Source organism: Streptomyces sp. NPDC001889, from assembly GCF_053594535.1.
The window spans coordinates 1-431,301 of sequence record NZ_JBSFER010000001.1; the positions used below are offsets into that span (position 1 = coordinate 1).

364 protein-coding genes, 1 tRNA gene, 13 pseudogenes and 1 riboswitch are annotated in these 431,301 nt (G+C 72.1%); of the genes and pseudogenes, 206 read left to right on the forward strand and 172 right to left on the reverse strand.

Annotation, left to right across the window (positions count from 1 at the left end):
* From ACWCRA_RS00005 to ACWCRA_RS00015, 3 genes are all read left to right on the forward strand, one after another.
* On the forward strand, positions 1–5,973 hold a 5,973-nt coding region (locus tag ACWCRA_RS00005; RefSeq protein ID WP_451066387.1), incomplete at its 5' end, for an amino acid adenylation domain-containing protein.
* Between the two features lie 20 nt (positions 5,974–5,993).
* Positions 5,994–13,181, forward strand: a complete 7,188-nt coding sequence (locus ACWCRA_RS00010; protein WP_451066605.1) for an amino acid adenylation domain-containing protein — start codon at positions 5,994–5,996, stop codon at positions 13,179–13,181.
* A gap of 119 nt (positions 13,182–13,300) precedes the next feature.
* The gene (locus ACWCRA_RS00015) at positions 13,301–14,137 is read left to right on the forward strand and encodes a siderophore-interacting protein (RefSeq protein ID WP_351545518.1); all 837 of its coding nucleotides are present in this window, start codon (positions 13,301–13,303) and stop codon (positions 14,135–14,137) included.
* A 77-nt stretch (positions 14,138–14,214) separates the two neighbouring features.
* Here ACWCRA_RS00015 and ACWCRA_RS00020 read toward each other — a convergent pair whose 3' ends face one another.
* Both ACWCRA_RS00020 and ACWCRA_RS00025 read right to left on the reverse strand, forming a co-directional pair.
* The gene (locus ACWCRA_RS00020; protein ID WP_451066388.1) at positions 14,215–15,393 is read right to left on the reverse strand and encodes a FecCD family ABC transporter permease; all 1,179 of its coding nucleotides are present in this window, start codon (positions 15,391–15,393) and stop codon (positions 14,215–14,217) included.
* Positions 15,390–16,394 carry a FecCD family ABC transporter permease gene (locus tag ACWCRA_RS00025; protein ID WP_351545524.1) on the reverse strand — a complete coding sequence of 335 codons (1,005 nt, stop codon included), beginning with the start codon at positions 16,392–16,394 and terminating at the stop codon, positions 15,390–15,392. Before ACWCRA_RS00025 ends, ACWCRA_RS00020 begins: the two co-directional genes overlap by 4 nt.
* A gap of 386 nt (positions 16,395–16,780) precedes the next feature.
* Here ACWCRA_RS00025 and ACWCRA_RS00030 point away from each other — a divergent pair, with 386 nt between their 5' ends.
* From ACWCRA_RS00030 to ACWCRA_RS00045, 4 genes are all read left to right on the forward strand, one after another.
* The gene (locus ACWCRA_RS00030; RefSeq protein ID WP_351545527.1) at positions 16,781–17,602 is read left to right on the forward strand and encodes a 2,3-dihydro-2,3-dihydroxybenzoate dehydrogenase; all 822 of its coding nucleotides are present in this window, start codon (positions 16,781–16,783) and stop codon (positions 17,600–17,602) included.
* Between the two features lie 153 nt (positions 17,603–17,755).
* Positions 17,756–18,910: an isochorismate synthase gene (locus ACWCRA_RS00035; protein ID WP_451066606.1), complete on the forward strand. Its 1,155-nt coding sequence runs from the start codon at positions 17,756–17,758 to the stop codon at positions 18,908–18,910.
* Positions 18,907–20,643, forward strand: coding sequence for a (2,3-dihydroxybenzoyl)adenylate synthase (locus ACWCRA_RS00040; protein ID WP_451066389.1), 1,737 nt, complete (start codon positions 18,907–18,909; stop codon positions 20,641–20,643). Before ACWCRA_RS00035 ends, ACWCRA_RS00040 begins: the two co-directional genes overlap by 4 nt.
* A 157-nt stretch (positions 20,644–20,800) precedes the next feature.
* On the forward strand, positions 20,801–21,424 hold the full coding sequence (locus ACWCRA_RS00045; protein WP_351545536.1) for an isochorismatase family protein: 624 nt from the start codon (positions 20,801–20,803) through the stop codon (positions 21,422–21,424).
* Positions 21,425–21,701: 277 nt separating this feature from the next.
* On the opposite strand, the gene ACWCRA_RS00050 is transcribed toward ACWCRA_RS00045, so the two are convergent.
* Entirely contained in the window at positions 21,702–22,370 is a 669-nt protein-coding gene (locus ACWCRA_RS00050; RefSeq protein ID WP_351545539.1) for a hypothetical protein, read from the reverse strand.
* 719 nt (positions 22,371–23,089) lie between these two features.
* Here ACWCRA_RS00050 and ACWCRA_RS00055 point away from each other — a divergent pair.
* Complete coding sequence (locus ACWCRA_RS00055; protein WP_351545542.1) at positions 23,090–23,821, forward strand: class I SAM-dependent methyltransferase; 732 nt, start codon at positions 23,090–23,092, stop codon at positions 23,819–23,821.
* Positions 23,822–23,903: 82 nt separating this feature from the next.
* Here ACWCRA_RS00055 and ACWCRA_RS00060 read toward each other — a convergent pair whose 3' ends face one another.
* From ACWCRA_RS00060 to ACWCRA_RS00075, 4 genes are read right to left on the reverse strand one after another with little or no spacing between them, the layout of a single operon-like run.
* Positions 23,904–25,058: an XdhC family protein gene (locus tag ACWCRA_RS00060; protein ID WP_451066390.1), complete on the reverse strand. Its 1,155-nt coding sequence runs from the start codon at positions 25,056–25,058 to the stop codon at positions 23,904–23,906.
* Between the two features lie 36 nt (positions 25,059–25,094).
* Positions 25,095–27,479 carry a xanthine dehydrogenase family protein molybdopterin-binding subunit gene (locus ACWCRA_RS00065; protein WP_451066391.1) on the reverse strand — a complete coding sequence of 795 codons (2,385 nt, stop codon included), beginning with the start codon at positions 27,477–27,479 and terminating at the stop codon, positions 25,095–25,097.
* Positions 27,476–28,030 carry a (2Fe-2S)-binding protein gene (locus tag ACWCRA_RS00070; protein ID WP_351545549.1) on the reverse strand — a complete coding sequence of 185 codons (555 nt, stop codon included), beginning with the start codon at positions 28,028–28,030 and terminating at the stop codon, positions 27,476–27,478. The genes ACWCRA_RS00065 and ACWCRA_RS00070 overlap by 4 nt, the downstream gene beginning before the upstream one ends.
* Positions 28,021–28,929 (reverse strand): FAD binding domain-containing protein, encoded by a 909-nt coding sequence (locus ACWCRA_RS00075; protein WP_451066392.1) that lies wholly within the window; start codon positions 28,927–28,929, stop codon positions 28,021–28,023. The genes ACWCRA_RS00070 and ACWCRA_RS00075 overlap by 10 nt, the downstream gene beginning before the upstream one ends.
* A 269-nt stretch (positions 28,930–29,198) precedes the next feature.
* Here ACWCRA_RS00075 and ACWCRA_RS00080 point away from each other — a divergent pair, with 269 nt between their 5' ends.
* The 4 genes from ACWCRA_RS00080 to ACWCRA_RS00095 all read left to right on the forward strand — a co-directional run bounded on the left by ACWCRA_RS00080 (position 29,199) and on the right by ACWCRA_RS00095 (position 34,852).
* A complete protein-coding gene (locus tag ACWCRA_RS00080) occupies positions 29,199–30,881 on the forward strand; it encodes a PucR family transcriptional regulator (protein WP_451066607.1) in 1,683 nt (560 codons plus the stop codon).
* A 262-nt stretch (positions 30,882–31,143) separates the two neighbouring features.
* Positions 31,144–32,196 carry an iron ABC transporter substrate-binding protein gene (locus ACWCRA_RS00085; protein WP_451066393.1) on the forward strand — a complete coding sequence of 351 codons (1,053 nt, stop codon included), beginning with the start codon at positions 31,144–31,146 and terminating at the stop codon, positions 32,194–32,196.
* Between the two features lie 20 nt (positions 32,197–32,216).
* Positions 32,217–33,782, forward strand: coding sequence for an ABC transporter permease (locus ACWCRA_RS00090; RefSeq protein WP_451066394.1), 1,566 nt, complete (start codon positions 32,217–32,219; stop codon positions 33,780–33,782).
* A complete protein-coding gene (locus tag ACWCRA_RS00095) occupies positions 33,779–34,852 on the forward strand; it encodes an ABC transporter ATP-binding protein (RefSeq protein WP_451066395.1) in 1,074 nt (357 codons plus the stop codon). The genes ACWCRA_RS00090 and ACWCRA_RS00095 overlap by 4 nt, the downstream gene beginning before the upstream one ends.
* Positions 34,853–35,185: 333 nt before the next feature.
* On the opposite strand, the gene ACWCRA_RS00100 is transcribed toward ACWCRA_RS00095, so the two are convergent.
* The 11 genes and pseudogenes from ACWCRA_RS00100 to ACWCRA_RS00150 all read right to left on the reverse strand — a co-directional run bounded on the left by ACWCRA_RS00100 (position 35,186) and on the right by ACWCRA_RS00150 (position 48,046).
* Positions 35,186–36,835 (reverse strand): ABC transporter ATP-binding protein, encoded by a 1,650-nt coding sequence (locus tag ACWCRA_RS00100; protein ID WP_351545849.1) that lies wholly within the window; start codon positions 36,833–36,835, stop codon positions 35,186–35,188.
* A 77-nt stretch (positions 36,836–36,912) separates the two neighbouring features.
* A complete protein-coding gene (locus tag ACWCRA_RS00105) occupies positions 36,913–38,634 on the reverse strand; it encodes an ABC transporter ATP-binding protein/permease (protein ID WP_351545553.1) in 1,722 nt (573 codons plus the stop codon).
* Positions 38,631–39,914, reverse strand: a complete 1,284-nt coding sequence (locus ACWCRA_RS00110) for a hypothetical protein (protein ID WP_451066396.1) — start codon at positions 39,912–39,914, stop codon at positions 38,631–38,633. The genes ACWCRA_RS00105 and ACWCRA_RS00110 overlap by 4 nt, the downstream gene beginning before the upstream one ends.
* A gap of 15 nt (positions 39,915–39,929) precedes the next feature.
* Complete coding sequence (locus ACWCRA_RS00115; protein WP_451066397.1) at positions 39,930–41,303, reverse strand: YcaO-like family protein; 1,374 nt, start codon at positions 41,301–41,303, stop codon at positions 39,930–39,932.
* Positions 41,300–42,796, reverse strand: coding sequence for a CocE/NonD family hydrolase (locus ACWCRA_RS00120; protein ID WP_451066398.1), 1,497 nt, complete (start codon positions 42,794–42,796; stop codon positions 41,300–41,302). The genes ACWCRA_RS00115 and ACWCRA_RS00120 overlap by 4 nt, the downstream gene beginning before the upstream one ends.
* Positions 42,793–43,887, reverse strand: coding sequence for a hypothetical protein (locus ACWCRA_RS00125; protein ID WP_451066399.1), 1,095 nt, complete (start codon positions 43,885–43,887; stop codon positions 42,793–42,795). The genes ACWCRA_RS00120 and ACWCRA_RS00125 overlap by 4 nt, the downstream gene beginning before the upstream one ends.
* A 131-nt stretch (positions 43,888–44,018) precedes the next feature.
* Positions 44,019–44,162 carry a streptamidine family RiPP gene (gene amiA / locus ACWCRA_RS00130; protein WP_351545567.1) on the reverse strand — a complete coding sequence of 48 codons (144 nt, stop codon included), beginning with the start codon at positions 44,160–44,162 and terminating at the stop codon, positions 44,019–44,021.
* Between the two features lie 88 nt (positions 44,163–44,250).
* Positions 44,251–45,067, reverse strand: a pseudogene (locus ACWCRA_RS00135) (ABC transporter ATP-binding protein).
* Positions 45,064–46,134 (reverse strand): FecCD family ABC transporter permease, encoded by a 1,071-nt coding sequence (locus ACWCRA_RS00140; protein ID WP_451066400.1) that lies wholly within the window; start codon positions 46,132–46,134, stop codon positions 45,064–45,066. Before ACWCRA_RS00140 ends, ACWCRA_RS00135 begins: the two are co-directional and overlap by 4 nt.
* Positions 46,134–47,081 (reverse strand): FecCD family ABC transporter permease, encoded by a 948-nt coding sequence (locus tag ACWCRA_RS00145; RefSeq protein ID WP_451066401.1) that lies wholly within the window; start codon positions 47,079–47,081, stop codon positions 46,134–46,136. The genes ACWCRA_RS00140 and ACWCRA_RS00145 overlap by 1 nt, the downstream gene beginning before the upstream one ends.
* Positions 47,078–48,046: an ABC transporter substrate-binding protein gene (locus tag ACWCRA_RS00150; RefSeq protein ID WP_451066608.1), complete on the reverse strand. Its 969-nt coding sequence runs from the start codon at positions 48,044–48,046 to the stop codon at positions 47,078–47,080. Before ACWCRA_RS00150 ends, ACWCRA_RS00145 begins: the two co-directional genes overlap by 4 nt.
* A gap of 112 nt (positions 48,047–48,158) precedes the next feature.
* On the opposite strand from ACWCRA_RS00150, the gene ACWCRA_RS00155 reads away from it, so the two are divergent.
* Both ACWCRA_RS00155 and ACWCRA_RS00160 read left to right on the forward strand, forming a co-directional pair.
* Positions 48,159–49,439 carry a hypothetical protein gene (locus ACWCRA_RS00155; protein WP_351545576.1) on the forward strand — a complete coding sequence of 427 codons (1,281 nt, stop codon included), beginning with the start codon at positions 48,159–48,161 and terminating at the stop codon, positions 49,437–49,439.
* A gap of 116 nt (positions 49,440–49,555) precedes the next feature.
* Positions 49,556–50,329 carry a hypothetical protein gene (locus tag ACWCRA_RS00160; RefSeq protein WP_351545578.1) on the forward strand — a complete coding sequence of 258 codons (774 nt, stop codon included), beginning with the start codon at positions 49,556–49,558 and terminating at the stop codon, positions 50,327–50,329.
* A 593-nt stretch (positions 50,330–50,922) separates the two neighbouring features.
* On the opposite strand, the gene ACWCRA_RS00165 is transcribed toward ACWCRA_RS00160, so the two are convergent.
* Positions 50,923–51,696: a GntR family transcriptional regulator gene (locus ACWCRA_RS00165; RefSeq protein ID WP_351545581.1), complete on the reverse strand. Its 774-nt coding sequence runs from the start codon at positions 51,694–51,696 to the stop codon at positions 50,923–50,925.
* Between the two features lie 149 nt (positions 51,697–51,845).
* Here ACWCRA_RS00165 and ACWCRA_RS00170 point away from each other — a divergent pair, with 149 nt between their 5' ends.
* Both ACWCRA_RS00170 and ACWCRA_RS00175 read left to right on the forward strand, forming a co-directional pair.
* Complete coding sequence (locus tag ACWCRA_RS00170; RefSeq protein ID WP_451066402.1) at positions 51,846–52,694, forward strand: (2Fe-2S)-binding protein; 849 nt, start codon at positions 51,846–51,848, stop codon at positions 52,692–52,694.
* A 232-nt stretch (positions 52,695–52,926) separates the two neighbouring features.
* Positions 52,927–54,021: a DUF2637 domain-containing protein gene (locus ACWCRA_RS00175; protein WP_351545587.1), complete on the forward strand. Its 1,095-nt coding sequence runs from the start codon at positions 52,927–52,929 to the stop codon at positions 54,019–54,021.
* 64 nt (positions 54,022–54,085) lie between these two features.
* Here ACWCRA_RS00175 and ACWCRA_RS00180 read toward each other — a convergent pair whose 3' ends face one another.
* From ACWCRA_RS00180 to ACWCRA_RS00190, 3 genes are all read right to left on the reverse strand, one after another.
* Positions 54,086–54,547, reverse strand: coding sequence for an ATP-binding protein (locus ACWCRA_RS00180; RefSeq protein WP_351545590.1), 462 nt, complete (start codon positions 54,545–54,547; stop codon positions 54,086–54,088).
* Positions 54,548–54,750: 203 nt separating this feature from the next.
* Positions 54,751–56,493, reverse strand: coding sequence for a pyruvate dehydrogenase (locus ACWCRA_RS00185; RefSeq protein ID WP_451066403.1), 1,743 nt, complete (start codon positions 56,491–56,493; stop codon positions 54,751–54,753).
* 115 nt (positions 56,494–56,608) lie between these two features.
* A complete protein-coding gene (locus ACWCRA_RS00190) occupies positions 56,609–58,099 on the reverse strand; it encodes a protein phosphatase 2C domain-containing protein (RefSeq protein ID WP_451066404.1) in 1,491 nt (496 codons plus the stop codon).
* 161 nt (positions 58,100–58,260) lie between these two features.
* Here ACWCRA_RS00190 and ACWCRA_RS00195 point away from each other — a divergent pair, with 161 nt between their 5' ends.
* On the forward strand, positions 58,261–59,199 hold the full coding sequence (locus ACWCRA_RS00195) for a helix-turn-helix domain-containing protein (RefSeq protein ID WP_351545599.1): 939 nt from the start codon (positions 58,261–58,263) through the stop codon (positions 59,197–59,199).
* A 48-nt stretch (positions 59,200–59,247) separates the two neighbouring features.
* Positions 59,248–59,730 (forward strand): DUF456 domain-containing protein, encoded by a 483-nt coding sequence (locus tag ACWCRA_RS00200; protein ID WP_451066405.1) that lies wholly within the window; start codon positions 59,248–59,250, stop codon positions 59,728–59,730.
* Between the two features lie 37 nt (positions 59,731–59,767).
* On the opposite strand, the gene ACWCRA_RS00205 is transcribed toward ACWCRA_RS00200, so the two are convergent.
* Positions 59,768–61,057 carry an SGNH/GDSL hydrolase family protein gene (locus ACWCRA_RS00205; protein ID WP_351545604.1) on the reverse strand — a complete coding sequence of 430 codons (1,290 nt, stop codon included), beginning with the start codon at positions 61,055–61,057 and terminating at the stop codon, positions 59,768–59,770.
* A gap of 382 nt (positions 61,058–61,439) precedes the next feature.
* Entirely contained in the window at positions 61,440–62,555 is a 1,116-nt protein-coding gene (rsgA, locus tag ACWCRA_RS00210; protein WP_351545606.1) for a ribosome small subunit-dependent GTPase A, read from the reverse strand.
* 472 nt (positions 62,556–63,027) lie between these two features.
* On the opposite strand from rsgA, the gene ACWCRA_RS00215 reads away from it, so the two are divergent.
* The 3 genes from ACWCRA_RS00215 to ACWCRA_RS00225 all read left to right on the forward strand — a co-directional run bounded on the left by ACWCRA_RS00215 (position 63,028) and on the right by ACWCRA_RS00225 (position 66,738).
* Positions 63,028–64,326, forward strand: a complete 1,299-nt coding sequence (locus ACWCRA_RS00215) for a flavin-containing monooxygenase (RefSeq protein WP_351545609.1) — start codon at positions 63,028–63,030, stop codon at positions 64,324–64,326.
* Between the two features lie 143 nt (positions 64,327–64,469).
* Complete coding sequence (locus ACWCRA_RS00220; protein WP_351545612.1) at positions 64,470–65,552, forward strand: right-handed parallel beta-helix repeat-containing protein; 1,083 nt, start codon at positions 64,470–64,472, stop codon at positions 65,550–65,552.
* Positions 65,553–65,610: 58 nt separating this feature from the next.
* Complete coding sequence (locus tag ACWCRA_RS00225) at positions 65,611–66,738, forward strand: methyltransferase (RefSeq protein WP_351545615.1); 1,128 nt, start codon at positions 65,611–65,613, stop codon at positions 66,736–66,738.
* Between the two features lie 78 nt (positions 66,739–66,816).
* Here the strand turns inward: ACWCRA_RS00225 and ACWCRA_RS00230 are convergent, their stop codons facing one another.
* The 7 genes from ACWCRA_RS00230 to ACWCRA_RS00260 are packed head-to-tail and all read right to left on the reverse strand — an operon-like array spanning position 66,817 to position 72,123.
* Complete coding sequence (locus ACWCRA_RS00230; RefSeq protein WP_351545618.1) at positions 66,817–67,164, reverse strand: TcmI family type II polyketide cyclase; 348 nt, start codon at positions 67,162–67,164, stop codon at positions 66,817–66,819.
* 18 nt (positions 67,165–67,182) lie between these two features.
* Positions 67,183–67,662: an SRPBCC family protein gene (locus ACWCRA_RS00235; RefSeq protein WP_351545621.1), complete on the reverse strand. Its 480-nt coding sequence runs from the start codon at positions 67,660–67,662 to the stop codon at positions 67,183–67,185.
* Position 67,663: 1 nt separating this feature from the next.
* Positions 67,664–67,924 carry an acyl carrier protein gene (locus ACWCRA_RS00240; protein ID WP_351545624.1) on the reverse strand — a complete coding sequence of 87 codons (261 nt, stop codon included), beginning with the start codon at positions 67,922–67,924 and terminating at the stop codon, positions 67,664–67,666.
* Positions 67,921–69,246: a ketosynthase chain-length factor gene (locus ACWCRA_RS00245; RefSeq protein ID WP_351545627.1), complete on the reverse strand. Its 1,326-nt coding sequence runs from the start codon at positions 69,244–69,246 to the stop codon at positions 67,921–67,923. The genes ACWCRA_RS00240 and ACWCRA_RS00245 overlap by 4 nt, the downstream gene beginning before the upstream one ends.
* The gene (locus ACWCRA_RS00250) at positions 69,243–70,511 is read right to left on the reverse strand and encodes a beta-ketoacyl-[acyl-carrier-protein] synthase family protein (RefSeq protein WP_351545630.1); all 1,269 of its coding nucleotides are present in this window, start codon (positions 70,509–70,511) and stop codon (positions 69,243–69,245) included. Before ACWCRA_RS00250 ends, ACWCRA_RS00245 begins: the two co-directional genes overlap by 4 nt.
* Entirely contained in the window at positions 70,508–70,945 is a 438-nt protein-coding gene (locus tag ACWCRA_RS00255) for a cupin domain-containing protein (protein ID WP_351545632.1), read from the reverse strand. Before ACWCRA_RS00255 ends, ACWCRA_RS00250 begins: the two co-directional genes overlap by 4 nt.
* A 53-nt stretch (positions 70,946–70,998) precedes the next feature.
* Positions 70,999–72,123: a SchA/CurD-like domain-containing protein gene (locus ACWCRA_RS00260; RefSeq protein WP_351545635.1), complete on the reverse strand. Its 1,125-nt coding sequence runs from the start codon at positions 72,121–72,123 to the stop codon at positions 70,999–71,001.
* 235 nt (positions 72,124–72,358) lie between these two features.
* Here ACWCRA_RS00260 and ACWCRA_RS00265 point away from each other — a divergent pair, with 235 nt between their 5' ends.
* The 4 genes from ACWCRA_RS00265 (at position 72,359) to ACWCRA_RS00280 (ending at position 79,059) form a co-directional block, all read left to right on the forward strand.
* Entirely contained in the window at positions 72,359–74,035 is a 1,677-nt protein-coding gene (locus tag ACWCRA_RS00265; protein ID WP_351545638.1) for an FAD-dependent oxidoreductase, read from the forward strand.
* A gap of 141 nt (positions 74,036–74,176) precedes the next feature.
* Positions 74,177–76,858, forward strand: a complete 2,682-nt coding sequence (locus ACWCRA_RS00270; protein ID WP_351545640.1) for a SpoIIE family protein phosphatase — start codon at positions 74,177–74,179, stop codon at positions 76,856–76,858.
* Positions 76,859–76,899: 41 nt separating this feature from the next.
* Positions 76,900–77,643, forward strand: a complete 744-nt coding sequence (locus tag ACWCRA_RS00275) for a hypothetical protein (protein WP_451066406.1) — start codon at positions 76,900–76,902, stop codon at positions 77,641–77,643.
* Between the two features lie 609 nt (positions 77,644–78,252).
* A complete protein-coding gene (locus ACWCRA_RS00280; RefSeq protein WP_451066407.1) occupies positions 78,253–79,059 on the forward strand; it encodes an aminotransferase class IV family protein in 807 nt (268 codons plus the stop codon).
* Here ACWCRA_RS00280 and ACWCRA_RS00285 read toward each other — a convergent pair.
* On the reverse strand, positions 79,046–79,621 hold the full coding sequence (locus tag ACWCRA_RS00285; RefSeq protein ID WP_451066408.1) for a histidine phosphatase family protein: 576 nt from the start codon (positions 79,619–79,621) through the stop codon (positions 79,046–79,048). The two genes, ACWCRA_RS00280 and ACWCRA_RS00285, sit on opposite strands and share 14 nt — an antisense overlap.
* A gap of 59 nt (positions 79,622–79,680) precedes the next feature.
* A riboswitch (adenosylcobalamin (AdoCbl) riboswitch) is annotated at positions 79,681–79,774 on the forward strand.
* Between the two features lie 52 nt (positions 79,775–79,826).
* Here ACWCRA_RS00285 and ACWCRA_RS00290 point away from each other — a divergent pair.
* The 3 genes from ACWCRA_RS00290 to ACWCRA_RS00300 all read left to right on the forward strand — a co-directional run bounded on the left by ACWCRA_RS00290 (position 79,827) and on the right by ACWCRA_RS00300 (position 81,298).
* On the forward strand, positions 79,827–80,045 hold the full coding sequence (locus ACWCRA_RS00290; protein WP_351545650.1) for a CbtB domain-containing protein: 219 nt from the start codon (positions 79,827–79,829) through the stop codon (positions 80,043–80,045).
* 12 nt (positions 80,046–80,057) lie between these two features.
* Positions 80,058–80,810 carry a CbtA family protein gene (locus ACWCRA_RS00295; RefSeq protein ID WP_351545653.1) on the forward strand — a complete coding sequence of 251 codons (753 nt, stop codon included), beginning with the start codon at positions 80,058–80,060 and terminating at the stop codon, positions 80,808–80,810.
* A gap of 83 nt (positions 80,811–80,893) precedes the next feature.
* On the forward strand, positions 80,894–81,298 hold the full coding sequence (locus tag ACWCRA_RS00300) for a VOC family protein (protein ID WP_451066409.1): 405 nt from the start codon (positions 80,894–80,896) through the stop codon (positions 81,296–81,298).
* A gap of 9 nt (positions 81,299–81,307) precedes the next feature.
* Here the strand turns inward: ACWCRA_RS00300 and ACWCRA_RS00305 are convergent, their stop codons facing one another.
* A complete protein-coding gene (locus ACWCRA_RS00305) occupies positions 81,308–81,994 on the reverse strand; it encodes a DUF6597 domain-containing transcriptional factor (RefSeq protein ID WP_451066410.1) in 687 nt (228 codons plus the stop codon).
* Between the two features lie 150 nt (positions 81,995–82,144).
* Positions 82,145–83,335 (reverse strand): YihY/virulence factor BrkB family protein, encoded by a 1,191-nt coding sequence (locus ACWCRA_RS00310; protein ID WP_351545662.1) that lies wholly within the window; start codon positions 83,333–83,335, stop codon positions 82,145–82,147.
* A gap of 17 nt (positions 83,336–83,352) precedes the next feature.
* Between ACWCRA_RS00310 and ACWCRA_RS00315 the strand changes: the two genes are divergently transcribed.
* The 14 genes from ACWCRA_RS00315 (at position 83,353) to ACWCRA_RS00380 (ending at position 97,126) form a co-directional block, all read left to right on the forward strand.
* On the forward strand, positions 83,353–84,987 hold the full coding sequence (locus ACWCRA_RS00315; RefSeq protein ID WP_351545665.1) for an acyl-CoA dehydrogenase family protein: 1,635 nt from the start codon (positions 83,353–83,355) through the stop codon (positions 84,985–84,987).
* 316 nt (positions 84,988–85,303) lie between these two features.
* Positions 85,304–86,551 carry a GAF domain-containing protein gene (locus ACWCRA_RS00320; RefSeq protein WP_351545668.1) on the forward strand — a complete coding sequence of 416 codons (1,248 nt, stop codon included), beginning with the start codon at positions 85,304–85,306 and terminating at the stop codon, positions 86,549–86,551.
* A gap of 5 nt (positions 86,552–86,556) precedes the next feature.
* A complete protein-coding gene (locus ACWCRA_RS00325) occupies positions 86,557–87,132 on the forward strand; it encodes a GNAT family N-acetyltransferase (protein ID WP_351545671.1) in 576 nt (191 codons plus the stop codon).
* 427 nt (positions 87,133–87,559) lie between these two features.
* Positions 87,560–89,257: a nitrite/sulfite reductase gene (locus ACWCRA_RS00330; protein ID WP_351545674.1), complete on the forward strand. Its 1,698-nt coding sequence runs from the start codon at positions 87,560–87,562 to the stop codon at positions 89,255–89,257.
* Positions 89,254–89,433, forward strand: coding sequence for a hypothetical protein (locus ACWCRA_RS00335; RefSeq protein WP_351545677.1), 180 nt, complete (start codon positions 89,254–89,256; stop codon positions 89,431–89,433). Before ACWCRA_RS00330 ends, ACWCRA_RS00335 begins: the two co-directional genes overlap by 4 nt.
* Positions 89,430–90,128, forward strand: coding sequence for a phosphoadenylyl-sulfate reductase (locus ACWCRA_RS00340; RefSeq protein WP_351545680.1), 699 nt, complete (start codon positions 89,430–89,432; stop codon positions 90,126–90,128). The genes ACWCRA_RS00335 and ACWCRA_RS00340 overlap by 4 nt, the downstream gene beginning before the upstream one ends.
* Positions 90,110–90,703, forward strand: a complete 594-nt coding sequence (gene cysC, locus ACWCRA_RS00345; RefSeq protein ID WP_351545683.1) for an adenylyl-sulfate kinase — start codon at positions 90,110–90,112, stop codon at positions 90,701–90,703. The genes ACWCRA_RS00340 and cysC overlap by 19 nt, the downstream gene beginning before the upstream one ends.
* A 20-nt stretch (positions 90,704–90,723) precedes the next feature.
* Positions 90,724–91,647: a sulfate adenylyltransferase subunit CysD gene (gene cysD / locus ACWCRA_RS00350; protein ID WP_451066609.1), complete on the forward strand. Its 924-nt coding sequence runs from the start codon at positions 90,724–90,726 to the stop codon at positions 91,645–91,647.
* A 2-nt stretch (positions 91,648–91,649) separates the two neighbouring features.
* Entirely contained in the window at positions 91,650–92,984 is a 1,335-nt protein-coding gene (locus ACWCRA_RS00355) for a sulfate adenylyltransferase subunit 1 (RefSeq protein WP_351545689.1), read from the forward strand.
* 207 nt (positions 92,985–93,191) lie between these two features.
* Complete coding sequence (locus ACWCRA_RS00360) at positions 93,192–94,298, forward strand: ABC transporter substrate-binding protein (protein ID WP_351545692.1); 1,107 nt, start codon at positions 93,192–93,194, stop codon at positions 94,296–94,298.
* A 34-nt stretch (positions 94,299–94,332) separates the two neighbouring features.
* Positions 94,333–95,121, forward strand: coding sequence for an ABC transporter ATP-binding protein (locus ACWCRA_RS00365; protein WP_351545694.1), 789 nt, complete (start codon positions 94,333–94,335; stop codon positions 95,119–95,121).
* Positions 95,108–96,013, forward strand: a complete 906-nt coding sequence (locus tag ACWCRA_RS00370; RefSeq protein ID WP_451066411.1) for an ABC transporter permease — start codon at positions 95,108–95,110, stop codon at positions 96,011–96,013. The genes ACWCRA_RS00365 and ACWCRA_RS00370 overlap by 14 nt, the downstream gene beginning before the upstream one ends.
* 60 nt (positions 96,014–96,073) lie before the next feature.
* Positions 96,074–96,838 (forward strand): sirohydrochlorin chelatase, encoded by a 765-nt coding sequence (locus ACWCRA_RS00375; protein WP_451066412.1) that lies wholly within the window; start codon positions 96,074–96,076, stop codon positions 96,836–96,838.
* Between the two features lie 96 nt (positions 96,839–96,934).
* Positions 96,935–97,126, forward strand: coding sequence for a DUF4236 domain-containing protein (locus ACWCRA_RS00380; protein ID WP_351545701.1), 192 nt, complete (start codon positions 96,935–96,937; stop codon positions 97,124–97,126).
* Positions 97,127–97,192: 66 nt separating this feature from the next.
* On the opposite strand, the gene ACWCRA_RS00385 is transcribed toward ACWCRA_RS00380, so the two are convergent.
* The 5 genes from ACWCRA_RS00385 to ACWCRA_RS00405 all read right to left on the reverse strand — a co-directional run bounded on the left by ACWCRA_RS00385 (position 97,193) and on the right by ACWCRA_RS00405 (position 103,213).
* Complete coding sequence (locus tag ACWCRA_RS00385) at positions 97,193–98,392, reverse strand: S8 family serine peptidase (protein ID WP_451066413.1); 1,200 nt, start codon at positions 98,390–98,392, stop codon at positions 97,193–97,195.
* Positions 98,393–98,926: 534 nt separating this feature from the next.
* Entirely contained in the window at positions 98,927–100,126 is a 1,200-nt protein-coding gene (gene mgt / locus ACWCRA_RS00390; RefSeq protein WP_451066414.1) for a macrolide-inactivating glycosyltransferase, read from the reverse strand.
* A 59-nt stretch (positions 100,127–100,185) separates the two neighbouring features.
* On the reverse strand, positions 100,186–101,514 hold the full coding sequence (locus tag ACWCRA_RS00395; protein WP_451066415.1) for an ABC transporter substrate-binding protein: 1,329 nt from the start codon (positions 101,512–101,514) through the stop codon (positions 100,186–100,188).
* Complete coding sequence (locus ACWCRA_RS00400; RefSeq protein WP_351545855.1) at positions 101,514–102,347, reverse strand: carbohydrate ABC transporter permease; 834 nt, start codon at positions 102,345–102,347, stop codon at positions 101,514–101,516. The genes ACWCRA_RS00395 and ACWCRA_RS00400 overlap by 1 nt, the downstream gene beginning before the upstream one ends.
* On the reverse strand, positions 102,347–103,213 hold the full coding sequence (locus ACWCRA_RS00405; RefSeq protein ID WP_351545858.1) for a carbohydrate ABC transporter permease: 867 nt from the start codon (positions 103,211–103,213) through the stop codon (positions 102,347–102,349). The genes ACWCRA_RS00400 and ACWCRA_RS00405 overlap by 1 nt, the downstream gene beginning before the upstream one ends.
* Before the next feature lie 403 nt (positions 103,214–103,616).
* Between ACWCRA_RS00405 and ACWCRA_RS00410 the strand changes: the two genes are divergently transcribed.
* A complete protein-coding gene (locus ACWCRA_RS00410) occupies positions 103,617–104,468 on the forward strand; it encodes a phosphotransferase (RefSeq protein ID WP_451066416.1) in 852 nt (283 codons plus the stop codon).
* Positions 104,469–104,547: 79 nt separating this feature from the next.
* Here the strand turns inward: ACWCRA_RS00410 and ACWCRA_RS00415 are convergent, their stop codons facing one another.
* Positions 104,548–105,270, reverse strand: coding sequence for an exonuclease domain-containing protein (locus ACWCRA_RS00415; protein ID WP_451066417.1), 723 nt, complete (start codon positions 105,268–105,270; stop codon positions 104,548–104,550).
* Positions 105,271–105,415: 145 nt separating this feature from the next.
* Positions 105,416–106,648: an SAV2148 family HEPN domain-containing protein gene (locus tag ACWCRA_RS00420; protein WP_351545718.1), complete on the reverse strand. Its 1,233-nt coding sequence runs from the start codon at positions 106,646–106,648 to the stop codon at positions 105,416–105,418.
* Between the two features lie 304 nt (positions 106,649–106,952).
* Here ACWCRA_RS00420 and glgX point away from each other — a divergent pair, with 304 nt between their 5' ends.
* Both glgX and treY read left to right on the forward strand, forming a co-directional pair.
* Entirely contained in the window at positions 106,953–109,073 is a 2,121-nt protein-coding gene (gene glgX / locus ACWCRA_RS00425; RefSeq protein WP_351545721.1) for a glycogen debranching protein GlgX, read from the forward strand.
* A gap of 125 nt (positions 109,074–109,198) precedes the next feature.
* Positions 109,199–111,586: a malto-oligosyltrehalose synthase gene (treY, locus tag ACWCRA_RS00430; protein ID WP_351545724.1), complete on the forward strand. Its 2,388-nt coding sequence runs from the start codon at positions 109,199–109,201 to the stop codon at positions 111,584–111,586.
* Between the two features lie 80 nt (positions 111,587–111,666).
* Here the strand turns inward: treY and ACWCRA_RS00435 are convergent, their stop codons facing one another.
* Positions 111,667–112,224: a DUF1707 and FHA domain-containing protein gene (locus ACWCRA_RS00435; RefSeq protein WP_351545727.1), complete on the reverse strand. Its 558-nt coding sequence runs from the start codon at positions 112,222–112,224 to the stop codon at positions 111,667–111,669.
* Between the two features lie 278 nt (positions 112,225–112,502).
* Between ACWCRA_RS00435 and ACWCRA_RS00440 the strand changes: the two genes are divergently transcribed.
* Positions 112,503–113,408 carry a GNAT family N-acetyltransferase gene (locus ACWCRA_RS00440; RefSeq protein WP_451066418.1) on the forward strand — a complete coding sequence of 302 codons (906 nt, stop codon included), beginning with the start codon at positions 112,503–112,505 and terminating at the stop codon, positions 113,406–113,408.
* 53 nt (positions 113,409–113,461) lie between these two features.
* On the opposite strand, the gene ACWCRA_RS00445 is transcribed toward ACWCRA_RS00440, so the two are convergent.
* Positions 113,462–114,499: an alcohol dehydrogenase catalytic domain-containing protein gene (locus tag ACWCRA_RS00445; protein WP_351545733.1), complete on the reverse strand. Its 1,038-nt coding sequence runs from the start codon at positions 114,497–114,499 to the stop codon at positions 113,462–113,464.
* A gap of 239 nt (positions 114,500–114,738) precedes the next feature.
* Here ACWCRA_RS00445 and treZ point away from each other — a divergent pair, with 239 nt between their 5' ends.
* On the forward strand, positions 114,739–116,490 hold the full coding sequence (gene treZ / locus ACWCRA_RS00450; RefSeq protein ID WP_451066419.1) for a malto-oligosyltrehalose trehalohydrolase: 1,752 nt from the start codon (positions 114,739–114,741) through the stop codon (positions 116,488–116,490).
* 27 nt (positions 116,491–116,517) lie between these two features.
* Here the strand turns inward: treZ and ACWCRA_RS00455 are convergent, their stop codons facing one another.
* The 6 genes from ACWCRA_RS00455 to ACWCRA_RS00480 all read right to left on the reverse strand — a co-directional run bounded on the left by ACWCRA_RS00455 (position 116,518) and on the right by ACWCRA_RS00480 (position 121,543).
* Positions 116,518–117,474, reverse strand: coding sequence for a hypothetical protein (locus tag ACWCRA_RS00455; RefSeq protein ID WP_451066420.1), 957 nt, complete (start codon positions 117,472–117,474; stop codon positions 116,518–116,520).
* A gap of 113 nt (positions 117,475–117,587) precedes the next feature.
* On the reverse strand, positions 117,588–118,220 hold the full coding sequence (locus tag ACWCRA_RS00460) for a nucleoside/nucleotide kinase family protein (protein WP_451066421.1): 633 nt from the start codon (positions 118,218–118,220) through the stop codon (positions 117,588–117,590).
* Between the two features lie 90 nt (positions 118,221–118,310).
* Positions 118,311–118,718 (reverse strand): peptide-methionine (R)-S-oxide reductase MsrB, encoded by a 408-nt coding sequence (msrB, locus tag ACWCRA_RS00465; protein WP_351545743.1) that lies wholly within the window; start codon positions 118,716–118,718, stop codon positions 118,311–118,313.
* A gap of 13 nt (positions 118,719–118,731) precedes the next feature.
* Entirely contained in the window at positions 118,732–120,129 is a 1,398-nt protein-coding gene (murC, locus tag ACWCRA_RS00470) for a UDP-N-acetylmuramate--L-alanine ligase (protein WP_351545746.1), read from the reverse strand.
* Between the two features lie 66 nt (positions 120,130–120,195).
* Positions 120,196–120,648, reverse strand: coding sequence for an indole-3-glycerol phosphate synthase (locus ACWCRA_RS00475; protein WP_351545749.1), 453 nt, complete (start codon positions 120,646–120,648; stop codon positions 120,196–120,198).
* 121 nt (positions 120,649–120,769) lie between these two features.
* Positions 120,770–121,543, reverse strand: a complete 774-nt coding sequence (locus tag ACWCRA_RS00480; RefSeq protein WP_451066422.1) for a pyrimidine reductase family protein — start codon at positions 121,541–121,543, stop codon at positions 120,770–120,772.
* Positions 121,544–121,603: 60 nt separating this feature from the next.
* On the opposite strand from ACWCRA_RS00480, the gene zapE reads away from it, so the two are divergent.
* Together zapE and ACWCRA_RS00490 are read left to right on the forward strand one after the other, a co-directional pair.
* Positions 121,604–122,665: a cell division protein ZapE gene (gene zapE / locus ACWCRA_RS00485; RefSeq protein WP_451066610.1), complete on the forward strand. Its 1,062-nt coding sequence runs from the start codon at positions 121,604–121,606 to the stop codon at positions 122,663–122,665.
* Positions 122,666–122,720: 55 nt separating this feature from the next.
* Positions 122,721–123,146 (forward strand): OsmC family protein, encoded by a 426-nt coding sequence (locus ACWCRA_RS00490; RefSeq protein ID WP_351545758.1) that lies wholly within the window; start codon positions 122,721–122,723, stop codon positions 123,144–123,146.
* Between the two features lie 103 nt (positions 123,147–123,249).
* Here ACWCRA_RS00490 and ACWCRA_RS00495 read toward each other — a convergent pair whose 3' ends face one another.
* A complete protein-coding gene (locus tag ACWCRA_RS00495) occupies positions 123,250–124,677 on the reverse strand; it encodes an MFS transporter (RefSeq protein WP_451066423.1) in 1,428 nt (475 codons plus the stop codon).
* A gap of 76 nt (positions 124,678–124,753) precedes the next feature.
* Positions 124,754–125,167 carry an organic hydroperoxide resistance protein gene (locus ACWCRA_RS00500; RefSeq protein ID WP_451066424.1) on the reverse strand — a complete coding sequence of 138 codons (414 nt, stop codon included), beginning with the start codon at positions 125,165–125,167 and terminating at the stop codon, positions 124,754–124,756.
* Positions 125,168–125,286: 119 nt separating this feature from the next.
* On the opposite strand from ACWCRA_RS00500, the gene ACWCRA_RS00505 reads away from it, so the two are divergent.
* On the forward strand, positions 125,287–125,757 hold the full coding sequence (locus tag ACWCRA_RS00505) for a MarR family winged helix-turn-helix transcriptional regulator (protein ID WP_451066425.1): 471 nt from the start codon (positions 125,287–125,289) through the stop codon (positions 125,755–125,757).
* Between the two features lie 126 nt (positions 125,758–125,883).
* On the opposite strand, the gene ACWCRA_RS00510 is transcribed toward ACWCRA_RS00505, so the two are convergent.
* Positions 125,884–126,333, reverse strand: a complete 450-nt coding sequence (locus ACWCRA_RS00510) for a cupin domain-containing protein (RefSeq protein ID WP_351545766.1) — start codon at positions 126,331–126,333, stop codon at positions 125,884–125,886.
* Positions 126,334–126,393: 60 nt separating this feature from the next.
* Between ACWCRA_RS00510 and ACWCRA_RS00515 the strand changes: the two genes are divergently transcribed.
* On the forward strand, positions 126,394–127,308 hold the full coding sequence (locus ACWCRA_RS00515) for a polysaccharide deacetylase family protein (RefSeq protein WP_451066611.1): 915 nt from the start codon (positions 126,394–126,396) through the stop codon (positions 127,306–127,308).
* Here ACWCRA_RS00515 and ACWCRA_RS00520 read toward each other — a convergent pair.
* Both ACWCRA_RS00520 and ACWCRA_RS00525 read right to left on the reverse strand, forming a co-directional pair.
* Entirely contained in the window at positions 127,305–127,487 is a 183-nt protein-coding gene (locus tag ACWCRA_RS00520; protein ID WP_451066612.1) for a hypothetical protein, read from the reverse strand. The two genes, ACWCRA_RS00515 and ACWCRA_RS00520, sit on opposite strands and share 4 nt — an antisense overlap.
* A 107-nt stretch (positions 127,488–127,594) precedes the next feature.
* Positions 127,595–128,269: an AIM24 family protein gene (locus ACWCRA_RS00525; protein ID WP_451066426.1), complete on the reverse strand. Its 675-nt coding sequence runs from the start codon at positions 128,267–128,269 to the stop codon at positions 127,595–127,597.
* 223 nt (positions 128,270–128,492) lie between these two features.
* Here ACWCRA_RS00525 and ACWCRA_RS00530 point away from each other — a divergent pair, with 223 nt between their 5' ends.
* The 6 genes from ACWCRA_RS00530 (at position 128,493) to ACWCRA_RS00555 (ending at position 133,595) form a co-directional block, all read left to right on the forward strand.
* Positions 128,493–128,627: a hypothetical protein gene (locus tag ACWCRA_RS00530; RefSeq protein ID WP_351545775.1), complete on the forward strand. Its 135-nt coding sequence runs from the start codon at positions 128,493–128,495 to the stop codon at positions 128,625–128,627.
* Complete coding sequence (locus ACWCRA_RS00535) at positions 128,624–129,745, forward strand: methyltransferase domain-containing protein (RefSeq protein ID WP_451066427.1); 1,122 nt, start codon at positions 128,624–128,626, stop codon at positions 129,743–129,745. The genes ACWCRA_RS00530 and ACWCRA_RS00535 overlap by 4 nt, the downstream gene beginning before the upstream one ends.
* Before the next feature lie 230 nt (positions 129,746–129,975).
* On the forward strand, positions 129,976–130,305 hold the full coding sequence (locus ACWCRA_RS00540) for a hypothetical protein (protein ID WP_351545781.1): 330 nt from the start codon (positions 129,976–129,978) through the stop codon (positions 130,303–130,305).
* Positions 130,306–130,357: 52 nt separating this feature from the next.
* Positions 130,358–131,107: a peptidyl-tRNA hydrolase gene (locus ACWCRA_RS00545; RefSeq protein ID WP_351545784.1), complete on the forward strand. Its 750-nt coding sequence runs from the start codon at positions 130,358–130,360 to the stop codon at positions 131,105–131,107.
* A 196-nt stretch (positions 131,108–131,303) separates the two neighbouring features.
* Positions 131,304–132,602 carry a DUF692 domain-containing protein gene (locus tag ACWCRA_RS00550; RefSeq protein ID WP_351545787.1) on the forward strand — a complete coding sequence of 433 codons (1,299 nt, stop codon included), beginning with the start codon at positions 131,304–131,306 and terminating at the stop codon, positions 132,600–132,602.
* 3 nt (positions 132,603–132,605) lie between these two features.
* Positions 132,606–133,595 carry a TIGR04222 domain-containing membrane protein gene (locus ACWCRA_RS00555; protein ID WP_351545790.1) on the forward strand — a complete coding sequence of 330 codons (990 nt, stop codon included), beginning with the start codon at positions 132,606–132,608 and terminating at the stop codon, positions 133,593–133,595.
* A 241-nt stretch (positions 133,596–133,836) separates the two neighbouring features.
* On the opposite strand, the gene ACWCRA_RS00560 is transcribed toward ACWCRA_RS00555, so the two are convergent.
* Positions 133,837–134,322 (reverse strand): carboxymuconolactone decarboxylase family protein, encoded by a 486-nt coding sequence (locus ACWCRA_RS00560; RefSeq protein WP_451066428.1) that lies wholly within the window; start codon positions 134,320–134,322, stop codon positions 133,837–133,839.
* Positions 134,323–134,516: 194 nt separating this feature from the next.
* Between ACWCRA_RS00560 and ACWCRA_RS00565 the strand changes: the two genes are divergently transcribed.
* Both ACWCRA_RS00565 and ACWCRA_RS00570 read left to right on the forward strand, forming a co-directional pair.
* Positions 134,517–135,437 (forward strand): RNA polymerase sigma-70 factor, encoded by a 921-nt coding sequence (locus ACWCRA_RS00565; protein WP_351545796.1) that lies wholly within the window; start codon positions 134,517–134,519, stop codon positions 135,435–135,437.
* Between the two features lie 337 nt (positions 135,438–135,774).
* Complete coding sequence (locus ACWCRA_RS00570; RefSeq protein ID WP_351545797.1) at positions 135,775–137,373, forward strand: alpha/beta hydrolase; 1,599 nt, start codon at positions 135,775–135,777, stop codon at positions 137,371–137,373.
* 65 nt (positions 137,374–137,438) lie between these two features.
* On the opposite strand, the gene hemQ is transcribed toward ACWCRA_RS00570, so the two are convergent.
* Entirely contained in the window at positions 137,439–138,152 is a 714-nt protein-coding gene (gene hemQ, locus ACWCRA_RS00575; RefSeq protein ID WP_351545800.1) for a hydrogen peroxide-dependent heme synthase, read from the reverse strand.
* 4 nt (positions 138,153–138,156) lie between these two features.
* Positions 138,157–139,623: a protoporphyrinogen oxidase gene (hemG, locus tag ACWCRA_RS00580; RefSeq protein ID WP_351545802.1), complete on the reverse strand. Its 1,467-nt coding sequence runs from the start codon at positions 139,621–139,623 to the stop codon at positions 138,157–138,159.
* A 127-nt stretch (positions 139,624–139,750) separates the two neighbouring features.
* On the opposite strand from hemG, the gene ACWCRA_RS00585 reads away from it, so the two are divergent.
* The 5 genes from ACWCRA_RS00585 to ACWCRA_RS00605 all read left to right on the forward strand — a co-directional run bounded on the left by ACWCRA_RS00585 (position 139,751) and on the right by ACWCRA_RS00605 (position 144,932).
* Positions 139,751–141,127 carry an FAD-dependent oxidoreductase gene (locus tag ACWCRA_RS00585; protein WP_451066429.1) on the forward strand — a complete coding sequence of 459 codons (1,377 nt, stop codon included), beginning with the start codon at positions 139,751–139,753 and terminating at the stop codon, positions 141,125–141,127.
* Positions 141,128–141,514: 387 nt separating this feature from the next.
* Entirely contained in the window at positions 141,515–141,670 is a 156-nt protein-coding gene (locus tag ACWCRA_RS00590; RefSeq protein WP_351545808.1) for a hypothetical protein, read from the forward strand.
* A gap of 185 nt (positions 141,671–141,855) precedes the next feature.
* Positions 141,856–143,103 carry a hypothetical protein gene (locus ACWCRA_RS00595; RefSeq protein ID WP_451066430.1) on the forward strand — a complete coding sequence of 416 codons (1,248 nt, stop codon included), beginning with the start codon at positions 141,856–141,858 and terminating at the stop codon, positions 143,101–143,103.
* Positions 143,100–143,603, forward strand: coding sequence for a hypothetical protein (locus ACWCRA_RS00600; protein WP_451066431.1), 504 nt, complete (start codon positions 143,100–143,102; stop codon positions 143,601–143,603). The genes ACWCRA_RS00595 and ACWCRA_RS00600 overlap by 4 nt, the downstream gene beginning before the upstream one ends.
* Before the next feature lie 18 nt (positions 143,604–143,621).
* Entirely contained in the window at positions 143,622–144,932 is a 1,311-nt protein-coding gene (locus ACWCRA_RS00605) for an MFS transporter (protein WP_451066432.1), read from the forward strand.
* Here ACWCRA_RS00605 and hemE read toward each other — a convergent pair.
* Positions 144,929–145,993 (reverse strand): uroporphyrinogen decarboxylase, encoded by a 1,065-nt coding sequence (hemE, locus tag ACWCRA_RS00610; RefSeq protein WP_351545820.1) that lies wholly within the window; start codon positions 145,991–145,993, stop codon positions 144,929–144,931. The genes ACWCRA_RS00605 and hemE overlap by 4 nt on opposite strands.
* A gap of 90 nt (positions 145,994–146,083) precedes the next feature.
* On the opposite strand from hemE, the gene ACWCRA_RS00615 reads away from it, so the two are divergent.
* The 6 genes from ACWCRA_RS00615 (at position 146,084) to ACWCRA_RS00640 (ending at position 153,693) form a co-directional block, all read left to right on the forward strand.
* Positions 146,084–146,755 (forward strand): DUF3000 domain-containing protein, encoded by a 672-nt coding sequence (locus ACWCRA_RS00615; protein WP_451066433.1) that lies wholly within the window; start codon positions 146,084–146,086, stop codon positions 146,753–146,755.
* Between the two features lie 295 nt (positions 146,756–147,050).
* Positions 147,051–147,716, forward strand: a complete 666-nt coding sequence (locus tag ACWCRA_RS00620; protein WP_015037008.1) for a response regulator transcription factor — start codon at positions 147,051–147,053, stop codon at positions 147,714–147,716.
* A 78-nt stretch (positions 147,717–147,794) separates the two neighbouring features.
* Positions 147,795–149,072, forward strand: a complete 1,278-nt coding sequence (locus ACWCRA_RS00625; protein ID WP_351545827.1) for a ribonuclease D — start codon at positions 147,795–147,797, stop codon at positions 149,070–149,072.
* Between the two features lie 809 nt (positions 149,073–149,881).
* The gene (locus ACWCRA_RS00630) at positions 149,882–151,102 is read left to right on the forward strand and encodes a thiolase family protein (RefSeq protein WP_351545830.1); all 1,221 of its coding nucleotides are present in this window, start codon (positions 149,882–149,884) and stop codon (positions 151,100–151,102) included.
* Entirely contained in the window at positions 151,099–153,228 is a 2,130-nt protein-coding gene (locus ACWCRA_RS00635; protein WP_351545833.1) for a 3-hydroxyacyl-CoA dehydrogenase NAD-binding domain-containing protein, read from the forward strand. The genes ACWCRA_RS00630 and ACWCRA_RS00635 overlap by 4 nt, the downstream gene beginning before the upstream one ends.
* A 75-nt stretch (positions 153,229–153,303) precedes the next feature.
* Entirely contained in the window at positions 153,304–153,693 is a 390-nt protein-coding gene (locus tag ACWCRA_RS00640; protein WP_351545836.1) for a PIN domain-containing protein, read from the forward strand.
* Between the two features lie 9 nt (positions 153,694–153,702).
* Here the strand turns inward: ACWCRA_RS00640 and ACWCRA_RS00645 are convergent, their stop codons facing one another.
* The 9 genes from ACWCRA_RS00645 to ngcE all read right to left on the reverse strand — a co-directional run bounded on the left by ACWCRA_RS00645 (position 153,703) and on the right by ngcE (position 166,013).
* On the reverse strand, positions 153,703–155,214 hold the full coding sequence (locus ACWCRA_RS00645) for an amino acid permease (protein ID WP_351545838.1): 1,512 nt from the start codon (positions 155,212–155,214) through the stop codon (positions 153,703–153,705).
* Positions 155,215–155,407: 193 nt separating this feature from the next.
* Positions 155,408–157,330, reverse strand: coding sequence for a 1-deoxy-D-xylulose-5-phosphate synthase (dxs, locus tag ACWCRA_RS00650; RefSeq protein ID WP_351545840.1), 1,923 nt, complete (start codon positions 157,328–157,330; stop codon positions 155,408–155,410).
* A gap of 268 nt (positions 157,331–157,598) precedes the next feature.
* Positions 157,599–158,849 (reverse strand): sugar ABC transporter permease, encoded by a 1,251-nt coding sequence (locus ACWCRA_RS00655; RefSeq protein WP_351545870.1) that lies wholly within the window; start codon positions 158,847–158,849, stop codon positions 157,599–157,601.
* A gap of 53 nt (positions 158,850–158,902) precedes the next feature.
* Positions 158,903–159,709: an ATP-binding cassette domain-containing protein gene (locus ACWCRA_RS00660; RefSeq protein ID WP_351545843.1), complete on the reverse strand. Its 807-nt coding sequence runs from the start codon at positions 159,707–159,709 to the stop codon at positions 158,903–158,905.
* Positions 159,710–159,973: 264 nt separating this feature from the next.
* Positions 159,974–161,092 carry a substrate-binding domain-containing protein gene (locus ACWCRA_RS00665; RefSeq protein WP_351556545.1) on the reverse strand — a complete coding sequence of 373 codons (1,119 nt, stop codon included), beginning with the start codon at positions 161,090–161,092 and terminating at the stop codon, positions 159,974–159,976.
* A 134-nt stretch (positions 161,093–161,226) separates the two neighbouring features.
* Positions 161,227–162,426, reverse strand: a complete 1,200-nt coding sequence (locus ACWCRA_RS00670) for an ROK family transcriptional regulator (protein WP_451066434.1) — start codon at positions 162,424–162,426, stop codon at positions 161,227–161,229.
* A 224-nt stretch (positions 162,427–162,650) separates the two neighbouring features.
* A complete protein-coding gene (locus ACWCRA_RS00675) occupies positions 162,651–163,580 on the reverse strand; it encodes a carbohydrate ABC transporter permease (protein WP_351556541.1) in 930 nt (309 codons plus the stop codon).
* An 11-nt stretch (positions 163,581–163,591) separates the two neighbouring features.
* Positions 163,592–164,515: a carbohydrate ABC transporter permease gene (locus ACWCRA_RS00680; RefSeq protein WP_351556539.1), complete on the reverse strand. Its 924-nt coding sequence runs from the start codon at positions 164,513–164,515 to the stop codon at positions 163,592–163,594.
* A gap of 49 nt (positions 164,516–164,564) precedes the next feature.
* A complete protein-coding gene (gene ngcE / locus ACWCRA_RS00685; protein WP_451066435.1) occupies positions 164,565–166,013 on the reverse strand; it encodes an N-acetylglucosamine/diacetylchitobiose ABC transporter substrate-binding protein in 1,449 nt (482 codons plus the stop codon).
* Between the two features lie 507 nt (positions 166,014–166,520).
* Here ngcE and ACWCRA_RS00690 point away from each other — a divergent pair.
* Complete coding sequence (locus tag ACWCRA_RS00690) at positions 166,521–170,387, forward strand: GH92 family glycosyl hydrolase (protein WP_451066436.1); 3,867 nt, start codon at positions 166,521–166,523, stop codon at positions 170,385–170,387.
* An 83-nt stretch (positions 170,388–170,470) separates the two neighbouring features.
* Here ACWCRA_RS00690 and acnA read toward each other — a convergent pair whose 3' ends face one another.
* From acnA to ACWCRA_RS00705, 3 genes are all read right to left on the reverse strand, one after another.
* Positions 170,471–173,185, reverse strand: a complete 2,715-nt coding sequence (gene acnA, locus ACWCRA_RS00695) for an aconitate hydratase AcnA (RefSeq protein WP_351556531.1) — start codon at positions 173,183–173,185, stop codon at positions 170,471–170,473.
* A 252-nt stretch (positions 173,186–173,437) separates the two neighbouring features.
* On the reverse strand, positions 173,438–174,217 hold the full coding sequence (locus tag ACWCRA_RS00700) for an SDR family NAD(P)-dependent oxidoreductase (RefSeq protein ID WP_451066437.1): 780 nt from the start codon (positions 174,215–174,217) through the stop codon (positions 173,438–173,440).
* 246 nt (positions 174,218–174,463) lie between these two features.
* A complete protein-coding gene (locus ACWCRA_RS00705; protein ID WP_351556525.1) occupies positions 174,464–174,595 on the reverse strand; it encodes a hypothetical protein in 132 nt (43 codons plus the stop codon).
* A 191-nt stretch (positions 174,596–174,786) separates the two neighbouring features.
* Here ACWCRA_RS00705 and ACWCRA_RS00710 point away from each other — a divergent pair, with 191 nt between their 5' ends.
* On the forward strand, positions 174,787–176,316 hold the full coding sequence (locus ACWCRA_RS00710) for a helix-turn-helix domain-containing protein (protein ID WP_351556522.1): 1,530 nt from the start codon (positions 174,787–174,789) through the stop codon (positions 176,314–176,316).
* Positions 176,317–176,438: 122 nt separating this feature from the next.
* On the opposite strand, the gene ACWCRA_RS00715 is transcribed toward ACWCRA_RS00710, so the two are convergent.
* The 3 genes from ACWCRA_RS00715 to ACWCRA_RS00725 all read right to left on the reverse strand — a co-directional run bounded on the left by ACWCRA_RS00715 (position 176,439) and on the right by ACWCRA_RS00725 (position 178,827).
* The gene (locus ACWCRA_RS00715) at positions 176,439–177,656 is read right to left on the reverse strand and encodes a tyrosine-type recombinase/integrase (protein WP_451066438.1); all 1,218 of its coding nucleotides are present in this window, start codon (positions 177,654–177,656) and stop codon (positions 176,439–176,441) included.
* A gap of 64 nt (positions 177,657–177,720) precedes the next feature.
* Complete coding sequence (locus ACWCRA_RS00720; RefSeq protein WP_451066439.1) at positions 177,721–178,014, reverse strand: helix-turn-helix transcriptional regulator; 294 nt, start codon at positions 178,012–178,014, stop codon at positions 177,721–177,723.
* A gap of 123 nt (positions 178,015–178,137) precedes the next feature.
* Complete coding sequence (locus ACWCRA_RS00725; protein ID WP_451066440.1) at positions 178,138–178,827, reverse strand: hypothetical protein; 690 nt, start codon at positions 178,825–178,827, stop codon at positions 178,138–178,140.
* Positions 178,828–179,335: 508 nt separating this feature from the next.
* Between ACWCRA_RS00725 and ACWCRA_RS00730 the strand changes: the two genes are divergently transcribed.
* Positions 179,336–179,409 (forward strand) — tRNA-Ser (locus ACWCRA_RS00730).
* Between the two features lie 211 nt (positions 179,410–179,620).
* Here ACWCRA_RS00730 and ACWCRA_RS00735 read toward each other — a convergent pair.
* Together ACWCRA_RS00735 and ACWCRA_RS00740 are read right to left on the reverse strand one after the other, a co-directional pair.
* The gene (locus ACWCRA_RS00735; RefSeq protein WP_451066441.1) at positions 179,621–180,997 is read right to left on the reverse strand and encodes a tyrosine-type recombinase/integrase; all 1,377 of its coding nucleotides are present in this window, start codon (positions 180,995–180,997) and stop codon (positions 179,621–179,623) included.
* Positions 180,994–181,203, reverse strand: a complete 210-nt coding sequence (locus ACWCRA_RS00740) for a helix-turn-helix transcriptional regulator (protein ID WP_451066442.1) — start codon at positions 181,201–181,203, stop codon at positions 180,994–180,996. The genes ACWCRA_RS00735 and ACWCRA_RS00740 overlap by 4 nt, the downstream gene beginning before the upstream one ends.
* Before the next feature lie 728 nt (positions 181,204–181,931).
* Here ACWCRA_RS00740 and ACWCRA_RS00745 point away from each other — a divergent pair.
* The gene (locus ACWCRA_RS00745; protein ID WP_451066443.1) at positions 181,932–182,378 is read left to right on the forward strand and encodes a hypothetical protein; all 447 of its coding nucleotides are present in this window, start codon (positions 181,932–181,934) and stop codon (positions 182,376–182,378) included.
* Positions 182,379–182,382: 4 nt separating this feature from the next.
* Here ACWCRA_RS00745 and ACWCRA_RS00750 read toward each other — a convergent pair whose 3' ends face one another.
* Together ACWCRA_RS00750 and ACWCRA_RS00755 are read right to left on the reverse strand one after the other, a co-directional pair.
* Positions 182,383–182,745 carry an SDR family NAD(P)-dependent oxidoreductase gene (locus tag ACWCRA_RS00750; protein ID WP_451066444.1) on the reverse strand — a complete coding sequence of 121 codons (363 nt, stop codon included), beginning with the start codon at positions 182,743–182,745 and terminating at the stop codon, positions 182,383–182,385.
* 191 nt (positions 182,746–182,936) lie between these two features.
* Entirely contained in the window at positions 182,937–183,410 is a 474-nt protein-coding gene (locus tag ACWCRA_RS00755) for an STAS domain-containing protein (RefSeq protein WP_451066445.1), read from the reverse strand.
* Between the two features lie 235 nt (positions 183,411–183,645).
* On the opposite strand from ACWCRA_RS00755, the gene ACWCRA_RS00760 reads away from it, so the two are divergent.
* The 4 genes and pseudogenes from ACWCRA_RS00760 to ACWCRA_RS00775 all read left to right on the forward strand — a co-directional run bounded on the left by ACWCRA_RS00760 (position 183,646) and on the right by ACWCRA_RS00775 (position 188,836).
* Positions 183,646–184,500, forward strand: coding sequence for a hypothetical protein (locus tag ACWCRA_RS00760; RefSeq protein ID WP_451066446.1), 855 nt, complete (start codon positions 183,646–183,648; stop codon positions 184,498–184,500).
* A gap of 765 nt (positions 184,501–185,265) precedes the next feature.
* Positions 185,266–185,467 (forward strand): annotated as a pseudogene (locus ACWCRA_RS00765) (cold-shock protein).
* 2,319 nt (positions 185,468–187,786) lie between these two features.
* Positions 187,787–188,518 (forward strand): HNH endonuclease, encoded by a 732-nt coding sequence (locus ACWCRA_RS00770; RefSeq protein ID WP_451066447.1) that lies wholly within the window; start codon positions 187,787–187,789, stop codon positions 188,516–188,518.
* A 96-nt stretch (positions 188,519–188,614) separates the two neighbouring features.
* Positions 188,615–188,836 (forward strand): hypothetical protein, encoded by a 222-nt coding sequence (locus ACWCRA_RS00775; RefSeq protein WP_451066448.1) that lies wholly within the window; start codon positions 188,615–188,617, stop codon positions 188,834–188,836.
* Between the two features lie 84 nt (positions 188,837–188,920).
* Here ACWCRA_RS00775 and ACWCRA_RS00780 read toward each other — a convergent pair whose 3' ends face one another.
* From ACWCRA_RS00780 to ACWCRA_RS00810, 7 genes are all read right to left on the reverse strand, one after another.
* On the reverse strand, positions 188,921–189,043 hold the full coding sequence (locus ACWCRA_RS00780) for a hypothetical protein (RefSeq protein ID WP_451066449.1): 123 nt from the start codon (positions 189,041–189,043) through the stop codon (positions 188,921–188,923).
* Positions 189,040–189,411, reverse strand: coding sequence for a hypothetical protein (locus ACWCRA_RS00785; RefSeq protein WP_451066450.1), 372 nt, complete (start codon positions 189,409–189,411; stop codon positions 189,040–189,042). The genes ACWCRA_RS00780 and ACWCRA_RS00785 overlap by 4 nt, the downstream gene beginning before the upstream one ends.
* A 190-nt stretch (positions 189,412–189,601) precedes the next feature.
* Entirely contained in the window at positions 189,602–190,456 is an 855-nt protein-coding gene (locus tag ACWCRA_RS00790; protein WP_451066451.1) for a phosphotransferase, read from the reverse strand.
* Positions 190,453–191,199 carry an AAA family ATPase gene (locus ACWCRA_RS00795; RefSeq protein ID WP_451066452.1) on the reverse strand — a complete coding sequence of 249 codons (747 nt, stop codon included), beginning with the start codon at positions 191,197–191,199 and terminating at the stop codon, positions 190,453–190,455. The genes ACWCRA_RS00790 and ACWCRA_RS00795 overlap by 4 nt, the downstream gene beginning before the upstream one ends.
* 7 nt (positions 191,200–191,206) lie before the next feature.
* On the reverse strand, positions 191,207–192,139 hold the full coding sequence (locus tag ACWCRA_RS00800; protein ID WP_451066453.1) for a radical SAM protein: 933 nt from the start codon (positions 192,137–192,139) through the stop codon (positions 191,207–191,209).
* Positions 192,140–192,511: 372 nt separating this feature from the next.
* Positions 192,512–192,745, reverse strand: a complete 234-nt coding sequence (locus ACWCRA_RS00805) for a DUF397 domain-containing protein (protein WP_451066454.1) — start codon at positions 192,743–192,745, stop codon at positions 192,512–192,514.
* Positions 192,742–193,635: a helix-turn-helix domain-containing protein gene (locus ACWCRA_RS00810; protein WP_451066455.1), complete on the reverse strand. Its 894-nt coding sequence runs from the start codon at positions 193,633–193,635 to the stop codon at positions 192,742–192,744. The genes ACWCRA_RS00805 and ACWCRA_RS00810 overlap by 4 nt, the downstream gene beginning before the upstream one ends.
* A gap of 251 nt (positions 193,636–193,886) precedes the next feature.
* Here ACWCRA_RS00810 and ACWCRA_RS00815 point away from each other — a divergent pair, with 251 nt between their 5' ends.
* Positions 193,887–195,254, forward strand: a complete 1,368-nt coding sequence (locus ACWCRA_RS00815; protein ID WP_451066456.1) for a hypothetical protein — start codon at positions 193,887–193,889, stop codon at positions 195,252–195,254.
* A gap of 93 nt (positions 195,255–195,347) precedes the next feature.
* Complete coding sequence (locus ACWCRA_RS00820; protein WP_451066457.1) at positions 195,348–196,262, forward strand: phosphotransferase family protein; 915 nt, start codon at positions 195,348–195,350, stop codon at positions 196,260–196,262.
* Here the strand turns inward: ACWCRA_RS00820 and ACWCRA_RS00825 are convergent.
* Together ACWCRA_RS00825 and ACWCRA_RS00830 are read right to left on the reverse strand one after the other, a co-directional pair.
* Complete coding sequence (locus tag ACWCRA_RS00825; protein WP_451066458.1) at positions 196,257–197,105, reverse strand: aldo/keto reductase; 849 nt, start codon at positions 197,103–197,105, stop codon at positions 196,257–196,259. The two genes, ACWCRA_RS00820 and ACWCRA_RS00825, sit on opposite strands and share 6 nt — an antisense overlap.
* 615 nt (positions 197,106–197,720) lie before the next feature.
* Positions 197,721–198,173 carry a helix-turn-helix domain-containing protein gene (locus ACWCRA_RS00830; protein WP_451066459.1) on the reverse strand — a complete coding sequence of 151 codons (453 nt, stop codon included), beginning with the start codon at positions 198,171–198,173 and terminating at the stop codon, positions 197,721–197,723.
* A gap of 162 nt (positions 198,174–198,335) precedes the next feature.
* On the opposite strand from ACWCRA_RS00830, the gene ACWCRA_RS00835 reads away from it, so the two are divergent.
* The 3 genes from ACWCRA_RS00835 to ACWCRA_RS00845 are packed head-to-tail and all read left to right on the forward strand — an operon-like array spanning position 198,336 to position 200,203.
* Positions 198,336–198,779 carry a hypothetical protein gene (locus ACWCRA_RS00835; RefSeq protein ID WP_451066460.1) on the forward strand — a complete coding sequence of 148 codons (444 nt, stop codon included), beginning with the start codon at positions 198,336–198,338 and terminating at the stop codon, positions 198,777–198,779.
* A complete protein-coding gene (locus tag ACWCRA_RS00840; RefSeq protein WP_451066461.1) occupies positions 198,776–199,624 on the forward strand; it encodes an ATP-binding protein in 849 nt (282 codons plus the stop codon). The genes ACWCRA_RS00835 and ACWCRA_RS00840 overlap by 4 nt, the downstream gene beginning before the upstream one ends.
* Positions 199,625–199,675: 51 nt before the next feature.
* Positions 199,676–200,203 (forward strand): hypothetical protein, encoded by a 528-nt coding sequence (locus ACWCRA_RS00845; RefSeq protein ID WP_451066462.1) that lies wholly within the window; start codon positions 199,676–199,678, stop codon positions 200,201–200,203.
* Between the two features lie 80 nt (positions 200,204–200,283).
* Here ACWCRA_RS00845 and ACWCRA_RS00850 read toward each other — a convergent pair whose 3' ends face one another.
* On the reverse strand, positions 200,284–200,766 hold the full coding sequence (locus ACWCRA_RS00850) for an SAM-dependent methyltransferase (protein ID WP_451066463.1): 483 nt from the start codon (positions 200,764–200,766) through the stop codon (positions 200,284–200,286).
* Between the two features lie 60 nt (positions 200,767–200,826).
* Positions 200,827–202,323, reverse strand: coding sequence for a Tat pathway signal protein (locus tag ACWCRA_RS00855; RefSeq protein ID WP_451066464.1), 1,497 nt, complete (start codon positions 202,321–202,323; stop codon positions 200,827–200,829).
* A gap of 123 nt (positions 202,324–202,446) precedes the next feature.
* Here ACWCRA_RS00855 and ACWCRA_RS00860 point away from each other — a divergent pair, with 123 nt between their 5' ends.
* From ACWCRA_RS00860 to ACWCRA_RS00960, 21 genes are all read left to right on the forward strand, one after another.
* Complete coding sequence (locus ACWCRA_RS00860; RefSeq protein WP_451066465.1) at positions 202,447–202,950, forward strand: hypothetical protein; 504 nt, start codon at positions 202,447–202,449, stop codon at positions 202,948–202,950.
* 56 nt (positions 202,951–203,006) lie between these two features.
* The gene (locus ACWCRA_RS00865) at positions 203,007–203,912 is read left to right on the forward strand and encodes a DUF6302 family protein (RefSeq protein ID WP_451066466.1); all 906 of its coding nucleotides are present in this window, start codon (positions 203,007–203,009) and stop codon (positions 203,910–203,912) included.
* Positions 203,913–204,289: 377 nt separating this feature from the next.
* A complete protein-coding gene (locus tag ACWCRA_RS00870) occupies positions 204,290–205,888 on the forward strand; it encodes an ATP-binding protein (protein ID WP_451066467.1) in 1,599 nt (532 codons plus the stop codon).
* 15 nt (positions 205,889–205,903) lie between these two features.
* On the forward strand, positions 205,904–206,344 hold the full coding sequence (locus ACWCRA_RS00875) for a roadblock/LC7 domain-containing protein (RefSeq protein ID WP_451066468.1): 441 nt from the start codon (positions 205,904–205,906) through the stop codon (positions 206,342–206,344).
* Between the two features lie 3 nt (positions 206,345–206,347).
* The gene (locus ACWCRA_RS00880; protein WP_451066469.1) at positions 206,348–206,737 is read left to right on the forward strand and encodes a DUF742 domain-containing protein; all 390 of its coding nucleotides are present in this window, start codon (positions 206,348–206,350) and stop codon (positions 206,735–206,737) included.
* Entirely contained in the window at positions 206,727–207,338 is a 612-nt protein-coding gene (locus tag ACWCRA_RS00885; protein ID WP_451066470.1) for a GTP-binding protein, read from the forward strand. The genes ACWCRA_RS00880 and ACWCRA_RS00885 overlap by 11 nt, the downstream gene beginning before the upstream one ends.
* Positions 207,335–207,895 (forward strand): GAF domain-containing protein, encoded by a 561-nt coding sequence (locus ACWCRA_RS00890; protein WP_451066471.1) that lies wholly within the window; start codon positions 207,335–207,337, stop codon positions 207,893–207,895. The genes ACWCRA_RS00885 and ACWCRA_RS00890 overlap by 4 nt, the downstream gene beginning before the upstream one ends.
* A gap of 39 nt (positions 207,896–207,934) precedes the next feature.
* The gene (locus ACWCRA_RS00895; RefSeq protein WP_451066472.1) at positions 207,935–209,131 is read left to right on the forward strand and encodes an acyl-CoA dehydrogenase family protein; all 1,197 of its coding nucleotides are present in this window, start codon (positions 207,935–207,937) and stop codon (positions 209,129–209,131) included.
* 237 nt (positions 209,132–209,368) lie between these two features.
* Positions 209,369–209,785 carry an NUDIX hydrolase gene (locus ACWCRA_RS00900; RefSeq protein ID WP_451066473.1) on the forward strand — a complete coding sequence of 139 codons (417 nt, stop codon included), beginning with the start codon at positions 209,369–209,371 and terminating at the stop codon, positions 209,783–209,785.
* A gap of 196 nt (positions 209,786–209,981) precedes the next feature.
* Positions 209,982–211,106, forward strand: coding sequence for an NUDIX hydrolase (locus ACWCRA_RS00905; RefSeq protein WP_451066474.1), 1,125 nt, complete (start codon positions 209,982–209,984; stop codon positions 211,104–211,106).
* Positions 211,106–211,519: a hypothetical protein gene (locus ACWCRA_RS00910; protein WP_451066475.1), complete on the forward strand. Its 414-nt coding sequence runs from the start codon at positions 211,106–211,108 to the stop codon at positions 211,517–211,519. Before ACWCRA_RS00905 ends, ACWCRA_RS00910 begins: the two co-directional genes overlap by 1 nt.
* 122 nt (positions 211,520–211,641) lie before the next feature.
* Complete coding sequence (locus tag ACWCRA_RS00915; protein WP_451066476.1) at positions 211,642–213,516, forward strand: glycoside hydrolase family 15 protein; 1,875 nt, start codon at positions 211,642–211,644, stop codon at positions 213,514–213,516.
* A 119-nt stretch (positions 213,517–213,635) separates the two neighbouring features.
* On the forward strand, positions 213,636–213,782 hold the full coding sequence (locus tag ACWCRA_RS00920; RefSeq protein ID WP_451066477.1) for a hypothetical protein: 147 nt from the start codon (positions 213,636–213,638) through the stop codon (positions 213,780–213,782).
* A gap of 242 nt (positions 213,783–214,024) precedes the next feature.
* A complete protein-coding gene (locus tag ACWCRA_RS00925; protein WP_451066478.1) occupies positions 214,025–215,335 on the forward strand; it encodes a hypothetical protein in 1,311 nt (436 codons plus the stop codon).
* A complete protein-coding gene (locus tag ACWCRA_RS00930) occupies positions 215,332–216,963 on the forward strand; it encodes an MFS transporter (RefSeq protein ID WP_451066479.1) in 1,632 nt (543 codons plus the stop codon). Before ACWCRA_RS00925 ends, ACWCRA_RS00930 begins: the two co-directional genes overlap by 4 nt.
* Positions 216,964–217,044: 81 nt before the next feature.
* The gene (fxlM, locus tag ACWCRA_RS00935; protein WP_451066480.1) at positions 217,045–218,265 is read left to right on the forward strand and encodes a methyltransferase, FxLD system; all 1,221 of its coding nucleotides are present in this window, start codon (positions 217,045–217,047) and stop codon (positions 218,263–218,265) included.
* A 58-nt stretch (positions 218,266–218,323) separates the two neighbouring features.
* Positions 218,324–218,530, forward strand: a complete 207-nt coding sequence (locus ACWCRA_RS00940; protein WP_451066481.1) for an FxLD family lanthipeptide — start codon at positions 218,324–218,326, stop codon at positions 218,528–218,530.
* A 96-nt stretch (positions 218,531–218,626) separates the two neighbouring features.
* Positions 218,627–221,680, forward strand: coding sequence for a lantibiotic dehydratase (locus tag ACWCRA_RS00945; RefSeq protein ID WP_451066482.1), 3,054 nt, complete (start codon positions 218,627–218,629; stop codon positions 221,678–221,680).
* Entirely contained in the window at positions 221,677–222,897 is a 1,221-nt protein-coding gene (locus tag ACWCRA_RS00950) for a lanthionine synthetase C family protein (protein ID WP_451066483.1), read from the forward strand. Before ACWCRA_RS00945 ends, ACWCRA_RS00950 begins: the two co-directional genes overlap by 4 nt.
* On the forward strand, positions 222,879–223,886 hold the full coding sequence (locus ACWCRA_RS00955; RefSeq protein WP_451066484.1) for a thiopeptide-type bacteriocin biosynthesis protein: 1,008 nt from the start codon (positions 222,879–222,881) through the stop codon (positions 223,884–223,886). Before ACWCRA_RS00950 ends, ACWCRA_RS00955 begins: the two co-directional genes overlap by 19 nt.
* The gene (locus ACWCRA_RS00960) at positions 223,883–225,013 is read left to right on the forward strand and encodes a hypothetical protein (protein WP_451066485.1); all 1,131 of its coding nucleotides are present in this window, start codon (positions 223,883–223,885) and stop codon (positions 225,011–225,013) included. The genes ACWCRA_RS00955 and ACWCRA_RS00960 overlap by 4 nt, the downstream gene beginning before the upstream one ends.
* 217 nt (positions 225,014–225,230) lie before the next feature.
* Here ACWCRA_RS00960 and ACWCRA_RS00965 read toward each other — a convergent pair whose 3' ends face one another.
* From ACWCRA_RS00965 to ACWCRA_RS00980, 4 genes are all read right to left on the reverse strand, one after another.
* On the reverse strand, positions 225,231–226,406 hold the full coding sequence (locus ACWCRA_RS00965; protein WP_451066486.1) for a cytochrome P450 family protein: 1,176 nt from the start codon (positions 226,404–226,406) through the stop codon (positions 225,231–225,233).
* Positions 226,403–227,623 carry an MAB_1171c family putative transporter gene (locus ACWCRA_RS00970; RefSeq protein ID WP_451066487.1) on the reverse strand — a complete coding sequence of 407 codons (1,221 nt, stop codon included), beginning with the start codon at positions 227,621–227,623 and terminating at the stop codon, positions 226,403–226,405. Before ACWCRA_RS00970 ends, ACWCRA_RS00965 begins: the two co-directional genes overlap by 4 nt.
* Positions 227,620–228,147 (reverse strand): regulator component, encoded by a 528-nt coding sequence (locus tag ACWCRA_RS00975; protein WP_451066488.1) that lies wholly within the window; start codon positions 228,145–228,147, stop codon positions 227,620–227,622. The genes ACWCRA_RS00970 and ACWCRA_RS00975 overlap by 4 nt, the downstream gene beginning before the upstream one ends.
* A 172-nt stretch (positions 228,148–228,319) precedes the next feature.
* The gene (locus ACWCRA_RS00980; RefSeq protein WP_451066489.1) at positions 228,320–228,829 is read right to left on the reverse strand and encodes a Secondary metabolite protein; all 510 of its coding nucleotides are present in this window, start codon (positions 228,827–228,829) and stop codon (positions 228,320–228,322) included.
* Positions 228,830–229,825: 996 nt separating this feature from the next.
* Here ACWCRA_RS00980 and ACWCRA_RS00985 point away from each other — a divergent pair.
* The 10 genes and pseudogenes from ACWCRA_RS00985 to ACWCRA_RS01030 all read left to right on the forward strand — a co-directional run bounded on the left by ACWCRA_RS00985 (position 229,826) and on the right by ACWCRA_RS01030 (position 238,059).
* The gene (locus ACWCRA_RS00985) at positions 229,826–230,890 is read left to right on the forward strand and encodes a hypothetical protein (protein WP_451066490.1); all 1,065 of its coding nucleotides are present in this window, start codon (positions 229,826–229,828) and stop codon (positions 230,888–230,890) included.
* Positions 230,887–231,651 carry an ATP-binding protein gene (locus ACWCRA_RS00990; protein ID WP_451066491.1) on the forward strand — a complete coding sequence of 255 codons (765 nt, stop codon included), beginning with the start codon at positions 230,887–230,889 and terminating at the stop codon, positions 231,649–231,651. The genes ACWCRA_RS00985 and ACWCRA_RS00990 overlap by 4 nt, the downstream gene beginning before the upstream one ends.
* Before the next feature lie 139 nt (positions 231,652–231,790).
* On the forward strand, positions 231,791–232,477 hold the full coding sequence (locus ACWCRA_RS00995) for a WhiB family transcriptional regulator (RefSeq protein ID WP_451066492.1): 687 nt from the start codon (positions 231,791–231,793) through the stop codon (positions 232,475–232,477).
* A pseudogene (locus tag ACWCRA_RS01000) lies at positions 232,474–232,905 on the forward strand (DUF2637 domain-containing protein); the annotation flags it as partial. The gene ACWCRA_RS00995 and the pseudogene ACWCRA_RS01000, both read left to right, overlap by 4 nt.
* A gap of 932 nt (positions 232,906–233,837) precedes the next feature.
* Positions 233,838–234,029, forward strand: a complete 192-nt coding sequence (locus ACWCRA_RS01005) for a hypothetical protein (protein WP_451066493.1) — start codon at positions 233,838–233,840, stop codon at positions 234,027–234,029.
* An 84-nt stretch (positions 234,030–234,113) separates the two neighbouring features.
* Positions 234,114–234,350, forward strand: coding sequence for a hypothetical protein (locus tag ACWCRA_RS01010; RefSeq protein ID WP_451066494.1), 237 nt, complete (start codon positions 234,114–234,116; stop codon positions 234,348–234,350).
* A 110-nt stretch (positions 234,351–234,460) separates the two neighbouring features.
* Complete coding sequence (locus ACWCRA_RS01015) at positions 234,461–234,985, forward strand: plasmid mobilization protein (protein WP_451066495.1); 525 nt, start codon at positions 234,461–234,463, stop codon at positions 234,983–234,985.
* 15 nt (positions 234,986–235,000) lie between these two features.
* Entirely contained in the window at positions 235,001–236,740 is a 1,740-nt protein-coding gene (locus tag ACWCRA_RS01020; protein WP_451066496.1) for a relaxase/mobilization nuclease domain-containing protein, read from the forward strand.
* Positions 236,741–236,986: 246 nt separating this feature from the next.
* Positions 236,987–237,286, forward strand: coding sequence for a hypothetical protein (locus ACWCRA_RS01025; RefSeq protein ID WP_451066497.1), 300 nt, complete (start codon positions 236,987–236,989; stop codon positions 237,284–237,286).
* A gap of 74 nt (positions 237,287–237,360) precedes the next feature.
* Positions 237,361–238,059: a hypothetical protein gene (locus ACWCRA_RS01030; protein ID WP_451066498.1), complete on the forward strand. Its 699-nt coding sequence runs from the start codon at positions 237,361–237,363 to the stop codon at positions 238,057–238,059.
* Between the two features lie 122 nt (positions 238,060–238,181).
* Here the strand turns inward: ACWCRA_RS01030 and ACWCRA_RS01035 are convergent, their stop codons facing one another.
* From ACWCRA_RS01035 to ACWCRA_RS01055, 5 genes are all read right to left on the reverse strand, one after another.
* Positions 238,182–239,048 (reverse strand): hypothetical protein, encoded by an 867-nt coding sequence (locus tag ACWCRA_RS01035; protein WP_451066499.1) that lies wholly within the window; start codon positions 239,046–239,048, stop codon positions 238,182–238,184.
* Positions 239,049–239,083: 35 nt separating this feature from the next.
* Positions 239,084–239,308, reverse strand: a complete 225-nt coding sequence (locus tag ACWCRA_RS01040; RefSeq protein WP_451066500.1) for a hypothetical protein — start codon at positions 239,306–239,308, stop codon at positions 239,084–239,086.
* Positions 239,309–239,333: 25 nt separating this feature from the next.
* Positions 239,334–240,014, reverse strand: a complete 681-nt coding sequence (locus ACWCRA_RS01045; protein WP_451066613.1) for a DUF317 domain-containing protein — start codon at positions 240,012–240,014, stop codon at positions 239,334–239,336.
* A 79-nt stretch (positions 240,015–240,093) separates the two neighbouring features.
* Complete coding sequence (locus ACWCRA_RS01050; RefSeq protein WP_451066501.1) at positions 240,094–240,393, reverse strand: hypothetical protein; 300 nt, start codon at positions 240,391–240,393, stop codon at positions 240,094–240,096.
* A gap of 110 nt (positions 240,394–240,503) precedes the next feature.
* Positions 240,504–240,857 (reverse strand): DUF317 domain-containing protein, encoded by a 354-nt coding sequence (locus tag ACWCRA_RS01055; protein WP_451066502.1) that lies wholly within the window; start codon positions 240,855–240,857, stop codon positions 240,504–240,506.
* A 304-nt stretch (positions 240,858–241,161) separates the two neighbouring features.
* Between ACWCRA_RS01055 and ACWCRA_RS01060 the strand changes: the two genes are divergently transcribed.
* A complete protein-coding gene (locus tag ACWCRA_RS01060) occupies positions 241,162–241,620 on the forward strand; it encodes a TSCPD domain-containing protein (RefSeq protein WP_451066503.1) in 459 nt (152 codons plus the stop codon).
* A gap of 127 nt (positions 241,621–241,747) precedes the next feature.
* Here ACWCRA_RS01060 and ACWCRA_RS01065 read toward each other — a convergent pair whose 3' ends face one another.
* From ACWCRA_RS01065 to ACWCRA_RS01150, 18 genes are all read right to left on the reverse strand, one after another.
* The gene (locus ACWCRA_RS01065; protein WP_451066504.1) at positions 241,748–243,517 is read right to left on the reverse strand and encodes an MSCRAMM family protein; all 1,770 of its coding nucleotides are present in this window, start codon (positions 243,515–243,517) and stop codon (positions 241,748–241,750) included.
* Between the two features lie 58 nt (positions 243,518–243,575).
* Positions 243,576–244,382: a DUF317 domain-containing protein gene (locus ACWCRA_RS01070; RefSeq protein WP_451066505.1), complete on the reverse strand. Its 807-nt coding sequence runs from the start codon at positions 244,380–244,382 to the stop codon at positions 243,576–243,578.
* A complete protein-coding gene (locus tag ACWCRA_RS01075; RefSeq protein WP_451066506.1) occupies positions 244,369–244,986 on the reverse strand; it encodes a hypothetical protein in 618 nt (205 codons plus the stop codon). The genes ACWCRA_RS01070 and ACWCRA_RS01075 overlap by 14 nt, the downstream gene beginning before the upstream one ends.
* A complete protein-coding gene (locus ACWCRA_RS01080) occupies positions 244,976–245,452 on the reverse strand; it encodes a hypothetical protein (protein WP_451066507.1) in 477 nt (158 codons plus the stop codon). Before ACWCRA_RS01080 ends, ACWCRA_RS01075 begins: the two co-directional genes overlap by 11 nt.
* A 28-nt stretch (positions 245,453–245,480) precedes the next feature.
* Positions 245,481–246,323 (reverse strand): DUF317 domain-containing protein, encoded by an 843-nt coding sequence (locus ACWCRA_RS01085; RefSeq protein ID WP_451066508.1) that lies wholly within the window; start codon positions 246,321–246,323, stop codon positions 245,481–245,483.
* Entirely contained in the window at positions 246,316–246,816 is a 501-nt protein-coding gene (locus tag ACWCRA_RS01090; protein ID WP_451066509.1) for a hypothetical protein, read from the reverse strand. The genes ACWCRA_RS01085 and ACWCRA_RS01090 overlap by 8 nt, the downstream gene beginning before the upstream one ends.
* The gene (locus tag ACWCRA_RS01095) at positions 246,813–247,655 is read right to left on the reverse strand and encodes a winged helix-turn-helix transcriptional regulator (protein ID WP_451066510.1); all 843 of its coding nucleotides are present in this window, start codon (positions 247,653–247,655) and stop codon (positions 246,813–246,815) included. The genes ACWCRA_RS01090 and ACWCRA_RS01095 overlap by 4 nt, the downstream gene beginning before the upstream one ends.
* A gap of 31 nt (positions 247,656–247,686) precedes the next feature.
* Positions 247,687–248,097, reverse strand: a complete 411-nt coding sequence (locus tag ACWCRA_RS01100; protein WP_451066511.1) for a hypothetical protein — start codon at positions 248,095–248,097, stop codon at positions 247,687–247,689.
* Positions 248,098–248,547 carry a hypothetical protein gene (locus ACWCRA_RS01105; RefSeq protein WP_451066614.1) on the reverse strand — a complete coding sequence of 150 codons (450 nt, stop codon included), beginning with the start codon at positions 248,545–248,547 and terminating at the stop codon, positions 248,098–248,100.
* Between the two features lie 2 nt (positions 248,548–248,549).
* Positions 248,550–249,002 carry a hypothetical protein gene (locus ACWCRA_RS01110; RefSeq protein ID WP_451066512.1) on the reverse strand — a complete coding sequence of 151 codons (453 nt, stop codon included), beginning with the start codon at positions 249,000–249,002 and terminating at the stop codon, positions 248,550–248,552.
* Positions 249,003–249,120: 118 nt separating this feature from the next.
* Positions 249,121–249,468 (reverse strand): SH3 domain-containing protein, encoded by a 348-nt coding sequence (locus ACWCRA_RS01115; RefSeq protein ID WP_451066513.1) that lies wholly within the window; start codon positions 249,466–249,468, stop codon positions 249,121–249,123.
* 168 nt (positions 249,469–249,636) lie between these two features.
* Entirely contained in the window at positions 249,637–250,356 is a 720-nt protein-coding gene (locus ACWCRA_RS01120; protein WP_451066514.1) for a hypothetical protein, read from the reverse strand.
* 222 nt (positions 250,357–250,578) lie between these two features.
* Positions 250,579–251,310 carry a hypothetical protein gene (locus ACWCRA_RS01125; protein ID WP_451066515.1) on the reverse strand — a complete coding sequence of 244 codons (732 nt, stop codon included), beginning with the start codon at positions 251,308–251,310 and terminating at the stop codon, positions 250,579–250,581.
* 40 nt (positions 251,311–251,350) lie between these two features.
* On the reverse strand, positions 251,351–252,034 hold the full coding sequence (locus ACWCRA_RS01130; RefSeq protein WP_451066516.1) for a hypothetical protein: 684 nt from the start codon (positions 252,032–252,034) through the stop codon (positions 251,351–251,353).
* Between the two features lie 20 nt (positions 252,035–252,054).
* Positions 252,055–252,636, reverse strand: a complete 582-nt coding sequence (locus ACWCRA_RS01135; RefSeq protein ID WP_451066615.1) for a DUF3631 domain-containing protein — start codon at positions 252,634–252,636, stop codon at positions 252,055–252,057.
* Positions 252,637–252,641: 5 nt separating this feature from the next.
* Positions 252,642–253,124 carry a hypothetical protein gene (locus ACWCRA_RS01140; RefSeq protein WP_451066517.1) on the reverse strand — a complete coding sequence of 161 codons (483 nt, stop codon included), beginning with the start codon at positions 253,122–253,124 and terminating at the stop codon, positions 252,642–252,644.
* Entirely contained in the window at positions 253,121–253,756 is a 636-nt protein-coding gene (locus ACWCRA_RS01145; protein ID WP_451066616.1) for a DUF4913 domain-containing protein, read from the reverse strand. The genes ACWCRA_RS01140 and ACWCRA_RS01145 overlap by 4 nt, the downstream gene beginning before the upstream one ends.
* 200 nt (positions 253,757–253,956) lie before the next feature.
* A complete protein-coding gene (locus ACWCRA_RS01150; protein ID WP_451066518.1) occupies positions 253,957–254,712 on the reverse strand; it encodes a DNA-methyltransferase in 756 nt (251 codons plus the stop codon).
* Positions 254,713–255,231: 519 nt separating this feature from the next.
* Between ACWCRA_RS01150 and ACWCRA_RS01155 the strand changes: the two genes are divergently transcribed.
* The 19 genes from ACWCRA_RS01155 (at position 255,232) to ACWCRA_RS01245 (ending at position 271,127) form a co-directional block, all read left to right on the forward strand.
* On the forward strand, positions 255,232–256,347 hold the full coding sequence (locus ACWCRA_RS01155; protein ID WP_451066519.1) for a C40 family peptidase: 1,116 nt from the start codon (positions 255,232–255,234) through the stop codon (positions 256,345–256,347).
* A gap of 99 nt (positions 256,348–256,446) precedes the next feature.
* On the forward strand, positions 256,447–256,755 hold the full coding sequence (locus ACWCRA_RS01160) for a DUF6112 family protein (RefSeq protein WP_451066520.1): 309 nt from the start codon (positions 256,447–256,449) through the stop codon (positions 256,753–256,755).
* A complete protein-coding gene (locus ACWCRA_RS01165; protein WP_451066521.1) occupies positions 256,755–257,453 on the forward strand; it encodes a hypothetical protein in 699 nt (232 codons plus the stop codon). Before ACWCRA_RS01160 ends, ACWCRA_RS01165 begins: the two co-directional genes overlap by 1 nt.
* A 33-nt stretch (positions 257,454–257,486) precedes the next feature.
* Positions 257,487–258,947: an SCO6881 family protein gene (locus ACWCRA_RS01170; protein WP_451066522.1), complete on the forward strand. Its 1,461-nt coding sequence runs from the start codon at positions 257,487–257,489 to the stop codon at positions 258,945–258,947.
* Positions 258,948–259,034: 87 nt separating this feature from the next.
* Positions 259,035–260,507, forward strand: a complete 1,473-nt coding sequence (locus ACWCRA_RS01175; RefSeq protein WP_451066523.1) for an SCO6880 family protein — start codon at positions 259,035–259,037, stop codon at positions 260,505–260,507.
* 235 nt (positions 260,508–260,742) lie between these two features.
* Positions 260,743–261,195, forward strand: coding sequence for a DUF6238 family protein (locus ACWCRA_RS01180; protein WP_451066524.1), 453 nt, complete (start codon positions 260,743–260,745; stop codon positions 261,193–261,195).
* A gap of 29 nt (positions 261,196–261,224) precedes the next feature.
* On the forward strand, positions 261,225–262,739 hold the full coding sequence (locus tag ACWCRA_RS01185; RefSeq protein WP_398760326.1) for a VirB4 family type IV secretion system protein: 1,515 nt from the start codon (positions 261,225–261,227) through the stop codon (positions 262,737–262,739).
* 46 nt (positions 262,740–262,785) lie between these two features.
* The gene (locus tag ACWCRA_RS01190) at positions 262,786–263,676 is read left to right on the forward strand and encodes a ParB/RepB/Spo0J family partition protein (RefSeq protein WP_451066525.1); all 891 of its coding nucleotides are present in this window, start codon (positions 262,786–262,788) and stop codon (positions 263,674–263,676) included.
* Positions 263,673–264,176 carry a hypothetical protein gene (locus ACWCRA_RS01195; RefSeq protein ID WP_398760323.1) on the forward strand — a complete coding sequence of 168 codons (504 nt, stop codon included), beginning with the start codon at positions 263,673–263,675 and terminating at the stop codon, positions 264,174–264,176. The genes ACWCRA_RS01190 and ACWCRA_RS01195 overlap by 4 nt, the downstream gene beginning before the upstream one ends.
* 243 nt (positions 264,177–264,419) lie before the next feature.
* The gene (locus tag ACWCRA_RS01200; RefSeq protein WP_451066526.1) at positions 264,420–265,457 is read left to right on the forward strand and encodes a hypothetical protein; all 1,038 of its coding nucleotides are present in this window, start codon (positions 264,420–264,422) and stop codon (positions 265,455–265,457) included.
* A 119-nt stretch (positions 265,458–265,576) separates the two neighbouring features.
* Entirely contained in the window at positions 265,577–266,383 is an 807-nt protein-coding gene (locus tag ACWCRA_RS01205) for a DUF317 domain-containing protein (protein WP_451066527.1), read from the forward strand.
* A 15-nt stretch (positions 266,384–266,398) separates the two neighbouring features.
* A complete protein-coding gene (locus ACWCRA_RS01210; protein WP_451066528.1) occupies positions 266,399–267,556 on the forward strand; it encodes a hypothetical protein in 1,158 nt (385 codons plus the stop codon).
* A 26-nt stretch (positions 267,557–267,582) separates the two neighbouring features.
* The gene (locus ACWCRA_RS01215; protein WP_451066529.1) at positions 267,583–268,008 is read left to right on the forward strand and encodes a hypothetical protein; all 426 of its coding nucleotides are present in this window, start codon (positions 267,583–267,585) and stop codon (positions 268,006–268,008) included.
* A gap of 284 nt (positions 268,009–268,292) precedes the next feature.
* A complete protein-coding gene (locus tag ACWCRA_RS01220; RefSeq protein ID WP_451066530.1) occupies positions 268,293–268,709 on the forward strand; it encodes a hypothetical protein in 417 nt (138 codons plus the stop codon).
* A 387-nt stretch (positions 268,710–269,096) separates the two neighbouring features.
* Complete coding sequence (locus ACWCRA_RS01225; protein ID WP_451066531.1) at positions 269,097–269,474, forward strand: hypothetical protein; 378 nt, start codon at positions 269,097–269,099, stop codon at positions 269,472–269,474.
* Between the two features lie 42 nt (positions 269,475–269,516).
* The gene (locus ACWCRA_RS01230) at positions 269,517–269,804 is read left to right on the forward strand and encodes a hypothetical protein (RefSeq protein ID WP_451066532.1); all 288 of its coding nucleotides are present in this window, start codon (positions 269,517–269,519) and stop codon (positions 269,802–269,804) included.
* 113 nt (positions 269,805–269,917) lie between these two features.
* Complete coding sequence (locus ACWCRA_RS01235) at positions 269,918–270,289, forward strand: hypothetical protein (RefSeq protein WP_451066617.1); 372 nt, start codon at positions 269,918–269,920, stop codon at positions 270,287–270,289.
* Positions 270,228–270,530 (forward strand): hypothetical protein, encoded by a 303-nt coding sequence (locus ACWCRA_RS01240; protein WP_451066533.1) that lies wholly within the window; start codon positions 270,228–270,230, stop codon positions 270,528–270,530. Before ACWCRA_RS01235 ends, ACWCRA_RS01240 begins: the two co-directional genes overlap by 62 nt.
* A 39-nt stretch (positions 270,531–270,569) precedes the next feature.
* A complete protein-coding gene (locus ACWCRA_RS01245; RefSeq protein WP_451066618.1) occupies positions 270,570–271,127 on the forward strand; it encodes a DUF6262 family protein in 558 nt (185 codons plus the stop codon).
* Between the two features lie 267 nt (positions 271,128–271,394).
* Here the strand turns inward: ACWCRA_RS01245 and ACWCRA_RS01250 are convergent, their stop codons facing one another.
* Both ACWCRA_RS01250 and ACWCRA_RS01255 read right to left on the reverse strand, forming a co-directional pair.
* Positions 271,395–273,413, reverse strand: coding sequence for a hypothetical protein (locus ACWCRA_RS01250; RefSeq protein ID WP_451066534.1), 2,019 nt, complete (start codon positions 273,411–273,413; stop codon positions 271,395–271,397).
* A gap of 595 nt (positions 273,414–274,008) precedes the next feature.
* Entirely contained in the window at positions 274,009–274,929 is a 921-nt protein-coding gene (locus tag ACWCRA_RS01255; RefSeq protein WP_451066535.1) for a hypothetical protein, read from the reverse strand.
* A 786-nt stretch (positions 274,930–275,715) separates the two neighbouring features.
* Here ACWCRA_RS01255 and ACWCRA_RS01260 point away from each other — a divergent pair.
* The 4 genes from ACWCRA_RS01260 to ACWCRA_RS01275 all read left to right on the forward strand — a co-directional run bounded on the left by ACWCRA_RS01260 (position 275,716) and on the right by ACWCRA_RS01275 (position 281,944).
* On the forward strand, positions 275,716–275,937 hold the full coding sequence (locus tag ACWCRA_RS01260) for a hypothetical protein (RefSeq protein WP_451066619.1): 222 nt from the start codon (positions 275,716–275,718) through the stop codon (positions 275,935–275,937).
* A gap of 194 nt (positions 275,938–276,131) precedes the next feature.
* The gene (locus ACWCRA_RS01265; RefSeq protein WP_451066620.1) at positions 276,132–277,274 is read left to right on the forward strand and encodes an AAA family ATPase; all 1,143 of its coding nucleotides are present in this window, start codon (positions 276,132–276,134) and stop codon (positions 277,272–277,274) included.
* Positions 277,271–279,070, forward strand: coding sequence for a hypothetical protein (locus tag ACWCRA_RS01270; protein WP_451066536.1), 1,800 nt, complete (start codon positions 277,271–277,273; stop codon positions 279,068–279,070). Before ACWCRA_RS01265 ends, ACWCRA_RS01270 begins: the two co-directional genes overlap by 4 nt.
* 273 nt (positions 279,071–279,343) lie before the next feature.
* On the forward strand, positions 279,344–281,944 hold the full coding sequence (locus ACWCRA_RS01275) for a DEAD/DEAH box helicase family protein (RefSeq protein WP_451066537.1): 2,601 nt from the start codon (positions 279,344–279,346) through the stop codon (positions 281,942–281,944).
* Between the two features lie 105 nt (positions 281,945–282,049).
* On the opposite strand, the gene ACWCRA_RS01280 is transcribed toward ACWCRA_RS01275, so the two are convergent.
* From ACWCRA_RS01280 to ACWCRA_RS01300, 5 genes and pseudogenes are all read right to left on the reverse strand, one after another.
* Positions 282,050–282,406 (reverse strand): transposase, encoded by a 357-nt coding sequence (locus tag ACWCRA_RS01280; protein WP_451066538.1) that lies wholly within the window; start codon positions 282,404–282,406, stop codon positions 282,050–282,052.
* The gene (locus ACWCRA_RS01285; protein ID WP_451066539.1) at positions 282,306–282,893 is read right to left on the reverse strand and encodes an IS5 family transposase; all 588 of its coding nucleotides are present in this window, start codon (positions 282,891–282,893) and stop codon (positions 282,306–282,308) included. The genes ACWCRA_RS01280 and ACWCRA_RS01285 overlap by 101 nt, the downstream gene beginning before the upstream one ends.
* Positions 282,894–282,929: 36 nt before the next feature.
* On the reverse strand, positions 282,930–283,220 hold the full coding sequence (locus tag ACWCRA_RS01290) for a hypothetical protein (RefSeq protein ID WP_451066540.1): 291 nt from the start codon (positions 283,218–283,220) through the stop codon (positions 282,930–282,932).
* 504 nt (positions 283,221–283,724) lie between these two features.
* Positions 283,725–284,340, reverse strand: a pseudogene (locus ACWCRA_RS01295) (transposase); the annotation flags it as partial.
* Between the two features lie 37 nt (positions 284,341–284,377).
* Positions 284,378–284,632: a DUF6332 family protein gene (locus ACWCRA_RS01300; RefSeq protein WP_451066541.1), complete on the reverse strand. Its 255-nt coding sequence runs from the start codon at positions 284,630–284,632 to the stop codon at positions 284,378–284,380.
* Between the two features lie 539 nt (positions 284,633–285,171).
* Here ACWCRA_RS01300 and ACWCRA_RS01305 point away from each other — a divergent pair.
* From ACWCRA_RS01305 to ACWCRA_RS01400, 20 genes and pseudogenes are all read left to right on the forward strand, one after another.
* Positions 285,172–285,591, forward strand: coding sequence for a hypothetical protein (locus tag ACWCRA_RS01305; protein WP_451066542.1), 420 nt, complete (start codon positions 285,172–285,174; stop codon positions 285,589–285,591).
* Positions 285,592–285,717: 126 nt separating this feature from the next.
* The gene (locus ACWCRA_RS01310) at positions 285,718–286,341 is read left to right on the forward strand and encodes a hypothetical protein (RefSeq protein WP_451066543.1); all 624 of its coding nucleotides are present in this window, start codon (positions 285,718–285,720) and stop codon (positions 286,339–286,341) included.
* A gap of 21 nt (positions 286,342–286,362) precedes the next feature.
* Positions 286,363–287,118: a hypothetical protein gene (locus ACWCRA_RS01315; protein ID WP_451066544.1), complete on the forward strand. Its 756-nt coding sequence runs from the start codon at positions 286,363–286,365 to the stop codon at positions 287,116–287,118.
* Positions 287,115–287,762, forward strand: a complete 648-nt coding sequence (locus ACWCRA_RS01320; protein ID WP_451066545.1) for a hypothetical protein — start codon at positions 287,115–287,117, stop codon at positions 287,760–287,762. The genes ACWCRA_RS01315 and ACWCRA_RS01320 overlap by 4 nt, the downstream gene beginning before the upstream one ends.
* Before the next feature lie 29 nt (positions 287,763–287,791).
* Positions 287,792–288,208, forward strand: coding sequence for a hypothetical protein (locus ACWCRA_RS01325; RefSeq protein ID WP_451066546.1), 417 nt, complete (start codon positions 287,792–287,794; stop codon positions 288,206–288,208).
* A 276-nt stretch (positions 288,209–288,484) separates the two neighbouring features.
* The gene (locus ACWCRA_RS01330) at positions 288,485–288,874 is read left to right on the forward strand and encodes a hypothetical protein (protein ID WP_451066547.1); all 390 of its coding nucleotides are present in this window, start codon (positions 288,485–288,487) and stop codon (positions 288,872–288,874) included.
* Entirely contained in the window at positions 288,871–289,671 is an 801-nt protein-coding gene (locus tag ACWCRA_RS01335; RefSeq protein WP_451066548.1) for a DUF317 domain-containing protein, read from the forward strand. The genes ACWCRA_RS01330 and ACWCRA_RS01335 overlap by 4 nt, the downstream gene beginning before the upstream one ends.
* 234 nt (positions 289,672–289,905) lie before the next feature.
* Positions 289,906–290,145: pseudogene (locus ACWCRA_RS01340) on the forward strand (DUF317 domain-containing protein); the annotation flags it as partial.
* 109 nt (positions 290,146–290,254) lie between these two features.
* A pseudogene (locus ACWCRA_RS01345) lies at positions 290,255–290,632 on the forward strand (DUF317 domain-containing protein); the annotation flags it as partial.
* 275 nt (positions 290,633–290,907) lie between these two features.
* The gene (locus ACWCRA_RS01350) at positions 290,908–291,588 is read left to right on the forward strand and encodes a hypothetical protein (protein WP_451066627.1); all 681 of its coding nucleotides are present in this window, start codon (positions 290,908–290,910) and stop codon (positions 291,586–291,588) included.
* A 395-nt stretch (positions 291,589–291,983) separates the two neighbouring features.
* Complete coding sequence (locus tag ACWCRA_RS01355; protein ID WP_451066549.1) at positions 291,984–292,445, forward strand: DUF317 domain-containing protein; 462 nt, start codon at positions 291,984–291,986, stop codon at positions 292,443–292,445.
* 61 nt (positions 292,446–292,506) lie between these two features.
* Positions 292,507–293,022, forward strand: a complete 516-nt coding sequence (locus ACWCRA_RS01360) for a hypothetical protein (protein ID WP_451066550.1) — start codon at positions 292,507–292,509, stop codon at positions 293,020–293,022.
* The gene (locus tag ACWCRA_RS01365; protein ID WP_451066551.1) at positions 293,019–293,513 is read left to right on the forward strand and encodes a DUF317 domain-containing protein; all 495 of its coding nucleotides are present in this window, start codon (positions 293,019–293,021) and stop codon (positions 293,511–293,513) included. Before ACWCRA_RS01360 ends, ACWCRA_RS01365 begins: the two co-directional genes overlap by 4 nt.
* A gap of 12 nt (positions 293,514–293,525) precedes the next feature.
* A pseudogene (locus ACWCRA_RS01370) lies at positions 293,526–293,771 on the forward strand (DUF317 domain-containing protein); the annotation flags it as partial.
* Between the two features lie 118 nt (positions 293,772–293,889).
* Positions 293,890–295,614 carry a type IV secretory system conjugative DNA transfer family protein gene (locus ACWCRA_RS01375; RefSeq protein ID WP_451066621.1) on the forward strand — a complete coding sequence of 575 codons (1,725 nt, stop codon included), beginning with the start codon at positions 293,890–293,892 and terminating at the stop codon, positions 295,612–295,614.
* A 409-nt stretch (positions 295,615–296,023) separates the two neighbouring features.
* A complete protein-coding gene (locus tag ACWCRA_RS01380) occupies positions 296,024–296,395 on the forward strand; it encodes a hypothetical protein (RefSeq protein WP_451066552.1) in 372 nt (123 codons plus the stop codon).
* 370 nt (positions 296,396–296,765) lie between these two features.
* Positions 296,766–297,641, forward strand: coding sequence for a hypothetical protein (locus ACWCRA_RS01385; protein ID WP_451066553.1), 876 nt, complete (start codon positions 296,766–296,768; stop codon positions 297,639–297,641).
* Between the two features lie 5 nt (positions 297,642–297,646).
* On the forward strand, positions 297,647–298,918 hold the full coding sequence (locus ACWCRA_RS01390) for a DNA cytosine methyltransferase (RefSeq protein WP_451066622.1): 1,272 nt from the start codon (positions 297,647–297,649) through the stop codon (positions 298,916–298,918).
* Positions 298,918–300,045, forward strand: a complete 1,128-nt coding sequence (locus ACWCRA_RS01395) for a DnaB-like helicase N-terminal domain-containing protein (protein ID WP_451066554.1) — start codon at positions 298,918–298,920, stop codon at positions 300,043–300,045. Before ACWCRA_RS01390 ends, ACWCRA_RS01395 begins: the two co-directional genes overlap by 1 nt.
* Positions 300,046–300,069: 24 nt before the next feature.
* The gene (locus ACWCRA_RS01400) at positions 300,070–301,464 is read left to right on the forward strand and encodes a DUF317 domain-containing protein (RefSeq protein WP_451066555.1); all 1,395 of its coding nucleotides are present in this window, start codon (positions 300,070–300,072) and stop codon (positions 301,462–301,464) included.
* Between the two features lie 1,638 nt (positions 301,465–303,102).
* Here the strand turns inward: ACWCRA_RS01400 and ACWCRA_RS01405 are convergent.
* On the reverse strand, positions 303,103–303,993 hold the full coding sequence (locus tag ACWCRA_RS01405) for a DUF5655 domain-containing protein (RefSeq protein WP_451066556.1): 891 nt from the start codon (positions 303,991–303,993) through the stop codon (positions 303,103–303,105).
* Between the two features lie 216 nt (positions 303,994–304,209).
* On the opposite strand from ACWCRA_RS01405, the gene ACWCRA_RS01410 reads away from it, so the two are divergent.
* Complete coding sequence (locus ACWCRA_RS01410) at positions 304,210–304,719, forward strand: hypothetical protein (RefSeq protein ID WP_451066628.1); 510 nt, start codon at positions 304,210–304,212, stop codon at positions 304,717–304,719.
* Positions 304,720–304,762: 43 nt separating this feature from the next.
* Positions 304,763–305,017, forward strand: a pseudogene (locus ACWCRA_RS01415) (tyrosine-type recombinase/integrase); the annotation flags it as partial.
* A 318-nt stretch (positions 305,018–305,335) separates the two neighbouring features.
* Here the strand turns inward: ACWCRA_RS01415 and ACWCRA_RS01420 are convergent.
* The 5 genes from ACWCRA_RS01420 to ACWCRA_RS01440 form a co-directional block, all read right to left on the reverse strand.
* Positions 305,336–307,495: a permease gene (locus ACWCRA_RS01420; RefSeq protein WP_451066557.1), complete on the reverse strand. Its 2,160-nt coding sequence runs from the start codon at positions 307,493–307,495 to the stop codon at positions 305,336–305,338.
* On the reverse strand, positions 307,495–308,178 hold the full coding sequence (locus ACWCRA_RS01425; protein WP_451066558.1) for an ABC transporter ATP-binding protein: 684 nt from the start codon (positions 308,176–308,178) through the stop codon (positions 307,495–307,497). The genes ACWCRA_RS01420 and ACWCRA_RS01425 overlap by 1 nt, the downstream gene beginning before the upstream one ends.
* Positions 308,179–308,263: 85 nt before the next feature.
* Positions 308,264–308,611: a hypothetical protein gene (locus ACWCRA_RS01430; protein ID WP_451066559.1), complete on the reverse strand. Its 348-nt coding sequence runs from the start codon at positions 308,609–308,611 to the stop codon at positions 308,264–308,266.
* Between the two features lie 475 nt (positions 308,612–309,086).
* Positions 309,087–310,412: a helicase HerA domain-containing protein gene (locus tag ACWCRA_RS01435; RefSeq protein ID WP_451066560.1), complete on the reverse strand. Its 1,326-nt coding sequence runs from the start codon at positions 310,410–310,412 to the stop codon at positions 309,087–309,089.
* Entirely contained in the window at positions 310,388–310,843 is a 456-nt protein-coding gene (locus ACWCRA_RS01440; protein WP_451066561.1) for a hypothetical protein, read from the reverse strand. The genes ACWCRA_RS01435 and ACWCRA_RS01440 overlap by 25 nt, the downstream gene beginning before the upstream one ends.
* 456 nt (positions 310,844–311,299) lie before the next feature.
* Between ACWCRA_RS01440 and ACWCRA_RS01445 the strand changes: the two genes are divergently transcribed.
* From ACWCRA_RS01445 to ACWCRA_RS01460, 4 genes and pseudogenes are all read left to right on the forward strand, one after another.
* Entirely contained in the window at positions 311,300–311,824 is a 525-nt protein-coding gene (locus ACWCRA_RS01445; protein WP_451066562.1) for a hypothetical protein, read from the forward strand.
* Positions 311,825–312,383: 559 nt separating this feature from the next.
* On the forward strand, positions 312,384–312,521 hold the full coding sequence (locus ACWCRA_RS01450) for a zinc-ribbon domain-containing protein (RefSeq protein WP_451066623.1): 138 nt from the start codon (positions 312,384–312,386) through the stop codon (positions 312,519–312,521).
* Positions 312,522–312,645: 124 nt separating this feature from the next.
* A pseudogene (locus ACWCRA_RS01455) lies at positions 312,646–312,837 on the forward strand (zinc-ribbon domain-containing protein); the annotation flags it as partial.
* Between the two features lie 12 nt (positions 312,838–312,849).
* A pseudogene (locus ACWCRA_RS01460) lies at positions 312,850–313,089 on the forward strand (hypothetical protein); the annotation flags it as partial.
* On the opposite strand, the gene mobF reads toward ACWCRA_RS01460, so the two are convergent.
* Complete coding sequence (gene mobF / locus ACWCRA_RS01465; protein ID WP_451066563.1) at positions 313,056–315,458, reverse strand: MobF family relaxase; 2,403 nt, start codon at positions 315,456–315,458, stop codon at positions 313,056–313,058. The pseudogene ACWCRA_RS01460 and the gene mobF sit on opposite strands and share 34 nt — an antisense overlap.
* A gap of 1,047 nt (positions 315,459–316,505) precedes the next feature.
* On the opposite strand from mobF, the gene ACWCRA_RS01470 reads away from it, so the two are divergent.
* Positions 316,506–316,808, forward strand: a complete 303-nt coding sequence (locus ACWCRA_RS01470) for a hypothetical protein (protein WP_399039131.1) — start codon at positions 316,506–316,508, stop codon at positions 316,806–316,808.
* Between the two features lie 202 nt (positions 316,809–317,010).
* Here ACWCRA_RS01470 and ACWCRA_RS01475 read toward each other — a convergent pair.
* Positions 317,011–317,325: pseudogene (locus ACWCRA_RS01475) on the reverse strand (MobF family relaxase); the annotation flags it as partial.
* A gap of 619 nt (positions 317,326–317,944) precedes the next feature.
* Between ACWCRA_RS01475 and ACWCRA_RS01480 the strand changes: the two are divergent.
* The 5 genes from ACWCRA_RS01480 to ACWCRA_RS01500 all read left to right on the forward strand — a co-directional run bounded on the left by ACWCRA_RS01480 (position 317,945) and on the right by ACWCRA_RS01500 (position 321,706).
* Entirely contained in the window at positions 317,945–318,250 is a 306-nt protein-coding gene (locus tag ACWCRA_RS01480) for a hypothetical protein (RefSeq protein WP_451066564.1), read from the forward strand.
* Positions 318,251–318,512: 262 nt separating this feature from the next.
* Positions 318,513–319,034, forward strand: a complete 522-nt coding sequence (locus ACWCRA_RS01485) for a hypothetical protein (RefSeq protein WP_451066565.1) — start codon at positions 318,513–318,515, stop codon at positions 319,032–319,034.
* Positions 319,035–319,364: 330 nt separating this feature from the next.
* On the forward strand, positions 319,365–319,820 hold the full coding sequence (locus tag ACWCRA_RS01490) for a hypothetical protein (RefSeq protein ID WP_451066566.1): 456 nt from the start codon (positions 319,365–319,367) through the stop codon (positions 319,818–319,820).
* Between the two features lie 474 nt (positions 319,821–320,294).
* On the forward strand, positions 320,295–320,822 hold the full coding sequence (locus ACWCRA_RS01495) for an RNA polymerase sigma factor (RefSeq protein WP_451066567.1): 528 nt from the start codon (positions 320,295–320,297) through the stop codon (positions 320,820–320,822).
* Positions 320,819–321,706: a hypothetical protein gene (locus ACWCRA_RS01500; RefSeq protein WP_451066568.1), complete on the forward strand. Its 888-nt coding sequence runs from the start codon at positions 320,819–320,821 to the stop codon at positions 321,704–321,706. The genes ACWCRA_RS01495 and ACWCRA_RS01500 overlap by 4 nt, the downstream gene beginning before the upstream one ends.
* A 105-nt stretch (positions 321,707–321,811) precedes the next feature.
* Here ACWCRA_RS01500 and ACWCRA_RS01505 read toward each other — a convergent pair whose 3' ends face one another.
* The 3 genes from ACWCRA_RS01505 to ACWCRA_RS01515 form a co-directional block, all read right to left on the reverse strand.
* Positions 321,812–322,189, reverse strand: coding sequence for a hypothetical protein (locus ACWCRA_RS01505; RefSeq protein WP_451066569.1), 378 nt, complete (start codon positions 322,187–322,189; stop codon positions 321,812–321,814).
* Between the two features lie 216 nt (positions 322,190–322,405).
* Positions 322,406–322,666: a hypothetical protein gene (locus ACWCRA_RS01510; RefSeq protein ID WP_451066570.1), complete on the reverse strand. Its 261-nt coding sequence runs from the start codon at positions 322,664–322,666 to the stop codon at positions 322,406–322,408.
* Complete coding sequence (locus ACWCRA_RS01515; protein WP_451066571.1) at positions 322,663–322,959, reverse strand: hypothetical protein; 297 nt, start codon at positions 322,957–322,959, stop codon at positions 322,663–322,665. The genes ACWCRA_RS01510 and ACWCRA_RS01515 overlap by 4 nt, the downstream gene beginning before the upstream one ends.
* 611 nt (positions 322,960–323,570) lie before the next feature.
* Between ACWCRA_RS01515 and ACWCRA_RS01520 the strand changes: the two genes are divergently transcribed.
* A complete protein-coding gene (locus ACWCRA_RS01520; protein ID WP_451066572.1) occupies positions 323,571–324,347 on the forward strand; it encodes a DUF6192 family protein in 777 nt (258 codons plus the stop codon).
* A gap of 248 nt (positions 324,348–324,595) precedes the next feature.
* On the opposite strand, the gene ACWCRA_RS01525 is transcribed toward ACWCRA_RS01520, so the two are convergent.
* Entirely contained in the window at positions 324,596–327,286 is a 2,691-nt protein-coding gene (locus tag ACWCRA_RS01525; RefSeq protein WP_451066573.1) for a tetratricopeptide repeat protein, read from the reverse strand.
* A gap of 695 nt (positions 327,287–327,981) precedes the next feature.
* Here ACWCRA_RS01525 and ACWCRA_RS01530 point away from each other — a divergent pair.
* The 3 genes and pseudogenes from ACWCRA_RS01530 to ACWCRA_RS01540 all read left to right on the forward strand — a co-directional run.
* Entirely contained in the window at positions 327,982–328,686 is a 705-nt protein-coding gene (locus ACWCRA_RS01530) for a hypothetical protein (protein WP_451066574.1), read from the forward strand.
* A gap of 29 nt (positions 328,687–328,715) precedes the next feature.
* Positions 328,716–328,952 carry a helix-turn-helix domain-containing protein gene (locus ACWCRA_RS01535; protein ID WP_351556551.1) on the forward strand — a complete coding sequence of 79 codons (237 nt, stop codon included), beginning with the start codon at positions 328,716–328,718 and terminating at the stop codon, positions 328,950–328,952.
* Positions 328,953–329,122: 170 nt separating this feature from the next.
* Positions 329,123–329,263, forward strand: a pseudogene (locus tag ACWCRA_RS01540) (transposase); the annotation flags it as partial.
* 534 nt (positions 329,264–329,797) lie between these two features.
* On the opposite strand, the gene ACWCRA_RS01545 reads toward ACWCRA_RS01540, so the two are convergent.
* From ACWCRA_RS01545 to ACWCRA_RS01580, 8 genes are all read right to left on the reverse strand, one after another.
* Complete coding sequence (locus tag ACWCRA_RS01545; RefSeq protein WP_351556511.1) at positions 329,798–330,988, reverse strand: NAD(P)/FAD-dependent oxidoreductase; 1,191 nt, start codon at positions 330,986–330,988, stop codon at positions 329,798–329,800.
* Positions 330,975–331,610, reverse strand: a complete 636-nt coding sequence (locus ACWCRA_RS01550) for a flavoprotein (protein WP_451066575.1) — start codon at positions 331,608–331,610, stop codon at positions 330,975–330,977. The genes ACWCRA_RS01545 and ACWCRA_RS01550 overlap by 14 nt, the downstream gene beginning before the upstream one ends.
* Complete coding sequence (locus tag ACWCRA_RS01555) at positions 331,607–332,134, reverse strand: hypothetical protein (protein WP_451066576.1); 528 nt, start codon at positions 332,132–332,134, stop codon at positions 331,607–331,609. Before ACWCRA_RS01555 ends, ACWCRA_RS01550 begins: the two co-directional genes overlap by 4 nt.
* Positions 332,118–333,590, reverse strand: coding sequence for a hypothetical protein (locus ACWCRA_RS01560; protein ID WP_451066577.1), 1,473 nt, complete (start codon positions 333,588–333,590; stop codon positions 332,118–332,120). Before ACWCRA_RS01560 ends, ACWCRA_RS01555 begins: the two co-directional genes overlap by 17 nt.
* Positions 333,587–334,240, reverse strand: coding sequence for a TOMM precursor leader peptide-binding protein (locus ACWCRA_RS01565; protein WP_351556499.1), 654 nt, complete (start codon positions 334,238–334,240; stop codon positions 333,587–333,589). The genes ACWCRA_RS01560 and ACWCRA_RS01565 overlap by 4 nt, the downstream gene beginning before the upstream one ends.
* Before the next feature lie 44 nt (positions 334,241–334,284).
* Entirely contained in the window at positions 334,285–335,688 is a 1,404-nt protein-coding gene (locus tag ACWCRA_RS01570) for a SagB/ThcOx family dehydrogenase (RefSeq protein WP_351556496.1), read from the reverse strand.
* Positions 335,689–335,716: 28 nt separating this feature from the next.
* Positions 335,717–336,955: a YcaO-like family protein gene (locus tag ACWCRA_RS01575; RefSeq protein ID WP_351556493.1), complete on the reverse strand. Its 1,239-nt coding sequence runs from the start codon at positions 336,953–336,955 to the stop codon at positions 335,717–335,719.
* Positions 336,956–337,137: 182 nt separating this feature from the next.
* Complete coding sequence (locus ACWCRA_RS01580) at positions 337,138–337,308, reverse strand: hypothetical protein (RefSeq protein ID WP_351556490.1); 171 nt, start codon at positions 337,306–337,308, stop codon at positions 337,138–337,140.
* 351 nt (positions 337,309–337,659) lie between these two features.
* On the opposite strand from ACWCRA_RS01580, the gene ACWCRA_RS01585 reads away from it, so the two are divergent.
* Entirely contained in the window at positions 337,660–338,649 is a 990-nt protein-coding gene (locus ACWCRA_RS01585; RefSeq protein WP_451066578.1) for an SDR family NAD(P)-dependent oxidoreductase, read from the forward strand.
* Between the two features lie 72 nt (positions 338,650–338,721).
* Here ACWCRA_RS01585 and ACWCRA_RS01590 read toward each other — a convergent pair whose 3' ends face one another.
* Entirely contained in the window at positions 338,722–339,813 is a 1,092-nt protein-coding gene (locus ACWCRA_RS01590) for a glycosyl transferase (protein WP_451066579.1), read from the reverse strand.
* 168 nt (positions 339,814–339,981) lie between these two features.
* Positions 339,982–340,596 carry a winged helix-turn-helix domain-containing protein gene (locus tag ACWCRA_RS01595; RefSeq protein WP_351556481.1) on the reverse strand — a complete coding sequence of 205 codons (615 nt, stop codon included), beginning with the start codon at positions 340,594–340,596 and terminating at the stop codon, positions 339,982–339,984.
* A gap of 317 nt (positions 340,597–340,913) precedes the next feature.
* Between ACWCRA_RS01595 and ACWCRA_RS01600 the strand changes: the two genes are divergently transcribed.
* The gene (locus ACWCRA_RS01600) at positions 340,914–342,113 is read left to right on the forward strand and encodes a glycosyltransferase (protein WP_351556478.1); all 1,200 of its coding nucleotides are present in this window, start codon (positions 340,914–340,916) and stop codon (positions 342,111–342,113) included.
* Positions 342,114–342,155: 42 nt separating this feature from the next.
* On the opposite strand, the gene ACWCRA_RS01605 is transcribed toward ACWCRA_RS01600, so the two are convergent.
* The 3 genes from ACWCRA_RS01605 to ACWCRA_RS01615 all read right to left on the reverse strand — a co-directional run bounded on the left by ACWCRA_RS01605 (position 342,156) and on the right by ACWCRA_RS01615 (position 345,652).
* On the reverse strand, positions 342,156–343,703 hold the full coding sequence (locus ACWCRA_RS01605; protein ID WP_351556548.1) for an MFS transporter: 1,548 nt from the start codon (positions 343,701–343,703) through the stop codon (positions 342,156–342,158).
* Between the two features lie 372 nt (positions 343,704–344,075).
* Positions 344,076–344,474, reverse strand: coding sequence for a RidA family protein (locus tag ACWCRA_RS01610; protein WP_351556475.1), 399 nt, complete (start codon positions 344,472–344,474; stop codon positions 344,076–344,078).
* A complete protein-coding gene (locus ACWCRA_RS01615; RefSeq protein ID WP_451066580.1) occupies positions 344,471–345,652 on the reverse strand; it encodes an acyl-CoA dehydrogenase family protein in 1,182 nt (393 codons plus the stop codon). The genes ACWCRA_RS01610 and ACWCRA_RS01615 overlap by 4 nt, the downstream gene beginning before the upstream one ends.
* 109 nt (positions 345,653–345,761) lie before the next feature.
* On the opposite strand from ACWCRA_RS01615, the gene ACWCRA_RS01620 reads away from it, so the two are divergent.
* Both ACWCRA_RS01620 and ACWCRA_RS01625 read left to right on the forward strand, forming a co-directional pair.
* Positions 345,762–347,426 carry an AMP-binding protein gene (locus ACWCRA_RS01620; protein WP_451066581.1) on the forward strand — a complete coding sequence of 555 codons (1,665 nt, stop codon included), beginning with the start codon at positions 345,762–345,764 and terminating at the stop codon, positions 347,424–347,426.
* A gap of 9 nt (positions 347,427–347,435) precedes the next feature.
* The gene (locus ACWCRA_RS01625; RefSeq protein ID WP_351556466.1) at positions 347,436–348,242 is read left to right on the forward strand and encodes a PaaX family transcriptional regulator; all 807 of its coding nucleotides are present in this window, start codon (positions 347,436–347,438) and stop codon (positions 348,240–348,242) included.
* Between the two features lie 31 nt (positions 348,243–348,273).
* Here ACWCRA_RS01625 and ACWCRA_RS01630 read toward each other — a convergent pair whose 3' ends face one another.
* The 13 genes and pseudogenes from ACWCRA_RS01630 to ACWCRA_RS01690 form a co-directional block, all read right to left on the reverse strand.
* The gene (locus ACWCRA_RS01630; RefSeq protein WP_451066582.1) at positions 348,274–350,559 is read right to left on the reverse strand and encodes a bifunctional salicylyl-CoA 5-hydroxylase/oxidoreductase; all 2,286 of its coding nucleotides are present in this window, start codon (positions 350,557–350,559) and stop codon (positions 348,274–348,276) included.
* The gene (locus ACWCRA_RS01635) at positions 350,556–351,383 is read right to left on the reverse strand and encodes an enoyl-CoA hydratase family protein (RefSeq protein WP_351556461.1); all 828 of its coding nucleotides are present in this window, start codon (positions 351,381–351,383) and stop codon (positions 350,556–350,558) included. The genes ACWCRA_RS01630 and ACWCRA_RS01635 overlap by 4 nt, the downstream gene beginning before the upstream one ends.
* Before the next feature lie 103 nt (positions 351,384–351,486).
* Positions 351,487–352,491: an ornithine carbamoyltransferase gene (gene argF, locus ACWCRA_RS01640; protein ID WP_451066583.1), complete on the reverse strand. Its 1,005-nt coding sequence runs from the start codon at positions 352,489–352,491 to the stop codon at positions 351,487–351,489.
* Positions 352,492–352,759: 268 nt separating this feature from the next.
* Complete coding sequence (locus ACWCRA_RS01645; RefSeq protein ID WP_451066584.1) at positions 352,760–353,992, reverse strand: arginine deiminase; 1,233 nt, start codon at positions 353,990–353,992, stop codon at positions 352,760–352,762.
* A 143-nt stretch (positions 353,993–354,135) separates the two neighbouring features.
* Positions 354,136–356,721 carry a polynucleotide kinase-phosphatase gene (locus ACWCRA_RS01650; RefSeq protein ID WP_451066585.1) on the reverse strand — a complete coding sequence of 862 codons (2,586 nt, stop codon included), beginning with the start codon at positions 356,719–356,721 and terminating at the stop codon, positions 354,136–354,138.
* Entirely contained in the window at positions 356,718–358,220 is a 1,503-nt protein-coding gene (locus ACWCRA_RS01655) for a 3' terminal RNA ribose 2'-O-methyltransferase Hen1 (RefSeq protein ID WP_451066586.1), read from the reverse strand. Before ACWCRA_RS01655 ends, ACWCRA_RS01650 begins: the two co-directional genes overlap by 4 nt.
* A 607-nt stretch (positions 358,221–358,827) precedes the next feature.
* Positions 358,828–359,742: a homocysteine S-methyltransferase gene (gene mmuM, locus ACWCRA_RS01660; protein WP_451066587.1), complete on the reverse strand. Its 915-nt coding sequence runs from the start codon at positions 359,740–359,742 to the stop codon at positions 358,828–358,830.
* 5 nt (positions 359,743–359,747) lie between these two features.
* On the reverse strand, positions 359,748–360,671 hold the full coding sequence (locus tag ACWCRA_RS01665; RefSeq protein WP_351558880.1) for an LLM class F420-dependent oxidoreductase: 924 nt from the start codon (positions 360,669–360,671) through the stop codon (positions 359,748–359,750).
* A gap of 343 nt (positions 360,672–361,014) precedes the next feature.
* Positions 361,015–361,503: pseudogene (locus tag ACWCRA_RS01670) on the reverse strand (DUF6099 family protein); the annotation flags it as partial.
* Positions 361,504–361,702: 199 nt separating this feature from the next.
* A complete protein-coding gene (locus ACWCRA_RS01675) occupies positions 361,703–362,044 on the reverse strand; it encodes a nucleotide pyrophosphohydrolase (RefSeq protein ID WP_451066624.1) in 342 nt (113 codons plus the stop codon).
* A 113-nt stretch (positions 362,045–362,157) separates the two neighbouring features.
* The gene (locus ACWCRA_RS01680; protein ID WP_351558878.1) at positions 362,158–363,372 is read right to left on the reverse strand and encodes an AAA family ATPase; all 1,215 of its coding nucleotides are present in this window, start codon (positions 363,370–363,372) and stop codon (positions 362,158–362,160) included.
* Positions 363,373–363,426: 54 nt separating this feature from the next.
* The gene (locus ACWCRA_RS01685) at positions 363,427–363,840 is read right to left on the reverse strand and encodes a cell division protein SepF (protein ID WP_351558877.1); all 414 of its coding nucleotides are present in this window, start codon (positions 363,838–363,840) and stop codon (positions 363,427–363,429) included.
* A 100-nt stretch (positions 363,841–363,940) separates the two neighbouring features.
* Positions 363,941–367,309 carry an AfsR/SARP family transcriptional regulator gene (locus tag ACWCRA_RS01690; protein WP_451066588.1) on the reverse strand — a complete coding sequence of 1,123 codons (3,369 nt, stop codon included), beginning with the start codon at positions 367,307–367,309 and terminating at the stop codon, positions 363,941–363,943.
* Positions 367,310–367,494: 185 nt separating this feature from the next.
* Between ACWCRA_RS01690 and ACWCRA_RS01695 the strand changes: the two genes are divergently transcribed.
* Positions 367,495–368,379, forward strand: a complete 885-nt coding sequence (locus tag ACWCRA_RS01695; RefSeq protein WP_351558873.1) for a ParB/RepB/Spo0J family partition protein — start codon at positions 367,495–367,497, stop codon at positions 368,377–368,379.
* A gap of 405 nt (positions 368,380–368,784) precedes the next feature.
* Here ACWCRA_RS01695 and sepH read toward each other — a convergent pair whose 3' ends face one another.
* Entirely contained in the window at positions 368,785–369,870 is a 1,086-nt protein-coding gene (gene sepH / locus ACWCRA_RS01700; protein ID WP_351558871.1) for a septation protein SepH, read from the reverse strand.
* Between the two features lie 452 nt (positions 369,871–370,322).
* Here sepH and ACWCRA_RS01705 point away from each other — a divergent pair, with 452 nt between their 5' ends.
* Entirely contained in the window at positions 370,323–371,246 is a 924-nt protein-coding gene (locus ACWCRA_RS01705) for a hypothetical protein (RefSeq protein ID WP_351558869.1), read from the forward strand.
* A gap of 16 nt (positions 371,247–371,262) precedes the next feature.
* Here ACWCRA_RS01705 and ACWCRA_RS01710 read toward each other — a convergent pair whose 3' ends face one another.
* A complete protein-coding gene (locus tag ACWCRA_RS01710; RefSeq protein WP_451066589.1) occupies positions 371,263–372,585 on the reverse strand; it encodes a D-arabinono-1,4-lactone oxidase in 1,323 nt (440 codons plus the stop codon).
* Entirely contained in the window at positions 372,542–373,792 is a 1,251-nt protein-coding gene (locus ACWCRA_RS01715; RefSeq protein WP_351558865.1) for an MFS transporter, read from the reverse strand. Before ACWCRA_RS01715 ends, ACWCRA_RS01710 begins: the two co-directional genes overlap by 44 nt.
* Positions 373,793–374,526: 734 nt before the next feature.
* Here ACWCRA_RS01715 and ACWCRA_RS01720 point away from each other — a divergent pair.
* A complete protein-coding gene (locus ACWCRA_RS01720; RefSeq protein ID WP_451066590.1) occupies positions 374,527–375,654 on the forward strand; it encodes a ferrochelatase in 1,128 nt (375 codons plus the stop codon).
* A 20-nt stretch (positions 375,655–375,674) separates the two neighbouring features.
* Positions 375,675–376,475 carry an inositol monophosphatase family protein gene (locus tag ACWCRA_RS01725; protein ID WP_351558884.1) on the forward strand — a complete coding sequence of 267 codons (801 nt, stop codon included), beginning with the start codon at positions 375,675–375,677 and terminating at the stop codon, positions 376,473–376,475.
* Between the two features lie 370 nt (positions 376,476–376,845).
* Here the strand turns inward: ACWCRA_RS01725 and ACWCRA_RS01730 are convergent, their stop codons facing one another.
* A complete protein-coding gene (locus ACWCRA_RS01730) occupies positions 376,846–377,013 on the reverse strand; it encodes a hypothetical protein (protein ID WP_190123730.1) in 168 nt (55 codons plus the stop codon).
* 334 nt (positions 377,014–377,347) lie between these two features.
* Here ACWCRA_RS01730 and ACWCRA_RS01735 point away from each other — a divergent pair, with 334 nt between their 5' ends.
* The 4 genes from ACWCRA_RS01735 (at position 377,348) to ACWCRA_RS01750 (ending at position 380,947) form a co-directional block, all read left to right on the forward strand.
* A complete protein-coding gene (locus ACWCRA_RS01735; RefSeq protein WP_351543226.1) occupies positions 377,348–378,001 on the forward strand; it encodes a response regulator transcription factor in 654 nt (217 codons plus the stop codon).
* Positions 378,002–378,005: 4 nt separating this feature from the next.
* A complete protein-coding gene (locus ACWCRA_RS01740) occupies positions 378,006–379,244 on the forward strand; it encodes a sensor histidine kinase (protein WP_351543229.1) in 1,239 nt (412 codons plus the stop codon).
* Positions 379,245–379,638: 394 nt separating this feature from the next.
* The gene (locus ACWCRA_RS01745) at positions 379,639–379,935 is read left to right on the forward strand and encodes a DUF4193 domain-containing protein (RefSeq protein ID WP_005310959.1); all 297 of its coding nucleotides are present in this window, start codon (positions 379,639–379,641) and stop codon (positions 379,933–379,935) included.
* A 13-nt stretch (positions 379,936–379,948) separates the two neighbouring features.
* On the forward strand, positions 379,949–380,947 hold the full coding sequence (locus ACWCRA_RS01750) for a hypothetical protein (RefSeq protein WP_351543232.1): 999 nt from the start codon (positions 379,949–379,951) through the stop codon (positions 380,945–380,947).
* 75 nt (positions 380,948–381,022) lie between these two features.
* Here ACWCRA_RS01750 and ACWCRA_RS01755 read toward each other — a convergent pair whose 3' ends face one another.
* Complete coding sequence (locus tag ACWCRA_RS01755) at positions 381,023–381,469, reverse strand: DUF3093 domain-containing protein (RefSeq protein WP_351543235.1); 447 nt, start codon at positions 381,467–381,469, stop codon at positions 381,023–381,025.
* Between the two features lie 121 nt (positions 381,470–381,590).
* Between ACWCRA_RS01755 and ACWCRA_RS01760 the strand changes: the two genes are divergently transcribed.
* From ACWCRA_RS01760 to ACWCRA_RS01810, 11 genes are all read left to right on the forward strand, one after another.
* On the forward strand, positions 381,591–382,199 hold the full coding sequence (locus ACWCRA_RS01760; protein WP_451066591.1) for a PaaI family thioesterase: 609 nt from the start codon (positions 381,591–381,593) through the stop codon (positions 382,197–382,199).
* Positions 382,199–382,720, forward strand: a complete 522-nt coding sequence (gene dut / locus ACWCRA_RS01765) for a dUTP diphosphatase (RefSeq protein ID WP_351543238.1) — start codon at positions 382,199–382,201, stop codon at positions 382,718–382,720. Before ACWCRA_RS01760 ends, dut begins: the two co-directional genes overlap by 1 nt.
* A 1-nt stretch (position 382,721) precedes the next feature.
* Positions 382,722–383,504 (forward strand): DUF3710 domain-containing protein, encoded by a 783-nt coding sequence (locus ACWCRA_RS01770; RefSeq protein ID WP_351543241.1) that lies wholly within the window; start codon positions 382,722–382,724, stop codon positions 383,502–383,504.
* Between the two features lie 120 nt (positions 383,505–383,624).
* The gene (locus ACWCRA_RS01775; RefSeq protein ID WP_351543243.1) at positions 383,625–384,356 is read left to right on the forward strand and encodes an ABC transporter ATP-binding protein; all 732 of its coding nucleotides are present in this window, start codon (positions 383,625–383,627) and stop codon (positions 384,354–384,356) included.
* A gap of 261 nt (positions 384,357–384,617) precedes the next feature.
* Positions 384,618–387,161 (forward strand): ATP-binding protein, encoded by a 2,544-nt coding sequence (locus tag ACWCRA_RS01780; RefSeq protein ID WP_451066592.1) that lies wholly within the window; start codon positions 384,618–384,620, stop codon positions 387,159–387,161.
* Positions 387,162–387,324: 163 nt separating this feature from the next.
* On the forward strand, positions 387,325–388,014 hold the full coding sequence (locus ACWCRA_RS01785) for a response regulator (protein ID WP_351543249.1): 690 nt from the start codon (positions 387,325–387,327) through the stop codon (positions 388,012–388,014).
* 150 nt (positions 388,015–388,164) lie between these two features.
* Positions 388,165–388,515 (forward strand): OB-fold nucleic acid binding domain-containing protein, encoded by a 351-nt coding sequence (locus ACWCRA_RS01790; protein WP_194291972.1) that lies wholly within the window; start codon positions 388,165–388,167, stop codon positions 388,513–388,515.
* 3 nt (positions 388,516–388,518) lie between these two features.
* On the forward strand, positions 388,519–389,310 hold the full coding sequence (locus ACWCRA_RS01795; RefSeq protein ID WP_351543252.1) for a DUF3159 domain-containing protein: 792 nt from the start codon (positions 388,519–388,521) through the stop codon (positions 389,308–389,310).
* Between the two features lie 157 nt (positions 389,311–389,467).
* The gene (locus tag ACWCRA_RS01800) at positions 389,468–392,842 is read left to right on the forward strand and encodes an FtsX-like permease family protein (RefSeq protein ID WP_451066593.1); all 3,375 of its coding nucleotides are present in this window, start codon (positions 389,468–389,470) and stop codon (positions 392,840–392,842) included.
* Between the two features lie 873 nt (positions 392,843–393,715).
* Positions 393,716–396,415, forward strand: a complete 2,700-nt coding sequence (locus ACWCRA_RS01805) for an FtsX-like permease family protein (RefSeq protein ID WP_451066594.1) — start codon at positions 393,716–393,718, stop codon at positions 396,413–396,415.
* The gene (locus ACWCRA_RS01810; protein ID WP_351543260.1) at positions 396,412–397,371 is read left to right on the forward strand and encodes an ATP-binding cassette domain-containing protein; all 960 of its coding nucleotides are present in this window, start codon (positions 396,412–396,414) and stop codon (positions 397,369–397,371) included. Before ACWCRA_RS01805 ends, ACWCRA_RS01810 begins: the two co-directional genes overlap by 4 nt.
* A gap of 205 nt (positions 397,372–397,576) precedes the next feature.
* Here ACWCRA_RS01810 and ACWCRA_RS01815 read toward each other — a convergent pair whose 3' ends face one another.
* The gene (locus ACWCRA_RS01815; RefSeq protein ID WP_351543262.1) at positions 397,577–398,245 is read right to left on the reverse strand and encodes a potassium channel family protein; all 669 of its coding nucleotides are present in this window, start codon (positions 398,243–398,245) and stop codon (positions 397,577–397,579) included.
* Positions 398,245–398,913: a potassium channel family protein gene (locus tag ACWCRA_RS01820; RefSeq protein ID WP_351543265.1), complete on the reverse strand. Its 669-nt coding sequence runs from the start codon at positions 398,911–398,913 to the stop codon at positions 398,245–398,247. The genes ACWCRA_RS01815 and ACWCRA_RS01820 overlap by 1 nt, the downstream gene beginning before the upstream one ends.
* Before the next feature lie 222 nt (positions 398,914–399,135).
* Between ACWCRA_RS01820 and ACWCRA_RS01825 the strand changes: the two genes are divergently transcribed.
* Positions 399,136–401,184: an APC family permease gene (locus ACWCRA_RS01825; protein WP_351543268.1), complete on the forward strand. Its 2,049-nt coding sequence runs from the start codon at positions 399,136–399,138 to the stop codon at positions 401,182–401,184.
* Positions 401,185–401,368: 184 nt separating this feature from the next.
* Entirely contained in the window at positions 401,369–402,706 is a 1,338-nt protein-coding gene (locus tag ACWCRA_RS01830) for a class I SAM-dependent RNA methyltransferase (protein ID WP_351543271.1), read from the forward strand.
* A 209-nt stretch (positions 402,707–402,915) separates the two neighbouring features.
* Here the strand turns inward: ACWCRA_RS01830 and ACWCRA_RS01835 are convergent, their stop codons facing one another.
* Positions 402,916–404,502, reverse strand: coding sequence for a CBS domain-containing protein (locus tag ACWCRA_RS01835; RefSeq protein WP_451066625.1), 1,587 nt, complete (start codon positions 404,500–404,502; stop codon positions 402,916–402,918).
* 213 nt (positions 404,503–404,715) lie between these two features.
* On the opposite strand from ACWCRA_RS01835, the gene ACWCRA_RS01840 reads away from it, so the two are divergent.
* The 3 genes from ACWCRA_RS01840 (at position 404,716) to ACWCRA_RS01850 (ending at position 414,968) form a co-directional block, all read left to right on the forward strand.
* Positions 404,716–406,098 carry a serine/threonine-protein kinase gene (locus ACWCRA_RS01840; protein ID WP_451066595.1) on the forward strand — a complete coding sequence of 461 codons (1,383 nt, stop codon included), beginning with the start codon at positions 404,716–404,718 and terminating at the stop codon, positions 406,096–406,098.
* A gap of 142 nt (positions 406,099–406,240) precedes the next feature.
* Positions 406,241–409,372 carry an SNF2-related protein gene (locus ACWCRA_RS01845; protein WP_451066596.1) on the forward strand — a complete coding sequence of 1,044 codons (3,132 nt, stop codon included), beginning with the start codon at positions 406,241–406,243 and terminating at the stop codon, positions 409,370–409,372.
* Positions 409,373–409,445: 73 nt separating this feature from the next.
* A complete protein-coding gene (locus tag ACWCRA_RS01850; RefSeq protein ID WP_451066597.1) occupies positions 409,446–414,968 on the forward strand; it encodes an Eco57I restriction-modification methylase domain-containing protein in 5,523 nt (1,840 codons plus the stop codon).
* A gap of 70 nt (positions 414,969–415,038) precedes the next feature.
* Here ACWCRA_RS01850 and ACWCRA_RS01855 read toward each other — a convergent pair whose 3' ends face one another.
* Positions 415,039–415,251: a DUF397 domain-containing protein gene (locus tag ACWCRA_RS01855; protein WP_451066598.1), complete on the reverse strand. Its 213-nt coding sequence runs from the start codon at positions 415,249–415,251 to the stop codon at positions 415,039–415,041.
* Complete coding sequence (locus ACWCRA_RS01860; protein WP_451066626.1) at positions 415,248–416,171, reverse strand: helix-turn-helix domain-containing protein; 924 nt, start codon at positions 416,169–416,171, stop codon at positions 415,248–415,250. The genes ACWCRA_RS01855 and ACWCRA_RS01860 overlap by 4 nt, the downstream gene beginning before the upstream one ends.
* Before the next feature lie 147 nt (positions 416,172–416,318).
* On the opposite strand from ACWCRA_RS01860, the gene ACWCRA_RS01865 reads away from it, so the two are divergent.
* The 4 genes from ACWCRA_RS01865 to ACWCRA_RS01880 all read left to right on the forward strand — a co-directional run bounded on the left by ACWCRA_RS01865 (position 416,319) and on the right by ACWCRA_RS01880 (position 427,075).
* Positions 416,319–416,900, forward strand: coding sequence for an ATP-binding protein (locus ACWCRA_RS01865; protein WP_451066599.1), 582 nt, complete (start codon positions 416,319–416,321; stop codon positions 416,898–416,900).
* Between the two features lie 162 nt (positions 416,901–417,062).
* The gene (locus tag ACWCRA_RS01870; RefSeq protein WP_451066600.1) at positions 417,063–424,097 is read left to right on the forward strand and encodes a DEAD/DEAH box helicase; all 7,035 of its coding nucleotides are present in this window, start codon (positions 417,063–417,065) and stop codon (positions 424,095–424,097) included.
* A 41-nt stretch (positions 424,098–424,138) separates the two neighbouring features.
* Positions 424,139–426,499 carry a UvrD-helicase domain-containing protein gene (locus tag ACWCRA_RS01875; protein WP_451066601.1) on the forward strand — a complete coding sequence of 787 codons (2,361 nt, stop codon included), beginning with the start codon at positions 424,139–424,141 and terminating at the stop codon, positions 426,497–426,499.
* A gap of 351 nt (positions 426,500–426,850) precedes the next feature.
* Complete coding sequence (locus tag ACWCRA_RS01880; protein WP_451066602.1) at positions 426,851–427,075, forward strand: RNaseH domain-containing protein; 225 nt, start codon at positions 426,851–426,853, stop codon at positions 427,073–427,075.
* Positions 427,076–427,175: 100 nt separating this feature from the next.
* On the opposite strand, the gene ACWCRA_RS01885 is transcribed toward ACWCRA_RS01880, so the two are convergent.
* Together ACWCRA_RS01885 and ACWCRA_RS01890 are read right to left on the reverse strand one after the other, a co-directional pair.
* Complete coding sequence (locus tag ACWCRA_RS01885; RefSeq protein ID WP_451066603.1) at positions 427,176–428,423, reverse strand: cytochrome P450 family protein; 1,248 nt, start codon at positions 428,421–428,423, stop codon at positions 427,176–427,178.
* A 454-nt stretch (positions 428,424–428,877) separates the two neighbouring features.
* The coding region (locus ACWCRA_RS01890; protein WP_451066604.1) for an FG-GAP-like repeat-containing protein at positions 428,878–431,301 on the reverse strand (2,424 nt) is incomplete at its 5' end.

Genomic DNA, 431,301 nt, shown 5'->3' on the forward strand with positions numbered 1-431,301 from the left:
CTCACCCACGGCGGCCTCACCAACCTCTACCGCGACCACGAACGCGCGCTGTACGAACCGGTGGCCGGACGCCTCGGCCGGCGCGTCCGCGCCCTGCACACCGCCTCCTTCTCCTTCGACTCCTCCTGGGAACAGCTCCTCTGGCTCGTCGCCGGACACGAACTCCACATCCTCGACGAATACGAACGGCGGGATGCCGAGGCCGTGGTGGGCTATGTGCGCGAGGCCCGCATCGACACCCTCGATGTGACCCCTTCGTACGCGCGTCAGCTGATCGACGCCGGACTGCTGACCGGACCGTGGAAGCCCCCACTGCTCCTCCTCGGCGGCGAGGCCGTACCCCCCGCGCTCTGGGAAGAACTCCGCAACACCCCCGACGTGGAGGTCGTCAACTACTACGGACCCACCGAGTTCACCGTCGACGCCCTCACCGCCCGTGTCACCGACTCCCCCACCCCCGTCATCGGCACACCCCTCGACAACTCCCGCGCCCACATCCTCGACGCCCACCTGCGACCCGTACCCCCCGGCATCCCCGGCGAGCTGTACCTCTCCGGCATCCAGAACGCACGCGGCTACCTCCACCGCCCCTCACTCACCGCCGAACGCTTCACCGCCGACCCCTTCGGCACACCCGGCGACCGGATGTACCGCACCGGCGACCTCGCCCGCCGCCGCACCAACGGACACATCGAATACCTCGGCCGCACCGACGACCAGATCAAAATACGCGGCTTCCGCATCGAACCCGGCGAAATCGAAACCGCCCTCACCGCCTGCGAGGGAGTCTCCGCCGCAGCCGTCATCGTCCGCGACAACCGGCTCCATGCCTACACCACCGGACCCGCCCACCCCGACACCATCCACCACACCCTCACCACACAACTCCCCGACCACATGATCCCCGCCACCATCACCAACCTCCCCACCCTCCCCACCACCATCAACGGCAAACTCGACCGCACCGCACTCCCCACCCCCGAGGCGTCGCCGGCCGGGATCTCCCGGGGGCCGCGCGATGCCCGTGAGGAGATCATCTGCGGGATCTTCGCGGAGACGCTGGGGATCGGCTCCCTAGGGGTGGACGACGACTTCTTCCATCTCGGCGGACACTCGCTGCTCGCCACCCGCGCGGTGAGCCGGGTGCGTTCGGCACTCGGGGTCGAGTGCGGGGTCCGGGATGTGTTCGAGGCGCGGACCGTCGCCGCCCTGGCCGCCCGCCTCGCCGGGCACTCCGCCACCGACCGGCCCGCCCTGACCGCCGTCCCCGCCGCCGAGCGGCCCGAACGGCTGCCGCTCTCCCCCTCCCAGCGCCGGCTGTGGCTGATCGACCGTGTGCGCGGCCCCAGCCCGGCGTACAACGTGCCGTTCGCGGTACGGCTCCGGGGTGAACTGGACCCCGCCGCCCTGGAAGCGGCCGTCCACGATGTCGTCACCCGCCACGAGGTCCTGCGCACCCTCTTCGCCGAACACGACGGCGAACCCCACCAGCGCGTCCTCCACCCCGACGACGCCCGCCCGGCGCTCCTGGTGCGGGAGGTGCCGGTGGAGCGGCTGGCGGCCGAGGCGGAGGCCTTCTGCCGTCAGGCCCTGGATCTGTCGGTGGATCTGCCGCTGCGCGTGACCCTGCTGCGGACCGCCGAGGACGACCACACCCTCGTCCTCCTCCTCCACCACATCGCCACCGACGAATGGTCCACCGGACCCCTCCTCACCGACCTCGACACCGCCTACCAGGCACGAATCAACGGCCGGACACCCCACTACACCCCCCTCCCCGTCCAGTACACCGACTACGCCCTCTGGCAGCACCACCTCCTCCACAACACCCAACTCACCACCCGCCAGACCCACCACTGGCACACCACCCTCACCGGCCTCCCCGACGAACTCACCCTCCCCACCGACCGACCACGCCCCGCCCTCCCCAGTGGCGCCGGCGATGTGGTGACGTTCGCGGTGCCGGAGGCGACGGCGGAGGGTCTCGCGCGGATCGCCCGGGAGAGCGGCGCGACCATGTTCATGGTGGTGCACGCGGCGGTCGCGGCCCTGCTGCACCGGCTCGGCGCGGGCGACGACATCCCCCTCGGCAGCCCGGTGTCGGGGCGGAGCGACGAGGCGCTGGACGGTCTGGTCGGCTTCTTCCTCAACACGCTGGTGCTGCGGGCCGATGTGTCCGGGGACCCGACCTTCACCGCGCTGGTGACACGGGTCAGGGACGCCGGTCTCGCCGCGTTCTCCCATGCGGATCTGCCGCTGGAGAGCGTGGTGGAGGCGGTGGGCCCGGCGCGCTCGCAGTCCCGGAATCCGTTGTTCCAGACGATGGTGACGTACTACGCGACCGGTGAGGGGAGACGGGAGCTGCTGGGTCTGCCGGCGGCGGAACTGCCGCTGGAGACCGGCGGCGCCAAGCTGGACCTGGAGGTGGCGTTCGCCGCGTCCGGGGACGGGGCGCTCTCCGGCGGGGTCCGGTACGCCATGGATCTCTTCGACCGGGCCACGGCGGAGCGGCTCACCGGCCGGCTGCTGCGGCTGCTCGACGCGGTCGCCGCCGATCCGGGCGTCCCGGTGTCGGAGGCGGCGCTGATGGACGAGGAGGAGCGCGAGCGGATTCTGTACGGCTGGAACGACACCGCCAGGGAGCTGGACGGGCCGGAGACCCTGGCCGGCCTGGTGGCGTCCGGTGCGGCGCGCGGGCCGTCGTCCGACGCGCTGGTGCACGAGGGCGAGGTGGTCTCGCGGGCGGCGTTCGACAAGCGGGTGAACCGGCTGGCGCGGCTGCTGATCGTGCGGGGCGTGGGCCCCGGGTCGGTCGTGGGGGTGGCGCTGCCCCGCTCGGTCGCGCTGCTGGTGGCGGTGCACGCGGTGGTGCGGGCCGGTGGCGCCTATCTGCCGCTGGATCCGGCACTGCCCGGGGACCGGCTGGCGTACATGGCGGAGACGGCGGGGCCGGTCTGCGTTCTTACCGACAGTGCGTCGGTATCCTCGCTGCCGCCGGGGATCACCGCCGAACGGGTCGTGCTGGACGACCCGGTGACGGTGGAGCGGCTGGCCGCGCTGCCCGGCTCCGAGGTCACCGACGGGGACCGGCGGGAGGCCCTGCTGCCCCGCCACCCCGCGTATGTGATCTTCACTTCCGGCTCCACCGGACGGCCCAAGGGCGTGGTGGTGGAGCACGCGGCCATCGTCAACCGGCTCCGGTGGATGCAGGGCGCCTACCGCCTCACGGCGGCCGACCGGGTGCTGCACAAGACTCCGGCGAGCTTCGACGTGTCGGTGTGGGAGCTGTTCTGGCCGCTGGCGGAGGGGGTGCCGCTGGTGATCGCCCGGCCGGACGGGCACCGCGACCCCGAGTATCTGGCGTCGCTGATCCGCGCCGAGCGCGTCAGCGTGCTGCACTTCGTGCCCTCGATGCTGGCGGCGTTCCTCGGCGAGGTCGAGGTGGCGTCCTGCCCGAGCCTGCGGCTGGTGGTGTGCAGCGGTGAGGCGCTCCCGGGTGAGCTGGTGACGCGGTTCCACGCCTCCGCCGGCTCCCGCGCGGTCGCGCTGGAGAATCTGTACGGGCCGACCGAGGCGGCCGTCGATGTCACCGCCGCCTCCTGCCCGCCGGGCACCGGCGCCACCCCCGCCCCCATCGGCTCACCGGTGTGGAACACCCGGGTGTATGTGCTGGACCGCGCGCTGCGGCCGGTGCCGGAGGGGGTCGCGGGAGAGCTGTATCTCGCCGGGGCGCAGCTGGCCCGGGGGTACGCGGCCCGGCCGGGGCTGACGGCGGAGCGGTTCACCGCCGACCCGTACGGGCCGCCCGGGGCGCGGATGTACCGCACCGGCGATCTGGCCCGGCTGCGGAACGGCCGGCTGGACTATCGGGGCCGCTCGGACGACCAGGTGAAGATCCGGGGCTTCCGGATCGAGCCGGGTGAGATCGAGGCGGTGCTCGCGGCGGCGCCGGAGGTGGCGCGGGCCGTGGTCGTGGTGCGCGAGGACCAGCCGGGCGTACGGCGGCTGGTGGCCTACGCGGTGCCCGCCGCCGGTGCGGCGGTGGACGCGGCGCGGCTGCGGGCACTGGCGGCCGAACGGCTGCCGGAGTACATGGTGCCGTCGGTCTTCCTGGAGCTGGAGCGGGTGCCGCTGTCGCCCAACGGCAAGCTGGACCGGCGGGCGCTGCCCGTCCCGGAACCGGCCCCGGCCCCGGCACCGGCCGCCCCGGCGGCCCCGGCGGCCGGACCCGCCCCGGGTGAGGGCCCGGTGGAGGTGCTGGCCCGGCTGATGGCCCGGGTGCTGGGCCGGCCCTCGGTCGGCGCGGACGACAACTTCTTCGAGCTGGGCGGGGACAGCATCGTCTCCATCCGGCTGGTGAGCCTGGTCCGCAAGGAGGGGCTGACCATCACGGCCCGGCAGATCTTCCAGCAGCCGACCCCGGCGGGTCTCGCCTCGGTCGCCAAGGGGGCGGCCGCGGCTGTGGTCCGGCCGGTGGACGACGGGGTGGGCCCGCTGCCGCTGCCGCCGATCGCGCGCTGGCTGGCCGGGCGCGGCGGACCGTTCCAGCGGTTCTGCCAGGCCCGGCTGGTGCGGCTGCCCGCCGGGGTGCGGGACGAGGATCTCGTACCGGCGCTCCAGGCCCTGTTCGACCACCACGACGGGCTGCGGCAGTCGCTGACGGTGGCCCGGCCGGGGGTGTGGGCGGCCGAAGTGCGGCCGCGCGGGGCGATCGGCGCGGGCGCTGTGCTGCGGACCGTCGACGCCGCCGGGCTGAGCGGCGCCGCGCTGCGGGAGCTGGTCGGGCGGGAGTCCGCGCGGGCGGCCGGGGAACTGGACCCGGTCGCCGGGGAGACCGTGCGTGCCGTGCGGTTCGACGGCGGCCCCGGGCGGGCCGGGCGGCTGCTGCTGGTCGCGCACCATCTGGTGGTCGACGAGGTGTCCTGGCAGATCCTGCTGCCGGATCTGCGGGCCGCGTGGGAGGCGGTGGCCGCGGGACGGCCGCCGGTGCTCGATCCGGTGGGGACCTCGCTGCGGACCTGGACCACCCATCTGCTGGCGGAGGCGGAGAGCGGGCGCAGGCTCGCCGAGCTGGACCGCTGGCTGGAGGCCGAGGTGCCCGGCCGGGTGCTCACCGCCCGCCCGCTGGACCCGGCGCGCGACACGGTGGCGACGGCGCGGGAGCTGACCGTGCGGCTCTCCGCCGAACGGACCGCGCCGCTGCTGGAGGCGGTGCCGCAGGCGTTCCACGGCACCGTCAACGACACCCTGCTGACCGCGCTGGCGCTGGCGCTGGGCGACTGGGCCGCCCGTGCCGGGCAGGTGGTGCCGGGCGGTTTCGCGGTGGAGCTGGAGGGCCACGGCCGGGAGCAGGAGCTGCTGCCGGGCGCGGATCTCTCCCGTACGGTCGGCTGGCTGACCAGCCTGTATCCGCTGCGGCTCAGGGGCCGTCACGATCCGGTGGCGGTGCTCGCCGGGGAGCAGGACGCCGGCGGGGCGCTCAAGGAGGTCAAGGAGCTGCTGCGGGCCGTCCCCGACGGCGGGGTGGGCGCGGGGCTGCTGCGGTACGCCAACGCGGCCACGGCTCCGCTGTTCGATCCGGCGGCCCGGCCCGAGGTCCTCTGGAACTATCTCGGCCGCCACACCGCCGACGCGGTCTCGGCGGAGTGGGGCCCGGCCGCCGAGGCGGACGCCCTGGCCGTGGCGCCCGATCCGGCGACTCCGCTCTCGCATCCGCTGGAGATCAACGCGGAGATCGAGAACGGCCCGGAGGGGCCGCGTCTCACGGCCTCCTTCGTCTGGGCGGGCGAGGCCCTGAACCAGGCCACCGTCGGCGACCTGGCCGACGGCTGGCTCGCCGCGCTGGACGCGCTCGCCGCCTGGGCGGACGCGCCGGCCGGCACCGGGGGCCACACGCCCTCGGACCTCGACCTGGTCGATCTCGACCAGGACCAGATCAGCATGGTCGAAGCAATGTGGAGGGATCAGCAGTGACGCAGGCTCGAATCGAGGACATGCTCCCGCTGTCCCCGCTGCAGCAGGGCATGCTCTTCCACTCCGTGTACGACGCCGAGGCCACCGATGTGTACACGGTGCAGGTGTCCGTGGCGCTGACCGGCCCGGTGGACGCCGGGCGGCTGGAGCGGGCGGCGGGCGCGCTGCTGCGGCGGCACGCCAATCTGCGGGCCGGGTTCTGGCACGAGGGGGTGCCGCAGCCGGTGCAGTTCGTCCCCGCCGAGGTGCGCGTTCCGGTGGGCCGGGTGGATCTGACGGCCGGGGCGGGCGGTTACGGCGGGGCGGTGCCGGAGGAGCTGCGGCGGGTGGAGCGGGCCGAGCTGGCCCGCCGGTTCGAGCTGCACCGGCCGCCGCTGCTGCGGCTGCTGCTGGTGCGCCTCGGGGAGAACGATCACCGCCTGGTCGTCACGGTCCATCACATCCTGGTCGACGGCTGGTCGATGCCGCTGCTGGTGGGGGATCTGCTAGCGCTGTACGAGAGCGGCGGCGACGCCTCCGGGCTGCCGGCCGTGCGCCCGTACCGGGAGTATCTGAAGTGGCTGAGGCAGCAGGACGGGCCGGCCGCCGAGGCCGCGTGGCGGGGTGCGCTGGCCGGGGTCGAGGGGGCGACGCTGGTCGCCCCGGCCGATCCGGCGCGTACCCCGGTGCGGCCCGGGACGGTGGCGGCCGAGCTGTCCGTCGAGGCGTCCGGGCGGCTGGTCGCCACCGCGCGCCGGCTCGGCACCACGCCGTCGACGCTGATCCAGTGCGCGTGGGGCCTGCTCATCGGCGCGCTGACCGGGCGTCAGGACGTGGTGTTCGGTCTGACGGTGTCGGGGCGGCCGGACGAGCTGCCGGGCGTCGAGTCGATGGTGGGGCTCTTCATCACCACCGTGCCGGTGCGGGTGGCGCCGCGTCCCGGCGAGAGCGCGGAGGACTTGCTGCGGCGGTTCCGGGACGAGCAGAACGGGCTGCTGGCCCACCACCACCTGGGGCTGCGGCTGATCCAGAAGCAGGCGGGCGGCGGGGAGCTGTTCGACACCCTGGTGGTCATCGAGAACTATCCGGTGGACCCGGACGCCGGGCCGTCGCTCTCCGGCGGGCTGAGTGTCGCCGGGGTGGAGGCCCGGGACGCCACGCACTATCCGCTGACCCTGGCGGTGGCGCTGGAGGAGCGGGTCCGGCTGGAAGTGGAGTACCGGCCCGATCTCTTCGACGCCCGGCGGGCGGAGCTGATCGCGGACCGGCTGGTGGCGGTGGTGGAGCAGTTGGCCACCGCCCCGGGCACGGCGGTGGGAGCGCTGGCGCTGCTGCCCCCGGCGGAGCGGGACCGGCTGCTGGCCGGGGCACGGGGTCCGGGTCTGGAGGTCCCCTCGGGTACGGTCGCCGACCGGTTCGCCGAGCGGGCGGCCGGGTCCGGGGCCGAGCGGGCGGTGGTCTCCGGCGCCGCTGAGCTGAGCTTCGCGGAGCTGGACGCCCGGGCCGCGCGGCTGGCGGCGCTGCTGGCGGCGCGCGGGGTGGGCCCCGAGTCGGTGGTGGCGCTGGCGGTGCCGCGCTCGGCGGATTCGGTGGTGGCGATCCTGGCGGTGCTGCGGGCGGGCGGCGCGTATCTGCCGCTCGATCTGGACTATCCGGCGGACCGGATCGGGTACATGATCGAGGACGCCTCGCCGGTGTGTGTGCTGACCACGACGGCGGCGGCGGGGCTGCTGCCGGAGGGCGGCGGCCCGGAGCGGATCGTCCTGGACAGCGAGTGGACGGCGGCGCAGCTCGCCGCCTTCGGGACGGGGTTCGACGCGCCGGCGGTGCGGCCGGACCACCCCGCGTATGTCATCTACACCTCCGGCTCCACCGGACGGCCCAAGGGGGTGGTGCTCACCCACGGCGGGCTGGCGAATCTCTACGCCAACCATCTGGGCGCGGTCCTCGGCCCCGTGGTGTCCGCCGCCGGGGGGCGGCGGCTGCGGGCGCTGCACACCGCGTCGTTCAGCTTCGACACCTCGTGGGAGCAGCTGTTCTGGCTGATCGCCGGGCATGAGCTGCATGTGCTGGACGAGGTGGCGCGGCGGGACGCCGAGTTCGTCGTCCGCTATGTGCGCGAGCGGCGGATCGACACCATGGATGTGACACCGGCCTACGCGGGTCAGCTCGTGGAGTGGGGGCTGCTGGACGGCGCCGCGCACCGGCCGGCGCTGCTGCTGCTGGGCGGGGAGGCGGTGCCGGACGCGCTGTGGGAGCGGGTGCGGGCGGCGGCCGGGGTCATGTCGGTGAATCTGTACGGGCCGACCGAGTACACCGTGGACGCGCTCGCCGCCGATCTGTCGCGGAGCGCGACGGCGGTGGTGGGCCGGCCGATCGGCAACACCTCGGCGTATGTGCTGGACGCGGCGCTGCGACCCGCTCCGGCGGGCACGGCCGGTGAGCTGTATCTCGCGGGCCGGGGCCTGGCGCGCGGCTATCTGGGCCGGTGCGCGCTGACCGCCGAGCGGTTCGTCGCCGACCCGTACGGCCCGCCGGGGACCCGGATGTACCGTACGGGCGATCTGGTGCGGCTGCGGGCGGACGGCGAGCTGGAGTATCTGGGCCGGGCCGACGACCAGGTGAAGATCCGGGGCTTCAGGATCGAGCCGGGCGAGATCGAGTCGGCGCTCACCGCGCTCGCAGGGGTGGGCTCCGCCGCCGTGGTGGTGCGCGAGGACACTCCGGGCGTGCGGCGTCTCGTCGCCTACACCACCGGTGCGGCGGAGCCGGAAGCGGTGCGCGCGGAACTCGCCGCGACTCTGCCGGAGTACATGGTTCCGGCGGCGGTGGTGGTCCTGGACGCGCTGCCGCTGAATGTCAACGGCAAGCTGGACCGGGGAGCGCTGCCCGCCCCCGTGCTGGGCGGCGGGGAGGTCTCGCGGGCGCCGCGCGGACCGGTGGAGGAGACGCTCTGCCGGGTCTTCGCCGAGGTGCTGGGGCTGGCGTCGGCCGGGGCCGACGATGACTTCTTCGCGCTGGGCGGGGACAGCATCGTCTCGATCCAGCTCGTCTCCCGGGCGCGCAAGGAAAAGCTGACGCTCACCCCGCGCCAGGTGTTCGAGCAGCGGACGCCGGCGAGGCTGGCCGCCGTCGCGGGCGCGGGTCCGGTGGCCCGGGCGGCCGTGGCCGAGGGCCCGCTGGTGGTCCTCGACGACGCCGGCCGGGCGGTGATCGGGCGGGCGTTCCCGTCCGCCGGGGAGGTGCTGCCGCTCTCCCCGCTCCAGGAGGGGCTGTACTTCCACGCGGTGTACGACGACCGCGCGCTCGATGTGTATCTGATGCAGAACTTCCTGGAGCTGCTGCACGCGGTGGATGTCCGGGCGCTGCGCGCGGCGTTCGGCGCGCTGCTGCGCCGGCACCCCCATCTGCGGGCCGGTTTCTGGCACGAGGGCCTGGACGGGCCGGTGCAGGTGGTGCCGGAGCGCTGGGAGCTGCCGTGGCGGGAGCTGGATCTGACCGGGCTGGACCGGGCGGCGCAGGACGAGGCGCTGCGGGAGTTCTCCCTCGCGGACGCGGCGGCCCGGTTCGACCTCGCGGCGCCGCCGCTGATCCGGGTCACGCTGATCAGGTTCGCCGCCGAGCGGTGGATGCTCTGTGTGACCCAGCACCACATCCTCACCGACGGCTGGTCGGAGTCGCTCTTCTTCGAGGAGCTGTTCGCGCTGTACGGGCGGGGCGGCGAGGTCGACGGGCTGCCGCCGGTCACCCCGTACCGCGAGTATCTGCGGCTGCTCGCCGGTACGGACACGGAGGCGTCGGCGCGGGCGTGGCGGGACCATCTGTCGGGCCTGGACCAGGCGACGCTGGTGGCCCCGGCCGACCCCCTCCGGCAGCCGGTGACGGCCGAGGTGGTCGAGATGGTGCTCGACGAGAGCACCAGCGACCGGCTGCGCGCCTTCGCCCGGGGGTGCGGTGTCACGCTGAACACGGTGCTGAGTTCGGCGTGGGCGCTGGCGCTCTCGGGGCTGACGGGCCGGGACGATGTGGTGTTCGGGGCGACGGTGTCGGGGCGTCCGGGGGAGCTGCCCGGTGTCGATCAGATGATCGGCATGTTCATGAACACCCTGCCGTTCCGGGTGACGCTGCGGCCCGGGGAGCCGCTGCGGGAGCTGCTGGTGCGGGTGCAGCGGGAACACGCGGAGCTGCTGCCGCACCACGCTGTGGGCCTGGGCCGGGTTCAGCAGGTCAGCGGGGTGGGGCAGCTCTTCGACACGCTGTACGTCTTCCGCAACACCCCGCTGGACGACGCGGCCCGGGAGGAGGCCGAGGCCCGCTACCGGATCGGCTGGACGCACAGTGTCGACGGCACCCACTATCCGCTCACGCTGGCGGTGACCCCGGAGCGGGAGCTGGAACTGAGCCTGGCGTACCGGCCCGATCTGTACGACCGGGAGACGGCGGAGCGGATCGCCGGGCGGCTGCGGCTGCTGGTGGAGCAGCTCGCCGACGGCGGGGCCGAGCCGGTGGGCCGGCTGCGCACCCTGGCGGACCGGGAGCGGGCAGGACTGCTCGCCCGCGGCGACGACCTGGGCCATCCGGTGCCGGACACCACGGTGGTGGAGCTCTTCGGCGAGCAGGCCCGGCGCACCCCGGACACCACGGCGCTGGTCTTCGACGGGGAGCGGCTGAGCTACGCGGAGCTGGACGGGCGGGCCAACCGGCTGGCGCGGGCGCTGATCGCCCGGGGGGCCGGTCCGGAGCGGGTGGTGGCGCTGGGGCTGCCGCGCTCGGCGGAGTTCGTGGTGGCGCTGTTCGCGGTGCTGAAGACGGGCGCGGCCTATCTGCCGCTGGATCTCGGCCATCCGGTGGAGCGGCTGGCGGCGATGACCGGCGACGCGTCGCCGCTGACGCTGGTGACCTCGTCGGCGGTGGCCGGGCGGGTGCCGGACGGCTGCGACCGGCTGGTGCTGGACGCCCCCGGGACCGTCGCCGAGCTGGCGGCGCTCCCCGCGGGGCCGGTCGCGGACGCGGAGCTGACGGCCGCGCGCGACGGCCGCCACCCGGCGTATCTGATCTACACCTCGGGCTCGACCGGCCGTCCCAAGGGGGTGGTGGTGCCGTACGCGGGACTCACGAACATGCTGCTGAACCACCGGGAGCGGATCTTCGCCCCGGCGGTTCGGCTGGCGGGCGGGCGCCGGCTGCGGGTGGCGCACACCGTGTCGTTCGCCTTCGACATGTCGTGGGAGGAGTTCTTCTGGCTGGTGGACGGGCACGAGGTGCATGTCATCGGCGAGGAGCTGCGGCTCGACCCGGCGGCGCTGACCGCGCACTACGACCGGGTGGGCGTCGATGTCGTCAATGTGACCCCGTCGTACGGACAGCAGTTGATCGACGCCGGGCTGCTGGCGCCGGAGCGGCACCGGCCGGTGCTGGTGCTGCTGGGCGGTGAGGCGGTGCCGGACTCGCTCTGGTCGCTGCTGCGGGAGACCGAGGGGACGCTCGGCTACAACCTGTACGGTCCGACCGAGTACACGATCAACGCGCTGGGCGCGGATGTCGGCGGCAGCGCCGGCTCCTGTGTCGGGCGCCCGATCCACAACACCCGCGCCTATGTGCTGGACAGCGCGCTGCGGCCGGTTCCGGCCGGGGTGCCGGGCGAGCTGTATCTCGCGGGGGCGGGTCTCGCGCGGGGCTACTTCGAGCGGCCCGCGCTGACCGCCGGGCGGTTCGTCGCCGATCCCTTCGGCGCGCCGGGGACGCTGATGTACCGCACCGGCGACCTGGTGCGCTGGCGCGGCGACGACGCGGGGATCGACTATCTGGGCCGGACCGACCAGCAGGTGAAGATCCGGGGCTACCGGATCGAGCTGGGCGAGATCGAGTCGGCGGTGGCCGCCCTGCCGGGGATCGCCGCCGCGGCGGTCGTCGTCCACACCGGCCCGTCCGGTGTGCGGCGGCTGGTGGCCCACACGGTGCCCGCGGCGGGGACCGCGGGCGCCGACCCGGTGCGGCTGCGCTCCGAGCTGTCGGCCGTGCTGCCCGAGTACATGGTGCCCTCGGCGTTCGTGGAGCTGGCGGCGCTGCCGCTGACCGTGAACGGCAAGGTGGACCGGGCGGCGCTGCCCGCGCCGGACTTCGGTGACGCGGGCGGCGGGCGCCCGCCGAAGGACGCCCGGGAGGAGCTGCTCTGCCGGGTCTTCGCCGAGGTGCTGGGCGTGGAGCGGGTCGGCACCGAGGACAACTTCTTCGAGCTGGGCGGGCATTCGCTGCTCGCGATGCGCCTGGTCGGCCGCATCCGGGCCGAGCTGGGGATTCCGGTGCAGGTGGGGACGGTGATGTCGGCCCCGACGGTCGCGGATGTCGCGGCCCGGATCGGCACCGACGCCCGGCGGGACGCCCTGCGGGTGCTGCTGCCGCTGCGGGAGCGCGGGGGCCGCGCGCCGCTGTTCTGCTTCCACCCGGCGTCCGGGTTCGGCTGGCAGTACACGGGTCTGCTCCGCCATCTCGACCCGGAGCGGCCGGTGTACGCGCTCCAGTCGCCGGGTCTGACCGGTGAGCTGCCGGATGTGGCGGATGTGGCGGCGCTCGCCGAGCTGTATCTGGCGGAGATCCGCGCCGTGCAGCCCGAGGGGCCCTACCACTTCCTGGGCTACTCCTTCGGCGGCACCGTCGCGCAGACGCTGGCGGCGCTGCTCCAGGAGCGGGGCGAGGAGGTGGCGTTCCTGGGGCTGCTGGACGCCTATCCGCCGGAGAACGACGACTGGTCGTATGCCGACGCGCCGGACTGGCGGGAGCGGCTGGAGCGGGAGGAGAGCGGCTTCCTGCTCGCGGTCGCGGGGGTCACCGCCCGGGGCGGGGAGCGGATGTCCGACGGCGGGGAGCCGCTCCCCGGGGGCGGGCCGAGCCGGGAGGAGGCCGTCGCCGCGATCCGGGACAGCCAGGGTCTGCTGGCCGGGTTCGACGACGCGCTGCTCGCCGCGATCGTGGAGACCAATGTGCACTGTGTGCGGCTGCTCTCGCGCAGCCGGACCCGGCGCCACCGGGGCGATGTGCTGTTCTTCACGGCCGCCCGCAGCACCGAACCCGAGGACGAACCGCTGAAGGTGTGGCCGGAGTTCGTGGACGGCCGGATCACCGAGCACGTGCTCGACTGCTCGCACGACGAGCTGATGGACGCGGGCCGGCTCGCGGAGATCGGGCCGCTGCTGGACGCGGCCCTGACCGCCGCGGGCCGCCGGTCCTGACGGCCGGGCCCCTCCCGCCGGTCCGTGTGCCGGGGCCACCGCCCCGGCACACGGACCGGCCTCCATGTTATGCAAGGCTTACCTAAGTTCATCCTCTTGTCGGAAGTGAGAACACCACCGTGGAAACCAGGAAGCTGCCGGAGATCGAGGTCGTCTACCACGACATCACGGTCCGTACGCTCGACGTGCTGCGGGTCACCCGGCCCACCCCCCGGATGGTCCGGGTGACCCTGGGCGGCCCCGAGCTGGCGGGCTTCGTGGACCGCTCCCCCGCCGACCATGTGAAGTGCTTCTTCCCTGAGCCGGGTGCCGAACTTCCGGTCCTGCCGAGGGTCGCCGACGACGGGGACGGTCTCGAATTCCCCACCGAGCCGCCGTTCCCGGTCTCCCGGGACTACACCACGCGCCGCTACGACGCCGAGGCCGGCGAACTGGACCTGGACTTCGTCCTGCACGGCAAGGGGGTCGCGTCCGTCTGGGCGGAGCAGGCCGCCCCGGGCCAGAAGCTCGGGGTCGCGGGCCCGCGCGGCTCCATCCTGGTCCCGTGGGAGTTCGACTGGTATCTCTTCGCGGGCGACGAGACCGCGATTCCGGCGATCTGCCGGATGCTGGAGGATCTGCCCGAGGGCGTGCCGGTGAAGGCGTTCCTCCTGGTCGACGACGCCGCCGAGGAGCACCCGATCGACACCCGCGCCGACGCCGAGATCGTCTGGCTGCACCGGAACGGGCTGGCGCACGGCGAGGGCGATCTGATGGAACGGGCGGTCAAGGGCGTGGAGTTCCTGCCCGGGAGCCCCTTCATCTGGATCGCCGGTGAGGCGGGCGAGCTGAAGCCGATCCGCCGCCACCTCCACAAGGACCTCGGTCTGGACCGCGACTACACGGACGTGGACGGGTTCTGGAAGCGCGGAATCGTCAATCTGGACCACCACGAGCCCCAGGACGAGGACGACTGATCCCCGTACCGCCGCGAGAACGGCCCCGGCTCCCGCGAGGGGAGCCGGGGCCGGGCCGTTGGCGGCCGTACGGCGGCTCAGCGGCGGCCCGCCCGCCACTCGTGGGTCAGCAGCCACATCAGATAGAGACCGCCGATCGCGGCGGTCATGATCCCGACGGGGAGCTGGACCGGGGCCAGCACCCGCTGGGCCGCGAAGTCGCTCACCGTCAGCAGCAGGGCGCCCATCAGCGCGGCCGGCACCAGGGTGACGCCCGCGCTGCGGGTGAGCCGGCGGGCCAGCTGCGGCGCGGCGAGCGCCACGAAGGCGATCGGTCCCGCGGCGGCGGTCGCGGTGGCGCAGAGCAGCACCGCCAGCACCACCAGGGCCAGCCGGGAGCGCTCCACCGGCACCCCGAGGGACTTGGCGGAGGCGTCGCCCGCCTCCATCATCCGCAGGTGCGGGCCGAGCAGCAGCGCCGCCGGGAAGAGGACGGCGACGGCGACCAGCGCGGGCACCAACTGGTCCCAGCCCCGGCCGTTGAGCGAGCCGGTGAGCCAGACGGCGGCGGCGTGCGCCTCGTCCAGCGACGCCTTGATCATCAGATAGGAGTTGACCGAACTGAGCAGCGCGCCCGCCGCGATGCCGACCAGGATCAGCCGGTAGCCCCGCACGCCGCCCCGCTTGAAGGAGAGCGCGTACACCACCAGGGCGGTGGCGAGACCGCCCAGCACCGCGCTGACGGCGACGGCGCCCGCGCCGCCGCCGAAGACCAGGATCTGGAAGAGCGCGCCGGTCGCGGCGCCGGTCTCGAAGCCGATGATGTCGGGGCTGCCGAGGGGGTTGCGGGCCAGGCTCTGGAAGATGGCGCCGCTGACCCCGAGGGCCGCTCCGACGACGACACCGACGAGCAGGCGCGGCAGCCGCAGGGTGTTGACGACGTAGTCGGTCGCGGTGGTGCCGGCCCCGGCCAGGGCGCGCAGCACATCGGGGGGCGAGACGGTGAAGTCGCCGGTGCCCAGCGCCAGGACGGCGACCGTGAGCAGGGCGGCGAGCAGCACGGTGCCGACGGCCAGGGGCCGTCCGGCCAGCCGGAGGGCGATCCGGCCGCCCGCGAGCCGGACGCGCAGCCCGGGGACGACCTGTTCGGCGGAGGGGCGCTTCCGCGGCTCCGGCCCGCCGCCGGGTGCGGCGGCCCCGGGCGCTCCGGGCGCATCGGGCGCATCGGGCGCATCGGGTGCTCCGGCGGGGGCGATGGTCGGGGAGTCAGCGCTCATAGCTGGGGCACCTTGCGCGTACGGACGAGGGCGACGAGGACCGGGGCGCCGATGGCGGCGGTGACGATGCCGACGGCCAGCTCGTCGGGGCGCACCACGAGACGGCCGAGGACATCGGCCCCGAGGAGCAGGACCGGGGCGAGGACGACGCAGTAGGCGAGAATCCAGCGGTGGTCGGGGCCGGTGATGAGCCGGGCCGCATGGGGCACGATCAGCCCGACGAAGCCGACGGGCCCCATGGCGGCCGTGGCGGCGCCGCAGAGCAGCGTCACCGAGAGCACGCCGAGGACCCGGGTGCGCACCACACGGGCGCCGAGCGCCTTCCCCGTCTCGTCGCCGAGGGCCAGGGCGTTGAGGGAGCCGCTGAGCGAGAGCGCGATCACCGCCCCGAGGACCAGGAACGGCGCGACCTGCCCCAGGACGGCGCCCTCACGACCCGCGAGCGTGCCGACGGCCCACATCCGCAGCTCGCCGAAGGCCTCCTGGTCGAGGAAGGTGACGGCGGTGATCGCGGCGATCAGGGAGGCGTTGACGGCCGTTCCGGCGAGGATCAGCCGCACGGGTGTCGCCGCGCCCCGGCCGGAGGTGCCGAGGACGTAGACGACGACGGCGACCACGACGGCTCCGGCGAAGGCGAACCAGACATAGCCCAGCAGGGAGGTGATCCCGAAGCCGCCGATGGCGATGACGACGGCGGCGGACGCCCCGGACTCGATGCCGAGGAGCCCGGGGTCGGCGAGCGGGTTGCGGGTGAGGGCCTGCATCACGGCCCCGGAGAGGCCGAGTCCGACGCCGACGGCGATGCCGAGCAGGGTGCGGGTGAGCCGGTAGTCCTGGACGATGACGGCGTTCTCGGAGCCGTCGGGGTCGAGCAGCCCCTGGACGACATCGCCGAAGGGGATGGACTTGGCGCCCAGGGAGATGCTGAGGACGACGACGAGCGCGAGGGCGGCGCCGGCGGCGAGCAGCCCGGCGAGCCGCACGGCGAGGGAACGCCGCACGGGCGAGCGCGCCCCGCGCTCCCTCCCGGTCGCCGCCCCGGGCGCGGAGCCCGGGGGGCGGAAGGCACCGGCGGTGCCGCCGGTCCGGGCGGTGCCGCCGGTTCGCCGGGGGGCCGGGGATTCCCCGGGGCCCGGGGGGTCCTGGGGGGCCCGGGGGTCGGTCGCGCCGATGCGCGGGGGGACCGTGGCCACGTCACCTACTCCCACTGATGCCAGGGAAACGCTCACGGCCTCACCTGGCGAAGAACTAAGGTAAGCCTATCTTAAGTAGATAAAGGGAAATCTCCGCGACCTCAACGGAGTTCACCGGCGGAACCACCGCCGGGACAAGGGTGGGCCCCTCGGGAAAGTTAGGTTAGGCTCACCTAAGAATGAGGAGGTTGCTCATGCCTGACCCCAGTGCGTCCGCCGGGGAGTTCGCCGGACGCGTGGCACTCGTCACCGGTGCCGGACAGGGCATCGGCGCGGCCGTGACCGAGGCGCTCACCGCGCTCGGCGCCACGGTCGCGGCCACCGACCGCGCCGCGGGCCCGGTCTCCGCCGTCGCCTCCGCGCTCACCGGGAAGTTCGCCGGCGACCCCGGGGCCGGGCGGGTGCGGGCCTACCCGCTGGACGTCACCGACGCCCGCGCGGTCGAGGACACCGTCGCCCGGGTCGAGGACGAACTCGGCCCCGTCGGCGTCCTCGTCAATGTCGCCGGTGTGCTGCGCACCGCCCCCGTGGTGGAGATGACCGACCGGGACTGGGCCGACACCTTCGCCGTCAACACCACCGGCGTCTTCCACCTCTCCCGCGCCGTGGTCGCCCGGATGACACCGCGCCGCTCGGGCTGCGTGGTGACGGTGGCCTCCAACGCCGCCGGCATCCCCCGCCCCCGGATGGCCGCCTACGCCGCCTCCAAGGCCGCGGCCGTGATGTTCACCAAGTGTCTGGGGCTGGAGAGCGCCCGCGACGGCATCCGCTGCAATGTGGTGGCCCCCGGCTCCACCGACACCCCCATGCAGCGCTCGCTGTGGACCGACGCGTCGGGCCCCGCCCGGGTCATCGACGGCGACCCCTCCCCGGCGGCGTACCGCACCGGCATCCCGCTCGGCCGGATCGCCGAACCGGCCGACATCGCGGACGCCGTGGTCTTCCTCGCCTCCGACCGGGCCCGGCAGATCACCATGCACGATCTGTACGTGGACGGCGGCGCGACCCTGCGCTGACCGGCCCCCGGCTCGCACGGGGCGTTCGCCCGCCCGCCGCCCGGCCCGCACCACCTCGACCGCCCCGGAACGCGATCCGTATCCGCCACCCCCACTTCGAACAGAGGAGTCACCGTGTCGACGGCTGCCCATGAAGTCGCCACACACCGCACGATGGACGAACCGGCGCACCCCGCCGTGGGAGCCGCCACCGCACTTCTCGACGACTACCGGCCGGACACCCGCTTCCTCGCGACGCCCACCCGCACCCTGCTGGCCGGCGGGGTACGCCACGAGATATCCCCGGGCGACGGCCCCGTCGCCCGGCGCGTGGCCGCCGCCCTCGCCCGGCACCCCGGCTCCACGGTGATCGGCGCCATCCCCTTCGACCCGTCCGCCGCCCCGGCGCTGGTGATCCCGGAAACCCTGCGCAGCGCGCCCGCGCTGACCGCCGATCCGCTGATCGCGCTCCCGGCCGCCAGTCCGCCGCCCGGGCGCTGGGAGATCAGACCCGAGCCCGAACCCGAGGTGTACGCGCGGGGTGTGCGGTCCGCCGTCGACCGGATGTGGCAGGGCGAGTTCAGCAAGGTCGTCCTCGCCCGGACGCTCGCGCTGACCGGGCGGGACCCCCTCGACATCCCCGCCATGCTCCAGCGGCTCGCCCGCCGCGACCCGGCCGGCTACACCTTCGCGCTGCCGACCCGCCCCGGCCGCACCCTGCTGGGCGCCAGCCCCGAACTGCTGGTCTCGCGCCGGGGGAACCTGCTGGTCTCCAACCCGCTCGCGGGCTCCACCCCGCGCAGCCCCGACCTCGCCGAGGACGTACGGCGCGCCGCCGCCCTCCTCCAGTCCGCCAAGGACCTGCACGAGCACGCCGTCGTCGTGGACGCGGTGCACCAGGGCATGGCACTCCACTGCTCCACGATCGAGGTGCCGGCCCGGCCCACGCTCATCCGCACCGCCGCCATGTGGCATCTGTCGACCACCGTCACCGGGGTGCTGAAGAGCCCCGAGGTGTCCGCGCTGGAACTCGCCTGCTCGCTCCACCCCACCCCCGCCGTCTGCGGCACCCCCACCGCACTGGCCCGCTCCGTCATCCGGGAGACCGAACCCTTCGACCGGGGCTTCTTCACCGGAGTCGTCGGCTGGGGGAACGCCGACGGCGACGGCGAGTGGGTCGTCACCATCCGCTGCGCCGAGGCCGAGGGGCGGACCCTGCGGCTGTACGCGGGCGCCGGGGTGGTCTCCGCGTCCGAACCCGGGGCGGAGACCGCGGAGACCGCCGCGAAGTTCCGCACCTTCCTCAACGCCGTGGGAGCGGAACTGTGACCACCGAGACCCCTCGCGCACGGACCACAGGGACCCCCGGGCCCCCCGGTGTCCCGCGTGTTCACGATGGCCCGCGTGTTCACGATGGCCCCGACGGCGCTCCGCCGGCCGCCGCCGAGGCGCCCACCTGGCCCGCCGAGTTCGCCGCCCGCTACCGCGCCGCCGGCCACTGGCGCGGCGAGACCTTCGGCGAGATGCTGCGCGACCGGGCCGCGGCCCACCCCGGCCGGATCGCCGTCGTCGACCCGGCGGGCGGCCCCGGCGGCGGCCGGCGCGCCTGGAGCTACGGAGAACTCGACGAGCGCGCCGACCGGCTGGCCGCCGGATTCGCCGCCCGGGGCATCGGCAAGGGCGACAAGGTCGTCGTCCAGCTCCCCAACATCGCCGAGTTCTTCGAGGTGATCTTCGCGCTCTTCCGGATCGGCGCCCTGCCCGTCTTCGCGCTGCCCGCCCACCGCAAGACCGAGATCATCCACTTCTGCGCCTTCACCCGCGCGGTCGCCTACGTGGTCCCCGCCGTCCACGACGGCTTCGACTACCGCGAACTCGCCACCACGGCCCGCGCCCACTGCCCCGCGCTCCGGCATGTCTTCGTCGTCGGCGGCGACGCCGGGTACTTCGAGAACCTGGCGGACGTGCCGGCCGAGCCGGCCGCCGCGCTGCCCGGACCCGCCGCGCACGAACTGGCCTTCCTCCAGCTCTCCGGCGGCAGCACCGGTGTGCCCAAGCTCATCCCGCGCACCCACGACGACTACCTCTACTCCCTGCGCGGCTCCAACGAGCTGTGCGCGGTCGACGAGAACAGCGTCTACCTCTGCGTACTGCCCGCCGGGCACAACTTCCCGCTCTCCTCCCCGGGCACCCTCGGTGCGCTCTGCGCGGGCGCGCGGGTGGTGCTCTGCCCGAGCCCCGCGCCCGATGAGGCCTTCCGGCTCATCGAGAGCGAGGGCGTCACCATCACCGGGGTGGTTCCGCCGCTGGCGCTGGTGTGGACGGAGGCCGCGCCCCGCAGCGCGTACGACCTCAGCAGCCTCTCCGTGCTGCTGGTCGGCGGGGCGAAGTTCAGCGAGGAGACGGCCCGCCGGGTGCGCCCGGCGCTGGGGTGCGCGCTCCAGCAGGTCTTCGGGATGGCGGAGGGGCTGGTGAACTACACCCGGCTCGACGATCCGCAGGAGACCGTGGTCACCACCCAGGGACGGCCGATCTCCCCCGACGACGAGATCCGGGTCGTCGACGACGAGGACAACGACCTGCCGGTGGGCGAGACCGGGCATCTGCTGACCCGGGGTCCGTACACCATCCGCGGCTACTGGAACGCGCCCGAGCACAACGCCCGTTCCTTCACCGAGGACGGCTTCTACCGCACCGGCGATGTCGTCCGGCTCACCGCGAGCGGCCATCTGGTGGTCGAGGGCCGGGCGAAGGACCAGATCAACCGGGGCGGCGAGAAGATCGCGGCCGAGGAGGTGGAGAACCACATCCTGGCCCACCCCGCCGTCCACGACGCCAATGTGGTCGCCGAGCCCGATCCGTATCTGGGCGAGCGCACCTGTGCGTACGTCATCCTGCGGCCGGGCGCCGAGCCGCTGCGGGCGCCCGCCGTGAAGACGTTCGTACGGGAACGGGGGCTTGCCGCCTACAAGGTGCCGGACCGGGTGGTGTTCGTGGACGCCTTCCCGAAGACCGGGGTCGGGAAGGTGTCGAAGAAGGACCTCCGCGCCACCGCGCCGTAACCCTCTCCCGCCCCTCGCCCGCACCCGCACGGCCGGCCCTCCCGCGCCTCCCGCGTACGCGCGGGGCCGGCCCTTCCGCGCTTCCCGTGTACGCGGGGGGGGCGCCCCTCCCGCGCCGCCGCTCCGCACCCGCACCCCGCTCTGAAACGGAACTCCCATGGCCCTGCCCGCCATTGCGCCCTATCCGATGCCCCGGCCGGACGAACTGCCCGCCGGGCGGGTCGACTGGGAGGTGGACCCGGCCCGCGCGGTGCTGCTCGTCCACGATCTCCAGAACTACTTCCTGTCGGCCTTCGACCAGGGGGCGGAGCCGGTGGCCACCCTGCTGCACCAGGTCTCCCGGTTGCGCGAGGAGGCCGAGCGGCTCGGGGTGCCGGTGGTCTACACCGCCCAGCCGGGTGGCCAGAGCGCCGCCGAGCGCGGCCTCCAGCAGGACTTCTGGGGGCCGGGGCTGCCCGCCGGCCCCTGGGCGGCGGCGATCCCCGAGCCGGTGGCGCCCGGGCCCGGGGACACCGTGCTGACCAAGTGGAAGTACAGCGCGTTCGTCCGGACCGATCTGCTGGAGCGGCTGCGGGCCCTGGGACGCGACCAGGTGATCGTCACCGGTGTGTACGCCCATATCGGGGTGCTGATGACGGCCTGTGACGCCTGGATGCGGGACGTCCAGGCCTTCGTGGTCGCGGACGCCGTCGCGGACTTCTCCGAGCGGGACCACCGGATGGCGCTGGAGTGGGCGGCGGGCCGCTGTGCGCGGGTGCTGCCGACGGACCGGGTGTTCTGAGAAAAGGGAATTCCTCCGGTGCCGGCGGACCATGCCGCCGGCCATCGATGGATTCCTCGGGGATTCCTGGGTGATTCCTCGGGGATTCCACGCGGCTCCGCCGGAATCCGCTCGGCTCCGCTCGCCTCCGGCGGATTCCGCCGCATGCCCGCATTCCACTGGATTCCCCGGGGGCCGGCCGCCGGAATCGATCTCCCCGGGCTCCCGGCTCCGCCGGACCGGGTGAACGGAGGAGAACGCTTTTCCGGTGGCCCGCTCGCCCGTGGCGCGGCGCGCTCTACAGTGCGCGCGCCGCGACCAGCCGTTCGGCGACTCCCAGCCGGTTCGCCCATTCCAGCGCGGTGGGCAGCCGGGACTCCCTCGGCAGGGAGCCCGGGTCGGTGGCCGCCGAGTCCATCAGGTCCATGAGGGCCGCCTCGTTGACGGTGCCGGCCTCGACCCGGGCGATGAAGCGCGCGGCGGCCGCCCGGTCCCGGTAGCCGGCGTCGGCGAGGCTGTCGGCGAGCGACTGGTCGTCGAAGATGCCCGCGTAGCCGTCGCAGGAGGCGACCAGGCCGTCGTCCGCGATATGCGCGGGATAGGGCGCCCGGTCCCAGCGACCCCCTTCCCACCAGTACAGATAGCCCAGCTCACAGCCGTCGTTCAGCTCCCTGAGCCGGTTGAGCGGCAGCCAGTCCGGCGCGTTCACCAGCAGGTCGACCGGCTTGTCCCCCAGGTAGCTGGTGTCGCTGCAGTCGACGTCCTGGCCGTAGAAGGCGGCTCTGCCCTCCGGCCCCAGGACCAGATTCCAGCCGCCGTTGGAGTGCGAGCACGACAGCTCGCGGTCGCCCAGCCGGAAGGCCGGCCGCGCGGTTCTGGTGACGGCGATCAGTACGAGGACAACGGCGCGTTCCCACATCCGCTCGGGCCTGCCCAGCTGTGGTGGAATTGCCGGCTCGTTGGTCATTTCTGTCCCTGCTGTCAACGCTACGTATTGCTGACCGAACATTCAGCGCTACCGAACCATACGACCGGAGCGAGTGGTGACGCCAATGCGCGGCACGGCGATCACGGTGAGCACCGATCTCGTCCTGGGTTGTGCTGATTCACTGTCATGGATAGGCATGCGAAGCACCAAGGGAAGATTGTTCTGCGACGGGCGGTCGGGGAATTCCGGGCACGTCCGGCCGGTGGCACGCGTCAGCGCGTCACGGGCGCCGGCGGAGGCGGGGAGGTGAGCCCGGCGACACTGCCGGGAGCCCGGTGGTGCGGACCCGGCGACACGACCCGGGGACGGCCGGGCGCACCGCGCCACGGCCCGTACGGAGGCGAGGAACCTCAGTCGGACTCATGGAGGTGAACGTATCCCCAGTCGTCGATCCAGTGTTCGCATTTGCTTATCGTTTACCGAGTCCTCATATGACGACTGGCCGGAATGATGCCCCGGGGAGCCAACGGAAGCTGTCCTTCCGGTCATCCGCCGCTCTGGCTCACCAGGCCGGTGGCCCGCACCGCCGTGGGCCCGGCCCCCGGCGCACACCGGCGCGCACACCCGACCGGGAAGGTTGCGTGAATGCTTCGACTCATCCGGAGAAAGGCCGGATACATAGATCGCCCCGGAGTTGTTGGTGCAATCCGCAACGATTTTCCGGGAGCCGGCCGGGCCCCGAGAGTACTGTGAAGCCGATGTTCTCCTCATCCGGCCCCACCGTCCGCGAACTCACCGTGCAGGCGCTCTCCTCGGTCGAGCGCGGATACGACCTGCTGGCCCCCTCCTTCGACGCGACCCCGTTCCGCACCCCGGACCGGCTGCTCGGTCCGGTGACCCGCGCGCTGCGGCCCCTGGGACCCTTCCGTTCGGGGCTCGACGTCTGCTGTGGCACCGGGGCGGGGGTGGAGGTGCTGCGGGGACTCTGCGAGGAGCGGGTGACCGGCGTCGACTTCAGCGCGGGCATGCTGGAGCGGGCCCGGTCGGCCCTCCCGGGGGCGGCGGGCGCCCCCGGTGTCCACTGGGTGCGCGCGGACGCCCGGGCGCTGCCCTTCGCCCCGGCCTTCGATCTGGTGACCAGCTTCGGCGCGTTCGGCCACTTCCTGCCCGGGGAGCGCCCGGCGCTCTTCTCCGGTGTGCGCCGGTCCCTGCGCCCCGGGGGCGTGTTCGCCTTTCCGCTGCCCGCGCCGCCGCCGGTGGGCTCGCGGCTCTACTGGTCGCTGTGGGCGTTCGACGCGGCGATGCGGGTCCGGAACGCGGTGTGGCGGCCCTCCTTCGTCATGTACTACCGGACCTTCCGGCTCACCGGGGTGCTGGACGACCTCGCGGGCGCGGGCTTCTCGGTGGAGCTGCGCGCGCTGGAGGAGCTGGGCCGGCGCCCGGACGGCAGCCCGCGCTGCCGTCTGGTGGTGGCCCGCCGCCCCGTCTGACCCCGGCCCGGCCGCCGCCCCGGCTCCCGGGCGGCCGGCCTCCCCGGCACCCGGCCTCACGGGCTCCCAAGCTCCCAGGCTCCTAGGCGACCGAGCCGATGCGGCCGGGTGCCGGGCGCGGGCCGTCGTGGTGGATGGGGACCCGCGCCCCGGTCAGGGGGACACCGCTGCCGCCGCGCCGCTCGGCGACGATCTCGGCGGCGATGGAGAGGGCCGTCTCCTGCGGTGTGCGGGCCCCGAGGTCGAGCCCGATGGGGCCGCGCAGCCTGGCCAGCGCCTCCTCGGGGACTCCGGCCTCGCGCAGCCGTCGCCGGCGGTCCTCGTGGGTGCGGCGGGAGCCCATGGCGCCGATGTAGGCGACGGGCAGCGTCAGCGCGCGGGTGAGCAGCGGGATGTCGAACTTCGGGTCGTGGGTGAGCACGCACAGGACGGAGCGGGCGTCGGTGCGGGTGGCGGCGAGATACCGGTGCGGCCAGTCGACGACGACCTCGTCCGCGTCGGGGAAGCGGGCCCGGGTCGCGAAGACGGGCCGGGCGTCGCAGACGGTGACCCGGTAGCCGAGGAAGCGGCCGGCCGAGGTGAGCGCCGCCGCGAAGTCGACCGCGCCGAAGACGATCATCCGGGGGGCGGGGAGGGCGGTCTCCACCAGCAGGACGGAGCGGGAGCCGCGGCGGTCGCCGTCCGCGCCGACGGCGACCGTACCGGTGCGGCCGGCGTCCAGCATCGCCCCCGCCTCCCGCGCGGCGCGGGTGTCGAGCCCGGCGGACCCGCCGAGGGTGCCCTCGTACCCGCCGCCGGGCCGGACCAGCAGGGCGCCACCGGCCGGTGCCGCGGCCCCCTCGGCGACACGGACCAGGGCCAGGGCCTCGCCCCGGGCGGCCGAGGCGAGGGCGCGCGCGAGGAGTTCCCTCGTACCGCCGCCGGCCGCGGGCACCGGGGTGACGAGGATGTCGATGGCACCGCCGCAGGTCAGCCCGGCCGCCAGGGCGCTGTCGTCGCTCCGGCCGAAGCTCTCGCGCAGGGGTTCGCCGTCGCGCAGGGCCTGTCGGCACAGTTCGTACACCGCGCCCTCGACACAGCCGCCGGAGACCGAACCGATGACCTCGCCGCCGGCGTCCACCGCGAGGGCGGCGCCCGGCCGGCGCGGGGCGCTGCCGGTGACGGCGGCCACGGTGGCGACGGCGAAGGCACGGCCCTGCCGGACCCACCGGCTCAGCTCGTCGGCGATGTCCAGCATGGCGGTCTCCTCGGGGTGCGGCCGGCGCTGCGGTGCTCAGGTGCCGGTGAGGTGCTCGGGCCGGACCGGGGTCCGGTTGAGTTCCAGGCCGGTGGCGTCGCGGATCGCCGCGAGGACGGCCGGGGTGGAGGACAGGGTCGGGGCCTCGCCGACGCCGCGCAGCCCGTAGGGGCTGTGGCTGTCGGCGAGTTCGAGGATGTCGACGGGGATGGCCGGGGTGTCGAGGATGGTGGGGATCAGATAGTCGGTGAAGGACGGGTTGCGGACCCGCGCGGTCTCCGGGTCGATCAGGATCTCCTCCATGACCGCCATTCCGAGGCCCTGGGTGGTGCCGCCCTGGATCTGGCCGGCGACGGCGAGCGGGTTGAGCGCCTTGCCGACGTCCTGGGCGCAGGCCAGTTCGACCACCTTCACCAGGCCGAGTTCGGTGTCGACCTCGACGACCGCGCGGTGGGCGGCGAAGGAGTGCTGCACATGGCCGTGGCCCTGTCCGGTGACCCGGTCGAAGGGCTCCGTGGGCCGGTGCCGCCACTCCACCTCCGCCTCGACCACCGCGTCGGCGAGGACCTCGGCGAGATCGGCGAGCGGTTCGCCGCCGTCGGTGACGACCCTGCCGCCCTCCAGGCGCAGTCCGGCGGTGGCCCAGGCGGGGTGGGCGGCGCCGAATCTGCGCCGGCCCAGCTCCAGGACCTGCTCCCGGACCCGCTCGCAGGCGTGCCGGACGGCCCCGCCGGTGACATAGGTCTGGCGGGAGGCGGAGGTGCCGCCGGCCGATCCGATGCGGGTGTCGGCGGGCTCGATGGTGACCTGGGCGATGCCCAGTTCGGTGCGGGCGATCTGGGCGTGGACGGTGACTCCGCCCTGACCGACCTCGGCCATCGCGGTGTGGACGGTCGCCGCGGGCACCCCGCCGACCGCGGCGACGCGGACCCGGGCGGTGGAGTAGTCGTCGAAGCCCTCGGAGAAGCCGACGTTCTTGATGCCCACCGCGTAGCCGACGCCCCGGACGACGCCCTCGCCGTGGGTGGTGTTGGAGAGGCCGCCGGGCAGGGCGCGGACATCCGGGGCTCCGCCGGCGACCTCCCACGGGCGCTCGGGCGGCAGCGGGCGGGCCTTGACCCGGCGGAGCAGTTCGGCGACGGGCGCCGGGGAGTCCACGGGCTGTCCGGTGGGCAGCAGGGTGCCCTGTTCCATGGCGTTGAGCCGGCGGAACTCCACCGGGTCCAGGCCCAGTCTCGCCGCGACCCGGTCCATCTGGGCCTCGTACGCGAAGCAGGCCTGGACCGCGCCGAAGCCGCGCATGGCCCCGCAGGGCGGGTTGTTGGTGTAGAGGGCGAGGGCCTCGATGTCGACGTGGTCGACGGCGTAGGGGCCGATGGAGAGGGAGGCGGCGTTGCCGGTGACGGCGGGGGACGAGGAGGCGTAGGCGCCGCCGTCGAGGACGATCCGGCAGCGGACGTGGGTGAGCCGGCCGTCGCGGGTCGCGCCGTGTTCGTAGCTGAGGCGGGCGGGGTGCCGGTGGACATGCCCGAAGAAGGACTCGAACCGGTTGTAGACCATTTTGATGGGTCTTCCGGTGCGCAGGGCGAGCAGACAGGCGTGGATCTGCATCGACAGATCCTCCCGGCCGCCGAAGGCGCCGCCGACGCCGGAGAGGGTCATCCGCACCTTCTCCTCGGGCAGTCCGAGGACGGGGGCGATCTGGGCGAGGTCGGAGTGGAGCCACTGGGTGGCGATGTACAGCTCCACGCCGCCGTCGTCGGCGGGGACGGCGAGCCCGGACTCGGGGCCCAGGAACGCCTGGTCCTGCATGCCGAAGACGTACTCGCCGCGCACGATCACATCGGCGCGGAGCGCGGCGGCCCCGGCGTCGCCCCGGACGATGGGCTGGCGGTGGACGACATTGGGGTGCGGCACATGCGGGGCGTGGTGGTCGGTGCGGTGCTCGTGGACGAGGGGCGCGCCGGGCGCGGTGGCGGACGCCTCGTCGGTGACCAGCGGCAGCGGGGCGTACTCGACTCTGATCCTCGCGGCGGCCCGGCGGGCGGTCTCGGGGTGGTCGGCGGCGACGAGGGCGACGGGTTCGCCGTGGTGGCGGACCTTGCCGTGGGCGAGTACGGGGGTGTCCCGGATCTCCAGTCCGTAGTGCTTGACCGGTGCGGGCAGGTCGTCGTGGGTGAGGACGGCGTGCACCCCGGGGGTGGCGAGGGCCTCGGAGATGTCGATGGCGCGGATGGCGGCGTGGGCGGTGGTGGAGCGCAGGGTGTGGCCCCAGAGCATGGACTCGTGCCACATGTCGGAGGCGTAGGCGAACTCGCCGGTGACCTTGAGCAGGCCGTCGGGGCGGAGGGTGGACTCGCCGATGCCGCCCGTGGTGGGGGTGGACTGGGTGAGGCCGCCGGGGGTGCCGCCGGGGTTCACCGGTCGCCGCCTTCCTGGCGCGCGGCGGCGAGCCGGACGGCGTCGAGGATCTTCTCGTAGCCGGTGCAGCGGCAGAGGTTGCCGGAGAGGGCCTCGCGGATGTCGGCGTCGGACGGCCGGGGGGTGCGTTCCAGCAGGTCGTCGGCGGCGACCAGCAGGCCGGGGGTGCAGAAGCCGCACTGGACGGCCCCGGCGTCGATGAAGGCGCGCTGGACGGCGGAGAGGGGGGCTCCCGGGTCGGTGGGGGTCCACTGCCGGGCGTCCTGGAGGCAGGTGCCGGGGGCGGTCCGCCCGGCGCGCCGGGCGGCGTGGTCGGCGAGCCCTTCGACGGTGACGATGTCACGGCCCTCGGCCTGGCCCGCGGCGACCAGGCAGGAGCAGACGGCCACTCCGTCGAGCCGGACCGTGCAGGAGCCGCACTCGCCCTGCTCGCAGGCGTTTTTCGAGCCGGGGAGACCGAGGCGCTCACGCAGGAGGTAGAGCAGGCTCTCGCCCTCCCACACATCGTCGGCCCGCTGGGGGCGGCCGTTGACCGTCAGATTCACCCGCATGGGGCACTCCCCTTCCCGCTGTTCTCCCCGCTGTTCTTCCCGCCGTACGACGCCCAGGTCCAGGTCAGGGTGCGGCGGGCCATGACACCCACCGCGTGGCGGCGGTAGGCGGCGGTGCCGCGCACATCGTCGATGGGCCGGCAGCCGTCGGCGGCGAGCCGGGCGAACCGGCAGGTGATCGAGGGGGTGAGGGGTTTGCGGCTCTCCCAGAAGCCGCCGTCCTCCAGGGCGGCGCCGAGGAACTCCTCCGCCGCCGCGGCCCGCACGGGGGTGGGGGCCGCGGAGCCGATGCCGGTGCGGACCGTGCGGCCGCGGGGATGGAGGGCGAGGCCGAAGGCGCAGACGGCGATCACCATGGCGTTGCGGGTGCCGACCTTGGAGAACTGCTGGGGTCCGTCGGCGGTGGCGATGTGGACGGCTCTGATCAGTTCGTCGGGGGCCAGCGCGTTGCGTTTGACGCCGGTGTAGAAGGCGTCGATGGGGATGCGGCGGCTGCCGCGCACCGACGCGGCCTCGACCTCGGCGCCGGCCGCGAGCAGCGCCGGATGGGCGTCCCCGGCGGGGGAGGCGGTGCCCAGGTTGCCGCCGACGCCGCCCCGGTTGCGGATCTGCGGGGAGGCCACGGTGTGCGCGGCGAGCGCGAGCCCCGGCAGCGGGGTGCGCAGCTCCTCCAGGATGCGGGTGTACGGGACGGACGCGCCGAGCCGGACGGTGGACTCGCCGGTCTCCCACTCCTGGAGTTCGGTGATCCGGCCGAGGTCCAGGAGGTACTCGGGTCTGCGGTGGTCGAAGTTGATCTCGACCATCACATCGGTGCCGCCCGCGATGGGCACGGCGGTGGGGTGCGCCGCCTTCGCGGCGAGCGCCTCCTCCCAGGTGGCGGGGCGAAGGAAGTCCATGAAGGCTCATTTCTGCGTCACCGCGCGGCGGCAGTCGCCGCACCGGGGCCGGCCCCGCGCTGCCGGTGTGATCCGGGTCTCCGTCCCTGTATCAGTACACAGCGGGCGCCGGGCCCGGAGCAGTCACCGAAACCATGAAGGAATTGGCTGGCCACCACGGGCATCTTGTAGATTCGAACGAAAAGCGGGGTTCGGTCGTGGAGCTGATCCCCCAGGGACACCGTGGCCACACGCCACTGGCGAGAACACGACGGATCGGCGAGGGCGAGATGCGGCTGCGCGCACTGCTGGAGAACGACGCGCTGGGGCTGCGGCTGCTCGGCGGCGGGGACGAGCTGGACCGCGGGGTGCGCGGGGTGATGACCACGGATCTGCGGGACCCGAGCCGCTATCTGTCGGGCGGGGAGCTGGTGCTGACGGGGCTGGCGTGGCGGCACTCGCCCGAGGACTCCGAGCCCTTCGTACGGATTCTGGCGGCGGCGCAGGTCGCCGCGGTGGCGGCGGGCGAGGCGGAGCTGGGCGCGGTCCCGGAGGATCTGGTGGCGGCGTGCGAGCGCCACCGGCTGCCGCTGTTCGCGGTCAACGAGTCCGTGGCCTTCGCGACGATCACCGAGTACGTGGTGCGCCAGGTCTCCGGCGAGCGGGCCGGGGATCTGGCCGCGGTGGTGGACCGGCACCGGCGGCTGATGACCTCCGGTCCGGCGGGCGGGGGACCGGACGCCGTCCTCGATCTCCTCGGCTCCGATCTGGATCTGCGGGCCTGGGTGCTCTCGCCGACGGGGCGGCTGATCGCGGGGGCGGAGGGGCCGCCGCCCGCACCGGTGCGGGCGGCGCTGGCGGGTGACCATCTGGCGGCGGTCCGGGGAGGGCGGCCGGGGCCGCACCGGGCGGTGGTGGAGTCCACGACGTACTCCCTCTTCCCGGTCGGCGGGGCGGCCGGGAAGGGCGCGGTGCCGGGCGCGGCCGATGCGCGCGGGAGCGTGCTCTCCGGCTGGCTGCTGGCGGTGGAGGCCGACGCGGGCGACTGGCCCGCCGAGCGGCTCGACCTGCTCCAGGGGGTGACCCAGCTGATCGCGGTGGAGCGCGAGCGGCGGGAGGCCGACCGGACGGTCCGCAGAAGGCTCGCCCAGGAGGTTCTGGAGCTGGTCCAGACAAGTGCGGCGCCCGCCGAGATCGCGGCGCGGCTGCGGGCGGCGGCGCCGGTGCTGCTGCCGGGGCTGGAGGCGGCCCCGCACTGGCAGGTGGTGGTCGCCCGGGTCGAGTGGGAGTCCGGGGAGGCCGGGGCGGAGACGGGAGCCGCCGCGCAGGCCCTGCTGGAGGAGATCCTGGTCGACCCGGCCGCCCCGGGGCCGGAGCCGGCCGACCGGATCGCGGTGGCCCGGGCCGGGGGCGAGGCGATCGCCCTGCTGCCGCTGCCGCCCGCTCCTTCGGCGGAGGGCGCCCCGGCGGTCCATGAGGGGCTGCACGCGGACGCCCTCCTCGCCTCGGTCGGGGAGCCGCTGACGGCCGGGCTCGCCGGGGACGGGCGGCTGACGATCGGGGTGAGCGCCTCGGTCAGCTCGGCGGAGGGGCTGCGGGGGGCGCTGGAGGAGGCGCGGCACGCGCGGCGGGTGGCGGCGGCGCGCCCGGGGCGGGTCTCGGCGGCCGGTCACCACGAGCTGGCGTCGCATGTGCTGCTGCTCCCGTTCGTCCCGGACGATGTGCGGCGGGCCTTCACGGCCCGGCTGCTGGACCCGCTGCGGGAGTACGACCGCCGCCACCGGGCGGAGCTGGTGCCGACGCTGGAGGCGTTTCTGGAGAGCGACGGGTCGTGGACGCGGTGCGCGCAGCGGCTCCACCTGCATGTGAACACCCTGCGGTACCGTGTCGGCCGCATCGAGCAGCTGACGGGCCGTGACTTGTCACGACTTGAGGACAAGCTGGACTTCTTTCTGGCACTGCGGATGAGCTGAACCGGAGGGAAGATCCCTTTCCCATGGCTGCCGGCTCACCGGCCATCACCCTCCCTTCCGGCCAACCCTCCACCCCTGGTGGCCACTTGGCCGTTCTGACCAGCGGGAACCCTCGGCGGTCCGGTCGGCTGGTAAGGCCCAATGGCCGAAATTGACAGTTAGGGAAGCCTCACCATATTCCTATGGGGTCCCGCAGTAGTCCCCGTGTCCCGCCGCTGTGCCCTCGCATCCGGCGCTGCCGCGGGCCGTTCAGGAGGCTTCCATGTCACGCCCGTCAGTCCGTCGCGGAACCGCTCTCGCTCTCTCCGTGCTGCTCCTTCCCGTACTCGCCGCCTGCGGCGGCACGGACGACAAGAAGGACGAGAAGGGCGCAGCGAAGGAGGGCTCCGACGAGCTGGTCGTCTACTCGGGCCGCAACGAGGAGCTGATCTCCCCGATCCTGGACAAGCTGGAGAAGGCCACCGGCACCAAGGTCGAGGTCCGCTACGGCGACAGCGCCGAGCTCGCCGCCCAGATCCTGGAGGAGGGGGACCGCACCAAGGCCGGGCTGTTCTTCTCCCAGGACGCCGGCGCCCTCGGCGCGCTCTCGCAGGCGAAGATGCTGGCCAAGCTCCCGCAGAAGTCCCTGGACAAGGTGGACGCGGCCTTCCGCGGCGGCGAGGACGACTGGGTCGGTGTCTCCGGCCGCTCCCGTGTGATCGCCTACAACCCGAAGAAGGCCGAGAAGGCCCCGGACAGCGTGCACGAGCTGACGAAGCCCGAGTGGAAGGGCAAGGTCGGCTACGCGCCCACCAACGCCTCCTTCCAGGCGTTCGTCACCGGTATGCGCGTCCTGGAGGGCGACGACGCCACCCTGAAGTGGCTCAAGGCCCTCAAGGCCAACGGCGCCAAGGCGTACGCCAAGAACGGCGTGGTCCTGGACGCGGTGGACAAGGGCGAGGTCTCCCTCGGTCTGATCAACCACTACTACTGGTACGAGAAGGTCGCCGAGGTCGGCGCCGACAAGGTCAACGCCAAGATCCACTTCCTGCCGGGCGGTGACCCGGGCGCACTGATCAACGCGGCCGGCGTCGGTGTCCTCAAGAACGGCGGGCAGAGCGCGGCGGCCGAGAAGGCCGTCGACTACCTGCTCTCCGCCGAGGCGCAGAACTACTTCGCCGAGGAGACCTCCGAGTACCCGCTGGCCTCCGGTGTCACCAGCACGGTGAAGGGCCTTCCCTCGCTCGACTCGCTGGACGCCCCGGAGATCGACCTGGGCAAGCTGGAGTCCCTCCAGGAGACCCTGACCATGCTCAAGGAAGCCGGAATGGTCTGACCCCTCCGCACTCCGTCCCCATGAGCACTCCCGGTTCACGGACCGCCCGCCGTCCGGCCGCCGCGTTTCTCGCGGCGGCCGGACGGCGGCGTCCGCCCCTCGTCCTGCTGCTCCCGGCCACGGCGGCGGCGCTCCTCGCGCTGCTGCCGCTCGGGTATCTCGGCGTGCGCGCCCTGGAACACGGCTGGGGGTACGCCTGGGACCTGGTCACCGAAGCGCGGACCCTGGAACTCCTCGGCCGCAGCCTCGGGCTGACCGCCATCGTCGTCACCGCGTGCCTGGTGCTCGGCGTCTCCCTCGCCTGGCTGACCGTCCGCACCACCCTGCCCGGCCGCTCGGTGTGGGCCGTCCTCGCCACCCTGCCGCTGGCCGTGCCCAGCTATGTCGCGGCCTTCACCTGGATCTCCGCCGCGCCCTCCCTCGCCGGGCTGCCCGGCGCGGCGATCACCCTGACCTGTGCCTGCTTCCCCTATGTCTTTCTGCCCGTGGCCGCCGCGCTGCGCGGCATCGACCCCGCGCAGGAGGAGGCGGCGCGCTCGCTCGGCAGCGGTTCGGCGCGCACCTTCTGGCGGGTCACCGTGCCCCAGCTGCGGCCCGCCGCGGCCGGCGGGTCGATTCTCGTGGCGCTCTATGTGCTCTCCGACTTCGGGTCGGTCTCCATCACCCGGTACGACACCTTCACCCGGGCGATCCACTCCTCGTACCAGGCCAGCTTCGACCGGACCCCGGCGGCCGTTCTCGGCTGTGTCCTGGTCGCCATGACCGTGCTGCTGGTGCTGGCGGAGAACCGCACCCGCGGCCGGGCGGGCCATGCCCGCACCGGTCGCGGCAGCGCCCGGCCACCGGCCCGGCTCCGGCTCGGCCGGTGGACGGTCCCCGCGCTGGCCTGGACCGGCGCGGTCGCCGCCGCGACCGTGGGGTTCCCGCTGGCCACCCTCGGCTACTGGCTCGCCATCGGCGAGTCCGCCGACTGGAACCCCGAGCGGCTCTGGTCCGCGACGCTCTCCACGGTGACCGTCGCCGCCGCCGGAGCCGCCGTCACCACCCTGCTCGCCCTGCCCGTCGGGGTGCTCTCCGCCCGCCACCGGGGACGCGCGGCCCGGCTTCTCGAACAGTCCGTGTACGCGGGCCATGCCGTGCCCGGGATCACCGTGGGTCTCGCCCTGGTGTTCTTCTCGGTCCGGTACGCCTATCCGCTCTACCAGGAGATGCCGCTCCTGATCGCCGCGTACGTGGTGCTGTTCCTGCCGGTCGCCGTCGCCTCCGCGCGCGCCGCCGTGCTCCAGTCGCCGCCCGTCCTGGAGGAGGTCGCCCGCTCGCTGGGCCGCTCCCCGCTGCGGGTCCTGCGTGAGATCACCGTGCCGCTCGCGGCCCCCGGGATCGGGGCCGGAGCCGCCCTCACCTTCGTCGTGATCATGAAGGAGCTGCCGGCGACCCTGCTGCTCCGCCCGACCGGTACCGACACCCTCGCCACCCGGCTGTGGACCGAGACCGGGGCGGGCGCGTTCGCCGGGGCCGCGCCCTACGCGGCGGCCATCGTGCTGCTCGCCGCCATCCCCTCCTACCTCCTCGGAAGGCGCTCATGACCGGACTGCGCGTGACCTCGGTGACGACTTCGTACGGGCGCGGCGTCCGGGTGCTCGACGGGCTGGACCTCACGGTCCCGGAGGGTGAGCTGACCGCCGTGCTCGGGCCGTCCGGCTGCGGGAAGACCACGCTGCTGCGGGTGGTCGCCGGGTTCCTCGCCCCCGACGCGGGAGAGGTGGCCGTCGGCGGGCGCACGGTCAGCGGACCGGGCGTCCAGGTGCCGCCGGAACGGCGCGGTGTGGGGATCGTCGCCCAGGAGGGCGCGCTCTTCCCGCATCTGAGTGTCGCCCGCAACGTGGCCTTCGGCCTCCGGTCGGCGGGGCGGACCGAGCGCCGGGCCCGCACCGCGGAGCTGCTGGGGCTGGTGGGCCTCGGGGAGTACGGGGAGCGGATGCCGCACGAGCTGTCCGGCGGGCAGCAGCAGCGGGTCGCCCTGGCCCGCGCGCTGGCGCCGCGTCCCGCGCTGGTCCTGCTGGACGAGCCGTTCAGCGCTCTGGACAGCGGGCTGCGCGCGGGGCTGCGCTCCGATGTGCGCGGCGCGCTGCGGGCCGCCGGAGCGACGGCGCTCCTCGTCACCCACGATCAGGAGGAGGCGCTGTCGGCGGCGGACCGGGTCGCGGTCATCCGCGACGGGAGAGTGGTCCAGTCCGGGACGCCGCAGGAGCTGTACACCCATCCGGCCGACCCGTGGGTGGCCGCTTTCGTCGGCGACGCGGTCGTCCTGCCGGCCTCCGCCGAGTCGGGCCACGCCGTGACCGCCCTCGGCCGGGTCGCCCTCTCCGGGGCTCCGGTCACGGGGGCGGCGCGGGGCACCGTGGCGCTCCGTCCCGAGCAGCTCCGCCTCACCTCCCCGGAGGGGGCAGCGGTCCTGGGCCGTGTGAGCGAGGTCCGGTACCACGGTCACGAGGCACTGATACTGCTCGACGTCCCGGCCGTGGAGGCCCCGGTCACGGTCCGTACCTCCGCCCTGGTCACGGTGCGCCCCGGTGACGAGTCCGGCGTCCGGATCACCGGCTCAGCCACATTCCACCCTCAGCCGGGCGGGCCCCCGCCCAAGAATGCCCCCTGAGCACAGGCCCCAGCGCGGGCAGGACGCGGCCCGTCCGGGGGCACCTCCCAGAGACAGCTCTGGGGAAGCTCAAGGACGGCCCCCGCACCACGGGTAGCCCGAGCAAACCCAGCCCGTCCGGGGGCACCTCCCGGAGGCAGCTCTGGGGGAGTTTGAGGACGGACCCTGTGCCACAGGAGGCACCCGAGCAAAAGCCAGCCCGTCTGGGGGCACCTCCCAGAGGCAGCTCTGCGGGAGCCCGAGGACGGACCCCGCCCCCCGGGCGCCCGGGCCGGACACAGCAGCCCGCCCGGCGCTTGAGGGCGGGGTCCCGCGCGACGGGGGGCGCCGGGGTCATGAGGTGGCGGAGGTCAGGCTTCGGAAGGGGCCCTCCCGGGCCGACAGCTCCTCCCACTCCCCCTCCTCCACCACCCTCCCCCCCTCCAGCACCGCCACCCTCCCCGCCCGCCGGATCGTCCGCGCCCGGTGCGCGATCACCACCGTCGTGCACGACGGCAGCCCCGCCGCCACCTCCGCCTCCCCCACCCCGTCCAGCCGGGCCGTCGTCTCGTCCAGAATCAGCACCCTGGGCTCGGTCAGCAGCGCCCGGGCCAGCGCCACCCGGGCGCGCTGGCCGCCCGAGAGCGTCGCCCCCCGCTCACCCACCGGGGTCCCGTACCCCTGGGGCAGGGCGAGCGCGATCCGGTCCACCCCGGTCGCCGCCGCCACCTCCCGCAGCCGCCCGTCGCTCGCGTCGGGCGCGCCGAGCCGGAGGTTGTCCGCCAGGGTTCCGTGGAACAGCGGCGCGTCCTGCCCCACCACGGCCACCGTCCGCCGCAGCTCCCGCTCCGGGATCTCCCGCAGATCGACGCTCTCACCGCCCTCCCCCACCAGCTCCACGCTCCCCTCCACCGGGTCCCAGAACCGCGCCAGCAGATGCGCGCAGGTCGACTTCCCCGCCCCGGAGGCCCCGACCAGCGCCAGCGTCCGGCCCGCCGGGACGGACAGGTCGAGTCCGTCGAGCACCGGCGCCCCGCCGTAGTCGAAGCGGACGCCCCGGAGCCGTATCCCGAGCGGCCCCGGCGGCACGGCACCCGGCGCCGACGGCTCCGGCGCCCCGGCGGGCGCCCGTACCGCCGCGCCCACCCGCGCCGCCGCGGCCCGCAGCCCGGCCGCCTGCCCCAGCGCCGCCGCCGAGTCGGCCACCGGGGCCAGCACCCCGAGCGCCAGCGCCATCGCGGCCGGCGCCCAGGCCCCGGGCACCCGCCACCCGGCGACCACGACCACCCCCACGACCGCCGCCACCACCAGCAGATCGCGGACCGCCGCCGCGTCCGCCTCCCGGGACTGCTCGGCCCGCTGGGCCTCCCCGAGCCGCCGCCCGGCGGCCCGCAGCCGCGCACGCCGCGCCTCCAGCGCCCCGAAGGCGAGGAGTTCCCGCAGCCCGTCGACGCTCTCCACCGCGTCGGCGGAGAGACGGGCCGCCGCCTCCCGGGTGCGGGCCGCCCGCGCCGCGCGCCCCCGTCCCTCCAGCAGCGGCCCGAGCGCCAGCAGACCGGCGACCGGCAGCACGGCCGCCGCCAGCCATGGCTCCACCGCCGCGAGCACCGCCACCCCGCTCCCGAACACCACACCCGAGGCGAGCAGTTGCGCCACGGCGTGGGCGTAGAAGAACTCCAGCGCCTCCACATCCCCCATCGCCGCCGACGCGAGATCCCCGCTGCGCCGCCCGGCGATCCGCGCGGGCGCGCTCCGCGCCAGCCCGTCGAAGACCCGGATGCGCAGCTCGGCGAGGACCCGGTAGGCGAGATCGTGCGAGAGGTCCATCTCCCACCAGGTGGCGAACGCCCGCAGCAGCACCAGGCCGATGAGCGCGGCGAGCACCCCGGGCCCGGGCGGCGCCGACTCCAGGACCGCCGTGCCGACGGTGTGGGCGGCGAGGGCGACCAGCGCCACGAGCGCCGACTGCCCGGCGAGCGCGGCACAGACCGTCCGTACGGTCATGCCCCGGTGCGCCCCGAGGACCGGCAGCAGCGCGCGCAGCGCACCGGACGGGGGCGTGTGTGTCTGAAGGGTGGCGCTCACGCGGCCCGCACCGCCTCGACCAGCCGTGCGTACACCCCGTCGCGGGCGAGCAGTTCGCCGTGCCCGCCGACCGCCTCCACCCGTCCGCCGTCGAGGACCACGATCCGGTCGGCGTGCCGCACGGACGCCAGCCGGTGGGCGACGACCAGACAGGTCCGCCCCTCGGCCGCCCGTATCAGCTCCCGGACGATGCCGGCCTCCCGCCGTTCGTCGACCGCGCTGGTCGCCTCGTCCAGCACCAGGACGGGCGCGTCGGCCAGCAGCGCGCGGGCCAGGGCGAGGCGCTGGCGCTGCCCGCCGGAGAGCGTGGAGCCGCGCTCGCCGATCACCGTGCCGTATCCGCCGGGCAGCCCGAGTATCTCGTCGTGGATGCCCGCGGTCCGCGCCGCCGTGCGCAGTTCGGCGTCGGTGGCCTCCGGCCGGCCGAGCCGGAGGTTGGCGGCGACGGAGTCGTGGAAGAGATAGGTGTCCTGGGAGACGACGGCGATCCGGCGCCGGAGCGTCGCGAGGGTGTACGCGGTGGTGGCGGCGGTGCCCACGGCGATGTGCCCGCTGTCCGGGTCGCCGTGGCGCAGCAGCAGCCCGAGGAGGGTCGACTTGCCGGCGCCGGAGGGGCCGACGACGGCGGTGGTGCGTCCGGCGGGCGCGGTGAAGGTGACCCCGGCGAGCGCGGGTTCCCCGGCGCCCGGGTGGGTGAAGTGAACGTCCTCGAAGCGGACTTCGGGGGCGGTCGCCCAGTCGGCGGCGAGCACGCCCTCGTCGGGGACGGCGTCCGGCGCGGTGCGCAGCCGGGCGATGCCGTCCGCCGCCGAGATGCCCAGATAGCCGGCGTGCCATTCGCGGGAGAGGTCGCGTACGGGCCGGAAGCACTCGGACGCCAGCAGGAGTACGAGGTAGGTGCCGGTCGCGGCGGTCTCCCCGGAGGCCGCGGAGGCGCAGGCGACGAGGACGGCGGCCACCGTCCCGCCCTGGACGGCGAGATCGGTGATCCCGGTGTCCACGAGCGAGACCCGGAGCTTGGCGACGGTCGCGCGGTGGAGCGTCCCGGAGCGCTCCTCCAGCCGGGCCCTCACCCGGCCCACCGCTCCGGCGGCGCGGAGTTCGGGCATGCCCTGGAGGTACTCCAGATAGTCGGCGGAGAGGGCTTCGTAGGCGCCCCAGTGCTGTTGGCCGCGCCGCTCCAGCAGCCGGTCCCACCAGCGGGGCGCGAGGAGCGCGAGGACCACGGCGGGGGCGAGGACGGCCGCGGCCCAGGGTTCGACGGCGGCGACGGCGGCCAGCAGCAGGGGCGGGAGGGCGCAGGTCACCAGCGACTGCGGCAGATAGCGGGAGACATAGGCGTCGACGCCCTCCACCCCGTCCACGAGCGTCGCCCGCACGGCTCCGGCGCGGGCACCGGCCTGCCGGGGCGGCCCGGTGCGCCCGATCCGCCGCAGCAGGTCGTCGCGGAGTCCGGTGCGGACCGCCGCGCCGGCCCGGACGGCGGTGCGGCGCTGGAGCCGGGAGAGGACCGCCCGCAGCAGTACGGCCACGAGGACCCCGCCGAGCAGGGCGGGGAGCGGATCGGTGGCGCCGCGCGCGATGCCCGCGAGGGCGAGGGCGAGCAGCACGGCCTGGGCGAGATGGGTGGCGGCGACGGCGGCGAGGAGCGCGGTGGCCTGAAGCAGGGGGCGGCGGGCGGTCAGGCCCGCGCGCAGCAGCTCCGGGTGGAACATCATGAGGTCTCTTCTTCCGTGGTGGTGCGGCTGCGGCTCAGGGCGAGCCCGTGAACGACCCAGTCCCGGCCGGGCTCCTCACCGAGGGCGGCGCCCAGGTCGGCGCGTTGCCAGGAGCCGATGGGCCGGGAGGCGAGGCCGAGCGCGGTCGCGGTGAGCTGGGCCCGGCCGGCGCCGAGGCCGGCGAGGAGGTGATCCCGCAGGACGCGCCGGGGTCCGGCGCCGGAGGGGCAGCCCCGGGCGATGAGCACGGCGCCGGCCCCGGCGATCCAGCCCTGGCGGGCGGCCCAGACGGCGAGTGTCGGGAGGACCTCCCCGGTGGCGACGGCGCGGAGGCCGCCGCCGGGCGCGGACTCGGCCAGGCCCGGTTCCGCGCCGCCGAGGGCGAGGCACCAGCGCGGCCCCCGGGGCCCCGCGCTCTCGGCGGCCCGCAGCACCCGCGCGAGCGCGGCCCGGCCGGGGGGCGCGGCGAAGGAGCCGAGCACGGCGGGGCCGGCGCTCCGGCGCCGCCGGATCACCTCGGCGCGGACCCCCGCGGGTGGCGGAGCCGTCCACTCCCCGTCCGCCTCCTCGCCCAGCGCCCCCAGCACCCGCCGTGCCTCAGCCAACTCCCCCGTGCCCTCGCCTCCCCGGTCCCGGCCTCCCCCCACCGCTCTCCACCGCCCGCCTCCGCCCTCACTCACATCCACCTCCACCCGGAGCCCCGGCCCCACCACCCCGGCCGGTCCGGCGCCTGAGGGCCCGCCCGCGCCCCGGACGCCCGGGGATTCACCGCACCCCGCACCCCGGACGCCCGGGCATTCACCGCACCCGGCACCCCGGACGCCCGGGGATTCACCGCACCCGGCACCGGCGAGCACCCCCGCCACCGCGTGCCCCAGGTCCAGCACGCCCAGCACCCATCCCCGGTGCCCGTACCGCCCCACCAGCGCCTCCGGCCTCACTCCCAGCACCACGAGGGCCCCGGCGCCCGCGGGCTCCCCCGGCCCGCCCGCCCGGAACATCCGGTGACCGCGCGGGTCGTATCCGTACCGCCCCGGGGGGACCCCGTGCCCCGCGCCGAGGAGCAGGTGGGCCTCGACGGGGTGCAGGGCGCCCGCCGACGGGACCGGGCGCAGCCGGTCGCCCGCGAGGGACAGCCCGAGGACCCGGTCGAGCGGGGCGGGCAGGGCCAGAGGCTCCCCGGACCACCGGGGCCCCCCGCCCGCGTGCCCGCCCGTTCCCGGCGCGGGGACCTCCGCCGACCGCGCCCGCGCCAGTGCGCGGTGTATCAGCGACGACATGACGTCCTCCCCTTCTCACATGTGCGGCGGCGGCACGAGCGTGAAGTCCCCCGGGCCCCGCGGCACCCCGGTCCGCCACCCGCGCTCCACCCCCGCCCGGCCGAAGCGCGGCGAGCCGAAGTACCCGAAGGCGGCGGGGGCGTTCGGCACGAGCCCGGAGACCAGCACGCGGGCCACCCGCAGGGGCGTCTCGGCGATGTCCTCCGTCGTCAGGTCGAGCGTGATCACCCGGTGCCCGCCGGCCGCGAGGCGCGCGTCGAGCGCGGCCCGCCCGCCCGCCGCCACCTCGCCGACGCCGACCACCCCGAGCGCGGGCCGGGTGAAGCGGCGGGCGAGCGGCGCGGTGCGCGGGTCCAGCCACACCTGCACATGCGCCCCGAGGTCGCGCACGGCCCCGAAGTCCTCGCCGCAGTCGTCCAGATAACGCCGGTCGGCGCGGTGGTCGAGATAGAGCCCCCGGGCCAGGGTCCCGGCCTCGACGGCCCGGAACACCCATCCGTCGGCGTCGATCGCGCCCTGAGTGAAGACCCAGGTGTGGACGGCCTCCAGGACGGCCTTGCGGGCGGCGTCGGCCGGGTCGTACCGGCAGGCGAACCCGGCGGCGTACAGGGAGCGCGCCGGATCGTGCACCAGCGCGGCCATGCAGGGCGCGAACTCCGACGGCAGCTCCACGATCCACACATCGAGCGCGGACCCCTCCAGATCCCGGGCGAGGCCGGGCACGGAGGCGGGGTCGATGCCCCGGGCGGGTCCGTCGAGATGCCACCACAGCTCCAGGGCGTCCCGCTCGACGACTTCGAGCAGCCCGCGCTCGACGGCGTCGCCGAGGCCCTGGCCGGTGGCGATGCCCGCGTAGTTGAGGTGGTGGGTACGGGGCAGTTCGCGCAGCGCTCCCTGGCGCCAGTTGAGGTGGGTGAGGGCGACGGGGGCCCAGCACTCCTCTCCGTCCTCCCGGGCCCGGGCCCAGAGCGCGGGGGTGTCCGGGGTGAGGGGGCGGTAGGGGAAGCGGGGGCGGGCGAGCTGCCAGTCGGCGTACGCGGGCAGCTCCCCGGGTCCGTACAGCCGGCGCCCCTCGGCGAGGAGTTCGGCGGCGGTGGCGCGGCGGGGGGCGTCCGGGTGTCCGGCCGGGGGCAGCCGGTTGCCGCAGTAGCGCTCGACGGCCTCGGCGACGGCGGCGGTCCTCGCGCCCGCCGGGTCGCCGAAGGTGGTGCCGAGGGAGACCCGGTCGGCGGGCCAGGCGCCGAAGCGCCGGGCGTCGGAGACCTCGGCGGTCATGGCGGTGTAGCGGGGCGGGGCGCCGGGCGGATGGGGTACGGGGCCGACCGCGCGGATCACTCCGCAGACGGGGTCCACGAGGTCGTCGGGGCTCAGGGCGGACAGCGGGGTCATGTGCAGTTCTCCTGTACGGGGTTGACGCGCCGGCCGGGTCCGGTGGCGAGGAGCAGGGCGCTGCCGTCCATGCGCACGGACCGGTACGAGGGCAGCAGCCGGGTCGCGGTCACCGGGTCCTCCCCGGTGTGCGGGTTGCGGGCGTGGGCCGGGAAGTGGTGTCCGGCGATCTCCAGCCGGAGGCGGGTCCCGGGGGCGAGCCGGCGGGCGAGGTGCCCGAGGGGGACGGTGAACTCCGCGCTCCGGCCGGCCGGGTCGGCGCGGCGGGCGGTGCCGAGGGCGAGGGGCTGGGCGCGGCCCCGGGGGTCGAGGGCGGTGAGCCGGACGAACCAGTCGGCGGCCGGGGTGTCGGCGGTGGCGCGGAGCCGGGCCTCGGCGGGGCCGAAGAGGTCGAGGGGGCGGGGCAGCGGCGGGGTGAGGAGGAGGGCGCGGTCGGGGGCGCGATGGGCGGGGATGTCCAGGCGGTCGGAGCGGACGGGGTGGCCGGGGTCGGCGAGGAAGTCCCCGCCGTGGAGGAGGCGGAGCCCCTCGGGGTGGCCGAAGGGGCGGGACACGGTGGGCGGGGCGGGGTCGGGCGCGTACCAGTGCGGGCTGTCGCCGAGGGCGACGGCGCCGCGCCGGCCCGCCGCGAGGGTGCCGTCGAGGGCGGCCCTGGCCCAGCGGACGTACAGCCCGCCCAGGTTGATCCGGTGGGCGGGGCGGGCCTCGGGGGCCGGGTTCGCGGTGAGGGCGTGGCCCCAGGGGCCGAGCAGCAGCCTCGCGGGACCGCCCCAGGCACGCCAGAGGCGGAGGGTGTCGGCGGCGAAGGGGTCGCGGGTGCCGCCGACGGCGAGGAGGGGCGGCCGGGCGGCCGGGGCGCGGGAGACCAGCAGGTCGCGGGGGCCGGTGTGCCAGAGGGCGGGCCAGGAGGGCAGGGGCCGCCCGAGGCGCTCGGGGAGCGTGGTGACCGGGAGGTGTTCGAGCAGCCGGGGGTCGGAGGCGAGGGCCCGGTCGAGGGCGGCGGGGTCGGAGTCGGCCCGGTCGCCGTGCGCGGCCCACCAGCCGGCGCGGCCGAGCAGCCGCTCCGCCCCGGAGGGTTCGCGGGCGGTCTCGGCGGGGCCGAGCGCGGGTACGGCGGCGATCACGGCGTCGGGGCGTCCGGCGGGGTCGTCCGCCGCCGGGCCACTGTGGTCGCCGAGGGCGGCGGTGAGGGCGCAGTACGCGGCGTAGGAGGCCCCGACGGTGACGATCCGCCCGTCGGACCAGGGCTGTTCGCGCATCCAGCGGAGGGTGGCGGCGGTGTCGGCGGCCTCGGAGCGGTAGGGGTGCCAGGTGCCGGTGTCCGCGGCCGTGTGCCGGCCGCGGACGTCCTGGAGCACGGCGGCGAATCCGCGGGTGGTCCAGGCGCGGGCTTCGGGGAGGTGGTGGCGGAGGTCGTAGGGGGTGCGGAGGAGGACGGCGGGGATGGCTCGGGCGCGGGTTTCGGGGAGGGTGAGGTGGGGGTGGGGGGTCATGGGTGTGCCGGTGCGGGCGCCGGTGAAGCCCCGGGGGCCCGGGGTGCGGGCGGGTCCTCACACGCCGGACCGGCTGAAACGACCGGTGCGGGCGCCGGCGAAACCCCGGGCGCCCCGGGTACGGGCGGGTCCTCACACGCCGGACCGGCTGAAACGACCGGTGCGGGCGCCGGCGAAACCCCGGGCGCCCCGGGTACGGGCCGGTCCACACACGCCGGACCGGCTGAAACGACCGGTGCGGGGAGGTTCCCGAGTGCCGGATCGGTCGGTGGGACAGGGAGGACGGGGTGGGTGGTCAGGGCGAGGCGGGGGAGGGTGAGGAGGCGGAGGTGGCGGTGGGGGGTGTGCGGGGAAGCCGCCCAGGCGAGGAGATCGGCGGTGAGGAGTCCCGCCGTCAGGGCCGCCGACGCGGGGGTGTGGGCCGGGGCGGGGGACTCGGCGCGCGGGCCCGCCCAGTAGGCGGCGAGTTCGCGGTGGGCGGGGGTCGCGGCCAGCCGGCGGAGGCGCAGATGCGCGGAGGTCACATCGCCGGGGGCCGCCGCGAGGGGCTCCACATGGACCAGGGCGCCCTCGCGGTGGCAGCGCAGCCAGGCGATGCCCCGGGACGGCAGCAGGTCGGCCTCGTCCCAGAGCCCGGGTGGCACGGGCCCGTCCAGACACCACACCACGGCGGTGCGTCCGTCGCCGGGCGGCGGCCCCGGCGGCCCCGGCAGCGGGGAGTCCGGCCCGAGGTGCCGTATCTCTCCGCCCTCGGAACGGACTTGGCGGGCGAGCGGCTCGGTGAGCACCGGATCGCCCACGAGGTGGACCCGGTGCCCGCTCAGACCGCCCCGGTCCGGGGCGCCGTCCCCGGCGAGGTATCCGGCCGCCGCGAAGGCGGCCGTGAGCCGGGCGGCCCCCGGGTCCCGCCCGGCGGGCGCCCCGTCCAGCGCCGCGAGGAGCGCGGCCTCGCTCACGCCCCCCGTGTCGACCCGGAGGAACTCCCCCTCGGGAGTGCGGACCGCGAGCCCCCGCCCGGGGACGGAGAGCAGGGCGACTCCGGGGGCGAGCCGCTCACCGGACGGGAGGGGTGGAGGGGGCGGGAGGGACATGGGAGTGCTCCAGGGATCGGCGGATTCACCGGGAAGGGCGGAGGGCGGAGAGGGCGGGCCCGCCCGGAAGCGGGAGAGCTGTCCGGGCGGGCCCTGGTGCGGACCGGCGGGGAGGCGGTCCGCCCGTACGGCTACTTGTCGCTGTCGGCGCCCGCGTCCACCGCCGCGTCGTCCCCGTCGAACGGGTTCTCCACGAGGGCGTTGGAGTGGGTCGCGGAGAGATGGGCGAGCTGCCCCTGCTCGGCGATCGGGGTGAACACCTTGTGCTGCTCCATGGGTTGAGCCTCCATTCGTCGGTTGCGCCCGCGCATGTCCATGCCCGGGCCCGCGCCGCCGGCCGTGACCGGCGCCGCACCACAGACACTAATGAATATGATTTTCATTCCGCAAGAGCTGTCGGACCGTCCATCGGGTGATCCGGGTAACAGACCGGCCAGCCGCCCTCGGGATCACGCCCCACCCGCCCCACCACACCCAGCACATCCGCCAGCAGCCCCGGCGTCACCACCTCCCCCGGCGGCCCGTCCGCCGCCACCACCCCCCTGCGCAGCGCCACGATCCGGTCCGCGAACCGGGCCGCGTGGCCGAGGTCGTGAAGGACCATCACCACGGTCAGCCCGCGCTCGGCGCGCAGCCGTACCACCGTGCGCATCACCTCCAGCTGGTGCCGCAGATCCAGATAGGTGGTGGGCTCGTCCAGGAGCAGGACGCGGGTGTCCTGGGCGAGGGCCAGGGCGAGGCGCACCCGCTGGCGCTCACCGCCCGAGAGCGCGTCCACCGGCCGGTCCGCCCAGCCGGCCACCCCGACATCCGCCATGGCCCGCAGGGTCACCCCGTCGTCGGCGTCCCGGAGCATCCCGAGCGGCCCCCGGACCGCGTACCGCCCCTGGCGCACCAGCTGGCGCACCGTCATCCCCGGCACGGCGGGCGCGGACTGGTGCAGCAGCGCCACCCGGCGGGCCGCCGCCCGGCGGCTGAGGCCCGCGAGGTCGTCCCCGTCGAGCAGAATCCGGCCGGCGCGCGGACGCAGCAGCCCGGAACAGAGCCGGAGCAGGGTGCTCTTGCCGCAGCCGTTGAGGCCGACGAGAGCGACCAGCTCCCCCGGCGCCACGCTCAGCCCGACCCCGTCGAGCACCGTACGGCCGGGGTAGCCGAAGCTCACCCCCTCCACCTGGATCATGTCTCCTCCTTCACGGAGCGGCGGGCCACCACCAGGAGCAGCACCGCGCCCACACAGGTCGTCAGCGCGCCGGTCGGCACGCTCAGCCGGTCGGTCTCCAGCGCCTCGGCAAGCAGCCGGGAGGCCGCCTGCGACACGGCGTCGGCGCCGCCGACCACGGCGGCCCCGAGCAGCGCCGCGCCCGGCAGCGCGACGCGCAGCTCCGCGCCGAGGAGGGCGAACGCGAGATGGGGCACGAGCAGACCGACGAAGCCCAGCGCCCCCACGCTCGCGACCGCCCCGGCCGTCAGCGCGACCGCGCACACCAGGGCGCCGGCCCGGGCCCGTCCGGTGCGCAGTCCGGCCGCCGCCGCCTGGTCGTCGCCGCAGCGCAGCAGGGTCAGCGGCGCGGCGAGCGCCAGCGACAGCAGGGACCAGCAGGCGGCCCAGGGCCACAGCAGCTCCCAGTGCGCCCACACCCGGCCCTCGGTGGAGCCGACCAGCCACTGCACCACGCTGCCGAGTTCGCCGGGGGCGACCAGCAGCACCATCGCGGTGAGCCCGGAGAGCACCGCCGAGACCAGTACCCCGTGGACGGCGGTACGGACGGGGTCGGCGCTCTCCCGGCCCGCGAGCAGCCAGAGCAGGCCAGCCCCCGCGAACCCGCCGGCGCAGGCGGCGGCCACCACGGCGGCCGGGGAGTGCCAGCCCGCGATGCCGAGCCCGGTGGCGGCGACCGCGCCGAGCACCGCGCCGGGGGTGACCCCGGTGACCTCGGGCCCGGCGAGCGGATTGCGCAGCGCGGACTGGAGGACGGTCCCGGCCAGGCCGAGGCTCGCGCCCGCGACCAGGGCCACCAGGGTTCTGGGGAGCCTCAGCCGGAGGACGACATGGCGGGCGAGCGGGTCGCCGCCGCCCGTCAGCACCTCCCACACCTGGGCGGCGCCGAGCGCCCGCCCGGCCACGAGTCCGGCACAGCCGACGAGGACGACGACGGCGGCGAGGGCGACGAGCAAGGCGGGTGCGGGGAGCCGCCGTGCCCCGCGCCCGTCCCCCGGCGCGGCGACGGCCCGGGACGGGCGCGGCATCACCGCTCCCTCCCCCGGGCCGACTTGAGCAGGACCACCCCGGCGGGGACCCCCAGCAGCGCGGTCCAGGCGCCCACCGGGGTCTCCACGGGGGCGAGCGCCAGCCGCGCGGGCAGGTCGGCGAGGGCCACGACCAGCGCTCCCCACGCCGCCGACCAGGGCAGCAGCCGTACCGCTTCCGCGCCCGGCCGCAGCCGGCGGGCCAGTTGGGGGGCGAGGAAGCCGACCCAGGCGACCGGTCCGCAGACGGCGACGACCGGGGCGATGAGGACGACGGAGACGGCGAGCGCGGCGAGCCGTGCATGGCGCACCCGTACCCCCAGCGCCCGCGCGTCGTCGTCGCCGAGCCGCAGCACGGACAGGACCGGAGCGCAGAGCACCAGCGCGGGCCCGGCGACGGCGAGCCAGGGCCAGAGCCCGGTCACATCGGGCCAGGTCCTGGCGGAGAGACTGCCCAGCAGATAGCGGTAGATCAGCTGGAGATCGAGCTGATCGGCGAGGACCATCAGCACCAGCAGCGCGGACTGGAGGGCCGCCGCGACGGCGGCCCCGGTGAGCAGCACGGCGGAGGGGCTGCGTCCGAACCCGGCCGCGAGCAGGGTGAGCACACCGCCGGCCGCCGCGCCCGCGATCGCGAGGAACGGCTGCGCGGCGAGTGGCACGGGGACGGCGAGGACCAGCGGCGCGGCGACGCCGAGCGCCGCGCCGGAGGAGACTCCGAGCATCTCGGGGACGGCGAGCGGATTGCGCAGCGCCTCCTGGAGGACGAGCCCGGCCGCGCCCAGAGCGGCGCCCGCGATGAGCGCCAGCACCAGGCGCGGGAGCCGCAGTTCGGTGACGACGATCTCGCCGGCCAGCCCGGTGAGCGGCACCCGGGGTGTGCCCAGGGCGAGCCCGGCGAAGGCCGTCGCCAGGAGCAGGCAGAACACCGCGAGGGAGCGGCTCACTTCAGCCTGGCCGTCGCCTCGTCGAGCACGATCCCGAGCGAGCGCGTGCCGCGCCCCTTCGCCCAGACCTCGGCGTCGACCTCGTACACCCTGCCGTCGCGGACCGCGGGGATCTTGGACCAGAGCGGGTTCCGTGCGAGCTTCCGCGACAGCTTGCCGTCCGCCGGGCCGCCGAAGGAGAGGGTCTCCACGAAGAGGACATCGACGTCCCGGGCGAGGATCTCCTCCATGCTGTAGGAGCCCTCGACGCCCCGGCTCCTCCAGGGGTAGTGGGAGATCTCGGGGAAGAGTCCGGCGGCCACGTCGTTGCCCGGGGTGGCGACGCCGAAGTTCTCGTCGCTGCCGAAGATGATCAGACTGGTGGCGTCGGACGCGCCGGTCTCGGCCCGGGCGAGCTTCTGCCGGAAGGTCCGCTCGGCGGCCTCGCCCCGGGCGGTCCGGCCGGTCAGCGCGGCGAGGTCGCGCAGATACTCCACGCTCTCCCGCCAGTCGCCGGGCTGTACGGGCCAGAAGACCGTGGCGCCCTCCAGCGCGGGGGCGAGCCGTCCGTGGGTGTCCTTCAGCCCGATGACGAGATCGGGCCGGTGGGAGAGGATCGCCTCGGCCTCCGGGCTGAGGAATCCCCCGGGGACCTCGGGGATCTGGCCGGCTTTCTCCTTGCCGAGGAATTTCGGGTGGGCGAGGAGCGCCGAGTTGGTGGCGGCCGGGGTGATGCCCAGTTCGGCCAGCATGTCGTCGCAGAGGGCGACCAGGCAGACGATGCGGCGGGGCGGTCGCGGGGTGGTGACGGTGGTGCCCCTGGTGTCGGTGATGGTGCGGGCCGCGGTAATGGGTTCCACCTGTATATCCGTTTTTTCGCCCTTTTCTCCCTTGCCCCCTCCGGTCGTTCCGGTCGTTCCGGAGGTGCCGCATCCGGCCAACAGGGTTCCCATCACCGCGGCGGCGGCCCAGCGGCGGACGGTCATCAGTGCTCTGCGTGACATCGCTTCTCTCACTCCCGGCGAACGGACAACGAGGCCACATGATAATCATTACCAATAACGTTTCCGTCCCCCGCGCCCCTCCGGAGGAGCTGCCATGCCGGCCGAACCCGCACCGACGACCACCGGGCCCCGACTCCTCGTCGCCGACCAAGTGGCCGGAAACATCAGGGTGTTGAGCCTTCCGGACGGACGGGAGACCGGCCGGGTCGAGGGCCGCCATCTCGCCGAGCACGCCGGATTCCTGGCGCTGCCCGGCGGGCTCACCGCCCTGGTGGACGACCTCGCGGGCGAGCTGGTCGTCCTCGACGCCCACGGGCCCGAGCGCGGCGCGCCGCTGGTACGGGCGGCCGTGCCGGTGGCGGCACCGGCCGAGCACCTGGCCGCCGATCCGTCCGGGCGGCTGCTCGCGGTCACCACCGGGCTCGGGCTGAACAGCGAGGCCTGGAGCGATCTGCTGACCGTGGTGGACCTCGCGGCACCGGGCCGGCCCCGGGCGGTACGGGTGCGGACCCGCCGGGGCGAGCCCGGGGTGACCATCCTGGGGGCGGAGGGGACCAAGGGGGACGCGCTGGTGGTGCTGCGGCACCGCGAGCCCGGGTCGCTCACCGCGTACCGCCACGCCGGTCTGCTGGCCGCCGCGCCCTCGTGTCCGCCCGCGACCCCCGTCCACGAACTGCCGCTGCCGGACCACGACGGCCACGGCGACGCCTGCGATCCGCGCACCGGCCGGGTCTTCGCGGCGGCCGGCTCCGGGGTGCACCGCGCGCGCCGCTCCGGGCCGGCGCTGGTGGCGGAGGAGCCGCTGCCGTGGGGCGGGCCCGGGCGCGGGTACTACCTCCGGCTCGACCCGGTGCGGCGGATGCTCTGGTCCTGTGTGCGGGGCGGCCCGGCCGAGCCGGGGCGGTGGCCGGAGTGGACCAACGACGCCTGGTGGCACCGGCTGGACCCGTGCGGCGCCGAAGACCCCACCGGACGGCTGCCGCTCGGCCCGGGACTGGTGTTCCGGCTGGCGGTCACCGCGCGCGGGGTCGCCTTCGCCCGGGTGCACCCGGACGGCGACGAGTTGATCCTCGTCTCGGCCGGCCCCGGCGAGGAGCCGCGCGTCACCGGGCGGCTGCCGCTGCCCGCGATGGAGGGGGCGCCGCGCGCGGGCGGCACACCCTGGGACGGGGTGCAGCGCCGGGCGGTCGCGGCCTCGCCCGGCGGGGACCTGGTCGCCGTCACCCGGGGCGGCCACGGGGAGATCCACCTGGTGGACGCCGCCCGGGCGCGGACGGTGACGACGCTGCGGGTGCCCACGCCGCTCCACGAGGGCGGGCACCTGGCGCTGATCGGCCCCGGGGACGGGGCCGAGCGCGACCCCGTCGGCCGATGAGAGATTGTGAAATATTTCACCCAACCCCTTGGCCGGGCGCACTGATCCATGCTGAGATGCGATCTACTCAACAGCTCAATGGCGTGCTCGGGGAGGGCATAGTGGCGCATACCGCCATGTCTGGTTCCGGAACCACCGCAGGTGACGACCCCCTCCAGACCGCGGTATGGCGGCTGCGTTCGCGCGGCTGTTGGACCGACGCGGCGGCCTTGCTCCATCCACACGCGGCGGTTCCCGCCGCGGCGCTGGAGCGGGCCGGGCTCCTGGTCGAACGCTGTCTGTTCACGGGGGACGGGTGGGCGGAGGCGGAGGACGCGCTGCGCACGGCGGAGGCCGTCGCGCGGGACGACGAGGAGCGGGGCGGGGCGGCGTCCGAGCGCGGGAGGCTGGCGTACGCGGCGACCCGGCTGGGGGTGCGGGACCGGGCCGACGAGGCCAGGTCGGCGCTCGGCCGGGCGGCGGCGCTGCTCGCGCCCGGGTCGCCGCGCCGGCCGCTGCTGGACTTCCGGCGGGGGCTGGTCGCGGAACACATCGCGGCCTCGCCGCAGGCGGCCCGGGTGGCGTACCGCCGGGCGCACGAGGGCGCGGCGGGGCAGGGGGACAGCCTGCTGCTCTCCTTCACCTGGCAGCACCTGGCGGGGCTGGCGCTTCAGGAGGGGGAGTTGGCGGAGGCGCGGAAGGGGTTCTCGGAGGCGCTGCGGATTCGGGTGGAGCTGGGGTATCTGATCGGGACGGCGCCGACGCTGGCGGCGCTGGCGGAGTGTGAGCCGGAGCCGGAGGCGGGGAGGCTTCGGGCGGAGGCGGGGAGGTTGTTCCGCCTGCTGGGCGGGGTCCCTGTCTGGCTGGCGGCCCAACTCTCCTTCCCCACCCAACCGGAACCGGCCGCCTGACCCCCCGCGCCTCAACCCCCGGCGAGGCTCGGCGATTCCAGCCCCCCGCTCCCCGCGCCACAGGAATCCCGCACAAATCCAGCCCGTCCGGGGGCACCTCCCAGAGGCAGCTCTGGGGGAGTTTGAGGACGGCCCCTGTGCCACGGGGTAGCCCGAGCAAATTCAGCCCGTCTGGGGGCACCTCCCAGAGGCAGCTCTGGGGGAGTTTGAGGACGGACCCTGTGCCACAGGGCAGCCCGAGCAAATTCAGCCCGTCCGGCGATTGAGGACGGACCCCGCACCACAGGACACCCGCATCCCGCGGGCCACCGTCGGGGGCCAGCCCCCGAACCCCCGCTCCTCAATCGCCGGAGGGGCTGGATTTCGTGCCTCGGCACGCCCGGCAGGGCTGGGTGCGTGTGCCCCCCGGCAGGGGCGGGTGGACGTGGCCCCGGCAGGGCTGGGGGGCGTGCCTCCGGCCGGGCCGGGTGGACGTGCCCACGGCAGGGGCAGGTGAACGTGCCCACGGCAGGGGCGGGTGGACGTGGGCCCGGCAGGGGCGGGTGTGTGTCCCGGCGGGGCGGGATTGTCACGCGCATCCCACCACGGGGAGGTCAGGGGGAGGAGAGGGCGAAGTGGGTGTTCAGGAGGGGGTGGAGGGTGTGGGGGTCCGCCAGGGGGAGGGCCTCCAGGAGGGCCGTGTGTTCGGCCGCGTCGGCGATCAGTTCGGCGCGGTGCGGCCCCGGCGCCGCCATCAGCGGCCACTGCGACCGCCGATGCAGATCCGCCGCCACCGCCACCAACTGCTCATTCCCCGACAGCGCCAGCACCGCGCGGTGAAACGCCCGGTCCGCCTCCGCGTACCCCGCCCGATCCCCCTCCTTCGCCGCGGCCATCCCCGCCTCCGCCAGCGGCCGCAGCTCCCCCCAGCGCCCGGCCGGCACCGTGCGCGCCAGCCGCAGGATCACCGGCACCTCGATCAGCGCCCGCAGCTCCGCGAGTTCGGCCAGCTCCCGGTGGCTCCGCACCGCGACCCGGAACCCCCGGTTGGGCACGACCTCCACCGCCCCCTCGGCCGCCAGTTGCTGCATGGCCTCGCGGACCGGGGTCGCGGAGACCCCGAAGCGCTCCCCGAGCAGCGGGGCCGAGTACACCTCCCCCGGCGCCAGTTCCCCGTCCGCGAGGGCGTTCCGCAGGGCGTGGAGGATCTGGCCGCGCACCGAGTGCCGCCGCACCGTGTGGGAGAGCGGGCAGGGCGGCTCGCTGTGGGTGTGCTCGCCCCTCGCCTGCTCCGGCGGCCGGGGACGGGCGGAGGAGGCGGTGGCGGGGGCGGCGGCCGTACGCGGACGAGGGGAAGCCGCCGCCTCACGCGCTCGCGCCTGCTCCATCTCGGTTCCTCCTCCGGCCGGATGCCGGGCCCCGCCGGCCTGCCCCGGGCCCAGGGTGCACGATAGGCGGACTGAACCGCAGTTCAAACACCGACCCGACGGGGTAAGGTAAGGCTTACCTGCTAACGATCGCGATTCGGTGGGCCCTCATGACCCCTCGTCCCGCTCTGCTCCCGCTCCCCGCGTCCCCCGTCGCGGACGCGTACGCCCGTCTGACCCGGGCCTTCCCGAGGCTGTCCGTGCGCGAGCCGGCCCCCGGCGAACGGGCGCCCGAGGGCGACGGCTGGGTGAGCGGGGCGGAACTGGCGTCCGGGGGACCCGCGCTCGACTCCTTTCTGGCCTGGGACGAGGCACAGGTGCTGCGGGACCACGGCCGCCCCGGCCGCCCCGATGTGGTCGCCGGCTTCGGTCTGCACCGCTACGCCTGGCCGGCCGCGCTGCTGATCACCGTCCCGTGGTTCCTGGACCGGCGGGTCCCCCGGCTGGCCCCGGGCCAGTTCTCCTTCCGGCGGGCGCACGGCCTCGCCGTCGTCCGGGTCACGGAGTTCGCCTGTCTGCCGGACGACCCGGCGGCGCACCTCCCCGGCGCCCGGCCCGTCGCGGACGAGCAGGCCCTGCGGGACGAGGTGCGCGTCTCGGTCGCCGCGCACATCGGACCGGTCCTGGAGGGCTTCGCGACCCGGATGCGGCGCGGCCGCAGGGCCCTGTGGGGCATGGTGACCGACGATCTCGTCGAAGGGCTCTGGCACATCGGGAACCTCCTCGGTGAGGAGGAGCGGGCCATCGCGGAGCTGGAGCGACTGCTGCCCCGGACCACCCGCCCGTACGTCGGGACCCCGGGCTTCCGGCATCTGACCGGGCCTCAGGGCGAGCTGATGCCCACCCGGGACCGCGTGAGCTGCTGCCTGTTCTATACACTGCGGCCCGACGACTCCTGTGTCACCTGCCCCCGTACCTGCGACACCACCCGTGTGACACGACTGCTGCCGAATGCCTGACCCCCGCCTCCGGGCAGGTGTCACACTCCGGATGTCATGCCACCCTTCCGGGTGATATAAATCGTACGCAACTCACTCTGCCCGTACGGCAGTTCGAGTAAAACCCATCTATCCGTATGCCGTATGGCCCCATTGGCGTTCTCTTGCCACAAAACCCCCTGGGATCGCCGGGACTTCGGTCAATATGGCGGCCGAAACGCCCTACCGCGATGCAGATGCAAGGGACACCAACATGAGAGACATATCGCTAACCTGGCTGCTCCCCGGCGGCGTCATGGTCGTGGGAGTCCTGGTCGCGGTCGCCGTACTCGCACGCGGCAAGAAAGCCGCCGCCAAGACGCAGCCCGAGGACACCTGGGAGCGCAGCGAGGACCGCCGCAGGCGCAAGGAAGCCATATACGGTACGGCGTCCTATGTACTCCTCTTCTGCTGTGCGGCCGTCGCCGCCGCGCTCTCCTTCCACGGTCTGGTCGGCTTCGGCCGGCAGAATCTGAATCTCTCCGGCGGCTGGGAGTATCTGGTCCCCTTCGGTCTCGACGGCGCCGCGATGTTCTGCTCGGTGCTCGCCGTGCGCGAGGCCAGCCACGGTGACGCGGCGCTCGGCTCCCGGCTGCTGGTGTGGACCTTCGCCGGTGCCGCCGCCTGGTTCAACTGGGTGCACGCGCCCCGGGGTCTGGACCACGCGGGTGCCCCGCACTTCTTCGCCGGTATGTCGCTCTCGGCCGCGGTCCTCTTCGACCGGGCGCTCAAGCAGACCCGCAGGGCCGCCCTGCGCGAGCAGGGCCTGGTGCCCCGCCCGCTGCCGCAGATCCGGGTGGTGCGCTGGCTGCGCGCTCCCCGCGAGACCTTCAACGCCTGGTCGCTGATGCTGCTGGAGAACGTCCGCACGCTGGACGAGGCGGTCGAGGAGGTCCGCGAGGACCGCCAGGCCAAGAAGGAGAGCCAGCTCCGCGCCCGGGACCAGGCCAAGCTGGAGCGGGCGCAGATAAAGGCGCTCAACCGCCAGCACCGCGCCTGGGGCCGGGGCCGTGTCCTGCGCGACCCGGAGCTGCCGGTTCTCGCCTCCGGCCAGGGCGGCGCGAGCCCCAGCCAGTCGGGGAGTTCCGCCCAGGCCCTGACGGAGGGCTCGAAACCTGTCGCGGAGCCTGCCATAGAAACCGGACAGCTGCCTCCTCCCCCTTCGCGGCGCTCTCTCCGGTCCGGCGCCTCGGCCCCCGCCGCTGAGCCGATCACCGTCGACCTCACCGCCGAGGACGACACCCAGACCCTTCCGCGCCTGGACTCCCTGGAGCGCAAACTGAAGGACCTGGAGCAGCAGTTCGGCTGAGCCGGCCCGGGCGCGTGGCCCGGAGGCAGCCGACCCACAGCGACACCCGAGGCCGGTCCGAGATCTATCGGACCGGCCTCCGGTGCAGCTCGAACCAGACGACCTTGCCGACGTTCTGCGTCCGTACGCCCCAGGAGTCGGCGAGGCTCTCCACCAGCACCAGACCTCGGCCGTGGACATCGAGGGCGTCGCGCCGCCTGTCGGGCGGGTCCGGCACCGGCAGCCCGGCCATGAAGTCGCGTACCTCCACCCGCAGGGTCGAGGAGGCCACCGTCGCGGTGACCACCGCCCCGTGCCCGGTGTGGATGAGCGCGTTGGTGACCAGCTCGCTCGCCAGCAGCTGGGCCACATCCGCCGTATCGGCGCCGTCCCACTGCCGCAGCAGCTCCCGGAGCAGGCGCCGGACCTCGGGGACGGACTTGAGATCGGCGCACCCCAGTCTGCGGAGCAGCGGTGCGCGGGCCCCCGCTCCGTTTCGGTGGCTCCCCTGTCCTTTGCCGCCGGCCCCTGCCTGACGCCCAGTCATCATCCCCACCCGCACATCGGAGCTCCACACGACTGACGCTGTGTGTCGAACACTTTCACGGAGAGCACTGCCCCCGGTGGCCTCGGCCCACGCCTCCCCCACGGCCAACCGGTGCCAGGAGCCGGGGGCGATTCGTACCGACTGCGGACACCGGCTACGCCCGATGCGGGAGACGGGTGTCGCCGGGACCGGGACGGTCCGGGTCAGGGCCTGGGCACATTGCGGAGATTGGACCGGGCCATCTGCACCATCCGTCCCACCCCGCCGTTCAGCACGATCTTGCTGGCGGAGAGCGCGAAGCCGGAGACCATCTCGGCACTGATCTTCGGCGGGATGGAGAGCGCGTTCGGATCGGTCACCACGTCCACCAGCGCCGGGCCCTTGTGCCGGAAGGCGTCCCGGAGCGCGCCCGCGAGCTGCCTGGGCTTCTCCACCCGTACGCCATGGGCCCCGGCCGCCCGGGCGAGTGCCGCGAAGTCCGGGTTCACATTGGTCGTGCCGTACGAGGGGAGCCCGGCCACCAGCATCTCCAGCTCCACCATCGAGAGGGAGGAGTTGTTGAACAGCACCACCTTCACCGGAAGGTCGTACTGGACAAGGGTGAGGAAGTCTCCCATCATCATGGTGAATCCGCCGTCCCCGGACATCGACACGACCTGCCGGCCCCGGTCGGTGAACTGGGCCCCGATCGCCTGCGGCAGCGCGTTCGCCATCGAGCCGTGGCTGAACGATCCGATGATCCGGCGCCGGCCGTTCGGCGAGAGATAGCGCGCCGCCCAGACATTGCACATTCCCGTGTCGACGGTGAACACGGCATTGTCGTCGGCCAGCTCGTCCAGCACGGCGGCCACGTACTCGGGGTGGATCGGCACATGCTTCTCCACCTTGCGCGTGTATGCCTTGATCACCCCCTCCAGCGCGTCGGCGTGTTTCCTCAGCATCCGGTCGAGGAACGCGCGGTTCGTCTTGGCCCGCACCCGGGGAGTGACACAGCGCAGGGTCTCGCGCACATCCCCCCAGACCGCGAGGTCCAGTTTGGAGCGGCGGCCGAGATTCTCGGGTCTGATGTCGACCTGGACAATCTTCACGTCGTCGGGGAGAAAGGCGTTGTACGGAAAATCCGTGCCCAGCAGGATCAGCAGATCGCACTCGTGCGTGGCCTCGTACGCCGCGCCGTATCCGAGCAGACCGCTCATGCCGACGTCGTACGGATTGTCGTACTGAATCCACTCCTTGCCGCGCAGCGCGTGGCCCACCGGGGATTTCACCCGCTCGGCGAATTCCATCACCTCGGCGTGCGCGCCCGCCGTGCCGCTGCCGCAGAAGAGGGTGATCCGGTCCGCTTCGTCGATCATCCGCACGAGCTTGTCGATCTCGGCGTCGCCGGGGCGCACCGTGGGGCGGGTGGTGACCAGGGCGTGTTCGATGGACTTCTCCGGGGCGGAGCGGGAGGCGATGTCGCCCGGGAGGGAGACCACGCTGACCCCGCTGCGGCCGATGGCGTGCTGGATGGCGCTCTGGAGGAGGCGGGGCATCTGCTGGGGGTTGGAGATCAGCTCGCTGTAGTGGGAGCACTCGCGGAAGAGCTGATCGGGGTGGGTCTCCTGGAAGTAGCCGAGGCCGATCTCGCTGGAGGGGATCTGGGAGGCGAGGGCGAGCACCGGGGCCATGGAGCGCTGGGCGTCGTAGAGGCCGTTGATGAGGTGGAGGTTGCCCGGTCCGCAGGAGCCCGCGCAGGCGGCGAGCTTCCCGGTGATCTGGGCCTCGGCCCCGGCGGCGAAGGCGGCGGTCTCCTCGTGCCGGACCTGGATCCAGTCGATGGCGGAGTTGCGCCGGATGGCGTCGACCACCGGGTTGAGGCTGTCGCCGACGACTCCGTACAGACGCTGGACGCCGGCCCGGACGAGGATGTCCACGAACTGTTCCGCGACGTTCTGTCTGGCCATGGGATGGGCACCCTCTCTGCGGCGTGACGGCCCTCGGGTCCATCAACCCACGGGTGGCGCCGCCCCGCCTCCCGGTCGCGGCCGAGTGGGGTGGGGCCGGCCGGGCCCCGGGCGGTCAGCTCTCCCAGACGGCGGCGGCGGTGCGGTCGTCGGCGTACCCCTTCACCCGGAGCTGGGTGTCCGCCAGGAAGGCGGCGAGTCCGGGCGGTTCGCCGGGGCCCGCCCAGCGCCGGGCCAGCTCGGCAGCGAGCCGCGGCTCGGAGCGCAGGGGGTCGGCGAGGCCGGGGCCGCAGAGCAGCAGGGTGTCGCCGGGGCGGGCGGCCGAGGCCCGGAAGCGGAACGGCTCCGGGGTCCGGGGTTCCGGGGCGGGCGTGGTGGGTTCGATGTCCTGCCAGACGCCGCCGCGGAGGCGGAGGAGGGCGCCGGGGCCGACGCCGAAGAAGATCCGGGTGCGGCAGCCCGGGTCGGCGGAGAGCAGCAGACAGCGCAGCCCGGCGGTGTACTCGGCGGGGTCGACCCCGCGCTCGGCGGCGGTGGCCCGGAGCTTGCCGAGGCCGCGCTCGGTGAGGCGCTGGAGGCCGGATCTGAGGTCTCCGCGCCGCCCGGTCCTGATGTCCTCCGAGAGTCGGGCGTGGCTGCGGCCGATCGCGCCGCCGATCCAGCGGCAGGCGTCGGCGGCGGCGAGATGCGCCCCGGCGGTGCCCCGCGCCCCGCTCCCCACGGCGACCAGCACCAGCGCGGCGCTCCCGCTCCCGAACCGGGCGGTGAGCAGCGCTTCCCGCCGCACCTCCCCCCGGTACCGCGCCGAGTCGCCGCGCGCGGACACGGCCCGGAGCGTGCAGGTGCCGTACCGGGCCCCGTCGAGCACGGTGTCGGCGACCAGGTGCGGGAGGTTCTCGGGCGTGGCGGAGGGGAGGGCCGTCGGCTCGGCCTCATAGGTGGGAGGCCCCTCGCCGACGTACCCCGGGGGGTGCGCCTCCGGCGCGGGGACGGGGATGGGCCCGGGGGCGCCCGGGGGCTGGGCCGCCTCAGGCGGGGGCGGCCACGGGCGGGACCCGGGGGCGGTCGCGCTCGGGGGCGGGGGCTGTGGCGGGGGCGCCTCAGGCAGGGGTGGTGACGGGCTGGGCCCCGGGGCGTTCTCCGGGGGCGGCGCCGGGGCATCCTCGGGACCGTGCCACCCCGCTCGCGGAGGCCGGCCCCCGCCCGACACCGAAGGGCCGACCGCCGGGGGCGGGGACTGCGGGGCGGTCGCCCCCGGCGCGGGGACGGGAGTGGGCGCGGGCGCGCCCGGCGGCGGGGGCGCCTCCGGCAGGGGTGGTGACGGGCTCGGTTCGGAAGGGGTCTCCGGGGGTGGGGGTGGTGACGGGTGGGGGTGCGGCGGGGGGCTCAGCGTCGGTGGTGGGGTGGGGTGCGGGTCGAGCGGGGGTTCCCAGGGGGCCCGGTGGACGGGTGGGCGTATGGGTTCCGGGGCGGGGGCGGACATCGCGCCGAGGGCCGAGTCGAAGCGCGCCTCCAGGCTGTCCCCGCCCGTCTCGGGCGGTTCCGTCCCCGGGGCCGACTCCTCGTACAGCCGGTTCCACCAGTCGTCTGCGGCCTGCTGACTCATGCCCTTTATTGTCCACCGGGAGCGGGGTGGAGAAACAAGATCGCCCCAACTGGCCCCGGAACGCGCCCTCTTGTGCTCGGGGCCGCCCCGGGGTGCCCTCCCCCGGCCGGACGGGTGCCCCGGGCGGGGCATGATGTGCGGATCGGGAAGGGGAGGTCCGGGTGCTGGGAGCGATTGGTCTCGACGCGAGGCAGGAGTCCGCGTACCGCGCGCTGGTCGCGCTCGGAGCGGCGGAGGTGGCGGATCTCGCGCACCGTCTCGCCCTGCCGGAGACCGATACGGAGCGGGCGCTGCGCCGGCTGGAGCAGCAGGGGCTCGCGGCGCGGTCGTCGGCCGGCGCGGGGAGGTGGGTCGCGGCGCCGCCGGGGGTGGCGCTGGGGGCCCTGCTGAGCCGGCAGCGGCAGGAGCTGGAGCGGGCCGAGGTCGCGGCGACGGCGCTGGCCGAGGAGTACCGGGCCGAGGCCGCGGGGACGGCCGTGCACGATCTGGTGGAGGTGGTGACCGGGGCGAGCGCGGTCGCGCACCGGTCCGCGCAGTTGCGGCTGGGGGCGGCCGACGAGGTGTGCGCCCTGGTCACGGCGGCGGGCGCGTGGCCCGACCCGCCGCCCGGGGTGGCCTGCCGGGTGGTCGCCGAGCGGGACGCCCTGCCGGCCGGTCCCCCGGCGCCCGGCGGCCGGGGCCGGGTGCGGGTGGTGGACCGGGTGCCCAGCGCGCTGCTGGTGGTGGACCGGGCGCTGGCGATGATCCCGCTGACCCCCCGGGACGCGGAGCCCGCCGCGCTGGTGGTGCACGGCTGCGGGCTGCTGGAGTCGCTGCTCGGCCTCTTCGAGGCGGTGTGGCGGGAGGCGCTGCCGCTGCGGCCCACGCCCGGCGGGTACGAGGAGACGGCGGCGGGCCCCGACGCGACGGATCTGGAGATCCTGTCGCTGCTGCTCGCCGGGATGACCGACGCCCGGGTGGCGAAACGTCTGGACCTGGGGCTGCGGACGGTGCAGCGCCGGGTGAAGGGGCTGATGGAGCTGACCGGGGTGACCACCCGGCTCCAGCTGGGCTGGCACGCGTACGCCCGGGGCTGGGTGGCGCGCGATCCGGCCGGGTGACGCCGGCCCGCCCCTGCGGGAACCGCCGGTTTCCCGCACCCTTGGCAGATGGGCGTGTGGCAGCTTCTGCTGGTCGGCCTGGTGATGGTGCTGGGCCTTGTGGGGGTCCTGGTGCCCGGTGTGCCCGGGCGGTGGCTGGTGTGGGCGGCGATGCTCTGGTGGTCGCTGCACGAACTCTCCCCGGCGGCCTGGGTGCTGCTGGTGGCCTCCACCGCGCTGCTGCTGGTGGACCAGGTCGTGGTGTGGCTGCTGCCGCCGCGGCGGCAGCGGGGCACCGGGATCACCCGGCGGATGGCGGTCTTCGCCGGGCTGGGGGCGGTGGTGGGTTTTGTCGTGCTGCCGGTGGTGGGGGCGATCCCCGGTTTCATCGGCGGGATCTACGGCACCGAGCGCCTCCGCCTCGGCGGCCACGGGCAGGCGGCGGCCTCCACCCGGGAGGTGATGCGGGCGGCCGGGACGAGTGTGCTGGTCGAGCTGTTCGCCTGTCTGGTGGTGGCGGGGGCGTGGCTGGTGGCCGTCCTGTGGACCTGAGCCCGGGAGGGCTGTGGGTCCGGTGGGGTCAGTCGGGTCAGTGGGACTCGGCGCGGACCCGGAGCCGGTCGAGGTCGACGGCGTCGGCCAGGGCCCGCATCCCGGCGTCGTTGAAGTGGAGATGGTCCCCGGGGTCGTAGGCGGGGTGGATACGGGTGGGGTGGGCCGGGTCGCGGACGGCGGCGTCGAAGTCGGCGACCGCGTCGAAGACCCCGCCGGTCCTGATGGTGTGGTTGATCTGCCGGCGGACCGCCTCACGGTCCTCGGTCCAGGCCGGGTTGCCGCCGAACGGGGCGATGGTGGCGCCGATGACCTGGATGCCGCGGGCGTGGGCCCGGCGGACGAGCTGCCGGTGGGCGGCGTCGAAGACGGCGGGGTCGCTCTGGACGGGGGTGTTCTTGATGTCGTTGACGCCCGCGAGCACGATCACGGTGCGCACCCCCGTACGGGAGAGCACATCGGCGTCGAAGCGGGCGAGCATGCTGGGCCCGGTGCCGTCCAGCAGCAGCCGGTTCCCGGCGATCCCCGCGTTGAGCACACCCGGGCGGCGGTGCGGGGGCAGTTCGCCGAGCCGGGCGGCGAGCCGGTCGGGCCAGCGGCGGTTGGCGCTGTTGGTGGAGCCCGAGCCGTCGGTGATGGAGTCGCCGAGTGCGACGACGCTGCCCGGGGTGCGGGGGCTGAGCACATCGACACCGGTGACGTAGTGCCAGGACCCGGTGGTGGTGGTGTAGGCCGCGCCGCCCTCGTCGGCGGTGCGGTCGCCGGCGCCCGGGGCGAGGAAGTTGGTCTGGACGGCGGACCGGTGCTGGGTCGCGGGGCCGGCGGCGGTGGGTGTGTAGACCGTGATCAGGAGGTTGGCGCCGGCGGGCACCGTCATGGGCACGGGGTCGGTGACCAGGTCCCGGCCGGTGGGGACGGTGACGGCGCGGGCGCCGTCGAAGTACGCCCGGCGCATGGTGCCGGGGGCCGCCTCGGGGCTCTTGGGCAGGCCCGGCCGCTGGAGGGCGATGGTGACCGCGCCGATGGGCAGGGGCGCGGTGCCGAAGCGGTTGGTGACCCTGACGCGGGCGGCCCCGCCGCCGACGCTGGTGTGCACCACATTGCGGATGGAGGTGCCGGGGAGCGCGGGGACGGCGTGCGAGGGCGAGGCCTGCCAGGTCCCGGCCCAGCCCCGGTGGTGCGCGGCGGCGGAGGCCCGGCCGGTGCCGCTGCCCGCGCCCTGGCCGTCCCGGGTGCCCGGTCCGGCGGAGAGGGTGCCCGACGGGGTGAGCAGAGTGAGTGTCACCGCTGCCACCGCAGTGGACAGCAGCCGCCGGGACGTGGTCATCAGCTCCGCCTGTTCGCCTCGGGGCCGACGGCCCGCAACCTCACCCGACTATACGAGTTCCACCGCGCGGTCGCGGTCACCGCCGGGACGGGCGGGGCGGCCGGTTCACCCGCTCCCACCTGGGGCGGAACGGACAGGAGCGGACTCGCGTATGACTGATGTCACGGGCCGGTACGGGCGGGACGGCGGTGCGGCGGCGGGACGGGGGCCCGGGGAAGCGGGTGGGGACGGCGGCCCCTCAAGACCCCCCAAGACCCCCCAAGACTCTCCAGGACCCCCAAGAGCCCGCACGGGCCCCGAACATGGGCCCCGAGGGCCCCGGGGTCCCGGGGAGGGCGGCGGGGCCGCCCGGGGAAGCGGGCGCTCCCCCGGGCGGGAGCCCCTACCGCAGCCGGCCGCGCTTGGCCTCCATCGCCGCCCGGCCCTCCGCGCCCTTGCGCCGCCACTCCCTGCGGAGTTCCGCGCGCACCCGGGCGTCGGTCTTGGCGACGATGTGCTGGTTCTCCCGCAGCAGCTTGCGGTAGCTCTCCAGCCGGCGTGCTCCGAGCGACCCGTCGGCCGCCGCGGCCAGCACCGCGCACCCCGGCTCGGCCTCGTGGGCGCAGTCGTGGAAGCGGCAGTTCCGGGCGAGTTCCTCGATCTCCGCGAAGACCTGCCCCACCCCGGCCCCGGCGTCGTAGAGCCCGACGCCCCGCAGTCCGGGCGTGTCGATGAGCACCCCGCCGCCGGGCAGGACCAGCAGATTGCGGGTCGTGGTGGTGTGCCGCCCCTTGCCGTCGATGTCCCGGATCGCCTGAACGTCCATCACATCGGTGCCGGTCAGCGTGTTGGCGAGGGTGGACTTGCCCGCGCCGGAGACTCCCAGCAGCACACTCGTGCCGCCGGAGACGGCCCCGGCCAGCTCGGCCGTCCCCTCGCCGTTCAGCGAACTGACGGCCAGCACCCGCACCCCGGGGGCGGTGTGCTCCACATCGCGGACCAGATGGGCCAGGCCCGCCGCGTCCGGGACGAGGTCGGCCTTGGTGAGCACGACGATCGGCTGGGCGCCGCTCTCCCAGGCCAGGGCCAGAAAGCGCTCGATCCGTCCGAGGTCGAGTTCGACGGCGAGGGAGACCGCGATGACGGCGTGGTCGACGTTGGCGGCGAGGATCTGCCCCTCGGAGCGCTTGGACGAGGTGGAGCGCACGAAGGCGGTGCGGCGCGGCAGATACGTCCGTACGAAGAGGGGGTCGCCGGCGGGGTCGACGGCGGCCCAGTCACCGGTGCAGATGACCCGCAGCGGGTCGTGCGGGGTGACGAAGGCGGTGTCGGCGCGGACCGGTCCGGCGGCGGTGAGCACATCGCAGTGCCCTCGGTCGACGCGGACCACCCGGCCGGGCAGCAGCCCCTGGGCGGCGTACGGGGCGAACGCGGCGGCCCACCGCCCGTCCCAGCCGTAGGGGGCGAGGGCGTGCGGGGTGCCGGGGCGGGACGGCGCGTCGGAGGAGGTGTGGGACAAGGGGAGACCCTTCGGAGGGTGGCCCCGGCGGCGCGCTCGGCGCGCGGAGTGTGTACGGGTGTCAGCCGGAGACCACGGGGATGGGAACGATGAACTCCTGAATACGGGCGGAGCCCGTCACCGTGACAGTCATCACCGTCGTCACCTCCTGCTTTCCGCGGTGGACCGATGAACCGGGCCCGGGGCGGCGCAGAGCCTCCCGGGGGGAACGGAGTGAAGGCTAACCGTGCCGGCGCACGGGTGCCAGTCATTTCCCGGGAGCGGGCTTTCGTCACGCGGGGCGGGGCCCGCTCCGGATTCCGTCACGCCGCGGCGTTCCGTCGCGTGGCTGGCCGAGGGCCGCGGGCGGCCCGGCCGGCGGGCGGTTCCTTTGACATCGAGCCGACTTCACGGGCCAGGATCTGAGCCGGGCCGGCCCAACCGCGGGGGAGCACGACAGCGATGTGCAGGAACACGGCAGAGAGGTTCGATCGTGGGAACAGTGGAGTACACGGAGACCGTGGTGATCGGCGGTGGCCAGCAGGGGTGCGGCGTGGCCGCGGCCCTCGGGGAGGTGGGCCGGGAGGCGCTCGTCCTGGAACGGGGCGAGATCGGTCAGGCCTGGGCGCACGAGCGCTGGGACAGCCTGCTCGTGGGCAGCGGCAATCGAACGGTCCGCTTCCCCGGCTGGGAGTACGACGGCGACGATCCCGACGGTTTCATGCCGGGGCGGGAGCTGGCCGGGCATCTGCGGGACTACGCGAAGGAGCGGAATCTGCGGGTGCGGGAGCACACGGCCGTCCGGGAGGTCGAGTGTCCCCCGGACGCCGGTGACCGCGACGAGGTGCGGTTCAGGGCGCGGCTGTCCTCGGGGGATGTCGTCGAGTCCCGCAATCTGGTGGCGGCGATGGGCGGATACGCGGCCCCCCGGGTGCCCGCTCCCGCGTCCGATGTCGACCCGTCCGTGCGGCAGATGCACTCGCGGTTCTACCGCAACCCCGGGTCCCTGCCGGGCGGGGCGGTGCTCGTGGTGGGCGCGGGCATCAGCGGTCAGCAGATCGCCGACGAACTCGCGGACGCCGGGCGCGAGGTGTTCCTGTCGGTCGGCCGGCACCAGGCGTGGCCGCGCCACTACCGGGGCCGCAGCCTCCACGAGTGGATGTTCGTGTTCCCTCTGTACGAGGAGTACATCACCCCGGAAGGCGTCGACTCGGGCGCGCTGCCGGGTCTGGGGGTGGCCTCCGTGAAGGCCGGGAGCAGCGATCTCAATCTCGGCACGCTGGCGGAGAAGGGAGTCGTCCTCGTCGGTTCGGTCCGCGCGGCCGACCGGCGGGTCCTGCGGCTGGAGGACAATGTCACCGCGATCGCCCGGGAGTCGTCCCGTTCGTTCCGGCGGGTCATCGACACCATCGACGCCGGTATCCGCGGCCGGGGTTTCGTGGTGCCGGAGGAGACTCCGGCGCCCTGTGTCCGCCTGGACCACCTCTCCGATTACGGGGACACCCTCGATCTGGCCCGGCACGACATCACGACGATCATCTGGTGCACCGGCTTCGGGCCGGACTACCGGATTCTGCCGGACCGGCTGCTCGACGACCGAGGGGCGCCCCTCCAGGAGAAGGGCGTCCTCGGCACGGTCCCCGGGCTGTACTACGCGGGGCTCCCGGACGGGAACTCTCTCGCCCCGGTCGCCATCGCGGCCAGTGTCGAGAACGGGCGGTTCATCGCGCGCCAGATCCACATCGACCACGTCCTGAGGTCCGGCTCCGGGAAGACCTTCCTCACTCCCTGAGCGCCGCGCCCCGGGCCGGCCGGCCCGGGGCGCCTTCCCGGGGGGCGCGCCCGGGGGCCGGGGGCCACCCGGACGACGGAGGGCGCCCATCGATCCGCCCCCTCCGTGTGGCGGGCCCTCAGAAACGCCCATAGCGTCGCTTTATGGCACAACGACAAAAAAACTATGGAAAACCATTCGGATGCGCCCTGGGGATCGCCGCCGCCGTGGCCGGGGTGATCGGCGCCGCACCGGCGGGCGGCGGTGGCACGACCCACACCGTGCGCGCCGGGGAGTCGATCCAGGCGGCGGTCGACGCCGCGAGGCCTGGGGACACGGTGGTCGTGCGCCCGGGGACGTACCGCGAGAGCGTGCTCGTCACCACCGACCGGCTGACCCTGCGCGGCTCGGGCCCCGGGACCGTGCTGCTGCCCGCGACGGACCGCTCGCTCGCCGCGAACAGCTGCGCGCGCGAGGGGCACGGCATCTGTGTGACCGGCACCGGGGAGGCGGACACCGCGCGGGTGTCGGTCCGCTCGCTGACCCTGCGGGGGTTCAGCCGGCACGGGCTGTGGGCCTCCCGCACCGACCGGCTCTCCGTCCGGCAGGTGACCGCCGAGGAGAACGGGATCTGGGGGATCGCCCAGCAGCGCTCCACCCGGGCGTCGTTCCGGGAGAACACGGTGCGGGGGAACGGCGACGCGGGCATCTTCCTCGCCAACGCCGTGGACGCCGAGGGCGGCGCGACCGACCAGGGCGGTGCGGTGATCGCCGACAACAGGGCGACCGGGAACCGGATCGGCCTGACGGTGCGGCGGGTCCGGAATCTCACCGTCCGAGGCAATGAGCTCTCCGCGAACTGCGCCGGGATGTTCATCGTCGGCGACGAGTCCAGGCCCGCCGCCGGGGCGATGACCGTCCGCTCCAACACGGTCTCCGGGAACAACCGGCTCTGTCCGGCGACCCCGAGGCTCCCCGCCATCCAGGGCTCCGGGATCGTCCTCACCGGCTCCGAGGCCACCGTCGTCCGGGGCAACACGGTCCGCGACAACGTGGGTGCCGCGCCGATGTCCGGCGGGATCGTGCTCTTCGAGTCGATGGTCGGCGCGGCCAACACCGACAACGTCGTCGAGCACAACACGGTGACGGGCAACGCCAGGGCCGATCTGGTCCACCGGGGCGGCGGCAGCGGCAACCGGTTCGCCCGGAACTCCTGCGCGTCGTCCGAGCCCGCCGGAATGTGCTGACCCGGGGCCCGGGGCCGCCGGGCCCGCCCCTCCCACCCGCCGAAGGATTCGAGGCCCCATGACCACCCTCAGTACCCGACCGTTCCCGACCGCCCCCGCCGACGGTGCCGCCGCCCCTCCCCCGGGCATGCGGATGCGCGAACTCGTCTTCGGCGCGGCCGTCGCCGCCGCCGTGCGGGCCGCCGCCCGGCTCGGGGTCGCCGACGCGCTCGGCGACGTCCCCGCGAGCGCGGAGAAGCTGGCCTCGGCGGTCCGCGCCGAACCCCGGCCGCTGCGCCGGCTGCTGCGCGCCCTGTCCTGCCACGGTGTCTTCGAGGAGCGGCCGGACGGCACCTTCGGCCACACCGAGATGTCCCGGATGCTCCGCGAGGACGATCCGCAGAGCCTGCGCTGGATCGCCCTGTGGTGCACCGAGCCCTGGACCTGGGCCGCCTGGCCCAGGCTGGACGACGCCGTGCGCGCGGACGGCGGCCCGGTCTTCCAGGACCTCTTCGGCAAGGGCTTCTTCGAGTATCTGCACCAGGACGCCGGCGAGTCGGCCCAGGTGTTCAACCGGGCCATGACCACCTCCAGCCGGCAGTCCGCGCTGGAGGTGGCCGAGCTGCTCGACCTCACCGGGGTCGGCTCGGTCGCCGACATCGGCGGCGGCCAGGGGCATGTGCTGGCGAGCCTCCTGGAGAAGCACCCCGGGGTGAGCGGCACCCTCCTGGATCTGCCCGATGTGGTGGCGAAGGCCGACCCCCGGCTGCTCGACGGCGGGGCGCTGGCCGGGCGGGTGAGCGTCGTGCCCGGCGACTGCCGCCGGGAGATCCCGGTCGGCGCGGATCTCTACATCATCAAGAACATCCTGGAGTGGGACGACGACAGCACCCACGCCACCCTCCGCAATGTGGTGGCGGCGGCCCGTCCCGGGGCGCGGGTCGTGGTGATCGAGAACCTGGTGGACGACACCCCGTCGATGAAGTTCACCACCGCGATGGATCTGCTGCTGCTGCTCAATGTGGGCGGCGCCAAGCACACCCGGGAGTCCATGGTGGAGCGGATGACCCGGGCGGGGCTGCCGCCCGGCTCGGTCCGCCCGGTGAACTCCTATCTCCACGCGTTCGAGGCCGTGGTCGCGGAGGAGGGCACCGGCCTCGGCACGGACCCCTCGGCCCAGGAGGCGGTGGCGGCCGTACCCGGGTGAACCACCGCCGCGTCCCGGGTGCGCGAAGGCGCCCCGGGCCCCTTCCGGGGTCCGGGGCGCCTTCGCGCCGCGCGGTGGTCAACCCGGCGGGGACCAGGTGTAGAAACGGTGGGCCATGGCGTCCTTCGGGCCCTGCCAGGTCTCCGGGTCGTACGGGCTGATGTACGCGTTCAGCCGGTCGCTGAGGTCCCGGAACTCGGGGTGTTCGACCACCTTCGCCACGGCGGGCCCGGGCGGCCGGTCCGACTCGATCAGATGCAGATACACATCGCCGAACTGGAAGAGGCTGCGCCGTCTCACTCCGACGAGCCGCGGCAGTTCGCCCTCGTCGGACGCGGCGAACAGCTCGGCGATGCCATCGGCCGACTCGGGCGCCATCCGGGCCACGATCAGGGCCTGGTGCGGGTAGTGGGCGGGCTGGGACACGGTCGGTCGCCTCCCCGCTCAGCCGGCGGCGGGGGCCGCCGCGCGGCGCTCCCGGTCCCGCTGCTCGATCTTGTCCCGGATCAGCGCCATCTGGACCTTGGAGTTGCGGTTGATGTTGTCGGTCATCCAGTCGTCGTCGACCGGGGCGTCCGGCTTCATCGCGAAATCCTGCCGCCAGTGCATCCGGGTGCCGCCGGGCACCTCGGAGAACTCCCAGTGGATGTCCATGTGCTGGAACGGCCCGGTCTCCACCCGCCGGGCGCGCACCGTGCGGCTCTCCCGGTCGGGGGTGCGCTCGGAGACCCAGCTCCACACCTTCCCGTTCTCGTCGGGGTGCATGGTCAGCCGGAAGGTGGTGGTGTCGCCCCTGCGCTCCAGCACCTCGACCGAGGCGTACTCGCTGAAGAGCTGGGGCCAGTTCTCCAGGTCGTTGGTGATGTCCCAGACGACGTCCAGGGGGGCTCTGACGGTGATCTCGTTCTCGGTGTGTCCGGGCACTTCAGGCTCCGCTCTTGGTCAGGGACGTGTTCACGAGGTCGAGGAACTCGCGCGGGGTCGCGCACTTCTCCGCGTCCTGCGGCATCGGGGTGCCGTGCCGGTTCTCCAGCGCGGCGACGATGCCGAGCAGGCCGAGCGAGTCCAGGCCGTACTCCTCGAAGGAGGTGTCCGGGTGGTCCGCCAGCTCGGCCGGATCGACGGGGATGCCGGCGTTCTGCCGCATCAGGCCGGCCAGTTCCTCCGGGGTCACTGCGTCTGTCATGCGTTCTCTCCTTGTCGGGTGGGGTTCCGGGGCGGTGGCGCGGGGGCCGCGCTGCGCAGCACGAGTGCCGCGTTGGAGCCCATGAGCCCCCGGCTGAGGACCAGGGCCGTGCGCAGCGGCGCCCGGCGGGCCTTGCCGGTGACGACATCGATGTCGTGGCAGACGTCGAAGACATTGGGCGTGGGCGGTACGACTCCGTGCTCCATGGCCATGACGGCGGCGGCCACATCGAGCACCGGCCCGCCGCAGTAGGCCCGGCCGGTGCCGGTCTTGGGCGCGGTGACGGGCACCCGCCGGCCGTGCTGGCCCAGGGCGTCGGTGATCGCCAGCGCCTCGGCGCGGTCGGCCTCGGGCACACCGAGGGCGTCGGCGAAGACCACATCGATCTCCTCCGGCGCGCAGTCCGCCTCCCTCAGGGCGCCCTGGATGGCCCGGGCGAGGCCCTCGCGGGAGTCCTGCCAGCGGGAGGGGCCGCTGAAGGTGGCCGCGTGCCCGGCGATCCTGGCGCGCGGCCGGGCGCCCCGGCGCAGCGCCGCCGACTCCTCCTCGACCACGAGCATCGCACCGCCCTCGGCGGGTACGAAGCCGCAGGCCTCGGTGGTGAAGGGCCGGTAGGCGCGGGTGGGGTCCTCGCTGGTGCTCAGGTCCTCGTAGCCGAGCTGGCAGACGACCGAGTAGGGCGCGAGGGGGGCCTCGGCGGAGCCGACGACGACGGCGTCGGTGCCGCGCCGGATCGCCCCGGCGGCGTGGGCGAAGGCGTCGAGGCCGCCGGCCTCGTCGCTGCACACCACCCCGCAGGGCCCCTTGAAGCCGCCCCGGATGGAGATCTGGCCGGTGCTGGCGGCGTAGAACCAGGCGATGGACTGGTAGGGGCCGACGAAACGGGGGCTGTTGCCCCACAGGGCCTGGAGTTCGCGCTGGCCGAACTCGCCGCCGCCGGAGCCCGACGCGGTGACCACCCCGACGCCGAAGGGCGAGCCCTCGTAGTCGGCGCGGCCCAGCCGGGCGTCCGCGAGGGCGAGATCGGCGGCGGCCATGGCGAAGTGGGTGAACCGGTCGGTCTGGACCAGGAAGCGGTCCTCGACCAGGGTGTCCGGCTCCAGGTCGCGGACCTCGCCGCCGACGCGGAGCGGCAGGTGTTCACAGCCCTCGCGGGTGATCCGGTCGAGGACGCTGATGCCCTCCTGGGTGGATTTCCAGAAGACGTCCGCGCCGATGCCGTTGGGGGCGATGACGCCGATCCCGGTGATGACGGTCCGCCGGCCGCCGCGGTCCGGGCTCCCGCTCGGGTCGCGGCTGCGCCGGGTTCGGGTGGTGCTCATCGTGGCCTCCCACTGAGTCGGCTCATGACGACCGCTGACTGGAATCCGCCGAACCCGCTGCCGACGGAGAGCACATGGCGCAGCTTCCGGGACCGGGCGGTGCGCGGTACGTAGTCCAGGTCGCACTCGGGGTCGGGGGTCTCGTAGTTGGCCGTCGGCGGCACCGTCTGCCGGTCCATGGCCAGCACACAGGCCACCAGCTCGATCGCCCCGATCGCGCCCAGGGAGTGGCCCACCATGGATTTGATGGAGCTCATCGGGGTCCGGTAGGCGTGCTGTCCGAGCGAGCGCTTCACGGCGGCGGTCTCGTGGCGGTCGTTCTGCTTGGTGCCCGAGCCGTGCGCGTTGACGTAGTCGATCCTCGTGCCGTCGAGCCGGGCGTGGGCGAGCGCGGTGTCGATGGCGCGGGCCATCTCCAGCCCCTCGGGGGTCAGCCCGGTCATGTGGTAGGCGTTGCCGAAGGTGGCGTAGCCGCCGATCTCGCAGTACACGGTGGCACCGCGGGCTCGGGCGTGCTCCAGCTCCTCCAGGACCAGGACGGCACCGCCCTCGCCCATGACGAACCCGTCGCGGTGGGCGTCGAACGGCCGGGAGGCGTGCTCCGGGTCGTCGTTGTTGGGCGAGGTGGCCTTGATGGCGTCGAAGCAGGCCACGGTGATCGGGGATATCGGGGAGTCCGACGCGCCGGCGACGCAGATGTCGGCGCGGCCCTCCTCGATGGCGTGGAAGGCGTAGCCGACGGCGTCCAGGCCGGAGGTGCAGCCGGTGGAGACGGTCTGCACGGGTCCGTGGGCGCCGATCTGCTCGGCGACGGCGGAGGCGAGGGTGCTGGGCGAGAAGGCGCGGTGGAGGTGGGCCCCGGCGGGGCGGTGGTCCACGTCCCAGCGGGCACCGGCCGAGGAGACGGCGACATAGTCGTGTTCCAGCCGGGTGGTGCCGCCGACCGCGGTGCCCAGGGAGACACCGATGCGCCAGGGGTCCTCGCGTTCGGGGTCGAGCCCCGCGTCCCGTATCGCCTCCCGGGCCGCCACCAGGGCGAACTGGATGTACCGGTCCGAGCGGGCGGTGTCCTCGGGGGCGAGGCCGTGCTCGGCGGGGTCGAAGTCGACCTCGGCGGCGATCCGGGAGCGGAACCCCTCCGGGTCGAAGAGGGTGATGCCGCGGGTCGCGGTGCGCCCGTTCGCCAGCAGGTCCCAGAACGCCGGGGCGCCGACACCGCCGGGGGCGACGACGCCGACCCCGGTGACCGCCACCCGCCGGTTCACGACACTGCCCCGGAACGTTCCGGCGGACCGCCGGGGGCCGAGGCCTGTTCGGTGCCCTCGGTGTCGACATGGCCGAGTTCGGGGCGGGGCGCGAGGGGGCCGAGGTGGAAGACCATCCGGGCCTCGGTGTCACCGACGTTGCGGAACCGGTGGCGCACATTCAGCGGGATCATCAGCCCCTGGTCGGGGCGCATGGAGTGGGTGACACCCTCCAGATCCACTTCCAGGAGCCCGCTGACCACATAGACGAACTCCTCCGAGTAGGGGTGGTAGTGCTCGCCGATGCGCTCACCGGGCTGGACGATGGCCAGGCCCATGAAGCCGCTGGTGGCGCCGACCGCCGTGGGGGTGAGCATGGCGCGCAGATCGCCGCCGCGCCGGGTGTTGGGCTGGGTCTCGCTGAGGTCCACGATGCGTGGGCTGTGCGTGGTCATACTGCTTTCCTCCAGTTGGCCCCGGTGGGCCTGGCGGTGCGGGGGTACGCGGGTCAGGACTCGGGCGCCGCGAGCCGGTCGGTGATCAGCTGCATGTCGGAGCCGGCGACGGAGCGGGCGATGTCGGCCTGGGTGCCCCGGGCGATGGCGTCCCCGTCGATGAGCAGCCGGCCGAGGATGGCGGCCTTGCGGGGGCCCCGGACACCGAGCGCGAGCGCCGGGTGGTCGTCGAGGGGGCCGTTGACGTCGATGAGCCGGACCACGATGTCGTCGCGCTGGAAGACCGTGCTGCCGACGATGGGGTTGTGCGGGTCCTCGGCCGCCGCCTCGTCCTGCCGGGAGAGCAGCCGGGCGACCGCGAGGCCGCACTCCTCCTTCGCCCGGTAGAGCAGGGCGTGCCGGTTCACATCGTTGGGTCCCGGCCCCTCGGCGGCGACATGGTGCACCGCGGGGAGCGCGGCGCGGGTGAAGAAGAGCCGGGCGGAGTTGGCGTCGTCCAGGTCCCGGTCCTGCTCCAGATAGGGGTTGATGGCCTCTTCCACGGCCCGTACCTCGGGCTGCCGGGCGACATGGCGCAGGGCGGCCATCAGGTCGCCCTGGACCTCGATGGCCCGCACCACCCGGTTGCCCTGCATGAAGAGGGAGGTGCGGCGCAGCCGGGTCTGGTCGTCGACCCGGGAGGACGGCGAGGTGTAGCCGGCGAGGATCTTCGCCACGGCCTTCTCGCTGCCGGGCTTGACGGTGAAGGTCAGGGCGTGGCGCACCACTCCGTCGCCGACCCGGGGGGAGGGCTGGAGGCCGCCCCTGGGCTGCTGCTCGGGGGTGGTGCTGAAGGCCTGGCCGGTCTCGCGCAGCACACTGAACCGCAGCGACCTGGTGTCGCGCACACAGCTGTGCAGCGGCAGGACGGTCTCCACGTGCTCCTCGCTGTTCACCCAGGCGAGGAACGGCGGCGCGCTCTCCCACTCGCTGGTGATCAGCCACTGGGAGGGGTTCTCGATGGACTGGCAGAGCTGGTCGCTGATGTGGCCGGGTACGGAGGCGACATGGTTGCGCATGTGCTCGTACGCCTCCAGGAACTGCTTCTGGGCCCCGTCGTAGAGATCCAGCAGCAGTACGACCCGGAGCCTCGACCCGTCGAAGGCGGACTGCGATATGCGTTCCGACAAGGTGGTCATCCCTGTTCACACTCCTTCGCGACCGCGCCGCCGCCACGGACATGGCCCGTCGTCAGTCGTCATCCGGTATCCGCCGCGGGGCGGTGGTCGGCCGCCGCGCGGTGCGCGTGATCACCCCTGGCGCGGGGCGCTCCCGTGCACCGATCGTGGTCCGGTACCACCTGTGGCGCGAGAGATGGGCACCATGCGAGTGAATGGGCGGGGGAAGGCCCGTCGCGACGGGCACACAGATTCCATGCATGGGACCACTGAGAGAGCCAAGAACACCGGGACCCCAGATGTCCGGGTGCCGATCCTGATCGTGGGCGGGTCCCTGGTGGGCCTGTCCACCTCGATGTTCCTGAGCCGGCACGGCATCGGACATCTGCTGGCCGAGAAGCACGCGGGCACCTCCACCCATCCGCGCGGACGGGGGATCAACGTCCGGTCGATGGAGCTGTTCCGCCGCGCCGGGGTGGAGCGGGAGATCCGCGAGGCCGCCGCCGTCCTCGCCGGCAACCATGGAATCCTCCAGGCCGGATCGCTGACCGGCGAGGACCAGGAGTGGCTGTTCCGGGAGATCGACCCGGGCGGCGGACTGGCCCGGATCAGCCCGTCCACCTGGTGTCTGTGCAGCCAGAACGACATCGAGCCGGTGCTCGCCGCCCGTTCCCGGCAGGAGGGCGCCGATCTGCGGTTCGGCACCGAGCTGCTCTCCTTCGAGCAGGACGCCACGGGGGTGACGGCGCTGATCGAGGAGCGGTCGTCGGGTGAGCGGACCACCGTGCGGGCGGACTATCTGGTCGCCGCCGACGGGCCGCGCAGCCCGGTCCGCGAGCAGTTGCGCATCGGCCAGAGCGGCAACGGCGAGCTGTTCCACAACGTGAGCCTGACGTTCACCTCGCGGCAGCTCGTCTCCATCGTCGGGGACCGCCGCTTCATCGTCTGCTATCTGACCGCGCCGGGGGCCGACGGGGCGCTGCTGCCGGTGGACAACGCCGAGCGCTGGGTCTTCCACGCGCCCTGGCACCCGGAGCGGGGCGAGCGGCTGGAGGACTTCACCGACGACCGCTGCCGGGACCACATCCGCCGTGCGGTGGGCGCTCCGGAGCTGGATGTGGAGATCACCGGCAAGGCGCCCTGGCACGCCGCCGAACGGGTGGCCCGGCGGTACTCGGTCGGACGGGTGTTCCTCGCCGGTGACGCGGCCCACGAGATGTCCCCCACCGGCGCCTTCGGCTCCAACACGGGCATCCAGGACGCCCACAACCTGGCCTGGAAACTGGCGGCGGTGCTCCGCGGATGGGCCGGGGCGGCGCTGCTGGACAGCTACGGCGAGGAGCGGCAGCCGGTGGCGAAGGCGACGGGTGAGCGGGCGTCCGCCCGTTCGGCGGAGCACAGCCACCCCGGTTACGAGGCCCCGGCGGTGCCCGGCGGGCGGCAGGGCGGGGTGCTGACGGTGGCCCTGGGGTACGGCTATCCCCGGGGCGCGGTCGTCGGTGTCGACCCGGCGCGTCCGGTCGTACCGGAGCGGATGTCGCTGACGGGCGAGCCCGGCACCCGCGCGCCGCATCTGTGGGTGCGCCGGCAGGGCGAACGGATGTCGACCCTCGATCTGTACGAGCGCTCACTCGTTCTGCTCTGCGGGGAGGGCGCGGTGTGGCACGACGCCGCGCACAAGGCCGCGGCGCGGCTCTCGGTACCGCTGGACGTGTACGCCATCGGGGACGGGCCGCTGGCGGAGCTGGTGCCGGAGGAGGGCTGCGACTGGACCGGGACGCACGGCACGACGGCCGAGGGCGCGCTGCTGGTGCGTCCGGACGGCTTCGTGGCCTGGCGCTCCGCGGGTGGCGCGCTCGACCCGGAGAAGGCGGTGGCCGAGGCGCTGGCGCAGGTGCTGCGGCTGGGCGTGTCGGGGCAGCACCAGGACTGAGCGGCCCCCGGACGGCCCGGCGGACGCGCCTTCCGGAGGTCGCACGCGTACGGAGATTTGCGCAAAGACATCGCGCGTGTGACCTCCGCGTTCTACCGTGCGCGGATAGCCCACCGTGTGCGGGAGGTGTACAAAGAAGACATGGCCGAACGTTACGGTCGCCCACGCTCGGTTCTGCGGATGCGGACTGTTGCCGGGCAGGTCTTTCTCCTCCAAGTGGCGATCGTGCTGTTGCTCGTCGGCGCGAGCATCGTCGCGCTCGTCCTCCAGTCGCACGCGGACACCGAGCGGGAGGCCGTCAACCGGTCGGTCGCGGTGGCCCGGACCTTCGCCGACTCCCCCGGGATGGACGCGGCGCTCAAGAGCCGCGACCCCACGGCGATCCTCCAGCCGAGCGCCGAGGACGCCCGCAAGGACTCCCATGTCGACTTCATCGTGGTGATGAACACCGACGGCATCCGCTACACCAGCCCGCTGCCGAACGAGATCGGGGAGAAGTTCGTCGGTGACATCGGGCCGGCGCTCGCCGGACAGGAGGCCACCCAGCGGGTGCCCAGCGGGCTCGGACCGCTCGTCCAGGCCGTCGTCCCGGTCTTCGACCGCGGTGGCACGGTGATCGGGGTGGTCTCGTCCGGGGTGACCCTGGAGCGGGTCAGCGGGGCCGTCGAGGACCAGTTCCCGCTGCTGTTCGGCGCCGCGGCCGTGGTGCTGCTGGTCACCACCGGCGGTACGGCGCTGGTCACCCGGCGGCTGCGGCGGCAGACCCATGGGCTCGGTCCGGAGGAGATGACCCGGATGTACGAGCACCACGACGCGGTGCTGCACGCCGTCCGGGAGGGGGTGCTGATCGTCGGCGGCGACGGGCGGCTGCTGCTCGCCAACGACGAGGCGCGCCGGCTGCTGAAGCTCCCGGCCAGGGTGGAGGGCAGGCTCGTCGGCGATCTGGGGCTCGACCCGGCGACCGCCCGGCTGCTGGCGTCGGGCCATCCCGCCACCGACGAGGTGCACCAGGTGGGCGACCGGCTGCTGGCCGTGAACCAGCGCCCCACCAGCCGGGACGGCAGCAGGCTCGGCAGTGTGGCGACCTTCCGGGACACCACCGAACTCCAGGCCGTCAGCGGACGGGCGGAAGTCGCGCAGGGGCGGCTGAAGCTGCTGTACGACGCCGGTACGGAGATCGGCACCACCCTGGACGTGGTGCGCACCTGCGAGGAGGTGGTGGAGTTCGCCGTCGGCCGGTTCTGCGACTACGCCACGGTCGACCTGGTGGAGTCGGTGCTGCGCGGCGAGGAGCCGACGGCGACGGGCGCGGGCGCGGACATGCGGCGGATCGCCGCCGCCGGGACCGGCGACGCGACCGCCCACTTCCGTCTCGGCACCACGATCCGCTATCTCCGCAGCACCCGGATGGGCGCGGGGCTCAACCAGGGCGAGGCGATCCTCGAACAGGACCTGGGCGCGTTCTCCGGGTGGGAGCAGCAGGCGCAGGGGCGGGCGGAGAAGCTGGTGGAGGCGGGTTTCCACTCGATGATCGCGGTACCGCTGCGGGCGCGCGGGGCGATCCTGGGGGTGGCCATCTTCTGGCGCTCCGAGACGTCCGAGGCGTTCGAGGAGGAGGACAGGTCCCTCGCCGAGGAGCTGGTGGCCCGCGCGGCGGTGAGCGTGGACAACGCCCGCCGCTACGACCGTGAGCACACCATGGCGGTGACGCTTCAGCGGAGTCTGCTGCCGCGCGGGGTGCCGGAGCAGACCGCCCTGGATGTCGCCTACCGCTACCGGCCCGCGCAGGCGGGGCTCGGCGGGGCCGGCGGGGTGGGCGGCGACTGGTTCGACATCATTCCGCTGCCGGGCGCGCGGGTGGCGCTGGTCGTGGGCGATGTGGTGGGGCACGGGCTGCACGCCGCAGCCACCATGGGCCGGCTCCGCACGGCGGTGCACAACTTCTCCACCCTCGATCTGCCGCCCGACGAACTGCTGTGGCACCTCGACGAGCTGGTGGCCCGGATCGACGCGGAGGAGACGGCGGGCGGGGAGTCCCAGGTCACGGGGGCGACCTGTCTGTACGCCATTTACGACCCGGCGTCCGGGCGCTGCACGGTCGCCCGGGCGGGGCACCACCAGCCGCTGGTGCTGCGCCCGGACGGCACGGCCGTCTTCGCCGATGTGCCCGGCGGGCCGCCGCTGGGCCTCGGCGGGCTGCCGTTCGAGACGCTGGAGCTGGAGCTGCCGGAGAACAGCAGTCTGGTGCTGTACACCGACGGTCTGGTGGAGGACCGGGAGCGCGACATAGACGAGGGGCTCGCGCTGCTGCGGGAGACCGTGGCGGGGCATCCGGAGCGCACCCCCGACGAGACCTGCGAGGCCGTGCTCGCCGCGCTGCTGCCCGAGCGTCCGCGCGACGACATCGCGCTGCTGGTGGGCCGTACCCGGGTGCTGGGCACGGCGGAGGTGGCGGAGTGGGAGGTGGCGTCGGACCCGTCGGCGGTGGGCGAGGTGCGGAACGCGGTCACCCATAAGCTCGGTGAATGGGATCTGGGAGAAGAGGCGTTCACGACCGAGCTGATCCTCAGCGAGCTGGTCACCAACGCGATCCGCTACGCGATCGGGCCGATCCGGGTGCGGCTGATCCGCGACCGGACGCTGATCTGCGAGGTGTCGGACCACAGCAGCACCTCGCCGCATCTGCGGCAGGCGGCGAGCACCGACGAGGGCGGGCGGGGGCTGTTCCTGGTGGCGCAGTTCGCGGACCGGTGGGGGACGCGCTACACCCCGGACGGGAAGGTGATCTGGACGGAGCAGCCGATCCCGGGGCACGAGGAGTGAGCCTGTGGATCGGGGGGCCGCCCGGCGCGGGGAAGACGACGGTGGCCAGGCTGCTGGCCCGGCGGCACGGTCTGCGCTGGTACGGCGCCGACGCGCACACCTGGAAGCACCGGGACCGGGCCATCGCGGCGGGGCACCGGGCGGCGATCCGCTGGGAGGCGCTTCCCCGGGAGGAGCGGTGGTCGGCGCCGGAGGAGGAGTTGCTCGCGATGTCGCTGCACCACGAGCGCGGCGCGATGATCGCGGAGGATGTGCGGGCGCTGCCGCCGTCGCCGCCGACGGTGGTGGAGGGCACCCCCGTGACCCCCCGGTTCGCCGGACCCCGCGCCCTGTGGCTGCTGCCCACCCCTGAGGTCCAGCGCCGCCGCCTCGCGGAACGCGGCCTGGAGCCGGGCCCGCTGGCGCTCTACCGGCATCTGGTGCGGGTGATCGAGGCGGAGGTGGAGGAGTACGGGGGCGCGGTGCTGCGGGTGGACGGGGAGCGGGGGGTGGCCGAGACCCTGGCGGAGGTGGAGGGGTTCTTCGCGGGGGAGTTGTCGGGGGTGCGGACGGCGGAGGGGCGGCGGGGGTTGTTGCGGTACGCGAACGGGGTGGTGGCGGAGCAGTACCGGGGGTTCCTGGGGCGGGCGTGGGCGCCCCGGGCGGGCCTGGTGGCCCGTTTCGCCTGCGAGTGCGCCTCCCCTGTGTGCGAGGAGGACGTCCCCCTCGACCCCCTGGCCTACCCCCCACCCCTCCCCCTCCTGGCCCACGGCCACGCCGCACCCCCCAACGCTTCCGCCGTCTGAGGCACCCCCCTCAGCCCCACTGGCGTTTGAGCCGCACACCCCAACCCCTCCGGCGATTGAGGAGCACCACCCAGCCCCACCGGTGACTGAGCAGCACCACCCAGCCCCTCCGGCGGCTGAGCCGCACCCCCAGCCCCACCGGTGACTGAGCAGCACCACCCAGCCCCGCCGGTGACTGAGCAGCACCACCCAGCCCCGCCGGCGATTGAGGCGCGGGGGTCCGGGGGCCGGCCCCCGACCGTGGCCCGCACAGTGCGGGCACCTGTGGACCAGGGTCCGTCCTCAAACGCCGGACGGGCTGGATCTCTCAGCCCCTCCGGCGGCTGAGGCAGCACACCCCAGCCCCTCCGGCGATTGAGGAGCGGGGGTTCGGGGGCCGGCCCCCGACCGTGGCCCGCGGGGTGCGGGCACCCTGTCGCACAGGGTCCGTCCTCAAACTCCCCCGGAGCTGCCTCCGGGAGGTGCCCCCAGACGGGCTGGGTTTGCTCGGGCTACCGTGGCGCGGGGGCCGGTATCACGGGTGGGTGGTGGGGGTTTGACTCTCACATCGGTGTGAGGGTTTAGCGTCGGGGCACGGGCAACCGCCCGCTCACCACGGGAGTGACCCCCATGCCCCCTTCTGTCGTCCACCTCAACGGCCACCCCACCACCACCCCCGCCCTCTCCCCCCTCGCCTTCGCCGGCCACGCCCACTTCACCGCCATGCAGGTCCGCGACGGCGGCGTCCGCGGGCTCGATCTGCATCTGGAGCGGCTGCGCGCCGCCTCCGTCGTGCTGTTCGGGCGGGCGCTCCCCGAGGAGCGGGTGCGCTCCCGTCTCCGGGCCGCGGTGGCCGCGGCCGGACCCGGCGATCTCTCGCTGACCGCCACGGTGTTCTCCCCGGCAGGCGAGTTCACGGTCGCCGGGCCCGAGGTGGAACCCGGGGTACTGGTCCGTACCGCACCCCCCTCCTCGGGCCCGGCCGGCCCGCTCACCCTCACCACCGTCGAGCACGAGCGCTTCCTCCCGGCGGTGAAGCACGTCGGCGAGGTCGCCAAGACCCATCTCCTGCGGCAGGCCGCCGCGGAGGGCTTCGACGACGCCGCCTTCGTCGACCGCCGCGGCCGGCTCAGCGAGGCCACCATCTGGAACCTCGCCTTCTGGGACGGCACCGCCGTGGTGTGGCCCCGCGCCGAGATCCTGACCGGGACCACCATGGGCATCCTCCGGCGGCAACTGGCCCACCTCGGCGTCCCCCAGCAGGTGCGGGACGTCACCCCCGCCGATCTGCCGGGGCTGTCGGGGGCGGTGGTGATGAACTCCTGGACCCCGGGCGTGGCGGTGCGCCGGATCGGCTCGGCGGCACTGCCCGCCGCGCCGGACTTCCTGGAGGTGCTCCACCGCGCCCACGGCGCCGAACCCCTCACGGCTCTCTGAGGAGCCGGGTGCCGCAGCGCAGATTCCAGCGCCCGGCCCGGGAGCTGAGTTCGGTGAGCGTCAGCGGCGCGATGTCCAGCCGCCAGAAGACGGGCAGCGGCAGGCCGAGCGCGTGGACCAGCGCGGCGCGCGCCACCGCCGGGTCCACCACCGCGACGAGCCGGCCGGTATCCGGGGGCAGCGCGTCCAGCCAGCCCCCGACCCGGGCGCACAGCGCGGTCAGCGCCTCCCCTCCGTGGGGCGCGGCCGACGGGTCGGTGAGCCAGTGCCCCACCGCGTCCGGCTCGTCCCGGCTCACCTCCGCGAGGCTCCGGCCGCGCCAGTGGCCCATGTCCCACTCGCCCAGCTCCGGCGCCTCCCGGGCGGCGAGCCCGAGCGCCCGGGCCGTCAGCCGGCAGCGCGGCGACGGCCCGGACACCGCCCGGTCCGCCCTCGGCAGCCCTCCGGCCGCCGCCCGCGCGCTCACCAGACCGGCCTCGTCCGGCGGTTCGCCCGCCTCGAAGCGGGCCTCGCGGAGGGCCTCCGTCGCCACCGGCGCGACCATCATCATCCGTACCGTCATTTCCGGCCACCCCGCGCCGTAGCGGTGCCCGCCCGCAAGCGGTACGGTCGCGTGGACATGACGAGAGTGTGATGGAAGTCCGGTGGGAATCCGGCACGGTCGCGCCACTGTGTACCCGCACCGACGCGGGAAGTCAGACCCCGCGCCCTCGTCTGCGGCACCAGGCACCACGACCGGGACGCGTGCTCCCTCAGGAGGTTCTGCCATGGCTCAATCCGCTGTGCCCGCCCCCACCGCCACACCGGCGGTCACCCCCGTCTCCTGGAAGGAACTCGCCCCCTGGGCGGCCTTCGTCGGCATCCTCATGCTGATCCTCCTCTACTTCGTCGGCGCCGAGCAGGGCGCCACCGCCCTCGTCTCCGGCGAGGGTGTCCATGAATGGGTCCACGACGGACGCCATCTGCTCGGCTTCCCCTGCCACTGAGGGCGGCCTGCGATGAACTCCATATCCGTACGGGCCCTGCTGGTACGGGGCATGCTCGCGGGCCTGATCGCGGGGGCGGTGGCCCTGGTGGTGGCGTACTTCCTCGGTGAGGGGCCGGTGGACGCGGCGATCGCGTTCGAGGAGAGCCACAGCCATGGGCACGGCGGCGAGGAACTCGTCAGCCGGGCCGTGCAGTCCACGGCCGGTCTCGCGACCGGTGTGCTGGTCTTCGGGGTCGCGGTCGGCGGTATCGCCGCGCTCGCCCACTGCGCCGCCATCGGCCGCGCCGGGAGCTTCGGCCCCCGGGCCACCGCCGCGTTCGTCGCCCTCGGCGGGCTGCTGACGCTGTATGTGGTGCCGTTCCTGAAGTACCCGCCGAACCCGCCGGCGGTGGGCGACCCGGGCACCATCGGGGAGCGGACGGCGGTGTACTTCCTGATGGTGGTGGTCAGTGTGCTGCTGGGGCTCGCGGCGCTGATCACCGGGAGGCGTCTCGCGCCCCGGCTGGGCAACTGGAACGCGACGGTGGCGGCGGTGGCGGGGTTCGTGGCCGCCACCGGACTGGCGTTCGCGTTCCTGCCCTCGTACAACGAGGTACCCAAGGACTTCCCGGCCGCAGTGGTCTGGGAGTTCCGGCTGGCGACACTGGCGATCCAGGTGACGCTGTGGGCGGTGTTCGGTCTGGTCTTCGGCCATCTGGCCGAACGGCTGCTCACCCCCGGGGCGCGCTCCGGGGCCCGCCGGACGGCGGCCACGGCGCGCTGACCACCGTACGGACACCGGCGGAGCCCCCGCCGGTGTCCGATTCCTTCAAGACCGGCGGCGCGGGGCCCGCCTACGGTGGGGGCATGACTCCGCGCTTCGACTCGATCGGCATCGTCGCCTCCGACATGGCCGCGTCTCTCGCCTTCTACCGCCGGCTCGGCCTGGACGTCCCCTCCGGCGCCGACTCCGCCCCGCACGCCGAGGCCACGCTCCCCAGTGGGGTGCGGGTGCTCTGGGACACCGAGGAGACCATCCGCTCCTTCGACCCCGGGTGGACCCGGCCCACCGGGGGCGAGCGGCTGGGGCTCGCCTTCCGCTGCGACACCGCCGCCGAGGTGGACTCCGTCCACGCGGAGCTGGTCGCCGCGGGGTACCGGAGCCATCTCGAACCGTGGGACGCGGTGTGGGGGCAGCGCTACGCGGTGGTGCTGGACCCCGACGGCTGCGGTGTCTCGCTGTTCGCGGACGCGGGCACGGAAGAGGACTAGGCCGTCTCCTCAGGGGCGGCGGGACGCGGTGTAGGCGGTGAGGGTCGTCCCGGCCAGCTCGCGCATCTCCCGGGCGAGGTGTGCCTGGTCGGCGCAGCCCGCGGCGAGCGCTGCCGCCGTGAACGGCACCCCCCGGCGCACCAGGGCCAGGGCCCGCTGGAGCCGCAGCACCCGGGCGAGGGTCTTGGGTCCGTAGCCGAAGGCGTGGAGCGAGCGGCGGTGCAGTTGCCGGGCGCCGAGGCCGACGGCGCGGGCGGCGGCGGAGACCGTCTGCCCGCTGTCCAGATGCCGGACAATCCGTTCCAGTACGGGGTCCGGCGGGTCCGGCGCGCCGGCGGCCGTCCGGAGCACCAGCTCCTCCAGCGCGGCGGCGGGGTCGGCCGCCGCGTCGATCCGCTCGGCGAGCCGGCGGGCCACGGCCGCGCCCCAGAGGTCGGCCAGCTCCACCCGCTGATCGCGCACCTCGTGCGCGGGGACGCCGAGGAGCGCGGGCGCGGTCCCGGGGGCGAAGCGCACCCCCGCGTACCGGGCGCCCTCCCCGCCGGTGTGGGCGCGTGTGTCGGGCCCGGCGACCAGTAGCCGCCCGGGGGTCCACACCAGATCCATGCACCCGTCGGGGAGGACGGGATGCGGCCCGCTGTGCGGCTGCTGCCAGACAACGGCACCCGTGAGCCGCGCGGGCCGTTCGCTGTACATGCGCCCGAGGCTAACCGCTCCCGCCGCCCGGCCGCCGGTCGAGCTCCCCGATCAGCCCGAGCGCCCCGCCGAGCAGCCCCTCCTCGCCCCCGGGGCCGGCCGCCCGGCGCGCGGGACCGGGGCCCGAGCCGAGCGGCTCACCCGGCCCGTTCACTCCCCCGGCCCCGGTTTCTCCTGGCGTGCGCGGGGCTGTTCGCGGCCGGTGTGGAGGCGGGACCTCACATCGTCGAGCGGGAGGAAGCGGGACCAGCGCTCGGGGAACTCGGACGGCATGTCGCCGGTGCCGCCGTCCCCGTCGTAGAAGTCGTCGTCATCGTCGTCGTCATCGTCGAACTCCTCGAAGATGTGTGCCGCTCGCGCCCTGGCCAGCACCTGCGCGGCCTGGGCCGCGCGGGCGCGCTCGTTGTCCGCGCGGGCCGCCGCCGTGGCCACCGAGGGCCAGACATGGTCGATCGCCGCGTTGACCGCCGCCCCGACGAGCACCGCGAAGGCGGAGATCCCTATCCACAGCAGGACCGCGATCGGCGCCGCCAGCGACCCGTAGATGGTGGGGCCCTCGACCTGGCTCGTGAGGTAGATCCGCAGCAGGAAGCTGCCGAGCACCCACATCCCGAGGGCCACCAGCGCCCCGGGCACATCCTCGATCCAGGGCGAGCGCACCGGCACCGAGACGTGGTACAGCGTGGTCAGGAAGACGATCGAGAGCAGACTGACCAGCGGCCAGTACAGGACGGTGACGACCTCGGTGCCCCAGGGGATCAGCTCCACCACCCGGTCGGGGCCCACCACCGCGAGCGGCAGCACCACCGCGCCGATCAGCAGGGCCATGAGGTAGAGCAGAAACGCCAGCAGCCGGGTGGCGACGATGCCGCGCCGGCCGTCCAGCCCGTACATCACGGTGATCGTGTCGATGAAGACATTCACCGCCCGCGACCCCGACCAGAGCGCGATGGCGAAGCCGATGGAGATGATGTCGGGCTGGCCGCCGTGGGTGACATCCGCCAGCAGCGGCCGGGCGATGTCGTTGACGCCCCGGTCGGACAGGACGGTGCCGACCGCGTTGAGGATGTTCACCTCGATCGAGGCGACCGTGGTGGTGTTGGTCCAGTCGTCCATGTAGCCGAGCAGGCCGAGAAGTCCCAGCATCAGCGGCGGCAGCGAGAGCAGCGTGAAGAACGCCGCCTCGGCCGCCAGGCCCAGAATGCGGTATTCGATGCATGAATTGACCGTGTCCTTCAGCAGCAGCCACGCCATCTTCCGTTTGGAGACGTTGCGGTAGAGCACTCGGGCCCGGTGGAGACGGCCCGATGGCCGCTCGGGTGTTTCATTTGCTGCCTGCACCTCCTTACCGTATCGGCATGGCAGCTAGCACCCACACAGTGACCAACCAGGCTCCGCCGCTGGTCGGGTACGACGTCTACACCGCGGACCGGGTCCTGACCGAAGCCGTGGAGCGGCATGTTCCGCCGGAGCTGACGAAGGTGGTGCACGGCGAGCTGGCGGAGCTGGGCCGTGCCGCCGGTTCGGCCGAGGCACAGCGCTGGGGCGCCGAGGCCAATGAGAACCCGCCGCGGCTGCGCACCCACGACCGGTACGGCGTCCGGATCGACGAGGTGGACTTCCACCCGTCCTGGCACCGGCTGCTCGGCCACGCCGTGGGGGCGGGGCTGACCGACGCCTGGGGCCGGCCGTCCGGGCACGTCCGGCGCGCCGCCGGCTTCCTGGTGTGGACCCAGGCGGAGGCCGGGCACGGCTGCCCGCTGTCGATGACCCACGCCGCCGTGCCCGCGCTGCGCACCGACCCGGGGCTGGCGGCGGCCTGGGAGCCCCGGCTGACCTCCCACGGCTACGGGGGCGAGCTGCTGGAGCCCGCGTCGAAGCCGGGGAATCTGCTCGGGATGGGGATGACGGAGAAGCAGGGCGGCAGCGACGTCCGGACGAACACCACCGGCGCCCGGCCACTGGACGCCGCCGGGGAGTACGTGCTGACCGGCCACAAGTGGTTCTGCTCGGCACCCATGTCGGACGGCTTCCTGGTGCTCGCCCGCGCGCCCGGCGGGCTGACCTGCTTCCTGGTGCCCCGGGTGCTGGAGGACGGAACCCGGAACGTCTTCCGCATCCAGCGGCTCAAGGACAAGCTGGGCAACCGCTCCAACGCCTCGGCCGAGGTCGAGTTCGACGGCACCTGGGCGCGCCGGGTCGGGGAGGAGGGCCGCGGGGTGCGCACCATCATCGACATGGTGGCGGCGACCCGGCTGGACTGTGTGATCGGGTCCGCCGCGCTGATGCGGCAGGCGGTGGCGCAGGCCGTCCACCACAGCGCCCACCGGGAGGCGTTCGGCGGGCCGCTCCTCGACAAGCCGCTGATGCGCAATGTGCTGGCCGATCTGGCGCTGGAGTCGGAGGCGGCGACCGTGCTGGGGCTGCGGCTGGCCGCCGCGTACGACGCGGACACGGAGGACGAGCGGGCGTTTCTGCGTCTCGCGGTGCCGGCCGCGAAGTACTGGGTGACCAAGCGGTGTACGCCGCTGGTGGGCGAGGCGCTCGAATGCCTGGGCGGCAACGGCTACGTGGAGGAGTCGGGGATGCCCCGGCTGCTGCGGGAGGCGCCGCTCAATTCGATCTGGGAGGGATCGGGCAATGTGCAGGCGCTGGACGTGCTGCGGGCCCTCCAGCGCGAGCCGCGGGCGCTGAACGCGTTTCTGACCGAGGTCGGGGCGGCGCGCGGGGCGGATCACCGGCTGGACGGGGCGATCAGGGAGCTGCTGACCGAGCTGGCCGATCTCAGCGGACTGGAGGCGCGGGCGCGCCGGCTGGTGGAACGGATGGCGCTGGTGCTCCAGGGGTCGCTGCTGGTGCGCTGGGCGCCGCCGGAGGTGGCGGACGCGTTCTGCGGTTCGCGGCTGGGCGGGGACTGGGGCACGGCCTTCGGGACGCTGCCGCACACCCTGGCGCTGGGGGCGGTGGTGGAGCGGGCGCGGGCGGTGGGGTGAGCCGCCGGCGCGGGGCCCGGGCGGAGACGGAGCCGTCCCGAGTCGCCGGGTGACGCGCCGGACAGAACGGAACCGAAAAGGAGGAAACGGGCGTCACGTGGGGCAGGACCGCCCCGAGCGGCCCGGCGGCCGGGCGTGGTGTGATGGCTGCCCGTCGTAGATGATCATGCTCGGGGTGGTGCTGCGCCGACACGGCACCACCCCTCGCGCTGTTCACTTTCGGACACCGCGAACCGATTCGCGAGGGTTGCAGAGGGTTGCAGCCGTGTCGGTGCGGTACCGCACCACCCGTACCACCGCGCAGGAGGACCCCCGCGTGCAGACCAGACCGATCGACCTGGCCACCCTCGCCGCCATGGACACGGCGGAGTCCACCGGACTGCTCAAGAAGGTGCGGGAGGCGACGCTCGGCGGGCGCAGACCCCCGGTGGGGCCACGGGCCGAGATCGGGGAGTCCTGGCAGCGGCTGGTGCGGCTCGGGGTCGATCCCGAGCGGGAGCGCCCGGCGGCGCCGCTCCCCCTCGACGAGGTCGAGCGGCGCCGCTCCGGCTCACCGCTGGGCGAGGTGCTCCGGGTGCCGAGGGACGGCCTGGTGTCGATCGCCGAGGCCGCGCAGCACGTGGTGGTCGTCGCCGACAGCGAGGGGCGGCTGCTGTGGCGCGAGGGGAAGGCGGCGGTGCTGCGCAGGGCCGACGCGCACGGGTTCGTCCTGGGGGCCGATCTCACCGAGGAGTCCATCGGCACCAACGCGGTGGGCACCCCGCTGGTCACCGGGCGCCCGCTGCATGTGCACGCGGCCGAGCACTTCCTCTCCGCGCACCACAGCTGGACCTGTTCGGGCGCGCCGGTGACCGACCCCCGGGACGGCCGGCTGATCGGGGTGATCAATGTCAGCGGCGCGCTCTCCACCCTCCATCCGGCCACCCTCGCCCTGGTCACGTCGGTGGCCCGGCTCACCGAGGCGGAGCTGCGGAGGCAGCACTTCCGCGCGCTGGAGCGGCTGCGCTGCGTGGCGGGGCCGCTGCTGGCCCGGCTGACCGGGCGGGCGCTGGTGGTGGACGCCGACGGATGGCCGGCGGCGGTGATCGGGATGCCGCCGCCGGAGCGGCTGCCGCTGCCGAAGTCGCCCCCGGGCGGGCCGCTGTGGCTGCCGTCGCTGGGGATGTGCGTGGTGGAGCCGGTGCCGGGCGGCTGGCTGGTACGGGTGGTGGAGGAGGGGCGGCCCGCGGGGTCCGGCGCCCGGGTGGTGCTGGATCTGAGCCGCCCGCGGCTCGCGTCGGTGACGGTCCGCGGCGAGGCGGGGAGCTGGACCCAGGAGCTGAGTCCGCGCCACGCCCAGCTGCTCGGCGCGCTGGCGCGGCACCCGGAGGGGCGGAGCGCGGCCGAGCTGGCCCGGGATCTGTTCGCCGATCCGACCCGCACGGTCACGGTGCGCGCGGAGATGTCCCGGCTGCGGCGGCACCTGGCGCAGGTGCTGGCCAGCCGCCCGTACCGGTTCGCGGACGGGGTGGAGGTGGAAGTGATCCCCCGGCTGTGGCCCGGGCGGCCCGGCGTGCTTCCCTGACCTGTATGAACATCGCCGTGACCACGTGGTCCCTGGAGCAGACCTCCCCCGCCGAGCTGCGGCCCTCAGCCGCGGCCCCCGGGGATGTACGGATCGTCCGGGCCGAGGTGCCCTCGCCCGAGTTCAGCCGGTTCCTCTACACGGCGGTCGGCGGGGACGTCCAGTGGTCGGACCGGCTGGCGCTGACGCATCCGGAGTGGGAGGAGGTGCTCGGCAGGCCGGGCACCGAGACCTGGGTGGCGTACGAGAAGGGGACTCCGGCGGGGTACGCGGAGCTCCAGGCGCAGGACGGCGGCTCGGTGGAGATCGTCTACTTCGGGCTGATCGCGGCGTTCCGGGGCCGGCGGATCGGGGGCCATCTGCTGTCGTACGCGGTGGCCAGGGCCTGGGATCTGGCGGAGCGCTGGCCGGAAATCGCCCCGACCGAGCGGGTCTGGCTGCACACCTGCTCCAAGGACGGGCCGCACGCGATGGACAACTATCTGCGGCGCGGCTTCCGCCTCTTCGACACCACGGTGGCGGACGAGCCGGACACCCCCACGCCCGGCCCCTGGCCTGGTGCGCACCCCGCCGCCTCCTGAGCGCCGGGCCGGCCGCGCTCCGGGCAACCGGAACGCGGCCGGCTAGTGACCGACCACACAGTGTCTCGCGATACGGGACATCTCTGTCCACCATGCGGATAATGGTGGACTGTCGTCCGATCGCCATGACACGCTTCCGTCATGTCTGAAGCTGGAATTGCCTTGGTGAGTCGGCGGCACGTCGATCTCGGCCGCATGTGCAGTGCCATCTGTCCCGCCTGCTGACAGCTCAGCGCAGTCGGGCCTCTTCCCGATGTCTCCCTGAACTCCCGGCGTTCCCCGCAGCCTGCCCCGCTTCGCAGTCTTAGCCGTCTCCCGTCTGAGCCGCCTCGACGATCACCGAAATCGCCACCCTGCGCACCGTCGCGCCTCCCCGCGAGTGTGCAGCTCAGAGCCGCCCTCCTGCAGCATCGAAGGACATATCGCCATGCCCGCCACCCCGGAAAAGCCCGCCCCCGCCGCGCCCCGCCGCCGAGCTGGACGCCACCGCGGCGAGGGCCAGTGGGCCGTTGGCCACATGACGCCCCTCAATGCCAATGAGCAGACCAAGAAGGACGACGACGGTCTCAATGTGCGGACACGCATTGAGACGATCTACTCCCGCCAGGGATTCGACTCCATCGACGGCGCCGATCTGCGCGGACGGATGCGCTGGTGGGGTCTCTACACCCAGCGCAAGCCCGGGATCGACGGCGGCAAGACCGCGATCCTCGACCCGGAGGAGCTGGACGACAAGTACTTCATGCTCCGGGTCCGCATCGACGGCGGCCGGCTGACCACCGCTCAGCTGCGGGTCATCGGCGAGATCTCCCAGGAGTTCGCGCGCGGCACCGCCGACATCACCGACCGGCAGAACGTGCAGTACCACTGGATTCGCATCGAGGACGTCCCGGAGATCTGGCGCCGGCTGGAGGCGGTGGGCCTCTCCACCACCGAGGCCTGCGGCGACACCCCCCGGGTGATCCTCGGCTCCCCCGTCGCCGGGATCGCCGAAGACGAGATCATCGACGGCACCCCCGCGATCGACGAGATCTACCGCCGGATCGTGGGCAACAAGGACTTCTCCAACCTGCCGCGCAAGTTCAAGTCCGCGATCTCCGGCTCCCCGCTGCTCGATGTGGCGCACGAGATCAACGACATCGCGTTCGTCGGCGTCAACCACCCCGAACTGGGCCCCGGTTTCGATGTCTGGGTCGGCGGCGGGCTCTCCACCAACCCCAAGATCGGTGTGCGTCTGGGCACCTGGGTGTCGCTGGACGAGGTCCCCGATGTCTACCAGGGCGTCATCTCGATCTTCCGCGACTACGGCTACCGCCGGCTGCGCAACCGCGCCCGGCTGAAGTTCCTCGTCGCCGACTGGGGCCCGGAGAAGTTCCGCCAGATCCTGGAGGAGCAGTATCTGCTGCGGAAGCTGGCCGACGGGCCCGCGCCCGACCAGCCCGTACAGCAGTGGCGTGACCATGTCGGCGTCCACCGGCAGCGGGACGGACGGTTCTACGTCGGGTTCGCGCCGAGGGTCGGGCGGGTCGACGGCACCATCCTCACCAAGATCGCCGCGCTGGCCGAGGCGCACGGCTCGGGCCGGGTGCGCACCACCGCCGAACAGAAGATGATCGTCCTGGACATCGCGGAGGACCAGGTCGACTCCGTGGTGGCCGGTCTGGAGGCGCTGGACCTGCGGGTCAAGCCCTCCCCCTTCCGGCGCGGCACCATGGCCTGCACCGGGATCGAGTTCTGCAAGCTGGCCATCGTCGAGACCAAGGCGCGCGGCGCCTCGCTCATCGACGAACTGGAGCGCCGGCTGCCCGAGTTCGACCAGCCGATCACCATCAACCTCAACGGCTGCCCCAACGCCTGCGCCCGTATCCAGGTGGCGGACATCGGTCTCAAGGGGCAGCTGGTCCTGGACGACGACGGCAACCAGGTCGAGGGCTACCAGGTCCACCTGGGCGGCGCGCTCGGGCTGGAGGCCGGATTCGGCCGGAAGGTCCGCGGGCTCAAGGTCTCGGCCGACGAACTCCCCGACTACGTCGAGCGGGTGGTGCGCCGCTTCCAGGAGCAGCGCGAGGACGGCGAGCGCTTCGCCGCCTGGGCGGCCCGCGCCTCCGAGGAGGCCCTCTCATGAGCGAGCGGGCGGCCCCCTTCTACTGCCCCTACTGCTCGGACGAGGACCTGCGCCCCAGCGAGCAGGGCCACGGCGCGTGGGAATGCGCGGGGTGCAACCGCGCCTTCCAGCTGAAGTACCTCGGGCTGCTGGCCCGTGGATTTCAGCGCAACGACGGTGGAGGCGACGGGATATGACGGCACTTCGGACCAGTGATCTGCGAGGGCTCGCCGAGCGGGCCGGGCGGGAGCTGGAGGAGGCGGACGCGCTCACGGTGCTCACCTGGGCGGCGGAAACGTTTGGCCCCCGGTTCTGTGTCACCTCCTCCATGGAGGACGCGGTGGTGGCGCATCTCGCGTCCCGCGCCTTCCCCGGCGTCGATGTCGTCTTCCTCGACACCGGTTACCACTTCCCCGAGACCATCGGCACCCGGGACGCGGTCGAGGCGGTGATGGACGTCTCGCTGATCACGCTCACGCCCCGGCAGAGCGTGGCCGAGCAGGACGCCCAGTACGGGCCCCGGCTGCACGACCGCGACCCGGACCTGTGCTGCTCCCTGCGGAAGGTCAAGCCGCTGGAGGAGGGGCTCGCCGGGTACGACGCCTGGGCGACCGGGCTGCGCCGCGACGAGTCCCCGACCCGGGCCGGCACCCCTGTCGTCGGCTGGGACGAGCGGCGCCAGAAGGTCAAGGTCGCGCCCATCGCCCGCTGGACCCAGGAGGACGTGGACGGCTACGCGGCCGAGCACGGCGTGCTCACCAACCCGCTTCTGATGGACGGCTACGCCTCCGTGGGATGCGCGCCCTGCACCCGCCGGGTGCTGGAGGGCGAGGACGCGCGCGCCGGCCGCTGGGCCGGCCGGGGCAAGACGGAATGCGGGCTGCACGGATGACCGATCAGGACCCGAAGACCACCCAGGGGCAGGAGAAAGACGTGACTGGGGCCACCATCTGGCTCACCGGGCTGCCGAGCGCGGGCAAGACCACCATCGCCCTCGCCCTCGCCGAGCGGCTGCGCGCCGAGGGACACCGCACCGAGGTGCTCGACGGCGACGAGATCCGCGAGTTCCTCTCGGCGGGCCTCGGCTTCGGCCGCGCGGACCGGCACACCAACGTCCAGCGCATCGGTTTCGTCGCCGAACTGCTCGCGTCCCACGGCGTCACGGTCCTCGTCCCGGTCATCGCGCCCTACGCCGACAGCCGCGAGGCCGTCCGCAAGCGGCACGCCGCCGAGTCGACGCCCTATCTGGAGGTGTATGTCGCCACCCCGGTGGAGGTGTGCTCGGAGCGGGATGTGAAGGGGCTGTACGCCAAGCAGGCCGCGGGCGAACTCACCGGTCTGACCGGCGTGGACGACCCCTACGAGGCTCCGGCCGCCCCCGATCTGCGGATCGAGTCACAGGATCAGAGTGTCGAGGAGTCGGCGGCGGCTGTGCACGCGCTGCTGGCGGGGAAGGGTCTGCTGTGAGCGACGCGCACGGTACGGCGGTGGTGAGGTCCGGGGCCGGGGACACTCCCTACGCCCTGTCGCATCTGGACGCCCTCGAATCCGAGGCGGTGCACATCTTCCGCGAGGTGGCGGGGGAGTTCGAACGGCCGGTGATCCTCTTCTCCGGCGGCAAGGACTCCATCGTGATGCTGCATCTGGCGCTCAAGGCCTTCGCGCCGGCGCCGGTGCCGTTCTCGCTGCTGCACGTGGACACCGGGCACAACTTCCCCGAGGTCATCGAGTACCGCGACCGCACGGTCGCGCGCCACGGGCTGCGGCTGCATGTGGCGCTGGTGCAGGAGTACATCGACGCCGGGACGCTGCGGGAGCGACCCGACGGGACCCGCAACCCGCTCCAGACGGTGCCGCTGACCGACGCGATCCGGGAGCACCGCTTCGACGCGGTGTTCGGCGGCGGACGGCGGGACGAGGAGAAGGCCCGGGCGAAGGAGCGGGTGTTCTCGCTGCGCGACGAGTTCTCGCAGTGGGACCCGCGCCGGCAGCGCCCGGAGCTGTGGCAGCTCTACAACGGCCGGCACGCCCCCGGCGAGCATGTGCGGGTGTTCCCGCTCTCCAACTGGACCGAGCTGGATGTGTGGCAGTACATCGAGCGGGAGGAGATCGAACTCCCGGAGATCTACTTCGCCCATGAGCGGCCGGTGTTCCAGCGCGCGGGCATGTGGCTGACGGCCGGGGCCTGGGGCGGGCCGAAGGGCTCGGAGGCGGTGCAGACCCGGTTGATCCGGTACCGGACGGTGGGCGACATGTCGTGCACGGGCGCGGTGGACTCCGACGCCACCACCCTGGACGCGGTGATCGCGGAGATCGCCGCCTCCCGGCTCACCGAGCGGGGAGCCACCCGAGCCGACGACAAGATGTCCGAGGCCGCGATGGAAGACCGCAAGCGCGAGGGGTACTTCTAGCCATGACCACCACCACCGAACATCTCTCGGCCACCACCCTGCTGCGGTTCGCGACGGCGGGCTCGGTGGACGACGGCAAGTCGACGCTGGTGGGGCGGCTGCTGCACGACTCCAAGTCGATCCTGACGGATCAGCTGGAGGCCGTGGAGAGCGCCTCGCGCTCCCGGGGCCAGGAGGCGCCGGATCTGGCGCTGCTGACCGACGGGCTGCGGGCCGAGCGGGAGCAGGGCATCACCATCGATGTCGCCTACCGCTACTTCGCCACCGCCCGGCGCCGGTTCATCCTGGCCGACACCCCCGGCCATGTGCAGTACACCCGGAACATGGTCACCGGCGCCTCCACGGCCGAGCTGGCGGTGGTCCTGGTGGACGCCCGCAACGGCGTGGTCGAGCAGACCCGCCGCCACGCGGCCGTCGCCGCCCTGCTGCGGGTGCCGCATGTGGTGCTCGCCGTCAACAAGATGGACCTCGTGGGGTACGCCGAGCCCGTCTTCGCGCGGATCGCCGAGGAGTTCACGACGTACGCCTCCGAACTCGGCGTCCCCGATGTGGCCGCCATCCCGATCTCGGCGCTCGCCGGGGACAATGTCGTGGACCCCTCGGCGCACATGGACTGGTACGGCGGGCCGACCGTCCTCGAACACCTGGAGACGGTCCCGGTCAGCCATGACCTCACCGCCTGCCACGCCCGGCTGCCGGTGCAGTACGTCATCCGTCCGCAGACGGCCGAGCACCCGGACTACCGGGGGTACGCGGGCCAGGTCGCGGCCGGCGCGTTCCGGGTCGGCGAGCAGGTGACCGTCCTGCCGTCGGGGCTCACCTCCAGGGTGAGCGGGATCGATCTGCTCGGCCGGGCGGTGGACATCGCCTGGGCGCCGCAGTCGGTGACGCTCCTCCTGGAGGACGACATCGACGTCTCCCGGGGCGATCTGATCGTGCCGAGCGGTGACACCCCCGCCACCACCCAGGACATCGAGGCGACGGTCTGCCATGTGGCCGACGCGCCGCTGACGGTGGGGCAGCGGGTGCTGCTGAAGCACACCACCCGCACGGTCAAGGCGATCGTCAAGGACATTCCGTCCCGGCTCACCCTCGACGACCTCTCCCAGCACCCGGCGCCGGGGCAGCTCGTCGCCAACGACATCGGCCAGGTGCGCCTGCGCACCGCCGAGCCGCTGGCGCTCGACTCGTACGCCGACTCCCGGCGCACCGGCTCCTTCCTTCTGATCGACCCGGCCGACGGCACCACGCTGGCGGCCGGTATGGCGGGCGACTCGTTCGCGAGCACCGCCAAGGCCGCACCAGCGGCCGACGACGACGCGGAATGGGACTTCTGATGATGACGACCGATGTGTTCGCGACCTTCGCGAAGGAGGGCGGCCGCGTGGGGAGCGGCACCCTCGGCGCGGGCTCCGGGGGTGTCACGCGATGTGCGCGATGACCCGTACCCACCACCCGTACCAGAAGCGAAGACACCGTACTGCCGACTTCCCGGCCACGCCCGATACGCGTGAGAGCCGGGGCCAACGAGGGGACCATCTCCCGTGCCAGCCACCCGCACCACCCTGCGCCGCGGTGTTGCCGCAGCCGCCGCCCTGCCGCTTCTGATCGGAGCACTCGCCTCCTGCGGATACGGCTCCGAAGCCACCGAGGACGAGAAGGCCCCGGCCGCCAAGGGCGAGAAGCTCTCCTCGGACACCGTGAAGCTCGGCTACTTCCCGAACCTCACCCACGCCACCGCCCTCGTCGGTGAGCAGGAGGGCATCCTCCAGAAGGAGCTGGGCGGGACCCAGCTCACCTCCACCACCTTCAACGCCGGCCCCTCCGAGATCGAGGCGCTGAACGCGGGCTCGATCGACATCGGCTTCATCGGCCCCTCGCCCGCCATCAACGGGTTCACCAAGTCCAAGGGCAAGAGTCTGCGGGTCGTCGCCGGCGCCGCCTCCGGCGGAGTGAAGCTGGTGGTCAACCCCGAGAAGATCAAGACGCTGGACGATCTCAAGGGCAGGAAGATCGCCACCCCGCAGGTCGGGAACACCCAGGACGTCGCCTTCCTCAACTGGATAGCCGAGCGGGGCTGGAAGACCGACGCCCAGAGCGGCAAGGGCGATGTCAATATCGTCCGCACCGACAACAAGATCACCCCGGATGCCTACAAGTCGGGCTCCATCGACGGCGCCTGGGTGCCCGAGCCGACCGCGTCGAGGCTGGTGAGCCAGGGCGCCAAGGTGCTCCTGGACGAGTCGACGCTCTGGCCGGACAAGAAGTTCGTCATCACCCACATCATCGTGTCGCAGAAGTTCCTCAAGGAGCACCCGGACGTGGTGGAGGCCGTGGTGCGCGGCTCGGTGAAGACGAACAACTGGATCAACACCAACCCGGAGAAGGCCAAGGCGTCCGCGAACGCCAAGCTGAAGGCGCTCACCGGCAAGGCGCTCCCGGCCGAGATCCTCGACCCGGCGTGGAAGTCCATCCAGTTCACCTCCGACCCGCTGGCGTCCACCCTGCGGACGCAGGCCGGGTACGCGGTGAAGGCCGGGCTGCTCAAGGCGCCCGACCTGAACGGCATCTATGACCTGAGGGGGCTGAACGAGGTCCTCAAGGCCGACGGCAAGCCCGAGGTCTCCGACTCCGGTCTCGGCGTCAAGTAACCCGCGCAGCCACGTTCCCCAGGAGGTGACGACCATGGCCACCCTCACCAAGGACCAGGCCGAGGACCGTACAACGGCCGGGCACGCCGCCCGTATCGAGCATGTCTCGAAGTCCTTCGCGGGTCCCGGGGGGCGGCAGCTCGTCCTGGACGACATCAGTCTCGATGTCGCTCCGGGCGAGTTCGTCACCCTCCTGGGTGCCTCGGGCTGCGGAAAGTCCACCCTGCTCAATCTGGTGGCGGGGCTCGACGCGCCCTCCGCCGGAACCATCACCACCCAGGGCCGTCCCGCGCTGATGTTCCAGGAGCACGCGCTGTTCCCCTGGCTGACGGCGGGCAAGAACATCGAACTCGCGCTGCGGCTGCGCGGGGTGGCCAAGTCGGAGCGGCGGGGCGAGGCCGAGCGGCTGCTCGACCTGGTCCGTCTCGGCGGGGCCCACGGCAAGCGGGTGCACGAGCTGTCCGGCGGTATGCGGCAGCGGGTCGCGCTGGCCAGGGCGCTCGCCCAGGACAGCCAGCTGCTGCTGATGGACGAGCCGTTCGCGGCGCTCGACGCCATCACCCGGGATGTGCTGCACGACGAGCTGACCCGGATCTGGCGGGAGACGCGGCTCTCGGTGCTGTTCGTCACGCACAACGTCCGGGAGGCCGTGCGGCTCGCGGAGCGGGTGGTGCTGCTGTCGTCCCGGCCGGGGCGGATCGCCCGGGAGTGGACGGTCGGCATCGAACAGCCGCGCCGGATCGAGGACGCCGCCGTGGCGGAGCTGTCGGTCGAGATCACTGAAGAACTGCGTGGGGAGATCCGCCGACATGGCCAGCACTGACACCACCACCGGCAAGGCGGGCAAGGCCGGCCGGACCGACGACCTCGCCGGTCTGGAGGCGGGGCTCGACGCGCTGGACGCGGTGCAGTCCCACCGCACCCCGCTGCGTCAGGTGCTGCTCCAGAAGGTGCTGCCGCCGCTGGTGGCGGTCGCGCTGGTGATCGCCGTCTGGCAGATCCTGGTGGAGATCGAGGTCACGGACGAGGGCAGTCTGCCCGCGCCGTCCGCGGTGTGGGACAGCGTGTCCACCCTGTGGGTCCAGGGCACCCTGCTGGAAGTGGTGTGGACCAGCGTCTCGCGCGGTCTGCTCGGCTTTCTGCTGGCGCTCGCCATCGGTACGCCGCTGGGGCTGCTGGTCGCCCGGGTGAAGTTCGTCCGGGCGGCGATCGGGCCGATCCTGTCGGGGCTCCAGTCGCTGCCGTCGGTGGCCTGGGTGCCGCCCGCGGTGATCTGGCTCGGGCTGAACAACCAGATGATGTACGCGGTGATCCTGCTCGGCGCGGTGCCGTCGATCGCCAACGGTCTGGTCTCCGGGGTGGACCAGGTCCCGCCGCTGTTTCTGCGGGCGGGGCGCACCATGGGCGCCACCGGGATGAAGGGGACCTGGCACATCGTGCTGCCGGCCGCGCTGCCCGGCTATGTGGCGGGGCTCAAGCAGGGGTGGGCGTTCTCCTGGCGGTCGCTGATGGCCGCGGAGATCATCGCCTCCTCGCCCGATCTGGGGCTGGGGCTCGGCCAGTTGCTGGAGAACGGACGGAGCAACTCGGACATGCCGGGGGTGTTCATGGCGATCCTGCTGATCCTGCTGGTGGGTATCGCCATCGATCTGCTGCTCTTCAGCCCGCTGGAGCGGGCCGTGCTGAGGGGGCGCGGGCTGCTGGTCAAGAGCTGAGCGCGGGCTGTCGCCCCCGTCACTTCCCTTCCTTCCTCCGACCGGAACAGAGTCCGTGCCATGCGCCCTCCCGTCCTGCTCGTCGTCGCCCACGGCAGCCGTGATCCACGGCACGCGGCCACCGTCCACGCCCTGGTGCGCCGGGCCGGGGAGCTGCGGCCGGGGCTCCGGATGGAGACCGCGTTCCTGGAGTTCGACACACCGTCCGTGCCGGAGGCGCTGGAGCGGCTCGCGGCGGCCGGGGGCGGCCGGGCGGATGTCGTCGCCCTGCCGCTGCTGCTGACCCGGGCCTTCCACGCCAAGTCGGACCTCCCCGGTGTGCTGGGGGAGGCATCGGCGCGGCTGCCGGGGCTGCGGGTCCGGCAGGCCCGGGTGCTGGGCCCCTCGCCGCTGCTGCTCGCCGCGGTGGAGCGGCGGCTGCGGGAGGCCGGGGTCCGGCGGTCCGACCGGGGCTCGACGGGGCTGGTCCTGGCCGCCGCGGGCTCCACAGACCCGGAGGCGATCGCGGCGATCGCAGCCATGGCGCGGGAGCTGAGGCGCACCGGTTGGTGCTCCGTGCGGCCCGCGTTCGCCTCCGCATCCCTGCCGCGGACCGAGGACGCGGTGCGTTCGCTGCGGCAGGACGGCTGTGCCCGGGTGGCGGTGGCGCCGTATGTCATCGCCCCCGGCCGGCTGCCCGACCGGATCGCCGAGGGGGCCCGGGGGGCGGATGTCCTCGCGGGAGTGCTGGGTCCCTCCCCGGAGCTGGCCCGGCTGCTCCTCGAACGCTACGACGCGGCGGCGGCCTGCGCGCCGGCCGCCGCGAGGGTGGGCGTCCTCGCCTGACACCCCCCGGGAGGCGCGGCCGTGTGACAGGGCCGTGGCCGTACGGTGACGGGTGTGGTGCGCACCCCGCGCACCATCGAGGGAAGGAGGCCACTCATGTCATTCCACTACCACAAGCGGATCACTGTGATCCCCAAGCTGCTCCATCTGAACATCGGCTCGCGCGGCTGGTCCTGGACCGTCGGCACCCGGCGGGCGCACATCACCCGGGACCGGCACGGCCGCCGCACCACCGCGGTCCGTCTCCCGGGCGGGTTCACCTGGCGCCGGCGCTCCCGCCGGCACTGAGACCGGGACCGCGGGCGAGTGGCGTCCGCGCCCCGTGGGGGAAGGGCACGGACGCCGCCCGGCCGGCTACTTCACGAGCTTGAGCAGCTTGTTCGGGGTGCCGGGGGTGGAGTTGGACACCTTGCCCGGGGTGGCGCCGTCGGTGAGGGCCCGGGCGATCTGCGCCGGGGTGGCACCGGGGCGGGCCGCGAGATGGAGCGCCGCCACGCCGACCACGTGCGGGGCCGCCATCGAGGTGCCGGAGATCGTCCTCGTACCGGTGTCGCTGGTGTGCCAGGCGGAGGTGATGTCCGAGCCGGGCGCGTACAGGTCGACGGCCCGGCCGAAGTTGGAGAAGGACGACTGGGCGTCGGTCCTGGTGGTCGAGGCGACGGTGATGGCCTCGGGGACCCGGGCCGGTGAGACACGGCTCGCGTCGGAGGACTCGTTGCCCGCGGCGACGCCGAAGGCGACCCCGGAGGCGATCGCCTTGCGCACGGCGGTGTCGAGGGCGACATCCGCGCCGCCACCGAGGCTCATATTGGCGACCGAGGGGCCCTTGCGGTTCTTGGTGACCCAGTCGATACCGGCGACGACCTGCTCGGTGGTGCCCGAGCCCCGGTTGTCGAGCACCCGCACGGCCACGATCCGCGCCTTCTTCGCCACCCCGTGGCTCGCACCGGCGATGGTGCCGGCGACATGGGTGCCGTGGCCGTTGCCGTCCTGCGCGACGGTGTCGTTGTCGATGGCGTCGAAGCCGTTGCTCGCGCGGCCCTGGAAGTCCCGGTGGGTGACGCGGACGCCGGTGTCCAGGACGTACGCCGTCACTCCCGCGCCCCCGCCGTCGGGGTAGGTGTACGCGCGGTCGCCGGCGGTGGCGGTCTGGTCTATCCGGTCCAGGCCCCAGGACGGCGGGTTGGTCTGGGTGGCGCTGATGGAGAACTTCTTGTTCTGCACCACCTTGGCGACGGCCGGGTCGGCGGCGAGCCGCTTGGCCTCGGTCTCGCTGAGCCCGGTGGCGGAGAAGCCGTTGATGGAGGAGGTGTAGTCGCGGCGCAGTTCGCCGCCGTACTCCTTGGCCAGTTCGCGCTTGTCCGCCTTCTCGTCGAGCATGACGATGTAGCTGCCGCTGACCGCGCCGGCGGCGCCGGTGCCGTGGACGGTGCCCTCGGGGGGTGCGGAGGCACCGGCGAAGGAGGCGGTGAGGGCGGTGCCGCCGATGGTGGCGGCGATGGCGGTGAGGGCGGCGGTGAGCTTGATTCTGCTCTTGCGGCGGTGGGTTGCCATGGGGAGGGGGCTCCTCGTGAGCGGGGGGTGGGGGGTGCCCGGGGAGGGGGTCGTCCGGGCTGGCTCGAACCCTGGCTCATTGACGCGCTCAGATCAAGCTGCTGTGATTTTCACAACAAGGTTATGTAACGATAAGTCAGCGATGTTTCCCGGCGCATGACTTGCCGGCCACCCTCCGTCCCCTCCCCCGCCTCAATCCCCGGCCGGTCCTGGCGGCACCTCCCAGAGGCAGCTCTGCCAGAGCTTGAGCACGGCCCCCGCACCACAGGGACCCGCACAAACCCAGCCCGCCCGACCAACCAAGCCCGTCCGGCACTTGAGGACGGACCCCGCACCACGGGACCCCGCATCCCGCGGGCCACGGTCGGGGGCCAGCCCCCGAACCCCCGCTCCTCAAACGCCGGAGGGGCTGGATTTCGCACCCGGAGGAGCTGAGTTCGCTCGTGGGGGCGGGAAAGTCAGCCCGTCCGGCGATTGAGGACGGACCCCGCACCACGGGAAGGCAGGCACACCACCCCGGCGCGGGGCACCCCGTCAGCGGGGCAGCTCCGCCTCGATGAGGGCCGCCGCCATCGGCGCACCCCCTTCCGCCGCCATCCGCGCCCTCACCTCCGCGAGCCTCACCCCCACCCCCTCATCCCCCACCAACCCCAGCACCGCCTCACGAATCTCCCCCGGAGTCGCCGTCGCCGAATCCAGCCGGCGCGCCACCCCCAGCCCCACCAGCATGTCGGCGTTGCCGAACTGATCCACCGCCTGGGGGACCGCCACCATCGGTGTGGCCGTCGCCAGCCCCTCCTGGCTCCCCCCGGCCCCCGCGTGCGTCACAAACGCGTCCGCCTGCTCAAGGACCGACAACTGCGGCACCCACGCGTGCACCTCCACATTCCCCGGGATCTCCCCCAGCTCCCCCACCTCCACATGCCGGCCGATCTGCAGCACCATGTGCCACCCCGCCAGCCCCCCGAACGCCTCCAGGCAGGCGCGGTAGAAACCGGGGTGCTTGGTGTAGGACGACCCCAGCGACACCAGCAGCACCTTCTCCGCCCCGGCCGGCCGCTCCCACCGGCCCTGGTCCGCCCGCTTCCCCTGGCAGGCGCCCACAAAGGTGAAGACCGAGGTGTCGACCCGGTCGGCGTTGGGCTGGAGGGCGCTCGGGATCAGCACCACCGCGCGCCGGGGCCGGGCGAGCAGATCATCGGGGTGGGTGTCGCCCAGCCCGTTCTCCGTGAGCCAGTCACCGAAGCGCGCGTAGTACGCCCGGCCCCGCTCGCTCGCCTTCAGCTCCGCGTACAGGGGCTGGGCCACCTCCTCGTCGTACCCCTCCCAGGGAACGAGGTTGGGCCAGAGCGAGACGGCCGGCACCCCCCACCGGTGGGCCAGCACCTGCGCGGAGTAGGCGGTGATGTCATGGAGGACCAGATCGGGCTCGTCCCCCTCGAACGCCGCCGCGAGCTGCGGCAGCACCTGGATCGCGTCCCGGAGGAAGGGCTCGATGTTGTCGATCAGATCCGTCCCCCACCCGTCCGGGTCGTCCTCGGTGGGCAGGACGGAGTCGTAGACCACGGGTGTCGCCCCCGTCGCGGCGACCCTCCCGGCGAAGGACGCCGGGATCGCGTAGCTGACCCGGTGGCCGCGCGTCACCAGCTCGCGGATGACCTCCAGGCTCGGGTTCACATGCCCGGGGGCGGCGATGGAGAACATGGCGATGTGCGCGCGCTGCGGTTCGTTCATTCCCTCACGCTAAACGAGACGATACGTATCGTGCAACTCATATTCCCCGGCCGCCCGGCTCATCTCTGATACCTGGCCAGCACCAGATTCCCGTCCTTCACCAGCCGCTCCGCCAGCTCCTCCCGCCCGATCGCCCCGCTGTAGAACTCCTGGTACGCCGGGGTCGCCACCTTGTCCTTCCACTCCGGATACCCCCGCACGGACTGCGCCGGGGCGGGCCTCAGCCCCCGCGCCAGCGCCGCCCCCACCGCCCAGCCGTCCTCGCGCACCCGCAGGGCGGGATCGGCGAGCGCGGCCGACCCGGTCGGCAGCATCCAGTCGCCCTTGGCCAGCCGCACCATGTTCTTGGGCTGGAGCATGAAGTCCAGGAACCGGACGGCCTCCTTCTTGTACGAGGTGTCCTCGGCGATCGACAGGGTCTGCGGGCTCACCCCCTGCACCGTGCCCCCGGGGCCGGCGGGCGCCGGCAGCACCATCCACTCGAACCCCTCGGGGGCCTGCTGCGCTATCTGCTGGCGGTAGGCGAACCCGAGCGGCACCATCGCGTACTTCCCGCCGAAGAAACCGGGCAGCGCGTCCGACCCGCCCATCCCGAGCGTGCCGCGGGAGGCGGTGCGATCGGTGTTGACCTGGTCGTGGACGGTCCCCGGCACCACGCCGTCCCCGTCCTCGAAGCGGACCGTCACCTTTCCGTCGGCGCCCCGGTGGAAGAGCCGGCCCCCGGCCGAGAGCCCCAGGTTGAGGGTGACGGAGACCGGCTCCTTGAGCGGCCAGGCGACCGCGTACCTCCCCTCCCCCATCGACGCGGTCAGCACCTTCGCAACCTCCCGGAACTCCCCCCAGCTCCAGGGCCGCTCCGGGGTGGGAATCCGTACGCCCGAGGACTCGACGATCCTCCGGTTGGCGATCAGGACCCGGGGCTCCTGGAGGAAGGGGACGCCGTAGACGCCCTCGCCGAAGGTGACGCTCTCCCAGCTCCGCCGGGGGATGTCGGAGGTGAGCCGGGCGGGCAGCAGCCCGCGGAGATCGGCGAGATAGCCGCCGTGGGCGAAGTCCGCGAGGTCGTCGGAGGCGTCGTGGATGATGTCGGGGGCCTCGCCGCCCTCGAAAGAGGTCAGCAGCTGGTCGTGGACGCTGTCCCAACTGCCCTGCACATATTCGACCCGCACCTCGGGATGGCGCGCGTTCCACTCCCGTACCAGCTCCTTGTTGGCGTCGACGGACTCCTTCTGCCAGGCCAGTGACTGGAAACGGAGCCTGATCGTCCCGTCCCCCCGCTCGCCGTCGCCTCCGCCGCCCGAGCAGCCGGTGAGCAGCAGGGCGAGCACGGCGAGGACGGCCGGCAGGGAGCGGACGCGCGTGCGGGTACGGGCCCGAGGCGTGCGCATCAGGCCTTCACCGCCCCGGCCACCATGCCACCCGTGATCCGCCGCTGGATCACCGCGAAGATGACCAGCGAGGGGAGGGTGGCCAGAAACGCGGCGGCGGCGAGCGGCCCGAGGTCGGCGACCCCCTCCGCGCCGAGGAAGTGGGTCAGCACGACCGGCAAGGTCTGTTTCTCCGGGGTCTTGAGGAGGACGAGCGCGAAGAAGAACTCGTTCCACGCGGTGATGAAGGCGAAGAGCCCGGTCGCGACGATCCCGGGCGCGAGCAGTGGCGCGACGACCGAGACGAGTATCCGCACCCGGCCCGCGCCGTCCACGGCGGCGGCCTCCTCCAGTTCGGGCGGGACGGCCCGGACGTAGCCGACGAGCATCCACAGCGCGAAGGGCAGCGCCCAGACGACATAGACCAGGATCAGCCCGCCGAGGGAGTTGATCAACCCCAGATTCTTCAGGATCAGAAAGAGCGGGATGATCACCAGAATGAAGGGGAACGCCTGGCTGACCACCACCCAGCCGGTGGCGGCGGTGGCGAGCCGGGTGCGGTGACGTGCGATGACATAGGCCATCGGGGTCGCGATCGCCACACAGACCAGCGCGGCGCAGACAGCGCTGAGCAGGCTGTTTCCGGCGGCCCTGAGCAGGGGCTGCTCCTCGAACGCCGCGCGGAAGTTGGCGAGGGTCGCATCCTGCGGAATCCAGGTCGGGTGGAGCGAACCCAGCTCCCGGGCGGGTTTGAAGGCGGTGGAGATCAGCCAGAGAAAGGGGAACGCGAGAAAGACGAGATAGCCGAGGAGCGCGAGGTACTGTCCGGCGCGCCCGGCCCGTCCGGTGCGGATCACTGGTCGTCGCCTCCCCTGAGCCGTCCCACGAGATGGAGCGCGAGCATCACCGAGATCACCGCGACCATCACACAGCTCATCGCGGCGGCGTAGCCGAACTGGCCGTAGCGGAATGCCTCCTCGTACGCGAAGAGCATCGGGAGGCGGGTGCGCCCGCCGGGGCCGCCGCCGGTGAGGACCCACACCAGGGCGAAGGAGTTGAAGTTCCAGATGAAGTTGAGTGCGGTGATCGCGAGGGCGACGGGTCTGATCGCGGGCCAGGTGACGGTGCGGAACCGCCGCCAGGCGCCCGCGCCGTCGAGCGCGGCTGCCTCGTGGAGTTCGTGCGGGGTGTTCTGGAGCCCGGCCAGCAGGGCGACCGTCGTCTGGGGCATGCCCGCCCAGACACCCACGACGATCACGGCGGGGAGGGCGGTGCCGAGCCCGGTGAGCCAGTCGCGGCCGTCGCCGAGGCCCAGATCGCGGATGGTCTCGTTGAGGATGCCGGCGTCGGGGTTGTAGACCAGCCGCCACATGATGCCGACGACGACCTCGGGCATCGCCCAGGGGATGATCGCCAGCGCGCGGGCCAGCCAGCGCAGCCGCAGATTCTGGTTGAGGAGCAGCGCGAGGCCGAGGGCGAGCGCGAACTGGGGGACGGTGACCCCGACCGCCCACAGCAGGCCGATGGAGAAGGAGTCCCAGAAGAGGGTGTCGTGGACGAGGTCCCGGAAGTTGAGGGTGCCGATCCACTGGGTGGGCTGGGTGCGCCCGGACTGGGAGTCGGTGAAGGCGAGGGAGATGCCGTAGAGCAGCGGGGCGACGCTGAGGACGAGGATCGGGATCAGGGCGGGGAGGACCAGGAACCAGGCGCCGTGGTCCAGGGTCTTTCCGGGCCGCCCCCGGGCGGGGTCCCGCCCGGACCTGCCGGATCTTCCGCGCTTCCCGGACCCGCCGGACCCGCCCGACCTGCCCGACCCGCCCGACCCGCCCGACCCGCCCGACCCGCCCGACCCGCCCGACCCGCCCGACCCGCCGGACTCACTGGACTCACTGGACCCACCCGCACCACGGGGGCCCCCGGAACCTCCCGGCCGCTCCGGCCGAGGGGGCGCGCTCGCCGATGTCACGTATGACACTCCTTTGGGCGGCTTTCCACCGATCTGGCCGCCCCGGCGGCCCCCGTCATCGTGCTGACGGGACGTGAGTTCGTCAAGGAGACGTTCGGGCGGATGGGAGACTTTGGCGGATTCCTACGGGTGAGACACGGCGGGAGAGGGCGCGGCGATGGACGAGGCACGGGCACGGCGGGTACTGGAGGCGGCCGGGATCTCCCCGGGCGCGGAGCTGCTGGCCCTCGGCGAGAACGCGGTCTTCGCCGCCGGTGACACGGTGGTGAAGGTCGGCCGCTCGGCCGAGCTGCTGGGCCGGGCCGAGCGGGAGATCGCCGTCGGGGTCTGGCTGGCGGAGGCCGGGGTGCCCGCGGTACGGCCCGCGCGGGCCGCCGCAGAACTGGTCGACGGCCATCCGGTGACCCGGTGGCACCGGCTGCCGGACCCGGTCCGGCCGGCCGGGCCCGCGGACCTGGCGGGGCTGCTGCGACTGGTGCACGCGCTGCCCGCGCCGGACTTCGCCCTGCCCGCGCGGGAGCTGCTGGGCGGGGTGGAGCGGTGGCTGCGCCTCGCCGGGGACGCGATCGATCCGGCGGACGCGGCCTATCTCCGGGAGCGCCGGGACGGCTTCGCCGCCGCCTCGGCCGCACTGGTGCCCCGGCTGCCCCCGGGCCCGGTCCACGGGGACGCGCTGCCGCGCAATGTCCAGGTCGGACCCGGCGGCGCCGTGCTGGTGGATCTGGAGACCTTCTCGGCGGATCTGCGGGAGCACGATCTGGTGGTGATGGCGCTCTCCCGCGACCGGTACGGGCTGGCGCCCGAGGCGTACGCGTCGTTCACCGAGGCGTACGGGTGGGATGTGCGGGAGTGGGAGGGGTGCGCGGTCCTGCGCGGTGCGCGGGAGACCGCGAGCTGTGCCTGGGTGGCCCAGCACGCGCCGTCGAACCCCCGGGCCCGGGAGGAGTTCTCCCGGCGGGTCCGGTCCCTTCGGGAGAACCGGCCCGAGGTGCGCTGGCACCCCTTCTGAGCAGGGGGCGGACGGCGGGCCCGCCGCGAGCCGGGGGGCCGGGGCCCCGGGCGCCCGCCGGGAGCGGGGGCGCGGTGCCTCAGGCTCCCGCCGGCGCGAGGAGCTTGGTGGGCCACGCGGTGTCCACCACGGCCTCGGTGTTCCCCTTCCGCCGCAGAAACGCCTGGAAGCCCGCCGCCCACTCGGCGTACCACCCGATCTGACGCTCATGCAGCTCCGCCGGGTCCAGCGCGGCCACCGAGGGGTGGCGCCCGGCCACCGCGATCGCCACCCGCACCGCCGCCACCGCGTCCGACGTGGCGTCGTGGGCGGCCTCCAGCGCGATGCCGTACTCCGCGCAGACGGCCTCCAGGGTGCGCTTGCCCTTGCGGTACCGGTCGACGGCGCGGTCGATGGTGTACGGATCGACGACCGGGCCGATCGGGCGGCCGGCCAGCCGCTCGGAGAGCGAGGGCAGCCCGTGCCGGTGCAGTTCGGCGGTGAGCAGTGTCAGATCGAAGGCCGCGTTGTACGCGACGACCGGGACGCCGCGCTCCCAGTGGCCGGTGAGCGCGGCGGCTATCTCCTCGGCGACCTCCGCCGCCGGGCGGCCCTCCGCCGCGGCCCGCTCGGTGCTGATGCCGTGGATCGCCGTGGCCTGCTCGGGGATGCGGACCCCGGGGTCCGCCAGCCACAGCCGCCGGCCGACCGGCTCCCCCGCCCGCACCCGGACGACCGCGGCCGTCACGATCCGGGCCTCCAGCGGATCGGTGCCGGTCGTCTCCAGGTCGAAGCCGACCAGTGTTTCCCCGTGCCAAGCCATCGTGCAGCCCTCCTTGTGCGGTGTTTTCCCCCATCGGTTCCTCACCTTCCCACGCGCCACTGACATCGGTGCGGGCACGGCCGGAGGAAGGAGGGAAGAGGAAGGAAGGAGGGGACAGGAGGGGCGGGAGGGGCGGGGCGACGGCTCAGGAGACGGGCCGTGAGTCGGCCCACTCCGACTCGAACTCCTCGCGGTAGGTCTGGAAGAGCCCGTGCTCCCCCTCGTTCCCCGCCCGGACCACGGAGCGGCCCCCGCCCCGCAGCACCAGCACCGGCGCCTCCATCCCCCGCGCCTTGCGCAGATAGGTCTGGACGACCGCCAGGCCGTCGGGCCCGTCGCCGTCGACCAGATAGGCGGTGAAGCGCGGGGTCTCGTCGAAGACCTGGATCTCGAAGGCCCCCGGGTCCCTGAGCCGGGCGCGCACCCGCCGCATATGGAGGATGTTCATCTCCACGGTGCGGCTCAGCTCGCCCTTCTTGAGACCCATCTCCCGCTCGCGCCGCTTGACCGCGCTGCTCGCCGGGTTGAGGAAGAGCAGCCGGACCCGGCAGCCCGACTCGGCGAGCCGGATCAGCCGGCGGCCGGAGAAGTTCTGCACCAGGAGGTTCAGCCCGATCCCGATGGCGTCGAGCCGCCGGGCGCCGCCGAAGAGGTCCTCGGCGGGCAGCTGCCGCTGGAGCCGCACCCGGTCGGGGTGGACGGAGACCACATCGGCGTACCGGTCGCCCACCAGGTCCTCGACCGCGTCGACGGGGAGCCGGTCGGCGGACGGGACCCCCGCGCCGCTGCCGAGTATGTCGAGCAGCCGGGCCGACGCGCGCTCCGCCTGGGCGAGGACCGCCTCGTTCAGGGCGCGGTTGCGGGAGACCACGTTGCGGGTGACCTCCAGCTCGTCCAGCGCCAGTTCCACATCGCGCCGGTCGTCGAAGTACGGCTCGAAGCAGGGCCAGTGCTGCACCATCAGCTCGCGGAGCTGGGGCAGGGTGAGGAAGGAGAGGACATTGTCGTCGGCGGGGTCCAGCAGATACCCCTTGCGGCGGGAGACCTCCCGTACCGCCACCGCGCGCTGCACCCACTCCTGGCCGGCGGGGCCCGCGGCGGCCACCACCCAGTCGTCGCCGTGCACCGGCTCGTAGATCGGGCGCAGCACCGCGGCCACGACGGCGCGCAGCCGCTGCTCGACCAGGTTCAGCCAGATGTAGGCGCGCCCGGCCCGCTGGGCGCGCGTACGCACCTCGCTCCAGGCGTCCGCGTCCCAGTCCAGCTCCGCCCCGATCTCCATCGGTCTGGCGAGAGAGACCGCACCGGGCGGGATGTCGCCGGGGTCCCCCTCGTGACCCGTGTCACCGGGGGGTAGCTCCAGACCTCCCGAGCTCACCCGCGCACCGCCTTCCCGTCCCCACCCAACGATCAAGGAAGACTACTCCGCATGCGGGACACGGTGCAGCCGGATCGCCGGGGCGGTTTCCCAACTCCCGGACCACGCCGATACGTTCCTCCAGGCGAGATCCGCCGGAGTGAGCCGATTCATAGCGGTACGGTCCGCCGGTCGCCCGGGAAGTACAGATGGAACGCGATGTTGACCGCGTCATCCACGGCTGCCGGGCGCGGCCACGATACGTTCGTAACGATCCGGTCGTTCTGTCCTCCCGTATCCGGATCGGAAGGGTAAGAGTTCTTCCATGCAGGTCTGGCCGGGACAGGCGTATCCCCTCGGCGCCACCTACGACGGCGCCGGAACCAACTTCGCGGTGTTCTCCGAGGCCGCGCACCGCGTCGAGCTGTGTCTGCTGCACGACGACGGCTCCGAGACGGCGGTGGAGCTGCGCGAGACGGACGCCTTCGTCCGGCACGCCTATCTGCCGGGTGTGATGCCGGGTCAGCGCTACGGCTTCCGGGTCCACGGCCCGTACCGGCCGGAGCGCGGCCAGCGGTGCAACTCCGCCAAGCTGCTCCTGGACCCGTACGCCCGTGCGATGAGCGGTCGCGTCGACTGGGGTGAGGCGGTCTACGGCTATCACTTCGGCCGTCCGGACTCCCGCAATGACCTGGACTCCGCTCCGCACACGATGGCCTCGGTCGTCGTCAATCCGTACTTCGACTGGGGCGACGACCGCTCCCCCCGGACGGACTACCACCGCACGGTGATCTACGAGGCCCATGTGAAGGGTCTGACGATGCTCCACCCGGAGCTGCCGCCGGAGCTGCGCGGAACCTACGCCGGACTGGCCCACCCGGCGGTGATCTCGCATCTGACGGAGCTGGGCGTCACCACGCTGGAGTTAATGCCGGTGCATCAGTTCGTCGACGACCACCGGCTGGTGGACGCCGGGCTGCGCAACTACTGGGGTTACAACACCATCGGCTTCTTCGCCCCGCACAACGCCTATGCCTCCTGGGGCGACCGGGGCGAGCAGGTGCTGGAGTTCAAGCACGCCGTCCGGGCGCTGCACCAGGCGGGCATCGAGGTCATCCTCGACGTCGTCTACAACCACACGGCCGAGGGCAGCCATCTGGGGCCCACGCTCTCCTTCCGGGGCCTCGACAACGCCTCGTACTACCGGCTCGCCGAGGACCGCCGGCACTACACGGACACCACCGGCACCGGGAACTCGCTGCTGATGCGGAGCCCCCATGTGCTTCAGCTGATCATGGACTCGCTGCGGTACTGGGTGACCGAGATGCATGTCGACGGTTTCCGCTTCGATCTGGCGGCGACGCTCGCCCGGCAGTTCCACGAGGTGGACCGGCTCTCGTCGTTCTTCGATCTGGTGCAGCAGGACCCGGTGGTCAGCCAGGTGAAGCTGATCGCCGAGCCCTGGGACGTGGGCGAGGGCGGCTACCAGGTGGGGAACTTCCCGCCGCTGTGGACCGAGTGGAACGGGATGTACCGGGACACGGTGCGGGATCTGTGGCGCGGCCAGCCGCGCACCCTCGCCGAGTTCGCCTCCCGGCTGACCGGCTCGTCCGATCTCTACCAGGACGACGGGCGGCGGCCCCTGGCCTCCATCAACTTCGCCACCTGCCACGACGGCTTCACCCTGCACGACCTGGTCGCGTACAACGGCAAGCACAACGAGGCCAACGGGGAGGGCAACCGGGACGGCGAGAGCCACAACCGGTCGTGGAACTGCGGGGTGGAGGGGGAGACCGACGACCCCAGGGTGCTGGAGCTGCGCGGCCGGCAGATGCGGAACTTCATCGCGACGCTGATGCTGTCGCAGGGCGTGCCGATGCTCAGCCACGGCGACGAGTTCGGGCGCACCCAGGGCGGCAACAACAACGCGTACTGCCAGGACAGCGAGATCTCCTGGGTGAAGTGGCCGGAGCCGGGTGCCGCGGACGAGGGGACGCTGCTGGAGTTCACCCGGACGATGGTGTGGCTGCGCCGGGACCACCCGGTCTTCCGGCGGCGGCGCTTCTTCCACGGGCGCCCGGTGGAGGGCACCCACGACGAGCTGACCGATATCGCCTGGTTCACTCCCCAGGGGAAGGAGATGGCCCCGCGGGACTGGCAGGCCGCGCAGGCCAGGGCGCTGACGGTGTTCCTGAACGGGCACGCCGTCTCGGAGCCGGGGCCCCGGGGGGAGCGCATCCGGGACGACTCCTTCCTGCTGATGTTCAACGCCGGGGCCGAGGACCTGGACTTCGTGGTGCCGGTGCACCACGGCCGGCTCTGGCAGGTGGTGGTGGACACCGCCCGCGCGGAGGGGGTCCCGCCGGGCGCGGGCTCGAAGGTCGCGGCCGGGGAGCGGGTGTGGCTGGTGGGACGGAGTCTGGTGGTGCTGCGGAGACCGGCGTAGGGGCCGGGGGCACGCCGGGGAGGCGACCGGGCGGGCGCCGGGGCGGACCCGTCCGGAGCCGATCGGCCGACACCGGGCTCCGGCCCGGTGACACAGACCGCCTCCCAGGGGGTACGTAGGCAGTCATGAAGCCCACCGCCACCTACCGGCTCCAGCTCCAGCCCGCCTTCCCCTTCGCGTCGGCCGCCCGGGCCGTGCCCTATCTCGCCGGGCTCGGCGTCTCCCATCTGCATCTCTCCCCCGTCCTGGAGGCGGTGCCCGGGTCGGCGCACGGCTATGACGTCACCGACCCCACCCGGGTACGGGAGGAGCTGGGCGGCGAGGAGGGGCTGCGGGCGCTCGCCCGGACCGCCCGCGAGCACGGGCTCGGCCTCGTCCTGGACATCGTGCCGAACCACATGGCCGCCGTCCCCCGGTACAGCCCCGCCTTCCGGGACGTGCTGCGGCAGGGGCCGTCCTCCCCGTACGCCCGCTGGTTCGACATCGACTGGGAGGCGGGCGGCGGGCGGGTGCTGCTGCCGGTGCTGGCCGGCCGGATCGGGGACGAGACGGCGGCGATGCGGGTCGAGGGCGGGACACTCCACTACGGGGAGCACCGCTTCCCGCTCCGGGAGCGGACCGCCGATCTGCCGCTGCCGGAGCTGCTGGACGCCCAGTGGTACCGGCTCGGCTGGTGGCGCCTCGCGCGCACCGAGCTGACCTACCGGCGCTTCTTCACCGTCCCGGAGCTGATCGGGGTACGGGTGGAGGACCCCGGGGTCTTCGAGGCCACCCACGCCAAGATCCTGGAGCTGGTGCGGGACGGGGTGGTGGAGGGACTGCGGATCGACCACCCCGACGGGCTCGCCGACCCGGAGGAGTATCTGCGGCGGCTGGACCGGGCCACCGGCTCCGGCTGCTGGACCGTCACCGAGAAGATCCTCACGGGGGACGAGCGGCTGCCGCCCGGCTGGCCGGTGGCCGGGACCACGGGGTACGACGCCCTGCGGCGCGTCGATGGCCTCTTCACCGATCCGGCGGGCCACCGGGAACTGGTCCATCAGTACCGCGAGTTCTCCGGGGCCGCCGGGGACCGGGGCGGCTACTGGGAGGCCACCGTCCGCCGGGCCGCGTACCGGGTGCTCACCCATGAACTGGACGCCGAGGTCTCCGCGCTGACCCGGCTCGCCGAGCGGGTCTGCGCCGGTGACCCCGGGCTGCGCGACCACGCCCCCTGGGCCCTGCGCACCGCGATCCGTGAGCTGCTGGTGCGGGTGCCGGTCTACCGGCCGTACCGGATCGGCGGCGACGAGGTGCTGACGGTCGCGGCGGCGGCGGGCGCCAAGGGCGCGTTCGCGGTCCCCGAGGAGGCCGGCGCCGTCGATGTCGTACGGGATCTGGCGCTCGGCCGGCTCGGGGAGAGCCCCTCCCGGGACGCCTTCCGCGCCCGGTTCGCCCAGACCTCGTCCGCGCTGCGCGCCAAGTCGGTCGAGGACACGGCGTTCTACCGGCACACCCCGCTGGTCTCGGCCAACGAGGTGGGCGGCGACCCGGGCAGGCCCGCCGTGGGGGTGGCGGAGTTCCACGCGTACGGCGAGCTGCTGGCGCGCGACTGGCCGACCACCGGGACCGTGCTGACCACCCATGACACCAAGCGCAGCGCGGATGTGCGGGCCAGGATCGCGGTGCTCTCCGAGTGCCCCGAGCGCTGGGCCGGTTTCCTGGCGGGGATCACCGAGGAGTCGGCCCGGCTGGAGGGCGGACGGGCGCCCGATCCGCATCTGGCGTGGGTGGCGTGGCAGACGGCGCTCGGCTTCGGCTTCCCCTATGGCGAGCGGTTGCAGAACGCGCTGCTCAAGGGGGTGCGGGAGGCGGCGCTGCACACCACCTGGACGGAGCCGGACCCCTCGTACGAGAAGGCCGTGACCACCTTTGTGAACACCGGGCCCGCCGGGCCCCCGCTGTACTCGGTGGCCCGGTTCGCCCGGGAGCTGGCTCCCTACGCGCGGGCGAACGCGCTGGGCGCGGCGCTGCTCCAGCTGGCGATGCCGGGGGTGCCGGATCTGTACCAGGGCACGGAGCGGGAGTATCTGGCGCTGGTCGACCCGGACAACCGGGGGGTGTTCGAGGAGGGCGCCCCGGACGAGCGGACGGCGCTGACCCGGGCCGCGCTGCTGCTGCGGCGGGAGCGGCCGGAGGTGTTCGGCGCGTCGGGCACCTATGTGCCGCTGCGGGCGAGCGGCCCCGCCGGGGACCACTGTGTGGCCTTCTGCCGTACGGGCGAGGTGGTGGCGGCCGTCACCCGGCTGTCGCTGGGGCTCGAACGGTCGGGGGGCTGGGGGGAGACGGAGCTGACGCTGCCGGCGGGCCGGTGGGCGGATCTGCTGGCGGAGGGGCGGGAGTCCGGTCCGTACCGGGCCGGGGGGCCGGTGCGGCTGGCGGAGCTGTTCGCGGACCGGCCGGTGGCGCTGCTGGCCCGGGTGCGGGAGGGGGCACACGGGGCCGGGGGTCCGGAGGGGCCCGGCGGGGGGTGAGGGCCGGGGCGGTGCGGCCGGCGGGGCGGCGGCTCAGCGGGCGGTGAGGGCCGGGGCGGTGCGGCCGGCGGGGCGGCGGCTCAGCGGGCGGTGAGACGGAAGCTCATCCGGCCGAAGCCGACCATGTCACCGTCCCGCACCACCACCGCGCCGGTCACCCGCCGCCCGTTGACGGTGGTGCCGTTGGTGGAGCCGAGGTCGCGCAGGAGCCAGGCGCCCCGGTGCAGGCTCAGTTCGGCGTGCGTCCGGGAGACCGTGTCATGGCTCAGCCGCAGTCCGTTGCCCGGGTCGCGGCCTATCCGCAGCGGATGGGGGCCGGGCTCGGGCAGCAGCAGCGGCGGCAGCTTCTCGGCCTGCCAGGCCCTGCGCAGCCGTACGAAGAAGGCGGACGCGCCGCCCACGGCGCCCACCAGCCGCTGGCCGATGCCCTCCGGCGGTCCGCCGAGGTCGGCGGTGAGGGCTTTCAGCTCCTCCACCCGGACGGCGAGCAGGGCCAGTTCCATCCGCCGCAGAAAGGTGTCGTGGGACAGCCTGCCGTCGGCCGCGCCCTCCCTGAGCACACCGACCACCCGGTCCCGCTCGGCGTCGGAGAGCCGGGCGGGGGCGGAGTGAGTGGGGAACTCGAAGGACGATGTCACCCTGTGATTGTCGGGCCGAAGAGAGCGCGCTGTCCAGAAAACGGACCGTCCCGGTCGTCCGAGTACAGCGGCTGACCTGCACGGAAGCCTCGGTTCCGGGTTTAATTGTCCCCGCTCCGGGGGCTGTCGGATGGGTAGAGTGGGCTCCACGCCCCGGACCGAGGAGAGGAGGCGAGTGCCGTGTTCACCCCACCCATCCCGCGCTCCTGCCCCGTCCGCCCGGCGTCCGCTGTCTGAGACCGGGAGCGCACCACCGCTTTCTCCCGGAGGACACTCCCATGACCGGTCTGGTCATTCGCGCGCTCGACGAGCGCGACGCGGCACTCTTCGACACTCTGCCCGACCCGCTCGGCACCGGCCGTGCGCTGGCCCTCGCCACCCACCGGCCCGAGTGGAAGCGGGTCGCCCTGCGCGACGGCCGGGTGGTCGCCCGGGCCGCCTGGTGGGGCGGGCCCGATGATGAGAAGCCCCTGCACATCAACTGGTTCGACCTCGCCGAGGGCGAGGAGGAGGCGGGCGCCGAGCTGCTCCGCGCCGGGCCCCACCGCGTCCCCTATCTGCTGATCCTGCCGCGCGGCTGGCGCGAGGACCCGGTGCTGCGCGCGGCCGGCGAGGCACGGCTGCGGGCCGCGGAGGCGGCGGGGATGAGCGTGCTCGTGGAGCGCCACCAGTACCGCTGGACGCCCTCCTGCGGGCTGCCCGCCCGGCCGGGCCGGCTCGTCTTCCGGCCCGAGCCCGACGACGAGGTGATCCTCCGGGTGCTGCGCCGGATTCACTCCGCGACGCTCGACGTCCACGCGCTGCGGGACATCGCCGAGGGCGGCCCGGACCGGGCGGCCCGCTCGGAGCTGGAGTACTTCCACTGGTGCCCGTCACCGCGCGAGTGGCTCCGGCTCGCCCACACCCCGGACGGCGAGCTGGTCGGGCTGCACGCCCCGGTGCACAACCCGTCGGGGCCCTGCGTCGGCTTCATCGGGGTCGTACCGGAGCAGCGCGGCCACGGCTACGCGTACGACCTGCTCGCCGAGTGCACCCATGTGCTCGCCGGGCACGGCGCGCGGTTCATCGCCGGCGCCACCGACCGGACCAATCTGCCGATGGCGGCGCACTTCGCCCGGGCCGGGCACCCGGTGATCGAGGAGCGGGTCCATCTGGTCCCGGGCTCCGGCGGCGCCGCGCGCTGACGGGCGGGCGGAGGTGCCCGGTCTCCCCGGGCGCCCCCGTCGGCGCCGTGGTGTCAGGGGCGGACCATCACCTTGAGGCGGGCGCGGGTGTCCATCGCCCGGTAGGCGTCGGCGACCCGGTCGAGGGGGACTTCGGCGTCGAACACCCGGCCGGGCTCGATGCGGCCGTCCAGCACGTCCCGGAGGGCCTCGTCGAGGTAGGCGCGCACCGGTGCGGGGCCTCCGGTCAGGGTCGCGTTCTTCCCGAAGAGGGAGCCGAAGCCGACCGGGGCCTCCTCGTACTGCGGCACCCCGACCCGGGAGACCACCCCGCCGGCGCGCACGATGCCGTACGCCTGCTCGTAGGCGGGCAGCAGCCCCACGGCCTCCAGCACGACGTGGGACCCCTCGCCGCCGGTCAGCTCCCGCACCCGTGCGACGCCCTCGTCCCCGCGCTCGGCCACCACATCGTCCGCGCCCCACTCCCGGCCCAGGCCGGTGCGGTCCTCGTGGCGGCCCATGAGGATGATCCGGTCCGCGCCCATGCGCGCGGCGGCCAGCACCGCCGACAGGCCCACGGCGCCGTCGCCGATGACCGTGACCGTCTTCCCGGCGGACACCCTGCCCATGTGGGCGGCGTGGTAGCCGGTGAGATAGACATCGCTGAGGGCCAGCAGGGAGGGCAGCAGCGCCGCGTCGGCGTCCCCGGGGATCTTCACCAGGGTGCCCGCGGCCTGCGGCACCCGGACGGCCTCGGCCTGCGCGCCGCCCACCCCGCCCGCGCCGTACCAGCCGCCGCGCGGACAGGCGGTCTGGAAGCCCTCGCGGCAGATCGCGCAGGTGTTGTCCGCGAACGCGAACGGCGACACCACGAAGTCGCCCTCCGCCAGGCCGGTGACCTCGGCACCCGTCTCCTCGACGACCCCGAGGAACTCATGGCCCATCGGCGTGGGCTCCGGGCCGTCGGGCGAGGCACGGTAGGGGTGCAGATCGGAGCCGCAGACACAGGCCAGGGTCACCCGCACGACCGCGTCCGTGGGCTCCTCGATCCGCGGACGGGCCGTCTTCTCGACCCGTATGTCCCCGGCGCCGTGGAGGTAGGTGGCTCGCATCGGCTCTCACACCTTTCGCACCCGCTTCTCCTTCCACCATCCGCCCGATCCCCGCGACGCGCACGGCGGCGCCGGGGCCGCCGTGCGCCGGGCGCGACTCCCCCGCGTTTCGCGGGGTGGCTCGGTGTCCCCGGGGGCGGGGAGTTGCCAGGATGGGCCCCGGACCCGGGACACCGCCCGGGTGGAGCCGCGCCGGGCCCGGACGGGCCGGGGGCGGCCGAGCGACGAGGGGAGCGCCAGTGCTGTTCGAGGTGTGGGCGCCGGCGGCGGGTGAGCGGGTGGAGCTGTGGCTGGAGGGCACCGCGCATCCGATGGCGCCGGTGGCGGGGCGGCCCGGCTGGTGGGGCGCGGAGGTGCCGGCGGCCGACGGCGCCCGCTACGGCTTCGCCCTGGACGGTGGCCCGGTACTGCCCGACCCCCGGGCGCGGCGGCTGCCGGACGGACCGGGCGGGCCGGGCGCCGTGGTCCTCCCGGACTCCTTCGTCTGGCGCCACGACTGGCCCGGGCGGACCCTGCGCGGCGCGGTCCTCTACGAGCTGCACATCGGTACGTACACCCCCGAGGGGACCCTGGACGCGGCAGCCGGGTGCCTGGGGGACCTGGTGGACCTCGGGGTCTCGCACATCGAGCTGATGCCGGTCTGCCCCTTCCCCGGAGTGCACGGCTGGGGGTACGACGGGGTGGCGCCGTGGGCGGTGCACGAGCCCTACGGCGGGCCGGCGGCGCTGAGGCGCTTCGTCGACACGGCGCACGGTCACGGCCTGGGCGTGGTGCTGGACGTGGTCCACAACCACCTCGGGCCCTCGGGGAACCATCTCCCCGCCTTCGGCCCCTATCTGACCGGCACCCACCGGACCCCCTGGGGCGCCGCGGTCAATCTGGACGCGCCGGGCTCGGACGAGGTGCGGGCCTATCTGCTGGACAGCGCGCTGGCCTGGCTGCGCGACTACCGGCTCGACGGGCTGCGGCTCGACGCGGTGCACGCGCTCGCGGACACCCGGGCGCTGACCTTCCTGGAGGAGCTGGCGGCGGCGGTGGACGCGCTCTCCGGGGAGCTGGGCAGGCCGCTGTTCCTGATCGCCGAGTCGGACCGGTGCGATCCGCGCACCACGGCGCCGAGGGAGGCCGGGGGCACCGGGCTGCACGCCCAGTGGAACGACGACTTCCACCATGCCCTGCACACCGCGCTGACCGGCGAGTCCCAGGGGTACTACGAGGACTTCGCGCGGGCCCCGCTCGCCGCGCTCGCCAAGACCCTGACCCGGGGGTTCTTCCACGACGGCACGTACTCCTCCTTCCGGGGCCGCTCGCACGGGCGCCGGGTGGATGTGACGACCACCCCCGCCCACCGCTTCCTCGGCTATGCCCAGACCCATGACCAGATCGGCAACCGGGCGCTGGGCGACCGGCTGTCCGGGTCGCTGAGCCCCGGTCTGCTGGCGTGCGCGGCGGCGCTGGTGCTGACGGGACCGTTCACCCCGATGCTCTTCATGGGCGAGGAGTGGGGGGCGGGCACCCCCTGGCAGTACTTCACCGACCACACCGATCCGGGCCTGGCGGCTGCGGTGCGGGAGGGCAGGAGGCGGGAGTTCGCCGCGCACGGCTGGGCCGCCGGGGACGTCCCCGACCCCCAGGACCCGGCGACCCGCGACCGCTCCTGTCTGGACCGTGCCGAGCGCTCCCGGGAGCCGCACGCCCGGCTGCTGGCCTGGCACCGCGAGCTGATCGCGCTCCGCCGCACCCACGCGGACCTGGCCGACCCGGATCTGGCGTCGGTGCGGACGGCGTACGACGAGGAGGCCCGCTGGCTCGCGGTGCGGCGGGGGGATCTGCGGATCGCGGTCAACCTCTCCCCCGAGCCGGCGGGCATCGCCCTGGGCGGCGGCCCGGAGTCCCGGGTGCTGGCCTCCTGGGAGCCGGTGGAGGCGCCGGGGGCGGACGGGGTGCTGTGGCTGGGCGGGGAGTCGTGCGCGGTGCTGGCGGACGGGTGAGACGGGGGGCGGGCCGGGCGCGCGGGGTCAGTCCCGGCCGCCGCCGCCGAGCAGGCGCTCCAGCAGTTCCTGGAACTCCTCGCCGACCACGATCCGCAGCCCGTCCCCGTCCTCGTCGCGGTCGCTGAGCTGGGTGAGGGTGCCCTCGCGCCACCAGTAGACATAAGGGGTGATGGCGCCGGGGGTGTCGACGAACCCGGAGGCCGCGAAGCCGGCCATGGCGTTGAGGGCGGGGATCACCCCGGCGTCCCGGATGACATGGAAGGCGAGCTGGTGCCGGAAGGGCATCGCCACCAGGGCGCCGTCCGCGGTGAGCTGCTCGCCGGTGGTCTCCCGTACCGCGTGCTCCAGGGTCAGCACCCGGCTCGCGGTGTAGAAGGAGTCGCCGAGGAGCACCTCGAAGCGCATGCCGGCGTCGCCCTTGACGGTCTCGTGGCCCTCGATGGGCAGACCGCGCAGGTTGTAGAGGGCCTGCTGGCGCAGATAGTGGAGGTCGCCGAGGGGTTCGAGCGCGTCGTCGGTGAGCATCATGACGCTCTCGGGGAGGTCGAGCGCGAGGATCTCGTACAGTCCGGACGCGGGCGAGCGGGCGTAGTCGAAGTTCTCGGGGTCGAAGCCGTCGGCGCCGAGGACCCGGGGGAAGAGCTGGGAGCGGATCTGCTCGGTGGAGAGAGTGTCGAGCGCGGAGGGCGCGTCCATGGTCCGGAGCACCATCCCGACATGGCGGCGGACCAGATCCGGCCAGGCGCGCGGGCCCCGGTCGTCGTTGTGGAGGACGGCGGCGAGGTTGGCGAGGCCGAACTGGCGGCCGGCGTTGTCGGAGACCACATCGGGGTGGATCGAGACCTCCAGGCCCTGCTCGGCGAAGGCCTCGCGGACCAGGGCGCGGAACCGGGCGCCCTCGTCGGCCGAGAAGTAGCCGAATTCGGGGTCGCGGGGTCTGTCACGCCCGTCGCGCTTCGGCCTCCGCCGGAACAACCCCACGTCATCCGCCTCTCGTCCGCCCCCGGAGCCCGGCTCCCGTCAGGCCCTTCCCGCCTCGGTCCGCGCTTGTGAGGGTACCCACCCATGGTCGTTCCACCCGGCGCGGGGGAGGTTTACGACAGGGGTACGACGAGGTCGGCGCGGTGCTTGCCCAGGGCCACCAGACGGGCGTTGGGCTCGTCGGAGGCGCGCACCCACCCCTCCGCGTATGCCCGTTCCTTCCCGAATCGCACATGGCGGTCGATGAGCCGGTCCACCCGGGTGGCGGGGTCGAGTTCCAGAAACCAGGCCTCGTCGAGCAGGGGCCGGACCCGGGCCCAGGGGCCCTCGTCGTGGAGGAGGTAGTTCCCCTCGGTGATCACCAGCGGGATCTCCGGAGGGACGGCGATGCTGCCCGCGACGGGCTCCTCCAGGGCGCGGTCGAAGGCCGGGGCCCAGACCGTGACACCGGGGACGGGAGCGCGCAGCCGGGTGAGCAGGGCGCGGTAGCCGTCGGGGTCGAAGGTGTCGGGGGCGCCCTTGCGCCCGGCCCGGCCGAGCCGCTCCAGGGTCGCGCCGGCGAGGTGGAAGCCGTCCATGGGGACCAGGACGGCCCGCCCGCCGAGCGCCGCGCAGAGCTGTTCGGCGAGGGTCGACTTGCCCGCTCCGGGGGCTCCGGCGATGCCCAGGACACGGCGCAGGCCCGGGGCGGCGAGGGCCTCGGCGCGCTCCAGGAGGTCGGGCGGGGGCGTCCGCATGCGGTGCATCGGGACATTCTCGCAGGCGGGGGCCGGGGGCGCGGGCCCGCCGCCCCGCCCGGCACCCCCGCCCGCGCGGGCGTCAGCTCTCGCCGGGCGTCAGCTCTCGTCGGGCGTCAGCCGGAGCGAAATGGAGTTGATGCAGTACCGCTGGTCCGTCGGGGTCGGATACCCCTCACCCTCGAACACATGTCCGAGATGTGATCCGCAGCGGGAGCACCTGACCTCCGTGCGCGTCATTCCGTGCGAGCGGTCCTCGATCAGCTCGACCGCGTCGGTGTCCTTCGGGTCGTAGAAGGACGGCCAGCCGCAGTGCGAGGAGAACTTGGTGTCCGAGCGGAACAGCTCGGCCCCGCACGCCCGGCAGGAGTAGACGCCCTCCGTCGTGGTGTCCGTGTACTCGCCCCGGAAGGCGGGCTCGGTCCCGGCCCGGCGGAGTACCTGGTACTCCTCCGGGCTCAGCTCCGCGCGCCACTGCTCGTCCGGCTTCTCGATGTCGTACGCCATGAAAACCGCTTCCTCAGCTCGACAGGCGGGCCAGGATCTCCGGACCGAGGTCCGTCACATCGCCCGCGCCCATGGTGAGAACGAGATCACCGGGCTTCGCCATTCCCGCGACCGCGCCGGCGACCTCCGCCATGGTGCCCACGGCGGTGACGTCGGCGCCCGCCGCGCGGGCCGCGTCGATGATCAGCTCGCTGGTGACGCCGGGGATCGGGTCCTCGCGCGCCGGATAGATGTCCAGCACCAGGGAGGCATCGGCCAGGGCGAGGGCCCGGCCCATCTCGGTGCCCAGCTCCCGGGTGCGGGAGAAGAGGTGCGGCTGGAAGACGACCAGCAGCCGGGCTTCGGCCGCCGCCCCGCGCATGGCCTCCAGGTCGGCGGCCATCTCGGTGGGGTGGTGGGCGTAGGAGTCGATGACCTGGACGCCCGCCGCCTCGCCCTTGAGCTGGAGCCGGCGCTTGACCCCGGTGTAGGTGCCGAGCGCGGAGGCCAGATTGTGCGCCGGGATGCCGAGGGCGACGCCGGCGGCCAGCGCGGCGACCGCGTTGTGCGCGTAGTGCCGGCCGGGGACCGAGACCGTGAAGGTCAGCGGCCTGCCGTCGAGCACCACGGTGACCTCGCTGGTCAGCCCGCGAGGGGTGATCCGGTGGATACGGACGTCGGCGGCCCCGGACTCGCCGTAGGTGACGGTCCTCAGCTCGGGCCGCCGCTCGCGCACCCGCCCGGTCAGCTCGGCCGCGCCCGCCTGGTCGGCGGCGATCACCAGGGTGCCGCCGGGGACGATCCGGTCGGCGAAGATCTCGAAGGACTCGTGGATCTCGTCCATCGAGGCGTAGTTCGCGTGGTGGTCCAGCTCCACGTTGAGGACGATCGCGACCTCGGGGGCGTACTTCTGGAAGGAGCGGTCGCTCTCGTCCGCCTCGGCGACGAAGATGTCGCCGTCGCCGTGCCGGGCGTTGGTGCCGGGGCCCTCCAGATCGCCGCCGATGGCGTAGGAGGGGTCGAGACCGAGAGCGGTCAGTGCCACCGCCAGCATGGAGGTGGTGGTGGTCTTGCCGTGGGTGCCCGCGACCGCGATCGAGCGCAGCCCGGTCATCAGGGAGGCCAGCGCGTCGGAGCGGTGGACCACGGGCACGGCCAGCTCGGCCGCCCGCACCAGCTCGGGGTTGTCCGCGCGGATCGCGCTGGAGACCACGACGGCGCTGGCGTCGTCGGCCAGGTGCCCGGCCGCGTGGCCGATGTGGACGGTGGCGCCCAGCTCGCGCAGGGCGTCCGCCGTCGGCGACTCCTTGGCGTCGCTGCCGGCGACCGCCGCGCCGCGCCGGGCGAGGATCTTGGCGATACCGGACATCCCGGCGCCGCCGATGCCGATGAAGTGCGGGCGTTCCATGGCGGTGGGGATGGCGGATGCCATGCGTGTGTCTCCCGGGGTGTACGACGATCGGTGCCGCCCGCCGGCCGACGGGCGAGCGGGTCCAGCCTATTCGCTGTGCGCGAAGAGTTTGAGCACCGGTACGCCGACCTTGTGCCGGGCGCGGGAGGCCCAGTCCCGGTGGAAGAACTCCTCCACGTAGTGAGGCGCGGTCAGCACGATCACCTCGTCGGCGCCCTTCTCCTCGACGACGCCCTTCAGCCGGTCGAGCGGATGGCTCTCCACGACCCGGCCCTCGGCCCGGCAGCCGGCCGCGCGCAGGGCGGCGAGGGAGTGCGCGAGACCGCGTTCCGCGGGGGCCTTGGCCTCGCCGCCCTCGGGCTCCTCGCCCTCGTGGACGGCTTCCCTCAGCTCGCCGAGCGCCACGTCGTCGATGGCCCGCAGCAGGACATCGGCCTGGTCCCCGCGCGGTTGCAGCAGCACGACGAAGGAGACGGTCTCGTCCCCGTGCAGCGAGGTGACGAAGTCCACGTCCTCGGGCGTCAGGGGCTTTTCGATCATCAGTACGCTTGTGAACACGTCGGGACCCTTCTGCGGAAACCATCCTTCCCCGTGGCCGCACGGGGTCTGAGATTAAGTGTGCCCAGCCGGAGCTAACCGGAACGACAAATTCCGCTGATTGTCAGATGCGACGGTAGCGAGTGAAGAGGAACCCCGCTTCCTCCAGCACGGAGGCGAGCGCGAACCGCTCGGGGACGGCCGCCGCCGGACCGCCCGCGATGCGCTGGGCCCCGCCGGCGGTCATCGCCGGGGAGAGGGTCAGACAGAGTTCGTCCAGCGTTCCCGAGGCCACGAACTGCCCCAGCAGCCTCGGCCCGCCCTCGGTGAGCAGCCGGCGCAGCCCGAGTCCGGCGAGGGCCGCCACGGCCCGGGACGGGTCCACTCCGGCGCCGTCCCCGGCGACCACCACCCGCGCGCCGGCCCGCTCGGCGGCGCGGACCCGGTCCGGCGGCGCCGCCGCGCCCGTCAGCACCAGGGTGGGCACCAGCGGCTCGGTGAAGAGCGGCAGCGAGAAGTCGAGCGCGAGCGAGGCGCTGACCACGGCGATCGCCGGCGCCCGGCCCTGGCGGGCGGCCCTGCGGCGCCCGGCGAAGGCCGCCCGCTCCCGCGCCGGGCGGTACCCCTCCAGGCGTACCGTTTCCGCACCCACCACGACCGCGTCCGCCAGCGCCCGCAGCGTGCCGAAGATCCGCATGTCGGCGTCGCCGGAGAGCTGCTGCGAGCGGCCGTCGTGCTGGGCCGCGCCGTCCAGGGAGGAGACCATGTTCGCCCGCAGCCACCCCTGGGCCCCCGAGGGGATCTCCGGGTAGGCGTAGGCATCGGCCAGCTCGTCGAGGGACCATGCGCGGTCGTCGGCGGCGGGTGTCTGGTCGGTCACAGGGAGCAGGCGTCGCATGGGGGCAGTCTGGCACGCCCCTTACAGTGGGGAATTGTGTCGACCCCCGCTGTCAGTGCCCTGTCCGAAGGCGTGCCGTTCTCGCTGTGCGCCCGCGAGCCCCATGTCCCCGCCGACCGGCTGGTCGCGGAGATGGTGCCGCCGCCCCGCTTCGACTCGGTGCGCTTCGACACCTATGTCCCCGACCCCGAGCAGCCGAGCCAGAGCGCCGCGGTCACCGCGCTCGGCGCCTTCGCGGCCGGCCTCGGCGCGGCGGTCCCGGCGGGCGGCGGCACGGGGCTGCGCCGCTGGTTCGGCCGGAGGCCCGCCGGACCGACCGGCCCCCGGGGCGTCTATCTCGACGGCGGCTACGGCGTCGGCAAGACGCATCTGCTCGCCTCGCTCTGGCACGCCACCCCCGCCGATCCCTCCCTCAAGGCCTTCGGCACCTTCGTCGAACTGACCCATCTGGTCGGCGCGCTGGGCTTCCAGCAGACGGTGCGGACGCTGAGCGGCCACCGGCTGCTCTGCATCGACGAGTTCGAGCTGGACGACCCCGGGGACACCGTCCTCGTCTCGTCCCTGCTGCGGAAGCTGGTCGAGGCGGGGGTGGCGCTGGCCGCCACCTCCAACACCCTGCCCGGCAAGCTCGGCGAGGGCCGGTTCGCCGCCGCCGACTTCCTCCGGGAGATCCAGGGGCTCTCCGCGCACTTCGCACCGCTGCGGATCGACGGCGAGGACTACCGGCACCGGGGGCTGCCGAAGGCCCCTCCCCCGTACTCGGAGGAGACGGTCACCAAGACCGCGTACGCCACCGACGGGGCCAGTCTGGACGTCTTCCCCGCACTCCTCGACCATCTGGCGAAGGTGCACCCCAGCAGGTACGGCGCGCTCACCGACGGCGTACGGGTGGTCTGTCTCACCGAGGTGGGGCCGGTTCCCGACCAGTCCACCGCCCTGCGGCTGGTCGTCCTCGCCGACCGCCTGTACGACCGCGAGGTGCCGGTGCTCGCCTCCGGCCTCCCCTTCGACCGCCTCTTCGGCGAGGAGATGCTCAACGGCGGCTACCGGAAGAAGTACTTCCGGGCCATCTCCCGTCTCACCGCCCTGGCCCGTGACGCACAGGGCCTCACGGGGCAGTAGGTTCGGGTCCGTAACCAGCTTTCCGTCTGAAGTTCCGTCTGAAGGGATTCACACCATGGCCACCACGCGCACGGCACACACGGTCTGGGAGGGCGAACTGCTCAAGGGGTCGGGCACCGTCACCTTCGACTCCTCCGGCATCGGTTCGCAGCCGGTCTCCTGGCCGTCCCGCGCCGAGCAGGCCAATGGCAAGACCAGCCCGGAGGAGCTGATCGCGGCGGCCCACTCCAGCTGCTTCTCGATGGCGCTCTCGCACGGTCTGACGGGCGCGGGCAACCCGCCGGCCCGCCTGGAGACCAAGGCCGATGTCACCTTCCAGCCGGGTGAGGGCATCACCGGTATCCACCTCTCCGTGCGCGGCGAGGTGCCCGGCCTGGACGCCGAGGCGTTCGCCGAGGCCGCCGAGAACGCCAAGAAGAACTGCCCGGTGAGCCAGGCGCTGACGGGTACGACGATCACCCTCACGGCCGAACTGGTCTGAGGCGGCGGCTCCGCGGGGCGGACGGGGTCCGTCCCGCGGAGCCGGCTCCGGCCGGGCGTCTGCCGCGCCCCGGCCCGCCACCGTCCGCTCGCGCGGCGGGAGTTCAGCCCTCGGCGCGGGTACGGGCCGCGAGCAGAGCGGCCAGGGCGCACGGCACGAGCAGCAGCCCGAAGGCGGCGGCGTAGCCGGCGGCCTCGGTGCGGCCGTCGCCCGGGAAGGCGTTCAGCACGGCGGACGCGAGGCCCAGGACCATGATCTGGCCCAGGTTCTGGCTGGTCTGCATGGCACCGCTGGCACAGCCCTGGCGGTCGGGCGGGCTGTGGGTGAGCGAGAGCACCGTCAGGGCCGGGGCGATCAGCCCCATGCCGACGGCCGCGACGACCATCGCGGAGGCCGCGACGGGGACCGGCGTCCCGGGCAGGGTCCCGACGGCGGCCACGGCGACCGCCACCACCATCACCAGCGCACCGGCCACGACCAGATGGTGGCGCGGAGCGCGTTCCAGCAGATGGCCCTGGACCCAGGAGGAGGCGGCCCAGGCCACGGCCGCCCCGGTGAAGGCGAGACCGATCACCGGCAGGGGCGCGTCCCGCTCGGTGACCAGCATCAGCGGGACGAGGGCCTCCAGGGTGAAGAACACCCCGGAGCCGAGGCCGCGCAGCAGCACCGTGGCCGGCAGTCCGCGCAGGGCGCGCCAGGTGCCCGGGGGCAGCAGCCGGGGCGCGAAGACCACGAGCAGGGCGAGCCCGCCGGCCGCGAAGAGCAGATGGCGCGCGTCCCACTCCGACACGCCGTACTGGCCGAGCGCCGCGCCCAGGCTGACGGCGGTCGCGGCGAGCAGGGCGGGCCCCTTGCCGGCCGACCCGGACTCCCCGCCGGACACGGGTTGCCAGGAGCGGGCCCGCAGCATGGCGACCACCACCAGCGCGGGCACCAGGGTGAGGGCGGCGAGGCCGAGGAAGACGGCGCGCCAGGACCACCACTGGGCCACCACTCCGGCCAGTGGTGGTCCGATCAGCGAGGGAACGATCCAGCAGGTGCTCATGAGGGCCAGCACCCTCGGCCGGAGATGACCGGGGTACGCCTGGCCGATGGCGGCGTTGACCGCCACCGCGACCATCCCCGCGGCCAGTCCGTCCAGGAAGCGTCCGGCGGCCAGTTGCCAGATGGAGGTGCTGGCACCCGACACCACCAGGGTGATCACGGCCAGCGCCATCCCGGCCGCCAGCGGACGGTGCGCCCCGGAGCGGTCCGCCCAGTGTCCGCCCAGCACTCCGCCGAGCAGGCTCGCGGCCACGAAGGAGCCCGCCACCAGCGGGAAGAGCGAGACCCCGTCCAGTTCGCGGGCGGCGGTCGGCAGGGTGGGGATGACGGCCAGCGCGGCGAATCCGGTCAGGAACATCACCGCCGCGAAGACGGTGGTGGTGGCCGCGTGGGGACCGGAGAAGAGCTTCTCGGCGGGGGCGGTGCGGGTCGTGGGGGTGGATATCGCGGGCGGGGCACCCGATGAGCTGTGCGGATCATCAGTCACGAGCGCGCAGGCTACGCGGGGCGGCGAACGCGCCGCCACCCGTTTTGCCCGCCGGCCGTGCCCCCGGGGGCCGCCGCTACTCGATGACCAGCTCGACCGGGATGTTGCCCCGGGTGGCCTTGGAGTACGGGCAGGTGGCGTGGGTCTTCTCCAGCAGCTCCCGGCCCGCTTCGCCCTCCAGGTGGCCGGGGAGCTCGACCCGCATCACGACCGAGAGGCCGAAACCGCCATCGGTGTCCTTGCCGATGCTCACCTCGGCGGTGACGGAGACATCCTTGACGTCGATCTTCTCCTGACGGCCGATCACCCCCATCGCGCTGGCGAAACAGGCGGCGTAGCCGGCGGCGAAGAGCTGCTCGGGGTTGGTGCCCTGGCCGTTGCCGCCGAGGGCCTGGGGGAAGGCGAGGGGGAGATCGAGGGTGCCGTCGGAGCTGACGGCGCGGCCCTCGCGTCCGTTGGCGGTGGCGGCGGCGGTGTAGAGCGCGTCCATGACTACCTCTTCGTCCTCGGGGGTCGGTCGTTCCTGAGTCGTTCCGGACTCCACTAGAGCACACAATTGAGTTGTGCACAACTGAATCGCCCGCACGAGGTGGTGGGTATGCTGGGGGCATGGCCGAGAACTCGCTCAGCGGTGCGCCGGAGGAGGATTTCCTGCGGCTGGACCAGCAGATCTGCTTTGCGCTGCACGCGGCGTCCCGGGCGCTCAACGGGGTCTACCGGAGCGCGCTGAAGGAGCTGGGGCTGACCTATCCGCAGTATCTGGTGATGCTGGTGCTCTGGGAGCACGGGGAGCTGCCGGTGAAGCGGATCGGGGAGCATCTGCGGCTGGACTCGGGGACGCTGTCGCCGCTGCTGAAGCGGCTGGAGGCGGCGGGGTATGTGGAGCGGAGGCGCGGCACGGAGGACGAGCGGTCGGTGACGGCGCGGGTGACGGAGGCGGGGGGTGCCCTGCGGGGGCGGGCGCGCGGGGTTCCTCGGCGGATCGCGGAGGCGACGGGGCTTCCGCCGGACCGCATCCGCGCGCTCCACGAGGAACTGGCCACCCTGACGGCCACCCTCGACGCGACCCACCTGAGGTAACCGGGCTCAGCCCGCCCGGCGATTGAGAACGGCCCCCGGGCCACAGGCAACCCGCACAACCCGGCCCACCCTGCCCCAGAGGCCGACCCCCGCACCCGCAGGCAACCCGCACCAGGCGCGCCACGGTCAAGAAGAGAAACCCTCCGCGGGGGCGTCGCGGATCGTCAGGCCCGGGCGGCGGCGGTGGGCCGTGACATAGACCAGCCCCCCGGGCCCCGCCTCCACCCCCCGCCGCGCCCCGCGCGGCAGCCACGCCACAGCCCCCGCCTCCAACCGCTGCCGCCCCGCCGCCGTCTCCAGCTCCCCGTCCCCGTCCACCACACACAGCAGCACATCGAGATCGGGCTCGACATGCTCCGCCACCCGCTCCCCCGCGGGCACCCGGACGATGTTCGCGTCGAGCTGGCGCGCGCTCGCGTCGAGCCGCCACAGCGCACCGCCGGCACCCTCCGGCACCCCCCGCACCTCCGCCATGCCCGCGAGAACCCCCACTGTCGCGCACCCCTCCATGCCATTCCTCCCGAGCACCTCAGCGACCTGTCCGATCACCACATCCTCGCAGACCCCGATCACCATCCCGACACAACCTCATATGTCCCTTTAAATAATCGAATGATCGTATATTTTCGGCCCGTGATGATCTCTGTGCGAAGACTTACCGTGACGGCCGCCCTGGGTGCGGTACTTGTCGGCTGCGGCGGCCAGGACGCCGACGACGAGCCCGCCCCCGGCCCCGCCGGCACCAGCGCGAGCGCCAAGGCGGCGGCCCCGGGCCCCGCCGCCGCCAAGAAACCCGCCGTGACCCCGGTCTTCAAGCGGGCCGAGATCCCCGAGGAGGAGGACACCGAGGAAGAGGAGGAGGAGTCCGAGGACGAAGAGGAGGAGGAGCCGGAGAAGACCGTCGCCCTCACCTTCGACGCCGATATGACCGCCGATCAGGGACGGCGCGCCCTCCGCGGCGAGCGCTTCGACAACCCCACCCTCATCGACACCCTCCGGAAGCTGAAGGTCCCCTCCACGATCTTCATGACCGGCCGCTGGGCGGAGGAGTACCCCGACCAGGCCAGGGAGATCGGCGCCGATCCGCTCTTCGAGATCGCCAACCACTCCTACAGCCACTACGGCTTCACCCCGAAGTGCCACGGGCTGCCGCAGGTCGCGCCGAACCGGATGCTGGCCGATGTGCAGCGGGGCTTCGCCGCGATCCGCAAAACCGGCGCGCGGCAGGTCGTGCCGTACTTCCGCTTCCCCGGCGGCTGCTACAACGACGCCGCGCTGCGGGCCATCGCCCCGGCCGGGGTGACCGCCGTCCAGTGGGACGTGGTCGGCGGGGACGCCTTCACGGGCAACACCGACGCGGTCGTGGAGCAGGTGCTCGAAGGCGTGGAGCCGGGGTCCGTGGTGGTGCTGCACTGCACCCGCAGCGCGGCACCCGTCACCGAGGAGGCGATCCGCCAGATCGTGCCGGCGCTGCGCGACGAGGGCTACCGGATGGTGAAGGTCTCCGACCTGATGAAGAAGAGCCCGGCGAAGACCCCGGGGAAGAGCTAACCGGAACAGGCCGTGCGCTGGCCCTCCTGCCACTCGCAGACCGGGCAGAGGGTGGCGTCCTTCACCGACTCGGGGTACTCGGTCGGCTCACGGCAGAGCACGCACTCGGCGAAGGGCGGCCCCCCGGCCGCCCTCTCCCGCGCACCGGGGCCCGGCGCCGCGCGGTACGTCCCGTCCACGGGAACGCCCCTGCCGCCGGGCCCCTGACCGGGCCGGGCCGGCAGCGCCCGGGCCGCCTCCGCCGAGGCCGTCGCGGCGGCCGATCCCTCGCGATCTCCGTCCACCCTCAGTTCGACGCCTTCTGCGGGACCAGCTCGCTGGGCCGGACGATGACGAAGCCCTCGCCCGACAGCACGAGCTGCACCGCCTCGCCGGAGCCGCCGCGCACCATCGAGCCGAAGGACTGCGAGCGGTTCAGCGAGGTCTCCAGGTGGGCGCTCCAGCCGACGACGGCGTCGGTGTCGACGCACACCGGCTGGTGGGCGGTGACCGGAATGACGATGGGATTGCCCTCGCAGATCACGGCGAGCTTGCCGTAGCCGCTGAAGACGCTGTTGAAGAGTCCGCCGCCGGCCGCGCCCACGCCCTTCACGGTCTTTATCTCGTAGGAGAGGGTGGAGTCGAAACAGAGCACGTTGCGGCCGTTGACGGTCAGCGCGTCACCGTGCTCGATGTCGATGATGAAGCAGTTGGCGGCCTCGTGCGCGAACCACGCCTCGCCCTGCCCGCGCACGGTCATCAGCGGCAGGCCCTCCCCGGTGACGGCGCGCTTGAGCATGCCGCCGATGCCCTGGCTCTTCCGCTCGAACTGGAGATTGCCCCGGAAGGCGATCATCGATCCCTGCCGCGCCTGCATCTCACCGTTGACGGCGTACTTGACCGACTTGGCGTTCTGCAGGGTCATCCCAGGGGCGGTGGCCTGCTGAGCCATGTTCTCCGAGGCAAAGAGATCGCTTTTCATGCATCGCATCCTCACCCGGAGGGAGCGATTCCGCCAACAATTTCCGTTCCGTGGCGTCGATCGTGCCGCCCGGCCGTGCGCCTGGACACACCCCCCGTGTGCACCAACGCGCCGTACCCGAACGGCCGAACGGCGCGCGGAACCCCGGACTCGCGGGGATAACGTCCACGGAACCGGTTCCGGCGGGAAGACGCAGACGACGGGGAGAGCGGGGAGGCCGACGGTGAGCGGACACGGAGACGGCAAGGGCGGCAAGGAGGGCGACAAGAAGCAGTCGCCCCGGGAGTCCGACGGCCAGTGGAAGAAGCCGGTGCCCCCGCCGCCCACCCCGCCCGCGACGGAATCGACCTCTGGGTGACCTCGCCCCGTGACCTGCTGGCCGTCCTCCGGGAGACGGGCGCGCTGCCCGCCGGGTCCCCCTGGGAGAGCGCGGTCGCCGGGGTCCGCCGGGAGCTGTTCCTGCCGGACACCGTGGAGACCGACGGCCGTCTGATCTCCCGCGCGGCGCAGCCGGAGTCCTGGCTGGCATGTGTGTACGCGGACCTTCCGCTGACCACCCAGTTCAACGACGGCTCGGGGCAGGACGACGGCTACCGGCTCCCCACCTCGTCGAGTTCGATGCCCTCGGTGATGCTCCAGATGCTCGGCCTCCTGCGGGTGGAGGACGGACACCGGGTGCTGGAGGCCGGCACGGGCACCGGGTACAACGCGGCGTGGCTCGCCCACCGGATCGGCTCGCACCGGGTGACCTCGGTGGACATCGACCCCGTCCTGGCGGACCGGGCCACCGCGAACACGGCCGCCGCCGGGTACACACCGCGGATCGTGTGCGCGGACGCGGACCTCGGCTGGCCCCCCGGCGCGCCGTACGACCGGCTCATCGCCACCTACACCGTCCCGGCCATCCCTCCCGCGTGGATCGAGCAGACGGAGGGCGGCCGGATCGTCGCCCCCTGGGGCGGCAGCTTCTTCCCGCACAGCTTCGCCGCCCTGGAGGTCGCCGGCGGCGTCGGGCGCGGCCGGTTCAGCGGTTTCCCGGCCTTTATGCGCACCCGCAACCACCGGCCGCACCGCGGCTACCTCGACGAGTTCGTCCGGCCCTCGGACAGCACGGCCACCACCCGGACCGCGGTGAACCCCTGGGACCTCGCGGCCGACAGCGACGCCCTGTTCTGCGTCGGCCTCCGTCTCCCGACCGTCTGGCACCTGCTGGACCGGACGGACGAGGCCAGCGGAGCGGCCACGCTGTGGATGCTGGCCGACGACCGCGACTCCTGGGCGTCCGTGACCTACCGGCCGGGCCGGGGAACCCACACCGTGGAGCAGCACGGCCCGCGGCGGCTGTGGGACGAGGCGGAGAGCGCCTACGAGGAGTGGCGGAGCCTCGGCCGCCCGGCCCGGGACCGCATGGGGCTGACGGTGACGGCGGAGGGCGAGCGGGTGTGGCTGGACACCGAGGACCACCTCCTGACCTGACCCGGCGGACGACCCGGCGGACCCGGACCGCCCGGACGACCGCCCGGACGACCGCCCGGACGACTGCCCGGCGGACCCGGCGGACCCCGTGGACCCTGCGGGATCAGGCGGACCCGGCGGGATCAGGCGCCCCGCACGCGTTCGCTGTATGGACCATCCCGATGCGCCCTTCTACTCTCTGGGCCGCGACCCGCGACGGGTGAAGCCTCCGCATCGACGACAGGAACCCCATGCGCATCAGGAAACCCCTGGCCTACACGGCCATGACCCTCGCACTGACGGCCACGACCGCGGTGGTCTCCGCCCCCGTGGCCACCGCCGCGCCCATCTGTTCCGTGAGCGACCTGGGTCCGAGACCGGAGGGCGCCCGCGCCTGGTGCTACTACGGGGACATCGGCCAGAGATTCCGGGGGGTCGTGACCTGCCGCTCCCTGGAGACCGGAGCGGACTACCAGGTCAGGGGCCGCTGGTCCTGGACCATCAACGGCGAGTCCAGCTCCGACGCGTACTGCGCGTGGGACGACCGCAGAATGGGCAAGGGGTACGAGCTGTCCCCCTGACCGGCCCCGGGGAGCACGGCGGCCACGGCCGGCGGGCTGGCAGACTGGCGGTGTGAGCAGCGATGTCCCCACCTCCGAGCACTCCGGCCCGCCCTCCGGGCACTCCGCGCGGCCCTCAGGGCCCTCGGGCGAACCCGATCGCGATCCGGCCCCCCAGTTCGTCCTCCCCCTGGTCGTACGGATCGAGAAGGCAGCGCCCCCGGCGCGCACCGACGCGCTGGAGACGGCCGCCCGTGCCGTGCTCACCGTCCTCGCCGACGAGCGCTCCCAGGGCGAGGGCGCGTGGGCACAGGCCGTCCGGGAGTGGCAGGACGCCCGTATCCGCAAGGTGGTGCGCCGGGCGCGCGGCGCGGAGTGGCGCAAGGCGTCGGCGCTGCCGGGGATCACGGTGACCGGCGATCGCGCGGAGGTGCGGGTCTTCCCGCCCGTACCGCTCGACGGCTGGCCCAAGGAGCTGGCCAGGCTCCAGGTCTCCGGCACGGAGCTGGACGACCCCGGAACCCCCGGGGCGCCCGCGCCCGGCACGCCGGTGCTGTGGCTGAGCCCGGAGCTGGAGATGTCGGCGGGCAAGGCGATGGCCCAGGCCGGCCACGGTGCCCAGCTGGCCTGGTGGGAGCTGTCGGACGCGGACCGGAAGACCTGGGCCGGGTCCGGCTTCCCCCTCGCGGTCCGCACGGCCCCGGCCGCGCGATGGGCGGAACTCACCACCCGTGGGCTGCCGGTCGTCAGGGACGCGGGCTTCACCGAGATCGCCCCCGGCAGCTGCACGGTCGTCGCCGACCACCCGGCGCTGCGCCGCTGAGACCCCGTCTCGTGCGCACCGGCGGCACCGGCAACGGCCGCCCCGGGCCCGCACCCGGCCGCCGCTCCGAACGGCCCTGTCCGGAGGGAACCTCAAATCCTCCTCTGAACGTCCCTCCTCATGGATTCATTACCGCCTGACGGGGCCATGACCCTGGCATGCCCGTCCCAGGGGGCAGCGGGCGGAGGAGGGGGACATGGAACTCGGCACAGGAATCGGGTGGCGGCCGGAGATCGCGGAGACGGTGGAGGCGCTGCCGGGCGTCGACTGGGTGGAGGTCGTGGCGGAGAACGTCTGCCCCGGGCATCTGCCCGAGTCACTGACCCGGCTGCGCTCGCGCGGCACCCGCGTCGTGCCGCACGGCGTCTCGCTGGGGCTCGGCGGCGCGGACCGGCCGTCCGAGCGGAAGCTGCGGGATCTGGCGGAACGGGCGCGGGCGCTGGACGCGCCGCTGGTCACCGAGCACATCGCCTTTGTCCGCGCCGGGGGCGCGCTGACCGCGTCGCCGCGGCTGGAGGCCGGTCATCTGCTGCCGGTGCCGCGCACCCGGGACGCGCTCGGGGTGCTCTGCGAGAACGTCCGCATCGCGCAGGACTCCCTCCCGGTGCCGCTGGCCCTGGAGAACATCGCCGCGCTGATCTCCTGGCCGGACGAGGAGCTGACGGAGGGGCAGTTCCTCGCGGAGCTGGTGGAGCGCACCGGCGTGGGGCTGCTGATCGATGTGGCCAACCTCCACACCAACCGGGTGAACCGGGGCGAGGACCCGTCGCGGGCCCTCGACGAGCTGCCCCTGGAGGCCGTCGCGTACGTCCATGTCGCGGGCGGGATCGAGCGTGACGGCGTCTGGCACGACACCCACGCCCACCCGGTCACCGAGCCGGTCCTCGACATCCTGCGGGATCTGCGCTCCCGGCTCCGGCCACCCGGGGTGCTGCTGGAGCGGGACGAGGACTTTCCGTCCGCCGACGAGCTGGCCGGGGAGCTGGAGACGATCCGCAAGACAGTGCGGGACGGAGCGGGCCGGGCCATGCCGCCGCGTACCGCCCCGGTCCGTCCCGCGGCGGACACCGCGCCCGCCGGGGCCGATTCCGCCCGCGAGCGGCTCGGGATCTCCCAGGCGGCGCTGCTCTCGTCGCTGGTCGCCGGGACGCCCGCGCCCGAGGGCTTCGACCTCCGGCGGCTGGGGGTGCAGAGCCGGGCCCTCGCCGCCAAGCGCGCCTCGGTGGTCGCGCGGGTGGCGCCCGAGCTGCCGGAGATCCTCGGCGACGGCTACCGGGCCGCCTTCCTCGCGTACGCCCGGTCCAGGCCGATGCGTTCCGGCTACCGCAGGGACGCCCTCGACTTCGCCGAGCACCTCCTCATCGCCGGGCAGCCCGCCGATGAGCGGGCCCGGCGCCGGCTGACCCGGTGGTGGGAGTACCGGGTCGCCCCACACCCGCCGCGGCGGGGCAGCCGGATCGTGCGGGCCGCCCGCGCCGCCCTCGTACGGAGGTAATCGATGGGCCCAGCGGTCGTCTATGTGTATCTCGTGATGGGGATCTGCTCCACAGCCCTGCTGGCCGGGCTGCTGGCCACCCGGCTCGGCCGGCCCGGTGTGCCCCCGGGCCGGAGGGTCGAGGACGTGTACGAGGCCGCCTTCCTCGGCGGCGGTCCCGGCCGGGTGGTCGATGTGGCGCTCACCGCCCTGCACCAGGACGGGCGGCTGCTGATCGGCGGTCCCGGGATCGTCTCCGAGCGGCGGCCGGTCGCCGGGGACGCGGTGGAGCGGGCGGTGCTCGACGCGCTGGCGGTGGCGCCCAACGGCTCCCTGGAGCGGCTGCGGCAGACGGTGATGCGCGACCCCGTGGTGCAGGCGATCGGCGACCGGCTGGCCGCCGACGGGCTGATGACGGCGCCGACCCCGGGCCGGCGGACGCTGTCCGGCTGTGGGCGGGCCCTCGGCCTGGTGACCGCGTGGAGCATTCCCGCGGCCGTGGCGCTGAACGTCGTGGCCTTCGTGCGGGAGTGGGAGCGGCCGGAGGTGCCGTTCGCCGTGCTGGTGCTGCCCGCCCTGGTCCTCGGCCAGGTCGCCGGCTTCACGGTCGCCTCCCGCGCGCGGGCCCGGATCACCCCCGCCGGGAAGGAGGCGCTCGCCGCGCACGGCGCGAAGCACCTCGCGACGGAGGCGCCGCCCCGGCTGGTGGCGATCAAGGGCGCGCGCGGGGTGCCGGACCCGGCGCTCAGGACGGTGCTGGTGGCCGCCGCCCTCGCCCCGGTGGTGTTCGTCGCGGCGGCCGGCGGGGCGTCGGGCGCCGTCGCCGCGCCGTGGTGCGGCTCGGGGGCGGGCGCGGGGTGCGGAAGCACCAGCGGCGACAGCGAGACCGCCGGGGACAGCGGCGGCGACGACAGCGGGGGCGGCTCGGACGGCGGGAGCGGGGACGGCGGTTCGGGCGGGGACGGCGGCGGTGGCAGTGGCTGCGGCGGATGCGGTGGCTGCGGCTGCGGCTGACCGCTCCGCAGCGGGACCGGCCCGGAGCGGGACCGGGCCGGAGCGGGACCGGCCCGGAGCGGGACGCGGGCCGGAGCGGGACCGGCCCGGAGCGGGACCGGCCCGGAGCGGGACCGGCCCGGAGCGGGACCGGCCCGGAGCGGGACCGGCCCGGAGCGGGACGCGGGCCGGAGCGGCCGGTGCGGCGATCCGGGCCGGGCCGCGCGCCGCCGTCGCCACCGCCGCCCGCCGGCGCGGCCGTTCAGCCCACGAGTTCCGCGAGCTGCCCGGGCCGGTGGGACCCGCCCGCGCTGTTCAGGGTCACGGCGATCCGGTTGGTGGCGTTGATCATGGCGATCAGCGCGACCAGCGCCACGATCTGGTCGTCGTCGTAGTGCTCGCGCACCCCGGCCCAGGTCCCGTCGGACACGCCCGGGGAGGCGTCGGCGATCCTGGTGCCCTCCTCGGCGAGGGCCAGCGCGGCCCGCTCGGCCTCCGTGAACACGGTCGCGTGGCGCCAGGCGGCGACCAGGGCGAGCCGCACCGGCGTCTCGCCGGCCGCCGCCGCCTCCGCCGCGTGCATGTCGAGACAGTGGCCGCAGCCGTTGATCTGGCTGACGCGCAGCAGCACCAGCTCCCGGGTCACCCCGGACAGTCCCGCTTCCTCGATGGTCCGGTGGATGCCGAAGATCCCCTTGCCGATCCTCGCGCCGATGTCGTGGGCGAACAGGTCCATACGGGGTTCCATGATGTCGTCCTCACAGATGGGCCGGTGGGCCGCGCGGATGGTGCGCGGCACCCTGACGACCACGGGACGCCGGCCCGCCGGGCCCTGTGACGGCCCGGCGGTGTGACACAGACCACCGGCCGCGGCTGTCACAGGGCGGCGGGGAGCGGCGTCCCGTGCGTGAGACGGCCGGGAGCGGAGAGTGGGAGCGGGCCATGAGCGAGCACAGTGAACGGACGGCGGCCGGGCCGGGCGGCGGCGACGGGCGGCCGGACCCGGCGACCGAGGCGTTCGTCGCCCACCGCAGTCTGCTCTTCACCGTCGCCTACGAGATGCTCGGCTCCGCCGCCGACGCCGAGGACGTCCTCCAGGAAACCTGGCTGCGCTGGGCGGGCGTCGATCTCGGCACGGTGCGGCATCCCCGTGCCTTCCTGGTCCGGATGACCACCCGTCAGGCGCTGACGCGGCTGCGCACGCTCCGCCGGCGGCGGGAGACCTATGTCGGCCCGTGGCTGCCCGAACCGCTGTTGACCGCGCCCGACGTGGCCGAGGACGCCGAGCTGGCGGAGAGCGTCTCGATGGCGATGCTGCTGGTGCTGGAAACGCTCGCGCCGACCGAGCGGGCGGTGTTCGTGCTGCGCGAGGTGTTCGCCCTGGAGTACGACGAGATCGCGGAGGCCGTCGGCAAGAGCCCGGCGGCGGTCCGTCAGATCGCGCACCGGGCACGGGCGCATGTCGCGGCGCGCAGGCCGCGCGGGGCAATCTCCCCGGCCGAGAACCGGGATGTGCTCGCGGCGTTCCAGCGGGCGGTCGAGACGGGCGACCTCCAGCGGCTGCTCGATCTGATCGCGCCGGATGTCGTGCTGCTCAGCGACGGCGGAGGGGTGGTACGGGCCGCGCTGGTGCCCGTCGTGGGCGCCGAGCGGGTGGCCCGGGTGCTGGGGAAGGCCGGGGCCAGGGTGTCGCTCAGGCCCGCCCAGGTCAACGGCCACCCGGCGCTGATCCTGCTGCTGGACGGAGAGGTCGACTCCGTCCTGGCGGTGCGCGTCGACCACGGTCTGATCACCGGGCTCTACGCGGTGCGCAACCCCGAGAAGCTGTCCCGCGTCGGCCGCGAGACAGCGGTGAGCCGCTGAGCCCGGAGAACACCGGGGCCCGTCCGCCGGGCCCGTGTCGCGGCCGGGGGGCAGTCCCTCCCCCGCGGGTCCGGCGGCTCCGCTGCTCCGGAGCACGGTGCGCGCGGGCCCTCCCCACGGCCCGCCCCCGCCCCCGCTCCCCTCACCCGAACACGGACACGGACACGGACAGCCGGACCGGGCGGGCGCGCACCGGCGGGCGCCGGGGCGCGACCGCACCAGGGGGGCGCATCGGGGGCATTGGCCGCGACACCGCCCGGCGGTGCTTTACACGGCCCCGGGCACCGCGAAAGATCCCCTGACTGCCATGGGCACGAGGGCACCAGAGGGGACCGGGATGAGAGCACGCGCGAAGTACGGGGTGGCGGCGGGGATCGCGGTCCTTCTCACCGGAACACTGGTCACCCCGGTGCGCGGTGCCGCCGCCACCGACGCCGAGTCCCTGGGCACGGTGCTCGCCGCCCGCCGCGCCGCCGCCACGGGCATCGCCTTCCGCGCCTGCCCCGAGGCGGAGGGCCTCCCCTCGTCCGTGAGCTGCGGCACCGTCTCGGTGCCGCTCGACTACGCGGAGCCCGCGGGGAAGCGGATCTCCCTGACCGTGAGCCGGGTGGCGGCGACCGGCGGCGCGGACCGGCGCCAGGGCGCGCTGGTCTACAACCCGGGCGGCCCCGGCGCGTCGAGCATGTGGTTCCCCCTGGCGGGCGGGCTCCCCGAGTGGAAGCGGATCGCCCGCGCCTACGACCTGGTGGGGTACTCCCCGCGCGGCGTCGGCCGTTCGGCTCCGCTCTCCTGCCGGGACCCCGAGGAGGTCCTCAAGGCCCCCACCGACTCCCCGTTCCACCCCTCGGAGGCGTACAAGAGGGAACGGATCGCCGAGGCGCGCGCCTATGCGGCGGGCTGCGCCGACAGGACCGGACCGGCGCTGCGGCACTACACCTCGCTCAACAACGCGCGCGATCTGGAGGTGCTGCGGGCGGCGCTCGGCGAGCCCCGGCTGACCTTCATGGGGGCCTCGTACGGCACCTACTTCGGCGCGCTGTACGCGACGCTCTTCCCGTCCCATGTGCGGCGGATGGTCTTCGACTCGGTGGTGGACCCGGCCCGCGAGAAGATCTGGTACCGCAGCAATCTCGAACAGTCCCTGGCGTTCGAGAGCCGCTGGGCCGACTTCCGCGCCTGGGTGGCCCGGCACGACGCGACCTACGGCCTCGGAGCCACTCCGGAGGCGGTGGCGGAGAGCTACGAGCGGGCGCGCGCCCGGCTGGCGGTGGAGCCGGCGGGCGGCAAGGTCGGTCCGGGGCAGCTCCAGGCGGCGTTCCTCGGAGCCGGTTACTACGACGACTACTGGGTGGAGCGGGCCACCGCGCTCTCGGAGTATCTGCGGGGCAACGCGAAGCCGCTGATCGCCCAGGCCGCTCCCCGGCCGGGGAGCGCGAGGGCCGCCGAGAACTCCAGCGCCGTCTACACGGCCATCGAGTGCAATGACGCGCCCTGGCCGACCGCGTGGGAGGTGTGGGACCGCGACAACACCGCGCTGGCCCGCAGGGCGCCCTTCGAGACCTGGGACAACGTCTGGACGAATCTGCCCTGTGCCTACTGGTCCGCGCCCCGGCAGCGTCCGCTGGAGGTGCGCACCAAGCGGGGCGCGCTGCCGCCGGTGCTGATCCTGGCGGCCGAGCGGGACGCGGCGACCCCGTACGCGGGGGCGAAGGAGCTGGCGCGGCGGCTGAAGGGGGCGGTGCTGATCACCGAGGAGGACGCCGGGACGCACGGCATCGGCGGCGGCGCCAACAGCTGTGTGAACGCGCATCTGGAGAACTATCTGCTGCGCGGGAGGACGCCGGTGCGGCGCGCTGCGTGCGCGCCGCACCCGGAGCCGGACCCGGTGTCGCTGGACCGGCGGGCGGCAGCTCCGAAGCTGCCGCACACCGTCTGATCTTCCGGGTCTGAGAGGCCGGGTCCGCTGGGTGCGCACCGGCCTGCGTTCTGCGGTGGTCCGGCTCAGGCGAGCTGGGCCACCAGGTCCGCGACCGACTTGCGGCGGCCCGTGTAGAACGGGACCTCCTCGCGGACGTGCATCCGGGCCTCGGAGGCACGCAGATGACGCATCAGGTCGACGATACGGTGCAGTTCGTCGGCCTCAAAGGCGAGAATCCACTCGTAGTCGCCGAGCGAGAACGACGCGACGGTGTTGGCGCGTACGTCCGGGTAGCCGCGGGCCATCTTGCCGTGGTCGGCGAGCATCCTCCGGCGGTCCTCGTCGGGCAGCAGATACCAGTCGTAGGAGCGTACGAAGGGGTAGACGCTGACGTAGTCGCGGGCGTTCTCGTCGGCGAGGAACGCCGGGATGTGCGACTTGTTGAACTCGGCGGGGCGGTGCAGCGCCATGTTCGACCAGACCGGCTCCAGCGCCCGGCCGAGGCGGGTGCGGCGGAAGAGGCTGTACGCCGACTGGAGCTCGTCCGCGGTCTCGGCGTGCCACCAGATCATGACATCGGCGTCCGCGCGCAGCCCGGAGAGATCGTAGGTACCGCGGATCTTGACATCCGCGGCGGCGAGCCGGTCGAACAGCTCCTGGACCTCCTCCGCGTAACCGGAACGGTCCTCGGGCAGCACATCGCGCAGCTTGAAGACGGACCACAGCGTGTACCGGATGACCTCGTTGAGGTCCTTGGCCTTCTTGCCTGCGTTCGGGATCTTTTCGGGCGCACTCATACGGCTATTGTCCCGCGCGCTGATCAGTGCCCTGCGCCAGGGTCGGCGTGGCGAGAATCTCGTCCGCGGCGCGCTGCCCGTCGGCGACGCAGGCGGGGATGCCGACACCGTCGTACACGGCCCCGCAGACCCGCAGTCCGGGGAGTTTCGCGATCTCCTCGCGGATGGCGGCGACCCGGGCGAGATGGCCGACGGGGTACTGCGGCAGCCCGTCGATCCAGCGGGTGACCCGGGTGGCGACGGGCCGGGCGGAGATTCCGGCGGCGGTCTCCAGATCGCGCAGCGAGGCGGCGGCCAGCTCGCTGTCGTCGCGGTGCAGCTGCTCCTCCTCGCCGTAGCGGCCGATGGAGGTGCGCAGCACGACGAGGTCGGGGGCGGCGTCGGCGACCCACTGCCACTTCTGGCTGGAGAAGGTGGCGGCCTTGATGGTGCGGCCGTCGGACGGCGGCACCAGAAAGCCGCTGCCGGCGGGGAGCGGGGCCAGGTCCCGGCGGGCGAAGGCGAGAGTGACCAGGGCCATGGAGGCGTACTCGACCCGGCCGAGTGCCGTCGCGGCGGCGGGGGCCTCGGCGGCGAGGAGGTCGGCGGTGGCCCAGGCGGGGGTGGCGATGACGACGGCGTCGGCGGTGATCAGCCTGCGGTCGGTGCGGATCTGCCAGCCGCGCGCGGTCCTGCCGATGCCGAGGACCGGGGTGCCGGTGCGGATCTCGCCGCCCAGCGCGCGCACCGCGTCGGCGACCGCGCCCGGCAGGGTGCCGACGCCGCCTTCGACACCGAGGAAGACGGGCCCGCCGGCCTGGGCGCGGCGGGCGCTCTCCTGGACCTCGCGGACCGCGTCGAGCAGCGAGGGGTGGCGCCGGGCCGCCTCGAAGAGCTGGGGTACGGCGGCGCGCATGGAGATGCGGTGGGCGTCCCCCGCGTACACCCCGCCGAGGAGCGGTTCGACCAGCCGGTCGACGACCTCGGGGCCGAGACGGGCGGCGACATGGGCGCCGATGGCGACATCGTCGCCGAGGTCGGCGGGGGGCAGCTCGGGCTCCCGGGCGATCCTGGCGATGCCCTCGGGGGAGAGCAGCCCGGCGAGCGCCCCGGCGGTGCCGGGGACGCCCATGACATGCCCCTTGGGCATGGGGCGCAGCGCGTCCCGGGTCCAGATGGAGGCGGTGGCGGTGGCGGGTGCCGTGAGCCGGTCGCCGAGCCCGGTGGCGCGGGCGAGGGCGATGGCCTCGGGGCGGCGCGCGAGCAGCGACTCGGCGCCCAGGTCGACGGGGGCGCCGGCGATCTCCCCCGGGGCGAGCTTGCCGCCGAGGCGCTCGGTGGACTCCAGGAGGGTCACCCGGGCCCCGGCGGTCGCGAGCCGGTGGGCTGCGGCGAGGCCGGAGATCCCGCCGCCGATGACGACGGCGTGGGCGGGAGCGCCGGTGCCCGGGGCGGTACCGGCCGCGATGTCCGTATGCGGGAGGGGCTGCATGTCCCCACTCTCTCAAACGCCGCTCCGGGGCCCGACCGTGACCTCTTCGCGGCCGCCGGCCGGAAACCGTTCCCGGCGGCGGGCCCCGGCCGGGTGCGAGGGGCCGCACGCCCGTAGCGTGTGCGGCATGACAGCTGAACGACTGGTCGTCGTCGGGGGCGACGCGGCGGGGATGTCCGCCGCGTCGCAGGCCCGCAGGCTCAAGGGTCCGGACGAGCTGGAGATCGTCGCGTTCGAGCGCGGCCACTTCAGTTCGTACTCGGCGTGCGGCATCCCGTACTGGGTGGGTGGTCAGGTCCGGGGGCGCGACGAGCTGATCGCGCGCACCCCCGCCGAGCACCGGGAGCGGGACATCGAGCTGCGCACGCGCACCGAGGTCACCGAGGTGGACGTGGCCGGCGGGCGGGTGCGCTCCCGCGATCTGGAGAGCGGCGCAGAGAGCTGGACCGGCTACGACAAGCTGGTGCTGGCGACCGGTGCCCGCCCGGTCCGCCCGGAGCTGCCGGGGATCGACGCCCCGGGGGTGCACGGCGTCCAGACGCTGGACGACGGGCAGGCGCTGCTGGACACCCTCGCCGCCACCGGGGGCCGCAGGGCGGTGGTGGTGGGCGCCGGCTACATCGGTGTGGAGATGGCGGAGGCGCTGCTGCACCGGGGTTTCGAGGTGACGGTCCTCAACCGGGGCGAGCAGCCGATGGCGACCCTCGACCCGGACATGGGCCGGCTGGTCCACGAGGCGATGGACGGTCTCGGCATCACCACCGTCAACGGCGCGGCGGTGACCGGGGTCCGCACCGGCTCCGACGGCCGGGTGCGCGCGGTGGCGACCGAGGACGCGGAGTACCCGGCGGATGTGGTGGTCCTCGGGATGGGGGTACGGCCGGAGACGGGGCTCGCCCGGGCCGCCGGGCTGCCGCTGGGGGTGTACGGCGGTCTGCTGACCGATCTGGCGCTGCGGGTGCGGGGCCAGGAGAACATCTGGGCGGGCGGGGACTGTGTGGAGGTGCTCGACCTGGTCTCGGGCCGGGAGCGCCATGTGCCGCTGGGCACGCACGCCAACAAGCACGGCCAGATCATCGGCGCCAACGCGGGCGGCGGCTACGCGACCTTCCCGGGCGTCGTGGGCACGGCGGTGAGCAAGGTGTGCGATCTGGAGATCGCCCGCACCGGGCTGCGGGAGAAGGACGCGACGGAGGTGGGGCTGCGGTACGTCACCGCCGCCATCGAGTCGACGAGCCGGGCGGGCTACTACCCGGACGCCGGCTCCATGACGGTGAAGATGCTCGCGGAGCGGCGCACGGGCCGGCTGCTGGGGGTGCAGATCGTGGGCGGGGAGGGCGCGGCGAAGCGGGTGGACATCGCGGCGGTGGCGCTGACCGCCGGGATGACGGTGGAGCAGATGACGATGCTGGACCTCGGCTACGCGCCCCCGTTCTCACCGGTGTGGGACCCGGTCCTGGTGGCGGCCCGCAAGGCGGTGACAGCGGTACGGTCAACAACCTGACCCCCCGCCCCGAGCCACCCCGTCCGGCGCTTGAGGACGAACCCCGCGCCCCAGGACCCCGCACCCCGCGGACAGCACCAACACCAGCCCGTCCGGCGCTTGAGGACGGACCCCGCGCCCCGGGACCCCGCACCCCGCGGGGCCCTGGGACCCCGGGACCCGCACCCCGCACCCCGCACCCCGCACCCCGCACCCCGCACCCCGCACCCAAGAATCCCCGGCAAAGCCGGAAATCCCACCCCGCCCGACATTCTCATGAGCACTCTCTCATTCGCTCTCATTCGTCTCTCACCAGCACATCCATTGACAGGGACAAGCGAATACTCCTAACTTCCAGTGAACGGAAAACGCGGACCCCACCGCAGACCGGATCACCGGAGGTCGGATATGGAACAGCTCATCAAGAAGATGGCCCAGGACGACATCTGGCGGGCCTGGAACTCCGCCAATTCATCGGAAGGCGCCACCAAGTCCGGCTGTATCAGCGCAACGGCCAAGGCCGGCTGCATCAGCGCCGCGCCGAAGGCCGGCTGCATTTCCTGAACGGGCACCGGACGGACACTGAACGGTCGCGTCACCGGTCACCGACCGGCCGATGACCGGAGAACGAGGGCCGGGCGAATGGTTCCGGCGGTCGCCCGGCCCGCCCGTTCTCACCCTCCGTACGGCCCCCTGGCACGGCCCCGCCGCCGCACCGCCGGTTCTCCGCAGCCGATTGAAGGTCACCCGTGGACGGTCAGCCCAGTTCCGGCATCATCGATCAGATCCGGGACATCCCCCTCTACCGGACATCGATCGAGCAAGGCTGGTTCCCCATTCTGGAGAAGCCGGAGATAGCCCGCGGTTTCCCGGACAACTGGATGTCACCGCGGCTGGCCCGGGCGCTGGAGTCGGGCGAGGCCGAGTTCGTGCTCTCCACCGGCACCAACCACGCCCGGATGCAGATCATCAGACCGCCGTACTTCCTGCTCACGTCGTACTACCGGCTGTGGAGCGAGCACCCGGACATCGCGGAGACCTGGCACCAGGAGTGCCGGCGCGTCTCGCTCACCACCCTGCTCGCGACCGAGCACGTCGCCCGCGTCAACGCGAAGCGGCGCGGCGAGCCCCCGGCGGCCGTGCCGGGCCTCGCGGACCGGCGGCTGGACGAGCGGACCGTCTATCTCAACCTCCGGCTCGACCCGGCGCTCTGGGACCGGGCGGACGTGGAGCGGATGCTCGGCGAGATCCGGGCCGAGCGGGACGCCCACCCGCTGGGCTGGTACCACCTGGACTGCTCCGGCCACCACCTGGCGCATCTGGTGCGCAGAGCCCTCGACCTGGATCTGTGGGACGGCTTCCCGACCCCGGCGAGCGTCATCACCGCCTATGAGTACACCCCGGCCAATGTCCGGGAGTATCTGGAGCGGTACCTCGGCTGTCCGGTGGTCGATCTCTTCGGCAGCACCGAGCTGGGCTATCTCTACTACAGCGACCGGGGCGGGCGGTACCACCCGTTCCTGGACCGGATGAGTCTGGAGCTGGAGCCCGTGGCCCCGGGCAGCTCGATCCACAGTCTGATCGTGACGAGCGTCCGCAATCCGTACATGCCGCTGATCCGCTACCGCTCCGGCGACTGCGTCCGCACCACGGACGGAACACCGGACCCGGCGAAGGTCTCCCGGTTCTGCGGCCGGGTCAAGGAGCTGCTGCCGACGCCGAACGGGCCGGTGGCGCACAGCGACATCGACAGCTGTGTGACGGCCGCGTCCTCGCATGTCTTCCTCTACCAGGTGCGGGCGGCGAGCGCGGGGGACGGCGCGGTACGGCTGCTGTACACCACCTTCGACGGAGGTCCGCTCGGGCCGGGCGAGCGGACCGCGCTGAGCAGGCTCGTCGGCGAGCTGACCGGGCTGGAGTGCGCGGTCGAACACCGTACCCATATCCCGATCGGGGCCTCGGGAAAGTACACCTGGCTGGTGACTGGAGCATCATGAGGACAGAGCGTCGAATATCGCGGAACGACCTCAGGGAACTTCTGGGCGAGGATCTCCACGCGGAGACCGTGAATTATTTCGTGGAACAGACCGGTGGTTCTCCGCAGGACATGGAACGCCAGATCACGGAATGCATGCGGTATCTCTATCTCATTTCGCGTCACCGCAACGAACTCAGCGGTCTCTTCCTCCCGGTCGAGCAGCACATCGATGAGATTTGGCACTATCTCATCCTCCAGACCCGGGAGTACCGGGAGCTGTGCGAGAAGCGGCTGCCGGGCGGTTTCTTCATCGAGCACCGCAGCATCGGTTACGCCGCTTATCAGCAGGAGCCGGGCCGTGAGCGCTCCCTGGAGGAGGCGCTGCGCTGGATTCCGCTGTACTGCCGGGAATTCGGGCCCTTCGACGAGGGTGCGCTGCCGCACTGGACCATCGTCCGCTTTCTGCACGAGCGGATGAGCATGTCGCTCGCGGACATCGCCGCCCTCGGGCCGGCCTGACCTCGGGGAGCGGGTGCCATGAGGCGGTCCCCGGCCCGGGAGACGGCGGCCGGCCCCGCGGCGAGGACGGCGGGCGCGCCGGGTGAGCACCCCGCGCAGCGTCGGATTCTCACCGTGCTGGCGGTGGCGCAGATGCTGAGCGGCGCGGCCCTCGCTGCCGGGATCAGTGTCGGGGCGCTGATCGCCGGGGAGATGCTCGGGTCGACCGGCCTCGCCGGGGTGTCCAGCGCGCTCTTCGCGGCCGGGGCCGCCGTCGGCGCGGTGGGCATCGGCCGGGTCTGCCAGCGCTGGGGCCGCCGGCCCGGACTGGCCCTGGGGTACGCCACCGGGGCGCTCGGCAGCCTCGGGGTGGTGTCGGCGACCGCGCTGGACAGCGTCGCCCTGCTCTTCGGCGCGCTGCTGGTCTACGGCGCCGGGACGGTGACCCTGCTGATGGCCCGGTACGCGGGCGCCGATCTGGCCTCGCCGGAGCGGCGGGGCCGCGCCGTCTCCACGGTGCTCTTCGCCATGGCCGCCGGGGCGGTCGCCGGGCCCGCGCTGGCCGGGGTCAGCGGACGGCTCGCGCTGAGCTGGGGCATCCCCCGGCTCGCGGGCCCGTTTCTGCTGGCGGCGGTGGCCTTCGGGGCGGCGGCGCTCTTTCTGGCGGTCTTTCTGCGCCCGGACCCGCTGCCGCTGGCCCGCGCGGCGGCGGCCGGTCCGGCGGACGGCTCCGGGGACCCGGGCCCGGACGGGGCCGTACGGGCCGACCGGCGCGGGGTGTTCACCGGCGCGGCGGTCATGGTCCTCAGCCAGTTGGTGATGATCGCGGTCATGACGATGACCCCGGTTCACATGGCCGCCCATGGCCATGGCACCGGGGCGGCGGGGCTGGTCATCGGGGTGCATCTGGGGGCGATGTATCTGTCGTCGCCGCTCTCCGGGGCGCTCGCCGACCGGGCCGGGCGCCTGGTCACGGCGGCTCTGGGCGCCGCCGCGCTGTTCGCGGCGGGGCTGCTGGCCTCGCTGGCACCGCCGGACTCCGTCCCGGTGCTGGCCCTGGCGCTGGTGCTGCTGGGCGTCGGCTGGAACCTCGGGTTCGTCGCCGGGACGGCTCTGATCACCGACGCCCTGCCGGCGGCGGGGAGGGCCGCCGCGCAGGGGCTCGTGGATGTGGGTGTCTCGGTCGCCGGCGCGGCCGGCGGGCTGGCCTCGGGCGTGGTGGTGGCCCTCGGCGGCTTTCCGCTGCTGGCGCTCGGCGGCGGGATTCTGGTGCTGGCCCTGCTGCCGCTCTGCGCCCTGGCCGCCGCCCTGCCGCGGCCCGCCGGGGAGCGGTGGGCCGGGCGGGGTTAGCGAGCGGTTTCGCGGTGGACGAAGTCCACCAGGCGGGTCAGCGCGTCCGGGTCGGTGGTCGGCAGCACTCCGTGGCCCAGGTTGAACACATGGCCCTCCAGGCCGGCCGCCGCTTCGAGCACCTCGGTGGCCTTGGCCTCCACGGCCTCCGGCCCGGCGAAGAGCACCGCCGGGTCCAGGTTCCCCTGGAGCGCCTTCCCGGGGCCCACCCGGCGGGCGGCCTCGTCCAGCGGCACCCGCCAGTCGACGCCCACGACATCGGCGCCCGCCTCGCCGAGGAGGCCGAGCAGCTCCCCCGTACCCACACCGAAGTGGATGCGCGGGACACCGTAGGAGGCGACCGAGTCGAAGACCTTGGCCGATGCGGGCAGCACCGAGCGCCGGTAGTCGGCGGGGGAGAGCGCGCCGACCCAGGAGTCGAAGAGCTGCACGGCGCTCGCGCCGGCCTCGATCTGGACCTTCAGGAACGCGGAGGTGATCCCCGCGAGCCGGTCCAGCAGCTCCGCCCACAGTCCGGGGTCGCCGTACATCAGGGCCTTGGTGTGCTCGTGGTTGCGGGACGGGCCGCCCTCCACGAGATAGCTGGCGAGGGTGAAGGGCGCGCCCGCGAACCCGATCAGCGGGGTGGTGCCCAGCTCGTCGGTGAGCAGCCCGATCGCCTCGGTGACATAGCGGACGTCGTCGGGGGTCAGCTCGCGCAGCCGCGCCAGGTCGGCGCGGGTGCGGATCGGCTCCGCGACGACCGGGCCGACGCCCGGCTTGATGTCGAGGTCGATGCCGATGGCCTTCAGGGGCACCACGATGTCGCTGAAGTAGATCGCCGCGTCGACGTCGTGGCGGCGCACGGGCTGGAGGGTGATCTCCTTGACCAGCTCGGGCCGCATGCACGACTCCAGCATGGGGATGCCCTCGCGCGCCTTGAGGTACTCGGGCAGCGAGCGGCCCGCCTGCCGCATGAACCAGACCGGGGTGTGCGGCACGGGCTCACGCCTGCACGCCTTGAGGAAGGCGGAGTCGTACGGCTTCGGCTGCTGGCCCGTGGGGCGGTCGTTGGCGCTCACGCCCCAAATCTTCGCATGGACCGAGGAAGTGTCCGCCGCCCCGGGTGTCCTTCCCTGCGTGAGGCGCCCATTCCGCCTACTCTTCCCCGCATGGCTGCCGCTCAGGGACATTTTTCCGATCATTTCAACGGCGCTGACGATCAGGACGGCGGGGAGGGCGATTCGGTTCCGCGCGCATTCAGAGCCGCGGTCGAGGCACTGCGGTCCGCCCGGCTGCGCCCGGGGATCGAGGTGGACCCCGCGCGCCCGCCGAAGCGGCTCGCGCCGCACGCGTACGCCCTGGAGGCGGCGGTCGTCGACGGCGAGGAGGATCTCGCCGACGGCCGTCTGGTGCTGCTGCACGACCCGGCGGGCCATGACGCCTGGCAGGGCGCGTTCCGGCTGGTGACCCTGGTCCGCGCGGAGCTGGAGCCGGAGATGGCGGCCGATCCGCTGCTGCCCGATGTGTCCTGGTCGTGGCTGACGGGGGCGCTGGAGGCGCGGGGTCTCGCGTACGGGGAACCGAGCGGGACCGTCACCCGCGCGGGGTCTCACTATTTCGGTGGACTTGCCGACCGGCGGCCCGCGACCCAGATCGAGATCCGGGCGTCCTGGACCCCCGAGGAGGGGCCGGGCGGGGTGCCGGACACCGCGGGGCACCTTGTGGCCTGGTGCGATCTCCTCTGCCAGATCGCGGGGCTGCCGCCGGTCGCGGGCGGTACGGGGGACCAGGCGGCGGGGGTGGTGTCGCTTCCGCAGCGGCGGGGGCCGCAGCACCGGTGAGGAGCGCGGGCGGCGGGGGGCGGCGCGCCCGGGGAGACTGTGCGGACCCGCCCCCGCCCCTCGCCGCCCCCGCCCGGTCGGCTCCATGGACCACCTCGACGTAACGCTCTGTCAGTTCAGAGACCGAATGATCGCTCATCCGTCCGAATTGCACCAAATATCACTCACTAAATCGTGATCTTTCTCTAAAGCCGGTCACGTTTGGTGCCGAAGAGGTCAGTGACCCTAACTGATCGGTTCGCCCGGCCTCATTCCCCGAGCCCGGCCCGTCCCGCACCTTCCCCCAGGAGGCCTGGTGTCCGTTCTTCTCGAGCAGCCCGCAAGCCTGGTCGCCTACCGCCCGAACAAGCCGACGGCCATGGTGGTCGTGGCCGACCCACGCGTCCGCTCCACCGTCACCCGCCATCTGTGGGCCCTCGGAGTGCGAGACGTGATCGAGGCGTCGTCGATCGCGGAGGCCCGTCCCCGCGTCGGCAACCCGCGCGACATCTGCGTTGCCGACGTCCACCTGCCCGACGGTTCCGGGCTGACCCTCCTGTCCGAAACCCGTGCCGCGGGGTGGCCCAACGGCCTCGCCCTCTCCGCGGCCGATGACATCGGCGCCGTGCGCAACGCCCTCGCGGGCGGCGTCAAGGGCTATGTCGTGACCGGTACGCGCACCAACATCGGGCACCCCACCCGCCCCGGCGCCGCCCCCATCGGCGCCGCGGCCGCACGTCTGGGCCACCGCCGCCCCCCGGGTGCCCCGAGCCACCCGGGCGGCTACCGCGAGCTGTCCGGCCGTGAGGTGGAGGTGCTGCGGCTGGTGGCGGAGGGCCAGTCGAACAAGGCGATCGGTGTCTCCATGGGGCTCTCCGCCCTCACCGTGAAGAGCCACCTCGCCCGGATCGCCCGCAAGCTCGGCACGGGCGACCGGGCCGGAATGGTCGCGGTAGCGCTGCGTACCGGCATCATCCACTGACCGTCCCCGACCCCCGCGCGCCTGCCGACGGAACGTTTCCGTCGACAGGCGCGCTCCGTTCACGGATACCCTTGACACGTGACCGACGCCCAAGACACCGCAGCAGAGACCGCACTGCGAACCGCCGGGGGCGCTCCCCCGGACGACGGCGTCGCAGCCGAAGAGGCTCCCACTCCCCTGCTGGAGCCGCGCGAGGGCATCCCCCCGGTGGTCGCCGACGCGGCAGGACTGGCCGGAGTGATCGCCGCTTTCGCGGCGGGCACCGGCCCCGTCGCCGTGGACGCCGAGCGCGCCTCCGGCTACCGCTACGGCCAGCGCGCCTATCTCGTGCAGCTGCGCCGCGAGGGCGCGGGCAGCGCCCTGATCGACCCGGTGGGCTGCCCCGATCTCTCGGAGCTGGGCGCGGCGCTCGCCGGGACCGAGTGGATTCTGCACGCGGCGACCCAGGACCTGCCGTGCCTGCGGGACATAGGCATGGTGCCGACCAGCCTCTTCGACACCGAGCTGGCCGGCCGGCTCGCCGGGTTCCCCCGGGTCGGGCTCGGCGCGATGGTGGAGTCGGTGCTCGGGTACGCCCTGGAGAAGGGGCACTCCGCCGTCGACTGGTCCACCCGGCCGCTGCCCGAGCCGTGGCTGCGCTATGCCGCGCTCGACGTGGAGCTGCTGGTGGACCTGCGGGACGCGCTGGAGAAGGAGCTGGACCGGCAGGGGAAGCTGGAGTGGGCGCACCAGGAGTTCGAGGCCATCGTCTCGGCGCCGCCCGCGCCGCCCCGGAAGGACCCGTGGCGGCGGACCTCCGGGATGCACAAGGTGCGGCGGCGCCGGCAGATGGCGGTGGTGCGGGAGCTGTGGACCGCCCGGGACAAGGTCGCGCAGCGGCGCGATGTGTCGCCCGGGAAGGTGCTGAGCGACGCGGCGATCGTCGAGGCGGCGCTCGCGGTGCCGGTGAATGTGCACGCGCTGACCGCGCTGCCGGGGTTCGGTCACCGGGCGGGGCGGCGGCAGCTGGAGCAGTGGCAGGCGGCGGTCGACCGGGCGAGGGCGCTGCCCGACGCGGAGCTGCCCCAGCCCGGGCAGCCGCTGAACGGGCCGCCGCCGCCGCGGGCCTGGGCGGACAAGGACCCGGTCGCGGCGGCGAGGCTGTCGGCGGCGCGGGCGGGGGTGTCGGCGCTGGCGGAGGAGTTGAATCTGCCGCAGGAGAATCTGATCACGCCGGATACGGTGCGGCGGGTGTGCTGGGAGCCTCCGGCGGAGCACACGGAGGAGGCGGTGGCGGAGGCGCTCGCGGCGCTGGGGGCGCGCCCCTGGCAGATCGCCCTGGTGACCCCGCTCCTCACCCGGTCCCTCACCCCCTGACCCTCGCGCCTCAATCGCCGGCGGGGCTGATTTCGCTCAGCCCGGCCGGGGGCACCTCCCAGAGGCAGCTCTGGGGGAGATCGAGGACGGCCCCGGGCCACAGGACACCCGCACAGTGCGGGCCCGGGTCGGGGACCAGCCCCCGAACCCCCGCGCCTCAAACGCCGGCGGGGCTGGATTGCGTCTCACCTCGCCGGCGGGGCTGGATTCGCCCAGCCCGTCCGCGCCCCACGCCGGCCCCAGGCGGCACAGGCAGCCCGAGCAAACCAAGCCCGTCCGGGGGCACCTCCCAGAGGCAGCTCTGGAACGCCGGCGGGGCTGGATTCGCCCAGCCCGTCCGCGCCTCACGCCGGCCCCAGGGGGCACAAGCAGTCCGAGCAAACCAAGCCCGTCCGGCGCTTGAGGACGGACCCTGTGCCACAGGAAACCCGCACAGTGCGGGCCCGGGTCGGGGACCAGCCCCCGAACCCCCGCGCCTCAAACGCCGGCGGGGCTGGATTGCGTCTCACCTCGCCGACGAGGCTGGATTCGCCCAGCCCGTCCGCGCCCCACGCCGGACCCAGGCGGCACAAGCAGCCCGAGCAAACCAAGCCCGTCCGGCGCTTGAGGACGGACCCCGGGCCGCAGGACCCCGCACCCCGCACCCCCGCACCCCACGGGCAAACCGCGGGGTGTGACGTTCGACGCTCCGCGGCGCGGGGGTGTGCACGATGGTTACCCGTAAGTAGCATGGGAGGCGGCGAGCAAGCGCTCAGCGCCTGCCCGCCGCCCAGCAGCAGTGCCATCCCGCACCCTGGAGGAGAGCCATCGTGCCTCGTACCGTCAGGGATGTCGTCTTCGTCGACGGCGTCCGCACCCCCTTCGGCAAGGCGGGCCCGAAGGGCATCTACCACGAGACCCGGGCCGACGACCTCGTCGTCAAGGCCATCCGGGAGCTGCTGCGCCGCAACCCCGGCCTCGACCCCGCGCGGATCGACGAGGTCGCCATCGCCGCCACCACCCAGATCGGCGACCAGGGCCTGACCCTCGGCCGGACGGCGGGCATCCTCGCGGGGCTGCCGCAGTCCGTCCCCGGCTACTCCATCGACCGGATGTGCGCCGGCGCGATGACCGCCGTCACCACCACCGCCGGGTCGATCGCCTTCGGCGCGTACGACGTGGTGCTGGCCGGCGGCGTCGAGCACATGGGCCGCCACCCCATGGGCGAGGGCGTCGACCCCCACCCGCGCTTCGTCAGCGAGAAGCTCGTGGACGAGTCCGCCCTCTTCATGGGCATGACGGCGGAGAACCTCCACGACCGCTACCCCTCCATCACCAAGGAGCGCGCCGACGAGTACGCCGTCCGCTCCCAGGAGAAGGCCGCCAAGGCCTACGCCGACGGAAAGATCCAGCAGGACCTGGTCCCGATCTCGGTCCGCCGCACCACCCCCGAGGCCGGGGAGACGGGCTGGGGCCTCGCCACCCGGGACGAGCCGATGCGCCCCGGCACCACGCGGGAGAACCTCGCCGCCCTGAAGACCCCCTTCCGCCCGCACGGCCGGGTCACCGCCGGCAACGCCGCCGGTCTCAACGACGGCGCCACCGCCTCCCTCATCGCCTCCGAGGAGTTCGCCCGCGAGGCGGGCCTCCCGGTGCGGATGCGGCTCGTCTCCTTCGCGTACGCGGGTGTCGAGCCCGAGGTCATGGGGTACGGCCCGATCCCCGCCACCGAGAAGGCCCTCGCCAAGGCGGGCCTGGCCATCGGTGACATCGGCCTCTTCGAGATCAACGAGGCCTTCGCCGTCCAGGTGCTGGCCTTCCTGGAGCACTACGGCATCGCCGACGACGACGCGCGCGTCAACCAGTACGGCGGCGCCATCGCGTTCGGCCACCCGCTGGCCTCCTCCGGCGTACGGCTGATGACCCAGCTCGCCCGCCAGTTCGAGGAGCAGCCCCAGGTCCGCTACGGCCTGACCACGATGTGCGTCGGCTTCGGCATGGGCGCGTCGGTCATCTGGGAGAACCCGCACTTCGACGGAGGCACCAAGTGAGCAACACCGCCGAACTCCTCAAGGGGGCCGCCGAGCTGTTCCCCGCCGAGGTCGTGACCCAGGCGCACGTGCGCCATCTCGACCTCCCCGCCGGGGCGGGCAGGTTCGCCCTGATCACCCTGGACAACGGCCTGGACCACACCAAGCCCACCACCTTCGGCCCGCAGTCGCTCGCCAACCTCTCCGCCGCGATCGACCAGGTCGAGCGGGAGGCGGCCGAGGGCGCGATCGTCGGCGCCGGTCTCACCGGGAAGCCGTTCATCTTCGCGGTCGGCGCCGACCTCAAGGGTGTGGAGCTGCTGCGCACCCACGACGAGGCCCTCGCCATCGGCAGGGGCGGGCACGAGGTCTTCAAGCGCCTCTCCGGCCTGGCCGTGCCGACGTTCGCGTACTACAACGGCGCGGCGATGGGCGGCGGCGTGGAGGCCGGGCTGCACTGCTCGTACCGCACCGTCTCCCGGGCCGTCCCGGCCTTCTCGCTGCCCGAGGTCTTCCTCGGTCTGGTCCCCGGCTGGGGCGGCTGCGCCCTGCTGCCGAACCTGATCGGCGCGGACCGGGCGGTCACGGTCATCATCGAGAACTCGCTCAACCAGAACCGCCAGCTCAAGGGCGCCCAGGTGTTCGAGCTGGGCATCGCCGACGCGCTCTTCGACGGCGCGGACTTCCTGGAGCGGTCCCTGGCGTGGACCGCTTCGGTGCTCAGCGGCGAGACCGCCGTCGAGCGCGACACGGTCGACCGGGGCGAGGCGTGGGACGCCGCCGTGGCGCGGGGCCGGTCCATCGCGGACTCCAAGGTGCACGGCGCGGCCCCCGCCGCCTACCGGGCGCTGGAGATCATCGAGGCCGCCAAGGACGGCGACCTCCAGGCCGGTTTCGACGCCGAGGACGCGGCGCTCGCCGATCTGATCATGGGTGGTGAGCTGCGCAGCGGTATCTACGCCTTCCATCTGGTGCAGAAGCGCGGCAAGCGCCCGGCCGGCGCGCCGGACCGGAATCTGGCCCGCCCGGTCACCAAGGTCGGTGTGGTGGGCGCGGGTCTGATGGCCTCTCAGCTGGCGCTGCTCTTCGTGCGCCGTCTGGAGGTGCCGGTGGTGCTGACCGACATCGACCAGGAGCGCATCGACAAGGGCGTGGGCTATGTCCACTCCGAGATCGACAAGCTGCTCGGCAAGGGCCGGATCAACCAGGACAAGGCCAACCGCCTCAAGGGCCTGGTGACCGGCGTCCTGGACAAGGCGGAGGGCTTCTCAGACGCCGACTTCGTGATCGAGGCCGTCTTCGAGGAGATGGGCGTCAAGCAGAAGGTGTTCGCCGAGGTGGAGGCCGTCGCCCCGGCGCACGCGATCCTCGCCACCAACACCTCCTCGCTCTCGGTGAGCGAGATGGCGTCGCGGCTGCGGCACCCCGAGCGGGTCGTCGGCTTCCACTTCTTCAACCCGGTCGCGGTGCTTCCGCTGCTGGAGATCGTCCGGGGCGAGCGGACCGACGACGCCTCGCTGGCGACCGCGTTCGGCGTGGCGAAGAAGCTGCGGAAGACCGCCGTACTGGTCAAGGACGCCCCGGCGTTCGTGGTCAACCGCATCCTGACCCGCTTCATGGGCGAGATCCAGAACGTCATCGACGAGGGCACCCCGGTGGAGGTGGCCGAGCGCGCGGTGGAGCCGCTGGGCCTGCCGATGTCCCCGCTGGTCCTGCTGGAGCTGGTGGGCCCCGCGATCGGGCTGCATGTCTCCGAGACCCTCAACCGGGCCTTCCCGGACCGTTTCACGGTCTCGGCGAACCTGGCCGCGGTGGTGAAGGCCGGCAAGCGCGGCTTCTATGTGTACGACTCCGGCAGGCCGGAGCTGGACCCGGAGGTCGCGGCCCTGCTCCGGCAGGGCGATGTGGTGCTCACCGAGGAGCAGACCCGGGCGCGCGTCCTGGACGCGGTGGCGCGGGAGATCGGCCTGATGCTGGACGAGGGTGTCGTGGCCGAGGCCCAGGACATCGACCTCTGTCTGATCACGGGCGCGGGCTGGCCCTTCCACCTCGGCGGCATCACCCCGTATCTGGACCGTGAGGGTGTCTCGGAGCGGGTGAACGGCAAGCCGTTCCTGGCGCCGGGCACGGCGAGCGTCCCGGCGTAGCGGCCGGTGGTGGACAGGGGCCGTGCGGGAGCATCCGTACGGCCCCTGTCGCGTTCCCCGCGTAGGCTCACCCCGATGACGGACGAACCCCTGACCCCGCTGCTGGTCGTCGACGGCGCCAATGTCGTCGGCTCCGTGCCCGACGGCTGGTGGCGCGACCGGCGCGGCGCCGCCGAGCGGCTGCGGGACGCGCTGGTGCGGTACGCCGCCGAGGGCGTCGGGGACCTCCCCGGGCCGCTGGAGGTCGTCCTGGTGGTGGAGGGCGCGGCGCGCGGGGTCGGATCGGTCCCCGGGGTGCGGGTGGAGTCCGCCGGGGGCAGCGGGGACGACCACATCGCGGCGCTGGCGGCCGGCGCGGGCGGGCGGCCCTGTCTGGTGGTCACGGCCGACCGCGAGCTGCGCCGCCGGGTCACCGCCGCGGGCGCCCGGACCACCGGACCGCGCGCGGTGTACGGGCCGCGCTGACCGGACGGCTCAGTGGGGCACCTTCGACCCCGGCTCCAGCCTGCTGTGGCGGCGGCCGTAGACCGCGTACACCACCACGCCGATGAGCATCCACGCCCCGAACCGCAGCCAGGTCTCGGCGGGCAGATTGAGCATCAGCCAGAGCGAGGCGGCCACCGAGAGGGCCGGCAGCAGCGGCACCAGCGGGGTGCGGAAGGCGCGGGGCAGATCGGGGCGGGTGCGGCGGAGGATGACCACACCGATCGCGACGACGACAAAGGCGAAGAGGGTGCCGATGTTCACCAGTGTCGCCAGCTCCTCGATGCTGGTGAAGCCGGCGATGACGGCGATCGTGCCCCCGAGGAGGACGGTCGCGCGGTACGGGGTGCGGAAGCGCGGGTGGACGCGGGAGAAGAAGCGGGGCAGCAGCCCGTCCCGGCTCATCGCGAAGAACACCCGGGTCTGGCCGAGCAGCAGGATCAGACAGACGGTGGTGAGGCCGATGGCCGCGCCGAAGCTGATCACCCCGGCGTACCAGGGGTGTCCGGTGGACTTGAAGGCGTCGGCGAGCGGGGCGTCGATCGTCAGTTCGGTGTAGTGCTGCATCCCGGTGACGACGAGCGAGACCGCGACGTACAGCACCGTGCAGATGAACAGGGACCCGAGGATGCCCCGGGGCATGTCCCGCTGCGGGAGCCTGGTCTCCTCGGCGGCGGTGGCCACCACGTCGAAGCCGATGAAGGCGAAGAAGACCACGGAGGCGGCGGTGAAGATGCCCATGACACCGAAGTTCGTGGGCGCGTAGCCGAACATCAGCTGGATCAGGGGTTCCTTGATGCCCGATCCGCCCTCGGTCTCCACGGCGGGCGGGATGAAGGGGCTGTAGTTCGCGGCCTTGACGAAGAACGCCCCGGCGATGATGACCAGCAGCACGACGCCGACCTTGATCGCGACGACCGCGGTGGTGACCCGGGCGGAGAGCTTCATCCCGAGGACGAGGACGACGGTGAGCGCCAGGATCAGCAGAAACGCCAGCAGATCGAAGGCGAAGCCATGGCTCTCGTTGGTGCCGGACAGCGCCTCCGGCAGATGCCAGCCGGCGTTGTCCAGCAGGGAGCGCACATAGCCGGACCAGCCGACGGCGACCACCGCCGTGCCGAGGGCGAACTCCAGGACCAGGTCCCAGCCGATGAGCCAGGCGGGCAGCTCGCCCAGTGAGGCGTACGAGAAGGTGTAGGCGGAGCCCGCGACCGGGACGGTGGAGGCGAACTCGGCGTAGCACAGGGCCGCGAGTCCGCAGACGAATCCGGCGATGGCGAACGCGATGGCGGTGGCGGGGCCCGCGTTCTGTTTGGCGACGGCGCCCGTGAGGACGAAGATGCCGGTGCCGATGACGACACCGACGCCGAAGACGGTGAGGTCGAGCGCGGAGAGCGAGCGTTTGAGCGCGTGCTCCGGTTCCTCGGTGTCGCGGATGGACTGCTCGACGGTCTTGGTCCGGAAGACGCCCGCTCTGCTCGCGGGGTCCTTGTCTCTGCTCACCGTGCACCTCCACGCAGTGTCGTCCCCGCCATGATCGGGACGGCTGATGGTCCCCGGGCGGCCGTACGGGTGGGTTTCACGCGAATGGCCGGGAGGGTCACCCATCCAGGGTGACCCTCCCGGCCCATTCCCTGCGCGATCCGCGCGGTGCGCGGTGGTGCGGGTGCCCGGCCGGTGCCGGGCGGGCGGCGGCTCAGTCGCGCACGGGCTCGGCCGCCTCGCCGGTGACGGCGTCCGACCGGGCGTCCAGCCGGGAGACCAGACCCGTGACCTGCCGGGCGATGTCCGGGGCCGTCAGCCCGATCTCGGCCATGATCTCCTTGCGGGAGGCGTGGTCGAGGAAGCGCGGCGGGATGCCGAAGTCGCGCAGCGGCACATCGACGCCCGCGTCGCGCAGCGCCTGGGCGACGGCGGAGCCGACCCCGCCGACGCGGCTGTTGTCCTCGACGGTGACGACGACCCGGTGCCGCTCGGCGAGCGGCGCGAGCGCCTCGTCCACGGGCTTGACCCAGCGGGGGTCGACCACGGTGGTGGAGATGCCCTGCCGGTCCAGGAGATCCGCGATCTCCAGGCACATCGGGGCGAGCGCGCCCACGGAGACCAGGAGCACATCCGGGCGCTCGGCGTCCGGGTGGCGCAGCACGTCCATGCCGCCGACCCGGCCCACGGCCTGGACGGAGGGTCCGACGGCGCCCTTGGAGAAGCGGACGACGGTGGGCGCGTCGTCGACCTCGACGGCCTCGCGGAGCTGGGCGCGCACCTGGTCGGCGTCGCGCGGGGCGGCGATCCGCAGGCCGGGGACGACCTGGAGGATCGACATGTCCCACATGCCGTTGTGGGAGGCGCCGTCCGTGCCGGTGATACCGGCACGGTCCAGCACAAACGTCACTCCGCAGCGGTGCAGGGCGACATCCATGAGGACCTGGTCGAAGGCGCGGTTGAGGAAGGTGGCGTACACGGCGAAGACCGGGTGCACCCCGCCGGTCGCGAGACCGGCGGCGGAGACGGCCGCGTGCTGTTCGGCGATGCCGACGTCGTAGACCCGGTCGGGGTAGGCCCTGGCGAACCGGTCGAGGCCGACGGGCTGGAGCATGGCGGCGGTGATCGCCACGATGTCCTCGCGCTCGGCGCCGAGCTTGACCATCTCCTCGCCGAAGACGGAGGTCCAGTCGAGACCGGAGCTGGCGATCGGCAGACCGGTGTCGGGGTGGATCTTGCCGACGGCGTGGAAGCGGTCGGCCTCGTCCTGGAGGGCGGGCTGGTAGCCGCGGCCCTTCTCGGTGAGGCAGTGCACGATCACCGGACCGCCGAACCGCTTGGCGCGGGCGAGGGCGGACTCCAGCGCCTCGATGTCGTGGCCGTCGATCGGGCCGACGTACTTCAGGCCGAGGTCCTCGAACATGCCCTGGGGGGCGATGAAGTCCTTGAGGCCCTTCTTGGCGCCGTGCAGGGTGCCGTAGAGCGGCTTCCCGACGACGGGGGTGCGGCCCAGGATGTCCTTGCCGCGGGCGAGGAAGCGCTCGTACCCGTCGGTGGTGCGCAGGGTCGCGAGGTGGTTGGCGAGGCCGCCGATCGTCGGCGCGTAGGAGCGCTCGTTGTCGTTGACCACGATCACCAGCGGCCGGTCCTTGGCGGCGGCGATGTTGTTCAGCGCCTCCCAGGCCATGCCGCCGGTGAGGGCGCCGTCGCCGATGACCGCCACGACGTGGTCGTCCTTGCGGAGGACCTCGTTGGCCTTGGCGAGGCCGTCCGCCCAGCCGAGCACGGTGGAGGCGTGCGAGTTCTCGATGCAGTCGTGGTCGGACTCGGCGCGCGCCGGGTAGCCGGAGAGGCCGCCCTTCATCTTCAGCCGCGAGAAGTCCTGCCGGCCGGTGAGCAGCTTGTGCACATAGCTCTGGTGCCCGGTGTCCCAGAGGACCTTGTCCTTCGGGGAGTCGAAGACCCGGTGAAGGGCGATGGTGAGCTCGACCACACCGAGATTCGGCCCGAGGTGCCCGCCGGTCTTGGAGACGGCGTCCACGAGAAAGGTCCGGATCTCCGCGGCCAGCTGATCCAGCTGCTCCGGGCTGAGCCGGTCCAGATCGCGCGGTCCCCTGATACGGGTAAGCAGTGCCACCCGTGCCTCCTTGCGTATGTGAGCTGGGTGTATGGAGCTGGGTCGAGACATGCCGATTTGGTTGAGTCTAATGTTCCGGTCGGGAGCGCCGCCCTCGGGCGGTGCGATCCGGCTCATATGATCGCTCGATTCGGCGGCTGCGGGGGGACGGGGGTGCCGGTGCGGCGCCGGAAGGGCCTGATCCGGGAGAGCCGGAGGAGCCGGAGGAGCCGGAGGAGCCTGAGGAGCCTGAGGAGCCTGAGGAGCCTGAGGAGCCGGCGGCGAGAGATTAGGCCCGGCCCGCGCTGCGCTGGGTTCTGCGGGTGATCGAGTCGATCACGACCGTGGCGAGCAGCACACCACCGGTGATCATGAACTGGACCGGGGAGGAGATGCCCTCCAGGGCCAGTCCGTACTGGATGGAGACGATCACCATCACGCCGAGCAGCGCGTTCCAGGTCCGCCCCCGCCCGCCGAAGAGGCTGGTCCCGCCGATCACGGCCGCCGCGATGACGTTCATCAGCAGCTCGCCGCCCCCGGCGCCCTGGTTGGCGGCGGCGATCTTGGAGGCCATGAAGAGCCCTCCGACGGCCGCGAAGGTGCCCGCGACCGCGAAGGCGGAGATCCGGATCGCCGTGACATGAATCCCGGCGCGCCGGGCGGCCTCCACGCTGCCGCCGAGGGCGAGAATCCCCCGCCCGTAGGCGGTGCGGCGCAGCACCAGGTCCGTGACCACCAGGGCCGCGAGGAAGAGGACGAACCCCAGGGGCAGCCCCTTGTACTGGTTGAACAGGTACGCGGCCCCGTAGGCGACCACCGCGAGCCCGGCCGTGCGCAGGGCGAGGTCGGCGAAGGGGCGGGAGGGAATCCCGGCCGCCGCGCGGCGCCGGCTGTCGAGGGCGCCGCCGGTGAGGAAGGCGGCCACGGCGACCGTGGCCAGCCCGTAGGCGGCGGCGACCTCGCTGAAGTAGTACGTGTTCAGCCTGCCGACCACCCCGTCGCCGTCCAGGTTGACGGTGCCGCTGGAGCCGAGCAGCTGGAGCATGCAGCCCTGCCAGAAGAGCAGCCCGGCGAGGGTGACGGCGAAGGCGGGCGCCCCGATCCGGGCGAAGAAGAAGCCGTGGAGGGCGCCGATGGCCGTGCCCGAGGCGATGGCGGCGAGCACCGCCAGCCACTCGTTCACCCCGTGGGTGACGTTCAGCACGGCGACGATCGCCCCGGCGACCCCGCTGACCGCGCCGACGGAGAGGTCGATCTCGCCGAGGAGGAGCACGAAGATGATGCCGATGGCCATCATCCCGGTGCCGGTCATGGCGACCGCGATATTGCTGAGGTTCTCGGCGGAGAGGAAGTTGGGGTTCATCCGCTGGAAGGCCGACCAGATCAGCACGAGCCCGAGAAGCACCGGGAGGCTCCCCAGGTCCCCGGCGGTGAGCCGGCGGCGGAATTCGGCGAGATAGCCGGCGAACCCCTGCTGCCGGACGATCAGCCGGGGGTCGACCGCGGTCACGGCGGCCCGGGCGGCCTCCGGATTGACCAGCGCCCCGGCCTCCGGGTCCGCCGCGTTCTTCTTGTGGAGACTGACTCTGGGCTTCACTGCCGGCCCTCCGCGGTCCGTGCCGCCCGTCGGGTCACGGCGTTCTCCGTGGCCCCGGTGATGGCGGAGATGATCTCTTCCTGTGAGGTGGAGCGGACCTCGAAGACGCCGTTGTTGCGGCCGAGGCGCAGCACCGCCACCCGGTCGGCCACGGCTCGGACGTCCGCCATGTTGTGGCTGATCAGGATGGTGGCGTGGCCGCGCTCGCGCAGCCGCTCGACCAGGTCGAGCACCTGGGCGGTCTGTTCGACGCCGAGGGCGGCGGTGGGTTCGTCGAGGATGACGAGCCGGGGCTCGCCGAGCAGGGAGCGGGCGATGGCGACCGTCTGGCGCTGGCCGCCGGAGAGTGAGGCGACGGGGATACGGACGCTGGGGATGCGGATGGCGAGGGTCCGCAGGAGTTCGCGGGCCCGGCGCTCCATCGCGACCTCGTCCAGGAGGCCGTAGCGGCGGATCTCCCGGCCGAGGTGGAGATTGCCGACGACATCGAGGTTGTCGCAGAGCGCGAGGTCCTGGTAGACGGTGGCGATGCCCAGGTTCTGGGCGTCGTGCGGCCGGTCGAGCGAGACGGGCACCCCGTCCCACTCGATGACGCCGCCGTCGACGGGGTGGACTCCGGCGATCGTCTTGACCAGGGTGGACTTTCCCGCTCCGTTGTCGCCGACGAGGGCGAGCACTTCCGCGGCGTGGACCTCCAGTTCGACATCGGTCAGGGCCTGGACGGCGCCGAACCGTTTGGAGACCCCGCGCAGCGCCAGGACGGGCGGCGGGGGCGGGGCGGGGGCGGCGGGGACAGCGGGCACGGGAACCAACTCCTTCACCGCCCGGCGGGTGGCGCGCCGGGACGGGGGTGCGGTCGGCAGCGGGGCGGGGGGCAGGGGTGCGTGCGGTCGGCAGCGGGCGGGGGCGCGGTCCGGCCGGGGCGGGGCCGCGGCCGGGCGGGGCGGGGCCGCCCCGGGTGCCCCGCCGGGGGTCGGCGGGGCACGGGGACGGGGGCGTACGCGCGTACGGAACCGGAGGGAGGGGAGGCGCGCGGGACACGGGCCGCGCGCGCCGGCGCGGTCCGGCTAGGGGGTCAGACCGAGCTTCTCGCAGTCGGCCCGGTACTTGTCGGCACAGATCTCCTGGACGGTGTAGACCCCGTCCTTGACGACCGTGTCCCGGATGTTCTCCCGGGTGAGGGGCACCACCGGCACGAGCACCGCGGGCACGTTCTTCGCCGTCCCGCTGTCCACCGTGTCCCCGGCCAGCTCGCCGGGCTTCTCGCCCCGGGCGAGCGCGACGGCCATCTCGGCGGCGGCGTCCGCCTCGCCCGCGTAGGGCTTGTAGACGCTGGAGTGCTGCTCACCGGAGACGATGCGCTGCACGGCGGCGAGTTCGGCGTCCTGGCCGGTGACGGGGGGCAGGGGGTCGAGCCCGGCGGCCTTGAGGGCGGTGATGATGCCGCCGGCCATCCCGTCGTTGGCGGAGTAGACCCCGATGATCTCGTTCTTGCCGAGGGCGGAGATCGCCGCCTCCATGTTGGCGTTGGCGTTCTCCGGCTTCCACTCCTTGGTGTCGTACTCCTTGCCGATGTTCACCTTGCCGTGGAGTACGGAGTGCGCGCCCTTCTTGTAGTCGGCGGCGTTGGGGTCGGTGACCGAGCCGTTCATCATCACGATCTGCCCGTCCCGGGCCTTCTTCCCCAGCGCGGTGAGCAGCGCCTTGCCCTGGACCCGGCCGACCTCCTCGTTGTCGAAGGAGGTGTAGGCGTCGATGGGTCCCTCGGCGAGCCGGTCGAAGGCGACGACCGGGATGCCGGCGCCCTTGGCCTTGGTCACGGCGCCCGCGATGGCCCGGGCGTCCACCGCGTCCAGGATGATCACATCGACCTTGTTGGTGATCATCGTGTCGACCTGCTGGGTCTGGAGCGCCGCGTCCTGTTTGGCGTTGACGTAGACGACCTCGCCCTTCCCGTCCGTCAGCTCGCTGATCTTCTTCTCTATGAGGGGTCTGTCGAACTTCTCATAGCGCGCGGTCTGGTTCTCCGGGAGCAGCAGACCGACCGTGAGCCGGTCGCCCTTGGCGGCGGTGTCCGTCTCCTTCGCCTTGTCTCCGGACTCCTTGGCACTGCCGCAGGCGGCGAGTAAGCCGGCCGTGACGGTGGCGGCGGTGGCAACGGCTGCACGACGCAGATGTGCGTTCATCCGTGGAACCTCCTGACGGGGCCGCGTCATCGCGGCCGAGGTGGCAGGCAGTCAACTCGGCGCCGGAGCCGGGGTCAAGGAGTAAATCCTTAACGAGATGACAACGGTGCCATGTGTTCTTTAAGTGAAGATGCTTACGTGAAGACGGCACCGCCGCCCGGTGGCATGCCGTCGAACAGGCCGGTGTCGCCCATCTCGCTGAGCACCAGGGCGACCGCGCCCAGCACCTCGGCCCGGGGGCCCAGGGAGCCGGCGGCCACGGTCAGCTGCCGGGCGGCGCTGGGGATGGCGTAGCGCGAGACGGCGTCCCGGATGGGTCCGAGCACCAGCTCACCCGCCTCGGCGAGGTCGCCGCCGAGCAGCACCCGGCTGGGGTTGAGCAGATTGCACAGGGCGGCCACCCCGCTGCCGATGTGCCGGCCCGCGTCGGCGATCACCCGGCGGCAGCCGAGGTCTCCCCCGCGGGCCAGACCCACCACCCGTTCCATTGTCAGCCCGGGACCGTGGGCGGGGCTCAGCAGCGGCAGCAGATAGCGGGCGGCGGCGAAGGTCTCCAGACAGCCCCGGTTGCCGCAGCGGCAGACCGGGCCCGACTCGTCCAGGGTGAGATGCCCGATCTCGCCGGCCGTGCCGCCGGGCCCCCGGAAGATCCGGCCGCCGATGACCAGACCGGCGCCGACACCGCCCGCGACCTTGAGATAGGCGAGGTTGCGCACACCCCGGCCGCCGCCCCAGACCAGTTCGCCCAGGGCCCCGAGGTTGGCATCGTTGTCCACCCGGACGGGGACGCCGAGCCGTTCGGCCATCTCCTTGCTGGGGTTGGTGCCGATCCATCCCGGCAGCATCGAGGTGGAGCCGAGGGTGCCGGACTCCGCGTCGATCGGGCCCGGGACGCCGAGGCCGACGCCGATCACCTTGTCCCGGCCGATCCCGGAGGCCGAGATCAGCCGGCCCACCAGCTCCTCGGCCCGGTCGAAGCCGTCCTGCGCCGAGGCGTCCACATCGAGCGGCTCGGACTCCTCGGCCAGCACCCGGTGGGCCAGGTCGGCGACGGCCACCCGCAGATGCGTGTGGCCGAAGTCGACCCCGATCACCGCGCCCGCGTCCCCGCTCAGCGAGATGCTGCGGGCGCGGCGGCCCCCGGCGGAGGTCGGGGTGACCTCGACGGTCCCGCTCTCCTTCAGCTCGCGGACGATATTGGAGACGGTGGCCGCCGACAGGCCGGTGGTGCGCGCGATCTCGGCCTGGGTCAGCGAGCCGGCCAGCCGGACGGCCCGCACGACCCGTCCGAGATTGGCCCGGTGCAGCGAGGTCTGCGATCCCGGAGTCTCCATCAGCCCATCCACTCCTGCCCGGGAGGGCGGCACGACGGCCGTCCTCCGATCGGGGACCCCGATGAGGAATCCCCGCCCTTTCTCCAACTTGTGAAGCACAAGGTCCCTGCCGATGGGTTCGTCCGTCAAGACCTCGATCGGGCGGCGGACGGAGCGCGGCCCCCGGTGGAAGGGTTCCACCGGGGGCCGCCGGGCATGCCGGACCGTACGGACCGTGCGGGGCGCTACTTGATCGCGCCCGCCGTCAGACCCGCCTGCACCTGGCGCTGGAAGATCGCGTAGACGATCAGCACCGGGAGCATGGCGATCATCATGCCGGCCATGAGCGCTCCCCAGTCGTTCTCATAGCCCTGCTGGAGCGCGATCATCGCGAGCCCCTGGGTGAGGACGTACTTCTCCTCCTGCTGGTTGAGGACCATCGGCAGCAGATACTGGTTCCACTGGCCCAGGAAGTTGAAGATGCCGATGCTGATCAGGCCGGGCTTGGCCATCGGCAGCATCACCTGGAAGAACGTCCGGGTGTGCGAGGCCCCGTCGATCATCGCCGCTTCCGCCACCGAGCTGGGCAGGGTGCGGAAGAACGACGTCATGAAGAAGACGGTGAAGGGCAGCGAATAGGCGATGTAGACCAGGATCAGTCCGTGGTACGTCGCCAGCAGCGAGCTGCCCGGGAAGTCCCTCAGCACGAAGAAGAGGGGAATCACCAGCATGAAGACGGGGAAGGACATGCCCGCCACGAACAGGTAGTAGATAAACCTGTTCCCCGGGAAGGTGAAGCGCGCCAGGACATAGGCGGCCATGGAACCCAGCACCATGGTGCCGACGACCGAGCCGCCCACCACAATGGCGGTGTTGACGAAGTACTGGCCCATGTTCGCGTCGTTCCACGCGTTGGACCAGTTCTCCCAGTGGAGGGTGGTGGGCAGTCCCCAGGGGTCGGTCAGAATGCCATTGCTGTCCTTGAAGGCGCTCCAGAGCACCCACAGCAGCGGAACACCGACCATGAGCGCCCAGACGACGAGTATGCCGTGGGAGAAGACATTGAGCACCCCGCCCTCCTTGCGGGGGGTCTTCCTCCCCGCCGCCGGGCCGGTCGTTCCGGTGGCCCCGGCGGGTGTTTCCCGCTTGGCCACATCGATCTCTTCGGTCGTCATCCGCCGTACCCCTAGAACTCGATCCGCTCACGCCGCGCGAAGCGCATGGTGAGCAGTGCGAACGTCATCGTGACAATGAGCATCGCGATTCCCATCGCGGAGGCGTAGCCGAATTGGCTGTCCCGGAAGGCCGTCAGATACAGCCGCAGCGGCATGACGTCGGTCGCGCCATCGGGTCCGCCCATGTTCACCGACATGATCTGGACCAGGGCGAAGGCGTCCAGGGCGATGATGCCCATGTACACCCAGCCGGTCTGCACCGCGTCCCACAGCAGCGGGAGGGTGATCCTGAAGAAGGTGTGGAAGCGGTTGGCACCGTCCAGCAGTGCCGCTTCGTAGATCTCCCGGGGGATGGAGGCCATCGCCGCCGAGAACAGCACCACATAGAAGCCGACATGGCCCCAGACCATGACCGCGCTGATGCACCAGAGGGCGATGCTCTTCTCGCCGAGCCAGGAGTTCTGGAGGCTGTCGAGACCGACCGCCCCGAGCAGCGAGTTGAGCATGCCGTCGTTGGGGTCGGGGTTGTAGATGTTGAACCAGATGACCGCGACGATGGTGATGGAGATGACCTGCGGGAAGAAGAAGACGAACTTGTAGAACTTCGACCCGGTCACACCCGTGACCACTTCGTTCTTCTTGCGCTTGCCGCCCACATTGAGCATGAAGGCGAAGAACAGGCCCATGCCGAGGGTGACCACCGGGACGAGCGCCAGCATGTAGACGTTGTGGCGCAGCGCGTTCCAGAAGTCGTCGCTCTCCCAGAGCCGCTGGAAGTTCTCCATGCCGACGAACTTGGCGGTGCCGACCAGACCGGACCAGTCGGTCATGGATATCTGGAAGGCCTGGACGAACGGCGACAGTACGAAGATGCCGTAGATGATCAAAGGTAGGGCCAGGAAGCCCACGATGAATCGGTATTTGCCGTGTTGCATGTGCTTCCCGGCCCTTCCCCTCTTCCTTCGGACTGATGCCGTGTCAGATTCAGCTGCTGCGCTTGAACTTGGTGACGGAACTGTCCTTGGCCACCTTGTCGGCCTCCGCCTGGGTCTTCTTGATCCACTCGGATGCCTTGAGGTCACCGGTGAGCAGCTGGCCGGTCAGGCCGCCGATCTTCTCGTCGGTGAGCGCCGGGTACCACTCCTGGAGCTGGAGGCTGATGAGGTTGTCACCGGCCGCCTTGACCGCCGCGCTCGCGGAGGCGAGGCCCGGGGAGAGCGTCATGCCCTCGGTGGCGCCCACCACACAGGTCAGCGACTTCACCTTGGTGGCGAAGTTCTGCGCGTGCTTCTTCGACAGCATGATGCGGAGCAGCTCCATGCCTCCGACCGGGTTCTTGCCCTTGGCCGAGACGATGTACGGCTCGCTGGGCTCACCGCGCAGGGTGCCCTGCGGCAGCTTGTCGCCGGTGCCGTCGAGGAGGGCGCCCACCGCCATCCCGAAGTCCTTCGGGGTGGTCGGCGCGGCCTCGTTCTCCACCCAGGAGCCATTGGGGATGAAGACGGCGTTGTTCTTGGTCCAGGCGGTCTGGGACTGGATGTGGGTCAGACCCTGGCTGCCCTCCAGGAAGTACTTCTTGGCGGCCAGCTCCTCGTAGTGCTCGATGACCTGCTTGACGGCGTCGTTGCCCGTCCAGGCGTTGGGCTCCAGGTTGTCGATCGCGGTCCAGGCCTGCATGCCGCCGATCTTGGCGATCTGGGCGAAGAGGTTGAAGTGGACGTAGTACGGGTACTTGCCCGCGTACGTCCAGGGCGCGATCTTCTCCTTCTTGATCTCCCCGCAGAGCTCGACCATCTCGTCGAGGGTCTTGGGGTAGGTCCAGCCCTTCTCGTCCAGCAGCTTCTGGGAGTACCAGGTGCCGTAGATGGTGAAGGCGTAGTAGAGCACGTCGAACTTGTCGCCGTGCCGGCCCTTCTCCAGGGTGCTGGGGTGGATGATGTCGCGGACCTTCTTGGCCGGGTCGTCCAGCGACGCCGCGTCCAGCAGCACGCCCAGGTCCTGGAGTTGCCCCTGGCTGGAGAGCTTGTTCATGTCCAGGTGGTTGGCGCCGGAGTTGTCGATGACGTCCGGCGGGTTGCCGCCCGCGAACCGGGGGGTGAGCTTGGGGCCGACCTCCTGCGTACCGGTGTGCTTGACGTCGGCCTTGTAGGTGGTCTTGTAGTCGGCCTCGGCGTCCTTGGCGTACTGGTCGCCCAGGCCGCCCTTGAAGATGAACGCCTCCAGCGCGGCACCGTTCTTCACCCCGAGCGGGTTCTTCGCCGACGTCTCACCCTTGGGGGCCTCGGTCTTCTTCCCGTCGCCGCCGTCGCCGCCGGTGGCGCAGGCGGAGAGAAAGCCCATGGTGGGAACGGCGATCAGGCCGAGCGCCGCGGAGCGCTTGATCAGATTGCGCCGGCCGAGACCCTCATTGTTGTGCGCGGAGGTCGATCCCATGCTCAAGTCCTCGCCTTCATCAGGACTCAGGCGGTGAACAAGTCGCCCGTGTGTATCGCCTCAGGCGAAGGGCCCCGCCACCGCAGTCAGTTGCTGTGTTTCCCAGGGGGAAATTCAGTGAAGCTTGGGTTATACACGGTCTACAGTGAGAACAGATCGCGGGCAGCAGTGAATGGACGCACGCCTGCCCGTCTCCCCCGTTCCCCCCGGCCCGCAGAGTGTGTGCAACAGCCCTGGCGGGTGCCGACAGGTATAGTCCACTTCACATCAACGGAGCAAGATCGAAAGCATGGTTGAGCGGGAGTCTTTCCCTAGTTGAGACCTCCCGGATATATGAGCACTGTGCGTACGCATTCGACCACATCGCCCGGTCCGGAACGGAAGCTTCCGGCCGCTTCGCGCTGCCCAAACCCTTGACACCGTCGGGCACTTGGCTCCCTACTGGAACCCGCGCACCGTATTGACAACGTTGTCCGGACGCATCTTCCGCTGGAGGAAAGGCCCGTGATGGCCAGAGCCAGACATCGGCAGAGTCCAAGAAGAGCACCTCGCGGCCGAACTCGCCCCGCCCTCCTGGCGGTCGGCATCGCGCTGACCCTGCTGACGGGTGGTCCCGCCACCGCCGCGCAACCCGCGCCGGCGGCCGGAAAGGACGCCGCGGCAGCGAAATTCAGCTCCTCCTTCGAAACGGATGAACCACCACTCGACTGGCGCAATACCGTTGACATCGGACCAGACAGTCAGAAAAAGGCTTCCGGTGTCGATGGCGGCTTCTCCAGCGGTATACCGGGCAATATCACCGACACGGTCCGGGAGTTGCGCGCGAGCGGTGAGAACACCGAGGCGGGCGAGGTCAAAGAGAACCTGATAGATCTTCAGCCGAACACCAAATGGCTGGAATTCGCGCCAACCTCGTGGATAGAGTTCGACACCGGCACCCCGGTCAAGGTCGCCTCCTACGCTCTGACCTCGGCCAATGACGCCCAGACGCGCGACCCCAGGGACTGGACCCTCAAGGGCTCCCCCGACGGCAGCCGGTGGACGGTCCTCGACGTCCAGCGGGACCGGGGCTTCGAGCGGCGCTTCCAGACCCTGACCCAGGACATCGGCGATCCGGCCGGGATCACCGCCTACGCCCACTACCGGCTGGAGATCACCCGCAACAGCGGCGCCGGACTGACCCAGCTCGCCGATGTGCAGTTCTCCGACGGCTCCGCCACCGCGCCCGCGCCGGGCGACATGCGCACCCATGTCGACCAGGGCCCGCCCGGCTCCCCCACCGCCAAGGCCCGCGCGGGCTTCACCGGTCTGCGGGCGCTGCGCTACGCCGGCAGCCACCGGCCGGCCGGCCGGGCCCACTCGTACAACAGGGTCTTCGACGTCCACCTGCCCGTGCGGCGCGACACCGCGCTGTCGTACCGGATCTTCCCCGCGCTGCCGGAGGGGCCGGAGACCGACCTCACCTATCCGGCCACCCATGCCTCGGTGGACCTGGTCTTCACGGACGGCACCTCCCTGAGCGGGCTGCGGGCCACCGACGCGCACGGCGGGGCGCTGACCCCGCAGGGCCAGGGGGACGCCAAGCGGCTCTACGTCAACCAGTGGAACCAGGTGACCTCGGCCATCGGCACGGTCGCGGCCGGCCGGACCGTGGACCGGATTCTCCTCGCGTACGACTCCGCGAAGGGCCCTTCGGTCTTCCAGGGCTGGATCGACGACCTCGCGCTGCGGCCCGCGGCTCCCGAGCCCCGGCACGACAGCTGGGCCGAGTACGCCTCGACCACCCGGGGCACCCACTCCAGCGGGCAGTTCTCCCGGGGCAACACCTTCCCGGCGACGGCCGTGCCGCACGGGTTCAACTTCTGGACCCCGGTGACCAACTCGGCGTCCAGAAGCTGGATCTACGAGTACGCCCGGGGCAACAACGCGGACAATCTGCCCGCCCTCCAGGCTCTCGCGGCGAGCCATCAGCCCAGCCCCTGGATGGGCGACCGGCAGACCTTCCAGATCATGCCGTCGGCGGCGGCCGGCACCCCGCCGACCGGCCGGGCCGGCCGCGCGCTGCCGTTCCGCCACGAGAACGAGAGGGCACGGCCGCACCACTACGGCGTCACCTTCGAGAACGGTCTGCGGGCCGAGGTCACCCCCACCGACCACGCGGCGATGATGCGGTTCACCTACCCCGGCGACGACGCCTCCCTCGTCCTCGACAATGTCACCGGGGACGGCGGCCTCACCCTCGACCCGGCGGCCGGCTCCTTCACCGGCTACTCCGATGTGCGCAGCGGACTGTCCACCGGGGCCACCCGGCTCTTCGTGTACGGAGTGGTGGACGCGCCCGTCACCGGCTCGGGCGCGGACGGCGTCACCGGCCATCTGCGGCTGGACGCGGGCCGGGACCGCACGGTCACCCTGCGGATCGCCACCTCGCTCATCGGGACCGAGCAGGCGCGGAAGAACCTCGCGGACGAGATCCCGCCGGGCACCTCCTTCGAGCGGGTGCGGGAGCGGGCCCGGAGCGCCTGGGACCGTCTGCTGGGCCGGGTGGAGGTCGAGGGGGCCACCCACGACCAGCTGGTGACGCTCTACTCCGGTCTCTACCGGCTCTATCTCTATCCGAACTCCGGCCATGAGAACACCGGCACCCGCGCCCGCCCGAAGTACCGGTACGCGAGCCCGTTCTCCCCGGCCGCCGGCCCCGACACCCCCGACCGCACCGGCGCGAGACTCGTCGACGGCAGGGTGTATGTGAACAACGGCTTCTGGGACACCTACCGGACCACCTGGCCCGCGTACTCCCTCCTCACCCCGGAGAAGGCCGGTGACCTGGTGGACGGCTTCGTCCAGCACTACCGGGACGGCGGCTGGATCTCGCGCTGGTCCTCCCCCGGCTACGCCGATCTGATGACCGGCACCAGCTCCGATGTGGCCTTCGCCGACGCCCATGTGAAGGGCGTCGACTTCGACGCCGAGGCGGCGTACGAGGCCGCGCTGAAGAACGCGACCGTGGTGCCGCCCTCCTCCGGCGTCGGCCGCAAGGGCATGGCCACCTCGCCCTTCACCGGCTATGCCTCCACCCGGACCCACGAGGGCCTGTCCTGGTCGCTGGAGGGCCATATCAACGACTACGGCCTGGCGCGGATGGCCGCCTCGCTCCACCGGCGGACCGGGGAGGAGCGCTACCGCGAGGAGTCGGAGTACTTCCTCGACCGGGCCCGCGACTATGTCGCGCTCTTCGACCCGGGGGCCGGCTTCTTCCAGGGCCGGGACGAGCGGGGCGGATGGCGGGTCCCGAGCGAGCGGTACGACCCCCGGGTGTGGGGCTACGACTACACCGAGACCAACGGCTGGGGCTATGCCTTCACCGCCCCCCAGGACAGCCGGGGCCTGGCCAATCTGTACGGCGGCCGGGCGAAGCTGGGCGAGAAGCTGGACACCTACTTCGCCACCCCCGAGACGGCCTCCCCCGGCTTCGCGGGCTCCTACGGCTCGGTCATCCACGAGATGACGGAGGCGAGGGATGTGCGGATGGGGATGTACGGGCACTCCAACCAGGTCGCCCACCACGTCCCGTACATGTACAACGCGGCCGGGCGGCCCTGGCGGACCCAGGAGAAGGTGCGGGAGGTGCTCTCCCGGCTCTACACCGGCAGCGAGATCGGCCAGGGCTACCACGGCGACGAGGACAACGGGGAGCAGTCGGCCTGGTGGCTGTTCTCCGCGCTCGGCTTCTATCCGCTGGTCATGGGCAGCGGGGAGTACACGGTGGGTTCGCCGCTCTTCACCAGGGCGACGGTACGGATGGACAACGGCCGGACGCTGGTGGTGAAGGCGCCCCGCAACAGCGCCCGGAACATCTACGTCCAGGGGCTGCGGGTCGACGGCCGGGCGTGGGACTCGACCGCGCTGCCGCACGGGCTCCTCGCGCGCGGCGGGACCCTGGAGTTCGCGATGGGCCCGGAGCCGTCCGCGTGGGGGACGGGACAGGACGCGGCCCCGGTCTCCATCACCCGGGACGACCGGGTGCCCCGGCCGCGCCGGGACGCCCTCACGGGCGGGGGCCCGCTCTTCGACGACACCTCGGCCACCGCCGGGGAGACGGCGGGGGCGGTGGAGCTGGCGGTGGCCGGGCCGAGCAGGGCCGTGCAGTACACGCTGACATCGGCGGACCGGGCGCGGGCCCCGTCGGGCTGGGTGCTCCAGGGCTCGCGCGACGGCGAGCGGTGGCGGGAGCTGGACCGGCGGTCCGGGGAGGAGTTCGCCTGGGACCGGCAGACCCGGGTGTTCTCGGTCGCCCGCCCCGGCACGTACACCGCCTACCGGCTGGTGCCCCGGGGCCCGGCGACGCTGGCGGAGATCGAACTGCTCGCCTGAGCCGCCGTGGGGACGGCAGGCCGTGAGGGCCGTACCCCCGCTCGCGCGGGGGTACGGCCCTCACCGGTGTCCTTCAGCGGGTGTCAGCCGCGGATCAGGTTCCGCAGGACGTACTGCATGATGCCACCGTTGCGGTAGTAGTCGGCCTCGCCGGGGGTGTCGATGCGGACGATCGCGTCGAACTCCACCCCGGTGTCGGTGGTGACCTTGACCGTGCGCGGGGTGGTGCCCTCGTTCAGCTCGGTGACACCGGAGATCGCGAAGGTCTCCTCACCGGTCAGGCCGAGCGCCTCGGCGGAGGCGCCCTCCGGGAACTGGAGCGGGAGGACGCCCATGCCGATGAGGTTCGAGCGGTGGATGCGCTCGTAGGACTCGGCGACGACGGCCTTCACGCCCAGCAGCGCGGTGCCCTTGGCGGCCCAGTCGCGGGACGAGCCGGAGCCGTACTCCTTGCCCGCGAGGATCACCAGCGGGACGCCCTGCTCGATGTAGTTGCGCGAGGCGTCGTAGATGAACGACACCGGCGCGTCGGGCTGGGTGAAGTCGCGGGTGAAGCCGCCCTCGGTGCCCGGCGCGATCTGGTTCCGCAGCCGGATGTTGGCGAAGGTGCCGCGGATCATGACCTCGTGGTTGCCGCGGCGCGAGCCGTAGGAGTTGAAGTCGCGGCGCTCGACGCCGTGCTCCGTGAGGTACTTGCCGGCCGGGGTGTCGGCCTTGATCGCGCCGGCCGGGGAGATGTGGTCGGTGGTGACCGAGTCGCCCAGCTTGGCCAGCACCCGGGCGCCGGAGAAGTCGGTGACCGGGGTGGTCTCCATCTGCATGCCCTCGAAGTAGGGGGGCTTGCGGACGTAGGTGGACTCGGTGTCCCACTCGAAGGTGTTGCCGGTGGGGATCGACAGCGCCTGCCACTGGGCGTCACCCGCGAAGACGTCCTGGTAGGACTTGTTGAACATGTCCTCGCCGATGGAGTTGGCGACGACGTCGTTCACCTCGGCCTCGGTGGGCCAGATGTCCTGGAGGAAGACGGGCTTGCCCTCCTGGTCGATGCCGAGGGCGTCGCGGGTGATGTCCACCTTCATGGAGCCCGCGAGGGCGTAGGCGACGACCAGCGGCGGGGAGGCCAGGTAGTTCATCTTGACGTCGGGGTTGATCCGGCCCTCGAAGTTGCGGTTGCCGGAGAGGACCGAGGTCACGGCGAGGTCGTTGTCGTTGACCGCCTTGGAGACCTCCTCCGGCAGCGGGCCGGAGTTGCCGATGCAGGTGGTGCAGCCGTAGCCGACGAGGTTGAAGCCGACCTTGTCCAGGTAGGGGGTGAGCCCCGCCTTGTCGAAGTAGTCGGTGACGACCTTGGAGCCGGGGGCCAGGGTGGTCTTGACCCACGGCTTGCGGGTCAGGCCCTTCTCGACCGCCTTCTTGGCCACCAGCGCGGCGGCGACCATGACGTACGGGTTCGAGGTGTTGGTGCAGGAGGTGATCGCGGCGACGGTGACGGCGCCGTGGTCGATCTCGTAGGTGGAGCCGTCGGGGGCGGTGACGGTGGTCGGACGCGTCGGCACACCGTTGGCCGAGGCCGGGGCGTCGGAGGCCGGGAAGGACTCCTTGCCCGCCTCCTCGTCGTCGTCCACGTAGTTCCGCACGTCGACGGCGAACTGCTCGGCGGCGTTCGCGAGGACGATCCGGTCCTGCGGGCGCTTCGGTCCGGCGATGGAGGGGACGACCGTGGAGAGGTCCAGCTCCAGCTTCTCGGAGAAGTCGGGCTCGGCGGCCGGGTCGAGCCAGAGGCCCTGCTCCTTGGCGTACGCCTCGACCAGCGCGACCTGCTGCTCGTCGCGGCCGGTGAGCCGCAGGTACTTCAGGGTCTCGCCGTCGATCGGGAAGATCGCGGCGGTGGAGCCGAACTCCGGCGACATGTTGCCGATGGTGGCGCGGTTGGCGAGCGAGGTGGCGGCGACGCCCTCGCCGTAGAACTCCACGAACTTGCCGACGACGCCGTGCTTGCGCAGCATCTCGGTGATGGTGAGCACCAGGTCGGTGGCGGTGGTGCCAGGGGTCAGCTCACCGGTCAGCTTGAAGCCGACGACGCGCGGGATGAGCATGGAGACCGGCTGGCCGAGCATCGCGGCCTCGGCCTCGATGCCGCCGACGCCCCAGCCGAGCACACCGAGGCCGTTGACCATGGTGGTGTGCGAGTCGGTGCCGACGAGGGTGTCGGGGTACGCCTGACCGCCCCGGACCATGACCGTACGGGCCAGGTGCTCGATGTTCACCTGGTGGACGATGCCGGTGCCGGGCGGGACGACCTTGAACTCGTCGAAGGCGGTCTGGCCCCAGCGCAGGAACTGGTAGCGCTCGCGGTTGCGGCCGTACTCCAGCTCGACGTTCTGCGCGAACGCGGCGTTGGTGCCGAACTTGTCGGCGATGACGGAGTGGTCGATGACCAGCTCGGCCGGGGCGAGCGGGTTGATCTTCGCCGGGTCGCCGCCCAGCTCCTTCACGGCCTCACGCATGGTGGCGAGGTCCACGACGCACGGGACACCGGTGAAGTCCTGCATGATCACACGGGCCGGTGTGAACTGGATCTCCTGGCTGGGCTGCGCCTGCGAGTCCCAGCCGCCGAGGGCCCGGATGTGGTCGGCGGTGATGTTCGCGCCGTCCTCGGTGCGGAGCAGGTTCTCCAGCAGCACCTTCAGGCTGTACGGGAGGCGTGCGGAGCCCTCGACCTTGTCCAGCTTGAAGATCTCGTACGACTCGTCACCCACGCGCAGCGTGCTGCGGGCGTCGAAGCTGTTCGCCGACACGACAGTCTCCTTCATCAATGTGCACGTACTACGTCCATGCTGCCGCCACGGCTCCACGCTCATCCGCTAAGGTAGGGCTTAGTTAGGTAACCCTTACCGAGTGGCGGCTGCGGCACGTCTTCGGCAGATATCTCGATGTCGAGATAACTCTAGTACATCGGTGCGTCCCGGTCATGCCCGGGCGCCCGATGTTCCCGTACGGACAATCCCTGCGTTTCTCGGCCGGAATCGGACATACGGTCGAGCAAGGGCTCAGTGAACCGAGAACCCGCCATCGACACAGAGGGACTGTCCGGTCACATAGGCGGAGGCCCCGCCCGCCAGAAAGACGGCCGCGCCCGCGAAGTCCTCGGCCAGGCCGTTGCGCCCCACCATGGTGCGGGCGGCGAGCGCCGCGACCCTCTCCGGGTCGGAGGAGAGCCGGGTGTTGAGCGGGGTCATCACAAAGCCCGGCACCAGGGTGTTGCAGGTGACGCCGTACGGCGACCAGGCCTCGGCCTGTGAACGGGCCAGCGACTCCAGCGCCCCCTTGGAGACTCCATAGGCACCGCTGCGGACGAACGCCCGGTGCGCCTGCTGCGAGGTGATGTGGATGATCCGGCCGAAACCCCGCTCGGCCATGCCGGGTCCGAAGCGCTGCCCCAGCAGATGGGGTGCCTCCAGGTTCACCGCCATGGTGGTGTCCCACACATCCTCGCCCAGCTCCCCCAGGGGCGGGCGCAGATTGACCCCGGCGCAGTTGACGAGGATGTCGGGCTCCCCGAAGACCCCGGCCGCCGCGTCGGCCCCGGCGCGCACCCCGGCGCGGCTCCCCAGATCGGCGCTCACCCAGGCGGCCCGGCAGCCGTCCGCCACCAGCTCCCCCGCCGCCGCCGCGAGCTCCGCCTCCCGGCGGGCCACGATCACCACACCGGCGCCGGCCCGGGCCAGGGCACCGGCGATGGCCCGCCCGATCCCGGAGCTGCCGCCGGTCACCACGGCGACACGCCCGTCGAGCGAGAACAACTGGGAGAGATAGTTCCGCGAGGTCATCCCCGCACCCTAAGAGTCCGCGCGCGCCGCCCCGGCCCCGGGGGCGGTCGCTCAGCGCGGCGTATGTCCGGCGGGGGGGGCGCGGCTCGGCGCGGCGCGTGCCCGGCGGGGGGCGCGGCTCGGCGCGGCGCGTGCCCGGCGGGGATGCGGCCCGGCGCGGCGCGTGCCCGGCGGATGCGGCCCGGCGCGGCTCGTGTCCGGCGGGGATGCGGCCCGGCGCGGCTCGTGTCCGGCGGGGGCGGTCGCTCAGCGCGGCCCCAGCAGAAACAGCACGAGCAGCACCATGAGCAGCAGCGCCCAGCCCAGCACCCCGACCTTCCGCCGGTGCGGATTGCGCCCCTGGGGCCATGCGCCGGCGCCGCGCGGATCGTTCTCCATGGGCGCCGAGCATACGGCCCGCACCGGCGGCCCGGGGGGGCCGAGGCCCATACGGCCCCGGTCGACTTGACGGCCCACCACCTCCGACGGATCGTCAGAGAGCGGGCCCCGGGGCGCGAGGAGCGCGGGATGTCACCCGGACGCCACCCCCAGCGAGCGCTTCATCTCATATCTGAGATAACGTGATCCGCATGGCAGACGACTACCTCGTACGCATCGGCAAGCTCATCCGTGACGCGCGTCAGCATCGCGGCTGGACCCAGACGCAGCTCGCGGAAGCTCTCGGCACCAGCCAAAGCGCGGTCAACCGCATTGAACGCGGCAACCAGAACATCAGCCTTGAGATGATCGCACGCATCGGCGAGGCGCTCGACAGCGAGATCGTGTCCCTGGGATACGCCGGCCCCATGCATCTGCGGGTGGTCGGCGGACGCCGGCTCTCCGGGGCGATCGACGTCAAGACGAGCAAGAACGCCTGTGTCGCGCTGCTCTGCGGCTCGCTGCTGAACAAGGGGCGCACCGTGCTGCGCCGGGTCGCGCGGATCGAGGAGGTCTTCCGGCTGCTGGAGGTCCTCAACTCCATCGGGGTGCGCACCCGCTGGATCAACGAGGGCGTCGACCTGGAGATCGTGCCCCCCGCCGAGCTGGACATGGACGCCATCGACGCGGAGGCCGCCCGCCGCACCCGCTCGATCATCATGTTCCTCGGGCCGCTGCTGCACCGCCTCGACACCTTCAAGCTGCCCTACGCCGGCGGCTGCGACCTGGGCACCCGCACCATCGAGCCCCATATGATCGCGCTGCGCCGCTTCGGCCTGGACATCACCGCCACCGAGGGGCTCTACCACGCCGAGGTCGAGCGGGCGACGGTGCCGGACCGGCCGATCGTACTGACCGAGCGCGGCGACACCGTGACCGAGAACGCGCTGCTGGCGGCGGCCCGCCACGACGGCGTCACCGTGATCCGCAACGCCTCCTCCAACTACATGGTCCAGGACCTCTGCTTCTTCCTGGAGGCCCTGGGCGTACGGGTGGAGGGCGTCGGCACCACCACCCTGACCGTGCACGGTGTGCCCACGATCGACGTGGACGTCGACTACTCCCCCTCCGAGGACCCGGTCGAGGCGATGAGCCTGCTGGCCGCCGCCGTGGTGACCGAGTCGGAGCTGACGATCCGCCGGGTGCCGATCGAGTTCCTGGAGATCGAGCTGGCCGTCCTGGAGGAGATGGGTCTCGACCACGACCGCTCCACCGAGTACACGGCGGACAACGGCCGCACCCGGCTGGTCGACCTGACGGTGCGCCCCTCCAAGCTGGAGGCGCCCATCGACAAGATCCACCCCATGCCCTTCCCCGGGCTGAACATCGACAACGTCCCCTTCTTCGCGGCCATCGCCGCCGTGGCCCAGGGCCAGACCCTGATCCACGACTGGGTCTACGACAACCGGGCGATCTACCTCACCGACCTGAACCGCCTGGGCGGCCGCCTCCAGCTCCTCGACCCCCACCGCGTCCTCGTCGAGGGCCCCACCCGCTGGCGCGCGGCGGAGATGATGTGCCCGCCGGCCCTGCGCCCGGCGGTGGTGGTGCTGCTGGCGATGATGGCGGCCGAGGGCACCTCCGTACTGCGCAATGTGTATGTCATCAACCGGGGGTACGAGGAGCTGGCGGAGCGGCTCAACTCGGTGGGGGCGCAGATCGAGATCTTCCGCGACATTTGACATACGAGTGCCGCCGCACCTCGTCTGACCTGCCAAAACACAGGTCTGATGGGGGTGCGGCGGCGTCTGTGGGACTTCTCTGGGACTTTGGGCCCGCGAGCGTTCCCGGGCTGCCTTCCCGGCTAGCCGAACAGGGCGTCGATGGCAGCGGTGCCGCGGGCGCCCGCGCGGGGCAGGAAGTGCGCGTACTTCCTCAGGGTGAACCCGGGGTCGGAGTGCCCCAGCCACTGGGCGACTGAGACAACCGACTCGCCGGCTTCCAACTGCTCCGAGGCGTAGAAGTGGCGCAGCGCGTGGAAGCCGTGTTCGCGGGAGGGTTCCCAGACGCGCTGTCCGTCCGCGCGCTGCTCCAGGCCGCCGATCACGCCAGCCTTGGTCAGTGCGGGCTTCCAGATGTAGGAGTTGAAGTAGTTCCGGTTGATCGCCTTGCGCTCGCGGCCGGTCACGAGCAGGTTGTACGTCCTGGGTCTGCGGTGCTTGACCTCCACCGGTGTCTCCGGTGGGCGGGGGTCGTCCCAGGCCATGGTGACCGGCACGGGTGGGAACACGTCTGCGTACTTTCGTGCCGCTTCCGCCACGCTGGAGGACAGTGCCACGTCGCGGACCTTGCGGCCTTTGGGGAGCGCGAAGCACAGGCTCGCCCGGACCATCTTGACCTGACGCCGGATGTGGACGACCCCCTCGTCGAAGTCGAAGTCGTCCAGGCTGAGCCCGAACGCCTCGCCCTGGCGCAGGCCGAGACCGGCCCCGATCTCGACGAGGACCCGGTAGCGGTCCGGCAGGGCTGCGCGGACTGCCAGCACGCGTTCCTGCGGCCATGCCTCCAGCCTGCCCGGAGCAGCGGCGGGCGGCCGGACGGTCTTCGCGCGGCACGGGTTGCGTGCGAGCCTGCGGTCCTCGACAGCGGCCTGGAGCACGCTGGACAGCGTGGCCCAGACGAGGCGGATGGAGGTGGGGCCGAGGTCCTGCTCCAGCCGCTTCTTCCAGTTCCGGAGAACGTCAGTCCCCACCGCGTTCAGGGGGAGCACTCCGATGTGCGGGACAATGTGGCGTCGCACCCGCTGCTCAATGCTCTGGAGCGTGGACGGGTCCCCGCTCTGGGAGGGCCACCAGTGCACTCTGATGTAGTCCTTGAGTGGCAGGTCGCCGTCTCGCGGGTCGACGAATTCCTGGCGCCGCACGTCGGTCTGGGCTGTCGCGAGCCAGGTCTTGGCATCGTTCAGCGCGTCGAACGAACGGTCTTTGACGCCCGGGATCCCCTTCACCCGGTAGCGGGTGCACTTTCCGTACATGGCGGTGCGCTCACGCCTGCCGGTTTCCCGGCTGGGGCGCTTCTTCAACCAGCGATCTTCGATGTAGCCGGGCAAATCTCTCCTTCGAACGGAAAGGGGGCGACCGATCAGGTCAGGCGACCGCTGAGCTGCCGGATCGGTAGTGACGCCGGGCGTTGAGGGGGCTCAGTTCCGTATTGCAGCGGGAGTCGGCCTGTTCTTGTTCATGGATCCAGGCGTCCAGGGTTTCCCGGCGGTACATGACGCGGCCTCGTGGGCCCATACGGAAGCTCGGTGGCCCCTGCCTCCGGTGCCGCCAGACGTAGAGGGTGTGAGGCGAGAGGCCGAGGTACTCGGCCGCGTCTTTGACATTCAGGAATGCCGCACCGACAGCGACGGAGGGCGCGGGAAGTGGATATGCGGGCATGGAAAGTCCTGTGTGAGTGAAGCGAGTGGCCGCGGGCGGTGAACGGCGAGGTCCCCCGCCCGCGGCATTTGTTGACAACGGGCTGGGATCTGCGACCCGGCCGCCGATCGGACCGCGTTGCGGCTACCGTGCGGCGCGCGCCGGTTCGCAATACGGGTCCGCTATGGCGAAGGCGGCTTCGATGAGAGCGTTGGAGGCTTCGGCCGAGGCGGGCGGCTGGAAGCAGTGCGGGAAGCGCCGGGCGAGTGAAGACGCGCTGACGCCGGTCCGATCAGCCACCGTGATGATCTCCCAAGCGGTGCGGTGACCGCTCAGCCAGGTTGCGATGCAGGTGTCCCGGAGGTCGGAGACGCTCCTGCCCAGTTGCGAGCTGAACTCGCTTGGCTCCAGGACGGATTCCCGAGCCTGGCGCCATGCCCTGCGGTAGACGGCTCCGGTCAACGGCCGACCGTCATCGCGGGTGAACATCAGGTCCTCGGGACCAAGGTCGCGCCGGACGACCTCCGCCTTCAGAATCTCCACGAGTTCCGGGCTCGCCTGAACGACCCGCACAACACCCGCCCCCTCCACCGCCTCGTCCCCATCCTTGAGACGGCGAGGAAGAATCACCAGCTCGCCCGGGCCCTGATCAGGCAGATCCACGTCACGCACCCGCAGGGCCAATGCCTCCTGCGGCCTCAGTGCCGCCAGGGCTATGGACGACAGGAAAGCACGCAGTGCACGGCCATTCTGCGGACATTGGCCGACCTGATCCAGCAGGTCGTCTCGCTGGCGGTCCGACAGCAGGAACGTTTCATCAACAACGGCAGTCACAGGGGAGACTCCTCGAACTAGGGGTGCGCTTGCAGCGGAACAAGGTGCCCTTCCGGCTTCACCGCCGAAGGACATCTACAAGGCTCCGGAAAATCCCCGGTTTCGCGAACCGGGGACTGCATGGTAGGAGTGGGCAACGAAGCCCAACTTGCCTTTCATGGACGAGTCACGAAGCTGGCGCTTCACGCGAGAGAAGAGTTCGGGTACGCCAAAAGCCTTGGCAGGCAGCCGAACGGAGGAGGCGACCTGCCTCCCCACGACCCTTCAACAGGACCATCACGCCGACATGATCAAGGTTGACATGTCTCCGGCGAGAATATCCAGTCAAATCAGGCCCGGACTAGTCTGCCGCCGGCGAACTGCCCTCAAAGGGAATCGCACGCCCGGCGCTTCGCCAACATGAAGGCGATACTCGAGGAGCAGAGTTCGGCCAGGATTGCAGCTACGCTGGTCGAATACGACGCCAGACCCCTTCGCGACCCCAAAGCCACTGGCGGATTCCGGCACGGCCCGTCCCATCGCACGGGAAAACCCAAACGGCCTCCGGAGCCGTGTGCGCAGGTTCGAATCCTGCCGGGGGCACCGCAGGTCAGAGGTCGAAAAAGGCTTCTGACCAGACAACATGAGGGATCGTCGGTTCCGCAGCTGTGTGCAGCTGTAGGCCAGCGAAAGCAGCCGTATGACAGGTCTCGCGGGATATACGCGGGATCGGACATATCAACCTCTGCGGTGCCATTCATTACATAGCGAACGCCCCAAGGGTTTACCCTTGGGGCGCTCCATGTGATCTATGTCACTCGTATTCGCCGAGCAGTTTCTCGATTCTTTGGTTGGCCACCGCGTGCCGTCCGTGCAGGCATTTGGCGTACCGGGCAAGCAGGACCTCGACGGTGTTGCCCGCCCGCTCGGCGACTTCCGTCGGATCCACACCCGCGTTCAGCCAGGTGGACAGCACCGAGTGGCGGAGATCGTACGGAGCGTCCGCCAGCGGACTGCTGACCAGCTCCGGCGCCAGGCCGAACTCACGTGCCTCCGACCAAACCCGGGAGTATGTGGAAGAGCCGACCAGTCCTCCCCGCTCGTTGAAGAAGAGCCGGCCGTCATCGGCGGTGCCGAAGGTCTCAATGCTCTGCCGCCAGATGGCCACGAGCAGAGGCGGCAGGGGTGTGGGGCGGACCTCCTCGGGCTCGCGGTTCTTCAGGCCGCAATCGTCATGAACCTCCCCCGTCCTCGTCCACTTCTTGCCTACGGTCGGGCGGGTGCGGTGGAGATTGGCCATCCCCCACCCCTCGTCCGGCAGGTGGCAGTCTTGGATCGCCACCCCGACAGCCTCCGCCGGGCGCATACCGGCGTAGTACATCCCAGCGAACATGCCCACCAGCCGACGCCCCCGGGCCCGGTCGTAGCCGCCGACGTACGAGACCGCATCGATCAGGTTCGCCGCCTGCTTAGGATTGGCGACGACGCGCGGATCGACCGGTATGACCTTGGCAGGCTTCTGCCAGGCAACGGCATTGACCGGATTATCGGTGAAATTGCCCAGTTCCGTTGCGTAGTTGCAAGCGTTCACGAGAATTTTGCGCTTGCGCCGGACCGTTTCTCCCGCAGCCGCCTTCCCGTCGATTTTCAGCTTGAGGGAGTCGAGCAGCTTGCGCATTACCTCGCTGTTGGTGAGGGAATCGAGCGGAGGGGAATTCTCGGCAACCCAGACGAGCACGGCCTTGTGCATCTCGGGAACCTCGCGTTCCTCGGGTCCAGGCAGCACGAAGGCCCAGTCCCGCAGAGCCCTCTGGAGGGCCTCCTCCTTGGGCCGCCCGGGGGTGCTCGGCAGGAGGGACTTCGTGACCGCGGTGAGCGCCTCATTGATCTCGTCGCGGTAGTTCGGCGAGGCATGGGGCCACTTCATGCGTAGATACCGAAGTGCGAAGGCATACCACGTGAGGACCGGCTCCTTCTTCTCCATGGAAGGAGGGAGACCGGTCTCCGTGTCGAACTGCTCCCCTGCGTCCTGAGCCATGGTCAGCTTCGCCAGCAGCTTGGTCGCAAGCCCCGAGGTACGCCGCGAGCGAGAAAATTCTCGCCCCGCGACAGTCCACCGGATCTCGTAACTGGTTTTGCCCCGCTGCTGCTTCTCTCTGGTCTTCCAGATGTGGACGTCGGTCGTTCTCAAGCTGCGTCAATCTCCCTTTCGTACAGCCACTGATTCAGCGCGCTGCGTCGTATGCGTAGTTCCCCATTGGGGAGTTTCAGGGCCGTGGGAGCGGTGCCCAGTTCGCGCCAGCGGTAGAAAGTGCGGCGCGAGACTCCCCGCAGTTCGGCAAGGACTTCCGGCACCGTCAGCAGCTCGTCCCGACCCGTTGGCGATGTGGCTCTCACAGGCGGAACTCCCTGCCGACTTCCAAGCCGGATGTGCCGACGGGAGTCCGAAGTCCCCGAGAGACGAGACGATTGTTCGCGGTCGCGCTAAGCGTGGTCATTCATGGTCCCGGTCAAGATGGTGGAGCAATCGGCAGGTTTCCAATGCAGGCTTGAGACGGACTCCTTCTGCAAGTTGGAGGGCTGACTGCTGGCCGTCACGACAGCAGGCAGCACACATGGGTGTCCGCTGCGGGTCCACCGCCAAGCAGCCCTGCGAACAAGATCAAGGATCCGAACGATCCCCGATTTCGCGAACCGGGGATCGTCGGCTATAGATCCGTTCCATCAGGGTCAGCAGAAGGGACGGAGGTCGCCCGCCTGCTGGTGCCGTCGGCAGGAAGGGTTTGGCTCGGGCTAGTGATCAGTGGCTCTGCCGGGGGTGTTGTACGTTGACATAGCAACGCCGCTACTTCCACTCTTTCGGGCCGTATTCCTGTCTGCCGTCAGCGGATTCCACCCGGTCAATGAACCCTCCGAGAACGCACCGGGACGGACTCGCCACTCAGCCCGAGCTGTGTAAGGGCACAGGTGGAGGATCACGACCTGTACCAACAGTGGGAATCGATCCAAATCCAACTCCCCTGTTCGAGTTGGGACACCAGACCGCCGGCGGACAACCTCACCCGGAGAGCCGTGCCCTGTGAAGCGACCGGATGCCCGGCACTCAATCACCGGGGCATGCGTCCTTGGGTGACGGCAAGGCCGCCACCACGGCCCTGCACGCGGCGACCAACGCCCTCGACCAAAGCAGTGGCGCGTCCCAGGAATCCGTATGGGTTCGTTTTCTCGACGCCCACTATCTGGAGGCCGAGGCCGCGCTCTGCCACCGGGACCTCGGAGAGGCGGCGCCGGCGGAACGGCTCGCCGAGGCATCCGTGGACGCCAACGCGGAACGCCGCCGACGGCAGGCGATCAGCAGATCCGTACTCGCCACAGCCCGCCTCCAGCAGGGCCGCCTGGACAAGGCGCCCGGAACCGCCACCCGTGCCCTGGACGGGCTCGAAGGGGTGCACTCGGAGCGCTCCGTGCAGGCCCTGCGGGACTTCCGGCTGCGGCTCGTCCCGCACCGGCAGGAGCCCTCGGTGCGCGAGTTCGAGCGCAGGGCGAAGCCGGTGCTCGAGGTAAGTGCCTGAAGCCTCAATAGCCCTCGGGAGTAGGGGCGTTCTGTGCCCGGTCAACCGGGATGTTCGCCCCCGAGATACCGCGAGAACGCTCGGACAGCAGGAAGGCGACCACCTCCGCGACCTCCTCCGGGGCGACGAGGGAACGAGCGGGGAACTCGTCCAGGAACCCCTCGTAGGCCGGGGGGTCCTCCCGCAGCATTCGATCCCAGCGTTTGCCCGGGATGAGCATCGAGCCGGGCGACACCGCGTTCACCCGGATGCCGTCCGGCCCCAGCTCCCGCGCCAGCGAGGCGACCATATGGATCTGCGCCGCCTTGGCGGAGCCGTACTGGGCCTGGGGACCGGGCTTCCAGCCGGAGATCGACGAGATCATCATGGGCGCCGGAGGCGCGCCTCCCCGCGCTGGGCCGGCACGGTGGGCAGGACATGGTGGCGTCGTCGGCCGGGTCTTCCAGAAGCCGTGGTGTTGGTCGCGGTGGGTTCCGCGAGCAGGGCCCTGGCCTGAGTTAGGGCCTCGTCGTGTCCCAGGTCCCGGGGCGCGTGACCTTCGGGAGTGTTCTTCCCTGTCTACCCGCCGGTGAGGAGGGACGCGAGGATGGTCGCGGACGCGAAGGCGGTCATCGCGCGGTGGACAGCGGCGGGAAGGCGCCGGGCCGCGGGACCGGTTGCGGGCCGGACGGGCGAGGGCGGGAGCAGGGGCGGGGGGTGGAGGGGGCCGAGGGGTGTGCCGGTGAGGTCGAGGAGGCGCTGGACCAGTGGCGGCGGGTAGCCCGCGAGAACGACCCCGACCCCGCTGGCGCCGGCCTGGGCGGCTGCGGTCTTCAGGGCGCGCAGTCCTGCGCTGTCCAGGAGTGCGAGGCGCGTAAGGTCGATGATGATCTTGTGGGGGTGGAGGGTGAGGCACAGGCCGATCAGTTGGTGGAGCTGGGGTTCTGCGGCTAAGTCGGCCTCGCCTTCGAGTTCGACGAGGGCTGTCTCGGTGCCGGTGGCGGGGTCGGTGACGAGGGCGGTGCGGTGCCGCAGGGGAGGCGGTACGGTCATGGGCACTCCATGGTCGTCGCCGTGGGCTGTTGGGCGGACGCGGTAGTCAGGTGCCGGACGCCTGCCCCGTCGTGGGGGAAGGCAAACCGCTGACGGTCCGGCGCGCAGGCCGCTGCCGGCAGCGCGCAACAGGCGGGCTCGCAGGTGTTCGAGGCTCCCGGCTCCTATGTGTTCCTGGCCCCGGAGGGGGTCCGGGAGGTGACGGTGTCGCTGTGGGGAGCGGGCGGGCCGGGCGGTGGCCGCGCAGGAGGGGGAGGAGGTGCCGGCGGAGGCAGAGGAGAGGCAGGGGCGGGCGGCTCCGGCGGCGGCAGTGGATGGGGCAGCGGCGGCGAAGGAGGCATCGGCAACGACGGCACCATCAACGCCGGCCGACGGTGACGACTCCGTCACCGTCACCGGCGGACACCGCTACGACGGCGACGTCCAGCAGTTCGAGAAAGGAGGGCCCGGCGGGGAGGGCAACAACCGGACCATCGACGGCGGCGGCGAGAACAACACCGTCCGCGCCATCGGCGGGCGGGGCGGGACGGGAGGGCTCAACGGCGACGGCGGCGCGGGCGGCAAGGGCAACGATGCCCGCATCAGGACCCGTCTGCTGTCGGGCCTCACCAACGAGATCAGCGTGACCGGCGGCACCGGGCGGTCCAACGGCGAAGGCGGCAACGGCGGCAACGGCGGCAACGGCGGCAACGCCAACAACGACAGCATCGACGTCACCGGACGGGTCACCCTGCGGGGCGGCAACGGCGCGGACACCACCCAGACCGGATCGGAAGGCGGCACGGCGGCCACGGCAACAACGGCCCCCTCACCGTCGTCGGCCTCGGCAGCACCTCCACCGGAGGAAACGGCGGCGCCGGACGCCTCGGAGGAAACGGCGGACTCGCCAACAACTCCACCATCGTCGGCGTCGTCGCCCTCACCAACGGCACCAACGGGCCCACCCACCCCTGACACCTCCCCCCAGGGGCCTACCGGCGCTGGAGAGCTGCATGAACCGTCAACCGCACGAACTGCTGCACCACCCCGTGCGACGTACGGATGCGTCCGGACGGGGCGGCTGCGCCTGGGTGCCGCGGCAGGAGAGTGACCGGGGCGGACCCGCGCCGGCGCACGGCCCCGCGAGGAGATGACCGTTGCGCTCATTCCACCGGTCATGGGCGCCCGGTCCCCGGGTGCGGCGCGGCGGGCACCGGCTCGGCCTGTCGCAGGCACAGCCCTGCGCAACAGGGCGCCGACGGGTCGGGGCCCGGTCTCTGCGTGGCCGACCGGGCCCCGGCCCCGGTCGGCAGTATGACGTGAGCCGGGCCGGACCATGCGCTGCCGGTCCGGAGCATGCTCCGAAAGGCCGGCCGGACCCCGCCCGCGCGGGTCTTCTTCGCGGGAGTACCGGCGGGCCGTCCGGTGCGGCCGGGGGACATGCCCAGCGGCCGTGTCCGGGGAGGGCGGGTAGTCGTTGGGCAGGGTGAGGGGGCAGCAGCCGGGCTGGGCCGGGGACGGAGCCCGGCCGGATGGCGCCCCCGTCGTACGGTCCCGCATCCGCACACAGGACCTGGCCCGTGGATGCGGGACCCGCACATGTGGTGGCCGCCGCGGAATCTTCGGCTGCCGGCCGGGCCCTCCCCGTACCCCAGGCCGGCCTGGGACTCTGTCCCCTGGACCCGGCGCTCGCGGTGACGTGCGGCTCCGGCGGCGGGGCGTTCGGGTGTCATCGGACCCGAACGGAGCGGGAGTGCACGCCCGGCGGGCCGGGGCGGAGTAGAAGTGAGGTGGCCAGCTCCGGCCGGGGCAGAGGATCAGCTGGGGGAACGCGCCCGGGCTCGGGCCGCCCTCAACGACGGTACAAGGACACCTCATGACCAGTGGCGTGGTGAAATGGTTCAGCCCGGACAAGGGATTCGGCTTCATCGCCCAGGACGATGGGCCGGACCTGTTCGCCCACTACTCCGCGATCACCGGCAGCGGATTCCGCGAACTGACGGAGGGCGAGCGGGGGACTCACCGTCGTCCAGGGCGACAGGGGCCTGGAGGCCCACGAAATCACCCGCAGCGTCTGACACACAGCTTCCGCCGCGCACGGCTCGACGGCCGGGGCACCCTGTCACGACAAAGGGGCTCGGCCCCTGCCGGGGCCGAGCCCCAACCTCATGAGCCGCCGGCGCCCGCCCCACCCAGAGGGTCCTGGTTCCGGGAAGGCCGCCGACGGCATCACGACGACCTGCTCGTATGCCGCGTCGGCCGCGGCATACCCGGTCGGCGGTAAGTGGACGGCGGCGTGCGCCCGGGCGTTCCGGGCTGCGGAGAGGCGCCCGGGGGCCGGGCGGGGAGGTGGTCCCCACTGCGGCGACGTGACCCCCGCCGACGGCGGCTGCGCCCCTCCCCCGGCCGACCCGCGAACCGCAATACCCGGCGGCGGCCGTCGGCCGTCCTCGCAGCGGGAACCGCGGCCCCGCCCCTCCCCCGGGCGGCTCTCGTCGCGCGTCCTGGCAGGCCGGCCCCACGCTGCTCCCGCCAGTCCGCAGGGGCAGGGCCGTGGCCCCTGACCGGGCTCCCTGCGCTGAACCGGCGCTCCGCGCGGCACGGTCGAAGTCTGTGCCTTCCCTCGCCCGGGAGCGCTGTCCGAAAGTGTTCAGCCCTCGTGGGGATGACGGCCGGGTGGCCGCGGACGGGGACGCTGGAGGGCCGGACAGGAGCAGCCGGGCGCGGTGACCGGGCAGTCGCAGGGCACAGCGAGTCGGGTCCGGTCGGGTGCGCGGGCGTGTTCACCAGGCCGTCCGCGCAGTGCGGGCGGCGGGCTGAGCCAGTAGGCGCCCACCCGCGCGGCGGGATGATGGTCCTCATATACGTTCGGCGTCACGCAGGGCCAACGACACCCTTGCGCTCCGGACACGGTCAAGGCCGGCGGGCTCGTCATGGCGGGCGCCCTGCACCGTATGGGTTGTTGCACGCGGCGGCCCGCGGGCACCGTCCGGCGGGTGGTGGGGTGCGGCTGACGAGCCGCGGCACCGGCGGCGCCCGGCAGCGCGGGGAACGGATACCCGCGTGAGCCTGTCCTCCCGCGACAGCACGGGCCCGGCCGCCTTCCTGACAACCGGTGCCGCTGCTCGGTTCCGGGACGGCTTCGGGAGCTCCTTCGGGTGAAGTTCTCCGGCGTGAGCTGTGTACGGGGGCGGGGCATCCCACGGGCAGAGGCGATGCCGAGCACGCCGCACACGGTCGTGTTCCGCGATTTCGCCCTGAGGGAGAGGGGACTTCATCATGCCGATGAATCACAGGCCGGGCGGGCATCCGGCGGCTGTGGCCGTGTCCGGCCCGGGTGATCGTTTCCGGTGGAGGGCCGGATGGCGTTCGGTGGCGGTCCCCGGCGCGCTGACGCTCGCCGGGGTCACGCTGCCCGTGCCGGCACCGGACGCGGGAGAGCAGAGTTTCACCCAGTCCGGAAGGTTCAACGAGCCTGCGGGAGTGACCCGCCTCAACGCGTACGCGTGGGGTCCGGGCGGTGCGGGCGGTAGCGGGTGCGGGGACGCGGGCTGTCCCTTTCGCCGCCAGCGCCACTGCCGGCCGCGGTGAAGCGTGATGGGGACAGAGAACCGAAAACTCCGCCCACGCTGCGGGACAACGGCTCGTCACCCAGGGCGACGACCTCCTGCCAGGCCAAGTCGGCGAGTTCCTCGCCCGCCAAGCGCAGCACGGCGGCGGTGCAGGGGCTCAACAGGTCGTTGTCCTCCACATCCACCCAGTCCTCGCCGTCACCATCGAGAGGCTCTGTAGCACCGCGCCGACAGCGTAATGCAGGCGCGCCCGGGCGTCGGCAGCGGCCTCTTCCGGGGCGGCGCGAGCAGTGTCGATGAGCTGTACCCCGCCGGAGAGGACGGTTGCGGCGAGCACGACTCCGGCCTGGGCCAGGAGTTCGTCCCCCGAGTCCACAGCCGAGTCTTGACCGGGCAGCGCGATGGTGAAGCCATTCACCGTGAGGCGGTCGATGATGCCGACGACGACCGTGATAGCCAGCTCACCCGCCGCTCGGCCGCCATCGACGATCGAGGCTCTGTACCTTGTCGCCCAAAGTCTTGACCTGCGATTCGGACGCTACCGATCCGCGCAGTACCGAAGCACGGCCCATCCTCCTTCCCCGGCGCACCCTTCGCCCTGGCGGCCCGGAAGGGGAGACCCCACCGCTGTGAGATACGGGTTCGTCACACCTGGTGACCTTTAGAGACAAGCGCTCACCGGACAGATTCCACGACGGCAACACTGCGGCAACCTAACCCTTGCCGCACCCTGCCGCCTAGGTTGCCACCTACCTGCCGCGCAGGGTACCGTTCGGGTCGATGCTCGGGATCGAGCAGCAGCCGCCTGAGAGAGAGGAGAGCCGCATGACCTCGACTTCCGCACCCCCCGACTGGCGGGATGCCGACTCGGGCGGCGCCAGGGTCCGCCTGGCCGCATGGCTCGTTACGGAGGCCGGGGAAGGGAACTCCTTCACCCCGGACGACCTCCACAAGGCATTTCCGGACAGCACGGACATTCTGCGGCGCCTGCGGGACCTGCGCAGCCAGGGCTGGAAGATCGCCCTCGACCGCACTGCTGCCGGCGGTGCCCTGTACCGCCTGGAAGGCGTGGGCGAACCCGTGTGGGACCCGGCGCACAGGCGGGCCCGGCTCGCTGTCTCCACCGTGCTTCGCGGTGAGGTGATGAAGCGAGACGATTTCCGCTGCTCACACTGCGGCATCGCGGCCGGCGAAGGCTACTTCGACGGACCTGACGGTCCTGCCGTGCTGGAGGTTGCCCACATCCAGCCGCTTTCCCAGGGCGGCACGAGCGGCCCGGAGAACCTCGTCGCCCTGTGTTCCCGGTGCCACGCCGCGCTGACCCGGGGCGTCTCCTCCGTCGCCCCGGAAGATGTCTCCCGGTCCATCCGCGAACTGTCCCCCCAGGAACGGACTGTCCTCCTGGCGTGGATGGCGCGGGACGAGCGCTCGCCATCGCCTGTGGAGCGCGCCTGGTCCCTGTACCGGCATCTCGCTCCCCAGGAGCGGAAGGCCGTGCTGCGGGAACTTGCCGACGCTGTGGAGGAGGCCGCGGGCGGCGCAGATCCCGTGCAGTGACCCCTGATACTCCGCCGGCCCCGCGCACCTACCACAGCAACACGGGGCCGACGGTGCCAATCCGCCGCTCACGCAGAGGGGAGGTGACACACCTCCATGATGACCCATTCCGCCGCGCATGACGGGATTCCGTTCTCCTTCACACAGCTCCACAGGCTCGTTTTCCTGCTCCTGCCGGTGCTGTGCATGTTGGTCCTGACGGGAGCCATCACGCCGCAGCAGCTCGCTGAACTGCTCTCCGAGATGACGGCAGCCCTGATCAGCGCACTGGCGCCGCCGCTCATCGTCTACGTCCTGGCCGTGCCGCGAAGCGCCTAGCGACGGGGTGGGTGGCGCCCCGGGAAGGCGCCACCCGCCCCCACTTCCTGTCCGTCCACCATGCCGGCGGCCACCGGCAGCCTCTTAGTGGATGACGGTGAAGCCGTGGTCCTGGGCCAGGCGGGTGGCCAAGGTGGTCTTGCCGACTCCGTCGCAGCCTTCGACGACGAGGGTGCGGCGGCCGGTCAAGGCGAGGTCTCCGCTCATTGGCGCAGCCAGGCCACGAGGGATTCCGGGTTGGCGAAGCGGGCCTCGGCGGCGTACTGGATCATGAGGTTGCGCCAGTTGGGCTCTCGGCCCGAGGCGTGGGGCAGGACCGTACGGGGGTAGTAGGCGACGATGCGGGCCCCTCGGGCAGCCGCCGCGCCGATCAGCAGCGCGGTACCGGGAGGGGTCTCCAGCCCGGAGACGTCGGCGACGAGGAGCCCGGCTGCCCGGGAGCGGTCGAGGTCCGTCCGGGCCGCCTCCAGCGGGTCGTGGGTGATGAAGCGGCTCGACTCCTCGGTTGCCCAGCCGGCCTTCTGGACCAGAGCGGTCAGTGCGCCCACGACCGGCGTGTACGGGGACTGTTCCACGAAGGCGAGGGAAGCGTCCCCCGGAGGGAGTGCGGAAGCCGGAGGGCGAGCAGCGTCGTGGACCAGCACGCGGTCAACCGCAGCCTCCAGCGCCTGATGGAGCTGCCGGTCGTGCGGTTGGCGAATGCCGAGGTGGGACTTCCGCTCCCATAACGGCTCCACCACATCGTCACCCGGCATGGGGCGGTGACTAACCGCGGGCGCTTCGCAAAAGCCACTGCGCGTGGTTCTTGAGCGGTTCGGCGAGGTGAGGGTGGTCGCCGAGGGTAATCCGGTGAAGCAATCGGGCGGCAACGTAGAGCTGGGCGCGGTATCCGTCGAGGGTGCGGAGGACGGGGAAGCGGTCCTGGACCGTTTGGGCGAGGCCGGGTTCGGTGAGGCTGTAGCAGTAGAGGGTGGCCGGGTCGGTACCGACGGGCCCCCGGCCCCAGAGTTCCCAGTCCAGGATGGTCAGGGGATTCATGAGGTTGCCCCAGTGGAGATCGCCGTGGACCGTCTCCCACCGCTGGATTCGGACATCGGTGTCGTCGCCGAACGCAGCACGCACCCGGCGGTCGACCTTGGCCTGGTCGGTGCTGATCCGCTCAGTTGGTGTGCTTGCCAGATTCCGCAGGGTCTGCTGAAGATCTTCCCACCAGATAGTGGGTGGAGCGAGTCCTGGCGGTGGCGTGTCAGTGGTCGACCAAGCTGTCCCGGGCATGAAGGTCATGACTTCGGCGCGCTGTCGCCGCCATCCCGCCTCGTCCCACTCGTGAACGTCGAGCACGCGGGGCTTGGGCAGGCCCGCCAGTTCATTGGCATCGACGTTCCCCGTCCAGCCGTTCCCGTGCGCCCACTCCGATTGCTCGGAGACGACCCGGAGCCATCGCGGTCCCTCCATGCTGTCGGCAGGAGCACTGATCGAGCGGTAGCGCCAGCCGAAAACGGGTTCGCCGGTCACGGTGAGGCTGAAATGGCCGGCGGCACGGTCCAGGTTCCGGCGCATCCAGATACGGAAGCGGCGGTCGGCCTCGGCGGTCTCATCGGGGCCCGGGGCGGCGGTCACGGGACGATGTGGCGCAAGTAGGCGGTCGGGTTGCTCAAGTAACGGCGCCAGTGGTCGACCAGCTCCAGGTCCTCCCACTTGGTTCGGTGGAAGCCGTCGTCGCCGATCTCGATGATGTCCGCGCCGGGTGTGCTGGCCAGGATGGGTGAGTGGGTGGCGCAGACGACCTGGGCCCCGCTCTCACCGAGCTGGTGCATGAGGCCGACGAGCTGGAGGCAGGAGGTGAAGGACAGGGCGGCCTCCGGTTCGTCCATGACGTAGAAGCCGGGCACGGCGAACATGGCCCGGAACATGGTGAGAAAGCCTTCGCCGTGGCTCATGGCGCTGGTGTCCTCGTCCCAGTAGCCCGGCACTCCCCCGAGGTTCTCGGTCATGTCGAACGCGGTCTCGGCCCGCAGGAAGAAGCCCTTCTTGTTCTTCCGGGGGCCGGCGAGCATCCGGGCCCCCGCCCGGGTGGTGTCCGCGCGCAGGACTTCACCCAGCGGAGTCTTGGTCGGGTCGGGACGGCCGTGGACCCGGGCCAGGCGACCACCGTAGGCATCCAGTTTGAAGCTCTCCGCGATGGCCTCGACGAGGGTGGACTTCCCCGAGCCGTTGTCCCCGACCAGGAACGTCACAGGCCGGACGAAGGCTAGATCCTCGTCAAGGAGCTGGGCGACGGCGGGCACAGTGAAAGGCCACTCGCCTCGCCCGGTGCGCTCAGGGGCCAGCCCCTCCGGTACATGGACCCGGTCGACGAACACGCTGCTCCTAGTCGTAATTCGGCTGGCAGCCCCCATTCGGCGTGCAGGGACCCGCGCCCGTCGGCCAGCATGAGGGGTTACAGGCCGGTCCGCAGGCCGGCCCGCACTTCGGGTCGCACAGCGGAGGGGGCTTCGGCTTGTCTCCCTCCATGGCGACCTCGCGGGCAGCGAAGTCAGCCGTCAGCTCGTCCCGCACCCGTTGGGCCTCGGGGCTGGCCAGGATATCGGCCAGTGCCGCGTCCAGGACGTTTCCGACAGGCAGCCACCGGGAGAAGACGCAGGGCCACACCGAACCGTCCGGAGAGATGGCGATCACCCCCGAGGTGCAGTGGCCACAGAGCTGGGAGGTGTCCGGAGCGCTCTCCCGTACTCCCCGGCCGACCTGCCGCAGCCGGTCGGTACCGATCTGCTGGACCCCGAGCATCTCCAGCTCCCGCTGGGCGGCGAAGACCCGCTGGCCCTCCCGAACATCGATCACCCCGGTGCGGAGAGGTACTCCGCGGCGAACAGCCTCCGCGACGTTCGCCCGGGTACGGGCGTGGCTCGGCCGTCCGGTGACGGCCGCGTGCTCAGCCGGATCGTCCGAGTAGTAGCTTGTCGCCAGCGATACCCCCTGTCTCGCCAGCACAGGCCAGAGACTGGCCGGGACGTGCACCAGGTTGGAGAACACCTCCACCCGCAGGCCCCGGTCCAGGGCAAACCCGATCAGTGCCGATAAGTCGGGATGGAGCATCGGCTCACCGCCAATGAACTGAACCATCGTGACTCCCCTGGCAGCGAGCTGTTCGATCACGCGCCGCCAGTCGTCCGACTCCATCGGCCCGTGGGAGCCCCGGGGACCGGAATCCGCGTAGCAGTGCTCACAGAGCAGCTGACACTTGCCGGTTATCTCTAGCCAGGCGAAGGTGAGTTCGAGCACTCCGACCTCCTGTGCGAGCAAACCGAGCGATTCATTCGAAGCGATACCCCCGGCCCATCCTCGCCACTCCCGCCCAACTGTCAAACATGCGCTCGATAGTCAGGCTCCGTCGCAACCTGCCCTGCGGTCTCACCAGCACAAAGATCCCTAACAGGTCCAGAACCCCGCAAGTGACACCGTGACCCTCATCAGCGACGGCGTCGTGGGCCGGCCGCCGCCTCCACTCCAGACACAGTGGATCTTTGCCGTCGCGGTCGCGGTGACGAAGTCTTTCTGCAGTATCCCGTGCTGTGCGGTCTGCTGTCGGTCGAGTGCTTGGCTTGGTGTTCGGAGAGGGGCCACCTTCCGCAGGTGGCCCCTCGCAGTGTGGCAAAGGCGAGGCGGATCGAGCTGTCAGGAATGCTGCTGGGGGGAGTGCGACTCGACGAACCTGAGGAAGTCGGTGAAAGCGGCTCGGCCGACGAGGAGGTGCGGCCCGGAGGGGCGCTTGCTGTCGCGTACAGGTATGCGTTCGGGTTGGCCGGTGGCCACTTCGACGCAATTGCCCGCGCCGGCGCTGTAGGAGGAGGCGCGCCAGATGAGATGGGTCCGGTCCGGTGGGCCGGGGGTGGTGGTGCTGGTGGTCACGCGGTGAGCTCCTTGAGCTTGTTGATCAGGTAGGTGCGGGTGCTGGGGGTGGGGGTGGCCTGTTCCCAGAGAGTGGCGAAGGCCCCTCGGTACTGGGCGATGTCCTCTTCGTTCTCGATGTAGAGGGAGCGGCGCATGATCTCGACGCAGACGACGTCGTGGGCCGGGGGCGGGAGGGTCATGACGACGAAGGCCCCGGTGAGGCCGGGGTGGAATGCGGCGGAGCGGGGGTTGATCCGGAGGGATACCCGGGGGTGGTCGCAGGAGTCGATCAGGTGCTCGATCTGTCTTCGGGTCGTGGCCTCGTCGGCGAAGGGGAGGTCTAGGACGGCTTCGTCGATGAGGGCCCGGAGGTGGAAATCATTCTCCGCAACCCGGCTGGCGAGGAGTTTGCGCTGGCGGGCCAGACGGACTTCTGTAAGCCGGGTGGTCTGGGTGTCGGTGAGATCGGGCCGGGTGGCGGCGATGACCGTCCGGGCGTACTCCTTGGTCTGGAGGAGTCCGGGGATGAGGCGCGGTTCGTAATTGCTGATCATGGTCGCGGTGGCTTCGAGTGCGAGGTAGCCGTCGAGACCGGTGGGGCTGAGGACTTCGTGGTGGCGCTTCCACCAGGCGGGGCGCCGACGCTGGCCGGCGTCGAGGCGCATCAGGTCGAGGACTTCGGTGCGGACGGTCTCGTCTGTGACGCCATAGCAGTCGAGGATGCGCTGGGCGGTCGGTGCGGCCAGTCCTCGCAGTCCTGATTCGATCTTGCTAAGGGTGCCGGGGTCGATGCCCGCTTGGCTTGCGGCCTGATGTTGCTTCAGTTCAGCGTCTTCCCGCAGGCGGGTAAGGAGCGCGCCGAGTTGGGCCCTCACGACGGAGGGCTGGGCGCTGGACGTCTGCGGCATGGCAGCAGTGTGGCGGGTTGTCACGCATCCGAGCAACCAACCAGGGAGGCAATATTGCCTGCTGTCTTGCCAGTTGGGCGCGCGCGGAGCATCCTGTGATCACCAAACGTACTGTGTCGGTCGCCTTACGCAGCGATCTTCATCGTGCCGCCGGACGCGCCGCCCTCACTGGGCGGACGCCGGTATCCGGCAGCGGCGATCGGCAGGGAAGGCCCGCGGGCCGCCGAGTGCGCGGACGAGGAGAGACGGTCATGCGGAAGACCCTGTTCAGGCAGCTCGTCGAGGAGAAGCGCTGGACGCAGCACGAGGTCTTCAATGCTCAGTACCAGCAGGCCGCTCAGGAACTCAGCGCACAACCGGGCCTCAAGAGCCTCAAGTACGCGTTCATTCTCCAGCGGACGTTCGAGCGGTGGATGCGCGGAGATGTCAGGCGCCTGCCCCAGCACGAGGCACGGGCCATTCTGGAGCACCTCCTGGGGAGGCCCGCCCAGGAGCTGTTCGCCTCCGTCACCGACATCGGTGGGAGTGAGGTGGTCGTACCGGCCGTACCCGTGTCATCGCCCGGGGGCTTACCGGAGGCGGCGCCGGGTCTGGTTCCTCTGCCCGGGTTCCTGGCGCCGGACTCGATGGCGGTGGCCGGCAGCGCCGCGCCCGGGTTTCCGTGGCCAGCCGAGGGCTCGCGGCTGGCGGTCGCGGACGGCGATGTGCAGGTGATCCGGTCGATGCTGACGGCGCTGACCGCGTCCGATCATCAGTTCGGCGGCGGTCATGCGCGCGCGTACGCCACCGACTACCTGCGGCGCGTGGTGCAGCCGCGGCTGCACACGCATATGAGCGATCCGGTCCGGGGCGAGATGTTCCAGACCGCGACCGAGTTCGCCGTCCGGGTCGCCTGGATGCACTTCGACGTCGGTCATCACGAGCTGGCCGGCCGGTTCCTGGCACTGGCACTCTCAGCGGCGCAGGAGGCCGACGATCCGACGCTGATGGGGTGGGTACTGGCGATGCGCGGGCTCACGAGCGTCTGGGCCCTGGACGCGGAGAAGGCGCTGAGCTACACGGAGGGCGCCGTGGGGATGACCGGCAGATCTCCGTGGAAGGCTCGCGCCTTCGTCACAGGAAAGGCGGCGCTGGCGATGTCGCTCACCGGGGACCGGGACAGCACCCACTGGCTGTTGTGGCAGGTGCGCGGATATCTGGAGCGGGCCGACGGAGCGGGCGAGCCCGCCTGGTCCGACATCTACGATCTCGCCTACCTGAGGGACGAGGAGGGGAACTGCTTCCGCAACCTCGGCCTGGGGCGGGAAGCAGTCGAGGCCGAGGAGGAGGCGATGCGTCTGCGCGGCTCCGGCCGGAACAGCTACGCCCGGCTGCGGGCGTTCTCCCTGGCCGTCCAGGCCGTAGGACACATGCAGGCCGGGGAGGTGGAGCAGGGTGCCGTCGTGGGGACGGAGCTCGTTGGCCTGCTGCCCGCGTTCTCCTCCCAGCGGGTCCAGCGCCGGCTGCAGGACGTCCTCAATGCCGCGCAGCCCTACCGCCAGATGCCCGCTGTCCGCGACTTCTTCGAGGTCGCCCGCAGCGCGCTCCCCAATCCGTCACCGGACTTCTTGGAATCCTGACGCCTCGGTTCGCCCCCCCTTTGCCGTGTGATCGGGCGGGGCTGGTTTCGGCCAGCGCTTCAGTTCGTCGCTCCCGTCGGTGACACTCGTGCCGTGTCTACTCATCGATTGGCCGATGCCCGCACCGAGACCATCGTCGCCGAGGTCGGCGACCGCCTGGCCGTCGATGTCCGGGAGGCGGAGGTGCTGCACCAGCACGCCAACGCCGTGATCGCCCTGCCCGCCTCCGGCTGGGTGATCCGGATCGCGACCGCGCCCGATGCCCTGGAGCGGGTCGCCGCCTCCGTCCGGGTCACCCGCTGGCTCGCCGGCCGGGGCTTCCCCTGCGTCGTCCCTGCGGACGGAGTCGATCAGCCTCTCGTGGTCCGCGGATGTGTGGTCTCCCTGTGGCAGCGGATCGATACGGCCACCGCCCCCGGGCCCGATGCCGCCGGGCTGGCCCGCGTCCTCAAGCAGCTCCACGACCAGCCGGAGCTCCCGTTCCCGCTGCACCGGTTCGAGGACCCCTTCGACGACGTCGCCTCCGCGATCGCCCAATGCCCCGGCGCGCTGTCCAGCCCGGCACGGACCTGGCTGGTCGCCCGGATCGACGAGCTGCGCGCGCTGTGGCCACACCTGCCATTCACCCGCCCCTGGGCTCTCATGCACGGCGACGCCCACCCCAACAACCTGATGCACACCACCGACGGCCGGATCGTGCTCGGCGACTGGGACCACACCGCCATCGGCCCCCGCGAGTGGGACCTCGCCCAAGTCCACTACACCCGGCGCCGCTTCCACCGCCCCTCCGACGCCGACACCGACGCGCTGGCCGCAGCCTACGGCTGGGACATCCGGGAATGGGAGGGCCTGGACACCGTGATCTCGTCACGAGAGCTCACCGGCCTCAGCCCCTACATCCGCACCGCTGCCGACCGCGCCTTCGCCCGGGACGAACTCGCCCGCCGCGTGCACATGCTCCAGGGAGGGGACACGACAACCAGATGGACCTCTCCAGCCGATTCATGACCAAGCGCCCGCCAGGAATTCCGCCGGCAGGGGAACGCTGGCGCGCACCATCGCTTCGGCGGTGCCCTGCCCGGCGGCCGTCAGGGGCGTGGAGAGAAGTCGGCGCACCTCGGTGAAGGGGCTGCGCCAGTCTGCGACGACGACGCAGTTCGCCCGGTGCAGGGCGTGGCGCAGAGCCAGCAGCCCCAGCGCACCCGCATCCCCACAGGTCCGTTGAGGCAACCGCTCACCGGGTGCCGACGCTGAACCGTCCCGGGACGGGCGCGGAAGGGACGCGGCCACCACCACGCCGACGCCCTCCCGGGCCGCGAAGGAGAAGAGATCCCCCGTCTCCGGCACCATCGTGGTCGCCGACGTCGAACCGTCGAACCGCGTCCACAGCACATCCGGTCTGATGGCCTCGAACACGTACCGCAACCTTCGTATCTGAGTCGTCCGCCGCGCGGCCGTTGCGGCACTCAGCTCGGGCACCCGCACGCCGATCGCCCTGATATAGCCGAGGTCGCGCAGCGCGTGGACCTGTTCCACCAGCGGACCCAAGTAACGGTCCTCGGGGCCGAAGTCCAGTGACTCCAGCGTGTAGAGGTCCAGTTCCTCCACACCGAGGTTCTCCAGGGTCTGCTGAAGCTGCAACGACAACCGGCGTCCCGCGTACGGATGTGCGGCCGAACCCCGCAGACTCCCCGTCTTGCTGCTCAGCCGCACCGGAGCCCCCGGGCAGGCTCGCAGGAACTCACCGATGATCCGCTCGGAACGCCCCTTGCCGTAGGCATCCGAGGTGTCGATGAACGCGGCTCCGTTCTCCACGGCGGCGGCGAGGGCGTCCAACAGACGCCCGTCCACGGGAGCGGTGTGCCGGCGCTCCTTCAGCGCACAGTGGAGCCCGACCCGGAAGCCCGTTCCCTTTCCCGTCGGGGTTGCTGCGACCGGGTCAGAACGGCTCACCGGCGGCACTCGCCCGGCGGCGCCCCGGTGGACGGCGCAGAGATCCCGCCCTCCCCGGCCGCCGCGATCACGCGGCATGCCCGCGCAGGTGTCGGTGCCACTGCGTCTCCTCGCCTCCCGACCGTCTCGTCAGACATCCCTTCAACGGTCCCCGAGAAATGACGTCATCACCACGTCATGCCGCGACGAATCCATCTCCTCGTGTGTGGCAGCCCCAACTGCGCGGGTCCAGGGCCCCGGTGCCAAGGGTCAGAAGCCGGTCTCCGCCGTCCGAAGATGTCGTTGTTCGTCGCGGCATGACGTGTTGATGACGCGAGCGTTCCGCAACGCTGGTCACCAACCCTCAGCGGCACGGCTGAGGCTCAGCGTCTCCCCCGGGCACCCGGAATCTCCTGCGAAGGATGTGTGATGTGCATGATCTCGCCTTCACAGCCCGGCATGCCGGGGCGAGGCAGGGCGAACGAGGAGCCCGGGAGCGCTCACGCCATCCGTGGCGCCAAAGCCCTTCGGGGCTCAGGCGGAGACCAGCCGGCTGGTGAATTCGGCATTGACCAGCTCGGTGTACTCGGCCTGGACATCGTCGGGGACATCCTGCGGGGCGGCGAAGGTGAAGTCCTGCCGGGACAGCGCCACTGTGGTGCGGTCGAGGGCGTCCGCCCAGGCTTCCAGGTCCGCGCCGGACGCCCGGTCGACCGTCACCCGACGGCCGCCGTCCCGCCTCTGCCCGGTCTCGTCGGTGAGGAAGATCTCGAACCGCTCGTGGACGGCGGCATCCGCGCGGGAGAGCGCGGTGTCCAGGATCGCCTGAGTGTCCGGCCTCGGCCGGGTGCGGGCGAGCAGCTGCTCCCACTTGGACACCGTCCGGATGCCGACGCCGAGGTGCTCGGCGTAGACGCGGACGCTCATCCGCAGTGCGAGCCGCAACGCGCGGGCTTCCAGCCCGCTCCAGTGGTGCACGGTCGCCACAGGCCACTCCCCACGTGGTCGTTCCGTGGTCATCGAACCACGCGGCTGGGCCCTGGGGGTGCGCAAGTGCCACGGAAGTGCCACACCGGTTCCTTGGACGGCGCACCCGCGCGGGACAGGCTGAGCCTCCCGATCCGCTTCCGACACTGTGGGGTCGCCGTCGTGGAACCGCTCACCGAACAGCGTCCGGTCAGCCGGCCAGCCGTCTACGGATTCCTCCGCCCCGGCGGGGCCTCGGCGGCTCGGCGCACCGCCCTGCGGCAGGCGCTCGCGGTGTATTGCTCCGCCCGGGAGCTGGCCCTCGTGGACGTCTTCACCGAACACGACAACGACCCCGGCGCGGACGGCACGTTCGCCAGGCCGCTCAAAGCCCTGGCCACCGGAGCGTACGGAGTCGTACTCCCCTCGCCCGCCCACCTGAGACCCCGCGTACAGGCCACAGTCCGGCGCATCCAGGTCACCGTGACCGGTGCCCGCATACTCACCCTCCGCGACCACGACCACTTGCGCCCCGGACGAGTAGGGCTGGTGCCCGACCCGTGCCGGTACGCCGTCCTTCGGCTGCTCCCCGTACCGGGGGCCCGTTCTCAGGAGGGCTCGTGGTGACAAACGCCGACCTCTATGTCTGCGACTCGGACCCGGTCTGCGACTCGGACCCGATAGCGGCGATGGCCGCCCTGGACTCCCTGTCCCGCACGGCCGCCAACCGTGGCTGTACGGTCCGGGCCGTGGTGGCCGATGTCACCGGGCGGGACACGACGCCAGCGGAGCGTCCGGGCTGGTCCCGGCTGTCTTCCGCCGCTGGTTCCGGTGTTGTCCTTCTCGTCCGCTCGCGGGCCGAGCTCGGGCACACCGCCGCGCGCCGCGCCCCGGTGGCCGCCGCCCTGAAGGGGAACGGCGTCACGGTCACCGCGGTGGAGCCGTCTCCGTGGGAGACCGCGGACTGGGTTCGCGCCTGGGAACGGCCTGACCGACCAGGGCCCGACGCGGGCGGTATGCCGCCGGTGGGCGGGTGCTGCTGTGTGGCGTTCCCGGCGCTGGAGACGCACACCCCGGTGATCAGGAGGCTGGCGCGCCGGGTGCTGAGCGGGTGGGGGCCCCTGCTGGCCGGACTGGACCCCGACGTGGATGCGGACCTGCTGCTGCTGGCGGTGAACGAGCTGATCACCAACGCGGTCACCCATGGGTCCGCCCCCGGTGACCCGGTTGTTCTGACGCTGGAGTGCGACCGCCGACGGCTGTGCGTGGGGGTGGAGGACCGGTCCCCCGACCCGCCGTGCCCGCGCCGGCCCGGGGACGGCGATGTGCACGGGCGGGGCCTCGGCCTGGTCAAGCACGTCGCACAGACCTGGGGCTCCGTCCCCGCCTTCAGTCGGCCTGGCAAAAAGGTCTGGATGAGCGTTCCCCTCGATCGGGCCCGCAGTTCCCGAGCCCCCGCAGGCATGCCGTAACCCTCGCCTCCGCCCGCCTCTTCTCCCCAGCCCTTCCTTATGGAGCTCCCCATGACCTCGTCCACGCTGGCGACCTGGGTGTTACCCCTCGCCGGGCCCGCGCCCGCAGGGCCTCGCCCAGGCGGGCTGCGGAGGGCCGGCCGCGTGCTCGGCTCGCTCCGGCGCCTCCGCCCGGGGCACGGTGCTCTGCTGCCGTCGGCCGCCCACGCGCGGCGGCAGAAGCGCAGGCGGGTTCCCGTGCCGGTGCTCTCCTGCCGGGTCCTGGCCGTCACCGGCCGGCTGCTGGACGCCGACCGGCCCTTCCCTCGTGACGAGGAGACGTGCGCGGCGCTGCGGCGTGACCTCGACGGCCGCACCCGCGCCCTGGCTCGCGGGCTCAAGACCCAGGGCAGCCTCACCCCGGCTGCTGACCGTGAGGCCGAGCGTGCCCGCCGTCTGCTAGTGCGCGCTGGGGGCGAGACGGGCCTGACGGCAAGGATCACGATCGTGATGGCGGCGGAATCGGCCCGCGAACTCGCGCTCCTGGCGGACCCGGTGCTGGTCGTCCGGCCGGTCGCGGCAGCGGGAGGTGTCCGATGATGAGCCGGCACGAGTCGCCGTGCCCGCCGACGGCCGCAGCAGACCGGGAGGCCCCGGGGATGCTCCCGGACCGCAGCTGTTCAGCCGCGTTCGTGGGCGACGCTCCAGTAATTGGGGAGCATCTCGTCGACCCAGGGTGCGGTGCGAACCGCACCGCGGGGGCCCATGGTCGGGAACCAGGGCGCGAGGTCGAAGACGGGCGTGCCGTCGACCGCGTCGAGGTCGGTGACGTGGAGGTCGAGTCCGTCCACGCGCAGCAGGCGGGGATGGGAGACGGCGAGCTGGTTGGGGCGGCGGTGGTTGCGGTGGACGAAGGTCCCGGTCGCCGGCCAGCGGAGGTTGTTGCGCGGGCTGCGGGCGTGCAGGGCCACGTCGGTGGGGCTGGAGTGATGGAAGTGCCACACGATCTGCAGGTGGGAGAACTCCTCCAGTCCCTGGACGGTCTCGACAGGGTAGTCGGGGTTGAGGCGGATGATCGCCTCGGTGCCGCCCTGGTAGTCGTCGCCCGGGATGGTGTGGCCGCCGACGACGGTGGCCACGGGCACGATCTCCAGCTTGTCCACGAACGTTCCCCCTTCGATGCCCGGCGCGCTGTCGCGCGCCGGGTACGGTGTGGTCGGGGTTCAGCCTATGCGGCCGAGGAGTGCTCGGGCGCGGTCGTCGAGGTCGGCGGCCGGGCGGTGGCAGCGGTTGCGGAACGGGCTGAGTGCGCGGCGCATCTGGACGACGGTTTCACGGGCGCGGCCGGAGTGGACGCCGTCCATGGAGTCGAGGGCTTCGGTCCAGGTGGCGATTGCGGCATCGAGAGTGCCGTGCTCGGCCTGGGCGGAGCCGAGGTAGCCGAGGGTGACGGAGTGGGTTCTGCGGAAGGTCTGCTTGCGGCGGGTCTGGGCACTGTGGGTGAACTGGGCGATGGCGCCGTCGAGGTCGCCGAGGGTGTGGAGGGTGCGTGCGGTCTCGTGGGCGAGGCTGGCGCGCTGGAAGAAGAAGACCCGTCCGGGTTCGTCCTGCTCGGTGGCCTCGGCCTGGTCGAGGTCGGCTTCGGCGCGTGCGAGGGCGGCGAGGGCGGCGCGGCGCTGGCCGTCGGTGGCGAGCGCGCGGGCGTGGACGACACCAAGGAGGGCGCGTTCGCGGGCGGTGGCCCGGGCGTAGCGGCCTCGTTCGAGGGAGGCTTCGGCGAGGTTCGCGGCCTGGTGGCCGTGGCCGAGGTCGGCGGCCTGGTGGGCCATGGCCCGCAGGATGTGCCCGGCCAGTGGCGGGTCGTCCGCTTCGGCGGCGAGCCGTACGGCCAGGGTGAACCATCGCTGGGCGGTGTGGTGCTCGCGGGTGTCGAACGCGGTCCAGCCCGCGAGGTAGGCGAGTTCACCGGCGGCGGAGCGCAGGTCGCGGCTCACGGTGTCGTCGGTGGCGGGGCTCTTGAGGTAGTTCGTGACGTCGGTGCGGAGGTAGGCGACGAGGGCGGTGCGTCCGTCGGCGCCGCCGCGCTTCTGGTCGCGGCGCGAGAAGAAGGCGGTCATCTCGCGGACGCTGTCCACGTCGGCGGCGGCGACCGTGGCGTTGCGGGCGGTGCGGGGGGCGGCACGGCGGGGGGCGTTGTCCCACCAGGCGTCGGGGGGCAGGGCGAGCCCGGCGAGCGAGTACGCGGAGGTCGCCAGGACCTGGCGTCGTCCGGTGTCCATGTCGCACTCTCCCAGGTCGGCCAGCAGACTGCTGGTCTCGGTGGTCCAGTCGGGCTCGGCCTGGGGCTCCTCACCCTGCGGTGCGAAGCCGAGCCCGGCGAGGGTGAGGGTCCGGCCGAGGCCGCGGCTGAGCGTTTCGCTCACGATACGGGCGGCCGACCCGGAGGGTTGCGATCCGAGGATCCACTGCGAGACGTTCGAGCGGGTCACCGTGGTCAGCTGGTGGGCGCCGAGCTCGGCGGCCACGCGCCGGACATGAGCGGCTACTTGCTCCTGGGACCAGCCGATCTCGCTGATCACAGCCGCCAGCAGATGATTTCGGGTGCGGTTGCGGGTGCGCGCCATGGGCATCCCCCGTTGCCGGGTACGGGTGTTAGCAGTGTTAGCAGCATCCGGCACCGCGAAGGGATACCCCGCGACCGCCAGAAACGGTTTGCTCACCGTAGCCCTTCCGATCATCCCAGTGATCGAGAACGGGCCACGGACCCGCGAGCCCGCCGCATTCGTCCGGGGCCGCGCTCTCCTCCACTCCCTACCTTCCCCGGTCACAAGGACGTGATTCGCATGGTCTGGCCTCCCCGTTCGAGCGATCCCGCCTCGCTGCTGTCCGCGTGCGCCACCGTGCTCAAGTGGCCGCTGGTCGCGGACGGCGACGGGATGTCGGCCGACCGGGTGCTGCGGTTACTGGAGCGGGCTCCGGGCACGGTGGTCGCGACCCGGTGCCGGGACGCCGGTCTGGACGCGGTCGTCCTGGGGCCGAGGGCGGGCCGCAAGGCGAACCGACTGCTGGAGAGGCACCCGGTCTTTCAGCCCGGCGCAGCGCCGGTCCCGGTCCTGCGCGGCGTGGCCAGTGTCACCCTGCTGATCCGCGCGGGCACAGCCGCCGCGCTGGAGGGTCTGCGCGACGTGCGGATCGTCACGGGGACGGACCTTCTTCCGCTGCCGCCGACCCGGGGCGTGGTGTGGGACACCCCTCCGTGGCAGCCCCTGCTGCGGGAGCCCGCGGGGCTTCCGACCGGAGTCGCTCTCCGCCCGGTCCTGAAGGACGCCCTGACCGAACGCGTGTAGCCCCCGCAGCCCCTGTTTCCTTCCCTCTCGTCCTTGTCTCCGATGGGAACGCCGTCATGACTCCCTTTGTCTGTACCGCTGAGCCGGCGAGCATCACCCCTGTTCTGCCGGACGCGCAGCACGCGGCCGGTGTGACGGTGTCGATCGAGGTGCCCCAGGCCGCTGCCGCGGTGTGGCCGCCTCTCGACGCCGCCCTGGTGGCGGGGGCGGTGGTGTTGCGGTTCCCGGGCTCGGATGCGGACGGGGTACTCGCCGTTCCTTCGGGGCCGGGCCGGCTGGGCGGGGCTCTGGGGGTTCCGCGTCCGGTCGTCGCGGAGGTCGCCCGGGCACTCGCGGCCCTTCCGCGGTTCGAGAACGTGCGCGTGGTGCCCGATGGGCGCGGCGGGGTCCAGGTGCTGTGGGGCGCGTCGTGTCCGGCCCGGATCAGCGGTGCGGGGCGCCGCCGCTTCTACCGGGGTGCGGCCCCCGACTGGACGGGCGGCTCTCCGGCTTCCGGGATGGCGGGTCCGCTTGAGCTGGGGGACGCGGTGATGCTGGACGCGCTCGCCCACGGCACGCCGGTCGGCACGCTGATCGCCTGCGGTCTCGCCGCGGACGAGCGGGAGGTGCACGAGCGGCTCGGCGCGACCGGCACAGCGCTGACCGGGTGGCGGGGGATGACCTGGACCGCGGTCGTGCACGCGGCCGTGTGCCGGGGCGTGGTTCCGGCCGTGCCCGCCCAGCCGGTGAGCCTCGGGCCGTCGGGGCTGACCCTGCTGAACGCCTGGGCCTACGGAGCGCCCCGGGCCCGGCGCGCGGGCCTGGTCGCGGCCCGGGGCGGTCTGCGGGATCTGGAGCGTTCGGTGTGCGAGCGGCTGGGCGCCCGTTCGGAGCACCACGCCGTGCTCCGGGGCCATGAGACCGGGCTGCTCGGCCCCGGCGAGCCTGGGGCCGAGCAGCCCGGCTGGAGCCGGGGGCCGTGAGCCCGCCCGGCCCATAAGACGACCGTCCCGGGGTCATCGCGCACTCCGGCCCCGGCGGCTCCCCCGTGGTCACGGGTCCGGAGACGCCCCGGGACGGTCCTGGTCCGGCAAGGTCGGTCGCGGCGCAGCAATGCCGCGGCCGGCCCCCGGGCCGGAGGGCCCCAATTCCCGGACCGGGTCCGGCGTGGTGGCGATCGGGGCCACCGCACAGGACCGCCGTCATCCGGCCCGGGAGTCGGGGTGAGCCCCGTGGCGCCGAAGAAGGGCGCCGTCTGCTCCCGGCCGTCGCGGGACCTCGGGACCCCGCGGCAGCCGGTCCTTCCTCCCTTCTGCCCAACAGTCGCCCCGTTCACGTATTTTGCGAAGTTTGAGGATTTATGAAGTCTCTGTTCTTACGCCGAGGACCGCGCCGCCGGCACGGGAGCGCGCCGCTGTCGGTCGCCCGTGATCTGGCCCAGTGGCGGTCGCGGCTGCGCCGCCGGTATCTCACGGTGTCACTGGCCGGCGCGGGCGTTCCGTCGGCGGTGTGGGGGACCGTCGAGACGGTCGGCACGGTATCGCCTCTCTGGCCGGTGGCCGGGGTGGCAGCGGCGGGTGCCGCAATCCTGGTGCTCGGGCGCCGGTGGGCGGGCGGCGACGCCGCCTGTGTGGCCGCCGGGCTCGCGGCCGAACGCGCCGCCGCCGGGCAGGACGCGCAGGCGCTGCGCCGTCAGATGGCCGGCGTGTACGAGTGGATGACCTGGTACGCCTCGGTCCTCGCCAAGGGCCACCACGACCTCGCTGCCGCGCTGGGCACAGCAGCCCCTGCTCCCAGCCGGCTCGCCGCCCCCGCGCCGCCCGACGCGTTCACCGGCCTCGACCACGCGCTGGCCGCCGTACTGGGAGAGGCGGTCGAGGCGGTCGCGCTGGCCCGGACCCAGGGAGCGGCCGAGGGCGAGAAGGCCCTGATCAAGAGCATCGCCCCCCGGCTGCACGCCCTGATATCGAAGGCCCTCAACGAGCTGGAGGCACTGGAGGCCGAGCTGGACGGCCCGGAGATGCGGATGGCCTACCGGGTCGACCACCACAGCACCCGGGTGCGGCACTACATCGAGAGCCTGATGGTGCTGAGCGGAACCCCGTTCGCGTCCAGCCGGGACCCGGTCCTGCTGTCCACGGTGCTGCGGTCCGCCATCGCCGAGACCGAAAGCTTCAAGCGCGCGACGCCGTACTGGCCACGCGAGGAACTGTGGATCGCCCCGTACGCGGGCCCCGGCATCACCCACCTGCTGGCCGCCCTGATCGACAACGCGATGCGCTACAGCCAGCACGAGGTGCGGGTCGAGGCCCGGTGGGACGGGGACGCGCTGCTCATCACCGTGGAGGACCGCGGGCTGCCCATGACCGAGCAGGCCCTGGCGGACGCGAACGCGCTGCTCTCGGCTCCCGACCAGGCGGTGGAACGGGAGCGTCTCCACCGCGGGCTGATCGGCCTGGCCGTCGTCGCCCGGCTCGCCAAATCGTACGAGCTGCGGGTCGAACTGTCCGCCAACCCCGAGCCGGAGGAGGGCCACACCGCCTCGGTGTGGCTGCCGAGGCGGCTGGTCACCACCGCGCCCGAAGCCCCGCCGTTCCTCCGGCGGACCGCACACCGACCGCTCCAGGTCCCGCAGTCCGCCCCGGACACCAGCGCCGCCACCCCCGTCCGCGAGCGTCCGGATCTGCCGCCCCGCATACCGGCGGCAACGTCGGCGGCCCGGGAGACCCAGCCGGGCGAGGACTCCCCGAGCGGGGACCGGCCCCGGCTCCCGCGCCGCTCCCGTCCTCTGCCCTCCCCCGAACCTGCCTTCCCGGCCACCGCGCCCCCGGGCACGCCGGCCGCGGCGACGCCGCAGCTGGTGCACGCCTTCCGCACCGGGGCCCGCCGCGCCGCCGACAGCAACAGCGGCGCGCAGCCCCCGGCTGACCCCGGACTGCCTGCTCACCACACGCCCTGACCAGAAGGAGACTTCATGACCGGCGAGACCATCAACCCGAACGACTTGAGCGGCCGGGAGTGGCTGCTGGAAAACCTGGCCAAGCAGGTCGGGCACGACACCCGCGCGGTGCTGGCGTCCCTGGACGGTATCGCCCGCTGCTCCAGCGGCCTCAGCGTGGACGACGCCCAGCGGATCGGCGCCCTGGGCGCGTCGTTCCTGGCCTCCAGCCGCAGCGCCGCCGGAGTCCTGGGCGCGGACAACTCGGAGAGCGGGGTGCGCCAGTTCTTCCTGGAACACACCCAGTTCCTGCTGTTCGTGATGAGCGCCGGCAACGGGACACTGCTGACCGTAATTACCGACACCGAGGCCAACGCCGGGACGGTCGGCCACGAGATGGGCCTGCTCGGCAAGCGGCTCGGCGAGCAGCTGGCCACCCCGAGCCGCGCGCCCCTGGCCGCCGGTGAAGGGGAGTGACCTATGAGCGGTGAACCCCCGTGGGTGGTCAATCCCAGGGTCCGCCTCTACGCCCTCACTCGTGGCCGGACCTTCCCCGTTCTGCCGTTGCGGATGGAATCCCAGGTGGAAGCGGTGCCGGGCCGGGGGGCAGAGGTCCGGGCGCCGGAGGAGCAGGAGCTTGTCGCGCTCGCCCGGGGGGCCGCCCGGTCCGTCGCCGAGCTGGCCGGCACCGTGTCCCTGCCCACCAGCGTGGTCAAGGTCCTCCTCGCGGACCTGGTGCAGCAGGGGGTGCTGCGCATGGTCCATCTCCACGACGAGGCCGAGGACGGCCTCTCGGTGCTCGACGCCGTCCTGGCCGGCCTCCGCAAGGACGGCGTGAGGGCGGGAGCGGGGGCGGGCCATGTCGGGTGAGTCCACCTCCCCGGCGCGCGCGGTGATGAAGATCCTCGTCACCGGCGGGTTCGGAGCGGGCAAGACGGCCCTGATCGGCGCGGTCAGCGAGATCACCCCGGTGACGACCGAGGCGCCCGTCACCGAAGCGAGCGCCGGCACCGACTCCCTCACGGGACGTGAGGCCAAGGCCACGACGACCGTGTCCTTCGACTTCGGCCGCCGCACCTACCCCTCGCCGTCCCTGACTGTCGAGCTGTTCCTGTTCGGCACCCCCGGGCAGAGGCGGTTCGAAGACCTGTGGGAGGACATCGCCCGCGGCGCGGTCGGCGCCGTCGTCCTCGTCGACACCCGCCACCTCGCAGACGCGTTCACCCCACTCGACTTCACCGAACGTCACCGCCTCCCGCTCGTGATCGCCGTCAACGAATTCGCCCAGGACCCCCACCGGTACACGGCCGACGAGGTCCGCGACGCCCTCGGCATCACCTCCGACGTCCCGGTGGTGACGTGCGACGCCCGCGACCCCGGCTCCTCCCGGAACGTCCTGGCCACCCTCCTCACCCACGTCCGCTCCCAGACGTACCCGCCCACCCCGTCCGCCCCAGGAGCGCTCCTGTGACCTCCCCGATCGACCCGATCCCCCTCCCGCCCGGCCTGCGAACCGAAGACCCCGACACAGCCGCGCACGAAGCCGCCGTACGCGAACAGCGCCTCGCCGACTTCGGGATCACCGCCGCGCCGCGTCCCGACCTCGACGAGGCCGCCGCCGCTCTGGGCCGCGCCGCCGGCGCCGCATACGCCATGGTCAACCGCATCGGGGAGCATCAGACGTTCATCGGCCTCTACCAGGCCGATGAACGTCCCGATCTGCCGCACGTGACCCGGACGATGACGCTGCGCGAGGGCTACTGCCCCTCCCTTCTGCGCCGCTCCAAAAACTTGATCTTGCCCGACGTGTACGCCATCGCCCGGTTCAAATCGAACCCGGTCGTGGACCAGATCGGGATCAGGGCCTATGCGGGCGCCCGGATCACCGACCCCCGCGACGGCCTCGTCCTGGGCACCGTCTGCCTGGTCGACACCCAGCCCCGGCCCGAGACGAGTGAGAAGGAACTCGCCGCGCTCGTCACGGAGCACTGCGCCGGGGTCCTCCCCCTGCTCCGTCTCTCCCGCTGACCATCATCCGCCGTACGCCCTGTCCTGGAGAGGAAGCCGATGCCCGACAGACACCCCGAGCTGCGCGCCGCCGTCCGCGCCTTCGCCGAAGCCGAGATCGCCCCCCGCGTACCCGAGATGGAGGCCGGCGGGGAGATCGAGCACGGACTGGTGCGAGAGATGGCCCGCCAGGGCTGGATCGGCGTCACCATCCCCGCCGCCTACGGAGGAATGGGCGCCGGTCACGAGGCCAAGGCGGTCATCATCGACGAGCTATCGGTGGTAAGTGCCGCGATGGGGGCCGCCGCTCAGGCGTCCATCCTCGGCATGGCGAAGATCGACCACTTCGGGACGGAGGAGCAGCGTAAGGAGTGGCTGCCGCCGATCGCCGACGGCACCCTGCTGCCGACGATCGCGGTCACCGAGGCCGCCTCTGGCGGACACGTCCTGGGTATGGCCTCGACCGGCCGCCGCAAGTGCAAGGGGTGGATCCTCGACGGGCGGAAGGTATTCGTCGGCAACAGCCATGTTGGCAGCCTGCACGGAGTGGTGGTGCGCACCGGCGACGGAAGCCGCGGGCTGACCGCGTTCCTCATCGAGCACGACCGCAAGGGCGTCTCGCTCGCACCGCACGAACCCCGCGTCGGGCTCAAAGGCTTCTCCTTCGGCGAGCTGAGCCTTGACGGCGTCCGCGTCCCCGACAGCCACCGCATCGGCGAGGTCGGGGACGGGCTCGCTGTCTCCTACTCCAGTTCGGTGTTGTACGGGCGGCTCAACCTCGCCGCCGTCGCCCTAGGCATCCACCGTGCTGTCCTCGACCAGACCACGGCCTTCGTCTCCGGCCGCCCGCGGATCGCCCGGGAAGGCATCGTGCGGGACCGCATCGGCCAGATCGCCGCCGACCTGCGGCTGACCGAACTCGCCGTCTACCACGCCGCCCGCCGCCTCGACCTCGGCGAACCCTGCGACATGGACCTCATCACCGCGAAACTCCAGGCGGTCGAAGCCGTCCGGCGCGCCGCCGACCTCGGGATGACAACGCACGGCGCCGCAGGACTGCTCAGCAGCTTGCCAATGGAGCGGCACTTCCGCGACGCCCTGTGTGTCGAGCCCCCCGCAGGCACCTCGGACATCCAGCGCCACCGCCTCGCTGAAGAAGCCCTCGCCCCGGGCCGACGCCGACAGTGGTCCGAACGGTTCGCCCGGCCCCTCACCCCGCCCACTCCTCGCCCATGGGCCCTGGCCCCCTCCGCCTGACCCTCCCCACCTCGTCTCCGCCTTCGCTTTGAGAACCGGCGGTGTTGCGGGCAGGCGGAGGGAGCGGGTACTCGCGGAGCCGGCCAGTGCAGTGCTGCCGGAGGCGGTGTGACTGCGGCCGTGGCACCTGGCAGTCCTCACCCCCGCTCTTCGCGCCGCCCGTACTCCCGGCCCAGCCATCGTGCCCCTTACCTGCCCCGAACTCCTCCCCTCGTCCCGCACTCAAGGAGCCCCGCCGTGAACATCGACCCCGACATCCTGTCCGGCCCGGTCCGGGTCGTTCTCGCCGTGATCAGCCGCCCGAGCCTGACCCTGGCGATCCGGCCGCGCATAATCGCGGGCGGGCCGCGCTGGCGGTTCGCCGGCGGCAAGCAGGAGCCGGGTGAGACCCCGGAGCAGACCGCCGCGCGCGAGGCCCGGGAGGAGACCGGCCTCACCGTCACCACGGTCAGACGGCTCGGTGAACGGCTCCACCCCGCCACCGGCCGCCACCTCACCTACATCACCTGCACCGTCACCCACGGCACCGCCTACCGGGCCTCCCCCCGCGAAGTGGCCGAAGTCGCGTGGATATCCACGGCGCCCGCCGTGCTCGACACCTACATGCCCGACCTGTACGAACCCGCCCGCGACCACCTCGTGCACAGCGCCTGACCAGCCCGCCCACGCGTCCGCCCTCTCGACTTGTGAAGGACCGGTCACCCGTGCCGATCACCGCCCCGCCCGCCGTCTACGGCCGGGAACAGGACCGCACCGAGGCCGCAAACGGCGGCCCCTACCTGGCCCGCCCCGAGCTCCACCTCTGACCCCACCGGATGCCCGCCGCCCTCAGCCACCGGAGACGAACCGCGTGAACACCGCAACGACCGCAGCACCGCCCCGCCCGGCACCGCCACCCCCTGCGCCGTGCGACGCCGCCGCGGTCATCAGCCACCAGCACCGGACCCTGCTCGTCCTCTCCCGCGCGCCCCAGGGCGAGCTGGTCTGGCAGTTTCCCTCCGTTCGCGTCGGAGACGGAGAGCAGCCGGCGGAGGCTGCGGTGCGCGCGGCGCGGAAGCTGACCGGCGTGGACGCGGTCGCCCACCGGGTGCTCTGTGACCGTGCCCGGCCCGGGGCCCCGGAGGAGCGTGTCCATGTGGGGTGCTTCCTCGCGACGGGCAGCCGGGCGGCGTACGTCGCTGACCCGCACACGATCGCCGGGGCGGCCTGGATCGCCGAAGGAGACCTCGACGGCTATCTCGCGGGCGTCATAGACAGGCCCGTACGGAGGTTTCTCGGCCTGGACCGGGAGCGAACAGCGCGCGCCGGAGCGGACCGGGCCCCGGTGCTCTCGTCCCGTCCAAGACGCCGGTCCCGGAACCTCGGTACCGGCGCGCGCGCCGGCCTTCCGCCCCTGTTCCTGCCGTCCGGCGGGGACCGGGGGTTGGCGGTGCTCCGGCACGCCGCCGCCGGGGGGAGTCTGTGGGAGGCGGCCCGCGCTCTGGGAGCGGCCTACTGGGATGTGCGGGACGCGCTGACCCGCACGGTCCGCGGTCTGTGCCCGGAGGCGCCCTTGAGTGATCCGGTGCCGCTGCCGCAGTGGCTCGTCCGTCCCGTGACCCGCGCGGTGGGCTGGGGGCTGATCACCGCCGAGCATGTCCCCGCGCCCGCCGAGGGTCCGCTGATCCTCGAAGGCGCGGACTGGCAGCTGGCCGAGCTCGTGGCCGATGGGCTGGCCGACTTCCAGATCGCCCGCCAGCTGGGCCGCACCATCGACGAGACCGAACACGCGGTGCGCGCCCTCCAGGACCGGGCCGCAGCCTCTGACCGGGCGCACCTCGCCGCCGTACTCCTGCTCCACCCTCCGGCCCCGTCTTCCGTTCCGGCTGCCCGCCCGCAGCCCTCGCACCGGCAGGAACTCCCGTGCCTCGCAACCGAACCAGTGCCTCCGCTGCCCGCCCTGTCTACGCCCGCGCCACTATCGGGGAACTGCTGATGCCCCTGGCCGGTGGTCTGACGACGACCGAAGCGGCGAGCCGTCTCCGCATCCCCATCGGGGACGTCCAGCCGCTTCTCACCGAGGCCGCGGCCCGGTACGGCGTCCGGGCGAAGCCCGCTCTGGTGCACGCCGCGATCACCGCCGGGGACCTGACCACCCCCGAACCCCCGGCACGGGCAGGGGACCAGCCGAAATTCAGCCGGGACGAGGTGCGGTTGTGGCTTGCGCTCGCTCTCCGTTCCGAGGCCCCGGCCATCGCCCACGCCGCCGCACTCACCTTGCGGGAACTGCCGTCCCGGATCGGCCAGCTCCGCGTACGGGCCGGAGCTCGTACCACCGCACAGCTCGTCGCCCTCGGTCACACCCTGAACATCCTGACCCCCCGTTCGGCTCCGGACGTGGCGCGGTGAGCCGCCCGGCCGGACGGCGTCCCGGCCCCGGCACGAACCGCCGTCGCGCCACCGATCCCCCTTCTCCTCTTCTTCCTTCACCACGGCACCGTCCGTCCCGACCCTGAAAGAAGCACCACCCCATGGTTCTGATTGAGGACTTCGCGATCGTCGGCGGCATGCGCACCGCCGCCCTCATATCCCGGAGCGGCACGGTCGAATGGCTGTGCCTGCCCCGGTTCGACTCCGCTGCGGTCTTCTCCCGCCTCCTCGGCGGGCCGGAGCACGGCGGCTGGACCCTCGGGCCTGCCGTCCCGCCGGACACCGCACCGCCGGCCGCGTCCCGGCGCCGCTACTGCGGCGACAGCCTCATCCTGGAAACCGAATGGGACACCGTCGAGGGCACCGTGCGGGTCACCGATTTCATGCCCCCGCACACCAGTGACCGGGCTGAGCCGCCGCAGCTGGTGCGGATCGTCGAAGGGATCACCGGGCTGGTGCCGATGCGGTCCGAGCTGCGCCCGCGCCCCGGCTACGGCGTGGTCGTGCCCTGGATCTTCCCCGACGGGGACCGGTTCGCTGCCGTGGCCGGACCGGACGCCTGGTGGTTGGACGCCGAACCCCCCACCGAACGGGACGAATCCGGGATTCTCGTATCCGAGTTCACGGTCGCCGCCGGGGAGCACTTCGCGTTCACCCTCGCCTGGCACCCCGCCCACGCCGGCGTCGCCCCGCTGACCGCCCCCCGCGCCAGCCTGGCGGCGACCGTGGCGTTCTGGAGCGACTGGACGGCCCGTTGTACGTACGCCGGCCCGGACCGGGAAGCGGTGATCCGGTCCCTGATCGCCCTCAAGGCCCTCACCTACGCCCCCACCGGCGCGATGGTCGCCGCCCCGACGACGTCGCTGCCGGAGGAGATCGGCGGCAGCCGGAACTGGGACTACCGCTTCACCTGGCTGCGCGACAGCGCACTCGCCGTCACGGACCTCGTACGGGCCGGGTACCTCGACGAGGCGCGGGCGTGGCGGGACTGGCTGGTCCGCACCGTCGGCGGCGACCTGGAGAACCTCCAGATCATGTACGGCATCGCGGGCGAACGCGACCTCTCCGAGACCGAACTTCCCCATCTTCCCGGCTACAAGGGCTCCCTGCCCGTCCGGGTCGGCAACGGCGCTGCTGGGCAGTTGCAGCTCGATGTGTTCGGCGAGGTCGCCGACGCGCTCGATGTGGCCCGTCGCCACGGGCTGGAGCCCTGCCCGCGCGCATCCGCGCTCCAGATCCGGCTGGTCGAGCTGCTGGAGCAGCGCTGGCGCGAGCCGGACGAAGGGATCTGGGAGATCCGCGGTCCGCGCCGGCACTTCGTCCACTCGAAGGTGATGGCCTGGGTCGCCTTCGACCGGACCGTCCGGCTGATCGAGTCCGGCGACGCCACCGGCCCGCTGGAGCGGTGGCGAGCGGTGCGGGACGAGATCCACCGCGAGATCTGCGCCCAGGGCTTCGACCCGGCACGGAACTCGTTTACGCAGTCGTATGGCTCGGCCGAGCTCGACGCCTCCCTCCTTCTGATCCCGGCCATGGGGTTCCTCCCGCCGGATGACCCTCGAGTGAGGGGCACCGTCGAGGCCGTACGGCGGGAACTGTCCACGAAGTCCGGCTTCGTCCTGCGCTACCCCACCGCTGGGCCCGGGGCCGGGGTCGACGGGCTGACCGGTGACGAAGGCGCCTTCCTCGCCTGCTCATTCTGGCTCGCCGACGCCCTGGCCCTCACCGGCCGCGCCGAGGAGGCACGCATTCTGTTCGACAAACTGCTCGCACTGCGCAACGACGTCGGCCTCTTGGCCGAGGAGTGGGACCCGGTCCATCGTCGTCAGGTCGGGAACTTTCCGCAGGGCTTCTCGCACTGGGCACTGTGCGACAGCGCCCACGTGCTCGCCCGGGGCACGGGTCCGGTCATCCCCGGCCAGCGCGCGCTCCGCCCGGCCGTCGTCGCCATCGCGGGTGTTGGGGTGGCTGTATGAGCGGCGTCCGCGCAACGCCCGGCCCCCGGCCTGCCTCCGCCGCCGCTCAGTCCTCTGCGCGCACGGTGGTGCCGCTGGCAGTGGCGGGGCGGTGCCGCACCGGGCACCGGGCACCGGGGATGACGGTCCTCAGCGCGTGGCTGCGCTGTCGCCGTCAGACCGCAGGGGACACCGGGCGGGCCAAGGTCTGCACCCGGAGCGCCCGCGCAATCGCGTCCGATGCCGCCGCCACCGACCTGGCCGACGACCTCGGCCCGCTCCTGTGAACCCCTGCCGCACCCCGGTCCCTTCGAAGGACGTCGGCCGTGGACACCGCCGTACGAACGGCCCGCCGACGGGAGCAGCCCGCGCCGGTGTTCACGCGCCCGTCTGCCCGTCGCAACCGATCACCCTCACAAGGAGAACAAGCACATGAGCACCACGCCCTCCAGATCGCTCTCTCCCACGCCAAGCTCGTCGAGGCGCCGCGCCGGCGGATCAGCCCGCTCGACCGTTGGGAGCTGGTGAAGTGAGCGCCTCCGCGACAAGCTGCGCCCCTGCGGGTGGCCTGTTCGACGCCGCGTACGCCGAGCTGGAACCGATGCCACAACGCGTCTACCGCCTCCTCGGCACCCTGCCGGTCCCCGTGCTCGACGCGGACATCGCCGCCGCGGCTTGCACCCTCCCCTGGGCCGAAGCCGACTGGGCTCTTCAGATCCTCGAAGAGGAGGAACTGATCGAACGCACCGGGCACCCGCAGACAGATGAGGACCGGTTACCGCTGTACCGGTTCGGCGAGGCGGTCCGAGCACACGCCGCAGAGCTGTCCGCAGGGGAGGAGGTTCCGGCGCTCGACCGGTTGGCCGCATGGTTCCTGGTCTGCGCCCGCGCCGTTCAGCGCCAGCTCGCCCCCCACCAGCGGCAGCCCGCTCTGCCACCGCCCAAGACGCATCCGGCCGGGCCTGGCCTGGAGTTCCCGTTCCACACGACCGACGAGTCCGCGATGCTGGAGTGGCTGGAGCGCCAGGGGACCAACAATCTCCTTTCCCTGTTGGCGGCGCTGGAGGAGCGGGGCCGGCCCGGTCTCATCTGGCGCACCGTTGACAGCTGGTGGCCGCTGTTCCAGCGGCGGCGCCCGCATCCGCTGTGGGTGGACGCGCACCGGGTGGGGCTGGCCGCCGCCCGCGCGGACGGCGACCGTGCCGGTGAGCGGCGGATGCTGCTGTCCGGCGCGATCGGATTGCTCGGCGCCGGCCAGTATCCGGAGGCAGCCGAATGGAACGAGGGCGCGCTGGACATCGCGCGGGCCGAGAAAGACGGGCGTGACGAGGGGCAGGCCCTCCACGGGCTCGCCCTAGTCCGTCTCGCGGAACGGCGAGGCGAGGACGCCACGGCGCTGGTCGCCCAGGCGCTGACGCGGTGGGAGTCCTGCGGCTACCGGCGTGGGGAGGCGCTCGTCCAGATCACACTGGCCCAGTGCGTGATTGACGACCAGCCTCTGCGGGCCGCTGACCTGCTGGCCTGCGCGCGCAATACCCTCAGAGACGAGCCCGGCTCCGATCACCACAGGGTCCGGGCCCGGGCACTGCGCGGCCACGCCCAGCTCCTCGGCGGCGATCCGTCCGCCGCCGTCACCGAACTGGAGACGGCGAGGGACGAGTACCCCGACGACGACACCTCGCCTTGGCCTGCCCACACCAGGGGCTGGCTGACCCAGGCCCGCGAAGCCCTGCCGCCTCACCAGCTCCTCTCTCCGGCGGCCGGTCCCGCCCCGGACGCACCCGCAGCGCCTCCGGCACCGTCCGGCACCGGGGCCCGGGCGGAGGGGACGAGACCGTGACCTTCTCCAGCACTAGGAGGGCCGCGAGTCCCGCGCCGCGGCTGGGCCGGGACCGTGTCTTCCTCGCGTACTGCACCGGGCAGGCGGTCTCCTGGGGCGGGACGGCTGTGCATGCCGTCGCACTCCCCGTCGTCGCAGTCGTCCATCTCGCGGCCACTCCGGGCCAGGTCGCGGTGCTCGCAGCCCTGTCCACCGCGCCCGCGGCGCTCTTCTCTCTGCCGGCCGGGGTGCTGGCCGACCACCGGCCCAAGCGTACGATCATGATCGCCACCGATCTCGCGTCCGCGGTCGCCGTCACCGCCGTCCCGGTCTGCTGGACGCTCGGCGCCCTGACCGTGCCCGTGCTGTACTCAGTGGCACTGGTACTCGGCACCCTGACCGTGGCCCATCAGGCCGCCGCGCTGGCCGCCGTGGCCGAACTGGTCGGCCCGGACCGTGTTCCGGAGGCGAATTCACGCTTAGTCGCGGCAACCTTTGTAGCCGACACCGCGGGCACCGTCGCCGCAACTGTTCTCATCGCCCTGGCCGGAGCGGTCCGCGCGCTCGTGGCGGACGCCGTCTCCTATATGGCTGGTGCCTGGTGCGCGGCCCGTCTGCCGCGCACGCCCCCGGCCGCGAACCCGGCCGCCTGGCCGCGCCCGGGTATGGTCCCGGCGATCCGGGGCGGAATCTCCTTCGTAATGGCCCACCCGCTGCTGCGGCCCCAGGTCCAGGCCCTGTTCGCCTACGGCATCGCCGAAGGGTTCATGATCACCGTCTCGGCGTACTGGCTCCTGACCCATGTCGGGGTGGGGAGCACCGGGCTCGGGCTGATCATGGGCGCGGCGGGCGCCCGGGGGGCTCGTCGGTGCGCTGGCCGCGCCCCGGGCCGCCGTCCGCCTCGGGCCCGGCCGGTTGCTGATCGCCGGGCTCCTCGGCGCCCCATTGGGCGCGCTGCTGCTCCTGTCCGCCGGGCGGGGACCGGAATGGACCGCCGTCCTCGCTGTGGGGGCGGCGGTGCAGACGACCGCCACCACGGCGGCCGGGACGACTCAGCGGACCCTGCGCCAGTACCTGACCCCGTCGGAGTTCCAGTCCCGGGCGCAGCAGGTGTGCATGTGGGTCACCTCCGGCACCCGGCCCCTCGCCGCCCTCTCAACCGGGGGCCTCGCTACGGCCGCCGATGTGCGTACGACGCTGATCGTGGGGGTCGTACTCCATGTGATCCCCGCCGGGATCCTCCTGACCTCTCCGCTACGGCGTCTCACGGCAATGCCGGCAGCCCTGGAGTCCGGTGGGCCGGGGTCGCGGGGTGGCTGACCGGAACCGCCCGCTGCGTTGAACGCGGCTGGCGGCGAGATGAATTGCTCTACGGCATCGAACATCAGAAGGCATGCGATGGCCGAAGTAGCTGGCCGATCAGGAACCGACCCGGTCTGGATCGGCACCTGGAACCAGAACTTCCACAGGACAAGGTCCACGGCCGAGCGGGAGCGGCCTCATCGCATTCGGCGTCGACCTCTCTGAAGGATGAAATGTCCGCGCACGCAGCGCCCCTAGTCCTGCGCTCCGCAGGGGCCCTGGCTCTGGACCGCAGAACCCGGTCGCTGATCGCCGGGGAGCCGCAGTCGGCTGAATATCGGCCTTAGCTGGAGGTTCGCATGGCGCGCGGGTGGCCCCATCGACATCATCACGGTTTCGCGTACACGCACCACGAGGAGACGAGCCATATGACCGAACTGCCCGACGAGAACCGTGCGACGGAGCTGCGGAACGCGGCCGTTGACCAGCTCAAGGAAGACGGCACGGTAGTTTCACCGCGCGTGGAGGCCGCTCTGCGCAAGGTGCCCCGGCACCTGGCCGTTCCGGATGCCCCGCTGGAGGATGCCTACAGCACCTACAACGCGGTGATCACCCAGGAGGACGAGCACGGCAACCACAGCAGCTCGGTGTCCGCGCCCCAGATTCAGGCTATGCAGCTGGAACAGGCTGATCTCCGCCCAGGGGACCGTGTTCTGGAGATCGGCACAAACGGTCCAAACGCCGCCTACCTCGCGGAGCTCGTCGGACCCGGCGGGCAGGTCACCACGGTCGACATCGATCCCGGGCCAGCCGGGCGAGCCGAGCGATTTCTCGCCGAGACCGGCTACACCGGCATCAACGTGGTCGTCGCCGACGCAGAGAACGGTGTCCCCGAGCACGCCCCCTACGACGCGATCGTGGTCACCGCCGGTGCATGGGACATTCCGCCCGCATGGACCGGCCAGCTCAAAGACGACGGTCGGCTCGTCGTACCGCTCCGCATCAACGGACTGACCCGTACGTACGGGTTCGTCCGGGAGGCCGACCACCTGCTGGCCACCAGCGCCCACGTGTGCGGCTTCGTTCCCGTGCAGGGCTCCGGCGCCCACACCCAGCAGACGATGCAGCTGCCCGGCGACAAGGGCGTGACCCTGCACTTCGACGAGGGACTGCCCACCGACCCGTCGCTGCTGGACGGCGTCCTGGACACCGACCGCGCCGAAACGTGGACCGGGGTGACCGTCGCCAACCAGGAGCCCATCGGCACTCTGCAGATGTACCTGGCGGCGCACGTGCCGACGTACTGCAGCATGTCCATCAACCCGGACCTGGCAACCGGAGCGATCGGGCCCACCGGCCTCGGCTTCTCGATGGTCGCAATCGACGGCCCGAACTTCGGCTACATCGTGATCCGCCGCAACCCGGAGAAGAAGAACGCGGAGTTCGGGTTCCACGCCTTCGGTCCCGACGGGGCCGGCTTCGCCGAGCGAGTGGCCGACATCGTCCGCGCCTGGGGCTCAGCGCACCGCAACACTCCCGCGCCGCGTATCGCGATCTATCCGGCGGGCACGCCCGATGACCGGATCACCTGCGAACGGATCATCGACAAGAAGCACAGCCGGATCTCCATCTCCTGGCCGTCCGCGTAGAAGCGGTGCCCGGCCAGGTCTCTCGCACCATCCCAACGGACAGAGAGAGTGTGATCACATGACCACAGCCCTGCTCGACAGCCTCACCGCCACAGTCGAACCGCCGGCCGGGGAACTGTCCGACGACGACTTCCACCTGGACGTCCGCGTCGTCGTCGCCGAGAACCCCGTCTACAACTTCAACTGCCCCACCAGCGACGGCTGCGGCAACACCTGCGCCAACGGGGCCAGCTCCTGCGTCTCCACCATCGAGGACGCAGCCTGACAGACCCCCTCCTTCGGTCGCCGTGGAAGCCGTCGCTCGACCGCTTCCACGGCGGCACCTGTCTGCGCACCACCCCGCATCCGAGAAGGGGCACCCGTGGCACACAGATCACCCATCACCTACCAGTGGCAGCCCGGAGCGCTGCTGCGCGCCTCCACCTCCCCCAGCCAGATATCCGTCCCGGACATCGACCTGCACGGAACGGACCTCGTCACCCAGGGTCGTCAGTGGCTGTCCGGAGTGTGGCACCCGCCGGTGCCCGACGCACTGTCCGCGGCCAGCCCCATCCTGTGCGAGCGAGTCAACGACATCCTGACCGGGACCGTCACCGACGCACGCCGGGTTCGCCGGGCCGTCCGCTCGGTGGCGGCGTATCTGCTGCGCTGGAATCACCGGCCCACACCGTTCGGAGTGTTCGCCGGGGTCGCTCCCGTACGACCCGCCGTGACGGCTCGGGTTGAATGGGAGGAAGGTTACCGGACGGTGCTCCGACCGGATTCCGACTGGATGACGGGCATGGTCACGCAGCTGGAGAAGAGTCCCGCCCTGCTGGCCCGGCTGACGGTTGTCGCCAACAACACCGGCCGGGCGCGAGGCGGCCGGCACGTGGTCGACGGAATGCCGGCCGACGCACACACCGCGGGCTATGCCCCGGTCGAACTGTCCGTCCGTCTCACCCGGCCCGTGGCCGCCGTCCTCGCCGCCGCCGACACACCCATCCCGTTCGAGGACCTGATCCACCGCCTCACCCGCGAATTCCCCACGGCACACCCCGAGCAGTTCACCGGTCTGATCACCGGCCTGCTGGGCAGACACGTCCTGATCAGCAGTCTGTGGCCCGCGATGACATCGGTGGACCCCCTCGCCCACATCTGCACCCAGCTGGAGAAGGCGAACGCCGCCAGCATTGCCGAGGTCGCTGACCTCGCGGCCCGGCTCGCGGACATCCGCGACCGGATCGACCACGCCGCCAGCTCGGCGCCCTGGGCACCGGGTTCCGCACTCGTCCGCGACATGAGCCGTCTCAGCCCCGTCGCCCGGGTCCCGCTGCTGGTCGACGCCGCACTGGACTGCACCGTCGACATCCCCAAGACCGTGCTGAACGAGGCCGCCGAAGCGGCTCAGGTCATGCACCAGCTCTCGCCCCACCCCTACGGGTATCCGCAGTGGCGCGACTACCACCAGCGCTTCCTCGACCGGTACGGCACCGGCGTGGCGGTACCGGTACGCGCCCTGATCGGCGACAGCGGCCTCGGCCTGCCCGCAGGCTTTCTAGGCTCCGACCGCGACCGCGCCCCGTACGAGCTGACCGACCGAGACGAAAGAATCCTACGGCTGCTCCAGGAGGTGACGCGCACGGGCGGCGACGAGCTGGTTCTCACCAGGGCTACAATCGCCGACCTGACCGCCTTCCACACCGAGCCGCCACTGCCCTCGCCACGGGCGGAGATCGCCGTGGAGATACACGCCCCCACCGTGGAGGCCATTCAGCGGGGCGAGTACCGACTACTGGTCAACGGGGCGCCCCGGCCCGGCAGCAGCATGTTCGGCCGGTTCGCTCACCTCCTGCCGCCGCCCGCACGGGCCGCCCTCACCGACTCGTACGCAACCACCATCCCCGGCGCGATCCCCGCGCAGCTGATGTTCTCCCCGCGACGGCGCCGCAACGAGAACGTCGCCCGCACCCCGCAGATTCTGCCGCACACTATCCCTCTCGGCCAGCACCACGAACCCGGTCCCGGCGTGATCCCGCTCGACGACCTGGCCGTGGTCGCAGACGCCCGCCGCTTCTCCCTGATCCGCGCCTCGACCGGGCAACGTGTCGAGCCGCGCGTCCTCCACGCGTTGGAAGCATCGGTCCACACACCGCCGCTCGCCCGGTTCCTCGCCGAGATCAGCACCGCCCGCAGCGCCGCCTACAAGTCGTTCTCCTTCGGTGTCGCCAACACCCTTCAGTACCTTCCGCGCGTGCGGTACAAACGGACCGTACTTGCGCCCGCCCGGTGGCTACTGCCCGCAGAGCAACTGCCCCCCCGGTCCGCCCCGATGCCCGACTGGAGCGCGGCTCTGGACCAGTGGCGCAAGAAGCATCGCGTTCCCGGCCGCGTGGCTATGGTCGAGAACGACCAGCAGCTGTCCCTCGGCCTCGACCAGCGCATTCACAGGGCACTGTTACGCGCCTGCGTGGACCGGACGCACCTGGTCGAGTTACGTGAGACCAGCACCCCCGAGCAGCAGGCGTGGATCGGCCGCCCCCACCAGCTCCTGATTCCGCTGGCGAACCCCGCTCCGGCCAGTGCCGTTCCGTTCCCGTCAAGGCCCGCAGTCACCGCCCCCCACCTGCCCGGCCGGTCCACCGTGCTCCTCGCCCGCCTGTTCGCCCACCCCGCGCGGCACGACGAGATCCTGACCAGCCATCTGCCTGACCTGCTCAACACGTTCGACACCCCACGCGCCTGGTGGTTCCAGCGCCGCCGCGACACCAACGGCCCCGGCTCCGCCCCGCACCTGGCCCTCTACCTCGAACTGCAGGCCCCAGCCAACTACGGACCCGCCGCCCAGCAGCTCCACGCGTGGGCCGAGAGCCTCCACCACCAGGATCTGACCGCCGGTCTGGAGCTGGCCACCTACCATCCGCACGCTGGCCGTTACGGACAAGGGCCCGTCCTGGACGCCGCGCACCGGGTGTTCGCCGCGGACTCAGCCGCCAGCATCGCTCAGATCCGCGCCGCCAACGACGACCCCGCCCGGGGACAGGCGCTCACCGCCGCGAGCATCCTCGACCTGGCCGTCCACTTCACCGGTGACCGGCGCCAGGCGGCCAACTGGCTGACCTCCGCCCTCCCCCAAGAGCACGGCCCCGTCCCCCGGAAGCGAACCGCACTGGCCCTGGCACTGGCCGACCCCGAGCGCACCGCCCTGCTCGCCCTGCCCGAAGGCCCCCACGTCGCCGAACTCTGGCGGCAGCGCGCCGCCTCGCTGACCACCTACCGCAAGGAACTGGCCGCCTCGCTCGATCCCGAGGATGTGATGCGGTCGCTCCTTGACGAGCACGTCATCCGAGCGATGCCCCTCGACCCTGAGCACGAACGCGCCGTCCGACGGCTCGCCCGGACCTGCGCAATGCGTCACCGGGAGCGGCAGCCATGACCCGCAGCAGCCCAGCACTGCTGACGGACACCTTCGCCCTTGGACTCGCCGCACCAGCCCCGCCGCCCGCAGACCGGCTCTGGGTAGCCCAGGACCTGGCCTCGGGTGCCACCGGCACAGCACTCCTCCACATCGAGCGCGCCCGTCACGGGCAGGGAACCTGGCAGCAGGCACACACCTGGATCAAGATCGCCGCCGGCACCGACATCAGCGCGGCCACCACCAGCGGGCTGTACCTCGGGGCGCCCGCTGTCGCCTTCATGCTTCACTGCGCCGTCACCGACGACGCCCCCCGGTATCACGACGCCCTCTCAGCCCTGGACCGGCACGTCACCGAACTCGCCCATCGCAAGGCCGACGCGGCGGAAGCCCGCATGCGCAGCGGGCGCCCGACCAGCTTCTACGAGTACGACACCTTCTACGGGCTGACCGGGATCGGCGCGTATCTCCTGCGTCGGTCCCCGTCCGGATCCGCGACCGAACGCATCCTGGGCTACCTCGTGCGGCTGGCGATTCCCATCCGTCACACCGAGCACGGTGCTCTGCCGGGCTGGTGGGTCGACCACGAACCCGACCTCTCCGCGGCCGGCGTCTCCGCGGGGCACGCAAACTTCGGCGCGGCCCACGGCATCACCGGCCCCCTGCTCCTTCTCGCCCGCGCCCTGCTCCAGGGCGCGAGGATCGACGGGCACGAAGAAGCCGTCGACACCATCCTCGACTGGCTCGACACCTGGCGGCAGGACGGGCCCGCCGGCCCCTGGTGGCCTGAACACCTTCACCTCGGCGAACTCCGTGCCGACCGCCCCACACATCACGGTCCGGCCCGCCCCAGCTGGTGCTACGGGACCCCCGGCATCGCCCGCGCCGGACAACTCGCCTGCCTCGCCCGCCACGACGAGACGCGCCAGCACCTGTACGAATCCGCCCTCGCGCGCTGCCTCACCGACCCCGGCCAACTGTCCAAGATCACTGACTCGGGGCTGTGCCACGGCTGGGCGGGCGTCTACCAGACTGCCTGGCGAGCAGCCCGTGACGCCGCCAGCCCGGCCCTGGACGCCGCCCTGCCCAACTTGGCCGGCGCCCTGATCCGGGAAGCCCGCCCCGGCTCCGGCACCGGTTTGCTGCAAGGCGACGCAGGGACCGCCCTCGCACTGAACACCGCCGCCCGCGACACGGCACCGATCTCCGGATGGGACGCATGCCTGCTCATCGACTGACCCCGCCGACCCCGCTGAGCGAGACGCTGGCCGCCGTACAGGACGTGCTGGCCGGGACCAGCCCGGACACCGCCGCCGCCCGCGCCGACCTCGACCCCACCGATCTGGCAGCCGCCGTCGCCACCTACCACCAAGCCGGACAGCACGCCCTCGCCCAAGCCCTGCGGGCCCCCGCCTGGCGCCAGCTGTACATCCAGTTCACCGACTGGAGCGAAGCCGAACAGACCACCGCCGCCCTCGTCCCCGCCCTGGACACTGCCGAACACGACGGTCTGATCACCGGGTGGTGGTTCATCCGCAAGCACCCCTGCTGGCGCATACGGATTCTCATTGCCGACGGAACCCACGTCCCCGACACGATCCCCGCCATCCTGGACGAACTCGCGCAGGACGGACGGGTGGAACGCTGGTGGCCCGGCGTCTACGAACCCGAGACCGCCGCCTTCGGCGGTGACACCAGCATGACCATCGCCCACACCCTTTTCCACGCCGACAGCCACGCCGCCCTCACCACACCCCACGGCAACCTCGGCCGCCGAGAAACGTCGCTGCTGCTCTGTGCCACCCTGATGCGCGCCGCCGGACTCGAGTGGTACGAGCAGGGTGACGTCTGGTATCGCGTCGCCCAGGAACGGCCGCTACCACCGGACGTGCCCTCCACGAAGATCCACAGCATGATCGCGAACGTCCGCCCTCTGCTACTGGCCGACACCAGCCCCGCCAGCCCCATGATCCAGTCCGACCTGACCCTCAAGCACGCCGCCGACTGGGTCCACGCGTTCCGCCGCGCCGGCCGCGAACTCCACACCGCCAACCTCGCGGGAGCCCTGCACCGCGGTCTGCGCCACGTTCTGGCCTACCACGTGATCTTCCACTGGAACCGCATCGGCCTGCGCCCCCATGTCCAGAGCGTCCTCGCCCACGCCGCCAAGGCGGCCATCCTGCACCCCGACTCGGCCACCGACACCGGGGAAGGGGCAGCACCGTGACGACCACCCCGCCGAACGCGCTCCAGCGGGCCTCCGTGCGACTTCCCCTGATCTGCCGCTCCCACCTGGTGTACCCCGGCTTCACGGCCCGTATCGAAGAACTCCGCATCTGCGCCGAACGGTCCTCTCAGCCCGGCCCGCTCACCAGCCGGATCGACGCCGCCTGCGCCACCTGGAACCTGTCCGCCCTGATCGCCTCCGACTGCGGGCTCCCCGACCTAGCCGCGGACCTCTGTATCCGCCAACTGCACATCTTCCAGCCAGCCTGGCCCGTCAGCGGCGATAGCGCCATCGCGGCGCTCCAGCCCGCCGTGAACCTGATCCGCCTGACCGCACGCTCCGGCGACCCCGGCACCGCGTACCGACAGTTGGCCGACCTGTACCATGCCGTGCACCACGGCGGCACGGTCACTCTCCACGGGCAGCACATCGACCTCAGCCGGTTCGCAGCCCCGGGCACCGTACGCCTTATTCAGCCGTGGTTGCGATTCCTGATGGTGGACGACGGCACCCGACTGTTGGCCGCCGCCGGCCTCTGGAGCGAGGCCGCCCGACACGCCTCTGCCTACGACCCCGAGACGAACCGACTGCTCGAAAGCCGGCAGACCCGTATCGTCGCCGCCTGGCACGCGAACGACCCGGCGACCGCCGAAGCGCTCCTGAACGAAGCACACATCACCGAGCCGTGGGAAAACCCCGTCGGACAACTCCTCCGACACGGAACCGCAACCCTCATGGGCCGCGGAAACGCGCTCTTCCAAACCGCGCTGAGCAGCGCGCAGACCGCCGTGGAGGCCACAGAGCCTCACACCCGCATGTTCCGCATTCGATTAGTACGAGCAGTCCTCACCTTGGCCCCGGCCCACTCCGAAGATCTTACAGAACAGTTCTGCCGAACGGTCGCCGACGACACCGAAAGGGCAGGCGATGCCTTTGCCGCCCGTGAAATCCTCCGCAGCCCCACCCCTATGGCAACCGGCCAGCAGCGCAGGAGCCTCGAAGCACTCGTCCACCGGAGCGGCCTCGACCAAGGCGAAATGCGGAATCGTGACCTCTCCGCCATGAACGACGCCTGCGCCATCGCCGGTGCGAATCTGACCGTATGCCTTGCACAGCAGCAACATTGACCTCGGTCAGCCCGCTAGGAAGCGACTGAACAACGAGGCAAAGCCCAGACCGAGAGCGCGCCCTACCACGGAAATTGACGGTGCCAACCGGCACCGCACGTCTGGGAGGGTCAAATGGGCAACATAGTTCAGCCCACCCACAACTTCGTCCGCAGGACTTCCTTTGGCCGCCATCGTCGTCCACGGCACACCGCAACGCCTTGGAAGGCCGACACAATCACACGAACACAGGAAGGGAGGCCAGGCCACGTACGAGTCGGGTATGACGCCACTCCAGTTCCTCATCGGGTACCTCGAGGCGAATCGTCGGGAAGCGGGTGAGCAGTGCGCGCAGGGCGATCTCGGCTTCGGCTCTGGCGAGGGGTGCTCCGAGGCATCGGTGGATGCCGTGGCCGAAGGCCAGGTGGGACGCTGCCTTTCTGGTGAGGTCGAGCTTGTCCGGGTGGTCGAACTGGGCGGGGTCCCGGTTGGCTGCTCCCGGTGCGATGAGCACGGGCACGCCTGCGGGGATACGAGTGCCGCCGAGGGTGAGTTCTTCCGTGCTGTAGCGGAAGGTGGCGATACCCAGGGGGGAGTCAAAGCGAAGGAGTTCGTCGAGGGCATCGGCGATGAGTTCGGGCCGCTCCCGCAAAGCTGTGAGCGAGTCGGGGTGCTGCAGCAGGGCGAGGAGCGCGTTGCCGATGAAGTTGGTCGTCGTTTCGTGCCCGGCTACGAGCAGGAGGACGGAGAGGGAGGCCACTTCTGTTTCGGTGAGTTTGCCGTGGTCGGCGCGGTGTACGAGGTCGTGCAGGAGGTGCCCGGACTTAGGGGTGTCTGCCGAGGCCGCGAGCCCAGTCATGTACGCGGCGAGTTCGTGGGAAGCAGCGTCGATTCGATCGGGCTGCCCTGCGGTGAACAGTTCGTGGGACCAGTTGGCGACCGTGCTCCGGTCGCCGGCGGGCACGCCGAGCAGCTCGCTGATTACGATGACGGGGAGCGGAACCGCGAGGCGGTCCACGAGATCGATCTGCTGGCCGGGCTCCCAGGTCGACAGGAGGTCGTCGACCACCTCGGTGATGAAGGGGCGAAGCCGTGTGACGGGCCCCTGGGTGAACGCTGGCCCTGCGGCCCCCCGCAGCCGTGTGTGCTCCGGGGGGTCGCTGGACAGCATGTTCTGGGAGACCGCAGCGTGGAGGTTACGTCGTGAGGGCCGGCCTGCAAAGAACCGCGCGGTGTCCTTGGACAGCCGGGGGTCGGTGAAGGCAGCTCGGGCTTCGGCGTAGCCGGTGACGATGTAGCTGACGTGCCCCTTGGAGCCGGTGGGCACCTTCTGGACGGGTGCCTCGCTGCGGAGGCGCCCATACGTCGCGTAGGGGTTCCGGAAGAACTGCGGGTCTTGCAGCGGGTCGGTCACGCTTTTGAGAGTGCGTCAACGGCGGGCGCGTCCGAGCGAGCGACGCGCGTGGAGTCGTCCGCGTAGGCGGCGGCGACCAGCAACAGCCACTCGGTCTCCGCCCGGAGGTTGCCTTCCCGGGACGGTCCTCCTGCAGCAGGCGGGGCCTGGTGCTCGAAGAAGTCGTCCCCATTCCGCTGGGCGTATACCGCAGCGGAGAGGACGGCTGCCTCGACGAAGGCTTCCCCCTCCGGGGTGTCCTTCATGCCCTTGCGCGCGGCAAGTTCGCGTGCGGCGTCCTGTACGCACTGGGAGCGGTGGAGACGGAGGGCGAGCACACCGTCGTTGATCTCAATGACGCGGCGGTGGAGAAGATAGTCGGAATCGTCCGAGTGCTCGTCGGATGCTGATCCGCTCGGGTCGAGGACGACTTCGGGGGCGGCTTCGGTCACATCCGCCCACAATTGGCCGAGCTTCTCGAAGGAGCGGGCCTCCCAGCGGCGGCGGAGGGCCTGGCTGATCGGCCACGCGACGGCGGGCAGCATGAGCCCGACGGTGATCAGCAGTACGGCCAGGGCCGGTGAGGTCACGCTGAAGGTGCACTGGACCGGGGTAACGGGTGAGGTGCACTTGGTGCCGTCGGGAATCAGATCGAGGCCCAGGCCGACCGAGATGATCACGAACACCTTGTACGCGGTGTACATCAGGGCGAAGACGCACCCTGTGGCGGTGATCCGCAGTCCGATGCGCTGGCTGGCCCGGCGTGAGCGCTTGGACTGCCGCCAGGTCTGGACGAGGAAGTCCTTGGCCGTGTAGCCGAGGTACGTGATGTAGATCAGCACGTAGAACGCGTAGAGCGTCGGCGAGCGGCCCGTCAGGCCCTCGACAGTGAAGAGCGTGGTCATGCCGACGATAGCAGCGGCGAGGAAGATCACACGGAGTCGTATCAGTCGGCGAGCCTGTTCCGGTTCCAGGTTCAGTTGGAAGAGGAAGGCCAGCACGGCGGTGGCGGCGCAGAGCGTGAAGGAGTTGCTCATCAGGCGGGCGACGTGCGGGATGACCGACTCGACGGTGCGCTCCACGACGGGGACGTACGACGCGAAGGCGAGTGCGAAGGAGGTGAGGAGCGCGGCCATGGCCCAGGTTCCGGTTGGCCTGTGTCCGCCCCGGCCTCTGACCCAGTAGCCGGCCGCCAGGAGGAGAGCGACGGCGACACCTGAGAAGAGGATGTTGATCATGATCTGCGGCGAACTTTCTTAGGTGGTTTGGCGAACAGGGCTTCCCAGCGCTCGGCACCCCGGGAGGGGTCGCTCGGGGGAAGCTCGCGTCCGCGGTAGATGTGCTGGCGAATCACGGTGGCCATGACCTCCGCCTCGCGCTCGTCTTCGGTCGTGTAACTCGTGCGGCCGGACATGCGTTGGACCATGGCGGGGCTGAAGCCGATCGCGTTGAGCGCGTTCTCGTTCAGCTCCAAAGTGCCGGGGTGGTCGCAGATGATGTGGCTGATCTCGTGCGCGAGGATGTGGTTCTGGTGCAGTGGTGATGTTCCGGCTTCGTAGAAGAGGAGATCGGCCTCCGCCGTTTCCAGTCGTATCCCGCACGGCGCATCCAGCAAACCCAGGGTTTTCAGGGGCTTGAGGATGATCGGCTTGCCGCGCAGGGCCGCGACGGCGTCTCGCAGGTCGCGCGTACTGCACCGATGCGGAAGACGAAGGGCTCCTACGCGTTCTTCGCACTGGGCGCGGAGCTGTTCAAGTTCCATTCCACGTTCCTGATCGCGCGAAGGGTCGTAGCCGCATGGATGCGACCCATTGCGACCTGCGGGACAGGCCGTGGGTCAGCCCCCCGGACGACTCGGACACCATAGGCGATCAATGTGCGTAAGCAAAAGCGGACCTTGGCCAAGAATTGGTTGCCTCTTTAACCAATCCGGGCTAGCAGTCCAGGTCCAAATCACCCTCGTCACCCGGCAACCCTTCGAGGCGCCGAGCTTGCTCGATGACGGTGGACAGCATGTGCAGGCTTTCGGTGCTCAGCCCTTTCGCCCGCAGTGCGACCTTCTTGACACCCTGGTCCCGCATCGCGGCCAGCAGGGCGATCCGCGCGCTGTCCGCCTCGGCCTCGGCCTCGTCGAAGAAGTAGCCGGCCTTGACGCCGAAGAAGTCCGCCAGTGCTTTGATCGTCGGATAGGTCGGGTTCTTGTTGGCGTTGGTCCGCAACTGCTGGATCGCGCTCGCCGTGAGACTTCGGCCCGCCTCCCTGCCTTCCTTCCGCGCTTCTTCGTTCGCGAGTCTGATCCCCTCGGCGACTTCGGCATAGGTGAAGGGCCCACGCGTCGCAGGGTGAACCGTTCTGAACAGATGGTCCAGTTTCGCGGCGAAGGTCGCGCCCGAGATTGCCGCAGAGGGCTCTCCGGCCCTCCCTCGAGGGGCTTCATCCGTCACTCTCAGCACATCCTTGTCATGATCCGTGCCATCCATTCTAGTTGCGGCAGCCGCTCGAACGCCAAAACACCAGTTGACGACCCTCCGCAACTGCGGTGTACGTTGAGCTGGCACGGAGGCGACACCACAGTGTTGTGCAGAGATCGGCTCATGGCGTTGCCCTGCCCTGGCCGATCAAGGCGCTCCTGCCGTGCGACCGCCACCCTGCCGGCGGCGGACCCGACCTGTCACTGGCCACAGGCCGGGTCCGCCAGATATCCGCTCCCGGAGACAGCGTGTTCCCCGCACCACCACGCGCCCACCGCGCCCAGGCCCTCAGCCGCGTTCGGTGTTCGGCCACCGTCGTGCCGATTTCCTTCGTAGCGACCCACCCCCAACCCGTACCGGATAGCCAGTGCGCCGCAGCCGTGCGCTGCAACCGCAGGGCGGCAACCGCCTCGGCACCCGGTCCCCCCAAAGGTGACTCCGCGGCGGGCTCTCCGCGCCGGCCGCCGGGGCTGCGTCACTGGGCCGCGCTCGTTCCCGTCGTACGGCTGCCCCGAGGGCAACTACACGACCGCACTCCCTCTGACCTGCAGCGTTGTAGCGTTTCAGAGGTGTACAGCGGACTAGAGCTATGTATGGACTTCCACGCAGGATGTGTGGTGTGTTGCTGGTCGCCGGGTGAAAGCCACCCGGCCTGCGGCCGAGCCGTGGAGTCGCGACAACCGGGGGACCCGTCGGGCAACACCGAAAACTGAGCGCAGACAGCGACGGCGCCGAGAGAGCTGAAGACTCTCCGACGCCGATCGCGATGGACACTCCGCCCCGGCAAGGGCATGAGACGTCCCACCAACACCGCACCGGCCCTCTCAACAGGACACACCGGCGCGGCATCACTTCAAGAGGAGAGTGTCGCATGCCCACGCCTGCGCGCAAAAGGCCGAACGCCCCGGCCCGCGCGATACCCGACCCTTCCAGTCAGTGGTCGGCCCCCCGGCTCGGGGGTGCCGTCTGATGGCACGGATCCGCACGATCAAGCCGGAGATGTTCGAATCCGAGGACATCGCCTCCGTCTCAGTGACCGCAGTCCTCACCTTCGTCGGTCTCCTCACCCAAGCTGATGATCAGGGCCGGCACCGCGCCCATGCGGCGATCATCGCCGGACGCCTGTGGGCGCTGCGGCAGGAGCACACGCCCGCCCACGTGGCCCAGGACCTGGAGGAGCTGGCGGCGGTCGGGCTGATCTGCCGGTACACCGGCTGCGACGGCCGGACCTACCTCCACATCGTCACCTGGGAGAAGCATCAGCGGATCGACCGGCCTTCCGCGTCGCGGCTGCCGCGCTGCCCCCAGCACCAGGTGGGCCATAAGTGCGCAGAGCACGCCGCCGAGCCGTGCCCCGCGCCCCGGCCGGCCGCCGCGCCCACCACCGGGGCAGTGCCGTCGCGCATCCCGCCGGGAACCGATTCGGCGAGCCGACGAGGGCTCGATCGAGCGGATGCGCCAGGTTCGCCGCCGACGGAGACCTCGGGGGGCGATGCCCGCCGAGCGGTTCCGCCCGCGTCCGCCCCTGACCTCGACCGTCAGGAGACCCCGGTGGACGCTTCTGATGAAACCGCAGGTCAGGCGGCATTCGTCGAAGGATCGCCGCATCCTCGCGAGGGCTCGTCGTCTGGATCTAGGATCTTGGATCCTGGATCTTCCCGTAGGGGGCGCGAGGCGCCCGCACTCGACGCCGCCCTGGAGCAGGTCTCGGCGAAGGAGCTGGTGGCCGAGTACGTGAACGGCTGCCAACAGCGTCCGCCGGGGAACTTCGTCGGGCAGCTGGGGCGGAACCTCAAGGCCCTGCTGGACGAGGGCTTCACGCCGGAGCACATCCGCCCGGCGCTGGACCGGCTGCGGGCCAAGGCGCTCCACCCGAGCGTGCTGGCGAGCCTGGTGAACGAGGTCGTCAACCCGCCGCTCGTGGATGCCGGGGCACCGAGCGCCTCCGGCGGGGGCCCTTGGGCCAGCACCGGTCACCAGCCCTACATGAACCCGAACGCGCCGGAGCCGACGACCTTCGGGAGGAGCCTGTGACCCGCACGCTCAGCCGGTCCGTCGACCCCCAGCCCGCGATCGGGGAGCGGCTCCGGGCACGCCTCGACGCCCAGCTCGCCGCCCGCGGCATCGACCCCGCGACCCCGTTGCCGCCGAGCGTCCCGGAGCCGAACCCGGCGCTGGAGGCCGCCCAGAAGCGGGTCCCGTACGACTACCGCGAGGCCCACGCCGTCCACCCGGACGTCACCGCCTGGGTGCGCACCATCGCCGGGTCGGCGACCGCCCCGTACGCGGATTCCCTCCAGCCGCAGTACGGCACGGCCGGGCGCCGGATGGTCGCCCGGGGACCGTCGCTGCTGCTGTGGGGCCCGACCGGCACCGGGAAGACCCACGAGGCGTTCGGGGCGATCCGGTCGCTGACCGCCGCTGGGTGCGCGGTGCCCTGGCAGGCCACCACGGCCGCCGACCTCTACGGCGAGATGCGCTCCCGCGGCGGCGCGGACCCCGAGGTCCTGCTCCGCCGCGTCCTGCGGGTCCCGGTCCTGCTCCTGGACGACCTCGGCGCGGCGAAGAACAGCGAGTGGACCGAGGAGCTGACGTTCCGGCTGCTGAACTGGCGGGCGCAGAATCGTTTCCCCACGCTGATCACCAGCAACCTGCCCCCGGTCCGCACCCCCGGCATCCCGGCCGGGCAGCCGGTGCTGCGCGACCGGGTCGGCGACCGGGTCCTGTCCCGCCTGTCCGGCATGTGCACCGCCGTGGAACTCACCGGCCCGGACCGCCGCTTCCAAGCCCGCTGACCCGCCCTCCCCGCATCTGACCTCCGGCGCGACGGCCCACGCCCGCGCCCCTGCCCGCCCCGCCTCCCGAACACGCGATCCGCACTCGCGGTGACACGTGTCCGCTGACGGCCCATGAGGCGTACTCCGGAGACTCCCCTTGCGCTACATCACCACCATCGACGCCACCCGCCCCGCGCTGCGCGGGATCGCCGACCACAGCTGGCACACCCGCGGCGCCTGCCACGGCATGGACAGCAAACTCGCGGACAAGCTGTTCTTTCCCCGGCCGCGGGACCACAAGTCCATCGCCCAGGCCAAGACGCTCTGCGGCGGGTGCCCGGTGAAGAAGGACTGCTTCAACCACGCCCTCGACAACAGCACCAAGGAGGGCATCTGGGGCGGCCTGACCGAAGCCGAACGGCAGGCATGGCAGGCGAAGATCAGCGAAAGGCTCGACTACGCCAGGGTTCGCGCCGCGTTCATCGGCCGCGACGTCCACCTCTCCACCGCAGAGCGCAAGGCCGTCACCCGCCACGCCCACGTCCGCGGCTGGAGTCCGGAACGCCTCGCCTACACCCTCCGGCTCGACCTCGACTACGCCCGCGACCTCATGCGCGAGGCCGCCCACGCCGTCGAGGACCGCGACCGGTACTGGGACCTCTACGGCTCCGCCGACGACCAGCCCCAGCACGAAGACGCAGACGAGAGCCCGCAGGGCACCGCAGACGAGACCGCCGGCGACGAGCAGCCCGCCGACGAGAAGCCCACCGCGCCGGTGTCCGCACCGGTCCCCGGCCACATCCACACCCACGCTCTGATCACCGCGCTCGGAAAGGCCGCATGACCCCCCGCACCACTGCGCACGATGTCGCCCCCGTCGGCCCCTGGGACCGTCTCGCCATCCTCGCCCTCGGCGCCGCCGGCTGCGCCCTCTCCTACGACGCGCTGCAGCAGATGGCCGTCGCCATCCACGTCCGCGGATTCCTGACCTACCTCTTCCCCCTGGTGATCGACGGGTTCATCGCCTACGGGGTCCGCGCCCTGCTCGTCCTGCGCACCGCGCCCTTCGGCGCCCGCCTGTACGTATGGACCCTGTTCGGGACCGCCACCACCGCCAGCATCTGGGCCAACGCCCTCCACGCCGTCCGCCTCAACCAGCAGATGGCTCCCACCGGCGGACTGCGCCTGGGCGACACCGTCGTCGCCATCCTCTCCACCCTCGCCCCACTCGCCCTCGCCGGAGCCGTCCACCTCTACATCCTCATCACCCGCCACCACCCCCACTCCACCGAAAAGGGGACCGAGCGGGACCGGGGACCGAAACCGATGGCCGGTCCCGCCCTCCACGCCGAAGACCGGCCCCACCAACCGGTCCCCGAGATCGAGACCGGGACCGGGACCGGGACCGGTCCCGATCTCGGGAAGCGGCCCGAAACCCCGCCGGCCGGGGACCGTACCGCAGAGGCCGGCACAGGACCGGCATCCGAGACCGAACCGACCGGTCCCCGGGATCAGGCACGGACCCCGGAAGTACCGGACGCCGGGGACCGGGACCGCGCTGGCCGCCCGACTCCCGGGACCGGACCGGAACCCGCACCCTCCGGGGACCGGAGCACGGTCACCGACGGTCCCCGGGACCAAGACCGCACGGTCCCCGAGGCGAAACCGCAGGCAGGGGGCCCGGTCACGCCCGATGGGCCGGGGACCGAAGACGGGGACGGGGACCGTGTGACGGCTCCGGGACCGGACCACCTCACGGAGGAGCGTCCCCGGGACCGCGCTGATGGGACGAGCAGTGCCGAGCCGGACGCCGGTCCCCGAACACACCCGCAGGAGCAGGCACCGGACCGTCCGGTCCCCGGGACCGGGCAGGACCGGGACCGGAAGCCCCCGGGGACCGGCAGCCGGAACAAGGCTCGTCCCCGCTCGGTCCCGGGGACCGCGACAAGGCCGCAGAAGGGAAACGGGGACCGGTCCCGAACAGGCCAGGGTTCACGGTCCCGTTTCTCCGAGGACGACCTCGTCGCCCTGATCCGCCCCCACGTCCCCACGGTGCTGGAACGCGACGGCAACGAGGCCATCACCCGCGTCCAGCTCAGGGAGATCATGCGCGACCAGCACATCTCCATCCGCAACGAACACCTCTCCCCCGTCCTGCAGCGCCTCCGCAGCACGACCGGCACCACCACAACGAGGAACACCCGATGAAGACCTGCCCCCGCTTCACCCGCATCAAGACCGGCTACGAGCGGGACATCACCTACCTGCGCAACCACTCCGAACGCCACGAGGGCAAGCCCTCGGCGAGGGTCAGCGCGAAGCACGCGCTGGGGGCGAAGCGGGCCATGGCCCGCGCCCTGACCCGGCACTACGAACGCTGCCCCGAATGCGGCTGATACCCGCCTAACTCCCTTGCTCCGCAGCGGTGCCCCCGGCGACACACGCCGGGGCACCGCCCCAACCCCGGAGGGCACAGCCCCATGCATTCCCACCACCCCAGCACCACAGCCGCGACAGCGGCCGAAGCCAGCGCCTGGGCCGAGGTCCTGGTCCGCCACGGACTGCTCCACGCCGCCGTCCCGGTCCCCACCGGGCAGTGGCTCGTCCAACGCACCCCCACCGCACCCGTCCGGGTCCTCGACGGACCCGCCGCCGTGGTCGAGCTGGCCGCCCAGATCCAGCTCCACACCCGCACCCGGAAGGCCCGCATCCGATGACGCACCCGAACACGACCGCCCCCACCGACGAGGGTTCGCCGGGCTCTAACTCCACCTCGACGCGAGCAAGTTATCGGCCAAGACACTCTTCCCCGTCGGGGAAGCGCGTCTTGGCCGAGCCCGCCCCGGGGGTGGCGGGTCCGGACCAGCGCCGGGGGGCACTGGTCCGGGAGGCAGCGACCGAGGGCGGACCGCAGCCGGAGAAGCAGACACCGCGCCGTCAGCGCCGTGACGCGAAGAAGCCCTCGCGCAAGCGCTCACCGAAGCAGCACGACCACAAGCGCGTCCGCGTCTGCAGCGTCCGCCTGAACGACGAAGAGAAGACCCTCCTCACCGCCGCCGCGCAGCAGACCCGTACGTCGCTGCCCGCGTTCCTCGCCCGCGCCGGCCTCACCGCCGCCAGCGACCTCGACCACACCGCCGCCACCATCGCCGGACAGCGCGAGACCGTGACCGAGCTGTTCGCCGCCCGTCGCCACCTCGGGCAGGTCGGCAACAACCTCAACCAAATCGCCCGCGCCATCAACTCCGGCGCCCAGCCCACCGAGCCGGAACTCGACGCCATCATCGCCGCCGTCAAGCGGGCCGTGCACCGCGTCCAGGACGCCACCGACCGACTGCTCGCCCAGCACTAGAAAGCCACCACCGGCATGATCCCCAGAATCCACAAGCGCGGGAAGCGCACCATCGGCCTGCTCCACTACCTGTACGGGCCGGGCACGCACGAGGAGCACACCGACCCGCACCTGGTGGCGTCCTGGGACGACAACGCGCCCGACCCCGGCCGTGCCGACGACTTCGCCGCCACCATCAAGGATCTCCAGCGGCTCCTCGACCAGCCACTCGACAACATCGAGGAACGCGACCGGCCCCGTAAGCACGTGTGGCACCTCTCGGTCCGCAACGCCCCCACCGACCGCATCCTGACCGACGACGAGTGGGGCGAGATCGCCCGGCGGATAGTCGCCGCCACCGGCATCGACGACGCCGACGCGAACGGGGCCGGGTGCCGCTGGGCGGCAGTCCGGCACGCGGACGACCACATCCACATCATCGCCACCCTCGTCCAGGAGGACGGCTACAAACCCGACCTCGACCACGACGCCGCACGCGCCCAGGCCGAAGCCCGCCTCGTCGAAGCCGAGTACGGCCTTCGCCGCCTCAACGCCGGTGACGGCACCGCCGCCCAGCGCCCCACCAGCGCCGAGCGCCACAAAGCCACACGCGAACAGCGGGAACGAACGCCGCGGGAGGAGCTGCGGGAGACCGTCCGGCGCGCGGTGGCCGGCGCGAACGGGGAGGCCGAGTTCCTCGACCGGCTCGCCGCCGCCGGGCTCTTGGTGCGGCGTCGTATCGCCCCGTCCGGGGACCTCCTCGGTTACACGGTCGCCCTGTCCGACGACCGCAACAAGGACAATGAGCCGGTCTTCTACTCCGGGTCGAGGCTCGCCCCCGACCTGTCGCTGCCCCGCATCCGCGAACGCTGGGCCAACTCTGGGACTAGTACACCCGGCCGGGCGCCGGACCCGCAGGCGGCCTCCGGGCACCAACTCGTCCCAAGCGGCCCGGCACCCGCGCGCCGCCGTGCGACACACGCGGCATGGCAGGCGGTCCTGGTCATCGACCGGGGCGACGACCCGGCCGTAGCGGCACAGCTCGCCGGTTCCGGTGAGGTGCTGGACGCGCTCGCGAAGACATCCGCCGCTCACACCCGCCGTGAGCTGCGGGAGGCCGCCTGGGCGTTCGAGCGGGTGTCCCGCTCGCATGTCCGGGCCGTGCGCGGGCACGACCGGGCGCTGCGGCAGGCCGCCCGCGACCTCGTGCGCGGCGGGCCGGCGCTGGGCCGGGGTGAGGACGGGGCGACCACTGCGATGGTGATCGACATGTTGTTCTTCCTCGCCGTCGCCGCCGCGAACTGGCATGCGAGGAAGGGACACGCGCAGCAGGCCGCCGCCGCCCGGAAGACGGCCGAACACCTGCGCGCCGCCTACCGGCAGGCCGCCGGGCAGCCGCTGTCCGCACTCCAGGAGCGGGGCCGGCGCATGGCGCAGCCGCTCCAGCTCCAGCGGGCCGCGTATGTGCGGGCGGCGGTGCCGGAGCTTGCCGGGCAGATCCTCGGCGAATCCGGCTGGCCCGCGCTCGCCGCCACCCTCGCTGACGCCCAGGCCGCAGGCCACGACCCGGCCGGTCTGCTCGCCGAGGCCGCACAGCACCGCGAACTGGATACCGCCGGATCACTCAGCGACGTCCTGGTGTGGCGGCTGCGCCGCATGGCTGACCTGCCCGCCGACACCACCACCGTGCCCCCTGTCACCGCACGGGCGACGACCGCGCCGCAGCCAGCCCGGGCAACCGCGAACCGCTCTGACCAGGGGCGGAAGGTCCGGTGATTAACAACTTTCAGAGTTGAAGCCGGACAGATGCATGGGGCACGCTCTGGGTGGCCCGAGGGACGAAACGTGAGGGAGCGCAGGATGTTCGACCGGATACGGGACGACCGTGAGTGGTGTGAGACCCAGAGCGCCGGCCGGGACATGCTGGAGTGGGCTCAGCGTCAGCCTTCCCCCGAACCACGCGCTGCCCGGCCGGGCACCGGTCCGAGCGGCGTACCGGCCCCGTCGCCGGGGGTGATTGCGGTGGTGGACGACTTCCTGCCCCCTGATCTGCTGTCGGCCTCCCGGGGCGAGGTGACAGGGATGATGATGCCCTGGCCGGGGCCGCTCGTGGTCGAGGGTGAGATCCGTGAGTGTCCGCAGTGCGGCGCGTACCGCGACTGGGTCATCCTCGCGATGCGGGACGCCGTGTGGCTCCGCTGCCGCGAAGGCCACGAGACCCACGACCCGACCCTGGACACGGCGTGGTTCAACCGCCACTCCGGCCCGATGGAACACCGCCACGCCACCCTCGGCGAGGGCCTGCGCCACCTCGGCCACTGACCCCCGCACCCCTACCCCGCCGAACCGGATGTTCGGCCAGTCAGACCTCCGCACCGACCCCATGGGGAACCCGCATGCACCGCCGCTCCACCACCACGGCCGTCCTCACCCTGACCACCCTCACCCTCATCACCCTCCCCGGCTGCTCCACCAGCACACCCTCCCCTGCTCCTACCACTCGTACCGCCGAGCCCGAAGCTGCGTCGGCCAACTCCAAGCCGGGGAAGGTGCTGACGACGGAGCAGCTGCGCGCGAGGCTTCTGAACGAGGCCGACCTCGGCCAGGGGTATACCCGCAAGCCGGAGCGGAACTCCGGCCGCGACGATGTGACGGTGATCGGGTGCCCCGCGCTGGAGAAGCTCGGCGGCGACGCGGCAGCCGGCGGCTCCCTGGACTTCCCCAACCGGGCGAAGACCGCCTTCACCTACACGGGCAGCGCCGACTCGGAGGTATCGCAGGAGCTGTACAGCGACACCGGGACCAGGCTGTCGGCGGGAACGGGGCGGATCTTCGACGCCATGGTCTCCTGTCCGGTCTATCAGGTCGTGGTCGGCAACACCCCGGTGAAAATGCAGACCCAGAAGCTCACCGCCCCGGCGCTGGGCGACGAACAGTGGTCCCAGCTGATTACCTCCACCACCGGCGGGCGCAGCAGCATCGTCAAGCAGACCGCTATCCGCGCGGGCACGCTCCTCGTGATCGTCTCCGGATCTCCCGGCCTCGTGGACACCCACGTGGAGAAGGCACTCGGCAAAGCCGGATCACCGAGCTGACGCCCACCGCGCTTTCCGGAAGCCAGCACGAAAGCCCGGAGGGCCAGACCATGGCGGTCTGGCCCTCCGGGCTCTTCTCTGCCGTCTGCCCTCGCTTTCGGGGGCGGCGGTTGTGCCGTAGCTCAGCGGATGGGGCGCTGGACGGTGACGAGCCGATCGCGGCGCAGGCGTAGATCGGCCACCCGGTCCTCGGCGGGGAGGTAGGCGAGGAGGTCGGTGTGGGTTTCCCCGCCGCGGTCGTTGACCGCGACGACGTAGTGGGTCTCCCCGCAGCCGGAGAGGGTGTACGCGTCTCCGGCTGTCAGGGTGAGGACGCGGTCGTCGAAGACGTCCAGGTCCTGCTGGTGCCAGGTCCGGGCCTCGTCCCGCATGCGGGGCAGAGTGACCATCTGCCGGATCACCTCGGACAGCTCCCAGTGGATCCGGCACGGTGCGCACTCGTGCGATGCTCCCGGGTGGGGATCGGCGAGCGGGCGGTCGCAGAACCCCTTGCCGGTAGCGGCGTTGCGCCGGTGTCCGGTGACGAGGTCGCCCAGGCCGTCGGGCGCCCAGAGCAGGGTGTCGTCGGCGTGGCACGGCTCGGCCGCGGGAAGGAGCAGCTCGCCGGCCCGGCGGCGCAGCGCGTCGATGGCGTCGCTGAGCCGGGCGCACAGGGTGCACCGGCTGAGGGTCAAATCCGGCCGCCGGTTGCCGAGGGAGTTGCCGCAGTAGGCGAGGAGGTGTCCCGGGACAGGTCGGTGGCAGACCTGGCCCCGCCCTCGCCCCGTGGTGGTACGGGCCTCCGGCTCACCGGGATGCGGAGCGGTGGCGAGGACCAGGAGAGCGCGGGCGCAGGACCGGCACATGGCGTGGGCGCTCGCGTCGGGAACGGGCTGGAGATCTGGCGAGCGGGTGGCGCAGGCCGTCACCGGCTCCGTCCCGAGCAGGACGCCGAGGTGGGCGGTGCCGTTCAGGGGACCAGTAGCGAGACGGATCAGCGGCAGGGGCAAGGAACCTCCGCGGAGCAGGGCTTGTGGGGGAATGATCAGATACGCCGGGCGCAGAGGCCGTCGTGGTCGACTGGGAGGCAGCAGGCGTCTTCGCAGGGGTGGTCGGCCTGGGCCTGGGTGGTGCGTCGGTGTTCGTGGCAGTCGACACACCAGGCAGGCGCTGAGGGGAGATCGCGGTTGCGGGCGAGGAAGCCGGGTGCGCCGCAGCGCCGGCAGTTCGCCTCGCTGCCGCCGTGCGGCGCCGTGGCCGGGGAGGACACAGGGGACCTCTTTCATGCGGGTCGGTCAGATCGGGGGCAGCAGGGTGAGATGGCCCTCGGTCCCCTCGGGAAGGACCTTTCGCCGTACTGGGACAGGTGAGGCCAGCGACGCGGCGAACGCGGCGACGAGGTCATGCGGGGTGGAGCTGCTGAAGGTCGCACACCACAGGGGAGTCCCGGGCACCGGCTCGGCCCATGCCTGCCATCCGGGCAGGTCGGGGCGCGGGTCGGCGTCGAAGACGTGCTCCGGCACGGCTTCGAGGGAGACGCTGGCGGTGAAGCCCGGGTCGGAGGCGGCGCTGCGGGGGCGGTCGATGTCGCGGTACCAGCCCTGGCCGGTCAGCGCATCGAGGACCACCTCGGGCCCGCCGGACGGAGCGTGGGGTTCGGCGCGGACGTCGAGCGCGGTGAGGAAGTCGATGATCGCCTCGGGCGGGGTGCCGCCGGTGAAGTAGGCGTTCCACTCGCGCATCGTGCCAGCGGGGTGTGAGCGGGCGGTGATCTGCCAGGCCACGGGCAGGCCGCCGAGCGCGAAGGGGTAGCTCGCGCGGACCCATTCGGCGCCGCACAGCTCGTCCGGGCTCACGTAGAGCAGGGTCTGTCGGGCGGTCGGCCACATGCGCCAGCCCGCGCCGGCGAGGGCGGCGCCGACCAGGTCGGCGAGGGTGTCGTCGTCGCCGGCGAGATGCCTCGGGGCCACCCACAGGTGTGGCGGCGGGCCAGGAGTGGACGAATCGAGGGGGTGGTGCGGGTTCAGCAGCGCCTCCGGAGGCTTGAGGAACGGTTCACTGGCCGCTGGGGCGGGCTGCCCTGCGACGGGTGCGCGGGGGTGCGGTGGCCGGCTCATGCCAGGTGAAACGGACCGCGACGTCCGGGGGGACGTGGCCCAGCTGGTCGCCGTCTGCGAGGAAGACCAGCGGTCGGCCCGTCTCGTCCGAGGCAGGCATCACACCGGCGACGCGGTGAGCCATGGGAAAGAACGGGTTGACCGCCAGCCGTACGGTCGCGTCGCGGTCCAGGGCGGACAGCTGGTCGATCAGGTCGCCGACCGTCAGCTCCGGCGTATCGGGGTTCTGCGGTTCCACGGGATTCTCCTTCTGTGCGGAAGCCGCGCCGGGGGCCGGAGCGGGGGAAGCGTACGCGGCGGGGCGAACGGACCCTCGTGCCGCGGACTGCGGGACGGGGCCGGGCGGGTTCAGCGGGGGCGGGAGGAGCCGAGGACGGCGGCCACGGCCGCCGCGACGATCTGGGCCGGCGTATCGGTATCGAACGACACGTGGTAGCCGGGAACTTGGGCGGTCCCGGTGACGGCGAGTTTCCAGCCCTCCCCGTCGGTGCCGGGACGCCCCGTGGGGAACCAGCCGAGGTAGAAACGCCCGTCCTTGCTGCTGATGTGGACATCGGCCCGGTCGTCCACGACCAGATTGAAGTCCGCGTCGGTGAACTGGTCGATCACGAGCGTCGGCTGGCCGGGCCCGAGTTGCCACGAACGCAGTCGCAGTGCCTCGACAGTGGTGGAGAATCCGGGCGGGGAAAGATCGACGGTCAACACGATCACCTCTCTGACCTGCTATTTCCCTGCGAGTCGTCTACGTTGACATGCCCCTGCCTGCTTGCACCAGCCCTTTCGCGATCTTTCCTGTCTGCCCCCGGCGAACTGTCGAAAATATGGACAGAATGCCCCGGATCGCGCTCCACGGAGAGGGCCCACCCACCCAAAGCAGGGAACATGAGTTCGATTAATATTCCGTACGGGGAACAGGAGCGGGTCGCGGTCCGTCGTCGGGCATCATGTGGCTGCCCGGAGCGCGAGCGCGACCCGGGCGGACGGACGGGAAAGAGGCACGAGGGGCATGACGATCGAGACGGGTGTGCGACGGGAGCGGCGGCTGGGGTCGCGGACACGGGCGTTCACGGTGGGGCCGGCCAGCGGGCATCTGACCGTGTCGTACGCCTCCGGCGGGGCTCCGGTGCGGGTGGAGATCCGGATGGCGAAGCAGGGCTCGACCCTGCACGGGCTGCTGGATCTCCTGTCCGTTTCCCTGTCCAGGGGGCTGACGGCCGGGATGCCGCTGGGCGATCTCCTGGCCGACTGCCTGTCCACCCGCTTCGAACCCGCCGGGATGACCGACGATCCCCAGATCCCGCTGGCGACCTCCGTCACCGACTACGCCGCCCGGCGCCTTGCCCTCGACTGCCTCCCCTACGAGCAGCGCCAGGAGCTGGGCGTCCTCACCCGGGAGGAGCGCGCCGCGGGAGAACAGCGAGTGTGGCCCCTGTCCGTCGGGATCGCGGGCCCGCGATCCGGCTGAGCGGCGCGGCAGCGCGCCCTGGCCCGAATCTGGGGCGGGGCGGGTATGCGTGAGGGCCCGGAGAATCCAGTGGATTGGATTCTCCGGGCCCTCAGTCAGTCGGTACGGGTTGGTGACCCGCCCGTGGTCAGTCCTGGCCGGTGTCGGCGGCGGTGTGGTTCTGGTCGTTGGGGCGGCGTCGGCGGGCTGCCCAGAAGGCGGCGCTTCCGGCGGCGAGCAGGGCGCCCGCTCCGCCGAGCAGCCACCAGGTGGTGTCGGCGCCGGTATGGGCGAGGCTGCCGGATGGCGGGGTGACGTCCGGGGTGGCCGGCGGGTTCATCGGCGGCTTGGCGGGCGGAGATACCGGCGGGGTGGTGGGCGGGCTGGTCGGCGGCGTAGTGGGCGGAGTTGTCGGGGGCGGTGTGGTCGGGACTGCGGTGTTGGGGAGGGTGACGGTGACGGTCTGACCGGGCTCGGCGGTGAACGCGACGGGCTTGGGGTTGAGCTGGTAGCCGTCGGGGGCCGTGATCTCGGTGGCCCAGTAGCGGGTGCCCGCCTTCAGGGTGACGTCGAGCTTCGCCTTCGCGGTGCCGTCCTTGCCGGTGGTGAGCGCGAGCAGCTTCTCCCCCGGTACGTGCTCGCCGTCCTCGACCTTGTTCTCGGTGATGTTGATCACCGCGCCCGGCAGGGTCGCGCCCGTGGCCTTGTCGGTCTTGCGGAGCAGGAGATCGGCCTTCTTGAACGGGTCGACGATCTTGATGGGGTGGGCCTGGGCGGTGCGGCCGGATTCGATGGTGACGTCCTGGTCGGGGACCAGTTCGTGGATGGTGTCGCCGGTGGAGGTCTCCCGCAGCGTGTAGGTGCCCGGGGCGATGTCGTCGAAGACGAGCACCCCCTCCTTGCCGGTCTTGCCTTCGGCGACGACCCTGCCGGTCTTCTTCTCCAGGAGCTGGAAGACCGCGCCGACGAGAACGTCCCCTTCGGGATTCTCCTTGTGAATCGTCACGCCGCCCGGGGCAGCCGTCACGGCGACGGCTGCGACGTCCTTGGCGGTGGTGGTGTCCCCGGCGAGGAGCATCCGCTGTGCTACGGGGTTGTTGGGGGTGAGGACCTTGAGCTGCGCGCCGGGCAGGCCGGTCGCTGTCGCGGCCACCGTGGCGGTTCCGGCCTTCGAAGGGGTGAACTCCCATTCCGCGGAGCCGGTCTTGTCGGTGGTGACCTTGCCGGTAGCGGTTCCGGCGCCGGACCCGGTGAGGCTGACCGGGACGCCGGGGATCGCGGTGCCGGTGAGGGTGGAGGTGACCTTCACGTCCACCGTGACCTTCTTCCCGGCATGGGTGGTCTTCACCGACGGGGTGATCGTGAGGGCGTAGGGGCCCGCGTACTTCTTGGCCTCGTCGATGTAGCGCAGGGCGAGGATGCGGGAGGTCGGGGAGACGACCGGGTAGGCGAGACGTTCCTTGCCGCGCTTGCTGTTGATCGCGTACGTGCCCCCGGCGAGCCATTCGTAGACGGCGGCGTCCACGGCCGCCGCCTGGGCATCCGACTGGGTCTGGCCGTACTTGCCGATCACGTAGGAGGCGTAGGCCAAGTTCTTCTTCGGGACGGGCTTGCCGGTGACCGACGAGGTCCAGGAGGAAACGGGCTTCGGGGCGCTGTAGCCGTCCGCGTCGGCGGGGCCCTTCTTCAGCGGGTCCGCGCAATAGGTCTGGGAATCGCCCCAGACCTGTGGCCCGGGCGGACCGTACGCGCCGATGTGGCTCGATCCGGCGTTCCCGTCGCTGTCGGGAATGCTGTAACCGGGGCCGAGATGATCGGCAGCTGCGGCGGGGGTGCCGGTGGCGAGGGTTCCGGCGACGGTGGCGGCGACCGCCACGGCGAGCGGTCGGCGGATGCCGCGGGTGGAAAAGCTGTGCAAAGCGGTGGTACTCCAGATCAGGAGGGGAGTGGGAGTGCTTGCGGCGGTGGCCGGGTGGTCAGCGGGAGCGGCCCGCAGGCGGGGCAGGCGGCCGTGGGGGGAGCTGTGGCGGACGAGGGGTGGGGGGTGGTGCGGGCAGGGACGGGGAGTAGCGCACGTGGGTGCGGCTCTGTGCCGGGAGTTCGCGGACGGTGCGGGCCAGAGGCAGCGCCTCGACGAGGGAGGTGGCGAAGGCGGCGATCACCGACGCCGGGGTGCCGGTGGTGAAGGTCGCCTGCCAGAGCAGGGGCTCGCCCGGGATGTCGGCCCTGAAGGCCCAGGTGGGGTTGAGGGCGGCGGGTTTGCGCGGGGAGTACCAGTGCCGGAGGAACGCGCCGGTGTCAGGGCTGCGGAAGGTCTGCTTGCCGTCGATGTCGACCGTGTGGCTCCAGCCCGCGGTGAGGAGAGGCAGATATCCGGCCGAAGCCGGCGTGTCCCCGGTCTCGGTCAGCCAGTCCCGTTCACCGTGCAGGCCCTCCAGGTAGAGCGAGAGGACTTCGGTGTGGGCGTCGCGCAGGATCTCCAGGGGCACAGCGCCGCTGAAGGTCATGGTCCATGCCGCCGGGGCGAACGGGTCGGTGTGGATATGGGTCTGCCACGTGCCGCCTCCGGGGCCGTGGACGCCGGTGGGGTCAGGGGTGAATCCCAGGCGGACGCGCTGGCAGGGGCTGACCCCCACCGCGTCACCGTCGCCGGGCTGGTGGAGCAGCCAGCCCTCCTCGAACGGGAGGGGCCAGGCCATCTGAAGGTCCAGACCTCCGGGGCCGGCGAGGTACCGGGGCATGACCAGCACCTCGGCCTCCGGATCGAGATCATCGAGAGCCATAGGAGGGGCCTTTCTGCCCAGGAAGCCGGAACAGCGGCGATGCCGGGGTGCCGGTGCCACGGGGGCCGGGCCGGTGCAGGCCGGTGAGGGACTGAGTGAGTGCGGAGAGGACGGTGCGGACCGTCAGGTCGGTGAGACCGTAGATCCACAGGCTGCAGACGGCGTTCATCGACGGTCCCGAGAGTTCGACGATGGCGTGTTCGGAGCCGAGCCAGCTGGCGGCGAGTTCGCCGGTGTAGGTCGGCGGGAGCGCGTCGTCCTCGTGACCGGGCAGGGGCACCTTGGCGACCAGGCCGAGCGCGTGCCCGGTCTGGCTGTCGAGCCGCCGGGCCGCCTCGCCCTCGAAGTCCTCCGGGAGGCGGTAGCCGGCCAGTTCGGCATCGGCCCTCGCCCCGACCGCGTTCAAGACGGCGGGAGCGTGACGTACCGGGAGCCGGTGCACCTCCACGGTGTTCCCGGACGGCGTGTGGTGGCTGAACCAGCGGACGGAGACCTCTCCGGCGGTGAAGGCGAGTTCCGTCCAGGGCGACGTACCGGGCGCGGCGCCGGTGACGGTGGCCGAGATCCCCAGGTTCCGCAGATCCCGGAGGGTGCTATCGGGCACGGGCTGCCGTTCCGCGGACCCGGGAGGGAGCCGGTGCCGGTGCCGGTGCCGCCACTCTCGAGGAGGGTCGGACCGTGGGGTCGGGGGCGGGGAATCCCCACATGCCCGCGTAGGTATGGACGGCGTGGACGAGGGAGGTGAAGTTCCCTCCCCGCCATGGCGGTTCGGCGCCTCCGGGGAAGGCGTGGACGACATCGCGGTCATAGGTGCCGGAGGCGGCGTCGCGAGCGCGGAAGGTTCCGTACTCCTTGAAGGACAGAGCCAGTGTGTCGATCTTGCCCCGGTCGGGATGGACGACGCTCAGGCGCAGGCCGCCGTACTGGTGCTGCGTGATCGTCTCGTAGAAGTCGATCCGCAGCCGGTGTCCGGAGTCGGGCGCCTGGCTGTAGAACGAGTTCCCGATCACGACTCCCGCGAGCTGGTGGGGGAATCCGCTGGTGAAGAACTGCTCGGCGTGCAGGGACATGGGACTCCAGGGGTGAGGGGGAGTTGGGTCAGCGGCGGGCTGCCGCGCGGGCCGGGGCGGGCAGCCGGCCGGAGGGGGTGCTGGTGGACCAGCGGGGCACGGCACGTGTCCCGGGGGCCGGGGTGGTCCGCCAGTGCCTGCGGGCGATGTCCCTGGGCGTGGGTGCCGGAGGACGGGCCGGTGTGATCTGCGCGTGGGCGCGGGTCATCCGGGAGAGTCCGCCGGACCAGCGCAGGGCGGGTTCGGGGTCGACGACCGCTGCCGCGGTGGCGGTGATGAACGCGGCGGGCGTGTGGGTGGAGAAGACCGCGTACCAGTAGCTCTTCTTCGGCCCTCCCCACAGGCCCCACCGGGTCGCGTTGCTGGTCAGCTCGCCGTCCGGGTCGAGGGCGCCGCGCCGGTACCAGGCTCCGGCGAGGGCGTCGGGTGCCTTCATCTCCCGTAGCCACCAGTCGTCGGTCACCTCCCAGCCGGCGTCCGCCAGCGGGGCGAGCACTGGGTGCGGGTCGTCGGCTCTGCCGAGCCCGCCTCGCAGGAAGGAGTCGTCGTCCTTCTGGTAGGAGTCGAGGAGGGCGGTGGTGAAGGCGGTGACGAACTCCGTGGGGGTGTCACTGCTGAACGCGGCGGCCCACCGGGGGCGGGCGAACTGGTGCTCGTAGGCGGCGATCTTCCACAGGGCGTCGTCGTCGCCCTCGGGCATGAAGCCGATCCGGAGCCGCTGGTCAGGGGACGGAAGGTAGCGGTTGCCGAGGTCGTCGTGGGTCAGCTGCCAGCCCGCGTCGAGCGCGGCCTGCAGACCCACGTCACCGGTCGATATCGAACCGGCGAGGTAGCGGGGGCTGACGTGGACGTCCGCATCGAGGTCAGCCACATGCACCGCCGGAAGAGGCGTTCAGAACGACTGTCGGGGACGCGGCTGCCCGGGCGTCGAGAACGCCCCGGTTCGCCTGGATCCACTGGTGCAGGGCCTGCGCGGGCTCTGTGGCATGGCCGGTGTTCTGGGTGAGGAGGGTGAGGGTGGCGCGGACGCGGGTGGTGAAGTCGGCGTGCCGGGTGGGGTGGTGGTGAGCACGGGCCCAGCGGGCGGCGGTGTCGTAGACATCGGCCAGGGCGGCGCCGCGAGGGGTGAGCCGGTAGGCGGGCTGACCCGCCTGCTGTCCGCTGTGGATGAGCCGGTGGGTGCGGGCCAGCACGGAACCGTCGCGGACCTGCTGGAGCCGCAGGTCGGGGAAGGTGCGGCTGAGCATGTGCCGGGCGACGGGTCCGTGATCGTCGATCTCGCTGACCAGCCGGACCACCCCCGGATGACCGAGCACCTCGACCGTATGGACGAGCTGGGCGGGGGTGGGCTTGGTGGAGGTCATCGGCGGTGGCCCCCTGCCGGAGCGCCCGCGCGAGCTGGCGCCTGGTGGGAGAAGAGGTCTCCGGCGCGCCACGGTGCCGCGGGCGTGGTCTGCGGAGCGGGCGGGGTCTTCGCGGTGGAGGCCCACATGCCTGTGGCGGACTGGGACGGGGCCGGCGGGTGGCCCCACACGGGGTGGGCTGCGGCGTCGGCGAGGGGGCGGCCGGCCGCCCACGCCGAGAGGGCGCGGTAGACCGGGGCGAGGGCCCGGCCGGGCGAGGAAAGGCGGTAGTCGGTCCCCTCCGCGTCGGTGTCGACGAGTCGGTCGTCGACCAGCTGCCGAAGGCGCGGGTAGACGGCGCTGAGGCGTTGGCCGGGCATCGCGTCGGCGGCGATGGCCGTGGCGCCGGCCGCCCCGCGGGCCTGCAGGGACCACAGGATCGGGGTGGCGTGCCGGTAGGAGATCAGGACCAGACTGTCCTCGATGTCCTGCACGGTCGAGGCAGCCTGTGCGCCTGCCGCTGTGGGGGTGGCCTTCTCCAGATGAGCGTCGCCCCAGACGGAGATCACCGCGAGGACCGGCATCAGGTCACGGCCGCGGGTAGAGAGCCCGTAGGTTACGTGGCGGACGCCGTGCTCGGTGCGTTCCACCAGGCCGGCGTCCGAGAGCCAGCGGAGCTTGGGGTGGAGCTGGCCGTCCTGCAGCCACGGCATCCGGCTTTTGATCTCCGTGTACCTCAGGGGCCGGCCGGCGAGGGTGATCAGGATCTGCGCGTTCCAGCGCGGGGTGAGCATGCCGAGGGATTCGATGACCCGCGACAGATCGGCGTGGACGGCGGGGGGCAGACCGGTGGGGATCAAGAGAGGGAACTCCAGGCGGTATCGGGGCGGGTCAGCGTGTGCGGGCAGCGCTGGCGGGAGCGGGTACGGGCGGTGGTGCCGGGGCTGGCTCGGATGTCGGTACGGGGATGCGGTGCAGGCTCTGCAGGACGGCGCTCAGGGTCTTCGTGTGGGCGTCGCGGGCGGCGACCGCTTCGCTGATGCGGCGGGCGTTGTCGAGCAGGTGGCCGGCGTCGAACGCTTCGATCGACCGGTCCGGGTGAGCGAGTTGCCGCAGCCGGTCGCGGTGGAAGGTGATGCTGCGTTCGGCGAGCTGGAGATCGGCCAGACTGCCCAGGAGGGCGGCGAGCATGCTGTCGTGCGGCGTGGCCTCGGCGTGGGCTTCGAGCGCGGCGAGCGGATGGCCGTACAGGGTCTCGATCCGCTCGGTCAGCGTATGGGCCGTGGAGTGGGATGCGGTCAATCAGCGGGCCTTCACGGTCGGTGCCTCCGCCGCCCCGGCCCGCGTCGGGGCCGGGCCGGCGGAGGGCAGGGCGGTGGTGATCTTGGCCTGGGTGAACTCCACCGGGCGGCGAGAGGCGGATTCGGGCGGAGGCATGGACCTCAACAGGCCGGCCAGAGCGGTGAGGTATCCGTCGCGGGCACTGAGAGCTGCCTCCATCCACTGCGCGTCGAAACGCAGCGCGTCGGCGGACAGCTCGCCCAGGTCGCGGCCGGGGGCCGTGGACTGGTGGACCCGGTCGCGGACCCGGACGACCTGCTCCTCGGCCAGGACCAGAAAGGACCGCAGCTCCAGGGCCCGGCGCAATGCGGCGGAAGCCCCGGACGCGGTGGCGGTCGCGTACAGCTGGTGGACCGGAGCTCCGAACGCCTCTTCCAGCGCGGTGTCCTGGCTGGAGGGGCGCGTCGTCATGCTCACCGGGCCGCCCTTCGGATCTCCGGCATCGGGAGTGCGGGGCGGGCCGGCGTGCTGGTTGTGGGGGCCGGTCCCCGGCGGGCGGTCGCAGCGGTCCCGCGCCATACGCCGGGGGTGCCCGGGGCTTGCGGGTCCAGGAGCTGACGCAGGACCATGGCCCGCCCGTCGCGGATATCGAAAGCGGCGTTCACGCGGTGAGCCAACTGCATGACGGGGTCGTCTAGTTCGCCGGGCGGCTTGGACATGAGGACTTCGACAAGGGCGTCCTCGGCCCGGCCGAGCGCTTCCTGCGCGGTGGCCAGGAGGGCGTACCAGCGGACGGCCTCGGTAGCGGCGGGGCTGGCGTGCGGCGCGAAAGCTACCGCGCGCCGGAGCGCCGGCAGGCCCATCTGGAACTTCTCCTCGATCCGGGCCGCGAGAACGCCCATCACGTCATCGGATTCATCGGGCACTGAACGCTCTCCATTTCATGCTCGGGAGTACCGGACCGATGGCCGCATGGCCGACTGCGGCCAACGGGACGGAATCCTTCAGTGAATGCGGCGGGACTGTGCAGAGCGCCTGGGGTGGCTAATAGCTCAGGCACATGCGAACGTCCCGGTAGACGTAGCTGCCGGAGACCCAGCCCTTGACTTTCGTGGTCTTGTTGGTGATGTGATGCCAGTTGCCGCTGGTGTTGTGGACGGTGAACTTCTGGCCCTTGTAGAGGATTCCGACAGCGGTGGACTTGGTGGTCGCCTTGTAGCGCATGGTGACGGCCTTCGTGCCGATCACCCATGGTCCGGGCCGGTCACACGGGCGGTGGCCGTGCTCGACGGCGACAGCCGGGGCAGCGGCGGTCGCGGTCGGTGCGGCGGCGAGAGGAAGGGCGAGCGCGCCGAGCACAGCGGCACTGACGGCGAATCGGGCAGAACCCATGAGAAATGGCCTCCAGACGGAAAAGGGGGATACACGGAAATGGCGCCCCGGGGCGATGTTCCGGGCGACAGTTCTAGAGTCCGGAGAATCCCCGGTTTCACGAACCGGGAAAGTGCTGCTACCTTTCCCCGCGCCCGTCTGCGCCGGGGGGGGACGACCGGGATTCAGTCAGCGGGTACGGCCCCGGGGCGGCGTGGACGGCGGGGAAACCACGGAAGCGTCCGCGCGCTTGACGGTGCCGGGGAGCGGGGGCAGTGCCGGGGTTTCGCCACGCCAGTGGGCGTCCCACCAATCGGTGGCGCCCTGGACGGTACGGAAGCCGCCTTCCCGGAGGGTGTGCGTCCGGGACGTGGGGTCGACGCGCCGCAGCAGCACGCGGAACGGGCGCAGTTCCTTCGCGTCGGCCGCGCCCAACAGCACCGTGATCTCCGGTGTGTCGGAGGTGTCGTTGGTGTAGGCGGTGAGAAAGGCGAAGCGCTCTCCGTCTCCCCTGAGCCGCTCCTCCAGGGCGCGGGTGGCGTCGTCGGCCGCGGCCGTTCCGGTGCCCGGGGGGACGCGGATGCCGTCCCTCGAGCAGCCGCGGGCGATCAGCCAGGACTGCGCCATCGCCGGCAGCGGCACGCGCTTGTGCTGGAAGTCGAAGTCCCGGGCGTCAGGATCACGGCGGATGCACAGAGCGACGATCTGCGGTTCGCCGGGAAGGCCGCCCCCGGCGAGGGTGCCATCGTGAAGGAGGTAATAGCTGTGCCGCCCGTCCTCCGTGTGGTGGCCGGCGAGCTCCGTGAAGTCTTCTTCGTCGACGCCGATGTGCTGCCAGAAGGCTTCATGAATTCGGGGGTTGACGGCCTCGTAGCCATCGAGACGGAAATCGGGTGAGCGTGAGGGCATAGGCAGGGGCTTTCGGGAGGTCAGGGCGACCGGCTGTGCTGCGTGGCGAGGGGAACGGTGTACCGGGCGATGTGTCCGCCTCGCTCCAGTCGCTGGAGCTGCTCGAATCCCACACGGTTCACGAACCAGGGTGGTCTGTTGCATTTCGCCGACCGCGCACCGGCCGGTGAAGCCGGCGCGGTAAACAGCCTGGCGGGTCCGAAACTCGGGCCGCGCAGGAGTTCAGCGTGTGCGGCCGGGCATGGGGGTGGTGGATGGCCCGGCGGGTGGCAGCCCGGGCGCAGAGGTACGGAGCGCGGGCGGCGGGGCGGGCGGCAGGGGAACGGCCTCGTCCTTCCAGTGGTTCTCCCACCAGCTGATGGCCTCGCGGTAGGTGGCGAAACCGCCCTCGCGGAGCGTGTGCGTGAAGCTGATGAAGTCGACCTCTTCCAGCAGCACCCGGAACGGCAGTGGCCCCTCCTCGTCCAGAGCGCGCAGAAGTACCGTGATCTGCGGTAAGGCGGGGTCGTCACGGGTGTAGCTGGTCAGGAGGGCGAAGTGGTCTCCGTCTCCCATGAGGCGTTCCTGCAGGCTGCGCGTGGCGTCATCGGCGGCCGTGGTCCCCAGACCCGGGGGCAGGCGGATGGCGTCCGGCGGGCAGCCGCTGGCGATGAGCCAGGACTGGCCCATGGCCGGCAGGGGCAGCTTGGCGTGGGCGAATCGGTAGGTGCGCGCCTCGGGATCGCGCTGGATGTGGAGGGCGATGTGCTGGGGCTCTCCGGGGATGCCCCGGGTGACAGTCCCGTCGTGGAGGACGTAGTGGCTCTGCCGCCCGTCGTCGCTGTGATGTGCGGCGAGGCTCTTCATCTCGGTGTCGTTCACGGCGATGCTGATCCAGAACGCCGTATCGACGGAGGGGGTGACGGCCTTGTAGCCGGCCAGGCGGAAGTCGGGTTTCAGTGAAGGTGCGGGCATAGAGCTTCCGGATCGGCAGCGGGCACACTGCGGGGAGGGTTCAGTGGCGGGGGCGTGCCGCTGTGGGCCACACTCCCGCCTTCGGAACGGGCTCGGTGACGGCGGGCGGGCGGCGAGTTCCGGCGAGTGTGCTGCGGCCGGTGTCGGTGAGGGCGACCGGCTGTCCTGCGTGGACCGGGTGGGTGGTGTCCCGGACGACGAGTCCGCCTCGCTCCAGTCGCTGGAGCTGCTCGTGTCCGACGCGGGTCCCGGAGGCGGTGACCACGGACAGCCTCTGCGTCAGAAGGTGTTCATGCAGCTTGGCACCGTGGGCGATGGCGAGCAGAGCGGCGACGTCCTGTGCGGGAAGGTCCGTCGCGCCCGCCGGCGCAGCGGTGCGGGCGGCTGCCTCGACCGGCTCCAGGGCGGCCAGCACAGTCGTGTGCTGCTGGTCCCGGGCGGTCGCCGCGTCCGCCAGTTGGCCGACCGTGCGGTCGATGCGCTCGAACAGCGCGGCATCGACCGGGAACTCGCCCGAGGCCAGGCAGTGGAGCAGGACGCGGTAGAAGGTCACCGAGGTCTCGGCCGCCGCGAGGGCGCGGTGGGCGTCGGTGAGGCGGGCGCGGAGCTCGTCGAGGAGACCGCGGTCGCGCTGGTCCCACAGGGTGTCGACGCTGCAGCCCACAGCCGCCTCGATCCGGTGATCCAGCCCGGCCGGCGCCCTCTGCACAGGTGTGGCGGACATGGCAAAACCTCCCTTCCGGATCAGCGGCAGCCGGCGAGCGCGGCGCGGCGGTGGGACTTGCGGCGGCCGTCCGGCAGCGTGACGTCACGGGTGGAGATCTCGTAGAGGGACAGGAGCTGGGCAAGGCGTGCCTGGGTGAGGCCGGCGTAGCGCCCGCGCCCGTCCGCTGTACCCGGCAGGCGCCGCAGCACGGCTACCCGATCGGCGGACGCGAGAGCGTCGGGATCGTCGAGGTCGGCGAAGACTCGCAGGATGTCCTGGACGACGCCGGACGTCGGCGGGTGCTCGTCCGGGCAGGACAGGAAGTCCTCCGCGTCGTCCTCGGCGATTTCCTCTTCGGTGCAGCAGCACCAGTGGGAGGAGAGAAGAACGGCGAGCTCGCGGCCGGCGACGAGGCGTTGGGCAAGCACTCCGGCGAGCTGTTCAAGCCGCTCCCCGGTCCCGTCGAGCCGGCCGTGGGCGGGGATCGACCCGGCGAGCTGCTGGTCCAGCCGCTGGACTTCGAAGAGGGCGTCAAGGATCGCGCGGTGGTGCGGGTCCTCCGGCGGCAGCTCGGCCCCGCGCAGAGTGGCGGCGAACCGGTCGAGGAGGATGGGAAACACGATCGTCAACGGATGGGGCCCTTCGAGGTCGGAGCGGGGTGGGGAAGACCGGGCATCGGGCAGGGAGGCGGGCTGGGCCTGGATACCTGGCCCGGAGTGCCAGCCAGCTGCGGGGATCGGGTACGGGCGGCGTGGGCCAGGGCGCTCAACGGCCGGCGGGTGATGGCGAGGCGGGCGCGGGCCGTGTCGTAGGCGTCCTGCCCGGCCCGGGGCCGCACCGCCACCACATGGATCTCGGCGCGGTGGACCGATCCCGGCGGAGCCGGGCGCTGGCCGTAGACGATCCGCCACTGGGCGCGGTGATCAACGTAGAGCTTGCGGAACCCGTCCAGGTCACCGCTGAGCCTGCCGCCGAACAACTGCGCGGTGACGACGTCCTGGAGCTGGGCGAGTGCCAGATCGCGGATGTCTCCCGGTGCGGCCAGGAGGTCGGTCAGGGCGCGCGGGTCGAAGCTGAGACCGAACGCCGGCGCTGGGGGGCCGGTCATGCTCCGGCCCCGTCCGGTGTCGCGTCTGCTGGGTGGTCGGCTTCGGTCTTCGAGCGGGCCGAGGGTGCGGGGCCTGCCAGCAGCCGGTGTGAGGGGCGGTCCGGGTCGGTCTTGCACGCGGACAGCGGGCCGCCCGGGGCGCGGACCGCCGCCATCGCGTGGGTGAGGAAGTCTCGGTGCCACACGAACAGGCCGGCGAGCCCCGCTTCGGGGTCCTTGTGCTGCTGGTAGGCCATCCACAGGGCGTGCATCCAGGCGACGACGTCACGGTGTTCCTGCCACTCATCGCACCACGGCGCGGCGGTGGTGACCTCCGCGCCGTACGCGGGCATAAGGAAGTCGTCCACCCAGTCGGAGAGGGAGTCGAGTTCGTTCTCGTACTCCTCGCCGTCGAGTTCCAGGATCGGCTTCGGCTCGGGCGGCGCGGGCGACGGAGGCGGCAGTCCTGGCATGCCCGCGAAGCCGGTCATACCGAAGCCCGGGAACGGGGCTGGTGGGCGGTGGGCTGGGCCGGGTTCCGCCGAGAGGCTGTCGAGCTGCCGTGCCTGCTCGGCCGTCTGGTCGAGCAGTTTGCGGACGCTGGCCTCTATGGATTCCAGGCCGGAATCGGGCAGCCGTATCGGGGGGATCATCCCGCCGTCGGGGGGATCTGTGGATTCGGGCACGCATGGTCTCCTTGAAGCCGCGGCCGGTGAATGACGGGTTGCGGCATCAACGATCCGATCGATTCCCGATTTCGCTAACCGGGGATCGGCTACTATATGAATCCACGTGCCGTCCGGACGGGCCCGTGAGAACAATCGGGCCCGTCCGGACAGGAGCGCGGCGAGGGCTATGCGGTGAGGCCGAAGTCGTCCTGCGTGCGCGTCCGCCGCAGGGTTTCGGTGAGCCGGTCGGCGGCAACCTGCGCGTAGTGCTGGGTCTTCTCGACGCCGATGAAGTCGCGGCCCTCCAGCAGGGCCGCGACCCCGGTCGAGCCGGAGCCCGCGCAGAAGTCGAGGACAGTGCCGCCGTCCGGGCAGATTTGCACCAGTTCACGCATGACACTTACGGGCTTCTGCGTGATGTGCTGGCGGTTCTTCCCCGACGGCTGCGACGCGCTGTAGAGGCCGGGAAGGTACACCGGGTTCCGGGCGGCGTCGAGCGCCCCGTTGCTGGCCCAGACGATGAACTCACAGTTCTGGGTGAAGCGCCCCTTCTGCGGCCTGGCCTGCGGCTTGTGCCAGGCGAGGACGCCGCGCCAAAGCCACCCCGCCGCCTGGATGGCGTCCGTCGTGACCGGGAGCTGCCGCCAGTCCGTGAACAGCAGCGCGGTGCCTCCGGTCCTGGTGAGGCGGTGGGCCTCGGTCATGGTCTGGGTGAGCCAGAAGCCGTACGACCTCTGGTCCATGTTCTCGCCGGTGAAGTCCGGCAGGTCATGGCCGGCGTCGGCGGAGGTGTACTTCTGGCGGGCGCTGCGGGACGTGCGCTCTTTCGCGGTCCGGCCGCCGCTGTTGTACGGCGGGTCGGTGATCACGGAGTCGACGCAGTCGGCCGGCAGGCCGGCGAGGACGGTCAGGGCGTCGCCCTGGTGGAGGGAAAAAGGCAAAGGGATACCCCGGGATTCGGGTCGGGAATGAGGGAGAGTGGAATCGCTCCGGCTCGCCGCCCGGTACTGCCCGGAAAATAGGGGCAGGGCGGATGACCGCGTGTGAGGCGGGTGGCGAAGGAGAGGTATCACAACTCTAGGGCACGATCCCCGGTTGGCCGCTGTCGTCGCCGGGCCCGCCCCAGGGGCCCGAAGCGAAGTGGTGGACTATTTCGCCAACCGGGGATCTGGCCTTACTGTTTTGGAACTGCCCGGCGAACACCGCCGATGGCAATCCCCCACCACGCCTTCCTGGAGCATTCTCATGTCCTGTTGCACCTGATCGGCGATCTCCGGGACGCGAGCGGCAACTCGTGTGCTGGAGGAGCAACTGATGTCCCACCACCGGCCGCTGCCTCTCACACCGGACACCACGGCGGACGGATTCACTTCAAGGAGTACCCCTGTGACACACCCGCGCTCCGGCGTGCCCGGAAGCCGCCCACCGGCTGACAACCCCGTTCCGGGAGGCGGCACCGGTTGAAGGCCGCAGCCGCCGCCATCGGCGTCTTCTGCCTCTCCCCCCTTCTCCTCGCCGGGACCGCCGTCCTGGTCACGTCCGGCAGCAGCGCCGCCCTCGACTACACCTCCTGCGCCACCGGCACCGATGTCGACACCGATGCGGTCGCGAAGCAGGTCGCGGCCATCCTCGGCGGCGAGGGCGCCGACCAGGACATCAAGATCGAGGGCCTCGAACTCCCCGCCGAGCAGATCCCGCACGCGAAGACGATCGTCGCCACCGGCATCTCCCTCGGAGTACCCGAACGCGGACAGGTCGTCGCCCTGGCCACGGCCCTGCAGGAGTCTCGGCTCCGCAACCTCGACTACGGGGATCGCGACAGCCTGGGCTTGTTCCAGCAGCGTCCGAGCATGGGCTGGGGCAATCCCGAGCAGATCCGCGACCCCGTCTACAGCTCCACCAAGTTCTACGAGGGTCTGCTCAAGGTCTCCGGCTGGCAGCAGATGACCATCACCCAGGCCGCCCAGGCCGTCCAGAAGAGTGGGTTCCCCGACGCGTACGCGCAGTGGGAGCCGCTGTCCCGGGCACTGCAGCAGGCCATCGTCGCGATCCTGCCCGACCAGGGCGAATCCGGCGAGGACACCGGCTCTCCCAGTACCGGCAGCGGATGCGTCCCGGGTGAGGACGGGTCCGGTTTCGGGCCGATCCCGGAAGGTGCTGTGCCGGAGGGGTACGAGATCCCGAAGGACGCCGATCCGAAGGCCCGTAAGGCGATCACTTGGGCGATGGGGCAGCTCGGCACCCCCTACCAGTGGGGCGGGACCTGCACCGACCCGCGCGGTCCGGATCCGATGGGCCGCTGCGACTGCTCCAGCCTCACCCAGCAGGCGTACCGCGCCGCCGGCGTCTCCCTGACACGTACCACGTACACCCAGGTCAAGGAGGGCAAGGCCGTCTCTGCGAAGGCCATGCGTCCCGGTGATCTCATCTTCTCCCGCGGCACGGCCGCCGTGCCGGAGCACGTCAGCCTCTACATGGGCTCCGGGCTTTTGATCAACGCACCGCGGACCGGGACGAACGTCCGGATCGAGCCTGTGAAGGACACCAAGATCCTCACCGTGCGCCGCGTCCTCTGACGCCCCCTCCCCTCTTCTTCTTCCTTCTTCCCTCCTCTCTTCTTCCTCCGTTTCCCGCGGGCCCGGTGGCCCGTGCAAGCAAGGAGCTTCGCCATAGCCATGTCCCTCGCCGACCGCTTCACCCATCTCGCCTTCGACCCGGGCATCACCCCGAAGGGCGGCGGCCTGCCGGGCCTCAACGTGCTCCGCGACGTCGTCTCTTCGATCAACATGTTCGGGATCATCGCCGTGGTCGGCGCCTTGGCCGTCTCCCTCGGTGTGTGGGCCTGGGGCCACCACTCCGGCGGCCACCAGGCCGAGGCCAACGGAAAGAAGGGCGCGCTGGTGAGCGCAGGCGCCGCGCTCGGCCTCGGCGCCGCCAACGGAATCGTGGCCTTCTTCTCCGCGCTGGGGACGCAGGTCAACTGATGAAACGATCCCGCACCACGGCCCTGCGCCGGCGCACCGCCGGCTGGTCGGCCAACCGCCGCATCGCGGTCGTCGCCGCCGTCCTCGCCGTGCTGGTCGCCGCCGCCGGCCTTGCCGCCTACTTCACCGGCCAGGCCGATCAGGACAGCAAGAACTTCGCTCCCGCAGCTCCCGCGAAGCCCGCCGCCCCGTCCGACGATTCGTCAGAGGGACAGGGCAAGCCGTCGCCCGGCCGGGGCGCGGTGGCCGCAGCTCCGCAGATCGCCGATCCACTGGCCTTCGGCCAGGCCGCCGCCGCGATGCTCTGGTCCTACGACACCCGCACCACCAGCCGCGACCAGCAACTGGCCGGGATGCGGGCGTGGATGACGGACGAGGCGAAGTACGGCGACTGGACCGGGGTGCAGGCCCAGGTGCCGGATCCGGTGCTGTGGTCGCGGATGCGGGACAACGCCCAGCACGCCACCGCCATGGTCTCCACCGCCACGTTCCCCTCGGCGTTCAAGCAGGCGCTGGCGGACGATCCGGCTGCCCTAACCGAGGCGTACATCTACATCGTCACCGCCACCGGCAAGCAGTCCATCGCCTGGAAGGGCGGCGGTGGCGGGGCCGAGGACCGTTCGGTCACCCTCGCCGTCCAGTGCCGCCCATCGGCGGACTGCGCGCTCGTGTCCATCGCCCCCCGCGTCGCCCCGTAGCCGGCTCGCCATCTGAGAGGAGGGGCATCCCTCATGGATTTCTGTGATCTTCCCCTGGCGAACACCGTGTGCGGCGTCGCGGACGCCGCGAAGTTCGTGTCCGACCCGGGTGCGGCGATCGGGAACTGGATGGCCAAGTCGACCGGAGAGCTGGCCGCCGCGGCGGCCGATCTCGCCGCCGACGCCGTCAACGCCACCACGAACATCGACCTGAACGCCGCGTGGTTTCGCGACAACTACGAGACCTTGCTGCCCATCGGACTGATAGTGCTCGTCGCGACGTTCTCCGCGCAGCTGATCCGGGCCGCGATGAAACGCGACGGCCAGGCCCTCGCTCAGGCGTTCACCGGCACCGCGTCCGGTGTGATCTTCGCGTTCGCCGCCATCGCCCTGACCACGGTCGCCATCGAGGTCGTGGACGCTCTGTCGGACGGCCTGTTCAGAGCGGCGGGCACCAGTATCGAAGACGCCGTCCGGCGCACGGTCAAGGTGGGCCAGATCGGCGCCATCTCGGGCCTGGGCTGGCTGGTGATGGTGTTCGCCGGCCTCGGAGCCGCGGTCGGCGCTTTCCTGTACTGGTGCGTGATGATGGTCCGCAAGGTCGGCATCCTGGTCATGGTGACCCTCGCGGTGTTCGCCGCCGCGGGCGGCGGATGGGAGGCGACCCGCCGGTGGCGCCGCGGCTGGATCGAGGCCACCGCCACCCTCGTCGTCTCGAAACTGCTGATGACCGTGGTCTTCCTCCTCGGGATCTCCGCCATGGGCAAGACCGAAGCGAACGACGGCATCGCCGCGCTCTCCGACGTCATGGCCGGCATCGTCATCATGCTGATGGTCCTGTTGTGCCCGTACGTCACGTTCAAGTTCGTGCACTGGGCCGCCGAGGGCACCAACGGCGAGGACATCCACCGCGCCGGCGGAGCCGGTGCGCAGCTCGCCCGGCAGCACGCCGAACGTGCCGGACGGAAAGCCGCCGCCATGGCGGCGACCGCCGGGACCGGCGGAGCAGCTGGTGCCGCAGGCGGCGCGGGGAGTGCCGCGCCGCAGGGCCCGGACTTCGCCGACGGAGGGTTCCCCGGCGATATCGCCTCCTCCTCCACCAGCGCCGACAGCGGCAGCGGTGAAGGTGGCGCTCAGAGTGGTCAGGGCAGTGGCGGTCTGGGTGGCATGTCGCCCGCCGCCGACGCGATGGCCAAGGGCGTGGAGAAGGCCGACCAGGAAGCGCCCGTCAGTCCCGGATCGGGCGAAGGCTCCAGTTCCAGCGGTCAGCAGAGCCCGCCGACGCCTGCAGGTGCCGAACAGGGGGGCAGCAGCCAGTCGGCGCCCGCGGCCCCCGTCGATCCGCCCGCGGGGCACGGGCCGCGCAATGCTCCGGCGAGTACCGCGCCGCCGCCCCCGCAGGGCGCCCCGCCCGCACCGGACTCCACCACCCGTTCCGGTCCGGGCACGTCAAGCGGGCCCGCGAGCCCGCCGCCCTCGCCCACCGGCTCCTGACCTCCACCGCCCCTTGCCGGTCGGAGCACGACCACGTGTGTGGTGCTCCGACCGGCCCCCGGCCCGATTCGCCTGGACGGTTCCCCCTTGTCTGAACTCTCCGCATCCCCAGCACCGGTCACGGTGAAGTTTCCGCACCGCTCGCGGCGCGGCATCCTCCTGGGTCTGTCCCTGCCGCAGCTGACCCTGGTCTCCGCCGCGCTCGCCCTGCTGATGGTCACCGTCGTGTCCACCGGGCTGACCGGCGCCGTGGCCCTCACCCCCCTGTGGGGAGCGGTCGCAGCCCTCGTGTTCGTGAGGCGCAGCGGCCGGTCTCTCGTCGACTGGGCCCCGATCGTCCTGCGCTACCTGTTCCGGCGGCGCTCCGGGCAGACGAAGTGGCTCGCCCGCCCCGTGTCCCGGCCCCGGCAGGACGGCGTCCTCCATCTCCCGGGCACGGCCGCTTCCCTGCGGGTCGTCACCCCCCACGGGTCCGAGGCCGCTGCCGTCCACGACCCACACCGCCAGACGCTGACCGCCGTCGCCCGCATCTCCTCCCGGGCGTTCGCCCTGCTCGACCCCGCCACGCAGAACTCCAACGTCGCCGGCTGGGGCAGAGCCCTGGCCAGCGTCTCCCGCACCGGGCACATCGCCGCCATCCAGGTCCTGGAACGCACCGTCCCGGACTCCGGCGACACCCTGACCCGGCACTGGGCCCAGCAGGGCCACCCCGACACCCCGGTCGCCGGCCAGATCTACAGCGACCTGGTCGCCTCCGCCGGACCGGCCGCGGCACCCCACGAGTCCTACCTGGTGATCTCCCTCGACCTGAAGGCCGCCAAAAGGCTGGTCTCCCAGGCGGGCGGCGGGCTGCCGGGCGCGTTCACGGTTTTGGAGCAGACCACTTCCTCGGTCACCCAGGCCGTGCGCGGGGCGGGGCTGACCGTGTCCGGGTGGCTCAGCGCCCCGGAGATCGCTGCGGTCATCCGTACCGCCTACGACCCGAAGGCCCTGTCCCGGCTGCAGCAGTGGTCGGAGAGCGGCCGGGCCGAAGCCGACCCTGAAGCCGCAGGCCCGGTCGTGCAGGTCGAGGAAGCGGACCGGGTGATCACCGACTCCGCCCGGCACGCCACCTTCTGGGTCGAGAACTGGCCCCGCACCGAGACCAGCGCCGGGTTCCTCCACGGGCTGATGTTCACCGCCGGTGTGCGGCGCAGCCTCTCCCTCATCTACGTGCCCAAGACGCTGGAAGCGGCGCTGCGCGATGTGCAGCGCACCAAGGCCACGATCATCGCGGACGCCGCTGAACGCCGCCGGCGGGGCATGGTCGACTCCGAGGCCGACAGCATCGAGTACGCCGACGCCAAGCAGCGCGAACGGCAGCTGATCGCCGGTCACTCAGACGTCGACCTGACCGGGCTGATTACCGTCTCCGCACCGACCGACGCCCTGCTCGACGCGGCATGCGCGACCATCGAGACCGCCGCCGGATCCGCCCAGGTCGACCTGCGACGGCTGGATTTCCAGCAGCCGGACGCCTTCACCACCGCCGCCCTCCCCCTCGCCCGGATCGCTCTGTGACCCATCCGCCCCCCGATCTCGCCGAAGAGATCCGCGCGCTCCTCGGCCCGCTGCGGGAAATGCACCACCTCCTGGTCGCTGCCGAGCGGCCCCCCACCACGTGCCGCCTCCGAGCCACCGCCTCCGTCGCCCCGACCGCCCGGTGCGGAGCCGCGCCCCCGACGGTGAACGGCACTCCCCGTCCGCCGCCACAAGCCAGACCGCATCACGAGCCGCCCCGGCACCAAGGACCCTCTTGACCTCACCCCCCGACGCCTTCCCCTACCTGCGGGCCTCGACCGCCGGCCTGCGCCACCACTCCCGCGCGCTCAACGCCGAACGCCCCACCGCGCCCCGGGCGGCGGACCGCGCGCATCTGGACACCCTGCACGCCCATCTCACCGCGCTGCACAAGCTCCTGGACCAGTGCGCCGAACAGATCCGGCCCCCGCACCCCACCGCCGGGAGACATCTCGCCGCCGCGCACACCCGAATCTGGCAGGCCACCGCAGAAGTCCACGACGCCTTCCACACTCTCCCCAACACCCCCGGCACCACCGGTTCGGACTGCGACCCGAAGGGCCTGCCGCTAGGTCCGCCGGTGCTGACCATCTGCCAGCGCCACCTCGCCGCCGGCCACGCCATCCGCCGCAAGACCACCCCCGCCGACCTCACCCCGCTCCACGGCCACCCCACCCGGGCCTCATGAGCGGACCACGCCGCCGAAACGAGCCTCCGATGAACCACCGGCCGTCCCGCCGCGCCCGCCGCGCCTCCGCTTCACCGCTGTTCACCCCGCACGGCACGGACCGCGCCGGCCGCAAGAAGGCCCGCCGCCAGCTCGCCGAAGCCACCGCCCAGGCCCGCGCCGCCGCCAACACCCACCTGGACGGTTCGGCACCGGCCGAGGAAGAGATGCCCCGCCCGCTGTACGGGACGGGCGGACGACCCGGTCCTGCGTCCGCCCGCGGCAGCCGACTGCGGCTGCCCGCGCACCGCATGACCACCGCCACCGCCAGCGGCGCGTACCCGTTCCTGGCCGAGGGCGGGCTGGGGGCCGACGGAATCTACATCGGCCGCGACGTCCACGCCGAGGCGGCTTTCAGCTTCGACCCGTTCACCCTCTACGGGAAGATCGAGGGCTTCACCAACCCCAACGTGCTGCTCGCCGGGGTGATCGGACAGGGCAAGTCCGCGCTCGCCAAGTCCTTCGCCCTGCGGTCCGTCGCGTTCGGGTACCGCGTCTACGTCCCCTGCGACCCGAAGGGGGAATGGACGGCGGTGGCCACCGCGCTCGGCGGCACCTCCATCGCCCTGGGCCCCGGGCTGCCGGGCAAACTCAATCCCCTGGACGCCGCACCCCGCCCGGTCAGCGTGCCGGAGGCGGACTGGGCGACCGAGATCCGCAAGCGCCGCCTGCTGCTCCTCGGATCACTGGCCCGGACAGTCCTCGGCCGGGACCTGGCCCCGATGGAGCACACCGCCCTCGATGTCGCCCTCGACACCGTCGTCTCCCACGCCACCGCAACCGGACGGGCCCCGCTCCTCGGCGACATCGCCACCACCCTCAACAACCCGGGCCTCCTCGACATCGCGGGCGGCGCCCTGTCCGGACGGCTCGGCGACGCGGCCCGCGACCTCGCCCACGCACTCCGCAGGCTCGTGCACGGTGACCTCGCCGGCATGTTCGACGCCCCCTCGACCGTCGCCTTCGACCCCAACAGCCCGATGCTCACCATCGACCTGTCCCGCCTCGGCGGCTCCGGCGACGACACCGCCCTCGTCCTCGCCATGACCTGCGCCTCCGCCTGGATGGAGAGCGCCCTCACCGACCCGAACGGCGGCCGGCGCTGGATCGTCTACGACGAAGCCTGGCGCCTCATGCGCCACCCCGGCCTCCTCCAGCGCATGCAGGCCCAATGGAAACTCTCCCGGGGACTGGGCATCGCGAACTTGATGGTGATTCACCGGCTGTCCGACCTGCTCACCGCCGGCGACGCCGGATCCCGCGGACGAGCCCTCGCCGAAGGACTTCTCGCCGACTGCTCCACCCGGATCATCTACCGCCAGGAGAACGACCAGCTCCAGGCAGCCGCCACCCTCCTCGGCCTCACCAGCGTCGAGACCCAGGCCGTCGCCCATCTCAACCGCGGACGCGGCCTGTGGCGGGTCGCCGGACGGTCCTTCATCGTTCAACATCTTCTGCACCCGCAGGAAGCCCAGCTCTTCGACACCGACGCCCGCATGCACTGAAAAAGCGCCGAGTTCACGAATCCCGGCGCACGACCCCGCCGGCGGGATGACGCACGTACTTGACCGTCCCCTCCCTTCCGGTTACTCCGAGGAGCTTCACATCGAATTCCACCCCACCGCTTCGCTTCTCCCCCTGCTCGACGAAGACGACCTGAGCGCTCTCGCCCACGACATCCGCGAGCACGGGCTGCTGCAGCCCATCGTCGTCGACCGCCACGGCCGGGTACTCGACGGACGCGGCCGGCTCGCCGCCTGCGAACAGGCCGGCACTGCACCGGCCTTCACCACCTACGACGGCGACGACCCCGACATCTACATCCTGTCCGTCAACCTCCGACGCCGCAGCCTCACCAAGGGCCAGGCCGCGATGATCACGGTCAAGGCCCGTTCCGTTTCGGAACAACACGGCCGTTCCGACCCGGAACACGACCGGCGTTCCGAAACGGAACAGACGGCACGCTCCCTGGGAGAGCAGATCGGAGTCGCCGTGGCCGTGCTCGGACGGGCAAGCACCGTCCTGCAGCACGCGCCCGACCTCGTGGACCCGGTCATCGCCGGCGCCATGGGGCTGGACGAGGCATACGCCAGCGCCCGGGAGAACAAGGCCAAGGCCAACTCGGCCGAGGTCCAGCTCACCCGCCTGCGCGAAGCAGATCCAGAACTCGCCGACCGGGTCGTCGAAGGCCATCTGACCCTGGCCGGCGCATGGGCGGAGCACACCGCCCGGGTCGAGGAGGACAAGCGGGAGCGCCGCGTCGCCACCCGCCTGCTGGACGAGGTGGTCCCGGTGCTCGCGAAGGCCCGCGGCACCAGGACCTTCAGCCGCTACGACCCGGCCTGTGCCAGCGGTACCCCCATCACCCGCGAGACCATCGCACACGCCGTGACGGCGCTGGCGGAGATGGACCAGGTCTGGCAGGAGCGTAACCTTCCGTGACGTCCACCGCCGACAGCCGCCTCCAGCGCATCGTCGAGCAGAGCGCCGAGGAGCTCACCGACGCCGACGGCCGCTTCCACAAACGCCGTCTCACCGACGCGGTGCGCGAACAGCTCACCCGCGAAGACCTCGACCCCCACATCAGGGCCGCCGCGCTCGACCGGCTCGCCCAGAGCCTGGTCACCGGCTTCGGTGAACATCGCAACCCCCGCCGCAGACGCACCGGCGCCCTCTTCCATCCCCGCGATCTCGTCAAGCTGGGCACCGGCGTGTGGGTGTGGATGGACCGGGCAACCGACTCCGACCTGCTGGAATGGAGCAGGCTGTCGCGGCGCAACCGGGCACGCGTCGACCTGGCGGACACCGAGGTCCAGGACTACGTGGACCAGCGCATCGATGCCTTCCGGGCCCACGCCGATGTCGTCTACCTCGGAGACCTGGAACGCCTGGCATTCGGCTGGACCGCCGACCAGGCCGACATCTGCGGGATTTCGAGCTGAACACCGAGCTCTCGACGGCGTAAGGGACACCGCCGACCTGGACACCCAGATGACGAAAGGCGCGTCCGGGCCGACAGAGCCCTCTTCGTCCGGGACGCTGACCCAGCATGCGCCACGGTCACATGCACCTGGCCACAGATGCGCCGCAGGTCCCGCGGCACACACGTAGCCGGCCCGCTCCGTCGCCGCGATCCGCTTCTCCACCAACGACACCGTCGTCAGAACACTTGCGAGCTCACCTCCATGAAACCCCTCACCCCCGCACCCGGCGCCCGTCCAGGAGCGGGCCCCGAAACAGCCGCCGGACCCGCCGACGACTACCTCCTCGCACTCCACCTGGACGCACTGACCGACCAGCTCAACGGCACCTCCTCCTACAGCGGCGCCGCCGTCTTCCTGAACCAGGTTCTGGAACCGAACCGCGGACTGCTGGAGAAACTGGCCGACTTCTTCGAGGCCGCAGCCGAGAAGGCGAGGGAAGCCGAGAGCGACGACGCCTTCGACCTTCACGACGACCTCACCGACGCCGCCGCGGACGTACGCCAGCTCGGCGAGCAGCTGCACTTCGCCGTCGATCAGATGCGTGACCCTCAGCCTCCCGCACGCCCCCGGCCCGCAGGCGGGCACCGTTGCCCGGGCCTCCGTCGTCCCCCTTCCACCGCCGGTGCTCCCGCCGCCCGGCCGGACCCGCTGACCCATCCACCAGCGACCCACTGTCTCGCCATCCCATCGGAGGACTGTTTGTCCCACCCCGACTTCGAGCTGTACGACAACGTCGGCCGCACCAGCGAGCAGATAGCCGCCGCCCGCCTCGGCATCGCCACCCGTGACGATCTGCTGCGCTGGGCCCGGCGCGACGCGGAGCCCTTCCTGGCCGACCACTCCGTGCCGGAACACCCCCTGCCGAGCCCGGACCTGGCCCCCTACCTCACGGCGCTCGCCGCCGCCCCGACTCCCGCCGAGGCTCACGCCGTCACCGACCGGCTGCTGGACGCCGCCGAACCGGTCCTGCGAGCCGTGAGCGACTATCTCCTGGCCGCCGCCAAGTGGAACGGGCACCACCGCAGTGCCGCTCCCGGGTCACCGCCCCGTCTCCTGATGGAGGCGGCCGGCAGGAGCCTCTCCGTCGTGGGCATCGCCGACGACGCGGGCCTGGCGGCCCTGCGGGCCCACTACGACCCGGCACCCACTCCGGCTGCACCGGACCGGGAACAGGTCCCGCCGAGTCTCCCGCCCACCCCACCGAACGCCGCACCCTCCGGCCCACGGCCTGGCCGGTAGGCCACGCCGCTGCGCAGACCGCGTCATCCGGCTCGGTCCGGCGGCCCCGCTTGAAGCCGCGATCCGCCCACCGCCGCGGCCTGCTGCCATCCGTCTCATGTGCCCGAAAGGCCGCCTCCATGTCCGCCCAGCAACCTCTCGCCCCCGACGAGCCGGTGCATTTCAGCCCCCGCTACCTCGCGGCCAGCCCGCCGGACCTGCACCGCCAGCACCTGGTGGCCTTCGCCCAGGACCACGCGTGGCCCCTCGCCACATACCCGTACGCGGTCACCGCCACCAGCCCGTGCGAACGGATCACGATCCGCCACAGCCGGGCGGAGGAGGGACGGGGGCCGCACCTGACGATCACCGCCCGCACCGGCCATGGCGCGCCCGAAAGGTGGCGGGCCGATATCGCCGGGGCCACGCCCGTGGAGTTCCTGGCCTCTCTCACCGAGACCGTCGCCCGCGGCCTGGAAGCCGACGCGGACCACCTGATCTACGGAATAGGGGGCGGTACCGAGCCGGACATGATCGAGTTGCATGTCGACGAGCGGTGGGAACTGGCGGACGGGCTGGGGCTGGTGGGCATCCAGTCCGTGGACGGGCTCGCCGCGATGATGGGCCGCCCACCCGGCTCCGATGGCCCCCTCCTCCAGGGCGACGAGGACATCGTCTGGCACATCTTCGCCGTCACCCCAGAACTCGGACCCCTGTGGGGCATCTCCTTCACCCAGGAGGCGCCGCCGTTCGTCGTCAACGCCGTTCTGAACGACACCCTGAGTCCGGAGCCCCTCGTGCGGCCCGCCGCCCTCGCGCAGCATCCCGACCTCGCGCACCTGGTCACCACCCGCCGGATCCGTCCGCCTTCCGACCGGTCTCCGCGCAGCGGCCCCGGGCTTCCCCCGCACATGCCCGGCTCCGCGCAGCAGCCGCACACCCGCTGACCACCAGGACCACCTGTGCCCTCTCCTTCCCTCCCCGCCCAGATCAGCCTCTGCGTCAGCGCACGTTCGGGGATCGTCGCCACCGCCGGCGGCGAGAAGTATCCCTGGGCCGAGACCGCCCTCAAGCTGGCCGGGTTCGCCCGCGACCGCGGAGGCGTCTACACACTTACCGACAGCGACCCGGCCTCCGCCCGCCGCGCACTCGCGCGACTGGTCGTCACCGCCGACCGCCACCAGAGCGCGGTGACCACCAGCAGCCGCCCCTACATCGGCGACGTCGCCGACTCCATCGCCCGCCGTCTGCCCGGGACCTGGACCTGGACGGTGGAGATCTACAGCCACCCGATCTGGCAGGAAGACCTCGTCCCCTGGCTCTGGGACACCGGCCCCCTATCTGCAGCGGTGCGCACTGACCGGGTGCCCTATGCCGTTCAGTTCGGCAACGGCGAGGGCGTGCATCTGCTCCTCGCCGAGCGTCCCGGCCACACCCACGGGTATCTGCTGGGCGCCCTCGCGCCCGAACCGTTCGACGACAACGAAGAAGAACCGAACGCCCCGTTGGGCATCGTCCTCGCCCAGGCCCCCGACGCCGCCGCCCAGGCGATCATCGATCAGTTCCTGCCCGCCTACCACCAGGCCGTCCAGCACCGCCGGATCGACGCGGTCGAACACGCCCTCGCCCGCACCCGCGCACTCGTCCAAGACCAGCAACCGGGCATTCCCGCCGCCGACCGGGACTGCGGCGGGCGCTCTTTCCCGGATGGCGCCGTGGCCGAACGCGCCTGGTACGAGTTCCGTGAGTTCCTCGTCCACGGCCCCCTCCTGTTTGCACACGTTCCGCCCGAACAGGAACCGCCCGCAGACCGGGCCGCGCTGGAACGGCTGCGCGGCGCCCTCGACGCGGGGAGCGGACTCCTGCATGACGACTGGCAGGCCGCCTACGAGGACCCGGCGCAGGCAGCCGCCATCATCCGCACCGAGCAGGACCCGGAAACGAAGGCTCGGCGCAGTCGGCTGGCCTGGCCGGCGATCCGGACCTGGCTGGCCGACGGCGATGCCCTGAACCGGCAGGCCCGCGCCAGGCTCAACCGCCCCAGTGCCCGCGCCCTCGCTCTCCCCTCGATGACCCCACGGGCACTGCCGCCGGCTGCGAGCGCCGGCCTCCACCGCTGACCCCGACCGCAAACCCCCGGAGACCTGTGGACCATCCCTCTCACTTCGTGTTCGGCACCCACTCCGAACACGGCTTCGCCGTCACCGCCACCGCCCACACGCCCATCCACCTCGCCGACTGGTACCTCACCCGCGAGCAGTTCGAACAGGTCCCCGGGACGCCGGGCCTCTACCGGCTGACCCGCCCCGACCACGACGGTGCGCGCCGTACCCGCCAGGCCGTCCACGACCTGCGCGCCCGCGGCTTCGCCGTCTACGCCGACTACACCCTCGACCCGGCATCCGAACCCGGTCTGCCGGAGCGGCTCGTCAACGCCCGACAGACCCGACTCGCCCGGGCCGCCACCACCCGCTCACCTCAACTGCGCACCACGGTGTCCCCGCTCCCTCTGCCGGTGGCCGCCCCGGTCCCCGGCGCAGCGGCTGTCCGGCCAGTGGGGAGAAGCCGGTGACCGCCGACGTCCCGTCGCCGTACGCGGTGCTCGGCCACCGTGCTCGGCCGCGGCACCGCCGGTCTCCCTACCTGCCTGCCGATGAAGCGCCACCACCGCGACGCACCGTGTGTTGAGCCCCCGGACGAACCCAACCATTCCCGCTTGGGCGGGTGACCCCCGCACTGACCGACCCGCACCGCGGGGGTCCGCGCCGCCCCTTCCCGACCGAAAGCCCAGCACCCATCTCTCCGCCGCGCTCCGCCGACCAACCGCTCTCCACGCCTCCGCGCGGCCTCCTGCGGGTGGTCCTGGCCCGCCCCCATGTCGTCCGGCTGCTGACGGCCACGCTGGTCGGGCGGCTCCCCACCGTCATGGTGCCGATAGCGGTGATCCTGCTGATCACCACGGCCAGCGGCTCGCTCGCCACCGGCGGGCTGCTCGGCGCCGTCTACTCCCTGACCGCAGCTCTGTCCCAGCCGGGCACGGGCAGGCTGCGTGACCGGTACGGGCCCGTTCGGGTCTCCGGACCAGGCGCCGTCCTGCACGCCGCAACCCTGCTCGCCCTCCCGCACGCCGCCGGCGCGCACGGGGCCGGCGCCGTGGCGACGGTGGTGTTCGCCGCCCTGACCGCTCCCCCGCTGGAAGCGGGCCTGCGGGCCCTGTGGCCAGAGGGCCGTGACCTGGAACGTCCCGACCTCGTTTGCCGACCTGCGTCGTGATGTTCGTGATGTCAGCAGCGTCGGCATGGAGGGCATGTGGCACAGAGACTGGCAATGGGCCGGCTCAGGGTGCAGAAGGTACGACACCGGGACGGCAGCCGTTCTCGTACACCATCTTCGACTCGATGAGCGGGCTGCATCCAGCAGCGGAGCGGTACCTCGCTTCGTACGCGGGCAGGGGATCGGACCGGACGTATGCGTATCTGTTCGTCGATCACCTTCGGTGGTTGGAGTTTGAGGGGCTGGCTCCCGAGACCGTGGGTTTCCGGGATCTCCAGCGGTACATGAAGGCGGTCGGAGAACGCCTCGCCGATCGGCTGCGATCCGCGGAGGCACCGCGCAGCACCGGCCCGCTGGACAACGACCGGCGGTCCTGCGTCGAACTGGGTGCCCTTCCTGAAGATCACGGCTCCCGGGGGCGGGCACGATCCGCGGCTGCTGGACGCGGAGCACATGGAACGGTTCGTCGCAGATCACAGCCTACGGATCCGCGAGAACCTGCCCGCTCTGGGCGTCCGCAGCCACAAGGGGAAGCCGAGCACGGTCACCGAGAACACCGGCCGCTTCATCTTCAATCACGCTCGGGCGATCCTGCGCTTCGCTCTGGACACCGGGCTGGCCGAGGAGATCGGGCTGTCGAGGAAGTTCATCGTCGCGCTGCCGACAGGCAACGCGCCCGCCGTCAAGGCCCGGCGCCCGTTCCCCGACCCAGTCGCCCGGGCCCTGGCCGACCGGTCGAACCTGGAGATGCTGGCAGACCGCTAAGACCCGAACAACCACGGGCTTCGGGACGCCTAGGAGTCTCTGGTGTTCACCGGCCGCCGCGCGAATGAGGTGCTGCAGCTGAGGCTGGACTGCATCGAGATCCACCGCCGTGTCCCGATCCTCTGGCACGACCAGACCAAGGTCGGCAACCTCGCCGAGGCGATCCGCATCCCCGAGACGATCTACCTGCGGCTGCAGAAACGCCAGCAGACCACCCTCGAACGGTTCAAGGACCGCCACGGCTGGCAGCCCACCGCAAAGAAACGGGCAGGGCTGGCCCTGTTCCCTTCCCGCAGCCGCAACCCGAAGGGCACGGTCTCGATTTCGTAGCCCTTCTTCCACACCCGCTTCAGCAGCTGGCTCGAAGACCTCGACATCGGTGCCTGGGCCCCCACCAGGCACGTCACACCCTGGCCACCAATCTCCTCAAGCACGGCGCCGGCCTGCACCAGATCAAGAAGTACCTCGGCCAGGTCTCCCAGCGGATGGCCGAGCGCTACGCGAAGGTCGTCTCGTCCGAGATCGACGACGTTCTGGAACGGGTCTGGGTCGGCGGCCCGGGCTCGGCCAACCCGGGCAAGCTCCTCGTTTCCCCGGCCGAGGGGCTGACCAAGGCCGAGGCCGAGGCGATGGCCCTGGACCTGTCCCGCCCGCAGCACACCGGCCGAAGGCGGCTTCTGCACCTTCCAGCCAGAAGTCTGCGGGGATGCCTGCCCGTGAAACATGGGCTGCCACAACTGCGACAAGTTCGTCATGTCCGACGCCGATCTCCTTTACTGGCGACGCATGGCCGAGCAGTGGCGGACCCAGGCTGAGCGAGCACCCGATGACGCGACCGCCGACTACCTGCACCAGCTCTTCGAGCCGACCGCTCGGGCGATCAACGGGCTGGAGAAGGCTCTGGCCGACCTCGGCCTGCTCGAGGACGCTCTCGCGATGGACCTGCGACGTCCTCAGGACTACTTCCATAGGCTCTGGAGCCTCGCCTTCAGGGCCAGCGATCTCGCCGACGTGCACGACGACAACACCAGCGACTGGCCGGAGACGACGGAATGACCACCCCGACCGTTCCCCGCCGCCCGGACCTCCCGAGCCCTGTCGGTCCGGCGGCAGAAGACGGCAGCCGGCCTGGCCCGGATCAAGGACGTTCTGGACCAGATGATCAAAACCCGGGCGCCCATCACGATGGCCGCGGTCGCGCGAACCGCGGACGTCTCGCGCAGGTTCCTCTACGAGCACGGCGGCGCCCGAGCTCTGGTCGAAGAGGCCATGAACCAGGCCGTCGGCAGGCGTGTCCAGGACCGCCAAACCGTCCAGGCCGAACTCGAAGCGTCCTGGCGCGAGCGGGCCCTGAACACCGAGGCCGCCCTCAAGACCGCTCACGCCGAGATCCTCGCCCAGCGTGAGCAGATCGCCGACCTTCTCGGCCAGGTCCGGGACCTGCGGAGCGAACGGTCGCAGGAAGACATCGCCCGGATCATCACCGACAACGGGAACCTGAAGAGGAGGGTCCGCGAACTGACTGCGGAGAGCAAGTCCCTCACCGGGAAGCTCTCCGCCGCCCGCGACAACGTCCGCTTCGCCGACAAACGCATCGCTGATCTCGAAGTAGAGCTGGCCGAACGAGCCGTACTGTCCTCGACTGAGCCGTAGGCGGCATCCAATACGTTCGTAGCCCCGGCGACATGGCTGTTGCCAGCGGTCCACCGGGGCTTTCACCAGAAGACTACAAGCGGTCTCGGTGGACGTCCACCGGCTCTTCGCCCAGTTATGCAGTCTCGCCGAGCACCCATCCCGCCGAGCTACTGCTTACTTACCGCACGATTTACTCTCTCAATTCCGGTGCGCGCACGAGACGTTGACCTTATCCCTTAACGTTCACTCTGCGACGTTGAAGGATAAGGTCGGGGCTGTCCAGCTTCAGCTAGCCACTGGGCCAAGGAGGTGAGGGCCACTGGCAGGCAGCATCCACACCTGGACATTGTTCAGAACCTCGTCCAAATCTCGCCGATCCTCGCTAGTAGCGTAGAGCACCTGACATCCGCTGACCGCCGCCATTTCCAGGCGTTTCACGAAGGCGGCGAGACTTCTACGGTCGGTCTCTTGCTGACGAGGCTCGTCGAGCATCAGTAGCCTGGCGTGCCGATTTCGAGGTGCGGAGGTAGCAGCCTCGAACAGGGATAGATAATACGCCCACTTCGTTCGAATCATGTCGGAGGCGCTAATTCCCATTGACAGGTCGAAAGTGAGCTCTACCCCATCATTAACTGGAATGAGAGCCGATTCGTCAATCGACAGGTCAGAAGGCGGAACGCTGCGTAGTCCGTAATCCCGGACCTGAGCTTGGAAACTCGAATTCATCCGCGAAACAATCTGCTGATCGGCGCGACTAAGCGTTCCATCGCGCAGTTCAGCCAATCGGTCACGAACATCCTGCCAACGAAGTGCTAGTTCATCGAAATACTCATCAGCCTCGTCGGCCAAGTCGAGCAAGCGTTGCGCTCTTTCAATAGAGGATGCAAGAAGGATTTGCTGCTGAACCTGTGCACGACTCGGCACGGCCGAAGGGCCAGCGAGCTCATCGCGTAGAGCCCTCGACTGCCGCATAGCTCCGTGCAATGCAGCCTGAAGAGAACTACGATTTCTTTCAAGGCTTGCTCTGCGACGTTCAGCGCTCTGTGCCGCCGCACGAACTGTTTCCCTTTCCGCTTCGATCTCCGCGAGGGTTTGATCCAGGTCGGCTGCGACTCCCGTAGCCGTTTCCCGCCCATCGAGCGTCTGCCCGCACGTGGGGCAAACATCATTGGACACCGCCCCGATTCCCAATGTGCTGCCGAGATTGCGGAGCTTTCTCAGGTCCGCGAGGCGATTCCGCTCAACATCAAGACTGGTTGAGCGACTCACAAGCGCATCCGAGTCCGTACGCGAGAGGTTCAGCTGTTCATCGATAAGTCGGATGCGGCCACCAATTTCTCGCACAGAGGTCTCAGCGACGGACAACTCCTCACGTGCTTGATGCGTGTGTTCACCCGCCGGCTCAACACCATCCCGTTCCATCTCACCCAGACGCTGGCGCCAGACGCCAATCTGGCGCTCCAACGGAACCCAGGAGTCGCTCTCCATAACCTCAATCACACAGTGTTGCCGACGGGCAAGCGTGACTGGAGATTCTTGATTCATGAAAACGCGACAATTCAAACTCTTTGCGGCTTCACCGAGACGATCGCTGGCCGACTGCCAACGCTTCTTGACTTCGTCTTCCTCGCTTTTCACCGCAGCCAAAGCAGTGAGTCGTTCCAAGGCCGACAACCCGAGAACGTACTCAACGGAGCGCCTCAACACATCGCGGATACCAAGATACGTAGGCATCCGAGGGGCGACTCCCGACCACCCGGACTTCTGCTCGACATAGAAGAGAGGGAAAAGCGCTTCAAGATAGAGTGAGACTTCAGCCGCATTGAATCCCGGGACAGTCGGAAGGTCCCACCCCAAGAAATCGGCCAACTCCCTATGGAAACCTAGCTCGCGGAAAGCCGCACCGGGCTGTCGGACAAACATGTCGACGCGGCTAACCGTATCGAGCTCGGCTCGACTGCCAGATTTCCAAGTCATGATCAGCGATGGATCAATGCCGTCGCCGCGCACGAACCGCTTGCATCGCATATGAGCACCCTGCTCATTCGCAATGGTTAGCGACACCCACGATTCCCGCACTGGCGAACGCGTTCCGTCCGGAAAATCTGCAACCGTCAGAAGTGCCGGACCGAAGGGAGGTTTCCTACTGGAAGAAAACATTCCTTCCAGCCCCAAGGCATAAACGATTCCCTGCAGCAGCGTAGACTTACCGAAACTGTTCGGGGCGGCGATCACGTTCAAACCAGGCGACAGATCTGTAGCATATCGCAAAAGACCACGTTCAGCCCTGGACGCAATCTCCACACTCACAAGTCGAATCCGCACGCTTAAGCCCCCGTTTCCCCGTGACCGGCCGCCTTTACGACTCCCAACCTATCCCACATGCCTGAGGTAGAGATCGGCCTTAGAGCAGCAAGGAAGCGCTTCTCCTCTTCCAGGAGTTCGATATCCGAGTTGAGCAGTTCCAGATATCTCTTTCCGAGTGGGGTAAGACCATATCGCACCTTGGCCTTTTGCTCAACGAGCCCTTCTGAGTGAGCAATCCTAAGGGCATCACCAAGCGGCGGGAACAATTTCCGTAGTGGGGCCTTTTGCGGGTCGTTACTCCGCCAAGTGGACAGGAACATCTCGGCACTCACACGATCGCTTACGGCCCAAAGAAGACAGTTCAATTGTTCTACGGTGGCCGAGCTTCCTCTGCAACTTCCGAGGATAAGCACGAGAGCAGTTACCCGCCACCCTGCCCTGCTAGTCGTGGGGACAGGGAGGGGAACACGATGCAACTCAACAGGCGTCGAAGGATTACGATGGGGGAACTCTTTGCGCGCAACCAGATTCGCCGGCTGTTTTTCCTGATTGATCGACTCAAGAGGGATGCTATCGGGAAGGGTAGACCACATCAGGCTGCCGTCTTTCTGAAGCGCAGCGGGCAGCGGACAAGCCAGGATGAGACCGCATGCCAGGCAATCTCCTCGCAGAGCACACTGGACAAACCCGGCGCATCCTTCTTGAGGCCCTCCGCCAATCTGCGCACCAGGGTGTCGATCACCTCAGTGCCAGGCTTCTCCATTGCGGAAACGGTCATCGTCAAGGACCTGAGGACGGATTTGAGCCTCCGTTCCACCGCTGCGTAAAGCGGCGGGTGCTCTACCTTCAGACGCTCCATCTGAGATTGACCTCGAAAATAGACCCTGAGCATCTCGTCGCGGTAGTCGGCCAACCACTCTGCATCAGATGCGAGGGAAGGCACCACCGACAGCTTGGCGGAAACTCGGTCGGCAATCTCATTGCCCCCACCGAAACTCCATAGCGACTCATCTGGATCCGGAACATCAAGATGAAGCTCTGTCTCCACCTGTCCAACGAGACGAGCACGCTCAGCAGAAAAAACCTCATCGGTGATAACCAACACCTTGAACTCGTCAGCCAACCACTTCGGTCGCGGCAGGATGGCTGACACGTCCTTCTTCTTTTTCTGCGCATGCTCAACTAGTGAGCGGCTGTCAAACTCAGGAGTCATCAGGACCCAGGTATGCAGGCGCACGTCACCAAGAAGTCGACAGGTGCCCTCAACGTCGTCACAAAGGCGCTTAATGTCCTTCGTAATCTTGCGTTTCTGGGAAGTTGTCTGAGACTCCAGGCTGTAAGCGTCTTCCGGGGCGTAGCACTGATAGCCCACCCCATCAAAGCGAAAGGCCTCCAAGCCGCCGTCACCGCCGTCGCGAGCGGGAATGAACTGAATATTCGAGTCGTAGCGCATCGACAGGAGGCGTCGACAGTAGGCCTCCCATTCGCCCCCGCTCCACTGCTCTCTGATCACTAGAGCACTCTAACGGCGGAACCCTCCCCAGAGACACTGGTTGACCACAGCCAGTTTCCAGCTCAGGAGCTTCGGGGCCACTCAAAATCGAACACTTGAACCACCTCAATTATGGTCGCACGCCTCACTACTCCTTGCGGGTGATCCATCCGCTACATCCCTCAACCTCGCGGACATGTCCGGTACGTTGCACCGCAGATCACCGCCCCTCCGCAGTGTCGCTCAGCCGGAAAAGTGCAGGCGCTGGGGACCCAGCACGCGTAGCGCGTGGCGGGGCGGCTCGGCTCACTGTCCCGGCAGTTCGCCGTTCTCACCGCCGAACTCAGGGAAGCCGGCGACGACCTTAGCTCGACCGTGGCCGTACTGCCGCCTCACCGGACCCCGCTCGCCCACCGTCCTCCGGGCACCGGCCACCCGGCCATCCCCACAACGCTCCCCGTCACGGCACCACCCGCCATGACGCCCGCGCACCGTCGCTGATCCCCACCGTCAAGGCATCAGCGACTCGTGACGCGGCACCGCACTCCAACTCTTCGTTCCCCTTCAGAGGGTCACTTGGCTGTTGTTGGTACACCCGGCTATCAGAACGTGCGGAAAGGCGGGTCAGGCAGCTGCGGGGCGGTGTGGCCCGCCCTGGAGCATGCCGACGTCACTGCCAATCGTTCGCGGTCCGGCCACGCACCGTTGATGTGCTGGAAGCTCCGGGCCCGTCTCGCCTTCGCCCAACACCCCACCGCCATGACCGATAGGAGATCCGCCTTGTCCGAAGCGCCAGCAGAACCGTTCATGCCGATCCGGCACACCATCACCGGCGAGATCACCACCACCGGCTACAACGCCGCCGCGCGGCGGATCCTGCTCCGGGACGGCTTCGAAGAGGCGCCGCGCTGCGCCTGCCGAGCGACGGAACCCGGTACGGAGCGGACGCACGGGCCTGCTCGGCAGCCGGCGAGCTGCTCGCCGCCGGCCATCCCCTGCCCCTGGACCGAGCCCTCGGTCGGCCGGTGAGCGCCGACGGTACGACCCGGTTGGCCCGGTCGCCGATGCCGGCACAGTCCGTGATCCGCTCGGAGATCGCCCAACCTCTCCGACATATCGCCAACCTCGCCCACACCCGCACCTGTTGAAGGGGCCTCTTTTTGACCTCACCCGGAACGCCTGCCAGTCCAGCGCGCACCAAGGGCGGTGAACTGCGGGCCAAGGTGGCCCGGCTGCTGGCCGACCGGCCGGCGGACACGCTCACCATCGGGGCCATGGCCCGGCAGCTGGGCCACTCCCACGGCGCCGTCCGTAACGCCGCCCTCACCCTGGTGCGGCGCGGCGAGGCCGACCAAGGCGGGACCGGACAGCCGGTGTTCCGCGCGAACGCGAAGACCGTCGCAGCCGCGCAGACCGCTGTGATCAGCCCACCGGGCACCCACTCTCCCCGCACCCAGGCGGCGGCCACGGCCCACACGACCATTACCGCAGCAGCCGCGCCCAGGCAGACCGGTCCGATCCGCCGCGCGGGGGGCCAGCTCTACCACCCCCGGGAGCTGGCCGATCTGCCCGACGTCGAGGCGCTGAATCGCCTGCGCGACGCCGACGTGCCGGTGCTGCTCTACGGCCCTCCGGGCACCGGCAAGACGTCGCTAGTGGAGGCGGCGTTCCCGGACCTGCTCACCGTCGCCGGCGACGGCGACACCACGGTCGGCGACTTGATCGGCGAGTACACGCAGGACGACGCGGGAGCCTACGTCTTCCAGTACGGCCCGCTGGTCACCGCGATGACCGAGGGCCGCGCCCTGCTGATCGACGATGCCACCTTGATCTCACCGAAGGTCCTGGCGGCGCTGTATCCCGCGATGGACGGGCGCAGGCAGATCCATGTCAAGGCCCACAAGGGCGAGACCATCAAGGCCGAGCCGGGCTTCTACGTGGTGGCGGGCCACAATCCCGGCGTCCACGGGGCGGTGTTGACGGAGGCGCTGTCGTCCCGGTTCAGCGTGCAGATCCAGATCGGCACGGACTATGACCTCGCCCTGGCCTTGAGGATCGATGCACGGGTGGTCCGGGTCGCCCGGCACCTCGCCCGCCAGGTCGAACTCGGCGAGCTGGGCTGGGCCCCCCAACTGCGGGAACTGCTCAGCTACCAGAAGACCGAGGCCGTCCTCGGCACCAAGGCAGCGCTCGCGAACCTCGTCGGCATCGCTCCTGTGGAGGATCGCGACATCGTCGCCGCTGCCATCATCAAGGCCGCCGGTGTCAAGGAGGTCGCGCCGCTCACCCTCGGCAAGCAGCTCCCCGCCTCGGCCGTCCGGCAGCCCCCGAGCATCAGCTCCGCGCACCGGGGTCGCTCGCGATGAGCGCCCACCACCACGTCCAGTCCCCCGCCACCACCCGGGACGACGACGCCGACCTCGCGCGATGGGACGACGACGGCGCCCCGCCCGCGCAACCCCGTTCCTCCCCTCACGCGTGGCTGCGCGTGGGAGCCGAACTCGGCGACCGGCTGGTCGCCCTCTCCGGCCGTCAAGACCTCCTCGTCACCTGCCGCCCCGGCACGCGCAGCGGCGCACCGGCCGCCTATTTCCCCGCTCTGGGCGAGGTCGAGTTCGACGCCGGCCTGTTCGCCCCGCTGAAGCCCCACGAGATCCATCCGAGGATCGTGGGCGACGAGGAGCGGTATCCCTCCGCCTGGGGAGTGTTCGTCCACGAGGCCGCGCACGCGGCCCACTCCGTCTGGACACAGCCTGCCGGAGCGGACCCCCGTGTCATCGAGGCCGCGCTCCTGCTGGAGGAGACCCGTGTCGAAGGCGCGCACCTGATCACGCGGCCCACGGATCGCACGTACCTGCGCACCAGTGCCCGAACCCTGGTCATGCCCGACATCGCCCACCCCACCCTCCAGGGCATCGAGCACGCCGCATCCGCTGCGGCCCTGATCCTCGGCCGCCGTGACGTCGGCATCCTGGACGCCGGCGAGACCCGGGCCGTCGCCGATCTGTGCGAAAAGGTGCTGGGCGCCAACCTGCTGGCCACCCTCACCCGCATCTGGAATGCAGCCCATCAGTGCGCCGACCACGACGCCACGACCATGCTCGCGCACGCTCAGCAATGGTGCGACGCTCTGGACGCCGCGGCCCCCGCCCTGCCCGTGCCGGAGAACCTCACCGATCTGCTGTCCGGCGCCGTGGGGGTCGTCATGGACAGCACGGCAGCCACCGACGCCGCCGACCTCGCGGCACAGGCCGCAGCGGCCAACGCCATGGCCGCGCAGTCCAAGGCGCAGGCCCAGGACCGTGCCCAGCGGGCCAGCCGGCGACGCAAAGCCGCCGCCACCGCCCAGTCGGTCTTCAACGCCCGCGGCACCACCGTCACCCCCGACGGCACACCGGCGCCCCGCAGCACTCCGGTCACCGGCACCCGCAGACCCACCGCCGCCGAACAGAGTGCCGCCGCACGCTTGAGCCGCGCCCTGCGCGCCGCCGCCTACCGCGAGCGGACCGAGGAGCGGACCACCAGCCCCACCCCGCCCGGCCGCCTCAACATGCGCGCGGCCCTCGCCCGCGACGCCCAGCGCGCGGCCGGGTCGGTCCCCACCGCAGAACCGTTCACCCACACCCGCCGCCGGAACTCCCCCACCCCACCGCTGCGTGTGGGTATCGCCGTCGACGTCTCCGGCTCCATGCGTGCCGCCTGCGCGCCCGTCGCGTCCGCCGCCTGGATCGTGGCACGCGCAGCAGCCCTGACCGACCCCGACTCCCTCACCGCCACCATCGCCTACGACCAGCACCTCACCGCACTGACCCGACCCACCCACCGATCACCAGAACGCGTGACGACGTTCGACGCCAACGGCGGCCACCACAACCTCGGCGACGCCATCGACGCACTCGACCACGGCCTCGAACTCAGCCGCCCCGGCGCCGGCCGCCTCCTCGTGATCGTCACCGACGCCCGGTACAACAGCGACGAAACCGCTCAAGCCATCACCCGCGTCAAGCAGCTCACAACCGCCGGCTGCGCCGTACTCCAGCTCACCCTCACCGCGCAGTCCCAGCACCTGCCAGGGACCACCTTGCTGCACCTGCCCAAGCCCTCCAGCGCTCCCGCCGCCATCGCCACGGCGGCCACAGACGCCATCCGCAGAACACGCTGAAACGACGCAGAAGAAGGCCTCTCTGTCAAGTTCAGCGTGTTGAGCGAGGGTGCCGCAGACGTCTCCGTCGGCGTCATGCATCGGTCGTGCCACCGACCGCCGCGCTCGCGAGTGTCGAAGAGGCGGGATCCGACCTTGGCATGCAGTGGGAGGCGAACCCAGATTCCTGGTCGACCATTTCGTTCCGTCACCGCACCGACCGAACAGAAAATTGCGCGGCCCGGTCAACACCCAGCACCGTAGAGTTCACTCCTCACAGGTGAGGAGTGAACGGTGGCATACGCGGCAAAGCCAGACTTCGAACAGAACCTCGCGGATTTCGGATCGGCGAGGTTCACCGAGCTTCGGCCTGGTCAGCGTCAAGTTCTCGCAGCTTACGCGGAGCAGCATCTCGACGCTGCAGACGTGGCCATCGAGATGCCCACCGGCGAAGGCAAGACACTGCTGGCGTTGCTGATCGCCGATCACGCCCTCACCCGTGGTTGGTCGGTCGCGTACCTCACTGGCACCCGCCAACTCGCCGAGCGGGTCGAGAAGGAAGCCGCGACTTTGGGACTGGATGTCGTCCGCTTCGCCTCGAAAGACTACGGCGGCGCCAAGCTCGACGACTATCATCAGGCCCAGGCCGTTGGGGTGATGAATTATTGGGTCTACTTCAACAGTAGGCCCGTCCCACAGCCGGCAGACCTGGTCATCTTCGACGACGCTCATCTCGCCGAGCAGCCCCTCAGTGGGTTGCAGACCCTGCGCATTCCCGACAAGCTCGGCCCCTCTCGCCAGCTCTACCAGACGATCTGCGATCTGGTGGTGGCTCACACTGACGCCTATCCGGGCCTGCGCGCGATGCTCGATGGCACCGCCCGGCCCGGCACCCCGCCCGAACTGCTGTCCTTCAGCGACTGGGACGCGATCGCAGGCCCGGCGCGCGCTGCCATCGAGGCATCACGCCTCGTCACAGACCGGGAGCTCAAGGACGAGGCGATGTATGTCTGGCCCACCGTCCGCGACCATCTCACCCACTGCGGCATCCTGATCGGGCCCTCTGGCATTGAAATCCGCCCTTACCACCCTCCAACCGCGCTCAATACTCAGTACAGCCGGGCCAAACAGCGGATCTACCTGTCGGCCACCCTCGGCTCGATGGATGACCTCCAGCGACGAGTCGGTGGAGGGCCTGTCACCCGCCTGACCACCGCCACCCCCCTGCCGTCCGGCGCAACGGGCGAGCGACTGCTGGTACTCAACCCCAGTGCCGAACCCTCGTTCGGAGTGAACGTCCTCAACTGGACTCTTGCCCAGGCCACGGCGGCTGGCGGCCGAGCCGCCTGGTTGTGCGCCAGTCATGCCGAAGCCGACACACTTGAGGAGACCCTCACTGCCTACGGGCAGCCGACCTACCGTCTTCGTCCCGGTGACGACTCAATGGTCGACACCTGGAGCCAAGTCGCGAGCGGACACTTGATCACCGCCGGTCGCTACGACGGGCTCGACCTCGCTGGCGAGCTGTGCAAGCTGGTCATCATCACCACGGTCCCGCAGGCCAGCAGCGAATTCGAGCGGTTCGTCGTCGCCTACCTGGGAGACGCCAGCTTCATGCGTCACCGTGTCGGCCAACGTGTCACCCAGGCACTGGGACGTGCCAACCGTGAACCGACTGACCGCTCTCTGTACCTCGGACTGGACCCGAGCTTCGCCCAGATGCTCGCCGACCCGGCAGTCCGCCAGTCGATCCCTGCTGGCACCGAACCCACCGTGCGCACTGCATTGGAGATCTACGACCGGGGCTGGGACGGCGCTCTGCGTTCCTGCGCCACCTTCTGGCAGCCGGCCACGCGAACTCCGGCAGCTGCCGGGACCGTAGTCCCGGCCGGCCTTCGTCGCAAAATACGGCCCGGCCGCAACACCAGTGGGAGCAGCGACGTCTCCAGCGCCGACGCTGAGGTCTCCGCAGCAACCGACCTCTGGCTCGGCGACCACGCGGGAGCGACCAAGAAGGCGAGCGAAGCAGCATCCCAACTGGCCACTGCCGGAGAAACTGAACACGCAGCGTTCTGGCGCTACGTGGAGGCCCACGCCCACTTCGACCGAGGACGCCCCCAAGACTTGGCCGCAGCACGCAAGGCACTAGAGGACGCCACCGCTGGCGGCCCCCGTACCACCTGGTTCCGCCGCCTGGCTCGCACTATCGCCGACCTCGAAGGCCACGAACGCACCGCTGACGATACTGACCGATTCTTCCTTGCCTGGGACGAGTGGCGCCGTGAAACCGGCGTCCGCCTCGACCGAGTTCTGTCCGAAGGGCGTGCCATGCTCGCAGGCAGTCACGACCAGCAGTGCGACGGATTGACCAGGCTTGCCCGCCTCGTAGGAGTCAGCGGCGAGCGCCCACCCAAGAGGGAACAGAGCGCCACAGACTGCCGCTGGACGTGGTCCACCGTCAAGCGAGCCGAGCGCCGGGTCTGGGAAGTCAAGACCGTCCCGAAGGGCCAGCCTAAGCCCCTCAGCCGCAGTGACGTGAATCAACTACTCGGACAGATCGAGGTCGAGACCAGGCGCTCTGCGAACACCCGCGTCTACGGCTGCCTGCTTACCCCGGTGACCGCCACCCAAGATGACGCTGCAGAAGCGGCCCACGACAGGATTGTCCTGGTCAACCACGGCGCAGCCGTGAGGCTCTACGACTCGTTGGCCGACCGGCTCCGCCAGTACGACGCCCTGTGCGGTGACAATAACGCCGAAGCACGCGGTGAAGCCCGCACGAGGATCGAGGCTCTCTTACCACAAGAAGACGGCTGGCTGGGCAAGCTACTCGCTCCCTCTCGTGGGCGGCTCATTACCGCAGACGACGTAGCGGCCATCTTTCCTTCGACGTGATAGCCAGCAGGGAGCAGGCTGTGTCGCGCGATCGCTGCGAAGAATTCCCTGGCGGCACTCGCTGCCTTCGTCTCGCGAACGGATACCTAGGCTGTTTCGTTTGGATCATCTGGCAGACCAGAGGAAGATGCCGGCGACGTGCAGTCCGGCCAGGTAGATGGCCGCTGTCTTCTCGTCGCGGGTGGCGATCCCGCGCCCCTGCCTCAAGCGGTTGATGCAGCGTTCGACCGTGTTGCGCTGCTCGTACGCCTCGCGGTCGAAGGCGGGTGGTCTGCCACCCAGGCTGCCGCGTCGCGTGCGGTGGCCGCGTTGATCGGCTGGCACGGGGATGACCGCCCGGATACCGCGCCGCCTGAGGTGTTCACGGATGGTCCGTGACGAGTACGCCTTGTCCGCGAGGACTGCCTCTGACCGGGTTCGGGGCCGTCCACGCCGTCGGGGGACACGCAGACGGGCGATCACGTCGCCGAAGGCAGACCGCGTCGCCGGCCTGTCCGGCGGTGAGGTGGAAGGCCAGGGGCCGGGAGTTGCCGTCGGCCCCGAGATGATCTTCATGGTCAGGCAGTCGCGGGACCGGCCGATGGCATGGTCGTCCGGCTCGCCAGCTGGGGCCCCTTTTGCGGGCTCCGGCCGCGTGCTGACGGGCTCGCACGATGGTGGAGTCCACCGAGACGACCCAGTTCAGCCCCTCGTCGGCGTCCACCTGGTCCAGAAGCGCGGTGAACAGCCGCTCCCATGTGCCATCGACGGAACACCTCCGCAGCCGGTTGCAGACGCCCCGCCGGTTGCCGTACTCCTCCGGCAGCCGCACCCACTGCGCCCCGGTCTGAAACTTCCAGGCGATGCTGTCGATCACCTCTCGGTGGTCCCGCCACCGACCGCCCCGTTTCGGTGCCCGGTCCGGAAGCAACGGGTCGACTCGCGCCCACTGCGCGTCAGTCAACAACACACCTGGACGAACGAGCAGACGATCCGAAGGGAGCGGCTACACGCAGGCGGTGCCACCGGCCTCGACGGCAGCTGTCCACCAGGACATCAGCCGGGCAGCCATCACTTCCGGCTCTGACGGCAGCGGGGTAAGACCGAAGTGATCCTCCAGCTCGTGCCGAAGAAACCCACCGATCTCCGCCTGGTCGGCACCCCTGCGGAGCCGCTGAAGGAGAGGGGCGAGCATGCAGTCGTACTCGTCCTGCACCTCGTCAGCGACGCCGATCGGATCCCACTCATTGAGCAGAAGCCGCAGGCCGTTCTCGATGGCGTCAGTTCCAGATCGCATCGCTCTAGAGTGCCACCCGGGAACCGCCACCATCACTCACCCTCACCTTGATCCAAACGAAACCGCCTAGCCCCGGGGGCCGGTGCCGTCGTCGCGGCCGGAAACCCCGCTGCCGCCGGCGGTAGCGGGCAGTCGCTGCGTGTCGTGGGACTCTGGAGCCGTACCAGTCACGGAGACCGGCCGACTGCTGTCTTCGTCGGGCCCGGCACCGCTGTGGTTGCCGGTGGGGCTGGTGCGGTCGTCCAGGGTGATGGTGACCCGCGTGCCCTCGGGGCCGAGCGAGTCGATCCCCTGGCGGATGCGCTTGTACAGGGACGCGGCGAGCTCCCGGTTCCCGTCTCCCCGGGGCGCTGTCGTGCGGGTGGCGAAGAGGCAGATCAGGATCGCGATCAGGGAGCGCCCGGAGACGGCGGCCGCGATGCGGTTCTTCTTCTCCCCGGTGATCTTCGGGGGCATGCGGAAGTGGGGATGCCGGCTCGACTGGCTGGTGATGAACTCCCAGAGGCAGCCGGCGAGCCAGGCCATGGTGCGTTCGACGGTCCAGCGGTGGCGGCCCAGCCGTTGCGAGTACCCGACTCCCTTGCGGGCAATGCGGTGGATAATACCGCGTTCGCGTAACCATCGCCGCAGGTGGGCATAGTCGTAGCCTTTGTCGGCGTGGAGTTTGACGGGCTTGCGCCGTCGTCGGCCGCGGCGCGAGCAGATCGGCGGTATGCCCTTCACGAGCGGGATCAGGGCCTGGCTGTCGACAGGATTCGGACCTGTCAGGTCCCCCTTTTTCAGGGCTCGCATGTTCACCGAGTCAATCGCGCACCGCGACCAGTCCAGCTCGCCGCGGGCACCGAGTTCGTCGAGGACCAGGCGGTGGCGCCTGGCCCGCACCCTGGCTTCGACCACTCCGAGAACCGCCGGTGGGCGGTCGCTCCGGACAGGCCGAACAACGCCGAAGGCAGCTGCAGCCAGGTACAACCCGACGTGGCCACGAAGACGATCGCCGCCAGCACTTCCCGGTCGCCGTACCGACGCCGACCGCCCCCTGCGGCCGGGACGGCGCCTCCGGCACCACCCGCTGGAACAACTCCCACAGCTCATCTGGCACCAGCCGCTCAACGATCCCCACGCCGGGAGGCTACCGACCGCAAGAGAAAGGGCCTCAGTCAGTGGCCCATTCGGCGCTGCTCGTCGAACCGAAGCAGCACCCGTACCAGACGCCACACTCCGGCCACCGCTCCGAGCAGTGCACCCCCTACCAACACGCCTCTCTCTGCCGAGCCAGCGAGGTCAAGGACAGGGACGAGAGCCCAGGCGACGGCAAAGATCACCCCAGCCAGCACGGCGGCACTCACCAGGGCGAAAACGATCTCCACCGTCATTGCGTCCTTTTCCCACCGCGACTCACGCCCCATGTCCATGCTGCAAGTCTCACATCACAGTCAAGTCAACGGTCCTGCGCCTGGTCTCCGATTGCACGGGCGGCTTGATCGCCAATTGAGATGACTTCTTAGTCCCCTTTGCGTCGCTGCACGCTCTTCGCGCTCGGCCAGGTCCTCCAAGACCTTCAGAACCGGCAGGCGTTCCGCCCCCACACTCCGGTCCTGCGGCGCACCCAGTACGTACGCCACCAAGGCACGACCCCACCTTTGCTCGATCCGCTTCAACACGCGCAGCCAACAGGGAAGATGACGCCTGGGACAAGGCGGACTGGACCGTCCTGGAGGAGAAGAGCCGCGCTATCAACCGAGCGGGATGGTGGATCGACCAGCGTGACGCCGACGGCACTGACCTGCCCGAACTCCTGGACGCCGCAACGGACGCGGACCACGGTACGCAGAACCCGTACCGGTAGGCGCGGGGCTCTATAGACGACGATGCCCGGTTCGTGAAACCGGGGATTCTGCGGACTCTTGAATCCTCCCCACCGCCACCCCGCGCCCTGTGGAAGGACTCTTCTGTGCCCGCTGCTTCCCGTCCGCCGTTCGTTCCCGACGACCTCCTCACCCCCCACCGGGACATCACCCACGCCCATTTCCGGCCCGGCGACCAGGTGATGGTCATCAAGGGGACCGCGGGAGGGGAGCTGTGGGGCGAGGCGATGACGGTCGTCACCCCGTCCTGGCACACCCCGACGGACGAGGACGGGTGGCGGCTGCGCAACCCGTCCGGCGGACCGCAGACCTACATCACCGCCCACCCCCGCTACATGATCCACCCCTCCCGACGGTGCCCGGACTGCCTGATCCACCTGCGGGCCATGGAGGACTACCTCCTCCCGAAGCTGATCACGGCGGGCGAGCCGGTGGACTGCGGCTGGTACACGGTCACCGTGCTGAACCAGCTCGTCCACATCGACGACGCCCGGGTCGGCCGGTGATCCCCCGCCCGCAGGACCGCAGCCGCTCCCGCTGACCCCTACGAACAGAGAGCACCTTGTCCCTGGCCCACCGATTCCTGACCCTCCAGCGGGACGAGCACTCCGGGGAAGTCCTCGCCCGCGGCGGTGATCCACAAGCCCACGGCACCCTGGAACGCTCCGGCTTCGTGCCCGTCGCACGCACCCACGAGCTGTACCACCGGCTGCCCACCGGCCGCGAACCCGACGAGGAACGGTGGCTCGCCACACGGACCGTCGCCCGGCTCCGCGCCGCCGGCTGGCCCCCTCCAGTGCGACCCGGACTTCGAGACCGAGGACCGTGAGGCGCACTATCTGCCGCTCGGCGCGCAGGTCGCGAACCTCGCCGACGGCATCCGGTCGGCGACCACCAGCGAAGAGGTCGCCGACGTACTGGCCGAGGTGACCGCCGCGTACGACGGCATCCTCGCCGGACTCGCCGACGTCCTCACCGCGACGGCCGACTTCCATCAGGACCTCGGAGGCCCGGCCGACGTGCCGATCGCGGACCGGCTGCGCCACTTCGCCATCCACGGCCTCGATGTGATCGCCGCCGACCTGCGCGAGACCCGCACCGCTCTCGCCGACCGCCGCCAGTCGCATCCCCGGCGGTCGGTGTGCGACGGCGAAGTCCCGCCGGACGAACGCGAAGCATCCGCCGTCTGCGCCTGCCCTCCCCCACCTCCCCTCCCGCCGCCACCGGCTCCGGCCACGGCCGCACGCCGCCGCTGACCTTCATCCTCCGAGGAGCCCATGCCCGACCCGCACGACAACCACGACCTGGAGTCGTTCGCCGCTGTTCTCACCGGCGAACTCCCCGGGGCCTGGACGAGCGACTACCAACAGCACACCGAACAGGCCGACCAGTACGCCCGCGCCGAGGACGTGTGGGACATGAACCTCGTCTCCGACGCGATATCCCAGGCGGTCCTGGGGCAGGACGCCGTGCTGGCCCGTGACAACGGCACCCGCCTGTACCTCATCGGCCGGCCCGGAACCGAGGAGTTCCTCGCCGCCGCCATGGCACCACCCGGCCTCCCCCCGGAAGCCTTCCGCGGAGTGCGTGAGCCGGACGGAATCGTGGTCCCCGACGACCCGTTCCGCGCCGCAAAGGACATCACGACCGGCCTGCTGCCCCGCTACGACAAGGCCCTCGCCCAGGTCCAGCATCACGCAGCACGCCCACCCCAGCCCGTACCGGCACAAGCCGTCGAGGAACGGGTGACACTGACGTGGTCCAGCGAGGGACCGCTCTGCGCGAAAACCCAGAGCCCGAAGGCCGCAGCCGTCCTGCACGGGCACGGTTTCGTCTGGAATGAGGCCGAGAAGGCGTTCTTCCTGCCCGGCGACGACTCGGCCCACCAGGCGCAGACCGCTCAAGCCATCGGCGCCCAGCTCTCCGCGCTGGGGATCGGCACCGTGGTGCGCCACCCGCACCACCGGCCGGCCATCGACACCAGCGTCGCCCCCGCTCTCCAGCGCGCCAAGCCCGCCGTACGGACCCGGTGACCCCGGTTATCGAGGGCGGGGAGCCGCGGTTCCTGGTTCTGGACTACGTCACCATCACCCAGGACCCACGCAGCCGGCTCGTGGTCGCGATCGGCGGCGACGAGCGGGCCGCAGACATCCTGCAGGCCACCGGACATGTCGTATCCGCCGCCGTACCGCGCGGCCCCTACCACCGCCAGCCGCACGCACTCCCCGTCGAGGAGCAGCGCCAGGGAGCCACCGCAGCCGCGCACGCCCTGCTCCTGGCCGGGTTCAGCGTCCACCTCGACCCCGCCCTCAACATCCTCGGGGCGCCCGACGGAGACCTGCAGGCAGCCCACCGCTACCTCCAGCGACTCACCGAGCGCGCCCGCGCAACCGCCGACGACCGAGCCGTCGCGGGCCTGCTCACCGAGATCGGCGCCCCACTGGGACTGCTGCCACGCATCGGCGAGACGCTGCGCTCCACCTGGTTCGTCTGGCTCCAGCGGCTCAAGGACAGCGGACAAGACACCACCCCCGCCGAGCAGCTCATGGACACCACCGCCGGCCTCGCCCGGCACACCCGGCAGATCCGCAACACCGCCGCCACCCGGCCGGCGACGACCCCGCCCCGGGCCGTCGCTGCGGCGGCACCCACAGCCGCGCCGGCCCGCCTGCGGTGACCCCGCACACCGAACAGGGAAGAAACCTCTTGGGAAACCGCGCCGACGACGAAGGCTCCGACGTCGAGATCTACCGCAAACCGCTGAGCACCACCTTCCACGCCGACACCCCCACCGGCGCCCCGGAACAGCTCCTGGCCCTGCTCGACGAACTCGGCCTGCAGCGCCGGACCCTCACCACCCCAGGCCCCGCCTATGTGTGGCACGAGCCCCCGAAGGACCTGTCCGAGGACGAGCAGAAACGTCTCGCCACCCGTGCTCTGCCCGCGCTCCTGATGGCGGGATACATCGTCCCCATCAGCGACGAACTCTTCGACCCGGCCGCCTACCAGGAGGCCGTCATGGAGTACCGAAGCCGTGTCCGCCCGTCGGCCGCCGCAGCGCCCGCCGGCCCACCGGCCGCCGCACCGGCCTCGGGTGTGCCGCGCGCCAGCCGCAGCGCCTGAACCACCGGCTGGCCCCCGCCCCTGCGGGGCCGGGGCCGGCCCACCCCGCACACACCCCTTCTTCCGGAGTCCCCGCGATTTCCGACCGCGTCCCCCCGTCCATCAGCCCGCCCCAGCTGGCTGCCTTCCTCCTGCGCCGCTACCTGCACGCCTGCACCCCCAGCAGACCCGGGCGATTGACCCCGCTCGCCGCCGCAGACTGGGCGGCCCTCCACGAGTCACGGCGCGGCCAGCACCTCTGAACTCGCCTCTCCTTCTCTTGCGTCCGGGAGGACCATGACCGACACGACGCCCGACCGCGTACGCCTCGCCGGGGAGGTCGCCCGGCAGATCGACCAGCTCGCCCAGCACCTCACCCAGGTCCCGATCCACGAAGCCGTCCAGATCATCGCCACGGTCCTCGACCCGGATGACGGCGCCCTCGTCCGGATCACCACTCTGGTGGCCGCCGGCTCCCACTACGCCGAATCCCGCGCGAAGAGCGGGGATCTTCCACCGGAGGTGTGGCTGGAGCTCGGTCTGGCCGCGAACAGACTCCACGACGTGGCTCTGGACATCGAAGAGCACACAGCCACGCTCCGGCAGCTCGCCCAGCGGCCGACGGCCCGCGGTACGGCTCTGCCTCCGCGGGCGGCCGACGGCCCCGCGCCGGGGAGGGGCCGGTGAGCAAGCAGTTCTGGGACGAGTGGAACGCCCGGCCCCAGCAGCACTACCTCATCGAGCCCCGCTACCTCGCCGGTGGCGGCGATCTGCGGCACGTGACCGAGTTCCTGCGCGCCTCCGGCTGGAAGGACCTCTCCAAGACCGGTGGGCCGCTCGTCTTCGACAGCCCTGACAAGAACATCCGCATCGGCTTCGACCCGCTCGTCCAGCCCGGCGGCTGGACCATCCGAAGCAAGGCCAACGGCCACCAGGAAGCGTGGCACGCCACCCTCGGTCTCCAGACCCCGGTGGAGATCGTCGCCGGTCTCACCGACGCCCTCACCCGCCCGCGCTCCGCCCACGCGCCCAACGCCTGGGCGCCCCTGGAGCGCCAGGGGTGGCAGGCACAGCCGGGCCCGCACGTAACCGCCGTCAGTCCGGACAGGAACTCCTGGATCCAGTTCCACCAGTCCGCCCCCGGCCAGGCGCACTGGTGGGCCTCGGCCCGCAACGAGCACGGCCGGGCCTGGGACGCGGTCTTCACCCCCACCACCCCCCTGCACTTGGTCGAAGCGTTCAGCGCGGCGCTCGCCGATCCGAAGCCGGTGATGCGACCTCGGGGGATGTTCCCTCCCAGCAACCGCGTCCGCACCACCTCGGTCTCCGTCCTGCCCGCCGAGCTCTCCGCCTGGCAGCAGGCCCGCATCACAGCTGCCCGCACCGCCGCCTGGGCCCGCAGCAACTGGTCCAGCGCCCGCCCCCGCAAGACCACGCCCGCCCCATCGCCCTACGCCGCCGGATCGGCGCACGCACGCCGCTGAACCTACAGCCCACCGAGGAGACCATGCCCGACACGCCCACGTTGGAGCCGTACGCCGACGGACCGCCCCCGCCCATTCCACCGGGTACAGCCCTTCGGCAGAAAGGTCCCGTTGACCGAACGCCCCTTCTTCTCCCGCGCCAACGGGCCCACTGACCGGGGCCGTATCAACCGGGCCGAGCAGCTGTACGAGATCAGTCCGCGCCACCTGGCCGGTGGCGGTGACCCGCGCCATGTGACGGAGTACCTGCTGGCCCGCGGGTGGAGCGACCACTCGCTCCCCGGGTACCCGCACGTCCTGCTCCAGAGCCCCGACCAGCGACTCCAGCTCGTCCTGGAGCCCGGCGCACCCGAGCCCCGCGACACCTGGTGGCGCGTCTCCTCCGCCTCGTCCGGTCCCGACCCGGACTGGGTCGCCCACTTCGGCGGACACACCCCGGTGGAGATGGTCGCCGCCTTCAGCGACGCCCTCCTGAACGGCCCGCCCGCCCAGGCGCCGGACGTCTGGCCGGTCCTCGCCGCCCGCGGCTGGACCCTGGAACGAGACCGGGACGCCTACGCCGTGTCCCCCGGACCGGACCACCCACGTCGTCCGGCACAGCATGGCCACCTACTCCGGCCCGCCGCTGTACGACTGGCGTGTCGAGACCAGCCCCCCGCGCGGGAACGGCGGCCTGGAGTACGTGTGGGGCGCCAAGATCACCGACGGCGCCCCCGTCCACTCCGTCGCGGCCTTCATGACGGCCCTTGCCGACCCCGCGCCGCTCCTACGGGAGCACGGCATACCGAACTTCGCCCACCGCCACGCGGCCAGCTCGGTCACGCCGGTCACCCCGGACCAGCAACGGCAAGCCCACCAGACCCGCCTGCGCTTCGCGCGGGGCCCCAGGCCCCGGGCCCAGAACCCCGCGCCACTACCGCTGCGGCCAGGACACCCCGGATCGGCCCGGCACCGCCGCTGACCACCCCGGCCAACCAGAACCATGGCCAACTCCCTCCACCTGTATCCGCCACTCACCCGGAGCTGTTCCCATCCCCGACCTCACCCCGCCCCCGGCCGCGCCGTCCCGGCTGCGCCGCCTGGCCCGGATCCTCGTCCGCCGCCGCTCGCCACAGCCCAGCAACGCGGCCGACCGCGAACGCCCCGACCCTCCGGCCATCCCGGCCTACTGGGGGCCGGTCTTCGAAACACACCGCCGCCAGAACTCCTGACCGGCCACGCCCCAGCCCGAGCGCCGTGAAGCCGCCCCCGCCCCCGCCCCCAGGGCGGCGGAACCACGAGGGCACCGAAGGAGAGACCATCGACCCGATCACCCAGTCCGACATCCATCTCGCCCGGATAGACCGCTTCCTCGCGCAGACGGAGGCGATCATGAAGGCGTTCGACCACGACCCCGCACAGCAGCAGGACGACGACGGCTGGCCAACGGACGGCGAGGCATACAGCTGGGCCGCCCACCGCCGCGACCGGAGCATGTGGGAAGCCTTCCGGCCCGTGGCCGAGTGCCTGGATTCCGTGCTCACAACCGCCAACGCGCAGCTCGACCGGCTCCCCACCGCAGTCCGCGGTGAGTGGCAGTCCAGAATCGACGCCCTTACTCGCGCGGCCGAAACCCTGGGCGCCGAACACGATCAGGCCATCGCCCGGCTCCGGGACCATCTGGTGCGCGATACCTCGAACATCGCCACTGTCGACCACATCCTCACCGAGTTCTGCGACGAGGCGTGGCCCGCGCTCGACACCCTGGCCGGCAGCGCTCGCTCTGTCATCGAACTCGACGCCACCGTCAATCCCCCGAGCGCGGCCAAACGGCAGCGGGGCGAAACCCGTTCCGCGGCTCGCCGCTCTTCCGGCAGCACCATCACAACGCCACCCGTACCCGGCCAGGGCCCGGCCCGGCGGGGAGGCCACCGGTGACCCCGCCCCCAAATCCGTTCACCGGACTGTGGAGTACACCATGCTGAGCCAGCGGCAGCTGGCTTCGCCGCCGACCACACCGGATTCCTCGATGACATCGCACCCCGGTATCTGGCAGGACCAGGGGACGCCCGCCACATCACGCACGCCCTGGCGGCCACCGGATGGAAGGTGAGGTCCGACCCGCTCGCACCGGTGGTCGACCTGGTCAGCCCCGACCTGCGCTACGAGCTCCGGCACGAACCGCAGATCATGCCCGGCGGGCAACATGGCGCCTGCGCAGCAACAACCCCCTCGAACGCTGGTACGCGCAGTTCACCGCGATCCCCGCGGAGATCCTCGCCGGCCTCACGGACCAGCTCTTCCTCCCGCCCCCAGCCGGGCAACCGCCCGGGGTGTGGGACCTGCTGGCCGACGCCGACTGGTCCCGCGCTCCCCACCAAGCCGGCTCGGTGGCCCGTTCTCCCGACGGCATGGTCAGCGTCGAGCACCTGCGGATCACCGAGGGCTACGAGGCCCGTGCGTGGCGTATCGATGTCCGGCCCCGTCCGGACCAGGGGCCGGTGATCTGGAGTGCGTGGATCGCATACGAGCCCCCGGCGCACCTGATCACCGGCCTGGTCGCGGCGCTCACCGACCCCGCGCCTCTGCAGCGCAACCGGGGACAGACCGAAGCTCACTACAGCGCCCGGCGCACCGAGAGCCGGGTGGACCCCGAGGCACACGTCGACGCCCACCGCACGCGCATCGACACCGTTCGCGCCCAGATCCGGGCCGCCCGCCGCACCGACTCTCCCGCGAGTAGCGCGCCTTCACCCGCCCCCTCTGATTCTTCCCCGCTCCGACAGGCAAGGTGACACCCCTATTCCGACGCACGACCCCCGACCCGACCATCTTCTGGCCGTCTTCTTCACCCGCATGGACCAGCTCCAGAGCGCGTGGGAATCCCACATCGACATCCACACCGACCCGAGCGGTGTGCCCTACGACGACGAGGCCCACCAACAGGCCGAGGCCCGCCGCAACGCCGAAGGCTGGGCCGCGTTCGAACCGATCGCGCTGATCGCCGCGCGCCTCGTGGCCTCCAGCGAGCAGCGCCGTCCCGGTCTTCCCGCCGGTGCCGGTCAGCCGCGGTGGGGCTGGCAACTCGGCGTTCTCACCGCCGTCACCCAGCAGCTCGACGCGATCGGCTCCTCGGCGCAGGCGGCGCTCAATGAGCTTCCGCCCGCCGCTGGGCCCGGCAGCGAGCTGCATGCGGCGGTGATCTCCGAGCGGAACACGACCGCGTGGCCCCTGCTGGAGGAATGGGCCCTGCACGCCCCGGCCGTCGTCGGCATCCGGGCCGCCACCGCCGGGACGGAACGGACGCGGATGACCACCAGCGCCCCCGCCCCACCCGCGACCACCCGGTCCTCACCGGCGGTGCGCCGGTGACCGGGCGCGCGAGGGTCGAGGTCGACTTTGTCGCGCCCCGGCACCTGGCCGGCGGCGGAGACCCCGCCTGGATCACCGTGCCCCTTCACCGCGCGGCCTGGTGGAGCTCCGGCAACGATCCCCTGATGCCGCGGGTCATCCTCTCCAGCCCCGGCCAGAAGGCCCTGCTGACACTGGAGCCCATAACCGACGGCCAGTGGTGGACCCTCCACCACGCCCCGGACGCCCGGCGGCCCACCTGGTACGCGACCTTCGGCGGACGCACCCCGATCGAAGCCATCGCGGGCTTCACCGACGCCCTCACCCACCTCCACACCGCCCCCGCCACATCGGAGCCCTATGTCCCGCTGCTGGCACAGGGCTGGCATCCCAGCCGTGACCGGAACGGCCTCTCGTCCCCCGACGGCTTCGCCCACATCGAGCACTTCACCAGCGCCGACAGCTGGTTCATCACGGCAGGCATCGGAGAGGACCCCGAGGGGCAGCTCTGACAGGCCCGCTTCGACGGCACCACCCCACTGCAGCTGATCGCCGCCTTCACCCGGGCACTCGCCGACCCCACGCCTCTGGCCAGGGACCTCCTGGGGCTGTCGCCCCTCGTCCGGCCCCACGCCCAGGTCACCGTCCGCGAGATTCCCGCAGCCCAGAGGGCCTTCGCGCTGGAACGCCGCATCCAGAAACTGTCCTCCGCGGCCTCGCCCCCGGACGCGGCTCCGCGTACCCCGTCCCCTCGCCGCCGCACCCGCTGACCCGGCGCTCCCTCCCCCCTTCTCCCCTGGACCGCCGCTCTTGCCGAACTCCCCCGCCCGTTCTTCTTCCTCGTCCAGCAGCCCTGGCACCGACCTGGCGTTCAAGGCCCTCCTGGGGATGCTCGCGGTCGCTGTCCCGGCCGCCAACCTGGCCTGGCTCGGGGGCAACATCACCGCCCGGCTCACCGGCCGGCCGCAGGCCGCCTACCAGCCGGCCGACGCCCTCCTGCACCCCGAACGACTCTGGCCCGAAGCCGGGGAAACATCCCTGCTCATCGGCGCCCGCATCGCCCCCGCCATAGTTCTGATCGTGCTCGCCGTGATAGCCGGCGTGTCCTGGAAGCGGCACAGAAGCGGTAGCGGAGGACGGAAGAAGATCGCCGGGATGGCCATGGCGAAGGATGTCGAACCGCTGCTCGCCAAGGCCATCGAGGCGAAAGCCCGCTCTCTGCGTCCGAGTCTCAACGAGACGAAGCACATCGCACCGGCCGACGCCGGGGTCCGCCTCGGCAACCTCCGGGGCACCCGGGTCGAGGTGCGCATGGGGTACGAGGACGTCGCGGTGGCGATCATGGCCCCCCGCTCCGGGAAGACCACCAGCCTGGCCATCCCAAGCATCCTCGCCGCCCCCGGCCCCGTCCTCCTCACCTCCAACAAGGCAGGCGGCGACGCCTACACCGCCACCATCGACGCCCGGGCGGCCGTGGGGCGGGTGTGGACCATGGACCCGCAGCAGATCGCCCACGCCGACCGGTCCATGTGGTGGAACCCGCTGGCCGACGCGAAGACGCTGGACGGGGCCGGCAGGCTGGCGGGGCACTTCCTCGCCGCGTCCGTGGACGCCTCCCAGCAGGGCGACTTCTGGTCCAAAGCCGGCAGCAACATCCTGTCCCAGTTGTTCCTGGCCGCGGCTCTCGACGAGCGGCCGATCACCGACGTCATGCAGTGGCTCGCCTTCCCTGCCAACCGCGCCCCGCTCGACATCCTGCGCGATCACGGCTTCACCGCGGTCGCCGCCCAGTTGAAGGGCACCGTCGAAGGGCCGCCCGAGACCCGCGACGGCATCTACGAGACGGCGCGCCAGTACGCCGCCGCCCTCCTCAACACCGAGATCGCCCGCTGGGTCACCCCGCAGGAAGGGATCGCCGAGTTCCGGCCCGCCGAGTTCATCACCAGCACCGACACCCTCTACCTGCTCTCGAAGGACGGCGGCGGCGGAGCATCCGCACTGATCGCGGCGTGCGCGGACTCCGTCATGCGCGCCGCGACCGCCCAGGCCGAACGCGACGGCGGACGCCTCGACCCGCCCATGCTCGCGATCCTCGACGAAGCCGCGAACGTGTGCAAGATCAGCGACCTGCCCGACCTGTACTCCCACCTCGGGTCCCGGGGGATCATCCCCATGACGATCCTCCAGTCCTACCGCCAGGGCCAGAAAGTGTGGGGGGACGCGGGCATGGACGCCATGTGGTCCGCCTCCACCATCAAGGTCATCGGTGCCGGCATCGACGACCCCGACTTCGCCGACAAGCTCTCGCGCCTGATCGGCGACCACGACGTCGAGACCAAGTCCACCTCCACCTCCGACTCGGGCACATCCACGAGCATCAGCATGCGGCAGGAACGCATCCTCCCGGCCGACGCGATCCGCGCCTTGCCCAAGGGCACCGCGCTTCTGTTCGCCACCGGCATGCGCGCCGCCATGCTCGACCTGCGCCCCTGGTACCTGGAGCCAGGCGCCGACGCGCTGTCCGCCGCATCCGCCGCCGCGTCCCAGGGCATCACCGCCCGCGCGGGCGCCAAGGCCGCACCCCAGCAGGGAGACTTCAGGAAGACGGCATGAACGGAGCGGCTCTCGATCTGGAGGAGCTGCCGCTCCTGGCCGACCGGCGACCGATCTGAGCCGCATCCGTCGGGGCGCTCACCTCGCCAGCGCCCTGTTCGAGAACCCCTGCAAGGGGGCGCCCTTCCCCGGACCGCCGGTCGACGAGAGCACCGTCCGCACCGCCCGGCACGCCGTGGCCGTCCCCGCATGACCGAACACCTCGCCAACGCGGCCCACCAGCTCGACATCGCCGCGACCTGCTGCCACTACACCGCCACCGACATCGCCCGCGACCTCGCCGCAGCAACCGCACCCGCGCCGACTCCCGCCCCCCGGCGTCGGTCAGCACAGTCTCCGGCCCAGCGCGCCGTTAACGACCTTCGCACCGCCGCTGACCAACCTGCCGGCGCTCCGTCGAAAGGCAGTCGTGCCCACCCCGTCCTCACCCCGCGCCCCTGACCCCTCCAACAGCGCACAGCCCGACCCCGTCTCCCGGCTCACCCCCGCCCGGCACCGGGCCCTGGAACTCATCGCCCGTCACCACGTCACCCTGTACCGACCCCTGCGAGGCCCCTTCCGCGTGCACACGAGCGGGACCACCGCCCGGATCACCATGCCGGTGTACGACGCCCTCGCAGACGCCCGGCTCATCACCCGGGACGTCACCAGCAGCATCCACTCCGGCCAGCGCGTCCTCCTCACCCCCGCCGGACAAGCCACCCTCAACGCCCTCGGCGCAGCCCCACCTCTACGCCCCGCCCCCGCGCCGAGCCCCGCACCCCGCGGGCGCACCCGCTGACCGCCCGACCACGCCGACCGCTTCTGGCACGAGGTCGCCCTCGTCGCCTGACCTACCGCGCCGCGGCTCTCACCAGCCCGTCAACCGGCCCGCCGCCGGGCGCCCAGCGGCTGCGCTCCGCCGACGCCGGGCTCCCGGTGGTTTCCAGCTCCGGCTTCTCCCCACCTCGGGGCCGACGTCGCGCCACTGGCCGACGCCGTGATCGTCGGCACCGCCCTCGCCCTCGCCCAGGGTCCGGCGCCGGCAACCCCGCTAAGCGCGCCGGGCTCCGGCGCCCTACCCGCCACCCCCACGCGTCAGGAATCAATCCATTTCCCCCACTCCGCAATTCCGAGCCATTTCCCTTGGTGCGGGAATTCAGTCCAGCGCCATGCTAGCCCTCTCCGCCGAGAGAGTTCTTCCCAGGGTCGATTACGCGATCTTCGCCGACACCGGATGGGAACCCAAGGCCGTTTACGATCACCTGGATCGACTGGAACGCGAGATAGCCCGGCCCGCTGGAATACCCGTCCTCCGGGTTTCGTCCGGAAATATCAGAGACGACGCGCTCGACCCGGAACACAGGTTCGCCAGCATGCCGCTCTACATTCTCAACAAAGACGGCAAGGCCGGAATGACCCGACGGCAATGCACGGGCGAATATAAGATAAAGCCGATCAAGAAGCAGGTCCGCGAACTTCTCGGCTACCCATACCCGGCACGCATTCCGAAGGGCGTGTTCGTCGAGCAGTGGGTCGGCATATCCACCGATGAATTTCATCGTGCCAAAGACGCCGACGTCAAGTACATGCGCAACCGGCACCCTCTCATCACCGACATGGACTGGTCACGGGCCGATTGCATCCGCTACCTGACCGCCTGCGGGCTGGCCGAAACCCCTAAATCATCCTGCCTGGGATGCCCGTTCCACGGAAACGCGCAGTGGAGGGAGATCCGCGACAACTCTCCTGAAGAGTGGGAGGACGTCGTCGCGTTCGACGCAGCTATCCGGCAGGGCAATGCCCCCGCGAACGCCTCCGGGAATCCGTTGCTCGGGCAGGCGTTTCTGCACCGCTCGCGCGTCCCGCTCGGCCAGGCACCGATCGACCACGTCACCGCGGCCGAATGGGCCGCCCGCCAGCAAGACCTCGACAGCGCCCGGCCCGACGCCGAAGAACTCGAACAGGGCGTTGTCGACGGCTGTTCCCCCTGGGCGTGCCGGGGCTCTGTCGAGCCGGTGCAGGACGACTTCGGGCTGAGCACGTGAGCGGACTGGTTCTGGAGTTGTTCGCGGGCCCGGGCGGCTGGACGGTCCCCATGGCGCGATGGGGCATTCGGGATGTCGGTCTGGAGTGGGACGAGTGGGCGTGCCGAACGCGTGCGGCTGCGGGTCAGTTGACCATCCGTACCGATGTGGCCCTGTATCCGGTCGGGCCGTTCACGGGCCGGACCAGGGGGTTGATCGCGTCGCCGCCGTGTCAGGCGTGGTCGATGGCGGGCAAGCAGCTCGGTCTGGTGGACCAGCCGCTGGTGCACCAGGCGGTCGCCGACCTCGCCCAAGGGCGTGACACCCGCGAGCGGCTGCTGGGCGCCTGCCGCGACAGGCGCAGTCTGTTGGCGGCCGAGCCGATGCGCTACCTCCACGCCCTCAACGGGGCCGGTGAGCCGGAATGGGTGGCGATGGAGGAGGTCCCGCACGTCCTGCCGCTGTGGCGCCAGTACGCGGCCATCCTCCGTACCTGGGGTTTCTCCGTATGGACGGGGATTTTGAACGCGGCGGACTACGGGGTGCCACAGACGAGGAGGCGGGCGATCCTGCTCGCCTCCCGGATCCGCACCGCCACACCGCCCCCGCCCACGCACGCCAAGTCCAGTGAGGCAGAAACGCTGTTCGGGCCGGGCCGCGCACGGTGGGTGTCCATGGCCGAGGCTCTCGGCTGGGGCGCCACCGACCGCCCCGTTCCCACCGTGTGCGCCGGCGGCGGCCCCGGCGGCGGCCCCGAGCCCTTCCCCTCGGGTTCCCGCAAGGCCCTCGCCGACGCCCGTGACCGCGGGGCCTGGACCCGGCGCAAGCCCGGCACCGGGATCGTCCTCGCGTCCCGACGGGAAGGATCGGGCTGGGCCGAGCGGCACGGCACCCGCGAGAACCGCCCCGCCGACGAGCCCGCCCCCACCTTCACCGCCGAGGCCCACCGCTGGTCCTGGAGCCTGCGCAGCAACAACCAGGCCAACGCCACCGTCCGCCGCGCCGACGAACCGGCGGGGACGCTGTTCTTCGGGCACCGCGCGAACGAGTGCGTCTGGGTCGCCGAACCCATCCCGGAAACGCCGGGCGAGCAGGGCAGGGCGGTGGAGTCGATCCGGATCACCGCCGCCGAGGCCGGGCTGCTGCAGACGTTCCCGGCCGACTACCCCTGGCAGGGAACCAAGGGGGCCCAGTTCTCGCAAATCGGCAACGCCGTCCCGCCGAGACTCGCGGCCCATCTCCTCGCCCCACACCTCGGGAAGACCCTCACCCGCGACGACTTCGACCTGGCGGTCTGATGCCCGGAAGAGCCCCGCTGTACAGCGACGGGGAAGGGCCGGAAGACCCCGCGCCGTCGCCGCCGGTGCACTACGCCGAGCAGGCTCTCCTCGGCGCGCTCCTCCTGAACCCCGCCCGCCTCGACACCCTCGGCCCGCTGGAAGCGGTCCAGTTCCACAATCCCGCCCACGCGGCCGTGTTCGCCGCCATGAGCACCCTCCCCCCTCCGGAGGCCGCCGTGCACGCGAAGGAACCGGTCTGGCTGACCGCAGTCCTCGATCACGCGCGCCACGACGCCCGCGTATTGACCGCCTCCTACCTCCATGCCCTCGTCCAAGCCTGCCCGGACCCCCGGCACGCCCCGGCCTACGCGCGGATGATCCGGTCCGACCACGCCCGCCGCACCCTGCGCACCCACGCCGGGCGCCTCGCCCAGACGGCCACCACCCCGCTCCAGCCCGACCCGGCTACAGCGGTTCTCGTCCAGGCGGACATCCTCACCCAGCACCTCGACGGACTCGCGGCCCAGTTCGCGCCGCACCCCGGCTCCCTGCCCCGCACCCCCACACCCCGCGACCCGCCGAGAGACACCGGCCCAGACGTTCTGGACGAGGAACGCATGCTGCTGGCGACCGCGACCGCCCACCCCGGCGACCTAGCCCGGATGCGGTGGCTCCTCCCGGCCGACTTCGCCCTCCCCCTGCACGCGGCCCTCTTCCACTGCTTGACCTCCCTCGCCCACCGCGGCGAGCCCGTCGACCCCGTCACCGTCCTGTGGGAGGCCCAGCACCGCGGCCTGCTGCTCCACGACGTCACCCCGGCAGACCTGCTGGGCCTCCTCTCCACCCACGCCGGCTCCCCCGAACACTGGGGCGCCAAGATCCTGCGGCGCGCACTGCTCCACCAGGCCCACACCACCGCCGAACGCATCCGCACCCTGGCCGACGACCCCGCCAACAGCGTCCACCAGCTCGTCATCGGCAGCCGCCGCGCCCTCGCCGACCTCACCGCCATCCGCACCCGCTGGCGGCCCCCCATCACCCCGCGGCCACCCGCCCGCAGCCGGGCGCCCCGCACCGTCGCCGCAGCCCGCGCGGGCCCACCGCGCACCACCGCCCCCAGCAGCCCGGTGCGCACCAGCCGATAGCCCGCCCAACGAAAGAACCCACCTATGCCCCACTCCCCGATCGCCCATGTCCGTCTCGACCGGCACCCCGAGCACCCCGGCGCGGTCACCGCCGCCCTCACCGGCACCGGAGAGGGCGCGGACACCGCCCGCGCGCTGCTGGCCGGTCACGGCTTCCGTCGCCTGGACCCGGTGACCATGATCCTGGCCCGGATCGACCACGAGGAACCCCACCACGCCAACCAGGCGGCGACCGCCCTGCGGACCGCCGGGGCCATTGTGGAGATCACCCCCGGTCTGCGGGAGGACATCGACACCGAGTGGACCTGGGCCGACTACCCCATGCCCTGGCTGACCCGCGACGAGATCCGCGAGGTCTCGCAGGAGGCGCAGAAGATCCACGACGACATCGCCGCCGGCCGCCTGGTCATCCATCGCCACGCCCACGACGGGCACACCATCGTCGCCGTCGGTACCTACCCCGGCGGCCAGAGCATCCACCTCCACGGTGAGAACCACCTGCGTCAGACCACCGCCGTCTACGACACGACCAGCGCGGCCCTCGGGGAGTTCGACGACCTCTACACCGACGCCGTCCGCCCCGGCCCGGCACCCGCCACCGAGACCGAGGAACACGCGGCAGCCATTCTCGCCGCCACGGCACCCGCTGGAGCACACATGGCCACCACAACCCCGTCGACAGAACCCGCGCCGCAGACCGAGACCGTCGCGGTGCACGCGGCCCGCCCCGGCGACCACGAAGCCCTTCTCACCGAGTTCCTCGAAGCCCAGGGCGAATGGGAGAAATACCGGCCCTTCGACGAGACGACCGTCGCCAGCCACGAGAGCCTGACCCTGCGGGCGGAGTTCGTCCACGAAGCCGGCCCCCGGGACACCGCCTGGATCATCGCCGCCTACGAATCCCCCGTCGGCGAGCGCATCTGGCACGCCACTGTCAGCGCCGCCACTCCCGTCGAGATCATGCGGACCTTCCTTGACAGTCTGGCGTCCGAGAACGCCTGGGGCCCCGGCCCGGACTCCAAGATCACCGAAAAGACGCTCGCCGAGGCCACCCGCCCTCTCACCGACGCCGGCTGGCAGCAGAAGACCGACGGGCGCTGCATGACCTGGACCGCCCCCGTCCGCGAACAGTCCGGTCTGCGGTTCGACGCCTTCGCCGCCCAACGCCCGAACGGCACCCTGCCCGCCTGGACCCTGTGGGGCGGCGACACCGCCGACCACCCCACCTGGACCATCCACCTCTCCTCCCACACCCCGCCCGCGCTCCTGCAGGACCTCACCTTCGAACTCGCCCTGGGCGAAAGCATCCGACAGCTCCGGGACTCCGTACCGACCCGGGTCATGCCCCTGACGACCGGCCCGTCGGTTCAGCACCGGACAGCGGCGTCCGCATCCCCAACTCCTGTACGGAAGCGCTGACACGCAACGGCGGGCACCCGCGACGATACGTCGGCACCTCTGAGGCATCCGGCCAACCACCGTACTTTCTAGGGCGGTTGGCCTTCCGCGGCTGGTACCACCGAGTTTGCTGTTCTCGGCTCCAGGGCTGAAGCACTTCCCGGAGCGATAGGCGGGGGTTGGCCCGGAGTCATCCGGTGGCCTCTCAAATGCCGCTAGGATGATCGCTGCTGACCAAACCTCATGAGAATCCGTATGCGGCGGATGCCGTTCCGGATTCCCTTGCTTCCGGTAACCACTCAAGGTGCCGGCTGGGTGAAGGGAAGCAGTGATGACAGAACTGGATACGACCGGAAAGCATGTGTGGACCACCTTCGAGAAGGTGACGGTGGCCCTCGCTGTGCCAGGTGTCGTAACCGCAATCATCGCTTGCGTGGCGCAAATCGCTCAAGCGTTCTAATCGCGATGCGCGCAGCAGTGCCCGGGAGGGACCGGCAGCCGTTACTTACACGGCAGGCCCGGTCTAGTCAAAGGCGACCGGGCCTGTGATCCGCACAAGAAGGCCCGTTCCAGTTACAGCTGGTGCGGGCCTTTTCGGCGTTCCCTCAGAGGAGAAAGCCGCTACCAACATCTAGAACGATACCAGGTTTTGGCCTCATATCCTTTAACGGCAAGGCAAACGTGCAGGTCAGCGCAACAACGGCCAGCAAAAGGCCCGCTCGCCGCATCGGGCAACGGCGCCTCCCGGAAGTCGGGGAGCCGGCCCGCACTCCTCCAGAGGATCGAGCGCCATCCCGCAACTTTGAAGAGTCGGAGCTCATCTGCCCTTCGCCGCGGCGGGCGCAGGGCAGGCACCGGAGCCACCTGTAACCGTTATGTCTAGCTTCGTGTGACTGAGCCTGACCCGGTAGCATCTAGTGACGTTCCCAGGTGCTGCCCTGTGCCGCGCAGTCGGCGTCAGGCGCGGAGCGGCGGCACAGGAGGCAGTCACACCCCCGCCCTGCCGGCAGAGCAGTGACTCACGTGAGGAGGTGCTTCATCGGCTGCATAGCCGGCCTGCCGAGCCCTCTTGTCTGCCTCCACGCGGGCCGCCTGATGCTCGCCCAGGCTCCTGGGAGCGGCATCCGAGAAGCAGTCTCCCTCCCCGAGGCAGGGATCAGTGAGCGAGCCCCGGGTGTGCACTCCCGGGGCCCACCCCGCATCGACGGTGCGGCGACGTGTTCGCAGCACAAGGGTGGCGGGTCCCCCCGACCTGTTCGGTCTGGCCGTCTCGATGGCTCGTCGCGACCATAGCGCACAACTCCCGCCATCCAGTGATCAGTCACACGATGGAGTGAACTCTCGATACCCACACAGAAGAGCGCTCGGCCGGTCGCCTGGACCTTGTGTGCGCGACCCTGAGTGACCTACCTGGCCATCAATCCGGACGACCTGCTCCGCCGCCGAGCCGGCCGACCAGGACCACCACCCTCTCGGGCGGTGACTGCGGAACATAGCCGTGGTCCCCCGGTACGCGAAACCGGAGAATCACTGGACCATTGATTACTCCACCGCCACGTCCTGCCCACACCGTCGAGAGGCACCAGCACGACCACCCCACCCACAACTTCACACCAGGCCCCAGCGGAGCCCGTCACACTCACACGGAATCGAACCCTCCTACGCCGCGGCGTAGCTGAGGCGGAACAGGTCCTGAGCCCGCTCCAGGTCTCGCTCCGTGCGGAGCTGGACTTCCAGATCACCGGTTCCGTGGTGGCCGAGTCCTGTCACGTCCCGGGTGAACCCGGGGACGAGGTCCACTGTGGCGGGGTCCGCCTTGAGGTAGACGAGGAGCTTGGTCTGCTGGGGCGGGCAGAGGCAGGCGAAGTTCCGCAGCCGCTGATAGGCGCGGTACTGCTTGCGCTGCACGGGAACGATGTCGTCTCCGAGCCCGAGCAGTACCTCGTCGACCGCTGCCGCCAGCTCCGTCATCGCACCGCCCTTCGTACGGGCCCGCTGAATCCCGGCCGCGCGCCGGCGGGGGGCCTTCCGGGGCGCCGTGGAATGCCCGGTGACGGAAGCCACCGTCTCGAGTCCCAGGTGGTGCTCGCCGTAGAAGCGGTAGCGCGCCAGGTCGATGCTGCGGCGGTGCTCGCGGACGGCCTGGACGTCGTAGCGGGTGAAGTCTCCGGCCACGCAGATCAGCCTCGGCGCGCTCCAGAGCACCTGGGACGCAGCCGGCTGGCCGAGCCGCTCGCGGACCAGGTGCCCGAACTCCGCCCGGTGGTCCATCAGCCAGGACAGGTAGAACAGCCCCTGGTTGATCACGCCCGCATCGACGCCACGCTTGTACTCGACGATCACCGGGGACCCGTTCTCGTCGAGACCCAGCGAGTCGATCCGCCCGCCGTGCACCGGGCCGGTGCTGTACTCGCTCGCCAGGAACCGCACCCCGAGCATGGTCTCCATATGTGCCTCGATCAGGCCCTGGACATCCGCCTCGATCTCCGCCAAGCGCGGCGCGACCTCTGTCACGCCGCGTTCTGTGCTGAACAGCCTCAGCTCCGACACCCCCCTACCAAAGATCATTGCCGTGGCGCAACACCAGGGGGCTGCCGGATTATTTCCCGGTCCCCGATATCAGCTTCACGGGATCACGGGATCGGACTAAACTTCTCTTAGTGGTCATTTAGGGAGGAGGACGTAGCCGGTGCCGCGTTCCTCCAGCGCGGTTCGCAGCGTCGGGTTGCCGCCGTAGACCTCGTCCCCCGCAACCCAGGCGGTCCGGTGGCCGGCGTCCAGGAATCGGGCAAAGCAGCGACAGACGGTCGGTATCCGGTTCGGGTGTCGGGGCCGCTGGCCCTGTCGGTTCATCCGTTCCGGCTGGAGCTGGTGCAGCGCGGGTTCACGCCGCGGTCCGCTCAGGATCACGCCTACGTACTGGCGGACCTGAGCCGCTGGTTGGAACGAAATGGGCTGGCTCCGGGGCAGTTGACCGCCGAGCGGGTGGAGGAGTTCGTCCGGGCACGGCGGGACGCCGGACACCGGCGGTGGCTGACGGATCGGTCGCTGCAACTGATGCTCAACTTCTTACGGGAGGCCAGCGCCGTCCCGCGGAAGGAGCCCGCCCCGGCCGGAGGTCCGGTCGAGGGCGTGCTGGAGGAGTACCGCAGCTATCTGCTGCACGAGCGCTGGCTCGGCGAGCCCACAGTTCGCGGGCGGGTCCCCATCGATGAAGATCGTGACGTCAAGTCTGCGGACACTGCTGCGGTTCCTGTTCGTGACCGCGGCCCTTGACCGGGACCTGGCGGGGGCCGTGCCGCCGGTCGCCGGATGGCGGATGAGCCGACTGCCGTCCGGCACGGACGCGGTGCCGGTCCTGCTCGAGAGCTGCGACCGGACCACCCCATCGGGACGCCGGGACTTCGCGATTCTGCTGCTCATGGCACGGCTGGGCCTGCGGGCGGTCGAGGTGACCCGGCTGCGCCTGGAGGACCTGGACTGGCGCGGCGGCGAGCTGGTGGTCCGGGGCAAGGGCGGACGAGTCGACCGGATGCCGCTGCCCGCGGATGTCGGCGCCGCGCTGGCCGACTGGCTGCGCCACGGCCGACGGCCGTCAGTGACACCTACTAAAGACGGTGGTCAGCACATCGCAAACCGCCGCGCCCGAAGCGCGCATACGGTCGATGGAAGAAGGCGCGATCAGGGCAGTTGGTACCCGGAGGAAGTACCGACAGGTTCCGCCGACCCCTTCTGTAGGGGGCAGGCGGAACACCTCGTGGCGGGAAGCAGCCGCCGGGGGCGGCGGGCACGGGGGGATCGCCGTCGCGCAGAGCGCCTGGCCCTGCTTGTTGCATCTCACCTCGTCTTGATTTGTTCTGTCGGCGATGAAGACCGTGACGTGCGTTTTCGTTCAGTCGGCTGCTGGCCGCCACTGGTCGGCGGCCCGGGCAGCCGTACGCGCACCAAGGAAGCCGACGGTCAGGGAGACCACGGCACATGCCGCCACGCCCGCTCCCAGAACGGTCCACGACACGGAACCCTGCTGCACCAGGGCGATGAAGAATACCGAGTGCCAGGCGGTCACGGCGCCGGTGACCACGGTGGCGATGAGCAGCGGGACTGTCAGGTGCCAGGAGGCCACGGAGTGGAAGACCCGGCGGCGGTCGGTCAGGACGGAGAGCGGGGCGAGGGCGCGGCGGACCCGGACGAACTCCGCGGCTGCGCTGACCGCGCCGGCCACCAGAATGAAGAGGATGCCGGTGATGCCGAACAGTTGGATCCAGTTCGTCAGCCGGGTTTTGGAGGGCTGCAGCCAGCTCCCGCCCAGTGCTTCGACCTGTACCGAGGGGTTGGCCAGTGTGTAGGCCGCCTGCTTCACCTTGGCGGACTGCCCCGGCTCGGCGGTCACGACGAGCAGAGTCTCCGCGCCGCCCGGCTTCACCGTGATCCGGGAAGTCCGGGTGAATGTGACATCTCCGTACCAGCGGCGCATCTCCTGCACTGTGGCACTGCTGGTCGCCGCTGTCGCACTGTCACCACGGCAGGCCGCGCCCAGTGCGCGCAGGTCGTTGCAGGACCCCTTGATAGAGACCCAGGGGGCTCTGGATGCTCCCGGATCGTGAAAGGTACGGGTCAGCAGGACCGCCCCGGGCGGGAGGGAGGCCCGGAAGCGGTCCGCCTGGAGCGCGGTCATACTCGCGGTAGTCACCTCGATCACCGTGTCCTTGATCCGCTCGTGCGTGGCGAGGGCGGCCTGTGACTGGGTACCGAGTCTGCTGGTCCACACCTGCATCTGGGCGACGATCCCGATGCCGATCACCATGGCCAGGGCGAGGCGCACGATGACGCCGGGGTGCGCGTGGGTCCACCGCCCACCGATCAGACGGCCCGCGTGCCCCCTGCGGCTGCCGTTGCCCGCGAGCCAGGAGCCGAGCCGGCGGGTCAGAACGGCCACGACGGAGGACAGGAAGGCCCACATGATGACGGTCCCGGTGGTGAACACGATGAGCTGTGCTTTCCGGGGCAGGTACTGGCTGGCCAGGATGAGCGCGACGCCGGCGCCGCAGACGTACAGCCGCCACGCGGGGACGCGGGAGGCGAAGGAGGCGGGGCGGGTGGACTTGCCGTCGCGGTGGACGCGGTGGGTGCCCACCACGATGCCCAGCACCACCAGCAGGGACAGGGCCGCCGCGCAGCCGGCGGTGGGCCAGGCGGCCCAGAGGTCCCGGTGGTCGAGGAGATACCCGGTGGGCACGAGGCGGATGTCCCGTACGGAGGCGAGCGTGTACGGAAGGAACGCGGTGAGGGTCCCCAGGGCGGCGGGGATCGCGGCTTCACCGATGTTGACGATCATCCGGTGCCGCCAGGTCCCGCCCAGGGCCTGGAGCAGACCGCTGCGCCGGTCCCGGGTGCGGGAGCCGACCCGGGCCGCGACCACGGCCAGGGCGAGCGCCGGCAGCCCCGTCAGGGCCCAGAGGGCCTGCAATGGGGAATTCACCGGCGGCTGGTCGACCATCTCCCCGGTCGCTCCGCCTCCGCTGCCGAAGGCTGCCGCGCGCATCCACCGGTCGTCGTCCTTCGGCGGGGCCCCGGCCACCTGGATGTAGGCGATCCGCTCGGATGGGGTGACCAGGCCGTCGGTGGTGACCGTCCCGGCGAATCGCCCGTACCGGGTCAGGACTCCCTCCCCCTCTCCGGTGCGAACCAGTTCGGGGGAGAGCAGTACCTCGCCCGGCCCCGGCCACCGGGTAACCCCGGCCGGAACGGGAGCCTCCGCGGTCAGCGGGTGGACGAAGACGAGGGACACAGGCCTCTTCCCGACCGTGTCGGCGCCCTCCCGGTACAGCAGCGCGGCGTCCTCGCCGAAAGTGATCACCGGCCCTCGGTCGTCCGCCCTGGTCTCCCGGCCCTCATAGGTGGCGAGGGTGGCCACGGTCGCCAGGGTCACGAGGGCGACGGTCACCGCGGCACCGAACAGGCCCCACCAGCGCAGCCGGTCACCAGGGGTGGCGCGGCCGGCGGCCAGGCCGATCCGGAACAGCGTGCCTGCGGTGCGGATACTCCGGGCCATCAGTGGACTCCCGTTTCGACGAGGATTCCGCCGTGGAGCTGATGGCGTCGGTCGGCCCGCTCGGCCACCGCGGGATCGTGGGTGACCAGCAGCAGTGCGCAGCCGCGGTCGCGGGCGGTGGTGAAGAGCAGGTGCGCGACCCCTTCCCTGGCCTCGGGGTCGAGAGCACCGGTGGGCTCGTCGGCGAGGAGGACCTCCGGCTCGGTGATCAGTGCCCGGGCGACGGCTGTGCGCTGCCGCTCGCCCCCGGAGAGCATCCCGGTGGGCGTCGACCCGACGGGAACCCCCAGCTCTTCGAGGAGCTCCTCCGCACGCCGGTAGGCGTCCTGGTGGCGGCCCCCGCCGAGCAGCACCGGCAGCGCGACATTCTCCACCGGGGTCAGCTCGGGGAGCAGTTCACCGAACTGGAACACCATCCCCAGCGTCTCCCGCCGAGCCTGCGCCAGCTGCGTGGACCCCAGCCCGGTGATCTCCCGGCCACCGGCGGTGATCGATCCCTCCTGCGGCCTGACCAGCCCCAGCACGCACATCAGCAGCGTTGACTTCCCCGACCCGCTCGGGCCGGTCACCGCCACCGACTCACCCGGCGACACCGACAGATCCACCCCGTCCAGGAGCGTCCGCCCCCCGACCTCGTACCGCAGACCGCTCACGCGGAGACCTAAGGAATCACGCTGTTTCATGGAATCGTGCCTCTTGTTCTCAATGGGGAATGCCGCACCAGCCCGGGACGGGGCTGGTGCGGCAACGCTGCCGTGGTGAGCAGGTTTACGAAATGATCCAGGCCGAGCAGTCGTCCGGGCTGCCGTAGTTCTCGTCGCACGCCTTGAACTTGTAGATTTTTGATCCGTCAGCGGAGGTGGCCGTGGTCCCTGGGCCGCTGTGGTTCCACAGGGTCCGCTTGTCCTCCGTCTGGGATTCTCGGTAGTACTCGGCCTTCACCGGGTCTCCGTCGGCACTGTTGTCCTTGACCGATATCTTGCCGACCTTGCCGCCGTCAGCCGGATTCCAGGCATGGGCGCCGCCGCCGTAGGCATTCTTGGCAACGGCCGTAGCTGTAGGCACCGTAAGGGCCACAGTGAGCAGGGTGGCAGCGATGAACTTCATTCTCCTCATGCGCATGCACTCCTTCAGATGGTGGTGATTAAAAGGACACAGAGCGCACATCAGGGGGACCGTGGAGACATCCGATATCGGTAGTCATCGGCCTTGTTCTGATGCCCTCTTGGCCGGATATCCGGCGTGATGTGTCGATCACCGTATACGGGTGGGGTTGCGAGCAACAAGGGTTGACCTGAGAAGGGCTCAAACCCGACTGCGGCCGAGCCTTGGGCGGTGGGACATGAGCAAGCACCGCATGTGCTGCAGGTTTCTGCAGTGCCGGAGGAAGAGAACAGACGTCAACGGCTCAAGTTTCAGCGCGTTACCGGCCGAAAGCGAGTTTCCGGAATCAGCGATTCGCTCCCGGAACATCGTGCTGCCGCCCGCGTCGGCCATCCCCACACCGGCGCTCCTTCCACATACGGAGGCACCACCCCCAGTTCCTCCGCGCTTGCCTGGTATCACCTTGTGATCCCATAAACATTTTCGGCTATCGCCCCAAGCCAGGCCGGCCAGAACGCGGACACCGCCGAGACAGGCAGTCCGGGGAGTCCGAGCTGAGCCGCTCGGCGGCGCGGGAAGAAGGATCAGCACGGAACCGGGTGACTTCCCTGTGAACGCAGCCTCGTCGGCGACGACGTGGTTGCCAAGCACGTCGGCCCTCGGTGCCGGCGGCCGGAGTGTCGGCGGGCGGAAGGGGCTCGGCTCCGAGCCCCCGGGCATCGAGCACGTCGTCAGCCGGGCATGGCGGGCCCGCTGTGCCTTTCGCGTGGGCACCCGACATCGCCCACTCGCGGGCTTCCGCGTTCGACGGGTTCAGCACCTGCATCCCGCGGGCGCGGCCGCGAGTGACGACCTGGACGCGGCCGGGGTGCTCGGCGGACATCGGGATGGGGCTGACCTCGGGGACGAGCATGCGCCAGGCGTTGAGGGTGTAGCGGACGAGGATGCGGGTGGCGAAGTTCTCGCGCATCTCGGGGCCGCCGATGGCGCGGGCGGTGGCGGACTGGGCGACCAGAAGGACGTGGAGGCGGACCTGACGGCCCATGAACAGGATTTGGGCGAGCGCTTCGACGGCCGGGGAGGTCTTGTCGTCGCCGGACTCGCGGATCTTCGCCCAGTACCGCTTGAGCTGGGCCATGGTGGCGTTGACCTCTTCGAAGAGGATCACCAGGCGGGGGCCGACCCGCCACGGTTCGCGCTCCAGGACGTCGTCCTCGAACTGCTCCGCGAGGGCGAGCCGGCGCCGGCCTTCCTGGGCGAGCTGGATGAGGGCGTCGTGGATGTCGGCGATGTCGCGGCAGTAGGTGACGCCGGGCACGCCGCGCGCCCAGGTGTGGGAGATCCGCTTGAAGTCCAGGACGAACGCCTGGGCGCCGTGGTGGATGAACTGGCAGCAGATGGTGCGCAGGATGGTGGACTTGCCGCCGCCGGTGCCCGCGGAGATCAGGACGTGCGGGGAGTCGGCGTCCAGGTCGACCGAGACCTTCTTCCGGCCCGATCCGAGGCCGATCAGCGGCGCGGACTCGGGCATCTTCGCGAGGATCTCGCAGACGCCCGGGTCGGCCAGGCCGAGCTTCCTGGGCGGGACCTTGCGCTTCTTCACCACGACGTGGGTGTCGCGGCCGGCGCGGCACCAGGTGAAGGAGACATTCTCCAGGGCGAGCTTCTTGGCGACGAGATCGGCGACCAGGTCCTCGTTGAACCGCATGTGGGTGGGGACGTCGATGCGTATCTCGGCGTCGTCGTCGGAGAAGTTCCTGGGGACGTGGAGGTAGCGGCGGGGATCGGTCAGCTCCGGGATACCGAGCGGCACGGAGATCGCTGAAACTCCCGCCGCCGCCTGGTCGCCAGCCCGTAGACGGCCCCGCCGACAGCGGCGGCCGAGACCGCGGTAATACCGCCCGTCTGGACAGCGGCCGCGAGCGGCGCCGGATCGTCCATCAGACCCCGGACGGTGGTGAGGGTGGTATCCCGCCTCTCCCCCTCTCCCAGGGCCCAGTACCCGGCCGCCCCCGCCGCACCCAGACCGGTGATCCGGGAAGCGGCGCGCTGCCAGCCGGGCCGGTAGGCAGAGCGGCGCACCGGGGCTTCCGCCTTCGGCAGCACCCGGGTACCCGCCCGCCAGAACGATGCGTTGGTCTTCCGCTCGCCGTCCATGGGGCGGCCGGACAGGAACCGGCCGATCCCGAACGCCAGCGCTTCGGCGGTCTCCTCCACCTGCCGGTCGAACTTGCTCTGCCCCATAGTCGTGCCCTCTCGTCGTCCAACGTGTTCCGGGCACCCAACACCCAGAAGCGGACACGACCGTAAAACAGGGAGCCTGTGCATAGATTCCGACGAATCAAGGGGCACTTGTGGATAGAAAAGACCAGACTGACACCAGGGACTCCGGCACCGGCCGCAACCCCCGCACGCCGTGTATGCCCTGAGGCCGGGGTGCAATGTCGGGGGTCACCGCCGCACACAACGGGCGGTCGGTGATAACGTCCCGCCGACCACCCCGGCAAGTGGGCCGGCCTGCTCTTGGCGGATGGGTCAGGTGGCGGGGCACCGGGCCGGTGTCATGTGGAGTGGTTTCACGACGCAGCGCCGGGGTCTCGGGTCGGTTCCGTGTATCGGCCCGGCCCGGGTTGTGGTCAGGAGGCGATGATGAGTACCGGTGCTCATGATCTGCTGGCACCGGAGAGCGAGGATGGGCGCATGTCTTCGCGGAAGTTCACCGTCGCCGTCTTGGTCGCCGCGCTCGTTCTGACAGGGTGTGGGGCGTCCCAGGACGAGTTGCTGGTCAACTGGGACAGCGCCAAAGCGTCCGTCGAGCCGGACCCCCGTCCCTCTGGCCGGGAGACGCTGGGGCCCGACACCCCGCCGAACTACGCCGACAACAGCCGGGCCCGGCGACCCGGCGAGATGAGTCCCCAGGACGAGGAACAGGCCCGCCGGAAAGCCGCTGACGTCGGACAGGCACTGGAGAAGCTGCGCCGGGAGGGCAGGATCAGCCCGTCGGAGGTACGGACCGTACTCGAGCGGCTCGCCGGCCCCGCCCACCTGTCCGTGGGACAGCTGCTGATCGGATCACCGGCGGTGAAGGCCAAAGGCAGCACTTACGGCATCTGGATCGGCAGGACCGCCTGTGTCACCGGAGTCGTCAGCGGTGCCCGGGCCTGGGCAAACGTCAACGGCCACTACCCCGAGACCCGCTGCATGCCCCCGGTAATGACCCGCTGAGAACGGAGCAGTCCCACAGCAGTACCCAGCAGTGAAGCCAGGGAGCAGCACCTCGGTGAAGGCGTCGGCACCGAGGACCTGGCCGCACGGCTCGCGAGCAGTACTGAGAGCCACTTCGGCATGTAGCCACCACCCCTGCCGCCGCCCCGGGGCCGGCGCTTTCAAGGCGCACAGCCCCCGGGGCTCCACGAGACGTCCAGTGGGCGTTCCTCTCTGTCATGGCACGGCGGACGTCGTCGAGCACCGTTGACTGTCAGTGGTGCGGCCTATGGTGCGTGCCCATGACACGTCGCACTCGCTTCCTGGTCACCGAGCATCCGGGCATCGCCGCGCAGTGGCATCCGACAATGAACGCGCACCTGGACATGCCGCTGATAGGCCCTGGGTCTCACAAGGTCGTGTTCTGGCAGTGTGGCGCCGGGCATGTCTGGCAGGCGAAGGTGTCTCCCGGGTCGCCGGAAGCGGCTGTCCACGGTGCGCGGGGTTTGTACCGCGGGGGCGGGTCAGGCTCGGCGAACGGGCGCCGGCGTTGTTGGCGGAGTGGCATCCTCGCAACGATGTGTCGCCGGAGGAGTTCGGGCCGGGGTCTCAGCGCAGGGTCTGGTGGCTCTGTCCGGCCGGGCACGAGTATCAGGCCCGAGTATCCAACCGGTCTCGGGGCACCGGCTGTCCCACGTGCGCTCCGGGCGGGCCGTGATGCACCGGCCGGGCTCCTGGCCGATCTGCCGGAGCTGTTCGCACAGGTGGACCCCGCTACCGCTCCGGCTGATGTGGCGGAGCTGCTGGTCAACTCACGCGTCCGGCTGGGATGGCGCTGTTCCAGCGGTCACCGCTGGGAGGCCACGGTGAGTCATCGGGCCGTCGCGGGATCGGGGTGCCCGCACTGTGCGGGAAGACGGCGCTCGCCCGTTCTGGCGGACGTGCGGCCCGAGCTGGCAGCGGAATGGCATCCCGCACGCAATGAGGCCCTCACCGCCGAGGCGGTGACCGCCGGTTCTCATCGTCTGGTCTGATGGACGTGCGGGGCGTGCGCCGGTGAATTCCGGGCGAAGGTGTTTCACCGTGTCCGCGGCTTGGCGAAGTGCCCCGCCTGTTCCGGCCGGGTGCGCTACCGGGACCTGGCGAGCGAGAGCCACGAGACCGCCGCTCTGTGGCGCCGTGGTGGCAAACTGGCGCGTCCCGGCCAAGCGTCAGCCCTTCGACTCACCCGGCTCCACCATGGCCTGGCTCATCACCCCACCGAAGGACAAGGAGACCCAAGATGACCGAGCCTCTGGACGCTGTTCCCACGAACTACGCCGGAACCCTGTTCAGGTCCCGCCTCGAAGCCGACTGGGCCCTCACCCTCAACGGCCTCGGCATTGTGTGGGAGTACGAGCCTGAACTGATCACGCTTCCCTCCGGCACCAGGTATCTGCCTGACTTCTGGCTGCCCGAAAAAAGGACGTGGCTGGAGGTGAAGGTGCCGAGCACGCCGCGCAGGGAGAAGGCAACGGAGCTCGGAAGGGCACGCGCCTGTCACTGCGCCGACGCATGCACCTGCGCGTGGCCCGGCGGCCAGCTGGTTCTGTTGGGCTGGCCCTCCCACCGCAGCCCGAACCGAGCCGAATACCGCGCCCGTTACGGACACGCATGGTGGGTATCCGCATACGGCCCCAGCGCCTTCCTCACCGAGTGCCCGTGGTGCGCCCGCGCCCACTGGGTCACCCTGCGCAGGCCGTGGCAGTGCCGCGGTGCGCTCCGGGTCCGGGCTGCTGCGGGCGGTGCGCCTGCTGGTCGTCCGCGCGCACCGGCCGCGAGCCCGCCGACGCCGTCCGGTTCGGCGTAACTGGGCCGCTCGCTCACGGGCCTGCTCACCCGCCCGCTTGTGCGCCTCCTGGATGTGGCGCAGCTGCTCGGCGGTGAGGTCAAGGGATTCGGCATCGGTGCGGGACTTCCTCAGGGCCCGCAGCTCAGTGAAGTCGACCGCCTCCCGCGGTTCGGCCTCCGGCTCCTGGCCGTCATCGTCACGGTCGGGCTCAACGGCCAAGGGCGGGAGGAGCTGTTCGGGCATGGCCGCCTGCTGGTGCGCGACAACGTCGTACCCCCGGCCACGCCCAACGGTGAGGGTGGTGCGGAGCTTCTCGCGGACCACCCCGGCGGCCAGGACGGCCCGGTCGTAGCGCAGCGGGACCCGGGGAATCTCCCACTCCCCCGCCGCCTGGTCCGGGAGCCGGGGCGTGGCCGGGGCGCCGTCGGTGTCGGGTGGCAGCTGACGGTCGGCATCCGGGATGGCCAGCTGTCGGTGGGCGGGCGTACGGGCGCGCAGCGTCTGGGCGTCGGTGATGTCGGCGCTGTGCGTGGCGATGGCCGTTTCCACGACCTGGTCGTCGAGGCCGGGTTCGCGGGGGCGGCCTCGGAGGACGAGGGCGAGGTGGCGTCGGGCTTCGGCGAGGAGGTGGTGGCGTTGGAAGGTGCCGTCCTTGTTCATCACGAACACCACGGCCGCGACTTCGACGGCGGCCAGGGCGAGGTCGACCACGGCCGGGATACGGGCCCGGATCGCCGCAGCCGCCGCACGGGCCCGCTCCAGGAGCGTGTCGATGAGCTCCGCCCCGAACGTGCGGACCGCGCTCTTCCGCCATATCTCGCGAAGCCGGGCGAGAGAGCGGGCCGTCTTCCGTTTGGGCGGGCGGGTCTGACGGGCAGCCATCTTGTTGAGCTTGGCCCAGGCCCGCTCGGACATGACCGGAGCGAACTTTGGGTTCCCGTCGTCGACGGCGGTGACGTACTGGTGCTCCAGGTCGGCCAGGCAGGCGGCGATCTGGTCGCTGCGCCGGGCCGTCCAGGCGATGAGCTCGTGCGGTATCCCGGCGATCTCCATCACCGGGCGGCGGCCCGGGGTGACGGTCCGCGGCTCGGACGCCACCCCCAGCCCTTCGCAGACCGCGGTGAGGACGAGTTCGTCGTAAAGGGCGGAAGCGGCGACCGTGTTCCTCAGCAGGGTCGTGGAGTGCACCGCGCCCCACTTCTCATCCGGCCGCAGCCCCCGCAGGGACAGAATCAGGTGGTCGTGAAGCAGGGGCCGGCCGGAGCGGGCCTCGTAGTGGCGGAACCGCGCGGCGGCCAGCCCGTGGACCGGCCGGACCTCATGAACGCCCTGCGCTCCAATACGGATGACGGCGGCCTCGTCCTCGATCCACACCAGCACCCGCCCGACCGCCCACTCGTGCGCGCCCTCGATGATCCGCTGTGTCTCCTCGTCCCCGAACGCCCACATCAGATAGACCGACGGCTGCGGCCGGAACACCAGATCCGCACCGGTGACCTTCACCCGCCGACCCAGCGCCCCGGCCCGCTCCGCCGCCTCCGGCGACCTCCCTGCGGCAAGCTGTTCGGCCTCGATCCGATCGGCGTCGGGATGGCGGCCCTCGCCGAAGAGGTTCCGCAGCTGCTCCTCGGTGGCCTCCTCCCCCTCAGCGAGACCGAGGGCAGCCAGGCCCCGGCCCGTCCACCGCCCCGCCGGGACACCCGCCTCCTCCTGCGCCTCATGAAGAGACCCACGAGCCCGGCTGGGGCCATGCCCGGCCAGCACATGGCGCATGTAGTAGCGGTACCTCTGCCCCACGGTGACCAGCTCGATATCCATCGTCATGGACACCAGGCCACACCGCCCTGACCAGTAAGAACAGACCGATCGGCGTGACGGCCCGCCAGGCGGGAGAAGCAGACCGACTCTCTCGCCCTGCGCCCGCCGGGCGGGAACCGGCCCAGCCCGGCGGGCCAGTGTCAACGCTCTCCAGCCGAACCCAGCACAACCCGCAGCACACGACCCGGACTACACCAACCAGCACCACTGAGCACCAAGGGAACGGGCACCGACAACGAGCGCCGCCGTGAGCGCGACTGACCGCAGGCTGTGGTGAGCAGGCGCGCCGGCGCCTGGGTTTGTCGTGGCCGTAGGGGCGGTCCGCGCGGCCGGAGCACAAGGAGCTGCAGTTCGGCCCCGGCCGAGGTCAGTATCCAGGCGTCCCGGCCCGGCGAGGCGGCGATTGTCGTCTCGGACGGCAGGTGAACTCTCGTTCACCTGACACGGCCACTGCTGTGGCGTGTCGTCCCGCGCATCGCGCCGCTCGCCCATGGGGGCGGCGAGACCGGGCGTGTACAGCCCTGCTGTGCGCCCGGGTGTACGTCTGGGGCGTTGGGGCGGGTGAGTTGGTGCACGGAGGAGCCTCGGAGGGGCTATGTTCCACCACCCTGTCCGCGAAGCGTCTCGGTTCGCCATCGCGCTGGCAGTGGCCGCGGGGTGCCTGGTCACGCTGTCGGCCTCCGCCGCACAGCATCGGCTTTCGCCCCGGCGCGGACGGGGCCGCAGGGCCGGTGCACGCCTGTGTCGCGAACAGCACCGGCGACTCGGTGTCCGTAACCGCGTACAGGGCGGACAGCGGCAGGACCACGAACAAGTGCCGGATTCGCCGGGCCAGCTCCCGCGTCCGCAGGGGAATACGCATTGACGCCGAAGCAGATCCCGGTACACAGCGCAGCTGTCCGGGCAATGAGTACCGCGAATAGTGACACGGTCACTAAACCGATGATCCTCAGGGCAGACACCTCTGCGGCGCCTCACCGGAGGTGCCGGATGTCCGGCGCCGCGGCGGTTCAGTCCTGGACGCGGTGGCCGATCTTTGAGAGGTGGATGGCCATGAGCCTGATTCAGACGGGCAAGCTGCAGTTGAACTCCACGCGCCCCGTCGCCGTCACGGGCGGCGACACGTCGACCTTCACCCAGGTCACCTTCCCCACCCCGTTCCCTGCCGGGTCCACGGTGATCGTGACCCCCTTCGTCCAGACGTTCAACGGCCCCGAGACACCCGGGCTGCGGATCGCGGACGTCACCATCAGCGGCTTCAAGATCCGCATCAATGAACTCCACGCCGCCGGCAAGGTCACCTCCGACGGCACACACGCCGAGGAGACAATCGGCTGGATCGCCACCACCGTCTGACCACGTTCCCGTCTCCGGGCTGCGAACGGCAGCGTCCGCAGCCCGGCATGATTCCGCAGTCACGAGTCGCAGGTGCCTGCAGCAGTGCCCACGCCGGACACAGGACACCTGCAGCAGTGCCGTACGAAGAGGTTGTGCTCCGCTCGTGATGCGGGACGCTGGACACCGAGGCTCCCGGGCGCGGAACCTCTCTGCTGTCGCCCAGCCAGGGCCTGCGTTCCTTGGCCTTCTCGGCCTTCGGGGAGCGGTTGTGCTCGATGGGCCTGCCCAGCACGGTCGCCCGCCGGGCCTTCGCCGGATCGTCGCCCGCCTGAAGGCCCTCGCGCTCGATCCCGTCGGCGTCCGGGTGCCAGCCTTCCCCCAGAAGCCGCTCGGCCTGCCGCTCGCTCACCACGTCCCCGTCCGTGAGGTCGACCGCAGCCAGGCCCCCGCCCCTCCACACGCCGGGCGGAACACCGGCTTCGTCCTGGGCGGCGCGCAGCGCCATGCCCGCGGGGCGGTGGCCATCGCCGACCATCACGCCGCGGAAGTAGTACCGCCACGCGTCACCCGGGCGGACCTCCGATTTGCTGATCACCGGGCCACGTAACACCGGCTTTGACCTGCACAAAAGGGCGATCCGGGGTCTGTCCCGCCGGGCGGGAGGCCATCACCAGATCTTTACCGGGGCGCCCGCCAGGCGGGCCGCCACACCAGCCCGAGACGGTAAGCCGCCGACCTGTGTGCAGTGCGCAGCGTGTTGAACGAACTGCTCCACGGAGACCTCTGCCCGCTGTGCGGCCGGCCCCTCACCCTGCGGGTCACCGCCACCGTCTGGTCAGCCCAGTCCGACTACCCGACACGCATCGAGACGGTCCCCCACTGCGCCCCTGCGCCAGCGACATGACACGCACGCAGCAGTGGGCCGACCTCATGAACGCCCGCTACGAGAGCTGACCCCGTGCGAATGCTGCGCCACGACCACATGGGCCTCACCCGCCACGCAATCCGACTCCAGCCGACTCCAACGCCAACCAGCGCCACCACTCCTCCAACCGTCCACTGAGCACCGCGTCACCGACGCCCTTCAACACGAGTAGCCACCACCGCCCCCGGCCGACCTTCGGCCGGGGGCTTCGTGCTTCCCCGAGGACACCGTGCCCACGTACGAGACCCGGCCGCGATTCACCACCGACCTGGACCGCCTCACCCCCGAACAACGCCGCCGCTTCCGCCGGGCCGTCACCGCCTTCGTCCACGACCTGCGCGCCGATGGGCGCTTCCGCGCCGGCCTGCGCATCAAGCAGGTCAGCGGGTTCCCCGGGATCTACGAACTCACCTGGTCCATGGGCACCGGCCCTGCCGGACGCGCCACCTGGCAGTACGGGGAACCGATCCGTCAGGGCACACCCCACGTCATCTGGCGCCGAATCGGCACCCACACCATCCTCACCGGCCCCTGACCGCCGGAACGTCTCCCAGTAGCGGGCGAACCGGTGCAGGAGGGGTGTCCGCAAACCAGGCCCTGGACACCGTGGGGCCCATCGACACCGGTTCGTGGCGGCGTCGGCAGGGGACGATGGAGTCTGCGGTCGACACCTTCGGTAGGGATACCGGGTTCACCGCGACCAGCGGTGGGGAATACAGGTCGTTCCGCCTGGATACCGACGACCGAATCGGCCCGCACATCAATGTGATGACGGGTAAGGGTGCGTCGGTTCGAAAATGGGCGATAAGGTTCCCTGGCGGGAGCGGGGGTATTTCGACGTGGTTGAGGCGGAACGTATGACCGACGGTAGTTCTTATGGGAGTCATCCGGAATACCTTCCGGACTTCATGAATGACCCCCGCGACGATGACGGCCGGCAGGTGATGAAGCTGGATCTCGCCGAGAACCGCGCGCTGGCGGCAGCGACGCTGAGCAGATTTCCGGCTGCTACCGGCGACGTGATCGACTTCGAGTCCACTCCGTTCGAAGACCGCCTCTGGTGGGACGATGAGGAGCACTGGACGAGGATGGCGGCGGAGCTGCTCTCCTCGTACGTACAGCGGGGCGAGCGGATCGCCGTCATCTGGGGCAACTATCTGATGCCGGCCGTGACCATGCCTGCGGATGTGGCGGTGCGACATGCGCGGGACATCCTGGACGCCGGGCCGCACTTCTGGATCCACCCGCTTGGCGGTTCGGTGCTCATCGAATGCCTAATGGATGGACAAGTGACGGTCGTGACGATTCCGTCAAGCTAAGCACAGAACCAGTGAGAACGCCCCGCCGGGGAATCGGCGGGGCGTTCTCGCTGGCCTCCAATCGTTGTTCGCAGCCAGGCGGCCAAGCGGCAAGATTCGGAATTGCCTGAGTAGGTAACGCGGAGCCTAATACGGTCCGCGAATTGCGATCGGGAACCAAGCTGAGAGAGCGCGTGACGCCCCTTCCTGCGCAACCTGAAGAGGGGGCGTTAGGAACTCGCGCGCCGCGAGTAGCCGGCCCCGTCCTCCTGGCCCTTCTGGGCGATCGGCGGACCGGGCGGTGCGCGGCCGGTACGGTGCCGGGTGAGACGTCGACGGCAGGGGAAGAGCGTGGCGAAGGTACGAGACCGTGGCGAGGTGCTGGGCTACGGGGTGCCGGCCGCGCTCTTCCTGCCCGGGGTCGTCTATCTCGGGATCACCAATGGCCACCGGTTCATCGCCAACGACTTCTTCGCCTTCATGTACTGCCTGGCCTGTGTCGGCTTCGCGGCGGTCCCGCTGCTGTCGTGGCGCAGGGGCGGCGGCCGGTACGCCGACCCGGGCTTCGTACGCTCCGCGTGGTTCCCGTGGCTGTTCACGACCATGCAGGGCGTCGCCTACAGCTCCCCGCGCAGCGACGCGAACGTCTTCCTGCTGGCCTTCGGCTGGGGCATGTTCATCTACGCAGGGATGGTCGCCCTGTACTTCCTCGCCCGCGCCCTGTGGTCCACCGACGACGAGACCGGCGAGGCCGTGCCCAACGAGGCAGCCCAGCCGGACGCCCACGAGCCGAAGGCCGGTGCCTGAGCTCTGCTCAGTCCGCCGCCCGGCGATCGTCCAGTGGGCCACGGCGTAGCCGTGTTCGTCGGGATGACGGGCCAGGCGCGCCATCACCCAGTGACCGGACACGGCCGCCCCGGACCGTGCGCGCCTGGAACGGGACGATCCGGCCGGGCCGGGCGGTCTGCGCGGTTCCGGGCATCGTCCGGGGGCGCGCGTGGCGAGCGTGCGCCTGTTGCCCGAAAAAGTCCGGCACCCGCTGAACGTTTGATGCCTCAATGCGATGAGCTGATCGCAGAACGTGTTCGGTTCGGTGAACGGAGGGCTTGTGAACGTGGGTTGGACGGAAGCATTGCTGTTGGTGATCACCGCCAGGGTGTTCGCCCGGGACTTGGCGGCCGGGGGCCGGCTGCTCTTGGGCGCGGGGGTCCGGGCGGGGTCCGCGCAGCTGGCGCGGGCGGGCCGGGCGCGGGTGCCCGGGCGGACGGAGGGGGACGCGTGATGGAGGAGGCGCCGCTGGATTTCCAGGCGTTCTACCAGACCCGTCTTCACTCCTACCTGGAGTACGCGTTCCTGCATTCGGGAAGCAAGCAGGTCTCGTTGGATCTGGTGGAGGTGGTGTTCGCCCAGCTGCTGGAGGACTGGCCGGAGGTCCTGCGGGAGGCGAACGTCGAGCGCTACGGTTTCGCCGTGCTGCGGCACGCGATAGCCACCTACCTCGCCCTGGCCGAGCGCCCGCGCACGCTGGTGGAGACCGCCTCGTTCGAGAAGGTGCGGGCCGCCACCCGGCGCCAGCTGGAGGTGATGGAGTCCTCGCTGGGCCTGTACTCCGCCATCGCCCGGCTGCCCGAACGGCAGATGGACGTCATCGTGTTCCGGTTCGTCCTCGGATACAGCATGGGTGCCGTCGCCCGGATCATGGGCATCTGCCCCGCCACAGTGCGCTCGCACCTGCACGCCGCGCGGCGCCAGCTCGCCCAGGAGGTCGGGGTCCAGTGGAACGACCGGGCGGCGAAGGAGATCGCGTGAACCGCAGGAACCGCAGGAACCGCAGGAACCTGGCCGTCACGGACGAGCTGCTCCAGGGCGCCGGAGTGTTCCGGGACGTGTTCGCCGACCTCGACAGCGACGCGTTCCTGGAACGGATCGTCCGCCGCGCCGCCCGGGGCACCCGAGCCTCCCGGCCCGCCAAGGACCCGGCCGGCCACCGGGCCCCGGCCGCGAAAACACCGTCAGCACCGGCACCGGCACCGGCACCGGCACCGGCACCGCCGGCCGGGCCGCAGGCGCCCCGGGAGGAGCTGCCCGTGTACCGGGAGGCAGCCGTCAGGCTGGAGTCCCTGTCGGCGAAGGTCGTGTCCAGCCCCGCCGCAGTCGCGGCGATGGGCCGTCTCGTCGACAGCCCCCGCACCGACCCGGCCGGGGCGCTGACCTTCGCCTGCCTGCTGTATCTGTCCGGCAGCGCCGAGGGCGCGGAGTTCTGGTGGCGCTTCGCCTCCGGGGCCGGGGTGGCGACCGCCGCCTACTGCCTCTACCTCCACCACACCCAGAACAGCGAAAAAGAGATGGCCAGGTTCTGGTTCGACCAGGCCCACCGGCTCCACCACCAGGCCGGAGCGAGCCTCTACCCCCGGATCGACACCGCCCCGCCCACACCCGTGACCAGCAGCCACTACACCCCCCAGGCGGCTGTCACCGCAGCCACCGGAGCCGTGCCCCCGGGCTGTGGCGAGGAGACCGCCGATCCGGCTCCCGGCACCGGGCAGTTCGCCGGCTGGGCCATGGAGCACCTCGCGACCGCCGACGCCGTCCTGCGTCTGGACGTCCACACCGACGACGACCACGGCGCAGTCCCCCGCCCCGACCCCGCCCTCGCCGCCGAGCTGATCAAACACCTGGAACACAGCCGCTGAACCCACCCCCGCTCGGAGACCGGCCGGGCCCGGCATCATCCCGGGCCCGGCCGTCCCCGTGCCTCACGCAGGCGTTGTACTGCGTCAGTCACCGCTTTCACGGTGTCACCGGCCGTCCACGGCGGCTTTCGCCAGGCGGTACGAGACCAGTGTCCAGCGGGTGCGGTCGTAGCCCTCGGCGTCGTGCCACCCGGCCCACATCGCGCAGACAAGCGGGTTCCAAGAGTGCATGCGCTCGTCGAGCCAGTTGTCCGGCACCGGCTCATGGGGGTAGTCGGTCTCCCACCGGAAGTTCGGGCCGAGCGTGTCGGTGCGGGGCCCAAGCGCCTCCGCGAGCGCGCGGGCGGCGCCGGCCTGGCCGCTGTCAGTCAGTTCGCGCAGCCGCGCGGCCAGGAACGCGGAGATGGCGGCGTAGTCCGCCGGGGTGAGCTGGTCAACGGTGAACGCCGTGTCTTCGGGGACGGAGGGGCGGTCGAGAGGCATGCCAGGTGTCTCCTCGGCTGCGGGACGCGGTGTTTGACCTCCGGGCGCACCCGGGTTCTCGCGTCGGATGAGGGGCGAGATTATCCGATGCCAGAAGGGAAGTAAGGGGGTTTCGAGGAGAACCACACGTCCCTCCGCCCCGGTCCGGCAGGCGGGCCCGACCCCGGGCGTGGAAGAAGCCCGGCCTGCGGCGGGCCGGGCTTCCGGGAGTGCGGGTCAGTGGCTGTGGAGGATGCGGACCGCGGTGACGACCAGGTCGAGGCCGTTGGTGACGTAGTAGCGGACCACCGCTCCGGCGATGGTCGCGGTGCGCCGGTCTCGTTCCTGGGGGCTTCCGGCCGGGTCGGATCCGTGGCCGTACGGGTCAGTGCCCAGGGTGCGGGCCATCTCCTTCTCGAACCGGGCCCGGTAGTCGCTCGGCATGGCTTTGCGGGACACGGCGGCGAGTCCGCTGTACTCGATCCGGTAGCGGCTCACCGCGCTCCACCCCCGTCGCCCAGGTCGTCCTGGGGGATCGAGTCGCTGTGGTCGCCGGCCTTCAGCCGGGCGATCACCTCATCCTCCTCGGCCAGCGCCTCCTCAGGGAGCGCCCAGTCCGCGAGCACCTGCGGCAGCTTGGACGCGTGGGTACGGGCGACCACCTGGTCGAACTCGGCGGCCCGCTCCGGCGAGAGCGTCGCCCGGATCCCCTCTATCGTCGCCGGGACTTCCACCAGCTTCCCGCCGATGAGGGTCGTCCACGTCCCGGCCTCATCCACCGACTGGCTCACGACTTGGTCCCTCTCTCCCGACGCCACTGTCTCCTGCACCCAGCACGCTACGCCGACCCGGAACCGGCCCGGCAGGGCGCGAAGAGGGCACACACGAACGATCGGGCCTCGCACGCTCTGCTGATCACCGGATCGAGTGAAGGACCGTCGTCTTCACCACTTCTCGGTAAGAACCCGTCTTCAATCCCCGGCTGATCTTGTTCAGGTGTCTCGTTAGAAGGCTCTTTGCTCGGTGTGCTCTGGTGTCGTGCACGCGCTTGGCCGCGCGCTTGTGGGTGCCGCAGGTGGTTTAGTGGTGCGCCTTGGCGGCTGCGCGCTGGGGTCGGATGCTGCGGGATGAGGGGCGGGGTCCGGGTTCTTGAAGCGCGCGGCCGGTAGGGCTGTACCCCGGGCTGCCTGTTGGGGTGGGTGTGATGCCTGCGGATTTACGGGTCGGAAGTGTGTCCCGGCGGCGCTATGAGGAGATCCTGGGCGAGGTACGTGAACTCGTTTCGGCAGAGACGTAGATCCATTTCCGGATCGGTGACCTCGCCCTGGAGATCGAGCCGCTGCGTGAGCACGGCGGTGCGCATCCAGGTGAGGAAGCGTTCGGGGTCCGGCAGTCTCTGGAAATGTTCGCCGAGGACGTGGGCATTCCCTACGGCACTCTCCGGGTCTACCGGTTCACGGCCGGTCACTGGCCTGCGGAGCACCGGGCCGAGGGGGTTCCGTTCGAGATCCACCGGATCCTGGAGCAGCTCCCGGACCGGTTCCAGCGCATCACCGATCCGCCCGTCCATCCGCGGACCGGGAAGCGGTGCTGGACCCAGGATGCCGCGAAGCGCCAGGTCGGCTGGCGCGTGGGTGCCCCGCAGTCGGTGCAGGAGAAAGTCCAGGCCATCCACGATCTGGCAGCCGATGAGCAGGTCGCGGCACGGGTAGCCGCCGACCTGCTGCGCCGCCCGGCGGTCGCCGAACGGGCTGCGGCCGATAAGACCGCCAGGCATCTGTTCAACCGTGCGCAGAACGACCGCTGGCACCAGCCCGAACGCCCCGCTGCGCCAGCACCGGGCCTGGTGGAGCCGTCGCCGGTGGCTCCGGTGGTGCGGGGCCTGGACGACTTCGTCCGCAAACGCCGGGTCGTCGGGATGATGGCCATATTGAAGGTAGAACCGGCCGGCCTCGGTGACCTCCGTATACAGGTCACCACCATCGCGGCTGATCTTCAGGAGGCCACGGTCGCGGAGGGCATACGCCGAGGGCCATTCACCCGGCGCCCAGACATGGGGGTCTTCTCCGGCCGCAAGGCTTCCGAGCAGGACACGTTGCCGATCGTTCAGGGCAGACCACCGATGCACACGGACCAGCTCACACCGCGCCCCCGCCCTCTGCAAGAGCCGAAAGAGTGACGACGGGCAGTGGGATTTGTCTGGGACTTTTCTGGGACTTCCGGCGGCATCAACGGGCACGGCCGCGAAAGAGCCGAAAGGCCATTTACGCAGGTCAGCAGCCCCACCTCAGCAAAATCAGCAGGTCACAGACCCGGCTGGTCCCTTCCGCGACATCTAAGACCGGGACATCCGATACCAGGGCATCTGGGATACGGACGCGGTCGCGCCCTGTCCGGCTCGAAGGCAGGGCGCCGGGCAGGGCGCGTTCATCTCAGCTCGTCCAGCAGATCCTGGACCTCCGACAGCTCATCGCTTCCCATCAGCTCACGCAGCACCATGACTCTCTCCAGCTCGGCCACCGCCTTGGAGCGATCGAAGGAGACCAGGACGCCCGCGAAGAGCCGGCGCACCTTTTCCTCGTTGGGCCGGTCCTCCTGTTCGCAGTAGAGGTCGGACGCCTGCCGGTAGAGAGGGATGGCCTCCTCGCTCTCGGCGCGGGCGAGGTGCACCTTGGCCAGGGTGAACAGCACATCGGCCCAGCCGCTGCGCTCCTCCGTGCACTCGATCACCCGGCGGGCCTCCGAGCACCAGTGGAGCGCTTCATCGTGCTCGCCCCGGTCGAGATGGAGGGCGCCGATGGCGTTGAGCGCCGCCGCCTCTCCCACCGGGTCGGACAGCTGCCGATACAGCTCCAGAGCCCGGCGGAGGCTCTCCTCCGCCTCCGTGGTCTCATCCAGCTTGCGCTGGGTGATCCCGAGTGTGTAAAGGGAGCGGGCCAGGCTGAGGGAGCCGTTCTCGCCGGGGTCCTGCTCGCTGAGGGACACGGCCCGCCGCAGGTGGCATGCGGCCAAACGGAAGTTCTCCAGCCGCCAGTACGTCCCCGCCAGCATCCGGTAGACCATGGCGAGGTCCGCCCGATCGGCCTCCGCCGCCGCGACCACGGCGGCGCTTTTGAGGTCTTCGCGCGCGTCGTCGAGGCGTCGGCGACGCCATTGATAGGTGACCAGGGCCATCGGCAGCATCCGCATGTACCACGTCATCCTGTGGCTGACAGCCAGGGCGATACAGCCTTTGATGGTCGGGTACTCCCTGTCCAGCACCTCCATCGCCTGCTCCGGGCCGGCGAGTTCGATCACAGTGACCCCAGTGGGATCACCGATGGGCAGCTTGCGCTGGCGGTCCAGCTGACGATCACAGGCCAGGACGTTGTGCAACTGGTGCTCCAGTGCCTGCCGCACGGTCGCCTGTTTGAGGGCTTCTCTGTCCCGATGGGTGGCGAGGGGCAGGTGGTGGTGGGCGAAGGCCCGCACCAGGTCGTGCAGATGAAAGCGGCCGGACCGGGTCTCGACCAGGCTCGCCGCCACCAGTTCCTCCAGGGCCCGGTCGGCCCGTATCCCCGCGCCCTCCGCCGCCCCGAGATCCATCACGGCTTCCCAGGTGACACTGGGTCCGGGATGGACGCCCAACTGCCAGAGCAGCAGCCGTGCCTCTTCACTGAGAACGCGTACGGAGCAGTTCAGCGCCACGCGGACCGACAGCTCGTCCTGGGGACAGTCCATCCGATCCAATCTCCTCCGCTCATCCTTCATCTCCCGCACCAAGGACTTGATGTTGGACACCATGCGGTGCTCCATACGTCGCGCCACCACCGTGAGGGCCAGCGGCAAGTTGCCGCAGATATGGATCAGTTCGGTGAAGTCACGGAGATACACCGCCCGGTCCTTCGCCATCACCTTCTCCTGAAGCAACGCCAGGGCATCCTCGTCACGCAGTGGCTCCATCGTGCAGACAAGCACCTCATTCTCGGAGCGCAGACGAGCCAGGGTGTTGCGGCTCGTGATGATCACGGCGCTGGCGCGGCCGACCGGGAGCAACGGCAACACCTGCTCTGAGCTGCGCGCGTCGTCGAGCAGGATGAGGACCGAGCGGTCCGCCAGAGCGGTCCGCAGCGCACCGATCTTTGCGGTGAGCCCGGTCACCCCTGAATAGGGCGGCAGATCGGGCAGGAATCGGTCCAGGATCTGCTCCGGTGGAGTGGGCTGTACGTCACCCTCGACGAATCCGTTCAGCTCGCCGTAGAGGGCGCCGTCGCGGAACCTCTCTCTCACCAGCCATGCGAGATCGCGGGCCACCAGGCTCTTCCCCACACCAGCCAAGCCAGTGAACAGAATGATCGCGGTTCTGCCGGCCGCCTGCTCTCGGCACACGTAGTCGAAAAGGACACGGATCGTCTCCTCTCGCCCGATGGGTCGACGGCCCTTGGGTGGTAGCTGATTCGGGATCGGGAGAAGCGCTCTTCCTGCTGATCGGGGCGCGCCTGCGCGCAATTGTTCGATAACGGGCTGGAGACGGTGGCCCGTTGGCCCATAGCGCTTCGTCCACGCTGCGACGCGGCGGTCCAACTCCTTGGCCGAGAGATTCCCGCCGTGTGCCCTCAGATAGAACTCGAAGATCCGCGGATGACCCGGTGATCGCGCGTGCCACTTCTCCGTCTCCTCGCGGAGCCACTCCTCCTGTCCGGACTTCAACGCGGCGTCGAGAAGTTGACATACCGCGCCGGATACCTCCGCTGTCAGCTTTTTCCGTCGTGCCTCGAAGCCGTCACCACGCAGCCCTTGCAGCGGTTCTCCGTAATCCGCCGACGGCACGGCGGCGGCAAGCTCCGCGAACCTCTCCCGAGGGGGCAGTGCCTCCGCTCGCCGTACCGCCGCGCGCAGACGCAGAAGATCGACACTCTCCTCGGGCGGACAGAGCGCACAGAAGCCCGATTTACCAGTTTTCGGCATGATCGTCTCGCCCAGTTGCTTGCGGAGGTCGGAGATCGCCCTGTCCACCAGACCGTGGACCTTCTTACTCTCCTCCCAGGACGACTCGGCGAGCTTCTTCCCCCAGAGGTACTCGGCGATCTGCTCCTTACTGCATCGGTACTCCGGCGAAATGGCCAGCAGCGCGAACAAAGCGGCCACTTTCGTCGTTCCGAAGACTCCCCCTCTTCCCTCGACCTTTGCCACGACCGGCCCGAGTACGCGCCCGTCCATCATTCTCCTCGTCCCCGCACCACGGTAATGAGCCGCCCCCCGGCGGCACCTCTTGATCTGTGCGCAGTCGCCGACCGCTTCACACGCATGTGCCTCCTCACGCCCCCCGGCCTCAGTTTTGGCTCAGCCTTGCCTCAGTTATGGGTCTGCGGAGTCCTCGACTGCCCGGGCACGATGACACAAGCCACTCGCCGAAACGCGAGATACCGGTGTAGTTCCTGATCAGAAGGGCCACTTCCATGAATAACCGCCAGCGTGTCCGCCGGGCGAGCCGTCTCAAGATGTCCCCCGGCTTCCCGCCGAGCCGCCGTCACCCCAGCGCCGGCCACTCCGAGGAGATGCCCCCCGTCACCCAGCGGAACGGGAACGCGGGCGCCTCGACCTCCGGCACGGGCTGAGAGCGCACAGGCCACAAGGGTGCCCGCTCGGAGGCGGGCACTCTTCTCCCACCGCGTGTCGGCCCGCTGGGTGCCCGCGCCGACCGGACGGCCTTCGGCGCTTCGGTACCTGCTGTCAGCCGGCGCGGTCCACGATATCGAGAGAGGACTTCCCTCGTGCATTCCCCAACCATTGGTGTGTTCGCCTCGGTGAGACGGCACTTCGACAATCCCGGTGTGAAGGAGGCAGTACGGGTGATCATCGCCCACGAGACAGAGCGGGCCGAACCGGTCCGGCTGACCGCCGCGGAGGCTCACGAGGCCCTGTACGGGCCGGGCGCCGATCCGCGGCACTCCGCCGCGATCTGGCAGGCGGTGCTCAGCGCCGCGCGGGCCGACCTCACTCCGCACGGGGACAGCAGGCTCCTGGTGATCTGGCTGATGCTGCCCCGACTGACCGGCACGGTCCATCGCGTCTGCCGCCGTCTGGGCGCCGACCGATGTGATGTGGAGGCCGAGATGGCACTGGCCCTTCTCGAAGAGCTGACGGAACCGGGCAACACGACCCACTCCTGTGCCGCACCGCTGGCCAAGGCGGCGCGCGTCCGGGCGTGGCGCCTGGCCCGCGGCGGCTGGCGCGAGTTTCCCTCCACACGGGTGGAGCACATCGCCCGGAACTGTGCTCTCACCCACGAGGAGGAGAGCGCGGATGCCTCCGCGAGTCAGGGAGGCCTGGACATCCGGGTCGACCGTCCGGACGGGCCGGACGGGCCGCGTGCCTCGCTGCGCTTCCGTGTCCGCTCCGAGCACCTGCGCGCTGATGCCCTCGCCACGGGCGGGGACGGAACGAGGGGCCGCGTCGAGGGCCGCTGTGTCCGGACGCGGCGGGCCCGACGGCGCTTTGGCACCCTGCCGATCCGCCCCGCCATGAGGCGCCGGTGAAGCACGATCAGGTTCTCGGCTTCACGGAGATGTTCGAGTTGCCGGTCTGTGTCGATCTGCGGACAGCGGCCCGTGCGTTCGGTGTCTGTTCCACGACCGCGTATCGGCTGATCCACCGAGGCGATTTCCCCTGCCTCGTCCTCCGGGTCGGTCGCGGGTACCGGATTCCGACCCATGAGCTGATGCGCGCGCTGGGCATCCATGAACGGCCCGTGTACTCCGTGGATCTCGGCCCGGACGCGGAGGTGCGGGTCAGCACTGGGTAGCCCTGCCCGACAGCCCTCCATGCGACCCCTGGGCCCGCATGGAGGGCCCGGGCAGCGCCCCGGCCCCGGCGCCCCGGCCCCGGTGTCCCCGTGCCCTTCAGCCGTTCCAGGTCGGAAGGTCTGACCTGGATCACCAGCAGGGCGATCAGGGCCGCGACGCGGCGAAGACGGAAGTCCCGTCCGGGCTCCAGGTACACCTGATCCTCGACAACTACGCGACCCACAAGACACCCGGCATCAAGAAGTGGCTGCCGGCCCACCCGCGTTTCCACCTGCACTTCACACCCACGAGTGCCTCGTGGCTGAAGCTGCCGTGCCGAAGGTGGAACCGGTCGGCCTCGGTGACCTCCGTCTGCACGTCGCCGCCACGCCGCCGATCTTCAGGGGGTCGCGGGACCGCTCAGCATTGGCCGAGGGCCATTCACCCAGCGCCCAAGTCTCAAGGTCCTCTCCGGTCGCGAGACGGGTCGTACAGGACACGTTGCCGATCGTTCAGGGCAGACCGCCCATGCGCGCCGCACCGCCACCCTCTGCGTAGAGTCGAAAGAAGGACGACGGGCAGTGGGACTTCCGTGGGACTCCTCTGGGACTTCCGGCTGCATCAAAGGGCATGACCATGTAAGAACCGAAAGAATATTTACGCGGGTCAGCAGCCTGGCACCAGCAGACACCGCATGTTAAAGACCCGACTGGTCTTTTCCGGGACATCTGATACCGGGACATCTGGGATACGGACGCGGTCGCGCCCTGTGCCGGTCCGGGGAAGCGGACCGGAACAGGGCGCGGTGGCGCGGGCGGAGCGCGGATCGGGCCGATGTCGTGCGGTGCGGGCCCGGTGGTGGCGCTCAGCCGGTGGCCGAGGGGACGGCGCGGGCCTGGAACGCGGTGTGGAACTCCTGGAAGGTGACCGCGCCGGAGGCCATGGAGAAGTAGAGATCGGACAGCTCCGGATCGTCGGCCAGCCGGCGCAGGTCCGCGAGACCGGACGCGTCGAAGCCCAGCTCGGCCGCCGCCAGGGTGGCGTGGTAGCCGCCCTCCGCGAGACTCCGCAGGGTGGTGGCGTACTCGGCCAGTGCCAGGTCCGGGGCGAGGTCCGAGGCGAGGGTGTCGGACAGCAGCTGGGCCTGGAGAAAGGCGTCGGTGATCCCCCAGGCGGTGATCGAGTCCTTGTGCATCGCGGCGTCGCCCACCAGCGCCCAGCCTGGGCCCGCGGCCTGCCGGATGAAGTTCCGCTGGTCGCCGGTGCCGTACAGCCGCTCGGTCGGCTCCGCCGAGCGCAGCCGCTCCCAGAGCTCGGCGTCGTGCTCACGGATGGTCTCCAGGTAGACCTCCATGGGCCGCTGCCGGGCCCGGGCGAACTCCCGCTGGCGCAGATAACAGACGACGAGGGTCGCGTCGTTGGTGGCGGACGAGCCGACCAGCACACCGTCCGCGTGGGTCATCGACAGCAGACGCTCGGCCGGCAGGTCCCAGAACCCGTAGTAGACACAGCTCCTGGGCGGGGCGCTGGTCAGCACCTCGGCACCGGCCAGGTGCGCCACCCGCGAGCGCATGCCGTCCGCGCCGACCACCAGATCGGCGCGCTCGTCGATCCGGCTCCCGCCGGCGGTGCGGCAGCGCACACCGGCCACCCGGTCGTCCGTGAAGAGCAGTTCACCGACGGTCGTGGCGTCCCGGAACTCCGCACCGGCCTCCACCGCGGCCTCGACCAGCAGCTGGTCCAGCAGATGGCGGCGGGGCGCGTAGTTGATCCGCTGGCCGCGCACCGGGCGGCTCGACCCGGTGACGGTGATCCCGCCGGCCCGGTAGGCCACCCGCTCCAGCGGCGGACAGCCGGTGGCGATCAGCCGGTCCAGCAGGCCCCAGTCGGCGAGCGCGGCAACACCCGGCAGCTGGATGTACAGGGTGGACAGGGTGTCCTTCGGGAAGACCGCCCGGTCCAGCAGCAGCACCCGGCGCCCCTGACGGGCCAGCAGCAGGGCGGTGCCGGCGCCGGCGCAGCGGGCGCCGACAACGATCGCGTCATAGCCGCTCATCGGCCGCCTCCCGGTCCTGAGCGGCCCACGCGTCCACCTCGCGCAGTACCGAACTCAGCGGAGGGCAGAGCCAGCCGTCCATCTTCCGGGTGGTCAGGCTCAGACCCGGCTCGGGCGGGACGACCCTGACTCCGGGGCGCGCCTCCAGCGCCGCGACATGGCCGGCCATCGCCGCGGACTCCCAGCCGCCGGGCGGCAGCGCGGGGGCCACACCGACCGGGGCGCTGGTGCAGTGCAGGGCCAGCAGGCCGGGCGAGTCCGCGAGGCCCAGCGCCAGCCGGGCCGTGTAATGCATCGTCGCGGGCCAGACCACCGCCAACTCGGCCCAGTGCGACCACTCCACATGCCGGGCGTCCGAGGCGTCGGCGTCGGGCTCCCAGGTGTCGTCGAACACCGGCCGGCCGGTGAGCATCCGCAGCGCCTCCTTGCTCACGAAACGCGCCGCCGACCTGGTCAGTACCACCTGAACCTCCAGCGAGGGCTGCTGCACGCGCACCCAGGCCAGCTGCGCGGGCAGATGGGCGGCCATGATCGACCCGGTCACCACCAGCAGCAGCCGGTCGCCGTGCAAGGCGAGCCGCTCGACGTCCGGCATGGACCACTCGGCCCGCCGCTCGCTCATGAACCGGCCTCCGCCGACGGTGCGACCAGCAGGCTTCCCAGGTGTCCGCCGACGGCGCCGGGCGGGCGCACCAGACCCGCCCGGGTGTCGATGGCCGCCCGGTACCCGGCCGCGACCAGCGCCGTCCGTACCGTCCGGGCGCCCCAGCCGACCCGCACCAGCAGCGCCCCGAGGTCGGCCCCGGCGGTCGCCGGATCGCCGAACCAGAGCAGCGCGACCGGCACCCGGGCCTCTCGCAGCCCGTCCAGCCGCGCGACCGACCCGGGCAGGGGCGCCGGCTCCCCCGGCAGGTGGAGCCCGGGTTCCATGCCCTCCGCCCGGACCACACCGATCAGCACCCGCAGACCGGGGCCGAACTCCTCGTTCAGCCACCTCCCGCACTGCTCCAGGGCTCGTCTCAGCTCCTGCGGGGGGACATCGCCCGGCCCGGTGACCGACACCGGCCCCGGCTCCGGTGTTCCGAGGGGTGGCGGGCCGAGCCGCAGCGCCGCGCCGTAGAGATCCGCCTCAGTCGTCAGTGGCATGCTCGGCCTCCCGGTACACACCGACCACGGCGGCCGGCACCTCCTGATCCGTCCTCAGCTCCAGCAGCCCGCTCAGCGCGGGATCGCACCGGGTGGTCACCTGGAGCCGGCAGCCCACGGCCGCCTGCCGCATCCCGGCCACTGCCGCGCCCGCCGCCAGTTGGGCGAGCCGGTGGCTCTCCGCCCGGCGGTCCGCGTACAGCCGTCCCGGTGTGGCGACCAGCACCACGATCGCCGCCGGCTCCCCGGGCAGGCCGAGCGGCACCGGGTCGGCGGTCGCCCGGGTGGCCACCAGCCGGCCGGAATCCGGGTCGTAGAGATGCACCGGGTGGGCCAGTTCGGGGACGCCCAGCAGATAGACGTCCACCTCATCGGTGGCCTCGGGTTCCGTCAGCAACGGCCGCAGATACCGGGGCAGCCGGTCCAGCGGAAGTTTGGGCGAGGCCTCGTACTGGGACCGGATTCGGGACGTGGGCCCGGTCGCGCCGCGCGGCCGTTCGGCCCAGGGTGACCAGGCGGCGGCCCGCTCGTAGTGGGCGGCCGCCAGACCGCTCGCCCCGGGGGCCCCCGGAAGGCAGCGCGCGCAGCCCGGCTCCGGGCCGAGCACCAGCACTTCCTCGCGCAGCTCCGCCAGGGTGAGTCGGACCACCCGGCTGATCGTGCGCGGCGGTGTGATCATGCTCAGCAGCGCCAGCACCTCCGCGCAGACCAGCCCGGCGGACAGCTCCACGGCGTCCTCGGGCAGCGCCCCGCCCGACGCCGGTCCTATGGCCCGGGACCAGCACTCCGGGCAGCCGGTCCAGTCCGGGTGGAAGAACGGCCCCAGCTCCAGCCGCTCACCGTTCCCGGCGAACCGGAGCACCGGTGTGCCCCGGTTCCACAGCTCGGCAGCCAGCGCGGCGAATCCGGCGGGCTCCTCCTCGCAGATCACCACCAGTTGCCGCGGCTCGGCGGGGGCGACGGCCGCCCGTGCGGCGCCGGTGACGCCGCTCTCGTGCAGGCAGGCGAGCACTTCCTCGGCGAGCGGACCGGTTCCCACGACGGTGACACGGGCGTTCGCCAGCGCCGCCGCGACCGTCCGCACCTCGGCGTGGCGTTGGGTGAGCGAGAGGCTGCGGGAGAAGTAGGCGTCCGCCGCAGGGGCCAACGGTACGTCCGGCGCGCCCGGCGGGAACCACTCGACCAGGCCCCCCCGGTCCAGCAGCCGCAACGCCCGGACGATCTCGGGCCGGCGCGCCCCGGTGGCGGTGGCGAGGCCGGTGATGTCGTGCTCGCCGTCCAGCAGGGCGAACAGCCCCGGCAGCAGCCCGGTGGCCGCCGCGCCGGTGAAGACCTGGCGGTTGGTCACCCCCTCGACCACCAGCCCGTCCGGACGCCGGACCACCGCGAGGCCGCGAGCCAGCCGGGGACGCGGCTCAGCGGCCGGCTGCGGCCCTCCGGCCCCGGCCGCGCTCATCGCGCGCTCCCGGCAGCGGCCGGGGACGGCACCCGGAGGGACCGCGCCACCCGCGCCACCGCCCCGTCGGCGCCCAGCCGGTCCCGCCGCCCGCAGCGCGGACAGCCGTGGCAGCCCAGGGTCCGGTGCGCGGAGATCCGGCTGCCGACGGTGTTGGCCGACAGCACCAGTCCCGGTTCGCGCCGCCGCAGGGCCTGCCGCGCCAGGCCCGCCGCCAGCCGTACATGGTGCGGCAGATGGCCCCTGACGCCGAGACTCGGATCGGCGGCGTACGCCTCGGTCAGCACCCGGGCGGTGTCGGAGTACTGCCGGTGCTGCGCCCGGCGGTCCAGATAGCAGCGGTGGCACGGGCCGTCCGGCGGCGCCAGCCACGGTCCGACCACGATCCACGGGTGCTCGAACACCACCGGAAGCCAGGGCCGGCCGGCCGCGAAGGCGGCCTCGTCGACGCGCTCACCGAGCTCCTCCAGGGGCCGCCAGAGCGCCACCACCAGAACCTCGGGCGCGTTGGGCGGCGGCCGGTCGGACGTGAACTCCTCGATGGCCCGGGGCACCGCGCCGAGTTCCCGGCTGACGTGGTCGCGCACCGCCTCGCCGAACTCCCCGACGCCGGCCACCGCGACACGGTCCGGCTGGATGGCTTGATCCATGGGTTCTGCTTCCTCCTCTGTGTCGACGGGACAGCGTCCGGCGGTCACCGGTCGAGTGGCACGCCCAGCACGAACTCCCCGACGGACGACTCCTCCAGCGGGTCGAGCCCGGTGATCCGGGCGAAGGCGGCGGAGTCGCCGCCGCCAACCGCGCAGCCGCCGAGCCTCATCGCCGTCGCCGCCAGGTACATGGCCTGGTACAGCACGCCGACGTTCTTCAGCGTGGCCGCGTAGCTCAGGCCCCGGTACTTCCAGGACAGCCGGTTGAACCGCCCGGCGAGTGTGATCACCACCTGGGGAACGGAGGCCGAGCTGAGGCTCTGACGGGCGTCCTGGACCAGTTCCAGCACCGCCCCGCGCTCCGGCGTGATCAGCGTCAGACCGTGCTCCACCGGCTCGTAGTGGTAGACACCGGACGCGAGCCCCCGGCACCGGGTGACCGACAGATACACCTCCAGGTCATGGCTGGCCCCACCGGACGGGACCGGCCGGCAGGTGCGGTCGTAGGGCGCCGCGTCGTCGGCCGGTATCTCCTCGCGCACCCGGACGGTGCGGTGGAGGAACTCACCGAGCTGGTCCAGCGTCAGCGGTCCGGGCCCGAAAGCGCGTACCGAGCGCCGCTCCTCCGCCACCTCCGCGAACGGGCGGTCCGTGCTCCGGAGCCGGTCCAGGTCCGGACGCGGCAGTGCGATCACCGGCTGCCGGACCGGCTTCACCGCGGCGAGCGGCGGGTAGCGGTCCAGGAACGGGTGGGTCATCCCGATCGCGAGACCGGAGAGACCCCGGCGGCTGTGCCAGTGGAGCAGAACGTCGTGGAACTCCCGCTGGGCGGGAACCGGGTCGGCGTCCTCGGGCAGCAGGCCGTCCTCGTCCACCGGTCCGGCGGCCCCGGCGGCGAGCAGCAGTTCCAGCAGCTCCAGCACGACCTCGGCCGGCAGCTCGGAATCCGCGCACAGCTCGCCCACCCGCTGTGGCTCGGCGAGCCGCGCCAGCACCGCCGCGGTCTGCGGGGCGATGACCAGCCGGGTGTGCCCGGTCAGCGACTCGACCACCAGCTCCTCGTCCAGGCGCCGCAGACAGGCGAACCGGGAGAGCTGAATCCGCCGGCCGGGCTCCGGACGCACCCGGGTGAGGGCGGCGAGCTCACCCGTGACGGCGACCCTCAGCAGTTCCCGGCCCCGGTCGACGCAGAGCAGATGGAGCACCCCCCGGTGCAGCAGTGCCGCCAGCTGCTCCGCCAGGGCCGCACCGGCCCGTGGCGCGAGTTCGGCCAGCTCGGCCTCGCCGCGCGCGCCCGCTCCCAGCGAGACCAGGGCGTCGGCGCACCCCGGGGCGGACGGGCGCAGCACCGTCGAGCGGCCGTCCGATGAGGTCAGCAGCACGGCGCCGGCGGGCTGGTCGTCGGCCGGCCGCATCCCGATACCGGGGGCGACACGCCAGACGATCACCGCTGCTCTCCGTCCCGGCGCGGGACGCCTACGCGAACGGCTGTGGCCATGGGTTCTGTTCCTCCTCGGGAAGACTGGCGTATCCCATCCGTACCGGCGCCTCGGCCAGCCTCGGATGGCCCCGGAACTGCGCGAGCGGCTCCAGCGACATCGGCTGGAGCTCCGGGATCACGACGGCGACCGCCGTCAGCCCGGCCGCGCGCAGCTCACGGCTGGTCCGGTCCATGGCCACCACCTGCATTCCGGCGCCGGCCAGCCGGGCGAGCAGCTCCTCGACCGCCGCCTCGGGGTCATCCGGCAGCGCGGGTCCGCCGGCGGAGAGCGGTCGCCCGGCCAGGTCCTCCGTCAGGAAGGTGAAGGCGTCCGCGTGTTCCGGCAGGGACATCATGCGTGAGCCGTCGAGGAACGCGAAGTCCCCGTACTCGCCCGGGAGGTCCTTCTCGGAGCGGTAGCAGTCACGGATCGTCAGCAGCTCCAGCAGACAGCGCTCGGCGGCCTCGCCGAGGCTCCGGCCGGTGCCCGCCCCGATGATCTGCCGGATTCCCTCGTCGTACGGGGCGATCTGCAGCGCGTACACCGCGGGCACGCCCAGGTCCGAGGTGGCGTCGAAGAGCAGAGTGCGCAGGAACCGCCGCTCGCCCCAGTCCAGCATCTCGCGGGAGCCGGGGGTGAGCACGGCGGGGTCCACCGGCGGCAACGGCAGCTTCTGCAGCCAGGTGAGCGCGATCGAGTCCCGCTCGAACAACTCCATCAGACCGCCCAGCACCGCCTCGTGGGGATCGGTGTGCACCGATTGTCCGGTGGAGATCTGTGCGATGAAGCGTTCGGGTCCGTGCACATGGAAGCCGTAGCAGGCCATCACGGTGGGCACCCAGATGTCCTGGCCGGAGAGCAGGTCGACGCCGCGGCTCCAGTGGATCGGGGTGTCCGGGTCGTAGCGGCTGACCGGGCAGCGCGGATCGGCGTACTCCCGCTCCGAGCACCGCGGCACCCGCGTCATGTCGAGTACGGGGCCGTCGAGTTCGGCCTCCCTGGCCAGGCGCGGCCGCTCGTGCGTCAGATATCCGGCGGAGCGCTCCGCGGCCTCGGCCGTGGCGACCACATAGGAGAGGAACTCGTCGTCGAGGATGCGGCTGCCGCCCGAGAAGCCGTCGGAGGGCTCCCTGGTCACGCCCGGCACCCCGCTGCCGACGTTGGCGGAGGCCGTCTTCAGACGGGGCAGCCCGCGCAGGGCGGGGGCGGGCCGGACCGCGGAGACCAGTCCCACCGGGGAGACGAGGGTCGCGAGCGGGGAATCGCGGAAGCGCTCCTCCGCCGGGGTGTCCGGTCGGGTGTCGGAGGTGATGGCCGTCTCTCCTGTTCTTGAGGGGGCACCGGGAGCGAGCGGGCGAGCCCGGGAGGGCCCGCCCGCCGTTGCGGTTCAGCCTGCTGTCGGGGCCGTGTCCGGACTCAACAGCCGCTGCAGCCCACGGTCTGGGTGCCGCAGGGGGCCCCACACGCCTTGCACCACATGAAGGCGCCGCCCTCGTGGAGCCCGACCAGGAGCTTCTCCCAGTCCGTGTTCTCCTCCTCCGACAGCTCCAGATCCAGGCGGACGTCCTCGACCATATTCACCGGCATTTCATTCTCCTTCTCATCGCGAAGAAAGGATGCGGGCCTTCCTTCAGCACCACGGCACAGCACCGGCAATACCGTGGAAACGTTCAGGAAATCCCGCAGCCGAATGGCGACTCAAGTCAACCGGGCACCCGGGAAAGCGTCAACGGACATCGCGTCACCACTCGGGGATATGGCTCCTGACCTGCGAACAAGGGTGTTCAACTGAGCACGTTCGAACTTGCACAGGGCCTATCACCGGGGCAATTCACCTGCTCCTCGGACTAGCCGGACCTCAGCTCTTGTCTGCTACGGTGTGGCCCGCAGTGATCTCGAATTCAGTTCGACGTTCCTCTGGGATTGAAAGGTGCTGAGATGAGCGTGCTTAGCGGAGCTTCGATCCTGGTAACCGGGGGCTGCGGGTCTTTGGGTCTGGCATTCGTCCGCCATGTACTGACCCATGTCGATCCCGGCCGTGTCGTGATCTACTCGCGTGATGAGTTCAAGCACGCCGAAACGCGGAGCGTGCTGGGCGAGGACCGGCGTGTGCGTTTCGTTCAGGGTGATATCCGCGACCGGCGGCGGCTCACTCAGGCGATGGCCGGCGTCGACCACGTGGTGCACGCCGCCGCCCTCAAGCGCGTGGACACCGCGGAGTACGCGCCGACCGAGTATGTGAAGACCAATATCGACGGCTCGCGCAATGTCATCGAGGCAGCCGTGGAGAACCGGGTGCGGAGTGTCGTCGGTGTCTCCACCGACAAGGCGAGCAGCCCGGTCAACCTCTACGGCGCCACCAAGCTGGTCGCCGACAAGCTCTTCACCTCGACCGGTGCGACGCTCGCGGGCGAGTCCGGGACCAGGTTCTCGGTGGTGCGCTACGGGAACTTCAGCGGCAGCCGGGGCTCGGTGGTGCCGTTGTTCCGCCGGCTGGCCGCCGCCGGTGAGAGCCTGCCGGTCACCGACAAGCGGATGACCCGCTTCTGGATGAGCATCGAACACGCCGTCACCTTCCTGGTGGACTCGTTCGAGCTCATGGCCGGTGGCGAGCTGTTCGTGCCGCGGATACCGAGCGTGCGGATCATGGACCTGGTCGAGGCCATAGCCCCGGGCGCCGCCACCCATGAGGTCGGCCCCCGGCCAGGTGAGCGGCTGCACGAGGAGATGATCTCCAGTGACGACAGCCACCGGGCCTTCCGGCTGGGCGACCGCTATCTGGTCACCTCCGCCACCCGGGGCGCCGGACGGGCACCCGCGCCCGGGTGGTGTTCGGTACCACGGGAGTTCGCCTACCGTTCGGACTCCAACGACGACTGGCTGTCGGTCGGGGAGCTGAAGGCCATGCTGGAGCGGAGCGAGGGCTGACCGGCCCGGCAGGCGCACGGGGCCGGCAGGCGCACGGGGCCGGCAGGCGCACGGGGCCGGGCCGGGCCGGCCTCAGGCGTCGAGCAGTTCGAACAGCCGCTGGGCGACCGTCTCGCCGGTGCTCCAGCCGAATCCTTCCCGGGCCGCCGCCCGGTCCGGCGCCGCCGCCCCGGCCCTGGCCCGTTCGATGGCCCGCCAGACCGCCGGGGGCCCCTCGCGCACCGGGGCGGTCTCGATCAGCCCGGCCGCCGTCAGATGGCGGATACGGCCCGGGAAGGTCTTCGGGAAGCCGGCCGCCGACTCCTCGTCCAGCAGCGCGACCGCGGGCACCCCGTTCCAGGCCAGGTCGCAGACGGTGGAGCCCATGGCGTCGTTGAGCACCACATCGGCGGCCCGGTAGTAGGTCTCGGGCTCCGGGGTGACCCCGGCCCAGACCACCTCCCCGCCGCCCTCGGGCGCGCCGTCGCCGTCGTGGACCGGGAGCGGTTCGGCCGGCGGGTCGGCCAGCAGCAGCAGCCGGGCGCCGGGGCCCGCGTGCGCGCGCCAGGCCCCGATGGCGGCCGTCGCCATCCTCCGGCTCTCCGGTCTGGTGTTCATCCCGCCCAGGCTCAGCACCGCCACCTCGTCCCGCTCGGCGATGCCCAGTGCGGACCGGGCGGCCCCGCGCCCGGCGGGGAAGGGCTGCACCACCGGCCCGAGGAAGCCGATCGGCGCGGTGGTCCCGTACGACTCCCGCCGGTTCCGAGGGAAGTCGAGCACCAGCACCTCGTCGGCCGTGTCGAAGAACCGGTCCGCGTCCGGCATGCCGTACTCCGCCCAGAGCGCGCAGAGCAGCATCACACAGGGCCGCTTCCAGACCTCGCGGGCGAACGGCAGGGCCCACATGACCTCGTCCGAGACGACCAGATCGGGGCGGGGCACCGAGGCCAGCGCCCGCCAGACGGCCTTCGCGGCGCCCTCGCCGAAGTCCTCACCGTAGTCCTCGTCGGGCAATTCGATGGGGGTGCATTGCACCCCGCGCATCGCGTAGTAGGTGACCGCGCTGCCGTTCGCCATGATGCGGACCGTGGTGCCGGGCCGCCGGCGCAGCTCCTGGATCACCCTCAGATCACGTGCGGCGTGGCCGAACCCGTGGCCTCGGGTCAGGAACAGGATCTCGGGCATGCCTCTCCTCGGTCATCGGTCGTGTCCCCGGGCGTGGGGCATCGGTCCCGGGCGTGGGGCGTCAGGCGTCAGGCGTCAGGCATCAGGCATCGGTGAGCGGGCGCCGGGCATCGGTCATGCGCGGTCGTAGTACCCGGACGTGCGCGGACGTGCGCGGTCGTAAGGCGGTCAGCGGTCGCCGGTGGGCCGGTCCAGCAGGGATTCGATCTCCTCGGCCAGGCCGGCCCAGTCCGCCGCGCAGGTGCGGGCCAGGGTGAGGATCGCGGGGACGCTGTGCGAGGGGACCTCGGCGGGCAGCCGCTCCCACACCCGGGCATCCGCGTGGTGGGTGACCAGCATGCGCAGCAGCGCCCGGCCGGAGCCGCTCTGCCGCAGGGACGGGTCCCGGGTGAGCCGTATCAGCAGCAGGCGGCGCTCCTCCGGTCCTGCGGGGACCTCCGGCGGCGGGCCGACACCGCAGACCGGCGCCTCCTCGCGCTGGCAGTCCGGGACCGGGTCCAGGCCCTCCAGCAGCCGCTGTCTGACGTTCCGGGCGGTACCCGGCGAGATACCGGTCCGGCGCGCGATATCGCGCAGTGAAATGGTGGGGTCCTCGCGGATCAATTCGGCCGCACGGGAACGGCCTTCGGCGGTGCGCACCGGGCGTGCCCGGCCGTCCTTGCCCACGCGCCGGACCGGTTCCGGGAGATCCCGCATGGTGCGGCGCAATGCCGCCACGGTCTTGGTGGCGAGACCGCTGGCACCGGCGATCCGACGGTCCGACCAGTCCGGATGGCTGATCATCAATTGTTCGGCGGCGGCTGTCCGGTCGGCTCTGGTCGGCGGGCGATCAGCGGGCCCACCGGAGGAATTCGGAACAGGAACGGACAACGGTGCCTCCCCCGAGGTGTGTGCGGCATTTCCCCTGGTGTTCAGAAGCGGAATTCACCACCCATGGGCCGTGCCGGGTACATCCCGGGAACGCGAACGGCCACTGTTGCGTCGGATGTTACGTTGACGTTGGTCCGAACCAATAGTTCAATCGCGGGGTGATCAGCGGTTAGCCGCCTTTCGTCCGTCGCCCGTGCGATCCGGCCCGGGCGCCCCGGTCTCCCAAGGAGTTGAGCGACCTGTCGACCACCCTTCACCGAGCCCGTCTGCTCGCCGACTGCGCCGCCCTGACCTTCGACCCCGAGGCACAGAGCACCTGCCCGCCGTGGTGGTACTGGACCCGGCCCGACCACGATCGGGTGGTGGAGCTGCTGCGCGGGGAGCCACGGCTCGCCGGCCCGCTGACCGAAGTGACGAGCGCTCCCCAAGACGTGGCCGCGCACCGGCGGCTGAGCCTGGCGCTGGCCGAGGTGCTGGCCGAGGAGTCCGCCGTCGCGGCGGAGCTGGAAGCCGCGCTGGAGGTGATCGAGCAGTCCGCCCGGCTCGGCCTGCACCTGGGCGAGGAGCTGGACGGCGGGCCGGCCGTGGACCCCCTGTCGGTGGAGCAGATCCTGGCGGGCATCGACCGGACCGGGCCCCGCCCCGGCACCGCGCCCACCCGGATCACCGTGGTCGTCCCCTTCCGCGCCCGTGACCCGCACGACGGACGGGCCCGCAATCTGGCGGCCTGCCTCGCCGGGCTGGCCGACCAGGGCCTGCCGCGCGACCGGTACCGGATCGTGGTGGTGGAGAGCGACTCCGAGCCGCGCTGGCGGTCCGCGCTCGAACCGCACGCGGACCGCTATGTCTTCGCCTTCAACCCCGGTCCGTTCAACAAGGCCTGGGCGGTGAACTGCGGGGTGGTGCACGGTGGCGGCCCGGACGAGATGGTCTGTGTCCTGGACGGCGATGTGCTGCCCGACGCCGACTTCCTCTCCCGGGGCGCGGCCCGTTTCGCGCAGGACCCCACCCTGCAGGTGCACTGGCCCTACCGCGACATCATCTTCGCCGACGCGGCGAGCAGCGACCGGGCCGTGGCCCTGCGCTGCGCCGAGGGCCGGCCCTCGGTCGACCACGCCGGGCTGCGCGGGGTCTTTCTGCGCCGTCCGCCCGGCGGGTGCATCTGGGTGCGGCGCCGGCTCTTCGACCAGATCCTCGGTCTGGACGAGCGGTTCGAGGGGTGGGGCGGCGAGGACAACGACTTCGCCTGGCGGGCCGACTTCCTCGGCGGCGTCGAGCGCTTCGGCGACACCCTGGTCCACCTCCACCACGCCCGCGCCCATACCGACCCCGGCAGCCCGCCCCCCGCTCGCAGCCCCGACCACCACTGGTGCAGCTGGTTCCCCACCTCCCCGATCGGCGACCTGGCGAAGTACCGGACAGCGGGGTGAGGCCCGGGCCGCGCCCCGGCCCCGGCCCCGGCGCCCCGGCCCTCATCCCGGCCCCGGTGTCCCCGTGCCCTTCAGCCGTTCCAGGTCGGAGGGTCTGACCTGGATCACCAGCAGGGCGATCAGGGCCGCGACCGCGGCGAAGACCGCGGCCGTGACGAAGGCGGCCGAGGTGCCGTTCGCCAGGACCTGGTCGCCCCAGGGGGGCGGGAGCTGTCCGGTCTCCCGGAAGAGGAGGCGCTGCTGCGGGGTCGACTCCGCCAGGAACGAGGGGAGCTGGTCGCGGACCTCGTGGCGGCTCGCCGTGCCGAAGACCGTCACCAGGATGGACAGGCCCAGCGAGCCGCCGACCTGCTGCGTCGCGGCGAGCAGGCCGGAGGCGGCGCCCGATTCCCGGCGGGCCACGCCGGAGAGCGCCATCAGGGTCAGGGAGACGAACTGCATGCCCATGCCGAGGCTGAAGACCAGCATCGGGCCCAGCACACTGCCGAGATAGGTGGAGTGGACATCGGCCTGGGTCAGCCAGGCGAGGCCCAGGGCCGACAGCAGGGCGCCCGAGACCATGAAGGGCTTGGGCCCGTACTTGGGCAGCAGTTGGGAGGTGATCCCCGCGCCCAGCGCGATGATCGCGCTCACCGGCAGGAAGGAGAGCCCGGCCTTCAGCGGGCCGAAGCCCAGGACGTCCTGGACGAAGAGGGTCAGGAAGAAGAACATGCCGAAGATCGCCGCGGCGATGCACAGCATGATCCCGTAGGTGCCGGACCGGTTGCGGTCGGCGAACATGTGCAGCGGGGTGATGGGCTGCCGGGAGCCCCGCTCGACCAGGACGAAGGCGGCGAGCAGCACCACGGCGGCGCCGAACGAGCCGAGGGTGACCGGGTCGGTCCAGCCGTGCGCACTGGCCCGGATGAAGCCGTAGACCAGGCTGACCATGCCGAGCGTCGAGGTCAGAGCGCCCGCGATGTCGAAGTGGCCGGAGCGGCGCTCGGACTCCTGGATGTGGCGGCGGGTCGCCAGCAGGATCAGCGCGGCGATGGGGACGTTGACGAAGAAGACCCACCGCCAGTCCAGCCACTGGACCAGCATCCCTCCGGCCAGCAGCCCGATCGCGCCGCCGCCCGCCGAGACCGCGGAGAAGACGCCGAACGCCCGGTTGCGCTCCGGCCCTTCGCGGAAGGTGGTGGTGATCAGGGCGAGCGAGGTCGGCGAGGCGATCGCGCCGCCCACTCCCTGGAGCGCGCGGGCGGCGAGCAGCTGGCCGGAGCTCTGCGAGAGCCCGCCGAGCAGTGAGGCGATCGCGAAGAGCGCGACACCGAACATGAAGACCCGCCGCCGGCCGAGGAGGTCCCCGGCGCGGCCGCCGAGCAGCAGCAGCCCGCCGAAGGTGAGCGTGTAGGCGTTGACCACCCACGACAGGCTGGTGGTGGAGAAGTTCAGCGAGGTCTGGATGTGCGGGAGGGCGATGTTCACGATGGTGATGTCGAGGACCACCATCAGCTGCGAGCCGGCGATGACGACGAGCGCGACACCATGGCCGCCGCCTCGGCTCGGGGCGGCGACCGGGGCGAGTGATTCCGGTCGCGGAGTCGTCATGGTCGCGGGGTCGTCATGTCGCGGGGTCGTCATCGCGCCGGGTTCCCCTGCGCCCGGGAGGCTCCCGGGTGTGTGGAGCGGACGCGCGTGGGACGGATACGCGTGAGCGGACGGGGACAGGAAAGGGAGGGAGGGAAGAACGGCCGTCGGCCCACCCATCGACGGTAAGCCCGCGACCGCCGGCCCACCAGTCGATCACGCGGCCCTCCACACGGCACAGCGGCCCGGGGCGCAGGGCGCTCCAGGGGCAAAGGACAGCGACCCCGGGGCCCAGGGCAGCACCGCACCCTGGGGTGCCCGAGGCAGCACCCCCGGCGTGCCCGAGGCAGCACCCCACCCCCGGCGTGCCCGAGGCAGCACCCGCCGGGGGGCTCAGGGCAGTACGGCCATCCCGTCCAGTTCCACCAGCGCCCGGGTGTCCCAGAGGCGTACGACACCGATGACGGCCATCGCGGGGTAGTCACGGCCCGCCAGCCGCCGCCAGATCCGGCCGAGTTCGGGCGCCTGGGCCCGGTAGTCGGCGACATCCGTGGCGTACACCGTGACCCGGGCGAGGTCGTGGGGTGCCCCGCCGGCGGCGGCCAGGGCGGTGAGGAGGTTGGCGAGCGCGGTCTCGAACTGCTCGGGGAGTGTCTCCCCCACCACCGCCCCGTCCAGGTCGAGCGCGGTCTGGCCTGCGAGCAGGACCAGCCGGGAGCCGGTGGCGGTGACCGCGTGCGAGAAGCCGGAGGGGGCGGGCAGGTCGGCGGGGTTGTGGCGGTGGAGGCTCATCTGTCCTTCCCGTACGGCTGCGGGGTGGCGGTGACCTGTGAAGCACAGGCCGTGTGGGCCGTGCGGGCCGCGTACAGCTGTTTGGCGATGATCGAGCGCTGGACTCCGCTCGCGCCCTCGTAGATCCGGGGCGCGCGCACCTCACGGTACAGATGTTCCAGGAGATGTCCGCGGCGCAGCGCCCGTGCGCCATGGAGTTGGACGGCGGCGTCGACGACGTACTGCGCGGTCTCGGTGGCGAAGAGCTTGGCCATCGCGGAGCGGGCCGGCACATCGGCGGCGCCCGCGTCATGGGCCGCCGCGGCGGAGAGGACCAGCAGCCGGGCCGCCTCGACGCGGGTGGCCATCTCGGCGGTCTGGTGGGCGACGGACTGGAGTTCCGCGAGAGGGCCGCCGAAGGCGGTGCGGCGGGCGGTGTGGTCGAGGGTGGCGTCCAGGGCGGCCTGCGCCATGCCGACGGCGAACGCGCCGACGCTGGGACGGAAGAGGTTGAGGGTCTCCAGGGCGACCGGGAAGCCCCGGTCGGGTGCGCCGATGACATCCGCCGCGGTGACCGGCACCCCGTCGAAGGCGAGGGTGCCGATGGGGTGCGGGGAGAGCATCTCCACCGGGGCGCCGGTCAGCCCGGGGCGGTCGGCGGGCACGAGGAAGGCGGTGATTCCGCGGGCCCGGGCCCCGGGGGTGGTGCGGGCGAAGACGGTGTAGAAGTCGGCCTCGGGCGCGTTGGAGATCCAGCACTTCTCGCCGGTGAGCCGCCAGCCGGCTCCCCGCTCGGGGACGGCCGCGAGCGCCAGGGCCGCCGCGTCGGAGCCGGCGTCCGGCTCGGTCAGGGCGAACGCGGCGACGGCGCGGCCCGCGGTCACCTCGGGGAGCCAGCGGGCCCGCTGGGCGTCGGTGCCCGAGCGGAGCACGGGGGTGGTGCCGAGGCCCTGGAGGGCGAGGGCGGTCTCCGCCTCCGTACAGCCGTGGGCGAGGGACTCGCGGAGCAGACAGAGGTCCAGCGCGCCGGCGCCGAAGAGCTCGCGCAGCAGTCCCCGTTCGCCGAGGGCGGCGAGCAGCGGGCGGTTCACCCGGCCGGGTTCGCCCCGTTCGGCGAGCGGGCGCAGGGTGTCGGCGGCCAGGGCGCGCAGCCCGGCGCACCGGGCGGTCTGTTCCGGATCGAGCGAGAATACGGGCATTCGTGCCCCCACTCCTGAGATGCCGACCGAGCATTTATCGCGGACCGTTGACTGTCGTCACGGTAACGATACGCTCCCTGCACGACCCCACCACCAGAAGGGGCGAACCATGGAGCTGACACCCTCGGCCCACCTCGACACCTTCACCAGAGACCGTCTCCCGCCGCCCGGGCAGTGGCCCGTGATCCTGGGGACGCCCTCCCCGGAGCGGCTCAACTGCGGCTCCGAACTGCTCGACGGGACGATCGGCCGCCTCGGCCCCGGCCGGCCCGTCTTCCGCACCGCGGACGGGGCGGTGTGGACGTACGGGGAGCTGCGCGAGCGGGTCGACCGGATCGCCCACACCCTCACCACCCGGCTCGCGGTGGTCCCCGGCAACCGGGTGCTGCTGCGCGGCCCCACCACGCCCTGGCTCGCGGCCTGCTGGCTGGCGGTGATGAAGGCGGGCGCGGTGGCGGTCACCGTACTGGCGGGGCAGCGGGCCGGGGAGCTGGCCTCGGTGTGCGGGATCGGCTCCGTCGGACACGCCCTCTGCGACGCCCGCTCGCTCGGGGAACTGGTGGCGGCCCGGGTGCCGGGGCTGCGGATCACCCCGTTCGGCGGGGACTCCCCCGGGGATCTGCTGCGGCTCGCGGAGAGCGCGCCGGCCGCGCCGTACCGCGCCGTGGGGACGGCGGCCGACGACATCGCGCTGATCGCCTTCACCTCCGGGACCACCGGGCGCCCCAAGGGGTGTCTGCACTTCCACCGCGATGTGCTGGCCGTCGCGGACACGTTCTGCGCGCGGGTGCTGCGGCCGGAGCCGGACGACGTCTTCGCCGGGAGCCCGCCGCTGGGGTTCACCTTCGGTCTGGGCGGGCTGGTGGTCTTCCCGCTGCGGGTGGGCGCGTCGGCGCTGCTGCTGGAGGAGGCCGGGCCCCGGCACCTGCCCGCCGCGATCGCCGCGCACCGGGTCTCGGTCCTCTTCACCGCGCCGACCGCGTACCGCGCGATGCTCGCGGCGACCGGCCCGCCCGGCGGCGCCGACGGGTCCGGTGCCGGCGGGCCCGGTGGCGCGCTGGAGTCGTACGACCTCCGGTCGCTGCGGCGCTGTGTGTCGGCCGGTGAGCATCTGCCCGCCGCCACCTGGCGGGAGTGGCGGGACCGCACCGGCCTCCGGATCGTCAACGGCATCGGCGCCACCGAGCTGCTGCACATCTTCCTCTCGACCACCGGGGACACCGGCCGCCCCGGGACCCTCGGATTCCCGGTCCCCGGCTGGCAGGCGCGGGTGGTGGACAGTGCGGGCAGGCCCGTCGCGGACGGGGTGCCCGGGCTGCTCGCCGTGCGCGGCCCGGTCGGCTGCCGGTATCTGGACGACCCCCGGCAGACGGAGTACGTCCGGGACGGATGGAACCTCACCGGCGACACCTGTGTCCGGGAGGCGGACGGCTGCTTCCGCTATGTCGCCCGCGCCGACGACATGATCATCTCCGCCGGTCACAACATCGCGGGCCCCGAGGTGGAGGAGGTGCTGCTGCGGCACCCCCGCGTGGCGGAGGCCGCGGTGATCGGCCGCGCGGACGCGCGGCGGGGGCAGCGCGTGGTGGCCTGTGTGGTGCTCCGCGGGGACGCCGAGCCCGGGCACGCCACCGCCGCCGCGCTCACCGACTGGGTGAGGGCCCGCCTCACTCCGTACAAGTGCCCCCGCGAGTTCGTCTTCCTCGACGCCCTCCCCCGCACCCCCACCGGCAAGCTCCAGCGCTTCCGTCTGCGGAACCCCGGGGGGCCCTAAGGTGATCACGTGGCCGACCAGCACTCCCCCCGCTCCCTGATCGTCACCCTCTACGGCGCCTACGGACGCGAACGGCCCGGGCCGGTGCCGGTCGCCGAGCTGATCCGGCTGCTGGCCGCGCTCGGGGTGGACGCCCCGTCCGTGCGGTCGTCGGTGTCGCGGCTCAAGCGCCGGGGGCTGCTCGTGGCCGGGCGGTCGGCGGACGGGGCCGCGGGGTACGCGCTCTCCACCGACGCGCGGCAGATGCTGGAGGACGGCGACCGGCGGATCTACGACCGGGCGACGCCGCTGCTCTCGGACGGCTGGGTCCTCGCGGTCTTCTCGGTGCCGGAGGCGGAGCGGAGCAAGCGCCATCTGCTGCGCTCCCGGCTCGGACGGCTCGGTTTCGGCACCGCCGCGCCCGGGGTGTGGATCGCGCCGGCGCGGCTGTACGAGGAGACCCGCCACACCCTGCGCAGGCTCCGGCTCGACCCCTATGTGGAGCTGTTCCGGGGCGAGCACCTGGGGTTCGCGGCGACGGCGGAGGCGGTGGCCGCCTGGTGGGATCTGGGCGCCGTCGCCAAGCGGCACACGGAGTTCCTGGACGCGCGGGAGCCGGTCCTCAGGGGGTGGCTGTCGGGGCGCCGGCCCGAGCCGGAGGAGGCGTACCGGGACTACCTCCTCGCGCTGGACTCCTGGCGGCGGCTGCCGTACGCGGACCCGGGGCTGCCGATGGAGCTGCTGCCCGAGGGGTGGCCGGGGGGCCGCTCGGCGGAGGTCTTCGGGGCCCTGCACGAGCTGCTGAGGGACGCGGGAGAGGCGTTCACCCGGCGGTGAGCGCGCCCACCAGGACCGGGGCCGGCCCCGGTCAGAGGGCGAGCCTCGGTCTCGGGGCGTCCCTGCGGCCCGTCGGGGGCGGGCGGCTGCCCGCGCGGTAGGGCGGCGGCCAGGGCGCGCCCGGCCCGGTGTGGTCCTGCTCGGCCGCCGCGTGCAGGGTCCAGTGCGGGTCGTACAGATGGGGCCTGGCGAGCGCGCACAGATCGGCGCGGCCCGCCAGAAGCAGGGAGTTGACGTCGTCCCAGGAGGAGATCGCGCCGACCGCGATCACGGGGACACCGGCCTCGGTGCGTATCCGGTCGGCGTGGGGCACCTGGTACGAGCGCCCGTACTCGGGCCGCTCGTCGGGCACGACCTGTCCGGTGGAGACATCGATGGCGTCGGCGCCGTGCGCGGCGAAGGCGCGGGCGATCTCCACCGACTCCTCGGCGGTGGTGCCGCCGGGCGCCCAGTCGGTGGCGGAGATCCGGACGGTCATGGGCCGGTCGGCCGGCCAGCTCTCCCGTACCGCGTCGAAGACCTCCAGCGGGAAGCGGAGGCGCCCCTCGATCCCGCCGCCGTGGGCGTCGGTGCGCCGGTTGGTGAGCGGGGAGAGGAAGCCGGAGAGCAGGTAGCCGTGGGCGCAGTGCAGTTCGAGGAGGTCGAAATCGCAGCCGGCGGCGCGCCGGGCGGCGGCGGCGAACTCCTCCCGCACGGCGGTGAGCCCGGCCCGGTCCAGGGCGTGCGGTATCTGGTTCACGCCGGGGCGGTACGGGATCGGGGAGGCGGCCCGCAGCGGCCAGTTGCCCTCGGGGAGCGGGGCGTCCATGCCCTCCCACATCAGCCGGGTGGAGCCCTTGCGGCCGGAGTGGCCCAGCTGGACACCGATCGCGGTGTCGGGCGCGCGGCGGTGCACGAAGGCGGTGACCCGCCGCCAGGCGGCGGCCTGTCCATCGGTCCACAGCCCGGCGCAGCCGGGGGTGATCCGGCCCTCCGGGCTGACGCAGACCATCTCGGTCATCACCAGACCGGCCCCGCCGAGCGCCCGGGCGCCCAGATGGACGAGGTGGAAGTCGCCGGGGACCCCGTCGGCCGCCGAGTACAGGTCCATGGGCGAGACCACGACCCGGTTGCGCAGCCGCAGCCCGCGCAGCCGGAAGGGGGTGAACATCGGCGGTGTGCCGGGCGGGCAGCCGAACTCCCGCTCGACGGCTTCGGTGAAGGCGGGGTCGCGCAGCCGCAGATTGCCGTGGGTGACCCGGCGGCTGCGGGTGAGCAGGCCGAACGCGAACTGCCGGGGCGGCCGGTCGAGCGCGCCGCCCAGCTCCTCGAACCAGCGCAGGCTGGCGGTGGCGGCCCGCTGCGCCGACTCGACGACCGGGCGGCGCTCCTCCTCGTACGCGGCGAGCGCCTCCTCCACCGTGGGGTGCTCCCCGATCCCGGCGGCGAGCGCGAGGGCGTCCTCGACGGCGAGTTTGGTGCCGGAGCCGATGGAGAAGTGGGCGGTGTGCGCGGCGTCGCCGAGCAGGACGGTGCGGCCGTTGGACCAGTGCTCGTTGACGACGGTGCGGAAGGGGGTCCAGGCGGAGTCGTTGGCGCGCAGGGGCCGGCCGCCCAGGGCGTCCTCGAAGAGGGCGGCGCAGCGGCGCAGGGTCTCGGGCCCGGCCCGTTCGCCGAGGCCGGCGAAGCCGGCGGCCCGCCAGACCTCCTCGCGCATCTCGACGATGACGGTGCTGGCGGCGGGGGCGTAGGGGTAGCCGTGGAGCTGGACGACGCCGTGTTCGGTCTCGGCGGTCTCGAAGCGGAAGGCGCCGAGGGCGAAGTCGGCGGCCAGCCAGACATAGCGGCTGCGGTGAGTGGTGATCCTCGGGCCGAAGGCGTCGGCGTGGGCCCGGCGGGTGGCGCTGCCCGCGCCGTCGGCGGCGATGACCAGATCGTGGGTGCGGGCGAGCGCGGCGGCGGGCGGGGCGGGGGCGCGGAAGCGGAGCCGTACGCCGAGGTCGGCGCAGCGGGCGTGGAGCACCGCCAGGAGCCGCGCGCGCCCGAGGGCGACGAAGCCGTGGCCGCCGGAGGTCAGCCGGTGGCCCCGGTGGACGATGTCGATGTCGTCCCAGCGGATGAACTCCCGCCGGAGCGCTGAGTGGACGACCGGGTCGGCGCGCTCGATGCCGCCGAGGGTCTCGTCCGAGAGGACGACTCCGAAGCCGAAGGTGCGGTCGGGGGCGCCCCGCTCCCAGACGGTGATCTCGCGCGCCGGGTCCAGCCGCTTCAGCAGCGCGGCGGCGTAGAGCCCGGCGGGCCCGCCACCGACGACGGCGACCCGGAGCGGCGGGGTCACCGGCCCCGCCACACCGGGGCGCGCTTCCCGGTGAACGCCGCGTGGAACTCCGCGTAGTCCTCGCTCGTCATCAGCAGGGCCTGGGTGGCGGCGTCCAGCTCCAGGGCGGCGCCGAGCGGCATGTCCAGTTCGGCGGTGAGCAGGGCCTTGGTCTGCGCGTGCGCGAGGGCCGGGCCCGCGGCGAGCCGGGCGGCCAGTTCCGCGGCGCGGGCGTCGGCGCCGCCCTCCCCGGTCACCTCGCTGAGCAGTCCGATCCGCTCGGCCTCCGGCGCGCCGACGGGTTCGCCGAGCATCAGCAGCCGGGTGGCGTGGCCGAGGCCGACGACGCGGGGCAGCAGATAGGCCGCGCCCATGTCCCCGCCGGAGAGCCCGACCCGGGTGAAGAGGAAGGCGAAACGCGCGGTGGGGTCCGCGATCCGGAAGTCGGCGGCGAGGGCGAGGACGGCGCCCGCGCCCGCGGCGACACCGTGGACGGCGGCGATCACGGGGAAGGGGCACTCGCGCAGCGCCCGCACCACCTGTCCGGTCATCCGGTTGAAGTCGAGGAGCGCGGCGGTGTCCAGGGCGAGGGTGGCGCCGATGATCTCGTCGACGTCCCCGCCGGAGCAGAATCCGCGCCCCGCCCCGCCGAGCACCAGCGCGCGCACGCTCCGCTCCCGGGCCAGTTCGGCGAGGAGGTCGCGGAGATCCGCGTACGCGCCGAAGGTCAGCGCGTTGAGTTTCCCGGGGCGGTCCAGGGTCACCGTGGCGACACCGTCGCGGACGGTGAGCCGCAGATGGCGCCACTCCTCCGTGTGCCTCGCCGAGCTGGGGAACGGGCTCATCGCACCTGGCCTCCCTCGGGGCGGCGGTGAGCCCCTGATGAAGTTATCACCAGAATATGACTGCCGTCACGAGTGCGCGACAAGCCGGAGCCCCCGGGAGCGCTCAGGGGCGGGCCAGGGTGGCGACCAGGACCGCCTTGATGGTGTGCATCCGGTTCTCCGCCTCGTCGAAGACGACCGAGTGCTCCGACTCGAAGACCTCGTCCGTGACCTCCAGCTCGGTGAGGCCGTGGCGCTGGTGGATCTCCTGGGCGACGGTGGTGGCCAGATCGTGGAAGGCCGGGAGGCAGTGCAGAAACCGCACTCCGGGGTTGCCGGTGGCCCGCAGCACGTCCATGGTCACGGCGTACGGGCGCAGTGCGGCGATCCGCTCGTCCCAGACCTCCTTGGGCTCACCCATCGACACCCAGACGTCGGTGGCGACGAAGTCCGCCCCGAGGACCCCGGCCGCGATGTCCTCGGTGAGGGTGATCCGCGCCCCGCTGGCGGCGGCCAGCTCCCGGGCCCGGTCCACGACCTCCTGGGCGGGCCAGTACGCGCGCGGCGCCACGATCCGTACGTCCATGCCGAGCAGCGCGCCGGTGACCAGATAGGAGTTGCCCATGTTGAAGCGGGCGTCGCCGAGGTAGGCGTACGCCGTCTCCTGGAGCGGCTTGGCGCAGTGCTCGGTCATGGTGAGCAGGTCGGCGAGCATCTGGGTGGGGTGCCAGTCGTCGGTGAGGCCGTTGTAGACCGGGACCCCGGCGTACCGGGCCAGCTCCTCCACGGTGGACTGGGCGTCCCCCCGGAACTCGATCGCGTCGAACATCCGGCCGAGGACGCGCGCGGTGTCCCTCGCGGACTCCTTGCTGCCGATATGGGAGCCGGCCGGGTCGATGTAGGTGGTCGACGCGCCCTGGTCGGCCGCCGCGACCTCGAAGGCGCAGCGGGTCCGGGTCGACGCCTTCTCGAAGATCAGCGCGATGTTCCTGCCCCGCAGCAGCCTCTCCTCGGCCCCCGCTCGCTTGGCGGCCTTGAGCCGGGCGGCCAGCTCGATCAAGCCGCGGAACTCCCCGGCCGTGAAATCCAGCTCTTTGAGGAAGTGGCGGCCTTCGAGATGTATCGCCATGGTGGCTGCTCCTGCGTTGCGGATGCGGTGACCTATGGAAGTGTATACGGAAGGCCACATTGATATACAGAGGCATCGGGCTGCCCCGGGACCGGCCGGAGCGCGGAGACACCGGCCGCCCAGGGGCGCGCGCCGGGGCCCGGGCGTCCGCGGCCCGATCCCCGCCCCGCCCCGTCCCGTCCCGTCCCACACTGTCCCGCACTGTCCCGCACTGTCCCGGTCCGGTCCGTACCGGTCCACACCGCCCCGGTCCGGTCCGGGTGCGGCCCTACACCGGATCGCGCTCCACGGGGCAGCTCATGCAGCGCGGGCCGCCCCGCCCCCGCCCCAGTTCGCTCCCCGGGATCTCGATCACCTCGATGCCCTGCTTGCGCAGATGGGTGTTGGTCGTGACATTACGCTCATAGGCCACCACCACGCCCGGCTCGACGGCCAGCACATTGCATCCGTCGTCCCACTGCTCCCGCTCCGCCGCGTGCACATCCTGGGTCGGGGTCAGCACCCGGATCTCCTTCATCCCCAGCGCGGCGGCGATGGCGCTGTGCATCTGCTCCGGCGGATGGTCGCTCACCCTGAGCCCCTGGGCGCCCTCGGCGGGCTCGATCGTGTACGAGCGGAGCATCCCCAGGCCCGCGTACTGCGTGAAGGTGTCCGCGCCGACCATCGTCATCACCGTGTCGAGGTGCATGAAGGCCCGCCGCTTGGGCATGTCCAGCGCCACGATCGTGCGCGCCGAGCCCGCCGCGAACATCCCCCGCGCCAGCATCTCCACCGCCTGCGGAGTGGTGCGCTCGCTCATTCCGATCAGCACGGCGCCCCGGCCGAGCACCAGCACATCGCCGCCCTCGATGGTGGACGGATAGTCGTCCTGCCCCTCCGACCAGTGGTGGAAGTCACCGGCGAGCGGGCCGGTGAAGAGCGGATGGTGCTTGTAGATCGCCTCGAAGTGGACGGTCTCGCGCCGCCGGGCCGGCCAGCGCATCGCGTTGATGGAGACCCCGTCGTAGATCCAGGCGGAGGTGTCCCGGGTGAAGAGGTGGTTGGGCAGCGGGTCGAGCAGAAAGCCGTCCAGGTCCAGCACATGGAACCGGACCGACGTCGGCTCGGGGTGATGGGCCAGGAACTCCCGCTTGGTCATACCGCCGACCAGCGCCTCCACCAGATCGGGGGTGGGCATCTCGTCGAAGGCGGCTCTGAGGTGGTCGGTGGCGAGCGGCCCGTACTCCTTCTCGTCGAAGACCCGGTCCAGGACGAGCTTCCTCGCCTCCGGGATCTCCAGCGACTCGCGGAGCAGATCGCCGAAGAGATGCACCTCCACGCCCCGGTCGCGCAGCACGTCCGCGAACCCGTCGTGCTCCTGCCGGGCCCGGCGCACCCAGAGCACATCGTCGAAGAGGAGTGTGTCCTTGTTGCTCGGGGTGAGGCGCTTCAGCTCCAGATCGGGCCGGTGGAGTACGACCCGGCGCAGCCGCCCGGTCTCGGAGTCGACGTGGAATCCCATGTCCCCATCCTCACCGCGCGGCGCGCGCTTCACTCGGCGGACGGCGGGGCGTTCCCCGCCGGTACCCCCTCGTATCCCGCGCCGGGGCGCTCTCTACACCGAACGCGCGCCCCCGGCCGTGAGCGGGGGCGCGCCCGCGCGGTTCAGAGCCGGGGGTCGACCGGCTCGGACTCCAGCGCCAGAACGGCGAAGACCGCTTCGTGGACCCGCCACAGCGGCTCCCCGCCGGCCAGCCGGTCCAGCGCCTCCAGACCGAGGGCGTACTCCCGCAGCGCCAGCGAGCGCTTGTGGCCCAGATGCCGGGCGCGCAGCCGCTCCAGATGCTCCGGGCGGGTGTACTCCGGGCCGTAGACGATCCGCAGATACTCCCGGCCCCGGACCTTGACGCCCGGCTGGACCAGCCGGCCCTTCCCGTCGCGGGTGAGCGGCCTGAGCGGCTTGACGACCATGCCCTCGCCGCCGCGCGCGGTCATCTCCAGCCACCAGTCGGTGCCGGACCGCACCGACTCCCCGTCTCCCGTGTCCACCACGAGCCGGCGGGTGACCTGGAGCAGCCCGGTGGGGTCGTGCTCCACCAGCCGGTCCAGCCAGGCCAGCTGGGTGTCGTGCGGTACGTCCGTCAGCGCGCGGCCGGGCGCGGCCAGGATCTGGAAGGGAGCGAGCCGTACGCCCTCCAGGCCCTCGGTGGGCCAGCAGTAGCGCCGGTACGCCTCGGTGAAGGCGGCCGTGTCAACGGCGCGCCCGCGCTGGGCGGCGAGCAGCGGGGCGACCTCGACACCCCGGGACGCGGCGGCCTCCAGGGCGGCGACGGCGCCGGGCAGGACGGCGCCCGCCGCCGCGCCGACGGCCGCGTACTGCGAGCGCAGCAGCCCGCGCGCCTTGAGGGACCAGGGCATCAGCTCGGCGTCGAGCAGCAGCCAGCCGCCGCCGGCCGCACCCGCGCCGCCGGCCGCGAGCTCGACCCAGAGGCCGGCGGCGCCGACGGCGGCCCGGAGCCGGCCGAGGATCTCCTCGGTGACCTCGGGGTCGTCGAAGAAGGGGCGGCCGGTGCGGGTGTAGAGCGCACCGGTCGGCCCGTCGACACCGAACCGCTCCCGCGCGGCCCCGGCGTCCCGGCACACCAGCGCCACGGCGCGCGAGCCCATGTGCTTCTCCTCGCACACCACCCGGCCGACCCCGTCCGCGCGGTACTGCGCGAAGGCCTCGGCCGGGTGCTCCAGATAGCCGGGCTCCCGGGAAGTGGCGGTGGGGGCCATCGTCGGCGGCAGATAGGGGAGCAGCCGGGGGTCGACCGCGAACCGGCTCATGACCTCCAGCGCCGCCGCCGTGTTCTCCTCACGGACGCCGACACGGGCCATGTGACGGGTCTCCACGGCGCGCCGGCGCACATCGGCGAGGTCCAGCGGCCGTCCCTCACGGCTGCCCGGCGCCTCGCCGGACAGCGTTCTGGCCGGCTCGTACCAGACCCGCTCGGCGGGTACGTCGACCAGCTCGCGCTCGGGCCAGCGCAGCGCGGTCATCCGGCCGCCGAAGACGGCTCCGGTGTCCAGGCAGAGGGTGTTGTTGATCCAGGAGGTGGTGGGCACGGGGGTGTGGCCGTAGACCACGGCCGCCCGGCCCCGGTACTCCTCCGCCCAGGGGTAGCGCACGGGCAGGCCGAACTCGTCGGTCTCGCCGGTGGTGTCCCCGTACAGCGCGTGGGAGCGGACCCGGCCGGAGGTGCGGCCGTGGTACTTCTCGGGCAGGCCGGCGTGGCAGACGACCAGCCCGCCGCCGTCCAGGACGTAGTGGCTGACGAGGCCGTCGATGAACTCCCGCACCCGGGCGCGGAAGGCGTCGTCCTCCTTCTCCAGCTGCTCGATCGTCTCGGCGAGACCGTGGGTGTGCTGGACCTTGCGTCCCTTGAGGTAACGGCCGAGCTTGTTCTCGTGGTTCCCGGGCACGCAGAGCGCGTTGCCCGCCGCGACCATGGACATCACCCGGCGCAGCACGCCGGGGCTGTCGGGGCCCCGGTCCACGAGGTCGCCGACGAAGACCGCGGTACGGCCCTCGGGGTGGACGCCGTCGGTGTAGCCGAGCCGGCCGAGCAGGGTCTCCAGCTCGGAGCTGCAACCGTGGATGTCACCGATGATGTCGAAGGGGCCGGTGAGGTGGGTGAGGTCGTTGTAGCGGCGCTCCAGGACGACCTCGGCCGACTCGGCCTCCTCCGCGCTCCGCAGGATGTGCACCTTGCGGAAGCCCTCGCGCTCCAGTCCGCGCAGGGAGCGGTGGAGTTCGCGGCGGTGGCGGCGGATGACGTGGAGGGGCATCCCGGCCCGCTCGGGGCGCCGGGCGTTGCGCTCGGCGCACACCTCCTCGGGGAGGTCGAGCACGATGGCGATGGGCAGCACATCGTGCTCCCGGGCCAGCCGGACCAGTTGACGGCGGCTCTCGGACTGGACGCTGGTGGCGTCGACGACGGTGAGCCGGCCGGCGGCGAGCCGCTTGCCGGCGATGTGGTGCAGGACGTCGAAGGCGTCGCCGCTCGCGCTCTGGTCGTTCTCGTCGTCGGCGACGAGGCCCCGGCAGAAGTCGGAGGAGATGACCTCGGTGGGCTTGAAGTGCCGGGCGGCGAAAGTGGACTTGCCCGAACCGGTGGCGCCGATCAGGACGACCAGGGACAGGTCGGTGACGGGGAGCAGGCGCTTCGCCGGTGCGGTGGTGGTGGTGGTGTCGGTCGTGGTGGTCATGCCGCCTTCTCCTCCTTCTTCTTGTTCTCCGCCGGGGCAGGGGCCGGAGCCGGCCGGTCGGCGGGGGTGGCGCGGGTGAAGACGGCCATCTGGGTGGGCGGGCCCACCTCGGGGTCGTCGGGCCCCACGGGCAGGAACTCCACCGTGTAGCCCTCCCGCCCGGCGACCGCCGCCGACCACTCCCGGAACTCCCGGCGGGTCCACTCGAAGCGGTGGTCGCTGTGGCGGACCCGGCCCGCGGGCAGACTCTCCCAGCGGACGTTGTACTCGGCATTGGGCGTGGTCACGATGACGGTCCCGGGCCGGGCCGCGCCGAACACCGCGTACTCCAGCGCGGGCAGCCTGGGCGGGTCGACATGTTCGACGACCTCGCTCAGCACGGCGGCGTCATAGCCGGCCAGCCGCTTGTCGGTGTAGGCGAGCGAGCCCTGGAGCAGGGTCAGCCGCGCGGCCAGGCGCTCGCCCATCCGGTCGACCCGCAGCCGCCGGGCGGCGACGGCCAGCGCCCGGGCGGACACATCGACGCCGACCACCTCGGTGAAGCGCGTCTCCTTGAGAAGCGCCTGCACCAACTGGCCCTGTCCGCAGCCCAGGTCGAGCACCCGGCTCGCGCCGTGGTCGCGCAGCACGGAGAGGATCGCCGCACGCCGCTGTTCGGCCAGGGGCACCGGCTTCTCCTCGGTGTCGGTGCGCTCGTCGACGGCGTTGTCCAGGTCCTCGACCCCGAGGTCGTCCGCCTCGGCGAGGCGGACCAGTTCCAGGCGCTCCATCGCCTGCCGGGTCAGGCCCCAGCGGCGGGCGAGATAGCGGCTGGTGATCAGCTTCTGCTCGGGGTGGCCGGCGAGCCAGCCCTCGCCGGCGCGCAGCAGTTTGTCGACCTCGTCGGGGGCGACCCAGTAGTGCTTGGCGTCGTCGAGAACCGGGAGCAGGACATAGAGCTGCCGCAGCGCGTCGGCGAGCAGCAGCTCGCCCTCCAGCACCAGCCGGACATAGCGGGACTCGCCCCACTCGGGGAAGCGCTCGTCCAGCGCCACCGGCTCCGCGCCGACCGTGCTCCAGCCCAGCGGCCCGAACAGCTTCCGCACCAGCTCCGCACCGCCGCGCGCGGGCATCGCGGGTATCTCCACCCGCAGCGGCAGCGGGGCCCCGGCGCGCTCGGGGCGCGCGGCGCAGACACCCCGCAGGGCGCTCCTGAAGACGCCGCTCATCGCGACGGCGAGCAGTGAGGACGCCGCGTAGGGGCGGTCGTTGACGTACTGCGCGAGTGCCGCGTCGGGCGTGCCGCCCCCGCTCTTCCCGCGGCGCACCAGCGCCACGGGATCGACCTCCAGCAGCAGCGCGGCGGTGCAGCGCTCGGCGGAGGCCTCGGGGTAGAAGACATGCGCGGTGCCGTGCGCGGTGGAGAAGCGCTGCGCCTTGTCGGGGTGCTTGTGCAGCAGGAATCCGAGGTCGGTGGCGGGGCGCTCGGGGGTGCCGGTGGTGCTGATGGTCAGGAACACCGTCCGAGTATCACCGGATTGACCGCTCCCGACCACGCAGTTTCCACCGCGCGCCCCCGCCCGCCCCGCCAGAACCGGGCACGCTGGAAACCCCCTCGACCGACGCCCTCTGAGGCGCCGCCGCTACGGGCTGCGCCGACCCGGTGCTCCCGGCACTTGAGGAGCACCCACCGGCTCTCACCGGCTTGATTGCCCACCACCTCAGCCCTCACTGCCACTTGAGGAGCCCCCCCACTAACCGGTGCTGGAGCCCACCCACCCAGCCCTCCCCGACGCGCGGAAGGCGCCACCCCGGCCCCTCCCCGACGATCAGGAGGCACCACCCCCACCCCTCCGGGCGAGCTGAGGCACGAAACCCAGCCCTTCCGGGCGGACCGAGGCACACATTCCAGCCCCTCCGGCGGGCGAGGCACACCACCCCAGCCCCCCGGCGACTGAGCAGCACCACCCCAGCCCCTCCGGCGATTGAGGAGCGGGGGTTCGGGGGCCGGCCCCCGACCGTGGCCCGCAGGGTGCGGGGTCCTGTTGACCAGGGTCCGTCCTCACACTTCCCAGAGCCGCCTCCCGGAGGGACCCCCCGGGCGGGCCGGGGCTGACCGGGAGAGGGTCACCCCGGGTGGGGGCGCGGGAAGTGGGTGGCGAGGGCGGCGATCTCCCGTGGGCCGACCCGGCAGCAGCCACCGATCAGCCGGGCCCCCGACGCACCCCACCCCGGAGCCATCCCGGGGTCGAAGGAAGCCCTCCCCCGCCAGCGGCGCGCAGCGCTGTCCCACCGCTCCCCGCTGTTGGGGTACACCACCCCCACTCCACCGGTCACCGCCGCCGCGAGGGCGACCGCGCCATCCGCGTCGGCCGGATCGCAGCAGTTCACCCCCGCGGCGATCACCTGGTCCCGGCCCGCCACCACCCCCAGGGCCTCGGCGAGCGGCTGCCCGGCCCGGGTGCGCTCCCCCGCGACGGTGTACGAGAGCCAGAGCGGCACCCCGCACCCCTCGGCCGCCGCGAGCAGAGCCTCCGCCTCGTCGGTGTCGGGCACCGTCTCCAGGGCGAGCACATCGGGGCCCGCCGCCGCGAGGGCCTCGATCCGGGGCCGGTGGAAGCGCTCCAGTTCCCGCACCGAGAGCCCGTACCGCCCCCGGTACTCGCTGCCGTCGGCGAGCACCGCGCCGTAGGGCCCGACCGAGGCCGCCACCCACACCTCGGCCCCGGCCCGCTCACCGGCCTCCCGTGCCAGGGAGACGCTGCGGGCGAAGAGGCCCGCGGCCTCGGCGCGCCCGATCCCCCGCCGGGCGAACCCCTCGAAGCCGGCCTGGTAGGAGGCGGTGGTGAGCACCCTCGCCCCCGCCCGCGCCCAGGCGGTGTGGGCGGCCAGGAGCTGCCCGGGGTCGTCCAGGAGCAGCCGCGCCGTCCAGAGCCCGCCGGAGAGATCGCACCCCTGCGCCGCCAGCTGGTGGGAGAGCCCGCCGTCCAGGACGAGGGGCCCCTCGTCCAGCGCCGCGGCGAGCGGCCGGCCCGGGCGCACCGCGCTCAGCCCAGCTGGGACTGGACCTGGGCGGAGATCAGCTCCAGATGGTCCAGATCGTCCAGGTCCAGCACCTGGAGATAGATCCGGGACGATCCGGTCGCGGCATAGCGGCCGATCTTGTCGACGACCTCGGCGGGCGAACCCGCCAGACCGTTGGTCCTCAGCTCGTCCACCTCCCGTCCGATGACGGCGGCCCGGCGGGCCACCTCCGCCTCGTCCCTGCCGACGCAGACCACCAGCGCGTTGGAGTACACCAGGTCGCCGGGGGCGCGCCCGGCGCTCTCCGCGGCGGCCCGGACCCGGCCGAACTGCCGCTCGCTGTCCTCGATCGACGCGAAGGGGATGTTGAACTCGTCGGCGTACTGGGCGGCCAGCCGGGGGGTGCGGGTGGCGCCGTGGCCGCCGATGAGCACCGGAATCCTGCTCTGCGCGGGCTTGGGCAGCGCCGGGGAACCGGAGAGCTGGTAGTGGGTGCCGTCGTAGGAGAAGGTGTCACCGGTCCCGGTGGCCCACAGCCCGGTGACGATCGCGAGCTGCTCCTCCAGCCGGGCGAACTTCTCCTTGGGGAAGGGGATGCCGTAGGCCTTGTGCTCCTCCTCGAACCATCCGGCGCCGAGGCCCAGCTCGATCCGGCCGCCGGACATCTGGTCCACCTGGGCCACCTGGATGGCGAGCACGCCGGGCAGCCGGAAGGTGCCCGCGGTCATCAGGGTGCCCAGCCGGATGCGCCGGGTCTCCCGGGCGAGGCCGGCGAGGGTGATCCATGCGTCGGTCGGGCCGGGCAGACCGTCGGCGGAGCCCATGGCGAGGTAGTGGTCGGAGCGGAAGAAGGCGTCGAAGCCGAGGTCCTCGGTGGCCTTGGCCACGGTGAGCAGGGTGTCGTAGCTCGCCCCTTGCTGGGGCTCGGTGAAGATGCGGAGATCCATGGCTCCATCCTGCACCGTCGCCCGCCCTTCGCCCCGCCGGGCCCGCCGCCGGGCCCCGGGCCGGGCAGGGGCCGCCGGGCCGTGACGCGGTGCGGCGGCGGGCCGCGCACCGCTCCCGGTGACCGGCCCCGGACAGCCGCCCCGCGCCCGCCCCGGCTCATGACGGACCCGCGGCCGAGCCGGCCACGTTCGGGATCTCCAGCGCCAGGGCGGAGGCGGACGGGCCACGGGCGCCCTGGACACCCGGCGCTCCGGGCGGTTCGGCCGGCCGGGGTGCGCCGCGGTCACCGGAGGGCCCCGGGGCCCCCTGTGCCCGCTGCGCGACCGGCCGGGCGGCCCATCCGCCGCCCGCCGGACCCGCTCTGCTCCGCGCGTCGGGCGGCCTGCCCGCGTCCCGCACGGCGAGCTTCCGCAGCATGCCGCGCACCCGGTCGTTGGACTCGTCCGCCGCGTCCACCGCCTCGACGCACTGCCAGTACAGCCCCTCCTCGTCAGTGGCGCACGCGACCCCGACGAGGGCAATGCCCACATCGCCGAGGAGCACCCCGAGGCCGAGGAGGGTCCCCCGGGTGTCGGCGAGACCGGAGAGCTGAGCCGCTCTGATCCCTCCGCTGCGCACCCCGGGGTGGTCCAGCGCTCCCACCCCCCGGCCCCCGGTCTCGCTGAGCCCGCGCGCCTCGCCCCTGAGCTCCGGTGGTCCGTACACCGCGAGCCGGCCGCCGATCGCCTGGGCCAGGGCCTGTGCCTGCCATGCCTCCGCCACGATCTCCGGCACTGACCGGCTCTGGGCCAACGCGTGCCGGCTGGCAAAGATGAGTCGCTCCGCATCCATGAACGGCGCCCCCGTTCGTAAGACTTACTGCCCACTCAGTTCATTACCCAGAGTGAGGCTTATTGAGCCCAAACGCCAGAGGAATTCGGGAATTTGTGGACAGCAAGTCGACTGTGGAAAGATCCGTAACTCCATAGAGTGACAATTCCTTGATCGATGAGGAGAAGGGGCCCGGTTTCCCCCCTTTCCCACCCCGAACTCACGTCACCGGGAAGCGGATCTCATTGCGGTCGATCTTGTCCGAGAGCGCCTCCAGCGGGTCCACGCCGAGCGCCGCGCAGAACTGGAGCAGATACGCCAGCACATCGGCGACCTCGTCCCGGACCCGGTGCGCGGACTCCTCGGCGTCCATCACCCGCGCCGACTGCTCCGGCGTCAGCCACTGGAAGATCTCCACCAGTTCGGCCGCCTCGACGCCGAGTGCCATCGCGAGGTTCTTCGGCGTGTGGTATTGCCCCCAGTCCCGCGCCGCCGCGAACTCCGTCAGCCGGTGCTGGAGCCCCGCCACATCGAGCCCGCCTCCGGGACCCGCTCCCCTCACCGCGTCCGCACCCCGCACCGCGCCCCCTCCGCTCTCCGGCCCCACCGGGCCCGTCTCCTCCGGCCGGGGCCGCGCGCCCGGTCCGTCACCACTGCGCTGTCCGTCCATGCTCGTCACGGCACCAGATCTACCACCCGCACCCCGTCGACCCCGCGCGCGAAGGACGCGTCGGAGACCGCTCCCATGAGCCGCACATGGCCTCGGCCCGCCGTCTGTGCCGCCAGGGCCACCAGGGCGCGCGCCTGTGCCGGATCGAGACAGCGGTCGAAGCCGTCCGCCAGGACGGTCAGCGACTGGCGCGCCTCCGGGACCTCCGCCGCCCGGTCCACGGCGAGCACCCCGGGCCCGGTGAGCAGCACCAGCGCCAGCGCCAGATAGCGGAGTTCGCCGTCGCCGAGCCGGTCCAGCGGAGTGGCCCGGCGGCCGGCGTCCCGCGCCAGCAGCGCGCGTACCCTCCCGTTCGCCAGCTCCTCGACGGTCAGCCCCGCCACCGCGCCCGCGCATCCCGCGCGGGCCGCCGCGGTCAGCCGGGCATGGCGTCGCGCGCACTGCTCACGGGTGCGGTGGAGCACCTCGGCGAGGTTGTCGCAGCCGCGCCGGAGCCGGCCGTCGCCCAGGGGCACCGGCCCGCGCATCCCGTGCGGCTGCGGGTCGCAGACGAAGGCCGAGCGCAGCGCCACCACCGTCTGCTCCGCCGCCGCGAGCACCTGTAACTGGCCCTCGGTCCGGCCCGCCACGCGCAGCGGCAGCAGCGCGGTGCCCAGCCGGTCGTCGGGCAGCGGCGCCCGGGTCACCCGCCCCGATCCGGCGGTGTGCCAGGCGGCCTCCACCGACGACCGCCGGGGATCGCGCAGCGCCGTGCTCAGCAGGGTGCGTCCGCCGCAGGTCAGCCGCTCGCCCACGATCCGCAGCGCGGGCTCGGTCTGGACGGCGAGATCGAGCCGGACGGCTCCGGCGGGCCCGTCCGCCGTACAGCCGATCCGGAATCCCCGCCTCCCCTGATCGTCGCTCCCCGACCGCTCCGGGACCCAGCGCCCGGGGTCGGGGAAGGTGGGGCCGAGGCCGCTGCCGCCGGCCAGCCGCGCCAGCGCCTCGTACGCCTGTAAAGCGCTGGACTTGCCGCTGCCGCTGGGCCCCGTGAGCAGGGTGAGCGCGGTGAGGGGGAGCGTGGTGCCCCGGTGCGGCCCGAAGGCGGAGAGCCGCAGTTCGGTGACGGCGGGGCGGAGAAGGGCGCCGGCCGGCACCGGGGACGCGGGGTCGCCGGTGCCGGCGGACGGGGAACTGCCGGGGCGGGGGGAGACGTTGCCGGGCAGGGGGCGGTTGTCCATGGCCGGACGGTACGCAGCGGGCGGGAGCCGAACCGTTCCGTCTCCGCGCCCTTCCTACGAACGGGGGATATGACGGGTGAAGGTGTCGGTGGCCTCGGCGATTCCGTCGACCTCGGTGCCCGTGGGGGCGAGCAGAAAGACATTGCGGTCGACGCGGTGCATTCCGCTGCCGAGTCCGAAGACGACCCCGCTGCTGAAGTCCAGGATGCGCTTGGCGACATCGGCGTCCGCGCTGGTGAGATCGAGGAGCACCGGAATCTGTGCGATGAGGTACTCGGCGACATCGCGCGCGTCCGAGAAGACCCGCACCCGCAGGACGACCATCCGACGGTTCTCGGCCGCGCTGTCTCCCGGGACGGCGCGGTGGTCCACCCGCGACGGCCACTCGTTACGGCCGCGCAACGGGACGACCTGCGCCAGGCCCTCCCACTGCTCGTCGGTGACGTCGTACCTCTCGTACCTACTCATACGCCTATCCTCGCCTCCCTCACCCGTTCAGCCCAACTGCGACACGGACCGGCCGGCATCAATCCTCCTCCGCCGGCCCGGCCCGGACAGGACCGCGGGCTCACATCTGCGGCTCGCCCGCCGCCACCGACTCCCAGCGGTGGAAGCCCTGCCGGCCCTCCACCGGGTCGGGACCGGCGACCGGCGCCCCGAACGGCGAGTGCACCGGCCGGTATCCGGTCGCCATGTGGATGGCCTCCGCCTGGCGCGCCGCCCGCCCCGCCGCGACCATGTCCCCCCGGTAGGCCTGGGCGAGGGCGACGACCGTCTGGGCCTGCCCCTCCAGCAGCCGCAGCTGGGACTCCTGGGCGAGGGCGAGGGCCGCCCCCGCGTGGCAGAGCGCCTCCAGCGGGCGGCCGAACCGCGCCGCGCAGACCCCGAGTCCGAGCAGGGCCATGGTGCGGCCCTTGAGATAGCCGATCTCCTCGGCGATCCGGCGGGCGATACGGAAGTGCTCGTACGCCCTCTCGTAGCGGCCGAGCTGGTAGCGGGCGTGGCCCATGGCGAGCATCGCCTCCAGCTTGAGCCGCGGCCGGCCCGCCGTCCGGCCCAGCCGGACGGCGCCGAGCGCGGACCGCAGGGCGGCGGGGCCGTCGCCGCCCTCGGCCGCGATCATCGCGAGGGCGCAGACCGCCTCCGCCTCGCCCGCGAGGTTCCCGATGGCCTGGAAGCCCTTGCGGGAGGCGGTGGCCAGCTCGTGCGCGGTCTCCAGCTCGCCGAGGTCGACGGAGATCAGCGCCAGGGTGGTGCTGATCCGGGCGATGCTGTCCGGCGCGGAGAGCTTCCGGGAGATGGCCAGGGCCCTGCGGCAGAGCCGCTCCGCCTCCCGCAGCCGCCCCATGCCGTAGAGGACCTCGCTCAGGCCCTGGAGGGGCTGGTGCGGGGTGCGCCGCAGCCGGCGGTTGATCGTGATCGACTGGTCGTAGTACTCGGCGGCCTGGCTCAGCAGCCCCAGATCGGCGGAGACCCCCGCGAGGTTGGAGAGCGCCACCGACTCGCACACCCCCCAGCCGGCCCGCCGGGCCAGCTCGATGGCCTGCTCGAAGTGGCTGCGGCTCAGCTCCAGATCGCCCTTGGTGAAGGTGGCGAGGCCCAGGCTCTGATGGGCGGCTGCCTGGCCCCGGACATCGCCGCCCTGGTGGGCGGCGCGCAGGGCGAGGGTGGCGACCGCGATCCAGGTCTCGGCGTTGCGGCGGAGCCAGAAGTACCCGCGCAGGGCGTCCGCGAGAATCCAGACGGCCGGGCAGGCGTCGCCCTCGGTGCCGGTCTCCGCCTCCGCCTCGATCAGCCGGACGAGGTCGACGTGTTCGGCGTCGAACCAGGCCGCGGCCTGCTGGGGTTCGGTGAAGGACGCCTGGCAGGCGTAGGGCCCCAGCTCGTCGACGTCCAGCCGCAGTATCTGCGGGTAGAGACAGCGGGCCGCGGAGTCCGCGGAGACGGCGTACCAGTGGAGCAGCCGGCGGCGGCCCTCCCGGTGGGTGGCCGTCGACTTCTCCGCGTCCACCAGGAGCCGGGCGTACCACCAGATCAGATCGTGCAGCCGCAGCCGCTCCTGGTCGTGCCGCTCCACCAGGTGCTCGGCGAACAGCCGGTCCAGCAGCGGGGACGCGGATTCCGGTCCGCGGCCCAGCAGGGCCGCGACGGCGGGGACGGTCGTGGTGGGGCCCGGGAGCAGCCCCAGCATGCGGAAGGCCGCCGCGGCCTCCGGATCGAGCCGCCGGTAGGACAGTTCGAAGGCCCTGCGGACGGCCGAGTCGGGGTCGCCCGCGACGGCCAGGCTCTCCAGGGGGTTGCCCGAGCGCAGATCCCGGACGTGGTCGGCGATCCGGAAGTCGGGGCGCAGCGCCAGGTTGGCGGCGGCGATCCGCAGCGCGAGCGGGGTCCGGCCGCAGATGGTGACGAGTTCGGCGAGCGCCTCGGGCTCGGCGGCGGCCCGGTCCTCCCCGACGACACGGCGGACCAGCTCCTCGGCCTCGTCGGAGGCGAGCGGGCGCAGCGGCAGCATCGCCGCGCCATGGCTGACGATCAGCGCGCCGAGGCGGTTGCGGCTGGTGACCAGGGCCAGACAGCCGTCCTCGTACGGCAGCAGCTGCCGTACCTGGTCGGCGGATTCGGCGTTGTCGAGGACGATGAGCACCCGCCGGCCCGCCAGGGTGCGCTGGTACAGCTCGGTCATCTCATGGGACTCGCAGGGAATGTCCTGGTACGGCGTGCCGAGCGCCCTCAGCATGCCGGACAGGGCCTCCTTGGGGCTCATGGGCCGTTCGTCGCTGTGGCCCCGGAGGTCGAGGAAGAGCTGCCCGTCGGGGAACGCCTCCTCGGCCCCCCGGCACCACTGGAGGGCCAGCGCGGTCTTGCCGCTGCCCGCGGGGCCCACGATCATCACCACGCCCGAGCCGCCGCGCGCGCCGGCGGCGAGCCCGGTGAGCTGCCCCAGTTCGTGCGCGCGGCCGATGAACGCCCCGGTCCGGGAGAGCCGTTGCACGCTCTCGGCCTCGGGCGACGTGTCGGTGCCCGGATGCGAGGGCCGGGCGGAGTCGTCGCGGTCCGGCTCGCCGCCGGGCGGGGAGTGCGCCGACGGATGGTCACCGGGCGGACGGCCGCGGGCCGGCGGGCCCTGGTGCTCGGTCCTCTCGGCCGCGGTGCCGCGGTCCTGGCCGGGCACGGTGTCCGGGTCGAGCAGCGAGGTGTCGGCGCGCAGGATGCGGCCGTGGACGCCGCGCAGATCGGCGCCCGGGTCGAGACCGAGGTCCTCGGCGAGCCGCGTCCGGGTCTCGTTGTAGACCTCCAGCGCCTCACCCCGGTGGTCCGCCCGGTACAGCGCGATCATCCGCAGCATGGCGAGCCGCTCGTGGTGCGGGTGCTCGGCCGTCGCCCGCGCCAGCTCCTCCAGTACGAGTCCCCGTTCGCCGAGGGCGAGCCGCGCCTCGGCGCGCTGGGTTATGGCCGAAAGGTATAGCTCGTCGAAGCCGGTGCCGAGCCTGCGGACCAGTCCGTCGGACGCGGTTCCGGCGAGCACGGGCCCGCCCCAGTCCCCCAGGGCACGCTCCATCAGACCGAGCCGCTCACCGGCGTCCTCGCTGCGTTCCGCGCGCTGCACCAGGGAGCGGAAGCGGTGCAGGTCGACGGCGAGCGGGTCGCCCTCCACCAGGTAGCCGTCGCTGGCCCTGTTCAGCACGAAGCCGTGGCGCTCGGCCTCCGCCTCCATGAATCGCCCGCGCAGCCGCGAGACATGCACCTGGAGACTGCCCCGGGCGCTCGTCGGCGGTTCGCTCTCGTCCCACAGCAGGTCGATCAGCCGGTTGGAGGGGACCACCCGGCCGATGTCGAGCAGCAGCAGCCCGAGCAGCAGTCTCTCCCGGCGGCGGCCGATCTTCAGCGAAACACCCTGGCGGTGCCATTCCAGGCCCCCCAGAATGCGAAACCGCATTCCCCCATCGCTCATGCAAGGCATCCATCGGTCATGCCCTGCATCCTCTGCAATCGCCTGGCTGGTGGCAAGCGGATGGCAAGGTCATGGCCAGGCTGTGGCCGGTAGTCCCTGAGAGTTTGCCAGTCTGCCCGGGTTGAAGGCGGGGAAACCGGGTGGCTGGCAAGAGGAAGGGTTCCATCAGCATGTCCTCACAGATGTTCACCGAGCTCGACCAGGAGCAGACCCACTTCGACGCCGCGATCCGGCAGCCCTCGGAGTTGCCGCTGAGCTGGATCGGTCAGAACCCGGATAATCCACGTGAAGCACTGAGAGACCTTGAGCCGCTTACCACCAGTGTCCGTGAGATCGGCCTGGTCAACGCGATCACCGTCGCGTCGGTCCAGGCCTATGTGCGGGAACGGCCCGCACGCGCCACCGAACTGGCGCCCGGCGCCCGCTACATCGTGGTCGACGGCCACCGCCGGCTGGAGGCCGCCCGGCTCGCGGGGCTGACCCATGTGCGGGTCAGTGTCGACGACGCGCTGGTGTCGACCGACCGCTCGCTGCTCGAAGCCGCCTTCGTCGCCAATGTGCACCGTGACGACATGAACCCCCTGGAGCAGGCGTACGCGCTGAAGAAGCTGGTCGAGTTCTACGGTTCCCAGAACAAGGCCGCGAAGCGCCTCGGCATCGCCCAGTCGACCATCTCCTCCAAGCTCTCCGTACTCGAACTCGGCCCTGAACTCCAGGCGGATCTCCTCGCGGGCCGCCGCAAGGTCGTCCATGTGCGCAATCTCTCCCGGCTCAGCCCGCAGCAGCAGAAGCAGCGGGCGGACGCGCGTGCCGCGGCCACCGAGTCCCGTGCCTCCGAGGCGCGGCACCAGCCGGGTGGGGTCACCAATTCACTGGCTGCCATCCCCCGCCAGCGTGCCGTGCTCACCATGCCGTGGGCCGATGGCGTCGCCTGTGCGGAGATCGCCATCTCCCGGATGCGTCCGGCGGAGCGGGCGAGGATGCTGCGACGCCTCTGGCAGGAAGCGGAGAAGGAGGCGAGAGCCGCGCGGCTCGTCGCCCCCCGCCGGGCCTGAGACCCACCTGCCGGAGGCCGTCCTGTCCTGGATGGCCGCCCTTCGGGGCGCGCGCCGCACCACGCGGGGCGCGTCCCCCGCCTCGGGGTATCGGGGGATTCACCCGGGGCCCTCCGGCCCCCGACCGGTTTGCCGCCGGTCGGGGGCCGGAGGCATGGAGAGCCCCTTCCGCCGGCCGACGGGCCCGCCGTCCTCGTCGGCCGGCGGAAGGGGCTCGGCGCGGGGCCGCGTGGAGGACAACGGAGGCCGGGCCGCACCCCGTGGGGGGTGCGGCCCGGCGTCGTGTTCTGTCGTCCGGTGCGGACGGCGGCACGCTGAGTCGTCTCTTTCGGATGGTGCCGGGCTCGCGGGCCCGGACCCCGCTCACCGATCCGGCCCGATCCGGCCCGATCCGGAAGAAACTCCCTAGTCCTGCTTCTTGCGGCGGGTGCCGAAGACGATCTCGTCCCAGCTCGGAACGGCCGCGCGGCGGCCCGGACGGACGCCGTCCGCCTCCGCCTGACGGTCCGTGGTGCCGGTCAGCCGGTCCCGGTGCCCGGCCACGGACCGAGGCATCAGCACATCCGCGTAGGCCGAGCCCGCGCCCGCCGACGCGGCGGGGGCGACCGGCTCCTCCTCGTCCGGCTCCTGGTCGTCCTCCGCCAGCGGGTCGGCCGGCGCCGTGCGCTCCGGTACGACCATGTCGCCCCGGAAGCTCGGCACCGCCTCCAGGAGGCTGGTCAGGGAGTCCCGTTCACTGCTGCCGCCGTCGTCGGCGCCCGCCGCCGGCCCGTTGGCGCTCGGCCGGTCGGCCGGCCGGTCCAGGGTGCGGTCGAGCGGACGGTCCCGGGGCAGCCGGGCGATCCGCGGCACGAAGGGGAAGCTGGGCTCCTGCGTGGCGATGGTGTCGTCGGTCTCGCCGATGAGCGAGCGCGCCTCGTCGTCCACCGCGATGACCAGCCGGCGCGGGGGGTCGTAGGTCCAGCTCGCGGAGTGCGGCTCACCCGCCACCCGGTAGATCAGCAGGACTTCCCAGGTGCCGTCGTCGCGCCGCCAGGAGTCCCACAGCACGGTGTCCTTCTCGGCGCCGCGCAGACCGAGCCGCTCCTGCACCGCCTCGCCGAGCTGGGGTCCGGCGTTCTCGCCGGGGCGGCGCACGGGGGTCTTGCGCGCCCGCTCCGCCATGAAGGCCCGCTCCGCGAGCACCGGTCCCTCGAAGCGGCGGACCCGCTCGACCGGGATGCCGGCGAGCTGGGCCACCTCCTCGGCGGAGGCTCCGGCACGTATCCGCGCCTGGATGTCACGGGGGCGGAGGTGGCTCTCCACCTCGATCTCGATCTGGCCGAGGCGGGCACGGTCGTTCCGCACGGCGGCGCGCAGCCGCTCGTCGATCGGAAGGGTGTACTCCGTACTGTCGGCAGCTTTGAGCACCAGTCGTGTGCCGTCGTTGGAGACGGCCACGACACGCAGTTCGGGCATGGGGACCTCCCGGGTGGTGCCTGCCGACGTCACCTGTCGCGTACTGCTTCCGCTAGTCGAGTGTGGCCTGCCCGGGTGCAGCCTGCCACAACCTTGCCGAGTTGCCCGGCGTGTCGGGCACAGGCCCGTGATCGCCGTTATGGCAAGGTTACCCGTTTACCACTCAGCGTGACCAATCGATCACTCCGCGTGCGGATTACCCAGCGATATCGCGACGCCGCCGGTTCGAGCGCCGCTTTCGGCCCCCTCCCTGGTTTCCGGGCACCCATGAGGGAGCTCGGGCCCAGGGTTCGCCACAGTACTCCATTCGGGCCATCCGGGTGGACTGCCGCGCCGCCGAACTTCACCGGGCGGCCGGCACCCCGCCGCAGCCGCACGGGTGACGGGTGTTCTGATTCACAGAATCTCCGCAAAGGGAACTATTCACTTCGCCCATTTGTCCCTCATGGGTACGCACGGGACAGAAGGGCGCGCAGGGACTGAAGATGCATCAGAAGCCGGACACGGGAACGGACCACAAGGAAGAGCGGGAGCGGCGGATCGATCTGAGCCTTCCGCAGGTGGCCGGGAGCACGCTCGCCGCGGTCGCGGCCGCGGTGCTCGCGTCCAGCCTGGGCGTGTACGGCACGATCATCGGTGCCGGTGTCGTCAGTGTGGTCGCCACCTGCGGTGGTTCGGTCTTCCAGCATCTGTTCAGCCGGACCGGCGAGCAGTTGCGCGAGCGCGAGGCGGTGGTTCCGGGCCGTCGCGGGGGCCGCCGGGCGGCCGGCCCGGCCGGCTCCCCCGAGCCCGGCGGGGAGTCCGGCGCCACCGCGCCCGCCGGGGAGTTCGGCGCCGCCACCGTCCACGGGACCCGGGTGCGCGGATGGAAGCGTCCGCTCATCGCCGCCGGGGCCGTCTTCGGTATCGCCATGGTCACCATCACCGGTCTGGAACTGGCCTCGGGCTCCGAGCTGAGCGGCGGCAACGGCACCACCGTCGGCTCGGTGGTGCGCGGTGAGACCGGCCGGTCGGGACCGGCGGACGAGCGCTCACCCGGCCCCGGGGAGCGGGAGGACGAACGGCCGGGGAGCCCCGGCGGCTCCCCGCGGCCCGGTGACAGCGGAGACGGAAACGGCGACACCGGGGACGACGGGAACGGGGACACCGGGGACGAAAACGGGGAACGAGGCCGGGAGAGCGGGGAGCCGGTCGAGCCCTCGTCCCCGGGCGGGAGCGGCGGCGGCACGGCCGATCCGTCCACCGCGCCCTCCCTCCCCGGCGGGGAGACCGGCGAGCGGCCCGGCTCCGGCGGCGAGTCCCCGGGCGGCGGCACGGCTCCGGTGCCCACCCCCTCCGCACCGGCGGCCCCGTCCGCACCGGGCGGCGCCACGGACGGTACGAACCGGGGTGCGAGCACCGCGCCCTGACCCGGCCCGGCCCGGCTCAGTCACCGAGCACCCGGCGCAGATGGTCGTTGCCGAACCGGCGCTCCGGGTCCAGCCGGTCCCGTACCGCCGTGAACTCGGCGAACCGCGGATAGACGCCAGCGAGGTACTCGGCGTCCCGGGTGTGGAGCTTGCCCCAGTGGGGCCGGCCGCCGTGGGCGGTCATGATCCGCTCCACGGCGGTGAAGTAGGCGCGGTGGGGGGTGCCCCGGTAGAGATGGACGGCGAGATAGGCGCTGTCCCGGCCGGACGCGGCGGAGAGCGCGATGTCGTCGGCCGGGGCGGTGCGCACCTCCACCGGGAAGCCGACCCTCAGCGGCGAGCGCTCGATCATCGCCCGCACCTCGCGCAGCGCCGCGACGGCGGCCTCGCGGGGCACCGCGTACTCCATCTCCACGAAACGCACCCGGCGCGGAGAGGTGAAGACCCGGTGCGGGATGTCGGTGTAGGTGCGCGCCGAGAGGGCCCGGCCGGCGACGCGGGCGATGGCGGGGACGGTCGCCGGGACGGCGCGGCCCAGGGAGCTGGCCACCTGGAAGAGGCCGTTCGCGACCACTTCGTCCTGGATGAAGGCACCGAGCCGTCCGGGCGGGTCGGCGGGGCCCGCGGAACGGTTGTTCCGCTTGGTGCTGCAGTGGCCGGTGTGCGGGAACCAGTAGAACTCGAAGTGTTCGTTCTCCGCGTGCAGGGCGTCGAATTCGGCGGTGACCCGGTCGAAGGACATCGGCTCCTCACGGGCCCTCAGCAGAAAGAGGGGCTCCACGGCGAAGGTGATCGCGGTGATCACCCCGAGGGCGCCCAGCCCGGTCCTGGCGACCGCGAAGACCTCCGGGTTCTCCAGCCGCGAGCAGGTCAGCAGGGTGCCGTCCGCCGAGACCAGCTCCAGCCCGGTGATCTGCGCGGAGAGGGAGGCGGAGTCGCGGCCGGTGCCGTGGGTGCCGGTGCTGACGGCGCCCGCGGCGGTCTGCTCGGTGATGTCCCCCATGTTGGTGAGGGAGAGACCCTCCCGGGCGAGGGCCGCGTTCAGCCGCTTCAGGGGCGTACCGGACTCGACCGTGACGGTCATGGCCGCGCGGTCGATCCCGCGGATGCCGGTGAGCAGATCGGGCCTGATCAGCAGGCCGTCGGTGGCGGCGATGGCGGTGAAGGAGTGGCCGGTCCCGGCTGTCTTCACCCGCAGCCCGGCCTCGGCCGCGCCGCGGACCGCGTCGGCGACCTCGCCGGCCGACGCCGGGGAGACCTCCCGGGCCGGCCGGGCGGTGACGGTGCCCGCCCAGTTACGCCATATTCGCGTCGCGCCGCTCCTGCTGCCCCTGGTCATCGCCCGGCTGTCCCTCCCGCTTCGGCACCGGCCCGTGCAGCCGGCGGTATCCCACAAGCGCCGCTCCGACCGCGACCGCCCCGGCGATCCCGGGCACCGCGTACCCCGCCGCCGCGCCGGACGCGTCGACCGCCCAGCCCCCGGCGGAGAAGCCGAGCGCCACACCGACCGCGAGTCCGGTACTGACCCAGGTCATGCCCTCGGTCAGGCTGGAGCGCGGCACATGCTGCTGGACCAGGGCCATCGTGGTGACCATCGTGGGTGCGATGGCCAGGCCCGCGACGAAGAGCGCCACGGCCAGGAATATGAGATTCCCGGCCAGTTGGAGGGGGATCATACTCAGGGCCATCGCGACCACGCCCAGCAGCCACCGCCGGGGCGCGGGTCCCTTGAGGTGCAGCAGCCCGAATATCACGGCGGCGAGGCAGGAGCCGAGGGCGTAGACGGCGAGTATCAGGCCCGCCGCGGCCGTGTTGCCCTCCGCCTCCGCGAAGGCCACGGTGACGACGTCGACCGAGCCGAAGACCGCGCCCGTGGCGACGAAGGTGAGGACCAGGACCTGGAGGCCCGGGGAACGGAGCGCGGAGCGGCCCGGCTGGTGGCCGCGCGGGTGCGGCGGGGGTTCGGTGGAGCGCTGCGCGGTGAGCCAGAAGACCCCGCCGAGGAGCAGCAGCACGGCGAGGAGCGGTCCGGCCTCCGGGAACCAGACGGTGGAGAGGCCGATCGCGATGCTCGGTCCGCAGATGAAGCAGAGCTCGTCGACGATCGCCTCCCAGGAGTACGCGGTGTGCAGCTCGCGCGGGGAGTTCCGGTAGATCTCGGCCCAGCGGGCCCGGATCATGGCGCCGACGCTCGGGACGCAGCCGGCGGTCGCCGTGAAGAGGAAGAGCGTCCAGGTCGGCGCTCCCCGGGAGGCGCAGATCAGCAGTCCGCCCACCGAGGCGGAGGCGATCAGGGCGGCCGGGCGGAGCACTCTGGCCTGGCCGTGCCGGTCGACGAGCCGGGAGACCTGGGGGCCGAGGACGGCCATGGAGAGGGCGACGGTGGCGGAGAGGGCGCCGGCGATGGCGTACTCGCCGGTGAGCTGGGACACCATCGTCACGATGCCGACGCCCATCATCGCCAGGGGCATGCGGCCGAAGAGTCCGGCGGCGGAGAAGAGGCGGGTGCCGGGGGCGGTGAAGATCTGGCGGTAGGGGCTGGCCAAGGAGGGCTCCGGTAAGGCGTGTGGGCGGCCATGGCAGATTACGCCTGCGGCGGGCCCGCGCGCACGGGGGTTCCTCCCGCCCCGGAGAACCCGGCCCCCAGGGCCCCCGGCGAGGAAGCCCCGGGGAGGCTCGGGGACGGCGCCCGCGCCACAGGGGGCCGCACCATCCCGGCCCGCCCGGCGTCCGAGACCGCCCCCGTGCGCCCCTGACGGCCGAGCAGCCTCAGCCCGTCCGGGGACACTCCCCGAGGCAGCTCTGGGGGATCGAGGACGGCCCCCGCACCACAGGAAACCCGCACCAACCCAGCCCGTCCGGCGCTTGAGGACGGACCCCGGGCCACAGGCAACCCGCACCGTCCGGGCCGGGACGGCTCACCCCGGGCCACGCACCGCAGGAGACCCGAGCGATTCCAGCCCGTCCGGGGGCACTCCCAGGGGCAGCTCTGGGGGATCGAGGACGGCCCCCGCACCACAGGAAACCCGCACCAACCCAGCCCGTCCGGCGCTTGAGGACGGACCCCGGGCCACAGGCAACCCGCACCGCCCGGGCCGGGACGGCCCACCCCGGGCCACGCACCCGGGGCCACGGGCCCCGCACCCCGGGCCACGAGGGCGCGAGGCGAACAGGGCGGAGCACCCCCACCACCGCGGGACAGCAGTGCGGAGGCCGGAATGTGGTGCCCGGCGGCGGGTGGGTGAGGGGGCGAGGGGAGACGGGTGGCAGGATCGGGGGCATGTCCGACGCGCGCGACCCCTCCCCTTACGACGCCCTGCTCCTGCTCTCCTTCGGCGGCCCCGAGGCCCCGGACGATGTCGTCCCCTTCCTGGAGAATGTGACCCGGGGCCGAGGCATCCCCAAGGAGCGGCTGAAGGAGGTGGGCCGGCACTACTTCCTCTTCGGCGGGGTCAGCCCCATCAACGAGCAGAACCGCACCCTGCTGGACGCGCTGCGCAAGGACTTCGCGGAGCACGGCATCGGCCTCCCGGTCCACTGGGGCAACCGGAACTGGGCGCCGTACCTGACCGACACCCTCCGCGAGATGACGCTGGCCGGCCACCGCCGGATCGCCGTCCTCGCCACCAGCGCGTACGCCTCGTACTCGGGCTGCCGCCAGTACCGCGAGAACCTCGCGGACGCCCTCGCGACACTCGCGGCGGAGGGCCTCGAACCGCCCCGCGTGGACAAGCTGCGCCACTACTTCAACCACCCCGGCTTCATCCGCCCCATGATCGACGGAGTCCTGGCCTCACTCGGCGAGCTGGACGAGGAGGTGCGCGCGGGCGCCCATCTGGCGTTCACCACACACTCCATCCCCGACAGCGCGGCGGACACCTCGGGCCCGCCGGCGGAGCACGGCGGCGGCGGGGCGTATGTGCGCCAGCACCTGGAGGTCGCCCGGCTGATCGCGGAGGCGGTGGCCGACGAGACGGGTGTGGAGCGTCCGTGGCGGCTGGTCTACCAGTCGCGCAGCGGCTCTCCCCACACCCCGTGGCTGGAGCCGGACATCTGCGACCACCTGGAGGAGCTGCACGGCTCCGGTGCCCCGGCGGCCGTCATGGTGCCCATCGGGTTCGTCTCGGACCATATGGAGGTCCTGTACGACCTGGACACGGAGGCCATGGCGAAGGCGGCCGAGCTGGGTCTGCCGGTGCGCCGCTCGGCGACGGTCGGCGCCGATCCCCGGTTCGCGGCGGCCGTGCGCGATCTGCTGCTGGAGCGGGCCGGCGCCGAGCGCGGGGTGTCCGTGGAGCGCTGTGCGCTCGGCGCGCTCGCTCCCTCGCACGACCTCTGTCCCATCGGCTGCTGCCCGGCCAGGGCGCCCAGGCCCGCCGCCGCGGGCGCCGACAGTCCCTTCGCCTGAGGAGTCCCCCCGTGACCGCGATCAGTGACAGCCTGCTCTCCGAACTGCTCGATCTCGCGCTGGAGGCCGCCGGGCGGGCGGGGGCACTGCTGCGGGACGGGCGCCCCGACGATCTGGGGGTGGCCGCCACCAAGTCCAGCCCCATCGATGTCGTCACGGAGATGGACATCGCCGCCGAGAAGCTGATCACGGGCTTCCTCGGCGAGCACCGCCCCGATGACGGCTTCCTCGGCGAGGAGGGCGCTTCCGTCGAGGGCCGCAGCGGGGTGCGCTGGGTCGTCGATCCGCTCGACGGCACGGTGAACTATCTCTACGGGCTGCCGACGTGGTCCGTCTCCATCGCCGCCGAGTACCGGGGCGAGACGGTCGTGGGGGTGGTGGGGATTCCGATGCGCGGTGAGACCGTCCGGGCGGTGCGGGGCGGCGGTGCGTACGCCGGGGACCGGCGGCTGCGCTGCCGTGCGGCGGCTCCGCTGGAGCAGGCCCTGGTCTCCACCGGTTTCAACTATGTGCGGGACGTCCGCGCCCACCAGGCCGACATCGCCCAGCGGCTGATCCCGCGGCTGCGGGACATCCGCCGCGGCGGGTCGGCCGCGATCGATCTCTGCGATGTGGCCGCGGGCCGGCTGGACGGGTACTACGAGCGCGGCCTCCACCCCTGGGACCTGGCCGCGGGCGATCTGATCGCACGGGAGGCGGGGGCCCTGACCGGCGGACGGCCGGGCAGCGGCCCTTCGTACGACCTGACGGTGGCGGCGAGCCCCGGGGTCTTCGAGCCGCTCCAGGAGCTGCTGGAGGAGTTCGGCGCCTGGCACGACTAAGGAGTCCCCTTCGGATCGGGCCGGATCACGCCGGATCGGTGAGCGGGGTCCGGTGCCGTGGATCGCGAGGCGGAGGGCGGAGCCCTGAGCCCTCACGGAGCGCCGGCGACCGACGACAACGCGGCGAGGCGCGGCACCAGGGCCCGCGTCCCCCCGCACGGTCCGGAGGAGACGGTCCAGAGGCGACGGCGACGGCTCGCCAGGGCCCCGAGGCCGGTGGGAGGCCCCCGGAAGCGACCGGCCCGCCTTCCCGCTCCCCGGCCCCGCCGGACGGGCTCCGGAGCCGCCGGACGGGAAGGGCCCCGGCGCGGTGGTGTGCGCCGGGGCCCTTCCCGTCCCGGCGGCTCCGGCCTGATCCGGGAGAAACTCTCTAGGCCGCCCTGACCTCGACGCCGTGCTCGGCCGCCAGCCGGTGCAGATCGTCCAGCTCGGCCTGCTCCACGTCGGCCAGGAAGTCGTCGCCCGTCTCACGAGCCAGCGTGAGGTCCGTCTCCGCAGCCTTTATGCGCTGCAGCAGCCCTGCGGTGAATGCGTCCATGTGCGCCCCCTCGTCGTGGGTCGGTGGCACGGGGGTGTGCCTGGGGATTCCCCTGCCGCAGCAGAGGACGATCGATCACTTCTGGCACGCTTCGGGGTGGGTGCCATTACTGGGCGTGATCGCGGGTGTCTTCTCGTCCTCCCCCGGGCTCCCCCCGGAGAAACCTCAACTGGCCCGGGAATCCGGTTGATTCCCGGAACACCACCCCGGTGCTCCCGGGCGGGGACCGCCTTACAGCCGGTTTACGCGCGTAACGGGCAGGATGGATACGCACAGCCAGTGCGCAAACCTGCCCTGATCATGGGTGACGGGGCCCGGAGGAAGGAATCGAGACGTGCGCGTACTCGTCGTCGAGGACGAGCAGCTGCTCGCCGATGCGGTGGCCACCGGACTGCGCCGGGAGGCCATGGCCGTCGACGTCGTGTACGACGGAGCGGCGGCCCTGGAGCGGATCGGGGTCAACGACTACGACGTCGTCGTCCTGGACCGCGACCTTCCGCTGGTCCACGGTGACGATGTGTGCCGGCGGGTCGTCGAGCTGGGCATGCCCACCCGGGTGCTGATGCTGACCGCGTCCGGCGATGTCAGCGACCGGGTCGAGGGCCTGGAGCTGGGCGCGGACGACTATCTGCCCAAGCCCTTCGCCTTCACCGAGCTGATCGCCCGGGTGCGGGCGCTGGGCCGGCGCACGACCGTCCCGCTGCCGCCGGTCCTGGAGCGCGCGGGGATCAAGCTGGACCCCAACCGGCGCGAGGTGTTCCGCGACGGCCGGGAGATCCAGCTCGCACCCAAGGAGTTCGCCGTCCTGGAGGTCCTGATGCGGAGCGAGGGCGCGGTGGTCTCGGCCGAGCAGTTGCTGGAGAAGGCGTGGGACGAGAACACGGACCCCTTCACCAATGTGGTGCGGGTGACCGTGATGACGCTGCGCCGCAAGCTCGGGGAGCCCCCGGTGATCGTCACCGTGCCCGGCTCCGGCTACCGGATCTGAGCCGGTGGCCTCCGCTCCGGCGCCCCCCTCGGCGCCCCCGAAGCCCACCTGGGACCCGCGCGACCCCGTCCGCCCCCTGCTGCGCCCGACCATCCGGATACGGCTGACCCTGCTGTACGGCGGAATGTTCCTGATCGCCGGTGTGCTGCTGCTGTCGATCATCTATCTGCTGGCCGCGCAGGCGCTGAACTCGGGCACATCGCTGCCCTTCAAGCTGCTCCCGGACAGCAAGATCCAGCGCACCAACGACTCCTGCAGCGCCCTGGTCCCCCGGCTCTCGGCGGAGCAGGCCAACGCCGTGTTGTCGGCGTGCTTCGCCCATGAGCGCGAGGTCGCTCTCGACGATCTGCTGCGGCGCTCGCTCTTCGCCCTGCTGGGGCTGAGCATCATCGCCTTCGCCTTCGGCTACGCGATGGCGGGCCGGGTGCTCTCACCGCTGGGCCGGATCACCCGCACCGCCCGCCAGGTCGCCGGTTCGGACCTCTCGCGGCGGATCGAGATGGACGGCCCGGACGACGAGCTGAAGGAGCTGGCCGACACCTTCGACGAGATGCTGGACCGGCTCAGCCGGGCCTTCACGGCCCAGCAGCGGTTCGTGGCCAACGCCTCGCACGAGCTGCGCACCCCGCTGGCGATCAACCGGACGCTGCTGGAGGTGCACCTCTCGGACCCGGGCGCCCCGGTGGAGCTCCAGCAGCTGGGCAAGACCCTGCTGGCCACCAATGAGCGCAGTGAGCAGCTCGTGGAGGGTCTGCTGCTGCTGGCCCGCAGCGACAACCAGACCTTCGAGCGCAAACCGGTGGACCTCGCGGAGGTCGCGAGCCACGCGGTCGACCAGACCCGCGCGGAGGCGGACGCCAAGGGGGTGGAGATCCACGCCGAGTGCGCCCCCGCGGTCGTGCAGGGCAATGGCGTCCTCCTGGAGCGCATCGCGCTGAATCTCGTCCAGAACGCCGTGCGGTACAACATCGCCGAGGAGGGCTGGGTGAGGGTGACCACGGAGGTGGCGAACGGCCAGGGCGTCCTGGTGGTGTCCAATACCGGCCCGGTGGTGCCCGCCTACGAGATCGACAACCTCTGGGAGCCGTTCCGGCGGCTGCGGGAGGACCGCACGGGCAGTGACAAGGGCGTCGGGCTCGGTCTTTCGATCGCCCGGTCGGTGGCGCGGGCCCACGGGGGACGTATCATCGCGGAGCCCCGTGAGGGGGGAGGGCTCGTGATGCGCGTCACTCTTCCCCTCTGAGAGGGTGTTCGACGTCAGACACCCCGTTCGCTTTAGGCGGAATTTTTCGGACATGTTCCGGGGTTGTGTCTGTGCGATCGATCACAGAGGCGACTTTCAGGCCATCTACTCTCCGTGATCAAGGCGCTTTCCGGAAAGCCGGTAAAAGTCCGGGTTTCCGGGGGTCAAGATGACGGGAAGTACACGGGGTGGCGCCCGTGAGCTGCGGCATTGGGATCGTGTACGGTCCCCATCGCCATCCAACCCGATCACTCTCGGGCGATCCGGTTGGGTGTCGATTGAGTAACAGACCTTGATGTGAGGCAAAATCTCCGCCTCAGGTCGGGCACAAGTCCGGCCTCTCACGCGTTACGTGCGCTGGAGACACCTAAATCACCCAGAGGGGGAGAGCGACATGGCAACGGACTACGACACCCCACGCAAGACCGATGACGACGTCGATTCCGACAGTCTTGAAGAACTCAAGGCCCGGCGGAACGACAAGTCCACCTCGACCGTCGATGTCGACGAGTTCGAGGCAGCCGAGGGCATGGAGCTGCCCGGAGCGGACCTGTCCAATGAGGAGCTGGCCGTCCGGGTGCTGCCCAAGCAGGCGGATGAGTTCACCTGCATGAGCTGCTTCCTGGTCCACCACCGCAGCCAGCTGGCCCGCGAGAAGAACGGCCAGCCGATCTGCCGCGACTGCGACTGAGGTCGGGACGGCCGTGGCAGCAGACGAGACACCGTCCAGGAAGCGGCTCTTCCGGCGCGAGAAGCCGTCGGAGGCGCACCGGGGCGGCACAGGACCTGCGGAGGGCACCGAGCCCGCTGCCGGGGACTGGGCCGCCCATCTGCCCGACCGCGTGGGAGAAGCCCGTGCGGGAGACGAGGGACGGGGCCCCGGGGCCCCGTCCGGAACGCTCCCGCACGAGGCGGCTCTCGCCACCCTCCCGGAGGGGGCCGTCGAAGCGCTCCCCGGCGAGGAGCGGCCGGGAACCCCGACCAGGTTCCGGCGGCTGAGCGCGGTGCGCGAGGGCGTCCGCAGAAGCGGTGAGGGCACCCGGGCCGCGGTCGGCTGGATCGCCGACCGGATCATCGAGAACGCGCCGCGCGTGCCGGTGCGCGATCTGGCGACCCTGCGCGCGCAGTTCCCCGGCCTGAGCCCCGAGCAGCTTGCCGACAAGCTGGTCGCGGGCGCGTCCACCGCCACCGCCACCGTGGGCGCGAGCGTGGGCGCCGCGGCGATGCTGCCCGTGCCGCCGGCGATGCCGGCCGAGCTGGCGGCGGAGATCACCGGTGTGGCCGCGATCGAGCTGAAGCTCATAGCGGAGCTGCACGAGGTCTACGGCCTGCGTCCCGAGGGCGGTCTCAAGGACCGCAGCACCGCCTATCTGACCGCCTGGTCGGAGGAGCGCGGCATCGAGGTGACCAAGCCGTCCACCTACAAGAACGCCGCCGTGCTGAGCAGCGGCCTCAAGCGCGAACTGCGCCAGCAGATCATGAAGCGCATGATCCGCAATCTGCCGAACCTGATTCCGTTCATGGTCGGCGCGGCCGTCGGTGCCGTGATGAACCGGCGGGACACCCGCCACCTCGCGGACCGGGTCCGCAAGGACCTGCGGACCAAGCAGGTCCCGTGGGACGCCCTGCCCTCGCTCCCGCCGCTGGAACAGCACGCCGAGCCGCTGGAGCCGCTGCGGAAGCCGAACGAGCTGGAGGGCTGACCTCTTCGGGGCCCCTCAGGGCCGGCCCACCGGCCCCGGGCCGTCCGGCCCGCCCGCGGGAGCCGCTCCCGCCCCTCAGGCCGCCAGCGCGGCGGCCAGCCCCTTCGGGTCCCGGGTCGACAGATAGATGTACGGGGTGGGGTCGGCCGGGTCGGTGACCTCGATCCGCACCGCCGTCGGGACATAGCTGCGCAGCAGCATGAAGGCCCGCGGGTCGGCCTTGTACGAGCGCCAGGCGCGCGCCTCCTCCGCGTTCAGCACCTCGGGCTCCCCGAGGGCCGTCAGCGGAATCCTGGCGTCTCCCGCGACCAGGGAGTCCGCCACCACCCGGATGCGGGCCGAGCCGTAGGAGCTGACCACGACCGCCGCCAGGGCGGCGGCCCCGACCAGGCCGCCGAGCATCGGCAGGGTGCCGAGGGGGAAGGTGACGAGACCGCCGGAGACGGCCACCAGCGCGGTGATGGCCCACCAGGCTCGTGGAGCGGTCAGTCGTTCGTCGTAGCGCGGGGCGGAAGGCTGCATGAGGGCAAGCTTGGCACGGTGCGGTGACCCGCCCGCCGCGCGGGTGGGCTCCACGCGGCTGTTCCCGGGCGGCGGCTCGGCCCGAGCCGGTGCGTCCGGACCGCGGGTAAGGTCTGCCCCTGTGAGCACAGCGAACCCCTCCGGCGCGGCCTCCGCGCCCGGAGCCCTGATCCCCCCGCCGGACGCCATACCGCCGGTACGCCATCCCGACGCCCCGGCCCCGGGCGAACTGCTCGGCGCCCACTACGAGCACTGTTTCGGCTGTGGCGGGGGTCAGCCCCACGGTCTGCACCTCCAGGCCCGGGCCGGCGAGGGCGTGAGCATCTCCGCCGAGTTCACCGTGAAACCCGCCCACCAGGGCGCTCCGGGGCTGGCGCACGGCGGTGTGCTGGCCTCCGCCCTGGACGAGACGCTGGGCGCGCTGAACTGGCTGCTGCGGACGATCGCGGTGACCGGGCGGCTGGAGACCGACTATGTGCGGCCCGTGCCCGTGGACACCGTGCTCCATCTCCAGGCCGAGGTCACGGCGGTGTCCGGCCGCAAGATCTACTCGACGGCCGTGGGCCGGATCGGCGGACCCGGCGGCGAGGTCGCCGTCCGCGCCCGGGCCCTCTTCGTCGAGGTCAAGCTCGACCACTTCATCGACAACGGCCGCCCGGCGGAGATCGAGGCGGCGATGGCCGATCCCGACCAGATCCGGCGCACCCGCGCCTTCGAGGTGAACCCCTGATGAACGCGTCCCCCAGCCCCGTCGACGTACTGATCCGCCGGGTCGACCCCGAGGTGCCGCTGCCGGTGTACGCGCACCCCGGTGACGCCGGTGCCGACCTGGTCACCAGCGAGGCGGCCGAGCTGGCTCCCGGCGAGCGCGCGGTGCTGCCCACCGGGGTCTCCATCGCCCTCCCCGACGGGTACGCCGCCTTCGTCCATCCGCGCTCCGGGCTGGCCGCCCGCCTCGGTGTGGCCCTGGTGAATGCCCCGGGGACGATTGATGCCGGGTACCGTGGGGAGATCAAGGTGATCGTGGTCAATCTCGACCCGCGCGAGACGGTGCGGTTCGAGAGGTTCGACCGCATTGCGCAACTGGTCGTCCAGCAGGTCGAGAAGGTGCGCTTCCACGAGGTGGCGGAGCTTCCCGGCTCGGCGCGGGCCGAGGGGGGCTTCGGGTCCACCGGCGGTCACACTGCCGTGGACGGCTCAACGGGTGGGAATCGATACGCTTCCGTCGTATCCGACCGGGAAGGACAGTGACGTGTTCGGACGTCGCAAGAAGAGTGGTTCCGCGGGGGACGCGGACGCAACGGGCGAGGCCGAGCAGGTCGTCGACGAGCGCGGCACCCAGGAGGACACCGGCACGGCCGCCGAGAGCGGCTCCCGCCGGATGAACCTTCCGCCGGCTCCGCGCCCCGATGGCCCCTGGGACATCTCCGAGGTGTCCGCGCCCGGCGAGGGCCGGGTCGATCTGGGCGGTCTTTTCGTGCCCGGGGTCGAGGGCATGGAGCTGCGGGTGGAGGTCGCGGGCGACGCGATCGTCGCGGCCACCGTGGTGCTGCGGGACAGCGCCGTACAGCTCCAGGCGTTCGCCGCGCCCAAGAAGGAGGGCATCTGGGGCGAGGTGCGCGACGAGATCGCCTCCGGCATCACCCAGCAGGGCGGCATCATCGACGAGGTCGAGGGCCCGCTCGGCTGGGAGCTGCGCGCCCAGGTGCCCGTACAGCTGCCGGACGGCACCGGCGGTGTGCAGCTGGTGCGCTTCGTCGGCGTCGACGGGCCCCGCTGGTTCCTGCGCGGAGTGATCTCCGGCCAGGGCGCGGTCCAGCCCGAGGCGGCGGGCCTCCTGGAGCAGGTCTTCCAGGACACGGTCGTGGTGCGGGGCGACGGCCCCATGGCGCCGCGCGACCCGATCGTCCTCAAGCTGCCGGAGGACGCCCAGATGGTGCCCGAGGGCGTCCAGCAGGAGGACCAGGAGAACTCCCGCTTCTCCGGGGGCATGGGCCAGCTCCAGCGCGGCCCCGAGATCACCGAGGTGCGCTGACCCCTCTCCGGGAACGTTCCGGGCCGGTGGGCCGTATTCCCTGCGGGGGGTGCGGCCCACCGGCATTCCGCCGTACTGTGCCCGGACCGATGTGTCGGACAGTTGTACGAGGGGGATTCGATGGCCGAGAACAGCGCTGCCCGGGGCGGTGCGGCCCTCACGGAGGAGCGCCCGCCCGGCCCCATGGTGCGGGTGGAGAATCTGCGCCGTTCGTACGGGACCGGCGCGGCGGCCGTCCATGCCCTGCGGGGCGTCTCCTTCGAGGTCCCGCGCGGTGAGCTGGTGGCGCTCAAGGGCCGCTCCGGCTCGGGCAAGACCACCCTGCTCAACCTGGTCGGCGGGCTGGACTCCCCCGACGAGGGCCGGGTCACCGTCGACGGCGCGGATCTCTCCGCCCTGGGCGAGAACGGCCTGCTGGAGCTGCGCCGGGACCGGATCGGCTTCGTCTTCCAGTCCTTCGGGCTGATCCCCATTCTGACCGCCGCCGAGAACGTCGGGGTGCCGATGCGGCTGCGCAGGGCCGCGTCGAAGGAGCGCGAGGAGCGGGTGGAGCTGCTGCTGGGGCTGGTCGGCCTCGCGGACCACGCCGCCCAGCGCCCGGGGGAGCTGTCCGGCGGCCAGCAGCAGCGGGTCGCCATCGCCCGTGCCCTGGCCAACCGTCCGGCGCTGCTCATCGCCGACGAGCCCACCGGGCAGCTCGACGCGGAGACGGGTCTCGCGGTGATGGAGCTGCTGCGCGCGGTGGTGCGCGCGGAGGGGGTGACGGCGCTGGTGGCCACGCACGACGCCACGCTGCTGGGGCTCGCCGACCGGGTGCTGGAGCTGAACGACGGGGAGATAGCCGCGGGCTGACCGGGCCGGGTCCGGGCGCCGCGACCGGTGGGGACGAGACCGGTGGGGACGAGACCGGTGGGGACGAGACCGGTGGGAGCCCGTCCGCCGGGGGCCGGCCCCCGTCCCGGCCCGTGACAGAACAGCCGTATCAGAATCCCGTCAAGGAGAGGCCCACGGCAGCCACCCCACCCGATTTGCCCGGATCGCTCGCCGTAAGGTCATCGGAGCGCAATCGGCCGGTTCCGGTGGACCCGGCTGTTTCTGGAAGACAATGGGGCCATGGGACGCGGCAAGCTACGGATCTATCTCGGCGCGGCGCCGGGCGTGGGCAAGACCTACGCCATGCTCTCCGAGGCGCACCGCCGGGTGGAGCGCGGCACGGACTGCGTGGTGGCCTTCGTGGAGCACCACGGCCGGCCGCGCACCGAGGTGATGCTGCACGGCCTGGAGCAGATCCACCGCCGCGAGCTGGAGTACCGGGGCTCCGTCTTCACCGAGATGGACGTCGACGCGGTGCTGGAGCGCCGTCCCGCGGTGGTCCTGGTGGACGAGCTGGCGCACACCAATGTGCCGGGCTCGCGCAACGGGAAGCGCTGGCAGGACGTCGAGGAGCTGCTCGCCGCCGGCATCGATGTCATATCGACCGTCAACATCCAGCACTTCGAGTCGCTCGGCGATGTGGTGGAGTCGATCACCGGGGTGCGGCAGCGGGAGACCGTCCCCGACGAGGTGGTCCGCCGGGCCGACCAGATCGAGCTGGTCGACATGTCGCCGCAGGCACTGCGGAGACGGATGGCCCACGGCAACATCTACCAGCCGGACAAGGTCGACGCGGCCCTGTCGAACTACTTCCGCCCGGGGAATCTGACCGCGCTGCGGGAGCTGGCGCTGCTCTGGGTCGCCGACCGGGTCGACGAGTACCTCCAGCAGTACCGGGGCGAGCACAACATCCGCTCCACCTGGCAGGCGCGTGAGCGGATCGTCGTCGGGCTCACCGGCGGGCCCGAGGGCCGCACCCTGATCCGGCGCGCGGCGCGCATGGCGGCGAAGGGCTCCGGCAGTGAGATCCTCGCCGTCTACATCGCCCGCAGCGACGGGCTGACCTCGGCGTCGCCGAAGGAACTGGCCGTCCAGCGGACCCTGGTGGAGGATCTCGGCGGCACCTTCCACCACGTCATAGGCGATGACATCCCGGCCTCGCTGCTGGACTTCGCGCGCGGGGTCAACGGCACCCAGATCGTGCTGGGCTCCAGCCGGCGCAAGGCCTGGCAGTACATCTTCGGCCCCGGTGTCGGCGCGACCGTCGCCCGGGACTCCGGGCCCGACCTCGATGTCCACATCGTCACCCACGACGAGGCGGGCAAGGGGCGCGGCCTCCCGGTGGCGCGCGGCGCCCGGCTGGGCCGGTCGCGGATCATCGCGGGCTGGCTCACCGGAGTCGTCGCCCCGGTCCTGCTCTCGCTGCTGCTCACCGCGGTGGACGACACCCTCGGCCTCGCCAACGACGTGCTGCTCTTCCTCTTCCTGACCGTGCTGGCGGCGCTGCTGGGCGGCCTGCTGCCGGCGCTCGCCTCGGCCGCGGTGGGTTCCTTGCTGCTGAACTTCTACTTCACTCCCCCGGTACGGACCCTCACCGTCTACGACCCGAAGAACATCGTCGCGATAGTGATCTTCTTCGCGGTGGCCGTCGCGGTGGCCTCGGTGGTCGACCTGGCGGCCCGCCGCACCCATCAGGCGGCCCGGCTGCGGGCGGAGTCGGAGATCCTCTCCTTCCTCGCCGGGAGCGTGCTGCGCGGCGAGACCACGCTCGACGCGCTGCTGGAGCGGGTCCGGGAGACCTTCGGCATGGAGTCGGTGGCGCTGCTGGAGCGCCGGAGCGATGTGGAGCCGTGGACCACGGCGGGCAGTGTGGGCCCCGAGTCGGTGGTGCGCCCCGAGGACGCCGATGTGGACATGCCGGTCGGCGACGACATGGCCCTCGCGCTCTCCGGCCGGGTGCTGCCCGCCGAGGACCGGCGGGTGCTGGCGGCGTTCGCCGCGCAGGCCGCCGTGGTCCTGGACCGGCAGCGGCTGGTGGGCGAGGCGGAGGAGGCCCGCCGGATGGCGGAGGGGAACCGTATCCGCACGGCGCTGCTCGCGGCCGTCAGCCATGATCTGCGCACTCCGCTGGCGGCGATCAAGGCGGCTGTCTCCTCGCTCCGCTCCGACGACGTGGCCTGGTCGGACGAGGACGAGGCGGAGCTGCTGGAGGGGATCGAGGACGGCGCGGACCGGCTGGACCATCTGGTGGGCAATCTGCTGGACATGTCCCGGCTCCAGACCGGGACGGTCACCCCGTTGATCCGGGTGACCGATCTGGACGAGGTGGTGCCGATCGCGCTGGTCTCCGTCCCCGTGGAGAGTGTGGAGCTGGACATCCCCGAGTCGCTGCCGATGGTCGCCGTCGACCGGGGGCTGCTGGAGCGGGCGGTCGCCAACATCGTCGAGAACGCGGTGAAGTACAGCCCCGGGGGCGTTCCGGTGACCGTGGCCGCGAGCGCGCTGGGCGACCGGGTGGAGGTCCGGGTGGCCGACCGGGGGCCCGGGGTCCCCGACGACGGCAAGGACCGCATCTTCGAGCCGTTCCAGCGGTACGGCGACGCCCCGCGCGGCGCCGGGGTGGGGCTCGGCCTCGCGGTGGCCCGGGGCTTCGTGGAGGCCATGGGCGGCACACTGAGCGCCGAGGACACCCCCGGTGGCGGAATGACCATGGTCCTCACCCTGCGGGCGGCGCCCGGGGTGGAGCCGGTCAGCGCCGATCTGCCCGCCCAGGTGACCTCGTGAGCCCTCCCCGGCGCGCGGCGGTCCCGGCCGGGGCAGCCGCGACACCGGCCGGGCCGCCCCGGCCGGCCCTGGCAGCCCGGATGAAGGCCCCGATGGCCTCCATGACCCCGACGCACCCGACGCACGACAGAGACAACAGACACGACAGAGAGGCGGGCCCGCGATGACGAGGGTGCTGGTGGTCGACGACGAGCCGCAGATCGTTCGCGCCCTGGTGATCAATCTCAAGGCCCGCAAGTACGAGGTGGACGCGGCGCCCGACGGCGCCACCGCGCTCCAGCTCGCCGCCGCCCGGCACCCCGATGTGGTCGTGCTCGACCTCGGGCTGCCCGACATGGACGGGGTGGAGGTCATCAAGGGCCTGCGCGGCTGGACCAGGGTCCCGATCCTGGTGCTCTCCGCCCGGCACACCTCCGACGAGAAGGTGGAGGCGCTGGACGCGGGCGCGGACGACTATGTCACCAAGCCCTTCGGGATGGACGAGCTGCTGGCCCGGCTGCGCGCGGCGGTCCGCCGGGCGGAGCCGGTGGGCGGCGGGGACGACGACGTGGTGGTCGTGGAGACCGACGGCTTCACCGTCGACCTGGCCGCGAAGAAGGTCCACCGGGACGGGCGCGATGTGCGGCTCACCCCCACCGAGTGGCACCTCCTGGAGGTGCTGGTGCGCAACACCGGCCGGCTGGTCAGCCAGAAGCAGCTGCTCCAGGAGGTGTGGGGGCCCTCCTACGGCACGGAGACCAACTATCTGCGGGTCTACATGGCGCAGCTCCGGCGGAAGCTGGAGGCCGACCCCTCGCACCCCCGCCACTTCGTCACCGAGCCGGGCATGGGATACCGCTTCGAACGGTCCTGATCCGGTGTCCGGCCCATGTGATCAGGTGTTCGGCCCGGGTGGAGTGACGGTGGCGGCCGGTACGCTGGTCCCATGAGTGCGCTACCCCCTCCCGGGGGATCTTCCGGGAAGGCCGCCGGGGCCGCCAGGCCCGCCGGCCGCTTCCGCCGCATGCTCGACCGGCTCTCCTCCTCCCAGCAGGACCTGGAGTCCGAGGAGCTGCGCGAGGACGCCCAGGCGTCGGGGTGCACCCGCATCGCCGAGTGCGGTGACCGCCAGATCGTGAGGGTGACTGGTACCTTGCGCACGGTCACTCTGCGTCCGCGGGCCGGGGTGCCCGCGCTGGAGGCGGAGCTGTTCGACGGCACCGCCCCGCTGGATGTCGTCTGGCTGGGCCGCCGCTCCATCGTGGGCATAGAGCCGGGCCGCAGGCTCATCGCCTCCGGCAGGATCTCCATGAGCCACGGCCGCCGTGTGCTGTTCAACCCCAAATACGAACTCCGACCACTCGGACAGGAGTAGCCGGTGACGTCTTTCGACAAGCCGACCACGACCACACCCAACGCCCCCGGGGAGCCGGACTCCCCGGACGGCGCCTCCCCGGACGGCGCTTCCCCGGACGGGGACGACTCCAGGGCCGTCACGGAGGCGGCGCTGTTCGAGGCCTTCGGCGGGGTCCGCGGCATGGTCGAGACGGTCGTGCCAGGACTGCTGTTCGTCACGATCTACACGATCAACAAGGATCTGCACATCTCCGCGATCGCCGCGCTGGCGGTCTCGCTGGTGCTCGTCGCGGTCCGGCTGCTCCGCAAGGACACCGTGAAGCACGCCTTCAGCGGGGTCTTCGGGGTGGCGTTCGGTGTCGTCTTCGCGATGATGACCGGCAACGCCAAGGACTTCTATCTCCCGGGGATGCTCTACACCCTGGGCCTGGCGCTGGCCTACATCATCACCACCATCGCCGGGGTGCCGCTGATCGGTCTGATCCTCGGTCCGGTCTTCAAGGAGAACCTCTCCTGGCGGACCCGGAACCCCGGCCGCAAAGCGGCGTACGCCAAGGCGAGCTGGGCGTGGGGGCTGATCCTGCTCGGCAAGTGCGCGATCCTCTTCCCCCTGTACTGGTGGGCGGACACCACCCAGCTCGGCTGGGTGCTGGTGTCGCTGAAGATTCCGCCGTTCCTGCTCGCGGTCTATCTGACCTGGCTCTTCCTCGCGAAGGCGCCGCCGCCGATCGATGTGTTCGCCGAGATGGAGGCCGAGGAGCGCGCGGAGAAGGAGCGCGAGGCGGCCAGGGCGGCCGAGCGCGACGGCGTCTGACGGACGCCTGAGCGGCAAGCGGGCGGGTCCGTGGCCGGCGACCGCCGGTCACGATCTCATCAAGTCCCGCGATTTGCCGTTCTCCTGGTTCGGTGTCCTCTGAAAGCATCCTGTCGAAAGGGCTTTCGGGGGACGCACGGCATCAGGGGGACTCACGGTGGGGCGGTTTCTGTTTCTCCGTGCGCGCGGACACCGGCTGCTCCTCGCCGCCGCACTCCTCGCCGTACTGCTCACCACCGCCGTGTTGGCGACTCTGACCGCCTTCGCCGCATCCGTCGGGGACGCCGGGCTCCGGCACGCGCTGCGGACCAGGGACGCGTCGGCCGCCGCGCTGATGATCACCTCGGAGACGCCCGGCGGCGACCGGGCCGCCGCCGCACGGGACGCCCGGCGCGGCGCGCAGCGGGCGTTCGACGGGCTGCCGGTCACCCTGCGCCAGTTCGACCTCTCGGGGCCGTACGCCCTCCCGGAGAGTCCGCGGCCCCGCGCCGAGCGCGCGGGGGAACCCGATCTGGCCACCTTCGCCGTCGTGGACCGCTCCCGGGTGCGGCTGGTCGCGGGCGGCTGGCCCGGGGCCGCGGACGGGCGCGTCACCGAGGTCGCCCTGCCCGAGGCCGCCGCCGACCGGCTCGGGATGGCGCCGGGCCCCCGGGTGCTGAAGCTCGGTGACCGCCTCGGCGGCGCACCCGTCCACATCCGGGTCAGCGGGGTCTACCGGCCGCACGACCGCACCGACCCCTACTGGCGCCTCGACGACCTCGCCGGGCGCGGGGTCCGCAAGGAGAGCGGCCACACCGCCTACGGCCCCCTGCTGACCGACCCCGCCGTCTTCGCGTCCGGCCGGATCAGCAAGGGCGAACTGGCCTGGACGGCCTCCGCCGACTTCAGCGGTCTCACCTCCGACCGGATCGGCGCCCTGCGCGAGGCCGCCGCGAAGAGCCAGCGGCTGCTCTCCGCCGAACCCTCCCTGAAGAGCGGTGTCGTCGCGCGCACGGCGCTGCCCGAGACCCTCGACCGGCTGGAGCGGGCGCTGCTGGTCTCGCGGGCGACGCTCCTGATCGTTGCGCTCCAGCTGGTGCTGCTCGCGGGGTACGCGCTGCTGCTGGTGGCCCGGCTGCTGACCAGCGAGCGGGAGAGCGAGACCCGGGTGCTGCGGGCACGGGGCGCGTCCCGGGGCCGGATCGCCTCCCTCGCGGCGCTGGAGGCGCTGCTGCTGGCGCTGCCCGCCGCCGTCTGCGCCCCGCTGCTCGCCGGACCGCTCACCCGGCTGCTCGCCGGGCAGGGCCTGCTGGCCAGGATCGGTCTGCGGATCGACACCGGGGCGACCGCGCGGGTCTGGCTGGCGGGCGGCCTGGTGGCGCTGGCGTGCGCGGTGGCCGTCACCGTCCCGGCGCTCGCCGCCGCGCGGGCCCCGCGCGGCCGGGCGCGGGCGCTGCCCGCGCCGCTGCGGGCCGGCGCGGATGTGGCGCTGCTCGCCGTCGCCGGGGTGGCGTACTGGCAGCTGGAGCGGCGCACCTCGGGCAGTGGCGCGCTGAGCGGCGACGGCGAGGGGGAGCTGGGGATCGATCCGCTGCTGGTCGTCGCCCCGGCGCTCGCGCTGCTCGCCGGAACCGTGCTGACCCTGCGGCTGCTGCCGCCGGCGGCCCGCTTCGCGGAGCGCCGCGCGGCCCGTGGCCGGGGGCTGACCGCGCCGCTGGCGGGCTGGCAGTTCAGCCGCCGGCCCATGCGCGGCGCGGGCCCGGTGCTGCTGCTGGTGCTCGCGGTGGCCATGGGCATGCTCGCGATCGGCCAGGGCGCGTCCTGGGACCGGTCCCAGGACGACCAGGCGGACTTCCTCGCCGGGGCTCCGGTACGGGTCCTGGGCGGCGGGACGGTGCGGCAGTTCGGGCAGGGCGGGGTGTACGGCGCGCTGCCGGGCGTACGGGCGGCGGTGCCGGCCGCCCGCGCCGGGATGCCGCTGTCGGCGGGCCGGGAGGCGTCGGTGCTGGCGCTGGACACGGCGCGCGCCGATGAGGGGTTCCGGCTCCGTGACGATCTGGTGGACGGCGGCTCCGGGGATGTCCTCGCGGCGCTGCGCCCGCCGGGGCGGAGTGACGCGCGGGCCGGGATCGTGCTGCCCGAGGAGACGGAGCGGCTGGAGTTCGGGGTCACGGTCCGCCCGGCCCCCGGTGGAGACGGGACCGAGGAGCCCAGCGGTACGGAGGTCGTGGCGACCGTCGAGGACCGGTTCGGGGTGCCGTACCGGATTCCCGTCGGCTCGCTGCCGCCGGACGGGAAGCGGCGGACCCTGACCCTCGATCTCGCGGCGGCGGCCGACGCCCCCTCGGGCCGGCCGGCCGGGCCGCTCGCGCTCACCGCCGTCGAGTTCGACGAGACGGGGTATCCGAGCCGGATCGCGGTGAAGCGGTTCACACTCGACTCGCTGCGGGCGGTCACCGGGGACGGTGGGGCCCGTGCGGTCGCCGTCGGCGGGGGTACGGCCTGGCGGGCGAAGGCGACCACCAACACCGAGCCCGCCCCGGACGGTTCCGAGGCCGGCCCCGAGGTGAAGAGCCTGCGCTCCTCCCCCGGGACGCCGCTGGACATCACGTACCACATGGGCAAGGCGGAGTGGGGTGGCTGGAGCAACGACCGGTCGGCGACCGTGCGGGTGACGCCGGAGCGGCCCGCGCCGCCGATGCCCTCGGCGCTGGCGACCGACGCGTTCCTGCGGGCCGGTGCCGCGAAGGTCGGTTCGGTGATCGAGGTGCCGATGCCGGGCGGCGGGGTGAAGGTGCGGATCGCGGGGGCGGTGCGGGAGCTGCCGACCACCGGGCCGACGGCCGCGTCGGCGGTCGCCGATGCCGGGGGCGCGGGTGCGGGTGCGGGTGCGGGCTCCGGTCCCGCGCCCGCCGACGGCGGGGCGCTGCTGCTCGATCTGCGCTCGGTCAACCAGGTGCTCGCCGGCCGCCCCGACGCCGCTCTCCCGCCCACCGAGTGGTGGCTGTTCACCGAGCCGGGCGCCGCCGCCGGGGTGGCGTCCGCGCTGCGGGACCGGGCCGAGCTGGACTCCGGGCAGATCCTGGTGCGGGACGAGATCGCCGCCGCGCTCCAGGACGACCCGCTGGGCGCGGGACCGCAGTCCGCGCTGCTCGCGGTGGCGATCGCGGCCGGCGCGCTGGCGGCGGTCGGGTTCGCGGTGTCCACCGTGGGGGCGCTGCGCGAGCGGTCGGCGGAGTTCGCCGTGCTGCGGGCGCTCGGCGCGCCCCGGCGGCAGCTCGCGTCGCTGCTGGCCGCCGAGGGGTTCCCGCTGATCGCGCTGGCGCTGGCGATCGGGGCGGGGATCGGGGTGGTGCTCACCCGGGCGGTCGTCCCGCTGATCGTGCTGACCGGCCGGGCCACCCAGCCGGTGCCCGCTGTCCTGGTGGAGCTGCCGCTCGCCCGGGTGGCCCTGCTCCTCGCGGCGACAGCCGCCGCCCCCGTGCTCATCGTGGCCGCGCTGGCCCTGCGCCGCGACGACCCGGCGGCGCTGCGCGTCCGGGGAGGCGAGTGAGATGACCGCCCGCGCGTACGCGTCCCCCCGGAAGCCGGCCGCCGGAACCGTCCGGGCCACCGGACCCCTCGGCACACCGGCGGACCCGCGCTCCCCCGCCATCGGCACACCACCGACGGCCCAGCACTCCCCCGCCGGGGCACCGGCACCGGGCGCGGACCGGCCCGGCACACCCGCGGCCCCGCATTTCCCCACCGGGACCCCGGCACCAGGCGGGAACCATCCCGGCACACCGGCAACGCCGCATTTCCCCGCCATCGGCACACCACCGGCGGCCCAGCGCTCCCCCGCCGGGGCAACGGCACCAGGCACGGACCAGTCCGGCACACCCGCGGCCCCGCATTTCCCCACCGGGACCCCGGCACCAGGCGGGAACCAGCCCGCCACACCGGCAACGCCACATTTCCCCGCCATCGGCACACCACCGGCGGCCCAGCACTCCCCCACCGGGACAACGGCACCAGGCACGGACCAGCCCGCCACACCGACGACCCCGCACTCCCCCGCCGGGACACCAGCACCAGGCGCGAACCAGCCCGGCACACCGGCGCGCCACCGGGCCCGGCCGCCCGGGGCCCGGATGCGGTACCGCCGGCACACCGGGCGGGCGGGCGCCGTGATCACCCCGCCCGCCGCCCCGGCGGGCACCGCCGCGCCTCCCTGGGCGTCTCCGCCGCGTCCGGCCGCTTCCGCCGCGGCGGGCGGGCCCGCACCACTTCCGTACCCGGACCCGCCCGGCGCCCGCGTACCCCGGCGCACCACCCCCGCCCCGGCGGGCCGTCCCCCCGGCGCGGGCGGGACCGGAGCGGCACCGGGCCGGGGACGGCCCGGCCGCGCGTCCGCGCGGACAGTGTTCTCAGAGAGGCGAACGGTATGAGGGCGGTCGCCCCCTGGGTACGGACCCGGCTGCGCAGCGCCCCCGGCGCGGCACTCGCGCTGGCGGTGCTCGTCGCCGTCACCGCGTTCCTCGCCTCGGTGTTCCCGCGTGCGGTGGACGCGTACGAGGGAGCGGGGCTGCGCCATGAGCTGAGGACCGCCGTACCGGCCGAGAGCGGGCTCTCGTTCGCGGCCCCGCCCGACCAGGAGGGCGAACCCGAGGACCGGGTCGCCGCGCTGCGCGGGGAGCGGCTCGGGGAGGCGTACCGCGAGATCACCGGCCGGCTGCCGGAGCCGCTGCGGGTCGCGGCCGGACAGTCCGTGTACGGTGCGCGGATTCTCGAACCGGTCGCGGCGACCGACGCCTGGCTGCCCGCCCTGGACGGCGGCTCCCCGGTCTTCACGGTCGCCACCCGCTCCGAGCTGTCCGCGCACGCCACGGTCCGCTCGGGGCGGCTGCCCAGGGCCGGTGCCACCGAGCCGACCACCGGCCGGGTGGAGGCCGCGGTCACCCGGAAGACGGCCACCGCCCTCCGTATCAAGGCCGGTTCGACCATCCATCTGCCCCGGGTGACCGGGGAGCCGCTCGCCGTCACGGTGACCGGCATCGTCGAGCCGCTGCGCCCGGAGCAGGCGTACTGGGGAGTGGAGCCGGTGCTGCGCGAGCCCGGGAAGCTCTGGACGCCGAGCCCCGTGCTGCCCTACTGGCACGCGGCGCTGCTGCTCCCGCCGGAGGCCGGACCGGCGCTGCTCGCGCTGGGCGAGAGCGAGGCGTACTGGCGGATCGCCATCGCGCCGGACGGGCTGGCCGTCGGCGATCTGCCCGCGCTGAGGAGCGCGGTGGCCTCGGTGGAGCGGGGTCCGGTGCAGGCCCGGTTGCGCACCACCGTCTCACCCGAACTGAACGCCGAATCGGGCCTGGACGACCTCCTCGGCGGCTTCGACGGCACGCTGTCCGCGATCCGCCCGGTGGTGTCGGTGGGCGCGGCCGGGGTCGGGGCGGTCGCCGCGGTCGTGCTGCTGATGGCGGGCGGGCTGGCGGCGGCCCGGCGCCACAGCGAGCTGGCCCTGCTGAGGTCACGCGGCGGTTCGGTGCTCGGGATCACCGGGCGGCTGCTGGCGGAGGTCGCCGTTCCGGTGCTGCCGGCGGCTGCCGCCGGGTGTGCGCTCGCCCTGGTCGTGGTGCCGGACGGGCACCTGGCGCCGTCCCTGCTCGCGGCGGGTGCCGTCGCGCTCGTCGCCTGTGCCGCGCTGCCGCTGCGGGCCGCCTTCCTGCACCGCCGAGTCCGGCTGCACGGCGAACGGGACGATGTCGCCCGCGCGAGGCCCTCGCGCCGCCGCACGGTCGCCGAGCTGACCGTGCTGGTCCTGGCGGTGGCCGCGGCGGGCGCCCTGCGCCGGCGCGGTACCTCCGACGGCGACGCGGACGCGCTGATCAGCGCCGCGCCGGTGCTGGTGGGGCTGGCCGCCGCCCTCCTTCTCGTACGGCTGTATCCGCTGCCGCTGCGGCTGCTCGCGCTGCCCATGGCGCGGCGCCGGGGTGTGCTCGGTTTTCTGGCGCTGGCGCGGGCGGGCCGCTCGCCCGCCACCACCGCGCTGCCCGTGCTGGCGCTGCTGCTGGCGCTGACGACGGCCGCGTTCGGCGGTTCGGTGCTGGCCGGCGTCGCCGACGCCCGGGACCGGGCGACGCTCGCCGCGGTGGGCGCGGACGCCCGGATCGAGGCGGCGGACGAGCTGCCCGGGGGCGCGGCCGAACGGGTGCGCGCGGTGGCCGGGGTGCGGGAGGTGGTCTCCGTGCGCCGGGAGTTCGACGTCGATCTGATGGACGGCGACCACGGCATCGTGACGCTGATCGCCGTCGAACCGGAGAGCTACGCGCGGCTGGCCCGCGCCACCGGTCTCGGGGCGTTCGGGGCCGGTGAGCTGAAGGAGGCCTCGGGGACGATGCCCGTCCTCGCGAGCCCGTCGGTGGCCGCCCGGCTGGGTGAGGGGACGGCCACGGTCGCCACCACCGACGGGGTGCTCTCGGTCCGGGTGGCGGGGGTGCGCCCGGCGACGCCCGCCATGTCCGAGGGCGATTTCCTGGTGGTCGACGCGGCGGGGCTGCCGGTGCCGAGGAAACCCACCACCCTTCTGGTCAGCGGCGGCTCGCTCACCGCCGACGCGCTGCGGGCCGCGGCTCCCGGCTCGGCCGATGTGCTGGTGCGCTCCGTCGAACGGGCGGCCTTCGACGACTCCCCGGTGCAGCGCGGCGCCGGGGAGATCTACACCGCGGCGGCCGTGGCGGGCGCGGGGTACGCGATCCTCGCGCTGCTGCTGTCGCTGACGCAGGCCGCTCCGGAGCGGGTCGCCCTGCTGGCCCGGCTGCGGACCATGGGGCTGACCCGGAGCCAGAGCCGGCGGCTGCTGATCCTGGAGAGCCTGCCCCAGACCCTGCTGGCCGGGGTGGGCGGGGCGCTGGTGGGGTGGGCGACGATCGCCCTGCTGACACCGGGTATCGATCTGGCCCGGCTGGCGCTGACCGGACAGGGCCGGTTCGACTCGCTGGGCGCGGTGCGGCTGCGGCCCGACGAGTGGAGTCTGCTGCTGCCCGCGCTGGCGGTGGTGGTGATCGCGGCGGGGGTGGCCGCGGCGCAGGCGTATCTGACCACCCGGAGCGGGACGACGACCGAGCTGAGGGTGGGAGACACACGATGACCGATTCCCTGGATCTGCGGGAGCTGGAGAAGCGGGCGACGGCCGGGCGCGAGTCCCCCGGGTACGGCCATGACGCGCTGATCACCTGTGACCGGCTGGTACGGATCTTCTCCGCCGACGGGGTCGAGGTGCAGGCGCTCCAGGGCCTGGATCTGCTGGTCCGGGAGGGCGAGCTGATGGCGCTGGTGGGCGCGTCCGGCAGTGGGAAGTCGACGCTGATGAACATCCTCGCGGGGCTGGACGAGCCGACGGCGGGCGCGGCGAAGGTCGCGGGGCGCGATCTGCTGGCGATGGGGTCGAAGGAGCGGCTGCGCTACCGGCGCGAGGTGGTGGGCTTCGTCTGGCAGCAGACGGCGCGCAATCTGCTGCCGTATCTGACGGCCGTGCAGAATGTGGCGCTGCCGATGCAGTTGCGGGGCCGGGTGACCGGGCGGGCGGCGAAGCGGGCGGAGCGGGCCGAGTCGCTGCTCGCGCTGCTGGAGGTCGCGGACTGCCGGGACCGGCGCCCGCATCAGATGTCGGGCGGTCAGCAGCAGCGGGTGGCGATCGCGGTGGCGCTGGCGAACGAGCCTTCGGTGCTGCTGGCGGACGAGCCGACGGGCGAGCTGGACTCGCACACGGCGGAGCAGATCTTCGCGGCGTTCCGCCGGGCCAACGAGGAGCTGGGGACGACGATCGTGATCGTCACCCATGACCAGGCGGTCGCCTCCGAGGTGCGGCGCACGGTGGCCATCCGGGACGGCAGGACCTCCACGGAGATCCTGCGCCGCCGGGAGGTCGACACGGCGACGGGCCAGGAGTCGGTGGTGGCGCGGGAGTACGCGATGCTGGACCGGGCGGGCCGGCTCCAGCTTCCGGCGGAGTACACCGAGGCGCTGGGGATGCGGGACCGGGTGCTGCTGGAGCTGGAGCCGGACCACATCGAGATCCGCCCGGACGATCCGGCGGAGCGGTAGCCCTCCGGGAGGGGGCGCGTGTGCCGTACAGGTCGTACGGGTCGTGTGTGCCGTACGGGCCGTGCGTGCTGTACGGGGGTGGTACGGGCCGTGCGTGCCGTACGTCTGTTCGGGTCGGCGCAGGCCGCGTGGGCGGTACGGAAGCGGGGCCGGGGCCGGGGTGTCCCCCGGGCACCCTCGGCCCCCGCCCCGCCCCGCCCTCGCGCTACATCTCCCGGCGCACCGACAGCAGCTCCTCCAGCTGCTCCTCCCGGGCCTGTGCCGCCACGAAGAGGAGCTCGTCCCCGGCCTCCAGCGTCTCCTCCGGGGTCGGGGTCAGCACCCTCGACCCCCGGATGATCGTCACCAGTGAGGTGTCCTCGGGCCAGGCCACATCGCCCACCTGGGTGCCCGCGAGCCCCGACTCCGGCGGCAGCGTCAGCTCCACCAGGTTGGCGTCGCCGTGGCTGAAGCGGAACAGCCGTACGAGATCGCCGACGCTCACCGCCTCCTCGACCAGCGCGGACATCAGCCGAGGGGTGGAGACGGCGACATCCACACCCCAGGACTCGTTGAAGAGCCACTCGTTCTTGGGGTTGTTGACCCGGGCGACGACCCTGGGCACCCCGTACTCCGTCTTCGCCAGCAGCGAGACCACGAGATTGACCTTGTCGTCCCCGGTGGCGGCGATGACCACATGGCAGCGCTGGAGCGCCGCCTCGTCCAGCGAGGTGATCTCGCAGGCGTCGGCGAGCAGCCACTCGGCCAGCGGCACCCGCTCCACCGAGATGGCGGTCGGCGCCTTGTCGACGAGCAGGACCTCGTGCCCGTTCTCCAGCAGTTCCCCGGCGATGGAGCGGCCCACCGCGCCGGCGCCCGCGATAGCGACCCGCATCAGTGCCCCTCCTCCTCGGGGCCTTCGGCGAAGGCCGCCTCGACCTTCTCGATCTCGTCCGTGCGCATCATCACGTGCACCAGGTCGCCCTCCTGGAACACGGTCTGCGAGGTGGGCAGCACGGCCTCGCCGAGCCGGGTCAGAAAGGCGACCCGCACCCCGGTCTCGTCCTGGAGCTCACTGACCTTGTGCCCTATCCAGGCGGGCGAGGTGTACACCTCGGCGAGCTGCACCCCACCGCTCGGATCGCGCCACAGCGGCTCCGCGCCGGACGGCAGCAGCCGGCGCAGCATCTGGTCCGCCGTCCAGCGGACGGTGGCGACGGTCGGGATGCCCAGGCGCTGGTACACCTCGGCGCGGCGCGGGTCGTAGATCCGGGCCGCGACATTCGCGATGTTGAACATCTCGCGGGCGACACGCGCGGCGATGATGTTGGAGTTGTCCCCGCTGCTGACGGCCGCGAAGGCGCCGGCGTCCTCGATCCCCGCCTCGCGCAGGGTGTCCTGGTCGAACCCGACGCCGGTGACGCGACGGCCGCCGAACGAGGAGCCCAGCCGGCGGAAGGCCGTGGGGTCCCGGTCGATCACCGCGACCGTGTGCCCCTGCTGCTCCAGGGTCTGCGCGAGAGCGGCTCCCACTCGCCCGCATCCCATGATGACGATGTGCACGACCGTCCTTCCGGCTGCCACTGCCGTGTCGCGTGGCATTTCTTTGCTCAGTATTTACTCAGTATTTGACGGTGCTCTGGCTTAAAGAGTCTCAGACCTTGGCCCAAGCTACACATACGCGGGAGGGCACGGACACCGGGTATCTGCGGGAACGGGAGATTCCGCCGGAGGCCGGGGGTGGTGGGTGGGGCGTGGCCCATTCGAACGCTTACGATCCTCTCCGTGTCCAAACTGACCGATCTGCCCAAACGCATTCTGATCGGCAGGGCGCTGCGCAGTGACAGGCTGGGGGAGACACTCCTTCCGAAGCGCATCGCGCTGCCTGTCTTCGCCTCCGACCCGCTGTCCTCCGTGGCGTACGCGCCCGGCGAGGTCCTGCTGGTGCTGTCGATCGCGGGCGTGTCGGCCTACCACTTCAGCCCCTGGATCGCCCTGGCCGTCGTGGTCCTGATGTTCACGGTGGTGGCCTCCTACCGGCAGAACGTGCACGCCTATCCGAGCGGCGGCGGTGACTACGAGGTCGCCACCACCAATCTCGGCCCGAAGGCCGGTCTCACGGTCGCGAGCGCTCTGCTGGTCGACTATGTGCTGACCGTGGCCGTCTCCATCTCCTCCGGAGTGGAGAATCTCGGCTCGGCGATCCCGTTCGTGGTCGAGAACAAGGTGCTCTGCGCGGTCGGCATCATCGCGCTGCTGACGGTGATGAATCTGCGCGGGGTGCGGGAGTCGGGCAAGCTCTTCGCGATTCCGACATATGTCTTTGTCGCCGGTGTCTTCCTCATGGTCGCCTGGGGGGCGTACCGGGGTCTGGTTCTCGGCGAGACCATGAAGGCCCCGACGGCCGATTTCGAGATCAAGCCGGAGCATCAGGGGCTGGCGGGTTTCGCGCTGGTCTTTCTGCTGCTGCGGGCCTTCTCCTCCGGCTGTGCCGCGCTCACCGGGGTGGAGGCGATCAGCAACGGGGTGCCCGCCTTCCGCAAGCCGAAGTCGCGGAACGCGGCCACCACCCTGCTGCTGATGGGGCTGCTGGCGACCACCATGTTCTGCGGCATCATCGGTCTCGCCATGGCCACCGATGTGAAAATGGCCGAGCACCCGGCGCGGGATCTGCTGAGCGACGGCCGTCCGGTCGGGGACGCGTATGTGCAGGACCCGGTGATCTCCCAGGTCGCGGCGGCGGTCTTCGGTGACGGGACCTTCTTCTTCGTGCTGCTCGCGGCGGCCACCGCGCTGGTCCTCTTCCTGGCCGCCAACACCGCGTACAACGGGTTCCCGCTGCTCGGCTCGATACTGGCGCAGGACCGCTATCTGCCGCGCCAGCTCCACACCCGGGGCGACCGGCTCGCCTTCTCCAACGGCATCGTGCTCCTCGCCGGGGCCGCGGCGCTGCTGGTGTGGGTGTACGGCGCGGACTCCACCAAGCTGATCCAGCTCTACATCGTCGGGGTCTTCGTCTCCTTCACGCTCAGCCAGACCGGCATGGTGCGGCACTGGAACCGCCATCTGCGGACCGAGCGGAATCCGGCCAAGCGGCGCCATATGATCCGCTCCCGGGCGATCAACGCCTTCGGCGCCTCCTTCACCGGGCTGGTGCTCGTGGTGGTGCTGGCGACGAAGTTCACCCATGGCGCCTGGGTGGCGCTGCTGGGCATGCTGATCTTCTACGGGGTGATGAGCGCGATCCGCCGGCACTACGACCGGGTGGCGGAGGAGATCGCGGCGCCCGACGAGCCCGGCCCGGACAGCGTGCGCCCGTCCCGGGTGCACGCCATCGTGCTGATCTCCCGCATCCACCGCCCGACGCTGCGGGCCCTGGCGTACGCCAAGCTGATGCGGGTCGACAAGCTGGAGGCCGTCAGCATCAATGTGGACCCCACCGAGACCAAGGCCCTGCGGGACGAGTGGGAGCGGCGCGGGATCAATGTGCCGCTGAAGATCCTGGACTCGCCCTACCGGGAGATCACCCGGCCGGTGGTCGAGTATGTGCGGGGGCTGCGGCGGGAGAGCCCGCGCGATGTGGTCAGCGTGGTGATCCCCGAGTACGTGGTGGGGCACTGGTACGAGCAGTTGCTGCACAACCAGAGCGCGCTGCGGCTCAAGGGGCGGCTGCTCTTCACCCCCGGGGTGATGGTGACCTCGGTGCCGTACCAGCTGGTCTCGTCGGAGGCGGCGCGCAAGCGGGCCCGCAGACGGCAGAACTGGAGCGCGCCGGGAGCGGTGCGGCGGGGGCCGGTGGACGAGCGGCCCAGGGAGCCGAGCGGCCGGGAGTGAGGGCGGCGGGCGACTGCGGGGGGGCGGGTGCCGGCTCGGCGGGCCGGGGGGGGGCGGCTCGGTGGGCGGCCGGCCGGCTCTCACCGACGTAGACTGATGAGCTGCCCGTGCATCCGGGCCCGCAGGTCGCGCCCCCGGGGGTAGGCGACCGCCCCGCACCCCGAAACCCTGGAGTCACCCCGCCATGCAGAACGCGTCCGATTCTTCGCTTTCTTCGCTGGTCGGTGAGGAGTACGAGGTCACGGTGGGCCCCGTCGCCCACGGCGGGCACTGCATCGCCCGCACCGACGAGGGGCGGGTGCTCTTCGTGCGCCACACCCTCCCCGGCGAGAAGGTCGTGGCCCGGGTCACCGACGGTGACGAGGACTCCCGCTTCCTCCGCGCCGACGCCGTGCGGATCGTCGAGGCGTCGAAGGACCGGATCGAGGCCCCGTGCCCGTTCTCGGGACCCGGCCGGTGCGGCGGCTGCGACTGGCAGCATGTGAAGCCCGGCGTGCAGCGCCGCTTCAAGGGCGAAGTGATCGCCGAACAGCTCCAGCGCCTCGCGGGCCTCACTCCCGAGGAGGCCGGCTGGGACGGCACGGTCATGCCCGCCCCCGGGGACAAGCTCCCCGCGGGCGAGGTGCCCGCCTGGCGCACCCGGGTGCAGTACGCCATCGACGCGGAGGGCAACGCGGGGCTGCGCAAGCACCGCTCGCACGAGGTCGAGCCGGTCGACCATTGCATGATCGCGGCGCCCGGCGTCAGCGAGCTGGGCATCGAGAAGCGCGCGTGGCCGCAGATGGCGAGCGTGGAGGCGATCTCGGCGTCCGGCTCCAGCGACCGCCAGGTCATCCTCACCCCGGCCCCCGGCGGCCGGCTCCCCCTGGTGGAGCTGGACAAGCCGGTCTCGGTCCTGCGCGTGGACGAGCGCGACGGAGGGGTGCACCGCGTCCACGGCCGCGCCTTCGTGCGCGAGCGCGCCGACGGCCGCACCTACCGGGTCGGCGCGGGCGGCTTCTGGCAGGTCCACCCGCAGGCGGCGGACACCCTGGTGAAGGCCGTGATGCAGGGCCTGATGCCACGCAAGGGCGAGAGCGCCCTCGACCTCTACTGCGGCGTCGGCCTGTTCGCGGGCGCCATCGCCGAACGCCTCGGCGACCAGGGCGCGGTCCTCGGCATCGAGTCCTCCAAGCGCGCGGTGGAGGACGCCCGCCACAACCTCCGCGACCTCGACCGGGTCCGCGTCGAACACGGCAAGGTCGACCAGATCCTCCCCCGCACGGGCATCACCGAGACCGACCTGATCGTCCTGGACCCGCCCCGCGCGGGCGCGGGCAAGCAGACCGTCCGCCAACTGGCCGCCCTGGGCGCCCGCCGCATCGCGTACGTCGCCTGCGACCCGGCGGCCCTCGCCCGCGACCTGGCGTACTTCCGCGAGGCGGGGTACCGGTCGCGGACACTGCGGGCGTTCGATCTCTTCCCGATGACGCACCACGTGGAGTGCGTGGCGATTCTGGAGCCGGTGAAGAAGGACGCCTGACCTGAGGTTTTACCGATGCGCATGATGTGCGTTGTGGGCGTTACGGGCGATGTCCTGACGCTGAAATGACGCTCGGGAGGGAGGACCGGCAGGCGGGCAGACCGCCGGCGGGCAGCCGGTCGCTCCACCCCTACCCGCCACCCGTGCCGGCGAGTCCGACCGCTGGTGGCCGCGGACGTCACGTCGGCTCCGGCAGCTGAACCCTCGCCTCAGTTCTGCGGATCCAGAGAACGCAACAGCTCAAGAAACCCCTGAGCCGGGCGTAGTTGCTCGTCGGTGATGGGGTCCGGACTGAAGTGCATCAGACCGTTGCGGAAGTTGCGGCACTCCTCAAGGGCGGTGAGGAAATACTGCTGGTCGATGGACCACCCCACCGCGGACCAGTTCTCGGGAACCTTGAGGAGGTGCCCGTAAGCGCCGAAGGTCAGGTTGGCTGCGGAGTTCACCCGGGACGCGCGGTTCCTTGGCACGACGGCCCGTACCCGGTCGATCGGAATGCATCGGTCGACGATCCGGCGCAGGCGCTGCTCGATCTCCTCAACGAGGACGAAGGGACGCACCCGGATGCCGAACTGAACCGTCAGATCGGAGTCGGTGACCAGGCCGCACACCTTGTGTTCGTGGTCGCGGACGACAACATAGCCGGACTTCTGAATGGTCCCGATCCAGTCGAGCAGGTCATCGGACCGGTCCGCCTCCTGGGCCCGCACCGTCGCGGCCGCGAGACCTGCTCCGGAATCGGCCATCTGGGCGCGTCCGATCGACTCCCAGCTGACCACTCCGCGCAGCCGCCCGTCCTCGTCGAGGACGGGGAGCTGGCTGTAATCACGCAGCACCATGAGCGTCCTGGCCGTGCTGAGGTCGTCCCCGACCCGTACGCAGTCGGGCATGCGGTTGGCCGAGTCCAGGTTGCTCACCCGGTACGCAACCGTCCCCACCCGGGAGCCGTCGTCCGCCAGGTGCCCGGCGGCGTCAGCCGCGTGCTGGACCACGGCCGACAGGCTCGTCGTGACCGTGAGCCGGGTCACGGCACTCGTCCCCGCCTCGTCGGGTTCGGCACCTCCCGCCAGAACCGCGATCTGGCTCTCGAGGCTGCCTTCCGTGAAGGGCGGCACGGTGACGAGGCCACGGTCCTCCAGATTCTTCTCGATCTGCTCGATCACCGACGGGTAGCGGCGCTGAACACCCCAGACGGCCAGAAAGTCCCTGATCGACAGGGTGAGCGGCTCGTCGGCGCTGCGGCGCCGTACCTCCTCGTAGAGTTTGGCGGGCTCGGTGAGGGTGGCCGCGAACTCGTCCGCGTCCGGGCGGCCGGGGTCCGGCTTCCCCTCGGCCAAGGCGGCTATGCGTTCCGCGGCCCCGAACCGGCTGAGCTCGAAAACGGTCAGCAGGGATCCCATGCTGTCCTGCAGATCCGACTGGACCGACTGCCGGCCGATGTCCTTGACGAGCCACTCGACCCGCCGGATGTGACGCTGCCCGTCGGAGGCGTCCGAGCGGTACGCGTATCCGCCCGAGATCCGGCCGACGGCCAGCAGCATGGACCTCAGCGGAAGAACAACGAGGTCCCCGTCCCGTATCTCGTGGACGAAGCGGTGGATCTGGCCGGTCCAGTTCCCCACCGTGTAGGGACCCTCGTCGGGGTACGCGGCGGCCACGGCGGCCTTGATCTCGTCCCGTGTGCCGGTGGCGGCGAGATCGCCCAGCCCTTGCCAGCCGACGAGCAGCACGCCTTCCTCCAGCGCGGTGCTCTCCCGCTCCCCGTTCTCTCCCGCCCTGACGACCCAGGCCCGCATCACGGCCCCCTCCCCCTGAGGAACATGTCAAACGATCACCACGACCGCGCACGATGAGACTAACGCCGGGCGCGGGTGGCCACCGGTGGAAATCAGTCATGCCATGGCACCCGGGCCGTCTGACAAGGCACGGGCGTTCGGATATGGCCGCCGTAGACTGATCGACAGCCGTGTGGTGGGGCGAGGGCCGTGACGATCGCGTGGGGGACGCCGATGAAACCTTTGGACGCCGATGCCGACCCGCGTGTGGTGGGACCGTTCGAACTGCTCGCCCGGCTCGGGGAAGGCGGCATGGGCATCGCCTATCTGGCACGGCCGCTTCCGCTGGAGGGTCTGAGCGGTGAACTGGCCGCCGCGTACCGTCTGGCCGAGCCGGACGGCGGTGCGGACGCGGCCGGGGCACGGCTGGTGGTCGTCAAGATGATCCAGCCCGGACTGCTGGACGGGCTGCCCGGGGCCCTGGAGCGCTTCGACCGGGAGATCGACGCCGTGCGGGCCGTCGTCAGCGACCGGGTTCCGGCACTGATCGCCGCGGCTCCGCCGGAGTCTCTCCAGCCCTGGTTCGCCATGGACTACATCGCGGGGCCGAACCTGCACACCATGGTGCGGCGATCCGGCCCCTTGGCGGCGGGCCCCTGCGCGGCCCTCGGCCTCGCTCTCGTGGACGCGCTGCGCGCGATCCACGGCGCCGGGCTGCTGCACCGGGACCTCAAACCCGGGAACGTGGTCCTCGGCCCGGACGGTCCGGTCGTCCTGGACTTCGGGCTCGCGGTGCTCGCCGAGCGCCGGACCAGCCAGGCCATCACCGGGCCGGGGGAGAAGTTGGGGTCGTGGCCGTACGCCCCGTACGAACAGCTCCACAATTTCGGCAGCGTCGACACACCGGCCGATGTGTACGCCCTCGGTGCCATGCTGTTCTTCGCGCTGACCGGTCGGCCGCCCTACTCCGTGGCGCCGATGCCCACGCCCCCGGACTGGGCCGGTGTCGATGCCCGGTTCCTCCCCCTGCTGGGGCAGATCCTCGTCCCCGCCGCAGGACTGCGTCCGGACCTCGACAGCGTCGAAATGGGGTTGCAGGCCGTCCTCGTCGGCGCCGAGCTGACCCCGGGACTCGCGGCGGAGGAACTCCGGGCGACCGTCGAGGCCGCGGGGCTGACACCGGTGCTTCCCCCCGAGGCCCTCTCCGGCCGCGCCGACCCAAAGATCCGGAGCCTTGCCCAGAAGGCGGTGGACGACGGTGGGAAGCCGGACTCTCCCTGGGCTCCGGGTGCGACGGACGACCTCGACCCGGGTTTCTTCGGCATCGTCGACACCGACGAGATCGAGTGGGCCGCCGAGGACGGACCCGCCGCCCCGGTGGACACACCCGGCGGATACACACCGACGCTGGTCGATCCGGACGCGGACGCCCTCCCCGGGCCCTCTGCCGACGAGACCCCGGCACCGGAACCCGGCCTGCCGACGAGCTACCCGCTCGCGCCGCCGCACCCCGCGGACCCCGCCACGCCGCCGCCCGCCCGGCCGGCCCCGCCCCGGCCGGCCCTCCAGGTCGCCGAGGAGCTGCGGAAGGCGTACGCCCACCGGGGAGCGCTGTAGCACTCCCCGGCGGAGACCACTCTTCGCGGGCGGCGCCCTCCACCCCGCCGCGACCGGTCACGGCGGGACCCGCTCCCGGGACACGGCGCAGCGCCTACCCTTCACATGACCAGAAACGACCCGAGAGGCAGGACCACCCCCGATGCACGACGCAGTGCCCGGTGTCCCCGAGGCCCGCACCGATGCCCAGGCCCCGGCGGCACCCGGGGGCCCTCCGCCCGCCGGCACGGTGATCGAGGTACGGGACGAGGAGTGGATGGTCCGCAGCAGCCGGGAGGTGCGGGCCGGTGAGTTCCTGATCGAGGCTGTCGGCGCCTCCGACCTGGTGCGCGGGCACGAGGCCCGGTTCCTGACCCCGACGATGGACCGGCCCCGTGTGCTGCGTCCGGAGGACACCCGGCTCATCACCGACGGCTCGCCGCACTTCCGGCGCAGCCGCCTCTTCCTGGAGGCGGTGCTGCGCAAGACCCCGCTGCCGCAGACGGAACGCCGACTGGCACTGGCCGACGGGTTCCTCCTGGACCGCATGGACTATCAGCTGCGGCCCGCCGCGAAGGCGCTGGCCAATCCGCTGCGGCCACGGCTGTTGATCGGCGATGTGGTGGGTCTCGGCAAGACCCTGGAGATCGGGGCCCTGCTGGGCGAGCTGATCAGGCGCGGCCGGGGCGAACGCATCCTCGTCGTCACCCCCGCCCCGGTCCTGGAGCAGTTCCAGCACGAGATGTGGACGCGCTTCGCCCTGCCACTGGTACGCCTGGACAGTGCGGGCATCGCCCGGATCGAACGGCGGATCCCGGCAGGGCGCAACCCGTTCACGTACTACAAGCGCGTGATCATCTCGATGGACACGCTGAAGAACCCCCGCCGCTACCGTCCGTGGCTGGAACACATCCACTGGGACGCCGTGGTCATCGACGAGTCCCACAACCTGATCAACCAGGGCAGCGATCGCCGCGCCCTCGCCGATCTGCTGGCCGAGCGCACCGACGCGCTGATCCTGGCCAGCGCCACCCCGCACAACGGTGACATGCCCGCCTTCACCGGACTGATCCGTCTCCTCGATCCCATGGCGGTGAAGGACCCCCGCGACCCGAAGGCCGCGGAGCTGGAGCATCTGATGGTGCGCCGCACCAAGGTCAGTGCCGAGGTCGCGGGCCAGCTCAAGAACTGGGCGCCGCGCGGGGAGTCCCGGCCCGTCCACCGCCGGGCGAATCCGCTGGAGGAGCAGGTCTTCCAGGAGCTCGCCGAGCACTGGCTGAACCGGCCCTCCGAAAACGCCGGCACGGCGGGCGGGGGCGGCGCGGAGGATCATCTCTTCCCGTATGTCCTGCTCAAGTCATTCCTCTCGTCCCACCGGGCCCTGTTCGCCACCGCCCGCGAGCGGCTCACGAGGACCGGGCACGTCCTCCCCGAGAAGCACCGGATCTCCGACGCGCCCCTCTCCGGCGTCGAGCCCGGCACCCCGGGGGCGGCCTCGCTGCTGCGTCTGATGGAGCTGGCGCGCTCCATCGAGTCGGCGAGCACGGGGGGTGACACGGAGGCCGCGTCCAAGCTGGCGGGCTTGGTGGAGGAGCTGCGCACGATCGGGGTGAAGGCCGGCAGCCCCACCCGCGCGGTCGTCTTCTCCGAGCGCCGCGAAACCCTCGACTGGCTGGGCGGGGTGCTGCCGCCGCTGCTCGGCTGGACGGACCCGGACGACGCCGGGGCCGCGGTCAAGGTCCTGCACAGCACCGGCGTATCGGACAGGGTGCAGATGGAGTACGTCGACGAGTTCGCCCGCGCCGGCGGCGATGTGCGCCTGCTGCTCTCCGGCGACGGCGCCTCCGAGGGCGTCAATCTGCACCGCCAGTGCCACCATCTGATCCACTGGGACCTGCCGTGGAGCCTGATCAGGGTCGAGCAGCGCAATGGCCGTATCGACCGGTACGGCCAGAGCGAGCGGCCCGAGTTCCGGGCGATGATCCTCGAATCCGCCGTCGAGGGCGCGCTGGACGACACCGACATCGCCGAGAAGGTCCTCGCCCGTGAGGAGCGGGTGCATGCGATCCTCGGGGCGGTGGAGGCGGCGACCAAGGAGAACGACGGCGCGCTGGAGGAGCGGCGGGTCATGGAGGCGCTGTTCAAGGGGGCGCCGCCGCAGCAGGCGGTGGACGGTCTGGAGGCGGTCCCGCTGTCCGGAGCCGGATCGGCTCCGGCGGAGCTGCCACTGCCCCAGCGGCTCAACGCGGAGTTCGGCGCGGACGGTGACCCGTACGACGACTCCGATTTCGGGTTCGACTTCGAGACGGAGCACGCGGAGTTCCCGGAGGATGCCGGCTTCGACTTCGACGAGGTCTCCGACCCCCCGGCCGACGAGGCGGCGCAGGCCACGACCGCGCCGGACCGGGCGGCCCCGGCCCCGCTCCGCTTCGTCGACGAGCTGCGGCTCTTCACCGACCGCCGCGACTATGTTCTCGCCGGTCTGGAGGAGCTGGCCGATCTGGAGTCGTTCCGTCTCGACACCACCGTGGACGGCACCGACCTCAGCTTCGACACCCCCGAGGACCTTGCCGACCGCTTCGATGTGCTGCCCCCCGGTTATCTGCGCGATCACCGCATCAACAGCCGGGTCAAGCTCACCTTCAGCCGTGAGGACGCCGCCGACTCGCTGAGGCGGGCCCGCGAGGACGCCGACTCCCGGTCGCTCTGGCCGGACGCCCACTACGTCGGCGAGCTGCACCCCGTACTGGAGTGGATCACGGACAAGGTCCTGGTCCAGCTCGGCCGCCAGCAGGCGCCGGTGCTCCAGGTGGACCGCGCCCGCGTACCGGATCCGGTGTTCCTCACCCAGGGTGTGTGGTCCAACCGGGACGGCCGCCCTACGGTGGTGGCCTATCTCGCCGTCGACCGGCTCCACGGGACGGACACGGAGCCCCGGGTACGGGAGCTGACCGGGCCGCTCCTGGAGCAGCTCGGCCTCGGTCCCGACATGCCCGACCACTTCGCCGAGGGCGACCCGGCCGCGCTCCAGCGGTATGTGGCCGGGGCCGTGGCCGCCACCCGCGACGAGCTGGACCGCCGCCGGGGGGACGCGGAGGAACTCGTCGACCGGCCCCTGAGGGAGTACGAGGAACGGGTCGGCCTCTGGCGGGCCCAGCCCCTGCCGGGTTTCAGCGGCGGTCGCGGAGCACGCGAGCGGGCCGCCGGGAATCTGGAGAAGGCCGCGACGCGGCTCAGGACCGCCGGGAACACGCCGATGGTCCGGATCCTCGCCGCCCTGGAGCCCAGCTCATGACCCCCGCCACCGCGCCCGGCGCGGCACCCGGCCACCGTCCCACCCGTCACGTCATCCGGCAGGAGCGGCAAGCGTGAAGTTCGACGCGCTGATCAACGAGGGCGAGTACTTCCCGCCCTTCTACCTGGACGAGATCCTGCCCAAGCAGCTCAGGACCGGCCGGCTCAAGGAGTGGACGGCCGCGGAACGGCAGGGCCGCCCCACTCCCCGCCAGGGGCTCCGCGATCTCTCCGGCCGCTACTTCGACGTGCGGCTCTCCGTCGGCGGCGAGGCGGACAAGTTCAACGCCATGCCCGACGCGGGGGCACAGGCGCTCCAGGAGGCGGCGACCGACGCGTTGAAGGGGCACGACGGCCCGGACGACCAGCCCGCCTTCCGCCCGGCGGCCGGACCGCGCGTCCACGGCCACACCCCCGAGGGAGTGTGGCGGACGGGCCTGGACGGCTGGCACACGAGCGTCCTCAAGGCCCTCGGCTTCGACCCGCGCCCCGGACACCTCGTCGTGCACGGCGCCGCGGGACCGGTCGCCGTGCCCGTCGCCCACAGCGAGCCGGGCGTCGCGGTGCTGACGGGCGGCTTCGCCGACGACATCGCGGCCACCCGCGGAGACGGTACGGCGAATCTGCTGCCCGCCCCCGTCCGGGTGACCTCCGGCCGGACCTTCACCACGGTCACGGACCTCGCTGCCTGGCTGCTCGCCTCCGACGACGGCCCGCGGTACGCGCTCCTGCTGTTCGGCGGGGTGATGGTCCTCACCGACCGGGACAACTACTCCCGCGGCCGTCATCTCGCGGTCAGCCTGGAGGTGGCGCTGCCCCGCAAGGGGGTCAAGGGTGCCGCGGCCGGTGAACTCGACGTGATCGCGGCCCTGTTCGGCGCGCAGGCACTGCGCCCCGCCGAGGACGGCGGCGACGACGACATCGCCCGTCTGGTCGCGGAGTCCCGGGACCACTCCGTCGGGGTGACCGCCGAACTGCGCGAGGGCCTGAAGGAATCGGTCCAGCTGATCGCCAACGAGGTCCTGGAACTGGCCGAGAGGCAGGGTGTGGCCCCCGGCGACCTGCCCGTGTGGCTCCCCGGCACGCTCGCCGAGCCGGGTTCGCTCCAGCGGGTGCTCACCAAGGAGTCGCTGCGCTACCTCTACCGCATCCTGTTCCTGCTGTACGCCGAGGCACGCCCCGAACTCGACATCCTGCCGATGCGGAGCGCGGAGTACGCCTCCGGCTACAGCGTGGCCCGGCTGCGCGAGCTGGTCGTCCAGGAGAAGCTGTCCAGCGCCTCCCGTGACCGCCACCACTTCCACGAGTCCCTGGCGCTGCTCTTCGACAAGGTCTTCACCGGACACCCGGTCGCCGTCACGGTCACCTCCCGGGACGCGCCGCCACCCGCCGGCGGCGGGGCCGCCTCACTGTCCGAGGACGACGGCTACGAGGGGGTGCGCATCGAGGCCCTGCGTTCCCGCCTCTTCGACCCCGCCACGATAAAGCTGGTCGACCAGGTCGTCGTCCACCCCGACGACGCCGTCTCCGACGGCCCGGTCCCGGACACGGCCCGGCGTCTCGACCTGCGGCTGCGCAACAAGGTGCTGCACCGTGTGCTGCGCCATCTGACGGTCGTCGAGGGCAGCGGGCGCGGCGGCCGGGGCGGCTTCATCTCGTACAGCAATCTCAGCATCAACCATCTCGGCGCGGTGTACGAGGGGCTGATGTCCTACACCGGGTTCATCGCCGACGAGCCGCTGTACGAGGTCGCCAAGGGCGGCAACCCGAGCGGCGGGTCCTGGCTGATCCGGCCCGCGCAGGTGGCCTCCGGGCGCTATCCGGACGGCCCCGACGACAGTGTCTTCGTCAAGACGGACATCAACCCGCAGACCAATGAGCGGGTGGCGATCCCGCACAAGGTCGGCTCATACGTGTACCGGCTGGCCGGCCGCGACCGCCAGACCAGCGCCTCGTACTACACGCCCGAGTCCCTCACCCAGGCCACCGTGGAGCAGACCCTGCGCTTCCGTCTCGACGAGGACGGCGCGGTCGACCCCAAGGAGCCGGAGAAGGCGTGGGTCAACGCCGCCGACGTGCTGCGGTGGCGGGTGTGCGAACCGGCGCTCGGTTCCGGCGCGTTCCTCAACGAGGCGGTCAACCAGCTCGCCGAGCTGTATCTGCGGCTGGCCCAGCGCGAGCGGGGTGTGGAGATCGACCCCGAGGACTACCAGGCCGAACTGCAGAAGGTGAAGGCGTACATCGCCCTGCACAACGCCTACGGTGTCGACCTCAACGAGACGGCCGTCGAGCTGGCCGAGATCTCCCTGTGGCTGAACACCATGTACCGCGGCATGAAGGCTCCCTGGTACGGCCTCCACCTCCACCCGGGCAACTCTCTGATCGGCGCGGCCCGCAAGGTCTATCCGGGCAACAGCCTCAAGGACGGCGGCTGGCTGACCGGGAAGGCCCCGCAGAAGCCGAGGCATGTCCCGCTGGGCGAGAAGCTCAAGGCACGGGAGGTGCACCAGTTCCTGCTGCCCGCCATGGGGTGGGGCTCCATCGGGGAGAAGGTGTCCGTCCGGACACTGGGGAAGGGGACCCCGGACGAGACGGTGAAGGCCGTCGTGGACGGCGATGTCGCCGACTGGCTGGAGCCCGCGTTCGTGGAGGCGCTGCGCAAGTGGCGCTCGGCGATGCGGCGCAAACCGAAGGGCGAGCGGGAGAAGCGGGAGGGGACGCGGCCCCGGACCGTCGCCGCCGCGCCCCCGGATCAAGGGGCGTTCGACCTCGGCCCCGGCCTGCAGATCTGGGACCAGCCGGCGCTGACAGCCTCCAGCAGTACGGTCCGCGCCTCCGCCGACGACGACCGGGAGCCGGGCGAGAAGACCCAGACCGGGCGGCTGATGCGGCTCGCCCGGCGGGTGGAGTATCTGTGGGACCTGGTCGTGATGCGGCTGACCCTCTCGGAGCAGGAGATCTCCCGGCAGGTGGACATCTGGGGCGCGTCGGCCCCCGCCAACGACGACACCGGTACGCGCCGCGCGTCGATGGACCGGGACGCCGTCCTGGAGGCGTTGCAGCGCACGGGCACCCCGTACTGGCGGCTCAAGCAGCTCATGGACACCTGGTGCGCGCTCTGGTTCTGGCCGCTGGAGGCGATCGGCCAGCTCGACGGCTCGGACGACGACTACTACCGGTCGAACGGCGAGGACCTGCGGACCCTGCCGAAGGACAGCACCCGCCGCCGGGTCGCCCTCACGTCGCTGGACGACTGGCTGGAGTTCGCCGAGTCGGTCGTCGGCCGGGTGGATGTGGACACCGGGGAGAACGGGCAGGTCTCGCTGCTCTCGTTCGAGGGTGTGAAGAGCCTGGAGCAGCTGGACACGAAGGAGCTGGAGCTCGACGCGAAGATGATCGAGTCGACGGCGTGGGCGCGGCCGTTGGATCTCGGCGACACGTTCCCGTGGTACGAGACGGCGGCGTCGATCGCCCGGGACCGGGGGTTCTTCCACTGGGAGCTGGACTTCGCGCATGTGTTCGCGGAGGGCGGGTTCGATGTGATGGTGGGGAATCCGCCGTGGGTCCGGCAGGAGTGGGACGAGAACGCCGTCCTTGCGGAGATCGAGCCGTGGTTCGTCCTGGGCGGAAAGGATGCCGAGGCCAACCGGGCACGGAACGTGGCCGAGACGCTGAGCAGGCCCAAGCACCGTTCGTTCTATCTGGACGAGCTGGGGACCGTGGCGGGCGTTTCGGAGTTCCTGTCCTCCGTTGATACATATCCGGAGCTGGTGGGGACGCGTCCGGATATGTATCGGGCGTTCATGTTGTTGGGGTGGAGGGCTATTGGCGAGCATGGAACAGCGGGACTGATTCATCCGTCAACGCACCTGACCGGATCGAAGGAAGCGGTGCTGCGCGGAGCCGCCTATCGACATCTTCGGTTTCACGCCGACTTCACCAACGAGTTGCTCATCTTCGCCCATCCGGTGAACAACAGCACTCATTTCAGCCTCAACGTGTACGGCAAGGACAGTGAAATCTCATTCCAGCACATGAGCTGGCTGCTACACCCGAGTGTGCTCGTCAAGTCTCTAAGGCACGACAGGGATGAAGATCCACTACCGGGCGTAAAGCATGAGGGCAAGTGGGATCTCCGACCGCACAAGGATCGAATCATCATGGTGAACCAGTCACGCCTGGCCCAGTGGGGCAAGCTGACTGGAGAGACCGATCCACTCGCCGCTGAACGGACTAAATTGGTCTTCCCGGTCACGCAGGCGGAGGAAGGGGCGCTCGCCACTCTGGCACAGTGGTCGCATCGATTCGGCACACTCAACCCGCGCGTAAGCATCGGCTTTTACGAGACAACAGACCGTAAGGCTGGATACTTCACCTGGACCCCTGGCGCCATTGAAAGCTGGCAGGATCTCATCCTCCAGGGACCCCTGATCAATATCGCCACGCCCTATCATAAACAGCCACCCGAGGGCGGCTCCAAGAGCATGCGCGATTATGAGCCATGGGACCATATGAACTTGGCGATCGATGCAATCCCTCGGACGAACTACCACCCTGCGGGCGAGCGTTCAAGGTTTGTTGCCGCACAGGATCGGTGGGTAGATTACGACCGACTCTCACAGCTCTGGGGTAATCCGGCAGCAGTTGCCGCTGCAGAGACGAGCGTCAAGGGCGCCGATCCCGAGAACGAGGAAACGAATCCGAATCTGGCTGTCAACGCATTCCTGCAAGAGGTGAGTTTGCGTCGATGCTCTGAGTTCTACCGTGTGGCATGGCGAGTAATGATCGCCACGAACACGGAGCGAAGCCTCATTCCTGCTCTGCTGCCACCCGGACCGACCCATATCGACCTCGTCAACACTATGGCCCTCGATAGCAACCGGGACACCGTACTGGCCTCCGGAATGCTGTCTGCGCTTGCCAGTGACTACTACTTGCGAGTCAGCAATATTGGCCACCTGCGCGTTGGTGAGGTCTCCAGATTCCCTGCCCCCGCGCCAGGCCACCCCCTGGCCTCCGCCCTCCTCCTCCGCACCCTCCGCCTCAATGCTCAGACCAACGCCTACGCTCCCCTCTGGGAAGAGCTGTACGACCCCGCCTGGCAGCACGACACCTGGGCCGCCGCCAAGAAGTGGCCCAAGAGCACACCCCCGCTCGCAGACGACGTGGGTCCCGCCTGGACTCGCGACACCCCCCTCCGCGCCGAGTTCGCCCGCCGTGCCGCGCTCGTGGAGATCGACGCTCTCGTCGCCGTCTGGCTGGGCATCAGCAAGGACGAGCTGGTGGCGATGTACGACGCCCGTTTCCCCGTACTGACGCAGTACGAGGAGAGCATGTGGTTCGACGCGGAGGGGCGCCGGATCGCGAAGGCGCATCAGCAGCACGGGTACGGTCAGCCGAAGGACGCCTGGAGGACGCTGAGTTCGCACGAGGCGTTCCCGAACGACTACACCCTCCCCGACGGGTACACCGGTCCTCTCTACCGGGCCGACCGCAAGGCGGAGATGCGCGCCGCTCATGACGAGTTCAGCCGTCGGATGCGCGAGGCCGGCTGGGAACCCGGCGACACGGAGCCGCCGGAGGACACGGCCGCCTGAGCCGTACCCGTACACAGGAGAGCCCTGCCGTCCGTCATGGACCGGCAGGGCTCTCCCGTATCGACAACTGTCAGACGTGCCGCTCCGACGAGGCGAGCCCGACGAAGCCCGCCCATGCCTCGCGCGACATCTGGAGGACCGGCCCGGCCAGCACTTTGGAGTCACGGACGTGGACCGCTCCCCCACCGGCCGCCACCTCCAGGCACTGACCGCCTTCGGTTCCGCTGTAGCTGCTCTTGAACCAGGCGAGGTTGGACGCGGCAGCGGACTCAGCGTTGTTCATAGCTCTCCCAGCAACCTCTCGATGAACTTCAGTGACTCTCGCGGGGTGAGAGCCTGTGAGCGGATAATCCCATAGCGGGCGGCGGCAAGAGCCGCCTGCTCGGGATCGGTCTCCAGCGAACTGGTCACCTGCGCCTCCACGTACAGGAATCTCTTGCCATCCCTACGCGTGACAACAGTGAACGGGCCGTTCACACCGGCGTTGTCCTCACAGTCGGTCGGCATGACCTGAATCTCGACATTGCCCCTCCGGCCGATCAGAAGAAGATGCTCCAACTGTCCGCGCAGGACTCCCGATCCGCCGTACCGATGCCGCAACACCGACTCGTCCATCACAAAGCTCAAAAGCGGTGCAGGGCGCCGATCGAAGATGTCCTGCCGAGCGAGTCGTGCGGTCACGCGCTGCTCTGTGGTTTCCAGGTCCAGAGGCGGACGCCGCATCCCCAGCAGTGCCCGCATGTACTCCTCGGTCTGGAGCAGCCCGTTGACCACCAATGTGTCGTACATCAGCAGCTCCATCGCCTGTTTCTCCAGCTGGGCCATCCCCTGGAAGAACACCGGGTACTGCGCCCGCTCCACTTGCTCCTTCCACACCGTCAGCAGGCCACCCGCCCCCAGTACTTCATCGGCCCGGTCGATCGCCCGGGGCGGCGGGATGCGGCGCCCCTGTTCGAACGAGGCGATGCTCGACGCCGAGTAGCCCAGCAGTCGGCCCAGTTCCTCACGCTCCAGACCCTCCCGTACCCGCAGGGTCTTCATGCTCTGGCCGAATGCCACGGCCACACCCTGACCGGACTTGTCCACCGCCCGCCCAGCACGGCCTCCGTCGCCGGCGGATCCGGCACCGCCCGCGACGTCGCCCCCTCCATCACTCCCGCCCTCGTCGTCGCGCTCGACCGGAGTCGTCCCGCTGTCCGTCATCACGCCACCTCCTCCCCGGATCAACGTCCGGCCCCGGGCACCGTCACGCCGCGCCCCGCGTACAAACACCGGCCTCACGCGTACAAATCCACCACGTCGGTGCGTCACCTCTGGTCACGCTATGCGACCGCGAGGACGTTGGTGACCATGACGAGCAACCCCCACCATCACGGCCGAACCACACTCCCCATCAGCACCTCCCACCACTTGATCACCACGGTCGATCCGTACGAGCCCGACTTCGTCATGCGTTTCACCTCCACCCTCCGGGGTTCCCGGCTGGCCCGGCGGCTGGTCGCGGACCGGCTGGACGAGTGGGGTGTCCCGTACGGCACCGCGGCGCACGACGATCTGGTGCTGATCACCGCCGAGCTGAGCACCAACGCCGTCCGGCACGGCCATGTCCCCGGGCGGGACTTCCACCTCCGGCTGCGGGTGGTCACCGCACCGGTCGCCCCCGCGTCGCTCTCTCCCGGGTCGGGACCCACCGGGCGGACCGCCCGGATCGAGGTCACCGACACCCGCGCCGAACGGATGCCTCCCCACCCGGGCACCCTGCGGAACCCCGGGAACCCCGAGGAGTCGGGGGACCCCGGGGACGAGGAGGGCGGTCGCGGGCTGCTCCTCGTCTCACTGCTCGCCGCCCGCTGGGGCTGGCACCCGTGCCCCGGGGGGCCGGGCAAGACGGTGTGGGCGGAGTACCCGCTGCCCGGCCCGGCGCCGTCCTGAGCCCGGGCTTCCGGGCCGATCACGGTGAAGGGGGCGGCACTGTCGGTGCCGCCTCGTAGAGTGGAGCGTGATCGATCCCGATCGTCCCTGTTCCGCCGTGGGGCCGGTCGGATCGGACACCGCTCATGGGACGACAACGGGAGACGGGGGCCAGGGGACGCCATGCGACCCACACTCGCCGCGCAGACACTGCGCGACACCACGGTCGAGTATCTGACGACGACCTTCGCGCTGGCCGAGCCCGACACCCAGGACGCCCTGGAGGACTTCCTCACCGACCCGGCGGACGGGCTCTTCCGCGGTCCCTATCTGCGCGTCCGGCGCCCCTTCCGGCCCGCGGCGGACGGCTGGGAGCGCCATCTGGACTGGTACCCGGCCGGTTTCCCGGCGCCCTACGCCCACCAGGCGGCGGCGTTCGCGAGACTGAACAGCAAGGACGGTCACCGGCCGGAGCCGACGCTGGTGACCACGGGCACCGGCTCCGGAAAGACGGAGTCCTTCCTCATCCCCGTACTCGACCACTGCCGGCGGGAGCGGGCGGCCGGGCGGGCCGGGATCAAGGCCGTTCTGCTGTATCCGATGAACGCCCTCGCCGGTGACCAGGCGGACCGTCTCGGCGATCTGCTCGACAGGGACGACCGGCTGCGGGAGGTCACTGCGGGCCTGTACATCGGCGAGGCGTCCGCGCAGGGGTCGACGCCGTACGGCCGGGTGATGGTGGACCGGGCCGAGATCCGGCGGAACCCCCCGGACATCCTGATCACCAACTACAAGATGCTCGATCTGCTGCTCCAGCGGCAGCAGGACGCGCCCCTGTGGCTGGACGCCGATCCGGCGTACATCGTCATCGACGAGTTCCACACCTACGACGGGGCGCAGGGCACCGACGTGGCGATGCTGCTGCGCAGGCTCGCCGCCGTCGTCGGGGCGGCCGAGGAGACCAGGCCGCTGGGGAAGGTCTGCCCGGTGGCGACATCGGCGACGCTCGGCTCGGGTGGGGCGGGGGGCGGGCCGCGGGCCATGCTCGATGTGGCCTCCCAGGTGTTCGGGGTGCGCTTCCCCGACGACGCCGTGATCGGGGAGGAGCGGCGGGAAGCCGAGGAGTTCCTCTCCCCCGTCGACCACTCGCTGCCCCTGCCGTCCCCCGCCGAGCTGGCGGGGCTGCCGGACCCGGCGGCGACGCCCGGCGGCCTGGACGCCGTGGCGCGCGCCACCGTCGGCTGCGACACGGGCGACCCTCGCGAGCTGGGGCGGCGGCTGCTGGCCCACCCGCTCACCCACGCCCTGCTGCGGGCGAAGGACGCCCCGCTGACCGCCGTGGAGGCCCTGGAGTCGTTCCCCGACTCCTCGGCCTGGCGGTCCGCGGCCGTGCGCGAGCCGGCCGAGGCCGCCACGGCGCTGGCCCGTTTCGTCGCGCTGATCTCCGTGGCCCGCGACCCGGTACCCGCCCCCGACGGCCGGGAACGCCCCCTGCTCCTGGTGGAGACCCATCTGTGGCTGCGGGCGCTCTCCCGCGTCCTGCGGTTCGTCGCGCCCCGGCCGGTCTTCTCCTGGTCGGACGGGGATCAGGCGGCGCTCGCCGAACAGCGGGGCGCGGAGGCCGGGCGGATGTCGGTCGCCCTGGCCGCGCAGGCGGAGCGGCGCCGGCGGGTGCGGGGCTCCGGGCGGCTGCCGGCGGCGTACTGCCGGGACTGCGGGCGTTCCGGATGGGCGGCGATCTGCCCCGACCGTGACCCGCAGAGTCTGGAGCACACGCCTGAGCTGATCTACCGGGCCGCCGTGACGGGCGGTGCCGCCAAGGGGCGGGTACGGGCGATGATCGCCGCCACCCCGGCGGAGGCGGCCGAGCAGGCGCGGGCGCTGCTGGCCCGCCGGGCGGCCAGGCGCGCCCGGCGGGGCGCCGCCCATGACGCCAGCCTGCTGGTGCTGGAGGACAACGGCCGGAATCTGCGCCGGCTGGACCCGGACGAGGTCCTGCCGGAGGGGGACGGCGGTCCGGTCGCCCCCGCGCCGGAGAACGGCGTCTATGTGTGGGTGTGGTTCGACAACCAGGAGCAGGGCGAGTACGCCAAGGAGGACCGCTGCCCCGCCTGCGGGCAGGCCCAGGGCATCCGCTTCCTCGGCGCCGGTGTCGCGCCGCTCGCCTCCGTCGTCGTCACCCAGCTCTTCACCGGTGGCGAACTGCCGCGACAGGACGAACAGAAGCGGGACCGCCGCAGAACACTGATCTTCAACGACTCGGTGCAGGACGCGGCGCACCGGGCGGGTTTCGTGGCCAGCCGTTCCTGGAAGTTCTCGCTGCGCTCTCTCATCCACGACCAGCTCAGGGAACGGGCCGGTGCGGAAGGCGAGTTCGCGGCCGACGGCGTACCGCTCAACGAACTGATCTCCTCCCTGGTGACCAGGGCCGCCGCGGACGAGGACCGGCTGCTCGCCTCCGTCGTACCGCCCGATCTGCACGACATCGACCGGGTGAGCCGTCTGCTGGCCGGGAAGAAGCGGATTCCCCGGCCGACCTGGAAACTGGTCGGTGAGCGCCTCGCGTTCAACACCCTGCTGGAATTCGGTCTGCACTCCCGGCTGGGCAGGACCCTGGAGCTGACCCGCACGGTCGCGGCCGAGGTGTATCTGCCCGACCCCGATCGGGCGGCGGAGGCGGCGGCATCCCTGTTCCGTGCGAAGTGGGAGGACCAGCTGCCGCTGGAGGACGGTGCCGGGGCGGGCAGGGCCGGCCCGCCCGACGAGGGCCCGGAGCGGCTGCGCTGGTTCGAGGGGTACGTCCGCGGTCTGCTGGAACACATCCGGCGGGTCGGCGGTATCCACCATGTCTGGCTGGACTCCTTCATCGACGAGGAGGGCCGCACCCGCCATCCCGTGACGACGGGCCGCCCCGAGGGCATGCCCGCCTTCGGACGCTTCTCCGAGGCACCGGCGTTCGTGCTGGTGGGTGCCCGCGCGGGACGCACCGATTTCGAACGGGTGGACACCCGCGACAGCTGGTACGTCGACTTCACCCAGCGCTGCCTCGGCCTCGACCGGGAGGCGGCGGGGGCCTATCTGGCGCAGCTCTTCGAGCAGTTGGCCGACGACCGGATCGGAGCACTCGCCCGGCGGCGCACCAACCCCGCCGACAGCATGCAGGGGCACGGTGTGTACGGGCTCACCCCCGGGCATGTGCGGGTACGGCCGCTGGACGACGAGCAGACCCGGCTCGCCGCCCTCACCTGCCGCGAGTGCGGCTGGACCCAGACCGTGCCACCCGAGCGCGCCCCTGTGTGGCAGGGCACGCGCTGCCCGCTCAAGCGCTGCGAAGGAGTACTGGCCCGCCCCTCGGAGGAGGTCGGCGGCCGGGCGGCCCGCGACTACCGCTCCGACTACTACCGGCGCCTGTACCGGGAGGCCGAGCCGTACAGCGTGGTCGCGGCCGAACACACCGGTGTCCTCAAGCGCAAGGAACGCGAGGAGGTGGAGAAGGGCTTCCGGCGCGGACTGAAGCACACCGACCCGAATGTCCTCTCCTGCACCCCGACACTCGAACTCGGCATCGACATCGGCCAGCTGGAAGCGGTGATCCTCGCATCCCTGCCGCCCACCACGGCCGGCTACGTCCAGCGCGTCGGCCGGGCCGGCCGCGCCACAGGCAACGCGTTCATGGTCTCCCTGGCCGACACCAGCCCCCGCGCGCTCTACCATCTCGCCGAGCCCCGGTACCTCATCGCGGGACCGATCCTGCCGCCCGGCTGCTTCCTGTCCGCGGGGGAGCTGCTGTCCCGCCAGTACACCGCGTATCTGATCGACCGCGCGGCCCGGGGCTCGCTCGGGGGCCTGCCGCCCCTGCCCGACCGGGTCACCCAGCTGATGGGCCGCAATGGCTGGCTGGGGCGGTTCGGCGAGACCGCCCTCGCCCACGCCCACCTCGTCGAGGACTTTCTGCGGCTGTTCCCCGCCATCGACGGAGTACCCGATTCCGGGGTCTCCCGCGATGCCCGGGCCACCCTGCGCCGGCATGCGCGGGAAGGGCTCGCCGACGGCCTGCGCGCCGCCGAGGAGGCGTGGGAGGAGGAGCGCGCCGAACTCGCCCGCCGCCGCTTCATGATCAACGAGGCGGCCGAATCGCTCCAGGAGACGGTGGAGGACGAGGCCCGGGAGAAGCGTGGTCTGGTCCGGGAGGCCGCCGGTGTCGCGGCGCGGCTCCAGGAGCTGGCCCAGGCCGGCGCCCAGGGCTTCCTCGTCGAGCACGGGCTGCTGCCCAACTACAGCCTGGTCGAGGACGGGGTGCGGCTGGAGGCCATGCTCAGCCACAAGGAACCGCCGCCCAAGGCGCGCAAGGGCGGGGCCGCGGCCGATGACGCCGACGCCCCCAAGGCGCGCTGGCGGACCGAGCCGCGCGTCTACGAACGGCCCGCCGAGTCCGCGCTCACCGAACTCGCCCCGGGCAACTCCTACTACGTACGCGGCTACCGGCACGTCGTGGACGGCTTCGACCTCGGTCCCGAGCGCCGGGACGCGCCCGGCACCCCCGTCGGTCTGCGGACCTGGCGGGTCTGCAAGGAGTGCGGTCATGTCCGCACCGGCGAAAGCGCCGAACAGGACACCTCGCCCTGCCCCCGCTGCGGCGGACCCGGTATCGGCGGGCGCACCGCACTGCACCGGGTCATCGTCGTCCGCAAGGTCACCGCCCACGACAAGCGGGACGACGCGCGGATCGTCGACGACCGCGAGAGCCGCACCAGTACGGCGTACACCATCGCCACCGCCGTCGATGTCGCCCCGGCCGACATCAAGGACACCTGGCGGCACCAGCGGACCACCTTCGGCGTGGACCATGTCCGTGAGGCCGTCATCCGCCGCTTCAACCTGGGCAAGGCCCGGCACGGACGGCGCCCCGACACCTTCTTCGCGGGCCAGGAGAAGGTCATCACCGGCTTCACCGCCTGCCCGCACTGCGGCGGCGCCACGGACCGCGAGCCGGGCCACGGACCGACGCAGGAATCGATCAGCCAGTCCCTGCTGGGCCGGGGCGAACTGGCCCACCACCGGCCCTGGTGCCCGGTCCGGCGACGTGACAAGCAGGCCAGGCCGGAGGATGTCCAGGTCATCACCGCGACCGAACACCGCACGGAGGCCCTGCGCATCCTGCTGCCCGCCGCCACCCTGAACGTGCCCGAACGCCTCGCCTCCTTCTCCGCCGCACTCCATCTCGGCCTGGCCCTGCGCTATGGCGGCGACCCCGCGCACATCCGCTCCGCCGCCGCCACCGAGCCCGACCGCGACACCGGGCTCACCCGCAACTACCTGGTGCTGTACGACGCCCTGCCCGGCGGAACCGGCTATCTCCAGCGGCTGGTCGACCGCGAGGGAGAGGAATTCCGCGCCGTCCTCGCGGCGGCGCAGGAGCGGCTGCGGGAGTGCCCCTGCGAGGACGGGCCTCGCCGCGCCTGCCACCTCTGTCTGCTGCCGTACGCGCCCGAACGGGACTACAAGGACGTCGAACGGCGGGAAGCCCTGTGGATGCTCGACGGTCTGCTCGGCACCGACGGCCACAGCGGCTGGGACGTCCGCAAGGAGGCCCCCGACGCCGTACTGCGCTTCGCCGACCAGGCGGAGAGTGATCTGGAACGGCGCTTCGTCGAATGCCTCGACCGCTGGCTCGCCGCCCCGGGCAACGCCGTCGCGGCGGAACACGCCGAGACGCCCACCGGCAGGCAGGGCAAGCGGTTCGTCCTCGGCCGTCCGGGCGGGACGCCGGTGCGCTGGGAGGTCGTCGCGCAGAAAGATCTGGACGGCTATCGCACCCGGCCCGATCTGCTGTTCCGTCCGGTCGCCGGGGACACCGCCGGTGACGGGGCGCCGCCGCTGCCGATCGCCGTCTACCTCGACGGCTACCGCTGGCATGCCTCGTCCCGGACCAACCGGATCGCCTCCGACGCGGCCAAGCGGGCCCGGCTGCGCGCGGACGGGATACTCGTCTGGCAGATCACCTGGGACGATGTGGCCGCCTGGGACCGGGCGCTGAAGGAAACGCCGGCGCCGGGAGCGGACGCGGCGGCCGACCCGCTCGCCGCCGTCATAGCGGGACCCGCGGCCGACGCGGCCTGGCCGCCGTACGACGTGGCGGGCGAGTCGGGCCCCGGGGCCATGGTGCGCAAGCAGTGGGCACAGCTGAGGCGCGATCCGGCGGAGGTGGACGCCCTGCTGTACGAAGGGGCCGTTCCCTCCCTGCTCGGGTTTCTGCGCGACCCGCGGCCGGAGAAGTGGCAGCGGCTGGCGCAGCTCGCCGTGAGCGCGCCCGCCGCGCTGCGCCGGGGCGAACTCGTCGACGCCGACACCTCCTCCGCCATCGGCTGGATCGAGGCCGCCGTACGCGACGAGGCACTGCCGCGTGTAGCGGGGCAGGGTGTCAAGCTGATGCGCTACCAGGACGGCTCCGGGCTGCCGCTGGTCCTCGCCGGTGTCCGGCGGGCCGACGGCAAGGGCTTCCGGTGGAATGCCCTCGCCGTACTCGACGACCGCGCCGAGGCCGTCGAGGGCGACCGGCCCGACCACAGGCGCCGGTGGAAGGCGTGGCTGTGCTGGGGCAACATCATCCAGTTCCTCGACCCCGCGGGCTCCGGCCGGGCCGACGGACTCGCCCTGGCCCGCACCGCGCTCGACGGCTTCGACGCCGCCCTCCTCGCCGCCACCGCCGGTCCGGCCGGCGGGCTGCTGGCCGCACTGCGCGACGAGGTGCCGGGCACGGGATTCCTTCCCCCGGCGGACGACCCCGACGGAGCGGCCGGCGAAGAGGCCCCGGTCCAGGCACCGCCCGCACCGGCGCCCGTGCCGCAGGGCGGGGAAGGCGGGGTCGCGGCGCTCCGGCCGGACGAGGGCATGACCCCCCTGGAGCGGACCGCCTGGCAGGCGGTCCTGCGGGAATTGTCGAAGTGGGGCGACCCGGACGTCGCGGAGTTCGCCGGACGGCTCGCCGCCGGTGGCCGGGTACCGGCCGGTCAGGCGGGCTGGGACGTCGACGGGGTGCCGCGCACCGTCGAACTCGCCTGGCCCGACGGCAGGATCGGCGTGGTCCTGGCCGAGGACGCCGAGGACCCGGAGTACATGGCACGGTGTGCCGCCGCCGGCTGGCAGGTCCGCGCACCGCACGGCTGGAATGTCGAGGAACTCGCCCGGCTGCTGGGCGAGAAGGGGGATGTGCGATGAACCATGGGGCAGGACGGCCCGCGGGACCGGCCAGGACGCGGGTGAGGGCGAGCCTGCAGGCCAACGAGGACATCAGCCGCCGGGGCGGGGCGGTGCGGGACGCGGTCGGCACCTTCGTCCGGCGGCTGCGGGCCGACCGCGCCAACAAAGCGCTGCGGCTCTCCTTCCTCCGCGCCGCGGGCGACAACGGCGACATCTTTCTCGCGCCCGTGGACGCCCACTGCGCCGTTCTGCTGCTCTCCACCGACGGCGGGAACGAGATGCAGCTCCTCGCCGTACGCGACGGAGCCCTCGCCCGTGACGAGCTGACCCGGCTCACCGTGGGCATCAACTCCGTCTCGGGCGCGGTCGAGGTCATCGACCAGCGCGAGGTCGGCGCGAAGGTGATCGCCCTGTCCGAACGGTCGGAGACCGGTGCCACCGGCCCCGCCGCCACGCCCGAGCCCCCGGCCGCGGAAGCGGCGGCCCCCGTTCCCTCCAATCTGCGCACACCGCTCTTCGCCGCCCACGACGACGAGCTGCTCACCCGCCTCGGTGTGGTGCCCTCCCTGCTGCCCGCGATCCGGAGGATCACCACCGAGGAGCAGTTCGACACGCTGCTCACCCACAACCTCCCCGAACTCACCCGGGACGTCCTGATCGCCCTGCGCGACCGGATGGACCCCGCGGACGTGCGCCGGGTCGTCACGGACAAGTGGCGCCCCGAGGGCGAGGACACCATCGACGTCCGCGACTGGGCCCGCGCCGCCCGGCGTGCCGTCTCCCAGGCCGAGACCGACGACGACGCAGTGCTGGGCGCGCTCGGCAGGAGCTTCGACGCCTGGCGGCTCTTCCTCCACCCCGAGCAGCGGCGCCTCGTCGTCGGTGACTTCAAGGGCTCGGCCAAGGTGACCGGCGGCCCCGGCACCGGCAAAACGGTCGTCGCCCTGCACCGGGTCCGCCGGCTGGTCGAGCGGCTTCCGGCAGGACACACCAGGCCGGTACTGCTCACCACCTACAACACCAATCTCGCCCTGGATCTGCGGGAGCGGCTGCGAGATCTGGGCGGCGACGAACTGCTGCACCGGGTCGACGTCAAGTCCGTGGACACCCTCGCCCGCGAGGTCACCCAGGAGTCCCGCACGGAGCTGGGCCGGCCCTTGGACGACGACGCGGCGATGAACCTGTGGCACACCGTGCGCACCGAGACCGGTCTGTTCGAGTACGACGCGGAGTTCCTCGACGCGGAGTTCAAGCATGTCGTCCTCGCGAACCGGTGCGGCTCGTGGGATCTCTACCGGCGCGTCGGCCGCACCGGCCGCCCCCGCATCAGCACCGCCCAGCGCCACGACGTCTGGCAGCTGGTCCAGGCGTATCTGGCCCACCTGGACGCGCCCCCGCGGCGTACGACCTACGCCCTCATCGCCGACCGTGCCGCCGTCCTGGAGCAGCAGCGCATGGCCCGGGTGGAGGAGCAGGCCCGTTACAAGGAGGAGCAGGGGGGCCGCGACCTCATCCACCGGGAGGCCGGCAGCGGTATGAGGCTGACCCCCCGGTACCGGCACATCGTCGTCGACGAGGCGCAGGACCTGTCCGCTTCGCACTGGCGGATGCTGCGCGCCATGGTCCGCAAGGGCCCCAACGACATCTTCCTCGTGGGGGACGCGCACCAGCGCATCTACGGCTCCCGCGTCGTTCTCGGCCACCAGGGCATCGAGATCCGGGGCCGCGCGTCCCGGCGGCTGACGCTCAACTACCGCACCACCCGGCAGATCCTGGGGAGCGCCAACCGCCTTGTCGCGGGAGCCGAATTCGACGACCTGGACACCGGAACCGACACACTCGACGGCTACCGTTCCGTGCTGTCCGGCCTCGCCCCGCAGTTCTGGCGGGCACCGGACCGGGTGACCGAGATGCGCGCGGTGGCCGCTCTCATCCGGGAACGTCACGACGGATACGGCACCCCCTACTCGGCCATGGCCATCGCCGTGCCCGACGGAGCCGCCGCCCAGGAGTTCGCGAACACACTGGCCAGGGACCCGTCCCGCATCCCGGTGGCCCCGCTCGGCAAAGAGGGGGTCCGCTCCGACCTGGACGCCGTGCGCATCGGCACGATGTACCGCTTCAAGGGGCTCGAGTTCCAGCGCGTCTTCCTGACCTCCGTGGGCGAGGGACAGGTGCCCCACCAGCGCATCGAGCAGTACCGGCTCGCCAACCCGGACCGCTACCGACAAGAGGAACAGCGGGCCCGTTCGCTGGTGTTCGTCGCGGCCACCCGCGCCCGGGACGAGCTGGTCGTCACCTGGAGCGGGAGGGCGAGCCGTTTCCTGCCCCAGGACGCCGATGCCACCGCGTTCCGGGCGACGGACCTGCTCGGGCCGGACGGGCCGCCGTCCGGCTCACGGTCGGTGGCGGCAGCCTGACCGGGCGCGCGAAGAGGGAAGAGTCCCTTCTCGACAGCGCTGGTCGATGAGTCGGGGCGGGCGCGGGACGGGACCGCCTCCTGCGCCCGCCCCGACTCCGGTGTCTTTCCACGGCCACCACCCCGGATTCACCTGCGTGGTGCCTTACTCCGAGGCTGATGATCTGTCAGCGACTACGCGACGTCGTAGAACAGTTCGCTTTCGTAGACGCGCTGCGCCGTCGGGCACACCGGCCGGCGAACCCCCGACCGCGGGACCAGCGCGGCGCGACCTCCGCACGTTGGTACCCGACAAAGACTGGCCGCATGGACCGGCAGCGACGGCCTGGAACCCTCAGGCACTGGAACTCACGTGCTGGGATGCCCCTCCAGGGCCGCGCTCATCGAAGCCGGACGGAGCGAAACGCCCCCGGACCGCCCCGCCGTGGTAGCGGCCACTGCTCACCAACCGCGCTTCCACGATGAGTACCAGCCGCTCTCTCGGCCGCTCCCGCCGCATCTCGCAAAGCCGGCCGAGGAATACATCCTTCCGCTCGCTCCTGCTCCGGGTTCGACACCTGAGCAGGGCTCCCAGTAAAAGCCGCATGCCCGGCCGGGTGCTTCGCAGGTTGGCACAGCCGTGACGCTCATTCGACCCTCTGCGGGCCGAGCGTCGTGTCAACAAGGCCTCGGACGGTTCACCGGGCCGTGCGGACCGGTGGGCGCAGCAGGACGGGGAGGGCGAGGACGTCATTGCCGATGAACGACGGCTGCGGGTCCGGTGCGGTCTCCTCGTCGGCGAGGGCGATGTCCGGGAACCGGTCGAAGAGGGCCGGCAGTGCGATGGCGGCCTCCAGTCGGGCGAGCGGGGCGCCGAGGCAGTAGTGGATGCCGTAGCCGAAGGCCAGATGGTCCCGGTCCGCGCGGTCGATCTCGAAGCCGTGCGCGGTGTCGTGGAACGACGGGTCCCGGCCGTGCGCACCGAACCCGATGAGGATGGCCTCCCCGGCCGCTATGGTGACGCCCTCGCCGAGATCGATGTCGCGGATCGCGAACCGCAGCGGAAGATGGACCACCGGTGGATGGAGCCGCAGGGTCTCCTCGATGGCATCGGCCCAGCGGGCGGGCTCGGCCAGGGTCGCGCTCAACTGCTCACGGTGGGTGAGAAGCGCCCGGACGGCGTTTCCGATCAGCGCGATCGTGGTCTGGCTCCCGGCGCCGATCATCAGGACCAGGGTGGAGATCAGCTCCGTCTCGGTGAGCCGGTCCCCCTCATGGGCGGTGAGCAGCAGACTGGTCATGTCGTCGCCGGGCTCCCGGCGTTTCGCCTCGACGAGGCGGTGCATGACGCTGATCAGCCCGCTCGCGACTCCCGCCGACTCCTCCTGGGGGACGTCGGTGGCCAGGATCGCGTCGACGACGGAGAGCATGGCGGGGCGCTGGTCCTCGGGAACGCCGAAGAGATCGCAGATCACACGGGTCGGCACACCGTGCGCGAAGTGGGCCCGCAGATCGACTGCCGCGCCGTTCTCCAGGGACTCCAGGGCCTCCAGGCCGTCCAGGAGGTCGGTGACGGTGGACTCGATCGAGGGCCGCAGCGACTCCATGCGCCGCGGGGTGAAAGCCGGGCCGATCAGCCTCCGTAACCGGGAGTGCTCGGCCCCCTCGGAGGTGGCCATGGAGCGGACGTCGATCCAGGGGGAGAGCCAGGGGACGGCACCCGGCCGGTAGCCGGTCCAGGTGTCACGGGCGTCCCTGGTGACATCGGGATGGGTGACCAGCCGTCTGACGACATCGCCGCGCGTGATGGACCAGGCGATGACGTTCTGGGGCAGCCGGACCCGCGCGGCGGGCCCGGTGGCGCGGAGTTCCTCGATCTGCTCGTACAGCCGGTCACCTCCGTCGCTGTCGAGGACCGGAAGGGAAACCTCGTGGCTGGTGGTCATGAGACACCTCCGGTCACACGGGGGCGGCCCGTCGGCGGGAGCGGCCACGGCGGTGCGCGGCCTCGCTCCCGGGAGCCGGGTCGCGCCGGTGCGTGGATGGATGGACGTCGCGGCGACGGCGGGGAATCGGTACCGCGGATTGTGCTGCGCCCGCCCAGGAGCGTACAGAGGTAAATCAGCCAATTGTCCGGTTCCTGGGCCGACTCGGGATCGCGCGAACGGTTCATGGAGACGGTGTGCGGGGAGCCGCTCCTCGCGGGTCCCCGTGCCGCCGGTGCCAGCGGCAGTGTGCCGGCCCGGCTCCCCGTGCGGGGGGCCGGGCCGGCACGTTTCGCTCCGACGGGCGGTCGGGTGGCGTCTGTTCACGGCACGCCGACCGGAGCGATCCGCGCGGCGGGGCGGGCGCCGGCTCGGGGCGGTGTGCGCCGTCGAGCCGTGCCGTGTCCCGCCGGGGTCAGATGCGGACCCGGGACCCGGGGCTGCCCGTCCCGGTGGCGATGACTCCCTGGTCGGTCAGCTTGACCTTGCCCGTCGCGTCCGCCGTGTTGAGGTACGCGTGGATCGCTCCTTGAGCGTCGACAATGAGGTAGTCGGCGCGTCCGTCGGCGTTGATGTCGGAGAACCGGACCTGGTCCGCCGTCCACCGGGTGGAGCCGGTGGCGATGACACCCTGGTCGGACCACTTGACCTTGCCCGAGGCATCCGCCGTGTTGAGGAGCGCGCGGGTGGCGCCATTGGGCTCCATGACGAGGTAGTCCGCGCGCTGATCCCCGTTGATGTCCGCGAAACGGACCTGGTCCGCCGTCCACTGGGAGGAACCGGTGGCGATATGGCCGCTGTTGGTCCATGTGACCTTGCCCGTGGCGTCCGCCGTGTTGACATAGGCGCGGGTGGCGCCATTGCGTTCCATGACGAGGTAGTCCGCGCGCTGGTCGCCATTGATGTCCGCGAACCGGATCTGATCGGCCGTCCAGTAGGAGGAGCCGGTGGCGATGACACCCTGGTCGGACCACTTGACCTTGCCCGAGGCATCCGCCGTGTTGAGGAGCGCGCGGGTGGCGCCATTGGGCTCCATGACGAGGTAGTCCGCGCGCTGGTCCCCGTTGATGTCCGCGAAACGGACCTGGTCCGCCGTCCACTGCGTGGAGCCGGTGGCGATGACACCCTGGTCGGTCCACAGGACCTTGCCCGTGGCGTCGCCGGAGCTGAGCCAGGCCCGGGTGGCGCCGTTGTCCTCGACGACGAGGTAGTCGGCGCGGCCGTCACCGTTGATGTCCACGTCGTAGTCGCCGAGGGCGCCCGCCGCCTTCGGCGGTGCGGGATTGACGACGACGGTCTCCTTGACCCAGTTCCTCTCGATCAGGGACCGGACGCCTCCGGTGAACGCCGCCGCCATCTTCGTGTAGCCGGCGTTGTTGGGGTGGAGGTTGTCGTTGAGGTCCGCGTGGGTGAGCGCGTCCATGCTGACCTGGACCACCCGCTGCCCCTGGTCCGCGCGTGCCGCGACGATTCCCGGGATCTGCCGGTTGTAGGCATCGACCCGGGCCTGGACCGCGGGGTCGGTCGCCGGGACCAGCGAGGCGAGTACGACCGCCGTGTCCGGGGAGGCGGCGTGGATCTGGGCGAGGAGCCGGCTCAGCCGCTGCGGTGCGGAACTGGTCTGGTGGTCGCGGTTCATGTCGTTGGTGCCGATGTGCAGCAGGACGACATTGGGTTTCGCCGCCGCGAGCCAGGTTTCGATGTTGGCCTGGATCTGGTCGATCCGCCACCCCGAGTGGCCCTCGTGGCGGGTGCCGTCGGGGTCGGTCATGGAGCCCACGAACTCCAGACGGTCCGCGGCGCCCGCCAGGTGCTGGGCGATCTCGGGGCGGTAGCCGGTACGGGTACCGCTGCCCACTCCCAGGGTGATCGAGTCACCCAGCGGCATCACGGCCAGCCTCGGCACCTTGCCGATCCAGTGGTCGCGGTTCGGCTTGGGGTACCAGGGGATCTGGAGCATGTTCCTGAGCCGGTAGGCGGTGAACGCCAGGGCGACGCCGCCCGTGACGAACCGGTGGTAGTCCTGGCCGGCGGTCGCGTGCTCCGTGATGACGCGCCAGTCCTGAATGACCTCTCTGACACTGGTGAGACTCAATCCGGCGGGCATGTCGGTGCGCAGGAAGGCGGCGCGGACCCGGGCGGCGACCCACTCGTTCCTGGCGCCTTCCACGACGGTCGCGATCACTCTGGCGAGGGACTGGCCGGCGATCCTCTGGCTGTCCACGCTCACATGGGTTTCGGTGAGCGCCTGGACGGACCGCACCAGCCCCTCGGGTGCGATGGACTGGTTCCAGACGTTCTCACCGGCCATGGCGGCATAGGCGGACCGGAAAGGCAGCCGGTGTTCGGTCACCTGCCGTCCGAAGACCCTCTGGTGGTCCACGAGTTCCTGCGTCGGAGGGAAGTCGTCCTGGAAACGGAAGAACGTTCCGGCGCCCGAGGGGCTCAGCTGGTAGAAGCCCTGGACATAGAGGTCGGACATCTGGACGACGAGGCTGACCGAGGACGTGGCCGGGGACTGGTCGGAGCGCAGACGGTCGAGGCTGAAGAGGCGGATGCCGGTACGGCGCATCTGCGGATTCGGGACCTGGCCACGGGCCGCCGCGGTGCTGCTGGTGGCCACCGATCCACCGGCCTGGCCGTCGACGGTCTCCTCGCTGCGCTGGGCCGCCCGGCGGATCGCGGTGACGACCCGCGAGTACTCCCTCACGACCTCCCTGGGCGTCTCGGGCGCCGCCGAGGCGGGCTTCGCCTGCACGGTGATCGTGGACACGATGGCCAGAGCGAACGCGAGCAGGCAGCGCACGGCGATGCCGTACGGGAGCGGAGTGCGCGGGGT

Coding starts and splice junctions, on each gene's coding strand:
- ACWCRA_RS00775 (WP_451066448.1), top strand. CDS start 188,615: ATGATGACCCATTCCGCCGCGCATGACGGGATTCCGTTCTCCTTCACA.
- ACWCRA_RS00590 (WP_351545808.1), top strand. CDS start 141,515: ATGGAACAGCTCATCAAGAAGATGGCCCAGGACGACATCTGGCGGGCC.
- ACWCRA_RS01445 (WP_451066562.1), top strand. CDS start 311,300: ATGTCTTCGCGGAAGTTCACCGTCGCCGTCTTGGTCGCCGCGCTCGTT.
- ACWCRA_RS01680 (WP_351558878.1), bottom strand. CDS start 363,372: ATGGACAACCGCCCCCTGCCCGGCAACGTCTCCCCCCGCCCCGGCAGT.
- ACWCRA_RS01200 (WP_451066526.1), top strand. CDS start 264,420: ATGAAACCCCTCACCCCCGCACCCGGCGCCCGTCCAGGAGCGGGCCCC.
- ACWCRA_RS00540 (WP_351545781.1), top strand. CDS start 129,976: ATGCGCATCAGGAAACCCCTGGCCTACACGGCCATGACCCTCGCACTG.
- ACWCRA_RS00060 (WP_451066390.1), bottom strand. CDS start 25,058: ATGCTGGACATCGCCGACGAGCTGAGCCGGTGGGTCCGGCAGGGCCGT.
- ACWCRA_RS01425 (WP_451066558.1), bottom strand. CDS start 308,178: ATGAAACAGCGTGATTCCTTAGGTCTCCGCGTGAGCGGTCTGCGGTAC.
- ACWCRA_RS00670 (WP_451066434.1), bottom strand. CDS start 162,426: ATGGAGACTCCGGGATCGCAGACCTCGCTGCACCGGGCCAATCTCGGA.
- ACWCRA_RS01270 (WP_451066536.1), top strand. CDS start 277,271: ATGAGCGCCCACCACCACGTCCAGTCCCCCGCCACCACCCGGGACGAC.
- ACWCRA_RS00665 (WP_351556545.1), bottom strand. CDS start 161,092: ATGAACGCACATCTGCGTCGTGCAGCCGTTGCCACCGCCGCCACCGTC.
- ACWCRA_RS00110 (WP_451066396.1), bottom strand. CDS start 39,914: ATGTCGTCGCTGATACACCGCGCACTGGCGCGGGCGCGGTCGGCGGAG.
- ACWCRA_RS00555 (WP_351545790.1), top strand. CDS start 132,606: ATGGGCCCAGCGGTCGTCTATGTGTATCTCGTGATGGGGATCTGCTCC.
- ACWCRA_RS00080 (WP_451066607.1), top strand. CDS start 29,199: ATGCGGCTGCGCGCACTGCTGGAGAACGACGCGCTGGGGCTGCGGCTG.
- ACWCRA_RS01290 (WP_451066540.1), bottom strand. CDS start 283,220: ATGCGATCTGGAACTGACGCCATCGAGAACGGCCTGCGGCTTCTGCTC.
- ACWCRA_RS00525 (WP_451066426.1), bottom strand. CDS start 128,269: ATGAAAAGCGATCTCTTTGCCTCGGAGAACATGGCTCAGCAGGCCACC.
- ACWCRA_RS00170 (WP_451066402.1), top strand. CDS start 51,846: ATGACCCCTCGTCCCGCTCTGCTCCCGCTCCCCGCGTCCCCCGTCGCG.
- ACWCRA_RS00700 (WP_451066437.1), bottom strand. CDS start 174,217: ATGACCTCGCGGAACTATCTCTCCCAGTTGTTCTCGCTCGACGGGCGT.
- ACWCRA_RS00290 (WP_351545650.1), top strand. CDS start 79,827: ATGGCTCAATCCGCTGTGCCCGCCCCCACCGCCACACCGGCGGTCACC.
- ACWCRA_RS00010 (WP_451066605.1), top strand. CDS start 5,994: ATGCTCCCGCTGTCCCCGCTGCAGCAGGGCATGCTCTTCCACTCCGTG.
- ACWCRA_RS00445 (WP_351545733.1), bottom strand. CDS start 114,499: ATGCGAGCCACCTACCTCCACGGCGCCGGGGACATACGGGTCGAGAAG.
- ACWCRA_RS01190 (WP_451066525.1), top strand. CDS start 262,786: ATGACGCACGTACTTGACCGTCCCCTCCCTTCCGGTTACTCCGAGGAG.
- ACWCRA_RS00055 (WP_351545542.1), top strand. CDS start 23,090: ATGTTCTCCTCATCCGGCCCCACCGTCCGCGAACTCACCGTGCAGGCG.
- ACWCRA_RS00710 (WP_351556522.1), top strand. CDS start 174,787: ATGGCAGACGACTACCTCGTACGCATCGGCAAGCTCATCCGTGACGCG.
- ACWCRA_RS00105 (WP_351545553.1), bottom strand. CDS start 38,634: ATGATGTTCCACCCGGAGCTGCTGCGCGCGGGCCTGACCGCCCGCCGC.
- cysC (WP_351545683.1), top strand. CDS start 90,110: ATGCGGGCTGCACGGATGACCGATCAGGACCCGAAGACCACCCAGGGG.
- ACWCRA_RS01140 (WP_451066517.1), bottom strand. CDS start 253,124: ATGACCGGCCCCCCAGCGCCGGCGTTCGGTCTCAGCTTCGACCCGCGC.
- ACWCRA_RS00410 (WP_451066416.1), top strand. CDS start 103,617: ATGGACGAGGCACGGGCACGGCGGGTACTGGAGGCGGCCGGGATCTCC.
- ACWCRA_RS00560 (WP_451066428.1), bottom strand. CDS start 134,322: ATGGAACCCCGTATGGACCTGTTCGCCCACGACATCGGCGCGAGGATC.
- ACWCRA_RS01685 (WP_351558877.1), bottom strand. CDS start 363,840: ATGAGTAGGTACGAGAGGTACGACGTCACCGACGAGCAGTGGGAGGGC.
- ACWCRA_RS00770 (WP_451066447.1), top strand. CDS start 187,787: ATGACCTCGACTTCCGCACCCCCCGACTGGCGGGATGCCGACTCGGGC.
- ACWCRA_RS01130 (WP_451066516.1), bottom strand. CDS start 252,034: ATGTCCGCCACACCTGTGCAGAGGGCGCCGGCCGGGCTGGATCACCGG.
- ACWCRA_RS00045 (WP_351545536.1), top strand. CDS start 20,801: ATGGCCCTGCCCGCCATTGCGCCCTATCCGATGCCCCGGCCGGACGAA.
- ACWCRA_RS01745 (WP_005310959.1), top strand. CDS start 379,639: ATGGCAACGGACTACGACACCCCACGCAAGACCGATGACGACGTCGAT.
- ACWCRA_RS01705 (WP_351558869.1), top strand. CDS start 370,323: ATGCATCAGAAGCCGGACACGGGAACGGACCACAAGGAAGAGCGGGAG.
- ACWCRA_RS01550 (WP_451066575.1), bottom strand. CDS start 331,610: ATGAGCGAGCGGCGGGCCGAGTGGTCCATGCCGGACGTCGAGCGGCTC.
- ACWCRA_RS00355 (WP_351545689.1), top strand. CDS start 91,650: ATGACCACCACCACCGAACATCTCTCGGCCACCACCCTGCTGCGGTTC.
- ACWCRA_RS00475 (WP_351545749.1), bottom strand. CDS start 120,648: ATGATCGAAAAGCCCCTGACGCCCGAGGACGTGGACTTCGTCACCTCG.
- ACWCRA_RS01720 (WP_451066590.1), top strand. CDS start 374,527: ATGTCCGACGCGCGCGACCCCTCCCCTTACGACGCCCTGCTCCTGCTC.
- ACWCRA_RS00865 (WP_451066466.1), top strand. CDS start 203,007: ATGACTCCCTTTGTCTGTACCGCTGAGCCGGCGAGCATCACCCCTGTT.
- mgt (WP_451066414.1), bottom strand. CDS start 100,126: ATGAACGAACCGCAGCGCGCGCACATCGCCATGTTCTCCATCGCCGCC.
- ACWCRA_RS00975 (WP_451066488.1), bottom strand. CDS start 228,147: ATGGAACTTGAACAGCTCCGCGCCCAGTGCGAAGAACGCGTAGGAGCC.
- fxlM (WP_451066480.1), top strand. CDS start 217,045: ATGACCGAACTGCCCGACGAGAACCGTGCGACGGAGCTGCGGAACGCG.
- ACWCRA_RS00300 (WP_451066409.1), top strand. CDS start 80,894: ATGACTCCGCGCTTCGACTCGATCGGCATCGTCGCCTCCGACATGGCC.
- ACWCRA_RS00160 (WP_351545578.1), top strand. CDS start 49,556: ATGTCTGGTTCCGGAACCACCGCAGGTGACGACCCCCTCCAGACCGCG.
- ACWCRA_RS00750 (WP_451066444.1), bottom strand. CDS start 182,745: ATGATGATCTCGTCGATCTCCGGCTGGAAGCCCGGTCCCCAGGCCCAG.
- ACWCRA_RS01125 (WP_451066515.1), bottom strand. CDS start 251,310: ATGCCCGCACCTTCACTGAAACCCGACTTCCGCCTGGCCGGCTACAAG.
- ACWCRA_RS01495 (WP_451066567.1), top strand. CDS start 320,295: ATGGAGGAGGCGCCGCTGGATTTCCAGGCGTTCTACCAGACCCGTCTT.
- mobF (WP_451066563.1), bottom strand. CDS start 315,458: ATGACGATGGATATCGAGCTGGTCACCGTGGGGCAGAGGTACCGCTAC.
- ACWCRA_RS01120 (WP_451066514.1), bottom strand. CDS start 250,356: ATGCCCTCACGCTCACCCGATTTCCGTCTCGATGGCTACGAGGCCGTC.
- ACWCRA_RS00100 (WP_351545849.1), bottom strand. CDS start 36,835: ATGACCGTACGGACGGTCTGTGCCGCGCTCGCCGGGCAGTCGGCGCTC.
- ACWCRA_RS00340 (WP_351545680.1), top strand. CDS start 89,430: ATGACGGCACTTCGGACCAGTGATCTGCGAGGGCTCGCCGAGCGGGCC.
- argF (WP_451066583.1), bottom strand. CDS start 352,491: ATGGCGATACATCTCGAAGGCCGCCACTTCCTCAAAGAGCTGGATTTC.
- ACWCRA_RS01105 (WP_451066614.1), bottom strand. CDS start 248,547: ATGACGACGCGCCCCTCCAGCCAGGACACCGCGCTGGAAGAGGCGTTC.
- ACWCRA_RS01605 (WP_351556548.1), bottom strand. CDS start 343,703: ATGACGACTCCGCGACCGGAATCACTCGCCCCGGTCGCCGCCCCGAGC.
- ACWCRA_RS00020 (WP_451066388.1), bottom strand. CDS start 15,393: ATGAGCGCTGACTCCCCGACCATCGCCCCCGCCGGAGCACCCGATGCG.
- ACWCRA_RS00115 (WP_451066397.1), bottom strand. CDS start 41,303: ATGACCCCGCTGTCCGCCCTGAGCCCCGACGACCTCGTGGACCCCGTC.
- ACWCRA_RS01375 (WP_451066621.1), top strand. CDS start 293,890: ATGCTCGCGGTCGCTGTCCCGGCCGCCAACCTGGCCTGGCTCGGGGGC.
- ACWCRA_RS00490 (WP_351545758.1), top strand. CDS start 122,721: ATGGCCACCACGCGCACGGCACACACGGTCTGGGAGGGCGAACTGCTC.
- ACWCRA_RS00205 (WP_351545604.1), bottom strand. CDS start 61,057: ATGACCACGTCCCGGCGGCTGCTGTCCACTGCGGTGGCAGCGGTGACA.
- ACWCRA_RS00970 (WP_451066487.1), bottom strand. CDS start 227,623: ATGATCAACATCCTCTTCTCAGGTGTCGCCGTCGCTCTCCTCCTGGCG.
- ACWCRA_RS01160 (WP_451066520.1), top strand. CDS start 256,447: ATGTCCCTCGCCGACCGCTTCACCCATCTCGCCTTCGACCCGGGCATC.
- ACWCRA_RS01360 (WP_451066550.1), top strand. CDS start 292,507: ATGGACCAGCTCCAGAGCGCGTGGGAATCCCACATCGACATCCACACC.
- ACWCRA_RS00480 (WP_451066422.1), bottom strand. CDS start 121,543: ATGCGACGCCTGCTCCCTGTGACCGACCAGACACCCGCCGCCGACGAC.
- hemG (WP_351545802.1), bottom strand. CDS start 139,623: ATGCAGCCCCTCCCGCATACGGACATCGCGGCCGGTACCGCCCCGGGC.
- ACWCRA_RS01505 (WP_451066569.1), bottom strand. CDS start 322,189: ATGCCTCTCGACCGCCCCTCCGTCCCCGAAGACACGGCGTTCACCGTT.
- ACWCRA_RS00705 (WP_351556525.1), bottom strand. CDS start 174,595: ATGGAGAACGATCCGCGCGGCGCCGGCGCATGGCCCCAGGGGCGCAAT.
- ACWCRA_RS00505 (WP_451066425.1), top strand. CDS start 125,287: ATGGCCGAGAACTCGCTCAGCGGTGCGCCGGAGGAGGATTTCCTGCGG.
- ACWCRA_RS00675 (WP_351556541.1), bottom strand. CDS start 163,580: ATGACGACCGAAGAGATCGATGTGGCCAAGCGGGAAACACCCGCCGGG.
- ACWCRA_RS01855 (WP_451066598.1), bottom strand. CDS start 415,251: ATGAACAACGCTGAGTCCGCTGCCGCGTCCAACCTCGCCTGGTTCAAG.
- ACWCRA_RS00380 (WP_351545701.1), top strand. CDS start 96,935: ATGTCATTCCACTACCACAAGCGGATCACTGTGATCCCCAAGCTGCTC.
- ACWCRA_RS00550 (WP_351545787.1), top strand. CDS start 131,304: ATGGAACTCGGCACAGGAATCGGGTGGCGGCCGGAGATCGCGGAGACG.
- ACWCRA_RS01885 (WP_451066603.1), bottom strand. CDS start 428,423: ATGACCACCAGCCACGAGGTTTCCCTTCCGGTCCTCGACAGCGACGGA.
- ACWCRA_RS01565 (WP_351556499.1), bottom strand. CDS start 334,240: ATGGATCAAGCCATCCAGCCGGACCGTGTCGCGGTGGCCGGCGTCGGG.
- ACWCRA_RS00295 (WP_351545653.1), top strand. CDS start 80,058: ATGAACTCCATATCCGTACGGGCCCTGCTGGTACGGGGCATGCTCGCG.
- ACWCRA_RS01430 (WP_451066559.1), bottom strand. CDS start 308,611: ATGAGGAGAATGAAGTTCATCGCTGCCACCCTGCTCACTGTGGCCCTT.
- ACWCRA_RS01260 (WP_451066619.1), top strand. CDS start 275,716: ATGCCGATCCGGCACACCATCACCGGCGAGATCACCACCACCGGCTAC.
- ACWCRA_RS01785 (WP_351543249.1), top strand. CDS start 387,325: ATGACGAGGGTGCTGGTGGTCGACGACGAGCCGCAGATCGTTCGCGCC.
- ACWCRA_RS01145 (WP_451066616.1), bottom strand. CDS start 253,756: ATGATCCCCCCGATACGGCTGCCCGATTCCGGCCTGGAATCCATAGAG.
- ACWCRA_RS00680 (WP_351556539.1), bottom strand. CDS start 164,515: ATGCAACACGGCAAATACCGATTCATCGTGGGCTTCCTGGCCCTACCT.
- ACWCRA_RS01695 (WP_351558873.1), top strand. CDS start 367,495: ATGTCCTCACAGATGTTCACCGAGCTCGACCAGGAGCAGACCCACTTC.
- ACWCRA_RS01005 (WP_451066493.1), top strand. CDS start 233,838: ATGAAGACCTGCCCCCGCTTCACCCGCATCAAGACCGGCTACGAGCGG.
- dut (WP_351543238.1), top strand. CDS start 382,199: ATGAACGCGTCCCCCAGCCCCGTCGACGTACTGATCCGCCGGGTCGAC.
- ACWCRA_RS00720 (WP_451066439.1), bottom strand. CDS start 178,014: ATGCCCGCATATCCACTTCCCGCGCCCTCCGTCGCTGTCGGTGCGGCA.
- ACWCRA_RS01650 (WP_451066585.1), bottom strand. CDS start 356,721: ATGACCACCACGACCGACACCACCACCACCACCGCACCGGCGAAGCGC.
- ACWCRA_RS00570 (WP_351545797.1), top strand. CDS start 135,775: ATGAGAGCACGCGCGAAGTACGGGGTGGCGGCGGGGATCGCGGTCCTT.
- ACWCRA_RS00150 (WP_451066608.1), bottom strand. CDS start 48,046: ATGACCGTCCGCCGCTGGGCCGCCGCCGCGGTGATGGGAACCCTGTTG.
- ACWCRA_RS00315 (WP_351545665.1), top strand. CDS start 83,353: ATGGCAGCTAGCACCCACACAGTGACCAACCAGGCTCCGCCGCTGGTC.
- ACWCRA_RS00950 (WP_451066483.1), top strand. CDS start 221,677: ATGACCCGCAGCAGCCCAGCACTGCTGACGGACACCTTCGCCCTTGGA.
- ACWCRA_RS00280 (WP_451066407.1), top strand. CDS start 78,253: ATGCCCCCTTCTGTCGTCCACCTCAACGGCCACCCCACCACCACCCCC.
- ACWCRA_RS00335 (WP_351545677.1), top strand. CDS start 89,254: ATGAGCGAGCGGGCGGCCCCCTTCTACTGCCCCTACTGCTCGGACGAG.
- ACWCRA_RS01555 (WP_451066576.1), bottom strand. CDS start 332,134: ATGCCACTGACGACTGAGGCGGATCTCTACGGCGCGGCGCTGCGGCTC.
- ACWCRA_RS01780 (WP_451066592.1), top strand. CDS start 384,618: ATGGGACGCGGCAAGCTACGGATCTATCTCGGCGCGGCGCCGGGCGTG.
- ACWCRA_RS01610 (WP_351556475.1), bottom strand. CDS start 344,474: ATGAGCCTCCACCGCCACAACCCCGCCGACCTGCCCGCCCCCTCCGGC.
- ACWCRA_RS01520 (WP_451066572.1), top strand. CDS start 323,571: ATGTTCGCCGAGGACGTGGGCATTCCCTACGGCACTCTCCGGGTCTAC.
- ACWCRA_RS00050 (WP_351545539.1), bottom strand. CDS start 22,370: ATGACCAACGAGCCGGCAATTCCACCACAGCTGGGCAGGCCCGAGCGG.
- ACWCRA_RS00255 (WP_351545632.1), bottom strand. CDS start 70,945: ATGACCACGCACAGCCCACGCATCGTGGACCTCAGCGAGACCCAGCCC.
- ACWCRA_RS00915 (WP_451066476.1), top strand. CDS start 211,642: ATGGTTCTGATTGAGGACTTCGCGATCGTCGGCGGCATGCGCACCGCC.
- ACWCRA_RS00245 (WP_351545627.1), bottom strand. CDS start 69,246: ATGAGCACCACCCGAACCCGGCGCAGCCGCGACCCGAGCGGGAGCCCG.
- ACWCRA_RS00095 (WP_451066395.1), top strand. CDS start 33,779: ATGACCGGACTGCGCGTGACCTCGGTGACGACTTCGTACGGGCGCGGC.
- ACWCRA_RS01860 (WP_451066626.1), bottom strand. CDS start 416,171: ATGACGGACAGCGGGACGACTCCGGTCGAGCGCGACGACGAGGGCGGG.
- ACWCRA_RS00260 (WP_351545635.1), bottom strand. CDS start 72,123: ATGACCACCTTGTCGGAACGCATATCGCAGTCCGCCTTCGACGGGTCG.
- ACWCRA_RS01535 (WP_351556551.1), top strand. CDS start 328,716: ATGTTCGAGTTGCCGGTCTGTGTCGATCTGCGGACAGCGGCCCGTGCG.
- ACWCRA_RS00220 (WP_351545612.1), top strand. CDS start 64,470: ATGGCACAACGACAAAAAAACTATGGAAAACCATTCGGATGCGCCCTG.
- ACWCRA_RS00955 (WP_451066484.1), top strand. CDS start 222,879: ATGCCTGCTCATCGACTGACCCCGCCGACCCCGCTGAGCGAGACGCTG.
- ACWCRA_RS01710 (WP_451066589.1), bottom strand. CDS start 372,585: ATGACCAGGGGCAGCAGGAGCGGCGCGACGCGAATATGGCGTAACTGG.
- ACWCRA_RS00165 (WP_351545581.1), bottom strand. CDS start 51,696: ATGGAGCAGGCGCGAGCGCGTGAGGCGGCGGCTTCCCCTCGTCCGCGT.
- ACWCRA_RS01020 (WP_451066496.1), top strand. CDS start 235,001: ATGATCCCCAGAATCCACAAGCGCGGGAAGCGCACCATCGGCCTGCTC.
- ACWCRA_RS00780 (WP_451066449.1), bottom strand. CDS start 189,043: ATGAGCGGAGACCTCGCCTTGACCGGCCGCCGCACCCTCGTCGTCGAA.
- ACWCRA_RS01815 (WP_351543262.1), bottom strand. CDS start 398,245: ATGCGGGTCGCTATCGCGGGCGCCGGCGCGGTGGGCCGCTCCATCGCC.
- ACWCRA_RS01470 (WP_399039131.1), top strand. CDS start 316,506: ATGAGCCTGATTCAGACGGGCAAGCTGCAGTTGAACTCCACGCGCCCC.
- ACWCRA_RS00615 (WP_451066433.1), top strand. CDS start 146,084: ATGGCTGCCGCTCAGGGACATTTTTCCGATCATTTCAACGGCGCTGAC.
- ACWCRA_RS01690 (WP_451066588.1), bottom strand. CDS start 367,309: ATGCGGTTTCGCATTCTGGGGGGCCTGGAATGGCACCGCCAGGGTGTT.
- ACWCRA_RS01485 (WP_451066565.1), top strand. CDS start 318,513: ATGGGCGATAAGGTTCCCTGGCGGGAGCGGGGGTATTTCGACGTGGTT.
- ACWCRA_RS00940 (WP_451066481.1), top strand. CDS start 218,324: ATGACCACAGCCCTGCTCGACAGCCTCACCGCCACAGTCGAACCGCCG.
- ACWCRA_RS00815 (WP_451066456.1), top strand. CDS start 193,887: ATGCGGAAGACCCTGTTCAGGCAGCTCGTCGAGGAGAAGCGCTGGACG.
- ACWCRA_RS00190 (WP_451066404.1), bottom strand. CDS start 58,099: ATGAGTCAGCAGGCCGCAGACGACTGGTGGAACCGGCTGTACGAGGAG.
- ACWCRA_RS01165 (WP_451066521.1), top strand. CDS start 256,755: ATGAAACGATCCCGCACCACGGCCCTGCGCCGGCGCACCGCCGGCTGG.
- ACWCRA_RS00140 (WP_451066400.1), bottom strand. CDS start 46,134: ATGCCGCGCCCGTCCCGGGCCGTCGCCGCGCCGGGGGACGGGCGCGGG.
- ACWCRA_RS01665 (WP_351558880.1), bottom strand. CDS start 360,671: ATGGATCTCCGCATCTTCACCGAGCCCCAGCAAGGGGCGAGCTACGAC.
- ACWCRA_RS00440 (WP_451066418.1), top strand. CDS start 112,503: ATGACCGGTCTGGTCATTCGCGCGCTCGACGAGCGCGACGCGGCACTC.
- ACWCRA_RS00910 (WP_451066475.1), top strand. CDS start 211,106: ATGCCCCTGGCCGGTGGTCTGACGACGACCGAAGCGGCGAGCCGTCTC.
- ACWCRA_RS01385 (WP_451066553.1), top strand. CDS start 296,766: ATGCTAGCCCTCTCCGCCGAGAGAGTTCTTCCCAGGGTCGATTACGCG.
- ACWCRA_RS00375 (WP_451066412.1), top strand. CDS start 96,074: ATGCGCCCTCCCGTCCTGCTCGTCGTCGCCCACGGCAGCCGTGATCCA.
- ACWCRA_RS00515 (WP_451066611.1), top strand. CDS start 126,394: ATGATCTCTGTGCGAAGACTTACCGTGACGGCCGCCCTGGGTGCGGTA.
- ACWCRA_RS00920 (WP_451066477.1), top strand. CDS start 213,636: ATGACGGTCCTCAGCGCGTGGCTGCGCTGTCGCCGTCAGACCGCAGGG.
- ACWCRA_RS00330 (WP_351545674.1), top strand. CDS start 87,560: ATGCCCGCCACCCCGGAAAAGCCCGCCCCCGCCGCGCCCCGCCGCCGA.
- ACWCRA_RS00585 (WP_451066429.1), top strand. CDS start 139,751: ATGACAGCTGAACGACTGGTCGTCGTCGGGGGCGACGCGGCGGGGATG.
- murC (WP_351545746.1), bottom strand. CDS start 120,129: ATGGCATCCGCCATCCCCACCGCCATGGAACGCCCGCACTTCATCGGC.
- ACWCRA_RS00985 (WP_451066490.1), top strand. CDS start 229,826: ATGGCACGGATCCGCACGATCAAGCCGGAGATGTTCGAATCCGAGGAC.
- treY (WP_351545724.1), top strand. CDS start 109,199: ATGAAGCCCACCGCCACCTACCGGCTCCAGCTCCAGCCCGCCTTCCCC.
- ACWCRA_RS01865 (WP_451066599.1), top strand. CDS start 416,319: ATGACGAGCAACCCCCACCATCACGGCCGAACCACACTCCCCATCAGC.
- ACWCRA_RS00895 (WP_451066472.1), top strand. CDS start 207,935: ATGCCCGACAGACACCCCGAGCTGCGCGCCGCCGTCCGCGCCTTCGCC.
- ACWCRA_RS01635 (WP_351556461.1), bottom strand. CDS start 351,383: ATGAGCCCGTTCCCCAGCTCGGCGAGGCACACGGAGGAGTGGCGCCAT.
- ACWCRA_RS00240 (WP_351545624.1), bottom strand. CDS start 67,924: ATGACAGACGCAGTGACCCCGGAGGAACTGGCCGGCCTGATGCGGCAG.
- ACWCRA_RS01080 (WP_451066507.1), bottom strand. CDS start 245,452: ATGTCCCTGCACGCCGAGCAGTTCTTCACCAGCGGATTCCCCCACCAG.
- ACWCRA_RS01615 (WP_451066580.1), bottom strand. CDS start 345,652: ATGCCCGTATTCTCGCTCGATCCGGAACAGACCGCCCGGTGCGCCGGG.
- ACWCRA_RS01060 (WP_451066503.1), top strand. CDS start 241,162: ATGACGATCGAGACGGGTGTGCGACGGGAGCGGCGGCTGGGGTCGCGG.
- ACWCRA_RS00755 (WP_451066445.1), bottom strand. CDS start 183,410: ATGACCGTACCGCCTCCCCTGCGGCACCGCACCGCCCTCGTCACCGAC.
- ACWCRA_RS00605 (WP_451066432.1), top strand. CDS start 143,622: ATGAGGCGGTCCCCGGCCCGGGAGACGGCGGCCGGCCCCGCGGCGAGG.
- ACWCRA_RS00845 (WP_451066462.1), top strand. CDS start 199,676: ATGACCTCGTCCACGCTGGCGACCTGGGTGTTACCCCTCGCCGGGCCC.
- msrB (WP_351545743.1), bottom strand. CDS start 118,718: ATGGCGTACGACATCGAGAAGCCGGACGAGCAGTGGCGCGCGGAGCTG.
- ACWCRA_RS00185 (WP_451066403.1), bottom strand. CDS start 56,493: ATGGCCAGACAGAACGTCGCGGAACAGTTCGTGGACATCCTCGTCCGG.
- ACWCRA_RS01730 (WP_190123730.1), bottom strand. CDS start 377,013: ATGGACGCATTCACCGCAGGGCTGCTGCAGCGCATAAAGGCTGCGGAG.
- ACWCRA_RS01620 (WP_451066581.1), top strand. CDS start 345,762: ATGGAGCTGACACCCTCGGCCCACCTCGACACCTTCACCAGAGACCGT.
- ACWCRA_RS01090 (WP_451066509.1), bottom strand. CDS start 246,816: ATGACCTCCACCAAGCCCACCCCCGCCCAGCTCGTCCATACGGTCGAG.
- ACWCRA_RS01010 (WP_451066494.1), top strand. CDS start 234,114: ATGCATTCCCACCACCCCAGCACCACAGCCGCGACAGCGGCCGAAGCC.
- ACWCRA_RS00510 (WP_351545766.1), bottom strand. CDS start 126,333: ATGGTGATCGGGGTCTGCGAGGATGTGGTGATCGGACAGGTCGCTGAG.
- ACWCRA_RS00305 (WP_451066410.1), bottom strand. CDS start 81,994: ATGTACAGCGAACGGCCCGCGCGGCTCACGGGTGCCGTTGTCTGGCAG.
- amiA (WP_351545567.1), bottom strand. CDS start 44,162: ATGGAGCAGCACAAGGTGTTCACCCCGATCGCCGAGCAGGGGCAGCTC.
- ACWCRA_RS01545 (WP_351556511.1), bottom strand. CDS start 330,988: ATGAGCGGCTATGACGCGATCGTTGTCGGCGCCCGCTGCGCCGGCGCC.
- ACWCRA_RS00640 (WP_351545836.1), top strand. CDS start 153,304: ATGACGGACGAACCCCTGACCCCGCTGCTGGTCGTCGACGGCGCCAAT.
- ACWCRA_RS01835 (WP_451066625.1), bottom strand. CDS start 404,502: ATGCGGGCCTGGGTCGTCAGGGCGGGAGAGAACGGGGAGCGGGAGAGC.
- ACWCRA_RS00120 (WP_451066398.1), bottom strand. CDS start 42,796: ATGACCCCCCACCCCCACCTCACCCTCCCCGAAACCCGCGCCCGAGCC.
- ACWCRA_RS01395 (WP_451066554.1), top strand. CDS start 298,918: ATGCCCGGAAGAGCCCCGCTGTACAGCGACGGGGAAGGGCCGGAAGAC.
- ACWCRA_RS00460 (WP_451066421.1), bottom strand. CDS start 118,220: ATGCACCGCATGCGGACGCCCCCGCCCGACCTCCTGGAGCGCGCCGAG.
- ACWCRA_RS01315 (WP_451066544.1), top strand. CDS start 286,363: ATGCCCGACCCGCACGACAACCACGACCTGGAGTCGTTCGCCGCTGTT.
- ACWCRA_RS00075 (WP_451066392.1), bottom strand. CDS start 28,929: ATGGACTTCCTTCGCCCCGCCACCTGGGAGGAGGCGCTCGCCGCGAAG.
- ACWCRA_RS01170 (WP_451066522.1), top strand. CDS start 257,487: ATGGATTTCTGTGATCTTCCCCTGGCGAACACCGTGTGCGGCGTCGCG.
- ACWCRA_RS01845 (WP_451066596.1), top strand. CDS start 406,241: ATGCACGACGCAGTGCCCGGTGTCCCCGAGGCCCGCACCGATGCCCAG.
- ACWCRA_RS00035 (WP_451066606.1), top strand. CDS start 17,756: ATGGACGAACCGGCGCACCCCGCCGTGGGAGCCGCCACCGCACTTCTC.
- ACWCRA_RS01440 (WP_451066561.1), bottom strand. CDS start 310,843: ATGGGGCAGAGCAAGTTCGACCGGCAGGTGGAGGAGACCGCCGAAGCG.
- ACWCRA_RS00325 (WP_351545671.1), top strand. CDS start 86,557: ATGAACATCGCCGTGACCACGTGGTCCCTGGAGCAGACCTCCCCCGCC.
- ACWCRA_RS00875 (WP_451066468.1), top strand. CDS start 205,904: ATGACCGGCGAGACCATCAACCCGAACGACTTGAGCGGCCGGGAGTGG.
- ACWCRA_RS01775 (WP_351543243.1), top strand. CDS start 383,625: ATGGCCGAGAACAGCGCTGCCCGGGGCGGTGCGGCCCTCACGGAGGAG.
- ACWCRA_RS01560 (WP_451066577.1), bottom strand. CDS start 333,590: ATGAGCGCGGCCGGGGCCGGAGGGCCGCAGCCGGCCGCTGAGCCGCGT.
- ACWCRA_RS00225 (WP_351545615.1), top strand. CDS start 65,611: ATGACCACCCTCAGTACCCGACCGTTCCCGACCGCCCCCGCCGACGGT.
- ACWCRA_RS01330 (WP_451066547.1), top strand. CDS start 288,485: ATGACCGACACGACGCCCGACCGCGTACGCCTCGCCGGGGAGGTCGCC.
- ACWCRA_RS01830 (WP_351543271.1), top strand. CDS start 401,369: ATGCAGAACGCGTCCGATTCTTCGCTTTCTTCGCTGGTCGGTGAGGAG.
- ACWCRA_RS01205 (WP_451066527.1), top strand. CDS start 265,577: ATGTCCGCCCAGCAACCTCTCGCCCCCGACGAGCCGGTGCATTTCAGC.
- ACWCRA_RS00155 (WP_351545576.1), top strand. CDS start 48,159: ATGCCGGCCGAACCCGCACCGACGACCACCGGGCCCCGACTCCTCGTC.
- ACWCRA_RS00365 (WP_351545694.1), top strand. CDS start 94,333: ATGGCCACCCTCACCAAGGACCAGGCCGAGGACCGTACAACGGCCGGG.
- ACWCRA_RS01805 (WP_451066594.1), top strand. CDS start 393,716: ATGAGGGCGGTCGCCCCCTGGGTACGGACCCGGCTGCGCAGCGCCCCC.
- ACWCRA_RS01810 (WP_351543260.1), top strand. CDS start 396,412: ATGACCGATTCCCTGGATCTGCGGGAGCTGGAGAAGCGGGCGACGGCC.
- ACWCRA_RS00090 (WP_451066394.1), top strand. CDS start 32,217: ATGAGCACTCCCGGTTCACGGACCGCCCGCCGTCCGGCCGCCGCGTTT.
- hemQ (WP_351545800.1), bottom strand. CDS start 138,152: ATGAGTGCGCCCGAAAAGATCCCGAACGCAGGCAAGAAGGCCAAGGAC.
- ACWCRA_RS01115 (WP_451066513.1), bottom strand. CDS start 249,468: ATGGGTTCTGCCCGATTCGCCGTCAGTGCCGCTGTGCTCGGCGCGCTC.
- ACWCRA_RS00415 (WP_451066417.1), bottom strand. CDS start 105,270: ATGGCTTGGCACGGGGAAACACTGGTCGGCTTCGACCTGGAGACGACC.
- ACWCRA_RS00395 (WP_451066415.1), bottom strand. CDS start 101,514: ATGCGCACGCCTCGGGCCCGTACCCGCACGCGCGTCCGCTCCCTGCCG.
- ACWCRA_RS01240 (WP_451066533.1), top strand. CDS start 270,228: ATGTCCGACGCCGATCTCCTTTACTGGCGACGCATGGCCGAGCAGTGG.
- ACWCRA_RS00030 (WP_351545527.1), top strand. CDS start 16,781: ATGCCTGACCCCAGTGCGTCCGCCGGGGAGTTCGCCGGACGCGTGGCA.
- ACWCRA_RS01400 (WP_451066555.1), top strand. CDS start 300,070: ATGCCCCACTCCCCGATCGCCCATGTCCGTCTCGACCGGCACCCCGAG.
- ACWCRA_RS01595 (WP_351556481.1), bottom strand. CDS start 340,596: ATGATCAGCCATCCGGACTGGTCGGACCGTCGGATCGCCGGTGCCAGC.
- ACWCRA_RS01590 (WP_451066579.1), bottom strand. CDS start 339,813: ATGCCCGAGATCCTGTTCCTGACCCGAGGCCACGGGTTCGGCCACGCC.
- ACWCRA_RS00880 (WP_451066469.1), top strand. CDS start 206,348: ATGAGCGGTGAACCCCCGTGGGTGGTCAATCCCAGGGTCCGCCTCTAC.
- ACWCRA_RS00385 (WP_451066413.1), bottom strand. CDS start 98,392: ATGGCAACCCACCGCCGCAAGAGCAGAATCAAGCTCACCGCCGCCCTC.
- ACWCRA_RS00200 (WP_451066405.1), top strand. CDS start 59,248: ATGGGCGTGTGGCAGCTTCTGCTGGTCGGCCTGGTGATGGTGCTGGGC.
- ACWCRA_RS00885 (WP_451066470.1), top strand. CDS start 206,727: ATGTCGGGTGAGTCCACCTCCCCGGCGCGCGCGGTGATGAAGATCCTC.
- ACWCRA_RS00125 (WP_451066399.1), bottom strand. CDS start 43,887: ATGTCCCTCCCGCCCCCTCCACCCCTCCCGTCCGGTGAGCGGCTCGCC.
- ACWCRA_RS00600 (WP_451066431.1), top strand. CDS start 143,100: ATGAGGACAGAGCGTCGAATATCGCGGAACGACCTCAGGGAACTTCTG.
- ACWCRA_RS00085 (WP_451066393.1), top strand. CDS start 31,144: ATGTCACGCCCGTCAGTCCGTCGCGGAACCGCTCTCGCTCTCTCCGTG.
- ACWCRA_RS01870 (WP_451066600.1), top strand. CDS start 417,063: ATGCGACCCACACTCGCCGCGCAGACACTGCGCGACACCACGGTCGAG.
- ACWCRA_RS01755 (WP_351543235.1), bottom strand. CDS start 381,469: ATGCAGCCTTCCGCCCCGCGCTACGACGAACGACTGACCGCTCCACGA.
- ACWCRA_RS00070 (WP_351545549.1), bottom strand. CDS start 28,030: ATGCGGGTGAATCTGACGGTCAACGGCCGCCCCCAGCGGGCCGACGAT.
- ACWCRA_RS01070 (WP_451066505.1), bottom strand. CDS start 244,382: ATGGCTCTCGATGATCTCGATCCGGAGGCCGAGGTGCTGGTCATGCCC.
- ACWCRA_RS01420 (WP_451066557.1), bottom strand. CDS start 307,495: ATGGCCCGGAGTATCCGCACCGCAGGCACGCTGTTCCGGATCGGCCTG.
- ACWCRA_RS01580 (WP_351556490.1), bottom strand. CDS start 337,308: ATGCCGGTGAATATGGTCGAGGACGTCCGCCTGGATCTGGAGCTGTCG.
- ACWCRA_RS01790 (WP_194291972.1), top strand. CDS start 388,165: ATGCTCGACCGGCTCTCCTCCTCCCAGCAGGACCTGGAGTCCGAGGAG.
- ACWCRA_RS01840 (WP_451066595.1), top strand. CDS start 404,716: ATGAAACCTTTGGACGCCGATGCCGACCCGCGTGTGGTGGGACCGTTC.
- ACWCRA_RS00690 (WP_451066436.1), top strand. CDS start 166,521: ATGGCCAGAGCCAGACATCGGCAGAGTCCAAGAAGAGCACCTCGCGGC.
- ACWCRA_RS00500 (WP_451066424.1), bottom strand. CDS start 125,167: ATGGACGCGCTCTACACCGCCGCCGCCACCGCCAACGGACGCGAGGGC.
- ACWCRA_RS00370 (WP_451066411.1), top strand. CDS start 95,108: ATGGCCAGCACTGACACCACCACCGGCAAGGCGGGCAAGGCCGGCCGG.
- ACWCRA_RS01030 (WP_451066498.1), top strand. CDS start 237,361: ATGCACCGCCGCTCCACCACCACGGCCGTCCTCACCCTGACCACCCTC.
- ACWCRA_RS01645 (WP_451066584.1), bottom strand. CDS start 353,992: ATGGGATTCCACGTCGACTCCGAGACCGGGCGGCTGCGCCGGGTCGTA.
- ACWCRA_RS00175 (WP_351545587.1), top strand. CDS start 52,927: ATGAGAGACATATCGCTAACCTGGCTGCTCCCCGGCGGCGTCATGGTC.
- ACWCRA_RS00265 (WP_351545638.1), top strand. CDS start 72,359: ATGCATGGGACCACTGAGAGAGCCAAGAACACCGGGACCCCAGATGTC.
- ngcE (WP_451066435.1), bottom strand. CDS start 166,013: ATGGGATCGACCTCCGCGCACAACAATGAGGGTCTCGGCCGGCGCAAT.
- ACWCRA_RS00180 (WP_351545590.1), bottom strand. CDS start 54,547: ATGACTGGGCGTCAGGCAGGGGCCGGCGGCAAAGGACAGGGGAGCCAC.
- ACWCRA_RS00810 (WP_451066455.1), bottom strand. CDS start 193,635: ATGCCGCAGACGTCCAGCGCCCAGCCCTCCGTCGTGAGGGCCCAACTC.
- ACWCRA_RS01300 (WP_451066541.1), bottom strand. CDS start 284,632: ATGGACATGGGGCGTGAGTCGCGGTGGGAAAAGGACGCAATGACGGTG.
- ACWCRA_RS01185 (WP_398760326.1), top strand. CDS start 261,225: ATGAACCACCGGCCGTCCCGCCGCGCCCGCCGCGCCTCCGCTTCACCG.
- ACWCRA_RS00565 (WP_351545796.1), top strand. CDS start 134,517: ATGAGCGAGCACAGTGAACGGACGGCGGCCGGGCCGGGCGGCGGCGAC.
- ACWCRA_RS00270 (WP_351545640.1), top strand. CDS start 74,177: ATGGCCGAACGTTACGGTCGCCCACGCTCGGTTCTGCGGATGCGGACT.
- ACWCRA_RS00285 (WP_451066408.1), bottom strand. CDS start 79,621: ATGACGGTACGGATGATGATGGTCGCGCCGGTGGCGACGGAGGCCCTC.
- ACWCRA_RS00860 (WP_451066465.1), top strand. CDS start 202,447: ATGGTCTGGCCTCCCCGTTCGAGCGATCCCGCCTCGCTGCTGTCCGCG.
- ACWCRA_RS00870 (WP_451066467.1), top strand. CDS start 204,290: ATGAAGTCTCTGTTCTTACGCCGAGGACCGCGCCGCCGGCACGGGAGC.
- glgX (WP_351545721.1), top strand. CDS start 106,953: ATGCAGGTCTGGCCGGGACAGGCGTATCCCCTCGGCGCCACCTACGAC.
- ACWCRA_RS01585 (WP_451066578.1), top strand. CDS start 337,660: ATGAGCGTGCTTAGCGGAGCTTCGATCCTGGTAACCGGGGGCTGCGGG.